Annotated in this window: 420 protein-coding genes, 14 tRNA genes, 2 other RNA genes, 9 pseudogenes, 2 riboswitches and 2 other annotated features (2 of these 449 cut by a window edge); of the genes and pseudogenes, 47 read left to right on the top strand and 398 right to left on the bottom strand. The window is 39.6% G+C overall.

Going from position 1 to position 461373, the window contains the following annotated elements; genetic code table 11:
* From BHF69_RS05425 to BHF69_RS05555, 28 genes are all read right to left on the bottom strand, one after another.
* Positions 1–350, bottom strand: partial view of a hypothetical protein gene (locus BHF69_RS05425; protein ID WP_075670054.1) — the 5' portion only. Its footprint begins 82 nt before the window's first position; only the first 350 of its 432 coding nucleotides appear in the window; it begins with the start codon at positions 348–350; the stop codon falls past the left edge of the window.
* Positions 340–783, bottom strand: a complete 444-nt coding sequence (locus BHF69_RS05430; RefSeq protein ID WP_075670055.1) for a DUF4869 domain-containing protein — start codon at positions 781–783, stop codon at positions 340–342. The genes BHF69_RS05425 and BHF69_RS05430 overlap by 11 nt, the downstream gene beginning before the upstream one ends.
* 163 nt (positions 784–946) lie before the next feature.
* Positions 947–1204 (bottom strand): hypothetical protein, encoded by a 258-nt coding sequence (locus BHF69_RS14380; RefSeq protein WP_242946118.1) that lies wholly within the window; start codon positions 1202–1204, stop codon positions 947–949.
* 32 nt (positions 1205–1236) lie between these two features.
* Positions 1237–1422, bottom strand: coding sequence for a hypothetical protein (locus tag BHF69_RS14385; protein ID WP_242946119.1), 186 nt, complete (start codon positions 1420–1422; stop codon positions 1237–1239).
* A gap of 308 nt (positions 1423–1730) precedes the next feature.
* Positions 1731–2627: an IS66 family transposase gene (gene tnpC / locus BHF69_RS05440; protein WP_075670056.1), complete on the bottom strand. Its 897-nt coding sequence runs from the start codon at positions 2625–2627 to the stop codon at positions 1731–1733.
* Positions 2628–2917: 290 nt separating this feature from the next.
* Positions 2918–3271, bottom strand: coding sequence for an IS66 family insertion sequence element accessory protein TnpB (gene tnpB, locus BHF69_RS05445; protein ID WP_075670057.1), 354 nt, complete (start codon positions 3269–3271; stop codon positions 2918–2920).
* The gene (tnpA, locus tag BHF69_RS05450; RefSeq protein WP_075670058.1) at positions 3265–3675 is read right to left on the bottom strand and encodes an IS66 family insertion sequence element accessory protein TnpA; all 411 of its coding nucleotides are present in this window, start codon (positions 3673–3675) and stop codon (positions 3265–3267) included. The genes tnpB (BHF69_RS05445) and tnpA (BHF69_RS05450) overlap by 7 nt, the downstream gene beginning before the upstream one ends.
* Positions 3676–4006: 331 nt before the next feature.
* Complete coding sequence (locus BHF69_RS05455; RefSeq protein ID WP_075670059.1) at positions 4007–5554, bottom strand: lipopolysaccharide biosynthesis protein; 1548 nt, start codon at positions 5552–5554, stop codon at positions 4007–4009.
* A complete protein-coding gene (locus tag BHF69_RS05460; RefSeq protein WP_075670060.1) occupies positions 5538–6725 on the bottom strand; it encodes a glycoside hydrolase family 88 protein in 1188 nt (395 codons plus the stop codon). Before BHF69_RS05460 ends, BHF69_RS05455 begins: the two co-directional genes overlap by 17 nt.
* Positions 6726–6730: 5 nt before the next feature.
* Complete coding sequence (locus BHF69_RS05465; protein WP_075670061.1) at positions 6731–7894, bottom strand: polysaccharide pyruvyl transferase family protein; 1164 nt, start codon at positions 7892–7894, stop codon at positions 6731–6733.
* Positions 7887–8903, bottom strand: a complete 1017-nt coding sequence (locus tag BHF69_RS05470; protein WP_075670062.1) for a glycosyltransferase family 2 protein — start codon at positions 8901–8903, stop codon at positions 7887–7889. The genes BHF69_RS05465 and BHF69_RS05470 overlap by 8 nt, the downstream gene beginning before the upstream one ends.
* A 15-nt stretch (positions 8904–8918) precedes the next feature.
* Positions 8919–9950 (bottom strand): glycosyltransferase family 2 protein, encoded by a 1032-nt coding sequence (locus BHF69_RS05475; protein WP_075670063.1) that lies wholly within the window; start codon positions 9948–9950, stop codon positions 8919–8921.
* Positions 9943–11088: a glycosyltransferase gene (locus BHF69_RS05480; protein WP_075670064.1), complete on the bottom strand. Its 1146-nt coding sequence runs from the start codon at positions 11086–11088 to the stop codon at positions 9943–9945. The genes BHF69_RS05475 and BHF69_RS05480 overlap by 8 nt, the downstream gene beginning before the upstream one ends.
* 112 nt (positions 11089–11200) lie before the next feature.
* On the bottom strand, positions 11201–12340 hold the full coding sequence (locus BHF69_RS05485) for a glycosyltransferase (RefSeq protein ID WP_158022559.1): 1140 nt from the start codon (positions 12338–12340) through the stop codon (positions 11201–11203).
* A gap of 26 nt (positions 12341–12366) precedes the next feature.
* Entirely contained in the window at positions 12367–13560 is a 1194-nt protein-coding gene (locus BHF69_RS05490) for a glycosyltransferase (RefSeq protein WP_202816993.1), read from the bottom strand.
* Between the two features lie 34 nt (positions 13561–13594).
* Entirely contained in the window at positions 13595–14278 is a 684-nt protein-coding gene (locus BHF69_RS05495; RefSeq protein WP_075670066.1) for a glycosyltransferase family 32 protein, read from the bottom strand.
* An 18-nt stretch (positions 14279–14296) separates the two neighbouring features.
* Positions 14297–15352, bottom strand: a complete 1056-nt coding sequence (locus tag BHF69_RS05500; protein WP_075670067.1) for a glycosyltransferase family 2 protein — start codon at positions 15350–15352, stop codon at positions 14297–14299.
* Positions 15353–15451: 99 nt separating this feature from the next.
* Positions 15452–16342, bottom strand: a complete 891-nt coding sequence (locus BHF69_RS05505; RefSeq protein WP_075670068.1) for a glycosyltransferase family 2 protein — start codon at positions 16340–16342, stop codon at positions 15452–15454.
* Positions 16335–17432: a glycosyltransferase family 1 protein gene (locus tag BHF69_RS05510; protein ID WP_075670069.1), complete on the bottom strand. Its 1098-nt coding sequence runs from the start codon at positions 17430–17432 to the stop codon at positions 16335–16337. The genes BHF69_RS05505 and BHF69_RS05510 overlap by 8 nt, the downstream gene beginning before the upstream one ends.
* A 26-nt stretch (positions 17433–17458) precedes the next feature.
* Positions 17459–18520, bottom strand: coding sequence for a glycosyltransferase family 2 protein (locus tag BHF69_RS05515; protein WP_075670070.1), 1062 nt, complete (start codon positions 18518–18520; stop codon positions 17459–17461).
* Between the two features lie 23 nt (positions 18521–18543).
* Positions 18544–19665, bottom strand: a complete 1122-nt coding sequence (locus tag BHF69_RS05520; RefSeq protein WP_075670071.1) for an EpsG family protein — start codon at positions 19663–19665, stop codon at positions 18544–18546.
* Positions 19662–21440, bottom strand: coding sequence for a sugar transferase (locus BHF69_RS14650; protein WP_075670072.1), 1779 nt, complete (start codon positions 21438–21440; stop codon positions 19662–19664). The genes BHF69_RS05520 and BHF69_RS14650 overlap by 4 nt, the downstream gene beginning before the upstream one ends.
* Before the next feature lie 13 nt (positions 21441–21453).
* Positions 21454–23334, bottom strand: coding sequence for a polysaccharide biosynthesis protein (locus BHF69_RS05530; RefSeq protein WP_075670073.1), 1881 nt, complete (start codon positions 23332–23334; stop codon positions 21454–21456).
* A gap of 272 nt (positions 23335–23606) precedes the next feature.
* Complete coding sequence (locus tag BHF69_RS05535; protein ID WP_075670074.1) at positions 23607–25190, bottom strand: glucose-6-phosphate isomerase; 1584 nt, start codon at positions 25188–25190, stop codon at positions 23607–23609.
* A gap of 194 nt (positions 25191–25384) precedes the next feature.
* Positions 25385–26752, bottom strand: coding sequence for an aminopeptidase (locus BHF69_RS05540; protein ID WP_075670075.1), 1368 nt, complete (start codon positions 26750–26752; stop codon positions 25385–25387).
* Positions 26753–26790: 38 nt separating this feature from the next.
* A complete protein-coding gene (locus tag BHF69_RS05545; protein WP_075670076.1) occupies positions 26791–28026 on the bottom strand; it encodes a D-alanyl-D-alanine carboxypeptidase family protein in 1236 nt (411 codons plus the stop codon).
* A 54-nt stretch (positions 28027–28080) separates the two neighbouring features.
* On the bottom strand, positions 28081–28635 hold the full coding sequence (locus BHF69_RS05550) for a tRNA (mnm(5)s(2)U34)-methyltransferase (protein ID WP_075670077.1): 555 nt from the start codon (positions 28633–28635) through the stop codon (positions 28081–28083).
* A 175-nt stretch (positions 28636–28810) separates the two neighbouring features.
* Complete coding sequence (locus tag BHF69_RS05555) at positions 28811–30256, bottom strand: L,D-transpeptidase family protein (protein ID WP_075670078.1); 1446 nt, start codon at positions 30254–30256, stop codon at positions 28811–28813.
* Positions 30257–30526: 270 nt separating this feature from the next.
* On the opposite strand from BHF69_RS05555, the gene BHF69_RS05560 reads away from it, so the two are divergent.
* The 3 genes from BHF69_RS05560 (at position 30527) to tnpB (BHF69_RS05570) (ending at position 33612) form a co-directional block, all read left to right on the top strand.
* Positions 30527–31867: a butyryl-CoA:acetate CoA-transferase gene (locus BHF69_RS05560; RefSeq protein WP_075670079.1), complete on the top strand. Its 1341-nt coding sequence runs from the start codon at positions 30527–30529 to the stop codon at positions 31865–31867.
* Positions 31868–32075: 208 nt separating this feature from the next.
* Entirely contained in the window at positions 32076–32489 is a 414-nt protein-coding gene (tnpA, locus tag BHF69_RS05565; protein ID WP_075670080.1) for an IS200/IS605 family transposase, read from the top strand.
* Positions 32490–32493: 4 nt separating this feature from the next.
* Positions 32494–33612: an IS200/IS605 family element RNA-guided endonuclease TnpB gene (gene tnpB, locus BHF69_RS05570; protein ID WP_075670081.1), complete on the top strand. Its 1119-nt coding sequence runs from the start codon at positions 32494–32496 to the stop codon at positions 33610–33612.
* 150 nt (positions 33613–33762) lie between these two features.
* On the opposite strand, the gene BHF69_RS14575 is transcribed toward tnpB (BHF69_RS05570), so the two are convergent.
* From BHF69_RS14575 to BHF69_RS05715, 30 genes are all read right to left on the bottom strand, one after another.
* Complete coding sequence (locus tag BHF69_RS14575) at positions 33763–33891, bottom strand: hypothetical protein (protein WP_278276974.1); 129 nt, start codon at positions 33889–33891, stop codon at positions 33763–33765.
* A gap of 279 nt (positions 33892–34170) precedes the next feature.
* Positions 34171–35187: a nucleoid-associated protein gene (locus BHF69_RS05575; protein ID WP_083651084.1), complete on the bottom strand. Its 1017-nt coding sequence runs from the start codon at positions 35185–35187 to the stop codon at positions 34171–34173.
* A 15-nt stretch (positions 35188–35202) separates the two neighbouring features.
* Entirely contained in the window at positions 35203–38379 is a 3177-nt protein-coding gene (locus BHF69_RS05580) for an Ig-like domain-containing protein (RefSeq protein ID WP_075670082.1), read from the bottom strand.
* A gap of 133 nt (positions 38380–38512) precedes the next feature.
* Positions 38513–43492 (bottom strand): Ig-like domain-containing protein, encoded by a 4980-nt coding sequence (locus BHF69_RS05585; RefSeq protein ID WP_075670083.1) that lies wholly within the window; start codon positions 43490–43492, stop codon positions 38513–38515.
* Between the two features lie 380 nt (positions 43493–43872).
* Positions 43873–45147, bottom strand: coding sequence for a hypothetical protein (locus BHF69_RS05590; RefSeq protein WP_075670084.1), 1275 nt, complete (start codon positions 45145–45147; stop codon positions 43873–43875).
* Between the two features lie 184 nt (positions 45148–45331).
* Positions 45332–46369, bottom strand: coding sequence for an electron transfer flavoprotein subunit alpha/FixB family protein (locus BHF69_RS05595; RefSeq protein ID WP_075670085.1), 1038 nt, complete (start codon positions 46367–46369; stop codon positions 45332–45334).
* A gap of 16 nt (positions 46370–46385) precedes the next feature.
* Positions 46386–47168: an electron transfer flavoprotein subunit beta/FixA family protein gene (locus BHF69_RS05600; protein ID WP_075670086.1), complete on the bottom strand. Its 783-nt coding sequence runs from the start codon at positions 47166–47168 to the stop codon at positions 46386–46388.
* A 14-nt stretch (positions 47169–47182) separates the two neighbouring features.
* Positions 47183–48334, bottom strand: a complete 1152-nt coding sequence (locus BHF69_RS05605; RefSeq protein ID WP_075670087.1) for an acyl-CoA dehydrogenase — start codon at positions 48332–48334, stop codon at positions 47183–47185.
* Between the two features lie 81 nt (positions 48335–48415).
* Entirely contained in the window at positions 48416–49255 is an 840-nt protein-coding gene (locus tag BHF69_RS05610) for a 3-hydroxybutyryl-CoA dehydrogenase (protein WP_075670088.1), read from the bottom strand.
* Between the two features lie 99 nt (positions 49256–49354).
* The gene (locus BHF69_RS05615) at positions 49355–50140 is read right to left on the bottom strand and encodes an enoyl-CoA hydratase-related protein (protein WP_075670089.1); all 786 of its coding nucleotides are present in this window, start codon (positions 50138–50140) and stop codon (positions 49355–49357) included.
* Between the two features lie 35 nt (positions 50141–50175).
* A complete protein-coding gene (locus BHF69_RS05620) occupies positions 50176–51360 on the bottom strand; it encodes an acetyl-CoA C-acetyltransferase (protein ID WP_075670090.1) in 1185 nt (394 codons plus the stop codon).
* Positions 51361–51751: 391 nt separating this feature from the next.
* Positions 51752–52252, bottom strand: a complete 501-nt coding sequence (gene ilvN / locus BHF69_RS05625; protein ID WP_075671709.1) for an acetolactate synthase small subunit — start codon at positions 52250–52252, stop codon at positions 51752–51754.
* A 21-nt stretch (positions 52253–52273) separates the two neighbouring features.
* A complete protein-coding gene (ilvB, locus tag BHF69_RS05630) occupies positions 52274–54022 on the bottom strand; it encodes a biosynthetic-type acetolactate synthase large subunit (RefSeq protein WP_075670091.1) in 1749 nt (582 codons plus the stop codon).
* Between the two features lie 39 nt (positions 54023–54061).
* A complete protein-coding gene (scpB, locus tag BHF69_RS05635) occupies positions 54062–54661 on the bottom strand; it encodes an SMC-Scp complex subunit ScpB (protein ID WP_083651087.1) in 600 nt (199 codons plus the stop codon).
* Complete coding sequence (locus BHF69_RS05640; protein ID WP_075670092.1) at positions 54658–55419, bottom strand: segregation and condensation protein A; 762 nt, start codon at positions 55417–55419, stop codon at positions 54658–54660. Before BHF69_RS05640 ends, scpB begins: the two co-directional genes overlap by 4 nt.
* Positions 55420–55422: 3 nt before the next feature.
* Complete coding sequence (locus BHF69_RS05645) at positions 55423–56286, bottom strand: metallophosphoesterase (protein ID WP_075671713.1); 864 nt, start codon at positions 56284–56286, stop codon at positions 55423–55425.
* A 201-nt stretch (positions 56287–56487) separates the two neighbouring features.
* Positions 56488–57429 carry a 2-hydroxyacid dehydrogenase gene (locus BHF69_RS05650; protein ID WP_075671715.1) on the bottom strand — a complete coding sequence of 314 codons (942 nt, stop codon included), beginning with the start codon at positions 57427–57429 and terminating at the stop codon, positions 56488–56490.
* Positions 57430–57507: 78 nt separating this feature from the next.
* The gene (locus BHF69_RS05655; protein WP_075670093.1) at positions 57508–58725 is read right to left on the bottom strand and encodes a D-alanyl-D-alanine carboxypeptidase family protein; all 1218 of its coding nucleotides are present in this window, start codon (positions 58723–58725) and stop codon (positions 57508–57510) included.
* A 78-nt stretch (positions 58726–58803) separates the two neighbouring features.
* Complete coding sequence (locus BHF69_RS05660) at positions 58804–60138, bottom strand: SpoIID/LytB domain-containing protein (protein WP_075670094.1); 1335 nt, start codon at positions 60136–60138, stop codon at positions 58804–58806.
* A 168-nt stretch (positions 60139–60306) separates the two neighbouring features.
* Positions 60307–60487, bottom strand: a non-coding RNA gene (ssrS, locus tag BHF69_RS05665) — 6S RNA.
* Positions 60488–60538: 51 nt separating this feature from the next.
* Entirely contained in the window at positions 60539–61087 is a 549-nt protein-coding gene (locus BHF69_RS05670) for a DUF5662 family protein (protein WP_075670095.1), read from the bottom strand.
* A 65-nt stretch (positions 61088–61152) separates the two neighbouring features.
* Positions 61153–62757 carry a hydroxylamine reductase gene (hcp, locus tag BHF69_RS05675; protein ID WP_192846985.1) on the bottom strand — a complete coding sequence of 535 codons (1605 nt, stop codon included), beginning with the start codon at positions 62755–62757 and terminating at the stop codon, positions 61153–61155.
* A gap of 151 nt (positions 62758–62908) precedes the next feature.
* Complete coding sequence (locus BHF69_RS05680) at positions 62909–64393, bottom strand: glutamate synthase subunit beta (RefSeq protein WP_075670096.1); 1485 nt, start codon at positions 64391–64393, stop codon at positions 62909–62911.
* Between the two features lie 16 nt (positions 64394–64409).
* Positions 64410–68945 (bottom strand): glutamate synthase large subunit, encoded by a 4536-nt coding sequence (gltB, locus tag BHF69_RS05685; protein ID WP_075670097.1) that lies wholly within the window; start codon positions 68943–68945, stop codon positions 64410–64412.
* A gap of 284 nt (positions 68946–69229) precedes the next feature.
* A complete protein-coding gene (queC, locus tag BHF69_RS05690; RefSeq protein WP_075670098.1) occupies positions 69230–69895 on the bottom strand; it encodes a 7-cyano-7-deazaguanine synthase QueC in 666 nt (221 codons plus the stop codon).
* An 18-nt stretch (positions 69896–69913) separates the two neighbouring features.
* Complete coding sequence (gene folE / locus BHF69_RS05695; RefSeq protein WP_075670099.1) at positions 69914–70495, bottom strand: GTP cyclohydrolase I FolE; 582 nt, start codon at positions 70493–70495, stop codon at positions 69914–69916.
* A gap of 1 nt (position 70496) precedes the next feature.
* Complete coding sequence (queE, locus tag BHF69_RS05700) at positions 70497–71165, bottom strand: putative 7-carboxy-7-deazaguanine synthase QueE (protein WP_143249496.1); 669 nt, start codon at positions 71163–71165, stop codon at positions 70497–70499.
* A gap of 4 nt (positions 71166–71169) precedes the next feature.
* Complete coding sequence (gene queD, locus BHF69_RS05705) at positions 71170–71589, bottom strand: 6-carboxytetrahydropterin synthase QueD (RefSeq protein WP_075670100.1); 420 nt, start codon at positions 71587–71589, stop codon at positions 71170–71172.
* Between the two features lie 263 nt (positions 71590–71852).
* A complete protein-coding gene (locus BHF69_RS05710) occupies positions 71853–72716 on the bottom strand; it encodes a response regulator (protein ID WP_075671721.1) in 864 nt (287 codons plus the stop codon).
* Positions 72713–73948, bottom strand: a complete 1236-nt coding sequence (locus tag BHF69_RS05715) for a sensor histidine kinase (RefSeq protein ID WP_158022560.1) — start codon at positions 73946–73948, stop codon at positions 72713–72715. Before BHF69_RS05715 ends, BHF69_RS05710 begins: the two co-directional genes overlap by 4 nt.
* A gap of 230 nt (positions 73949–74178) precedes the next feature.
* Here BHF69_RS05715 and rfbD point away from each other — a divergent pair, with 230 nt between their 5' ends.
* From rfbD to BHF69_RS05730, 3 genes are read left to right on the top strand one after another with little or no spacing between them, the layout of a single operon-like run.
* Complete coding sequence (rfbD, locus tag BHF69_RS05720) at positions 74179–75033, top strand: dTDP-4-dehydrorhamnose reductase (protein ID WP_075670102.1); 855 nt, start codon at positions 74179–74181, stop codon at positions 75031–75033.
* A gap of 11 nt (positions 75034–75044) precedes the next feature.
* Positions 75045–76328, top strand: a complete 1284-nt coding sequence (locus BHF69_RS05725; RefSeq protein ID WP_075670103.1) for a dicarboxylate/amino acid:cation symporter — start codon at positions 75045–75047, stop codon at positions 76326–76328.
* A 15-nt stretch (positions 76329–76343) separates the two neighbouring features.
* Positions 76344–77195 (top strand): transporter substrate-binding domain-containing protein, encoded by an 852-nt coding sequence (locus tag BHF69_RS05730; RefSeq protein ID WP_075670104.1) that lies wholly within the window; start codon positions 76344–76346, stop codon positions 77193–77195.
* Between the two features lie 76 nt (positions 77196–77271).
* Here the strand turns inward: BHF69_RS05730 and BHF69_RS05735 are convergent, their stop codons facing one another.
* From BHF69_RS05735 to ruvA, 19 genes are all read right to left on the bottom strand, one after another.
* Positions 77272–78051, bottom strand: a complete 780-nt coding sequence (locus BHF69_RS05735) for an ABC transporter ATP-binding protein (protein ID WP_075670105.1) — start codon at positions 78049–78051, stop codon at positions 77272–77274.
* Positions 78052–78930, bottom strand: coding sequence for an ABC transporter permease (locus BHF69_RS05740; protein WP_075670106.1), 879 nt, complete (start codon positions 78928–78930; stop codon positions 78052–78054).
* A gap of 25 nt (positions 78931–78955) precedes the next feature.
* Positions 78956–79954, bottom strand: coding sequence for an ABC transporter substrate-binding protein (locus BHF69_RS05745; protein ID WP_075670107.1), 999 nt, complete (start codon positions 79952–79954; stop codon positions 78956–78958).
* Positions 79955–80200: 246 nt separating this feature from the next.
* Positions 80201–80671, bottom strand: coding sequence for an IS200/IS605 family transposase (gene tnpA, locus BHF69_RS05750; protein WP_075669051.1), 471 nt, complete (start codon positions 80669–80671; stop codon positions 80201–80203).
* A 207-nt stretch (positions 80672–80878) separates the two neighbouring features.
* Positions 80879–81113, bottom strand: a binding site (T-box leader).
* Between the two features lie 68 nt (positions 81114–81181).
* Positions 81182–81808: a cell wall hydrolase gene (locus tag BHF69_RS13755; protein WP_242946121.1), complete on the bottom strand. Its 627-nt coding sequence runs from the start codon at positions 81806–81808 to the stop codon at positions 81182–81184.
* Between the two features lie 118 nt (positions 81809–81926).
* Complete coding sequence (locus tag BHF69_RS05760) at positions 81927–83096, bottom strand: DUF1887 family protein (RefSeq protein WP_075670108.1); 1170 nt, start codon at positions 83094–83096, stop codon at positions 81927–81929.
* Positions 83097–83262: 166 nt separating this feature from the next.
* Positions 83263–83609: RNase P RNA component class A (gene rnpB / locus BHF69_RS05765), an RNA gene on the bottom strand.
* Between the two features lie 20 nt (positions 83610–83629).
* Positions 83630–85279 (bottom strand): nucleoside kinase, encoded by a 1650-nt coding sequence (locus BHF69_RS05770; protein WP_075670109.1) that lies wholly within the window; start codon positions 85277–85279, stop codon positions 83630–83632.
* A gap of 18 nt (positions 85280–85297) precedes the next feature.
* Positions 85298–86080 carry a Nif3-like dinuclear metal center hexameric protein gene (locus tag BHF69_RS05775; RefSeq protein ID WP_075670110.1) on the bottom strand — a complete coding sequence of 261 codons (783 nt, stop codon included), beginning with the start codon at positions 86078–86080 and terminating at the stop codon, positions 85298–85300.
* Positions 86070–86759 carry a tRNA (adenine(22)-N(1))-methyltransferase gene (locus BHF69_RS05780; RefSeq protein ID WP_075670111.1) on the bottom strand — a complete coding sequence of 230 codons (690 nt, stop codon included), beginning with the start codon at positions 86757–86759 and terminating at the stop codon, positions 86070–86072. The genes BHF69_RS05775 and BHF69_RS05780 overlap by 11 nt, the downstream gene beginning before the upstream one ends.
* Positions 86760–86772: 13 nt before the next feature.
* Positions 86773–87981 carry an RNA polymerase sigma factor RpoD gene (rpoD, locus tag BHF69_RS05785; protein WP_075670112.1) on the bottom strand — a complete coding sequence of 403 codons (1209 nt, stop codon included), beginning with the start codon at positions 87979–87981 and terminating at the stop codon, positions 86773–86775.
* Positions 87982–88020: 39 nt separating this feature from the next.
* Positions 88021–89784, bottom strand: a complete 1764-nt coding sequence (gene dnaG, locus BHF69_RS05790; RefSeq protein ID WP_075670113.1) for a DNA primase — start codon at positions 89782–89784, stop codon at positions 88021–88023.
* Positions 89785–89958: 174 nt separating this feature from the next.
* On the bottom strand, positions 89959–90411 hold the full coding sequence (locus BHF69_RS05795; RefSeq protein WP_075670114.1) for an NUDIX hydrolase: 453 nt from the start codon (positions 90409–90411) through the stop codon (positions 89959–89961).
* Between the two features lie 92 nt (positions 90412–90503).
* Positions 90504–92006 carry a peptidoglycan D,D-transpeptidase FtsI family protein gene (locus BHF69_RS05800; RefSeq protein ID WP_083651111.1) on the bottom strand — a complete coding sequence of 501 codons (1503 nt, stop codon included), beginning with the start codon at positions 92004–92006 and terminating at the stop codon, positions 90504–90506.
* On the bottom strand, positions 91984–93318 hold the full coding sequence (locus BHF69_RS05805) for an FtsW/RodA/SpoVE family cell cycle protein (protein ID WP_075670115.1): 1335 nt from the start codon (positions 93316–93318) through the stop codon (positions 91984–91986). Before BHF69_RS05805 ends, BHF69_RS05800 begins: the two co-directional genes overlap by 23 nt.
* A gap of 8 nt (positions 93319–93326) precedes the next feature.
* Positions 93327–95711 (bottom strand): peptidase U32 family protein, encoded by a 2385-nt coding sequence (locus tag BHF69_RS05810; protein ID WP_075671725.1) that lies wholly within the window; start codon positions 95709–95711, stop codon positions 93327–93329.
* Positions 95704–96102, bottom strand: coding sequence for a cell division protein ZapA (gene zapA, locus BHF69_RS05815; protein WP_075670116.1), 399 nt, complete (start codon positions 96100–96102; stop codon positions 95704–95706). The genes BHF69_RS05810 and zapA overlap by 8 nt, the downstream gene beginning before the upstream one ends.
* 15 nt (positions 96103–96117) lie before the next feature.
* Positions 96118–97119: a Holliday junction branch migration DNA helicase RuvB gene (gene ruvB / locus BHF69_RS05820; RefSeq protein WP_075670117.1), complete on the bottom strand. Its 1002-nt coding sequence runs from the start codon at positions 97117–97119 to the stop codon at positions 96118–96120.
* Between the two features lie 12 nt (positions 97120–97131).
* A complete protein-coding gene (gene ruvA, locus BHF69_RS05825) occupies positions 97132–97731 on the bottom strand; it encodes a Holliday junction branch migration protein RuvA (RefSeq protein ID WP_075670118.1) in 600 nt (199 codons plus the stop codon).
* Between the two features lie 167 nt (positions 97732–97898).
* Between ruvA and BHF69_RS05830 the strand changes: the two genes are divergently transcribed.
* Genes BHF69_RS05830 through BHF69_RS05840 form a run of 3 tightly spaced genes read left to right on the top strand, consistent with a single transcriptional unit; the run spans position 97899 to position 99935 of the window.
* A complete protein-coding gene (locus BHF69_RS05830; RefSeq protein ID WP_075670119.1) occupies positions 97899–98903 on the top strand; it encodes a ribonuclease H-like domain-containing protein in 1005 nt (334 codons plus the stop codon).
* Positions 98890–99273, top strand: coding sequence for a CidA/LrgA family protein (locus BHF69_RS05835; RefSeq protein WP_242946123.1), 384 nt, complete (start codon positions 98890–98892; stop codon positions 99271–99273). The genes BHF69_RS05830 and BHF69_RS05835 overlap by 14 nt, the downstream gene beginning before the upstream one ends.
* Positions 99274–99275: 2 nt before the next feature.
* Positions 99276–99935 (top strand): LrgB family protein, encoded by a 660-nt coding sequence (locus tag BHF69_RS05840; protein ID WP_075670120.1) that lies wholly within the window; start codon positions 99276–99278, stop codon positions 99933–99935.
* 5 nt (positions 99936–99940) lie between these two features.
* Here the strand turns inward: BHF69_RS05840 and BHF69_RS05845 are convergent, their stop codons facing one another.
* Positions 99941–100837: a DUF445 domain-containing protein gene (locus BHF69_RS05845; RefSeq protein WP_075670121.1), complete on the bottom strand. Its 897-nt coding sequence runs from the start codon at positions 100835–100837 to the stop codon at positions 99941–99943.
* Positions 100838–100957: 120 nt separating this feature from the next.
* Here BHF69_RS05845 and BHF69_RS05850 point away from each other — a divergent pair, with 120 nt between their 5' ends.
* Positions 100958–101143 carry a hypothetical protein gene (locus BHF69_RS05850; RefSeq protein WP_075670122.1) on the top strand — a complete coding sequence of 62 codons (186 nt, stop codon included), beginning with the start codon at positions 100958–100960 and terminating at the stop codon, positions 101141–101143.
* Between the two features lie 135 nt (positions 101144–101278).
* Here the strand turns inward: BHF69_RS05850 and BHF69_RS05855 are convergent, their stop codons facing one another.
* The 49 genes from BHF69_RS05855 to yaaA all read right to left on the bottom strand — a co-directional run bounded on the left by BHF69_RS05855 (position 101279) and on the right by yaaA (position 152002).
* Positions 101279–102559, bottom strand: a complete 1281-nt coding sequence (locus BHF69_RS05855) for an O-acetylhomoserine aminocarboxypropyltransferase/cysteine synthase family protein (protein ID WP_075670123.1) — start codon at positions 102557–102559, stop codon at positions 101279–101281.
* A gap of 29 nt (positions 102560–102588) precedes the next feature.
* Positions 102589–103524 carry a type I phosphomannose isomerase catalytic subunit gene (locus tag BHF69_RS05860; RefSeq protein WP_075670124.1) on the bottom strand — a complete coding sequence of 312 codons (936 nt, stop codon included), beginning with the start codon at positions 103522–103524 and terminating at the stop codon, positions 102589–102591.
* Positions 103525–103551: 27 nt separating this feature from the next.
* Positions 103552–103950 (bottom strand): DUF956 family protein, encoded by a 399-nt coding sequence (locus BHF69_RS05865; protein ID WP_330393074.1) that lies wholly within the window; start codon positions 103948–103950, stop codon positions 103552–103554.
* Between the two features lie 232 nt (positions 103951–104182).
* The gene (locus tag BHF69_RS05870; protein WP_075670125.1) at positions 104183–105094 is read right to left on the bottom strand and encodes a PTS system mannose/fructose/sorbose family transporter subunit IID; all 912 of its coding nucleotides are present in this window, start codon (positions 105092–105094) and stop codon (positions 104183–104185) included.
* Positions 105095–105114: 20 nt separating this feature from the next.
* Positions 105115–105915 carry a PTS mannose/fructose/sorbose transporter subunit IIC gene (locus BHF69_RS05875; RefSeq protein WP_075670126.1) on the bottom strand — a complete coding sequence of 267 codons (801 nt, stop codon included), beginning with the start codon at positions 105913–105915 and terminating at the stop codon, positions 105115–105117.
* 28 nt (positions 105916–105943) lie between these two features.
* A complete protein-coding gene (locus BHF69_RS05880) occupies positions 105944–106930 on the bottom strand; it encodes a PTS sugar transporter subunit IIB (protein WP_075670127.1) in 987 nt (328 codons plus the stop codon).
* A gap of 499 nt (positions 106931–107429) precedes the next feature.
* Complete coding sequence (locus tag BHF69_RS05885) at positions 107430–108410, bottom strand: Gfo/Idh/MocA family protein (protein WP_075670128.1); 981 nt, start codon at positions 108408–108410, stop codon at positions 107430–107432.
* Positions 108411–108554: 144 nt separating this feature from the next.
* Positions 108555–109349: an ABC transporter ATP-binding protein gene (locus tag BHF69_RS05890; protein WP_075670129.1), complete on the bottom strand. Its 795-nt coding sequence runs from the start codon at positions 109347–109349 to the stop codon at positions 108555–108557.
* Between the two features lie 16 nt (positions 109350–109365).
* Positions 109366–110259, bottom strand: a complete 894-nt coding sequence (locus BHF69_RS05895; RefSeq protein WP_075670130.1) for an ABC transporter permease — start codon at positions 110257–110259, stop codon at positions 109366–109368.
* A gap of 79 nt (positions 110260–110338) precedes the next feature.
* Positions 110339–111358, bottom strand: coding sequence for an ABC transporter substrate-binding protein (locus tag BHF69_RS05900; RefSeq protein WP_075670131.1), 1020 nt, complete (start codon positions 111356–111358; stop codon positions 110339–110341).
* 214 nt (positions 111359–111572) lie between these two features.
* Positions 111573–113642: a PTS transporter subunit IIABC gene (locus BHF69_RS05905; RefSeq protein WP_075670132.1), complete on the bottom strand. Its 2070-nt coding sequence runs from the start codon at positions 113640–113642 to the stop codon at positions 111573–111575.
* 14 nt (positions 113643–113656) lie between these two features.
* Positions 113657–114502, bottom strand: coding sequence for a BglG family transcription antiterminator LicT (gene licT / locus BHF69_RS05910; RefSeq protein WP_075670133.1), 846 nt, complete (start codon positions 114500–114502; stop codon positions 113657–113659).
* 116 nt (positions 114503–114618) lie between these two features.
* Positions 114619–116703, bottom strand: coding sequence for a polyribonucleotide nucleotidyltransferase (locus tag BHF69_RS05915; RefSeq protein WP_075670134.1), 2085 nt, complete (start codon positions 116701–116703; stop codon positions 114619–114621).
* Between the two features lie 267 nt (positions 116704–116970).
* Positions 116971–117549, bottom strand: coding sequence for a thiamine phosphate synthase (locus BHF69_RS05920; protein WP_075670135.1), 579 nt, complete (start codon positions 117547–117549; stop codon positions 116971–116973).
* A 9-nt stretch (positions 117550–117558) separates the two neighbouring features.
* Entirely contained in the window at positions 117559–118770 is a 1212-nt protein-coding gene (gene thiH, locus BHF69_RS05925) for a 2-iminoacetate synthase ThiH (protein ID WP_075670136.1), read from the bottom strand.
* 12 nt (positions 118771–118782) lie between these two features.
* Positions 118783–119553: a thiazole synthase gene (locus tag BHF69_RS05930; protein ID WP_075671731.1), complete on the bottom strand. Its 771-nt coding sequence runs from the start codon at positions 119551–119553 to the stop codon at positions 118783–118785.
* Positions 119554–119575: 22 nt separating this feature from the next.
* The gene (gene thiF, locus BHF69_RS05935; RefSeq protein WP_075670137.1) at positions 119576–120208 is read right to left on the bottom strand and encodes a sulfur carrier protein ThiS adenylyltransferase ThiF; all 633 of its coding nucleotides are present in this window, start codon (positions 120206–120208) and stop codon (positions 119576–119578) included.
* A gap of 2 nt (positions 120209–120210) precedes the next feature.
* Entirely contained in the window at positions 120211–120408 is a 198-nt protein-coding gene (gene thiS, locus BHF69_RS05940; protein ID WP_075670138.1) for a sulfur carrier protein ThiS, read from the bottom strand.
* A gap of 177 nt (positions 120409–120585) precedes the next feature.
* A riboswitch (TPP riboswitch) is annotated at positions 120586–120692 on the bottom strand.
* A 169-nt stretch (positions 120693–120861) separates the two neighbouring features.
* The gene (gene rpsO / locus BHF69_RS05945) at positions 120862–121128 is read right to left on the bottom strand and encodes a 30S ribosomal protein S15 (RefSeq protein ID WP_075670139.1); all 267 of its coding nucleotides are present in this window, start codon (positions 121126–121128) and stop codon (positions 120862–120864) included.
* Between the two features lie 119 nt (positions 121129–121247).
* The gene (gene proC / locus BHF69_RS05950; protein ID WP_075670140.1) at positions 121248–122045 is read right to left on the bottom strand and encodes a pyrroline-5-carboxylate reductase; all 798 of its coding nucleotides are present in this window, start codon (positions 122043–122045) and stop codon (positions 121248–121250) included.
* A complete protein-coding gene (locus tag BHF69_RS05955) occupies positions 122035–122931 on the bottom strand; it encodes a PHP domain-containing protein (protein ID WP_075670141.1) in 897 nt (298 codons plus the stop codon). The genes proC and BHF69_RS05955 overlap by 11 nt, the downstream gene beginning before the upstream one ends.
* Before the next feature lie 11 nt (positions 122932–122942).
* Complete coding sequence (locus tag BHF69_RS05960) at positions 122943–123827, bottom strand: RluA family pseudouridine synthase (RefSeq protein WP_075670142.1); 885 nt, start codon at positions 123825–123827, stop codon at positions 122943–122945.
* Positions 123828–123856: 29 nt separating this feature from the next.
* Positions 123857–124366 (bottom strand): signal peptidase II, encoded by a 510-nt coding sequence (gene lspA / locus BHF69_RS05965; RefSeq protein ID WP_242946124.1) that lies wholly within the window; start codon positions 124364–124366, stop codon positions 123857–123859.
* A 30-nt stretch (positions 124367–124396) separates the two neighbouring features.
* Positions 124397–125152 (bottom strand): YlmH/Sll1252 family protein, encoded by a 756-nt coding sequence (locus BHF69_RS05970; RefSeq protein WP_075670143.1) that lies wholly within the window; start codon positions 125150–125152, stop codon positions 124397–124399.
* 121 nt (positions 125153–125273) lie between these two features.
* Positions 125274–125813, bottom strand: a complete 540-nt coding sequence (locus tag BHF69_RS05975; protein WP_075670144.1) for a cell division protein SepF — start codon at positions 125811–125813, stop codon at positions 125274–125276.
* Between the two features lie 16 nt (positions 125814–125829).
* Positions 125830–126525, bottom strand: a complete 696-nt coding sequence (locus BHF69_RS05980; RefSeq protein ID WP_075670145.1) for a YggS family pyridoxal phosphate-dependent enzyme — start codon at positions 126523–126525, stop codon at positions 125830–125832.
* A gap of 15 nt (positions 126526–126540) precedes the next feature.
* A complete protein-coding gene (locus BHF69_RS05985; RefSeq protein WP_075670146.1) occupies positions 126541–127908 on the bottom strand; it encodes an HlyD family efflux transporter periplasmic adaptor subunit in 1368 nt (455 codons plus the stop codon).
* Positions 127908–128852, bottom strand: a complete 945-nt coding sequence (locus tag BHF69_RS05990) for a TIGR01212 family radical SAM protein (RefSeq protein ID WP_075670147.1) — start codon at positions 128850–128852, stop codon at positions 127908–127910. The genes BHF69_RS05985 and BHF69_RS05990 overlap by 1 nt, the downstream gene beginning before the upstream one ends.
* Before the next feature lie 101 nt (positions 128853–128953).
* A complete protein-coding gene (locus BHF69_RS05995) occupies positions 128954–129382 on the bottom strand; it encodes a twitching motility protein PilT (protein ID WP_075670148.1) in 429 nt (142 codons plus the stop codon).
* A 71-nt stretch (positions 129383–129453) separates the two neighbouring features.
* A complete protein-coding gene (locus tag BHF69_RS06000) occupies positions 129454–130416 on the bottom strand; it encodes a D-alanyl-D-alanine carboxypeptidase family protein (RefSeq protein WP_083651117.1) in 963 nt (320 codons plus the stop codon).
* Positions 130417–130444: 28 nt separating this feature from the next.
* Positions 130445–130840, bottom strand: a complete 396-nt coding sequence (locus tag BHF69_RS06005) for a methylglyoxal synthase (protein ID WP_075670149.1) — start codon at positions 130838–130840, stop codon at positions 130445–130447.
* Between the two features lie 15 nt (positions 130841–130855).
* Entirely contained in the window at positions 130856–131974 is a 1119-nt protein-coding gene (locus BHF69_RS06010) for an FtsW/RodA/SpoVE family cell cycle protein (protein ID WP_075670150.1), read from the bottom strand.
* Between the two features lie 10 nt (positions 131975–131984).
* Positions 131985–132254, bottom strand: a complete 270-nt coding sequence (gene minE, locus BHF69_RS06015; RefSeq protein ID WP_075670151.1) for a cell division topological specificity factor MinE — start codon at positions 132252–132254, stop codon at positions 131985–131987.
* A gap of 16 nt (positions 132255–132270) precedes the next feature.
* Positions 132271–133056 carry a septum site-determining protein MinD gene (gene minD / locus BHF69_RS06020; RefSeq protein WP_075670152.1) on the bottom strand — a complete coding sequence of 262 codons (786 nt, stop codon included), beginning with the start codon at positions 133054–133056 and terminating at the stop codon, positions 132271–132273.
* A gap of 24 nt (positions 133057–133080) precedes the next feature.
* Complete coding sequence (gene minC / locus BHF69_RS06025; protein WP_075670153.1) at positions 133081–133827, bottom strand: septum site-determining protein MinC; 747 nt, start codon at positions 133825–133827, stop codon at positions 133081–133083.
* Between the two features lie 18 nt (positions 133828–133845).
* The gene (locus BHF69_RS06030; protein ID WP_075670154.1) at positions 133846–136761 is read right to left on the bottom strand and encodes a penicillin-binding transpeptidase domain-containing protein; all 2916 of its coding nucleotides are present in this window, start codon (positions 136759–136761) and stop codon (positions 133846–133848) included.
* 3 nt (positions 136762–136764) lie between these two features.
* On the bottom strand, positions 136765–137277 hold the full coding sequence (mreD, locus tag BHF69_RS06035; protein ID WP_075670155.1) for a rod shape-determining protein MreD: 513 nt from the start codon (positions 137275–137277) through the stop codon (positions 136765–136767).
* A gap of 5 nt (positions 137278–137282) precedes the next feature.
* Positions 137283–138152: a rod shape-determining protein MreC gene (gene mreC / locus BHF69_RS06040; protein WP_075670156.1), complete on the bottom strand. Its 870-nt coding sequence runs from the start codon at positions 138150–138152 to the stop codon at positions 137283–137285.
* Between the two features lie 13 nt (positions 138153–138165).
* Entirely contained in the window at positions 138166–139128 is a 963-nt protein-coding gene (locus tag BHF69_RS06045) for a rod shape-determining protein (protein WP_075670157.1), read from the bottom strand.
* Positions 139129–139148: 20 nt separating this feature from the next.
* Positions 139149–139907 (bottom strand): RadC family protein, encoded by a 759-nt coding sequence (gene radC, locus BHF69_RS06050; protein WP_330393075.1) that lies wholly within the window; start codon positions 139905–139907, stop codon positions 139149–139151.
* Positions 139908–139987: 80 nt separating this feature from the next.
* Complete coding sequence (locus BHF69_RS06055) at positions 139988–141274, bottom strand: methionine gamma-lyase family protein (RefSeq protein ID WP_075670158.1); 1287 nt, start codon at positions 141272–141274, stop codon at positions 139988–139990.
* Positions 141268–142209, bottom strand: coding sequence for a tRNA (adenosine(37)-N6)-dimethylallyltransferase MiaA (miaA, locus tag BHF69_RS06060; protein WP_075670159.1), 942 nt, complete (start codon positions 142207–142209; stop codon positions 141268–141270). Before miaA ends, BHF69_RS06055 begins: the two co-directional genes overlap by 7 nt.
* A gap of 17 nt (positions 142210–142226) precedes the next feature.
* Positions 142227–144161, bottom strand: a complete 1935-nt coding sequence (gene mutL / locus BHF69_RS06065) for a DNA mismatch repair endonuclease MutL (RefSeq protein ID WP_075670160.1) — start codon at positions 144159–144161, stop codon at positions 142227–142229.
* A 9-nt stretch (positions 144162–144170) separates the two neighbouring features.
* Positions 144171–146786, bottom strand: coding sequence for a DNA mismatch repair protein MutS (mutS, locus tag BHF69_RS06070; RefSeq protein WP_075670161.1), 2616 nt, complete (start codon positions 146784–146786; stop codon positions 144171–144173).
* Positions 146787–146836: 50 nt separating this feature from the next.
* Positions 146837–148252, bottom strand: a complete 1416-nt coding sequence (gene miaB, locus BHF69_RS06075) for a tRNA (N6-isopentenyl adenosine(37)-C2)-methylthiotransferase MiaB (protein ID WP_075670162.1) — start codon at positions 148250–148252, stop codon at positions 146837–146839.
* A gap of 181 nt (positions 148253–148433) precedes the next feature.
* Positions 148434–149714, bottom strand: coding sequence for a group II intron reverse transcriptase/maturase (ltrA, locus tag BHF69_RS06080; protein ID WP_158022538.1), 1281 nt, complete (start codon positions 149712–149714; stop codon positions 148434–148436).
* A gap of 521 nt (positions 149715–150235) precedes the next feature.
* Positions 150236–150652, bottom strand: coding sequence for an NlpC/P60 family protein (locus BHF69_RS06085; RefSeq protein ID WP_075670163.1), 417 nt, complete (start codon positions 150650–150652; stop codon positions 150236–150238).
* A 67-nt stretch (positions 150653–150719) separates the two neighbouring features.
* Positions 150720–151169 (bottom strand): VOC family protein, encoded by a 450-nt coding sequence (locus tag BHF69_RS06090; protein ID WP_075670164.1) that lies wholly within the window; start codon positions 151167–151169, stop codon positions 150720–150722.
* Between the two features lie 62 nt (positions 151170–151231).
* Entirely contained in the window at positions 151232–152002 is a 771-nt protein-coding gene (gene yaaA, locus BHF69_RS06095; RefSeq protein WP_075670165.1) for a peroxide stress protein YaaA, read from the bottom strand.
* A gap of 259 nt (positions 152003–152261) precedes the next feature.
* On the opposite strand from yaaA, the gene BHF69_RS06100 reads away from it, so the two are divergent.
* Positions 152262–153920, top strand: coding sequence for a Na/Pi cotransporter family protein (locus BHF69_RS06100; protein WP_075670166.1), 1659 nt, complete (start codon positions 152262–152264; stop codon positions 153918–153920).
* Positions 153921–153978: 58 nt separating this feature from the next.
* On the opposite strand, the gene BHF69_RS06105 is transcribed toward BHF69_RS06100, so the two are convergent.
* The 11 genes from BHF69_RS06105 to pta all read right to left on the bottom strand — a co-directional run bounded on the left by BHF69_RS06105 (position 153979) and on the right by pta (position 167116).
* Positions 153979–155355, bottom strand: coding sequence for an ASKHA domain-containing protein (locus tag BHF69_RS06105; RefSeq protein WP_075670167.1), 1377 nt, complete (start codon positions 155353–155355; stop codon positions 153979–153981).
* Between the two features lie 30 nt (positions 155356–155385).
* The gene (gene ilvA / locus BHF69_RS06110) at positions 155386–156606 is read right to left on the bottom strand and encodes a threonine ammonia-lyase (protein WP_075670168.1); all 1221 of its coding nucleotides are present in this window, start codon (positions 156604–156606) and stop codon (positions 155386–155388) included.
* A 14-nt stretch (positions 156607–156620) separates the two neighbouring features.
* The gene (gene ftsY, locus BHF69_RS06115) at positions 156621–157547 is read right to left on the bottom strand and encodes a signal recognition particle-docking protein FtsY (protein ID WP_075670169.1); all 927 of its coding nucleotides are present in this window, start codon (positions 157545–157547) and stop codon (positions 156621–156623) included.
* A 15-nt stretch (positions 157548–157562) separates the two neighbouring features.
* Complete coding sequence (smc, locus tag BHF69_RS06120) at positions 157563–161123, bottom strand: chromosome segregation protein SMC (protein WP_075670170.1); 3561 nt, start codon at positions 161121–161123, stop codon at positions 157563–157565.
* Entirely contained in the window at positions 161114–161824 is a 711-nt protein-coding gene (gene rnc / locus BHF69_RS06125; protein ID WP_075670171.1) for a ribonuclease III, read from the bottom strand. Before rnc ends, smc begins: the two co-directional genes overlap by 10 nt.
* A 102-nt stretch (positions 161825–161926) precedes the next feature.
* Positions 161927–162931, bottom strand: coding sequence for a phosphate acyltransferase PlsX (gene plsX / locus BHF69_RS06130; RefSeq protein ID WP_075670172.1), 1005 nt, complete (start codon positions 162929–162931; stop codon positions 161927–161929).
* A gap of 111 nt (positions 162932–163042) precedes the next feature.
* The gene (locus BHF69_RS06135) at positions 163043–163894 is read right to left on the bottom strand and encodes a pyridoxamine kinase (RefSeq protein WP_075670173.1); all 852 of its coding nucleotides are present in this window, start codon (positions 163892–163894) and stop codon (positions 163043–163045) included.
* A gap of 99 nt (positions 163895–163993) precedes the next feature.
* Positions 163994–164173 carry a 50S ribosomal protein L32 gene (rpmF, locus tag BHF69_RS06140; protein WP_075670174.1) on the bottom strand — a complete coding sequence of 60 codons (180 nt, stop codon included), beginning with the start codon at positions 164171–164173 and terminating at the stop codon, positions 163994–163996.
* A 3-nt stretch (positions 164174–164176) separates the two neighbouring features.
* Positions 164177–164692 (bottom strand): YceD family protein, encoded by a 516-nt coding sequence (locus tag BHF69_RS06145; protein ID WP_075670175.1) that lies wholly within the window; start codon positions 164690–164692, stop codon positions 164177–164179.
* Positions 164693–164830: 138 nt separating this feature from the next.
* On the bottom strand, positions 164831–166021 hold the full coding sequence (locus BHF69_RS06150; RefSeq protein WP_075670176.1) for an acetate/propionate family kinase: 1191 nt from the start codon (positions 166019–166021) through the stop codon (positions 164831–164833).
* Positions 166022–166117: 96 nt separating this feature from the next.
* Positions 166118–167116, bottom strand: a complete 999-nt coding sequence (gene pta / locus BHF69_RS06155) for a phosphate acetyltransferase (RefSeq protein ID WP_075670177.1) — start codon at positions 167114–167116, stop codon at positions 166118–166120.
* Positions 167117–167320: 204 nt separating this feature from the next.
* Here pta and BHF69_RS06160 point away from each other — a divergent pair, with 204 nt between their 5' ends.
* Positions 167321–168529, top strand: coding sequence for a nucleotidyltransferase (locus BHF69_RS06160; RefSeq protein WP_075670178.1), 1209 nt, complete (start codon positions 167321–167323; stop codon positions 168527–168529).
* A 577-nt stretch (positions 168530–169106) separates the two neighbouring features.
* Here BHF69_RS06160 and BHF69_RS14580 read toward each other — a convergent pair.
* From BHF69_RS14580 to BHF69_RS06200, 9 genes are all read right to left on the bottom strand, one after another.
* Entirely contained in the window at positions 169107–169229 is a 123-nt protein-coding gene (locus tag BHF69_RS14580; protein ID WP_278276975.1) for a hypothetical protein, read from the bottom strand.
* Between the two features lie 173 nt (positions 169230–169402).
* A complete protein-coding gene (locus BHF69_RS06165; protein WP_075670179.1) occupies positions 169403–170035 on the bottom strand; it encodes a hypothetical protein in 633 nt (210 codons plus the stop codon).
* Entirely contained in the window at positions 170028–170513 is a 486-nt protein-coding gene (coaD, locus tag BHF69_RS06170; RefSeq protein ID WP_075670180.1) for a pantetheine-phosphate adenylyltransferase, read from the bottom strand. The genes BHF69_RS06165 and coaD overlap by 8 nt, the downstream gene beginning before the upstream one ends.
* Positions 170510–171079: a 16S rRNA (guanine(966)-N(2))-methyltransferase RsmD gene (gene rsmD / locus BHF69_RS06175; RefSeq protein WP_075670181.1), complete on the bottom strand. Its 570-nt coding sequence runs from the start codon at positions 171077–171079 to the stop codon at positions 170510–170512. Before rsmD ends, coaD begins: the two co-directional genes overlap by 4 nt.
* A gap of 210 nt (positions 171080–171289) precedes the next feature.
* A complete protein-coding gene (locus tag BHF69_RS06180; RefSeq protein ID WP_075670182.1) occupies positions 171290–171514 on the bottom strand; it encodes an alpha/beta-type small acid-soluble spore protein in 225 nt (74 codons plus the stop codon).
* Positions 171515–171996: 482 nt separating this feature from the next.
* Positions 171997–172275, bottom strand: coding sequence for an acylphosphatase (locus BHF69_RS06185; protein WP_075670183.1), 279 nt, complete (start codon positions 172273–172275; stop codon positions 171997–171999).
* A 24-nt stretch (positions 172276–172299) separates the two neighbouring features.
* Entirely contained in the window at positions 172300–174330 is a 2031-nt protein-coding gene (recG, locus tag BHF69_RS06190; protein ID WP_075670184.1) for an ATP-dependent DNA helicase RecG, read from the bottom strand.
* A gap of 5 nt (positions 174331–174335) precedes the next feature.
* Positions 174336–175988 (bottom strand): DAK2 domain-containing protein, encoded by a 1653-nt coding sequence (locus BHF69_RS06195; protein WP_075670185.1) that lies wholly within the window; start codon positions 175986–175988, stop codon positions 174336–174338.
* 24 nt (positions 175989–176012) lie between these two features.
* Entirely contained in the window at positions 176013–176369 is a 357-nt protein-coding gene (locus tag BHF69_RS06200) for an Asp23/Gls24 family envelope stress response protein (protein ID WP_075670186.1), read from the bottom strand.
* Between the two features lie 173 nt (positions 176370–176542).
* Here BHF69_RS06200 and BHF69_RS06205 point away from each other — a divergent pair, with 173 nt between their 5' ends.
* Both BHF69_RS06205 and rpmB read left to right on the top strand, forming a co-directional pair.
* The gene (locus tag BHF69_RS06205) at positions 176543–177547 is read left to right on the top strand and encodes an acyltransferase family protein (RefSeq protein ID WP_075670187.1); all 1005 of its coding nucleotides are present in this window, start codon (positions 176543–176545) and stop codon (positions 177545–177547) included.
* A 93-nt stretch (positions 177548–177640) separates the two neighbouring features.
* Positions 177641–177826, top strand: a complete 186-nt coding sequence (rpmB, locus tag BHF69_RS06210; RefSeq protein ID WP_075670188.1) for a 50S ribosomal protein L28 — start codon at positions 177641–177643, stop codon at positions 177824–177826.
* A gap of 128 nt (positions 177827–177954) precedes the next feature.
* Here the strand turns inward: rpmB and BHF69_RS14240 are convergent, their stop codons facing one another.
* The 8 genes from BHF69_RS14240 to BHF69_RS06245 all read right to left on the bottom strand — a co-directional run bounded on the left by BHF69_RS14240 (position 177955) and on the right by BHF69_RS06245 (position 183743).
* On the bottom strand, positions 177955–178095 hold the full coding sequence (locus BHF69_RS14240) for a hypothetical protein (RefSeq protein ID WP_192846986.1): 141 nt from the start codon (positions 178093–178095) through the stop codon (positions 177955–177957).
* A gap of 68 nt (positions 178096–178163) precedes the next feature.
* Positions 178164–178562, bottom strand: a complete 399-nt coding sequence (locus tag BHF69_RS06215; RefSeq protein WP_075670189.1) for a GerW family sporulation protein — start codon at positions 178560–178562, stop codon at positions 178164–178166.
* 2 nt (positions 178563–178564) lie between these two features.
* On the bottom strand, positions 178565–179629 hold the full coding sequence (locus BHF69_RS06220; protein ID WP_075670190.1) for a DUF2953 domain-containing protein: 1065 nt from the start codon (positions 179627–179629) through the stop codon (positions 178565–178567).
* Complete coding sequence (locus tag BHF69_RS06225; RefSeq protein WP_075670191.1) at positions 179630–179908, bottom strand: hypothetical protein; 279 nt, start codon at positions 179906–179908, stop codon at positions 179630–179632.
* Positions 179909–179983: 75 nt separating this feature from the next.
* Positions 179984–181411, bottom strand: a complete 1428-nt coding sequence (pyk, locus tag BHF69_RS06230) for a pyruvate kinase (RefSeq protein ID WP_075670192.1) — start codon at positions 181409–181411, stop codon at positions 179984–179986.
* 23 nt (positions 181412–181434) lie between these two features.
* Complete coding sequence (locus BHF69_RS06235) at positions 181435–182289, bottom strand: hypothetical protein (RefSeq protein WP_075670193.1); 855 nt, start codon at positions 182287–182289, stop codon at positions 181435–181437.
* A gap of 12 nt (positions 182290–182301) precedes the next feature.
* Positions 182302–183234: a magnesium transporter CorA family protein gene (locus tag BHF69_RS06240; protein WP_075670194.1), complete on the bottom strand. Its 933-nt coding sequence runs from the start codon at positions 183232–183234 to the stop codon at positions 182302–182304.
* A gap of 116 nt (positions 183235–183350) precedes the next feature.
* Positions 183351–183743 carry a LysM peptidoglycan-binding domain-containing protein gene (locus tag BHF69_RS06245; RefSeq protein WP_075670195.1) on the bottom strand — a complete coding sequence of 131 codons (393 nt, stop codon included), beginning with the start codon at positions 183741–183743 and terminating at the stop codon, positions 183351–183353.
* A gap of 196 nt (positions 183744–183939) precedes the next feature.
* Here BHF69_RS06245 and BHF69_RS06250 point away from each other — a divergent pair, with 196 nt between their 5' ends.
* Positions 183940–188163: a 2-hydroxyacyl-CoA dehydratase gene (locus BHF69_RS06250; protein WP_075670196.1), complete on the top strand. Its 4224-nt coding sequence runs from the start codon at positions 183940–183942 to the stop codon at positions 188161–188163.
* A gap of 115 nt (positions 188164–188278) precedes the next feature.
* Here the strand turns inward: BHF69_RS06250 and galE are convergent, their stop codons facing one another.
* From galE to BHF69_RS06270, 4 genes and pseudogenes are all read right to left on the bottom strand, one after another.
* Positions 188279–189271, bottom strand: coding sequence for a UDP-glucose 4-epimerase GalE (gene galE, locus BHF69_RS06255; protein ID WP_075670197.1), 993 nt, complete (start codon positions 189269–189271; stop codon positions 188279–188281).
* A 15-nt stretch (positions 189272–189286) separates the two neighbouring features.
* Entirely contained in the window at positions 189287–190777 is a 1491-nt protein-coding gene (gene galT / locus BHF69_RS14720; protein WP_075671739.1) for a UDP-glucose--hexose-1-phosphate uridylyltransferase, read from the bottom strand.
* Positions 190778–190807: 30 nt separating this feature from the next.
* Positions 190808–191806 (bottom strand): annotated as a pseudogene (locus tag BHF69_RS14725) (aldose epimerase family protein); the annotation flags it as partial.
* Between the two features lies 1 nt (position 191807).
* Positions 191808–193091: a galactokinase gene (locus tag BHF69_RS06270; RefSeq protein ID WP_075670198.1), complete on the bottom strand. Its 1284-nt coding sequence runs from the start codon at positions 193089–193091 to the stop codon at positions 191808–191810.
* A gap of 205 nt (positions 193092–193296) precedes the next feature.
* Between BHF69_RS06270 and BHF69_RS06275 the strand changes: the two genes are divergently transcribed.
* The gene (locus tag BHF69_RS06275; RefSeq protein ID WP_075670199.1) at positions 193297–194307 is read left to right on the top strand and encodes a LacI family DNA-binding transcriptional regulator; all 1011 of its coding nucleotides are present in this window, start codon (positions 193297–193299) and stop codon (positions 194305–194307) included.
* Between the two features lie 124 nt (positions 194308–194431).
* Here BHF69_RS06275 and BHF69_RS06280 read toward each other — a convergent pair whose 3' ends face one another.
* From BHF69_RS06280 to BHF69_RS14825, 28 genes and pseudogenes are all read right to left on the bottom strand, one after another.
* Positions 194432–194896 (bottom strand): low molecular weight protein-tyrosine-phosphatase, encoded by a 465-nt coding sequence (locus BHF69_RS06280; protein WP_075670200.1) that lies wholly within the window; start codon positions 194894–194896, stop codon positions 194432–194434.
* 173 nt (positions 194897–195069) lie between these two features.
* Positions 195070–195855 (bottom strand): hypothetical protein, encoded by a 786-nt coding sequence (locus BHF69_RS06285; protein WP_075670201.1) that lies wholly within the window; start codon positions 195853–195855, stop codon positions 195070–195072.
* 337 nt (positions 195856–196192) lie between these two features.
* Positions 196193–197053 carry an IS3 family transposase gene (locus BHF69_RS06295; RefSeq protein ID WP_075670202.1) on the bottom strand — a complete coding sequence of 287 codons (861 nt, stop codon included), beginning with the start codon at positions 197051–197053 and terminating at the stop codon, positions 196193–196195.
* A gap of 8 nt (positions 197054–197061) precedes the next feature.
* A complete protein-coding gene (locus BHF69_RS14410; RefSeq protein ID WP_075670203.1) occupies positions 197062–197340 on the bottom strand; it encodes a transposase in 279 nt (92 codons plus the stop codon).
* 20 nt (positions 197341–197360) lie between these two features.
* Complete coding sequence (locus BHF69_RS06305) at positions 197361–197693, bottom strand: integrase DNA-binding domain-containing protein (RefSeq protein ID WP_242946125.1); 333 nt, start codon at positions 197691–197693, stop codon at positions 197361–197363.
* A gap of 109 nt (positions 197694–197802) precedes the next feature.
* Positions 197803–198099, bottom strand: coding sequence for an excisionase (locus BHF69_RS06310; RefSeq protein ID WP_242946126.1), 297 nt, complete (start codon positions 198097–198099; stop codon positions 197803–197805).
* A 457-nt stretch (positions 198100–198556) separates the two neighbouring features.
* Positions 198557–198886, bottom strand: coding sequence for a helix-turn-helix transcriptional regulator (locus BHF69_RS06315; protein ID WP_075670204.1), 330 nt, complete (start codon positions 198884–198886; stop codon positions 198557–198559).
* A gap of 177 nt (positions 198887–199063) precedes the next feature.
* Entirely contained in the window at positions 199064–199534 is a 471-nt protein-coding gene (gene tnpA, locus BHF69_RS06320) for an IS200/IS605 family transposase (protein ID WP_075669051.1), read from the bottom strand.
* A 929-nt stretch (positions 199535–200463) separates the two neighbouring features.
* Positions 200464–200868: pseudogene (locus tag BHF69_RS14660) on the bottom strand (replication initiator protein A); the annotation flags it as partial.
* A gap of 725 nt (positions 200869–201593) precedes the next feature.
* Positions 201594–202775 (bottom strand): caspase family protein, encoded by a 1182-nt coding sequence (locus tag BHF69_RS06345; RefSeq protein ID WP_075670207.1) that lies wholly within the window; start codon positions 202773–202775, stop codon positions 201594–201596.
* A gap of 189 nt (positions 202776–202964) precedes the next feature.
* A pseudogene (locus BHF69_RS14735) lies at positions 202965–203087 on the bottom strand (SpoIVB peptidase S55 domain-containing protein); the annotation flags it as partial.
* An 86-nt stretch (positions 203088–203173) separates the two neighbouring features.
* Positions 203174–204121 carry a hypothetical protein gene (locus tag BHF69_RS06355; protein ID WP_075670208.1) on the bottom strand — a complete coding sequence of 316 codons (948 nt, stop codon included), beginning with the start codon at positions 204119–204121 and terminating at the stop codon, positions 203174–203176.
* Entirely contained in the window at positions 204114–205868 is a 1755-nt protein-coding gene (locus BHF69_RS06360; RefSeq protein WP_075670209.1) for a hypothetical protein, read from the bottom strand. The genes BHF69_RS06355 and BHF69_RS06360 overlap by 8 nt, the downstream gene beginning before the upstream one ends.
* An 83-nt stretch (positions 205869–205951) precedes the next feature.
* Positions 205952–206344, bottom strand: a complete 393-nt coding sequence (locus BHF69_RS06365) for a hypothetical protein (RefSeq protein ID WP_075670210.1) — start codon at positions 206342–206344, stop codon at positions 205952–205954.
* A gap of 78 nt (positions 206345–206422) precedes the next feature.
* Positions 206423–206569 (bottom strand): annotated as a pseudogene (locus tag BHF69_RS14740) (SpoIVB peptidase S55 domain-containing protein); the annotation flags it as partial.
* Between the two features lie 18 nt (positions 206570–206587).
* Positions 206588–208441: a UvrD-helicase domain-containing protein gene (locus BHF69_RS06375; protein WP_075670211.1), complete on the bottom strand. Its 1854-nt coding sequence runs from the start codon at positions 208439–208441 to the stop codon at positions 206588–206590.
* Positions 208404–210509, bottom strand: coding sequence for an ATP-dependent nuclease (locus BHF69_RS06380; RefSeq protein WP_075670212.1), 2106 nt, complete (start codon positions 210507–210509; stop codon positions 208404–208406). Before BHF69_RS06380 ends, BHF69_RS06375 begins: the two co-directional genes overlap by 38 nt.
* Positions 210510–210554: 45 nt before the next feature.
* Complete coding sequence (locus tag BHF69_RS06385; RefSeq protein ID WP_075670213.1) at positions 210555–213695, bottom strand: type I restriction endonuclease subunit R; 3141 nt, start codon at positions 213693–213695, stop codon at positions 210555–210557.
* The gene (locus tag BHF69_RS06390) at positions 213692–214840 is read right to left on the bottom strand and encodes a DUF3800 domain-containing protein (protein ID WP_075670214.1); all 1149 of its coding nucleotides are present in this window, start codon (positions 214838–214840) and stop codon (positions 213692–213694) included. Before BHF69_RS06390 ends, BHF69_RS06385 begins: the two co-directional genes overlap by 4 nt.
* 19 nt (positions 214841–214859) lie before the next feature.
* A complete protein-coding gene (locus tag BHF69_RS06395; protein WP_075670215.1) occupies positions 214860–216083 on the bottom strand; it encodes a restriction endonuclease subunit S in 1224 nt (407 codons plus the stop codon).
* Positions 216080–217900, bottom strand: coding sequence for a class I SAM-dependent DNA methyltransferase (locus BHF69_RS06400; protein ID WP_075670216.1), 1821 nt, complete (start codon positions 217898–217900; stop codon positions 216080–216082). Before BHF69_RS06400 ends, BHF69_RS06395 begins: the two co-directional genes overlap by 4 nt.
* 34 nt (positions 217901–217934) lie before the next feature.
* Positions 217935–218384, bottom strand: a complete 450-nt coding sequence (locus BHF69_RS06405) for a DUF6650 family protein (RefSeq protein WP_075670217.1) — start codon at positions 218382–218384, stop codon at positions 217935–217937.
* Between the two features lie 29 nt (positions 218385–218413).
* Entirely contained in the window at positions 218414–219304 is an 891-nt protein-coding gene (locus BHF69_RS06410; RefSeq protein WP_075670218.1) for a Fic family protein, read from the bottom strand.
* Positions 219305–219590: 286 nt separating this feature from the next.
* Positions 219591–219854 (bottom strand): DUF6809 family protein, encoded by a 264-nt coding sequence (locus tag BHF69_RS06415; RefSeq protein ID WP_075670219.1) that lies wholly within the window; start codon positions 219852–219854, stop codon positions 219591–219593.
* Positions 219851–220231 carry a TnpV protein gene (locus tag BHF69_RS06420; protein ID WP_075670220.1) on the bottom strand — a complete coding sequence of 127 codons (381 nt, stop codon included), beginning with the start codon at positions 220229–220231 and terminating at the stop codon, positions 219851–219853. The genes BHF69_RS06415 and BHF69_RS06420 overlap by 4 nt, the downstream gene beginning before the upstream one ends.
* A gap of 450 nt (positions 220232–220681) precedes the next feature.
* Entirely contained in the window at positions 220682–221320 is a 639-nt protein-coding gene (locus BHF69_RS06425) for a helix-turn-helix domain-containing protein (RefSeq protein ID WP_075670221.1), read from the bottom strand.
* Positions 221286–221978 (bottom strand): DUF3990 domain-containing protein, encoded by a 693-nt coding sequence (locus tag BHF69_RS06430; protein ID WP_075670222.1) that lies wholly within the window; start codon positions 221976–221978, stop codon positions 221286–221288. The genes BHF69_RS06425 and BHF69_RS06430 overlap by 35 nt, the downstream gene beginning before the upstream one ends.
* Positions 221979–222540: 562 nt before the next feature.
* Positions 222541–222690, bottom strand: a pseudogene (locus BHF69_RS14825) (helix-turn-helix domain-containing protein); the annotation flags it as partial.
* Positions 222691–222786: 96 nt separating this feature from the next.
* Between BHF69_RS14825 and BHF69_RS06440 the strand changes: the two are divergent.
* Positions 222787–223017, top strand: coding sequence for a hypothetical protein (locus BHF69_RS06440; protein WP_075670224.1), 231 nt, complete (start codon positions 222787–222789; stop codon positions 223015–223017).
* Positions 222998–223309 carry a YbjQ family protein gene (locus BHF69_RS06445; protein ID WP_075670225.1) on the top strand — a complete coding sequence of 104 codons (312 nt, stop codon included), beginning with the start codon at positions 222998–223000 and terminating at the stop codon, positions 223307–223309. The genes BHF69_RS06440 and BHF69_RS06445 overlap by 20 nt, the downstream gene beginning before the upstream one ends.
* Positions 223310–223376: 67 nt before the next feature.
* Here the strand turns inward: BHF69_RS06445 and mutT are convergent, their stop codons facing one another.
* From mutT to BHF69_RS14830, 12 genes and pseudogenes are all read right to left on the bottom strand, one after another.
* Positions 223377–223772: an 8-oxo-dGTP diphosphatase MutT gene (gene mutT, locus BHF69_RS06450; RefSeq protein ID WP_075670226.1), complete on the bottom strand. Its 396-nt coding sequence runs from the start codon at positions 223770–223772 to the stop codon at positions 223377–223379.
* A gap of 9 nt (positions 223773–223781) precedes the next feature.
* Positions 223782–226739, bottom strand: coding sequence for a DUF3427 domain-containing protein (locus tag BHF69_RS06455; RefSeq protein WP_075670227.1), 2958 nt, complete (start codon positions 226737–226739; stop codon positions 223782–223784).
* A gap of 205 nt (positions 226740–226944) precedes the next feature.
* Positions 226945–227697: a hypothetical protein gene (locus tag BHF69_RS06460; protein WP_075670228.1), complete on the bottom strand. Its 753-nt coding sequence runs from the start codon at positions 227695–227697 to the stop codon at positions 226945–226947.
* A complete protein-coding gene (locus tag BHF69_RS06465; protein ID WP_075670229.1) occupies positions 227694–228062 on the bottom strand; it encodes a hypothetical protein in 369 nt (122 codons plus the stop codon). The genes BHF69_RS06460 and BHF69_RS06465 overlap by 4 nt, the downstream gene beginning before the upstream one ends.
* The gene (locus BHF69_RS06470; protein WP_158022561.1) at positions 227980–228930 is read right to left on the bottom strand and encodes a hypothetical protein; all 951 of its coding nucleotides are present in this window, start codon (positions 228928–228930) and stop codon (positions 227980–227982) included. Before BHF69_RS06470 ends, BHF69_RS06465 begins: the two co-directional genes overlap by 83 nt.
* A 193-nt stretch (positions 228931–229123) precedes the next feature.
* On the bottom strand, positions 229124–229285 hold the full coding sequence (locus BHF69_RS14140) for a hypothetical protein (RefSeq protein ID WP_158022562.1): 162 nt from the start codon (positions 229283–229285) through the stop codon (positions 229124–229126).
* Positions 229286–229356: 71 nt separating this feature from the next.
* The gene (locus tag BHF69_RS06475) at positions 229357–229545 is read right to left on the bottom strand and encodes a hypothetical protein (protein ID WP_075670231.1); all 189 of its coding nucleotides are present in this window, start codon (positions 229543–229545) and stop codon (positions 229357–229359) included.
* A 64-nt stretch (positions 229546–229609) separates the two neighbouring features.
* Positions 229610–231067, bottom strand: coding sequence for a glycoside hydrolase family 32 protein (locus BHF69_RS06480; protein WP_075670232.1), 1458 nt, complete (start codon positions 231065–231067; stop codon positions 229610–229612).
* Between the two features lie 18 nt (positions 231068–231085).
* On the bottom strand, positions 231086–233008 hold the full coding sequence (locus BHF69_RS06485; protein WP_075670233.1) for a sucrose-specific PTS transporter subunit IIBC: 1923 nt from the start codon (positions 233006–233008) through the stop codon (positions 231086–231088).
* A 197-nt stretch (positions 233009–233205) separates the two neighbouring features.
* Positions 233206–234201 carry a LacI family DNA-binding transcriptional regulator gene (locus BHF69_RS06490; protein WP_075670234.1) on the bottom strand — a complete coding sequence of 332 codons (996 nt, stop codon included), beginning with the start codon at positions 234199–234201 and terminating at the stop codon, positions 233206–233208.
* Positions 234202–234455: 254 nt separating this feature from the next.
* A complete protein-coding gene (locus BHF69_RS06495; RefSeq protein ID WP_075670235.1) occupies positions 234456–235634 on the bottom strand; it encodes an RNA-guided endonuclease InsQ/TnpB family protein in 1179 nt (392 codons plus the stop codon).
* Positions 235635–235702: 68 nt separating this feature from the next.
* Positions 235703–235825: pseudogene (locus BHF69_RS14830) on the bottom strand (MerR family DNA-binding transcriptional regulator); the annotation flags it as partial.
* Between the two features lie 177 nt (positions 235826–236002).
* Here BHF69_RS14830 and BHF69_RS14145 point away from each other — a divergent pair.
* A complete protein-coding gene (locus BHF69_RS14145; protein WP_158022563.1) occupies positions 236003–236245 on the top strand; it encodes a hypothetical protein in 243 nt (80 codons plus the stop codon).
* Positions 236246–236346: 101 nt separating this feature from the next.
* On the opposite strand, the gene BHF69_RS06505 is transcribed toward BHF69_RS14145, so the two are convergent.
* From BHF69_RS06505 to BHF69_RS06550, 9 genes and pseudogenes are all read right to left on the bottom strand, one after another.
* Positions 236347–237573, bottom strand: coding sequence for a M20 metallopeptidase family protein (locus BHF69_RS06505; protein WP_075670236.1), 1227 nt, complete (start codon positions 237571–237573; stop codon positions 236347–236349).
* Positions 237574–237676: 103 nt separating this feature from the next.
* Positions 237677–237982 carry a thioredoxin family protein gene (locus BHF69_RS06510; protein ID WP_075670237.1) on the bottom strand — a complete coding sequence of 102 codons (306 nt, stop codon included), beginning with the start codon at positions 237980–237982 and terminating at the stop codon, positions 237677–237679.
* 20 nt (positions 237983–238002) lie between these two features.
* Positions 238003–239022: a permease gene (locus BHF69_RS06515; protein ID WP_075670238.1), complete on the bottom strand. Its 1020-nt coding sequence runs from the start codon at positions 239020–239022 to the stop codon at positions 238003–238005.
* Positions 239023–239102: 80 nt separating this feature from the next.
* Entirely contained in the window at positions 239103–239393 is a 291-nt protein-coding gene (locus BHF69_RS06520) for an ArsR/SmtB family transcription factor (RefSeq protein WP_075670239.1), read from the bottom strand.
* Between the two features lie 72 nt (positions 239394–239465).
* Complete coding sequence (locus BHF69_RS06525; RefSeq protein WP_075670240.1) at positions 239466–240788, bottom strand: MATE family efflux transporter; 1323 nt, start codon at positions 240786–240788, stop codon at positions 239466–239468.
* 28 nt (positions 240789–240816) lie between these two features.
* Positions 240817–242184, bottom strand: a complete 1368-nt coding sequence (locus BHF69_RS06530) for an MATE family efflux transporter (protein WP_075670241.1) — start codon at positions 242182–242184, stop codon at positions 240817–240819.
* A gap of 247 nt (positions 242185–242431) precedes the next feature.
* On the bottom strand, positions 242432–242863 hold the full coding sequence (locus BHF69_RS06535) for a flavodoxin (RefSeq protein ID WP_075670242.1): 432 nt from the start codon (positions 242861–242863) through the stop codon (positions 242432–242434).
* Between the two features lie 29 nt (positions 242864–242892).
* Positions 242893–243341, bottom strand: a pseudogene (locus tag BHF69_RS14430) (DUF3793 family protein).
* Positions 243342–243653: 312 nt separating this feature from the next.
* Positions 243654–244049, bottom strand: coding sequence for a hypothetical protein (locus BHF69_RS06550; protein ID WP_075671743.1), 396 nt, complete (start codon positions 244047–244049; stop codon positions 243654–243656).
* 211 nt (positions 244050–244260) lie between these two features.
* Here BHF69_RS06550 and BHF69_RS06555 point away from each other — a divergent pair, with 211 nt between their 5' ends.
* Both BHF69_RS06555 and BHF69_RS06560 read left to right on the top strand, forming a co-directional pair.
* Complete coding sequence (locus BHF69_RS06555) at positions 244261–244938, top strand: response regulator transcription factor (protein WP_075670245.1); 678 nt, start codon at positions 244261–244263, stop codon at positions 244936–244938.
* A complete protein-coding gene (locus tag BHF69_RS06560; RefSeq protein WP_075670246.1) occupies positions 244928–245992 on the top strand; it encodes a HAMP domain-containing sensor histidine kinase in 1065 nt (354 codons plus the stop codon). Before BHF69_RS06555 ends, BHF69_RS06560 begins: the two co-directional genes overlap by 11 nt.
* Before the next feature lie 96 nt (positions 245993–246088).
* Here BHF69_RS06560 and hisF read toward each other — a convergent pair whose 3' ends face one another.
* Genes hisF through BHF69_RS06575 form a run of 3 tightly spaced genes read right to left on the bottom strand, consistent with a single transcriptional unit; the run spans position 246089 to position 248292 of the window.
* Positions 246089–246850, bottom strand: a complete 762-nt coding sequence (gene hisF, locus BHF69_RS06565) for an imidazole glycerol phosphate synthase subunit HisF (RefSeq protein ID WP_075670247.1) — start codon at positions 246848–246850, stop codon at positions 246089–246091.
* Between the two features lie 29 nt (positions 246851–246879).
* A complete protein-coding gene (gene hisH / locus BHF69_RS06570; protein ID WP_075670248.1) occupies positions 246880–247482 on the bottom strand; it encodes an imidazole glycerol phosphate synthase subunit HisH in 603 nt (200 codons plus the stop codon).
* Positions 247483–248292, bottom strand: a complete 810-nt coding sequence (locus BHF69_RS06575; RefSeq protein WP_075670249.1) for a hypothetical protein — start codon at positions 248290–248292, stop codon at positions 247483–247485.
* Positions 248293–248414: 122 nt separating this feature from the next.
* On the opposite strand from BHF69_RS06575, the gene BHF69_RS06580 reads away from it, so the two are divergent.
* The gene (locus tag BHF69_RS06580; RefSeq protein ID WP_278276978.1) at positions 248415–248714 is read left to right on the top strand and encodes a DUF6465 family protein; all 300 of its coding nucleotides are present in this window, start codon (positions 248415–248417) and stop codon (positions 248712–248714) included.
* Positions 248715–248870: 156 nt separating this feature from the next.
* On the opposite strand, the gene BHF69_RS06585 is transcribed toward BHF69_RS06580, so the two are convergent.
* The 9 genes from BHF69_RS06585 to BHF69_RS06625 form a co-directional block, all read right to left on the bottom strand.
* Entirely contained in the window at positions 248871–250391 is a 1521-nt protein-coding gene (locus BHF69_RS06585; protein WP_075670251.1) for a sensor histidine kinase, read from the bottom strand.
* The gene (locus BHF69_RS06590) at positions 250392–251069 is read right to left on the bottom strand and encodes a response regulator transcription factor (RefSeq protein ID WP_075670252.1); all 678 of its coding nucleotides are present in this window, start codon (positions 251067–251069) and stop codon (positions 250392–250394) included.
* 142 nt (positions 251070–251211) lie between these two features.
* Positions 251212–252051: a DUF5685 family protein gene (locus BHF69_RS06595; protein WP_075670253.1), complete on the bottom strand. Its 840-nt coding sequence runs from the start codon at positions 252049–252051 to the stop codon at positions 251212–251214.
* Positions 252052–252074: 23 nt separating this feature from the next.
* Entirely contained in the window at positions 252075–252509 is a 435-nt protein-coding gene (locus BHF69_RS06600) for an amino acid-binding protein (protein ID WP_075670254.1), read from the bottom strand.
* Between the two features lie 119 nt (positions 252510–252628).
* Complete coding sequence (locus BHF69_RS06605; RefSeq protein ID WP_075670255.1) at positions 252629–253447, bottom strand: MBL fold metallo-hydrolase; 819 nt, start codon at positions 253445–253447, stop codon at positions 252629–252631.
* A gap of 101 nt (positions 253448–253548) precedes the next feature.
* A tRNA-Gly gene (locus tag BHF69_RS06610) sits at positions 253549–253621 on the bottom strand.
* Between the two features lie 65 nt (positions 253622–253686).
* Positions 253687–254853, bottom strand: a complete 1167-nt coding sequence (locus BHF69_RS06615; RefSeq protein WP_075670256.1) for a M20 metallopeptidase family protein — start codon at positions 254851–254853, stop codon at positions 253687–253689.
* A gap of 45 nt (positions 254854–254898) precedes the next feature.
* Positions 254899–255348, bottom strand: coding sequence for a DUF1700 domain-containing protein (locus tag BHF69_RS06620; RefSeq protein ID WP_075670257.1), 450 nt, complete (start codon positions 255346–255348; stop codon positions 254899–254901).
* Positions 255345–255968, bottom strand: coding sequence for a histidine phosphatase family protein (locus BHF69_RS06625; RefSeq protein ID WP_075670258.1), 624 nt, complete (start codon positions 255966–255968; stop codon positions 255345–255347). The genes BHF69_RS06620 and BHF69_RS06625 overlap by 4 nt, the downstream gene beginning before the upstream one ends.
* A 164-nt stretch (positions 255969–256132) precedes the next feature.
* Between BHF69_RS06625 and BHF69_RS06630 the strand changes: the two genes are divergently transcribed.
* Positions 256133–256525: a thioesterase family protein gene (locus tag BHF69_RS06630; protein ID WP_075670259.1), complete on the top strand. Its 393-nt coding sequence runs from the start codon at positions 256133–256135 to the stop codon at positions 256523–256525.
* A gap of 142 nt (positions 256526–256667) precedes the next feature.
* Here the strand turns inward: BHF69_RS06630 and BHF69_RS06635 are convergent, their stop codons facing one another.
* The 22 genes from BHF69_RS06635 to queA all read right to left on the bottom strand — a co-directional run bounded on the left by BHF69_RS06635 (position 256668) and on the right by queA (position 285070).
* Complete coding sequence (locus BHF69_RS06635) at positions 256668–257210, bottom strand: beta-class carbonic anhydrase (protein WP_075670260.1); 543 nt, start codon at positions 257208–257210, stop codon at positions 256668–256670.
* Between the two features lie 11 nt (positions 257211–257221).
* On the bottom strand, positions 257222–258115 hold the full coding sequence (locus BHF69_RS06640) for a DegV family protein (protein WP_075670261.1): 894 nt from the start codon (positions 258113–258115) through the stop codon (positions 257222–257224).
* A 97-nt stretch (positions 258116–258212) separates the two neighbouring features.
* Positions 258213–258827 carry an ECF transporter S component gene (locus tag BHF69_RS06645; RefSeq protein WP_075670262.1) on the bottom strand — a complete coding sequence of 205 codons (615 nt, stop codon included), beginning with the start codon at positions 258825–258827 and terminating at the stop codon, positions 258213–258215.
* A gap of 192 nt (positions 258828–259019) precedes the next feature.
* A riboswitch (FMN riboswitch) is annotated at positions 259020–259133 on the bottom strand.
* 62 nt (positions 259134–259195) lie between these two features.
* Positions 259196–261277: an alpha-amylase family glycosyl hydrolase gene (locus BHF69_RS06650; RefSeq protein WP_075670263.1), complete on the bottom strand. Its 2082-nt coding sequence runs from the start codon at positions 261275–261277 to the stop codon at positions 259196–259198.
* A gap of 90 nt (positions 261278–261367) precedes the next feature.
* Positions 261368–261892: a hypothetical protein gene (locus tag BHF69_RS06655; protein WP_075670264.1), complete on the bottom strand. Its 525-nt coding sequence runs from the start codon at positions 261890–261892 to the stop codon at positions 261368–261370.
* 113 nt (positions 261893–262005) lie between these two features.
* Positions 262006–262545, bottom strand: coding sequence for an NUDIX hydrolase (locus BHF69_RS06660; protein WP_075670265.1), 540 nt, complete (start codon positions 262543–262545; stop codon positions 262006–262008).
* A 145-nt stretch (positions 262546–262690) separates the two neighbouring features.
* Positions 262691–264238 (bottom strand): ribonuclease Y, encoded by a 1548-nt coding sequence (gene rny / locus BHF69_RS06665; protein WP_075670266.1) that lies wholly within the window; start codon positions 264236–264238, stop codon positions 262691–262693.
* Positions 264239–264362: 124 nt separating this feature from the next.
* Positions 264363–264983: a regulatory protein RecX gene (locus BHF69_RS06670; RefSeq protein WP_075670267.1), complete on the bottom strand. Its 621-nt coding sequence runs from the start codon at positions 264981–264983 to the stop codon at positions 264363–264365.
* Positions 264983–266023, bottom strand: a complete 1041-nt coding sequence (gene recA, locus BHF69_RS06675; RefSeq protein WP_075670268.1) for a recombinase RecA — start codon at positions 266021–266023, stop codon at positions 264983–264985. The genes BHF69_RS06670 and recA overlap by 1 nt, the downstream gene beginning before the upstream one ends.
* A 365-nt stretch (positions 266024–266388) precedes the next feature.
* Complete coding sequence (locus tag BHF69_RS06680; RefSeq protein ID WP_075670269.1) at positions 266389–267654, bottom strand: competence/damage-inducible protein A; 1266 nt, start codon at positions 267652–267654, stop codon at positions 266389–266391.
* Positions 267655–267674: 20 nt separating this feature from the next.
* Positions 267675–268217 (bottom strand): CDP-diacylglycerol--glycerol-3-phosphate 3-phosphatidyltransferase, encoded by a 543-nt coding sequence (gene pgsA / locus BHF69_RS06685; RefSeq protein WP_075670270.1) that lies wholly within the window; start codon positions 268215–268217, stop codon positions 267675–267677.
* Positions 268210–269538, bottom strand: a complete 1329-nt coding sequence (gene rimO / locus BHF69_RS06690; protein WP_075670271.1) for a 30S ribosomal protein S12 methylthiotransferase RimO — start codon at positions 269536–269538, stop codon at positions 268210–268212. The genes pgsA and rimO overlap by 8 nt, the downstream gene beginning before the upstream one ends.
* 10 nt (positions 269539–269548) lie before the next feature.
* A complete protein-coding gene (gene folD, locus BHF69_RS06695) occupies positions 269549–270388 on the bottom strand; it encodes a bifunctional methylenetetrahydrofolate dehydrogenase/methenyltetrahydrofolate cyclohydrolase FolD (RefSeq protein WP_075670272.1) in 840 nt (279 codons plus the stop codon).
* Between the two features lie 86 nt (positions 270389–270474).
* Positions 270475–272145 carry a formate--tetrahydrofolate ligase gene (locus tag BHF69_RS06700; protein ID WP_075670273.1) on the bottom strand — a complete coding sequence of 557 codons (1671 nt, stop codon included), beginning with the start codon at positions 272143–272145 and terminating at the stop codon, positions 270475–270477.
* A gap of 37 nt (positions 272146–272182) precedes the next feature.
* Complete coding sequence (locus BHF69_RS06705; RefSeq protein WP_075670274.1) at positions 272183–274525, bottom strand: FtsK/SpoIIIE family DNA translocase; 2343 nt, start codon at positions 274523–274525, stop codon at positions 272183–272185.
* Between the two features lie 102 nt (positions 274526–274627).
* A complete protein-coding gene (locus BHF69_RS06710) occupies positions 274628–275233 on the bottom strand; it encodes a ClpP family protease (protein ID WP_083651138.1) in 606 nt (201 codons plus the stop codon).
* Positions 275234–275497: 264 nt separating this feature from the next.
* Positions 275498–278962, bottom strand: a complete 3465-nt coding sequence (locus tag BHF69_RS06715) for a pyruvate carboxylase (protein WP_075670275.1) — start codon at positions 278960–278962, stop codon at positions 275498–275500.
* A gap of 366 nt (positions 278963–279328) precedes the next feature.
* Positions 279329–281224 carry a bifunctional 4-hydroxy-3-methylbut-2-enyl diphosphate reductase/30S ribosomal protein S1 gene (locus BHF69_RS06720; RefSeq protein WP_075670276.1) on the bottom strand — a complete coding sequence of 632 codons (1896 nt, stop codon included), beginning with the start codon at positions 281222–281224 and terminating at the stop codon, positions 279329–279331.
* Between the two features lie 10 nt (positions 281225–281234).
* Positions 281235–281903 carry a (d)CMP kinase gene (gene cmk / locus BHF69_RS06725; protein ID WP_075670277.1) on the bottom strand — a complete coding sequence of 223 codons (669 nt, stop codon included), beginning with the start codon at positions 281901–281903 and terminating at the stop codon, positions 281235–281237.
* Positions 281904–281917: 14 nt separating this feature from the next.
* Positions 281918–283168: an NAD(P)/FAD-dependent oxidoreductase gene (locus BHF69_RS06730; RefSeq protein ID WP_075670278.1), complete on the bottom strand. Its 1251-nt coding sequence runs from the start codon at positions 283166–283168 to the stop codon at positions 281918–281920.
* Positions 283149–284006, bottom strand: coding sequence for a MurR/RpiR family transcriptional regulator (locus tag BHF69_RS06735; protein ID WP_075670279.1), 858 nt, complete (start codon positions 284004–284006; stop codon positions 283149–283151). Before BHF69_RS06735 ends, BHF69_RS06730 begins: the two co-directional genes overlap by 20 nt.
* A 38-nt stretch (positions 284007–284044) precedes the next feature.
* Positions 284045–285070 (bottom strand): tRNA preQ1(34) S-adenosylmethionine ribosyltransferase-isomerase QueA, encoded by a 1026-nt coding sequence (queA, locus tag BHF69_RS06740; protein WP_075670280.1) that lies wholly within the window; start codon positions 285068–285070, stop codon positions 284045–284047.
* A 159-nt stretch (positions 285071–285229) separates the two neighbouring features.
* Between queA and BHF69_RS06745 the strand changes: the two genes are divergently transcribed.
* Positions 285230–285742 carry a VanZ family protein gene (locus BHF69_RS06745; protein ID WP_075670281.1) on the top strand — a complete coding sequence of 171 codons (513 nt, stop codon included), beginning with the start codon at positions 285230–285232 and terminating at the stop codon, positions 285740–285742.
* Between the two features lie 96 nt (positions 285743–285838).
* Here the strand turns inward: BHF69_RS06745 and BHF69_RS06750 are convergent, their stop codons facing one another.
* The 5 genes from BHF69_RS06750 to pheS form a co-directional block, all read right to left on the bottom strand.
* On the bottom strand, positions 285839–287017 hold the full coding sequence (locus BHF69_RS06750) for a 5'-nucleotidase C-terminal domain-containing protein (protein ID WP_075670282.1): 1179 nt from the start codon (positions 287015–287017) through the stop codon (positions 285839–285841).
* Between the two features lie 111 nt (positions 287018–287128).
* Positions 287129–287551 (bottom strand): GtrA family protein, encoded by a 423-nt coding sequence (locus BHF69_RS06755; RefSeq protein ID WP_075670283.1) that lies wholly within the window; start codon positions 287549–287551, stop codon positions 287129–287131.
* A 94-nt stretch (positions 287552–287645) separates the two neighbouring features.
* Positions 287646–288575: a sugar phosphate nucleotidyltransferase gene (locus BHF69_RS06760; RefSeq protein ID WP_075670284.1), complete on the bottom strand. Its 930-nt coding sequence runs from the start codon at positions 288573–288575 to the stop codon at positions 287646–287648.
* 184 nt (positions 288576–288759) lie between these two features.
* The gene (gene pheT / locus BHF69_RS06765; protein WP_075670285.1) at positions 288760–291183 is read right to left on the bottom strand and encodes a phenylalanine--tRNA ligase subunit beta; all 2424 of its coding nucleotides are present in this window, start codon (positions 291181–291183) and stop codon (positions 288760–288762) included.
* A gap of 27 nt (positions 291184–291210) precedes the next feature.
* Positions 291211–292230, bottom strand: a complete 1020-nt coding sequence (gene pheS / locus BHF69_RS06770) for a phenylalanine--tRNA ligase subunit alpha (protein ID WP_075670286.1) — start codon at positions 292228–292230, stop codon at positions 291211–291213.
* A 94-nt stretch (positions 292231–292324) separates the two neighbouring features.
* Positions 292325–292548: a binding site (T-box leader), on the bottom strand.
* A gap of 328 nt (positions 292549–292876) precedes the next feature.
* Between pheS and BHF69_RS06775 the strand changes: the two genes are divergently transcribed.
* Positions 292877–293698: a YihY/virulence factor BrkB family protein gene (locus BHF69_RS06775; protein ID WP_075670287.1), complete on the top strand. Its 822-nt coding sequence runs from the start codon at positions 292877–292879 to the stop codon at positions 293696–293698.
* Positions 293699–293789: 91 nt separating this feature from the next.
* Here BHF69_RS06775 and BHF69_RS06780 read toward each other — a convergent pair whose 3' ends face one another.
* The 4 genes from BHF69_RS06780 to BHF69_RS06795 form a co-directional block, all read right to left on the bottom strand.
* Positions 293790–294236 (bottom strand): GatB/YqeY domain-containing protein, encoded by a 447-nt coding sequence (locus tag BHF69_RS06780; RefSeq protein ID WP_075671745.1) that lies wholly within the window; start codon positions 294234–294236, stop codon positions 293790–293792.
* Positions 294237–294396: 160 nt separating this feature from the next.
* Positions 294397–294834, bottom strand: coding sequence for an RpiB/LacA/LacB family sugar-phosphate isomerase (locus BHF69_RS06785; RefSeq protein ID WP_075670288.1), 438 nt, complete (start codon positions 294832–294834; stop codon positions 294397–294399).
* A 56-nt stretch (positions 294835–294890) separates the two neighbouring features.
* A complete protein-coding gene (locus BHF69_RS06790; protein WP_075670289.1) occupies positions 294891–296075 on the bottom strand; it encodes a sn-glycerol-1-phosphate dehydrogenase in 1185 nt (394 codons plus the stop codon).
* Between the two features lie 21 nt (positions 296076–296096).
* On the bottom strand, positions 296097–296849 hold the full coding sequence (locus BHF69_RS06795) for a GntR family transcriptional regulator (protein ID WP_075670290.1): 753 nt from the start codon (positions 296847–296849) through the stop codon (positions 296097–296099).
* Between the two features lie 165 nt (positions 296850–297014).
* On the opposite strand from BHF69_RS06795, the gene BHF69_RS06800 reads away from it, so the two are divergent.
* Positions 297015–298796 (top strand): aminopeptidase P family protein, encoded by a 1782-nt coding sequence (locus BHF69_RS06800; RefSeq protein WP_075670291.1) that lies wholly within the window; start codon positions 297015–297017, stop codon positions 298794–298796.
* Between the two features lie 100 nt (positions 298797–298896).
* Here BHF69_RS06800 and BHF69_RS14150 read toward each other — a convergent pair whose 3' ends face one another.
* Genes BHF69_RS14150 through BHF69_RS06815 form a run of 3 tightly spaced genes read right to left on the bottom strand, consistent with a single transcriptional unit; the run spans position 298897 to position 300901 of the window.
* Positions 298897–299139, bottom strand: a complete 243-nt coding sequence (locus BHF69_RS14150) for a hypothetical protein (protein ID WP_075670292.1) — start codon at positions 299137–299139, stop codon at positions 298897–298899.
* Positions 299136–300038: an AEC family transporter gene (locus tag BHF69_RS06810; RefSeq protein WP_075670293.1), complete on the bottom strand. Its 903-nt coding sequence runs from the start codon at positions 300036–300038 to the stop codon at positions 299136–299138. Before BHF69_RS06810 ends, BHF69_RS14150 begins: the two co-directional genes overlap by 4 nt.
* 17 nt (positions 300039–300055) lie before the next feature.
* Positions 300056–300901 (bottom strand): substrate-binding periplasmic protein, encoded by an 846-nt coding sequence (locus BHF69_RS06815; protein WP_083651142.1) that lies wholly within the window; start codon positions 300899–300901, stop codon positions 300056–300058.
* A 151-nt stretch (positions 300902–301052) separates the two neighbouring features.
* Here BHF69_RS06815 and sigG point away from each other — a divergent pair, with 151 nt between their 5' ends.
* Positions 301053–301829: an RNA polymerase sporulation sigma factor SigG gene (sigG, locus tag BHF69_RS06820; protein ID WP_075670295.1), complete on the top strand. Its 777-nt coding sequence runs from the start codon at positions 301053–301055 to the stop codon at positions 301827–301829.
* 26 nt (positions 301830–301855) lie between these two features.
* Here the strand turns inward: sigG and sigE are convergent, their stop codons facing one another.
* The 13 genes from sigE to lgt form a co-directional block, all read right to left on the bottom strand.
* Positions 301856–302551 carry an RNA polymerase sporulation sigma factor SigE gene (gene sigE / locus BHF69_RS06825; RefSeq protein WP_075670296.1) on the bottom strand — a complete coding sequence of 232 codons (696 nt, stop codon included), beginning with the start codon at positions 302549–302551 and terminating at the stop codon, positions 301856–301858.
* A gap of 26 nt (positions 302552–302577) precedes the next feature.
* Entirely contained in the window at positions 302578–303294 is a 717-nt protein-coding gene (locus tag BHF69_RS06830) for a sigma-E processing peptidase SpoIIGA (RefSeq protein ID WP_075670297.1), read from the bottom strand.
* A gap of 133 nt (positions 303295–303427) precedes the next feature.
* Positions 303428–304552, bottom strand: coding sequence for a cell division protein FtsZ (gene ftsZ, locus BHF69_RS06835; protein ID WP_075671747.1), 1125 nt, complete (start codon positions 304550–304552; stop codon positions 303428–303430).
* 94 nt (positions 304553–304646) lie between these two features.
* Positions 304647–305438 carry a cell division protein FtsQ/DivIB gene (locus BHF69_RS06840; RefSeq protein ID WP_075670298.1) on the bottom strand — a complete coding sequence of 264 codons (792 nt, stop codon included), beginning with the start codon at positions 305436–305438 and terminating at the stop codon, positions 304647–304649.
* Between the two features lie 19 nt (positions 305439–305457).
* Entirely contained in the window at positions 305458–306555 is a 1098-nt protein-coding gene (ftsW, locus tag BHF69_RS06845) for a putative lipid II flippase FtsW (protein WP_075670299.1), read from the bottom strand.
* A gap of 20 nt (positions 306556–306575) precedes the next feature.
* Positions 306576–307928 (bottom strand): UDP-N-acetylmuramoyl-L-alanine--D-glutamate ligase, encoded by a 1353-nt coding sequence (gene murD, locus BHF69_RS06850; RefSeq protein WP_075670300.1) that lies wholly within the window; start codon positions 307926–307928, stop codon positions 306576–306578.
* A 12-nt stretch (positions 307929–307940) separates the two neighbouring features.
* A complete protein-coding gene (gene mraY, locus BHF69_RS06855; RefSeq protein WP_075671749.1) occupies positions 307941–308894 on the bottom strand; it encodes a phospho-N-acetylmuramoyl-pentapeptide-transferase in 954 nt (317 codons plus the stop codon).
* Between the two features lie 117 nt (positions 308895–309011).
* Positions 309012–310667, bottom strand: a complete 1656-nt coding sequence (locus tag BHF69_RS06860; protein WP_442855854.1) for a peptidoglycan D,D-transpeptidase FtsI family protein — start codon at positions 310665–310667, stop codon at positions 309012–309014.
* Positions 310668–310785: 118 nt separating this feature from the next.
* On the bottom strand, positions 310786–312651 hold the full coding sequence (locus BHF69_RS06865) for a peptidoglycan D,D-transpeptidase FtsI family protein (RefSeq protein ID WP_242946129.1): 1866 nt from the start codon (positions 312649–312651) through the stop codon (positions 310786–310788).
* Positions 312652–312665: 14 nt separating this feature from the next.
* Positions 312666–313118: a septum formation initiator family protein gene (locus BHF69_RS06870; RefSeq protein WP_075670303.1), complete on the bottom strand. Its 453-nt coding sequence runs from the start codon at positions 313116–313118 to the stop codon at positions 312666–312668.
* Between the two features lie 11 nt (positions 313119–313129).
* A complete protein-coding gene (rsmH, locus tag BHF69_RS06875; RefSeq protein ID WP_075670304.1) occupies positions 313130–314068 on the bottom strand; it encodes a 16S rRNA (cytosine(1402)-N(4))-methyltransferase RsmH in 939 nt (312 codons plus the stop codon).
* An 18-nt stretch (positions 314069–314086) separates the two neighbouring features.
* Complete coding sequence (gene mraZ / locus BHF69_RS06880) at positions 314087–314521, bottom strand: division/cell wall cluster transcriptional repressor MraZ (protein WP_075671751.1); 435 nt, start codon at positions 314519–314521, stop codon at positions 314087–314089.
* 250 nt (positions 314522–314771) lie between these two features.
* The gene (gene lgt, locus BHF69_RS06885) at positions 314772–315626 is read right to left on the bottom strand and encodes a prolipoprotein diacylglyceryl transferase (RefSeq protein ID WP_075671753.1); all 855 of its coding nucleotides are present in this window, start codon (positions 315624–315626) and stop codon (positions 314772–314774) included.
* 169 nt (positions 315627–315795) lie between these two features.
* Here lgt and ychF point away from each other — a divergent pair, with 169 nt between their 5' ends.
* Positions 315796–316893 (top strand): redox-regulated ATPase YchF, encoded by a 1098-nt coding sequence (gene ychF / locus BHF69_RS06890; protein ID WP_075670305.1) that lies wholly within the window; start codon positions 315796–315798, stop codon positions 316891–316893.
* Positions 316894–317090: 197 nt separating this feature from the next.
* Here the strand turns inward: ychF and BHF69_RS06895 are convergent, their stop codons facing one another.
* The 6 genes from BHF69_RS06895 to BHF69_RS06920 form a co-directional block, all read right to left on the bottom strand.
* On the bottom strand, positions 317091–317633 hold the full coding sequence (locus BHF69_RS06895) for an ANTAR domain-containing response regulator (RefSeq protein ID WP_075670306.1): 543 nt from the start codon (positions 317631–317633) through the stop codon (positions 317091–317093).
* A 32-nt stretch (positions 317634–317665) separates the two neighbouring features.
* Positions 317666–318997: a type I glutamate--ammonia ligase gene (gene glnA / locus BHF69_RS06900; protein ID WP_075670307.1), complete on the bottom strand. Its 1332-nt coding sequence runs from the start codon at positions 318995–318997 to the stop codon at positions 317666–317668.
* A gap of 180 nt (positions 318998–319177) precedes the next feature.
* A complete protein-coding gene (gene carB / locus BHF69_RS06905; RefSeq protein WP_075670308.1) occupies positions 319178–322378 on the bottom strand; it encodes a carbamoyl-phosphate synthase large subunit in 3201 nt (1066 codons plus the stop codon).
* On the bottom strand, positions 322378–323451 hold the full coding sequence (locus tag BHF69_RS06910) for a carbamoyl phosphate synthase small subunit (protein WP_075670309.1): 1074 nt from the start codon (positions 323449–323451) through the stop codon (positions 322378–322380). The genes carB and BHF69_RS06910 overlap by 1 nt, the downstream gene beginning before the upstream one ends.
* 231 nt (positions 323452–323682) lie before the next feature.
* Positions 323683–324303 (bottom strand): epoxyqueuosine reductase QueH, encoded by a 621-nt coding sequence (locus BHF69_RS06915; protein ID WP_075670310.1) that lies wholly within the window; start codon positions 324301–324303, stop codon positions 323683–323685.
* On the bottom strand, positions 324293–325309 hold the full coding sequence (locus tag BHF69_RS06920; protein WP_075670311.1) for a peptidylprolyl isomerase: 1017 nt from the start codon (positions 325307–325309) through the stop codon (positions 324293–324295). The genes BHF69_RS06915 and BHF69_RS06920 overlap by 11 nt, the downstream gene beginning before the upstream one ends.
* Before the next feature lie 190 nt (positions 325310–325499).
* Between BHF69_RS06920 and BHF69_RS06925 the strand changes: the two genes are divergently transcribed.
* Positions 325500–326753 carry a peptidoglycan-binding protein gene (locus BHF69_RS06925; protein ID WP_075670312.1) on the top strand — a complete coding sequence of 418 codons (1254 nt, stop codon included), beginning with the start codon at positions 325500–325502 and terminating at the stop codon, positions 326751–326753.
* Positions 326754–326834: 81 nt separating this feature from the next.
* Here BHF69_RS06925 and BHF69_RS06930 read toward each other — a convergent pair whose 3' ends face one another.
* From BHF69_RS06930 to hydE, 19 genes are all read right to left on the bottom strand, one after another.
* On the bottom strand, positions 326835–327326 hold the full coding sequence (locus tag BHF69_RS06930) for a dihydrofolate reductase (RefSeq protein ID WP_075670313.1): 492 nt from the start codon (positions 327324–327326) through the stop codon (positions 326835–326837).
* 191 nt (positions 327327–327517) lie between these two features.
* Positions 327518–328696 (bottom strand): RNA-guided endonuclease InsQ/TnpB family protein, encoded by a 1179-nt coding sequence (locus BHF69_RS06935; RefSeq protein WP_075670314.1) that lies wholly within the window; start codon positions 328694–328696, stop codon positions 327518–327520.
* A 41-nt stretch (positions 328697–328737) separates the two neighbouring features.
* Entirely contained in the window at positions 328738–328887 is a 150-nt protein-coding gene (locus BHF69_RS14835; RefSeq protein WP_442855855.1) for a MerR family DNA-binding transcriptional regulator, read from the bottom strand.
* Between the two features lie 97 nt (positions 328888–328984).
* Entirely contained in the window at positions 328985–329833 is an 849-nt protein-coding gene (gene thyA / locus BHF69_RS06945) for a thymidylate synthase (protein WP_075670315.1), read from the bottom strand.
* An 8-nt stretch (positions 329834–329841) separates the two neighbouring features.
* Positions 329842–330978, bottom strand: a complete 1137-nt coding sequence (gene ytvI, locus BHF69_RS06950) for a sporulation integral membrane protein YtvI (RefSeq protein ID WP_083651150.1) — start codon at positions 330976–330978, stop codon at positions 329842–329844.
* A gap of 41 nt (positions 330979–331019) precedes the next feature.
* Complete coding sequence (locus BHF69_RS06955; protein WP_075670316.1) at positions 331020–331703, bottom strand: DUF5688 family protein; 684 nt, start codon at positions 331701–331703, stop codon at positions 331020–331022.
* A gap of 180 nt (positions 331704–331883) precedes the next feature.
* Positions 331884–332936 (bottom strand): histidinol-phosphate transaminase, encoded by a 1053-nt coding sequence (gene hisC / locus BHF69_RS06960; protein ID WP_075670317.1) that lies wholly within the window; start codon positions 332934–332936, stop codon positions 331884–331886.
* Between the two features lies 1 nt (position 332937).
* A complete protein-coding gene (locus tag BHF69_RS06965) occupies positions 332938–334134 on the bottom strand; it encodes a pyridoxal phosphate-dependent aminotransferase (RefSeq protein ID WP_075670318.1) in 1197 nt (398 codons plus the stop codon).
* A 120-nt stretch (positions 334135–334254) separates the two neighbouring features.
* The gene (dapB, locus tag BHF69_RS06970) at positions 334255–335010 is read right to left on the bottom strand and encodes a 4-hydroxy-tetrahydrodipicolinate reductase (protein ID WP_075670319.1); all 756 of its coding nucleotides are present in this window, start codon (positions 335008–335010) and stop codon (positions 334255–334257) included.
* A 12-nt stretch (positions 335011–335022) separates the two neighbouring features.
* Positions 335023–335907: a 4-hydroxy-tetrahydrodipicolinate synthase gene (gene dapA / locus BHF69_RS06975; protein WP_075670320.1), complete on the bottom strand. Its 885-nt coding sequence runs from the start codon at positions 335905–335907 to the stop codon at positions 335023–335025.
* Between the two features lie 37 nt (positions 335908–335944).
* Positions 335945–336439 (bottom strand): cob(I)yrinic acid a,c-diamide adenosyltransferase, encoded by a 495-nt coding sequence (locus BHF69_RS06980; protein WP_075670321.1) that lies wholly within the window; start codon positions 336437–336439, stop codon positions 335945–335947.
* Between the two features lie 71 nt (positions 336440–336510).
* A complete protein-coding gene (locus BHF69_RS06985) occupies positions 336511–337119 on the bottom strand; it encodes a single-stranded DNA-binding protein (protein ID WP_083651283.1) in 609 nt (202 codons plus the stop codon).
* Between the two features lie 161 nt (positions 337120–337280).
* Complete coding sequence (locus BHF69_RS06990; protein WP_075670323.1) at positions 337281–338018, bottom strand: DUF3169 family protein; 738 nt, start codon at positions 338016–338018, stop codon at positions 337281–337283.
* The gene (locus BHF69_RS06995) at positions 338008–338226 is read right to left on the bottom strand and encodes a helix-turn-helix transcriptional regulator (protein ID WP_075670324.1); all 219 of its coding nucleotides are present in this window, start codon (positions 338224–338226) and stop codon (positions 338008–338010) included. The genes BHF69_RS06990 and BHF69_RS06995 overlap by 11 nt, the downstream gene beginning before the upstream one ends.
* Positions 338227–338396: 170 nt before the next feature.
* Positions 338397–339728 (bottom strand): MATE family efflux transporter, encoded by a 1332-nt coding sequence (locus tag BHF69_RS07000; protein ID WP_075671757.1) that lies wholly within the window; start codon positions 339726–339728, stop codon positions 338397–338399.
* 57 nt (positions 339729–339785) lie between these two features.
* Complete coding sequence (locus BHF69_RS07005; protein WP_075671759.1) at positions 339786–340556, bottom strand: HD domain-containing protein; 771 nt, start codon at positions 340554–340556, stop codon at positions 339786–339788.
* An 80-nt stretch (positions 340557–340636) separates the two neighbouring features.
* A complete protein-coding gene (locus BHF69_RS07010; RefSeq protein ID WP_075670325.1) occupies positions 340637–341770 on the bottom strand; it encodes a YibE/F family protein in 1134 nt (377 codons plus the stop codon).
* Between the two features lie 81 nt (positions 341771–341851).
* Positions 341852–343888 (bottom strand): metallophosphoesterase, encoded by a 2037-nt coding sequence (locus BHF69_RS07015; RefSeq protein ID WP_075671761.1) that lies wholly within the window; start codon positions 343886–343888, stop codon positions 341852–341854.
* Between the two features lie 175 nt (positions 343889–344063).
* The gene (gene hydE, locus BHF69_RS07020; RefSeq protein WP_075670326.1) at positions 344064–345104 is read right to left on the bottom strand and encodes a [FeFe] hydrogenase H-cluster radical SAM maturase HydE; all 1041 of its coding nucleotides are present in this window, start codon (positions 345102–345104) and stop codon (positions 344064–344066) included.
* Between the two features lie 200 nt (positions 345105–345304).
* Here hydE and typA point away from each other — a divergent pair, with 200 nt between their 5' ends.
* On the top strand, positions 345305–347155 hold the full coding sequence (gene typA / locus BHF69_RS07025; RefSeq protein ID WP_075670327.1) for a translational GTPase TypA: 1851 nt from the start codon (positions 345305–345307) through the stop codon (positions 347153–347155).
* 110 nt (positions 347156–347265) lie between these two features.
* Here the strand turns inward: typA and BHF69_RS07030 are convergent, their stop codons facing one another.
* From BHF69_RS07030 to BHF69_RS07055, 6 genes are all read right to left on the bottom strand, one after another.
* Complete coding sequence (locus tag BHF69_RS07030; RefSeq protein ID WP_075670328.1) at positions 347266–348951, bottom strand: S8 family peptidase; 1686 nt, start codon at positions 348949–348951, stop codon at positions 347266–347268.
* Between the two features lie 163 nt (positions 348952–349114).
* Positions 349115–350479, bottom strand: coding sequence for an ATP-dependent Clp protease ATP-binding subunit ClpX (clpX, locus tag BHF69_RS07035; RefSeq protein WP_075670329.1), 1365 nt, complete (start codon positions 350477–350479; stop codon positions 349115–349117).
* Between the two features lie 41 nt (positions 350480–350520).
* Positions 350521–351930, bottom strand: a complete 1410-nt coding sequence (pdxR, locus tag BHF69_RS07040; RefSeq protein WP_075670330.1) for a MocR-like pyridoxine biosynthesis transcription factor PdxR — start codon at positions 351928–351930, stop codon at positions 350521–350523.
* The gene (locus tag BHF69_RS07045; protein WP_075670331.1) at positions 351930–352703 is read right to left on the bottom strand and encodes a peptidylprolyl isomerase; all 774 of its coding nucleotides are present in this window, start codon (positions 352701–352703) and stop codon (positions 351930–351932) included. Before BHF69_RS07045 ends, pdxR begins: the two co-directional genes overlap by 1 nt.
* 3 nt (positions 352704–352706) lie before the next feature.
* A complete protein-coding gene (locus tag BHF69_RS07050; protein ID WP_075670332.1) occupies positions 352707–353711 on the bottom strand; it encodes a Gfo/Idh/MocA family protein in 1005 nt (334 codons plus the stop codon).
* A gap of 132 nt (positions 353712–353843) precedes the next feature.
* A complete protein-coding gene (locus BHF69_RS07055; RefSeq protein WP_075670333.1) occupies positions 353844–354344 on the bottom strand; it encodes an SEC-C metal-binding domain-containing protein in 501 nt (166 codons plus the stop codon).
* A gap of 313 nt (positions 354345–354657) precedes the next feature.
* Between BHF69_RS07055 and BHF69_RS13950 the strand changes: the two genes are divergently transcribed.
* Positions 354658–354840, top strand: coding sequence for a hypothetical protein (locus tag BHF69_RS13950; protein ID WP_143249504.1), 183 nt, complete (start codon positions 354658–354660; stop codon positions 354838–354840).
* Here BHF69_RS13950 and BHF69_RS07065 read toward each other — a convergent pair.
* Positions 354796–356145, bottom strand: a complete 1350-nt coding sequence (locus BHF69_RS07065; RefSeq protein WP_075670335.1) for a replication-associated recombination protein A — start codon at positions 356143–356145, stop codon at positions 354796–354798. The two genes, BHF69_RS13950 and BHF69_RS07065, sit on opposite strands and share 45 nt — an antisense overlap.
* 9 nt (positions 356146–356154) lie before the next feature.
* Complete coding sequence (cobC, locus tag BHF69_RS07070; RefSeq protein ID WP_075670336.1) at positions 356155–356739, bottom strand: alpha-ribazole phosphatase; 585 nt, start codon at positions 356737–356739, stop codon at positions 356155–356157.
* A gap of 145 nt (positions 356740–356884) precedes the next feature.
* Here cobC and BHF69_RS07075 point away from each other — a divergent pair, with 145 nt between their 5' ends.
* From BHF69_RS07075 to spoIIID, 3 genes are all read left to right on the top strand, one after another.
* Complete coding sequence (locus BHF69_RS07075; RefSeq protein ID WP_075670337.1) at positions 356885–357064, top strand: DUF4250 domain-containing protein; 180 nt, start codon at positions 356885–356887, stop codon at positions 357062–357064.
* Between the two features lie 112 nt (positions 357065–357176).
* Positions 357177–357785 (top strand): VTC domain-containing protein, encoded by a 609-nt coding sequence (locus BHF69_RS07080; RefSeq protein ID WP_075670338.1) that lies wholly within the window; start codon positions 357177–357179, stop codon positions 357783–357785.
* 130 nt (positions 357786–357915) lie between these two features.
* Complete coding sequence (gene spoIIID, locus BHF69_RS07085) at positions 357916–358164, top strand: sporulation transcriptional regulator SpoIIID (RefSeq protein WP_075670339.1); 249 nt, start codon at positions 357916–357918, stop codon at positions 358162–358164.
* 27 nt (positions 358165–358191) lie between these two features.
* On the opposite strand, the gene BHF69_RS07090 is transcribed toward spoIIID, so the two are convergent.
* The 16 genes from BHF69_RS07090 to BHF69_RS07165 form a co-directional block, all read right to left on the bottom strand.
* A complete protein-coding gene (locus BHF69_RS07090) occupies positions 358192–360123 on the bottom strand; it encodes an NAD(+) synthase (RefSeq protein ID WP_075670340.1) in 1932 nt (643 codons plus the stop codon).
* Position 360124: 1 nt separating this feature from the next.
* Positions 360125–361198, bottom strand: coding sequence for a peptide chain release factor 1 (gene prfA / locus BHF69_RS07095; RefSeq protein WP_075670341.1), 1074 nt, complete (start codon positions 361196–361198; stop codon positions 360125–360127).
* A gap of 15 nt (positions 361199–361213) precedes the next feature.
* A complete protein-coding gene (gene prmC, locus BHF69_RS07100) occupies positions 361214–362059 on the bottom strand; it encodes a peptide chain release factor N(5)-glutamine methyltransferase (protein WP_075670342.1) in 846 nt (281 codons plus the stop codon).
* Positions 362059–362997 (bottom strand): DUF1385 domain-containing protein, encoded by a 939-nt coding sequence (locus BHF69_RS07105; protein WP_075670343.1) that lies wholly within the window; start codon positions 362995–362997, stop codon positions 362059–362061. Before BHF69_RS07105 ends, prmC begins: the two co-directional genes overlap by 1 nt.
* Before the next feature lie 145 nt (positions 362998–363142).
* Positions 363143–363343 (bottom strand): 50S ribosomal protein L31, encoded by a 201-nt coding sequence (rpmE, locus tag BHF69_RS07110; protein WP_075670344.1) that lies wholly within the window; start codon positions 363341–363343, stop codon positions 363143–363145.
* 140 nt (positions 363344–363483) lie between these two features.
* The gene (gene rho / locus BHF69_RS07115) at positions 363484–364821 is read right to left on the bottom strand and encodes a transcription termination factor Rho (protein WP_075670345.1); all 1338 of its coding nucleotides are present in this window, start codon (positions 364819–364821) and stop codon (positions 363484–363486) included.
* Positions 364822–364945: 124 nt separating this feature from the next.
* Entirely contained in the window at positions 364946–365674 is a 729-nt protein-coding gene (locus BHF69_RS07120) for a SigF/SigG family RNA polymerase sporulation sigma factor (RefSeq protein WP_075670346.1), read from the bottom strand.
* Positions 365656–366081: an anti-sigma F factor gene (gene spoIIAB, locus BHF69_RS07125; protein ID WP_075670347.1), complete on the bottom strand. Its 426-nt coding sequence runs from the start codon at positions 366079–366081 to the stop codon at positions 365656–365658. The genes BHF69_RS07120 and spoIIAB overlap by 19 nt, the downstream gene beginning before the upstream one ends.
* Positions 366082–366096: 15 nt before the next feature.
* Positions 366097–366399 carry an anti-sigma factor antagonist gene (locus BHF69_RS07130; protein ID WP_075670348.1) on the bottom strand — a complete coding sequence of 101 codons (303 nt, stop codon included), beginning with the start codon at positions 366397–366399 and terminating at the stop codon, positions 366097–366099.
* 137 nt (positions 366400–366536) lie between these two features.
* On the bottom strand, positions 366537–367784 hold the full coding sequence (locus BHF69_RS07135; protein ID WP_075670349.1) for a tetratricopeptide repeat protein: 1248 nt from the start codon (positions 367782–367784) through the stop codon (positions 366537–366539).
* A complete protein-coding gene (locus tag BHF69_RS07140; protein ID WP_075670350.1) occupies positions 367771–369042 on the bottom strand; it encodes a bifunctional folylpolyglutamate synthase/dihydrofolate synthase in 1272 nt (423 codons plus the stop codon). Before BHF69_RS07140 ends, BHF69_RS07135 begins: the two co-directional genes overlap by 14 nt.
* Positions 369043–369054: 12 nt before the next feature.
* Positions 369055–371697, bottom strand: coding sequence for a valine--tRNA ligase (locus BHF69_RS07145; protein WP_075670351.1), 2643 nt, complete (start codon positions 371695–371697; stop codon positions 369055–369057).
* A gap of 129 nt (positions 371698–371826) precedes the next feature.
* The gene (locus tag BHF69_RS07150; protein WP_075670352.1) at positions 371827–372744 is read right to left on the bottom strand and encodes a hypothetical protein; all 918 of its coding nucleotides are present in this window, start codon (positions 372742–372744) and stop codon (positions 371827–371829) included.
* Entirely contained in the window at positions 372744–373490 is a 747-nt protein-coding gene (locus BHF69_RS07155; RefSeq protein ID WP_075670353.1) for a hypothetical protein, read from the bottom strand. The genes BHF69_RS07150 and BHF69_RS07155 overlap by 1 nt, the downstream gene beginning before the upstream one ends.
* A 13-nt stretch (positions 373491–373503) precedes the next feature.
* Positions 373504–374499 (bottom strand): DUF5716 family protein, encoded by a 996-nt coding sequence (locus BHF69_RS07160; protein WP_075670354.1) that lies wholly within the window; start codon positions 374497–374499, stop codon positions 373504–373506.
* A gap of 10 nt (positions 374500–374509) precedes the next feature.
* Positions 374510–377626: a DUF5717 family protein gene (locus tag BHF69_RS07165; RefSeq protein ID WP_075670355.1), complete on the bottom strand. Its 3117-nt coding sequence runs from the start codon at positions 377624–377626 to the stop codon at positions 374510–374512.
* 138 nt (positions 377627–377764) lie between these two features.
* Between BHF69_RS07165 and BHF69_RS07170 the strand changes: the two genes are divergently transcribed.
* The gene (locus tag BHF69_RS07170) at positions 377765–378862 is read left to right on the top strand and encodes a pyridoxal phosphate-dependent aminotransferase (RefSeq protein WP_075670356.1); all 1098 of its coding nucleotides are present in this window, start codon (positions 377765–377767) and stop codon (positions 378860–378862) included.
* On the opposite strand, the gene BHF69_RS07175 is transcribed toward BHF69_RS07170, so the two are convergent.
* The 15 genes from BHF69_RS07175 to BHF69_RS07245 form a co-directional block, all read right to left on the bottom strand.
* Positions 378859–379311 (bottom strand): C-GCAxxG-C-C family protein, encoded by a 453-nt coding sequence (locus BHF69_RS07175; protein WP_075670357.1) that lies wholly within the window; start codon positions 379309–379311, stop codon positions 378859–378861. The genes BHF69_RS07170 and BHF69_RS07175 overlap by 4 nt on opposite strands.
* A 12-nt stretch (positions 379312–379323) precedes the next feature.
* Complete coding sequence (locus tag BHF69_RS07180; protein ID WP_075670358.1) at positions 379324–379809, bottom strand: hypothetical protein; 486 nt, start codon at positions 379807–379809, stop codon at positions 379324–379326.
* A gap of 13 nt (positions 379810–379822) precedes the next feature.
* Positions 379823–380335: a signal peptidase I gene (gene lepB / locus BHF69_RS07185; protein WP_075670359.1), complete on the bottom strand. Its 513-nt coding sequence runs from the start codon at positions 380333–380335 to the stop codon at positions 379823–379825.
* 119 nt (positions 380336–380454) lie between these two features.
* On the bottom strand, positions 380455–381741 hold the full coding sequence (locus BHF69_RS07190) for an adenylosuccinate synthase (protein ID WP_075670360.1): 1287 nt from the start codon (positions 381739–381741) through the stop codon (positions 380455–380457).
* 109 nt (positions 381742–381850) lie between these two features.
* Positions 381851–383155 carry an ATP-binding protein gene (locus tag BHF69_RS07195; protein ID WP_075670361.1) on the bottom strand — a complete coding sequence of 435 codons (1305 nt, stop codon included), beginning with the start codon at positions 383153–383155 and terminating at the stop codon, positions 381851–381853.
* Positions 383156–383171: 16 nt separating this feature from the next.
* Positions 383172–384308 (bottom strand): chorismate mutase, encoded by a 1137-nt coding sequence (locus tag BHF69_RS07200; protein WP_075670362.1) that lies wholly within the window; start codon positions 384306–384308, stop codon positions 383172–383174.
* Complete coding sequence (gene folK, locus BHF69_RS07205) at positions 384305–385123, bottom strand: 2-amino-4-hydroxy-6-hydroxymethyldihydropteridine diphosphokinase (RefSeq protein WP_075670363.1); 819 nt, start codon at positions 385121–385123, stop codon at positions 384305–384307. Before folK ends, BHF69_RS07200 begins: the two co-directional genes overlap by 4 nt.
* A gap of 9 nt (positions 385124–385132) precedes the next feature.
* Positions 385133–385942, bottom strand: a complete 810-nt coding sequence (gene folP / locus BHF69_RS07210) for a dihydropteroate synthase (RefSeq protein ID WP_075670364.1) — start codon at positions 385940–385942, stop codon at positions 385133–385135.
* The gene (locus BHF69_RS07215; RefSeq protein WP_075670365.1) at positions 385939–386418 is read right to left on the bottom strand and encodes an HD domain-containing protein; all 480 of its coding nucleotides are present in this window, start codon (positions 386416–386418) and stop codon (positions 385939–385941) included. The genes folP and BHF69_RS07215 overlap by 4 nt, the downstream gene beginning before the upstream one ends.
* On the bottom strand, positions 386387–387703 hold the full coding sequence (locus tag BHF69_RS07220; RefSeq protein WP_075670366.1) for a bifunctional folylpolyglutamate synthase/dihydrofolate synthase: 1317 nt from the start codon (positions 387701–387703) through the stop codon (positions 386387–386389). The genes BHF69_RS07215 and BHF69_RS07220 overlap by 32 nt, the downstream gene beginning before the upstream one ends.
* An 18-nt stretch (positions 387704–387721) precedes the next feature.
* Positions 387722–388651, bottom strand: coding sequence for a calcium/sodium antiporter (locus tag BHF69_RS07225; protein ID WP_075670367.1), 930 nt, complete (start codon positions 388649–388651; stop codon positions 387722–387724).
* A gap of 11 nt (positions 388652–388662) precedes the next feature.
* Entirely contained in the window at positions 388663–389220 is a 558-nt protein-coding gene (locus BHF69_RS07230; RefSeq protein WP_075670368.1) for a manganese efflux pump MntP, read from the bottom strand.
* 367 nt (positions 389221–389587) lie between these two features.
* The gene (locus tag BHF69_RS07235; protein ID WP_075670369.1) at positions 389588–389926 is read right to left on the bottom strand and encodes a P-II family nitrogen regulator; all 339 of its coding nucleotides are present in this window, start codon (positions 389924–389926) and stop codon (positions 389588–389590) included.
* Positions 389927–390026: 100 nt separating this feature from the next.
* Positions 390027–390815 carry a polysaccharide deacetylase family protein gene (locus BHF69_RS07240; RefSeq protein ID WP_075671763.1) on the bottom strand — a complete coding sequence of 263 codons (789 nt, stop codon included), beginning with the start codon at positions 390813–390815 and terminating at the stop codon, positions 390027–390029.
* A gap of 160 nt (positions 390816–390975) precedes the next feature.
* Positions 390976–393090, bottom strand: coding sequence for a glutamine synthetase III family protein (locus BHF69_RS07245; protein WP_075670370.1), 2115 nt, complete (start codon positions 393088–393090; stop codon positions 390976–390978).
* A 494-nt stretch (positions 393091–393584) separates the two neighbouring features.
* Here BHF69_RS07245 and srlA point away from each other — a divergent pair, with 494 nt between their 5' ends.
* Entirely contained in the window at positions 393585–394106 is a 522-nt protein-coding gene (gene srlA, locus BHF69_RS07250; protein ID WP_075670371.1) for a PTS glucitol/sorbitol transporter subunit IIC, read from the top strand.
* A gap of 15 nt (positions 394107–394121) precedes the next feature.
* A complete protein-coding gene (srlE, locus tag BHF69_RS07255; protein ID WP_075670372.1) occupies positions 394122–395099 on the top strand; it encodes a PTS glucitol/sorbitol transporter subunit IIB in 978 nt (325 codons plus the stop codon).
* Between the two features lie 122 nt (positions 395100–395221).
* Here the strand turns inward: srlE and BHF69_RS07260 are convergent, their stop codons facing one another.
* The 6 genes from BHF69_RS07260 to BHF69_RS07285 form a co-directional block, all read right to left on the bottom strand.
* Positions 395222–396217, bottom strand: a complete 996-nt coding sequence (locus BHF69_RS07260; RefSeq protein ID WP_075670373.1) for a 2-hydroxyacid dehydrogenase — start codon at positions 396215–396217, stop codon at positions 395222–395224.
* A gap of 59 nt (positions 396218–396276) precedes the next feature.
* Complete coding sequence (locus BHF69_RS07265) at positions 396277–397968, bottom strand: hypothetical protein (protein ID WP_083651153.1); 1692 nt, start codon at positions 397966–397968, stop codon at positions 396277–396279.
* A gap of 72 nt (positions 397969–398040) precedes the next feature.
* Positions 398041–398802 carry a polysaccharide deacetylase family protein gene (locus BHF69_RS07270; RefSeq protein WP_242946130.1) on the bottom strand — a complete coding sequence of 254 codons (762 nt, stop codon included), beginning with the start codon at positions 398800–398802 and terminating at the stop codon, positions 398041–398043.
* Positions 398803–398896: 94 nt separating this feature from the next.
* A complete protein-coding gene (locus BHF69_RS07275) occupies positions 398897–399652 on the bottom strand; it encodes an N-acetylmuramoyl-L-alanine amidase (RefSeq protein ID WP_075670374.1) in 756 nt (251 codons plus the stop codon).
* Between the two features lie 71 nt (positions 399653–399723).
* On the bottom strand, positions 399724–400068 hold the full coding sequence (locus BHF69_RS07280) for a P-II family nitrogen regulator (protein WP_075670375.1): 345 nt from the start codon (positions 400066–400068) through the stop codon (positions 399724–399726).
* 26 nt (positions 400069–400094) lie between these two features.
* Positions 400095–401336, bottom strand: coding sequence for an ammonium transporter (locus BHF69_RS07285; protein ID WP_075670376.1), 1242 nt, complete (start codon positions 401334–401336; stop codon positions 400095–400097).
* 306 nt (positions 401337–401642) lie between these two features.
* Between BHF69_RS07285 and BHF69_RS07290 the strand changes: the two genes are divergently transcribed.
* From BHF69_RS07290 to BHF69_RS14250, 6 genes are all read left to right on the top strand, one after another.
* A complete protein-coding gene (locus BHF69_RS07290; protein ID WP_075670377.1) occupies positions 401643–402371 on the top strand; it encodes a hypothetical protein in 729 nt (242 codons plus the stop codon).
* A 133-nt stretch (positions 402372–402504) separates the two neighbouring features.
* Positions 402505–403038, top strand: coding sequence for a cupin domain-containing protein (locus BHF69_RS07295; RefSeq protein ID WP_075670378.1), 534 nt, complete (start codon positions 402505–402507; stop codon positions 403036–403038).
* 21 nt (positions 403039–403059) lie between these two features.
* Positions 403060–404106, top strand: a complete 1047-nt coding sequence (potA, locus tag BHF69_RS07300; RefSeq protein ID WP_075670379.1) for a spermidine/putrescine ABC transporter ATP-binding protein — start codon at positions 403060–403062, stop codon at positions 404104–404106.
* A 3-nt stretch (positions 404107–404109) separates the two neighbouring features.
* Positions 404110–404931 carry an ABC transporter permease gene (locus BHF69_RS07305; protein WP_075670380.1) on the top strand — a complete coding sequence of 274 codons (822 nt, stop codon included), beginning with the start codon at positions 404110–404112 and terminating at the stop codon, positions 404929–404931.
* A gap of 4 nt (positions 404932–404935) precedes the next feature.
* Entirely contained in the window at positions 404936–405751 is an 816-nt protein-coding gene (locus tag BHF69_RS14245) for an ABC transporter permease (protein ID WP_075670381.1), read from the top strand.
* Positions 405735–406790: an ABC transporter substrate-binding protein gene (locus BHF69_RS14250; RefSeq protein WP_075670382.1), complete on the top strand. Its 1056-nt coding sequence runs from the start codon at positions 405735–405737 to the stop codon at positions 406788–406790. The genes BHF69_RS14245 and BHF69_RS14250 overlap by 17 nt, the downstream gene beginning before the upstream one ends.
* A gap of 179 nt (positions 406791–406969) precedes the next feature.
* On the opposite strand, the gene BHF69_RS07320 is transcribed toward BHF69_RS14250, so the two are convergent.
* The 26 genes and pseudogenes from BHF69_RS07320 to BHF69_RS07445 all read right to left on the bottom strand — a co-directional run bounded on the left by BHF69_RS07320 (position 406970) and on the right by BHF69_RS07445 (position 433403).
* On the bottom strand, positions 406970–407677 hold the full coding sequence (locus BHF69_RS07320; protein WP_075670383.1) for a J domain-containing protein: 708 nt from the start codon (positions 407675–407677) through the stop codon (positions 406970–406972).
* Between the two features lie 12 nt (positions 407678–407689).
* Positions 407690–409453 (bottom strand): molecular chaperone DnaK, encoded by a 1764-nt coding sequence (gene dnaK, locus BHF69_RS07325; RefSeq protein WP_075670384.1) that lies wholly within the window; start codon positions 409451–409453, stop codon positions 407690–407692.
* A 152-nt stretch (positions 409454–409605) separates the two neighbouring features.
* A complete protein-coding gene (locus BHF69_RS07330; RefSeq protein ID WP_075670385.1) occupies positions 409606–410271 on the bottom strand; it encodes a hypothetical protein in 666 nt (221 codons plus the stop codon).
* A gap of 8 nt (positions 410272–410279) precedes the next feature.
* On the bottom strand, positions 410280–411527 hold the full coding sequence (locus BHF69_RS07335) for a 3-isopropylmalate dehydratase large subunit (RefSeq protein WP_075670386.1): 1248 nt from the start codon (positions 411525–411527) through the stop codon (positions 410280–410282).
* Positions 411528–411539: 12 nt separating this feature from the next.
* Positions 411540–412031, bottom strand: a complete 492-nt coding sequence (locus tag BHF69_RS07340) for a LeuD/DmdB family oxidoreductase small subunit (protein WP_075670387.1) — start codon at positions 412029–412031, stop codon at positions 411540–411542.
* A gap of 13 nt (positions 412032–412044) precedes the next feature.
* Positions 412045–413283, bottom strand: coding sequence for a 3-isopropylmalate dehydratase large subunit (locus tag BHF69_RS07345; protein ID WP_075670388.1), 1239 nt, complete (start codon positions 413281–413283; stop codon positions 412045–412047).
* Between the two features lie 5 nt (positions 413284–413288).
* The gene (locus tag BHF69_RS07350; RefSeq protein ID WP_075670389.1) at positions 413289–413771 is read right to left on the bottom strand and encodes a LeuD/DmdB family oxidoreductase small subunit; all 483 of its coding nucleotides are present in this window, start codon (positions 413769–413771) and stop codon (positions 413289–413291) included.
* Positions 413772–413892: 121 nt separating this feature from the next.
* Positions 413893–414558, bottom strand: coding sequence for a manganese catalase family protein (locus tag BHF69_RS07355; RefSeq protein WP_075670390.1), 666 nt, complete (start codon positions 414556–414558; stop codon positions 413893–413895).
* A gap of 3 nt (positions 414559–414561) precedes the next feature.
* A complete protein-coding gene (locus BHF69_RS07360) occupies positions 414562–414816 on the bottom strand; it encodes a spore coat protein CotJB (RefSeq protein ID WP_143249507.1) in 255 nt (84 codons plus the stop codon).
* Entirely contained in the window at positions 414813–414965 is a 153-nt protein-coding gene (locus BHF69_RS07365) for a spore coat associated protein CotJA (protein WP_075671769.1), read from the bottom strand. Before BHF69_RS07365 ends, BHF69_RS07360 begins: the two co-directional genes overlap by 4 nt.
* 137 nt (positions 414966–415102) lie before the next feature.
* Positions 415103–416128: an NAD(P)-dependent oxidoreductase gene (locus tag BHF69_RS07370; RefSeq protein WP_158022564.1), complete on the bottom strand. Its 1026-nt coding sequence runs from the start codon at positions 416126–416128 to the stop codon at positions 415103–415105.
* Positions 416129–416188: 60 nt separating this feature from the next.
* Positions 416189–416875 (bottom strand): L-ribulose-5-phosphate 4-epimerase, encoded by a 687-nt coding sequence (locus tag BHF69_RS07375; protein ID WP_075670392.1) that lies wholly within the window; start codon positions 416873–416875, stop codon positions 416189–416191.
* Between the two features lie 14 nt (positions 416876–416889).
* Positions 416890–418182: a sn-glycerol-1-phosphate dehydrogenase gene (locus BHF69_RS07380; RefSeq protein WP_075670393.1), complete on the bottom strand. Its 1293-nt coding sequence runs from the start codon at positions 418180–418182 to the stop codon at positions 416890–416892.
* Positions 418183–418196: 14 nt separating this feature from the next.
* A complete protein-coding gene (locus BHF69_RS07385; RefSeq protein ID WP_075670394.1) occupies positions 418197–419618 on the bottom strand; it encodes a PTS galactitol transporter subunit IIC in 1422 nt (473 codons plus the stop codon).
* A gap of 27 nt (positions 419619–419645) precedes the next feature.
* Positions 419646–419948, bottom strand: a complete 303-nt coding sequence (locus BHF69_RS07390) for a PTS sugar transporter subunit IIB (protein WP_075670395.1) — start codon at positions 419946–419948, stop codon at positions 419646–419648.
* A 1-nt stretch (position 419949) separates the two neighbouring features.
* Positions 419950–420429 (bottom strand): PTS sugar transporter subunit IIA, encoded by a 480-nt coding sequence (locus BHF69_RS07395; protein WP_075670396.1) that lies wholly within the window; start codon positions 420427–420429, stop codon positions 419950–419952.
* A 5-nt stretch (positions 420430–420434) separates the two neighbouring features.
* On the bottom strand, positions 420435–422501 hold the full coding sequence (locus tag BHF69_RS07400; RefSeq protein ID WP_075670397.1) for a BglG family transcription antiterminator: 2067 nt from the start codon (positions 422499–422501) through the stop codon (positions 420435–420437).
* A 149-nt stretch (positions 422502–422650) separates the two neighbouring features.
* Positions 422651–424744, bottom strand: a complete 2094-nt coding sequence (locus BHF69_RS07405; RefSeq protein WP_075670398.1) for a DNA topoisomerase III — start codon at positions 424742–424744, stop codon at positions 422651–422653.
* A gap of 123 nt (positions 424745–424867) precedes the next feature.
* On the bottom strand, positions 424868–425764 hold the full coding sequence (locus tag BHF69_RS07410; RefSeq protein ID WP_075670399.1) for an FKBP-type peptidyl-prolyl cis-trans isomerase: 897 nt from the start codon (positions 425762–425764) through the stop codon (positions 424868–424870).
* Positions 425765–426005: 241 nt separating this feature from the next.
* A complete protein-coding gene (locus BHF69_RS07415; RefSeq protein WP_075670400.1) occupies positions 426006–427175 on the bottom strand; it encodes an RNA-guided endonuclease InsQ/TnpB family protein in 1170 nt (389 codons plus the stop codon).
* Positions 427176–427186: 11 nt separating this feature from the next.
* Positions 427187–427460, bottom strand: a pseudogene (locus BHF69_RS13955) (MerR family DNA-binding transcriptional regulator); the annotation flags it as partial.
* A 122-nt stretch (positions 427461–427582) separates the two neighbouring features.
* Positions 427583–428923: a C39 family peptidase gene (locus tag BHF69_RS07425; protein WP_075670401.1), complete on the bottom strand. Its 1341-nt coding sequence runs from the start codon at positions 428921–428923 to the stop codon at positions 427583–427585.
* A 379-nt stretch (positions 428924–429302) separates the two neighbouring features.
* Positions 429303–430277 (bottom strand): hypothetical protein, encoded by a 975-nt coding sequence (locus BHF69_RS07430; protein WP_075670402.1) that lies wholly within the window; start codon positions 430275–430277, stop codon positions 429303–429305.
* 63 nt (positions 430278–430340) lie between these two features.
* Positions 430341–430955: a hypothetical protein gene (locus BHF69_RS07435; RefSeq protein ID WP_075670403.1), complete on the bottom strand. Its 615-nt coding sequence runs from the start codon at positions 430953–430955 to the stop codon at positions 430341–430343.
* Positions 430956–431339: 384 nt separating this feature from the next.
* Positions 431340–432050, bottom strand: a complete 711-nt coding sequence (locus BHF69_RS07440) for a hypothetical protein (RefSeq protein ID WP_075670404.1) — start codon at positions 432048–432050, stop codon at positions 431340–431342.
* Positions 432051–432593: 543 nt separating this feature from the next.
* Positions 432594–433403 carry a hypothetical protein gene (locus BHF69_RS07445; RefSeq protein WP_075670405.1) on the bottom strand — a complete coding sequence of 270 codons (810 nt, stop codon included), beginning with the start codon at positions 433401–433403 and terminating at the stop codon, positions 432594–432596.
* Positions 433404–433502: 99 nt separating this feature from the next.
* On the opposite strand from BHF69_RS07445, the gene BHF69_RS07450 reads away from it, so the two are divergent.
* Positions 433503–433706 (top strand): helix-turn-helix domain-containing protein, encoded by a 204-nt coding sequence (locus BHF69_RS07450; protein WP_075670406.1) that lies wholly within the window; start codon positions 433503–433505, stop codon positions 433704–433706.
* A gap of 135 nt (positions 433707–433841) precedes the next feature.
* Here the strand turns inward: BHF69_RS07450 and BHF69_RS07455 are convergent, their stop codons facing one another.
* From BHF69_RS07455 to putP, 24 genes are all read right to left on the bottom strand, one after another.
* Complete coding sequence (locus BHF69_RS07455) at positions 433842–434411, bottom strand: recombinase family protein (protein ID WP_075670407.1); 570 nt, start codon at positions 434409–434411, stop codon at positions 433842–433844.
* Between the two features lie 595 nt (positions 434412–435006).
* Positions 435007–435282: a hypothetical protein gene (locus tag BHF69_RS07460; RefSeq protein WP_075670408.1), complete on the bottom strand. Its 276-nt coding sequence runs from the start codon at positions 435280–435282 to the stop codon at positions 435007–435009.
* Between the two features lie 2 nt (positions 435283–435284).
* The gene (locus tag BHF69_RS07465; RefSeq protein WP_075670409.1) at positions 435285–435578 is read right to left on the bottom strand and encodes a hypothetical protein; all 294 of its coding nucleotides are present in this window, start codon (positions 435576–435578) and stop codon (positions 435285–435287) included.
* Positions 435572–436537, bottom strand: a complete 966-nt coding sequence (locus BHF69_RS07470) for a tyrosine-type recombinase/integrase (protein ID WP_075670410.1) — start codon at positions 436535–436537, stop codon at positions 435572–435574. The genes BHF69_RS07465 and BHF69_RS07470 overlap by 7 nt, the downstream gene beginning before the upstream one ends.
* 129 nt (positions 436538–436666) lie before the next feature.
* Positions 436667–436747, bottom strand: a tRNA-Leu gene (locus BHF69_RS07475).
* Between the two features lie 4 nt (positions 436748–436751).
* Positions 436752–436824, bottom strand: a tRNA-Lys gene (locus BHF69_RS07480).
* Between the two features lie 51 nt (positions 436825–436875).
* A tRNA-Gln gene (locus tag BHF69_RS07485) sits at positions 436876–436947 on the bottom strand.
* Positions 436948–436974: 27 nt separating this feature from the next.
* Positions 436975–437048 (bottom strand) — tRNA-His (locus tag BHF69_RS07490).
* Between the two features lie 14 nt (positions 437049–437062).
* Positions 437063–437136 (bottom strand) — tRNA-Arg (locus tag BHF69_RS07495).
* Between the two features lie 32 nt (positions 437137–437168).
* Positions 437169–437239 (bottom strand) — tRNA-Gly (locus BHF69_RS07500).
* Between the two features lie 8 nt (positions 437240–437247).
* Positions 437248–437322 (bottom strand) — tRNA-Pro (locus BHF69_RS07505).
* A gap of 182 nt (positions 437323–437504) precedes the next feature.
* A complete protein-coding gene (locus BHF69_RS07510) occupies positions 437505–441407 on the bottom strand; it encodes a GH32 C-terminal domain-containing protein (protein WP_075670411.1) in 3903 nt (1300 codons plus the stop codon).
* Between the two features lie 103 nt (positions 441408–441510).
* Positions 441511–441795 carry a hypothetical protein gene (locus BHF69_RS07515; RefSeq protein WP_075670412.1) on the bottom strand — a complete coding sequence of 95 codons (285 nt, stop codon included), beginning with the start codon at positions 441793–441795 and terminating at the stop codon, positions 441511–441513.
* A gap of 13 nt (positions 441796–441808) precedes the next feature.
* Positions 441809–442645, bottom strand: a complete 837-nt coding sequence (locus BHF69_RS07520; protein WP_202816994.1) for a PTS system mannose/fructose/sorbose family transporter subunit IID — start codon at positions 442643–442645, stop codon at positions 441809–441811.
* A gap of 1 nt (position 442646) precedes the next feature.
* The gene (locus BHF69_RS07525) at positions 442647–443507 is read right to left on the bottom strand and encodes a PTS mannose/fructose/sorbose/N-acetylgalactosamine transporter subunit IIC (RefSeq protein WP_075670413.1); all 861 of its coding nucleotides are present in this window, start codon (positions 443505–443507) and stop codon (positions 442647–442649) included.
* A gap of 50 nt (positions 443508–443557) precedes the next feature.
* Positions 443558–444055: a PTS system mannose/fructose/N-acetylgalactosamine-transporter subunit IIB gene (locus tag BHF69_RS07530; protein WP_075670414.1), complete on the bottom strand. Its 498-nt coding sequence runs from the start codon at positions 444053–444055 to the stop codon at positions 443558–443560.
* Between the two features lie 11 nt (positions 444056–444066).
* Entirely contained in the window at positions 444067–444504 is a 438-nt protein-coding gene (locus tag BHF69_RS07535; RefSeq protein ID WP_075670415.1) for a PTS sugar transporter subunit IIA, read from the bottom strand.
* Between the two features lie 129 nt (positions 444505–444633).
* Positions 444634–445950, bottom strand: a complete 1317-nt coding sequence (locus BHF69_RS07540) for an ABC transporter substrate-binding protein (protein WP_075670416.1) — start codon at positions 445948–445950, stop codon at positions 444634–444636.
* 3 nt (positions 445951–445953) lie between these two features.
* On the bottom strand, positions 445954–446622 hold the full coding sequence (locus BHF69_RS07545) for a response regulator transcription factor (protein WP_075670417.1): 669 nt from the start codon (positions 446620–446622) through the stop codon (positions 445954–445956).
* Positions 446615–447931, bottom strand: coding sequence for a sensor histidine kinase (locus tag BHF69_RS07550; protein ID WP_075671775.1), 1317 nt, complete (start codon positions 447929–447931; stop codon positions 446615–446617). Before BHF69_RS07550 ends, BHF69_RS07545 begins: the two co-directional genes overlap by 8 nt.
* Before the next feature lie 11 nt (positions 447932–447942).
* Complete coding sequence (locus BHF69_RS07555; protein ID WP_075670418.1) at positions 447943–448923, bottom strand: sugar ABC transporter substrate-binding protein; 981 nt, start codon at positions 448921–448923, stop codon at positions 447943–447945.
* A gap of 44 nt (positions 448924–448967) precedes the next feature.
* The gene (locus BHF69_RS07560; protein ID WP_075670419.1) at positions 448968–449780 is read right to left on the bottom strand and encodes a Cof-type HAD-IIB family hydrolase; all 813 of its coding nucleotides are present in this window, start codon (positions 449778–449780) and stop codon (positions 448968–448970) included.
* A 191-nt stretch (positions 449781–449971) separates the two neighbouring features.
* Positions 449972–450907: a shikimate dehydrogenase gene (aroE, locus tag BHF69_RS07565; RefSeq protein WP_075670420.1), complete on the bottom strand. Its 936-nt coding sequence runs from the start codon at positions 450905–450907 to the stop codon at positions 449972–449974.
* A 253-nt stretch (positions 450908–451160) separates the two neighbouring features.
* Positions 451161–452696 (bottom strand): sodium/proline symporter PutP, encoded by a 1536-nt coding sequence (gene putP / locus BHF69_RS07570; protein WP_075670421.1) that lies wholly within the window; start codon positions 452694–452696, stop codon positions 451161–451163.
* Positions 452697–452864: 168 nt separating this feature from the next.
* Here putP and BHF69_RS07575 point away from each other — a divergent pair, with 168 nt between their 5' ends.
* Positions 452865–453731, top strand: coding sequence for a LysR family transcriptional regulator (locus BHF69_RS07575; RefSeq protein WP_075670422.1), 867 nt, complete (start codon positions 452865–452867; stop codon positions 453729–453731).
* A gap of 858 nt (positions 453732–454589) precedes the next feature.
* Here BHF69_RS07575 and BHF69_RS07585 read toward each other — a convergent pair.
* The 8 genes from BHF69_RS07585 to pcrA all read right to left on the bottom strand — a co-directional run bounded on the left by BHF69_RS07585 (position 454590) and on the right by pcrA (position 458012).
* Positions 454590–454662, bottom strand: a tRNA-Lys gene (locus tag BHF69_RS07585).
* A 51-nt stretch (positions 454663–454713) separates the two neighbouring features.
* Positions 454714–454785: transfer RNA gene (locus BHF69_RS07590), tRNA-Gln, on the bottom strand.
* Positions 454786–454808: 23 nt separating this feature from the next.
* Positions 454809–454882, bottom strand: a tRNA-His gene (locus tag BHF69_RS07595).
* A 7-nt stretch (positions 454883–454889) separates the two neighbouring features.
* A tRNA-Arg gene (locus BHF69_RS07600) sits at positions 454890–454963 on the bottom strand.
* 35 nt (positions 454964–454998) lie between these two features.
* Positions 454999–455069, bottom strand: a tRNA-Gly gene (locus tag BHF69_RS07605).
* Positions 455070–455077: 8 nt separating this feature from the next.
* Positions 455078–455152, bottom strand: a tRNA-Pro gene (locus tag BHF69_RS07610).
* Between the two features lie 271 nt (positions 455153–455423).
* Positions 455424–455699, bottom strand: a complete 276-nt coding sequence (locus BHF69_RS07615; protein WP_075670424.1) for a DUF4366 domain-containing protein — start codon at positions 455697–455699, stop codon at positions 455424–455426.
* A gap of 99 nt (positions 455700–455798) precedes the next feature.
* Positions 455799–458012, bottom strand: a complete 2214-nt coding sequence (gene pcrA / locus BHF69_RS07620) for a DNA helicase PcrA (RefSeq protein ID WP_075670425.1) — start codon at positions 458010–458012, stop codon at positions 455799–455801.
* 201 nt (positions 458013–458213) lie between these two features.
* Between pcrA and BHF69_RS07625 the strand changes: the two genes are divergently transcribed.
* Positions 458214–458831 carry a DUF1836 domain-containing protein gene (locus BHF69_RS07625; RefSeq protein WP_075670426.1) on the top strand — a complete coding sequence of 206 codons (618 nt, stop codon included), beginning with the start codon at positions 458214–458216 and terminating at the stop codon, positions 458829–458831.
* Between the two features lie 31 nt (positions 458832–458862).
* Here the strand turns inward: BHF69_RS07625 and BHF69_RS07630 are convergent, their stop codons facing one another.
* On the bottom strand, positions 458863–459162 hold the full coding sequence (locus BHF69_RS07630; protein WP_075670427.1) for a YerC/YecD family TrpR-related protein: 300 nt from the start codon (positions 459160–459162) through the stop codon (positions 458863–458865).
* Positions 459163–459319: 157 nt separating this feature from the next.
* On the opposite strand from BHF69_RS07630, the pseudogene BHF69_RS07635 reads away from it, so the two are divergent.
* A pseudogene (locus BHF69_RS07635) lies at positions 459320–459742 on the top strand (ABC transporter substrate-binding protein); the annotation flags it as partial.
* Positions 459743–459766: 24 nt separating this feature from the next.
* Here BHF69_RS07635 and BHF69_RS07640 read toward each other — a convergent pair.
* Both BHF69_RS07640 and BHF69_RS07645 read right to left on the bottom strand, forming a co-directional pair.
* Entirely contained in the window at positions 459767–461365 is a 1599-nt protein-coding gene (locus tag BHF69_RS07640; RefSeq protein WP_075670428.1) for an ABC1 kinase family protein, read from the bottom strand.
* Positions 461358–461373, bottom strand: the end of a protein-coding gene (locus BHF69_RS07645; protein WP_075670429.1) for a phasin family protein. Its footprint extends 344 nt past the window's final position; only the last 16 of its 360 coding nucleotides appear in the window; its start codon lies beyond the right edge, outside the window; the stop codon is at positions 461358–461360. Before BHF69_RS07645 ends, BHF69_RS07640 begins: the two co-directional genes overlap by 8 nt.

The raw sequence follows: 461373 nt of genomic DNA on the forward strand, positions 1-461373 counted from the left end.
AGCATCAAATTGCTAGGATTTCTACCGATAATCAAATATTGATTGTCCCGATCAAAGGCAATCCATTTTCTCATTTCATCTGTAAGTAGACTATCCGCATTATCAATAATAACTAGTTTCTTTTTGGCATTTTGTATTATATAAAATATATTTTTATGAACATCCAAATAATTTATACATATGATTCTTTCATCTTCAACTGAAGTTTCTTGTAAAATAGAATAGATAAAACTTTTCCCTATCCCTGAATCTCCCATTAAAAAAGTTATATTATTTTGAAAATAAAAATTCAATACAAATGATGTGTGGATAGAATGTAATTCATCCATAACAACTGGTTCACTGAACATTCTCCCACCATCCTTTCAAATCTTCATATGAGTCAATCTTTCTTGTCCCATCATGATCATGTACCAATACTGTCGTCATCTCAAAGGAAATCACCGGATACTCACAATAAGCATTTCCAATATTATTTGTATAAATCATATCTAGCGCATTGTCTCCACACTCTTTTAACGAAAATACACATTTGGGATTATACATAATATTTAAGACCGTTTTACATCCGCTTGATAATTTATCAATATTAATCACTTCCTGATTAAATGCAGAATATATTTGATATTTTCCTTTCCATTTTGCTCCATCAATCTTCCGTATTATTTCACCTGCTTTTTCATCTAACAGATGTACTGTGTGCTTATTAAAATAAATATCATTTATTTTGACTAGTTTATAGTCTTTGGGTATGTCATCTTGATTTTTATATATGTTTAGCATACAATGCCTCCTAATCCTAATTTATTAAATTCATTTTCCAGCATGGTATACCTGTATAATTCTTTCATTTTATCACGCAACTCTATTCTTCTCTTATCTAAACCACACAAATCATCTGATTGCCTATTTTTAAATTCACAACAAGATGTTCTCCAACAAACACCTATGGATTTTTTATTAACTTCAAATCCTGTATTTCATCAATTGTTTTATAATCTTCTTTACAGGAAATAGCAGAAATAAGCTTACTACGAACATTAATTATATGTTTTCTTTTTTCTCTAAAATCATCCTCTTCTGCATAAATCCATTCAATCAAATACTTAAACTCTAATAAAATGTACTCAAATGAAATTATATTTAATTCATATACATTTTTTCGTTTAGCACATATTTTTTTTAATCTTATAATTTCACGCATTACCTGATCATTATCAAAAGAATGATCCATGGCTATAATATATTTATTTCATCATCCGAAATATTTGTGATTGCTTTTAATAATTCACTACAATTTTGTTTGCTTTCAACAATTATTTCTGGAAACAACGTGCCCATTAAAGTTTCCCAAAATATATAGCCGGCTTTCTCTTCTGCATCTTCTGTCCATAAGAATATCTGCATTTTTTCACCTTCCATTAATCATTTTTCATATATTCGGTAATCAATCCTATTCTAGTTTTATGTTTTTAATTTTAACATAACTAGAATAAAATATGAACCTTGGTTTTCCGTTGATTTTGTCTTTTCTTTATCATATAATTTATTTGCAACACTATTATTGGGATAAATAAAACAGGAGACTCCTATATGGTAAGCGGTACATAAAATACCGTATATCATTCTATGAGAAAGGATTCCATTAGATTGGAATTCTTCCTTCTTGTTTCTGGCAGTTCAATGTCACCATTGGTACTATTCATGCATCGTTCTTTTATAAAATCACTTCATGGCATCAATGCTTCTATGCCTGCGGACGAATCAAAGTAATCCGGCATATAAAGCAGTAATGTATAGAGATACCGATAGATGTTTAAGTTATTTTCCTTTGCGGTTTCGATCAGGCTGTATAAGATGGCACTGCTCTTTGCTCCATCTGTAGTATCATGGAACAGAAAGTTTTTCCGTCCCTGAACATAAGATTTCGCTTTGCGTTCTGCAGCATTGTTGCTGCAGAAGCAGTTTCCATCTTTTAGATAGTTCATAAGCGTTTCCTTATGATTTTTTGCATAAGTGACAGCTTGCTGCAGTTTACTTCCGCCCCTTGCTTCAAAGCTGTCCAGATAAGTCCAAAAGCCATTCCAGATTGGAACTTCGGTTTCCAAACGTTTTTCTTTTCTGGCTTCTGGATCAAGGTCTTTATACTGTTTTTCAAGATAAAAGATATGATTACAGTACGCAAAACAGACCTCTGCCGGTAGCTTTTTCTGTTCTATCAGCACAGATATCTCTTTTGGTGCCTGAACCTCCTGTTCAGAATTGATATCAGACAGTTTCAGTTTTTTTCGTTTTTCCGCTGGGATTGCTTTGAAAAACTTTCGCCTTGCATGTGCAAGACAACACACAAGGGTAACATCGGTTACTTTTTTGTATGCAGAGTATCCATCACAATGAAGAAACCCTGAAAAATCTTCTAAAAATGCCTTTGGATACTCCCCGGATCTGCCAAGCTGATATTCATAGAGAACAATCTGCATCTGCTCTGTCTTAATGGTTCCCTGCAGTTCTTCCACAAGAGTACGAAGCTGTCTGATGGTATCAGCCTGCTCTTTAATCTGGGCGGATTGTTGTTCATTTGTGGTCTGTAAGATCTGAATGATCCTTTCGCTGCTGATTGGTGCCATCCTCTGTTTCCTCCTGCATTTTCTTACTCCCTATTATAAATGTAGATGGAAGAACAGGCAAATCTGCCCGTTCCCAAGTACTGTCATTCTGACGGTGCCGGGATTGTGGATAAGATGGTCTTTCGATTATCCATATGGACAGGATAAGACAGAAAACCTGATCCATTTCCACAAAGATAGAAAGTATCTCACAATGGATCGGATAGTTTCTGCCTTTGTGGATGGAGAAAGACAGAGAACAGCATTTATCCACAAAAGATCTTTTTCATTTTCTCTGTTTTTCACAAAGGCTAGAATTCCTTTTTTCGGGCATGTTTAAATGCTTTTGTCTGTGAGATGGAAAGTCCTTCCAGCAGCCATCGGTATTCCTGACGTGTCAGCGTTCGGACTTCCGAAGCATTGCAGGGCCACTGAAAACGGCCCTGGTCAAGAATCTTATATAAAAGAACAAAACCTGTTTTATCAAAGTAGAGTGCTTTGATCCGATCTCTTTTTCTTCCACAGAAGAGATAGAGAGCATTGGCATAAGGATCCATCTGATAAGTGTCTCGAATGATCGCCATGAGACCATTTACTCCTTTTCTCATATCGGTCCGGCCAGTCACCAGGTATATCTTCTGTACCCTTGAGATATCGCCTAACATATCATCCGCAGAGCATCGAGGGTGTTTAAGATGGTATCTTTCTCTGCATGATTGAAGATTTCCATGGAAATATCATGGATATTCAACCGGATCGCTGCTTCTGAAGGAGAAACAGAAGTTTGGGGTTGTTCTGGTATCAGATCATCAAAGGGAGCTTCCTCTGAAACCCTGAGAGGGACCACTTCATGTGTTTCCCTGGAAGAAACCCGGGGATTTTCAGGAATCTCTGCCCCACAGGCTTTCTCTGTCAATCTTCGGATGTGATAATAAAGATTGCTGGGAGCAATGTGATGTTCTTCACACCACTTTTTATCGGTAAGCCCGCTCGTTCGACATTCCTGTATGATCTGGATCCATTCTTCATCGGATCGTTTTGGGTGTCGTTTTGTAGTAATCGTGTTCAAAAGTAAATCATCTCCTAAAATTTATTTTGGAGTGATGAAGGATGGACTCTAAAAAAGTTGAAGGAAACAAATCCGAATACCTAAAGCCAGGATCTGGCAAGATGAGATACACTCCAATTTATAGACAGTATCTCATGAATTGTAGGGAGTGTAAAACCGGTCGATTATGTACCGCATACATTAATTATTCTATTTACTCATGAAATTACTAATATGATAGTATGCATTTTTCACTTCTATCACTTATTTTTCTTTATGATAAAAGGACAAAAATATAAAGTAATAATCCATGCATTGATTTTTATTTCCAGAAAAAACTTCATGTACCCTATTAATACAATAATTTTACTTTTATATCAATCATAAATTTTCGTACTTTCCCAAAAATATATTGATATTCTTTAGTTCTATAAAAACAAAATACAAAAATCATATTCGGAATTAAAGAGCAAACTATTAATTTGACTACCACATTTATCATAGGAAAAAATACAATATAACTACAAATTACAGCACTTATTCCTCCAGCAAAGCAAGTAATAATCAAATATTTTAAATAACTCCAAAAATATTGAATAGGATTCATATGTAGACCATATTTAAATACTGCATATGGTTCGTACCAACAATTTGTTAATGCACGTGAAATCGCTGTAGCCGCAAAAATACCAAGCAATCCCCATTTAGCCCCTAAAAAAATATCTCCAATAATATTCAATGCGGCAGTTACTAAGAGAATATACTGTCCATATTTAAAAAGACCAAGCGTTGTCTTATATGTCCATACTGCATTTTGCATCCCTACCATATAAAAATTTACTGCCAGAATAAGAGGAATCTCAGTTGACAAGACGTAACGGTTTCCAAAACACAGAGAAACAATATCACTGGATACTAACGCTATACCAATTGCGCACCATCCATAGATCCAAAAATTTGCCATATTTATTGTCTTAAAATAAAAGTATTTCCTCTCATCTGTTTCAATTGCATTTATATTCCCAATGCTGGCTGTCATACTTCCGAACACTTGATTAACTAAAGCAGCAAGTGTAGCTGATAAAAGCGTATAATTAGATGCCGCTCCAGTCGTGATGAGTCCACGAAAATAAGTAATAACAATATTATCTGTATTGTTCACTAAAATTCCGCTAAGTTTAGATACTGTAAGAGCCTTTATATCTTTAAATAGCCTCCAACATTCTTCCTTTGAAAGTGGCTCGACCTTTCCCTCTACAATATATGGATAATCTTTCCTTGCTTTTCTGGAAATCAAAACATTTGTCACATAAGTACAGATTACTTGAATAACAAGATATGCCATAAAATTTTTAGTTACAAATAAAATAACAATTTGAATGATATCTTGGATTACAACCACCGCATAGCTTATCCCTAAAACAACATAATTTCTTTGACTGGCAGTAATAATTGAACTCCGATAACTAAAGAAATAACTGCTTGCTGTACTAAATAAATAAAGCAAGTAAATAATTTGAAGGCTATCTGGAATATTAGGTGTTTCACGAATAATTAAATTTAAAAACGGAAGACATATAACACCTGCAGAAAAAATAAAAATTCCCACAATCTTATACGCCGTCCCATAAAATTTCATTAATGATGCAATCTTTTTCTTATCATTATCAGCAATCGGTTTATACAGAGCATATACTATTGCTGTTCCAATTCCGAGCTCAGATAAAGAAAGTACAGAAATTATGTTTGCAAATAGACTACTGATTCCCAGATATTCTTCCGACAAACAACGTACAAATACTATTCTGCATATAAAACTCAATAAGACATTAAGTCCGTATCCTATAAAACTAGCAAATACATTCATGATAGAATATTGAGTCCTAGTATACCGCTTCATCAAAAGTTCCCTCCGTATTTATTGCTAACGCCCTCAATAGCAATCCTTGTGCAAAAGGCATGACATCATATATTTGAGAGAATATACCCAATCCATGGGTATCTCCCTGGCAAACATCAACAGCTCCAGATTTCATGGTTACAGTCATCAGTTTTGAGATACTCTTTTCAGCAATGTCCTTATACCGTTTCTCGGAAAAAATATTTGAACAGCTCTGAAAAAAGTAAGCCATTGCTGCTGTTATAGAACTATCATACTGTCCTCCACCCTGTAAAATAGTATTAAATCCTCCGTCATTCTGCTGATACTTAGTATAGGTTTGTGCCGCTTCATACAGATAAGATTTCAATTCATTCCTCTGATTGGATTCACTTAACTCTTTCCATGTGTCTAATACCGCAATAAAATACCATGCTGTTCCACGACCCCAGCCATAAATTCCAACGGGTAGATTATTTTCAACGTTATAGGCATGGCATGGCAATTGAGTCCCATGAAGAAATCCATGGCAATGATATTTCTTTATCTGTTCAATAGCTAAAATGATGTATTGAGAACAATTATATATTCTTCCATATAAGGTTAAAAAAGGGCATACCATCCCCAGTGTATCAACATAACGATACTTCGATTGATTTCCTTGCGAATAACTTATCATACCATCTGAACATAAATTACCCTCAATTACATTCACCATTTTCTTCATAGCAGGATATATTTTCTTCGGATCGGAAGTTGTTTTAAGTATAACATATGCCAACATTGCATAATCCACACGGTTTACAGTACACCTCCATTCTCCTTCTTCCGAAATATATTTTTCTGCAAAATCCCCAGGAAAATATGACAAGTCTTTATTTTTAGAATAGTCAATTAGTCCAAGAGCTAATCCTGCAATTTGCCAACTCTGAATAGTTGCATTGCGATACTTTCCTTTTAATAAATCAAGCAAACGGTAACGTGAATTATCTGAAAGTCTTACAATCGGTGTATGTTGAATCCATCTACAAGCTCTTTTTACAACTGCCGTTTCCCATTGCTCGCGGTTATCCCATCTTCCAATATGATAGCGCCTCGTCTGAGAAACTAAATCGAATATCTTATCGACCCAATAAATCAATGCAGAAAAAGCAAAAAAAACACATATTGAAACTCCAACTAAAAATTTCATGCCTTTTACACCTCACTCTCTAGAACAGTGCGTAGCTTGAAAGCCCTTTGTATATACTTCGGCATAAATGACTTTAACGTTTGATTAATTTCTTCTCGATGTTTCATAATCCATGTATATGCCAAATATAAATCTGTTTTTTCAATGAGATTCTGCACAGGAATTACAAAATGCTCCTCAGTTCCAAATAAATCCATTGCAATTCCCCTGGCTTTCACTGAGTATCCTACCACCAGTGTAGGCACACATAATGAATAAGCAGCAATAGTCGCATGTGTTCTTGCTCCAACAAAGCAATCACAGTGAGAAATAATATCCTTCAACTGTAAACAATTCTGATCTTGCACCAAAAATATGCGTTCTGTATTTCCTATTTCTTTATATAGTTGCTGAAGAACAACTCTGTCATCATTTTTATCTTTTACTACATGTGGTATTAATGCAATGTTATATTCTGTTTCTTCAAGAATTTTTTGAACAAGAAATTTATAATTTTCAAAAGTAATACCCTGCTTCTGCTCTCTACTCTGAATTAGTGGACTTATGTTAATTCCTACATAGGACTTTTCCTTTAATCCGGCAGGCCAAATACCATTCCCAACTGGTAATGTAAATGCTGGATCAGGAAGTAACACCGTCTTTTCATTTATCTTTTTGAGGGCTTTAAATGATAGGGACTCTCTTGCAACAATTAAATCATAATTTTTCAAATCATTTGACATAATAGGTGTAATATCATCCGGTTCAACAGAACAACCCCATAATACAGTTTTACACCCTCTCCTTTTTGCATACCGATTTACTAAATAAATATGTTCATTATCTCCATAGCAATAATTGTCCCCACCAATAGATAACAAGATATTCCCTTGCAAACACTCTTTTATGATCGGAGAAAAGCTTAATGCATCGTAAGCATCTTGCCGATGATTAATATGATACTGAAGAAAAGCCTTAAAATATCCTAAAGACATCCTCTTTGCAATTTTTTGTGGAGCTTTAAGAATAAATGATCTATTCTCTATATAACGCTGATCCTCCTCAATACCATCTGAAAAAAGCGTAAAGTCATTTTCTGTTCCTATCAAATTAATAGTTGTACGCACAATTGCCTCACATCCATGATTTCCGCTACCACCATGCGGATACATTAAATATTTCTTACTCATATGAATCCTTTCTTTTTGATTTCATATCCATGAAATCTATACATATTTTAAATAGCCTTGGCGATAATAAAAATAAATTCAACTGTTTACGACACGATTTACTCAGCGCCTTTGTTAAAAGAAATTTTTTGTCTGCATGCAATTCTTTGTAAATCCTTTTTCGCCACTCGTAACTATTGGGATAAATCTTCCCTTCAGTGCTTAATAATTTCTTATAAGTGTAAATATACTGATACACCCATTTCTCACAGATATAATCCTCATACTCAGGAAAAAGTTTACACACTATATCATATAATATTTTATATATATCATATGATGCAATTTTACTTTCAGTAATACCGGTATGCATTAATGAATCAGAACGCATAAAATAGAAATACCCCGGATAATTCAAGTAAACAATTTTTTGCCCTTTAACAAGCAACTGCGGTGTGACATAACTGTCTTCATACGCTTTTCCTATTGGAAATTCAATATTTGAAAACAGCTCCTTCTTGTATATCCCTGACCATACTTGCACTTTCAGCTTTTTCTCCTTACCATGGAAATACTCATATACTGCATCCGATGTATTGTAAACTTCAACCACATAGTTCTTTACATCTTGATTTGTTTGATTTGTTTGATCTGTTTTGTCTTGTGAAGTAATTATCGAATTAAACTTTACGATATCACAGTTATATAATCGAAAACATGATATTACTCTTTCAAGTAAAAAACGATCAATAAAATCATCTGAGTCTATGAAACATATGTAATCACCTGATGAATTTTTAATTCCAATATTTCTTGCAACTGAAACTCCACTATTTGCAATCTGTATAATTTTAATCTTTGGTGATTTAAGAGCAAACTTTTTACATATTTCAATACTTCCATCCGTAGATCCATCATCCACAATAATAACTTCAAAATTAAGGTACGTTTGTGCTAAAACAGACTGTAAGCATCTCTCTAAATACATTTCTGTATTGTATACTGGAATTATAATTGATACATAATCCATATCTTCCGTCCTCCTTCAATTCACAGAATTGTCTACATCTCTCTTTATTTTCATAGCCGCTCTTAACAATGCAAGCAAAACGCTCATTTTTTTTTGCATCATAAATACATACATCTGTGAATAATCGGTCGTTGTTGCAACTTTACAGGCATGAATAACTTCTTCTTGAGATAATATGCTTCTAACTCTATTTATTTTTTGCCCAAATCCCAACGTACACAGGGGATTCCATAAATCAAAGATACTATTATATGCGTCATCAAATATTCTTCGATAAACAAATGCTTCTTCCTTGGAAAAAAAGAATCCCTTTTCAATAAACAAATTTTTTAAAGCCATATTAATTCTAAGACCGTTTTCAAAAAGATTATATCTATATTTATGGCTTAACGAATTTTCATTATCATGGTCATAATAATATATTGGTTTATGCTGATACGAAATATCATTTATACATCTCAAATAAAGCAGATTAAATAGCAAATCCTCACCATATGAAGTATCTTCAGGAAAACATATATTATTTTCTCGTATTATCTCCATTCGATATAACTTATTAACTGGTCCATACAATAGGAATGTTTTATTCCATTCCAAAAAAAGCCTACGATCTTCATCTGATCCCCTTTCAAAATTAACTTGTCCCTCTTTTGCATAGACAATAGTTTTTTTTCCCTTGTTTACATTAGCAATTGTCCCCATTGCCAATTGACATTTTCCCACTGATAAAGTTTTTTTTAATTGCCAAAAATAATCCGACTTAATATAGTCATCACTATCAATAAAAGAGACTAAACTCCCAGAAGCTTGTTCTAAACCAAAATTTCTTGCTTTTGAAACACCACCATTTTTTAAATGAAATACTTTAATCCTATTATCATTTGCAGTCAATTCATCACAAATTTGACCGCTTCTGTCAGTTGAACCATCGTCAACAAGAATAATTTCCAAATCATTGTATTTTGAATTTTTTATTGAGTTTATACATCTCTCCAGTGTTTTTTCACTGTTAAATATCGGGACGATAACACTAATAACTTCACTCATCAATTATTTTCTCCAGCACTTGTATATTATTCTGAACATTAAACATTTTACTCCTTTTCAGAGCTAGAACTTTGTATTTACTCAACACGTTGCTATTTTCTGTAATTTCTTTAAGCCCTTTATAAATCCCCTCTTCAGAATTTTCCGTCAATAAACCATATTTTCCTCCTCCAATAAGTTCATTAGGTCCAGAACAATCTGTAGTCACAATCGCCAATCCTAGAACCATTCCTTCAGCAATAGCTAAACTGTACCCTTCAGCCCTTGATGAGCATATCAAAACATCTCCCAATTTCATTACGGCATAAGGATTTGCCAAATATCCATGCAGCTTAACATATCTCTCCAGTTTAAACTGTATAATATATTGCTGCAACTCTTCCTTTTGCTCACCATCTCCGATGATATGAAGCTGAAATGCTCTGTTATTCTGTTTTAAACGAGCAACTGCTTTTAATAAACGATCAAACCCTTTTTGTTCTACAAGACGTCCTACTGACATAATATGTAGAACACCACTATCAAAACATAACGATTGTTCTTTTGATTTAGCCAGAATATATTGTGTATCGATGGGATTATAATGGGTAATTACTTTTTTTTCTTCTACACAATATTTCCTGAGGAAAGCTAGCCTCGTTGCATCTGATACGCAAATAATTTTATCAAATGCATCATAATGTTTTTTTTCATCTTCATCATTTTTATAAAGAAATGATGTCCACGAATTTTTCTCTAAATCAATATGAACCCACGCAAGTTTCTTGGAATGTGTATTTGTTGATCCTGAAATTATTTTCGTACTTTCTCCTTCAATGAACGCAATTTCAACATCATATTTTCCATGAATAAAAAGGGAATAAAAAACTTTTGCGGGGCAACAATTAAAAATTTTTCCTTTAATTTTTAATATAACTCTGGATAGGAGTCTGAATATGGTATTATTTCCATTATAATCATCAAACACCACTTTATAGCGAAATTGTCGCTTATATACCTCTCGATCAATATTTTCTCTATGCATAGAATAAAGTGTAATATCGTATTTATCGTTATCCAAATGATTTAACACAGTCTGCAAAACACGTTCAGCACCGCCTGAATAAAGAGTATTTGTCATAATTAATATCTTTTTCATTCAAATTATTCCTCATATTTAATATATATAATTCAACTTTAAAACAACTATTTATCTATGTTCTTCTTTGATTTATCAACGATCCAAATATTTTACTAATGTGCTATTCTCATTAATTTTTACCAACCAACAAACTTTCTACTTCTTGTATTCTTGACAAAAGCCGAAAATCTTTTGCTCGTGTCACAACATCCGGATAATAGCTGTCTATATGTATGTTTCCTAAAACAATTTGTTTTAACATTTGGCATAATGCATCGTCAGAATTAGGAACAATAATACCACACTTTTTATCCCCAAATAACTCCTCCATACCTGCACAATCAACTGTAAAAATTGGTTTTCCCAAAATCAAACTTTCGGTAGCAGCAGTACTAAATCCCTCAGCGTAAGAAGAACAAATAAAGGCATCACAACAATTTATATAACTATAAGGATTTTTTTGAAAGCCAACCAATGTCACTATATTTTTAAGACCATTCTTATCAATATAATCTTGTAAATCTTTTCTTTGAGAACCATCACCAATAATCCAAACTTCAAAATCAGAATTTTCAACAGCAACCTTTCTTATACATTCTAGTAATCGCTTATATCCCTTTTGTTCCTCCAGTCTACCAATTGTACCAAGTAATACTTTTCTCCTTTTTTTTAATCGAATAGGTTCTTTACCCTTACAGATGATTTTTTTCTCATCTACTGGATTATACTGAATACATACATTTTCTTTAAATGCAAACTTTTGAACAAAAGCCTCCATCACACTTCTTGAAACGCAAGCAATTTTTTGAAATTTTTTATATGTAGCAATGTGTTCGTCTATATTTTTGTAACAAGAATCCGCATATGCATTTTGAATCATATCTATATGTACCCACGCTATTTTTTTGCTTTTTGAGTTCGAAGATGACGCAATCAGTTTTGTTGCAAAACCTTCAACGAATGCAACCTCTACATCATACCTTTCATTCAAAAAGATACGATAAGTCAAAGCCGTTGGCAATAAATAAATTAATTTAATCCCTATCCAAAACAATACTTTCCTAATCCCCCCAGCATTGTAATTCTTCTTATGAAGGAAAGAACGATAGTTACAAACTCTACTTACTTGCTCCTGATATACATCGTCGTCAGTTACTGTACAAACAGTAACATCAAATTTATTTTGATCCAAATTGCATATAATATCCGATAGAACTTTTTCTGCGCCTCCACCAGCCAAACTTTCTATAAAGAACAATACCTTTTTCACTTTTCTCTCCCTACATTCATTTCCGTTTAGCATAAGCTGTACAACTTACTAATTTCACTTGAATTTGAATAATCATATTCGTTACATTTTTCTACTATCCGAGATTGCTTTGCACCATCGAATATAAAATCTGCTATCCCTTCTGCACATCCTTTATTATCCATAGGAACAATTATTCCGTCAATTCCTTCATGTAACTGGCTATCTGATGTTTCATATCGTGTAATCACAACAGGTTTTCCTAACATCTGAGCTTCATGAACCGTTACAGAATTCCCCTCATATCGACTGGGCTGAATATAAATATCACAAGATAATATATATGGATAAGGGTTTTCTTTCTTTCCTAATATAAACACAAAATCTTGCATTTTTGCATCAAAAATTTTTTGACGAATCAAACCTTCATCTCCACCATAACCAATTAGATACCAGTTTACATTTATCCCTTTTTCAATTAATCTCCGACAAATATCAGGTATATTATCAAAGTTTTTGGCTTTACAAAAACGTCCAATAGATAGTAACCGTATAGATCCGTTGCAAGGCATCTCTTTCGTAACTACAAATTCTAGTGCCTGCTTTTTGATGCTATATTGGGGTAATATATTCTCAATCTTTATAATTTTATGTGCTAAGTCTTTAAATACACCTAAAAAACTTTTCGTCACTGAATCTGAAATAGAGATAATGTGGTCATATTTGTCCCACATTTTGTATTCAGATTCAACATCTACGCTTACTTTAGAATAATCCGTGTGTATCCATGCAATCTTTTGTTTGGCATCAATACGTTCTGCAACAAAATAATGTGGTGTCAAAAAACTGATCGCCAAATCATATTGTTGATTGCTAATATTGGGCATACTCCATAAAGTATATTTATGGCTATATTCCAATTCAACATTATTATCTACTGGTAAACCCAACCGTCTTATCCTGCATCTCGCTTGGAACTTTGCAAACATCCTCCCAAGTAAAACTTTCATTTGCCTTTTATGTATCACATCTTTAATCGGCACAGCCAAACAAGAATACTGTGAAATTTCAGGCAATAAATGAACCTGATGCGGTATAAGATTAAGTAATTCGCCAGAGTGCCGCATTAAAAACAAATCCACACTGTAATTAGAATAATCTATATTTTCTAAAAGTCCTAGTAATGCACGCTCAGCTCCTCCTAATTCCATAGCATGAGCAAATATAAGAATATCTTTCACAACATACTTTCCTTCCTGATAAAAAATCTTTCAATTACAATTTCCACTTTTTACAAAAGCGATGTAATGGCTTTGTTAATTTACTTCTTAATATAGTTTTCTTGTCCATCCAACTTTTTCCATACCAATGAATAGAGTATGTACACTCTGTTTTTGTTAATACACCTGTAGGATCATCATAAGGATTAAAATATTCTATCGGATAAATTATAGCACCATCTACTCTTTGTTTTTTACCATTCTGTACAAGACCTCTTTTCAGCAAGGCATCAGTGTTCAAGTGCGGACATCCGATTACTCCATGTTCACCATCTAACAACTGATCATATTCTCTAATCATCTGTAAAACAACTTCGTTACCTGCTTCTGCTCCAAAGCCAACACCTGTATTGACATATTCGTTGTTTTCAAAGCCAAAAAATGCCTGGCAATCCAACAAACCATCAAAAGAACGAAGTAGTTCTACATCTGTATCAAAGTAAATGCCACCATACTCCGCTATTACTAGTAAACGTATATAATCTGTTAAAAATGCATATTTCTTTTGTGCATAACACATTTTAGTATAGGCATTCAAGTTAATATCAAAATTTTCTTCATTCCATTCAATGAATTTATAATCCGGGCAATATCTTTTCCAACTTAAAATACACTTTTTTGCCAATTTAGGCTTTTCCCCATGACCAAACCAACAATAGTGTATTACTTTAGGAATCATAACTCTTACCCCTTTCTTTTACAACTTTGCTATTATTTTACGAAGAAATCTTTTTACTTTACTTTTTCGCATTTCTAAATATAGCAATCTATATACTCCTTCATAATCAAACTCACTAAGCAATTCTCTGAATTCCATAATTCCAGATGAATCCCCTTTAGGATAATTTACCGCTTTAATAATTTCTGGCAACTTACTGCATCTTTCAATTTCAGTTATCATTTTATCACGGTTGTTTTTTCCATGATAATGTTCAAAATATATTTGTAGCCAATAAGAACACTCATTTTTTAGTTCGACAGCAGTTGTATAAAACAATTCATCCGGCAATGAATGCTTTTTTATTTGTTCGACCTTAAATCTATAAAGTGATATCGAATCATTTAAAAATTCTGGCATAAATTTACTGGTACTTCCGCCCATACGATAATAATAAACAACTTCTGGCGTTACAGCAATTTTTTTTGCTAATAAAATAGCCTGCAAATTAAAAGCAATATCCTCTTGAAAGTGCTTTACAGGACATTCAAAATAGCAACCTTTTTTTAATAGATCATTCTTATACAATTTTGTTGGCATATACCCTGGAAAATCCGTAATACCAAAAAAAGACGGTAACAGCTTTTCGCGGATTTCTTCTTCTTCATAAAGGTGCCTTGCGCTAAAAGAAGGTGGAATATTAGGTCTTATGCGAAAAACATTTGCAAAAAATTTTTGTAATACTCCGCAAGCAATATCTACATCTTCATCAATTGCCAATTGCATTAATTTTTCAATACCATCAATAGGAATGATATCATCAGCATCGCAAAATGTAGCATATCCCTCATTTTGCAACAATCTAATTCCAGCATTTCTTGCAGTGATAGCACCCCCGTTTTCTTTATGAATTACTTGAATCCGAGAATCCTTTTTTGCATATCTTTCACATATCTCACCACTTTGATCTATTGATCCATCATCTACGAGTATAATTTTTATATCAGAAAATGTCTGCTTTTGTAACGAATCGATACATTTACCTATTGTCTTCTGCGCATTATATATTGGGACTATAATACTCACTTGTGCCATATTTTCACCACCATATCTACTTATTTAATAGTCAACTAAGATGCAGAATTTATGTTTTGCCGTGACATAATATTTACATTTTTTCTTTAATTTTAAAATTCACCTTATCGTCTTGATTTTCAAAAAAATCGTTAGCATCAAACCAAATGGAATAGCAAGTATTGTCATCACCTTTTTGGGAGACTCTGAAATAAATCTGTAATTATGAGCCAATATGCTACTGGAAACATAATGTATGCAATCAATAAAATTTCGCTTGTGGGATTTTATATACTTCATGTTTTCTTTACGAATAAAGGCAAAGCCTTTCGGATTTTTGATATATTGCATGTACATATTATTTGATGATCCATCTGGTTGGTACTCAACATTACATAAAATTTGATTAGTTGTAAGCAACGTATATTTTTGATCACACAGTTGGTATTTATATCCTAAAGAGATATATTTTTCTCCAACAAACACTGGATATGATGGAAGGCTTTTCATTATATCGGTTCGATACACCAATTTCTTATCTCCAGTTCCGCCAGCATTATAAAAATCATAAAGGGTTGTTTCTTGTACTGTGTCTGGGAACATTGTTCCAATGATATTTCCATTCATATCTGCATCCAGACCAATAATACCTGCAAACCTGTCATTACCTTTTTCATCCCATAACGACAGAATATATCCAACCGCACCTTCAGCAAGTGCATCATCAGAATCAATGCAAATATTTAAATCGGTATCGATATTCTCGTAAGCAGTATTATGTGCTGTATGCATACCACCATTTTCTTTATAAATATACCGAATTTCAAAACCATTATCTTTCTTTTGCCATTCTTTAACAAGTTCAGAAGTATTATCATTTGAACCATCATCTATAATCAGCCATACAAAGTCTTTACATTCTTGTTTTAGTAGCGAATCATAGGTTCTTGGCAATGTATGTGCCCGATTATAAGTAGGTGTAAACACCGTTAATCTTTTTTCATTATTCATTGTTTTTCCTTAAATATAAATTCTGTAACCAGTTGCCATTTTCTATTATGTCATAATGAGCCTTTTTTATTTGCTCTGACGAATTTTTTCTTTCTATGTTTTTTGTACTTAAAACAGTTGTAGCCCAATTCTCCGCACCAACTCCAAGTGGAACAAATTGTACCAGATCAGTTATGGCCGTTTCTTTCGCTACTTTGTCCGATAAAATGCATGGCAACCCAGCTGCTTGTGCTTCAACTAAACTTAATGGCAATCCCTCAAGTTTTGATGGAAAGACAAATACATCCATCGCTTGTAATAATTCATTAACATCTGTCCTAACATATAAAAATCTTACCGATTCTTCCAGCTTCAATTCTTTGACTCGATTGCGTACATTTTTCAGTTCTTCCCCAACACCTACCAAAAGTAGTATTGCAGTACTATTCTGACGAACCACTTCTTTGAAAATATCTATCAGAAATATCTGATTTTTTACTGGATGAAATCTTGCAACATTTCCAAGAACAAACTTTCCCTCTAGTCCAAGTTCTTTCCTTTTCTTAAGCCGAATTTCCGGATTGAAAGAAAACAACGACAGATCAACTGCATTCGGTAAAACTTTAAATGCTTGTTTACCGAACAAATATTGTCCCGCTTCTTCTCCACAAGCCAGTAGATTAGTTGCTCCACATTTTTTAATTACATACTTACCATATATCCTAAACGGATACTTTATATCAATTCCAATTTGTGCTAAATGACTATGAGCGATGCGAACATTTATCCCAGTTTTTCGAGCTGCATTTAATACAAACCCACAGTTTTCCAAAATATGAGCATGAACTGCCTCGAACTCTCTATGTTCTCTAAAAAACCCTTCCAGCCAATTATTGTATTTATTATAATTCCAAGGTCTGATAGGAAATGCTCGATATATTTTTCCTCCAAGTGCTTCAATTTCGTCTTCATAGATTCCCTTCTGTTGTCTATGAACTAAAAAATCAAATTGTACTTTATTCCGGTCCATGTGACGATAATAGTTCATTATCATTGTCTCTTCGCCACCTCGATCCATAATAGTTACAACTTGTAAAACTCGTATTGCCATGTTTTATTTTCTCCCTAAAATAGTGACTAATTATTTACTACTGCCTTCAGTCTATCAATAGCTTCCAACATCAAAACCAAAAGGTAAGTTTTATGATATTTGCATAGTGCAAAAAAGATTTTCCATTTGAAAGGGAAATAATATAATTTCAGCCTTGAATAAGCCGTTTTCCATAATGGTCTATTTAAAACCACTTTAAGATACTTCGCCTTTTCCCACAGGTGTTTACTACTCCCAATCTCATTCAAGCCGATACCAATCATACTCAGTATAATACGATTCTGTAATGCTAACACAAATTCCTTATCATTACCATTTTCGTCTATAAAAACTTGAAAATAGCTGAATAGATTGCTCCATTGATTAATTAAATCAGAACGATACTTCCTTGTTGTTGCTGTTTCATTCGTTTTTCTATAACAATACATAAACTCGTTAATATATACACACTTTTCACATTCCGACAAAGCATACAGATTAAACAACGCATCTTCCGAAGAACCAACTTCCCGCTCGCTTATCCATTTGCCCGCTTGAATCATTTTTTTGCTATAAAGTTTTCCCCACATTGGTGTAAATCTATCAGCAGTTTCAACATGAGCAAGTTCATTTCCCACTAAACCGACTATTCGTCGCTGAAGATACTGTATTTCGGTGCCAGAAAATATCCTTGTCCTATCAAAAATAGACGTATTAAATACCTTGTGCGTATAGATTCGTTTATATCCAAAACAAACCAAATCAGCAGCATTCTTTTCTATTTCTAAAACACATCTTCCAATCGTTTGCGCTTCCAACCAATCATCCGCATCTACGAACATAATATAATCCCCTGTAGAAATTTCAACACCTGCCTTACGTGCTGTTGTTTGTCCTCCATTTTCTTTATGAATGCTTATAACGCGCGCATCTTTGCTTGCAAATACATCACACATCTCAGGGCAACCATCATTGCCACCATCGTCAACTAGAATCACTTCCAAATTTTGATATGTTTGCTTCAGAATGCTTTCTACACAAGTCTTCAAGTATTTTTCCACATGATAAACAGGTATTATAACAGATACCTTTTTCTTATTTAATAACATCTATTACATCCTCTCCATAACAACTAAAAAATCATTTTCACAAATTCCATAACTGTGATCGTCCGATATGACATGTCAAATTCACTGTTATCATATAAGAAGAATAACACAAAACACACAACACAAAGCATAGATATGATTCTGTAGGATCTTGGTTCAAAGAGATGCCGTAAGGTCCACGGCATAGTACACGTAATTCCCAGTTCAAAGTAGGTAGCAATTCGTCCGAACATGTTGGCCCCATTCTGAGTAGCAAGCATCATAAACATCAGACTAATAATTCCCATATTAGTAAATAATTCTTCGACTGCATTCATCTTGGGTAATAGCCATTTTCGAAAGAGAAAGATAGCAAGTGGAGTAATGGCAAATACCGCTACACGGAAGATACTCATGCGATTTCCATCGAATACTTCCTCTGCGCTGACACTTTTCCCAATGCTATCTGCATAGGATAACAGAGACATAACGGTTCCATTAAAGGTTCGAAGCACTGCACCCGTAGCCAGAATTAATAATAAACTCTTCACATCCCACGGTTTAGAACGGAAGAATGCCATAATCAAAAATAAAATCGCATACGTATGAATGAGTGCAGCGATACATACAATAACCGTAAATGGAATATATTTTTTATCCAACAAATATGGAACAGATACAGTAAGAATTGCCATAGCACTGATCTGTTTCAATGCAGCCATACCAAAAACAAAAGTTCCCAATGCAAAAAATATAAATATTGTAAATGCAAAATCTTCTCCATCCGTATAGGTTAACAAAAATCTCACAAATAATATAATATTAATTGTAGCCCAGAACATGAAAAAAAGATGCACATTGTTTATATAAGTATGAAAAAAAGCCTGCATAAAATAAAAAAGTGGGTTATGAAGTAAATTTAAATTTTCCTTATCTGCAAAAAACATTTGCAATGTCTCAGCATTCTCAAAACCTCTCAAATACGTAGCCGTATCATTATACCCAGTCCTCAATCCAACGAATAAAATCATCAGAACGACCATGGCCACGATAAAGACATTGACCTTCTTCTTTTCACCTGCTTCCAACATGTAATTGTATCCATAATACTGGGATGCATATGCCAATATTACAGATAATGCAAATACGATTAGTAAATTTCTCATGATAAATGCTCCTGAATCTTCTTCAGTGTCTCCTGCACGACTTTCTTCTTATCAAACACATCTTCCATGTGTTTCCGTCCTGCAAGCCCGAATGCTTCTCTTTCTTTTACAGATAACTCCATAAACCTCTTCATAGCCGCAAGCAATGCTTCCTGATCCATCACCGGACAGAGATAACCGCTTGTTCCATCCAGAACAGCTTCCCTGCATCCTGGAATGTCAGAGGTGATCAACCCGCGACCAGTGGCCGCTGCCTCTAAGAGCACATTAGACATTCCTTCATGATAGGATGGAAGGACCACGCAGTTAGCCTTTTGGTAGAAAGGCCAAACCTCTTCCTGGAAACCATGGAATTCAATGATTCCCTGTCTTTGAAGTTTTTGTACCTGTTCTTTATATTCATCCTCGAAGAAGCCTACCACATCGAAGGTGACTGCTTCCCCATAGGTTGCTTTCATCTTTTTTGCTGCATAGAACAGCTCATCCATTCCCTTTTCCTTCATGATCCTTCCCACGAATAGGAAATGAACGCTGTCTTCTTCTTTGTATGGAGCATATGGATAATAATCCAGATTGATGCCTGCTCCATGGAGAACTGTCTGTTTCCTCTTTGGTATGATCTTCTTCTGCTGGAATACAGCTGCATTTCCGTCATTTTCGAAGAAGACCGTACAGGCTTTTTTTAAAGCTTCCCGATACATCCAGGTAACTAGGGATGCCAGTACCGGCTTTTGGAATGCGGTTCCCAATCCCTGTACATTGACACAGTACGGAATCTTTAACATGCGGCAGGCAAATCCACCATAGATATTCGGCTTGATAGAATAGGTAATGACCATGGATGGACCGATCTTCTTAAGCAGATAGAAGTACGTCCTCATAAGCTTTAGATCCGTCACTGGATTGATGCCTCTGCGGTTAATGTCCGTATCGATGATCTTACATCCCATGGCACGGAAGTCGTCCACATGCTCCCCACACGGCATGCTTAGGATGACCGTATAGTCTTTTAATAATTCTTTGATCAGCTCTCTCCGAAACTGCCACAGCATGAAGGAGTGATTGGTCATGATCAGGACTTTTTTCTTCTTTCTTCTCGTTACCTTTGTTCCTGGACGCTGTTCCTCTTCCTTCGCAGCAACGGCTTCCATGGCTCCGGTTCCTCCTTCCACCACACCTTCGCTTTTTAAGACAGAAGCAAAGGTTCCGAAGAAGCAACGCATATCCATAAGAAGACCAAACTTCTCTACGTATTCGCCGTCCAGTCTGGCTTTTACATCGATCTCTAACTCATCGCGGCCGTTGATCTGTGCCCATCCGGTTAAGCCTGGCTTAATGTCGTTGGCACCATATTTGTCTCGCTCTTCGATCAGGTCATACTGATTCCACAGGGCCGGTCTTGGTCCACAGACACAGATCTGTCCTCTGGCGATGTTAAATACCTGTGGCAGTTCATCTAAGCTGGTCTTCCGTAAGAAATGTCCCATTCTCGTGATGTACTGATCAGGATTTTCCAGCAGGTGAGTCGGTACGTCCTTTGGTGTATTAGTCTTCATGGTACGGAACTTATAGATATGAAAGTGGGATTTATGATTACCCACTCTCTTTTGCTTGAAGATCACCGGGCCCGGATCATCCAGAAAGATGAGCAGAGCAAGCACTGCGAAGATTGGAAGCAGTACGATGGCCGCACAGACGCCCAGAATTACATCCACCTTATATTTGATATGTAGATATTTTATTTGTTTCTTTGTAAATGACCTTGGATATGTCATGATATTTCATTCCTTATGATAATATTTTATATTCCGGCACAAGCTTCTGTACCACTTTTCGAATATTGGCATTGTCTTCGGCAAAGGCCGTTTCCTTCAGTTCTTTGATCAACGCTTTAAACTGCTCTGGATCCCCAGGTTGCAACTGGGCAATGAAGATTCGATCGTTGTCAGTCTCAATCTTGTTCTTCTCGCTGATCAGCAGTTCTTCATATAGCTTCTCACCTGGACGAAGTCCGGTAAAGATGATCTTAATATCCTCATATGGCTGATAGCCAGATAAGCGGATCAGATTTTCTGCCAGAGTGAGGATCTTCACTGGCTCTCCCATGTCCAGAATAAAGATTTCTCCACCATGGGCATAGCCACCTGCTTCCAGTACCAGATTCACTGCTTCTGGAATGGTCATAAAGTAACGGATGATATCCGGGTGGGTCACCGTCACTGGACCTCCTTCCTGGATCTGCTTACGAAACAGTGGAATCACGCTTCCATTGCTTCCTAAGACATTCCCAAAGCGGACCGCCATATATTCGGTATCGGAGTGCTGATTGGCATATTGGATCACCAGCTCACAGATGCGCTTAGATGCTCCCATGATGTTGGTTGGCCGCACAGCCTTATCGCTGGAGATCAATACCATACGCTTGGTTCCGCAGGCGGATGCTTCCCTTGCCACATTCATCGTTCCGAATACATTGTTACGAATAGCATCACAAGGACTATTTTCCATCAGCGGTACATGCTTGTGCGCTGCTGCATGGAAGATGACCTCTGGCCGATACTTTTGAAAGATGTTGTGAATTCTCCGGCGATTTTGCACCGATACGATCAATACCGTAAGATTTAAGTTCGGATGCTTGCGAAGCAGCTCCATCTGAATCTCATAGGCATTGTTCTCATAGTTATCTAAGATGATCAGCTGCTTTGGATGATAGTCAGCAATCTGGCGACATAACTCACTGCCAATGGAACCGCCTCCGCCGGTGACAACCACAACCTTTCCCTGTACATAGCTGGCCACATGCTCGTGTTGCTTTGGAATCGGATCGCGGCCTAACAGATCCTCAATCTCCACCTCTCGCAGACGGGAGACGTTAACCTCATCGTTGATGATCTGATAAAGTCCTGGAAGGATCTTCACGCTACAGCCCGTATCCTTGCATATATTTAAAACTTCTTTTCTGTCCTTATAATCCATACTTGGAATGGCCAGGATGATCTCCTGAATCTGATATTCTTCCACTGCACCTGAAATCATATCTCTTCCGCCGATCACCTTCACTCCATGAAGATAGGTTCCCTTCTTATTCACATCATCGTCAATAATGCAGACCGCTTGATGATCTAAGTAAAGGCTATTGCGGATCTCATTGACTACCAGCTCTCCTCCCTGACCGGCACCGATGATCATGGTCCGGATGCCGTCCTTCCTATGTCCCACTTCTCTTCTTCGTAAGAAAATCCGAAGAAAGCGGTAGGCAAAACGGATCGCTCCGATTGCCATTACAAGCTGAATGAAAAATAGAATAAAATAACTTCTTGGTAATGGCAGATGCATCGCCAGGATGGTGATCAATTGTACAATCGTTGAAAAAGCGCATGCAAAAACAATGTGGAACGCCTCTTCTAAGCTGGCATATCTCCACATACTACTATACAATTTACATATGAAAAAAATCAAAATCGTAGAAACGAATCCATACGGAAGGTATGTAACTACAGAATCCCAGAATACTGGCTCCACCGTATGAAAACGAAAGTCAAACCGAATCAACAGGGATGTTACCATAACCGTAACAATTACAATGCTGTCTAAAACCCCTAGAAGAAAACCCCTGATCCGACTCTCCTTCGAATGCTGAAATAGATGTGTTTGTACTAATTTCTTCAATTTTTGCTCCCCTTTCGTGCTTATGTTGCACACGGCTTATTATACACCATAATAATATAAAAATCCAACACAATCTTTTAAAACTTCGTATTTTCAGCAATTTATGTAATAATAACCAGGATAGCAGTCATTTTATACACAAAAACCAAGAGGATATTCTTACATGAGACATGGGGCTTCTGCAAGAAACAGGGCATCCCCCATTACGAAAAACAGTAATAGAGAATGCCCTTTTGTTCATTTATAAAATTCTATGATTTCGATCAAGCTTCTTAGATGTCTAATAAGTCGCTGTAAGCTTTTAATGCACCGTCTGTATCATGTGCAAGTACACGTTTTGCAAGTACTTTACCAAGCTGTACACCTTCCTGGTCGAAGCTGTTGATGTTCCATAAGAATCCCTGGAACATGATCTTGTTCTCAAAGTGAGCTAATAATGCACCCAGTGATTCTGGTGTTAACTGATCACCAATGATGATGCTGGATGGACGTCCACCTTCAAACTTCTTGTTGTTATCTTCATCATCTTTACCACATGCAAATGCAACAATCTGAGCTGCTACGTTGGCACATAATTTTGCCTGGCTTGTGCTTCCTTCAATTACTACATCCATACCGATCTGGTTTTTCTTAAATCCAACAAACTGTAATGGAACGATATCTGTTCCCTGGTGTAATAACTGATAGAAGGAATGCTGTCCGTTGGTTCCTGGTTCACCATAGATGATCGGTCCAGTTGCATAATTGACTGGTTCACCATAACGGTTTACAGATTTACCATTGGATTCCATATCACACTGCTGTAAGTGTGCAGGGAAGCGGCTTAATGCTTGAGAATATGGTAATACAGCGGTTGTAGGATATCCCTGAACGTTACGTTCATAAACACCGATCAAGGCATCTAACATATCTGGGTTCTTTAAGACATCTTTGTTGGTTGCAAGCTTGTCTTCTTCTGCTGCACCATCAAAGATTCTTGCAAAAATCTCTGGTCCGAATGCTAAGGAAAGGATTACTCCACCAACGGCAGATACGGAAGAGAAACGACCTCCGATAAAGTCATCCATAAAGAATGCTTCCAGATAATCATCGCTCTTAGCCAGAGGAGATGTCTCACTTGTTACAGCAAGCATATGTTTAGAAGGATCTAAACCAGCTTTTTCTAAAGCATCTTTTACGAAAGCTTCATTTGTTAAAGTTTCTAATGTTGTTCCTGATTTTGATACAACAATGAACAGTGCACGGGATACATCGATTGACTTCAGAACTGCTGCTGCATCATCTGGGTCAACGTTGCTGATGAATTTTGCTTCCATCTTAGCTGTGTTATTTACCTTAGCCCAGTTTTCCAACGCAATGTATAAAGCACGAGGACCTAAATCACTTCCTCCGATACCGATCTGTACAACTGTTGTAAATTTCTCACCAGCAGCATTGGTGATCTCACCAGCATGAACTTTGTTCGCAAAGTCTGCAGCTTTCTTCTGCTGAGAAACATAAAAATCACGTTTGTTCACGCCATCAACGATGACATCTTTACCTAACTGTCTACGAGCTAAGTGATGAAGAACCAGACGTTTTTCTCCTGTGTTGATAACCGCACCATTGTATAATTCTTCGAATTTTTCAACAAGCTGTGCTTCTTCAGCCAATTCAGCAAGTGCCTCTAAGATTGTGTCATCCACTTCTTTTGCAGCGTAATTAAAGTTCAGACCACCTGCCATAGGTGCGTTGTAACGAGCGACACGATCTGCGCCATTCTCTCCGGACATTGCCTCCACAATATTTACACGTTTCTTCATAGTGGCAAGTTTATCATAAGATGCCAGAGTGTCAAGATTGTTCCAAGTTACCATAAATAAATCCTCCTTAGTCCATATGTTTCTTTCTTAATAAATGTATTAAGAAATGTAAATGTAAATAAGATTTTACATTCGAAATGCTTACCATAATTATACAAAAAAATGGCGCTAATTGCAATGCTTTGTAAGGTTTTTCATGCGAGCAAATGGACCTTTTCCTTACAGGTTTTTTCTTTTTTCTACTTCTTCTACATATCCTTTAAAAATGCTTCGTAGCATTTCTTTGCTTCATAGATATCCGCCTTGCTGCAGATCTCCCATGGAGCATGCATACTGAGAACTGCCACGCCGCTGTCGATGACATTCATGCCATACACAGCCGGGATGTAAGCGATGGTTCCGCCTCCACCGATGTCCACCCGTCCAAGCTCTGCTGTCTGGAAGGCTACGTTATGGTCGTCCATGACCTTTCTAATTCTGCCGATGTATTCTGCACTGGCATCATTGGAGCCTGACTTGCCTCTTGCTCCGGTATACTTGTTGAATACTACACCTCTGCCAAAGTATGCGCAGTTCTTCTTTTCGAAGACAGATGCATAAGTTGGATCGTAAGCAGCACTGACATCAGAAGAGAGCATACTGGAGTTGGTGAGTGCTCTTCTGAGTGCAAGATCAGAGTAGACACCCATACGGTCCATCACCTCTGCCACGGTATTTTCAAAGAAGCGGGACTGCATCCCTGTGGCTCCGACGCTTCCGATCTCTTCCTTGTCCACCAGAATGCAGACTGCTGTCTTCTTCGGCTGCTTTATATTTAACATTCCTGCCAGCGAAGTATAGGCACAGACGCGGTCGTCCTGTCCGTAGGACATGATCATGCTTCGATCCAGTCCAAAGTCTCTTGCCTTTCCTGCCGGAACCACCTCAAGCTCTGCGGATAAGAAATCTTCTTCTTCCATGCCATATTTCTCTTTTAATATAGAAAGAATGCCTGCTTTTACTCCATCCTTTTCCTCTTCTGGAAGAGGCTTACTGCCAATCAATACATCCAAGTCTTCTCCTTCTACGACCACAGATGCTTTCTTTTCCATCTGCTTTCCGGCCAGATGGATCAAGAGATCTGTAATTCCCAGCACTGGATCAGATTCTTCTTCACCGATGACCACATCCATGATCGTTCCATCCTTCTTGGCAACAACGCCGTGGATAGCAAGTGGGAGAGTTACCCACTGGTATTTCTTCACACCACCATAGTAATGGGTATCCAGATAAGCAAGATCCGTATCCTCATACAGCGGATTCTGCTTCAGATCCAGTCTTGGGGAATCGATATGTGCCCCCAGGATATTCATGCCCTGTTCTATTGGCTCTTCTCCAATGTGAAATAAGGCGATGGTCTTTTTCATATTGACGGCATATACCTTATCGCCTGTCTTTAATTCGCTTACCTCATAAAGATTCTGATATCCACAGGCTTCTGCCATGGATACCGCAAGCTTTACGCATTCCCGTTCCGTCTTACCATTGGATAAAAAGTACTTATATCCTTCATTTAATGTTTCTAATTCCTTTAATTGTGCTTCATCGTAAGATGTCCATACATTCTTGCGTTCCATCTTATCTCCTCCTTGTATCATAATCAGCACCCAGGATTTCATCCTTGATGCTGTAATAAGTATGTGTGTATCAAGCGGATGATCACTGCATCCACTCCTTCTTTCTCCATCTTCTCTGACGTCCGGATATCTACCGTATCATAGCAAATGCCATTGACGTAGATGGATAAGGTTCCCACCTTCTGCCCTCTCTTTACAGGTGCCTCCACCTGCCTAGCCAGCTTTAGCCGTGTCTCCACCTGATCCTTCTCAGATAGAAGCATCTCCTTACTGCCTTCCATGGACAAGGACACCGCCTTGGCCTTTCCACCCTCCACCTGAATCTGCCCGACCCTTTCCTGATCCTTTACGACCAGGTATTTTTCATAATTGGATTCTCCATACTTCATAAGAGCAATGGTATCCTTCCATTTGTAAGACTTATTGGGTGGCCAGCCAGAGGCCAAAACTACGGAAATCAGGTATTTCCCATCGTGCTTAATGGCTCCTACGAAGCAGTATCCCGCCTTACTGGTAAATCCGGTCTTCACTCCGATGGCTCCTTCATATTGATTTAGGAAGCTGTCCTTATTATACACCGTAATCTGTCTTTTGCCATGTATTTCTGAAAAAGAATATTCTTTCGTCCCAACGATGGCCGCAAATGTCGGATTATCAAGGGCGTATTTTGCTATTCTTGCCAGATCGTAAGGAGTCGTATAATGCTTCTCTCCATCCAGTCCATTGGGTGTTTCAAAGCTGGTATCCTGACACCCCAGCTCATGGGCCTTCATGGTCATCTCCTTACAAAACTGCTCCACGCTTCCACTGACATGCTCTGCTAGTACAACGGCACAGTCATTGAAGGATTCCAGCATCAGTGCATACAAAAGATCCTGCACCTTATACTGTTGTCCCTCCTGCACACCCATATGAACCTTCGGTTGTGTAGCTGCATTTTTGGATACGGTGGCCACCTCATGAAGATCACAATTCTCAATCACATAGATAGCCGTCATAATCTTTGTCGTGCTAGCCATAGCATGCCTGGTATATCCATCCTTTTCATACAAGACTCTTCCGGTATCTCCATCTAACAAGATCGCCTCTTTGGCATACAGAGAAGTCACCTGTTCTGCACCCTTCTTTTCTTTCACTACAGCTGGCTCCAGCTTTTTCGCATCAATCGTGGAATATTGTCCTACTTCCTCTTCTGCGGATTGAAATGCTATGTATTGATTCGCTGATAAGATCATCACCATACATATGGCAAATACTCTCCGAATTCTTTTCATACAATTCACCTGCTTTTTGACTATTGTATGTAGGAAACGGGATATTTATGATGATCAATTTTTTATGATAAAGACCGGCATCGGTGGATGGTTGGGCTTATTATAAAATTCATTGGTGATGACCAGATATTTTCGATGATCCAACTCCTTTAGATAGGCAAGCACTGCTTCCTTCTCCTCAAATCCACTGTCACCACCGCTATAGATGCACAAGCTTATGACACCACCTTTTTTCAACAGGGAAAGTCCAGCTTCCATGGCCTGTATGGTACTATCCCCTTTTGTGGCAAGCTTGTGATCTCCACCTGGAAGATATCCAAGGTTAAAGACAATGGCCGCTACGCTCTCCGGCTCAAAGTACTCTGCCATGTTAGCATGACTGTCCAGATAAAGGGTACCATTGACTCCATGCTGCTCTAACTTCTCTCTGGTATGATCTAAAGCAATCTGTTGGATATCAAATCCTGTCACACTCCCCTGTTCCCCGACAAGCCGGGCTAAGAACAGCATATCCCCTCCATTGCCCACTGTAGCATCAATGCAGATGTCACCTTCTTTTACGTATTGCATTAAAAACTGGTGCGTCCAGTCTACTATGGATATTCTCATCTTTCATTCTCCTTCTTTTGGATGTTTTCTCCCTTGCGTCCAAAGTCTTTTTCAGATTGACACTCTGCTGGGTGTGTTCATAATCTCCACCCGTTAGAGGCCGCCCATGGCGCGCAAACCAAAAACTCACCCACAGGGAGAACCGCCCCGGGGTGAGTCCTATTCTAACTCTTATTTAATAATAAACGACCACTGGCCATCCGGCATCAATGATGCCGTAAATTGTGGCTGCCGCATAGATTGGCAGGTTGACACAGCCATGGGAGCCTCCAGTCCTATAGATAGAACCACCGAAGGAATTTCTCCAGTCTGCATCGTGGAAGCCCTCACCTCCGTTAAATGGCATCCAGTATCTTACCGGGCTGGCATAATCATAACCAGGTCCACCTAAGACCTTATTGCGCTGCTTATACTGCACTACGCCCACGCCTGTATGGGTACCGGTTCCCTTGCTGACGTTACCGGATACACAGGAGGTTGAGAATACCTGCTTGCCATTCTTATAAATATATACCATCTGGTAAGATAGATCTACTTCTGCATAGCTGTCTCCAATATCGTTGATCTGTCCATTGGTTCCTTCTACTGCTTTTTGAATATAATATGGCTTTCTTGTCTTCGTGGTTCCTTCCTGCATCATTTTCTTGATAGCAGATGTTTCCTTTTCCACATTCATGCGCCATCCATATGGGCCACCACTTGGCACATTGATGGTAGTACCTCTATGACTTTTGAACTTTCTTCCATTATAAATGGTGTTCGTATCGGTTGCATATTCAATCAGCCAATTTTCAATGGCTTTGCTGCTGATGATGGCTTTGGTATAATTCTTGATCTTAATAAATTGATTGGTAATATCCCCATTTACCGTAAATTTATTGTCTTTTAAACCATCCTTGAATTTTACCGGATTGATATAGCGGTTGGAATAATCCCAGGTAATACTTCCCTTTACCATGGATTCCATATCTTCTTTCAATGCTACGATTTCCTTATCATCCTTGCGGTACTTTGGTTCCTGGTAGCAGCCTGCTTTCTCGATATCCAGGGTTTCCTCTGCACCAAGGACACAGCTGATCACCTCTTTTTTAAGCTTATCTTTCCGTACTCTATTTCCATCTACTTCCTTCTGGATCTCGTATTTGTTATTGCCTGCGTACTTTGGATATGCACTGACCGGAACCGTGATGTTCTTCTTTTTAAAACATTCAAAATCATGAAAAATCTTTGTTAATTTATTCTCATCATAAGAGGTGGTCTCTAAGATCTTTTCTGTTTTCCCACCAAAGAATCTGGCTGGCCAGGTAAATGGATTCTGGCTCTTTTGATATTTTCCAATGACTCCGTTGTCCAAATATGTAAGTCCGATCTGGCTTCCCTTCACGGTATCCTTTAACCCTTTACGCTGGGTAATGACAAGCTCATAGGCATCTACATGCTTTTTGATCTGGGACTCGATCTGTCCTACGGTCTTGTTGGAACAGTCGATCCCATTGATGGTCGTTCCATAAAGGAAATGACTACTATAATAATAGGTTCCAGCAAAATAAATAACTGCAAGCACGGCTACTACTCCAATGATAATCTTCGTGCGCTTGCTCAAGCTTTTTAATTTCTCCATAAATACTCCTTCTCCTCTATCTTTTATCAATGTTAAGACAGAATACTCTGTCCATTTTATTCCTGCAATTTTCTATTATAGTATACTCTTCATGAGAAAACCATCGTTTTTTTGAGAATTAATATAGTTTAATATCTTATTAATAAAATTGTACAAAATTTAGTGCATGTTCCATTCTCTTTACAAATGTATGGATAAATGATATTATATATTTATGTTAATAGTTTAACGATTTGCATAAAACATTTAATTGTATAGGAGGAATCTATCATGAGTTACGCAAACGAATATCAAAAGAAGCTGACAACTGCTCAGGAAGCTGTTAAGGTTGTAAAATCAGGAGATGTCATCGATTACGGATGGACCGTGAACACTCCAGTTGCACTTGACCAGGCATTAGCTGCAAGAATGGACGAACTGGAAAATTTATATTTCCGTGGTGGAATCATTATGTGGCCTTTGGCAATCACACAGATTGAAAATCCAGCAGATCATTTTACATGGAACTCCTGGCATATGTCTGGAATCGAAAGAAAATGGATCAATGAAGGTTTTTCTTTCTATAACCCAATTCGCTATTCCGAGCTTCCAAGCTACTACAGAGATACCATCGCAGGAACAGACGTTGCTATGTTCCAGGTAGCACCAATGGATGAACATGGATACTTTAACTTTGGACCATCTGCTTCTCACCTGGCTGCTATGATTGAAAAATGTAAATGCGTAATTGTAGAAGTTAATGAAAATATGCCTCGTTGCCTTGGCGGTTTTGAAGAAGGCGTTCACATTTCTAAAGTTGATATGATCGTGGAAGGAGATAATCCTCCAATCGCAGAAATGGGAGCAGGCGGAGCTCCAACAGATGTCGATAAAGCAGTTGCAAAATTAATCGTGGAAGAAATCCCAAATGGTGCATGTCTTCAGTTAGGTATTGGTGGAATGCCTAATACGGTAGGTTCTATGATCGCTGAATCTGACTTAAAGGATTTAGGGGTACATACAGAGATGTACGTAGATGCTTTCGTTGATATTACAAAAGCAGGAAAGATTACCGGTGCTAAGAAGAATCTGGACCGCTATCGTCAGACTTATGCATTCGCAGCTGGTACAAAGAAATTATATGATTTCTTAAATGACAACCCAGAATGTATGAGCGCTCCAGTTAACTACACCAACGACTTCCGTACGGTAGCTGCATTAGATAACTTCATCTCTATCAACAATGCGGTTGATATTGACTTATTCGGACAGGTGAACGCAGAATCTGCTGGATTAAAGCAGATCAGTGGTGCTGGCGGACAGTTAGACTTCGTATTAGGTGCTTACGCATCTAAAGGTGGTAAGAGCTTTATCTGCTTATCTTCTACCTTTAAGACAAAATCCGGTGAAGTAAAATCTCGTATCTTACCTACTTTAAATCAGGGCTCTATCGTAACAGATACCCGTGCCAACGTTCACTATATCGTTACAGAATACGGTAAAGTAAACTTAAAAGGAAAATCTACATGGGAAAGAGCGGAAGCTTTAATCAGCATTGCTCATCCAGACTTTAGAGATCAGCTGATCAAAGATGCTGAAAAAGCTCATATCTGGAGACGCAGCAATAAGTAAACTTATTTTTTCATGAATAAAAGGAACAGGACCGTCACCTCAATTTTCGTTGAGGTGCGGTCCTATTTTTTGTATTTTTTATCCTCTTCCAGAAAGAAGACTCCCACCTCTAAGGTGGGAGATGAATTGCGTCTGTTACCTACTTGATATTGTGCTCTAATCATAGTATAATATATTCAGTCGAATAATAAAGAAAGTTTGAAATACAATGAATTTGGATAATAATGCACATTCAGTATTCTTACTACACTATCATCTTGTGATTGTGGTCAAGTACCGTAGACAGGTTTTCGATGATAATATTTCCAGTAGGGCGAAAGAGATATTTGAGTATATTGCTCCAAATTACAATATCACTCTTGAAGAATGGAATCACAACAAAGACCATGTACATATACTTTTCAAGGCACACCCAAATACGGAAATAAGCAAGTTCATAAACGCATATAAAAGTGCAAGCAGCAGACTTCTGAAGAAAGAATTTCCGCAGATAAGGCAAAAGCTGTGGAAAGAACATTTCTGGAGTCAGAGCTTTTGTTTGCTTACAACAGGTGGTGCTCCAATTGAAGTGATTAAAAAATACATAGAAAGCCAAGGACAAAAGGAACGAAAAAGGAAGTGACAGAGTGGCAAACAAAGCATATAAATTCAGAATATATCCCAATGATGAGCAGAAAATTTTGTTTGCCAAGACTTTCGGCTGTGTCAGAATGGTGTACAATCATTGGCTTGATAGAAAAATCAGGCAGTATGAGGAGAACAAAACCAATGTAACATACACTATTTGTGCAAAAGAAATGGCTGAAATGAAGAAAACGGAAAAGTACGCATTTTTGCGGGAAGTAGATAGTGTATCATTACAACAATCGCTCCGACACCTTGATACCGCATTTCAAAATTTTTTTAAACAGCCGAAAACAGGTTTTCCAAGGTTCAAATCAAAAAAGCGTAATAAAAACAGCTATTCAACAGTTTGCATCAATGGTAACATAACCATATCCAATAGATATTTGAGATTGCCAAAAATCGGACAAGTCAGATTAAAACAGCACAGACCGATTCCGAATGAATACAGACTGAAATCTGTGACAGTAAGTCAAACACCAAGCGGAAAATACTATGCAAGTGTTCTTTTTGAGTATGAAAATCAAGTACAGGAAAAGGAGATGCAAAGTTTTTTAGGTTTGGATTTTTCCATGCACGAATTATATCGTGACAGTAACGGTAATGAGCCTGCATATCCGAGGTATTATAGGAACGCAGAGAAAAAATTAGCGAGAGAACAACGCAGGCTTTCCAAAATGCAGAAAGCTTCTAACAATCGCAATAAGCAGAGAATTAAGGTGGCAAAACTCCACGAAAAGGTTTCCAATCAACGAAAAGACTTTCTGCATAAGCAATCAAGGCAGATAACCAATGCTTATGATTGTGTATGTGTAGAAGATTTGGATATGAAAGCAATGTCACGGTTGATGAATTTTGGAAAATCTGTTTCGGATAACGGTTGGGGAATGTTCACAACATTCTTGAAATACAAACTTGAGGAACAGGGTAAAGAGCTTGTGAAGGTGGATAGATTTTTTGCAAGCAGTCAGATTTGTTCTGCTTGTGGTTACAAGAATACTAAAACGAAAAATCTTGCTCTCAGAGAGTGGGATTGTCCGCAATGTGGAACACATCACGACAGAGATGTAAATGCTGCCATAAATATCAGAAACGAGGGAATGCGGTTGGTAATTGCATGACCTCAACTCAATATAACATAACCGTGGGACACACGGGGTTAGCTCGCTTATGCTTAGAACATTGGTGCTATCGAACGAGAACCAAACTCGCCGAGGTTAGGGAAGCTCCTACCTCTACAGGTGGGGGAGGATGTCACGCTATAGACATTCTTATACAAGAAATATCGGGTTTACAGACAGTGAAGAAGAAAACCCTACCACTGTCATATGGAAAACAGTCATCTTCGATGCCTGAAGCAGTTCTGGTGATGGAATCCAGCCAGCAGGTTGTTCTAACATTCCGCATATGTCGCTTTCGGAGAAGTTTTCTTCTTTGCCATGTTCCGTTTCTCCACACGAATATGGGACAAGCCAACACACTACAAAGAACGAAACCATTCCGGTAAAGCAATCTGCGAAGGAGCTTACATAGCCATTTGTCCCTGGACGAGAGATAAGATTTTCGTCTGTCCTGGTGTGGAACAAGAGAAAACATGTATCAAATTTGGAAGCTCCGTAGCCTGATTGCTGACTGAAATGATTTCGTTCTCACACATTATCCCATAATCAAAGAAACCCCTACTTCACCACAACTCCCTCGATATTTTTAATCGTAATCGTAGCCGTTCCATCTGGTTCTCGTGTGATGACCACATTATCTTTTGTATTATACTCTTCCATAGGAATGGTAATCTCGATACCCGTATCGGTAACGATGACCTGCTTTTCCAGTTTTTTCACCGTGCTCTCTTTTACAACAGAGAAGTTATCATACTGCATATCATATCGCTCCATCTTCTCATCGAAGGCTTCCCTCTTCTGCGTGTCATCTCCAAAAATCTTATCGCCGATCTCACTGACATTAAATTTCTGGTTCTCTTCAAATTCTTTCTGCAGACGGCTCTTGGTCTCCAGCTTTTTCTTCACATCAGCAGAATCATACTTATTGCTGATATCGTTGATGACCCTGGTTAAAATATTAAATTTCCGTTTTGGTGCCAGATCCGTATGGCACATCAAAAACCGCTCAGATAAATAGTTGATCTTCTCTTCCTTGATCTCATATCGTCGCTCCGCCAGTCGGATATCCATGGTCTCTAAGTTGATAATCACAGCCTCCGTCAGCCTTGCTCCTGTAGATGGCATAATATGCTGTTTTACAATATCGTTCTGCGCCTCATCCACCTGAAGATGGATATAGCTGTCCTTGTAATTCATTTTAAGCAGGGCCAGATGCACCTGACTCTCTACCTGAAAACTGGCTACAATAAAGTCTGCAGGTGGAATCTCCACGCTTTCGCACATAATATCGAACAGGTTCTCTGCCAGTACTTTGCTGACCTCGATAAATTGTTCTTCCTCTTTTTCATTCAGCTCCTCCAGCATACTGCACACCGGAGATAAATCCTCCGAAAATTTGCACTGTTTGGTATCGTCACTGTCAATCAGACGAAAGATATGGCCTCTTAAAAACTCATTCAGATCTGGTCCCAGATCCAACAGAGCATTGGACGTTTTCATAAAACCGCTGTCACAGTCTAAGATGTGTACGATGGCCTTTCTAATAATAATTTCGTCACGTTCCACTCGCTGCATAATCATTCCTCGCTTTTATTTTTTTACTGTCACTGTTATTTTTCTGCTTACCCTGCCGCAGGTTACGGTAATCGTCGCTGTACCAGCCTTCTTTGCTGTAATCGTACCGTATTTGCTGACGGTCGCAACACTGGTGCTGGATGATTTATAGGTAATCGTCTCCAGAGAGGTAATCGGATACCTGGTCGCAACGATCTTAAATGTCTTTGTACCACTCATGGATAAGGTAACTCCCGTTCGATTCACATATAGCTTGGTGGTACGCACCGGAGAACTTTGTACCTTAACGGTGCAGGTTGCCGTTGCGCCACTTTTCATGGTTACGGTAATCTTGGCAGTTCCAGTTCTTTTGGCAGTAATCTTGCCGGACTGTGATACGTATGCCACTGATGAATTGGAGGAAGACCATTTCTTCACCTCATCCGTAGCAATCTTACTCTTAACCTTAATGGCTGTGGTTGACTTTTTAAGCTGAAGCGGTACAGACGTAGCCGTTAAAGTCACCTTTGGTATCTTCACCACCACAACGGCTTCTACCTTTTCTCCAGTCTTAGTTTCTGCAGTAATCTCTGCGGTTCCAGGGGAAACTGCAGTAATTGTACCATATTTTGATACTTTTGCAACATTTTCATCAGAGGATTCTATGGAGACAAATCCATCCTCTTCATAATTGGAAATCAGCTTTGCCTTCGTCTTTTCAGTGGTATAGAGTCGGTAAATATTCTGGTCCAGCTTAGCCTCTGCCTTCTTCACTGGAATTACCTCTGACTGCTTGTCTTCATAGGTTCTTCCTTCAAACTGGCAGGAAGCAGTATAGACCGCTTTTCCCTCTTCAAAATAAGTAGCATCCTGAATATCTTTTTTAATATCTGCCTGGATATTCCATTCCTTACCACAGACATCACAGGCAAAATGCACATAGCACAAGGACTTATCATCGGACCAGATAAATTCTGTCTGCAACTCCTGATCTTCATGACCCAATGCATCTATATCCACTACTTCTGTCTTTTCATAAGATTCTCCCTGAAACTCACAGCTGGCCTTGGCACGTATGAGCCCTTCTTCTCCGCAGCTGCTTTCCCGAAGCATTTCCTGTTTTACCTTGCAATCAACCTTTTTTACATTATCACATTCTGTACACGTAAAGACTGCCTGACAGGTAACATTTCCATCGGCTTTCTCATATGCAAAGACGAATTCTGGCTTTCCATAATTATGCTCTTTTGCTTCACGATCCGCAAAACCGCACATCGTACAGATATTGGTCTCTTCCTTTTCATCATAAACATAGTGATGTGGCTTTTTATCTGTATCATTTTCTCTGCTTCCTGCTTGGCTGATGCCGCACTGGCTGCATCTCAACTCCTCGTAGCCTTTGTGGATACAGGTAGGCTTGATGGTAATCTTCTCAAATTCATGTTCACTTCCCAGTGCATGATCCATATCGGTAATGTCTTTTACATTGGCACACCACAGGAACAGGTCATCGGTTCCCCGATTCTCTCCAAAGGATCCATAGGATGGACGGTAATTCTTGGATTCTACCGAATATTTTTCCTCAGATCCGTAGGTATAGTTGGTGGCAAGAAATGCGATCATCTTTCCTTCTGAATCAATATAGAGACTGGAAAGTGGACGATCGTTGATGGTAAATGCTACATCCTCTCCGTCTTCATCGGTAGTATAGAAGGAATCGCCAATGAATCTTACATCCGGATCTCGCTTAGCGGAAATCTGATTGTATTCCTTGAACAGAGAAATCTTAACGCTGTCCATGTCATAACAAAATACCTTATTGCCCATATTAAAATATATCTTTCCGTCATATAAGCAGAGGGTGTGCTGAAGACCGGCATAAATCCGGTTATAGATCAGATCCGCCTGATACTCATTGAGAATCTCCGAATCTTCTCCCAATTCTGTTCCATCCAGCCCCTTTACCTGTCCAGTCTTATAATCGATCAAGACTGTTTCTTCATCTGTCTTTCTATTTCGCGCGATCATCTGGTCTTCTTTGTCCACATAAGTTCCTGCAGGCTTTTTGCGCGTATCCACCTGTCCCCGGACAAAGTACCAGTTATCTTCATCATAAGAAATTGGTGTATTGATGGTCCGAAACCATGCATTCTCATAAGAATCATCGGTACACAGTTCCTTATAAGCAGTATCAATATTATCGTCAGTATTATATTCCAGCTTCAGCATTTTCTCATGGGAATATAAGAAATAAATATGGTGAAGGTTCCCTTCGGATTCCACCCGAACTCCCTGCTTGTGTTGAACCATAATATCATCAAAGTTGGTATCTACGTAATACCACTGTCCATCTAATTTCACTGCGTTAAAATAATGGCGCTCTGGAGACTTGATCTTGGCAATATCAATCATATAATCATCGCCGATCTCTTCCCTAGTCTTCCAGGTTCCATCCGCATTTTTATAGATTTCTGGAAATGCACACTGTACCAAATAAGCATATGCACTTGCATATCCAATGCATACGGCACTTCGATCTACCAAAGCCCCAAATACGGTACTTTTCATAAATCCATCCACATTGCTGTTATCCAATCCAAGCTCATCCGCTTCCAGATAAGCCACATCGAATTCGCACCAGTTGGCCAGAAAATCATGCAATACCAGACATTTTTCCATGTCAGACATATCATCATCCAGCGCAGCCAGCGCCTGATCACGGACAGCTAACAGCTGATCTCCATAATACTGAATATATGCCTGTAAAGATTGAATCATCCCTAATATAGTCTGATCCAATACCTCCAGAGTAATCTCATCGGAGCCGTCCACAATTACCGCTTCAATGGCTCCAAGTGGTGTCTCTTCTGTCTGCTTATCCAGGAAAAACGGTACTGCAATTCCAAGATAATCCGGATTTTCTTCAAATAGCTTCTGAAGTTGGGCATAGTGAGCCAGAACCTCATTTAATTCATCATCGCTGAGCGGTTCTTCTTCCTCTTCATTCCGTTCCTGCAATTCCTCGTAAACCGCTGCCAGACCTTCATCATCGCCCTTCTTTGCCTCTTCTACCGCCGCTTCTGCAGAAATCTCTATATCAGATGTCTGCTTTTCACTTTTTTCGGTTTCAGCCCAGACATCAGGCGATATCATATTTACTGTCAGAAGAATGGCGAGTATCCATGCAGATATTCTTTTTCCATATCCTTTCATACGACTACCATCCTTTCAAGTTATCATTTAGAAAAGCTTTTTTATATAACCCAAGCAAGGGAGAACAATGTCTCTCATTGTCTCCCTTCGTTTGGTTATGCCAAATCGGCTTTTTATTTTTTCATCCTAAGAATTATTTTGATTTTACAGTTACTGTAATCTTCTTAGTCTTTGTACCAGATTTTACAGTAATTGTAGCCTTACCTGCTTTCTTAGCTGTGATTGTTCCGCTGCTGGTTACCGTTGCTACCTTCTTATTAGAAGAAGAATAAGTAATCTTGCTTGTAGCAGTTACCGGATATCTCTTAGCTGCAATCTTATAAGTTGTTTTCTTATTTGCTCCAGCTAATCTTAAAGTAACGCTGGTACTTGGTACAGAAACGCTGGTAACTTTTACTGCAGATTTCTGAACGGTTACTTTACAGGTTGCTTTGGCACCACTCTTCATCTTAACAGTAATAGTGGCTGTTCCAGTCTTACTCTGAGCAACTAACTTAATACCAGTTGTAGAATAGTTACCAGATGAAGTTTTCACTCTATAAGCCTTTACACGTGATGTGCTTGAAGAGCTTACAGATGAAATAGCGTCTGTAGAAATCTTGCTGGATACTTTAATTGCTGTTGTAGACTTCTTAACCTGTAATGGAGCTTTTGTAGCTGTTAATTTCACAGAAGGAGTCTTAACGGTTACGTTGATCTTAATGGTTTCGTTAGAAGCAGTCTTCACAGTTACTGAAGTCTTACCTGCTTTCTTACCAGTGATCGTAAGCTTATTACCACTTCTGGATGTAGATGCATAAGCTGTATCTGCTGTCTTATTAGAAACAATCTTATCATCTTCATATTTAGAGCTTAATGTCAGTGTAGTCTTAGCGGTAGCATAAACGGTTACAGAAGATTTGCTCATTTTTGCTTCTGCATCTAATTTTGGAATCTCAACTTCTTTTGTATCTGTATAAGTCTTTCCTTCGAATTCGCAAGTTGCTGTATAGGTTTCTACACCGCTTTCTACATAAGTAGCTTCCTTAGTTGTTTCATGTGTTACCGCACATTTTTCATGCTGAACATCATCACATCTGCTACATGCAAAGTCTGCATAAACAACATATGCACCATCTTCATCTGTTCCCCATTCAAAGGTATGTTTGCTGTAATCATGTCCCAGAGGCTTTCCGTCTACTGTCTTTGTACCTGTGAATGTTTTTCCATTAAATTCACAAGTTGCTGTATAAGTAACCGTACCAGCTTCTGTACAGGTTGCTCCTTCAGATTTATAAGTGACATCACAGTCTACGACTTCTTTATGGTCACATTCTGTACATGCAAAGCTTGCAGTTGCTGATTTATTATCTTCTGCCCATGTAAATTCTGGATCTTTTTCCAGATCATAGCTATGACCTTTGGCTGCAACTTCGATTTCTTTTTCACTTGTTGCTTCAGATCCTTCCACTCCTTCTACAGAAGCAGTTGCTTTGAATACGTCTTTCCCTTTTTCAGTACATGTAGGAGCTACAGATTTTTCTGTATCTTTTTCTACTTTAGCATCAACGTCTGTTGTCTTGCCACAGTCGCTACATGTATACAATGCTTTACAAGAAGAAGCATCATCTGCCCATGTAAACTGAACAGGATTCTTTTCCTGATCATATGCATGACTCTTAGGTTCGATCACTTCGTCCTTGGTACCACTAATTGGGTTACCCATTACATAGAAAGTAGCTGTATGAGTAATTGTTCCACCCTTTTCACAGTCATAATCAATGTCTGCTTTATTATCGGATACTGCACAGTTATAGTGCATTTTCTTTTCTTTACAAACAGCACATGTTAAAGTACCTTTACAGCTAGAATAATCATCTGCCCATTTGAAGGTTGGATTCTGGAAATCATACTGATGTCCAGGAGAAGCTACGGTAAAGGATTTTGTATCTGTATAAGTCTGACCATTTAAAGTAGCAGTTGCAGTGAAAACTTTTTCTCCATCTGCAGTACAGGTTGCTTCTGTCTTGGTTTCCTCTGTTGTTTTCACATCATCACCGGATGCAGTTTCTTCATTGTCACAAACATTACATGTGATCGTTACTTTATCACACTTCCATCCAGTCTGAACTTCTGTTTCGTTGCCCTGAGCATCCTGCTGTTTTTCCATTACCTTAGACCATGTAAAGACAGGATCACCATATTCATGTCCTTTAGCAGCTTCGATTGTCTTTGTCTCAGTTGCTTCATAATCTTTACCATTGGTACTGAATTTTGCTGTATAAGTGATGGTTGAATCTTCATCACACTTATATCCTTCCTTCTTATCGCTGGTAATCGCATCACCAGTTGCTGTCTCTACCAATGGCTGTGCACAGTCAAGAACATCTTTTGCTGCCTGATGGTCTGGATCCTGGCATGTTAAAGTAGCCGTACATGTCTTATGGTTCTTGCTCCATTTAAATTCAGGTTCTCCATAAGTACAAGATTCTTCTCCCTCTGGAATAGAATCCTGCGCATCCTTACAATAGATACATACATAAGTCGTTCCTGTATTGAACTCTCCTGTATCTTCATCTTTTGTATAATATGTCTCATTCATCTTGGAGTAGTGATGTCCAAGAGCTTTATCATCTTCAGAAACAGTTCTGGAATCAGCCTTGATCATACCACATTCAGAACAACGTTCTTCTGTAAATCCATCATGGGTACAATCTGCAGATACAGTTGTTGCAGCGTAGGTGTGGCTATCACCTGCCACATGGCTCATATCCAGAGTATCAACAAAGTTTGCACTCCACATGAATTCATCGTTATCATTTGTTTCATTATTGTAGTTAAAGTAGGAATTATATCCTTTCGTGAAGTTAGTTTCTTCAAATTCATAACCATCGCTGGAATCGTCATACATAGAAGATTTACCAGAAATCCATCCGAAGTTTGTAGCGATGGATACGTACATCTTACCATTCTTGATGGTCATAGATGCGATTGGGTTATTCTTAACATGGTGAGTACCACTGTCGGATACTGTAAATGCCATTCCGCCTAATGCTACATCCATATCGCGGTTTGCATATACATCGTTATATTCCATTAATTTTTCAACTTTACCTGTATTAAGGTCATAGCTGCAGATGCAGTTTGCAATATTGAAGTAGAATTTACCGTCATAAACATCTCCTGAAATTGCAACAGAAGGATATCTTTCTACATACTTCTCATGCTCTGCATACAATTCTTTGATCAGAGCATTGTCTTCCATTGCCTTTGTCTCTGGATTGTATACCTGACCATTGTTAAAGTCCACTAATGTCTCAAAGCTGTCATCAGAATCTGCTTTGCTTCCATCATGGTAAACCAGCTTATATTCGGTATCCTGACCCATGATATCGCCATAGTCATTCTCAGCTTTTTTATTAGAAGAAGCCTTGGATGCTGATGCAGAATTGGTTCCCTGACTCATACCGCCATAGTTATTCATAGTATCGATAACATCGGTAGAATCATAGAAATAATACCATTTATCTTCTTCTTCGTGTACCGGACTCTTAGCAAATGCAAACCATGCATCCTCATAAGTCTTATCTGTTGCAACTCCTTTATAAAGAGTATCAATATTAGAATAGAAGTTTGTATCTTTATCTTTCTTATACAGATCTCTTGTAGTATCATCGCTGAACATGAAATATAAGTGGTTCATGTTACCGTCTGTCTCTACACGGTCACGTGACATACATTCAATATAGATATCAGTATAGGCTGAATCAACATAATACCATTTGCCATTTACCTTTACAGCATTCCAGTAATGGTCAGAATCGAATTTTTCCTGTTCTTCACCGAACATAGTAACGTCTGCATCGAAGGTAATACGAACATAGTCAACCATATATCCATCTTTGTTAAGAATTGGTGTGCCATCTTCATCTTTCTTCACATTACCGTCTTCATCTAATACGTAGTTTACTTCGTTCTTACTCTTCCAAACGATATCGCCATTTTCATCTTTCTTCACGTTACCGTTCTCATCTAACTGAGCATAGATTTCTGGGAAAGCCCACTGAACTAAATATGCATATGCAGCTGTATATCCCATACATACGCTATTTCGTTCTACAAGTGCACCAAACTGGTTACCCTTCCATACACCTGCTATGGTTTCCTGCATCTGTTCGTCTTCGGTAGGCACATGTCCCTTCTGACTTGGAGCATCCATATCCATGAGATAAGCCATATCAAAGGTACAGTAGTCTGCTAACCAGTCATTTAATGCCAAAAGCTTTTCTACATCGCTCATATCATCATCGAGACACTTCATCGCTTCGTCTTTTGCTTTCAGCAGATCTTCACCCATATTTTGAACTGCCATTTGGTTCCCCTGATGGAATAACTGAACCATGCCCATCAGGTCATCCGCTGGAACAACACCAGCTGCAACATAGTCTGGATTGATGCTTGCAAGTGTCAACATAGAATTGATGGTTCCCACTGCATCCTTCTGTGTATTATAAGGAACTGTCAACCCGAAGTATTTTGGATTACTATCGATGAACTTCTGGTATTCAGCATATGCAGCATATACATCTTCGATGGTGTATTCATTATCAGAATCATCTGCGTTCTCATTGGCTGCATCCAACTGGTCATAAGCAAGTTCCAGCTCTGGATCCATCTCAACTTCCATCGTTGTTACATTCCCATCATCATCGGTTTCGTAAGTAGTCGTAACTAAGGTATCTGCGTTGCTATCTTCTAATACATCATTTGTCAGAGATTTTGCTTCTTTCTTTGACAGATTGTAATCAGAAAGATCAACAGTTGTCTGATCACGATCCTTGAAGATACCATCCTGGATCGCTTCTTTTGCATCTTTTTCTTCGCTGTTTGCTTTCTTCACAGCTTTTTTAGTTGATTTGGAAGATGCTTCCTTGGTTGTTGTTTCTTCACTCTTTGCTTCTGTTGTGCTTTCTGATGAATCTGCTTCTACAGCTTCTTCTGCCTCAGCAGCAATTTCTTCTGCCTGAGCAGCTGCATCTACTACAGGTTCCGCAAAAGCATCAAACGAAACCATACTTGCAGTCATAATAAATGCAAGCAAGAATGAGATCGCTCTGTTAAATCTTCTTTTCATGTTTCTCCCTTCTTTTATGCTTTGTTCGCAGTTGCTTATTCATAAACTAGTCGAGTCTTATGTGATTAGTATACAACCCCTTTCTAACCAGTCAAAAGGCCCCTCCCATTTATGACTTTATACATATGACAGAAAATTAAATTTATGATTATTTTCTAATTTAATTATGAAAAAACGATAAAATAATTTTCCACACAATCCAATGTTTAGTATAATACCTCTTAGTATTTTTGTCAATTATTTCGCTGGCAAATCCTTGTTTTTTTGTGCAAATATTTCCTGAGACACACTATGATAAAAAATTTTAAGAATGTCTTATCATAGTATAACAAAAGGGAATCTGAAGAATCAGACTCCCTTTTTCATTATTTTTATAACTTCTAATAAGTATACGTCAGTTTATATGCTGCACTGGACTTACTGCTCACCTTTGAGATCTTAATATAATAGGTTCCCTTTGGTACATTGGTTCCTTTGATATAAGCTTCCATCTTCGCGGATTTTTTCCCTGTAATCTTCAGGCTTCTCATAACATCCCCATTGCTCTTACGAAGTTCCATCTTCACAGAAGCTCCTGGAGATACATATCCAGCAAAATCCATCTTCAGATTCTTACGGCTGGATAAGGTGATCTTATACCAATGGCTGCTGCTGGAAGATGTAGACGCTGCCAGCGTACTGCTCTTAGAAGATCCTTTGGATAATTTAGTTGCCTTGGATTTTGAAGTTCCTGGAGTAGAGCTGTAAGAAGTCCTGCTACACTTGATTCCATAAATTGGTGCACTGGTTTGAACTTTTACATAATAATTCTTATCCCCTGACACACCAAAATATGCCGTCTGATCCTTTAAGGCAATTTTAGAAGAAACTACGTTCTTCTTGCTATCCAACAAGGTTATATATACATTATAGTCTGCATCTGTGATATCAGCTGCTGTTACAGCCAAACGTCCTTTTTTAGAAACGTATTTCTTCCAATAGGAAGTAAGCTGATTGCCGCTTGAGTTGGTACCGGCTCCAATACTAAAATTATTGCTGGCATAAGAAGATGCAAAGGTTCTGGATGTGGAGCTGGAAATGATACATCCAATGGCTCCATATGCTCCATTGGCAGAAGAAGAGGATACATCAGTAAAACGAACATGATACTTCTTACCTTTTACAACAGGAACAAAACCTTTTACTGCCTGATTGGCTTCCAGACTCGATGTCATAGTGCCGATTCTTTCATTATCGGAATCTCTGATAATATCAACTTTTGCTCGCCCCTCATTATTCTTACCTGCAAGCACTTCCAGATAAAACTTTCCGCTATAACCAGCAGTAAATGTACAATCTTCTACCTGACCTTTTGTATTCATGGCAAAAACCGTCAGATGATCTTCATCTGCCATATACTCTTCTAATTTTGCATATGTGTAAACAACACCGGCTTCCATTTCCTGACTGCTTCCTACATTAGAAGCATTTTTTAATGTTCTCCTGCTCAATTGATCGACCAAAGCATCGGAAGCTTTCACATCAGATAAATCCCATTTTGTATCCGACTCTTTTCTTCCACTTACATTAGCAGAAGTATCCGCCCCAAATACTGTCATACTCATGAACAACGAAAATATCAGTCCTAAGCTGCATATTCTTCTGAAGATTTTCATATTTGTAATTCTCCTTTCTGTTGCTATATTTACTTTTATATTATAACATAGGCAGTTCATAACAACAAGTTCGCTTTTAATGACACTTTTTGTTGCATAAGAAATCTGTCGAATTTCTTATGTAACAAAAAAGAGCACCCCTGTCAGGGTACTCTTTTATTATAAAAGATTATGGCAATCTAAATTAGTTTAATTCAGCCTTTAAAGCTGCTGTTAATGCAGGAACGATTTTATTTAAATCTCCTACAATACCGTAATCAGCTACTTCGAAGATCGGTGCTGTTTCATCTTTGTTGATTGCAATAATGATATCAGATTCTTCCATACCTGCAACGTGCTGGATTGCTCCAGAAATACCGATTGCAAAGTAAACCTGAGGACGAACAGTTTTACCTGTCTGACCTACCTGAAGATCACGTGGTAACCAGCCGTTATCAACAACTGCACGAGAGCAGCTTACTTCTCCACCTAATACTTCTGCTAAATCTTTTAAGATCTGGAAGTTTTCTGGAGAACCAACTCCACGTCCACCGGATACAAGGATCTTCGCATCCATAATATCTACAACGTCAACAACAGATTTTACAACTTCCAGTACTTCTACATACTTGTTATCTGGAGTAAATCCTGGGTTGTATTCGATTACTTCTGCTTTAGCGCCTTCGATTCTGTCGATTGCCTGCATAACACCTGGACGAACAGTTGCCATCTGAGGACGATTATCAGGACAAGCGATTGTAGCGATTGTGTTACCACCGAAAGCTGGACGAGTCATTAATAACTGGTTGTGTTTCTGTTCCTGACCTGGTCTTGCAACAAGTGGGAAATCACCAATTTCAAGAACAGTACAGTCAGCTGTTAAACCTGTAGCTACTCTAGCGGATACACGAGGACCTAAGTCACGTCCGATAGCTGTAGCACCAACTAATACGATTTCAGGTTTGTATTCATTGATTACAGAAGATAATGCATGTGCATATGGTTCTGTTCTGTATACTTCTAATTCTGGATCGTCAACAACGATAACTTTATCTGCACCAAATGCAGCTAATTCATCAACTAATCCTTTTACGTTATTACCGATCAATACTGCTGTAACATCTGTATCTAAGTCTTTTGCTAATTCTTTTGCCTTACCCAGTAATTCAAAAGCGATGCCGCTTAACTCATTATCTACCTGCTGAGCAAAGACATATACACCTTTATATTGTTCTAATCCCATTATATTCACCACTTTCCTAAATTACATGTTTTTCTTTCAGTTTACCCATAAGGTAGTCAACAGCTTCTTCCGGATCAAGAGTTACAACTTCTCCTGCTCCTTTTCTTACTTTATCGGAAGCTTTTGCGATCTTAGTAGGAGATCCATTTAAACCTAAGTTAGAATCATCTACATCTTTCAGATTTTTTCTTCCCCAAGTAGTAATTTCAGCTTCGAAAGCATCGAAGATTCCACCTGGTGTCATGTAACGTGGTTCATTTAATTCAGCCAATGCTGTAACCAGACATGGCATTTTTGCTTTTACTACATGATATCTGTCTTCGTACTGACGTTCAACGATTACGCTGTCGCCTTCGATTTTGATATCCTGTGCGTAAGAGATTACTGGAATATCAAGGTGTTCAGAAATCTGAGGACCTACCTGAGCAGTATCACCGTCAATAGCCTGACGTCCTGTAATGATCAAATCATAATCTAAGTTTCTGATTGCACCTGCAATAGTCGTAGATGTAGCCCATGTATCAGCTCCACCTAATACTCTATCAGTTACAAGAATTCCTTTGTCTGCTCCCATAGCCATAGCTTCACGAAGAACTTCTTCTGCTTTAGGCAGACCCATCGTTAATACTGTAACTTCTGCACCATACTGATCTTTTAATCTTAATGCTGCTTCTAATCCTGCTTTGTCATCTGGATTCATGATTGTAAGCATTGCGCCTCTATCTAATGTACCATCTGGGTTAAATTTAACGCCACCCTTAGTATCAGGTACCTGTTTTACACATACAACGATCTTCACGATAAGTACCTCCCTTATTTAATAATATTTCCAGAAATAACCATGCGCTGTACTTCAGAAGTACCTTCATAGATTTCAGTAATCTTAGCATCACGCATCATACGTTCAACATCATATTCTCTGATGTATCCGTAACCACCATGTAACTGAACAGCTTTTGTAGTTACTTCCATAGCAACTTCTGCTGCATATAATTTAGCCATAGCTGCTTCTACAGAGTAAACTTTCTGAGTAGCTTTTGCCATTGCTGCTTTATATACTAATAATTTAGCTGCTTCTACTTTTGTAGCCATATCAGCAATCTGGAATTGTGTGTTCTGGAATTTAGCAATAGAACGACCGAACTGTTTTCTTTCCTGAACATAAGCGATAGTTGCTTCTAATGCACCTTCAGCTAAACCAAGAGCCTGAGAAGCGATACCGATACGTCCACCGTCTAATGTGTGCATAGCGATTCCAAAACCTTTACCCTGTTTACCTAACAGGTTTTCTTTAGGGATACGACAATCTTCGAAGATTAATTCATATGTAGCGGATCCACGGATACCCATTTTCTTTTCTTTTGTTCCGAATGAGAATCCTGGAGTTCCTTTTTCAACGATGAAAGCAGAGATTTCTTTCATCTTTCTTCCGCGTTTTTCAACAACGCCAGTAACAGCGATTACGATATAAACGTCAGCATATTTACCGTTTGTGATGAAACATTTGGATCCGTTGATTACCCATTCGTCACCATCTAAAACAGCTTTTGTCTGCTGTCCCTGAGCATCAGTACCAGCACCTGGTTCTGTTAAACCGAAAGCACCTAATTTTCTACCGGATGCTAAATCTGGGATATATTTCTGTTTCTGAGCTTCTGTACCATAAGTCTGGATTGGATCGATACATAAAGATGTATGTGCAGATACAATAACACCTGTTGTACCACAAACTTTTGATAATTCTTCAACACACATTACATATGTTAAAGGATCGCAGCCCTGTCCGCCATATTCTTTAGGAACAGGAATACCCATGAAGCCAGCTTTTGCCATCTTTTTAACAGTTTCTTCAGGGAACTGTTCGTTTTCGTCTGTTTCCTGTGCAAGAGGCTTAACTTCGTTTTCAGCAAATTCTTTGAATAAAGATCTTGCCATTTCATGTTTCTTACTTAATGTGAAATCCATCTTATATTCCTCCATAATTAATTTCTTACTCTCTTTCGCGGATTACTTTCGAAAGATATTTAAATTGCCATCCGACAATTATTATTTGCTATAATCGTAGAAGCCGATACCTGTCTTACGACCTAATTTGCCACCACGTACCATTTTTCTTAATAATGGATGTGGACGATATTTAGAATCGCCTGTTTCATTGTATAATACTTCCATAATTGCTAAACAAACATCTAAACCAATTAAATCACCTAAAGCTAAAGGTCCCATAGGGTGGTTAGCACCTAATTTCATAGCTGTATCGATACCTTCTACAGAAGCAACACCATCTGCAAGGATACCAACTGCTTCGTTAACCATTGGGATTAAGATACGGTTAACTACGAATCCAGCAGCTTCTTCAACCTGAACTGGTACTTTTCCGATTTCTTCAGAAATTGCTTTAATTTTATCAACTACTTCTTCAGGAGTATTGATACCAGCGATTACTTCAACAAGCTTCATTACAGGAGCTGGGTTAAAGAAATGCATACCGATCATTGGACGATCAAGTCCTGCACCGATTTCTGTGATAGATAAAGAAGATGTATTTGTTGCAAAGATACATTCAGGTTTGCAGATATCCTGTAATTCTTTGAATGTCTGTTTTTTGATTTCCATGTTTTCGATTGCAGCTTCAACTACTAAATCGCAATCTCCACAGATTTCTTTTGTTCCTGTTGTGATTTTTGCAAGAATTGCTTCTGCTTTATCAGCATCCATTTTTCCTTTTGCAACACGTTTTTCAAAACCTTTTGCAATTTTATTTTTTCCGTTTGCTGCAAATTCATCATTGATGTCACAAAGACATACTTCATAACCTTCTGTCTGAGCAAATGCCTGAGCGATACCGCTACCCATTGTACCTGCGCCGATAATTCCTACTTTCATGTTCTTTTCCTCCTAGAAAATACTATAATTTGTATATTTCTTCAGTTCTCTTTCCATACATATAGAAAGAGAACTGAAGGTGTTTTATTAGCTGTTTGATTACTTATTCTGGAATCCACCTAAATCTTTGATTTTCTGCTTATTTAAGAATGCAGACATTCCGTTCTTCTGATCTTCAGATTCGAAGCAGCTTCCGAATAATTTTTCTTCAATTACGATAGCATCATCCATTGTAGCATCTAAACCATCGTTGATTGCTTTCTTACATGCACGAACTGCGATTGGTGCGTTGCTTGCGATCTTAGCTGCCATCTTCTTAGCTGCAGGAAGTAATTCTTCCTGTGTATAAACTGCATTCACTAATCCAATTCTATAAGCTTCATCAGCTTTGATGTTGAATGCTGTGTAAATCATCTCTTTTGCTTTACCAACACCAACGATACGAGCCAATCTCTGAGTTCCGCCAAAACCTGGTGTGATTCCTAAACCAACTTCAGGCTGTCCAAAGATAGCATTGTCTGCGCAAAGTCTGATATCACAGCTCATAGCAATTTCACATCCGCCACCTAAAGCGAATCCGTTCACTGCAGCGATAACTGGAATTGGAAGAGTTTCAATCTTACGGAATACATCATTACCGATCTTACCGAATGCTTCTCCTTCTGCTTTTGTTAATGTGCTCATTTCTCCGATATCAGCACCAGCTACGAAAGATTTTTCTCCTGCTCCAGTTAAAATCAGTGCTCTTGTGTTGTCTAAATCTACAGCATCGATCACTGCTTCTAAGTCTTTTAATACTTCGCTATTTAACGCATTTAATGCTTTTGGACGATTAATTGTGATTAAACCTACAAAACCTTCCTGTTCATATGTAACGAATCCCATTGGTAGATTCTCCTTTCCAAATTGGCAATGATTAATTAGTCTCTTTCAACGATTGTTGTACAACCCATTCCTCCACCGATACACAGAGTAGCAAGACCCTTCTTAGCATCTCTCTTCTGCATTTCATGAAGTAATGTTACAAGAATACGGCATCCAGAAGCTCCTACAGGATGTCCTAATGCAATGGCACCACCGTTAACGTTAACTTTGCTCATATCGAATTTCAAATCTCTAGCTACTGCTAATGACTGAGTTGCGAAAGCTTCGTTTGCTTCAATTAAGTCCATATCGTCGATTGTTAAGTTTGCTTTTGCTAATGCTTTTGTTGTAGAAGCTACAGGTCCAACTCCCATGATAGTAGGATCAACTCCACCAAGAGCTCCTGTAACATATGTAGCCATAGGAGTAACGCCTAATTCTTTTGCTTTTTCTTCGCTCATAACAACAACTGCTGCTGCACCATCGTTGATACCAGAAGCGTTACCAGCTGTTACAACACCGCCTTCTTTTCCTGAACAACATCTTAAACCTGCAAGAGATTCAGCTGTTGTTCCAGGTCTTGGTCCTTCATCTGTATCTACGATAACAGTTTTCTTTCTGGATTTTACTTCTACAGGAACGATTTCATCTTTGAATCTTCCTGATTCCTGAGCTGCTACTGCTTTCTGCTGAGAGCTTGCTGCAAATGCATCTAATTCTTCACGTTTCAGTCCCCACTGATCTGCTACGTTTTCAGCTGTGATCATCATGTGATAATTATTGAATGCATCTGTTAATGCATCGTTAACCATTGTATCAACAACAACGCCGTTGTTCATACGGTATCCAAAACGTGCTTTCTGTAATGCATATGGAGCCATGGACATGTTTTCCATACCACCAGCAACAACGATATCAGCATCTCCTGCCTGAATCATCTGTGCAGCCATGTTTACACAGTTAAGACCAGAACCGCAAACTACGTTAACTGTAACTGCAGGTACTTCGATAGGAAGACCAGCTTTGATAGATGCCTGACGTGCAACGTTCTGTCCTAATCCAGCCTGGATTACACATCCCATGTATACGTGATCAACCTGTTCTGGTGCAACGCCAGCTCTGTTAAGAGCTTCTTTAATTACGATAGATCCTAATACTGGTGCTGGAGTTGTGCTTAATCCTCCACCCATTTTTCCGATTGCTGTACGACATGCACCTGCAATAACAACTTTCTTTGCCATAATCTGTTACCTCCATAATAAACTTTAACTATAACTTTTTCGTCCGGGTGTAACACCCTTTCTTAGTGTTAATATTATCACAATCTCTTTTTGTTTTCAATGCTATTTTTTTCACAACATATTACTGACAACTCTATTTTTTGTCGAAAAAACGGCTTATTTAAGCCATTTTCTGTACATCTTTACTAAAAACTATAATTGTACTTTTTCTAATACAATGACTTTTCTATCATTTTTTTGAATGTTTTCTATTATTTACACAGAAAATACTTTCATCATTTCCGGTTCTTTCCAAATGAGTTTTTAGCCTTTTTGTCTTTTTGTCAACAAAATAACAAATTTGATAGTCAAATCAATCAGAACTCATAGCTTTTCGATATTCATCTACCTTTTAGCGTTCTACAATTGAAATAGACTCGATGGCAACTCCACCGCCTCTGACCACTTCAATCCGGCCACTGAATTTATCGTTGAAGAAATTGATAATATTATCATTCTTTCCTTCCGTATGAAGAGATTCTATTAACACATTATCCTTACCATAATCTACCACACGAAAACGGAATACATCTGCCATCTGAAAGATCTCGTTCTTCTCCTGAAGACTGCAGCCCTTCACTTTTATGAAAAGAACTTCCTTCATGCGAATTGGAACTGCCGTATAATCCATAACCTTGATTACTTCCACACTTCGGTTCAATTGCTTTTTGATCTGTTCAAAGGTAGCATCATCACTGGTTACCGCGATAGTCATTCGCGATACGGTTTCATCCTCGGTAGTTCCTACTGTCAGGCTCTTCAGATTATATGATTTTCCAGAAAAAAGGCCTGCGATCCGGGCCAGAACTCCTACCCGGTTTTCTACATACAAAGAAATCCATCTTTTTTTCATTTCTCCCATGTTCTCTTCCTCCTATCCTTCTAAAATCATTTCATCCAATGCTTTTCCACCCTGTACCATAGGAAGTACCAGATGATCTGCATCTACCATAAATTCAATAATGGTTGGTACGGTTGTCTCTTTCATTGCCTCTTCGAATGCCGGCCTTATTTCTTCCTGATTCCATACACGGATTCCTTTTGCTCCATAGCTTTCGGCTAATTTTACAAAGTCCGGTGTATAAGGAGGGCATCCTTCTCCTGGTCCCTTGCAGGTATATTCGCAGGAACGCCGTTTGCACAGACAGGTACTGGCATAACGCTTATCATAGAATAAGTCCTGCATCTGACGCACCATTCCAAGATATCCATTGTTAAAAATACAAAAGATGACCGGACACTCCTGCTGAACAGCGGTTGCCATCTCCTGGATATTCATCTGTGCACCTCCGTCTCCAGAATAACAGAGTACGTGCTGACCTCTGTGTGACATAGATGCACCAATGGCAGCCGGGAATCCGAATCCCATAGTTCCCAGACCTCCGGAAGTGATCAGCTGACGTTTTGGATGTGTCATCTCTGTAAACTGAGTTGCCCACATCTGGTGCTGACCCACATCAGTTACGATGATGGCATCTGGAAGCAGCTCATTGGCAGTTTCGATGACCGTCTGTGGATTCACTCCGTATCCTTTCGTCTCCATTACCAATGGATGCTCTTCATCCCATTTTCGAATCTCCTTTAAAAATTCAGCCGCATGCTCAACTTTATTATGATTCCTTGCAATATCTACCAGTACGCGCAACGCATCCTTTGCATCAGCAACCAATGGAACATCCACGGTAACATTCTTTGAGATGGATGCCGTATCAATATCAATATGGATAATCTTTGCATTTGGCGCAAATTTCCCAAGTTTACCAGTGATTCGATCACTGAAACGAGTTCCAATGGAAAAGAGCACGTCGCATTCAGAAATTGCCATATTAGCCGCATAGCGTCCATGCATTCCCGCATTTCCTATAAATAATGGATGGTCTGTTGGCATAACTCCCATACCCATGATGGTGGATACTACCGGAACTCCTGTAAGTTCCGCCAGTTCTCTCATCTCCATATGTGCATTGGCAATCTTGGTACCACCTCCGATCAGGAATAATGGTTTTTTGGCTTTATAAAGCATGCCGATGGCACGATGAAGCTGTCCGATATGTACCTTCTTTTGAGGTTTATAGCCACGGATATTGACCTCCTTCGGATACTCAGGATTTCCAAGCTCCGCCATAACATCCTTTGGCAAATCTACCAGTACAACCCCTGGTTTCCCTGTTCTTGCAATGTAAAAAGCTTCTTTTATAATTCGTCCCAGATCCTCACGCTTCCGGACAGTAATTACAAATTTGGCAATATTACGGGTACATCCTACAATGTCCACTTCCTGGAATGCATCATTTCCGATCAATGGAAGTGATACCTGTCCTGTAAAGCATACCAAAGGTACACTGTCATAATTTGCCGTTGCAATTCCTGTTACCAGATTGGTTGCACCCGGTCCGCTGGTTACTAAGCATACTCCAACCTTTCCCGTGGAGCGAGCATATCCGTCTGCTTCATGAATCAGTCCCTGTTCATGGCGCGGAAGGACAATCTCAATATTGTGATCTATCTTATAGAGCTCATCGAAAATATCAATAGCATATCCGCCCGGGTAAGCGAACAGTGTATCAACCTTTTCCTCCATAAGTGCCTTCACCAGCAATTGATTTCCCGAAATTTTCTTCATATTCTTATCCCTCCAACTTTCTATATTTTAAATCTTTCCTCATCTCTCAGATTCCAGATTCTCTTCCGCTTTTCGATCAGCAACGATGGGAAAATTCATCTCTTCCTGTGCCTCCTGCCGGAAATCTTCAATCATGGCAGGATCAACCGTCGGAAGATCATCAATCTTCTCTACTCCAAAGCATCGTAAAAATTCTTCTGTTGTCTTTAATAAAATCGGCCTTCCGATGGCGTCCAGTCTTCCCGCCTCACACACCAGGTTATATTCCATCAGTCGGTTAATAGCATGATCACACTTAACACCTCGTATGGCTTCGATTTCCTGTTTGGTCACCGGCTGTTTATAGGCAATAATGGATAAAGTCTCCATCATGACATCCGTAAGTCGATATTTCTTCGGCTGTTTTACCACTTGAATCAACACGTCGTGATATTCCGGCTTGGTGCATAGCTGGCAGGAATCCTCCAGTTCGACCAGCTGAATGCCTCTTTCCTCTTTCTCATAATCTTCTTTCATCTGTGCCAGAAGCTCCGACAGCATCCGATCATTCAGATCCAGTACCTCCATCAGCTGTTTCTTCTTCACAGAACCGCCCATGGAAAACAGGATTCCCTCAATCATTCCTCTTCTTCGCATCATAATGAATCTTCTCCCATCTCTTCTATCAGAATCTTACTTCCCACATCCTCCTGGAAAACATGGACCTGCCCCATCTTCATCAGTTCCAGCAAGGCAAGGAATGTGACGATGATCTCTACTTTCGTTGCCTGTCCTTCTAAAAGGCTTTGAAAATCTATCTTCTTATATTCTTTTATCTTATCTCGAATAAAAATGATCTTATCTTCTATCTTTACTTCATCCTGCCTAATCTCACCAAATTGACTTCGGATAGGGTCTAACTTACTGCTCTTCTTCCTCATTACGAACTCAAACGTCTTTTTCAACTGAAGAAGGGTAATCCCCTGCCCTGCGATGATCTCCTCTGGACGAATCGGTTCCCGATACGCAAGTACCTCCTCTGGCAGTGTAGGAAGCTTATACATACATTTATTTGCTTCCACGTTGAGATCCTTTAGCTCCGACGATGCATACTTATATACTTTATATTCGATCAACCGCTTGACTAACTCTGCCCTTGGATCCTCTTCTTCTCCTTCCTCATTGACTTCCTTCGGAAGAAGCATCTGCGACTTGATCCTTAAAAGGGTCGCTGCCATGACTAGAAACTCACTCATGTTATCCATATCTGCCCGCTGCATCTCGTCTAGATATTCCAAATATTGTTCCGTTATGACCGCAATCGGAATATCGTAGATATCTACTTTATTCTTCTCAATCAAATGCAGCAGCAGATCCAGCGGTCCTTCAAATGCTGTTAATTTTACTTCAATGCCCATATCTTATGTCCTTAGTTTTCTTAATGTAATCACACTGATCTCCGGATAGTTATTCACCCGGATGGGAAATGTGTGTGTTCCCAGCCCTCTGCTTATGATCATCTGACTCTCTCCCTGTCTGTATAATCCAGCGTCATAATCAGGGAAAAACCTCATCTGAGGCGATACCAATCCGCCAAATACCGGCAGACGGATCCACCCTCCATGATTATGCCCGGATAAGATAAGGTCTGCACCCCATTCAGCATATTCCGGAAAATACAATGGATTATGTGCCAGAAGAATATGAAATCTTCCACGCTCTTTTTTTCCAATCGTACGATTCAGATAATCTGGATCCATCTCCGTCTTAGATCCTCTCCGATAATACTCTCGCTCTATAGAAAGCCCGGTAATCCAAATGCTGCTTCCTTTCTTGCATATCTTTATAGTCTGGTTGGAAAGATAAGAAACCTTACATGCCCGCAAGGCAGCTACGTACTCTTCGTACTGTTTGCCATAGGTGTCCGTATAAATCTTCATACGATATTCATGATTGCCATCCGCTGCAACCACTGAATACTTCTTTGCCAACTGAGAAAGCAGATGATACGCCGTCTGTGTCGTCATCCCAGGCTTGCCAACGACCATATCTCCTCCTACCAAAATCATATCTGGCCCTATGACATCGATGATTTTCATCAATTCCTCCTGATCCGTTCCAAAGCATCGATTATGAAGATCAGATAGGAATACCAGCTTCGTCTGGTCAAAGACTTCTGGCAGACATCCAGAAGCGATCCGATACTCCTCCAGGCGTATCTGTCTGTTCTCATAATAGCTGATTCCCGCAACAACACCGCCACACAGGGCTACACTTTCTATCATTCTGGTAAGACTGCTCAAATTTTACCGCTCCTTTTGTTCGGTTATCGTTTTATTATACAACCGAATGGGTTCTATTTAATCTATTTTACTAGAAAACCTATGAAAAAACAAGCACTAGCATGTGAATCACTCCACAGAAAAAGGAACAGATTGGAATACAAGCCATTCTGTTCCTCTTCTGAATCCAAAGGATTCTCTATGTTACATTACGTTCTGCGGATTTCCCTCCATCCATTTCTTAATATTATCGAATACAATGACTGCACGTTTCTCAAATGCCTCTTTGGTTGCAAAAGCCACATGTGGTGTAGCGATCACATTCTTCGCCGTAAGCAATGGATGCTCTTCTGGGATTGGCGGTTCCATTTCAAAGACATCGATGCCCGCTCCTGCAATCTTTCCTGCATTCAACACATCTGCCAGTGCCTGGCTATCGATCACCGGTCCTCGGGATGTATTAATGAAGATGCTTCCTTCCTTCATGCATGCAAATTCTTTGGCACCGATCATTCCTTTCGTCTGTTCATTGAAAGGAACATGCACGGATACAACATCACAGATTGACATCAGTTCTTCTAAATCCACATACTGGATATAATCTACATCCTTTTTTGTTCTGCTATAACCATACACTTCGCAGCCAAAGGCATCTGCGATTCTAGCCGTTCTCATGCCGATCGCTCCGGTACCGATAATTCCGAATTTCTTACCTTCCAGCTCACATCCTACCAGACCATCTTTCGTCCCCTGCTTTCTTATCACCTCGTTGCATGGCAGAATATTTCTCATCAGGTCGATCACAAATCCAAATACCAGATCTGCAACTGCAGCCGTGGAATATCCAGCACAGTTACACACCACAATACCACGTTCCTTGCAGTATGCCACATCCACATGATCCACTCCAGTAAATGCCACACAGACCATCTTCAGATGATCGCAGTGTTCTATAACTGCCTTGGGATATTGAAAATTAGAAAGAACTACCACATCTGCATCTTTGCTTCTTTCGATCAATTCATCCACATCTTCGGTTCTTGTATCGTAATAAATCAAATCAACACTATCACCCAGCACTTCTCTTCCCATGCCAAGCAATTTTTCTTTTGCAACTCCAAGCGGTTCTAAAATTACGATATTCATTATTACCAACTCCTTTTCTTTTGTTTTTTCGTTCTCAATGCTAGTATATCCCTTCTCTTTCTCATTTCCAACCATTTTTTATTTTTTATCCCAACGGATGCTCTGCGGAGACTTGGCAGAGGAAACATCTCCTGCCAGCTGATAGAGAAACTGTTTCAAAACTCTGGAAACACTTTTTGCAAATGTCAATTTCCCAATTTCCTCTGTTATGATCAGCTGCACTTTTCCAATATAAGAACCATTCTGATAATAGGTGATCCACCCTGCTGCATCCCCCTTCTTCAACGGCGCTTTTAAATTCTTCTTCCGCTGAATGTTATACGTAATACCATCCTCTGATTCTCCATTGATAAGCACAGTACGGAAAATTTTCTTACTGGCAATTTTCGCTTCCTGCTTTTCTCCTCCTGCCACTGGAACTGGTTTTAGCTTCTTCTTAAGATCCGGTGCCTCGTACACTCTGCAGCCCCCGAATCCATAATCTAGCAATGTTGTTGCATCTTTGATCCGATCTTTGGAGCTATTAGAAGCCATGACGACAGCAATCAGAGTAATGCCATTTCTTTTTGCAGTGGCACTCAAACAGAATTTTGCCTGACTGGTACTTCCTGTCTTAAGGCCGGTACAGCCTTGATACTGTTTTAACAGCTTATTGGTGTTACTAAGACCAAAGACAGATTCTCCTTTTTTGGTTTTATGGATAAATTCATCCATCCATATGGAAGAATATTTTAAGACCGATGGATGCTTTGTAATCAGTTCTCTGGACATAATGGCAATATCTTTTGCTGATGTTACATGACCTTCCGTATCTAGCCCACAGCAGTTCTTAAATACCGTATTCTTCATTCCCAGGTCTTTGGCCTTCTGATTCATCATGGCAACAAATCCATCCTCACTTCCTCCAATATGTTCTGCCATGGCCACCGATGCATCATTTCCGCTGGCTACAGCAATGGATTTGATCATAACCTCCACCGTCTGAACTTCTCCAGCCTCCAAAAATACCTGGGAACCTCCCATGGATGCTGCATGCTCGCTCACAGTGATTTCATCTGAAAGTGCAAGCTTTCCCTGGCCGATAGCTTCAAAAATCAAAAGTAATGTCATGACCTTGGTAACACTGGCCGGAGGAAGTGCTTCTGAACTGTTATCTTCATAAATAATCCTTCCACTTTCCGCCTCCATGACGATGGCCGACCTGGCTGTTAATTTCAGCTTTTCTTCCGCTGATACCGGTATGGAGCAGACAACGAGCAGTACCACGCATAATAGAACGGAACTGATTTTTCGCATAAAAAAACTCCTAGTATCCTCTTTTTACTATTTTACTAGGAGATTTTTTAATTATTCTAAAAATGTTTCCATTCTTTCTTACTTTTGTGATAAAGTGGCCTCTGGATAATAATAGGTCAGAATTTCTTCATAGGTTTTTCCTGTTTCTGCCTGCTTCTTCGCCCCATTTTGGGACATTCCCACACCATGGCCATAACCGCCACCGGATATGGCAAGTCCGTTTTTTTGTTCCTGTATTACAAAACACCCACTGGGCAGAATCTGGGCATTCTTTACGATCGATCCATCCTTTCGAAGAATTCTACATCCATCTGGAGACAGCCATGTACGAATCCGATATTCTCCCCGGATCTCTCTGACCCCTTTACTTCCGGTAACCCGCAATGTCTTTGCCACTCCACTGCTTCCCCGCTCTGTCACCTGCACATTTTGGATCGTTCCTAGGGATTGCCGGTTTAATTTGAAATATGGAATGGTCACCTGCCACCGATACCACGGAAAATCACTGTCGTAAGTAATCACATCCTCCTTTAAAAAATTTTTCAATTTTTTCTCCGCAGACAGATCCCATCTTTGCTTTTTTTCTTTCTGAAGGCTCCCCGTTAGATACACCGGTGAACTCCCCTTCTGGATCCATACATCATGACTGTCCGCTGTATGTCCCCAGGAGGTTGAAAAAAAGTAGGTGGATATTACCTTCCCTTTATACTTCATCACTTCTCCTGCCGTATCCATAACCGCCTGTATACTTTCCTCACATTCCTGAGAATTATTGTAAACCTGACTGGCTACGCTGTCATCTACATCCGCATCATAAGCCGCCCATTTCTTTCCATTCATCTGCTTCACTGCAAAGGTCCTGGCACAGACCGCCTGCACCTTCAATGCTTCCTTTCCATAAGAAACCGGCATTTCACTCGGAAGTACGGCATACAGATATTCTTCCAAAAGGAGTTGATTAACCAGAAAAATTCCCTTTTCCCCATAATGTACTTCTAATTTTCCACGATAAGATGGATATCCATATCCTCGACGAAAGGACAGAATCTGCAACTTTCCCGTTCCAGAAAAGATTACGGTTTGTCCCACTTTTGTCTTTCGAAAGTTTATGTTCGTCTTCTGTCCCGCTTTTTTCTCAACCACCTTTCCATTTCGTCTCACATAATATGGTTTTTCAGAAGTAAGTACTACCTTTTTATGAAGATATTTTCCCAACGTCTGGTTGCTTAGAAGCACCCGAATTTCTGAAGTATCCATTACTTCCTCTGCTTCCGCCTTTTTTATCACCACCTTTTTGGATCGTTGGTCCTCCGCTTTGGTGAATCTGGCCGTACTGTTCCACAAATAAGGGCCCATCCAGATGCCAGTTGCCATACATAGCATCAATATGCCTAAAATAATCTTTTCTCCCATGACTGCCTCCTATATCATTTTATGATCGATGCAGCCCTGATATTCCTCATACACACTCTTCCAGGATTATTTTTTGACAGATGAAAGGAGCTATCAGAAAACAAAATGAAATCATCACTCCATTTTCCGATAGCTCCTTCTGTATCTTTTGTAATTATTCTCCTATGTAAACTTCCCAAAATGCCGTTCCCACGATTTTGACGCCTAGCCAATGCTAGGTGGGCGATCGCACCAGGCTTCCTGTCTTCCACTGCCAACGGAGGCTTGACATTCCACCAGGAATATAGAAATCCCGTTTCACGTAAATGTAGGTTCAAAATACGCAGGCTGTCGTACACCCCAGGAAGTTCTTTACTTTTTCTTTACATTTATTATACTAAAAGGATATGCAGAATGCAAGCTAATCATACTGACTAATATTTTCCTTTAAGTCCTTTTTAATATAACGAAGGGTATATCGTTCTCCCTTTATGCCATACATCTTCATAAGACGTTCCAGATATCTGCGGGATTCCGGATGAAGAAGATAGGCGCCTATGCCATTTTTATAATATTCATATACATGTTTTTCCCGGAATTTTTCTCCATTATAAACTTTTCCGGCACAGACCCGATCAATGAACATCTCTACCATATAGTTTTTCGGAATCTTCATCCCGATCAATTTCTTCTCCGAACGATCAAAGCTATAATCCAGCCAATATTCAAAATGATGTTTATTGCGTCCCTTATGATGAAGCCAGGCTCTAGACACTCCACACTTCTCTCGTTCAACAGAATTAGGACTCCGATGTCCTGTGTAATAACGGGCCCCCGTAATAAATTCTGATGGCATATATTTTGACATATCATGAAGCAGCCCCTGTTTATACAATCCTACCTGAAAACACATCCGGGCTACCATGATCTTATGATAGGTAATTGTTTTAAAATGTCCAATTGGATCCATATTTCTCACTCTCTCTGTTTTTCTTCTGCTGATCCAGCCAACAATAATATAACAGGATAATAGTATTATGTCAAAGCAATTTTCTTTAGATCCTCTTCTGGTGTAGTAATCGGTGCAATATGATAATGCTCCACAAGAAAACTTAAAACATTCGGAGACACAAACGCCGGAAGGGATGGGCCAAGGAAAATGTTCTTGATACCGAGATGTAAAAGCGTAAGCAGAATGCAAACTGCCTTTTGCTCATACCATGACAGCACCATAGAAAGTGGAAGGTCATTTACATCACATTCGAATGCTTCTGAAAGGGCAACAGCCACTTTGATAGCACTGTATGCGTCATTACACTGTCCCATGTCCATAATACGAGGCAAACCACCGATGGTACCAAGATTCAGATCGTTAAAACGATATTTTCCGCAAGCAAGGGTCAATACAATACTGTCAGATGGCGTTTGTTTCACAAATTCCGTGTAATAGTTGCGTCCTGGTTTCGCACCATCGCATCCACCAACGAGGAAAAAGTGTGAAATATCTCCTGCCTTGACTGCTTCGATCACTGTATCTGCAACTGACAAAACTGCATTGTGGCCAAAGCCTGTCATCACCTTTTCTCCACCGTTCATACCTGTAAACCGCACATCTATAGAATAACCACCAAGCTCAAGTGCCTTTTCAATCACAGGAGTAAAGTCTTTATCCTCTCCGATGTGAATCATTTCAGGATAGGAAACGACTTCGGTCGTAAATACACGGTCAGCATAGCTGGCTTTCGGCGGCATCAGACAGTTGGTAGTAAAAAGGATCGGCGCTTTTATATCCGCAAATTCCTTTTGCTGATTCTGCCAAGCTGTACCAAAATTACCTTTTAGGTGAGGATATTTCTTCAACTCAGGATAAGCGTGCGCTGGAAGCATCTCTCCATGGGTGTAGATATTGATTCCCTTGCCTTTCGTTTGCTCAAGAAGCAGTTTCAAATCATAGAGATCGTGCCCAGAAATCACGATAAACGGTCCTTTTTCCACTGTCAGGCTCACTTCTGTTGGAGCAGGGTTACCGTAGGTCTCGGTGTTGGCTTTATCAAGCAGCGCCATACATCTCAGATTGATTTCGCCCACCTCCATAACGATCGGCAGTAATTCCTCCATGCCCCAATCATCCATACTGATGGCAAAAAGGGCTTTATAGAAAAATTTGTTTACGATCGGGTCTTTGTATCCCAAAACCGCCGCATGATAAGCATATGCTGCTACCCCTCGAATACCAAATAGGATCAGCGATTTTAGAGAACGGATATCCTCATCGGCATTCCAAAGCTGATTCATATCATAATTGTCATTTCTGCCACAAACCAATCCACAGCTGTAACATTCAGGAACAATTCTTTGCTTTTCTGCTTCTATCTTCTGAATCAATGCTCGGATGGTCTCATTGTTAAAGTTCACATTCGTGACAGTGGTAAAAAGTCCTTCTAGAACTATCTGATCCGTAGTTTCAGCCACTAAGTCTTCATTTCCTTCCGTTGCACGGGCAAGACCGATCAGGGCTCCTGTCAATTTATCTTGAAGTTCAGCAGTATCTGCTTTTTTTCCGCAGACACCCGCAGCCCCGGTACATGCTTTGCAGCCTGCGGTCTGCTCACATTGAAAACAAAACATTTGATTGTTCATTTCAAATCCTCCTAATCTTTGATTGATTATTTTTCTTAATTTCCGGGTTCATTATAATATAATCAATCCAACAAATCTGTTGTTTTTCCAACAAAAAGCAGCCACAATTTCTCGTGACTGCTTTATCTTTCATCATAGACGCAAAATGTTATTACAGATTTGTATATCCCATCAATTCTAAGTCCACATCTCTAGCCACATCACGGCCTTCTCGAATGGCCCATACGACCAGGGACTGTCCTCGATGCATATCACCTGCAGCAAAGACTCTGTCTACATTCGTCTTATATTTACCAGGTTCTGTCTTAACATTGGTACGTTCATTGACGGCAACCTTAAATTCTTTTGTTACATAATCCTGACTTCCTAAGAAACCAGCTGCGATCAATACCAGATCCACATCTACTTCATATTCACTTCCAGGGATGTTGACCATCATCATACGTCCGGTCTTTTCGTCTTTCTTGCTTTCCAGTTTTACCAAAACTGCTTTGCAGACTTCTCCCTTATCGTTCTTAATAAATTCTTTGACTGTCGTTGTATAGACACGAGGATCATGTCCATATACCGCGATCGCTTCTTCCTGACCGTAATCTGTCTTGCAGACTTTTGGCCACTGTGGCCATGGATTATTCTCCGCACGTGTTTCTGGAGGTTTCGGCATCATTTCCAGCTGCATTATGCTCTTAGCACCATGGCGGACAGAAGTTCCAACACAGTCATTTCCTGTATCTCCGCCACCGATGATCATCACACGTTTTCCTTTGGCAGAAATATTCTTTCCATCCGTTAAGTTGGAATCCAGAAGACTCTTTGTATTTCTTGTTAAAAAGTCAACTGCAAAATAGATTCCTTTTGCCTCTCTGCCAGGGACCTTAATATCACGAGGATTGGATGCACCACATGCAAGGATCACTGCATCAAATTCCTTTAACAGCTGTTTTGCCTTTATATCCACGCCTACATTTACATTGGTTTTAAAGGTAATTCCTTCTTCCTTCATGATGGACACCTTACGGTCAATATACTGTTTCTCCAGCTTCATATTTGGAATTCCGTACATCAGAAGTCCACCCACTCTGTCATTTCGTTCAAAAACAGTAACCTCATGACCCCTTTTATTCAGAGAGTTAGCAGCAGATAACCCAGCTGGTCCAGATCCAATAACTGCTACCTTCTTACCAGTACGATTTTTTGGTGGATTGGCTTTTGCAAGTCCAGTCCGATAGGCTCTTTCAATAATCGCCAGTTCATTTTCCTTAGATGCAACCGGTTCTCCATGAAGATTACAGGTGCAGGCTGCCATACAAAGTCCCGGGCAGACTCTTCCAGTAAATTCCGGAAATGGATTGGTCTTTTTCAAACGATAATATGCAGCCTCCCAGTTGCCACGGTATACAAGATCATTCCATTCTGGAACCAGGTTATTTAACGGGCATCCAGATGCCATACCGGCAATCATCATGCCAGCCTGACAAAATGGGACACCACATTCCATACATCTTCCACCTTGTTTTCTCTGTTCCTTTTCACTAAGAGGAGTATGGAATTCATTGAAATTTTTAATTCGTTCTTTCGGTTCAATTGCTTCTGCTAATTTTTGTTCATATTCTAAAAATCCAGTTGGTTTTCCCATGTTCTTCTCCTCCTGACTATTTATTTTTATTCTGATAGAACGCTTCAATCTGTGCCTGTTCACTGTTTAATCCACGTTCCTCCATTTGAACGATGGCATTTAACATCCGTTTGTAATCATGTGGCATAACTTTCTTGAATTTTGGAAGATATTCTTCAATATTATCCAGGATCATCTTACCTTTTTCAGAGTTGGTATAGGCAACATGATCTTTGATCATACCAATCAGTTCTAATACATCGTATTTGTTAGAAAGAGATTCAATCCCAACCAAAGCTTTATTTACACGTTTATACAGGTGATTATCTTCATCCAGAACATAAGCAATACCACCGCTCATACCTGCTGCAAAGTTCTTACCTGTTTCTCCAAGAATGACAACACGTCCTCCTGTCATGTATTCACAGCCATGATCTCCAACACCTTCTACGACTGCAGTCGCACCAGAGTTACGTACACAGAAACGTTCACCAGCCACACCATTGATGTAAGCTTTTCCGCTGGTAGCTCCGTATAATGCTACATTACCAACGATGATATTTTCATCCGCTTTGAACATAGATCCTTTTGGAGGATATACGATCAGCTTACCACCAGAAAGTCCCTTTCCGAAGTAATCGTTGCTGTCGCCTTCCAGCTCTAAGGTCAGACCTTTTGGAATAAAGGCACCAAAGCTCTGACCACCGGCACCATTACAAATAACGGTATACGTATCATCGTCTAAGGTATTCTTATAACGTTTTGTAATCTCAGAACCAAAGATGGTACCAAATGCACGGTCAATGTTGGTTACATCTACAGTAATGCTGCGCTTCTGCTTAGATTCCAATGCAGTTTTTAACTGTTTTAAAAGAACTGTTTCATCCTTTGTTGTTTCCAGCTTAAAATCATATACATTCTTCTTATTATACTGAATCTTTTCTTTTTTGCTGAATGGATTCGTTAAAATGTTAGTAAGATCGATGTTCTTATTGTATGCTTCTTTGTTTGGCTCTAAGAAATCGGTTCTTCCCACTAATTCATCTACCGTTTTTACTCCAAAGGCTGCCATATATTCTCTTAATTCCTGAGCAATAAATCTCATGAAGTTTTCTACATATTCTGGTTTACCCATGAAACGCTTGCGAAGCTCTGGATTCTGAGTTGCCACACCAACAGGGCAAGTATCCAGGTTGCAGACTCTCATCATCACACATCCTAATGTTACCAGAGGAGCGGTTGCAAATCCAAACTCTTCTGCCCCCAGCATACATGCAATGGCAACGTCACGTCCACTCATCAGCTTACCATCTGTCTCAATGATGACTTTATTACGAAGGTCATTCTTGATCAGTGTCTGGTGAGTCTCTGCAAGTCCCAATTCCCAAGGAAGTCCTGCATTATAGATGGAACTTCTTGGTGCTGCACCAGTACCTCCATCGTAACCAGAAATCAAGATAACCTGTGCTCCAGCTTTTGCAACACCGGCTGCTACCGTACCAACACCTGCTTCAGATACTAATTTTACAGAAATTCTTGCATCTGTATTGGCATTCTTACAGTCATAAATCAGCTGCGCCAAATCCTCAATGGAATAAATATCATGATGTGGTGGTGGGGAAATCAAACTTACACCAGGTGTAGAATGTCTTGTCTTCGCAATCCATGGATACACCTTTCCTCCCGGAAGATGTCCACCTTCTCCTGGTTTTGCTCCCTGTGCCATCTTAATCTGAATCTCTTTGGCACTTACCAGATATTCACTTGTTACACCAAAACGACCAGAAGCTACCTGCTTGATGGCAGAACAACGATTTACTCCATCTGGACCTACGGTCAGTCTCTCCGGACGTTCTCCACCCTCACCGCTGTTGGACTTACCGCCCAGACGGTTCATAGCAATGGCAAGTGCTTCGTGTGCTTCTCCGGAAATAGATCCATAAGACATAGCGCCAGTCTTAAAACGTTTTACGATAGATTCCACACTCTCAACCTGAGAAAGAGGAATTCCTTTCTTAGGATACTTAAACTGCATCATTCCACGGATATTTCCTGGTTCCAGCTCTTCATCTACCATCTTTGTATATTGTTTAAATAATTCATAATCTCCAGTACGGGTAGCCATCTGTAACGTATGAATGGTCTTTGGATTATACAGATGCTGTTCCTTACCACTTCTTACCTTATGAGATCCGGTACTGTCTAAAGAAATATCATTCTCCAGTCCCAGTGGATCAAAGGCTGCTGTATGTCTTGCACTGACGTCATCATAGATATCGTCTAATGTGATACCACCGATACGGCTTACTGTATTCGTAAAGTATTTATCGATCACATCCTTGCTGATACCAATTGCTTCAAAAATCTGTGATCCCTGATAAGACTGAATAGTAGAAATACCCATCTTAGAAGCAATCTTTACAATACCATGAAGGATCGCATTGTTATAATCATCCACTGCTGCATAGTAATCTTTTTCCAGCATGCCTTCATTGATCAGATCCTGAATAGTCAGCTGTGCCAAATATGGGTTAATGGCTACTGCACCATATCCTAATAAGGTTGCAAAGTGATGTACTTCTCTTGGCTGTCCGGATTCCAGAATGATGGCCATAGAAGTAGATTTCTTCGTACGGATCAGATACTGATGCAAAGCGGATACTGCCAGCAGACAAGGAATTGCAACATGGTATTCATCCACATCTCTATCGGATAACACAATGATGTTAGCACCTTCCCGGTATGCACGGTCCGCCTCGATGAATAAATGGTCGATGGCTTTCTCCATGGATGTATTTTTATAGAAGGTAATCGGAATTTCTACGACTTTAAATCCTTCATGCTTAATATTCTTGATCTTTAACATATCCGTATTGGTCAAGATCGGATTACGAACCTTTAATACGTTACAGTTTTCCGGTTCTTCTCTTAAGACATTACCGCCTTTTCCAATATATACCGTTGTAGATGTTACTACTTCTTCACGAATCGCATCGATCGGCGGGTTGGTAACCTGTGCAAACAGCTGCTTAAAGTAGTTAAACAATGGCTGTCTCATCTTAGAGAACACTGCCAATGGAGAATCGGTACCCATAGCTGCAATGGATTCGCTTCCGGTCTCTGCCATCGGAAGAACGGATGTCTTCACATCTTCATAAGAATAACCAAATGCTTTTAACAATTTCTGTCTATGCTCTAATGTATAAGATTCCACTCTCTTATTTGGAATTTTTAAATCATGCAGCTCAACGATCTGTGAATCCAACCATTCACCATATGGCTGTCTGTTAGCATATTCTTCTTTTAAGGTATCATCATCGATCATCTCTCCTTTTACAGTATCTACTAAGAGCATACGGCCTGGACGAAGACGGTCTTTGATCTTAATGTTGGTTGGATCAATGTCCAGCACTCCAATTTCAGAAGACAAGATCAGCTGATCATCGTTGGTTACATAGTAACGGGATGGACGAAGTCCATTACGGTCAAGAACCGCTCCCATAATATCACCATCCGTGAAAAGAATAGATGCAGGACCATCCCAAGGTTCCATCATCGTTGCATAGTACTGATAGAAATCTCTTTTCTCAGATGACATATTGTCGTTGTTTTCCCAAGGTTCCGGAATCGTGATCATGACTGCCAAAGGAAGAGCCATTCCACTCATAACCATAAATTCCAGTGTATTATCTAGTCTGGCAGAGTCAGAACCATTCGGATCTACAACAGGAGTTAATTTATGCATCTCACCGCGCAGTGCTTCAGATTCTAAGATCTCTTCTCTGGCATGCATCTTATCTGCATTACCCCGGATGGTATTGATCTCACCATTATGTACGATAAAACGATATGGATGCGCTTTTTCCCAGCTTGGTGTTGTATTCGTACTGAAACGAGAATGTACCATTGCGATTGCAGATTCATAATCTTCATCATGAAGATCCTTAAAGAACAGGCGAAGCTGTCCAACTAAGAACATACCCTTGTATACAATGGTTCTGCTTGATAAGGAAACCACATATACATCCTCATTACTCTGTTCAAATACTTTTCTTACAATATATAACTTACGATCGAACGCAAGACCTTTCTCCACATCCATCGGCTTTTTCACAAATGCCTGTTTGATGTTTGGCATACATTCTAACGCTTTCTTTCCTAAGACATCCGGATCAGTTGGAACATCTCTCCATCCAAGAAATTCCATTCCTTCCTTCTGTACGATGATTTCAAACATCTTCATAGACTGTTTACATTTTAATTCATCCTGAGGAAAGAAAAACATTCCGATTCCGTATTCTCTTTCATTACCAATTTCAATTCCCAATGGTTTACAAGCCTTCTTAAAGAAGTTATGGGAGATCTGCAGCATAATACCAACACCATCTCCGGTTTCTCCTGCTGCATCTTTTCCTGCTCTGTGTTCCAATGTTTCTACAATTTTAAGAGCATTCTGAACAGTGGCATGACTTTTTCTTCCCTTAATGTCTACACATGCACCGATACCACAGTTGTCATGTTCAAAACTAGGATCATACAAACCAATAGACTGATTTTTTTGATTCATATACATTAGCTCCTTTCTCTTCACCTGATTCCATTCCTCCCCTTTATTTTGACGGGCGGTTGATCATTCTTTATTTTTGCAATTTTTATTTTTAATTCTTTCACATTTTGTGTTCATGCATAATCTTACTATACTTTTTTTTATTTGTAAACAGTTTTTTTCGTTAAGTTGTCTGACAATTAGAATACTTAATATTATTAAGTTTATTATCTGATAATTTAAAAAACTAATATTAAAAAGAGGCTTATTGAGCCTCTTTTTAATACAACTTTGCTGTTTTATCGTAAAAATTATTTTTTGTTTTTTTCTTCCAGATACTGTTCATATCCTCTTCTTCTCAATTTACAGGATGGGCAATCTCCACATCCATCTCCAATTATGCCATTATAGCATGTTAAAGTTTCATTTTTAATAATATCCACAACCCCAAGTTCATCTGCCATCTGCCAGGTTTCTTTTTTGTCAATCCACATAAGCGGCGTGATAATATCAAAAGCATAGTCCATAGCCAGTGTCAACGTGGCAGATAAAGACTTAATGAATACATCCCTGCAGTCTGGATAGCCGCTAAAATCACTTTGAGATACTCCTGTTACTAACACATGAATCCCTCTCTGCTTTGCAAAAACTGCCGCGAAGGTTAAGAAAATCATATTTCTTCCGTCTACAAAAGTATTCGGTGTTCCTACTTCCGGGGCATCATGATCCACTTCCATATCGGTTCTTGTGAGAGAATTAGGTGCCAGCTGTCCCAACAGCCCCATATCCATAATATGGTGTTCAATTCCATGCTTCTTGCAAATCGCCTTGGCACATTCCAGTTCCTTCACATGTCTTTGTCCATAATCAAAGGAAACCGCAATAACCTCTTCATATTTCTGCTTTGCCCAGAACAGACAGGTGGTGCTGTCTTGTCCGCCGCTGAATACTACAACTGCTTTCGTTGGTTTACTCATATTTCGTTCTCCTCCATTCTATCGACACATAAATAATCGATTCTGCAATGCTGCATCTGTATTAAATCTTCCTCTTAATGTTGTGGTCACAGTCTTAGATCCCGGTTTCTTAATTCCTCTTGCCGTCATACAGCTGTGATTTCCTTCAATGATCACTGCCACATCCTCTGACCCGGTAACTTTTGTAATAATCTGAGCGATATCACTTCCAATACGTTCCTGCAGCTGAAGACGCTTTGCAACCATATCTGCAATTCTTGCAATTTTGCTAAGTCCGATTACCTTGCCAACCGGTGTATAGGCAACGGTTATCTTCATATCATACATCAGTGCCATATGATGTTCACAGTAGCTGAATACCTCAATATCCTTTACAACGACCAGATCATTTTCTCCCTTTATCGTATTCTCCTCTTCAAAGGTCTTCCCAAACATGGCGGCAATCTCATCATTGGTATAATTCATTCCTTCAAAGACTTCCTCATACATCTTTGCCACTCTCTCTGGTGTTTCCTTAAGGCCTTCTCTCTCCGGATCATCACCCAGAGCGACTAAAATCCCACGAATATGCTCCTTGATTGCTTCTCTGTCAATTGCCATTTTATACTCCTTTCATCTCCGGATCCCATATCACCTTATGCATCTGAATCTGAAGATTCACTCCTGTCAACTGTCTTTCCTTCATAAACTCTACCATCTCAACTGGTTCTATTCTCCCAAATACAGGGCTTAAATAGCAGGCACATCTTCCACGAAGTGTATATTCCTCCATGATCTGCACTGCCCGTATAAGATCTTCTCTGCTGCCAGATACAAATTTCACTGTATCCACCGTCCGCAGTTTTTTTAGATTGGAAAGATTCATTCGATCTTCCATTCCACTTCCCGGAAGCTTATAATCCATCGTCATGACCACTCTGTCACTTATGGATAAATATGGCGTAAGATCCACACTTCCATTGGTTTCAATTTCTATCGTCAGACTTTCATCCTCAGCCAAAAAAGCCAGTAGTTCTTTCATGCCCTTCTGAAGCAGAGGCTCTCCACCGGTAATGGTCACATTCTTTGCTCCTGACTGACGGACAATCTCATAAATTTCTTCCTTCGTCATCCATGTATAGGCAACATCCGGCTGATTCGCCCACATGGTATCGCAATAGCTGCATTTTAAATTACAGCCGGCAAACCGCAGGAACACTGCAAGCTGCCCTGCCCGCTTCCCTTCTCCGTTAATGCTTAAAAAGCTTTCTACTACCTGATAGCGCAACATAAATCTATTCCCGATAGGCAGCACAATTGTTCGGTGTCTCATAAACCAGTACCTCTACAACGTGATACCCCTTTCCTTTCATAGAATCGTAAAAATATTTTGCGAAATTTTCCGCCGTCGGACGCATTGGCAGGGAAATAATATCAAAATCTTCCTGCAGCAATGCATTGACCGTACTCAACTTTAAACTGTCATCTTCTATAATCAGTTTATGGTCAAATGCATTGACCATTCGTTTTACATCATCCTTCAGTTGGGAAAAATCTACTACCATTCCTCTGGTATTCCCCTCCGACTGAAGCTTATCATCCCCAACACTCACCACAACTCTCCAGCGATGTCCATGAATGTTGCTGCACTTTCCTTCATAACCTTTTAGAAAATGTGCCGCATCAAATTCATGTTCTGTTCTTAAAATATACATTCTTATAACTCCTTTATCCATTCCACACGCAGTGTTTTTATAGAATAGGAAAAGAAATTTCCTCTCCTATAAAAAGAATTTTACAAAAAGGGACAGGCATACATACGCCTGTCCCACAAAGATTCTCCTCTTCGATTCTGGTCCTAGTTTTATTTATAGACAGGATGGTACAAGCGAACTGTCTTTATCAGATCAGAAGCCTCTCCCATCTGATAACATATTCTATTACATAAGATTCATCTTATCATTATTTTCTATGCAAGTCAAATCTTTGCGATGATTCCTTCAATAAACTTCTTCGTATTAATCTTACCCGCGTAGGCAGTTGCATCCTTGATATGCTGCATCTCCTGTCGAACCTGACGAAAATCAAACAGAGTGGATGCATATTTGGTAAAAATAGGATCATAATAATCCTCGCATCCGATTTCCGCCACATTAATCAGGGCCTTCTGGATCGTCCTTCGAATCCTCTGTTCCATATTCTTCCGATTCACAGCCAAATTCTCATTGCCGTAAAGCTTTCGGCACACATCCTCATAAACATCCTTTAGCCGATACTTACACATACGGTTGGCCGTCTGTGATCGATAAATCGCCTTTAACACCTCCTTGGTCTCTTCTGTTCCAGAAAATCCAACAATTCCGATTTCTGTAAAAATCTCATCGATCCTACTGTCAATATCCGGTTTTTGTGTAATCATCGGCTCCGTCTCTGATCCAAGCAACGCCTTCTTAATGGCACTCATGGACTGTTCTAGCTCAATCATCTTCTTCACATTTCCCAGTACAGAAACCGTTTCAATGGCATTCACCGGCTTATTAATATAGAACATAACCCCGCTTTCGTAAGCCTTTGAAATCATCTCTGCATCCTCAACACAGGAAATCATAATAATCTTTCCATGAAACCCCTTTTGAACCGCTTCCTTTACGATCTCGATGCCTTCTTTTCCCGGCAATAAGAGATCAATCAGTAAAATATCCGGACGATAGAATAAGATATCTTCCACCGCATGACCGCCCTCCTCCAGCTGTGCGACCACTGTTCCAAGTTGATTCTGCCGAATTAACAGACTCAAGATCATGCGAATGCTTTTATCATCATCTATGATCATATATTTCATCTTTCCTCTCCCTTCATTGGTAACCATATGGTAAATTCTGTCCCCTTTCCTTCCTGACTCTCTACCTGTATACTTCCCTTTCTTTTTTCTACAATTTCTTTGACATGGCACAATCCAATGCCACTGGATATTTCTCCGGTATGCACATCAAACTTGGTGGAAAATCCCGGCGAAAAGATACATTCCTGTATCTCTTTGCTCATGCCACAGCCGGTATCCATCACCGACAAAAAGAAATGATCCTCAATCTTATCATAAGTAACGCAGATTTCATCTCCATCCTCACATGCATCCACCGCATTGATGATCAGATTATTTAAAATTACAAAAATATCATAATATTGCACCACTTTCCCGTCTGTAACGGAAAGAAAGCGGATATCCACCTGCTTCCCAAGACTTTCCATTTGATGCATCATACTGGTTTTGATAATTTTAAATATTTCTTTAATATCCATCGTCTCAGACTCATCTACCTGTTTGATCATACTGGAAAGCCCAGATACCAGCCGATAATAATCCTTCTTGATCTCATGAATCTGAATCGCAACGTTCAATGCATCCTCATTCTTGCTCTCATCATAAATCTTATGAGCAAGCTTCATAGCACCTTCCAGATCCTTTTGGGATTTTTTCAGATAAAATACCTCCGCATAGATATTCACAAGAAAATCATTGAGCCGCTCGTATCTTTTCTGATGTTCCCGTTGAATGATCAACAGACGATGATGATCGTAGGTGACGCTCAGCACCCAGATGGCAGCACAGCGAATCAAGGCACAAAGCAACAACAGGCGCAGAGAAATCCGATCCATCCCGTCTAATATCATGACCTCCACCAGATTGCTGATAAAATCAATGATTCCCACTACTATAATTTTTTCTGTTCTGCCTCTATTCTTTAATTCCTGCAACAGGATGCTGCATAAACTTCCATATACAATATAATAGGTAAATGTAGAATATGCAAGCTGCATTTGCTGTCCTGCAACACCCTGAGGACCAATCGTATAAATTATCCAACGCAAAGCAGTTGCAAACACCCCGCTGTAAAGCGCAAGCAGGAACGGTGGATATTTCTCAGTACCATTGGCCATCCAGAATCCAAGTAAGATAACCCCGATCGTAACATAAAAATGAATGCCAGGGACTGGAGCAAAATAAAACTGGCTTACGACTCCTACTAGAAATCCATATTTTATGTAATTGGGTATTTTTATTTTTTTCTTCATTTTTCTTTCCTTTTTGAATCTTTTTCCTAATATTTTTGACATTTTTTTAATTTTTTTGTAGTTTTTTGTAACCCCTATGTATAATTATTTTATCATAGATTTATAGTATTTACTAATGATCAATGATATCAGTCCTTTTTTACATTTGTAGATTAGGGCTGTTTTCTTGCGGATACACATCTGTATGTTTCCACAGGAAAATACAAATATTATATTAAGGAGATGAAACAATGAATAAGACAAAAATCTGGATTGCCGGAGCCAATGGACAATTAGGAACTGCCATCTGTGATCAGATTGACTATACCAAGTATACCTTATTATCTACGGATATCGACTTGGATATTACAAATCTGGAAGAGGTTACTTCTTATATTAACATGACACATCCAAACGTCATTATCAATTGTGCCGGTATGACCGATCTGGAAGAATGTGAAAAGGATATGATTCAGGCATATAAGGTCAATGCCATTGGTGCCCGCAACTTATGTGCAGCTTCCCGTTCTATCGGAGCTAAATTTGTTCAGATTTCCACCGATGATGTCTTTGACGGAAGACGCCAGGTTGCATTAAATGAATTTGACAATGTCTTTCCGATCACTATCTATGGTAAATCCAAATTAGCAGGAGAAAATTTCGTTCGTGAATTAAATCCAAAGCATCTGATCATCCGAAGCTCCTGGATTTATGGAAATGGAGAAAACAATTTCGTATCTCATATCTTGAAAGAGGCGAAAACAAAATCCGTCATTCAGGTTCCTTCTGACCAATTCAGTACTCCAACCAGTGCCAAAGAACTCGCAAAATTTATCCTGCATCTGCTGGAAACCAATGAGTACGGCACCTATCATGCTTCCTGCGAAGGTATGTGCAGCCGTTATGAATTCGCTAAGGTAATCTTAAAGCTTGCCGGCATTACTGATGTAACCGTCGAGCCAGTATTATCCGCATCGGGCGAATCTGTTGTCAGCCGAGGCCGTTACACTATCCTGGACAATCTCATGATGAAGCTTACTGATAGCTATGAAATGCCTCAGTGGAGAGATGCCTTAGCTGATTATATCAATTCTTTAAACAAATAGGAGGATACACTATGACAACGAAAACAGAAAAGAAAAAAATCGGGCTTACCACACTGATTTTTATTTCTCTTATCGCGGGGGCAGTAGTTGGAATTTTGATGCACTACTTTATGCCAGCCGGATACATCCGAGATGAAATTTTTGTAAATGGCATCTTCTACATTCTCGGACAGGGATTCATTCGATTAATGCAGATGTTGGTAGTACCTCTGGTATTCTGCTCCCTGATCTGCGGAGCATCTGCTATCGGTGATACCAAAACACTGGGTAAAGTAGGCGTAAAAACAATCTGTTTCTATCTTTTTACCACTGCTGTAGCCGTTACAGTAGCCATTACGGTGGCCCGATGCATCAACCCTGGTATCGGACTTGATATTTCTTCCATCGAAAAAGGAGAAGCCACCATTGCTGAAAAAACAAGCTTTGCAGATACACTGCTCAATATCATTCCAAAGAACCCTATTCAAAGTCTGGCCGAAGGTGAGATGCTTCAAATCATCGTATTTGCGCTGATCATTGGTATTATCCTTGCCAAATTAGGGGATAAAGCAGATACGGTTTCCAGTTTCTTCACACAATTTAATGACATTATGATGGAAATGACCAGCATGGTCATGGGACTGGCTCCAATCGGTGTGTTCAGCTTAATCGCAAAGACATTCGTAGGAATCGGATTTGATGCTTTTGTTCCAATGTTAAAATACATGGGATCTGTTATGGGCGGTCTGGTACTGCAGTGTCTGGTCGTTTATATGATATTATTAAAATTATTCACCGGATTAAATCCTTTACGTTTCCTGAAGAAGTTTCTTCCGGTTATGGGATTTGCTTTCTCAACCGCAACTTCCAACGCTACGATTCCGTTATCCATCGATACATTGGATAAGAAAATGGGAGTATCCAAACGGATTTCTTCCTTCACCATTCCATTAGGTGCAACCATCAACATGGACGGAACTGCTATCATGCAGGGGGTCGCTGTCGTATTTGCCGCTCAGGCGTATGGAATTCCTTTAGGAATCGGCGATTACGTTACCGTTATCGCAACTGCCACTTTAGCTTCTGTAGGAACCGCTGGTGTTCCTGGTGTTGGATTGATTACGTTATCTATGGTATTCGCCTCTGTCGGACTTCCAGTAGAAGCCATCGCACTGATCATGGGTATCGACCGAATCCTCGATATGGCACGTACTGCGGTTAACATCACCGGTGACGCTGTATGTACTACCATCGTTGCCTGTCAGGATGGATCCTGTGATAAAGAGGTATTCTATGCTGACGTTCCTTCAAAATAAAAGGGGGATTGTATTATGAAGCACACTCGTTTACGTTCTTTTTTGCTTCTGTTTCTCTGTTTTGTCATTTTCATGACTGGGTGTCAAGCCGGTTCTTCAGATAAGAATACATCTTCTACAGAGAAAAAGGACTACAACATTGAAATCACCGACGATATTCAGAAAATTATCGACCGCGGATACTTAATTGTTGGCTGTAAGACTGATGTTCCAGGATTTGGATATTATAATGCCGAATCCAAAACCTGGTCTGGAATGGAAGTGGATCTTGCCTATCAGCTAGCAGGAAAAATCTTTGATACCACCCCAGAAAAAGCCAAAAAGGAAAAATTAGTTACCTTCGTAAAGGCCACAGTGGAAAATCGAAGCACACTGTTAGTGGAACATACTGTAGACTGCGTCATCGCCACCTTTACCATTACCAAGGAACGCCAGGAGGCTTTCCTATTCTCTGATTCTTATTATACCGATGCCATCGGATTAATGGTAAAAAAGACTTATTCTGATAAAAACAGCCTGGGAACCACCGGAATCACTTCCATCAAAAAATTAGATGGTAAGAAGGTGGGTGTTGCAAAAAATGCCGATACCAGAGCCCATATGCTCAATTACATCAGACAACGCTCTTTGAATGTGGCACCGATTTTCTTCGAATATTCTTCTTACGAAGCACTTTATAGAGCACTGAAAAATGGCACCATCGATGTATTTGCTGTTGATACCAGTATCCTGAATGGTTATCTGGATGACAGCCTTACCATCCTTCCTGACCGTTTTGCACAACAAAATTACGGAGTAGCCGCTCCGAAGGACAGCCAGGGCCTGATCGATGCTGTCAACGTAGTCATTGACCAGTACGGTTATTAATTATATGAGAAAGAGGATTGCTCCCGTCAAACACAGACGAGACAATCCTCTTTTCTTATTGATTCTTATTTATTTTTTACAGATCATTACCAACTTCAATACTGATCTCATTGAATTTATCCAAAATGTGATCAATTCCAACCTTCTGCTTTTCTTCACCCTTTAAATCCATAATCGCTTTTCCCTGATGCATCATGATCAAACGATCTCCGTATTCTACTGCATATCTCAGGTTATGGGTAACCATAATAGCGGTTAACCCCTTTTCCCTTACAAAACGCTGAGTCAGCATCATATTAATATCTGCCGTCTTCGGATCCAGTGCTGCTGTATGCTCATCTAAAATCAGAAAATCAAGTGGTGTCATCGTAGACATCAAAAGTGCCAATGCCTGCCTCTGCCCGCCAGACAGGGAACCAACCTTTACATGAAGCTTATCCTCCAGTCCAAGATTCAACTGACTTAGCAGTTCTTTATAGGCATTGATCCTCTTTCGATTGGTACCAAAACGAAGATTAAAGCTTTTTCCTTTGTTATCTGCCAATGACATATTTTCCAAAATGGTCATGCTGGGACACGTTCCCATAGAGGGATCCTGATATACCCTTCCTATGGTTTCATAACGCTTATATTCCTTTACTTTTGTAATATCCTTCCCATTGATATAGATAGAACCGGCATCTGGCTGAACACTTCCACAGATCATATTTAACATAGATGTTTTTCCAGATCCATTACTTCCGATCACCGCAATAAACTCGCCTTTTTCTACTTTCAAATTAAAGTTTTTGAAGAGACACATTTCATTAATGGTTCCTAAATTATAATATTTATCAATATTTCTTAATTCCAGCATCTACTTCACCTTCTTCTTTCTATCCATGGTTGCGATCAAAATAATCAAAAACAGCGTAGAAGTAATCAGCTTCATATCGGTTGCAGACATTCCAAGCTCAATTGCAGCTGCCACACAACCTTTATACAGAATCGCTCCGATCACCACTGATGTAGTCGCCTTTATCTTAGATACATTTTTAAAGATATTGGTCCCAATAATAACACTGGCAAGACCGATGACCATGGTACCTGTTCCCATGGAAATATCAAAAAATCTCTGCTGCTGACACATAACACAGCCTGAAAGTGCTACCAGTCCATTGGCAATGGCAAGTCCTACGATTTTTACCTTTCCACTGTCCTTGGCAAGGGAGGTGACGATGGTTTCATTGTCACCAACTGCTCTTAGTAAATATCCGGAACGGGTAATCAAATACGCATCCAGCAGAAGCTTTCCAACAAGCGCTACTACCAGTATGATGATCATGGTTTTATAAGGTTTGATTCCTCCCTGAAAAATTCCATCCATAACGCTGTTTTTAAAGATTGTTTCTTCTCCAAACAGCGGTAGATTGGCCTTTCCAGCAATCCGAAGATTGATTGAATATAAAGCTGTCATAACAATGATACTGGACAACAGGTCTCTGACTTTAAACTTTACGTGGATAACTCCTGTCGCAACTCCGGATATTGCTCCAGCCAGCGTTGCTATGAACAACGTTGCATAGGGATTGACCCCTTTCATAATCAAAACAGCAGTAACGGCTGCCCCCAGCGGGAAGCTGCCGTCTACTGTCAGATCCGGAAAATCCAAGATTCTATATGTAATGTATACACCAAGGGACATAATCGCATAGATCATTCCCTGCTCTAAAACTCCTGTAATTAAGGATCCCATAAAAGATTCCTCCTAATCTGATTCTTTATTTTGATTCACTGATCTTGTCAAATGTTTCATCTGCTTTTACATCGTCGCTGATCTTGATCTTCATATTATCTGCAACTTTTTCATTAACATAAATCTTTGGTTCTGTGATCACTTCATAATTCATTTCAGAAGCTTTTTTCTCACCTTTCAATACTTTGGCTGCCATCTTACCTGTCTGTTCTCCAAGATCCATATAATCCAGACCTGCTGCTGCCAGACATCCGATCTTCACCTGTTCAATTTCAGATCCAAACACTGGAATATTCTTCTCATTTGCCTTATCCAAAATAGTTGGAAGACTGGATACGACTGTATTATCGGTTAAGTTTACGATACAATCCACTTCCTTTAAGATACTGTCTGTTGCAGTTGGGATATCTGCACTTGCACTAACACCTCTTTCTACGACTTCGAAATCATAATCCTTAGCCAGCTTCTGGTAGGATGCAAGCTGAGAATCGGAATTGGTTTCGCTTGTTGTATGTAAGATACCAATCTTCTTTGCTTCTGGAAGAATCTGACGAATCAATTCTAACTGCTTTTCATATGGATAAGCATCGGAGGTTCCAGTAACTTCTCCCACCGGTTTTCCATCTTTATCTGCTAATTTTGCTGCAACTGGATCAGAAACTGCTGTATAGATAACAGGAATTCCCTCTTCTTCTGCCACGTTGTAACATGCCATAGCACTTGGTGTTGCAATGGCGCACATCAAATCCACCTCTTCAGAAAGGAAATTGGTTGCAATCTGAGAAGCTGCACCTGTATCGGACTGAGCATTTTCATACTTCACCTCCAGGTTTTCACCTTCTGTATATCCTTCTTCCTCTAACCCTTTTAAAAATCCTTCTCTACAGTTATCCAAAGAACCATGCTCTGCAAACTGCTGGATTCCAATGGTTACCGCTTCTTCCTTCTCGGATCCTCCACATCCTGTTAACATTGTTCCTGCTAAAACTACGCTTAAACCGAGTGTTAATAATTTTTTTCTCATTTTTCTTCTCCTTTACAATCCTTTTATTCCGTGAAAACAAGCATGAGTGTTCTGTATTCATCTTATCCATCTACCGGGGGTTTTTATTACATAAAACTTCTTAATGAAATAAATCACAACCACCGGCTCAGCCGGTGGTTTGTACTTGCCCTATAAGGGCAAATTACCGGCACTAGAGTCTAAAGACTCATCGAATGGTTCGCCAACTGCAACATCATTTACCTATGGAGCCCTAAAGGGCTCATTTTATTTATTTGCTTTTACTGGCTCACCCGTAAACGGGTCAATATACTCTTTTAGTGTCATTTGATCATATTCTAAATCCTCTTTTAACTGATTTTGAATATACTCTTGTATTTTCTTTGCATTCTTCCCTACAGTATCTACATAATATCCTCGACACCAGAAATGTCTATTTCCATATTTATACTTTAAATTTGCATGTCGTTCGAATATCATGAGTGTACTTTTTCCCTTTAAATACCCTACAAAACTTGAAACACTTATACTTGGCGGAATCCTCACCAGCATATGTACATGATCTGGACAGATTTCTGCCTCCACTATTTCTACACCTTTTCTTTTGCATAGCATACTCAGAATATTAGCTATATCTTGTTTTAACTTTCCGTATGCCACTTTTCTTCTATATTTTGGTGCAAAAACAATATGATACTTACAATTCCATTTTGTATGTGATAAACTACTAATATCCATTTGGATAACCTCCTTTGATTTTATGTGGTTGGCGAACCAACATAATTATATCATTGGAGGTTTTTTACTGTAAGCTGAAGCAATGCTGACTCACCGGCTGAGCCGGTGGTTTCTTTGTTCCTCAAAGTTTCGTTTCTCTGCCTGAGAAACTCCACAATGATGAACAGGCTTAAAGCCTAACAAAAAAATCCCAAGCTATATCTTATAGCTTGAGACGAAAATTTCTTCCGCGGTACCACTCAAATTGATCATTGAATATCCACTTTATCATATACTATCATATATGTCCACTTGATAACGGGTTAGAATCCCGGCATCTCCTACTAACTTCAAAGATACCCTCAAAAGTCCATTCAATAAAAGTTCCCGTGCTGTATTCTCACCAACGACAGCTCTCTTTAACGTTCACACATTATCTACTACTCTTTTTCAACGGTTTGATTTATTTGTTGTTTTTATTCTAAGACCATTTCTTTTATTTGTCAATCCTAAATTTTCAAATCTTATCCATTATTTATAAAAGGCATGTCCCTCATATTCGAACAGACGGGTCAGGCTACGGTCAAACCAGCTGACGTTTTCCGGATCCGCCAGCGAGCGTTCCACAAAGTACAATGCTCCCTGAGAATAATCCTCTCCCTTTAGCGCCCGATCCACACTTTCTCTGGAACTCTCTGTCACATTCACCGAATCATATCTTCCGTCGGCAGTAGGAGAAAATTGTACTGCACCATGATCTCTCTGGAAGACTACTCCCGCTATGCTATCCGGGAATTCTTTGGATTTCCATCGATTAATGACCACATTGGCTACCAAAATCTTGCTTTTCATATCCTTATCCGTGGCCTCAGCTTCCACGATTCTAGATAGAATTCGAAACTCCTGATCCGAAATCTGATAAATGCGTCTTGCGGGAAATGCCTCGCTCTTTGCGGTAACGTCGATCATATTCAACGATTTTTGTAATGGCCTTGCTTCCTTTAACAGCTGTTCATCCAATATGGTCTCATAAGAATTGACAGCTGCCAATGGATAAAACTCCTGTTCCATTGTATTTGCAAAGGTATTGGACGGCACAGCCGATGCGATTAGAAATCCGCCAGCAAGCGCCAGCTTGGCATACAATTTATATTTCATGTTCATACACTTCCTTTTCATTATGTACTAATTAAATTGTATGCAGGTTTTCTTTCAAATATGTTACATTTTGTTCATTACTTTTACTTATATTCTTAACAATTTATTGTTTTTTATTCTAGGAATGGGATAAATCCAAATCATTTTTGTCCACCACGATGACTCCCATTTCTTCTGCACGATTTTTTATGGTCATTTCTTTCTGATTGATCTCGTTGGTCGTAATGATGACTGCCTTTGCACCGTCTCCACCAAACCTCTGTGCATATTGCTTGATTTCATTTAAATCCACTGCATTGATCTTTCTCATCTTACAGGAAATAAAGATTGGCGTATTCTTTTTCCGAATCAGCAGATCGATCTCATTCTTAACATCAAAGTCTTCTCCCAAAACTCCATTCCAATCCAAAATCACACTTTCCATGACCTCATCATATTCTTGGGAAAGACAAGCCGCAATGTATACATACATTTCAAGCCAGCTCCCAGTGACCAGCAGCGATTCCTTTGCAAACGGACTGGTATAAGTAAAAGAGATTTCCTCTTCTCCAATACAAACATCCTTCAAAAGTCCAAATTCTTCCATCTTGAAAAACCACTTTTTATCTGCATATACAGTAATATTATTTTGAACCACCTGCGCATTGCTGGTTTTCACTGCCAATGCATCGTGCAGTTCATTTTTACGCATGCAATTCTGCAGATACTGGGAATAACGCATATATTCTTTTTGATTTTTTAATATGAAAACCGCACATTCTAAAATGATCTGATAATCGATTTCTTTTGGAATACGATGCATATTCTTCTCGATGCAGCCTCCATTTAACTGAACGATCATCTCCAAAGTCAGATCCATCGGCTCAAAATCTCCTGCATATTCCTCTCCATCTTCCCAGTTAGATGCGATTCCACGTTGATAATCTATGCTGATCGTCGGAATCCCACGCACAATACAGTTATAAAACACAGCAATGTTCAGCAGAGGATCTCCACCACAGATTTCTACCAAAATTTCTGAATGATTCTTGAATACTTCATTCATCCAGACTCTAATTTCTTCTCTGACTGCATCTGTTCCTGATACTTCTACAGGAATCACGATCACTTTGGTTTCCGGGCTATATTGGGAAAGAAAGTCCAACAGACCCTTTCTCTTTCTCCTGTCCACTGTCGTAGGACAGAGGATATAAAATGTATCTGGGTGATATAACAGACATCCACCAATATTTTCATTTAGATGTTCCTGATCGAATATTTCTATAAGACATTCTACTTTCTTCTTCATATTTCATCTCCTGTCTTTTTGCATTTTCCTCTCTATAAGCTTATTATAATATGTTATCTAAAATAGAACAACTATAAGAAATTCAAGGAATTTCTTTATGTAATAAAAAACTGCCGGAACTCCGACAGTTTTTTCTGTTTTATGCTTTTTTCTCGTCATCAGCAAAAAGACGAGCCAGACGATAAGCCGGGTTATGTCTTGAATGATCATCTATCTCGACTTACTGTTACCAGCAAGCTCCAGCGACCCACCTGAGAACAAGCCGGGCAAGCTTATGGTTCTCAATTCGGTCTTGCTTCGAATGGGGTTTACATGTGCCCTGCCTGTTACCAGCCAGGCGGTGAGCCCTTACCTCGCCTTTCCACCCTTACTTCCGGCAAATGCAGGAAGCGGTTTATTTCTGTTGCACTTTCCTTGGAGTCACCTCCACCGGACGTTATCCGGCATCCTGCCCTGTGAAGCCCGGACTTTCCTCACCTGCCAACAAGCAGGCGCGACCATTTATCTGACTCGAAATCATATTTTAACATAATTTAGACCTGAAAGCAACCTCCACCGATAAATTCCCGCAAAATAGAGCTTCTTGGAATATCTTCACTTTTGACATTTAAGAAATAATCAAAAAACTTTAACAACCTTTTGGCTTCCTGATACTCGACAGAATCCCTTGGAACAGCAAATAATAACGGCTCTGCATATTGTTTTAAGACAGCCAATTCATATACCTGTGCAGAATTGAACATAACATCGGCCTCCTCCTGATAAGGAAAGATGTTTCGTTCCTCTCCAGCCCGGACGGAATGCCAACGAGCAATGGTGGATCTGGCATCCACGCCTCTAAATTGTGCATCTCTGACAATCCTCCGGATCAATCTGCCATCTGTGGTCGGTATCCGATTATGCTGATCGATGGCCAGCTGCGTAAGGGCGCTGACATATATCTTATACTTACATTCCTTCGGAAGATCCTTTGACAGCTTTTCATTTAGTCCGTGAATTCCTTCAATGATCAACACATCATTTTTCTGGATTTTTAGAGGCTTTTCCATTCTTTCGCTGATACCGGTGATAAAATTATACCGCGGCATCACAACTTCCTTTCCATCCAGAAGATTCATCATGCACTGATGAAATAGAGGAATATCCAGACATTCAATGCTTTCAAAATCATAATTGCCATATTCATCTTTCGGAGAATAGTGACGATCTCGGAAGAAATCATCCAGTGAGATCGGATGCGGACGCAAACCGTGAATCTTTAACTGAATGGCAAGCCGATGGGAAAAGGTCGTCTTTCCAGATGAAGAAGGACCTGCGATCAGTATGATTCGTTTGTTCTTATCCACAATTTCTCTTGCAATCTTATTGAGCAGATTCTCCTGGAGTGCCTCCTGGACAAGAATCAGCTCCTGAATCTCTCCTCTGGTAATGACATCATTTAAGGATCCAACATCCGAAATTCCCATGGTCTTTGACCATTCCTTCGATCTTTGCAACACGCGAAGCAGCTTCGGCTGAGGCTTCAATGGAGGAATTTTTTCTGGTTCCTCTCTTTTGGGCAGCCGTAAAAGCAGATACTGCCCCATAGTATCCACCTGAAAATATTTCAGCTTTCCCGTACGAGGAAGCATATATCCATAAAAATAATCCTCATAATCATCAATGCGGTAAAGATTGGTTTTGGAGGATCTGCGATATTTTAATAGCTCTACTTTATCATATCGCTTTAATTTTCCAAAATGATCCACTGCATCCTGTGTCCCCATGGTAAACTTCTGTATCGGAAGATCCATGCTGACCAGTTCTGTCATGCGATTTTGAATCTGCTCTGCCAGGTCTTTAAAGAGTATCTTATCTTCTCGATTTAATTCATAAAAAAGAGCATTTCCAACGGAATGTAAAATAGTAACATTCAGATGATCCTTATCTCCCAGCACATCATATACGGCCTTAAAAAACAACAGATTGGCGCTTCTTTTATATGTCAGATATCCTGGTCCGCTGGATGCGGTCAAAAATTCTATCTCCCCATCCTCTTTTATTTCCATCTGTAGTTCCTTTAATTTTTGATTCTGCTGAGCCAACATGGCACAGTCTGACAAGCCCAGCTGATCTGACAGCTGTTCATACGTAGTTCCTTCTTCGACCTGATAGATACGGTCTTTTACTGTTACACGAATCATCTAAATCCCTCCAGTACACTAGATTACTTTATAAGGACTCCCTGCTTTGACAGCAATCACATCCAAAGAAGTCTTCTCTTTAAGAAATTCTGCCACATAATCTACAAAAATATACTCGGTTCCATAATGCCCTGCTTCAATGATAGCCAATCCCATATCCATAGCATCCAACCCTTCGTGATGCCCAATATCTCCTGTGATCAATACATCTGCACCGCATGCCAATGCTTCCTTCACCATACTGCGCCCGGAGCCTGGAGAGATCGCTACCTTAGAAACCTGCTTTTCTTCTTTCCCAAAAAGCAGTACATGTTCCAGCTTTAACGCCTTCTTCACAAATTCCGCATATTGACCAAGGTTCATTGGTTCTGGAAGCGTAGAGACCCTTCCGATGCCTTCCACCCTATCCTCTTCTTCTACGGTTACCTCTAGCGGTCTGGCATCTTCTGGAAATCCAAGATAGGATCCCGCTAAATCTGCCATGCCGATCACATCAAAGTTGGTGTGCATTGCAAAACAGGCAATTTGATTCTCCATCAGCTTCAACAGCTTTCTCCCCATAAAGTCCTGATCATTGATTGCTTTGATGGATGAGAAAAGTACCGGATGATGGGTGATGATCATATCCACTCCTTCTTCTACAGCCCTGTCTACCACCTCATTGGTTGCATCTAAAGCCACCAGAACCTTTTTCACTTCTTGATCACTTCTTCCTACCAGAAGTCCTACATTATCCCAGGAGCAGGCATATTGCTTCGGTGCAAATGCTTCTAACAGCTCCATTAATTCCTTACCTTTCATAATATGCCAATGCTCCTTTCAACTGAACGAATTGTGCCTGAATTTCTAACTTTCTTTTCTTTGCCGATGGGGTTTCAACCTTCTCTAGCTGCTCCATGATTTTTTCATAAGATGCAATCGTTCCATTCAGATATTCTTTCAATACCGGATTCTTTTCCTTTAACAGATATGGACCATACGCTTCCTCTACCGCTCCAAAGGAAGCTCCCTCTCCCTTTTTCGCTTTCATAGCCACATAATACTTTCCATCCTCGATCAACATTTCTTCCCGGACTATGATATAGCCATTCTCCTTTAAAAAGCGACGAACCTTAAACCATTCAGACTGAGGTTGTAAAATCAGTTCTTTTGGAAGCTTCTCCCGTCCACCTGACAAAATCTTTTCCATAAGGTCTCCGCCCATACCGGCAATGACAGCGGTGTCAGCCTCTCCATCCTGATAATTTTCAAATCCATCAGAAAGACGGCATACTGCCTTTTCTTCTAAGCAGTATGCCTGAATATGCGCTTTCGCCCGTTCCAGTGGCCCTTTTCCTACATCCATGGCCAGAGCAGACGGTATGCGATTTTTCTGAATCAGGTAAATTGGTATGTATCCATGATCTGTCCCAATGTCTACCAGACGATTTCCTTCGGAAACCATATCTGCAATTGTCTGTAAACGCTTTGATAACTCCATAGATTTCACCATTTTAATCCAGATAATCTTTTAATTTACGGCTTCGGCTAGGATGTCTTAATTTGCGAAGTGCTTTTGCTTCAATCTGACGAATACGTTCTCTTGTTACGTTGAATTCCTTTCCAACTTCTTCCAATGTACGTGCACGTCCATCCTCTAATCCAAAACGGAGACATAATACCTTCTGTTCTCTTTCCGTAAGGGTTCCAAGAACCTCTACCAGCTGTTCCTTTAATAACGTAAATGCAGCCGCTTCTGCAGGTACCGGTACATTTTCATCCTGAATGAAATCACCTAAGTGGCTGTCTTCCTCTTCGCCAATTGGTGTTTCTAAAGAAACAGGCTCCTGAGAAATCTTTAAGATTTCTCTGACACGATCTACCGGCATGTTCATCTCTGCTGCAATTTCTTCTGGTGCCGGCTCTCTTCCTAATTCCTGTAACAGCTGGCGGGATACGCGGATCAATTTATTGATGGTCTCTACCATATGAACTGGAATACGGATGGTTCTTGCCTGATCTGCAATGGCACGGGTAATCGCCTGACGAATCCACCAGGTTGCATAGGTACTGAATTTAAACCCTTTATCATAATCAAATTTTTCTACCGCTTTGATCAGACCCAGATTTCCTTCCTGGATCAGATCTAAAAACAGCATGCCTCGTCCCACATAACGTTTTGCAATGCTGACTACCAAACGAAGATTCGCTTCTGCCAGTTTCTTCTTTGCCCGTTCCCCGGCTTCTACCTGACGACGATATTCTTTTAATTTGGCTTCATAAACGACCTTTTCTTCTTCACTGGCTTCCGCCATCACTACTTCTATCTTCTCAATCTCTTCTTTGGCCTTTACGCCTTCTTCCATAGTCTGAGCAAGATCCTTTTCTTCTTCTGCTGTTAACAGAGGAACCTTTCCGATTTCCTTTAAATACATGCGGACAGGATCTTCAATACTGACGGAATCCGGCACAGAAATATCAATTTCCTCGATGTTTTCATCTTCCAGATCCACTTCCATATCGTCATCATCTTCTGTGATCGTCAGCATATCAATGCCCTTTTCTTCCAGATAGGCATAAATGGTTTCAATCAAATCTGGAGTCAGATTAAATCCTGCAAAATGCTTTTCTACCTGTGAATATTCCAGCGTATTTTTATTCTTTTTTCCTAATTTTACAAGTTCCTCTAGTTTCTGGGTGAACTTTAACATTGTTTCTTCCATGTTCTTCATCCTTCCATTTCTCTGATATTTTTAACCAAACTATAAAGAAATATGCAATTTCATAATATCTGCTTTTTCTTTGATTAACTCCTGCCATTCTAAGATGTCATTGGAACGACTCATTTTCGCTTCTATACTGGCTAACTTTACCTTTCTTACAATATCGGTAACGGCTTTTTCGTTATCCTCTGGCATAGGTGCCATCTTTAAGGTAGTATTAAACAGTCCAGCAACCTGCTTCTGTTCCTCTGTATCCACAAATTGATTAATGATCCTTGCCGGGCAAACCTGTCCGTCCTCTTCGTACTGTCCAAACAACATCATAGCTACAGAATGATACATTGGCTCCAGAAAATCATCTGGCGTCAAGATCCCTTTCAGTCGTTGAAACAGCACCGGTTCATTGACCAGCCACGTCAATAATAGTTTCTGAGGCTGCTTTTTACTCTCCTCTCTCATTTCCTTCTGGCTTGTCTGACGAACTGGCTTTATGCTTTCTTGTTTTTGTGAAATTCCGAGCGTTCCATAATGATTTACCAGCTGCTCCAGTTCCTTTCTGGATGCAAGATAGGCTGTGGAAACTGCCTCAATGTAGTTTCGGCGCTCCAAAGGCTCCTCAATCATTGCCAACTGCTTTGCCATCTCATGAAAACACTTTGTCTTGTCTTCCGGATCGTCCATGCGATACTTTCCTGCAATCTGATCCATCTGAAACATAAAACTGCTTTTTGCCTGGCGCAGTCTCTCTTCCATCGCTTCCACACCTGCTCCTTTGATGAATTCATCTGGATCCTTATAGGGACTTAAATCCAATACCCGAATGGACAATCCTGCCTCCTTCAAGATCGGAATGGCCCGGTTGGCCGCCCTGATCCCAGCATCATCACTATCAAAGGATAATACCACCCGGTCTGTATAACGCTTTAACAATACACCATGCCCGCTGGTGAATGCGGTTCCCAGAGAAGCCACTGCATTGGTAAATCCTGCCTGATGCATGGATATGACATCCAGATATCCTTCACACAGGATCAGTTCTTTTCTTCTGGAACTTCTGGCAAAATTCAAACCATATAAATTTCTGCTCTTATCAAAAAGCTTTGTCTCCTGTGAATTTAGATATTTCGGATTGCCATCTCCCATGACACGTCCTCCAAATCCAATGACCCGGTTATTCACATCCATAATGGGAAACATAACACGATTCCAGAATTTATCGCTGCCTCCATGCTTTTCATCAATGGAGACTAATCCAGAGTTCTTCATCTCCTCATCGGTATATCCTTTTTGTTTTAAAAACTGATATAGATCATCTCGATAAATATCCGCATACCCTAATCCAAAATGGCGGATGGTCTCATCCAAAATGCCTCTCTGCTGTAGATAACGAAGCCCCTTCTCTCCTCTGTCCCGGTGGAGTAATACATAATAATACTGGGCTGCCAGCTTATTCATCTCTCTGAGTCTTGCCTTCTCATCCGCTGCTCTTCTGGCTTCCTGTGATGTTTCCTGCTCTGGCAGTTCAATTCCTGCTCGATCCGCCAGCATCTGCATGGCCTCTGGGAATGTCATATTCTCATATTCCATCAGGAATGTAAAAATATTGCCACCTGCCCCGCAACCAAAGCAATAATACATCTGCTTATCTCTACTGACAGAAAATGAGGGTGATTTCTCATTGTGAAATGGACACAGGCCAAAATAAGAACTGCCTTTTTTCTTAAGAGATACATAGCCGGAAATCAAGTCCACAATATCATTCCTGCTTCGTACCTCCTCTATAAGATCATCTGAATAAAACATTTTCCCACCTCCCTGCTGTAACCTTAGAATCATCCCTCTAATATATATTATTCTACAAAAAATGCTGTATTCCTTTTTTTTTCTGAATTTGTATTCTTCCAGTTCAGGCACCGAAATCCCAGGATAGAAAAACTCCGGGAATGCATGCTCCCGGAGTTTCTCACGTCTTCTTACTTAATAATACTTCTTATTTCCCCACAGATTACTTCTCTTCAATTCGGTGTATTCCCGATATGCATCTTCCAAAATCTGTCGTTCATTAGGAAATTTTAACATATGATAGGCCTCGTGATATTTATAATATCCTGAATCTAAAAAGTACTCCTCTTTCTGGGGCTTTGAATAATAGCTATGTGCCATCATCAGATACCAATGTACATTCTTAACAACCGTATCATTATAAGTGCGGAAAGAGTATTGGCTTTTCCCAATGTACTTTATGATGGATGCATCCACTCCAGTCTCTTCCTTGACTTCCCTTAGAGCCGTTTCCTGAAATTCTTCTCCTTCTTCCACTGTTCCTTTCGGAAGTACCCAGCCTTCATACTTATGCTTATAATTCTTGTATAAAAGAAGTACCTTTCCCCTATAAATTACCACCCCGCCACAGCTAATTGCCTCTGTCATAGCAAACCTCCTGTAACTGCAAGTGTTCCTTAATAATCATTATATCATTTGCCTATGTTTTTTCAATAAATGGGAAGTGTTTTTATTAAATTTTAATGATTTAAACCATTATTATAGTAGGAATCAAAAACCTTCTTGGCTACTGGAGCCGCTGCTGCTCCACCACTTCCGCCACCTTCTACAATAACACTGACTACCAGGTCCGGGTCCTCTACATTGGACATACCGATAAACCACGCATGAGAATCCTTAGCAGAATTATATTCTGCTGACCCTGTTTTTCCTGCCACCGTATATGCAGAAGTATTTAATGCAGATCCTGTTCCGTCCGTAACAACTGCTTTGAGCATCTCTTTCATGGCATCCGCTTCTTCCTCGTTTAATGCCTTTTTATATTCAGAAGTCTCATATTGCTTAATGGTTCCTCCATTATAATTTTCAATATGGTCTGCCAGATAAGGTTTCATGATCACACCCTTATTGGCAATGGCACACATGATCAGAGCATTATTCAGCGGTGTGATCTGGGTATTTCCCTGCCCGATAACCGTCTGAGGCATCAGACTCCGGTCCGTACTCTTTGTTACAACAAAGCTGCTCTTCTTGCTGGCTACATCTACAGGAATCTTCTGATTGAATAAAAGATCCTCTGCCAGCACTCGGAACTTTTTGCGGTTTAGATCACTTCCCAGTTCTACAAATGCCGTATTACATGATTTTGCAATAGCCTGCGTCAAATTCACCCGGCCATGTGCCGTTCCATGGTAACAACTGACCTTATTGCTGTTTTTGATAATCGTAGAGGTACACTGGTAGCTGAAATTTTGATAATCGCTATGTTCCCTCATATATTCTAACGCCGTTACTACCTTAAAAGTAGATCCCGGAGCATATAGTCCCTGTGTGGCTCGATTGAGCAGGACGGACTCAGAAGATTCGTTGAGACTCGCCCATACATCTTCAATGTTGTTGGGATCAAAATCAGGCTTGGACACCATGGCAAGAATTCTTCCCGTATCCGGTTCTATGGCAATAACTGCCCCTTTTCGGTCTCCTAAAGCCTCATAGGCCGCCTTCTGTATTCGGGTATCCAAAGTAGTATACAGATCGTCTCCTGTATTCTTATCTCCTGTCAGAGAATTTCGAATCTGCATAAATAAATTAGAATTGGAGGTAAGCAGCTGATAATTATAGGAACTCTCAAGTCCAGACATTCCTTTCTTATCAAATCCCACTACATGAGCAAACATCCTCCCATATGGATATTCCCGCTCCTCATTGCCATCGCTATTCATCACCGTCTGAGCTAAAACCTTGCCATTGCTGCTGATGATCTTTCCACGAATGACCTTCTCAGAGAAGGAATTCTGACGCTTATTATATGCATTGGAAATTACACTGCTGCTGTCAAACATAGTAAATTTCACCATATAAATGATCAGTCCCAGGAATAAAAGCACGACCAGATAGGTAATCTGTAAAATCTGTGTATTGGCTTTTTTCTTCTTTCTTACAGACTGCTTTGGATCTTCATATTGAAGCATATCTTCCAGTTTCTCTGTTTCGTTCTTCTTATTCTTCTTCCACAGGCTCATCCTCTATCACCTCTTTTTTATTGGAAATCATATATAATCCCTGTACGATGCCAAACATGATCAATGTACTGGCTACCGAACTTCCTCCATAACTGACCAACGGAAGAGTAATTCCTGTAGAAGGAATAAATTTGGTCACTCCACCGATGCATAAAAACACCTGAAAAATATAGCATACACCAAATCCCAGGCATAATAATTTATAAAATAGTCCTTTGATTCTTGTAGAAATCTGCATAAAAGACAAAAATAAGCTTAAGCAGATCAATATAACGCAAAGTCCGAACAGCACACCAAATTCCTCACAAATACCGGAAAATATAAAATCAGATTCATAAATTGGCACATCGGTAGGCCTTCCCTGATTCAACCCCAATCCAAACCAGCTTCCGGTTCCGATGGCAAACAAAGACTGACATACCTGCCATCCCTTACCGGCAATAATAGAAAACGGATCTTTCCATGCCATAACACGTTCTCTCACATGTCCAAAAATAAAATAAGCGATGACGGATGCCACAGCACCAGATCCAAATCCCGCCAGCAGATAGGAAAGCTTGGCTGTAGCCGAATAGAGCATCATCATATAAACCATGAAAAACAGCAATGCTGCTCCCAGGTCTTTTTCAATTACCAGCACACATACATACAGCGCGGCAACTACGGTAATTTTTACCAGATCATTAAATTCCTTTGCCTTGCTCAGCATAGAGGCCACAAAAAAGATGAAAATAATCTTTACAAATTCTGATGGTTGAAGGACGATTCCTCCTATACTGATCCAGTTGGTAGCCCCATTCTTACTCACGCCAAAGACAAAGACGGTAGCCAAAAATAAAAATCCCAAAATCGCATATACCCATCCCAGCTTATTGAGAAAAGACATCTTCTCAATGCAAACCGGAATCACTGCAGAAATCAGAAAGGAAACTGCCACAATGGCAAACTGGCGTATGGCCAGATCAAAAGACAATCTGGTCAGCATAATAAATCCAATTCCAAGTAAAAAGCACATATTGTTTACCAGTTTTCTGGAACATCGCCGATAAATCCTCGGATACAAAAGCATGATACATTCAAAAAATACGATTTGGGCTGCAAAGAAGAATAGTATCTTAAGTTCCCACGTCTGAATGAACAACACAAAGTAACAGACAAAATGAAAGGAAAATAAATACCAGACCTGATTGTCTAAAACTGCTGTCATCTTTTCCTTTTTTCCGCTCCGAAATACTGTAAAACTAGAAAGAGTATAAACGAAGCACAGGATTAAAATCAAATATTTTGATATAATTGTAATTAAACTAACCATTTTTCTACCTATTCAATTCCTCTTTTGAAATGACCTTTCGTATACTTCTTATTCTCAAATCTGCCTTCCAAAACTGCCTTTGTCTCTTCGGCATTTTCAATGGTAAACTGATAGACATATCCGCCCACCTGCAGATTTGAAAGTTCTTTCTGCATGGACAGTAACAGCAACGGATCTCCATTATAAATAACGTTATAACAATAACGACAATAATTTCGAACATAAAAATTCTTCTGATATCGATCTTTTAACGTAAGCTTTTCTTCTTTCTTTTTACATCCCAGATGATTTTTCGTCTGGCACTGGGCGCTGATCATTAACGGCTGATATCCATATACCACCAAGTCTGCATATGGCTCCTGGAGACTGAGTAGTTCCTTTTCATTCAGCTCTGCTGGAAGTGTGATCCTTACCTTATGCCCTGCCTGCTCTTTATAAAAGCGCAGTGCTTCTTTATTATAGGCATACAAGGACGATGCCAGTACCATGGTCTTGTCAAAATCCCAAAAACTGCGAAGCAATGCAAATTCATCCATAGTCCTTACAAGAATTCCATGATGGCTTCCATGGCAGATCAATTCCTGCCAGGTTCTCCATTCTCTTCCTGCCTTTTTATGAAAAACATATGGCATAGCATAATAAATCTCTTTTCCTGCTTGAATACACTGTTTGGAAAAATCTTCCCACTGCTCAAATGGTATCGCCTCACCCAGCATATAAATGGCATCCACCTTCTCTGAGGTAAGTGCTGCCCTTCCCTGTTCCAGATTAGATACAGAAGCAATGATCTGATGTCGCTTCGGCATGTGACAGACGGATTCCCGGTCTGTCTGCATCTTAACCGGTATATCCCGATACTTCTGTCTAATGATCTTTTCCTCCATCGCTTTTAAAGCTTCTCTCCTTAAAGCCTTGAGGGCGCCCATCGGAAGAAACGCACCTTCATCCATATCCACATGGGTAATTTCCAATGTAAATGGTGTCTGCCCGGTCTTTGTCACCTGTTCCATGATCTTTTCTCTGGTGACCGGCTGCTTTTCTGCTTCTAGGACCACATCGCCTGTTACAGTCGCTGTTAGGTTTCCATACCTTACCTGCATCATAACAGGTTTTCCTATGCAAAAAATGATATTTCCCTTAAGATTTTCTTTCTTTTCTCTTTGAATTACTTCTTCCTGAATATTAGAAATCAATGTCTGATTTCTTGTCCGATAAATCGGCATCCCCTTTCGCAGTCTTTTTATCTGCTTCGCATTTAAAATAATCAGCGAGCCTTTTTTCCCATCTACTGGAGAAGTCAGTTCCACCTTTTCTTTATTCGGAAGGGAAATTTCTAAAATATCCTGCTTGTGGATATGAGCTTCACAAAGAAAACATATCTTATTCTTATTGATTTCTTTGATTTTTCCGACATAATAGCCCATATGATTTGGCCGTTTCATGGACATCATCTCTCTTCCATTATGACTCAGATAATATCCTTTCGTAAATCCCCCTCGATTATACAGCTCCAAAAGCTCCTGCATATCCTCTTTCTGTACCTGAAATCCTTTTGGATCAGAAAGATATCGGTCTACATACCTGCGATACTGTCTGGTCACTGCCGCTACGTATTCCGGCCGCTTCATTCTTCCTTCAATCTTAAGAGAATTGGTACCGGCTCTCAGGACCTGTGGCAAAATCTCCAGAGAACACAAGTCCCTTGGACTTAACAGATATTGTTCTCCGCCTTTATTCATCTTTTTTCCACTGCCATACAAATCGTAAGGAAGACGACAGGTCTGTGCACAACGGCCACGATTCCCGCTTCTTCCTCCTAACATACTGCTCATCAGACACTGTCCGGAATAGGAAAAGCAAAGTGCTCCATGGACAAATGTCTCTATCTCCAAATTGGTTTTTTGCCTGATATCTGAAATTTCTTCCAGGGACAATTCTCTGGCTGGCACAACCCGGCGAAAGCCCAGTTCTTCCAGCATGGCTGCTCCTTCCACTCCCATCACAGTCATTTGGGTACTGGCATGAAGATCCATTCCAGGAAATTCCCTGCGAATCACCTCCGCCACTCCCACATCCTGTACAATGACAGCATCCAGCCCTTCCTGATAATACGGCAGAAGATAGTCATACAATTCTTCTATCTCCTCATTTTTAAACAGGGTATTGACCGTCATATAAATCTGCTTTCCATGTAAATGCACATAATCAATGGCCCTTTTCATATTCTCCAGATCAAAGTTGTCTGCAAATGCCCTGGCTCCAAACTTATGCCCACCTAAATATACGGCATCGGCACCCGCATGTATGGCTGCCTTCAAGCTCTCGAAGGAACCCGCCGGGGAAAGTACTTCTATAAAATCTGGAATCTGATGGTTATCATTTTTCTTATTCATTGGCATTCCTCTGCTCCAAACGGATAATTTCTTTTTGTAGTTCCGTAATCTGGTTCTTATACTCTGATACCAGCTTCTCCAATGTCTCACATTGGATCTTAGTATCGATCATCTCATGCTTCATCTCATAAAACTGCCGTTCTCTTCCAGCAGCTTCTTTATCCATGCTGTCTACTTCTTCTTTACATTTATAATAATCATCGGCGAGATTCAGTGCCAGAAGAAGATTCTGGTACTCGGAAGTCATCTTATCATAGCCTGCAGATGCAGAAAGCTCCGCCATCTTATGGTCAATATGTCTCGCCAACATCTGCATATATTCTTCGCTTTCTGTCCCGCTCAAACGGTATACTTTCTTATTAATGATTACTTCAATTGTATTCCTTCCCATCGTATCGCCTCCCGTCTATTCCTCCGGCATGGTCATTCCAAAATGTTCATAGGCCCGCCTGGTTGCGACCCTTCCTCTAGGGGTTCTCTGAATCAGCCCATTCTGGATCAGATATGGTTCATATACATCTTCAATGGTACCTGAATCCTCTCCTATAGCCGCTGCCAGCGTATCCAGTCCCACTGGTTTCCCTTCAAACTTCTCGATCATGGTCTCTAACAGATTGCGATCCACCTGATCCAGTCCCAGCGCATCCACTTCCAGCTGATTTAATGCGATTCTGGCCACTGACTCATCAATAAAGCTATCAAACTGTACCTGTGCAAAATCCCTGACTCTTTTTAACAGGCGATTGGCAAGTCTTGGTGTCCCTCTGGAACGCCTTGCGATCTCCATAGCCCCCTGTTCATCCACAGAAACATCCAGCACCTGTGCTGATCTTTCTACAATGGATGTAAGCTCCTCTGTGGTATAAAAATCCAGTCTATTTACCACTCCAAACCGGTCTCTCAAAGGTGCGGTCAGCATACCTGCTCTTGTTGTGGCTCCAATCAAAGTAAAATGAGGCAGATCCAGTCGAATGGATCTTGCTGCCTGTCCCTTTCCAATAACAATATCAATGGAAAAATCCTCCATTGCTGGATAAAGCACCTCTTCCACCTGTCGGTTCAAACGATGGATTTCATCAATAAAAAGCACATCTCCCTCTGATAGATTATTCAGAATTGCTGCCAGCTCTCCGGGCTTCTCAATGGCTGGTCCTGATGTAATCTTTAGATTCACACCCATCTCATTGGCTACAATTCCTGCAAGAGTCGTTTTTCCCAGGCCAGGAGGTCCATAGAGTAATACGTGGTCCAACGATTCTCCTCTGCTTTTTGCCGCCTCTATAAAAACTTTTAAATTATTCTTTACCTTTTCCTGGCCAACATAATCCTGTAATAGCTGTGGCCTTAAGTTGCTTTCAATGGCAACATCATCATCCATAAATTCTGTTGTAATAATTCGATCGATCATTGTTGTCACCTGCTAAAAAATCATATTCTTCAATGCTGCTTTTAATAGTGTCTCTGTATCCATTTCATCCCGGCCCTCCACCGCCTGGATACTTCGATATGCTTCTGAATTGGAATATCCTAAGCTGACCAGGGCCTGTGCCGTCAGAGAGATTACATCTTCTGCCCCTTCCTGGAACAGTTCTTCCCGCATTGGTTCTTCTTCAAGTTCATCCATCTCCAGTTTATCCTTCAATTCTATGATCAGCCTTTTGGCTCCCTTCGGACCAATTCCAGGCGTCTTACATATGGTCTTAGTATCATCACTTAACACTGCCAGCTTCAGCTGACGAACACTAAGGGTGGAAAGTACGGCCAGTGCCACCTTAGGGCCAATTCCACTGACCCCGATCAAAAGCTTAAAGGTATCCAGTTCTTCTTTTGTCAGAAATCCATAAAGCCCTATGGCATCCTCCCGTACATACATGTGGGTATAGATCATACACTGACTTCCCATCTTCGGAAGCCTGTCTGGCATGACCGGTGTCTTAATGTCATAACCTATCCCCTGATTTTCTATAATAATACCGTCTAAAAAAACGGCCGTCAATGTTCCTTTTACATATGAAATCATCTTTTTCCTCCAATTCGGCAGACGAAACACCCTTCTTCGTCTCCAATGCCGTTGCTAAGTATTTATAGTATATCATATTATCGAACATTTGTCCGTAAGGAATTGTTTCTTGCGAAAAACCCCAGAAACCATTATACTAAACGCAAAAGATAAAAAGGAGGCCTACGATGCTAATCACGAAAAAACAAATCCCATGTCCCGTTCCACGAACCCTGGATGAGAATTCCTTTTTCCTTTGTCTGGATACTACCGGCCTTCAGGCAGATGTATCCTCCATTACCATGATCGGCATCGGATTCCGCCAGGGCGAACAGCTAATGCTCATGCAATGGTTCAATGAATCCGGTCTGGAACAAAAGGATATGCTGATTTCATTCTTTGATGAGATTGCCCACAGGCAGGTAGTCATCACCCATTATGGTAATCGCTTTTCTCTTCCCTTCCTTCAGAAAAAATCCGCAGAATATGGTCTGACCAATCCAATCGATACTATGATTTCAAAGGATTACTATGATATGATATATCCCTTCCGAAAGATTCTAGCCCTTTCCTCCTGTCGCCAGACAGCACTGGAACAGAAAATCGGATTTAAACGTACCATCTCAATGACTGGTAAAAAGCGCATTCAATTATACCAGACATATCTAAAAAAGAAGGATGCTTCTACGAAAAAAGCGCTTCTTCTCTATAATGAAGAAACGCTTCTTGCTCTGTGGTATTTTTCCTCCATCCCTGCATATCTGGACTTAAAACAGGGAAAGCTATCCACATGTGGAATCAGTAAAGAACACCCGGACGATGGAAAAGCAGTATTCACCTTTTCCCTTTCCCGCCCGCTTTTACTTCCACTGGATTACACCATCGATGACATCCGCCTTCTGGTAACCGACCAGTATGGTACACTGATTATGCCTCTGGATGAAAAGGGCCGGTTAAAGCATTATTATCCTGATGTGAAGAATTATTACTATCTTCCGGTAGAAGACCGGGCCATCCATAAAAGCCTGGCCTCCTTTGTTCCCAGAGATTACCGACAAAAGGCAACCTGGAATACCTGCTATGAGAAGCTTTCCTTCCATCATCCAGCATTTCAAAAAGAAGATTCATTAAAACAATTTTTGTCCGATGTCATCGCCTGGATACTATTAGAAAGAAAGGATGGAAGATCTTAGCGATCGTCACATTATGAAATTGCTCCTACAACTACTTTTACTCTTTGTTATCTGTCAGATTGGGAAAGGATGTGCCGCCCTGCTGCCCTTTTCTTTCCCCTCTTCTATTGTAAGTATGATCCTTCTATTTCTTCTCTTACTGGTAGGGATCATCAAAGAAGCCCAGATAGAAAAAGGATGTGATTTTCTTCTCAAACATATGGCACTTTTCTTCGTTCCCTCCGGCGTAGCGATCATGAATGAATATTCTCTGCTGAAAGGAAAAATCTTCATTCTTCTTTTCATCTGTGTTTTTACAACAGTCATTACCTTTACCGTGACCGCCTACACCGTAAAGGTAGTCTTAAACTGGCAGAAACGGAGGCGTTGATTATGATCTTGACTGGAATTATCATGGTACTTACTACCTACTATCTCGGTGCCTTCCTTCAAAAAAAGCCACCATTTTCCCATCTGAATCCTCTGCTTTTTTCTATGATCCTTTGCATTATCATTCTTAGCATAGGAAATATTTCGTTTGACCAGTTCAACAAAGGAGGTCGTATTATCAGCTTATTTCTGCCACCTGCTACTGCATCACTGGCTCTTTCCATCTATCGCCAGCGGCATTTATTGCGTTCCTCCCTAATTCCGGTCATCGCCGGCTGTTTTACTGGTTCTCTTTCCTCCATCCTGAGCATCCTGCTTCTCTGCCGTTTGTTCGGCCTCAGCTCTGTCCTTACCAGAACTCTGCTTCCAAAATCAGTAACCACACCGATCGCAATGGATATTAGCAGACACTTGGGTGGTATTCCATCCATCACGGTGGCTGCCGTGATCATTACCGGTATCACCGGAAATCTTCTCTGTTCCTGGCTGATCCGCTGCCTGAATATTGAGCATCCTTCTGCTTCCGGAATCGCCATCGGCACCAGTTCCCATGCTATCGGAACAGCAAAAGCTTTAGAGCTTGGAGAAATTCAGGGAGCCATGAGCGGAATCGCCATTGGCATCTCTGGCATCCTTACAGTCATTTTGTTGTTATTTTTATAAAATCATCAAAATGCCATATTCACCAATCCGATCACAAATCCAATGACAGCACCCAGATTGATGACAGAGTGTAACTCCTTTTTCATAATGGATAACACCAGCTCTTCCACCTCTGCCACATCCATTTCATTGATCTTGTCCTCCACTAACCGACACAAATCCATCTGTTGCAAGAATCGATGCATCTGCTCTCTGATAAAGGATTCATATACAGCCAGCACCACATTCTCTATGGATTCTTTTTCTTCCACGAGTTGATTGGCATATACGGAAACCTGCTGATTCAAAAGCTTTTCCGCTTCCGCATTGATTGCTCCACGGATCAGACAGATACCGTCTCCATCTACGTAAGCATCCACCCGCTCCGCTATCTTCCGTGCGATAGGCATCAGCATATCATCATTGATCATCATAGCCAAAAAAGTGCCCTGTACGTACTGCTTTGCGGCATTTAATACTTCATTGGCCACAATATCTCCAAGCTGTACTTCTTTGAGATAATAGACCACTTTTTCCATGATGACTTCTACAATCTGATCCTTTTTCTCGTTGATCTTCTCCTGCTTTGCATAAGATAAGAGAATCTCATTGAAAGAATTCTCATTGACCTGTTGTTTTCTCAGAAACTGCTCTGTCTCCTCTACTACCTTTTCTTTCATGGCATCGGAAAGAAGCCGTTTTGTCAAAACATCCTCTGTTAAAAGCTGTTCGCCTACGGTTTTTCCAATGGCTTTTGCCAGTCTTCCCTGTCCTTTTGGAATGATACCCGGCGTAAAAGGAAGGGTAAAATTGCCGATTTTTACCGGGTGCAGCGGACGAAACATCATTTTTATTGCAATGCTATTTGTAAAATAACCAATAACCGCCCCGATGATCGGGCCAGATAACATCATAAGATTCATGTTCTTTCCTCTTTTCTTCTTTTTTGTTTCATAATCTCCTATTATAGATTTTTTTCAAAAAAAATCAATATCTATCGATAAATCTTTTGTCTGCGGAGATACTATCAGTGGAGGTGCATCATGAAAAGAAAAGAAAAAGATAACCAGGAACAACTGATCAATAGACAGATTGACGAAGCCTTTTTTGATGCTGGCAATACTTCTACTACTGAATGTACCGGCTTAAAATATCGTCCAGCATTATCGGATTATGAAGACGAATCTTATGATGAAATCTATCACTTTTTGCCGCCGTCCGATATATGAATGTGAATTCAGGAATGCCATGGGTATTAGTTACTGTCACTTAGCACTTTAGCCATCTCTAACAAAAATAGAAGCCTTATGCTTCCAGTTCTTTTGAATCCGGTCCCATAAGGCTTCTATTCTCTTATATCCTGCTTATGCCTGTGCAAGCGCCTGTTCTAAATCTGCAATGATATCCTTGGCGCTTTCGATACCAACGCTAAAACGAATCAGATCTGGCTGAACTCCTGCTTCGATCAATTCCTGCTCATTCATCTGACGATGTGTATGGCTTGCTGGATGAAGCACACAGCTTCTTGCGTCAGCCACGTGTGTTACGATGGCAATCATCTTTAAGCTGTCCATCACACGCACGCATGCTTCTTTTCCACCCTTGATACCAAAGGTAATTACTCCGCAAGTGCCATCTGGCATATATTTCTGAGCAAGTTCATAGTTCTTATCTGTTTCTAATTCTGGTGTATGTACCCATGCAACCTTTTCGTGATTCTGAAGATACTTAGCTACTTCCTTGGCATTGGCACAATGCTGCTTCATTCTTAAGTGAAGAGTCTCCAGACCAAGATTTAATAAAAATGCATTCTGAGGAGACTGAATAGAACCTAAATCTCTCATCAGCTGAGCTGTTGCCTTTGTAATGTAGGCACCTTTGCCGAATCTCTCCGTATAGACTACTCCATGATAGGTTTCATCTGGCTGAGTCAGACATGCATATTTATCTCCATGTGCTTCCCAGTCAAAATTCCCGCTATCTACAATGGCTCCTCCTACGCAGGTTGCATGACCATCCATATACTTTGTAGTGGAATGAGTAACGATATCTGCACCCCATTCGAATGGACGACAGTTAATCGGAGTTGGGAATGTATTGTCAACGATCAAAGGAACTCCATGAGCATGTGCTGCTTTTGCAAATTTCTCAAAATCTAAAACAACCAGCGAAGGATTGGAAATACTTTCGCCAAACACTGCTTTTGTATTTTCCTGAAAAGCTGCATTTAATTCCTCTTCTGTACATTCCGGATCTACAAAAGTAGCATCCACTCCCATCTTTCGAATCGTATGAGCATATAAATTGTATGTACCTCCATAAATGGCACTGGCACAAACGATATGATCACCCTTTTCACAAATGTTCATAATCGCATAGAAATTGGCAGCCTGTCCGGATGAAGTAAGCATTGCTGCCGCTCCTCCCTCCAGATCGCAAATCTTTGCAGCTACTGCATCATTGGTCGGATTCTGTAGACGGGTATAGAAATATCCGCTTTCTTCCAGGTCAAACAATCTTCCCATCTGGTCACTGGATTCATATTTAAATGTCGTACTCTGATAAATAGGCAGAACACGCGGTTCTCCATTGCCCGGATTCCATCCAGACTGGATACATTTTGTTTCGATTTGATAATTACTCATCTTAACCTCCTGATCGTATCATAATCTTTTTAAAGTGTAGTGATCATCACATCCATGTTACCATCAAATATCGTCTCCTTCTGATCGGAACAAATGATGAAATGATCCCCCATCTTCACATGAAATTCTCCTATCTTTCCTTCTCCTCCAATCACACTTACCATCTGAAATGGCGCATCATTGGCAATGGTATTCTCCCCATCCATCTGATAGCGGTCCACCTTGAAGAATTCACTTTCCACATACGTGGTTTTTGTTCCATTGGCAAGATTACTCTCGGCAAATGTCTTATTCTGCTCCACATTGGCAGGAACATTGGTTACATCAATGGACTGCTTCACATGAAGCTGTCTTTCATTTCCATCCTGATCCTTACGATGATAATCATATACACGATAGGTAATATCTGATGACTGCTGAGCCTCATAAATCAAAGAGCCACTGCAGATGGCATGTAAAGTACCGGATGGAATATAGAAGAAGTCTCCTTTTTGAATCTGGAAAGAGTTCAGCAAGTTGTCGTAGTCATCTTCTTCGATGGCTTTTACAAATTCTTCTTTCGTCTTGGCATGATGACCCATCACCATCTTCGTTCCTTCATCGGCCTGCAATACGAACCAACATTCTGTCTTCCCAAGAGAATTCTCATATTTTCCTGCATAAGCATCGTCTGGATGCACCTGAACAGACAGGTCATTCTTCGCATCAATGATCTTTACCAAAAGAGGAAACTGTGTACCTTCAATATCGCCAAATAATTCGCGGTGATTTTCAAACAACCACGCCAGCGACTTTCCTGCATATTCTCCATTGGCAATAGTACAGTCGCCGTTCTTATGTGCAGAAATTGCCCAGCATTCTCCCGTATGATCACTTGGAATCTCGTATCCATAAATGTCTTTGAGTTTGCTTCCTCCCCAGATCATTTCTTTAAATACCGGATCCATTTTCAAAACATGTCCCATCTCCCTACCTCCTTTTGCATATAAATATTAATTATCTTTTTTAAATTTCGAATTAAATGCTCTCTTGATCACATCGAATAAGCTCAGTGAACGAACCATACGATCATCTGCCACATACTGATTGACCGCACGTAAAAGTTTCTTTGGTTCCTTTGCAGAAAAAGAATACGTACCATTTCTTTTTGTCTGAATCGCAAAACGAGGAATTTTCTTACCCTTAAACATCACAGAGGCAATGACGTAATCCACCTCCGTCCATGGAATCTGAATATAGTCTCCCTTATTGCGATTATTGTAGTACTCAAACCCCTTATCTCCTATCATAATCTTGCCATAAGAATTCAACCCCTGATAAGACGTTCCATCCATGACCAGATCCGCCTTTGTATTAATAGATTGAACCATTCCTTCCGTTGGCTTTTTCATATTGCTTCTCCATTTCTACTATTTATTTCATTCAGTGTTCCTATTATATCACAATATAGTATTTTGTGCGAAAAACTTTCAGGATTCTTTCATTCAAAAAAGAATCCTGCACAGAATATTTTTGATTACGTCAGAAATCTCTGATGTAATCAAAAAGGCTCGGATTCCTCCGAGCCTTTTTCGCTATGTTATCGACTGAGTATTATCTCTTTCCCAATCGCCTATGCACGAATTATAATAATCCGATTACATGTCCAGCGATACCAACAACGAATAAAGCGATGATGATAAGGATTGGAGATACGTTTTTCTTTAATAACCACATACATAATAATGTAAGTAACAGTGGTACGAAACCTGGAATTAAGGAATTTAAGTTATCCTGTAATGTTGTAACTTTTTCAGGACTTAATGCCAGGCCAGATGCATACTGCTGGAATGCCTGCTGGATTCCTGCGCCACCTTGTGGAAGACTAGCCCAGTCAATGTAAGCACCTTCACTTAATTTAACGGAAGATACGACTGGTGTAAAGTTAATGTTAACCCAACGCTCTACCAGAGCACCCAGAATAAACATACCTAAGATAGATGCACCTTTTGTAACTTTTTGTAACAGACCACCAGAAAGGTCTTCTGTGATTTTTGTACCTACGTTGTAACCAAATTCCTGTGTATACCACATGAATGCCCAACGGATAACGTTCCACAATACGAAGAATAAGATTGGTCCTAAGATGTTTCCAGAAATAGCAAGGGAAGCACCTAACGCACCTAAGATTGGACGAGCTGTGAACCAGAATACAGGGTCACCAACACCAGCCAAAGGTCCCATCATACCGACTTTAACACCCTGGATAGCTGCATCGTCTACTTCTGCACCATTTGCACGTTCTTCTTCCAGAGCAAGTGTTACACCGATAACTGGAGAAGCTACATATGGATGCGTATTGAAGAATTCCAGATGACGTTTTAAAGCTGCGATCTGTTCTTCTTTTGTTGTATATAATCTCTTGATAGCAGGGATCATTGCAAATGCCCAACCACCATTCTGCATACGTTCATAGTTCCAAGATCCCTGAAGGAAAGTAGAACGCAATGCAACGGATAACCGATCCTGTTTACTTAATGTAATTTTTTCTGCCATGATTCTTACCTCCTTCTTAATCAATAATCATTCAGAATATCGCCTAATGGATCACCAGTATTGCTTGCACCGCCGTTAGAAGATCCGCCGCTTTCAGCCAGTTTCAAGTAAATTAATGCCATAGATACTGCAATAACACCTAATGCGATTAATGTTAAGTCTGAGATTGCTGCCAGACAGAATCCGATTGCGAAGAAAGGCCATACTTCTGCAGTTGCCATCATGTTAATAACCATTGCATAACCTACAGCTACTACCATACCACCACCGATTGACATACCGTCTGTCAACCAAGCTGGCATAGACTGTAAGAATCCCTGTACTGTTGTTGCTGGGATAACTAACAGTGCTGCTGCTGGGATTGCAATACGAAGCCCCTGCAGGCAGACAGCGATGATGTGCCAGATTTCTACGCCTCTAAAGCTACCTTTTTCAGCTGCTGCATCCATACGATGAACACAAGCTACAGAAAGTGTACGAACAACCATTGTTAAGAATAATCCGGCTACAGCCAAAGGAATTGCCACAGCGATTGCTGTATCTACACCTTTTGTACCCTGATTACCAAGAACAAGAATAATCGCAGATGCTACAGAAGCTAATGCTGCATCTGGTGCAACTGCTGCTCCGATATTTGCCCATCCTAATGCGATCATCTGAAGAGTACCTCCTAAGATGACACATGGAATCAGCTGACCGGTAACTAATCCAATTAATGTACATGCTACTAATGGTTGATGGAACTGGAATTCATCCAAAACCCCTTCCATACCAGCCAAGAAAGCAACTATAACTACTAATATAGCTGAAATAAATGACATTATAATTCCTCCTATCTAATCAATATGCTTAAGCTAATTCAGCTTTTGCTTTTGCGATAATATTATCCATATTATCTTTGGAATCGCTTGGTACTTTACGTACATCGAATGTAATACCTTTTGCTTTTAAATCTTCAAAAGTCTTAACATCTTCTTTTCCTAAAGATAATACTTTAGATACTGCAACTTTGCCTGTTGTATGAGCCATAGAACCAACGTTTAATTCTTTGATATCTACTCCACCTTCGATGGCACGAAGTGCATCCTGAGGTGTTTCAAAAAGAAGCATTGCTTTTGTAGCTCCAAAACGAGGATCTTTTGCAACAGCGATCATCTTGTCAATAGGAACAACATGTGCTTTTACTCCTGGAGGAGCAGCTTCAATAATTAATTTCTTACGAAGATCGTCGCGTGCTACTGCGTCAGAAACAACAATAATACGATCTGGCTGTGTAGCCTTTGTCCAGCCCGTTGCTACCTGTCCGTGAAGCAGACGAGAATCAATACGTGCCAATACGTATTTGATATGTCCATCTCCTAATACGGTTCCTTCTGGAATTGCTCCCTGAGGAACTACAGGTGCTGCAGCTGCAGCTGGCTGTGCTTCTTCTGGCTGTAAAGATTCTGGATAAACCTTAACACCATCTTTTCCGCTTCCAATAATCTGTTTTGCAATTTCATGTGCCGTTTCCATGGACATACGTGAAGCATAAGCATCGATCAGCATTGGTAAATTCAAGCCAGCAACAATTGCCCATTTGTCTTCATGACCTGAAATCAATCCATTTGCCTGGTTGAATGGAGTTCCACCCCAAAGATCAACTAAAAACAACACTTCGTCCTGATTTGAGAAAGAAGCAATTGCCTCTTCCATTTTCTTTCTGACATCATCTGGTCCTTCGCTTGGCTGTAAAGTTACAGCAGCAACATCTGGCTGATCACCAAATATCATAGATCCGGACTGCATGATACCAGTTGCAAACCCACCATGGGTAGCAAGAATAATTCCGACCATTTTCATTCCTCCCTTTCTATGGTAGTAAATATATAATAAGTACTGCCCTGTACTTATCTTCAATGACATTATACAACAAATTTCACAATAATTCCAGTAAGTATTCTATTTTTTTGTACAAATTTGCCATATAAATGTCATGGGTTCAAAGTCAAGTTTTTCTAAGACTATTATGGCTTTTCGGGGCAAAAAAAAACCCAACTTGAAGCAAAAACTCTTATCTACGTATATAAAAAGTCAATGACGTATACGTATATTAAGAATTCTTGATTCAAATCAGGTTTAGCCCGCATTACCGGTAACAATCCTTCATCTTTCTCTCTTGACTTGTCTATAATTCTAGCATAGTGCTAAATATTTGTCAATCATTCCTTTCAAAAAAATAAATTTTTTATAAACGAAAAATGAAAGCCACCATTTTCATCTATACTTTGCACGAAAAAGCAGAAAAAATGGCGACTCCCATGGTCAAATTAAATAAATATCTATTATCTGTTATTTAACACTGATCTGCTGGAAATACGATTCCCATCTGACGCCTTGCCTCATCCATAACTTCCAATTCCCATAAAGAATACTGATTATGTGCCTTGGCATCTTTCTTCTCCTGGATCAGACGAATAAACTCCTCCACTTCATAATACATGTTATTGCTCTTTTTGGAAACCGGTATTTCTTCCCATGTCTTATCCCGATAACGAATCTTGATCTTCACTGTATCCTGAATCTGCTCGATGATCATGGAGCCATCTTCTCCCTGAATCTGACTTGGTAGGATGGCATCTGTAATCTTAGAATAGATCAGTTCTGCCTGCATATCCTCATACATAGCTACAATGGTTCCTGAGGCATCGATTCCATTGTCCAGCTTTAGACAATGCGCAGAAATTTCTTTTGGCAATCCGAATAATTTCACCAGCGGATGCACGCAATACACACCAATATCCATCAAAGAACCATTGGACAATTCCTTCTTAAATGCATTTTCCACAATGCCAGCCTTATAGTTATCGTATCTTCTGGAATACTGACAATACTGAAAGGTAGCCCGGCGAATCTTACCAATCTTATCAAGATTGTCACAAATTGCCTGAAAACCAGGGTCAAAGACAGATCGCATTGCCTCTAATAAGATAACCTGATGTTCTTCGGCCGCTTTTAACATCGCTTCTAATTCTTTCTTATTGGAAGCTATGGTCTTCTCACACAACACATGTTTTCCATGCTCCAGCATTAAAATGCTCTGTTGCGCATGACATGCATTTGGGCTGGCCACATAAACCGCATCGATATTATCTGCCTTTGCCAGCTCTTCTAACGAATCATAGCAGTCTGGAATCTGATATTTTTCCGCATATGCTTTTGCCCGTTCCATAGTTCTGGAGTAGACAGCCTGAAGATGAAAATCTTTACACTGTCTTCCCGCTTCAATCAAACTATCTGTTACAAAATTACTTCCTATTACTGCAAAATTAACCATCTTTTCCTCCCATTATCTTTTTCCAGAGGAGTTTTATTACATTAGAAATTCAAGGAATTTTTATATAATAAAAAGAAATCCATCGAAATCAAGCGTAGCAACATTTTCTTGCACACACAAGTATTCCGATGGACCATGCCCTCCTTATGACAACATCATTCGATCATTGGCAAATTCTTCTCCGCTGACAAGTTCAAACTTATGTAATAAATCATCTACTGTCAATTGCTTCTTTTCTTCGCCTGCTACATCATATATAATACGCCCTTCATGCATCATTATCAAGCGATTTCCGATATGAATAGCATCTTTCATGTTATGAGTAACCATCATTGCTGTCAGATTATCCTTTGCAATGATCTTTTCTGTCAGATCTAGAACTTTCTTCGCTGTCTTTGGATCCAACGCTGCTGTATGCTCATCCAGAAGCAAAATGCTCGGTTTCTGAAGCGTTGCCATCAAAAGTGTAATTGCCTGTCTCTGTCCACCGGACAAGAGTCCGACTTTCGTCGTAGTTCTATCTTCCAGCCCCAGATCCAGCATTTTCAGACGTTCTTTAAACAACGCTCTCTCTTTCTTATTTACGCCCCATCCAAGACCTCTGCTTTTTCCTCGACGGTGTGCCATTGCCAGATTCTCTTCAATTGACATATTCGCCGCTGTTCCCATCATCGGATCCTGAAAAACTCTCCCGATCAAAGAAGCCCTCTTATATTCCGGCCAATCGGAGATGTCCTTTCCATCCAAAATGATCGTTCCCTGATCAATCGGATATACCCCAGCGATCATATTTAAAGATGTAGATTTTCCAGCTCCATTTCCGCCAATGATGGTAACAAAATCTCCAGGATTTAAATGAAGCTCTACACCATTTAATGCTTTTTTCTCATTAATCGTTCCCTTGTTAAAGGTTTTATGCACATTCTTAATTTCTAACATATGAAATTCCTCCATCCTACGCCGGTGTTCTCTTAACAGCTAATTTCTGTTTTACATTTGGAATACCAAGTGCTGCTGCTACAACCACTGCTGTCAATAACTTCAGATCATCGGTAGACAGACCCATCTGTAATACTACCGCAATGATGATACGATAAACAATAGATCCTAAGATCACAGTAGTCAATACATAAGCAAAGTTTGCCTTCTTGCTTAAGAAAACTTCACCGATAACGATGGATGCAAGACCAATAACGATAGCTCCCTGTCCCATCTTAACATCAGAATATCCCTGGCTCTGTGCCACCAAAGACCCTGATAAAGCAATCAATCCATTAGATAATACCAGGCTGATCATAATTGTCGTATTCGTATTGCAGCCCAATGCACGAACCATATATGGATTATTACCGGTTGCACGAATGGCACTTCCAATCTCTGTCCCAAAGAACCAGTATAACAGCATGATCATGATTACTGCAAAAATAATACCTACGATCAGTCTCATATTAGACTGAGATAAGCCAGTCAATTCCATAAGCTGTGTAAACACGGTATCAATGCCAAGGAGTGCCTGGCTGGCACCGCCAATAATTCTTAAATTTACAGAATACAGTGCGATCATGGATAAAATTCCGGAAAGAATTGCCGGAATCATTAATTTGGTATGCAATATCCCAGTTACAAATCCAGCCAGCATTCCTGCTACTACGGAAGCAAGAATTGCAGGTACCGGATGCACACCCGCTACCAGAAGTGCTGCGGTTACACAACCACCCAATGCAAAACTTCCATCACAGGTCATATCCGGAATATCCAAAATCTTAAATGTTACATAAACTCCTAAGGTCAGCATTCCCCATAATACCCCTTGGGAAATGGCATCCTGAATTGCATATACTATAGCCATATCGATTCCTCCATGTAAACAAGATTACAGCAGGGGCCAAAGACCCCTACTGTAATTTTCTATTCCTATGATTATCTGATTATTCGTCTTTGCTTTCTGTTGCTGTCTCAACGTATCTTGCTTCTTTATCAAGATCCTCTGGAACTTTAATATTTAACTTCTTAACAGCATCTTTATTGATGATCAGTTCACAGTCTTCCTGATATTCGATCGGCATCTTAGAAATATCTTCGCCCTCTAATACTTTTACTGCCATCTTTGCTGTCTGCTGTCCTAATTTGTAGTAATCAATTCCATATGTAGCAAGTCCACCACCTGTACACATACCTTCTTCTCCAACGATGACTGGAATTCCAATCTCATCTGCGACCATAGATACGGTTGTCATACCTGCTGCGATTACGTTATCTGTTGGAGAATAGATTGCATCTACTTTTCCTTTTAAGGATTTTACAACCTGTTCGATTTCATTAGAATCTGCTACTGTTGCATCAACGGTTTCTAATTTTAACTCTTTTGCTGCTTTCTTCGCAAGATCAATCTGGAACTTAGAGTTTGCTTCTGCTGAGCAATACAACATTGCAACCTTCTTTGCATCAGGAACAAGCTTTGTTAATAATTCCATCTGTTCTTTACAAGGTGTTAAATCAGAAGTACCACTTACATTGGTTCCTGGCTCTTCGTTGGATTCTACTAATTTTGCATCTGCAGGATCTGTAACTGCAGTTACTAAAATAGGAATATCCTTTGTTTCATTGGCTACTGCCTGTGCTGCAGGTGTAGCAATGGCAAGAATTAAGTCTTTTTTATCTTTTACCAACTTAGATGCGATCGTCTGGCAGTTAGACTGGTCTGCCTGTGCGTTTTGAAGATCAATCTTAATATTCTCTCCGTCTTTGTAACCTGCATCTTCTAATCCGTCTACAAAGCCTTTGTAAGCTGCATCCAGTGCATCATGCTCTACGTACTGAGTAACACCGATCTGATAAACCTTATCCTCTTTGGTTTCTTCTTTCTTAGAACCTCCACATCCGGTCATTAAGCTCATTGTTAAAATTGATGCAAGTCCTAAAGCTGCTGCCTTTTTCATTAATTTCATAGTGACTCTCTCCTATCCTTTTATCTTTTTCCGAATGAAATGCTTTGCCATCACTTCATCACTTTTATGTACTAAAGTATACCCTTAAAAAAAGAAATTGTCAACCAGAAGTTTCATGTATACAATGTTTTAGAAACCAAACTGAAATATGCCGGAATAGCAGTACAGTATCCCCTGCCTGCCACTCCGGCATACATTCTCCAGAAATTCTTTATCAGCGCTTTAATACCAGCACCTCATCTGACTTTATATTCACCTCAATGCTTTCGTAAGCTTCTGTATTGCTGACAACGACTGGTGTTACCGTCAAGTATCCTTCCTCCTCTATCGCTTTTCGATCAAAGCTTCCGATGAATTCTCCTACTTTTACCTGTTGCCCCGGTTCCACCTGAATATCATAATGTCTGCCATTTAACTGAACTGTGTCAATTCCTACGTGAACAAGCACTTCTGCCCCTTTCTCCGATACGAAGCCAATGGCATGCTTGGTGTCAAAAATTGCTGACACATATCCTGTGACAGGTGCATAAATCTCTCCCTTCTCCGGTTCTACCGCAAATCCTTCTCCCAGCATCTTTTCTGAAAACACATCATCCGGCACTTGAGTGAGCGGGATTTTCTTTCCCTTGATCGGTGATTTTACAACATCTACCGTGTATATTCCTTCTTCTTCGTCACTCACCGGATCAAAGACTGGATATGCCAGAAATTCTTCCAGATTCGACTTGATCACCGGAACCGTTGGACCATAGATGATCTGTACCCCTTCCCCTTTTCGGATAATCCCTCTGGAACCACTCTGCTTTAAGATAGTCTCATCTACCAGATGCGGATTCTTTACTGTACACCGCAATCTGGTCACACAACAGTCTACATCGCTGATATTCTCTACGCCTCCCAGACCTGCAGCAATCAGCGCAGAAGTTTTTTCTTCGTTTATTTTATTGTTAGATGCTGCCCTCACGGCATTCACATCTGCTCGCGTATATAAGCGCACATTCTCCTCTTCATCTTCTCGTCCAGGTGTTTTTAAATCAAATTTTATAATCAGAAAACGAAATAAAAAGAAATATGTGACAAAATAAATCAGTCCCACTGGTATAAACATCATCCAATTGGTCTTTTCCTGTCCCTGCAGAATTCCAAAAAGAAACATATCGATGATCCCACCAGAAAATGTCATTCCCACACACACCTTCAACATATGCATCAACATATAGGATATTCCTGCAAACACACAGTGAATGACGTATAATCCTGGAGCAACGAATAAAAATGTAAACTCCAATGGTTCTGTAATCCCCGTCAGCATCGACGTTAATGCAGCAGAAATCAAAAGTCCCCCTACGACTTTTCGCCGTTCAGGCCTTGCACATTTATACATGGCAAGTGCTGCTCCAGGAAGACCAAAGATCATCAACGGGAATTTTCCCGTCATGAATCTGGTCGCCTCTGCTGCAAAATGGAGCGTCGAACGATCTGCCAGCTGCGCAAAGAAAATGTTCTGAGCCCCTTCGATGACCTTTCCTGCTACTTCCATGGTCCCGCCCAGAGAAGTCTGCCAGAACGGAAGATAAAAAACATGGTGAAGACCAAACGGAATCAGTGCTCTTTCCATCACCCCGTAGATAAAAGTCCCAAGATATCCAGAAGCTCTCACTGCACCGCCTACGGCATACATGCCATTTTGAACCGGCTGCCAGATAAAGAACATGATGATTCCTACTCCAACATAAACAACAGAGGAAATAATCGGCACAAATCTGGTACCTCCAAAAAAGGATAATACATCTGGAAGCTTGATCTTATAAAAACGGTTATGGAGCCAGGCCACTCCAAGACCCACGATAATCCCTCCGAATACCCCCATCTGTAGGGACCTAATCCCCAATACCATTTCCATAGACCCCTGTTTCAGAGACTGTCCTGCATCCGTAATCGTAATCATCGTGGATACTGCTGCATGCATGATCAAAAAAGCCATCGCTGATGAAAGAGCCGCTACTTCCTTTTCCGCTTTTGCCATGCCAATGGCTACTCCAATGGCAAAGATCAATGGCAAATTCTCAAATATGATATTGCCGCATTTGCTAAATACTGATAAGACTCCGTAAAAAATCGTTCCGGGGCCCATGAATCTCATCAATCCATAGGCCTGAAGCATGGTTTCATTGGTAAAGGATTCTCCAATCCCAACCAATAATCCTGCTGCAGGTAGAATTGCAATGGGCAGCATAAAAGACCTTCCTACCCGCTGTAATATGCCAAAAATTTTATCTTTCATATTCTATCTCCTGATCAAACCTCGATTTCACTGATCAATCGTTTGATGTGAACCGTAATATATGTCATTTCCTCATTGGAAACTTCATGTCCACATGTATCATAAATATACTCTTTTATTTTCTTTGTACACTCAAATGCATCCGGATATTTCATCGTGAATAACATGAGAAGCTCATCATCAGCCTTATTCTCATAAATGTTCTTTCCCGTAAACAATCTCTGAGAGAAAAATTTCAAATGTCTTACAAATCTCTCAAAATAGATGGAATTTCGGTTCAATCGAATTCTGAAATGTCCTTCTACAATATCCAGAATATCCTGAATCATTTTCGTCATGGAAACCATACGACTCATATCCAGATTCAATTCCGCATTGATAATATGCAACGCAATAAAAGATGCCTCATCCTCACAAAGCGTAACTCCCAATCTTTTCTTAATGACATTAATTGCATATTTTCCAATCAGATACTCGCGATAATAGAATTTCTTGATTTCCCATCCAAATGGATTCTGAAATTCTGTCTCTGTTTTTGCCCTCTCAATAGCAAGATTAATATGGTCTGTTAAAGAAACGTATATATTCTCACTTAATTCTTTCTGCAGTGATTTTTTGGCATATTCGATAATCTCACTTGCTACCAGAATCCGTTCCATCGGTACATCGTCCACCAGTTTTCTGAAATTAGTGTTAGACTTTTTATCATTGAGCGTAAAAATCTTTTCAATCTTATCCTCCTCAATGGTATCTCCTGCCTTTTTCTTAAACCCAAGGCCTCGTCCCATCACGATCATTTCCCTGTTCTTCTGGTCCAAAGATACTACAATATTATTATTAATTGTCTTTAAAACTTCCATATTCCTAACTCCAAACTTTTCCTGTTTTCCCCAATGTTCAACTACCCCTTCATATAAATTTTAAGGATTATCTCAATTTCTCAAGATAATCCTTAAAACCGTCTTTCTCATTTTCTTTACAGTTTTTCAACCAAACGAAGGTTAATTCTTCCCATTTTATCAATTTCTAATACCTTGACTTTGACTTTGTCTCCAATGTTTACTACATCTTCTACTTTATTGACTCTTTCCTTCGCAAGCTTAGAAATGTGGATCATGCCATCTTTATTTGGAGATAACTGAACAAATGCGCCGAAGTTCATAATTCTGACTACTGTACCTTCGTATGTCTTACCAACTTCCAAAGGCTCTACGATCATGCGTATCATCTCCATTGCCTTTTTGATCATATCAGCGTCGGACGATAAGATATCCACTCTTCCGTCATCACTAATGTCGATCTTTACACCTGTTTCATCAATAATTCCATTGATTGTTTTTCCCTGTTTTCCGATGATCTCACTGATCTTTTCAGGGTCAACCTGCATCTGTTTGATCTTAGGTGCATACTGTCCAACTTCTGGTCTTGGCTCAGAAATGACAGGGTTCATAATTTCGTCTAAGATATACGTTCTTGCTTCTTTGGTTCTGGCAATCGCTTCGCGGATGATCTCATCGGTCAGTCCATGAATCTTGATATCCATCTGAATTGCAGTGATTCCCTTATGAGTACCTGCAACTTTAAAGTCCATATCTCCAAAGAAATCTTCTAATCCCTGAATATCCGTTAATACAATATAATCATCATCGGTATCACCAGTAACCAATCCTACAGAAATACCTGCAACCGGAGCTTTGATCGGTACACCTGCTGCCATTAAAGACAGAGAAGATGCACAAATACTTCCCTGAGAAGTAGAACCATTGGATTCTAATACTTCAGATACTGTTCTGATCGCATATGGGAATTCTTCTTCCGTTGGAAGTACTGGAACCAAAGCCTTTTCAGCCAATGCACCGTGACCGATCTCACGACGCCCAGGACCTCTGCTTGGACGTGTCTCTCCTACAGAATAAGATGGGAAATTATAATGGTGCATATAACGTTTTGTCTTTTCCTCGTAATCCATACCATCGATTCTCTGTGCTTCTGATAAAGAACCAAGTGTTGTCATGGTCATAACCTGAGTTTGTCCACGTTTGAACAGACCACATCCATGTACACGAGGGATACAATCAATCTCTGCGGATAATGGACGGATGTCCTTGATATCACGACCATCTGGACGCTTGTGATCCTTTAAGATCATCTTACGGACAGTCTTCTTCTGGAATTTATAAACAGCTTCGTCAATATGTTCCAGCCATTCTTCATTTTCTGCGTAATGCTCTTCTAATTTTTCCTTGATCTCACTGATGTTGGCTTCTCTTGTCTGCTTATCATCTGTGAAAACTGCCTCTTCCATAGCTTCCGGTGTAATAAACGCTACCATATCATCGTACATATCTTCCGGAACGTCAAAATGAATGTATTCATGCTTTTCTTTTCCACACTCTGCTACAATCTGTTCTGTAAATTCAATTACCTGCTGGTTTACTTTATGTGCAGCAAAGATTGCTTCTAACATCACTTCTTCGCTTACTTCATTGGCCCCAGCTTCGATCATGATGACCTTTTCCTTTGTAGATGCTACTGTAAGAGCCAGATCAGAAAGCTTCTTCTGTTCTGCAGTTGGATTGAACACCAGTTCTCCTGCAACCAGCCCTACCATTGTGGATGCGGTTGGCCCATCAAATGGAATATCAGAAATCGCTGTTGCCATTGCAGACCCCAACATAGCTGTCAGTTCTGGACTACAATCAGGATCCACGGATAATACCAGGTTATCCAGTGTTACATCGTTGCGGTAATCCTTCGGGAATAATGGTCTCATTGGACGGTCGATGACACGGTCGGTCAAAACAGCATTCTCGCTTGCTTTTCCTTCCCTCTTCATGTACCCTCCAGGAATCTTTCCTACTGCATACATCTTTTCTTCATACTCTACACTCAATGGGAAGAAATCAATTCCTTCTCTTGGCTTTTCAGATGCTGTAGCTGTGGATAATACAACTGTCTCACCATAATGTAATAATACAGCGCCATTTGCCTGAGCTGCGACTCTGCCGATTTCTGCTTTCAGCGTACGTCCAGCCAGTTCCATAGTAAATGTTTTTGTCATTTGAACTTCTCCTTTACAATTTGACTATCATGATGGAAGACGCCGAAACAACTAAAAAATCCACTGCATCAATGGCCTTTTTAGTAGTCTCGGTTAACGTCTTCCCGCACTATCCGCTTTATTATAGCATCCTTAGTCTTCATTTGCAAGTTTCATGCCCTTTTGAAATGAAAGAACATCCTTGATAAAATCAGCATTTCCAAAACGCCGAACATTCTATCAAGGATGTTTTTTATATCTCTCAATCTAGTTTTCTCTTCTAAAGTATCAGATGGTCATCATCCCTGACATAATGCAGCCCCCGCTTGCACCTGCATCCATCACTTCCGCAATCTGCTCTTCTCTTACATGAATTCCTCCAATCGCATAGACGGGAATGGATACCTGTCTGCAAACTTCTTGTAAAAAGGCAATTCCTCTGGGTGCCACTCCCTTTTTACAGTCCGTGGTATAAATATGCCCTGCTGTAAGATAGGTGCTTCCGAGCATTTGTGCTTCTCTGGCTTCCTCCACAGAATGAATGGAGGTCCCAATGGTAGCAAATCGTTTTTTGTCCTCTTCCTCCATTTCCCGGAGCTTCCAAAGTGGAAGATGTATTGCACTTTGCTCCAGAGCAAGTGCCACCTCCCAGTAAAAGTGGAGGCGACATTCTACCTTGTATTTTTCCGCCATTTCCAGCACTTCTTCTGCCAACTTTAAATATTCTTCTTCCGACAGATCTTTTTCCCGAAGAATAACCGCCTTCGGTTGAAGTCTACATACCCGTTCCATCTGCTCCATAAATGCCCTTTTGCACAAATGTCGATTGGTCACTGCAATGATATTCTGATATAATTCCTGTTTCATATTCGTTTCCTACACATAAATATAATCGCTCATTACCGGCTGAAGATTTAATTTTTTCAAATCATCATACACTTCATCCACAGAACGGCCATCAGAGATTTCAAACTGCTCATCTCCTTTATCTTCGATTTCCTCTACATGACTTCCGATTCCTGTACTCACACCTGCAGAAATCTTAGTTGCCGCAATATTCACCAGATTATCTCTGACTCTTGCACATTCTCTTGTAGAAATGGTAATGCTTGCAAATGGCATGAACAGCCGATATGCAGAAACTACCTGCAGAAGCTGTGCTTCATGAACATCCATCGGATTGATCTTATCATTATTAATGATCGGTCTTAATCTTGGACAGGAAAATGCGATTTCTGCATGAGGATATTTTCTCTGCAGCAAATATGCATGCATACCAGTTGCAAATGCATCCTTTCGAAAATCATCCAGTCCAAGCAGGGCTGCAAATCCAACCCCTCTCATGCCTCCTTTTATGGCACGTTCCTGTGCATTCAGGCGATACGGAAAGATTCTCTTATGACCAGACAAATGGAGAGTTTCATATTTATCAGAATTATAAGTTTCCTGGAATACCGTAACATAATCTGCTCCACATTCGTGGAGATATGCATATTCATCAGAGTTCATCGGATAGACTTCCAATCCAATTACCTTAAAATATTTTCTGGCAATCTTACACGCTTCTCCTATATATTTTACATCAGACATCTTTCGGCTCTCTCCAGTTAAAATCAGGATTTCCTGAAGTCCTGTCTCCGCAATAGCTGCCATCTCCTGCTCAATTTCTTTTCCATTTAATTTTGCACGATTAATCTTATTGTGGCAATTAAACCCACAATAAATACAATAATTCTCACAATAATTTGCAATGTAAAGGGGTGTAAACATCATGATACTGTTACCAAAATGCTTTCTGGTCTCTGCCTGAGCCTTCTGTGCCATCTCTTCCAGAAAAGGAAGGGCAGCCGGAGACAGCAACGCTGCAAAATCCTCAGGAGATATGTGATCTTTATTCAATGCTCGTCTTACATCCTGAGCTGTATATGTTTCATAGTCGTATTCATTCATAGCCGTAATGACCTGTTCCTGAATCTCAGATTCCAGCACTTCCATGCCTGGCATATATTTCATATGGTCTGTACGAGCCTTTTTCTGATCCTCTTTGATGGCATCGCTTAAAATGCTTTCATTGGTATGATCTGTCATCTCTTCTTCCCCCTATTCCTGTAAAAATCCGGTCAGCGGAGAGGATGCACTGGCGCCCTTTTCCATGACACGTCCCAAGCCTGCAAGATATGCGGCTCTTCCTGCCTCAATGGCCAGCTTAAACGCCTGAGCCATAGCTGGAATATTGCCTGCCGTTGCAATAGCGGTATTGGCCATAACAGCTGCTGCTCCCATTTCCATAGCCTGGCAAGCCTCAGATGGTTTTCCGATCCCAGCATCCACGATGATTGGCAGGTCAATTTCATCGATGAGAATCTGAATAAATTCTTTTGTGCACAATCCTTTATTGGAACCAATCGGTGCACCAAGCGGCATAATACATGCTGCCCCTGCACTTTGAAGATCCCTTGCTGCATTTAAATCCGGATACATATATGGCATAACCGTAAATCCTTCTTTGGCAAGAATCTCCGTTGCCTTAATAGTCTCGTAATTATCCGGCAGTAAATATCTGCTGTCTCTGATCACCTCGAGTTTTACAAAATCTCCTCCACAGATTTCTCTGGAGAGTCTTGCGATTCTAACCGCTTCTTCTGCGTTTCTTGCACCTGAAGTATTTGGAAGTAACACTACATCATCTGGAACATAATCTAAAATATTAGCGAGACCACCGTCGTTCGCTCTCCGAAGTGCCAATGTTACCATCTGGGCACCTGCTTCTTTCACAGCTGCATCAATTAATTCTAAAGAATACTTACCTGATCCTAAAATAAAACGGGAAGTAAATTCATGATTCCCAATTTTTAATACATCTTTTTCCATTGTTCCATCCTCTTTTCTAATTTTATTCATCTAATATCAATTCTAAAATCTGATTTGCTTCATGGGCAGCGCAGATGGCAACTCTTGGTGCCATCAGACATTTCCCGGTCTCAATCCCAGTCGTTTCGTCTCCACAAAGATAAAGATTCCCCATGGCTTTTCTCGTCTGAATGGCATTGCTATTTCCATATCCTGCCATTCCAGAACCACTTACCATCTTCTTTTCTGGCAGCAGCTCTAATACACCATTGACCAGCATTGCTTTTTGATCCGGCTGATCAAAAGCTTCACAAATCACATCTGCATCCTGAAATAACTCCTGAATATGTTCTCTTTGGATCTTCAAAAAATCCGTCTGGATATCCAGATAGGGATTGATTTCCAAAAGCTCTTCCTTTAATGCTTCCGGCTTTGGTCGGTTTAAGTGTCGAATGCTATACTGCTGCCGGTTTAAATTGGTCAGATCTACCCGATCAAAATCGATCAGATGCAAATGTCCTACTCCGGCTCTTGCCAGAAAAAAGGCCACATTAGACCCTAGACCTCCAAGTCCTGCAATGGCTACTCTTGCCTGGTTTAATTTTTCCTGCACCACTTTTGTATGACGAACGATCAGGGCCTCCTGAATCTGCTCCTTTGTCACTTTCTCTTTCATTTTCAGCCTCCTCCGACAAAGCAGACGATCTCAATTTTATCATCCTGTTTGATCATGTAATTGTCATATTCCTTTTTCGGAAGAATTGCTCCATTGACTTCTACTGCAATTCGATCCTTTAGATAATTTCTTGCTTCTAAAAATGATGTCATGGATTGTTCTCCTTCTAAATGTACCTGTTCTCCATTTACAAACATCATTTACCTCCTTTCTGAATGAAAAGATGATCGAAAAAAAAGTTCACGAAGTAATACACCCGTGGTGGTGCACCCCTTCATGAACTTTTGTTCACTCTCAACTTTACTTTATTCTATTATTCTCCTGAATTCTACTTGCCTGTGCAAAAAGAAAAAGCCTGAAATGCCATTGCACTCCACGCTATTGTTCTCGCTGGTCCCTACGTTGGCATTATCCAAATCAGGTTTCCGGGTCGAAGCTTTCTCACTTCCTCTCAGCCTATTCATAAGCTCCCCGTATTCAATTAACAAACATATTATAGATAATTCAACACTCTTTGTCAATACTTTTCCGGTGAAAGTTTTTGTTAGATAAGAAATTCGAAGAATTTCTTATCTAACAAAAAAGAACGGTTGTTCCAAAGAGAATTGAAAAATTTTCTTTGGAAACAACCGCTCTCTTAACATTGGCAATTATTACTTTCTTAAGCCTAATCTTTCGATTAATGAACGGTATCTGTCGATATCGACCTTCTTAAGGTATGCTAATAACCCTCTTCTCTGACCTACCATTTTCAGAAGTCCTCTTCTTGAATGATGATCTTTTGGATGAGTTTTGAAGTGATCCTGTAAATCATTGATTCTAGCTGTTAATAAAGCTACCTGTACTTCTGGAGAACCTGTATCTCCTTCACTTCTTCCGTATTCTGCAATAATTTTTGCTTTCTGTTCTGTTGTAATCATTTTCATTTCCTCCTAATTCTTTATAATCGCCACATACTAGGAATTGGTTGGAGTATCCAAACTCTTGGTATGCGGTTCAACACCTAAATGAGTATATCACATGATTTTTTATCTGTAAACTATTTTTTGCATTTATCTGCACATACTTTCATGGCTTCCATGATGCTGGATCGGAATCCTGTTCGTTCCAGCTCTTGTACTGCAGCAATGGTCGTTCCTCCCGGAGAACATACCATATCCTTTAATTCGCCGGGATGTTTTCCTGTCTCCAACACCATCTTTGCACTGCCCAATACAGACTGGGCCGCAAAACGATATGCCTGATCTCTTGGCATTCCCTCTGCCACTGCTGCATCCGCCATAGCTTCAATCAGTATGTAGATATACGCTGGTGAGCTTCCGCTGACTGCCACGACCGCATCCATCAGGCGTTCCGGAACCAGCTCTGTCTTTCCAAATCCATCTAAAATGCGACAGACTTCCGTCACCTCTTCCTGTGTCATATATTCATTGTAGCAGGCAGCTGTCATGCCCTCTCCCACCATGGCTGGTGTATTTGGCATAGTTCTTACAATCTTCATATCCTGTCCAAATAAATAACCGATGCGTTCCAGATCAATTCCTGGTGCTATGGTAACAATAATCTGAGATTTCTTTACATTTTTTGCGATTTCTTTGATCACATCTTCATAAAAAATTGGTTTTACAGCCAATACGATAATTTCTGCTTCCGTTGCTACTGTAATGTTATCTGTTGTCACGTCAATGCCATATTGTTGCTGAATTGCCTTTAATTTTCCTTCGCTCCGATTGGATGCAATTATTTGCTCTGAATGCAAAATCTGATTTTCGACAATACCACCGATCATTGCAGATGCCATATTCCCGCATCCAATAAATCCTAATTTATGTTTCATCTGTCTTTCCCTGCCTTTCCATTCTCTCACACAGTTTTTTATAGATTTCCTCTTCCATGCCAGATACAATACTGCCTGGCTGAATCTGAGGTTTTAGTTTTCCATGAAAATCGCTCCCCTGTGTAATCAGCAATTCGTATTTCTTTGCCATCTTTGTATAGAACACATCCTCCTGATTTTGATGATAACTGCAGAATGCCTCTACCCCTTCAATGCCAGCCTCTACCAGTTTTTGGAACAATTCTGCATTTTCACCCATATTAGCTCCTGGATGTGCCAATACTGGAATACCACCTGCTGCTTTAATACACTGAATTCCCTCTTCAGCCGGGAGATTGCCTTCTGCTACAAATCCAGCACTTCCTGGTTTGGAACAGTTCTCCCAGAAAAAATCTACCCCTGGCATATCATGATTCCGGTATTTCTCTACCAAAGGATTTCCCAGATTCCGCTCATCTTCAAGAATCGCCTGAAAGATATTCGCAATGATAATATTTCCCTGTTTTGCATAGTGAAGTACCTCTTTTTCTTCGAAAAAAAATCCCATTTCACGCATTTTTGTCATTCGTTTTTTGCCATTTTGTTCTTTCTGTCTGCGAGTTTTCTCTCCAAACTTTGCCAATGCTTCCTGCTCTGGATCAATACCATATCCAATGATATGAAAATTTCTTCCTCCACACTGGGTGTCCAACTCAACTGCCGGAATACATGTAATACCTGCATTTTTTGCTGCCTCAACTCCTCTTTTTACCCCTGTGGTAATATTATGATCGCAAATAGCCATCACCATAACCCCGGCCTTTTTCGCTATGGATACTACCTCCTCCGGGGAAAATTCACCATCCATACTTTCCGATGAATGCATATGCAAATCTAACCAACTCATCTTATTTCCTCCTAGCGAAGCTTCTTTAACAGCTGCTCAAAATACTCTGGCAATGGAGAAGTAAATTCCATATACTCCTTTGTAGTAGGATGAATAAATCCTAATACTTTTGCGTGAAGGCACTGACCCTGCAGATGAAATTTGTCCTTCTTCGGACCATAGACCTCATCCCCCAACAACGGGTGATGAATGTGGGACATATGAACGCGAATCTGATGGGTTCTTCCGGTTTCCAGAGAGCATTCAATATATGTATATTGTCCTTTCAGCCGTTCCAGAACCTTATAATGGGTCACTGCACGCTTTCCATTTTTATAATTGACCGCCATCTTTTTTCGATCATTTGGATTTCTTCCAATGGGTGCATCTACACTTCCTTCCTCTTCTCCTATGTTATGATAAACAATGGCATGGTATTTTCTCGTAATCGAATGTACCTTTAACTGCTCTGCGATAAAGTTATGCGCATGATCATTTTTACAGATGACCAAAAGTCCGGTGGTATCCTTATCAATCCGATGCACGATTCCTGGTCTTAATTCTCCATTAATTCCAGACAACTGATCTTTACAGTGATACAAAAGTCCATTGACCAGCGTTCCTGTATAATGGCCCGGACATGGATGAACCACCATATCTTTTTGTTTATTTAATACAATAATGTCTGAATCCTCATATATGATATCAAGAGGCACCGGCTCCGCTTGAATATCCACTTCCTTTGGCTCTGGAATCTCTATTTGGATTTCATCCTCTTCTGACAGCTTATAATTGGATTTTATATGTTTTCCATTGACCAGCACATTTCCATCCTTAATCAGCTTCTGCAAATAAGATCTGGAATGTTCTGGGTATTGTTCTGACAGATATCTGTCAATTCTCGTTCCCTGCTTCATACTACTCCTTATTCGATCTGGTTAAAGTCTTAATGATTGAAAAATGAAAGCTCGTCCTCCTGATAAACAAACATGATCAGTATGATCAATGCTATCGCTGCTATGGTCACATAACAGTCTGCCACGTTAAAGATAGGAAAATCAATGACTTTCACATATAAAAAGTCTACTACATACTTTCGGCAGATTCGGTCTACCATATTTCCAATTGCTCCTGAGAACAGTAAAATCACCGTTGCTTTAAGCGGCATATATCTTTTCTGTTCTGGAAGCTTTACATATACATAAATCATAAGTAGCAATGCCAAAAATGTGACCGCCAGCAGTAAAAGCTGCTTGCCCTGAAAAGAACCAAAGGCTGCTCCTCTGTTTTCCAAATATTGCAGTTCAAAAATTCCCTTGATCAGTGGAATGGCTTTCTTTCCTTTCAGATGAAGAATTGCCAGGTATTTGGTATACTGATCTAACAAAAGCAGACATATAGAAATGGCTGCTCCACTCACAAACTTTTTTAACATATTCACTCCATTTTCTAACACAATGGTTTCCTTCTGCCCGATGCAAACACACTATACAAATCGATGCAGAAGAACCGAGTGCCTTCCTTTCTTCGATTGTCCCCGGATGTTTGAAAAAATCATCTTTCCCATTCCCCGAACGGAGATTATATCCCCTTCTATAACCGCTTTGCCATTGGTTTCTGCCAATCTTCCATTGATAAATACCTTCTTCCCCTGAATCAATACTGCACTTTCTTTTCTGGACAAAGAAAATCCCAGGCTGACGATTGCATCCAACCGAAAGGAATTCACAAATCCTTCCACAGGCTTTAACTGGGGTCTGATATCTAAATTCATCTTCTTCACAGGCTTCGTCGTGACCAGCGTATGCCTGATCTTACTGATTTCTTCTAGTAGAAATTCTGCCATATGCTCCATACAGAAAAGATAAGCCCCGGTCTCATCTACCAGAATGTCTCCAATGCATTCCCGTTCCATTCCCAAATTTAACACTGCACCAAGATAGTCTCTATGACTCAATTTCTCACTATACTTTGGTGCAATTGGCTGAATCCTCAGACATACAACAGGATCCGGCGCCGGATAGCCCAGCAACTCCTCCGACCCGAACATCAAGATCTTCCGTTCTGCGTATGGGTATCCTCCCAGAAAAGCCCCTTTTGCATATTCCACCTCCCGTTCCACTTCATAATAAATCGCCTGCTCTGCCAGCGATAAAAATGACGTATGGGTATAAATGGATTGATGATAAGACTTTTGGGCCAATTCCATCATTCTCTTTTTTAATAATTCCTCTTCGTTCATTAGTTCCTTCCTATACACATCGTGTGTATCCTCACGGAGTATTTTATAGACTAGAAAAAATTTCCTATTCTATAAAACAAGAAAAGCATAGATCCCATGCTTTTCTCGTCTTTCCTCATCTTTATTCTGAAATTCTAGGAGAGATCATATCATCATTCATGATCTCATCTCGTAAATCTCCATTCACTTCAATATTATCTGGTGCTGCAATAAAAATGTTCTTTGAAATGGCCTGTAAAGTACCATCCACAGCATAGCAGGCACCGCCAATAAAGTCAATCGTTCTCTGTGCTTCCGGATTGCCAACGCCTTCCATATTGATTACTACTGTTCTTCCCTCTCTAAGTAAATCTGCAGCAACCTTTGACTCACTAAAATCCTGTGGTTTAATAACAAACACTTCTACCCCCTGTCCGTTCATGGACACTACCTTGTTATTGGCAGTCCTTCTGCTGGTATAAGTCTGTCGTCTTGGAGCCTCACTGAGCACTGGTGCTGGCTCTTCTTCTTCTTTTTTCTTCTTTGAAGGAAAAATATGCGGTGCTTTTGTTTTTTCTTCTTCCTCATCATCGATTTCTTCGTATTCATCATCGAATTCTTCTTCGTAATCATCATCGCTTAATCTCATAAGCCCAAGTAACTTATCAACTGTACCTTTCATACTCAACCTCCATGAACTATATATTATAATTACGGGCACCAAAAATGCCTGTTCCCACACGAACCATTGTAGCACCTTCTTCTACTGCTACTTCGTAATCGTTGGTCATACCCATTGATAAAATTTTCATAGTTACATTATCAAAGTTTTTCTTATCAATGTCAATAAATAATTGCTTTAATTGGCGGAAATATTTCCGGTTATCCTCTGGGTCATCCACAAAAGGAGCAATGGTCATCAGCCCCTGTATGCTGATGTTAGGAAGCTTGGCTGTCTCCTGCACCAATTCCATAACTTCATCCGTACTCTCCAGACCAAATTTTGTCTCTTCTTCAGCTACATTGACCTGAATCAGAACAGGTACTGTCACCTGCTTTTTCACTGCTTCCTTGCTGATCTGCTTAGCCAACTTCAACGAATCTACAGAGTGAATCAGTGCTACCTTGTCGACTATGTACTTTACCTTATTGGTCTGCAGATGTCCGATCAGATGCCAGCGTACTGGATTCTCAATCGCTTCATACTTGGAACAAAGCTCCTGTACCTTATTCTCTCCAAAATCCGTAACTCCATGTCTGGAAAGCTCAACCACATCTTCCAATGGCTTTGTTTTGCTCACCGCAATAATCGTAACTTCCTCTGGATTACGACCTGACCTTTCGCATGCTGCTCTTACCTTCTCTGCTACCATATCATAATTTTCTTTTAACATTTCACTCACCTGTCCTTAATAAATGATTTCATCCTCGTCGATTTCCTTGCTGTTTAATACGATGTGATCGTACAACGAAATTCCATGAACCGTATTTGTCGCAACTAAGACATAATCCTCACTGCTACTCACCTTCTCGATAGCACGAAATTCGGCATATCCTTGATTAACACAATAAACGCCTTGCTTCTTCACCGTCTTATCCAGATAATATTGTGCGGAATTCTTATTGCCTCCAGCAAATAATACTGTGTTCTTCTCAACTTCATCCGCATCCAGATAAAAATATTTATCCTTATCTTCCTCAAATTTATAAATCGTATAGCTTTTAATGGAAGCCGTTTTTTCCTTATCTGATTTGGCCAGTACACGATCTGAAGTGGAGTTTCCTCCCTTTGTCAGATATTCCACTGGTACTGCATAAAACTCCTTTTCTACCACTGCACTTTTTGGAATTTTATATCCTTTATTAGAATTTAAAGAAATTTCAATATCCAAAAACCGTTCATTCATGTAACGGATCAAATATTTTGATAAGGTTAAGTATCCATAATAGCGACTTTTTTTCTTTTTCACCCTTATGGATGCCGATGCTTTCACGTTATCCTTTAAGAATGTAACCTGCACCGTATTCTTATCCTTTAATTCTTCATATTCCTCTTCCGACAGTTGGATGGCAATTTCCCATGTCTCTCCTGTAGCAATGCGATAAACCACGTCTCCTTTTTCCACTTTTTCAACAGAGGATAACTGCTTTTTCTCATAACCGGACTGTTGAAAATCTGATTTATCAATCTGATCCACAGTTGTCTTATCAAAATTATCCACCGTATAAGAGACCACTCCGCTGTCTGTACTTCCTACAACCTGATAGGAATCCTTGCCGTACTTCTTCTTGACCTTTTTCACGGTTTTTTCTATATAATCTCCATTGGCATTCAACACAGACTGATCCAGCTTTTGTTTCAGGTTATACACCTCATCGAATCTGGAATAATCATATTCTTCTTTAAAATCTGAAATGGTATTGTTAATATTCGATATATTTTTATTGGCTGCTTCATAATCTTCTTTGATTGCCTCAGCAATATAATCTTTGATCTTACCATTGGAATCCAGTGAATAGATTGTCTCTCCCTTATAAACTTTAGAAAGATCAGACATATAGTAGTTAATATATCCACTTCCTTTGCTTTTGACAATTTTTTCCTCGCGTATAGCAATGCCTGTTGTAGATATTACATCCGACATCTTACCAGCTTTTACCTCATAAATGGTCAATGGGTTTTTGAAGATAAACCCCAAAATGTTCACGCTGATATATATTAAAATTCCAATAAAAATAACAAGACTTAAACTAAGATGAATCTTATTTTTTCTCATTATTCTAACTCCCATCTATCTAATGCTGCGCCGTTCAGATAATGAAACCGGCACCCCTGTCTATAATTTTTCTTTTCCATCCATTCCTCGAATTCATCTCTAAGCTTCCACCAGCTGGTCCCCCAGTTGGAGAATTCGGAATATTCCTCTGGTACACGGCTGAATAATCGTTCTACCACAATCTCTGGAGACAGATAAGCCAGAAATTCTGTCAGCCTTTCTAAATATTCTTCTTTGGAACATAACGTAATTGTACCATCATTGTATTGTGTATACAACTGTGAATTTTTCGGAATATACAAAGAATGTAATTTTACAACATCAACCCGCAGTGCTGATAAAATCTTTGCTCCCTCCACTGCATCCTCCAAGGTATCTCCTGGCAGATTTAAGATCATATGTGCACAAGTGGAAAATCCATATGCCTGAACCTGCATCACTGCCTGGATAAATTCTGCCAGACCATGTCCCCGGTTGATATTCTTTAGCGTATGGTAATTCACCGTCTGAAGTCCCAATTCAAAATGAATTTCTATCTGATATTCTCTTCGAATCTGCTTGAGAAAATCCAAATATTCTTTCTTAATACAATCTGGTCTGGTAGAAATGGATATTTCTACAATATCCTCCACCTTTGCCGCTTCCGTAATATATGCCCGAAATCGCTCCAGGCTCATAAATGTATTGGTATAATTTTGAAAATAGGCAATAAATTTTTTCGCTTTATATCTTCTGGAAATCTTCTCTTTCGTCTTATTGAGCTGCTCTGTCACAGACATTCCTGATGACATGGCTTCAAATCCAGTTCCTACATCTGCACAAAAAGAACAGCCTTGATTACCGTTCATTCGATTAGGACAGCTGATCGGCAGATTAACAGGAAGCTTATATACCTTCTCCCCATATTTTGTTTTTAAATAATCGGAATACGTGCGATAATACATGAATTCTTCCCCTTATATATTTGTAACATAGGAAATCTAAAAAATTCCCATGTAATAAAGAAACTGTCACATCTCTGTGACAGTTTCTATTCATGTTCTTCTTATAAAGATACTGTAACAAGTCCCTGAATACTTTCAGGCATATCAGATTTATCTCTAGATGCACTAATCACAAAATCAACATCGTATTTTTCAGATATTTCCTGAATCTTGGCAACAGTTGCTTCAACATCCGCATCATTAGATACATCCACGTTAGCAATGGTTAGAAAACTTTCTAAATAAATTGTTTCGATGTCATAATTCTGAGATAAAATTCCTGCTAAAAATCCAAGAAACATATCTGTATTTGTGATTCCGTATTCTGGAGAAACGATAAAACGAATGCGATTGCTCAGCTCATACATATGCTTGTTGCTTTTATCGATATAGACGATATCCCCTTTTGCAACCTTAACTGCATCATTTACTTTTTCAATTAAAACTTTCGTTTTTCCTTTTCCTTTTACTCCTGCAATAATTTCGACCATTCTTATCTCCTCCTTAGAAAGAACATTTTTATTATATATATTGTATAATATATGCTACAAAATAACAACTACTATTTATGAGTTTTTTCTAATAAATCCGACATAGTGTTATATAGAATATCCTTTGTTTTCGCATTTAATACAACAGAAATATATTCTTTTCCCTCACTGTTTTTCGTAAGAATAATCAGACAAGAGCCCGCTTCTCCTGTGGTTCCTGTCTTACCGCCGATCATAAAAATATCATCTGGCAGATTATAGTCTCCAAGAATATAGTGGTTGGTGGTCTCCATTGGAAGGCTGATCGGTACCCCTGCTGCTGTCTCATATTCCAGCGTATAATTGGCTTTTCCTACAATATTCAAAAAAGCATCATATTGTATCGCCTCTTTAAAGATCAGATACAAATCATATGCAGTGACATAATGATCGTCATCATGAAGTCCATTGGAAGTCACAAAATGACAATGAGTCGCCCCAAGCTCCTTAGCTTTTTCATTCATCATATCCGCAAATTTTTCTTCTGATCCTGCAATATAATCCGCCAGTACAACCGCACAGTCATTGGCAGATTCAATAAGCAGAGCATTCAACAGTCCTTCTATCTTTATTTTATCGCCTTTTTTCAGTCCAACCTTCACAACCCCGGATTCGTGAAAGGTAATATCCTTTTTTACAGTAACCGTATCCGTCAGCTTACAATGCTCTAGCGTAAGCAGAGCAGTCAATACCTTGGTCGTACTGGCCGGATATGCTTTTCCCAGAGCATTCTTAGAGGTAAGAACCTTTTGGTCAGTAACATCGACCAAAAGTGCACTCTGTACATCCCCCTGAAAAGCATTATCTTTCTTCTTATCTATGATTGCAGCATGCTCGCCCAATCCATCTAAAAGCGTTCTGTAATGACTTTTTAAAAGCGTTTTTCCGGATTCCTCAAAATGCTTTTCATAGGATTTGGCCTCTACGGAAACAGGCTGACATACTGTTACCATCAGGACCATGGACAGTATGACCGCTGCTAGTTTTCTTCTCATATGTCTTTCCTTTCCAATCGGACAAACGTTATTTGTACATTTCCCGCCAATCCAAATCTCCGCGTTCCAATGCTTTTACCAGCAGTTCTGCGGTTGCCAGGTTTGTAGCAAATGGTATATTATGCATATCGCATAAACGCAGTACATTGTATACATTGGTTTCATGCTTGGTTTTTGCCTCCGGATCCCGCAAAAAAATCACCATATCAATTTCATTATGCTCAATCTGAGCTCCTAACTGTTGCTCTCCTCCCAGATGTCCTGCTAAATATTTATGAACATTCAAATTGGTTACTTCTTCAACCAGATATCCGGTTGTCTCTGTGGCATATAATTCATGTTTACATAAAATCCCCCGATAAGCGATGCATAAATTCTGCATCAATCGCTTTTTGGTATCATGGGCAACTAAACCAATATTCATTGCCATCCCCCTTTTCTAATATTTTTTACTTTGGAGCGATATATTCAGTACCATTCCCATTCCGATCATAATACTGAGAACCGAGCTCAATCCATAGCTGATCAAAGGCAATGGCAACCCTGTATTTGGTAACATTCCTGTTGCAACTCCAATATTAATAAATGACTGGAATGCAATCAATGCTGCAACTCCCGTCGCAATCAATTTACCATTTAAATCATTGGCTTTCTTCGCTACCGTTATACATTGTATCATTAACAGTGCCAGCAATGCAATAATAATTACACTGCCGATAAAACCAAATTCTTCTCCAATTACAGAAAAGATAAAATCCGTCTGCTGCTCAGATACCAATCCTGTATCACGTACGGTAACAGAAACATCAGAAATTGTATTGGTATTCAAGCCTTTCCCAAACAACTGTCCAGATCCTATGGCCATGATAGAATTATTCGTCTGATAGGCCGTCGTGGATGCATATTTGGATGGATTGATAAAGGTCATAATACGAGTCACCTGATAATCCTTTAAAAGAATTTGTCCCGGTGTCTGAATATACCAGATAAATGCAGCAAATGCAGGAATCCCAATGGCAATGACCCATCCAATAATCTTAATGCTCAGGCCTCCTACAAAAACAATCGCACATAAAATCAAAGTAATATCAATGGTAGTAGACAAATCTGGTTCTTTTACGACCAACAGCATCGGAATCAAACAGATGACTGCCAGCTTGCCCAACGTCTTCCATTCATTTAAGTCATCCTCATGCTTGGCAATAAAAGATGCTGCTGTTAAAATCAATGCGATCTTACACGTTTCCGACGGCTGGAAGGTAAATCCTCCAAACGCCAGCCACCGCTGTGCTCCTCCTACCGTCTTTCCTGCAACCAATACCAACAACAAAAGTATGATATTTCCAATATAAATGATTCCTATATTATTGGTAATAAAATTATAATCTGTCACAGATAAAAACAGCATAATACCCGAGCATAAAACGACTCCTAATAGCTGTTTTACTGTATAAGACGGATTTGCGCTATTGATAAACATAATTCCTAATGCACTTAATAGCCAGACATTCCATAACAGCTTCATGTTATAATTTTTAAAGTCATATTGTCTCAGCATCTTATCATCCCTATTTTCTTATATCTTTGATTGGAATATTGGCATAAAGTGCAGGTACTTTATCCCCGCCTTCCTCTGTCTCTGTCTGAGTAATCTGAATATCCAAACCTGAGGCGTCAATTTCCATATATTTTGAGATTACCTCTATAATATCATTCTTAATCAATTCCATTAATTCCGGAGAACAGCTGGATCTGTCGGAGACTAATAACAGCTTTAATCTGTCTTTTGCCACATCTCCAGAACTTTTTTTCCGAAATAAATTATCAAAAAATCCCATGTTCTTTTCCCCCTTATTAGCCTCTGAACGCTTTCATCAAACGAGCAAAGAACCCATCTACAGGAAATTCCATAAACGAAACTTCTTCTCCTAAAATTCTTTTGCAGATATTCATATATGCCTTTCCAGCCAGACAATCAGATCCAACCAATGGTTCTCCCTGATTCGTAGCAATTACAATATTCTCATCATCTGGCACGATTCCAAGAAGATCAATAGCTAAGATATCCACTACATCCTCCTGAGACATCATATCTCCACGTTTTACCATATCCATACGAATACGATTAATGATCAGCTCCATCTTTTTGATTTCATTGGCTTCCAACAATCCGATAATTCGATCGGCATCTCGAATTGCAGATACTTCTGGTGTAGTAACGATGACCGCTCTGTCTGCACCCGCAATGGCATTTTTAAATCCTTGTTCAATTCCAGCAGGACAATCTAAAATTATGTAGTCAAATTCTTCTCGTAATTCATCCGTTAATTTTTTCATCTGTTCCGGAGATACACTTGTCTTATCTCTCGTCTGTGCAGATGGAAGCAGGAATAAATTGGAGTATTTTTTATCTTTGATCAACGCTTGTTTGATTCTGCAATTCCCCTCTACCACATCTACCAGATTATATACGATCCTGTTTTCCAGGCCCATAACCACATCCAGATTTCTAAGTCCGATATCTGTATCGATCAACACAACACTATATCCAAGTTTTGCCAGACCTGTTCCTACGTTAGCTGTTGTGGTAGTCTTACCTACTCCACCTTTCCCTGATGTAACTACGATTACTTCACTCATCTTCTCTTCCTCCATCTATTCCTTTTAAATCATAAGCTCATGAATCAATGATTTTGAAATCGGTTCCACGTAAATATGCCCATTCTCCACAAATGCCATCTGTGGTTCCGTGTTTTCTATCTTTTTCTTTTTCTTCTTTAAGAATCCACCCTTGGCCTCTTCATCAGAATTCCTTGCAATCTGGTTTCCAATACGGATCTGCATCGGCTTCATCTCCAACGCAACAATAACTGCTTCGTCATTCCCTTCCGTTCCTGCATATGCATACCCTTTCAATGCTCCAAGAACGACCACATTACCATTGGCACTGACTGTCGCACCAGGATTCACATCCCCAAGTATTACAACACTGGAGTCACTCTGAACGCTTTGCCCAGAGCGAAGGGTCCCTCTATAGAACATTCCATCCTCTGACTTTTGATTCTTCTTCCATTCTTCTTCCTGCTGTTTTTTAAGAAGTTCTTCCTTCTCTGCTTCTTTTTCTGCCATCAATTGCTGAAATTTGGTCTCAATAGCACTATCTTCATCGATAATATACGCAATTTGCAAGGACGTTCGCTCTGAAATTCCATCTAAAATTTCCGAAATCTGTTCATGTTCCAGATTTCTTCCTTCAAACTTCAATGCAATTGGCTTTGCAAAATTGAAAAAGGAAGCAGATACCTGGAATTTTTTCATAGCTTCTTCATACAACTGGTCATATTCCAGACTGGGATCCAGCCAAAGGGTTAATCCATGCTTATTACCTTTAATCATTACGGACTGACTCATATTCCTCTTCTCCATTCCTTAGTCGCCACCAGAACCAGAAACTGCCTGTCCTGCTTCCTTCACATTTTTCTCAAGATTCTTCTTTGCAGAATCACTGCTGAAGTAATATTGATAAACATCTTTTGCGACATTACATGCATTGGATGATGTATACGCAAATGGGATAACTACCGTCGTTGCAATTTCCGGACCCTTATATGGTCCGTAGGAAATGAACAACGCATGGTTTGGACGGGTCTTATCCTCCTGAGCAGTTCCTGTCTTACCTGCAATCTTTACATTCTTCAGACTGGCAAAAATATCTTTATGATCATCGTAGGCCACACCATACATACCAGAATGCACGGTATCCCAATAGCTGTCATCCTTTAATTTTACTTTATTCTTCACTTTCGTCTTAAACTTCTTCACCGTTTTTCCTTTATTATCAGTAATCTTGTCCATGACACTAAGGTCAAAGACCTCCCCACTATTGGCAAGTGTAGTAGCATAATTCGCAATCTGAATTGGTGCATAGCTGTTGGTTCCCTGTCCAATTGCAGATCGAACGACCGTCTCATCTGACATATGCGGTGAAGACTCAGACAACTCAATGCCTGATTTTTTATTTAGCCCTAAAAGTGTAGCATATTTGCTTAAAATTTCCAACCCCTTAGTATCACTTAATTTGCCACTATTCGTCGTTCCCATACGATATCCGACTTCATAGAAGAATACATTACAAGAATGGGTGATTGCTTGAGAAACAGTTTCCGTATTATGCCTGTTTGGATATATCCAACACTTGGCTGCCGGTGTGATTCGATCAAAGATACCGGTACAGTTAAATGTAGTACCCTGATTAATGATCCCTTCATTCAGCCCTGCAATGGCTACCAATGGTTTAAAGGTAGATCCTGGAGCAGTATTATGATTGAGCGCCTGATTATACAATGGTCTGGATTCATTGCTGACCAGCTGACTATAATAATCCCCATCAATTCCATTGGCCAATCGATTGCTATCATAGCTTGGATAGCTGACCAGTGCCTTAATTTTTCCTGTTTTTGTATCTGTAATAATAATAGATCCAGAACATGGATCCAATCCCAACTGGGCTGGCGTAATCTCTCTTGAGGAAATCTTATTTCTCATAAAGGAATATGCACTTGTCTGTCCAGATACCAGACGCTGATAATCTGATTTATCCTTCTTTTTATCCAATATACCCTGCTCATACAACAACCGGCAGACAGAACTTCCTGATAATTCACCTGATTTTATCATATATTCGCAGATCAGGGTGTCGAAACTCGTATCATCATTTAAGCTTTCTACCACATAATCTGCCATAGCTTCAAAAATCTCATCTGTATTATAATAGGAGGATTTCATCTTAAACCCGGAAGTATCCACCCACTCCTGGTTAATTGCATATCGTAAAAACTCCCCAAGACTAATCTTACCATTCTTCCACTTCTTATAGATTCCATCCTTTGTATCAATGGAACTGCTTAAAAGGATTTTATCATCAGAAAGCTTACTATACACATACTCTGCATATGCCTGCTTCTCATCAGATATATTCTCAAAGGCTTCCGTGCTGTTTAATAAATCATCCTTTAATGCTGTTAACTGTTTTTTCTTATAACTATGAATTTTCTTTGCAATGGATGCTTCATAATCGGTAGCCTCATCATCATTTAATTCAGAGATATCAATTACCTTGTTCTTGATCAGTGAATAATATACATCCTTAATCGGAATCATCTTATTATCACTGCTGCTTCCAGCAGAATCACTGCTTGTCATCTTGGATAAAATGATTCCTGCAAGCTTACTTTCCAAAAGATCGTAGCAATACTGCTGAAGATCTGCATCAATACTTAATGTAATATCGTTTCCGGCTCCTGCTTTTTCTTCATTCGTTACTTCCAACACCTTACCAATCTTATCCACCAACATGGTCTCACTTCCACTGGTACCATGCAGATAGGATTCGTATTCCTTCTCTATTCCGGACTTTCCAACAATATCGCTGGATGTATAATAGTCCTTGTCTTCTTCATCCTTACCTTCATTTAATTCCTCAAGCTCGGAATCAGAAACCACACCGGTATATCCTACCAGATGTGCAATGGCTTGGCTGTTATTGTATACTCGTATAGATTCCTCTGAAATATCAATCCCTACCAGATCATTTTGTGACTCTTCAATAGCACTAATGCTCTTGTCACTGATTTCACTGGCAATGGTTACCTTCATATATTGGGAAAATCGGCTTAAATATACATTATAACGAACTGCCATAATCTTCAAGGCATCTTTTTCCGAATATTCGTCTGAAATTTCAAACATCTTTCCAACGCCAGTTCCCCCTGTGCCATCTTTAAAATATTGATACATCTCCTCGGCCGTGGCATTGAGCTGCTTCTCTCTTGTTTCCCGTTCTTCCTTACTAAGTTCAGAAATATCTGTCCCGATTCCATAAGCATTGCGCTTAAAGGTCTTTAACTCAGATCCGGAAACAGTAAACTCAAAATTGCCTTTCCCAACTCTCTTGATTGGAAAATTCGTCGTAATCTCGTCTCCATTCTTTTCTAAAATTTTAATTACCTTATAGATTACCTTATTCTTTTCTGCATTTTCAGAAGTGTTATTCTCCTTAGCCAATGTAGCAAAGGCCGTATCGTTCTGAAATGTTACGGAATACGCCAGCTTATTATAGGCCAAAAGTTTGCCGTTACAGTCATAAATATTCCCGCGAATACCATTTTTTGTTATGGTCTTCTGAATCTTATAAGTAAAATTTTCCATGTGTTCTTCTCCTTCAATAATCTGGAGTACAAACAAACGGTAAATCAAAAGTACAAATAAGACCAGCGCAAAGATCATCAGGACCAGCAAGCGTTGATGATCCACCAAGTCTAAGAATTTTTCTTTCCATTTTCTCATAAACTATATGACACCCCTTTTCTCTCGTTCTGCCAATTTACCTAGGATCGGAAGCAAAATCCGGTATACCACCAATGCGACGATTGCCGTATAAAGTGCTTCCGGAATGATGATACTTCCAAGAAAATACCAAAATCCCAATCTTCCCCGAAGTAGGAAGAAAAAGAAATAAATCAGCAGATCATAGACAAAAGCATTGCCTGCCAACACAACCAATGGCAGCATAAAATCATCTTCGAAATACAAACGGTGGAAAAATCCATTTACATATCCAATGATTGCATATAAAAGTGCATATTGTCCCAGTACATTTCCATAAAAAATGTCAATCAACAGTCCACAAAAAAATCCAACTGGTACTGCCTCCTTGCTTCCCCGCATCAACGCGATGCAGACTACCAGACTTATCATTACATTAGGTACCGTATCTGCCAGCTTCAAAAACTCGAACACAGAAGTCTGCAAAAGAAAGCTCACGATAATTGCGATTGTATAAAAAATTCCTCTCACTAACATGGCATCTATTCCTTTATGGTTTCATCTAAAACTACAGTTTCTTTTACTTCTTTTATGACAAGTACTTCCTTCAGATGTTGAAAATCTACGACCGGCTCAATTCTGCCTGTCTTCGTCAGGCCATCTTCACTTTTTTCAACTTTTGTAACGGTTCCAATGGTAATGCCTTCTACAAATTTAGAACTGATATTGGAAGTAACCAGCTCATCGCCCTTTTTGATTTTGGAATCCTTATTCAAGTACACAACCTCCAGATAGCCCTTATTCATGGTCTCCGTACTTCCCTTTACAATACAATTATCCTGTGTGGATAGAACCATAGCACTGACCATACTTGTATCATTGATCAGAGATCGTACCTTTGCATAATGGTCACTGACTTCATATACGATTCCAACCAGGCCATTTCCTGCGATCACATTCATATCCTTTTTGATGCCATCCTTGCTTCCTTTATCGATCACAAAGATGTCAAACCAGTTTCCTGCACCTTTGCTGATTACGTTGGCACCTGTTTTTTTATAATCCGAATACTTCTTATCCAGTTTATATAATTCTTCCAGACGCTTTAATTTATAAGTATCCTGAGAAAGATTCTGATTTTCCATCTTCAATGCAGCCACAAGTGCGTTCAGCTCTTCATTTTCCTTACGCAGCTCCTCATTCTCTTCTTTGGCATCCTTCCAGCTTACAATCCCATTGCCGACAGAATTAATGCCCTTTTGCATCGGCACAATGGTAACCCCTGCAATGTTGGAAATAAAAGCAATTCGATTGCCCGCAAATGTACTGATTGCCAGTAATAAAACACAAATAGCAACAAATATACTTAGCACATGTTTTGCACTTAATTCTTTCTTTCTCTTATACTTCATTTTCTTTCCTCACCTAATTTTCTCTATCTTTCGTTATCCATTGTCTGATTCCCAATATGGCTGTATCTCTTTCTGTACCGCCATTCCAGACCGGAATAAGAAGCTCCTTTTCCAGATAAGCTGCTATTCCGCTAAGACCTGCTCCTCCTCCAGTCAGGCAGATACCATGTTCGATCAGATCTGCTGCCGCTGCTGCGGGAAGCTTTTCAATCAATTCTTTGATACTGTCTGCTACCATTCCAAAAAACTCTTCGAAAAGTTCCCCAATCCATGAAACCTGTATCCTGGCTTCTATAGGAAGACCCGCTGCCAGATCCAGCCCTTTGATCAGCTGCATCTTCTTTTCCTTTGCCCACTCCAGCTTCAGGCGTTCTGAAGAACGTCCTCCAATCTGAATCTGACTCCGCTTCTTTACCTGCAGGGCAATCATATCATCCAGCCATCTGCTTCCCATACCAAACATTCTGCCAGCAATGATTCCCTCGGATGCCAAAACAGAAATCTCCATTGTTTGGCTTCCGATATCTGCAATAGCTCTAGCATATGGCTCTTTCATGGGAAGGCCTGCACCTGCTGCCTCCGCCAATGGACGTCTGGATAACATCACATGTTCTTTTTTTACCTTTGTTTCCTGAAAGATTTCTTCATAAGCCCTCTGTTCAATCTGTGAAATCTGTCCTGGTACTGCCAGATAGACATTTGTCTTTCGACCAATCCTATACTGCTGAGCCAACAACGCTGCAAATATCTTAAGCGCTGACAGATCATAGATCTTTCCTTCCTGTACTGGTAAGATCAGCTGGTATCCCTCTGGAGATTTTTCATAATATTCATACGCCTGATTGCCAAAACAAACTGGACGACCACTCTCTTCTTCTATTACCAGCATGGTCTTCTCATGAAAAATCTCCTGATTTCTGCCACAGATTTTCGTTTCATAGCTGCCAAAATCAAATCCTGCATAACGTTCTCTCATAAAGCATTCCTCCGTAAATCTCACAGAAGGTCCTGCTCCCTGAAACTGACATAACAGCAGTCTCCAATAATAACATGATCCAGTAGGGAAATTCCTACTAGCTCTCCTGCCTCTCTGATCAGCTTGGTAATCCGAATATCCTGGCCGCTGGGCGTTGGATCTCCGGATGGGTGATTATGCAACAGAACAATATAGACTGCCTCATATTTCAGCGCTTCTATAAAAATCTCTCTTGTAGAAGCCAAAGAAGCATTCACAGTACCTTCTGAAATTATGATTTCTTTGATAGCTTTATTCTTCCCATCTAAAAGAATTAGAATCATCTTCTCCCTTTTTTCATGGCGAAGCCGTTCCATATAATACTGAGAAATCGCCTTGGGAGACTGAAAGGATACCCGTTCCTTCCTTCGTCTCCTGGAAAGTCGTTTGCTCAGCTCTGCAACTGCTAAAAGCTGAATTGCCTTTACCTTTCCAATTCCAGTAATCTTCATCAGTTCTTCTCTGGTTGTATAAAAAAGTCCTAATAATCCTGGATATTCTGCTTTATGATTCAGGATCCGATGTGCCAAATCGATGGAACGCTGCTGTCTGCTTCCGGTCCGAATGATCACGGCCAGCAGCTCTGCATCCGATAAGCTCTCTACCCCATATTCCTCCGCCTTCTCATAAGGACGTTCTGATCGGGGCAATTCTTTCACCGTTAAATAAGATTCCATTTTGATCACGCCTTTCCTCTCGCTGACAAAAGAAAATCGTTCCTGCGACGAAAAGGAAATCATCAAACTTCTCCTCTTAATTTTATCACATGCGTTTCCCGATGTATACAAAGTAAATTTTTAAGTTTCTTAATTTTTCCTTATTATGCACCTGTAATGCTGATCAATCCTTTTTCCACATTTCTCTGTAAGGATTTCATAATTCCAAGCTTAGCATGGTAATAGGTCAGTCCACCCTGAAAATATACCGCATATGGAGGTTTGATCGGTGCATCTGCACTTAATTCGATAGAAGATCCAGATACAAAAGCTCCTGCTGCCATAATAACATCACTGTCATACCCTGGCATTGGCCATGGTTCCGGCACAACATGGGAATCCACCGGTGCCGCAGACTGAATTCCTTCACAAAAGGCAATGACCATGTCCTTATTGCCAAATTCTACTGCCTGAATAATGTCATGACGAGACTCACTGCCGTTTGGAACCACCTTAAATCCAAGCTTTTCATAAATATTTGCCGCAAAAACTGCCCCTTTTAATGCTGCATTGACAACGGTCGGTGCCAGGAATAAGCCCTGAATAAACTTTTCATTGACACCAAGGGTCGCTCCTACTTCCTTTCCCAGGCCAGGAGTGGTCAGACGATAGGCTGCATTTTCTACACATTCCTTTGTTCCACAGATATAACCTCCAATCGGCGCCAGCCCTCCCCCTGGATTCTTGATCAAAGAGCCTACGATCATATCTGCTCCTACGTCACTTGGTTCTAATTCCTCCACAAATTCTCCATAGCAGTTATCCACCATACAGATGACTTCTGGCTTAATACTTTTTACAAAAGCGATCAACTCTTTAATTCTCGCAACGGACAAAGTTGGACGGGTCGCATATCCTTTGGAACGCTGAATGGTTACCAATTTGGTTCTTTCGTTGATTGCCTTTTGAATACCATCAAAATCGAAAGATCCATCCTCCAACAGATCCACCTGTGCATAGGTCACTCCATACTCTGCCAATGATCCCTTAGAAGGACGAATTCCAATGACCTCTTCAAGGGTATCGTATGGCTTCCCTACAGGTGAAAGGATCTCATCCCCCGGTCGCACATTTCCTGCAAGCGCAATACCAAGGGCATGGGTTCCACACGTAATCTGTGGTCTTACCAAGGCATCCTCTGTGTGAAATACATCTGCATAGATGGCTTCTAATGCTTCTCTTCCAATGTCATTGTATCCATAGCCGGTAGTTGCTCCCAAATGGGCTTCACTTAACTTGTTTTTCTGCATCGCTGCAAGCACCTTTAGCTGATTGTATTCCGTTACCCGGTCAATTTCCTGAAATCGTCCTCTCAGTTCCTTTTCGATCTGTGTACAAAATTCATACACTTCCTCATCAATTCCCAGTTCTTTATAATATTGTTTTAGCATATGATTCCTCGTTTCTTCATAATATCCAGCATATAAGACAGAATCTCTTCTTCATCTTTATACTTTTGTTTTTCTATCGTAATGACATCCCGCTCTCTTCCAAACCATGTCAGCTGGCGTTTTGCAAAATGTCTCGTATCCCTCTTTAATAAATAGATAGCCTCCTCCAGTGAAATCTCACCATCCAGATAGCTAAGAATTTCTTTATATCCCAATCCCTGCATGGAAACCATGCTTCTGTCAAGGCCTTCTTCTTTTAACTTTTGAACCTCATCCACCAATCCCTGTTTTATCATCAGATCGACTCTGTGATTGATTCTTTCATACAGGATATCTCGCTGATGGGTCAGTACAAAATAGACAAAATTATATGGTGATTTTCGGTTTCTCTCCCTGCGATTATGCACGGAGATCGGTTCTCCTGTCTCTTTATAGTACTCCAGTGCCCGGATCACTCTTTTTCTATTATTTTTATGAATTGCAGCTGCACTTTCCGGATCCACCTGAGCCAATCTGTCATGCAGGGCCTGACTGCCATTTGCCACAGCAAATGCTTCCAGCTCCTTCCGATAAGTCTCATCCTTTTCGGTATCCGTAAACTGAATATCATATAACAATGCCTGAATATAAAATCCGGTTCCGCCCACAATGATGGGTATCTGGCCTTTTGCATAAATCTGCTCCAGAGCCTTTCCTGCCATTTCCTTAAATCTGGCCACATGAAACTCTTCCTTTGGATCCAGCTCATCTACCAGATAATGCTCCACCCCATCCATTTCTTCCGGCATAATCTTAGCCGTCCCAATATCCATTTTTTTATAGACCTGCATGGAATCTGCAGAAATTACTGCTCCATTGACAGCCTTTGCCAATGCGATGGACAAATCGGTTTTCCCGGCTGCCGTCGGTCCTGTTAATATTACCATAGGTTTCATGATTTCCCTCCATCTTTCTATACAATACGTTTAAATTTCTTTTCAATTTCTGTCTTGGTCATGGAAATCATCGTTGGTCTTCCGTGCGGACAGGTATACGGATTGTCGCATTTCATCAATTCCTCTATGAGATGCTCCGCTTCCAGCATACTTAGCTTCTGATTACCTTTAACCGCAGCCTTACAGGCCATGGACGCAATTTTATCTGTGATTACATCCATATCCGTCATGACACCTTCATCCATCACAGAATCCAGCAACTCGATGAATAGTTTCTTATCTCCAAGCCCATACAAATTGGCTGGCACTGCTCGTATACAGTATTCTTTTCCACCAAATTCTTCGATGACAAATCCAAGCCGGCAAAATGCATCTTTATATCGTTTTATAATATCCACCTCTTTCATGGAAAGACTGAGAATCAATGGCGGCGCCAACTGCTGGCTGTATATTTCTTTTCTTTTTAAAGAAGCAATCAGCTTCTCATAATTAATTTTTTCATGCGCTGCATGCTGATCCATAATATAAAACTGATCTTGAAATTCCATCAGCCAATAAGTAGAAAACAGCTGTCCAATGATCCGAAATTTGGGATTCCACTGCTCTTTTTCCTCTTTCTGCTCCAGAAAAGTCATCTGCTTTTCTTCTGTCGTATAAATCGGCTCTTCTTGTACCTTCTTCTCAAGCTGAAGCCGAATCTCCTCTTTGATTTCCTTCTTGATCTCCTGGCTGGTGCTTTTTTCTTCTTTCACTTCTGCTTTTTCTGCCTCCAGCTTCTCTGCCTTTTGCAACGGCACCGTTGGAATCATCTGGTCAATCTCCTTTTTAGATTTTTCTCCCAGATAAGCTTCCCGAATTGCCTGCTTTCTTCGCAATGCTTCAAACGGCTCTGGCACCTCCGTCTTCTTCTGAACCCCCTCTTTTTTCTTTGACTTCGTATCAAGTTCCACATTAGGAATCAGATTCTTCTGCATCAATGCCTGACGCACAGCCTCTGTTATAGCATGATACACCTGTTCTCCCTGAGCAAATCGCACCTCCATCTTTGTCGGATGCACATTCACATCCAGAGATTCCTTGGGAACCTCAAGCATCAATGCCGTAAATGGATATTTGTGAGCCATGTGATAGGTTTTATAAGCATCCTCTATGGCACGGCTTACAATGGCACTTTTGATATATCTTCCATTTACAAAATAGTTCTCATACCCTCTGTTTCCTCTGGAAATGACCGGCTTTCCAATATATCCTCTAATGGAAACCTGTTCCATATCTGCCTTACATTCCAGCAAATTTTTCGCAACATCCCTACCGAAAATATGATAGATCACATCCTTTTGATTTCCATTTCCCGGTGTTGCTACCTTCGTCTGATTATTATGCAAAAGCTTGAAGGAAATCTCCGGATGGCTCATGGCCAGCTGTCGGATCAGTGCTTCAATATAGGATGCTTCTGTCATGGAAGTCTTTAGGAACTTTCTTCTGGCCGGCACATTATAAAATAAATTTCGAACGATAAATGTAGTCCCCTCCGGGCATCCGATTTCTTCCATGGCAACTTCTTTTCCGCCGTGAATCTCATAACGAATTCCAGAAAGCTCATCCGAGGTCTTACTGATCAGTTCTACCTGTCCAACTGCAGCAATGCTGGATAACGCCTCACCGCGAAATCCAAGAGAAGAGACTCTCATAAGATCTTCTACGTTACGAATTTTACTGGTTGCATGGCAAAGAAATGCCGTTCTGATCTGCTCCTTCGGAATTCCCGTTCCATTATCCGTCACGCGAATGAATTTAATACCACCCTCCTTGATCTCCACAGTGATCGCATTGGCCTTTGCATCCACTGCATTTTCCACCAGTTCCTTCACAACCGAAGACGGCCGTTCTACCACTTCTCCGGCAGCAATATTATCAATGGTATATTGATCTAATACTTTTATCTCTGCCATAATGTCCACCTATTGCTTTGCTCTTTCCTGCAATTCATATAAATAGTTCATCGCCTCGATCGGCGTCATATTCGATAAGTCCACATCCCGAAGTTCCAGCACCACTGGATGTGGCTGTCTGGCCGGATCGATCTGATCGAAAAAGGATAACTGCTGTGCCTCTTCAATATATCCGTCCATCTCTCTGGCCTTTTGCATCATATCATGATCATTTAACTGAGAAGCAATCTCTTTTGCCCTCTGGATAACCATTTCAGGCACTCCTGCCAGCTTCGCTACCTGAATTCCGTAGCTTTTATCCGCACCACCTTTGATGATCTTTCTTAAAAAGACAATATCATCCCCTTTTTCCTTCACCGCAATACAATAATTATTGACACCTGCAATCTTTCCTTCCAGCTCTGTCAGCTCATGGTAATGAGTCGCAAATAGGGTCTTTGCTCCTAGCAATTTTGCATTGCTGATATATTCTACAACTGCCCATGCAATACTAAGTCCATCAAAGGTGCTGGTTCCCCTTCCAATCTCATCTAGAATCAAAAGACTGTGTTTTGTGGCATTCCGCAAAATATTGGCCACCTCACTCATTTCCACCATAAACGTACTCTGTCCGGAAGCCAGGTCATCGGAAGCACCAACTCTGGTAAAGATTCGGTCAACCAGGCCGATTCTGGCTGATTTTGCCGGTACAAAGGAACCAATCTGTGCCATCAACACGATCAAAGCCACCTGTCTCATATAAGTGGATTTTCCAGCCATATTCGGTCCAGTGATAATAGATACTCTGTTTTTACTATTATCCAAAAAAGTATCATTGGAAATGAACATATCATTACCCATCATCTTCTCAACCACCGGATGCCGCCCTTCTTTAATATCAATGACTCCTTTTTTATTTAGTGTGGGGCGCACATATCCATTCTGCTCTGCTACCAGAGCCAGCGAAGCGAATACATCCAGCTTTGCAATGGCATCAGCGGTCTTTTGCACTCGCTTCATCTCTGCCGCCAGCTTTTCTCTGATTTCTACAAAGGTCTCATATTCCAGCGCATAGAGCTTATCCTCTGCACCAAGGATCGTATCCGCAAGCGTGTCCAGCTCATCGGTGGTATATCGCTCAGAATTGGCCAGTGTCTGCTTCCTGATATACGTATCTGGCACCAGACTTTTATAGGAATTGGTCACCTCCAGATAATATCCAAAGACTTTATTATATTTAATTCTTAAATTTTTAATTCCGGTGGCCTCCCGCTCTCTCTCTTCTAATTGGGCCAGCCACTGCTTTCCTTCTGTCTTGGCTTTTTTTAACTGATCAATCTGTTCGTGGTAGCCATCTTTGATGATACCTCCCTCCTTGATCATGATTGGAGGATCTTCCACAATAGATGCTTCCAGCAGCTCATATAGATCTTCTAGCGTATCCAGTTCTTCATAGATTTCTGCCAAAAGTCCTTTTTCATAATCTTTTAAGAGCATCTTGATCGGCGGCAGCAATTCCAACGACGTCTTAAATGCAATCAGATCCCTTGGATTGGCAGAACGATAGCTTACCTTCGTCATCAAGCGTTCCAGATCGTAGATTGGATTTAAATATTCTCTTAATTCCTCTCTCGTTATGACCGAATGATTCAGTGCAGATATGGCATCCAGTCTTGCTTCAATGGCTTCCTTACGCACCAAAGGCTGTTCAATGTATCGTCGCAGCAACCTGGCTCCCATGGCTGTCTTCGTTTTATCAAGTACCCATAAAAGGGAGCCTTTCTTCTGCTTTTCCCTCATCGTTTCACAGAGCTCCAGATTTCTTCTGCTTGCACTGTCGATCAGCATATAATCAGATGTCACATATGGAACGATCTGTGTCAGATGCTCCAGAGAATGCTTCTGTGTTTCCCATAAATAACACAAAAGTGCTCCGGTAGCTACGATACACAACGAAAAATCCTGAATTCCCAGTCCATCCAGATTCTCCACATGAAACTGCTTTTTGATCATTCGTGTTCCATTCTCTTCATCAAAATAATAATTATCCACACTGGAAATACGAATGCCCAGTTTTTCCTTTAAAAATTCAAAATTCATTCCACTGATCAAAAAAGCATCGTTGCAAATAATTTCAACAGGCATAAATTTAAATATTTCATCCTGCAGCTTTCCAAGATCATCAATCGTGGTAGTTCTAAAATCTCCGGTAGTAATGTCTACGAATGAAACTCCATACAGATCATCTCCAGAATAAATGCACATCAGATAATTATTCTTTGTCTCATCCAGATTCTGAGTCGAAATGTTCGTTCCAGGTGTCACAATTCGGATTACTTCCCGTTTCACGATTCCCTTGGCTGCCTTTGGATCTTCCACCTGTTCACAGATTCCCACCTTATATCCTTTTTCTACCAATTTATTCAAATAAGCATCACAGGCATGATAAGGCACCCCACACATAGGAGCCCGTTCTTCCTGTCCACAGTTTTTTCCTGTCAGTGTAATTTCCAGTTCTTTGGAAGCGATCAAAGCATCTTCAAAGAACATTTCATAGAAATCTCCCAGTCGATAGAATAAAATACAGTCCTTATTTTGTTCTTTTATCTTCAAGTACTGCTCCATCATTGGAGTAAATTTCGCCATGGAACTTCTTATCCTCCTTTTCTTTTCTCTGCCGTCACTTCATTGGCTTTCTACTCTGCAAGTTCTCCCAGATAATAGAAGCCCTTCGCTTCTTTTAATACGACTGGTACGATTTTTCCGATCATTTCCCTGCATCCCGGAAAATGCACCAAAACATTATTCGTCAGTCTTCCCGTTACCAGATTCTCATCGTGATCATTCACCATTTCCACTAATACATTCATGGTCCTTCCAACATAACGGTCTACGTTCTTTTTAGAAGCCTCCCCAACTACCTGCAGCAAACGATTAAATCGATCCTTGATGACCTCTTCCGGCACTTCATCTGGCATCACTGCCGCTGGTGTTCCGGTTCTTTTGGAATAAATAAAGGTATAACAGCTATCATAATTTACCTTTTTTACCACATCCATAGTCTCTAAAAAATCTTCCTCTGTCTCACCAGGAAAGCCTACGATAATATCGGTAGTAAAAGATACCTCTGGCACCTTTGCACGAATTCTTTCTACCAGATCCAAATACTGCTCTTTGGTATAACGGCGGTTCATCTTTTTTAAGATTTCTGTACTTCCTGACTGAACTGGCAGATGTACGTGATTGCAGATTTTTTGGGATGCTGCCAGTACATCGATCAATTCATCTGACAGATCCTTTGGATGTGGAGTCATAAAGCGGATTCTCTCAAGTCCTTCGATCTTCTCAATGCGCTGCAGAAGCTGTGCAAATGTAATCGGCTCCTCTAAGGTTTTCCCATAAGAATTTACATTCTGTCCCAAAAGCATAACCTCAACTACGCCATCGGCTACCAGTGCTTTGATCTCATTGATAATGTCTTCTGGATTTCTACTTCTCTCTCTTCCTCTTACATATGGTACGATACAATAGCTACAGAAATTGTTGCAGCCATACATGATATTGACACCGCATTTAAATGAGAATTTTCTCTCACTTGGCAGATCCTCTACAATCTGATCCGTATCCTTCCAGATATCTACGATCATTCCATTGGAATCCACACGGTTTTTCATCAGCTCTGCCAGCTTAAAGATGTTATGGGTTCCAAAAATAATATCCACAAATTTATAGCTTTCTTTGATCTTTTGAACAACCAGATCCTCCTGCATCATACAACCACATAATCCAATCAACATATGCGGATTCTTCTGTTTGATCTTCTTTAAATGTCCTAAATGTCCATATACCTTTAAATTGGCATTTTCTCTTACTGTGCAAGTGTTAAATAAAACAAAGTCTGCCGTTTCTTCTTCTGTCTCCACATATCCCATTTGCTGAAGAATTCCCAAAAGCTTCTCTGAATCCTTGGCGTTCATCTGACACCCGAAGGTTGTAATATGGCAGGTCAGAGGGCGTCCCATCTTTTCACTCTGTTTGCTTACCCATTGCTTCATCTGTGCCATGTAATCATATTGTCTCTGACTTTCACTTGTATATGTTAAATCTTCCATTTCTCAATCTCCTAATTTAAAATCTGTATTTATGGCATACAGAATTTATTATAACAATGAAAGAAGAAAATAGCAATACAATGGATTTACCAAATCGAGTAGGAGGAATTTCTCTTGATTGAGAAATTCCGACCTCTCACACCACCGTGCGTACCGTTCGGTACACGGCGGTTCAATCAACTTAACAAGTAACACACCTTTCGGTGTAGTAATCTAACATTGAGACTAATCCGAATGAGGTTAGTCTCTTATTGCTTATAGCTTGGCATACATCTGAACCTCGACATACTCTTGCGAACCCTTTAGCGTAGGATGTTCGCTTTGCTGCCCATTGGGGCACGCCTAGTTTCATTAAATTCTTTGCCCTGTTTTGTGGTGTTTTCCATTGTTTCCATATACACATACGAAGTCTGAATCGGATATGTTTATCCATTTCTCTGCACAGATGTTTCATACTCCCTATCTTGAAGTAGTTAACCCATCCTCTGATAAGTTGATTGAGTTTCTCCACTTTGTAGCTGTTGCTTACACCCCAGCTACGACAGGTGAGTTCCTTCATCCTCTTCTTGAACTTCTCAACTGATTTTGCATGTGGCTTCGCCTTGTATTGGTGTGCTCTTGAATCAAAATAGAATCCAAATCCAAGGTATTTGAGTCCTTGCGGTTTATCCACTTTACTCTTTGTCATGTTGACCTTAAGCCCTAGTTTCTCCTCAATGAATCGAGAGATATTTCTCATTACTCGATTTGCAGACATTTCACTCCCAACCATGATGATACAGTCATCCGCATATCTCACGAAATTGAGCCCTCGCTTTTCCATTTCTTTGTCAAGTTCATTGAGCATGATATTCGCTAGTAGCGGAGAAAGATTTCCTCCTTGCGGTGTTCCTATTACAGAGTCTTCATACTCATCATCAATCATAATTCCACTGACAAGATACTTTCTCACAATGGAGATGACATCTCCATCCTTGATTGTTCTTCCAATTAAGGTCATCAGCTTGTCATGATTTACTGTGTCAAAGAACTTTTCCAAGTCAATGTCTACAATCCAATCATTACCATCATTCATCATATCAAGTGCTGTTAGGATTGCTTGTTGTGCACACCTATTCGGTCTGAATCCATAACTGTGGTCATGGAATTGTTCCTCATAGATTGGTGTTAGTACCTGTGCAATGGCTTGTTGTACAAATCTGTCTGTTACCGTTGGTACTCCTAGGTTTCTGACACCACCATCAGGCTTTGGTATCTCCACTCTTCGTACTGGTTGAGGTTTGTATTTTCTTGTCCTCAACTGTTCCTTGATGATTTCGCCGTTCTTTGCAAGATGTTCCTTGAGTCCTGTGTACTTCATTCCGTCCACTCCCTCTGCACCTTTGTTTCGTACGACTTGCAGATATGCTCTGTTGAGATTATCACTAGATAATATCTGCTCCATTAGATTACTTGTGTCCATGCGTTCTTTCCTTTCCGTCTCGCTTGATTTGACCATCTTTTACCCGATTGGTTACGGCAGATGTTGTCATTTCTGCAATACGAGACATACTCAAACTGATTGATTGTTCGCCCCTTCACTCCATCCCCATTACAGAGACTTCTTCACTACTATGGGCTCGGCTGACTTCTCACAGTTCGTTGTTACTAGGCTAATGATACCTCTGTGAGACCTCCACGCTTAAGGTGCACGCTCTTTCCTCTCATCTATCCGCCACATTTACTCGTACTTCCAGCAACTTTTGGACTTCATCTCCTTTTGCAGACTTATCCGTATTTCCGAGCCTTATATGTGATTTCTGTCCGTCGGACCAAGAGTTTGCTTACAGCTTCCTTCAGATTCCACCTCACGATGGACACCCTTGCTGTTCGGCTATACACTTCCTCGTTGCCTAGGCGTGTTCGGGACTTTCACCCGTTAGAGCGCGCCCATGGCGCGCAAACAAAAAGAAGCATCACCGCTCTGTAATGCTTCTTTTTCATTCACAAATATACAATATATGGAATTTCCAGCCATTGTTCCCACTGCCGATCCAATCGATCTGTTTCCACTACTCCATCGCCAAATCTGGGATTATTCGTGCATTCAATGACCTTTCCTCCAGTCATATATATCCCTATATGACCTGGCAGATAGACTCCGATCCCCTTTTTCTCCGGGATCTGTTCCACCGGTCCTTTTTTGCTGGCCCGCTCGATCATCTCATAGCTTTGAAGATCTCTTGCCTTATCATAATAAAATTGCCTGAGTCCTCCCATATAATAGCACTTGATCAAGCCACTGCAGTCAAAACAATATTGACCGAATTCATTCTGCTTACCAAATCCATCCCACAAATATTTGGTAGGAAGCGACAAACATTCCTGTGCAAAGGCTGCAAGACCTAAATTGGTATACATCCAATCCGCCTTTTTCCGTTCTTACCTCATATTATTCCCCACTGATAGAAAATATGCACGCTGATCTCTATTCACTCTTTCGGTCCATCAATTCGATAATATTCCCTTCGCAATCTCTTACGTAATGAATGAACAGATCTGGTTTGTCCGCATAGGTTCTATGAATCTGCTTTCCAACAAGGGAACCTCCTGCTGCAAGCAGCTTGTCGGTAACTACATCAATATCATCCACATCAATGGCAATGTGTCCCAGTCCCGTTAGGTTGATCGCCTGAGAGCTGGTATCATCCTGCAGATTGTACTGGAAGATCTCCAGCTGAGTTCCTTCTGGATCTCCTGGAAATGTCATTGTAATTCCTTCAATATCAGATCCTGCAAGACCAGTCAGATCCGCTGCATAATCACCTGAAATCTTCTTTTCCGGCGGAACCTGCACACAGCCAAATACTTTTTCATAAAATGCTGCTACCTTCTTCCAGTCTTTTGCATTAATGTTTACATGTAATAATTTACTCATCCCGTTTCTCCTTTTCTACAAATCACATTTTACATCCTGATGGAACGTATAACTCAGTTAAATTATACCGAATTTTTGCCATTTTGACTACCATATCGTAAAAAAACGTAGTTTCGCTCCCCTGACAACGCTTCTTCATAGCAAAAATGTCCATTATCAAATTCTTTGATTTTCTCTGGTTCTTCCACCTTTCTTTCAGCCAGATACCGCACCATATCTCCTCTTGCTTCCTTTGCCTTTGTCCCCTTCACCTTTACTCTGCCATCTACCAGTTCTCCAAATATACAGGTAATAAAACAGTCATCCGGTGTCAGATATCTTTCTACTGCTTTGCTGTATTCCTTAGATGCCAGATTGATAATTATGTGATCCTCTTTGATCAACTCCCGATAAATCTTTTCTCCCCAGAAATCATATAAATTCTTTTTCTTTCCTACCGATAGCCTTGTCTGCATCTCCAGCCGATAGGGCCACACTTCATCCAATGGGCGCAGAATCCCATAAAACCCGCTTAGAATCCTTAGATGGTCTTCCAGGTAGGAAAGCTGATCCTGCTCCAGTACATCGGCTCCTATATGCTGATATTGCAATCCTTCATATGCCAGAATAGCCGGAGTTCCAATGCCGGTAAAATCAAGCCTGCGAAACCGTTCATAATTCAGTCTGCAAATACTCTCATTTGCTTTCATGAGTACCTGAAGCTCTTCTACGGAATACTGCAACAGCTGCTTTAACAAAATACCTGCCTCTTTTTCATACACTGGCTTTTGCTGCGGAAAAAGCCAGCTATGATCTTCTTTCATTTTCTTCGCTGGTGATATTATGATCTTCATTGTTAAATAATCTCCTTGTTCTTTTTTCACATTTTTCGTTTTTTTCCAGTTTTATTCTATTTTTTATAAATATTGAGATAAACTATATATATATTGCTTTGATAATCATTTTTTATTGTGAATTTCTGTACAATATATTAAAATATTCGCGTATGAGTTTACTTTAATTTTACATAGACTTCATAAAATTTACAAAGTAAATCTTTGACATAGTATAGAGTAAATGAAAGGAAAGCTCAATTTATTACACAAAGGGGAAATGATTATGACAATTGTATTAGGATTGATTGGCGGACTTGGTCTCTTCCTTTACGGAATGAAGCTAATGAGCGATGGTCTTGAAAAAGCCGCCGGAGCAAAATTACGTAATATTCTTGAATTTTTTACAAAGAATAAATTTTCAGGAATGCTGGTCGGCATCTTCTTTACCGCAATCATTCAATCTTCCAGCGCTTCAACTGTAATGGTGGTAAGTTTTGTAAATGCCGGTCTGATGAATCTGTATCAGGCCGCAGGTATCATCTTCGGTGCCAACATCGGTACTACTGTTACTTCACAGCTGGTAGCGTTTGACTTATCAGAAATCGCACCACTCTTTTTAATGGGCGGTGTCATCATGGTGATGTTCATGAAAAATCCGACTATAAAGAAAGCCGGAGAGGTGGTTCTTGGATTTGGTATTTTATTTACCGGTCTGACCACAATGTCTTCTTCCATGTCTGTTTTAAGAGACTCACCTGCTATTGTAAACATATTAGGCAACCTGACCAATCCGTTATTAGGAGTTCTGGTCGGATTTATTATCACTGCTATTTTACAGAGTTCTTCCGTTACCGTAAGTATTGTACTGTTAATGGCTGCCCAGGGCCTTCTTCCATTGGAAATCTGCTTCTTCATTATCCTGGGATGTAATATGGGCTCTTGTGTTTCCGCACTATTAGCCAGCCTGGGTGGAAAGAAGAATGCCAAACGAGCAGCTCTGATCCACTTCTTATTCAACGTAATCGGAAGTGCCATCTTATTTGTACTACTACTCCTCCTGAAGGATGTTTTGGCAGATCAGCTGCTACAGTTTTCCGGAGGCAATGTGGGTCGTGCAGTTGCCAATGCCCATACCTCCTTTAAGATCTTCCAGGTAGTGATCTTATTCCCATTCTCTAACCTGCTGGTTAAGCTGACATATCTGTTTGTCAAGGGAGAAGATGATAAAGTAACGAAACATGAACTGAAATACATCGGTGATAAATCCTTGTATGCACCAAGTTCCGCAATTCCTCAGGCTACATTGGAAATTGAACGTATGGGGCGTATGGCAGTCCAGAATCTGGAACAGTCCATGACTGCTTTTCTCAATGAATCCACTGCCGATCTGGAAGAGATCTATGACTTGGAAGACGGCATCAACTACATCAGCGGAGGAATCATTGATTACCTTGTAAAAATCAATCAATATCCACTGCCTGTTGCAGATAAAAATACATTAGGAGGATTGTTCCACGTTGTCAGTGATATCGAACGCATTGGCGACCACGCAAAGGATATTGCCGATCTAACGAATTCTCTCGTTACAAAAAATCGTAAGATCACCATAGAAGCTAAAGAATCCCTCATCGAAATCTATCAAAAGACCGATGAATTGTTGTTAAAATCTATTTATACATTAAAACATCGTACCGATGATTATGTAAATGATATTATCGAACTGGAAAATGAGATTGATGTTCTGGAAAAACGCTTGCAGAAAGAACATGTCAAACGACTTGCACGTCAAGAATGTAATCCAAATTCCGGTCTGGTATACTCCGACATTCTGACTAAGTTAGAACGAGTTGCTGACCACGGTGTAAACATGGTATACATCACCCTAACTGATAATACCAACTTATTAGATGAAGATCAAATTGCTGAATTGCAATAATCAAAAAGAAGCTGCTCTCCCAGAAGGATTTTTCCCTTCAGGGAGCTCAGCTTCTTTTCTATCTTCTTTTCTTACTGATATAAGAAATCTCCTCCAAGTATTTTTCCTGAAATCCCTGCATCTCTGCCAGATTACAACAATCCATCTTTTGTCTGATTTCTTCTGCCACATCCATATAAGAAGGATTTCCCAATGCCTGAAACGCTCCTGATAGCGCAGTATTCCCTACTGCACTTGTCTTATCTTTAAACTCTTCTGGAAGCAGCCCCACCCGTATTGCAGAAGTAAGATTTAGATAGAATCCAAATCCTCCGGCCAAATATACGTTTTTTATTTCTTCCGGTTTACATCCATATTGCTGCATCAGAAGCTCAATCCCTGTGCGAATCGCCCCTTTGGCCAGCTGTATCTCCCGTATCTTATCCTGGGTGATCCATAAGCCCTGACCACAAGGAATTCCTTTCTGGCGATATGGAAGCTTTAGCAATCCATCTTCTCCAATTGTTTTTCTTCTTACATGCAATACAAGCAACTCCAAGACCCGACTGCCCGATGTGCCTGTACTGCGAAAGCAATTTTCGAATGCCGGACCAGCTGCTGCCGCAGCGGCTACCAATTTTTCCCTATTACCAAGGACCATTTCTCCATTGGTTCCCAGGTCAATTAGAAAATTGATTTCTTCACTTTCCTGCATGCCCAAATACTCTACCCCGGATATAATATCCCCTCCGATAAATGCACCTGCATGGGGAAATAAGAATACATCCATACCATTCTCGGTCCACCGTTTCCCTTCTGGCTCTGGAACCTGAAAAGGAGCTCTTCCGAGGGAAACCGGTGACTTTTTCTGAAGAATATGCAGCATGGCTGCATTTCCAACAATGACGATCTGTCGAAGCTCCTTTCTGCAGATTCCTGCCTGTGAAAGCAACTGATCAATGCCCTTTTTTATATCCCCTTTTACGCAATCAGAAAGCCTTTCCAGGCCTTCCTGCGTCTCACAGGCAGATATTCTTGAAGCCACATCTGCTCCAAAGCTTTTTTGGGAATTTTCACATCCCCACTGACCTGCCATTCTTCCAGTTTTTAACTCCTTTAGCGCAAATCCCAGCGTCGTCGTTCCAATATCAATGGCGATGCCATATCCTCTTTCCTTGTTCTTCTCCCTTTTCTCTTCCTGCTCCTTCATAAGGACAGAACGAAAGGCTTCCTGCTCCTTTCCAAGAAATAAGGTAATATCCTTAGCTAAGCGATATTGACAGGCTTTTATTTCCCCTTCACTACTTTTTATCTTGCAGCCACCGCAGGTTCCTCTACCCCCGCAGGGTGCCGGAAGGATCAGATCATGCTTTTGAAGCACAAAGAGAAGGAGGCTTCCTTCTTCTGCTTCCAATATCCTCCTTCCGGAATCCATCTCCACCGTAATCCTAATCATCGTCAGAAAACCTCCTTTTTCTTTTCATTTTTAAAATACACCGCCCTTGGCATTTTGCAGTTTCGGCTGATATCCAGTATCCTTTAATGCCTTAATGATCTTCTCCTTATGCTCTGTTCCAAAGGCTTCCATCGTAATCGTAAGCTCCACTTTGGAATTACGGTTGATGCTGACAAACTGGTTGTGCTCCAGACGGATAATATTCCCCTGTGACTGAGCAATAATCTTGGACACTCTGGTCAATTCGCCTGGTTTATCTGGAAGAAATACAGAAACAGTAAAAATTCTGTCTCGCACGATCAGACCATGCTGAACCAGTGATGCCAATGTGATCACATCCATATTTCCGCCACTGATGATGGAAACGACTTTTTTGCCCGTTACCTTTAAATGCTTCAGAGCTGCAACGGTAAGTAGACCAGAGTTTTCCGCAAGCATTTTATGATTTTCAATCAGATCCAAGAAGGCAACGATCAATTCTTCATCGTCAATGGTAATAATATCATCGATGTTCTGCTGAATATATGGGAAAATCTTCTTTCCAGGTGTCTTTACCGCAGTACCATCGGCAATGGTGCTAACATTTTCCACAGTGGTGACCTTTCCCGCTTCCAGGGATGCTTTCATGCAGGCAGCTCCGGATGGTTCTACCCCAATTACCTTAATATTAGGGTTTAAAAATTTTGCTAATGCAGACACACCAGTTGCCAATCCGCCTCCACCAATCGGAACCAAAATAATATCCACGGTTGGAAGCTCTTTAAAGATCTCCATGGCAATGGAACCCTGGCCAGTTGCCACATCCAGATCATCAAACGGGTGAACAAAAGTCATTCCCCGCTTCTTTCCAAGTTCAATGGCATATTCGCTGGCTTCATCGAATACATCTCCCTTTAAGATTACTTCTGCCCCTAATGCTTTGGTACGGTTTACCTTCATCAATGGTGTTGTGGTTGGCATAACAATGGTAGCAGGCACATGATTGGCTCTTGCTGCATAAGCAACTCCCTGTGCGTGATTTCCAGCCGAAGCTGTAATCAGTCCCTTTTCCTTTTCTTCCTGAGACAGCGTACTGATCTTATAATAGGCACCCCGGATCTTGTATGCACCTGTAAGCTGCATATTTTCCGGTTTTAAATACACCTGATTTCCTGTCTGTTCGGATAAATAGTCACTTTTCATCAATTTCGTAGGAATGATGACCTCCTGTACTTTTTCATAAGCTTCTTCAAATTTTTTCAATGTCAACATGTGTCTTCTCTCCTCTATTCGCTAAATAATACACTTACGAATACATCCGCATCAAATTTCATCAGATCGTTGATCTGTTCTCCAATTCCGATATATTTTACCGGAAGTCCTAATTCTGCCTGAATAGCAATGGCAATCCCGCCTTTTGCAGTCCCGTCCAGCTTTGTCAGAATAATACCTGAAATATCCGCTGCTTCCATAAACTGTTTTGCCTGTGACATAGCATTTTGCCCTGTCGTGGCATCCAGTACGATCAGCGTCTCACGATGAGCTTCTGGATACTCTCTATCGATGACGCGATTGATCTTAGCCAGCTCGTTCATCAGATTTTTCTTGTTATGAAGACGTCCGGCTGTGTCACAGATCAACAGATCAGTTCCTCTTGCTCTTGCTGCCTTACAAGCATCAAACACGACTGCTGCCGGATCTGATCCCTCTTCATGGGCAACAATATCTACATTTCCTCTTTTTGCCCATACATCCAACTGATCAATGGCAGCTGCACGGAAGGTATCCGCTGCAGCGATCAGCACCTTCTTACCCATGGCTTTCTGCTGTGCTGCGATCTTACCAATACTGGTGGTCTTTCCAACTCCATTGACACCAATGACCAACATAACTGTCTTCTGGTCCTCAAAATCAAATGCATGCTCTTCTAACTTCATCTGATCCTTAATAACTTCCTGAAGCAGCTCCTTGCAGGCCTCTGGTTCCCTGATTCCCATCTTGCGCACACGATGCTGCAGATCTTCGATGATCTTTAAGGTGGTATCCACACCCAGATCAGCCATGATCAGTGTCTCTTCTAATTCTTCATAAAAATCGTCATCAATATTGGTAAACGCCTGAAAGATCGTATCAAATCCATGAGACAGATTCTCTCTTGTCTTCGTTAATCCATCAAAAACTTTCTCAAAAAACCCCTTCTTTTCTTCTGCCATAACTTCCTCCTAAATCTATTCCAAATCATTTTCAATTAAATTTACAGATACCAGAGTGGATACCCCTTTTTCCTGCATAGTAATTCCATAGAGCATATCTGCAGCTGTCATGGTTCCCTTTCGATGCGTAATGACGATAAACTGGGTATCCTTCGTCAGCTTGTGCAGATAATTACTAAATCGTGTTACATTAGAATCATCCAATGCCGCTTCAATTTCATCCAACAGACAAAATGGAGACGGCTTTAAATTCTGAATGGCAAATAACAGACTGATTGCTGTCAAAGCCTTTTCTCCACCAGAAAGCTGCATCATATTCTGAAGCTTCTTTCCTGGAGGCTGTGCAATAATACGTATACCCGCTTCCAGCACATCCTCATCTTCCATCAGTTCGAGACGGGCATTTCCTCCACCAAATAATTCTCGAAATACTGCTAAAAACATCTTCTGAATCTCTGAAAATTTCTCGACAAACTGTTTGCGCATCTCATCTTCCAGATTTTTGATCAACTCTACCAGCTGTGCTTCCGCCTTCACAATATCCTCATGCTGATTCAGCAGGAACTCATACCGTCCGGATATCTCACGATATTCTTCAATGGCATTTACATTCACAGTACCAAGCTCTTTAATCTTACCCTTCCATTTGCCTATTTCCTTTTTCAGTTCTTCTGTATTGACCGTAATCTCTTCCTGATGCATTTCTCTTGCCATGCGATAGGTAATCTCATAGGATTCCCACATGTAATCTGTCAAACTCTGGATTTTCTCCTCTATCTTTTCTTTCTGTGCCTGAAGACGATACAACTCTTTGTCCAACGATGCCAGATGTTGACTCAAGGCTTCTCTTTCCTTCATTGAATGCTTATACTGGGCACTTTTCTCGTTTTCCTTCTGCTGGCTTTCCTTGATCAGCACTTCTCCATCCATCATCTGCTGTTCCAGCTTCCGTATCCTCTTTTGCACATGAGCGATTCTCTCTTCGATTCTTTCTACGCTTCCTTCCCGGTCATCCGCTTCTGATTTAATTTCCTTCAGATCATATTGAAGACGTTCCATCTCTTCTAGAATCCGGGCTTCATTTTCCTTGGAAAATTTCAATTGCTGATGATAGGAATTCTCCTGTAGCTGTATCTGTGATAATTCTTCTACTCGCTGCTCTTCCTCTTCTTCTAATCTACGCAGCTGTTCTTCCAGATCCTTTTGACGGGATTCTCTGGTCTGGTTCTTTTCCTCCAGCCCTTCCCTCTCTTTTAGCAGCTTCTTCACGTGCTCTGCCATGGAATTTTTCTCTTCTTCCAACGAGGTCTTTTCTTCCTCCAGGCCATCTCTTAACTGCTCTAATTCCAGACAGCGATTTTCATCCTGTTGCTTTCCAAGCACCACCGTATTAATTTCCAGAGAACGCTCTTGTTCTTCCTTTTCCAATTGCTCAATCTGCTGCTCAATGGCTGTTTTTTCCTTTGCGTTAGCTTCATACTCTGCTTTCAGCTCTAAATATTGATTTTTTCGAATCCTTTCTGATTTTTTTACTTCTTCGATTTCTCTGTTTCTTCCCAACAGATTGCTGGAATGCTTAAACGCACCACCTGTCATGGAACCTCCCTGATTTAGAGACTCTCCCTCTAATGTTACGATCCTCATGGAATACTGGTACTTTTTCGCCAGAGCAATCCCCTGATCGATGGTATCTACGATCACAATCCTTCCAAGAAGGGAAGCGATCAAATCCCGAAACTGATCCTTCGTATGCACCAGAGTACTGGCCAATCCAATCACCCCTGGCTCTTTAAGTGCCTGCTCCTGTTTAAATGGATAACGGTTTCGTACCGATGTCAGCGGAAGGAAGGTCGCCCTTCCAAATCGATTTTCCTTTAAAAACTGAATCATATTCTTAGCTGTCTGTTCATCGTCGGTCACGATATTCTGGATACTTCCCCCCAGCGCTGTCTCCACTGCCATCTCATATTTCTTGTCCACCTGAATAATATCAGCAACTACACCAACGATACCGGAAACACGCTTTTTTTGTTCCATGACCTTTTTAATACTGATTCCATAGCCATCATATCGTTCCGCCATGTTGCTTAAGGTCTCTAAGCGGGACTGAATGCGGAAAAGCTCCTGCTTTTTATCCTCGCCCTGCTGTGCCAGGAGATTTCCCTTCTGGATGTGCTGACTTCGCATCTCCATAAGTTCTTTGATTTTCTGCTTTGTGTCAGCTTCTTTTTTTTGCAATTCCGCCAGACGCTTCTCATTGTCATTTCGATTTTTTATAACCCTTCCATATTCTTTTTTATTCTCATCCAGACGCTTTTTTATATCTTCGATTCGAAGATTCAACTGCTCCCGGACCGTTGCAAAACGCTCTACCTTGTTGGAAATCTGTGCTTTATTCTCAGTAATCCCCTGAATATACCCAAGAATCTCTTTCTGTTGCTCATTCAACGCAGCCTTCTGCTGCTCCACGGCATCCAGAGCCCATCTGGCTTCCTTTTCTTTTTGCAGATTCTGAGCCTGGTTTGATACGATCAGTGCCTTTTTGCGTTTTAGGGAAACCAGTTCTTGATTCTTCTCATTTAATTCTGACTCCACGCGATATACATTGGAATAATAATGCTCCTCTTTCGTCTTCTCCGTTCGAATCTGCTCATTTAAGACCTTAATCTCGCCTTCCAGCTTTTCTTTCTCCAACCGTTCTTCCTGCAGACAACGATTCTCTTCTTCTAGCTTCTCTCTAAGTTTGGAAAGATCCAGCTCCAGCTGGTCGTTCTTCTCCTTGATCTGTTCATACTGTCGGGTACCATCGGAGCTATCCTGTTCCATGATCTTGATATTCTCATCCAGTTTTCCCATTTCCTTCTTCATGCTGGTCTGTTCCACCAAAAACATCTGAATATCTGCATCCTTTAGGCTTTCCCGATACTGAAGATACTCTTTCGCTTTTTGTGACTGGTCCTTTAACGGTCCAACCTGTCTGGTCAGTTCTGATAATATATCATTGACACGACACAGATTCTCCCTTTCTTTTTCCAGAGATTTTTCTGCAGCATATTTATTCTTTTTATATTTTATGATACCTGCAGCCTCATCAAACAGTTCTCTTCTCTCTTCCGGCTTTCCGTTTAAGATTTTTTCCACCTGTCCCTGTCCAATGATAGAATATCCTTCTTTCCCAATACCAGTATCGAAAAAAAGCTCTACTACATCCTTTCTTCGACAGACACTTCCATTGAGCAGATATTCACTTTCACCGGAACGATATACTCTTCTGGCAATCGTCACTTCCTCAAAGCTTACCGGAAGACTATGATCACTATTATCTAAGGTAATTGCCACATAGGCAGATCCCATCGGCTTTCGGAGCTCTGTTCCAGAGAAAATCACATCCTCCATCTTCGCTCCTCGAAGCTGCTTTGCACTCTGTTCTCCAAGTACCCAGCGCACTGCATCTGCCACATTGCTCTTTCCACTTCCATTTGGTCCTACAATTCCAGTAATCCCATCCTGAAAGCGAAAGACCAGCCGATTGGCAAATGATTTAAATCCGTGTACCTCAATACTTTTTAAATACATGTTTCACCTTGCTCTGCTTTCAATTTCAATATGGACTCATAGGCAGCCATCTGTTCTGCCGCCTTTTTGGTCTTTCCGGTTCCCGTTCCCAGGATACAATCTCCAAAATGAACCTGAACCGTAAATTCCTTGCAGTGATCCGGTCCCTTTTCTTCTGTCAGAACATACTGCACCGTATGTCCGACTTCCTTTTGTACCATTTCCTGCAAAATCGTCTTAGCATCATAGAATAATGTCTTATCTTCCACATCCTGTAGTAAATATTTTTCTACGAAAATCCTTGCTTGTTCAAACCCCTGATCCAAGTAAATTGCTCCGATTAAGGATTCAAATGCATCTGAAAGAATAGAATCCCTTTCTCTTCCTCCAGTCATATCTTCTCCCTTGCTTAAAAGCAAATATTTTCCTAGAGAAATATCCTTTGCACACATTGCCAGTGTATACTCACAAACCAGACTGGATCTCAATTTTGTTAATTTCCCCTCATTTTTCTTCTGATACGTACGGAACAGATAATCACTGATGATTAATTCTAATACGGCATCTCCTAAAAACTCCACTCTTTCATTATTCTGCGTCCGCTTCATCCGATGTTCATTGGCATAGGAACTATGTGTCAAAGCCAGCTTTAACAGACTTTTGTCTTGAAAACAATAATCAATGCTCTCTTCCAGTTCCTGAAACTGATAATTCTCTTTCATAAATTTCCTCCTTTCTCCAGCTGGAGAATGGCTACGGCATTCCTGCAGCGCAGCATTCTCTTTCTCAGAGCCTGCTCTGCACTCCTGCCAAAGCCCCTTTTCTTACTTTCCTAATTGTTCTTTAATCTTATCGTTAATTCCCTGCTGCATAAAGGATACGCACTGTTCCACTGCAACTTTTACCTCTTTTGCCTTAGAATTACCATGCATCTTGACTACCAGTCCATTCAATCCGAGAAGCGGAGCTCCACCATACTCGGAAGCATCAAACTGCTTCAATGTTTCCTTCAATGCCGGTTTTACCAACAACGCTCCCACCTTACTTCTGGTAGAGGACATCATTCCTTCTTTGATTGCTTTGATCAACGCTCCAGAAAGCCCCTCTGCCAGTTTTAAGATTACATTTCCGACAAATGCTTCACAAAGAACTACATCCGTCTCTCCATAGAAAATATCTCTTGGTTCAATATTTCCTGCAAAATGAATCGTATCCAGTTCTTTTAATTTCGGATATGTTTCTTTTACCAAAGCATTCCCTTTGGCTTCCTCTGCACCAATATTAACGAGGGATACTTTTGGCTTTTCCACCCCGACTACATGTTCCATATATAAGGATCCCATCTGAGCAAACTGTACCAGGTGCTCCGGTCTTGCATCTACATTGGCACCACAGTCGATCAGCAGAGAAACTCCTTTTAGCGTTGGAATTAATGTGGCCAGCGGAGCCCGCTTGATTCCTCGTATCTTACCGGCGATAACCTGTCCGCCTACCAGTACTGCTCCTGTACTTCCAGCAGAAATCACTGCATCTGCAGTGCCTTCCTTTACCATCTTCATAGCCATCACTAAAGAAGAATCCTTTTTTGCACGAATGGCCTCTACCGGCGCTTCCTCGCAGGAAATTACCTGGGCAGCATGTACTACCTCTACCTGTTCCCGATTATAACTCATTTCCTCTAAAACTGCTTTTATGGCATCGTCATTTCCTACTAAAATGACCTTGATCTCGCTATTTTCCTTTGTCGCAGCGACTGCTCCTTTTACGATTTCTTCCGGAGCATAATCTCCACCCATAGCATCTACGGCAATACGAATCTTCTGGCTCATAACTTCCTCCATTCTTTTATTCATTCGCACTATATACTGCTTAACTAAATAATTCTAACATAAAAGCCGGAACTTGTAAATTCAAGCATCCAGCTTCTTTCTTCCTTCTATTTACGGTTTTATAAGCATTCCTAAAAATTTTTCATAGTTTACACCATCCGGTCCGGGGATTCCTTCTTTGGCAGAATCTTTTATAGCTTCTGATAGAAAGCCTCCTGCTTCCATTATGATATCCTTAAGATGATCCCCCCGAGTGATTCCTCCAGCAACCACAGAGGCAAATAGATCTCCTGTCCCTGAATAGCTACATCCCAGCTTCTCATATCCTGTCAGCACCTTTTCCTTCGAATTCACCGCCAGATTTCCCATCTTCCTGATTCCATCTTCCTCATAATGAAGACCAGTAACGATCACAGTCTCTACTCCCTGATCAAGAATCGCATCGGCCATCCTGCCGATTACCGTCAGCTGTTCTTCAAACTCTTTGATTCCTGTGACTTCTTCATAAGAGGTATCGCTTAACAGACACAGCTCTGTCAGATTTGGGGTAATAATATCGGCACGTCTCACCAGTTCCTTCATCAACTGACACAAGCCTGGCGTAAACATCTTATACACTTCCCCATCGTCTCCCATTACCGGGTCCACCAGAAGGAAAGTATCTTCCTTTTGAAAAATATCCAAAAATGCAAAGATATTCATGATCTGTTGTTCACTAGCTACAAATCCAGTATAAATGCCATCAAATCTGATATTCATCTTCTTCCATTCATCGCAAATATATCCCATTCGGTCGGTAAAATCATCACAATAGTAACTTGGATATCCTGTCTGGGCACTCAACACAGCAGTTGGCAAAGGGCATGGCTGCACTCCCATTACCGCCAGGACTGGCAACGCTGCAGTTAAAGAACATCTTCCAAATCCGGACAGGTCATTGATTACGGCAATTTTCTTCGTCATTGCTATTACTCCTTCCTCTCATATTTCCAGAACACAATTTCTTTTGATATGTAAAAAGAAGCTACTGCATCGACCGCAATAGCTTCTTATCGAATCACATTATTTTACTGTGATGATTTCTTTTTTGTTGTAAGAACCGCAAGCTTTACATACTCTATGAGGCATCATTAATTCACCACATTTGCTGCATTTTACTAAAGTTGGAGCACTCATCTTCCAGTTTGCTCTACGTTTATCTCTTCTTCCTTTAGAAGATTTATTCTTTGGACAAATTGACACGGTCTACACCTCCTTAAATTTGTTGAAGATATCTTGGATTGCTGCCATGCGAGGATCTGGCACGGACTGATCACAGTCACATTGTTCTTTATTACGATTCACCCCACATACAGGGCAAATTCCCTTGCACTCCTCGCTGCAAAGGACTTTCATCGGAATCTTCTGAATAAGCTCTTCATAAATAAGCCCATCCACATCTAAATTGTTTCCTTCAATAAAACTTTCTTGATTCCATTCATCATTGGCATCAGATTTATCATATTCCTTCTCAAACTCAATTTTACATTCCCATGGTACATCCTCCAGGCACCGGTCACAGGTAAGGTTCAATGTAAGAATGGTACTGCCTTTGACATCCACCTTATTCTTCCCTATATTCTCCGCATGGATGATCACATCCTGCTTGTCCTTTACCGGATATTCATTGCCCATAAAACGGACAGATGTCAGTTCAAGTGAAATAGAAAAATCCTCTTTTGCTGATGGCGTAGATAAAATTTTCGATAAATTTAACAACATAATATCTCCTATTTTTTCATACTGTCTTATTATAGCGATACAAGTAGGGTTTGTCAAGAAGGTTTTTACGAAACTTTTCATGAGCCAGGGAAAATCTCCCTGGCTCTTTCCGGTCATAAAATCGTCTTTGTATGAGAATTATTTTACTAATGCCGCTGTATCTCTTGCGATCATTAATTCTTCATTTGTAGGAACGCAAAGTAATGTTACTTTAGAGTCATCGGTAGAGATGATCGCATCTTCTCCATGAACATCATTGCGTTCTGGATCGATATAAGCTCCTAAGTATCCTAAGTATTCTGCAATCACTGCACGGCTTTCATCATCATTTTCACCAAGTCCTGCTGTAAATGCAATAGCATCTACACCATTCATTGCTGCAGCATATGCTCCGATGTATTTTGCTACACGGTATCTATGCACTTCTAAAGCGTGAGCTGCTGTCTCATTACCAGCCTCTGCTGCTGCTTTTACATCACGGAAGTCAGAGGATACGCCGGATAATCCCATGACACCAGATTTTTTATTCAAAACATCCATCACTTCGGATAAAGATAAGTTTTCTTTCTCTGCGATAAATTCTAAGATTGCTGGGTCTAAATCTCCAGAACGAGTACCCATTACCAGACCTTCTAATGGAGTTAACCCCATAGAAGTGTCTACACATTTTCCACCATTCACTGCGGATACAGAGGCACCATTTCCTAAATGACAGATAATCAATTTTAAGTCCTCTGGAGCTTTTCCTAACATCTGAGCTGCTTTTCCAGCAACATACTGATGAGAAGTTCCGTGGAATCCATAACGTCTTACGCCATATTTTTCATAATATTCATGAGGAATTGCATACAAGTAAGCTTTTGGTGGCATTGTCTGATGGAAGGCTGTATCGAATACTGCTACCATTGGAAGACCAGGCATTAATTCTTTACATGCGTTGATACCGATCAATGCTGCAGGGTTATGTAATGGCGCAAACACATTACATGCTTCGATTTCTTTGATGACATCATCTGTAATGACGCAAGAGGAAGTGAACTTTTCTCCTCCGTGAACAACTCTATGTCCAACAGCGCTGATTTCATCTAAAGATTTTACAACTCCATTTTCTGCATCTGTTAACTGATCGATCACTAACTGAATTGCTACTTTATGGTTTGGCATTGCAGGAGTGGATTTGATCTTATCTTTTCCTGCAGGCTGATGAGTAAGTGCTCCATCAATTCCGATTCTTTCACATAAACCTTTTGCCAATACATTTTCTGTTTCAGAATCAATTAACTGATATTTTAAAGAGGAACTTCCACAGTTGATTACTAAAATATTCATTTTCTTTCTCCTTCTGATCTGATGTTATTCTTCGATTCCTTTTTTTATTTTGCACTGGACAGGCAGACAAGGACAATCTGCCATTTACATTCAGACTTAATTATTCTGCTGAGCCTGAACAGCTGTAATTGCAACTACACCTACGATATCATCTGCATTACATCCACGTGATAAGTCATTTACCGGTTTTGCAATACCCTGTGTAACAGGACCGTAAGCATCTGCTTTTGCAAGTCTCTGAACTAATTTATATCCGATATTACCAGCATCTAAGTCTGGGAATACTAATACGTTAGCTTTTCCAGCAACTTCACTTCTTGGAGCTTTGGATGCTGCAACTTCAGGAACGATTGCTGCATCAAGCTGTAATTCACCACAGATTAATGTATCTGGATATTCTTTTTTCGCAATCTGTGTTGCTTCCACTACTTTTGTAACATCGTCATGCTTTGCACTTCCTACAGTAGAGTGGGAAAGCATTGCAACACGTGGTTCTTCGCCTACTAATACACGGAATGTTTCTGCTGAACTTCCTGCGATCGCAGCTAACTGTTCAGAATTTGGATTCTGGTTCAGACCGCAGTCAGCAAAGATAAATGTTCCGTTAGCACCCATATCGCAATCTGGAACTACCATTAAGAAGAATGCAGATACGATCTTGGTTCCAGGAGCTGTCTTTACAACCTGAAGAGCAGCACGTAAAACGTTAGCAGAAGAGTTTACTGCACCTGCTACCATTCCGTCTGCATCTCCGATACGTACCATAACTGCACCAAAGAACAGTGGGTTAGATAATAAGATTTCTTTTGCATCATCTGGTGTCAGTCCTTTGCTCTTTCTTGCTTCACATAAGGATTCTATGTATGCAGGCAATCTATCTGTTGTTTCAGGATCAACGAACTGTGCCTTGCTGATATCCAGACCATCAGCCTTTTTTAAGATTTCTTCTTTTTTACCAACTAAAATTACATCAGCAATTCCTTCTGCAATTACTGTCTCAGCAGCCTGAAGAGTTCTGATATCACCTGTTTCTGGAAGAACAATTGTCTTCTTGTCCTGTTTTGCACGTTCTTTAATCACATCAATAAAACTCATTTGTGTTGTACTCCTTTCAAATGTGTATATTTTCATCTCAATCTCAATACAAACGATAATACAAGTCACTATTAATAATATTACTCGTTTTTTCTTTCAATATCAATACTCTATTTTATAGTTTTTTTCTATCAATTCAATTATTTATTTTTCTCAAATTTCGTGTATAATAAATGAAACAATTTGAACTAAAGGAGGCGTTTTATGACCACGGCGGCCATCATATGTGAATATAATCCATTCCACAATGGACATCTTTATCAAGTACAGAAAATCAAAGAGGAATTGCATGCAGATTTTATCATCGGAATCATGAGTGGTAACTTTGTACAGCGGGGAATCCCTGCTTTTTATGATAAGTTTTCTCGCGCAAAAACGGCATTAGAATGCGGTTTAGACCTTATTATCGAGCTTCCTGTCCGCTATGCAACCTCTAGTGCCGAATATTTTGCATCAGGAGCTGTTTATCTGCTTGATTCTCTTAATTTTATTGATTTTCTCGTGTTTGGTACAGAAGACAACAACCTTGCACTTTTAGAGCAGTATGCCACTCTTTTCCTGGAAGAACCAGAGGATTTTAAGATTCTCCTAAAAAATCATCTAAGATCGGGCCTTTCCTACCCTGCCGCAAGGCAAGTGGCAGCTTCTAATTTTCTCAGCAGTAATGACACGAAATTGCTGGAAAAGCCAAACAATATTCTGGCAATCGAATATTTAAAAGCGTTAAAAAAATATCATTCTGACATTCGTCCTTATGGTATTTTACGGAGAGATTCCGGCTATCATCATTACCAGATTGACAGCACCATTTCCTCCGCCACCAGTATCCGCGCACATATGCAGGAAAACGGATTTGACTCCCTCGTCTGCCACGCCGTACCTCCATCCACCAGGACCATCTTAGAAACAGAATATGGAAAATCCTTTCCTGTTTCTCTGGATGACTTTTCTGATATGATCTTCTATCGGCTGATGATGGAAAAGGAGCCAGAACACTATCTGGATTATCATCCAGAGATGATGGATCGCATTCTGCGTTATCTTCCAGAATCTTCCTCCGTTGAGCATCTGATCGCTCTGGTAAAAAGTAAGAACTTCACTTATGGAAGAATTGCTCGCTATCTTCTCCATTTGTTACTTAATATAAATAACGTATCCATCGAAGCTTCTCCTTCCTATATTAAGGTTCTGGGCTTTCGGAAATCCTCTTCCTTCTATTTTAAGGAGTTACGCTGTCATTCATCATTACCGGTCATTCAAAAAACCTCTCATTACCGCAGTATTTTAAATGCAGCCGATCAGCTTCTATTTGAGGAAGACTTGCATGCTGCTTCTATTTATAATTATGCAGTACGAAAAAGATATGGTATCTTGCTGCCAGACGATGAAAAACGTCCACTACTCATCGTCTAATTTTCGTATCTGGCGCATAATATATAGGAAGAAAGACAGCAGGAGAAATTCCAATGAAGCAGATCATCGCAGCAACATTCTTATGCTTACTGATCCTTTTCCCTCAATTGTGTGTAGAAGGAGCCAAACAGGGGCTGATATTGTGGGGGCTCACCTTAGTTCCCACACTTCTGCCCTTTTTTATCGCCACCCGTTATATTCTTCAGTGGAACATCCATCCCCGGCTTCTTTTTCCTTACCTGCTTTTCATCGGCTATTTTTGCGGTTATCCTACTGGAGCATCCGTAATCGACCAGCTTTTTTCCGTTAATACTTTCACAAAAAAACAGGCTGAATTGCTTGTCTGCTTATGTAATCATACAAGCCCTGCTTTCCTGATCAGCTTCGTCTATTACACCTATTTTACACGCCACCTTTCTCTGATTTCTTTCTTATTTCCAATCTACTTTTCTGCCATTCTGTGGTCTATCATCTTTTGTTTTTTTTTCCATCGTCCTCCTTTCTTTTTTTCTGATTCCTGTATGAAAAAAAGTACAATTCCTTCAAAAAATTTAGAATCCATATTTATAGATTCTGTCTATACAATTGTAAAAATCGGCTGCTTTATGGTAATTTTTTCCATTTTAATCAACTGTTCTCTATCCTTTTTCGGCTCCGTTTCTCCTCTCTGTTCCATTTCCTCCTGCTTTCTTGAAATCACTTCCGGACTCCATTTTCTTTCTTCTTTCCCAATCTCCTTTCATACAAAAAAAGCCCTTATGGAAGCGCTCTGTTCCTTTGGCGGATGCTGCAGCATCGCTCAAGTTCAAGGCGTCCTCCATAAAGAGCTGTCCACGATTCCTTTTATTCTATTTAAAATATGTACCGGAATGACTACTTTTCTTCTTTGTTATCTGGCTGGATAAAATCCTCAATGGTTCGTTTTTTTGGTTCCTTTGGACCATTGATCACAGTATCGATCTGTGATAAGATCTCACTTTTATTAGCATGAATATCCTCGATCTCACCTTCCAGTCCATCTAACAGCTGGGTGTAGATAGAAGTCTGTGCATCCTTTAATGAAACCATATAGGATTCCAATCCTTCCATCATATCACGAGTGTATTCCATTGCGCCCAAACGAATCTCTCTGGAATCTTCCTTTGCCTTATGGAGCATCTCATCGGAACGCTGCTTTGCTTTTTCTTCGATATCATTTCCTCTCTTGGTCGCAAGCTTTACAATCTCATGCTCTTCCACCATCTCACTGGCTTCTTTGATGGCATTCTGTACAATACGATCTGCCTTTGCCTGGGCTTCTTCTAAGATGGATTCTTTCTTTAATACAATGTTTCGGCTTCGTTCCAGCTCTGCAGGAACCAATCTGCGTAAATCCTCCAACATGGTAACGATAATATCCTTTTCTAGAACCACCTTTCCAGGATTTAATCTGGATAGTTTTCCATCATCAATAAATTCCTCAATCTCATCGATCATCTCTTGAATATATTTCTCTTTATTACTCATGGCTTGTCTCCTTTTCTTTTAATTTCTGTACGACATATTCTGGTACATAGCTGCCAATCTCCTGATGAAACATAAACAATTCTTTCACTGCAGATGAGCTGATATAAGAATATCTTGGATCTGTAGCAAAGAACAGCGTATCAATCTCTTTGTCAATGTCGTGATTGATCTGTGCCATCTGCAGTTCATATTCAAAATCCGTATTGCTTCTAAGTCCGCGAATCAAAACAGATGCTCCCTGTTCTCTGGCAAATTCTACCACCAGACCGGAAAAAGCTTTCACCTCCACATTGGGAATCTGACTGGTCACTTCCTGTACGATCTTCACCCGTTCTTCCAGAGTAAACATAGGCTTTTTGCTCTGATTGATCAAAATTCCCACTACAACTTTATCAAACACTGCCGCAGAACGTCTGATCACATCCAAATGTCCATTGGTAATCGGATCAAAACTTCCCGGATAAATTCCTATCTTCATTCTTCTTCCTCCATAACCTTCCATATAAACGTATGCATATTGGTTTTATATTTCTTCGTCTTATATACCTCCAGATCTGTTCCGTCAAGATAGTCAAAGGAAGTCTGAAGATCAGATTCTACAATGATCACCGTATGCTCATCATATAAATCTGTATGCATCAGTTCTAATAAAACCTGCTTCTCCAAATCCTTTCCGTAAGGCGGATCCATAAAGATATAGTCAAACGGTTCCTTCCTTCCAGAAAGCATTCTAATGGCAGAAACCGCATCCTGACATATCACCTGTGCCCTATCACTTAGCTTGGTATGCTCTAGATTCTCCCTGATACAGGCAGCCGCCTTCTTATTCTTTTCTACAAAAACTGCTTTACTTGCACCGCGACTTAATGCCTCGATGCCAATCCCGCCGCTTCCACCAAATAAATCCAGAAAACAGGATCCTCCAATATGAGAAGAAATCATGTTAAATAACGTCTCCTTGATCCTGTCCTGTGTCGGTCTTGTATTCATTCCTTCTAAAGTCTTCAGCCTTAAGCTTCTGGCTGTTCCCGAAATTACTCTCATGCTAATATTCGTCCTTATCTTATTTTTTACATACTCTATTGTATAATAATCAGACTGGTAGTTCAACCAAATCTTCAAAATCCACAAACAAAGGAGGAGTTATTGCGAAAAAGAAACTTCTAAAAAGATTTTCTTTGCAACAACTCCTCTTGTCAGATTCCTATTATAGAAATCCGCCTTTCTTCTTTTTCAGATTTTATATCTTTTAGACTAACGTCCCATCTGATCCTGTCTGGACATTTCTTCTTCCTGTCTACGGATCATCTTACGAACCATTTCTCCACCAACAGAACCAGCCTGTGCTGTTGTCAGATGTCCATTGTATCCTTCTTTTAAATCAACACCAATTTCGTTGGCTACTTCAAATTTAAATCTGTCTAATGCACCTTTTGCTTCTGGTACTTCTACTCTGTTTGAACTTGAATTACTTGTCATTCTTTTTTCCTCCTTGAATGTGTTTATTTTTTGTTACACTCTTATTATGTGTGGTTTCCGACAAAATACTCTGAGAATTTTTTCTTAAAATGACAAATTATTGAACAACGCAGACAATCATGTATTCCAGAAATTTCTTATGAACAAAAAAAGACACAATCTTTTGATCATGTCTTTTTTCGTTCCTTTCTTTCTGCCGCGCACAACAATTAAAATAATCCGATTTCCATAAATGCACCTGCAAAAGAAACGATTGCCAAGGCACATAGGGCGAGAACCAAAACCCCTTTGTTTCCTGTCACATCACCCATGTTGATTCCTCCTATTCACTTTTCAAATAAATCATATCTTTTTGTATCTGATATTATTGTATCACTTTTTATACAATAGTAAAGCCCTTTTCAGCATTTTACACAAAGATATAATAAAATAAAGTTTCTCGCTTGTTTAATATCACTTTTCGCGTCCATCTCTTAATATAATTAATAAGTAACCCGAAAATCCGACTCACCTTCTTTTATCGGAATAGCGCTTACCTTCAATTCATCAATTCTGATAAAACGATGACCATGCTCCATCCCATACAAGAAGTTTTCAATCTGCTCTTCCGTACCCTGCACCTGCACTGTAACGCTTCCATCATATTCATTGCGGACCCATCCGGTCAATTTAAATTTACTGCCCTGCATCTGCGCCCAGTACCGAAAACCTACACCCTGTACTCTTCCATAGTAATGACACTCTACCCTTTTTTTCTTCATGCACTTCTCCTCCTATTATGAGCCTCACAGCTGCAGTGCCAGCTCCAGCTGTTTTTTCAACCGTTCATTTTTTAAATTACGAAAAGAAAATCCCTGTTCTATGAGCATATGGATGGAATCACTGGCCATCTTCAGCAGATCTGCATGCTGATAAATATCCGCCAGTACAAAATCCATCATCCCACTTTGACGGATGCCAAAGAAATCTCCCGGCCCCCGTAATTTTAAATCCTCATTGGCAATGTAAAAACCATCATTGGATTGATTTAATATCTCCAGACGCTTCTTGGTGTCCTCATTATCCTTCCCGCTAATGAAGATGCAATAGGACTGGTGTCCACCTCTTCCTATACGCCCTCTCAGCTGATGAAGCTGAGCAAGCCCAAATCGCTCTGCATTTTCCACCATCATAACCGTTGCATTTGGAACATTGATTCCTACTTCAATAACTGTCGTAGATACCAATACATCGATGTTTCCCTTTGAAAAATCATCCATGATCTGATTTTTCAAGGCCGGCTTCATTTTTCCATTGAGACACTCAATACGCATAGATGGTGGCAGATTTTGCTTTAAGATCTTTGTATATTCTACCACATTTTCTGCTTCCACATTCTCGCTTTCTTCTACCATTGGACAGATAACATAGGCCTGTCTTCCCATCCGCACCTGCTTTTCAATAAAGCGATAGGCCTGTGGACGATATCCCGTATTGACCACACAGTTTTTAATGGGCAGTCGATCAGATGGAAGCTCATCAATGATGGAAACATCCAGATCGCCATACATGATCAGTGCCAGTGTTCTCGGAATGGGCGTAGCACTCATGACCAATACATGTGGCTCTAATCCCTTTTGATACAGTGCCTCCCTCTGCTTTACTCCAAATCGATGCTGTTCGTCGGTGATCACCAACCCAAGGCTATCATATTCTACCTTTTCCTGGATCAATGCATGCGTTCCAATGACAATGTCCAGCTGATGTGCTTTTAATCTGGCATATAGTTCCTTTTTTTCTTTTGCCTTCATAGATCCTGTAAGAAGACCAATTCTCACATCATACGGTGTCAAAAGCTGTACAAAGGTCTCATAGTGCTGTTTTGCCAAAACTTCCGTCGGCGCCATCAATGCTCCCTGATAGCCATTCTTCGCCGCCATCAATAGCAAGATTACAGCCAAAATAGTCTTTCCAGAACCTACATCCCCCTGAACCAGACGATTCATGGCCTTTTCTCCCGTCAGATCCTTTTTCATTTCATCCAGAGCCCTCTTCTGCGCTCCCGTTAGTTCATATGGAAGATGCGCAATAAAATCTCTACTTTCTTTCGTATCGTAAATCGGGTACTGGTTTTTGATCATTCCAGTCTGTTCTTTCAGCATCTGCATGGCAGCGAGAAAGATAAAAAACTCATCAAAAATCAACCGTTTTTTCGCCTCTATCACTGCTTCTTTTTCCACGGGAAAATGCACCTGACACAGAGCCTCTCCATATGGTTTCAGCTGATATCGCTGTATGATGCTTTCCGGCAGATATTCTTCTGCCTGCTGCATATAATCTACCGTCTGCTGCATTGCTTTTGTCACCATTTTATTGGTGAGCCCTCTGGATAATGGGTATACCGGCTGAAGATTCTTCTGCTGTTCTTTATACTGCTCTTTGGTATAACATTCCGGATGCTCCATGACCAGTCTTCCATTCTTCATCACTGGAGTTCCAACAAAAATATAATGTTCTCCCTGATGAAGCTGTTTTCGCATATAAGGCATATTATACCAGGTAAGACCCAGACTGCCAGAATAATCCCTGATATTACATGTTGTAATTTTTAATCCTCTGATCTGCCGATAAGCAAGTGCCGTTGTTATCATCCCAAAAACAGCAATGCGGATACCTGGCTGGGCATCCGCAATACAAACTGGTTCGTCATAGGTCAGATAATACCGTGGGTATAACGTCACAAGGTCATCAATCGTATCGATTCCTCCATGATGGAATACCTGCTCTGTCTTCTCTCCAATTCCTTTCAGAGTACGTATAGAATCTGTTCCTTTCATATTCTTTACTCTACAGATAAGACATAGTAGTAAATTGGCTGTCCACCTTCCTGCAGCTCTACATCACAATCTGGGAATTCTTCTTCCAATGCTTCTACTAATCCCTCTGCTTCCTCTTCCTTCACATCCTGCCCATAGTATACACTGATCAGCTCGCTATCCTCATCCACCATGGTCTGCAGCAATTCAATCGTAGTTTTTTCCACATCACTTCCAACTGCCTGAATTCCATCGTCATCAATTCCCATAATATCATTGATCTTAATCTCTTTTCCGTCAATGGATGTGTCACGAACAGCATAGGTTACCTGTCCTGTCTTCACATCTTCCATTGCTTCCGTCATTCCTTCTTCATTCTCAGATGCTTCTGCCTCTGGTACATAGGCGATAACCGCTGCAATTCCCTGCGGAACGGTCTTTGTCGGAATCACGATGATCTCTTTATCCTCTACCAGATCTCTCGCCTGTTCCGCAGCCAGGATAATGTTTTTATTATTTGGCAGGATAAAGATATGATCTGCATTGACCTGATCAATGGCATTCAACATATCCTCGGTACTTGGATTCATAGTCTGACCGCCTTCAATGAGATAATCGACGCCCAGTCCTTTAAAAATCTCATTCATTCCTTCTCCGACGGAAACGGCAATAAATCCTATATCCTTTCTTTCTTCCTCTTGTTGCTGCTGTGCAATCTTAGATGCATCCTTGATCAGCTTCTCTTCATGCTCCAGACGCATATTATCCACCTTCATGTTGGTCATAGAACCATATTCCAGTGCTTTTTCAAATGCCTGTCCCGGATGATTGGTGTGTACATGCACTTTGACAATCTCATCATCTGCAACGACTACAATGGAATCACCAATGGAAGTCAGAAAACCTTTCAGTTCTTTTTCTTCTTTTTCTCCAAATTTCTTTTCCAGTAAAATGATAAATTCCGTACAATACCCAAATTTTATATCTGCAGTGGAAATTTCTCCTCCGGAGCTTTGTGCCGCAGCAGATGATGCCTTCTTTATAACCGGAATCTCCACATCAATTTCTTTTCCTGTGAAAGCATCATAAGCTCCCTTTAATACTTCCACCAGACCCTGTCCACCAGAGTCTACGACTCCTGCTTCCTTCAAAACCGGAAGCATATCCTGTGTCTTTGCAAGAATCTCTTCTGCTGCTTCCAACACCCTCTGGCAAAAGGTATCGATATCATCTGTTTCCTGTGCTGCCTCCTGTGCCTTTTCTGCAGTCACTCTTGCAACTGTAAGGATTGTTCCTTCTTTTGGTTTCATAACCGCTTTATAAGCAGTCTGGACCGCATGATCAAATCCTTCTGATAATTTCTCTGTTGTCAGCTCTTCCTCATCAGCAATCGCTCTTGTAAATCCACGGAATAACTGGGATAAAATAACACCAGAGTTTCCACGTGCTCCTCTTAAGGAGCCTCCTGAAATAGCCTTTGCCAATTCCTTCATCGTTGGTTCTTCCAACGTTCCAACTTCCTTTGCTGCAGCCATAATCGTAAGTGACATATTCGTTCCGGTATCTCCATCCGGTACCGGAAATACATTTAATTCGTTAATATATTCTTTATTGGCTTCAATTCGTTTTGCCCCGCCTAAAAACATTTTCTGCAGAGTGCTGGCATTTATCTGATTCATTGTTAAAACTTTCCTCCTTCATCCTTAATCGAGCGTACGCACTCCCTCAACGTAAATATTAATCTTCTCAACATCCAGACCAGTAAACTGCTCAATCTTATAGGTAACAGTATCAATCAAGTTTTCTGCCACAACTGCAATGCTGACACCATATGCAACAATGATATGAAAATCAATGGTTATTTTATTATCTTTAATTACAGCCCTTACCCCTTTCTTCACATGCTCTCTGGTTAACAGGTCTGCAATCCCTTCCTTCATATTCACGCTTGCCATTCCGACAATCCCAAAACATTCCAACGCACAAATACCTGCGTACTTGGCCAGCACATTTGTCTCTATGCTGATTTGCCCTTTGTCCGTATTCATATGTCCTTTCATACGCATTACCTCCAATTATCCTTGTTACTGCTTATTATGAAAAAATAACTCTCTTTTCATAATAAATACACATAATCAGTTTATATTATACTATAAGTCACAAAAAATGAAAACATTTTTCTTGACAGTCCATTCCTGGAGTTCTAAAATACTAAAATTAGGAGGAGATTTACATGCAGCAATCGAATAAAAAAATACGAGATTCATTTTTTGACAACTACAAAGCCTTATTGATTCTATGTGTGGTTGTCGGACACTTTCTAGACCATTTTACCAGTGATTTTCGAATCGCCGAGATCCTAAGGATCTATATTTATTTTTTCCATATTCCGGCCTTTTCTTTCATATCCGGATATTTTGCCAGAAAAAATAATTTTCAGTTATTAATCCAAAAGCTACTTGTTCCTTATATTATATTTCAAGTTATTTATTACATCATGTACACTGGAATCGGGCACGACGTCGAATTCACACTACTATCCCCATTCTTCACCTTATGGTATTTACTGGCACTTTTTGTTTGGAGACTCGTCATTGATCCATTAAGCAAATGGAAGCACCTTCTTCCGATTTCTGTTATCGGAAGTGTTATGATCGGTTTCTTTCCAGAATGTGGTGATATTATCAGCCTTTCAAGAATCGTTGCTTTTTTCCCATTTTTTGTTATGGGCCATCAATTTAATAAGAAAAAGTTTGATCAGATTACCAACAACGACCTATTCCGGTCCGCTTCTTTTGTTCTTTTAGCATCCCTGTTCATTTTTATATATGAAAGAAGCAATCTGTTCGAAATTCCTGTTTTAAACTGTCAGGATTCTTATGCTGTACTGGGACAGGCGAATACCGGTTGGTTGTTCCGTCTGATGTTCATCCTATTTGCAGCATGCCTCATTCTGGCCATCGGAGTGTTGATTCCGAAACAACGGACTCCATACACTTTTCTTGGTAAATACACCATGCGGGTTTATTTGTGCCACGGACTGGTTTATAAATATCTATCCCTGGGAACCGATGTGCTGGATATTGTAAATGGTCCTGCAGACTTCATCATCTATCTGGCTGCCGTTATTCTATTGGCATTCGCCTTATGCTATGTACCTTTAGAAGCATTTTGGGATATGGTGACCAGCATTCCAAAGAAACTGTTCTTCCAGATGCGCAGGCTTCATAATTTTTAAAATTAACACTTGCTTTTTTCCCTGCCATCTGTTAAGATGTAATAGTTGTAAGTCCATTTTGGACGATGAACTTGTATTAAGGAGGTGCATATCATGGCTAAATGTGCAATTTGTCAGAAAGGTGCTCATTTCGGAAACGCAGTGAGTCATTCCCATAGAAAATCTAATAAAATGTGGAAATCTAATATTAAATCTGTAAAAGTTAAAGTTAACGGTGCAGCTAAAAAAATGTATGTTTGTACTTCTTGCTTAAAATCAGGAAAAGTGGAACGTGCATAAGAATGAAATGACACATAAAGGAGCTGTTGCCCGAAAGGAAATTTCTTAATTTTCTTTTCCGGCAACAGCTCTTTTTCGTTATATAAGAAATTCCTTACTTTTTTACATAACAAAAATCATCTGATGCCCTAGCGGCAGAAAAACAGATAATATCCCATGGTAAAGCAAATAAGCACACAGGCAACATCGCACCATTTCCCCGATATCAGATTTCCAATGATAATTCCAACGCCAATAAAGAAAAATGCGAATCCCAGCACTCTTTTCAATGGTGCTCTCCTTTTTCTTTCTTATAATTAAAATATGGGCAGCCACGCCATGTGTGACTGCCCATATTTTAAAATTCTGCTTCGTCATTTATAATATCTTCTACTTCGTCATCGCTGATGTCATCATCATTACCACCTTTAAAACGGTCGATCACATCCGGTACCATATCTAAAATCTTGGTTACCGCATCCTGATTCTTAATGTTGACCAACTTCGTATGTCCATTCTGAATCACCAGTGCTGCACTCGGACTCATCTTACCTCCAAGTCCTCCACCCTCTTTGCTCTTTTTGCTTGTACCATTGGCCATATTTCCAGCACCCATGCCAAATGTCACATCCACCAACGGCACAATGATCACATCATTAATATGGATTGGCTCTCCTACTACCGTCTTACTGGAGAAGAACGCATCCATCCCCTGAAACAATGAACTTACGGTTGACTGTAAATCTTTATTACTCATAATCAGATTCCTCCTAATACATCTTTTCCTTTTCTATATACCGCTTTCAGCCTGCGATCAAAGAATATCAGCACCGCCATGCGGACGAAGAAAAACACCCGAATTCTTCCTCTGACCTTTATTCTTCCTTCCAATACCGCCTCTTCAAATTCGGCCTCAATCCTGCATCGGGGACTAAGTGCCACTCCCGTTGCACACAACAGTCCATAGCTTTGTCCGGTAAGGGCTGGATCCGAAAAGCCATATCGCAGCCTTCCCCTCCAGCTGGTGGGAAGTATGTAGCATATAGTCTTTTTGATCAGTCCAAACATCTTACGCACCGCATACTGGGATTGGTTCTCATAATAAAAGCGCTCCAATCTCTCGTACTTATCCGACAGATCTTCCATCTTTTCTTCCAGATTATTATACCATTTTTCCTGCGGTTCCTCCACCGTTTTCTCAGACTCTATGGCTTTCTCCCATTCTTTTTGCTCCCGCTTTTCCTGTCTTTTTTCCTTCCAGTTCTCCAATAGTCCCTGGACTCTTTCCTTAACACTTTCCTTTTCCTCAGGGAAGTCTTCCTGGCTCTCCCCATCTACAGTATCCCACGGATACCCCGTTCTATATTCATCCATATGATCTTCCCATGAACTCCATTCCTTGGGCTCATATCCTTCCGGAAGATTGGCCCAGGCATCATTATCCCACTCCTCTTCCGAAAATTTAGAAAGATTCCTCTGGTATTTTTCATAAATTTTTCTTCGTCTTTTTTCTTCCCGCCGTTCCTTCCATCCAAGAATCCGCTGAAGGATCGTAATTTTCTCTTCACTGGTCAGAATGGTAACGCCGAAAATCCTTACCGTATATCGCAAATCTTTTTCATATTCATAAGCTGCCCGGGCCCGGAATACAATTCCTCCCCAGCTGACCAAAGCTTCCGCCTTCTTTGTTTCTTCAAAACAGCCAGCCAACCGATACCTGACAGGTACAAACAACACGGATAAAATCAAAAACAGTGCTACTCCAAGGATGATCAGCAATAGGATCCCTATGACCTTTAAACACAATAGTATGATCGAAAGCATCTAATATCCTCCCTGGTTTTTGTCTGTAATCATATGAGCTACCAGCCCAATCGCTTCTTCTTTTGAACCTGCAATCCCCAATACCTTTACCGGATGATCCTTATAATATGGCTGCTTCAATTCATAATAACTGTAAATATCATATAAATTGTCTGGATGAGATGCTTCCGCCACACAATATACGGAGAACACCATCTTCCCCTGCTCCATACGCTCAATGACCCGTTCCTTTTTCTTTGTAAGACTAAGGCCAATGTATAGTTTTTCTGCAAATTCCATCTCTTCACCTTCTTAGCAAAAAGAGGATGTAATCTTCATCCATTACATCCTCTTCTCATCTCTTACTTTCTATTCTTAGATTTCAGCAACTTTCAGTAAGTTTGTAACACCTTTTCCACGTTTATCTGCAGGGCCACCGCCTGTTAATACGACTCTGTCACCCTTCTTAACCAAACCTGCTTCTTCCACGATGCGTACTGCATTGTCGAAGATTTCATCTGTTGTAGATGCCTGTGTTGATAAGATTGGTTTTACACCCCAGTATAACTGCATTCTTCTTAATACATCTTCCACTGGAGAAAGACCTGCGATCATTGCATCTGGTCTAAACTTAGATACGATTCGTGCAGTAAATCCAGATACGCTGGATGCGATAACACATTTTGCATTTACATTATAAGCTGTCTGTACTGCAGAGAAAGCAACTGCAGCAGATGTACTTCTGCTTACATATTTTGCTCTGTATGATTTCTTAGAGTTATCTAAATGTAATTCTGTAGATTCTGCGATCTTAACCATCATCTTCAGAGCTTCTACTGGATATTTACCAGCAGCTGTTTCTCCAGAAAGCATGATTGCATCCGTTCCTTCGTTGATCGCATTGGCAACGTCTGTAACCTCTGCTCTTGTTGGACGTGGATTACGAATCATGGAGTCTAACATCTGTGTTGCAGTGATAACTGGTTTAAATGCATCGTTACATTTTTCAATGATACGTTTCTGAAGGAATGGTACTTCTTCTGCTGGAATTTCTACCCCTAAGTCACCACGGGCAACCATGATACCATCGGATACTTCGATGATCTCATCTAAGTTTTCTACACCTTCCATGTTTTCAATTTTTGGAATGATACCGATTCTTCTTCCACCACCATACATTTCGCATAAGATTCTGATCTCTCTTACTGCGTCTGCATTACGGATAAAGGATGCTGCGATAAAGTCAATTCCATTTTCCAGACCAAAGATAATATCTTCTCTATCTTTCTTTGTAATACCTGGAAGATTTACTTTAACATTTGGTACGTTGATCCCTTTACGGCTTCCGATGGTTCCACCATTTACAACGGTACATACGATATCTGTATCTGTCTTAGATTCTACTTTTAATTCGATCAGACCATCATCGATCAAGATACTGTTACCAACAGAAACATCCTGTGGAAGTTCATCATATGTGATACTTACCATGTCATTTGTTCCTTCGATGTCATTTGTTGTCAAGGTAAAGGTCTGTCCTTCTACTACATCGACTTTACCATCTTTGAATACACCTGTACGGATTTCAGGTCCTTTTGTATCCAGAAGGATTGCTGTGTGAAGTCCTAATTCTTCTCTGATCGCTTTAATATTATTAATTCTTCCAAGCTGTTCTTCATGAGAACCATGAGAGAAGTTTAAACGTGCAACATCCATACCAGATGTCATCAACGCTCTTAAAGTATCTAAATTATCAGAGTTTGGTCCCATGGTACAAACAATCTTTGTTTTCTTATTTAACATATCATATCTCCTTTTACAATTCCCTATTTATGATTGTGTTTTACATGCGTATGGGTGAATAAATGATCTTGACAATATTCATAATTCCCATCGCATTTTGAGCAAAAACGAAACTCCAGGGTAGGATCGTCCAGCTCTGTTCTATGACAAACAGCACATTGGTGTCTGGCCACACCTTGTGTCTGTTGGACATGCTTTTTAAATTTTTGCTTTCTTTTGATCTCCTTCGGGCGATACTTTGTCCCATTCCTTCCTGCAAAAAAGTATACCAGGAAATTAAGCAGTGAGATCACGATTGCCACACGGCTACAGAATCCAAAGATTCCAGAACCGGCGGTTACGAAATAATAAACCAACAATGCTGCATCAAGCCAAGCAATCCACTTGATCTTGATCGGAATAATTCCATACAGGAGTACCTGCACTTCTGGAAATAAACTTGCATATGCCAGGAACAGCGTCAGCTGCAGATAATATGTATCCATAATAACATATGCAGATGGAGCAATCGCATAAACCAAAAATGCTCCTATAATGGTACCCAGAATTCCTGTCAGCATATACATATTAAAACGAAAACTTCCCCATACACGCTCTAGCGAGCTGCAGATGGAATAGTAAAACATCAATACAAACACCACGAATAAGATTCCGATCACAGAACGCATATTTACCAATGGTGCAAACAAAAACGTGATCAGACGCCATACCTGTCCACGTAGAATCATATATGGATTCAACGCAAGATAATTCAAATACATATCAGGAGCTACCAGATCAATGACCGCTCCGATCACATAGCAGATTACAATATATTTTGGAAGATCCCTGATGGCATACTTCCCAAATTTCTGTTCTAACTTGTCTAATAAATTCATAATCGATACCCTCTAAAACATCTTCTTCTTCGAAAGCACCCAATATCCCGCAAAGGTAAGTACTGCCGAGAATAATAACAAAATCGCAAACCCATATGGATTATCCGCCAAAGGTACTGGTACATTCATTCCCCAGAAGCTGGCGATCATAGTCGGTATGGACATAATAATCGTAATGATTGCCAGAATCTTCATGACAATATTCAGGTTATTGGAAATAACCGATGCATAGGCATCCATGGTACCACTTAGGATATTACTGTATATATCCGCCATCTCTATAGCCTGTTTATTCTCGATAATAACATCCTCCAACAGCTCTTCATCCTCTGGATACTTCTTGATCGCTTCAATCTTCAGCATTCGTTCCAATACCACTTCATTAGAACGAAGGGATGTGGTAAAATAAACCAGAGATTTTTCCAGCTCCAGAAGCTCGATCAGCTCCTGATTCTTTGTGGAAATATGAAGCTTCTTTTCCACTTCATCACTTTTCTTGTCGATCATGCGCAGATACTGCAGATACATGGCTGCATTACGGTTTAATATCTGCAAAAAGAATCTGGTCTTCCGGTAGGTCCAGAAGTTCCGAACTCGTCCATCCATAAATCCTTCCAAAATCGGCGTATCCTCCAGACAAATCGTAATGATGTTCTTCTCTGTAATGATAATACCGCATGGAATGGTCACATAATATTCCTTCTCTTTTCTCTCTTCCGTAATTGGAATGTCTACGATAATCATTGTATAATCATCTTCCACCTCAATACGGGAACGTTCTTCCTCATCCAACGGTGCTTTTAGATGATCAATATCAATCTGATAGGAAGAAGCAATTTCAATCAGCTCAGCTGCTGTAGGATTCGTAAGTGCGATCCAACACCCTTCCGATCCTTCGCTCACCTGTTGAATTGTATTTTCAATCGTTCGAAAAATCCGAATCATTGCTTCACCCCATTTCCTCTTATGCAAAGGTGCTTCTTCTGAAAAAATACAGAAGAAGCTCCTTCTATAACATCACCATCATTATAGATAAGATAAAAATATTTGTCAAATCTCTTTCATGTTAAATTTTCTTTATTTTCTAATGTATTTTCGCTATTTTGCATTGGATTTTTCTGAGGAATCAGCAGCACTGTTCCTTCCTCTATCGGTAGGCCCTCTAGTTTTTTGTTCATTTTTACCAATTCTTCATAGGAAAGATTTGTCTTTTTCAGTACACTTCCAAGAGTTTCATTTTTTCCAACCCGATATGGTCTGGTCGAAATCTGCTCCATTCCAGAAAAAACAGGCACACACAACTCGTCTCCGATCTGTAACTGATAGACATTCACATATGGATTTGCTAGCATCAGGTCCCTCACCTTGATGCCATGCATTTTTGCAATCCTATAAAGAGTATCTCCACTTTTCACCTGATATATCATACCCTGACATTGTTTTTTTTCTTCCATTATTATGCTTCCTTTATAAATTCAGTCTTATTTTATTTATAGTTTATGCGCACAAATGCCAAAGTGTACTTTTTTTCTTGTCTTTTACCAATTCTTACATTATAATAGGAACAATGGTTTTCTTTTCGACAAAAAAACCATGTAAATATGAAAAATTGAAGTTTATTTTTATTTAGAAAAAATGAGGTATCACAAAATGAAAACACGCTTAGGTATTGACATCGGTTCAACTACCGTAAAAGTTATTATCATTGACGAGAAACATCACATTTTATTTTCCGATTACAAACGACATTTTGCTAATATTCAGGGAACATTAGCCACTCTGTTAAAGGATGCAAAGGAGCAGCTGGGCAATATCACTCTGCTTCCAACAGTTACCGGATCCGGTGGTCTTGCAATCTCTGAATACCTACATATTCCATTTTGCCAGGAAGTCGTCTGCGTGTCTACCGCCCTTCAGGACTATGCTCCACAGTGCGACGTGGCTATTGAACTTGGTGGTGAAGATGCCAAGATCATCTATTTTACCAATGGTATTGATCAGCGTATGAATGGTGTCTGTGCCGGAGGTACTGGTTCTTTTATTGACCAGATGGCTTCTTTGCTCCAGACGGATGCTTCCGGTTTAAATGAATATGCAAAAAATTATGATACAATTTATCCAATTGCAGCTCGCTGCGGTGTATTTGCCAAAACAGATATTCAGCCACTGATCAACGAAGGTGCGACCAAAGAAAACCTGGCTGCATCCATTTTCCAGGCAGTGGTAAATCAGACCATCAGTGGTCTTGCCTGCGGAAAACCAATCCGTGGAAATGTAGCTTTCTTAGGAGGTCCTCTTCACTTTCTTTCTGAATTGAAGCAGGCCTTTATCCGAACTCTTGGTTTAGAGGGGGATGCGATCATCGCTCCAACCCATTCCCATTTATTTGCAGCTATGGGAGCTGCATTAAATGCCAAAGAAGAAGTTACTGTTTCTCTTGGAGAGTTATTAAAGGAATTTGATAATGATATCAAACTGGCTGTGGAAGTAGAACGAATGGATCCACTGTTCCACTCCAGAGAAGAATATGAAGAATTTAAAACCGAACACAATCAGTATGCAGTAACACGTGGGGATCTGACTTCGTATAAAGGGAAATGCTTCCTGGGGGTAGATGCCGGTTCCACCACTACAAAAGTAGCACTGGTGGGAGAAGACGGTGAGCTTTTATACAGCTTTTATAGCAGTAATAATGGAAGTCCCTTAAAGACGACCATCCGTGCTGTCAAAGAAATCAGTGCCATCCTTCCTGAGGATGCCATCATTACTGCATCCTGCTCTACTGGATATGGAGAAGCTTTGATCAAAGCCGCTCTTCAGTTAGACTTTGGAGAAGTAGAAACCATTGCCCACTACTATGCAGCTTCCTTCTTTGATCCAAAGGTGGACTGTATTCTGGACATCGGCGGACAGGATATGAAATGTATTAAGATCAAAAACAATGCTGTCGATAACGTTATGTTAAATGAAGCCTGCTCCTCCGGATGTGGTTCCTTTATTGAAACCTTTGCAAAATCCTTAAATTACAGTGTGGAAGACTTCGCTCAGGTTGCACTGACCTCTAAGACACCAATCGATCTTGGTTCCCGCTGTACTGTATTTATGAACTCAAAGGTAAAACAGGCACAGAAGGAAGGAGCGAGTGTAGCAGATATTTCTGCCGGACTGGCTTATTCTGTTATTAAAAATGCTTTATTAAAAGTAATCAAATTGACAGATCCAAAGGATCTGGGTGAGAATATTGTCGTTCAGGGCGGTACTTTCTACAATGATGCCGTTCTTCGAAGCTTTGAACTGATTTCTGGCTGTAAAGCCATCCGACCTGACATTGCCGGCATTATGGGAGCATTTGGTGCCGCATTGATCGCAAGAGAGCGCTATACCGATGGTATGACAACCTCTATGCTCTCTATAGAAGAAATCTTAAATTTAACCTTTGAAACCAGCATGAGCCGCTGTAAGGGATGTATGAACCATTGTCTCCTTACTATTAATAAATTCTCAGGTAACCGCCGTTTTATCACCGGTAACCGCTGTGAACGTGGCGCTGGAAAAGAAAAGAAAAAGGACAACGTGCCAAACCTCTATCAGTATAAACTGGACCGTATCTTCAAATACCGTCCATTGAAGGAAGACCGTGCTCCTCGTGGAACCATTGGCATTCCTCGTGTATTGAATATGTACGAGAATTACCCATTCTGGTACACCTTCTTTACCAAACTGGGATTCCGGGTCATCATCTCCCCGAAATCCAGTAAGAAGATCTATGAGCTGGGAATTGAATCTATTCCGAGCGAATCCGAATGCTATCCAGCTAAGATTGCCCACGGACATGTAAAATGGCTCATTGACTATGGTATTAAGAATATCTTTTATCCATGTGTTCCATATGAACAGAACGAAACACCAGATGCCAACAACCACTACAACTGTCCGATTGTTACTTCCTATGCGGAAAATATCAAGAATAACATGGACGAATTAAGAGATGATTCCATTAACTTTATGAATCCATTCCTCGCTCTTGACAATCCATCTGCTCTGGTCAGACGATTATATGAGGAGCTTGGAGAACATTTTGACATTCCAAAGACCGAGATCAAGGATGCTGTCGATGCTGCTTACAAAGAAGCAAGATCTGTCCGCCAGGATATTCAGCACAAAGGGGAAGAAGCTCTGGCTTACCTGGCTGAAACCGGCAATACGGGAATCGTTCTTTGTGGCCGCCCATACCATATTGATCCGGAAATCAACCATGGTATTCCAGAATTGATTACTTCCTATGGTATTGCGGTATTAAGTGAGGATTCCATTTCCCACCTTGGTCATGTAGAACGTCCTTTGATCGTTTCTGACCAGTGGATGTATCATTCCAGACTGTATGCTGCTGCCAACTATGCCAAGGCACATAAACAGCTGGAAGTGATTCAGCTTAACTCCTTTGGATGTGGTCTGGATGCAGTAACTACAGACTGTGTCAACGATATTCTGACCAAATCCGGACGCATCTACACTGTCCTTAAAATTGATGAAGTCAGCAACTTAGGTGCCGCACGAATCCGAATTCGCTCTTTGATCAGTGCCGTCGGAGTCAGAAAACGAAGAAATATTGAACCAAAGCCAGTTCCATCTAATATTAACCGGGTGGAATTTACAAAAGAAATGAAGGACGAAGGATATACCTTATTGTGTCCTCAGATGTCTCCAATTCACTTTGACATCTTAGAACCAGCAGCACGCTCCTGTGGATACAATTTGGAAATTCTTCCTCAGATGGGTAAAAAAGCCGTCGATGTGGGCTTAAAATATGTCAATAATGATGCCTGCTATCCTTCTCTGATCGTCATCGGTCAAATCATGTCTGCCCTTTTATCCGGACGGTATAACCTGGATAAAATTGCAGTACTGATCACACAGACTGGTGGTGGCTGCCGTGCAACCAACTATATCGGCTTTATTCGCCGTGCACTGGAAAAAGCTAATTTATCTCATATTCCAGTGGTCAGCGTCAGCGTACAGGGCTTGGAAAAGAACAGTGGATTTAAGATCACGCCACAGTTTATTAACCGTGCTGTACAGGCGATCATCTATGGTGACCTGTTTATGAGAGTAGTATACCGCACCCGCCCTTATGAAGTAGTTCCTGGCTCCGTCAATAAACTCCATGAAAAATGGAAAAAGCGCTGCCAGAAATCCGTACAAAACGGTAAAATGAGCGAATTTAAGAAAAATATCCGCGGAATTATCAAAGATTTTGATGAAATCCCATTAAAGGATATTCAGAAGCCTCGTGTCGGTATCGTAGGAGAAATCTTAGTAAAATTCCTGCCAGATGCCAATAATCACCTGGTGGAATTATTAGAAGCTGAAGGTGCAGAAGCTGTTATGCCTGATTTACTGGACTTCTTCTTATACAGCTTCTATAACAATGAATACAAGCACCGTTACCTGGGACGTCCAAAAACCTCTGCTATGGTAGCTCAGGCTGGTATTGCTGCCATTGAACAGTACCGCAAACCTCTTCGGAAAGAACTGATGAAGAGCAAACGTTTTGACGCTCCTGCTCACATTACTGATCTGGCAAAATATGCAGAACCATTCGTATCCATTGGTAATCAGACCGGTGAGGGCTGGTTCTTAACTGGTGAGATGATCGAGCTGATCCACAGCGGTGCCCCAAACATCGTATGTACACAGCCATTTGCCTGTCTGCCAAACCATGTCGTTGGTAAGGGCGTCATCAAAGAGCTTCGTCTGGCCTTCCCAAAAGCCAATATCGTAGCCATTGATTATGATCCAGGTGCCAGTGAGGTAAACCAAGTAAACCGAATTAAATTGATGCTCTCCGCAGCACAGAAAAATTTAGATGCATAAAAATTAAAAAGATTGTTACAAAAAAACAGACCTGCAACAATTGAAAGATTGGAGATTTGCAGGTCTGTTTTTATATAATAGATATGCGACAAAGCAATTTTATTGTATGAGGAAATTATTCCTCATATCCATTTGGATGGCTCTTATGCCATTTCCAGGCACTGTCAATGATTTCTTCCAGTGAATCATGCTCTGGCTTCCATCCAAGGATGTCTCTGGCTTTCTGACTGGAGGCAATCAGCACGGCAGGGTCTCCGGCACGACGATCTTCTTCTACTGCTTTGATCGGAAGTCCGGTCACCTTTCTTGCAGTTTCAATGACTTCTTTTACGGTAAATCCAACACCATTTCCAAGGTTAAAAATATTGCTTTCCTTGCCTTCCATCAGATATTTAACTGCCAGAATATGTGCCTGTGCCAGATCTGTTACATGAATATAATCTCTGACGCAGGTACCATCTTTGGTCGGATAATCCGTACCAAAAATGGAAATTGCTTCTCGTTTGCCATTTGGCACTTGTAAAATAAGCGGGATCAAGTGTGTCTCCGGCTGATGCGCTTCCCCGATTTTACCGCTTTTATGTGCACCACAGGCATTAAAATAGCGGAGAGAGACATAGCGAAGGCCATGTGCCTTGCCTACCCATTTGAACATCTTTTCCATAGAAAGTTTTGTTTCCCCATAGGTATTGGTCGGATCGGTTCTATCACTTTCTAAAATCGGAACCCTCTCTGGCTCCCCATAGGTAGCTGCGGTAGAAGAAAAGACAATCTTATCAATTCCATGGGCAATTAGGGCTTCTAATAAGGTCTTTGTTCCACACAAGTTGTTATCATAGTATTTTAAAGGCTTGATCATGCTCTCTCCAACTAAAGAATTGGCTGCAAAATGAATGACTGCGTCGATATCTTTTTCCTTTTCCAATACGCTGTCTAAGAATTCCCGGTCCCTTAAGTCTCCTTTATAAAAGACTGCTTTTGGGTGAACCGCTTTTGCATAGCCTGTCTGCAGGTTATCGATGATGACTACCTCTTCTCCTGCATCAATGAGTTCATATACGGTATGGGAACCGATATAACCGGCTCCTCCTAATACTAAAATCTTCATATTCATCTCCCTTTCTTACAATGTGCTAAGGAATCTGTCAAAGGCTTCTCTTCCTTCTTTTGTGCATTTGTAAACACCAGCATCTTCCAATACTTTTACAAATACCTGCCCAATTTCCTCTTTTAGAATCAGCATTACATTGGTTTCATTAATATCGTCATATTTTTGTAGACACTGCTCGGCCCATGGAATATGCTTTTGGATCATTTCGTATTTCATCAGCGATTTCTTCTCCACCAGGCATTCTGCCAGAAGTTCCATCTCCGCCTTTAATCGAGAAGGAAGTACTGCTAATCCCATAACCTCAATGAGTCCAATATTCTCCTTCTTAATATGATGATATTCCTTATGTGGATGGTACAGGCCCAACGGACATTCCTTCGTCGTAATATTATTACGAAGGGCCAGATCCAATTCATAGTATTCGCCTTTCTTTCTGGCAATCGGCGTAATGGTGTTGTGAGGTTCCCCGTCTGTCTGAGCAAAGATATAAGCTTCTTCATCCGTATATCCTCTCCATACGTTCAGGATATGATCTGCCAGATTGATCAGCTTTTTCCTGTCCTTGCATCGAATACGAATGACAGACAATGGCCAATGCAGAATACCTGCTTCCACTTCCTCATAACCCGGAATAGTAAAGGTCTTTTCAACCTTTGCCTTTTCCATAGCAAAGGTATAATGTCCCCCCTGGAAATGATCATGAGATAAAATAGAGCCTCCTACGATTGGAAGGTCCGCATTGGAACCAAGGAAATAATGTGGAAACTGATCTACAAAATCAAACAGCTTTTCAAAGGTAGCACGCTCAATTTTCATCGGCGTATGCTCACCATTTAGGACAATACAATGCTCTTGATAATAAACGTAAGGAGAATACTGAAATCCCCATTTTCCTCCATTGATATCCATTGGAATAATACGGTGATTTTCTCTCGCCGGATGATTCATGCGTCCTGCATATCCTTCATTCTCCACACAGAGCTGACATTTTGGATAAGCACTTTGCTTTGCATTTTTTGCTGCTGCAATAGCTTTTGGATCCTTCTCCGGCTTGGATAAGTTGATGGTAATATCAATATCACCATATTCACTGCTGACCTGCCATTTCATATCCTTCTTGATCCGGTCTCTGCGGATATAATTGGTATCCTGGCTGAACCGGTAGAAATAATCGGTGGCAGCCTCCGGATTAATAGAATAAAGCTTTTGGAACGTATCAATGACTCTGCTTGGACGTTCTACCATAACACCCATCAGCTTTGTATCGAACAAATCTCTGGATACAATATCATTGCTTTCGATCAGCTGTCTCTCATAGGCAAAATCTGTTAAATGCTCTAAAATATCACTTAAGCAGATTTCTTCTCCTGTAATATCCTGTGGCTCATATTCATCCAGTCCAAATAGATCCAGATACTGGTTGATCATATAAATTTTATCTTCTGGTTGAATCAGCTTTTTATCCAATCCATACTGTACAAGCTTTTCTATTTCTTTCAACATAGCTCCACCATTCCCTTCAACTTCAAATCGATAAGTCGTCACAGCTTCGTACTTCTGCCCTTTTCTTAAAATAACTTTTGGCTCCTTTTCAACATGGATGGAATCTGGAAGATACTGAGTTTCTAACGCAATACCATCTCTGTTTTCATAAGGTTTCCCATGTTTCCCCGGCATCCCGCCTTCCAAAAAGTTGGCAGTATAGACCTGAATGGCCGGAAGGGTCGTGGAAATCGTCAGCTTTCTTCCTGATTTCGGTTCATACAAAACAGCCTGATTACTTTGCTTATTTACCATAAAGGAATGGTCGTATCCACCTGCCAGTTTGAGCTGTTCATGTTCATCATGGATTCGCTCCCCTACCTCATGGAACGTGCGAAAATCGAATGGAGTATTGGTAACGCTTAGAAATGTCCCATCTACCAGACAATTCTCATCTACGCAGGCAATCTGATCTGCCGCCATGTAAAGCTTATGATGGTAAATCTTTTCCTTTCCACCTGTCAGATTAAAATACATATGATTTGTCATATTGGCCAGAGTATCTTGATCTGATTCTGCTTCATACCGAATGATAAACTGATTTCCCACTAACCGATAAGTAACGGTAAGTAATAAATTGCCTGGATAACCTTCTTCCATATCTTTAGAAAGATAAGTAAATACAATTCCATCTTCCATGATCTTATAGTCAAACAGCTTCTGGTTAAATCCTTCCACTCCTCCATGAAGATGGTTTGGTCCATTGTTGGCAGCCAACTGGTATTCTTTACCATTTAAGGTAAATCTGGCATTTCCGATGCGATTTGCCACTCTTCCTACCACAGCACCCATATAGCTGCCATCCCTTCTGCAGTCTTCCACATCCTGTAATCCCAGAATGACATCCTCTACTTTCCCTTCTCTATCCCTGGTAAAAATGGAAAGCACATGACACCCAAGATTGGTGGTTCGCACTGTCAGATCCTGATTCTTCATTTCAAAAAATGTTACCTTATTCTCTCTCTGCTTTATAATCTTCACTTCCACCATTTTATAAAACCTTCATTCCTCCGTATTTGCGTACCTTTAGCACATGACAAGAACCTTCCCCGAAGACATGTTCAATATCTTTCTTGTAGATATCGACGATATCATTTGGAACAAACGCCTGAATGGTTCCAGCAAATCCTCCTCCATGTACACGGCTCACTCCTTTTCCCTGTAAGATGGTATCACTGATGGCCAGTCCAATGGAAACACTCTGGTTATTGATTTCGTGGCTGGAATATACATTCTGAAGATATTTAAAAGACGAATCTCCAGAAGCTTTGATCAGCTTTTTGAATGTTTCAAAATCATGTTGTTCCAGAGCCTGAACCTGCTCATCTACTCTTTTATTCTCTTCAAAGAGATGTATTGCACGGAGTACAGCACGGTCTCCTAAAATCTCTCTGATCTTAGGCAGATTCAAATAGAACTCATTCTTATCCACCTTTCTTAATACATCCTCTTCAAAGAAATTAGCTACCTGCTTCATTTCTTGAGGAATTGCTGCGTAATCATCGGTCAGATCCGCATGGGATCCTTTCGTATCTACGATACATAAGCTATGTCCGTATTCTTCAAAATCCACTTTTACCTGTTTTACTTTTGGATTTTTCGGATCTTCAAAGTCGATATTGATCAGTCCACCTACAGAAGATGCCATCTGATCCATCAATCCACATGGCTTTCCAAAATATTCATTTTCTGCATACTGTCCAATCTGTGCCAGTAAGATCGGACTTGCCTTGCCCTCATTATAAACGCCGGATAAAATGTTCCCCACCAGAACTTCATAGGCTGCAGAAGAAGACATTCCTGCACCATTTAATACATCGCTGGTTGCATAAGCCTGGAAGCCACCAATGATATATCCTTCTTCCTTTAACCGGGCAGCCACTCCTCTGGTCAGCGCTTCTGAGCTTCCCTCTTCTTCTTTTCTCGGCTGAAGAGAATCTAAATGCACCTGAATTCTGTCATATCCTTCTGATTTAATGTCAATGATGGAATCGTCTGTCTTAGCCACGATCGCAATGGCATCCAGATTGATGGAAGCCGCCAGTACCTTTCCATATTGATGGTCTGTGTGATTTCCCCCTACTTCACTTCTTCCAGGAGCACTGTAAATCTCCACTTCCTGTTCTCCATAAAGCTTTTCAAATTCTTCGATTGCTTTGATATAACGTTCCTTCTGATAATCCAGGACTGCATCATCTACATAGATATCTTTTAACCTTTCTGCATATTGCCCCGCTTTGAATTCCTGTACTAAAATCTTTGTGTTCTTTGACATTGACCTTTACTCTCCTTTTCTAGTTTTTTGCTTCTGCGTTTCTTTGATGGCTTTATAGTAACACATTTTAGTAATCTTTGCAATATATTTTAGTAAATTATTTACCATATATTTTACTAAATAATTTATCATTTGTTTTCTTTCCCTTTTTCCATTTTTTTGGTACAATAAACAAAAGAATTATTGAGGAAGGAATGGGACATCTATGGCAACCATTAAAGACATTGCACAAAAAGCACACGTTTCTGCTGCAACTGTATCCAGAATTCTAAATCAGGACGAATCACTAAGCGTCACAGATCAAACAAGAAACAGGGTACTTAAGATTGCGGAAGAATTAAATTATATAAAGAAAAAACCAGTAAAAAATAAATTTACCATAGGTATCTTCCAGTGGTACTCACTCTTTCAGGAGTTAGAAGATCCCTACTATCAATCCATCCGCATCGGTATTGAACATTATTGTACGAAAAAGCAGATCGAAGTGATCCGGGCATTCCGAAGTGACTCCAATTATGCAGAAAAATTAAAAAAGGTCGATGGACTGATCTGTATCGGCAAATTTAACGACGCGGAAATCGCCCTTTTTTCTTCCATTACTCCTTACGTCATCTTCGTGGATATGAAAACAAAAAAAATCCACTGCAATACCATCGTACTGGATTTTCAGGAGGCCGTCATCGACATCCTGGATTATCTGACCAGCTTGGGTCACCGTCATATCGCTTATTTAGGCGGTCGGGAATCCCTGTCCGATGATACTTTTTACCTGGAAGAACGGAGGGAAAGCTTTATCCAGTACTGCCTTCGTCACAACCTATGTTATGAACCGTATATGAAAGAGGGAGAATTCAGTGCAGAATCCGGATATCAGATGACTACGGAGCTGATCAAAGACGGCACTCTTCCTACTGCCATCTTCGCTGCCAGCGATCCCATTGCCATCGGAACCATGCGGGCTCTTTACGAACATGGATACCGCATTCCAGAAGATGTATCTGTGGTAGGATTTGACGACATCAGCATTGCCAGCTTTTCCAATCCACCACTGACCACCGTGCATACTCCGACAGAATTTATGGGAGAATACGCCGCACATTATATCACCCTGCTTAATCAGGACACTGAGATGAAGTATCATACGCCAATCCGGCTTACCCTGCCATGCTCTCTTGTCATCCGAGACTCCTGTGGAAAACCAAGAAAAGAATTGTAATTTTTAGCATTTTCATCATATAGGGAATGAAGTTTCCTATATGATGAAAAAAAGCGATAACCCCCTGAGAATTAGTAAACCTTCTCATGGTGTTATCGCTTTTTTACTAGTTTTACTAAATATTTTATAATTGTTCTTCTCTTTTTAAATATTCCAGCAGACCCTCACAACCTTCCTTAACATCCCGGTAGGTCAGATCAAAATCTCCTGTATACCATGGATCGGAAATATCTCTTGGCTCATCGGTGTAATCTAGCAACAAGGATACTTTATGCTCCGTATCCTTTCCGATGATCCTTCCAATATTACGGATGTTCCAATGCTCCATTCCAATGATATAATCATAATCCTTATAATCTTTCTTCGTCATCTGGACCGCCCGATGGGGCGCCATCGGAATTCCCATCTGCTGCATCTTGGCTTTGGTGCCATAATGCACCGGGTTGCCGATCTCCTCACGGCTGGTAGCCGCAGAAGCTACCGATATTCGGTCAGACAGACCTGCTTTCTTTACCATGTCACGAAACACGAATTCTGCCATTGGAGAACGACAGATGTTGCCGTGGCAAATAAATAATACTTTTATCAAAATGTAAATCCTCCTAAAATGCACTGTCCTGCCCCGATTTGCTCCGATTTAACGTACCTGTTTTTGAGATATAACAGCGTTCACTCTGTCACAGATTTCCCGAAACAGGGCAAAATGGAGCAAGTTACGGCAGGCTGTAGTAGTAAAATGGTAGTAAAAATAGGGATGCTTTACTACCGTTTTTGCAACAGTGAATGAATAGCTTTAACAATAGTGAGCCCGTAATCAACAAAGAAATTCTTTTGTTCTTCAGAATAGGTCTTTCTTTCTCCTATCGCTTCATCCGAACAATGCCGGAAGCATTGCATCTTCTTTCTGTAGTCTTTTACCACAGAATCAGTGATAAATCCACAGCACACTTTTGAATAATCGGGCGTTACAAATTTCCCATCCCGTTTTAGCATATTTTCTATTAAGTTTGCAATCTCGGCAAGTTTTTCATCCGTACTCATACTATTAAATGAAGCCTGCCGAGTAGAAATCTCAATGAATTTCTGATTTATTGAATCTCCTACCTCTATATGACAAGATTTTTGTTCAAAAGTAAGTCCTGCGACAAATGATCTTCTGGTTGCATAACGAACAGTTCCGTTATCATCTCCCCCCTGAGCAATTATGCGATTTCTAATATCTCCGTATGTGAAGTCAGTAGGTTCAACAGGTGGTCTTGCCAATATCCTAGGGAATTCTCTTATCTCATAGCCGAGAGTATGCAGATAGTATGTTATTAGATAAAACCAGCACTTGTTCTCTCCTGAGAAGTTAACATCAGGCTGGCACAACTCGCGGAATTTGGTTATAGCTTCTTCAGCGTCATAAACTTCAAACTCATAGTTTTCGGTTTCTTCATATCCAACGAAAACATTAAATGTCTTATTTACATTGTCGATAGAGTTTCGGAACCGATAATGGTATTCTGATTCTTTTATATTCTGAAAGTAAAATTCTTTTAAATCCATTCTTTCACCTCGCGATACTGTACTAATGGACACATTATTTCGGTTACCATTGTACCATACTCGTCAACAATTCTCCACAGAAAAAACGCCCTGCATCCGCAGAGCGCCTTTCTCGTTCTTTATTGTCAAACCACCCGGAACATCTTCTGAGTGACAGGCTTCTCGCCTGTGGCCTTTTCCAATTCCTTCTTGGCAGCGTTGAGTTCCTCCATCCGAATCATCTCGTCCTTTGCATCCTCCAAGCCGAGGTGCGTATAGGTATTGGATCTATGTCAAGACTTTGGACACAAAAAGTTGAACTTTTCTTTCCTTACTTAATCGCAAGGAGAGATGTTTTTTAACCTGCCAGAGCCTCTTCTTCAACCTGTTGTGGTGTCTTGTAATCAAGAGCACTATGGCGCCTTTTTCGATTGTAGAAAGACTCTATATATTCAAAGAGTGCAGTTTGTGCCTCCTCAAATGTGTGGTAAGTGGTAGGGTAGACCTCTTCCTTTTTAAGTACTGAATGGAAGGACTCTATACATGCATTATCATAGGGATTTCCCTTTCTACTAAAAGAATGAATTATCCCTTGCTCCTGTAAATACTTTTCAAATTCCTCGCTGGCATATTGACTGCCAAGATCACTATGAAGAATAATTCCTGTAGTATCTGGTATGTTTAAACAGGCATTTTTGACAGCCTTTGTAGCAAGCTCTGCAGTTATTTTTTTACCATAGGCCCAGCCTATTATTTTGCGATCGTATAAATCCATTACTGAAGCTAGATAGGTCCAACCTTCATTAACTACATGGATGTATGTTATATCTGTTACAAGCTTTTTGAATACCGTTTCAGCCTCAAAATCGCGATTAAGGATATTTTCCTTGTCATCAGGAACATAGCCTTGATGCTTCTGGTATTGATACTTTTTGATAACAATGCTCTTTATCCCAAGCCTTTTCATATGACGCTGAACCCTTTTAATAGAGCAAGAGATGTTTCTATCATTAAGCTCTCGATGGATTTTAATTGCTCCGTAGCGTTTTTTATATTCATTATAAACAGATAAGACTTCTTCGCTGAATCTATTGTATTCTTGTTCTCGTCTAGAAGGAACATGGTTGATAGCAGCATAATAAGTGCTACGAGGAAACTTAAGTGCAGAGCACATTTGTTTAACTGTATATTTATCGATGTTAGCCTGAATAAAGGACACGTATTCAGCTATTGATTTTTTGCGAATATGGCAGTAGCTTTTTTTAATATTTCATTTTCAATTTCAAGCTCCTTCATTTTCTTTTGAAGTGCTTTGTACTCCTTTAATGAAACAGTCTCTGTATCGGAAACTGCAACAGGTGCCAAATTCTTAATCCAGGTAGATATTGTGCCTTTTGGAATGCCATATTCGTTGCTTAATTCAGTTACGCCTTTGCCAGCTTGGCAGTGCAGATCAACAATCTGCTGCTTAAATTCTGGCGTATAAGATTTTTGATTTTTAGCCATTGTGTTGAACTCCTTTTTATTTAGTATAGGTTGTTCAACATTTCGTGTCCATAGTTATATCCTAATACCATTTTTACCAACTCAAGAACTGTCAAATTGTCACCATATGGAGTAATACCATCATTTATATCTTTTAAAACGGCTTTTTCCTTCTCTCTAAGTGACTGACAAGGTCTTCTTCCTGTCGGAAGTGGATCTGTCGATTCTAACTTCCAACTGTAAAGGAATTTCTGCTTTCCAAAGCAATCTGTATAAACAAATGCATATCTTCCATCCGCTCGCTGGCTTTCTCCGTTTCGTAAAATACGCCCTTTTTTATCACGCCTTTTCTGATTGCGATTTCTTTCACTCAAACGTCTTCGCTCCTTTCTACGAAGAAGCCCTAGCACGACAATCATATTATATCATACCAGGGCGGCATTTACCACTTTAAAGTGGTAAAGTTTTATATTTCTTTTATTTCTACAAGGAAGTTGTCTGATTAAGGAATTCCTCAAATTTATGTCGATTTATCAACGATTTATTACCCACCTGAACAGTAAAGCAATTATCAGAATCAACGTTCTCAGAAATTAGCATCCTTATCTTCTTTTCTCCAATTCCAAAATACTGAACAGCCTCGTCAACTGTTAGCATATATTTCTCCCATATTGGAACCATCTTTCCTTTCACTTTTGCCTCTGTATTATCTATTTTCAACACCTCCATCTTTCTCATAATAGGCAGCACTTTATCTGCCCATGACAAACAGGAACCCATGCTCCTATCTCTCATCAGCAGATAACAAAAATCCATACAGGTGGCAGGTCATTACTCTGCCCACATCGGTCTTGCACCGTCATCCAAATTGACCGGATTTCTCCGAAAGTATCATTATCAAAAATATGTATCTTTGCCCCGTGCAACTGCTGCACATTTTGCCAGATATCCCTCGCTACTTACCTTAACTTCAATACCAGATTTCAGTATTCCTTCGTATGAACCTTCTCTATAAAAGAAAGCAGGTATCTCTTGGCGTGTCCACATAGTGGCTCCACATATTCCACACGTCCTGTACGCATTTATATATGAATTTGTCAAGGTACATTCACAGACTCAAGCCTGCATTTTGGATAAAATCAACTCTGGACTTATCAGCCCAAAAAGCACATAAGCGCACTTCCGTCTGCTATGAACGGTGTTGTAAAAAATTATGTGCTTTAGCGGAATGACAAGATTAGAGTTCCCGCTTATCCGGTCCATACTTGCAGATAATCTGAAATAAAACTTTCTTATGTATCCCCTCTGCCAGTTCATACATTTCCTGCAAAACTTTCAGTTCAAGAGGAGTCAGCATATTCATATACGGCTTATAATTCTCTCCCACAAAAATTCCACCATTCCCTCCTTGTTTCGTATAAATTGGAAAACCAAGAGATAAAGCCTGAATATCATTTTGTATTGTGCGAACCGTAACATTAAATTCGTCTGCCAGTTCTTTCGCCGTAATGCGACGTCTGACAAGCAGAATATTTATTATTTCAGCTCTTCGATCTGCTGTATTCATGCTTTACCTCCTTTCTGTAAATTCTCCAATCTCATTGTAAAAAATCACAACCACCGGCTCAGCCGGTGGTTTGTACTTGCCCTATAAGGGCAAATTACCGGCACTAGAGTCTAAAGACTCATCGAATGGTTCGCCAACTGCAACATCATTTACCTATGGAGCCCTAAAGGGCTCATTTTATTTATTTGCTTTTACTGGCTCACCCGTAAACGGGTCAATATACTCTTTTAGTGTCATTTGATCATATTCTAAATCCTCTTTTAACTGATTTTGAATATACTCTTGTATTTTCTTTGCATTCTTCCCTACAGTATCTACATAATATCCTCGACACCAGAAATGTCTATTTCCATATTTATACTTTAAATTTGCATGTCGTTCGAATATCATGAGTGTACTTTTTCCCTTTAAATACCCTACAAAACTTGAAACACTTATACTTGGCGGAATCCTCACCAGCATATGTACATGATCTGGACAGATTTCTGCCTCCACTATTTCTACACCTTTTCTTTTGCATAGCATACTCAGAATATTAGCTATATCTTGTTTTAACTTTCCGTATGCCACTTTTCTTCTATATTTTGGTGCAAAAACAATATGATACTTACAATTCCATTTTGTATGTGATAAACTACTAATATCCATTTGGATAACCTCCTTTGATTTTATGTGGTTGGCGAACCAACATAATTATATCATTGGAGGTTTTTTACTGTAAGCTGAAGCAATGCTGACTCACCGGCTGAGCCGGTGGTTTCTTTGTTCCTCAAAGTTTCGTTTCTCTGCCTGAGAAACTCCACAATGATGAACAGGCTTAAAGCCTAACAAACGAACCGGAAAAAACCTTTCATATTAAAATAGGCTTTTTTCCGCAACCGCTTTTGATACAATCAACTCAACTTATCCCAAAATAAATACTCTTTCCGCTCCTGCTTTCTCTTATTGACTTTGCAGCTTCTGGTTGCTAAAATCTTTTATGGATAGAATCACAAATTCATAAAAAGACACACAAACTGCTATGGAACTTCACGGGCATCTGATGCCTGCTGTGAGCTGTGGCAGTTTTTTTATTACCTATGCCGTTCTCCGAAGCCGGACAGCCGGATGCTGTCCATAAATGGGCGGTAACGCCCGTATGAGTTTTGGACAGGCTGCCTATGCAGCCTAAAACTCGCAAATTCCCTGCGGGCAATTTGCCAAAGATAGCAAGCACTGCCTGTGTTCCCTCACAGGCACCATTTCCCCAAGTTTCTTCCAAGTAGAAACCTGAGAAAATGGGCTTGCATGGGGCATATCCCCCTGACCCCCTTTGCACTCCAAAACTCAGCAATTACTCCACGGGACTTTCTGAATTTTTACGTTCAAAAGCACACCGCCGGATACGGCATATCACAAAATCTTCTTTATAAATAAGGAATGGAAAGGACAAAGCAATGGCAAAAAGAGAAAGACAAAATGAATTGAAAATATATCTGAGCGATGATGAACAGTACATCCTAGAACAGAAGTGGAAAGCCTCCAATATGAAAAGCAAATCCTCCTTTATCCGGCATCTGATTTTGTACGGATATGCTTTTGACAGTTCCTGAATTGTGTTTTTCACAACTCCAGAATTGTCTTTCCACAGAACCGAAAATGAAGTTCTTTACATAGATCAGGTTCGGTTTCCCAAGTCCCTGTCGCTTGCGTTCTATCAGACCACATTTCTTTTCCAGCTCATCCAGCAGCTTCACCGCTTTCTTTTCGGCACAGCCTAACGCACCTTTGATTTCTTCAATGGTGAAGATGATATAGACACGGCCTTCCTCGTCCAGCCAACCGTTCCGGGCTGACAGGTTCATACGGTCAAGCAGAATACCGTAAAGAAGCTTGGCATCGGTTGATACATTCCAAAAGCAATCCTCGGTGAACAACACCTTTGGAACACGGTAGAATGTGAACATCTCCGCTTGCTGACCATAGAAATAATCATACGTCACTCATCCTCACCACCTCTTTCTTCGGGAAATACTCTTTTTTCAGAGGGGTTCTGCGGAAAGTCGTATCCTTCATCTTGTACGGACAGCGGACAAAAAAGCAGAAGCGATACTTCCATCGGGGTTGATAATACTCGCAGTCTTTGCAGTATTTTGGCTTGTCACGGCGATTGCGTTCATACTCATACATATCAACGCACCCCCACTTCCTTCATAATCTTCCTGGTACACCAGCCGATGCAGGGATGATCCCGCCCATAAGGACAACCTTCACATTCCGACTTCGGCTTTGGGGGTACGGAGATTAAGTAGTAACAGTTTTCTTTGCCCAGACGACAGCCCTGTTTTCGATTCTTCCAGAAATAGCAGTAATGGCAATCGTTTGGCTTGTCTGAGGCATAAACGGTTTTATACAACAAACGAAACCTCCCATCATTCTAATTTGCCTTTATATTTGGGCATAAAAAAAGAGCGTCTACTCAACCCCGCATTATGGGGCGAATAAACGCTCTATGTAATCCATATTAAGTTGTATTGCACCTCCTGCCATAATATTGGAAACTGTTTCTACCCCAAACAGCTTCAGAACCCGCCAAAATCAAGGCTTTTCAGCACTCCCTTTGACTGTTCTTATTATGACACCAGCATCTTTGTGTACTGTAGATTGCTGTTGTATGATTGGTGATCCGCACACGAGTGATTGTCATTAGGGACAACAGTTTTCAGGACTACAACCTGTCTATATACCTATCATGCATAATGTACAAATCATCACACAACAGTTTTGTATCATCAATAATCTGAATTTTAACAGATGGCTGAATGCTTTCTGATGAGTCTAAATGTATGAGATTAAAATAAGTAAATGCCTTTGACAGTACTTCAGAACACCTATCCTTATCTAATAACCCCATTTGGGACAGTTCATCACATACTTGTCGAATGAACCTTTCTGATGGAACCTGCAAAAATATATCATCATCATTATCCAGAACTAAACCTTTATCATAACAAACCAATGACGCAGCGCCCTGTAAATGATGCATAATCTCCATAAATAATTCGTCATAAGTACATACTGATAAGGCGATATTATGATCTTGTAAACATTCATCCGGGATAAAGGCATACACAATATCATTTCCCTTGAAAGAAACCTGTGGATGCTGATTGATATGGATATTTTCTCTGCTGATCTTTCTGGATTCCAACTGAAGAAACTCGTTCAATTTATTAAATGTCAGACAGTTTGCATCTGTGGCATCAATATGTCCATTCAATGCCTGCAATATCAAATATGTAAACACACTAATATTGTTTTTATTGAACGTATCCAATGAACACTCGCCCTTGCTACACGAGTAAATAATACCGATTCCTTTGGCATCGTCTATGTATTCATTGAGGAAATTGCGAGACTGTTTCCCTAATCTCTTGCTATGATCGATTTTCTGCTGGCACGCGTCTATTAATATTGTGATACTCTTATACTTGCCTTCACTCATATTGGACAGGATGTCAGTAATCTCATCAATTGAAATCACATTCGCAGAAGGTAGTTCGGAATCTGAGGCCCAAAAATGAAAAGTATCATTTATGTTGCAGCCATGACCGCTGTAATAAAAAATAATATTTGTATTTTCATCTATATATCCATCGCAGGTGTATATAGTGTTGAGGATATCTTGCTTTTTTGTTTGATTTGCATCGGAAGTTATCAATATGCTGTTATCATCCAACGAAAAATATTCTTGAGATTTTAATGTTTCAAAAACAGCTTTTGCATCTGTGCAACAGTTCTTTAAATTGTCGGCTTTTATTTTATACTCGTTGATACCTATAGCAATAGCGAAAATCTTTCCTATTGCTTTCTTTCGTTTTTCATACATTATTTGTTCAGCCTTATTCATAATATTACCATTCCTTTGTTTTGCAAAATTCGAGTATATCGTTTCAATTGTAGCATAAACTGCAAATATTCACACTGAAAAACAATCTTAATGAAAATCGTTTTCTGTATCTCCCACCAAATTACGTTGTCGTTTGTAATATAAAAGCAGGTAACACAAAGAGATACTCATTGTATTACCAGCTTAGGGTTATTCTGCTTCTTCTAACATATTCTCGATGAATATGCCATATCCCCGTGTGGGATCATTTACTAAAACGTGTATCGCAGCACCCACAATTCGCCCATTTGGGACTATAAGCCTCCCCGACACGAATGATTGTCGTTAGGGACAACATTTTTCAGATACAAAACAACCATACATTTTGCAACGCATAGCTGTTTTGCTTAATACCTCTATTAATCAATTCTCAACAAAGAATATTCATTTGTAGGATATCTATATCCAATTAGAGTTGTAGTTGACTTATCTTCATGTGAAAAATGAATAGTCACCCGTTTTGCTAACAGATAAGATACTTTTCCTTCAAAAAAGTATCTAAATAAAAACATATGATTTGTTGGATATATCAGATCTGTTTTTATTATTATAGGATGAATACTTTGATCTCTATATATCTCTTTGATTTTCATTATATGAGACTCAGGAATATCAAATAGTTCAAAGAAGAATCCCTGAAGCATTCCACATCTTGACAAATACTGAACAAATCTAATATTTTCAATCTGATAGGCAATCTTTCTTTGTTTTGTACTAAGGGAATTAATTACTTTGCGTGTATTTTTATTATATGGATGCAAATGTTCAAATTCTGCAGTCTGGGCTTCATATTCCCCAACAAAAGACATTTCCTTTTTCAAAATCTCAATTTTACCAGGATCACTTATCCAGCTTAAAACTCCACTACGTAATATTGCAGTAGAAAGTTCATTAGAGCATTGTTGAATCTTTAATGACACATTTTCCATTTTTATTTGCGGATAATCATTTGTTTTAGTTAAAAGTTGTCCAACATAATCATTTAATACCGCTCCATACTTTTTTGATAAACCAAGAACCTCTTTATAGTTAGACTTCTCTGTAACGAATGTTCTTATTTCCAAAGCCATTCTTTTCGCAAAATCATCTTCATTTTCGAGATTCTGAATCAAAATCTGATCAACTACATCAAAAGCATATAGACCATATTGCCCGAATTTAGAAGATACGAGTTTTACATACTCAAATGCCCAGGGATTACTTTTTTCATTCACTATCTGCGAGAAAAAAACAGCTATATTATTTAATTCGCCATGTTCTCTCAATAGTTTTCCCAATCTGATAGATGAACTAATTATATCAATCATTTTTTCCTCCATTACTAATGTCTATAATTCTATAAATAATAACTTTTGAAAAAAGATGGAATAGTTCATTCAATTCTTGATTAGTAATAGGCGCGGAGATTTTTTTGTTATGTATCAATTTCTGCCTATTCTTTTTTAATTTATTAAATAACTCCCAATCTCTATCCTCAAACGTTATAGGAAGACGGTCAATTAAAGATTCTAATTTACTCTGTAGACTTGAATTCCCTTCAAATGAAGATTTTATTACGCCGCCGATTCTCTCCCTCAATTCTTCATTTTGGATTTCATTAATGACTTTTTTTATTCCTTCAATAGAAGAATCATATTCAGAACCATAAGCTAAATGTAATTCTTGACTTAATAATGTCCCTTTCTCACCAGTAACCAAAAACTCCAAACAATTATAAAGAGAAATAATCTTCTCTTTCGAATCTTCTGTTTTTAATGATGCATTTAGCCAAACGATGGACTGTAACAAATCCTCTGCTAACTTTCTTTTATCCTTACTTTTATCCAAATAGAAAAAATCTTCCAAAATATTATCTTTATTAAGAAGATCTGAAAACTCTTCATCTACAGTAATAAGTTGAGTAATAAGACTGTTTTTGCGATTTAAAATTGCATACTGCTGAGTACTTATAACATCTTCAACATAAAAATGTTTATCAACTGTAAGAGAAGAACTTAACATTTTGAAATTCCATGATCTATATGTATCTTTAGTATTATAAAAAATCCGTGGAGAATCATCCAATAATATTATTTGTAAAAGAGTTATAGCTTTATCAACTACTTTTACTGCCTCTTCTGCAGCCATTCTCAAAGACTCATTTACAATTGCAACTTGGGCATAGCAATGATTAGTTTTCCCAAGTATTGCAGTATATTCATTTTCTCTATCGATATCAATTCCACTTTCATTAGAAAATGTAACCAATCCAAATCTAACGTCCGTTTTAATTTCAAGTCCTCGTATTGAAAAAAGAAAAAAGAATCTTCTTTTTCCAGTATTTAAAGATTTACCTTCCTTCCTCATTTCAATCGGATTATCTCTATCTTTGTTCAATGAATATTCCATTACTTGCAAAGTCCAAAGTAAATTTCCAGTAATTTTCATACCATTCATCTGGGAATGCTTCATGAAATATTCATGTTCAGAAAACAAATCAAGAACAACGTTATCAATATCGGGGAACGCCTTTAAACACATAAGTTCTTTAAATACGATTTCTCCAGCTGCTGAAACGAAAAACACTTTATCATACCTGTCCAGCTTTTGTTTATTCTCGTTATTTATAGTAACTTGAAGCCTCGTGCCCATATTGGTAATACAGGCATTCACATTTGCAAGTGGAATCATTGAGTTTAATAAAAACTCAGTTTTTTTATAAGGTACAGTTTTCTCGGCCGTTCTTACAATATAGTTACCAATCTTGTAATAATTCTTATCTGGGTTCAAATCAGAAAGCAAAACTTTTATTTTTTCATTATCAATTTTTTCAGAAGCAGGACCTGTTATATCAGCCTCAGAAAGCATAGTTAAAACCTTTGATGCTATTTCCATAGTTGGAAATGTTTGATAATCATCCATCATTATTGTAAAAAAGTTCTGAAACTTAAAGAATACCGCATGATAATAGTTTTCACCGTATCCTAAAATAATGTCCGCATATTTGAAACCCTGTTTCCCATTAATACTCAGTCCACCAGTTGTATATAAATGCTCTTCTTTGATAAAAGCCATATTTGACACCTACATCCTTTGCTTAGATTGTTAAATTAATTATAGCATAATCCGCTATAATTCATAGATAAAAACATCGTATATTACTCTTTCCTGTTCATCTCTGATTTTAACAAATTAATCAAATAATCTTTCCTCATACGGTATGCTTCATAATCCATCACATAGATCTCATCTACACCATTACGAAGCACAGGAACTACCTTTCCCACTTCACTTTCGCATACTCTTACGATTTCAGCCGGATTGTTGAATGTTCTAATTAGGATCGGTTCTGCTACCAGCTCCATATCTCTGCGGACATTAATCAATGGATTATCCATAACTTTGCCTAATCCATTTTCATAAACTTCTCTGGACATCAGCACGAGCTTCGGTTGGCCGTTTCTATTCGCAACCACAATTTCATTTACCTCTTTACAGAAGGATACGATGCCTGTTGTATTTTTCAAATTTGCTAATGGAATGTATTTCATATTGTCTACTCCTTTTTTATTTTGGAATATAAAAAGCAGGCAATACAATGAGATACTCATTGCATTACCTGCTTAGGATTATTCTGCTGTATCTAACATATTCTCAATAAAGATGCCATATCCCCTGGTGGGATCATTTACCAAAACATGGGTTACGGCACCCACAAGTCGCCCATTTTGAATCACAGGGGAACCTGACATTCCTTGGACAATTCCAACATCTTTAATTAATAACGAACAACGTCACTCTATAATTTTTGCCATGCCCGGAATCTTTAACAATTCAAAAAATTCATTGATATCATCGTGTTTCTGCTTCGGAAACTTACTCATATATCGATACTGACAAAACGTAAAAAAGATTTCTTTTTTAGCACGAGATAATGCCACGAAAAATGCACATCTGTCTTCTTCTGGCTGGTTTTTGAAACTCCAAAATGCAGAATCTTCTAAACCGACAAAATATACTACATCATATTCCAAACCTTTACTTTTATGAATTGTCATAATAGGAACAGAATGCAATCCCTCAAAGTTCTCTATAGCAAGCAGCCAGTCTTTTTCCGTAGTTTCAAGCTCATTCCACATATAGTCCTTGAACTTAGTCAGTACTTCTTTCAAATATGTACCCTGTCCGTAAACAGGAAAGTTTGCCTTAATACGATTTCCACCCCAAAATTCAATTGCATGTTTTAACAACTCTTGAAACTCTCTTTTACTTGCAACATTCTTCATCATAGAACCCAGCAGTTCTATTTCAGCATCAAGGGCCTCTTGCATTTTTAAATAATCATCATCCGACTGATAAGAAGCTACATTCCACAACTCAGATGTTTTCAATACAACATATTCCCAATCATGCGGATGTTTTATATCAACAGCTAAACGTAGTATTGATATCAACATTTCAACAATGGGTTCTTTGATCAAATTTTGATAATCGTCTTCGACACGGGCGTAAATTTGAAGTTTCTTAAGTTCATCAATAATTCTTTCCGTATAGTTCGCCGGTTTTTGTTTACAAAGGATACAAATTCTATTCGGCTCTAATCCTGACTTTATTTTTGAAGCAATCTGCTTAGACAATGCAGTCGCTTCTTGTTCATCATCTTTAGCAATAAATAAAGTAATTGTGCCATCTTCAGGTTTCCATTTATCCGAAACACAAATCGCACTATCCTCTTCATTTAACGAGGCATACATTTTTCTCTGCAGATCAACAAGTCTCGGAGCAGAACGATGATTCATAATTAGCTTTTTGGTTTCAGCATTAAATTCTCTTTTATAATCATCGAAGACCGTTTTCAATGCACCAGCCCAAACCATAATGCGTTGCTTATTATCACCAACTGCAGTCATTATAGAATTCGAGTTTAAAAAACACTGCTTTACCAAACCATATTGTAGCCCCGTTGTATCTTGGAACTCATCCAAGAAAACATATTTATACGTTAGCTGCAATCCTCGCTTAATTTTAGGATTAGTCCTAATAATATATTCTGAAAGGATACTAATCATTTTAAACGAGAGGGTTGGCTTGTAATCATCAAATCCTTTTAATAAAAGCCCCCAAACTCTTTCTCCCAAATCGTTTTTTGTATATGGCAACTGTACATTACCAAGCACGCTATCATAATATGTTCGTAGCTTATATGCTGGTAATCTTTGTGGATTATTGTATCCCGCCTTTTTAAAAGCTGCGTCTATTATATCTGCATCATTAACTAAATATGATGACTCTGGCCTTATGCTCTCTGGAAGAGCAAATCGGAAATGATCCACAAGACTTTTAGAAAACGCATCATAAGTCATGGATATAAAGCGAGATTCTACTTCTTTTCCGCAACGTTTTATAACCCTTTTTTTTAAGTTATCCGCCGCATCATTTTTAAAACTTATTGCCAAAATCTTTTGTGGATCTCTACAGATATTCGTCTGAAACAAATAGCTTGCTTTTTGTGCCAACAATTCTGTTTTTCCTGCACCAGGTCCCGCAACAACAAGAACATTCCCTTTTGCTTTAACTGCAGCGTTAGCATTATCTTCTAAAACAACACCATCACATGGTATCCATTTTTCTGATGCAACAATCTTCATACGCATTCTCCTTCAATACCTTTTCCGCAGCAGTAATCATTCGAGCGAATACCGGTGGCATCATCGAAACTTGCATTTCATCACTAATTTTTGAAAATGCCTCAATGTGAGTTGATGGCTTTCCTCTGTTCAAAAAGAAATATGTATACCAGACCATTAATTTCTTTTGTTCCTCGGAATACGTCTTTCCATTACCACCGCACTCTTTTAAAGAATGACGCACATCATCTGCAATACGATCAATGTATTCCGGATAAGCAGGTTCCTTTCCTTCAATATCCTTAATATACTTTTGAATGCTCTCCCCTTTTTCTTTTACCATAAGACGAGGGCCTTCTTTTTTCCCCAACAGACTCTTATATACATCTCCAAAATGTTCCAGCATTAAAAAATCAATATCCAGTGGTGTGGAAAAGAAAACATTATACCGTTCTAAACAAGAAATCCAACTTTGTAAAAAATCACTATCATTAACATCCCATGTGTGCATATCACCAAATTCTTCATCAGAAAGACAACCCGATTCAGTTTTTAACAATTCTGATTTAGGATACCCATTTTGAATCAATTGTTCGAGAACATATTTAATGCGTCCCCATCCACCGCCTTCTCTTTCTCTATCAAAATCAAGCAAAGTGATATGTGGAATATTCAAGTCATTAAGAAGTCTCCAAAAATGATTCACATGCCTTCCTCCAAGAGGAACAATAGATATTCCACTTGTATCAACATCTCCGTTTTTTGCATTCCAAATTTTCGGCAGAATAATCTCCTCACTATCCCCTTCTCCTAAAACAACAAGTTTTGCAAAATACAATTCAGGATATGCTTTTACTGCCTCTTTGATAAATTTATACTGATCAGCAAGCTTCTCTTTATCTGGCAATGTAATTGAACGTACTATCGTTGTACAATCTCCTGTATTCAAGCGAAAATATCTTAATTTTTCAGGATCAAAGCGTTTAATAATCGCAGTGGAATGAGAAGTTAAAATCGCTTGAGCATTATTCTTTTCCCCAATTTTCTTCAAGTTAGCAACTAATTGTCCAATCAAATGTGGTGCAATATGATTTTCAGGTTCTTCCAATGCAATAATAGATAACACTGGAGGGGTATGGTTAAAAGAAACATGTTCAGGTTCTGTATCTATCTCTTGCTGAATTTTCGCCTCAACATCAAGGATGCTGTCAACCAAAGAAATATAGAACAAAGAACGCAATCCATCACTCATATCATCAATAGTACACTCTTTTCCTGTTACCGTAGGCAAAAAAACAACTTCCGATTTTTTGATTGAAGAATCAATATCAGTACTATTAAAACGCAATTGCGCATTTGAATATCTTGTATCCGAATCATATGCTTCCCATTGCGTATGTATGGATGTACCAAGAATAGATACACCTTTTTCTTCTAAAAATTGATCGTTCAATTCTTGTATTTTGGTTTTGACTTTTTCCTGTGTCGACTGACTCCAATTAATGCTATTCATAATCTGATGCATCATTGTTCCAGAAACATTCTTCAATTGTTTGGATGGATCCCTAACAGCCGGTACATATATAACTCGAATACGATCTAAATCTCTTCGTAATGGAGAAATCCTATATTCATCTGTAATCGGAACACTTTCAGGACAAGTAATGTAATAAATCTTACTTTCAATTGCCCCTTCTATATTACTACTCTTTTCCCAGGATGCTTCTAAACGAATACGTAAATATGGAGTTCCGTCGGGATTATCTACAATAAGACTTTTAAAGAATGCTGGAACCGAAGACGAGCCATCTTCCCCTTTTTCCAATTCATCAAAAGTAAACACAGCTTCAATATAGAGTTCTTGAGATTCCATTTCCTCTGGTTTCATATTTTTAGGAAGGTGAAAATCACTTCGTTTCAAAACTCTGTCTGCAGCATTATCGGAAAACATGCAATTTAAAGCCAATAATACTGCCGTTTTTCCAGAGCTATTATTTCCTATAAACGAAGTAATATCGTCAATGTTAATTACTTGCTCACTGTTTCCAAAACATCTATAATTACACAGTTTAATTTTTGACAATTTCATCAAATATCCCTCCCTTAAATGCGTATATATTATTTCAGATTTTTGTTACGCAACCTCTTTATATCTTGTATACACATACTCATAAATCTGCTGACGGTACATCGAAATACTCAATTCATCATAACATTCTGGCAATTCATTCCACAGAGTATCACGAATTAAATTATCTACCACAGATTTCGTTTCCTGTTTATCAGTCCAATGATCCAGTTCAGAAATCTTTGCTTTAACTTTCTGAAGCAATGATGCTGCAACCTCTTTCAGTTTCTTAATATCATTTTTACTCAAATCTTCACGGAACAGCATGTCATAAAATGAAAGTTCTTCATCGCTTGCAAATCCTTCACGGACATAACGCTGTTCTTCCTGATTCATACTGTTTGCCAAATCCATCAAGTCCATAAAGGTCTTTTCAATGGTTGCTCTATCCTGTTCACTGTTATAATCATCAATAATCTGCTGATAACGTTCATAATAATTGATACGATCCGGGTTAGTAAACAGCATCCGATCCAATTTCATCTGGATAAGTTCTTCCAAATCCTTCAGCACCAGATTCTTTTTCTTTACTTTTGCAAACTCTCTGCGAAGCAAATCAAAGTCAATAGCGCTAATATCAAAGCGGCGTGGCTCTTCACGCACCATCATTGGTGTATGCTGAATTTCCACATAAGAACTGATAATAGCATTGATCTGCACCATTAAATCAGTAGTGTTAACATGCTTGCGCTTTTTCTGCAGTTCTGCGTAAATGGCAGCAATCGCTTCGTATTCCTTACGAGTATGACCGGTAATATCATCACGGTCGGTATACTTCATAAGACGGTTTAATTCGGATGCATAAGTAGTGAAAGTTTTCTTATCTTCAATCGTGCCACAGACGGCATTTGCTGCTTCCTGCAGGTAAGATAACTTCATAAAGTCATAAGAATCAATCAACATCCGCAGATCGAAATCATTCTCTGACAGAAATGCTTTTGCTTTAGCTATAGTTTCAATAATACGGGCTATCAGCTCATCTTTATCTACAGTAGGGTCTGTTCCACCGTTTCCACCTACATTAGCTGTATAATCTGCCAATGCTTTTCTGAGGGCTTTTACAATACCGATGTAGTCAATAATCAAACCATTGCTTTTACCTTCGCTGACACGGTTTGCACGAGCGATTGTCTGCATCAGAGTATGAGCTTTTAATGGCTTGTCCAGATACAGACAAGACAGGCATTTTACGTCAAAACCTGTAAGCCACATCGCACAGACGAAAACTACACGAAGTGGATTCTTGGAATCTTTAAATTCCTTATCCAGTTCTCGTTTTTCCATCTTTGCACGATGATATTTAATATCCAAATCCCACTTTTTAAAAGTCTGGATTTCATTCTGTTCCTGGCTGATAACTACAGCCATTTCAGTTTTTTCCATCCACTTCAGCTTGCGCTCTAATTCCTGTGCTTCCTGCTGAGTGGCTGTTTTTATTTTTGCTTTCAGCTTTTTGATTTCATCTTTCCAGTATTCCTGCACGTAATTGTACATACGAATACAGGTTACTTTATTCAGACAAACAAACATGGCTTTACCACTTGTCCACAAGTCTGAATAGTGGTTTACAAAGTCACAAGCAATAGATTTTAATCTTGGCTCTGCTGTCAGCAAATGTATTTCTTTTGCAAATTCTGCTTCCAGTTTATCCTGCTGGTCAACATCAAGATCAGCATTTTCAATTGCATCCAGAATCTGTTCTGTAATTTCAGGGTTATGTAAATCTACAATCTTTTCACCACGATTTTCATAATAAAGTGGAACTGTAGCACCATCTTCTACCGCCCTTTTGAAGTCATAAACAGATACATAGCCACCAAAGGTGCGTGCCGTAATATTATCACTGGACAGCAGCGGTGTACCTGTAAATCCGATACGAGCTGATGTAGGCAGTAATTTCATCATGTTATCTGCAAAGATACCATACTGGCTACGGTGAGCTTCATCAGACATAATGATAATGTCGTGGTCTGGATAAATAGGTTCTGCATTTGATTTATTAAACTTCTGAATCAGTGTAAATATAAAGCTTGGATTACCTTTCAGTTTCTGCACAAGATCATCACCACTTGTAGCAATAAACTGTGATGCTTTTGTTTTACCAAGCAATCCGCAGTTTTCAAAAGTATCACTGATCTGAGAATTCAGTTCTTCACGGTCAGTCAGAATAACAAAGGTCGGTGAACCTTCAAATTTTCTGCGCACCTTCTGTGCAAGAAATACCATGGAATAGCTCTTGCCAGAACCCTGTGTATGCCAGAAAACACCCAATTTACCATCATTTAATTTTCTTGCTGCATAAGCTTTCATTGCCTCATTTACACCAAGATACTGATGGTTACGGGCAAGAATTTTAGCTGTATGACCGCCAGAGTGGTCATATAAAATAAAGTTTTCAAACAAATCCAAGAAGTTCTCTTTCTTACAAATACCACGGAGCATTGTTTCAAGAGCAACGCTGCCCTGATCTTCTTCTGCAAGTCGCTTCCACTCATGGAAAAATTCATATTTACTGCCAAGAGTACCGACCTTTGCTTCTGTACCGTTGGACAGCATTAAGAACGCATTATAATAAAACAAATGCGGAATGGTGTCCTGATAATCTGTGTAATTGTCATCGTATGCGTTCTGCACATCAACAGTATTCTTTTTCAGTTCCACAAATAACAATGGAATACCATTTACAAAACCTACAATGTCTGTTCTGCGGCGGTATAAATTGCCATGAATTTTCAGTTCCTTAATTGCAAGAAAATAGTTATTGTCAGGATTCTGAAAATCTATTACAGCAGCTTTTTTCGTTTCCGTCTGTCCATTTGGCTTCTTCACAGTAACCGGAATACCGTCACGAACAAGAAAATATTTTTCCTCATTTACCTGCAACAGCGAAGATGTGGACAGTCTATTTTCCAAAAGCTTCTGTGCTTCAGAAATCTGGCTATCGTTTATCCATGGGTTCAGCTTTTTCAATGCTTCACGGAAATAACGAGACAGCAATATCTCCTTGTAGCTTTCTCTGCCGAAAGTGCCGTTTTTTCCTAAAATTTCTGTATTATAAGCAAACCGGACATCCCAGCCCAGCTCGTCACGGAGCAGATTACCGGCACTTTCTTGAACAAGAATATTTTCGGAATAATCGTAGCTCATACAGTTCCTCCTATCAGTAACTCTAACTTGACCATTCGCATCTGTGTTAAACGCATATCATTTGCATTTTGAATTAACATCGGATGCTTTCTATCTGCACGAATAATCAGCTCATACAATTTCTGCAAATTCTCTATTGCTTGAGCATATTTTACTCGGTCAATTTCTTCAATATCTTCTACAGTTATACTATCAAGATATCTGAATACTCTCGATAATACTCCCACAAACACATCTGATATCTGTATCAGTTCAGTTTCTTTTGATTCCACAAACTCATAATTTTTGAATGGAGCACCATTGCTAATTAACTCAGTTTCGTCCATTTTAGCTTTAATGACCTTTTCAAAATCAAAATAGTGTTTTGCATTCTTGTAGGTATAACATCTGCTTAAATAAAATGTATAATATTCGCTGACAAGAATATTTGAATCATTGTCATACAGCAACGAAATATTTCCATGCCTACCAACATCTTTAAGCATCTGTCTCAATACTTCCATACCAAAACCGGCTTCAGTTGTATCATCATTGTATGACTGTATAAAATCACAAAACTCCAAACAGAAAGCCCTTTTGTCCTCTCTGGAGATATTAGGGAACTGATACTTATGCAAAAGTGGAAGAACCTCATCCAAATATTCCATGCAGAAATTATATAATTCTGATTTCAGATATTGTACCCACTCAAAATTAAAAGCAAATTCCGGACGATATTCCCATATAGAATCCACCAGATCAACAAGACCATAATACAGGCTGTTTACTGTGGCATAATGTATATACAACCCACTGTTATGTAGCCATTCCATATATGTAGTAACTCTGCTGTTCCCCATAAATTCCAAGAACGATTTGCCACTTCTGGTCATGTGCTTAAACTTCAATTCCTTGATGGATGACTGCAATTTTAAATCCTGTAACAGCTGTCCTGTATCCGCCGGACACTGTTCACCATCAAAAGCCACTCCGCCCAAGATAAAATCACATTCTAAGGCAGTCTCATCATTAACTCCATTATCGGTCAGTATAAGCTTTCCGCAGTTGCCAGTCTCATCATAATAAAATGTCATTCCATCGTCACACAGAGACAGACCATGCATTTCTGCGTCAATTTTTCTCATTTCATTCACATCAATTCCCATGTTCTACCTCCAGTTAGATTTACGCTTCAATTTTCCCGTTCATCAATTTTGGCAACAAGCGGTCACGGGCTTCCTTCAATTTAATGCATGTAGCTTGTTTATTTTTTATTTCATTCAGAATAGGATCAACTAATCTATCAAATGCTAAAATAGTTGATTCATTAGGCATTACAAATGGCATTGCCTTGATGATCTTTGAGTTTACGGCCTTGGAAATTGAAGATGTATTCCCCAATGTATCATACTCAAAGTTACTCAAATAACAATATGTGTAAGCCTGTTTAAAATCATCATCGGTATAAAAGTGTGCTATAGCTTCATTGGTACACATATCAGTAGTAGCAATAGAAACACGCCCTACTGTCAGCTTAAAACTTACAAATATAGTTCCCGAAGGCACTACCTTCATATTATGTTTTTTTACCGCTTCCTGCGTCAAGCCTTCGCTTGTAGCAAATGCATATACACCTGAATTTCCCATATCTGAGATAGACAACCACGGTACTCCTGTATTTCCGTCCACAAACCATTGTTTTTCGGCACGTGGAGGTGTTTTTCCAATAGTGATATCGAAGAAATTTTCTGCTTTGTCTTTCTTCCACCCCTCCGGTACACCATCGATAATAGATACATCTTCATGTCCAGGGAAACGCAAATCAACAAACCACTCTTTATAGATACGCTGTGCTACTTCTTCGAGGAGTTTAATCTGATTTTGGTTGTTTTCAATTAGATCATCATAAGATTTCAGTATATTTGCAATATTTTTCTGTGTTTCAACGTCCGGAATTGACAACTCAATATCTTTAATTAAGGATATTGGCACTGCTTTTTGTGCAGTTCCTTTTGCAATTGCATCTATTTTTTTCTGTCCTTCATATGACAAAATCCAATAATACAGAAATTCTGCCATAAGCTGGTCATCAAAACCTTTAAGCCAAGTCAAATTACCATCCGCAAAGTAAAACTTATCCTCTGCGTTGTAGATATAGGGAATTCCATATGTTCCTCTTGTGGTAATGAGTAAATCACCACATTCAGGTACGCCAAACTTCTTCTTTACCTCTTCATAAGCTTCTTCTTTTATATAGTCGCAATCAGTAACTTCTTGTCCGTTGACTTTTTGAATTATTTCTTTTGAACAATAAAAAGGAATTCCACTATCACTTCTATCAGACAAATGAAATCGCTTACTTGAAGTTACAGTACAATGCTTTCCTATCGTTGTCTTCTCCCAAATCATAATCCCATCTCCTTCATATTTTTAGAGATAGTTTCCATCAAATCATTGGATTCTGCCTGCAGAGACAAAAGTTCACGATGAATTTCTGCCATACGCTGTGCAAAATCAACACCGTCATCTTCCACAGGGGCAACACCAACATAAGCTCCCGGTGTCAGAGACCAGCCTTTTTCTTCTATCTCTGCAATGTCTGCAACTTTACACAGTCCAAGTACATCTGCATAAACACCGTCACCGAATTTTTCGTACAGCCATACAGCTTCTTTTGCTACAGTGATCTCTTCATTCTTCGCAGAAATTGCTTCATCATAATATGCTTGTACACGTTTCTTTTCATTTTTTGCAGCAGCTTCCACTTCAATTTTTGCACGCTTCTGTAAATCTTTCAGTTCTTCTTTCAGTAAGCCAAGTGCTTCTTCAAAAGATACAGCATTCCCCAGTACAGCTTTGTATTCTTCCAATAATGCTTTGTATTTTTCTGTTTCTCCACGATAGAGCCATACAATAGCATTCAGATTTTTCAGCTGCCATTCAGACCATTCATTAAGTGTGCGGTCAACTACTGTATAGTAGTTACGGGCATCAATAAACAGCACTTTATCTTTGATTTCTTCATTTTTACCTTTATCAAGGAACCACAGAGAACATGGCAGAGATTTTGTGTAAAAGAAGTTATTGCCTGCACTGATCATGGCATCTACATGACCTGTTTCTATCAGTTTCTGACGAATATCTTTATCTTTACCCTGGCTGTCTGTAGCGGAAGAAGCCATAACAAAACCGGCACGACCACGTTCATTCAGATAGCTGTAGAAATAGGAAATCCACAGATAGTTGCCGTTACCAACTTCTTTATTTTTGTTAATTCCAGGCATACCAAATGGCAGACGTTTTGCATTTTCGCAAGACTCCGCTTTTACTTTGTCTACATTAAAAGGTGGGTTTGCCATAACATAATCGCAGCAACCATCCAGATTATGAGCATCGTGATAGAAGCTGTTTGCTTCATCACCGGATTTGATAACACCAGTCAGGCCGTGAACAGCCATATTCATCAGACACAGCTGTGCATTATATTCCACTTTTTCCTGTCCATAGAAAGTCATTGTACTGTTCGCATTCATACCAGACTGATTTACAAAGTCGCCAGACTGAATGAACATACCTCCAGAACCACAAGCCGGGTCAAGCAATATACCGCTCTTTGGTTCGATAATATTTACAATCATCTTTACCAATGATTTCGGTGTGAAGAACACACCATCATCGGATGCAATGTTTTTTGCAAATTTGTTGAGGAAATATTCGTAGATACGACCGATAATATCGCCGCCTACTTCATCCAGTGCGCTGTTATTAAAAATACGCAGAAGTTCACCAAGCAGATCATCATTGAACATTGTGTAGTCTTTAGGCAATACACCACCAAGCTGTTCGCTCTGATCTTCTACCAATGCCATAGCGTTGTTTACAACTTCGCCCAGACTGTTCATAGCATGGCCGTCTTTATTTACAAGACCTGCAGATGAAATATCTGATGGAAGATTTACCAGATAGTCATACTGTGCTTCTTTGGGCAAAAAGAGCGCACTTTTAGCCGCAAAGTCGCTTGCTTCTATTGGCATTACTCTGCCACCACGGGACGGACGATTCTTGAGAATCTCCGCCTCTACCATTTTAAATCTGCTATATGCATAACGCAGAAAAATCAAACCAAGCACCGGTATGCAATACTGGTTGGATGTCAGTTTTGAACCTGCACGCAGCAAATCAGCTGATTCCCATAATTCTGCTTCTAATTTACGAATGTTAATCATACTTTCTCCTTTTTTATCCCGTTAATATCAATTTTTAAAATTCATCTGGAATAATCTTGGTAAACGATAATTTGTAACCCTTTTCGATTTTCTGTATCTCTTGTTTGACAGCATTTCTAAAATTTTTCATTGCTTTATCAAAACTTAAATCTTCCCATTTATCCCCATTTTTAAAGATAATAGACGGCAGTTCCATAGGCACAACTCTATTTAGATACTCATTACAAGCCTCGAAAAGGTTTAAGATTATTTCTTTTTCTTTATCACTTAATTCCATACCTTCTGTAATCGAAATAAGTTTTTGCTTAATTTCTAAAACAGATCCTATGCACCATTCCTTCTTTTCCATCTCAATAGGATTTATTAATATCCTTTTTGACTCGAGAAACAACAGTAAATGTGCAAACATTTCTTTTGTGGAAATTTTTTTATTCCAAGAAATTCCTCCAAACGGAAAACTAATTCCATTTATTTCAAACTTCATGTTTATCTCCAAATTTCAAAGACGTATTATTAGTACGCAATTCTAAAATAATCTAAATATGCCTTATACTTATCCTGTGCAGTCAGACAGGTATCTGTTAGGTAGCCTTTTTCGTTGTTCCATTCTTTCAATCCTCTGTAGTAGAACATCTTCAAATTATCCTCAATGATGAATGGAACAATATTATATTTCAAACACTCTTTGAACATAATCAGTCTGCCTACACGACCGTTACCATCTTGGAATGGATGGATTCGTTCAAATTTCACATGAAAGTCCAGAATCTCCTCAAAGGTCTTTTCGTCCTTGGCATTGTATTCTGCCAGCAATGCTTTCATCCTATCGGCAACTTCTTCCGGAAGGACGGTATCCATGCCGCCAACTTCATTCGGCAATTTCTTATAATCACCAACAGCGAACCAGTCTTTTCTGGAATCGCTGGTTCCGTTCTTCAGTGTCAGATGAAGCTCTTTGATGAACTTCTCAGTCAATGCCGTTTTTGCGTTCTCAATAATCATGTCAATACAACGAAAATGGTTCGCCGTTTCGATCACGTCATCTACATTGAGGACTTCGTTTTCCACGCCGATAGTATTGGTTTCAAAAATATATCTGGTCTGATCATGGGTCAGGCGGCTTCCTTCCATGTGGTTTGAATTGTATGTCAAATCAATCTGTGTTTTATGATAAATACCACCGGAGTATTTGCTTGATTTCTGTTCTTTCAGAATATCCAACAGAGTAATAGGTTCCTCTTTTCTCTTATTGGTACGCTCCGGTTTTTCTGCATTTTCAGGAATGTTCCAAGTTTTTCCGGTGAGAAACGCACCATTCACACGTCCTTGGGCGCAGTAATTTCTAACACTGCGTTCCGACACATCCCATTTTTTTGCTATTTCAGTAACTGAAAGGTATCGCATCTGCTATCCTCCGTCATAAATCAAATCCAAAAACTACACTAATCTACTGTATAGTATATCATATCATCGGCAAAAACATCAACTGTTTTTAGATCAACCCATATATTTTTGCCGTCATAGGAAGTTTTATTTTTGTAACATAACGTTCCATCACTCCAAATCAAATAAATATGTGTTTAGAATCACGTTATTATCTATAATTATGTGATTATGCCTACAACTCACATGACAAAAGACTGGATGCTACTTCTTACGAAGCAACATCCAGTCTTGCTTTGTGGTTTAATCAATCTTCCATAACTTCAACCATCATTCTGGCGCCCAGCTTGAAGCTGTTCTGGAATAAGAGGCAGTCCGCAATAGTTTGATACTCACGAACGCACTCCGTATATTTTTCAAATAGTTCTTTCTGTTCATCCGTCATGGTGGCTTTGAGTTTTTCTTCATTCCTACAAATCAGTTCCAACAGTTTCTTATACTCTTTACAAGAGGATGTGCCATAATCCGTCGGCTCAATATTGCCATACCAAAAATCTTCCAGTATCTTCATGCTACATCCTCCCCGTAAATCAATTCCCGGAGGATGATTTCCTCTGCCCGGTTATGGATGCTGTTCATGGCTCGTACCCAAGCCATCTGGTCGTTCTTTTTCAATTCATCAGTCACAGCTTCTGTTTCTTGCATCTGCCCGATGAGCAGCTGCAATCTGTTCTGCGCCTGCTCATTCCGATCGGCAAGATAAGTCCAGAGCTGTCCTTCCAGAACGAGATGGTTAAACCGCATAGGGTGATGCTCTTTGAGATAATCACGGTGCATCCGCCCGTATTTTTCGATGGGGCGTTCTTCGTTGGAGAGTTTCAGATCCGGGATGTAGTAATCTCCTGCCAGCACATATTCAATTCCATTGATATTCATTTTGTTTTCCATAAACTTGACCTCGATTTCTTGATTTTTGCCACATCGAGACTCACTGGTGTAGTAGTGGTGTAGTAGCACCATCCTCAAGTCTGAAAAACCTTGATATTACTGGAGTTTTTAGAGATTTTTACAAATAATGCCGTGGCAGATGAAAAGTATTTTAATCATATATTTCTTCCTTTCCGGAGTGCTCTAAACTGCTCTATTTTGCCCAGTTTTAGCAGTTTTTTCGCTTGTGTGTCTGTTTGTTAAGAAATCTACATTTTTAGCAAAATGAGGCAAAATAATTCAAGTTACAGCCATGTGTAGTAGTAAAAACGCAATAGAAATCGGTGGCTTTTACTACTCTGATGTTTTAGCACAGATGGGCTGTTTTTTGAAGATATTCGAAACCTTTTAACGATGAATATCTCTTTCTATTGGCTTTGATGATAAAAATTTTTATTCCATAAATTTTGATTACCGCTCAATCAAATCTTCCATTGTGCAGCCTAAAACCTTAGCAAGGCTATATACTGTATCTACACTTGCTTTGTTGATGTTTTTGTTTCGCTGTTCATACATCTGAATCGAACGAAGGCTGACACCGGACCGTTCCGCTAACTCTGCTTGAGTAAAGCCATATGCTGTACGAATGCGCTTTAAATTCGTTTCAGGAAAATACTCCTTTATTTTTGAATCCACAATGTCAACAAACTTTGTTATATCCGCTTCGTGGAGAGTGTAGTACATTTTTTGCAAACCCTCAAAAGAGAGAACCTTGAAAATGTCGCTATACTTCCTACCCGAATACCATTGATAATAGGCAACAGCCCACCCAATCCAGTATTCCTTGGATCGTCCAAAATGATCCTTCGGTTCTATTTGAAGTTCTTGCCCTTTTGTTTCTTCAACGATTTCCCAGACGATTTCAATACCGCTTTTACCTGCAAGATAGGCAGGTTCACCGTTTTCTATTCGCTTGCTTACAGAACTTGCAATAAACAGTTTCACAAAGTCATTTCCGAGAATACCGCAAGTATTGACCGCGTAATCAAAGGCATCACCAAGTACCGACTGTGCCTTACTCAGATATATTTCTTGGTATGCGTGGATCATCGTTTTTAATGCCTCCTCTCATAATATCTTGAATATACAGTCCATCACTCTCTTCTTCAAGCATTTCCAGATAAAGCTGATTGGCTTCATCATCTCTGGCTTTGCGAAGAACATAGTATTGGTCTTTCTCGGCAACATCAAAGCCTTCGTATTTCAGTTTGGAAAAGGCAATCTTTGATTTAATAACTATTTGTTCCCCCAGCTTTCCAAGTCGCATAGCACGTGCAAGCTGTTCTACCGAAATACCATTGTTAAGAAATGACTCTGCATAATCAAAATAGGAATCGTCTGCACGGTAACCTGTAATCAAGTCAAAAGCATTTACATTGACGCTGAAGTTATCGATCAAATATCGTTTTGCTCGTCTTGCCACAGGAGTTTTTATAGAAAACAGGCGATGTTCTACCAAGACAGCAATCCAGTTGAGGATAGTATAATCGGGACTATTCAAATTCAAAATGTTCAAGTATTCGGTATCCAGCGTATAGCGGTTGGAAAAGCCATCACGCAAGGAAGATACCGCCCATTCTTTTGCAAGTTCCTCACTTGCAGTACAATAAAATCCAAGACCAAAATCGTTATTCTTCCTGCCTTTTCCGAAAACCGGCTGTTCCACGTTTTTTTCCGAACCGTGGTATATCGTAATCAGTTTATCCATTTTCCCGACCTCCCTTCTCTTCATTGCCATTATATCACCAAAGTGATAGCAAATCAACAAGTTGCAAGAAGGTTTATATCACCAAAGCGATACCAAAATTCTCAAATCAGATAAACGAAATCCCTCTTTCATCATAAACACTGGCACTCACATCATCCAACGAAGAACCGAATGTCCGCCATAAGCAAGTTTCTGTTCCAACGTCAGCTTCATAAGTTCCTTTATGATTTGAATTGTATGTCAAATCAATCTGTGTCTTATGATAAATGCCCTTCATTCTGTTAGATTCTGCAACTTCTTTCAAAAATTGTCTTTCCAGATAAGACAGTTCTACTTCACATTCGATTTTTATTGCATCACAGCCTTTTTGTGTAATTGCAACATATTGCTTACCGAATTCTAGTGCTGATAAGCTATTAATTAATGCTGCATCCGTAATATTTCCTTCAATTCCAGATGTTGAACCGTGATACAACAACACTTTTCCATCTTCTAATTCAATGCTTTGTGATGCTAATCTTATCTTTTCCATAACCATATCATAAACAGGTATATTATATTCTTTGCACAACTCATACATCTTTGATTGTGCAAGTTTATTCGGAACAGCTCTGCCATTCTCCCAACGATTCACTGTTGCAAAAGTTACATTTAATAATTCTGCAAATTCCGTTTGGTTCCTATTCAAATTTGAACGAATTTTTTTAATCATGTCAATTAGTAGGAAAAAGGTTCAAAATATTCTATTGTGTTTTTCTCAATATAAGCATACAATGAGTGTAAGCAGTTTTATTAAAGGAGGAAACATATGAATAACCATAAGAAAAAAATGATTGCTCCAATTATCATTACCATACTTTTCGTTCTGTATTATGTGGGTATTACGATTCTACTTCTTACAATAGACGATCTTTCTAGTCTGGTAAAATTTCTGCTTATAGTCGTTCCTCTGGCTTTTGCCGGCGTTATGATAGGTGTACTGATTTCACGCATAAAAGAGATAAGGAGTGGAGAAGAAGATGATCTTAGTAAATACTGATTACATTTCTGGAAAAGAACTGCGGATGTTAGGTCTCGTAAAGGGCAGCACGATTCAATCAAAGAATTTAGGTAAGGACATTACCCAGGGCTTTAAAACACTGGTAGGCGGTGAGCTGAAAGCCTACAATGAAATGATGAACGATGCAAGAGCTCTAGCAACCAAACGTATGGTAGAAGAAGCCGAATCACTGGGCGCTGATGCTATCGTAAATGTCCGTTATGCTTCCGCCGCTGTTATGCAAGGAGCCGCCGAGGTCATGGCATACGGAACTGCCGTAAAATTTCTGTAAACAATGAAAAATTTTTTTAATTCAGAAACTCTACCCGACCTATCCTTTTGGGGATAGGTCGTTTCTCTCAGTTTCTCCCCAAATACTCCTCAATCTTCCCAATCAATCCTTCATCAGCAGGCAACCAATCCACACTATCCAATGTCTCTTTGGTTAACCACTTGGCTGCTTCATGCTCTTTTAAAATCAAATCACCAGATTTCATCTTACAGATAAAGCATTCCATAGATAAATGAAACTTTGGATAGTCATATTCCACCGTATCCAATAATTCAAGGACTTCAATTTCGGTATCCAGTTCTTCTTTGATTTCTCTCACTAACGCATCTTCTGGTGTTTCATTGGCTTCGACTTTTCCACCAGGGAATTCCCATCCATCTTTAAATTCACCATAACCACGCTGTGTTGCAAACACGTTGCCATTCTCAATGATAATGGCGGCTACTACTTTTATTGTTTTCATACTCATCTCCTATACACTACATTGCAAATAGTTTAATAAATCTTCTCTTACTTCATGATGCATCCTTGCTTTCATTTTTGTGATTTCACGCATTTTCCCATTATTGTCCTTTTTCTTACCAGGCTTTGCTTCTACAACATCAAACAATCCCATATAATAAAAATCAGAACCTTCAGAATCACTTTTCTTCACAAAAAGATGCCTACGCTTGGCAGTTAAAACTTCTTTTGTATATCCGCTATCAATACCTCTTCCAATTTGGGTATCCCACATAAATATCTGATTGTCTATGAATTCATCTGCATAATCCGGTTTTCCTTCCAGATATTCCTTTCCAGATGTATCTTCCTTTTTGTGATATGTTACAAATATGCACGCATCTTCTCCAATTCTTTTCATTCCATACATAGTTGAAGATAGATCTCGTTTACAATTCAACAATTGGCATACATCTCTACGTGAATATTTTTCATACAATACAAACTCATTTTCCTCTGTTTTTCCTTTATACATGTCATGCAGTCTTGCTCTCGAAATTTTTATAAGATCATAGATGTATGAATAAAAAACAGGATGTGATAATCTTTCATAAAAGTTTGCCATTCTGCGAATCATTCCAGAATTACTATTTTGTACCATTTCAATTTGAATATATTTGGCTTCTTCTGCATCTTTACTAACAAACATTCCTTTCAAATTTGAAATTGCCGATTCTATCTCATAATCATTGACATCCGTTTCATATTCTACCGCAATTTTCTGCATCAAAGATGATTTATTGATCTCGTCTTTGTCAATAAGTTCTGATAAAAGCTCCGTTTCATGAGGACGTTTTCCTCTAGCAACAACCTTTGATACGTATTCCAAATTCAATAATTCTTTTTCTGATAACTCTTCCGTACAACTATTACAATCGACACATTTTAAGAATTGATAATATGTTTTATAGTGATCCAATATTACCAACGGATCAACTTCTCCATTTTCATAAAAATCAATCAACATAGGAGTTCTTCCTAAACGATATTTAAGATCCCAATAGCTCTTTCTAATAATCTCTTTTATTCCTTTGATTTTATCAATTGATTTAAAAATTCTACTTTTTGCAATTTCATCAAAATGAATGGTTGATGCTCCCGGAATCACTCTACATCCTTCCATTACATAACGACGCATATTATCCCGATTATAGCTTCTATCTCCAGATAATGCCACTGGAACCATAAAATTATTTTGATAATTTCCAATAAAATCTAAAATAACAACATATTCTTTACCTTCTGCTTTTCTAAGTCCACGTCCTAACTGCTGAATAAAAACAATAGGAGATTTTGTCGCCCTAAGCATAATAACCTGATTGATCTCAGGCACGTCTACTCCTTCCGAAAAGATATCCACCGAAATAATATAATCCAGTGCATCTTCGCCCTCATCACCAGCCAGTCGCTCAATGGCTGCTGCCCTTGCTTCTTCTGAATCACTTCCACTTAGAACCAGCGTCCGCCATCCATTCAAATTGAACTTTCTGGATAATTCCTTCGCTTCATCAATGCGACTGCAGAAAATGAGTCCTTTGACCCGCTCACCGCTATGTCCAAAGAATTCTGCCTGCTTCATCACATTGGATACACGCTCATCTGAAGTTAAATATCGAAAACTCTCAACCTTTGCTTCCTTGGATTTTCCCGCATCCGTAATCATTTCCAAATCCGTTATTCCAAAGTAATGAAATGGACAGAGTAAATCCTCTTCCATTGCATCCTGCAAACGAATCTCATATGCAATTTGATGATTGAAAATCTCATAAATGTTTCTGCCTTCTAAATTGTCATCTCGCTTATCCGGCGTAGCAGTCATTCCAAGCCATAGCTGCGGAGTAAAATAATCCATTACCTTTTTATAGCTGTTTGCCGCACTATGATGCGCTTCATCAATGACAATTGCATCAAATGCTGTTGGCGTATATTTCTCCAGTGTCTCTTCTTTACTCAACGTCTGAACAGTAGCAAATACGAAATCCGCATCATAATTCTGGTATTTTCCAGTAACCATACCCAGAGAAACCTTCCCGCCAAATACCTTACGGTAAGACTTCATTGCCTGCTTTGCAATCTGGTTACGATGAACCAAAAACAGTACTCGTCCAAATCCTAATTCTCGCATGGCAAATGCCGATGCATAGGTCTTTCCAGTCCCAGTTGCAGAAATCAACAACGCTTTATCTTCTCCTGCATCATAAATCTTTTGCAAATTATTGATAAAACCAACCTGCATGGAGTTTGGCTGTAAACGATACACATCCAGTGAAGGAACTTCTGACTGGCGTGCCATTTCTTTTTGCTTTTGAATAATCTTATTCCTTGTATAAAGATCCGTATATGATTCAATAAACTGTTCAAATGGCAACGCCTGTTTCGCATTCCATAGCTGATCGAATTCAGATACTACATTCTGCGTATACTCTCCTTGTTCCGTTGAAACAATTTTTGTATTCCACTCACAATTGGTTGTAAGTGCACTCAAGGTCACGTTAGAACTCCCTATGATGATACGATACAATTCTTCTTTTCGAAAAATATATCCCTTCGTATGAAATCCTTCCTTTTCATTTTCAGTTATGTACATTTTTATTTCAATATTATTGAATTTCGCAAGCATACGAAGTGCTTCTGGATCGCTGAAAGTTAAATAATCCGTTGTTAGAATTTTTCCCGGAATCCCACTCCTTTCTAACTCCTTCAATGTCTGAAGAAGCGGAGTGATTCCTCCCTTCGTCATAAACGCCACACTGATACAAAATTCTTCACATGACAAAAGCTCATCCTCAATGGATGAGATTACCTTGCGCCCTTCCTTATAGTTGTTCGATACAAACTGTGGTCGATAAGCCAAATTTGATGAAACATTTTGATTTATAAATGCGGTTGTTAATCCTTGTTTTAGCTCGACTATTTTCTCTTGCTTCATTTATTATCACCTAACATTCGTTTTTTTCTTATGAATTTATTATGTTCAAAACATCCATATCTCATAACCCTGCTTTCTGGCTGAATCATACACTGGACGCATATTTTTCTCTAATATTTTATCATCTATGCTAACTAATCGCAATGGAAGACGCTCTTTTCCTCCCGTTTTATTACAAAAGAAAAGCACCGGATTTCTCCAATGCTTACTTATAATCTGTCAATATAGTTTTTATTTCTTCTTCAGCCTCATGCTTATTATCTGTTATAAACCTTGTATAATCGGAAGCCAATTGCATTTCCATTTTTTTGGCTTTTATTAGATCAAAAAATGTAGTTCCCTCTAACATTTTTTCATAATCTTCTAAAGTAAATGTAAGAATAAAAAAATCTCTCCCCTTGGAATTTTCAACCATTCTCAGAACTTTTGTAAGTCCATATGCATCTTTATAGCCTTCTGAATCACCAGTAAGACCCTTTTGCGTAAATACAACACCAAATGGTATTCCGGTTACAGACAATAAGCTATAAAACTTTCCAACATATGTCACACCCAGATTTGATTGGTAATTTTTGCATTCTCCCAAAAATAAATCCTGACCAATCGGAATTAATTCTCTTGATAGGTTAAAAGACTTAATAGCCTGCTTTCCACGATCAGACAATACAATGACTTCATCTATCTCATTAGTTCCAGTATGCACATTTTTATATATTTCAAAAAAATATGTCTTACGTATAATGAAATCAACCAGATTTTCCAACCGATCGCCCTTATCCTTTGCGGTTTCCTTGCTTCTATCAAATGGCTTTTTTAATTCATCCAACAATATTCTAAATTCATTCTTATCATTTTCTGTCCAGGTAATGAAGCCGTTAAATTTAGCTATTGGATCTTGGACGATTTGATCAAGATAGGAACGAAGATCAAGCGCCGGCACTTCTTGATTATTACTCATATATTCACTACCTTATACAACACTATAATGTTCTCTTCTATAGACATATGTTTGCCACAAAAATCACAATACATATCCGGATTAAATTCTTCCAACGATTCTAGAAAAATCCCCTTACTTCTGTTGCAATCAAAACAGTATACCTCGTATAAGTTTTTCAGAAGCCCTTGCTTCTTCAGTTCTTCCAGCATTTCATAAGCAACTTTTATGTCTACAGCTAATTTTGACTTAAGATGCCCCGGATATACATAATCTCCTATCTTCAGCGCAGAAAAAAACTCTTCACACTTTTTCTCTTGATATGGTGTCAGCTGATGTTGCAGCTCTAAGATCTTTATAGCATCGCATAATGTATTCTTTGACACTGCTCATCATCTCCTCTCCAACCAATTCTCCATAAAGCATAAATAAGCTATACTCTGTGTCTTTATAATTATGTGTGATACCAAATTTTATTCCCGATTCATCCATTCTGATTTTCACAAGCGGCATATCGGATTTTATTTCTATTTCTCGTCTAAATGCTTGAAGCTTTTCTCTTATCTCCTTAGTGTTATTGTCACGATCAAACAATTCTTTTTGCTCTTCAATGAACGTATCTAATTCACCAAGGATAGGAATTATACTAGCCTCATCTTCATACGCTTCCAAATAAGCAGTTGTTCCATTTCTTGTCATGCGCTGAGCAACAATTGTAATGTCGTCACGCTCAGACTTCATAAAGTCAACCACAGCCTTGAAATCAATATCTGAGATTTCCAAATATATATTTTCCTTCAAATAAGTTAATATTGTTTCAATCTTGTCTTTATAGTATGTATGTGAATTTTTATAGGCTATTCCGACACGATCAAACCTAATCTCCAGAATCTGATTTTCCTTGTCAATTACAGCTAACATTACGTATTTTATCGTATTACCTGTATCGTTCTGGAGCATATATGTAAATTTTAGGAAAATTAACTCTCCAAGTAAGTAGATTGTTGGTTTTTCTGGGTCATCGATTGGTTTATGACCTTTCTTATCAAAGACATTAACTTTCTCAGCTTTAACCATTTCTTCTATCTTTTCAATCTTAAGATCAGAATACTTAAAATAGCAGAAATGACGATATGGCTTTTTATACTCATATTCCTCAATCATCGCTAAAATGCTCTCGGAATCAAGAATATGCTTAAACTTATCATCAATGGTCTCATCATCAGAAACGTCAATACAATCGGTGAAATTCAAAGTCATCTGACCTCTATGTTTCTTATTGTTTATAATCAATCCGTCATTTACAGCTTGCTTCAGAATCACCTTTTTGGTGTACGATGGATAAATACAAGTATAGTGCTTTTAAATACTCCCTTATCCAAAATTATCTCGTCACCTCCCATATGTCTATAATTGGTTATAGTATACCACGGTATAAGAAAAATTACTATTGATTTTTTGTGAATTTTATGGTAGCACACGCTTCTCTTAAGCGATGTTCTAAAACATCTCCATGGAAAAAATCCAGGTTACTCACTTCCTCTGAATTACTGTCGATTTCCTTCTCCAGAGATGCCAGATTCTTATAGATATCTCTCTGGAATTTCATCCGGTAGATCCTTGAAATGGCTCCGATGCCTTAAATGGTACCTGCTTTCCGTCTGCACTTCCCGATTCTCCTCATTGGTCTAACTGGAAATTCTCCATCTCACCATTTGCCGAAAGTGAGATCGAAACCGCCCCAGGAAGTGCCACTGGAACATCATAGGTTACCGCCCCATTTTCCCCGGTTTTCAACATCGCGTAATGTGCATTTTTCAGATTGCCTCCATAATAAAAAGTGAGGTTATTTACGTGGATCTGTGCCATACACAGCCTCCTTACCTGCATTGCCAAAGGAGCCTATTCCCGTAAACAACCTCATCTGATTTTTCTATTTTTCTTTATCTTCAATTATAAATGAATCTAACGTATAGACGGTCATCGTTCCTGCACAGCTTCCTGCAAGCTTTAGCTCTCCCTCTAACTGGTACATTCTGGATGTAAACACTTCTTCTCCATGATTTACGAAGATTTCCACAGAAGTAGTATCTGCAAAGATCTGAAGATGTTCAAGCTCTGTTACCTTCACACTTCTTGTTGTTCTTCCTGCTCCAAATGCCCCAAGATCTAACGTCAGTATCTCATCCTGATAGGATAATGTAATGCCTTTTCGCATGGACAATTCCATGTTCTGACAATACTCAAAATCGATTTCTGCTTCATATACCACATGATCAAAAGCGGCTCCGCATTCTTTCGAGAATGCTTTCTGGCTTTTATCCTGTCGTAGCTGCTTTAATTCTTCCATCGGCTTTTGTATCAGTTTTCCATTTTCAAGACATAATTCCCTTGGAATGGTTAAGGCATGCTGCCATCCGGCTTCCACCGTTGGGTTGGTATAATCTGCGTCTGGAATTCCCATCCATCCGATCAAGATTCTTCTTCCCTGCTCATCCTCAAATGTCTGCTGTGCATAGAAGTCAAACCCTCGATCTAATAGATGCATATCCTTAAGCTGATAATCATTGGTTTCAAAATCATAGTCAAGCTTCATAGATACGGCCTGATGAACGTTCTCATAGTCGATGCCATCCTTTGGCACTCCCTGTGGACAACAGGTCAGAATATACTGCCCGTCCAGTTCAAACACATCCGGGCATTCCCACATATATCCAAATGGTTCTTCTGTCGTAATACGATTTGCATAGGTCCAGGATGCTAAATCTTTGGACTGATATAATAAGACCATTCCTTTGCTCTTATGATCTCGTGCGCCCAGTACCATATAATACGTATCATCTTTTTTAAAGATCTTCGGATCACGTACATGATTGCTCATATCTTCTGGATAATCATCGGTGGTCATCAGCAGCTGCTTCTCGGTAAAATCATGTCCATTTTTACTGGTAAATGAAATCGTATTACTTCCACGCCCACTGTTAATGTAATCATAGTCATCTCGATCAAAATATTTTAAATTACCGGTGTAGAAGAAATGCATCGTATCCTCTTCGATAAACGCGGATCCAGAGTATACGCCATGAGCATCTATCTCTTCATCTGGGAATAATACCGGTCCATCATCCTGATAATGAACAAAGTCCTTTGTGGTGTAATGTCCCCACAGCTTTAATTCTCCGGTTGGCTCGAATGGTGTATATTGATAATAAATATGATAAACCCCATGATACTGGCATAATCCATTTGGATCATTCATCCAGCCAGTCTTTGGCATCAGATGAAAGGCAAGCCTCCTTTCATCTGATGCAACTTTTTGTCTATATTCCCCATTTTCCGCATACCATGCGTCATATTCACTTTTCATGACTTTCTCATATTTTTTTAACATCGCTATCCCCTTCTGGAACTATTTTAATTTTATGATTTCTGTAGTAAGATCTGCTTCTTTTGCTGGCATTACCTCTACATCCTGTCCATTGGTTTCTGCCACTAATAACATGGTCTGATCTTTAAAACCTTTTTGAGCAATCAGCCCTCTATCAAAAGAAATCAGTTTATCTCCTTTTTTCACCTGGTCTCCGGCTTTTACATAAGTTTCAAAGCCTTCCCCTTCCATCTGTACGGTATCTAATCCTACATGAATCAAGAGCTCTGCCCCTGTGGTTAATGTAATTCCCATTGCATGTTTGGTCGGGAACACAAGACTTACTGTTCCATCTGCCGGTGCATAGACCACATTATCCTCTGGATTAATGGCAACTCCATCTCCCATGGCTTTGGATGCAAATGCCGGATCTGCAGCTTTTTCTACTGGAAGTACTTCTCCTTTTAATGGAGCATATAATACAACTTCTTCTTTTTCCTCTACGATTGCTTTTGTATCATTATTCTGAGGAAGTACTACTTCTTTTGTGTTTGCTGTAGCTGCTGTTTCCCCTTCAATATTGAATTTCTTCCAAAATACAATCGTAAGTGTTGCAGATACTGCCATGGAAAGGGCTAATCCGATGATAAAGTTCATATAGTCATCTGGCTTCATAGAAATAATTCCAGGAATACCAGCTGCTCCCATTGCCTGTGCCAATACTCTTGTTCCTGCACAATATGCACTACCGACTCCAGAGCCGATGATAGCTGCATAGAATGGATATTTTAATTTTAATGTAACACCAAACATAGCCGGTTCTGTGATTCCTAATAAAGCGGAAACACCAGAAGCTGAACAAATAGATTTCATTTTTTCATTTTTTGTTAAGCATAAAACAGCAATAACAGCTGCACCCTGTGCTACGTTGTTCATGCTGGCTGTTGTAAAGATAAAGCTTCCTCCGGTTTTGGCAACCTCAGCAATCAGCTGTGTTTCAATGGCAATAAAGCTATGATGCATACCGGTCAGACAGATTGGTGCGTATGCCAGACCAAATAATCCGCCTCCCACAAATCCTAATGTATTATAAACCCATGTAATTCCTGCTGCAAGTAAATTACCTGCTTCTCGTAAAACCGGTCCCACACAAATGAAGGTTAAGAAAGAAGTCACCATGATAGAAAGCAATGGTGTAGTAAGATTATCTAACCATGTAGGTGTTACCTTATGTAAGCGCTTTTCGATAAAAGCCAGAATAAAGGAAACTGCAAGTACTGGAAGTACCGTACCCTGATATCCGATCGCTTCAATCTGGAAACCAAAGATGTCCCATATTGGTGGTTCCACAACTCCAATGCTGTATGCATTTAATAAATCAGGATGTACCATGATCATACCCATGGCAGCTCCTAAGAATGGATTACCTCCAAATTTTTTCGTTGCACTAAATCCGATCAGCACTGGCAAGAATACAAATGGTGCATTGGCAAAGGTATTGATGGCCGTTGCAAGCCCCTTCCACTGTGGATATAGATCAATAATGGATTTACCATCAAACATGCCAGAAGTCAAGATGTTATTTAATCCCATTAATAAACCGCCAGCTACGATTGCTGGGATGATTGGAACAAAGATGTCACTGAGCATTTTTACAAACTGCTGAAGAAGATTACCCTTTTCTTCTTTTTCATCTTCCTCTGCTGTTTCTACAATTGTTCCTAACTGCTTCTGTACTTCATTACATACCAGATTTACCAGGCCAGATCCAAAAATAATCTGGAACTGTGACTGCGTCAGAAATACTCCTTTTACACCCTCAATATCACTAATTACCTCTTCATTTCTTAAATCATTGTTCTTTAACTGCAAACGCAGTCTTGTCGCACAGTGTGCTACTGATTTGATATTTTCTTTTCCGCCAACATTTTCAATTACCTGACTTGCAATCTTTGCATAATCCATATCTTTTCTCTTCCTTTCTTCTTATTCTTCGTCTTTCATATTGGTACCGGTTCCATACTTGAATTATATTATACCTTTTCTATTTTGTCAACAACTTTATGGTATCGGTTCCATATTTTTTTACAAATAAATCAGAAAGTCTTACATAACAAAAAAGAAGCTGATCCTTTCCAAAAAATCAACTTCTTTTTCATTTACTAGAAATTTTCTTTCTTCACACTATTTCCTTTGATGAATTCGAATTCTACAATCTGCTTTTTAGATACAGGCTTTTCCTGAATCATTTTTAAGATGGTCTCCGCTCCTAAATATCCCATGGCATAGGAATCGAACTTTAATGTCGTCAACTCTGGTGTTAAGAGGCTGCTCTCCTCATATCCACCAAATCCAACCACCGATACATCTTCCGGAATCCGCAGTCCCTCCTTATGTAAGATCCGATAGGCGCCAAATGCTAACCTGTCCGTTGCGCAGATAATGGCATCCACCTCGCCCTGCTCTAAAATCTCACGAGTACTCTTCTGTCCTCCGATAAAGCTGTAGTCACTTTTCATGATCACAGGGTCTGTGATGCCGTATTCTGCAAGTCCATCCAAAACCCCCTGCTTTCTTCGGATCCCAACGGCCACATCTGTCTCATAGACACCAATGTATGCCACCTTTTTATGCCCAGTCTCTCCGATATACCTTCCCATATACTTTCCGGCCTGATAATCATCGTCCAAAATAGAAATTCCATCCTCATATTCCTGAGCCACTACCACAATAGGAATCTGTGCCTCCTGGAAAATCTTCTTATGCTCCTTTGTGATTGCAATGGAGCTGACTAAAATTCCATCTACATTCATATTGATCAGCTTCTGGATATTTTGAAGTTCCAGATCGATATCATGGTCTGAATTCTTGATCAGCGTCGTATACTCCCGTTCCCGTAAATACCGGTCAATACTGGTAATGACACGGCTGGTAATCTTCGAATTCAACGTTGGTACAATGACGCCGATCACATTACTCTGCTTTGCCTTCAGTCTTGCAAACGCATTGGGCTCATAATTGTACTCTTCAATTACCTTTTGAATCTTACTCTTGGTAGACTGCTTCACATATCCTCCGTTAAAATACCGGGATACAGTGCTTTTCCCAACACCTGCCAGATCTGCAACGTCTGCCATGGTCATTTTTTTCTTTTCCATAAAACCTCACCACATTTACTCTTATTTGTCAATGCTAAACTCCTTACGAAGTGCAACATAACGTACCTGCTGCCACTCAAAATATGGACAAATATACCCATATCGAGATATTGAAAGTTTTCACAAACTTTTCTTACTGCTTCATCCTGTATGCTTTTGCGATTACAAGTAATACGCTACTCACAAGTTCTTGTACAGTCCACAGTCGTAAATTCCCGACTAAAGCCATCGGTACATGCCTACAAACGCTTGTTTTATGCTATTTTGTAGGATATTGCATCTCTTAAATTAAGGCTTGCATTATAATCTCTATCAGCATGATATCCACATTCACAAATATATTCTCTATCAGACAGTTTTAAATCTCTCTTAATACAACCACATTCATGACATAACTTACTTGATGGATACCATCTGTCTACAATTCTTAATTCCATTCCCAGTTCTTTGCATTTTGCTTCAAGTTTTGTTCTAAACTCATAGAATTTCTGTGAAGCAACTGCTTTAGACAGATGCTTATTCTTCATCATTCCTTTTACATTCAAATCTTCAATGGTAATATAAGATGGTTTGGTTTTCACTATCTCATTTACACATTTATTGATATGATCGGTACGAATATTGTCTATTTTATGATGAAGTTTTTGTACCTTTAAGACCTGCTTTTGAATATTTTGTCTAGTGGCTTCTCCTTTCATTTTATTGTTGCGTTTCTTTAAGTCTTCGTATTTCCTCGATAGACAACGCTGTTCTCTTTTTAATTGTTTCTCTAATTTTCTTATTCTTTCAGTTTTATTGATATTTTTCTTTGTAACACCATTACTGATAACTGCAAAATCTTTAAGTCCCAAATCAATCCCTAATCCAAAATCATTTAATTGTGGTTTATTCTGATCAGGAATCTCTATTAAAACTGATACATAATATCTTCCAGCCTTGCAGGAGACTGTACCACTTTTGATCACATATCCTTGCTTTGTTGTTGGAATGTAACCCTTTTCTTTTAATCTTACCCATCCAAGAGTAGGGATATTAATTCGATGTCTTTCACAGAAACAATCTTTTGGATTATTTTTCACAAAATACATTTTCACATCTGACTTATTCTTTTTTTTAAATCTGGGAAATCTACTTTGCTTTTTAAAAAATCTGGTAAAAGCAGTATACGCATTTTCCATGGATTTTTTAACTGACTTAGAACTCACATCTTTTATCCATAAATATTCTGGACTATTTAGTAGAAATTCATTATTTAGCCATACACTAAAAGATTTTGCTGTCATAAATTTTTCACCTTTGTTATAAAGTTCTTTATTATGGGCAATATAAAAATTATAAATAAATCTACAAGTTCCAATTGTTTTATTTATCTTTTGTATTTGTTCCTGCGTTGGGTTTATTTCCGTTTTGTAACTCTTTCGCAATTTCCTCATCCCCCTTTATCTGATTTTTATACTTGCGAAATCCATACAATCTACAACTGAACACATGTAATATTGATATAATATCTTCTGTTAGTTGGAGTACGATTTGCTTTGAGAATTCCATCTCTGTCCCAACGTTGAAGAGTTTTTACTGACACTCCAAGTAATTCAGCAAAATCTTTTGGTTTATAATTTGTGATATTGGATGTGTTCATAAATAATTCTCCTTTCTTCATAAACACATTATATCACATATAAACATATTTTTCTGTATTTTTGATTTCTTAACAATCGCTCCTTCTTATCTTATTTCCACATTTTAGATTATTATAACATATTTTTATTGAAGTTTAAAAAATACGGGTTTTGTGGACTAAATGAAGAAGAAAATATACTACAAAGAACGAAACCATTCCGGTAAAGCAATCTGCGGAGGAGCTTACATGTTTTCTCAGGCAGAAAATCTTTGGCAAAAGCGATGCTTTTGGTCGTCCATAAGGACAAATGGCTGGAAGCTTGCTTACATAGCCATTTGTCCCTGGACGAGAGATAAGATTTTCGTCTGTCTTGGTATAGAACAAGAGAAAACATGTATCAGATTTGGAAGCTCCGCAGCCTGATTGCTGACCGGAATGATTTCGTTCTCACACATTATCCCATAGTCAAAGAAACCCGCATTTTCCATATCATGTAGCAATCCGATGAAACGGTTACTTCAGATTCATGAATGCTCCTCCAGCCACCGCATGGCCGTATACGCATAGACAGCACTTCCTCCAGCCAGTGCTTCCTCATCGAATTTTACCATTGGATGATGCTGTGGATATCGATATCCTTTTTCTGGTTGTCCGGCCGCCAGCGCCAGCATAATAGAAGGAACCTCCTGACTGACATAGGCAAAATCTTCGGAACCGGCAGATTTAGAGGATTGCTGATCTCCACTCATGGCATTTAATTCCGCAACGGAAAAAGCCTTCTGATTTCCAAGCAATTCTTTAACATAAGTTTCCACACAGGAAGACAGTTCTTTATCATTTACCAGCGTTGGACAGCCACTTCCAAAGGTTACCGTAGCTTCTGCACGGAAAGATTTAGCCAGCCCTTCTGCGATTTCTGTCATTCTCTTCTTAATAAACAATCTGGTCGCTTCATCAAACGTGCGGATGCTTCCACCCATGACCACCGTATCTGGAATGACATTGGCTGCAGTTCCCGCATTCATAGTTCCGATCGTCAGCACGGCCCGATCATCCATTGCCAGCTCTCTGGCATTTATTTCCTGCAATGCGATCAGAATATGAGCGGCTGCATTTAACGGATCCACACCTGTATTTGGCATGGAGCCATGGCATCCCTTTCCCTGAACGGTGATTTCAAAGTAATCAGCTGCAGGCGCACTCACGCCAGGTGCAGATACAATGACGGTTCCCGGCGCAAATGGCATTCCTGCCATCACATGGATCATCAAAGCTGCATCTACCTCTGGATTCTTCAACAATCCTGCTTGGATCATGTCGTGGGAGCCTTCAAATGTTTCTTCCGAAGGCTGGAACATCAGCTTGATCGTTCCCTGGATTTCGTCCTCGTGTTCCTTTAGCAGTCTGGCTGCTCCAAGCATCATAGCTGTATGCATATCATGACCACAGGCATGCATCCTTCCGTTGGTAGAAGAAAACTCCACATCTGCCTCTTCTTTGATCGGCAGTGCGTCCATATCTCCACGAATCATAAATACCTTTCCATCTTTCTTGCCGCCAGCTAAGGCAACCAAGCCGGCTCTTCCACATGGAATAGGCTCATATCCCATATCCTCTAACTGCTTTTTGACAAACGCAAGTGTTTCGGTCAGCTCAAATCCCGTTTCTGCGTGTGCATGCAGATATCTTCGATTCTCTACAATTGTATCCTGAAGCTCTTTGGCTTCTTCCAATAATTGTTTCGGTGTCATGACATCTCCTCCTTTTGAAATGTATTATAACACAAACAAGGATTTTTCCAAGTGGTCGCCTGCTATAGAACGAAGACCATATACCTTTTATCCGAAAAATGTCCTAATTCTCCAGCTTCCGAAATAGCTTTTCAACCTCTGAGGCTTTTAACACAACTCCCTCAGAAACTATCTTTTCATTGACAACAATCACCGGCATACTCATGGCTCCATAAGTCATCACCTTTTCCATATCGGTAATATATTCCACCTCTACGGAAACTCCCATTTTCTTCATGGCCGTCTTTACATTCTCATACTGTTTGTGACAGGCCTTGCACCCAGCGCCTAATACTTTTACACTGTTGATGTTAACACTTGGTTTCTCTTCCTTTTTTTGATTTTTCTTTCCAAAATTTAATATTCCCATCATAATCTCCTTTTACACTTTTATTTTAACAACAGATATTCAAATCCATTGAACAAATATCCAACTGTCATAATACCTGCTGTACATATCACAACAAAGACTCCCAATAATTTAGGCTTAACTGCCTTCCGCAGCATGATCATAGAAGGAAGGCTCAACGTGGTAACCGCCATCATAAAGCTTAAGATTGTGCCCAGTGGTGCTCCCTTCATAAGAAGTGCTTCTGCAACCGGTATCGTTCCAAAAATATCTGCATACATAGGTACCCCGACCAAAACAGCAATTATAACTCCAAAGTACTGATCTCTTCCTAACATATTCTGAATCCAGCCTTCTGGAATCCAGTTATGAATCACTGCACCAATGGATACTCCAATCAAGATATACGGAAATACCTTTTTCCAGGTGCCGATCACCTGCTCCTTTGCATATACGAGACGATCTGTCACAGTAAGCTCCCTGGCTGTAATATCCACACTGCCCTTTGCACGGAGAATAAACTCCTCCACGTACTGATCCATATGCATGTTCTCAATAAGGGTGCCACCGATCACCGCGACCAGCAATCCAACAATAACATAGACGATAGCGATCTTTGCTCCAAAAATACTCATTAAGAGAAGCAGACTTCCCAAATCTACCATTGGCGAAGAAATCAAAAAGGAAAATGTTACTCCCAGTGGCAGCCCTGCACTTGTAAAACCAATGAATAATGGAATGGAAGAACAGGAACAAAACGGCGTAACGGTACCTAGTAATGCGGCCACTACATTAGCTCCCATGCCATGGAACTGTCCAAGAATTCTCTTACTTCGCTCTGGTGGAAAATAACTCTGAATATAGGAAATGATAAAAATAAGAAAGCACAGCAATGCTGTAATCTTAATTACATCATAAAGAAAAAAATGAAGACTTCCACCGATCGGAGTAGAAAGATCCATCCCCAATGAAGACAACACCTGTCCTATTCCTTTCTGTAACCATTTCATTCCAAGAAGCTGTTCTTGAATGAATCCACCGATTGCCTTTAGTATCGTCATCTTAAACTCCTTTCATTTATATATTTACATTTATCAATATGTTTTTTCTAAGAAAAACCATCCTTTCAGATGGCCTCTCTCTATTCCTCTTCATGCACAGTAAGGTATTGTTTCAGTAAAAGCTGTGCCCGTCTGGCACCTTCCTGATGGACGGAATAATGAACCCATTTTCCCTCCTTACGTCCCTCAACAATCTCTGCATCGCATAATATTTTCATATGATGAGACAGCGTGGATTGGCTGATTTGTAATTCTTCTAATAATTTGCAAGCACACATCTCACCATTTTGTAAAAGCTCTAAAATCTGCAGTCGATTCTGATCACAGAAAGCTTTAAAAATACGAATGGTTGCCTTATAGGAATCTTTCATCCCTTCACCTCACTACCTTTCTTTTTATTATATCTACATATCGATAATTGTCAATATATTTTTATTCAAGTTCTAACCTCTCATTGGCAACCTTTTTTTCCCAAACCCAACTGCCATAAATACCGTTATGAATTCTGCTACCGGTATTGCCAGCCATACTCCCTGTATTCCTACTATCTGCGGCAAGATAGCGAGAGAAATCAGAATAAAGCCAAAGGTTCTCGCAAAAGAAAGGATTGCCGAAGTCTTTCCATCGGACAGAGCAGTAAACAACCCTGAAAAATATATATTCGTCCCATTAAATAAATATCCGAGAGAAAATAACTGAAATCCCTCCACTGCCAATTCATATGCTCCTGTGCCCGGTATGACAAAGGCTCCCGTTAAGTAGGCTGCACCGAAAAAACCTCCGGCTGTTACAAAAACAGCCGTTATTAATATAAAGCAACAGCAGATTTTATGCAGTTCTCTTAAACCCTTCATCCTGCCTGCTCCAAGATAAAAGCTAAAGACCGGAGCAACCCCCATAGAGAATCCCAGATAAATCGATGATAGTAAAAACTGACCATACAAAATAATCGTAATAGCGGCAACCCCATCGGATCCAGTCATATGCATCAAAATCAGGTTAAATACCGCCGTAATCACTGCATTTGACAACTGAATCACCATTTCGGAAGCACCATTGCCACACGCCTTTAACAAAATCCTCTTTTGAAAGGAAAACCGCACGTAGTATAATCCCTTTTTTCTTATGAAAAACCAAATGGTTCCTGCGACTGCCGGTATCATCTGTCCAATCCCAGTTGCCAACGCCGCTCCCATAACACCAAGTCCAAATATGGCAATCAAAATGTAGTCTAATACGGCATTTACCACACCGGCTAACACAATGAGACAAAGCCCCAGATCTGGTTTTCCTGCCGTTACAAAGAAGCACTGATACAAGGACTGCATCATACTTGCAGGCGCAAACAAGATCAGGGTACATAGATAATCCCTGCAATCTGGATATAGCACCTGATCGGACCCCAGAAAAAAAGAAATAGGCCTTGCAAATGCCAGGGTTACAACAATAAAGACCAGACCGATCAGCATTCCAGTAAATGCAAGCATAGAAAAAATCTCTCTGGCTTCCTCTGCCCTTCCTTCTCCTAAGCGTTTCCCAACAATGGCACTTCCTCCCGTTGCCAGCATTACTCCGGCAGCAAGCACCAGGTTAAATACCGGGTAGACGATATTAATAGATGAAAGTGCATCACTTCCTGCAAAGCGTGATACAAAGATGCCATCGACAACGGTATATAGGGCCATGAATAGCATCATGACCATAGATGGCATTGCAAATTTTAATAACGATAGCGGGGTAAACTTTTGTCCTATGGATTGTGCCATAATGAATCCTCCTACTTCCGTCATTTTCTTACACTGTATCCCTTGTTAATTTTTTAATCCAGTTACCATAATGAGACATCAGATATCCTGGTATACATTTAAAAATCTGATCCGCATTCAGACAACACACCACAACTTCTGGTGGTGCTTCCACAACAAATGCCATAAAAAAGGATACCGGCAATACGATCATCCATATGCTGATCAAATCCATCTTCATGACATACATGGCACTTCCTCCTCCACGGATAATCCCGTTATTCGTAGGCATCTGATAAGACATTCCCACACACACCACACTTAAAATGATCAAAAAGGAATTTGCCATAGCCTTCGTGGCCGGAGAAAGATCATAAAGACTTAGAATTGGCACTCGAAGAAGGAACAGGAGTGCCCCTGCAAAAATACCAAGTCCTACGAACATCCGCTGTAGCCGGCTGGAATATTCCATTACCCTTTTGATATTACCTGTACCTATGGTCTTTCCTATGATAATAGAGGCGGTAGAAGAAGCTCCCACTGCAATGGATTTGACCATAAGAAATAATGTGGATGCTACGCTGTTAGCTGCAATGGCTGCAGCCGTCATATGTCCTAAGATCACCGTCTGCAATGCAGTATTGAGTCCCCATAATCCCTGTACCATAAAAATAGGCAATGCTACCTTAAAATAATCTCTTGCCAGTACCGGATCAAAATGAATATAGTCTGTAACTTTTAAGTGCAACTTCTTCTCTTTTCCTACAAGAAAGCTGATCAATATGATACATTCCACAATTCTTGCTGTCAATGTTCCGATAGCTGCACCTTCCGCTCCCAGGCATGGGGCTCCAAAGTTTCCAAAAATCAATACATAATTAATACCGCAATTGATAAAAAATGTCACTATAGATAATATAAATGCAATTTTTACCGTCTCTACCATGCGGAGCGAAGCCAGCAGAAGCTGAGTCACTGCAAAAAAGAGATACGTAAATCGTATAATCCCAAGATATTGGACTCCCTGCTGGATAATTGGCTGATCCGTTGTAAAGATACCCATAGCTTCATAAGGAAAGATGCTTACCAGCACAAACAGGACAATTCCGATCAGAAGTGCTGTCTGCATAGCTGTAGCTGCAATTCTTCGCATGGGCTCTGTCTTTCCTTTTCCCCAATACTGGCTTCCAAAGATAACCAGCCCATCTCCTAGTGCCAATAACAGCTGTTGATAAACAAACTGGATCTGATTCACTGCTGCTACTCCTGCAAGAGCGGTCTCACTATAGGAGCCCAGCATAATATTATCCGCCAGATTGACACTTAAGGTAACAACATTTTGTAGTACCAAAGCGATGTATATTGAAAAAAAGTTTTTATAAAATCCTTTTTCTTCTCCCATGTTATTCTCTTTCATCCTTTCCAAATGATTTTTCACCTTTTACAATTATAACATAACTCAGAACAATAAAAACATTTATCTTAAGAAACAGCACAAAGGAGCTATGCACCAAAGAAAATCTGACGGCTTCTTTTTGCTGCAATAGCTCCTTTATATCAAAATGTAAAATGTAGGTGTCAAAAATACTATTTTTTGACATGGAAGGTTATCAAAATGTTTTTTATATCCAAGGGAAATCCCTTTGAACCGTTATCATATGCTATTATGCTTCTGCCAACGCTTTCCCTGCATTCAGTAATTCATCGTTGGTATCTCCATCTGGTTCTCCCAGGCAGGTAATTCCTTCGCCTCCAATGACCGTTGCACCAGCCTTTTCACAGCGTTCTACCCAGTCCTCCATCCATTCACAGTTTCCCCAGCCATAAGAACCAAATAAAACAACCTGTTTGCCACTCAGCTCTCCTTCTAAATCCATCATAAATGGTTCCATCACACCTTCTTCCAGCTGTTCCACTCCCATAGATGGACATCCCAGAGCAAATGCCTGGTCATCTTGCAAATCACCGGCAGTTACATCGTCTACCACCAGAACCTCAGCAGTTTTTCCTGCGGCGTTAACCCCTTCGGCAATTTTGTCTGCCATCATCTGTGTATTACCGGTACCACTCCAGTAAACAATTTTAATCTTATTCATATTTCTATTTCCTTTCGTTATTTCTATATTTATACGGCAATTTCATAAAATTTTTTTCCATTTAGGATTTCATAAATTGCCGATTCCCGGGCTTCATCATAATGGCGGAACAGATTCTTTGCTCTTTCTGGATTTGAATATACCTTCCAATATCCGGTGCAAAGACAATTCTTACCATTGTTTTCTATAAATCCAATGACATCCTCCATGGGATATCCCAAAAAAACTCCTATCTCATCTCATTTTCACGATACAAAAGCAAAATGATCTTTTCACCGCTTCTATACATAGTTTTACATTTTGCATTCATTTTATACAAGGTTCTCCCCATCATTTTTGCCTCTTCCGACTTTAACACCAAAAGTGCGGAATCCTTCATCCCTTTCAAAAATGGAGCACAATGGAGTGCCATTGTCATATGTACATAGGCATGGCTTTCTGTTCTCGCATAATAATTTTTCATCAATTCAACTGGCATATGCAATCCTTTCTTCCTGATTTACCAGCCGGCGGTTTCCCACCGGCTGCCCTAACTGCTTCTACTAAGCGATTTCTTTCGTTAGGAAAGGAGTTCTAATGATTTGATAAAGGCTTTCCTCTATCTGTGTTATACGATAACATAGGAAAAAGCAAAATTTCAATACTGAAATTGATAATCATTATCAAACTTTGCTTTATTGAGAATCATTTATCAATAAGGGGTGAGAAATTTTCTTCTTCATTTATTCCATAAAAAAGAAACCGCTGCCCCAACTTTCGTTAGTGCAACGGTTTCTTATCATCACTTCTTTTAACTTTTCTTCTGAAATTCATTTCCACACTTTGGACAGGTGACAATAATCTTCCCTTTTCCCTTTGGAATTTTAATCTTCTGTCCACACTGTTTGCATTTATAAATATGATAGTCCTTTTTGATTTCGTGATATGCTTTCTGCTTTCCAAAAGCTTTTCTGATTCCGCTTGTTTTATCCAGGTACCATTGATTCTGTGCATAACACCTGCTATAGTTCTTTGAAAAGATTCTGCTATAAGAAAAGATTAGCAGCAATAATAGAAACAAATTTAACAAACGGCTTCCGATAAATAGATTTACAATAATCAATACCAGTAACACACTATTTAAAAAGCTTCCAAGCTGGTCCACACCATATCTACCCTGCATAAAACGCATTATTTTCTCTTTCATATCCACCATTCCCTGCTTTCTGCATGATTCTATTGCTTTATTTCTATATACGATACTATAGCACAGAAAAATAAACTAGGTATAAATGCCACAGAACCTGCCATACTATCTCTTTCCCTTTATATGTCAATTTATTTCTCTTAGGCGCTGGTTTGTGATATGATACTATTTAATATCAGATTTTTATTTATGTTCAGAAAGGAGCCATTTTATGTTTCATATATTAGTTGTCGAAGATGATTCACATACCAGAAAGCTAATGGAAACTGTCATTTCCCAAAACGGCTATACCGTATATACCGCTCAAAACGGAATGGAAGCCCTGGATGCTTTTGACCAGTACCATATTGATTTAATCGTGCTGGATATTATGATGCCGGAGATGGACGGTTATGAATTTACCAAGCTTATCCGCGAATGGAAGGAGAATATTCCGATTCTCATGGTATCTGCCAAGCAGCAGCCTGCGGATAAGAAAAAGGGATTTTTAGTTGGAACCGATGATTATATGACCAAACCTGTGGATGAAGAAGAAATGCTGCTGCGGATTAAAGCCCTGCTGCGCCGCGCCAATATCGTTAATGAACGAAAAATTATCATTGGAGATGTTGTCCTAGATTACGATGAATTAAGCGTTACTAGAAATGGTGAAACACAAACACTGCCACAAAAAGAATTCTATGTTTTATATAAACTGCTTTCCTATCCAAATAAGATTTTTACCCGGCTGCAGCTTATGGATGAAATCTGGGGTTTGGACAGCGAAACAACGGATATGACTGTAAATGTTCATATCAATCGTCTGAGGAAGCGATTTGAGGGATGGAAGGAATTTGAGATCGTTACTGTCCGTGGGTTGGGATATAAGGCGGTGAAGCATGAAGAATAAAATACATAGTCCGCAAAAGAAGCTTTCCTTTGGACTGAATCTGTGCCTGACCTTTTTCATCTTTTTGATCAGTACCGTAACGATGATACTGGCAGGGATGGTGGCATTTTGCCTGTTTTATTTCCATATTGTGGATTTTCCATTTTTTTCATCTGCTCTTGCTAATGTTTTATTCTTTCTTGCAATTTTAAGCATTGTCATTAGCACATGTATTTCACCAATGATCACGCACTTTCCTTTAAGACCTATACGAAAGATCATCAATGCCATCAACCAACTGGCAAAGGGGGATTTTGGTACCCGTATTCATCTGGACTACCCTCTGGAACTCAAATATCTTTCAGAAAGCTTTAATTCTATGGCAAACGAACTGGAGAATACTACACTTCTTCGAAATGATTTTATTAATAATTTCTCCCATGAATGTAAGACACCCATTGTCTCTATTCGTGGATTTGCCAAATTATTAAAGGATTCTTCCCTTCCGGAAGAAAAAAAACAGGAGTATTTGGATATTATCATTCACGAAGCCGATCGTTTGGCAAATTTATCCACAAAGGTACTGGACCTTTCAAAAATTGAAGGTCAGACAGAGCTTCATCACATTACCACCTATAACCTGTCAGAACAGATTCGCCTTGCCTTTTTGCTCTTGGAGAATAAATGGTCCTCTAAACAGATTGATTTTTCCATTGAACTGGACGAAATCCAGATTAGTGCCAACAAAGAAATGATGCAGCAGGTATTTGTCAATCTTTTAGATAATGCCATCAAATTCACCCCAGAGGGCGGATTTATCCAGATGACGCTGCAGTCCGACGATGATCATATCCTCTTTTGTCTAACGGATAACGGTATTGGAATGGATGAGAAAACCCTCTCCCATGTATTCCATAAGTTCTATCAGGCCGACCCATCCCATCAACAGGAGGGCAACGGACTTGGAATGGCTATGGTAAAGCAGATCGTAGATCTTCACCACGGAACGATCCGCCTCGAAAGCAGTCCTGGACATGGAACGACGGTCATCCTCTCACTTCCTTGCTATCGATGACTCCTGTGATGACATAAAAAAACCTTCCTCTGAAGCGCTCAATCGGATAACGCTTTAGAAGAAGGTTTTTCAGATATCATATTATAACTTTCTCTATTATAATCGGACGCTGATTCCTCGTCTTCGTAAATCTGCTTTCAAATCATTGATCTCCAGCTCTTTAAAATGGAATAAGGAAGCGGCCAGTGCGGCATCTGCCTTTCCCTCTGTCAATACGTCATAGAAGTGGTCCTTGTTGCCAGCTCCACCTGATGCAATAACTGGAATGGATACATTTTCGGAAATAATTCTGGTCAGTTCTACATCATATCCAGCCTTGGTACCATCGCAATCCATGCTGGTAAGGAGAATTTCTCCAGCACCACGTTTTTCGGCTTCCATAGCCCATTCTACTGCATCCAGTCCTACGTTGATCCTTCCGCCATTCTTATAAACATCCCATCCAGAACCATCCACACGTCTTTTTGCATCAATCGCAACGACTACGCACTGACTTCCGAACTTATCCGCTGCATCTGAAATCAGATTTGGCGTATTAATAGCGGAAGAATTAATAGAAATCTTATCAGCACCCTCCCGCAGAATGGCTTTAAAATCATCCACAGTACGAATGCCTCCTCCTACTGTAAATGGAATAAATACAGTTTCTGCAACCTTTCGTACCATATCCACCATAATATTTCTAGAATCAGAGGATGCGGTAATATCGAGGAATACCAGCTCATCGGCACCTGCCACATCGTATGCAGCACCAACTGCAACTGGATCTCCCGCATCAATTAAATTTACAAAATTTACACCTTTTACAACCCTTCCACCTGTTACGTCCAGGCAAGGGATAATTCTCTTTGTATGCATATCTATTTCCTCCTGCTGCTACACCTTTTCTATAGCTCAATAAAATTCTTTAAAATCTGAAGTCCTACTGCGCTGCTCTTTTCCGGATGGAACTGACATGCGAATATATTTTCTTTCTCCACGGATGCATGAATCAGGGTAGAATACTCCGTTGTTGCTGCAACAATGTCCTCTGCTGCTTTTAAATAATAAGAATGAACAAAGTATACATATGGTTCTTCTTCCAATCCCTGAAATAACTTCGCTCCCTTCTTGACCTTAAGAGAGTTCCATCCCATATGTGGAATCTTCAGTCCCTCCTGTGCTGGAATCCTTAAGATTTCTCCATCTAAAATCCCAAGGCCAGTGGCCCCCGGACTTTCTTCACTGCTCTTAAATAACAGCTGAAGTCCCAGACAAATTCCGAGAAATGGTGTCTTTTTCTCGACCACATCATAGATGGTATTCTTAAGACCATACGCATTGATCTTCTCCATAGCATCTCCAAAAGCACCAACACCAGGGAGAATGACTTTATCACTCTGTAAGATTACATCCTTATCTCTGGTGATGACCGCTTCCTCACCAAGATACTGCACTGCTTTTTCTACACTTTTGATATTTCCTGCATCATAATCAATAATTGCAATCATTTAGTTTTCCTCTTTCATCGTTAAAAAATCTTTACTGTTCACTGCTGCTGTCTCTGCTTTCCCTCTAAGTTCCTCCCCAATCTGATACAAATGCTCATGCACCCGGATCAAATGGGATTTTTTATTATAAAATACAATCTTCTCAAATGGCCATTTAAATAACGATGGCACTTCGAATCCTTCTCCCAGCTCAAGAATCAATACCTTCTTATTAATCGTTCCCTGAAGCCACTTGGTGTATTTCCCCCACATCTGCAAATATCCTTCTTCCAGATAGCTGCTTACCGTCTCGTTGGTTCGAATATTGAATACAAAATTTCTTCCACATTTTGGACATTGCAAATGCTCATACTCTCCTGTCTTTTCATAGTAGTCGATCAAGTCCCTGATTCCTGGAAGCGCTGGATAAATCCGATGCTCGCATGGCTTTTCACACTGGAAGAATTCTCCCGTTCCACACGGAGCAACCACTCTGTCCTCCTTTAAATCCGTCTTATACAGCAGATTATCTTGATTGCTGGTAATGACAAAGTAATTCTTACCCTCCAATGCTTTGCACAATTCATCGAAATAGGGAGCCTTTTCCATCGTAAGCAAATAGTTTCGATAATAGACTTCTAACATCCAGTCTCGTTCTGGTCCTTCCTCTGCCGCAAGAAGCTGTTCGTAGCCCTTCATATCCTTTTCTTTATAATAGTTTCTTACTTCATCAGAATCCATGGGAATTAAGTTTTTAGCGCTTAATTCCCTTCCAATCCCAATAAGCACCATATCCGCTTCTTTTATCTGATCTACATATCTTTGTAACATATGACACTCCTTGATTCTATTCTTTCCGACAGAAAGATCCCATATTCTTCAAACTTCTGTCTCACTCAATTATACCGAAATTTAAGAATTATGCAACTTTTCATGATTCAAAAAAAGGAAATTTGCAAAAAATAGAAATTTATTATATAATAGTCCAGTCAACGAAAAAAATATTAAAACGCATATCTTTTTTCGTAAAAGAAAAGGAGGAATGGATTATGAAGTCAAACGTTTATGTTGAATATCAAGGTCAGCAGACATTGATGAAAGATGTCTTAGCTGCTGTAAAAAAAGAATGGTCAGCTGCTGGCAATAAAATCAAAGACATTGATACATTAGATATGTATGTGAAACCAGAAGAACATACTGTATACTATGTAATCAACGGCGAAGATGGAACATCCGGATCATTGCCACTCTAATACATAAGCCAAAGGAAGCCTGACATGAGACCAAAGAATAGAAGACAGCCGGGATATAAATTAAGGAATATTCCTTCCAGCTTAGTATTAACCATTTACGTTTCAAAAGAAAAGTGTTCTAATGACAACAACGAACTGTCATTAGAACACTTTTTTCTATCTGCTTTCCAGTTCAAAGTAGAATGCAACTCCGTTTTCATGGTTTTTTACTCCATATTTCTGTCCATGTGCATCCATAATAGCTGCTACGATGGATAGACCCACTCCACTTCCACCATATTCTCTGGTACGCGCTTTGTCTACCTTGTAAAAACGGATCCAAATCTTGGAAAGCTCCTCTTCCGGTATCCGATTACCATCATTATATACCCATACTCTTACCACTTTGCCTCTTTCTTCTAACCATACCTTTACTTTTCCACGATTTTTCACATGATTATAAGCATTACTGATATAATTATTGATCACATCCTCAATCATAAAAACATCACCCCATACATAAACAGGTGTTGTATGATAAAATTCGACTTTGACCTCTTTTTGCTGAAAACGAATCCGATTAGACTCTATCATATTTTTCAAAATTTCTGTCAGATCAAATCTCTGCATAGTTACCTGATTCTGTCCAAATTCAATCTGATTTAATGTCATCAACTTCTGTACCATTTCATTCATTTTCTTCGCTTCATCCATAATGACATCACAGTAAAAGGCACGGCTTTCCTCATCTTCCATTACATTATCCACCAGACCTTCTGCATAACCTTGAATCAAAGCGATCGGTGTCTTTAATTCATGAGACACATGAGATAAGAATTCCTTGCGCATCTCATCGATCTGAATCTTATGATCAATATCCTTTTTCAACTGTGCATTGGCTGTTTTCAGCTCAGATATGGTCTGTTCCAGCTGCTCAGACATCTGATTCATGCTCCTGCCCAGCTGCCCGATCTCATCTTCCGGCAGATTTACGACTCTGGCATCAAAATCCAGCCTGGTCATCTTTTGTGCAATTTCAGACATCTCTTCAATCGGTCTGGTAAATCGCCGGCTATAGAAAAACATGGCGATAGAAGCCAAAATCGTTACAAAAACAGCTGCATAAGCCAAAAAGCGGGTAGCAATCGTTGCTGCCGTCTGAAGACTTTCCACGGAAGAAGCAATAACGATAAAATAACCGCCATTTAATACTCCAAGCAGATTGATGCTCGTGCTGTCAAGCTTGGTATCGGTGTGCTCGCTGATCATATACCCTTTGCGTTGAATTTCCCGTCCAGCCTTTGCATTTTCTCCGAACATTTCATATTCCTGCATCTGCTTTAAAATACCATACATATTGTTATAAAGCTTTCCATCTCTTCCTGTTGAAGAATAAACGGTTTCCAGGGAAATTCCTGTAAGATCACGCACTGGCTGGGCAATAATGATCTTTAAGTTGTTATTCGTAGCCAGTCGTTCTAAATACAGGGTATTCACTGTATCCTCCGTAGAAAATTTGTGATTAATGGCTGCATACACCTCAGAAATGTTCTTCCGCTCACTCTGTACAAAATAATCTTCCATCATTGTCCGGTTTAAGACCCAACAAAATAAGATTGAGACTATCATCATAACGATCAGGCATACTGTCATCTTCACACGAAGAGAATGCTTTTTTATAATCTTTCTTTTGTCCATCTACTGGTTCACCTCGAATTTATATCCCATTCCCCATACTGTCCGAATATATTCTCCTTTATCTCCAAGCTTACTTCTAAGCTTCTTTACATGAGTGTCTATGGTTCTGGCATCTCCGAAGTAATCATAATTCCACACATGATTTAAAATCTTCTCTCTGGATAATGCCACGTTCTGATTCTTCATAAAATACGTCAGCAGCTCAAATTCTTTATAGCTTAATTCTACCTCTGTCTCCTCTATAAGCACTTTATGGGCTGTAATATCCAACGTAATACCACCTGCTTCGATCACATCCTCGTTGAGCTGGTTGCTCCTTCTCAAAATTGCCTCTACTCTGGCTACGAGAATTTTAGGACTGAAAGGCTTCGATATATATTCATCCACGCCTAATTCAAATCCAAGCAGCTCGTCCTGCTCCTGTCCTCTGGCAGTCAACATGATGATCGGCACCTTAGATACCTTCCGTACTTCCTTTACCACTTCCCAGCCATCCATCTTAGGCATCATAACATCCAAAATCAGCAGATTGATAGAATTGTCGGAAAAGAAGATATCAATGGCCTCCTCTCCATCCGCCGCCTCTAATACTATAAATCCTTTTTTATTTAAAAAGTCTTTGACCAGCTTTCGCATTCTGCTTTCATCGTCTACAACCAAAACCTTTAATTCTTCCATCCTCTTCATCTCCCTCATGATTTTATGTATTCCTGTTTTATTGTATTTTATCATATGTTTATGTGAAAAGTGTGAACACAAATCGTGAGCATTTTGTTACATAAGAAATTCTTCGAATTTCTTATGTAACAAAAAAGGCGGATTACTCCGCCTCGTTTTTCTTCTCTTCAGCAGCCTCCTGCCTCTTTTTCTTAATTTGACAATATTTTATCCAAACACCAGAATAAATGATATTTCTTAAAATTTCTACATGTTCAACAATCGGAAGATATTCAAAGCTTTGGGCCACCTCGGCCATCATCATCTTTAGAATCTCCTCTGCTGTTTCTTCCGATACGGAAAGCAGTGGATTGTACCCTCCATGCTTCTGATCTTCTTCCAAATCGTCATATGCGTCCATATAGTAAATAAACTTCCCAAGAGAAAATCCCAGTTTCCTTAAGGTATCACTCCACTCATCCTCGCGCCAGACCAAAATTTCTCCAAACATGTCACCTGTCAGATTAGCTGCTTCATCGATGTTATCACTTCTGCGTTCTTCACAGACTGCCAGCTTCTTCATGTATTCTATTACACTCTTTTGCTGTCTTGGATAAGTAGACGCAACCTTATCATACGACCGCTTCAGCAGCTTCATTGCCAGCAACGCTTTTATACTTCTATCGTCAGCCCAGTCATCGGCCCAATTGTGATATGCCAGAAGCAGATTCATATCTGCCGCATAATCACTCATTTTCGATGTAATGACCATTTTCTTCTTTCCAGGATGGAAGACACAACGAATGCTTTCTTTCTTCTCTTCTGGCTCATATAATCCCTGCAAAAGCATGGCTGCAAAAGTCATGTCATAACTTAAGACCAGTCTAGAACGCTGTCCATACCTTTTCTTCAGGCACTGGCAGATACCACAATAATATGCCTGATAGGTCAGATAATCTTTGACCTTCAATTCCATCTGATTTATGGTAATATAGCCAAACATTCCGATCACTCATTTCTATTTTATTATTCTGTAATAGCATATGCCTCTTCTGCGCTAAACACCTGAAATCCATTCTCTTCCAATGCTTCCAATGCACGATCCGGTTCAGATACCTTTACCACCATAGATGCAGAAGATTCTCCAGTTGCCATAGTGTATAAATAAGAAATCGTTACGCCGCCAAAAGTAAGCACCTGGATCATTCTCTGAAGCGAGCCGATTTCATTTGGAAGCTTCACTGCCAGTACATCGGTAAGGGATGCACTGTAATCTTCTGCCATCAAAGCTTCTTTTGCCAATGCAGGATCAGACACTACCATACGGATCAAACCATATTCGCTGACATCAGCAATCGTAGTGGAAATAACATTAATATCCTTCTTTGCCAAAATAGAATATACTTCCTCCAGCTTGCCATGTCTATTCTCAATAAATACATTTAACTGCTTAATATACATTGTTCTTCCTCCTTTTATCAATTCCACATTTCTCAGCTTAACTGGTTCTTCCGAGTTTGTCAACGAATATTGCTTCTTCTCCAATCATTTATTTACTATAGAGGTGAAGACCTTTCCTACTAAATTATAATTTTCTCTCCTGTTGAAATTCCATGCAGCTTCTCTCCCATTATTTGTTTTAGAAAGACAAACGCCTCTTCCCCTGTGCAATGACAAGTATAGTAATCCGCGCCATAAGTCAATAGCTTTCTGCCAATCTGTTCTACCAATTCTTTATCCATCTCTCCGCTTCTTGGATTGGTCAGATGGAATCCACCAATGACTACATCTGGATACCTTCCATATAGCTGTTGGTACTTTTCCATAATATTGACAATTCCACTATGTCCACATCCAGACATGAGAATCTCTTTTTCTCCATAAGTGATCTTCAGATTCTGTTCATGGGTAAAGGCATCCTGCACAAGCTTTCCCTCATGTTTTTCTTTTAATGAAGTATTGGACTTTGGCCAAAGCTTCCTTTCTGTCACACCGGTAAACAAGGACAGATTCTCATCAATGATAACGTCTCCCTCTAAAAAATGAATTCTTTTGCTCTTTTTGACCTCCTCTGGAACTCCTATATAAGCATTCCCCGTCTCTCTTATGGAATAAAATTCTCCTGCTGCTGCCTTCTGCATATAAATATCTGCTTTCTGATTACACTCCATAAACGCTTCTATGCCGCCTGTGTGATCGTAATGCCCATGAGAAATGATCAAAATCTCTACCTGGGATAAATCAATCCCCAGTTTCCTGGCATTCTGGATAAAACGCTCACTGGCACCAGTGTCAAATAGTACCTTCTTACCATTCAATTTCACATAGAAGCTTAACCCATGCTCTGGTACCAGTCCTTCTATCTTACAGCTGTTTTCAATCAAATTTTGTATCAGCATCCCAGTCCCTCCATCTAATATCATATTGGAAAATCATTTATTCTTCGAGAAAGTTCTTATACAACAAAAAAAGACATTCTAATGAATGTCTCTAATGAAAAAGCGCGAGACGGGACTCGAACCCGCGACCCCGACCTTGGCAAGGTCGTGCTCCACCAACTGAGCCACTCGCGCAAACTATGTTATATTCTGTACTTCTCTCAAGCACTTGTCCATAATAACACAGCTTTTCTTCATTGTCAACACCAAATTGTATTAATTATATAAATAATATATATTTTTGATGCATTTAATAAAGCTTCATTATCAAAATCAAATCGATTATGATGATTTGGATATTGCTTTCCTTTGAACGTCTTGCCACCACCTACGAATGCAAAGGCTCCTTTTGTCTTAATCAGATAATTGGCAAAATCTTCACCTAGCATGATCTGAGGAACAGGCTTTAAGTTCTCCGGTAAGAATACTTTCTTCGCTCCTTCATATACTCGTCTGGCGATTTCCAAATCATTGATCAATGGTGGATGGGTAGATGGCGGATAATCCACCACCGCCTTAGCTCCGTAAAGCTTTGCGGTATCCTTTGCCACCTGTATGATTGACTCCTTTATCATCTGCTCTGTCTCTACAGAAAAGGTCCGCACTGTTCCTTCCAATACTGCTTTCCCAGAAATCACATTGTATGCGGTCCCAGACTCTAGGCGTCCAACGGTCAGCACTGCATCCTCAATGGGATTCATCCTTCTGCTCACGATTGTTTGAAGATTCATGACCAGAGCCGCCGCTACCACCGTAGTATCGATGCATTGATGCGGCTTTGCCGCATGTCCGGCTCTTCCTGTCAGTGTAATCGTAAAATGATCCGTAGCTGCCATCCTTGGCCCTGGATCGATGGAAATTCTTCCGGATTCCAGATCGCTGAAGATGTGTACCCCAAAAATCTCATCCACATCCTCCATGATCCCCTGAGAAATAACAAGATTGGCTCCCTTGCTATTCTCTTCAGCTGGCTGAAAAATCAGCTTGACCCATCCATCTAAATGTTCTTCATATTTCTTCAATACCGCTGCCGCTCCCAATAGCCCGGTAATATGTCCATCATGTCCACAGGCATGCATTTGTCCGGAAATCTTTGACTGGAATGAAAGTCCAGTCTCTTCTGTCACTGCAAGGCCATCAATATCCGCCCTCAGAGCGACTGTCTTTCCTCCCCTCTTTCCCAGGTACCCTACGACTCCTGTTGGCTCCAATCGCTCATATGGAATGTGAAGTCTGATCAACTCCTCAATGATCATCTCCGTTGTCTTTTTTTCCCTGCAGGCCAGCTCCGGATACTGATGAAATCTTTCTCGAAGATGGATCAGCTCCGATTCCAGCTCCCCTATTTCCTTATGAATGTCTAACATCTTTTCTCACCTGCCATCTTCATTTTAAGAACACCGCTTCCATAGTTAACGAAACAGCCTCCGTATCAGATAAATCAACAGCACAACTAATAGAATAGGTGCTGCAAAAGACAAGATTGCACTTGTAATCGTAAAGATGAACGATACGACTGCCACAATGATGAGCACGAACAGCAGCTTATGGTACCACTTAAGTTCAAAAGAATGAACCTCCGTATGGAATCCTTCCTGAGAATGTGGAGCCTCTTCTCCATCCTCCGTATAAATCGCTTCCTCATAGTAGCTTCCTTCCTCTGCAGAAGCTGCATCAATAATCGTTCTGGCTGTCAGTATGGGATTTCCCAATTCCGCTGCAATCTCATCTTCACTTTTTCCGGATGCCATCTGTTCCCGAAAATATTGATCATAATATGAAAGATTATCCTGAATCACCTGTGGAGACACTTCTCCATCCAGACACTGACGTAATTCATTTAAAAACTGTTGTTTATTCAAAGCACTTCTCCTTTCCTGAATACTCTGGCTTCTTCCAGCAGATGATATTGGCCATCCTCAAAAGAAACAATGTGAGTCTCACAATTTCTTGTCTTTCTCTCTCCCCATAGCTGGCTAAGTGGACGATCCAGCATAAAGACCAGCATCGCATGAAGAAGCTCTCCATGGGATACGATCAACAGATTATCTGCCTCTTTTTCTAACGGTTCCACTATCTCCTTTAAAAACGCTTTCGCACGATTCACCGTATCTATAATCGTCTCTCCTCCAGGTGCCGGCTGAAACTGATCCGGATGGAGGAAAAACATATCCTGAAATGGGATTCCTCTTTCCTTTAATTCCTTTTCCGTAATTCCTTCATAAGCTCCAAAATCAATCTCTTTTAATCGGTCATCAAGGATAATCTCCTGATTTTGATATCTAGCTACATATTCCGCTGTTTCCTTTGCTCGCACCAAAGGACTTGAAAAAATACGATCAAAAGAAATCTGTCCAAGTACATGGGCTATCTCGTCAGCCACCTGTCTTCCATTCTCATTGAGCGGCACATCGGCACTTCCCTGTACTTTCCTTTGTACATTCCAGTCTGTCTGTCCATGCCGCAGCATATATATCTTCATGATTTATCTCCTGTCATTGATTTCATTTCTAAAGTTACATCTATAGTTCGTTTTATTATAACACAAATTCATATAAAAATTATTTTTTTATGGAAAAAAGGAATATCCTTTGTTATAATTTAGTCAATACATACTAGCATTATAAAGGAAAGTGAGCGATTATTATGAATTTATCAGTCGGAGACAGAATTACACTAACAGAAGAAGTAGACCAGCAACATACCGCAGATACATGGGGCAGCGGAAGCCTTCCGGTTTATGCAACGCCTGCCATGGGATTATTAGTTGAGAAAGCTGCTGTAGCCCTTTTAGATGGTAAGCTGGATGAAGGCATGACAACAGTTGGAACCGCCCTGAATATTCAACACCTCAGTGCAACCCCTCTTGGACAGACCATAACCTGTGAATGCTGTCTTGTAGAAATCGATCGTAAGCGATTGGCTTTTCAGGTGGAAATCACAGATGCCAGCGGCCGTGCCGGATATTGCACTCATGAACGCTTTATCGTAGATTCCAAAAAGTTTTTATCAAAAGCCAAAGCACGCTTTGAGGCATAAAAGCTTCCTGTATCAAATAAAAAGCCTGCATAGACAGGAGTTGGATTTTATCAATCCGACCTTTTCTGTTTATGCAGGCTCTTTTTATTACATAAGAATATGCGTATTTTTTATACAACAATGCCCTTCCGGGGCACACTCATTATTTTATATGAGTAAGCTTTCCCGTAACGGAATCCATCACACATCCATAGATTATGATATCATCTGGAATCAACGGATGATTTTCCAAAAGCTCTACTGTTTCGTGTACAGAACTTTCCACATCATCGAATCCACTTAGCCATGTTTCAAAATCAACACCGCAATAATGCATCATATCGATCTGTTCGTCTGTCACGCCTCTTTCCTTCATGCATTTGATCATCATATCCGCATTGATATGCTGAACTCCGCAATCCGTATGACCAATGACCATGATTTCCTGGACACCCAGTTCAAAAATAGCCACAAGCAAGCTTCTGACCACACTTCCAAATGGATGGGAAATCACACCTCCTGCATTCTTAATGATCTTCACATCGCCATTTTTAATTCCCAATGCCGCTGGAAGCAGCTGGGTCAGACGTGTATCCATACAGGATAGGATTGCCATCTTCTTATCTGGATATTTACTGGTTCGATATTGTTCATAACCCTTTTCCGCTACAAACTTTTCATTATATTCTAAAATCTCCTGAATCATACTTATGCTCCTTATTCCTTACATTTTGGTACAACTCCGATGCCCAATGCTCCTGGTCCTGTATGGACTGCAATAGTGGCACCGATCTGAAGAAGTGGAATCTCTTCTTCATATCCCAATTCCTTTGCTTTTTGCTTTACTTTTTCCAAAAAAGCCTTTCCCTCTTCTTCGTCATATCCAAAACCTACATTAATTTTATAATCATTGATCTTATGACCTCCTTTGGTGAAAAAGTCTGTCATCAAATCAATCACTTTGGCAATTGATTTTTTACGGCTTCTTGCAATCCCTCCACTGGTTACTTCCCCTTTATCCAGAACGATCAGAGGTTTTAGTTTCAATGCTGACCCGGCAAGCCCTACCATCTTCCCAATTCGTCCTCCGTGAATCAGATAATCCAGACTTTCGATCGTAAAGAAAATCTTAGCTTCCTCCTTCATATCTTCTAATCTAGAAACAATCTCTTCATACGGCATGCCAGCCTCTCTCATCTGTACTGCTTCCATTACAAAACTCGCCTGCGTAACAGTTGCACATAAAGAATTGATAATGCTTAATCTGGCATCTGGATAATCCTCTTCCAGAATCATTTTCGCATTTAATGCTGCATTATAGGCACCGCTTAAATGTGATGTAAAGCAGATGCAGATCACTTCATCTCCTTCTTTTAACAATGGCTCAATTGCATCTATATAATCATTCACTGCCGGAAGAGACGTTCTTGGAAACACTCCTGGCTCATCCTTCATCTTCTGATAAAAATCTCTAACCCCAATTTCAACCTTCTCTTTTTTATACGTTTCCCCATCAAATGAAACATAAAACGGTATACATGTAACATCATGTTGTTTTAAAAACTCTGTCTCTAGATCACATGCACCATCTGTAATAATTCTAACCGCCATGTTACCCTCCTTAAAAAACTACTTAAGAAAATAGTATCACATTTTACCCCATAAGAAAAGCCTCATTGCAAAAAAGCAATGAGGCCTTCCATTATTCTTAATATTTATTGGTTCCCTTAATAATTGGTGAAATATGTTTATAAATAACGAAGGTGATTAACACACTGCACATTCCCTTAATAAAGGTAAATGGCATATTGAAGATAATCAACGCTTCTAACAGATTATCAATTCCAGAATAAATAGCCTGATACATTCCTAAAATAGCTTCCAACGGCATAAACATGGTATATACTGGATATACTACAAAATAATTGGAGAATACGCTGAATACTGCCATTATAACGGCTCCCAGCAACGCCCCGACAAATGCTGACTTTTTATTCTTATTCTTTTTATAAACTAAACCAGCCGGCATTACGAAGGCACATCCTAAAATAAAATTAGATAATTCTCCAACTCCTCCCGTGGTGGAAAACATCAGATTGATCAGATTCTTTACCAGACATACCATAACACCAGATAATGGTCCCATGGAAAATGCTGCGATCAATGCTGGCAATTCTGAAAAATCCATTTTGATGAAGCTTGGCATCAATGGAACATTAAAACTAAACATCATCAATACTGCAGATAATGCTCCAAATAAACCTGTCATTGTAATTGTTCTCACGTTAATTTTTTTCTCTTTTCTGTTTGTCATCTCTTCCATCTCCTCTTATTATTTCTTCGAAATATCTCAAGAAATAAAGGCAGAAACTGTCAAATCCTCTTGATGTACTTTTGTTACATATAAAATTTTAATGTAACAAAAAGCCCTGAATATAAAATATTCAGGGCTAATATTTATTCATAATCACTACAATAGAAATCTTCTCCTGCGAGATTAATTTACACCAGTTTCTACTTTCTTCTCTCATCCAGACTTTAACTGTCGGCTTCGGAATCTCACCGAATCATGCATATGCTCGCGGGCTATACCGCCGGTAGGGAATCACACCCTGCCCCGAAGATATTAAATTAACGATTATAATTATATCTCACAGACTCACATTTGTAAAGTAGTTTTCTGGTAATCCACTAGTCATCCAGTTTTTTCAAAACCGCACCTGTACGTGCTGGTGAATAGAACTGGAATCCTTTCTTCGTATGAGTCACCTTCTTGATCGTCTTCTTCTCAATAAAGGCTCCCTTCTTATCTGGATCTTTAACTTTCTCTACAACTTCCTCTTCTCTTACTTCTTCTACTTCTTTCGCTTCATAGATATAGTCTTCAGAAATCAATCCGTTGCCGCCAAACTTCTTATCATCTGTATCTAAAACTACCTGATACTTACCAGTCTCCAGGGTTGGAATCCAATATCCATCCTTTGACCATGTTGGATGGAAGTTAAAGATGAATAAAAGTCCTGCACGTTCATAGATCAGCATATTGCCATTGCTATCCATCCAAAGGTTATTTGGACGTGCTTCCAACAGATCATACTCTTTAGAAAGAGCAATCATTGCCTTATCAAAATCATTTAAGAAATGATATCGAAGATTCTTATCATCCACCAAATGCCATTGACGTCTGCAATAGTGATAGCTCCAATCATTACCTTCTCGTGGGAAATCAATCCATTCCGGATGTCCAAATTCATTACCCATAAAGTTCAAATATCCATCACCGGATAATGAATGTGTAACCAGACGAATCATCTTATGTAAAGCAACACCTCGGTCTACTACCATGTTCTGAGACCCTACTTCCATTCCCCAGTACATATCCGCATCACATAAACGGAACATAATGGTCTTATCACCAACCAAAGCCTGATCATGGGACTCTACATAACCGATTACCTTTTCTTCTGGTCTTCTTCCTGTCAGTTCACCCCAGATCTTCCATACATCCCATTGTTCATCGGAACATTCTTTCAATGTACGAATCCAGAAATCCGGTGTTCCCATTGCCAGACGATAATCAAATCCAATACCTCCATCAGCGATCGGCAAACACATTCCCGGCATTCCAGACATATCCTCTGCAATCGTAACTGCTTCTGGATTAATATCATGAATCAACTCATTGGCTAGCTGTAAATATACTAAAGCATCAAATTCCGTATTCAGACTATAATACTTATCATAACAATCAAAGCTGCTTCCCAGTCCATGATCTTTATAAATCATAGAGGTAACACCATCAAAGCGGAATCCATCAAAATGATATACATCCATCCAGAATTTCAAATTGGATAACAGAAAATGAATGACTTCATCCTTATCATAGTTGAACAGTTTCGTATCCCAGGCACTGTGATTTCCTTTATCACCTCCATGGAAAAACTGATATTCTGTACCATCAAACATATTCAGCCCTTCATTGGTATTCTTAACCGCATGAGAGTGAACAACATCTAAAAGCACCCGGATTCCCATCTTATGTGCAGTATTGATCAATGATTTTAACTCTTCTGGAGTTCCATATCGAGAAGATGCTGCAAAAAAGTTAGATACCTGATAACCAAAAGATCCATAATATGGATGTTCCATAATAGCCATGATCTGAATGGTATTATATCCTAATTCTTTAATTCTAGGCAGGGTACTATCGCGAAATTCCGTATAGCTTCCTATTCCATATTTATTCTGAGCCATACCAATGTGACATTCATAAATCAACGGAACCTCTTCTCCATGAAAATCTGCATCCTGCCAAGGAAAATCTGCATAAACATCCCATACCTGTGCACACCACAAAGTCGTCTCTTCATCCTGTACAACTCTGGTTGCATATGTAGGAATTCGTTCCAATTGCTTGCCATCATGAATTACGACTGCTTTTACTAAACAGCCATTCCACAATGCATCTTCCCCTTCCAGAAAGATTTCAAATCTTCCATGGTCCAATTTCTTCATTGGGTGGGAAGTTGGATTCCAGTCATTGAATTCCCCCATAAAATACATCTTTTCTGCACCTGGAGCCCATTCTCGGTAATACCATCCGCCATCGGCCTTATGAATTCCATAATAGGCATGTCCATTAGCAAAATCCTTTAAGGAATCTGCTTTCGTTAATAATTTTTTTCTTTTTGCCTCGTACTGTTTCATACGGGCATCAATATCCCCTTCAAAATTCTTCAATAAACCATCTAATTCTGTAATCTTGTACGACATAATACCACCCACCTTATTGTTTTTTCATAGTTTTTTAAAAGAAAAATGCTTTTTCTTTGTACATATTATACTATCATTACCTATGTTCCGTCAACTTATTTGCAAAATCATCAGCTTAGGAGTTACATATATTTCCATCAGTATGCCAATGATAAACATGACGATCATAAAAACATAACTCTGATATGCCTTTTGTTTTCCTTTATCTGATTCTCCACGCATCCAGAAATATCCTGCCACTCCATAGCACAGCCACTGTGGAAAAACTGCCGCAAAAATCATCCATATGCCCTTTCCTCCAGTCTGTAAAAGCTGATAGGTAAAAAACATTCCAAAGGAAAAGGATCCCAGGAACCCCAGCACGCCAATCACTGCTTCCAGTACAAAGAGTCTCAAGACCACTGCCAACAGCATCATCTGAGTTAGTCTCTTTCCCAGCATATAGGTCGCATAATGAATCATATTCTCCTGAACTCCTCTTACCGCTGATGTCAGATTCAAATTTAATTCTGCCAGAAAATAATAGTTCGATTCATATGTCATATTCGTCACAATAGAACCAGCTGCCAATCCTACGATCAGAACGGCCAACCCGATTTTCTTATATCTGCTCATAGTCTCTCCTTCATCTCTTGAGTTCAAGTATTTCTTCTGCCCCAATTTGATATATATGCAGATTCTATTGATTTATGACAATCAATGATATAATCTTAAGAAAACAGATTTCTTTACTTATCTTGCTTCTGACTTACCTGATATGCCAAAATTCCAGCTACCGTCTTGCTATCCACGATGGTTCCATTTAAGATCATCTCCACCGCTTCTCCTACCGTTACCACTTTTAAGTCAATCTCTTCGTCTTCATCCAAATGTTGCTCTGTCTTCATCAGATTCTTTGCCACATAAATTGGTATCGTTTCATCACAAAATCCAATAGCAGTCACGACCTTAATCAGAAATTGAATGTTATCTGAACGATACCCTGTCTCTTCTTCGATTTCTCTGGACACACAATCATATGCACTTTCGCCTTTTTCAATACCTCCTGCTGGTATCTCAAACGTCTTTTTACCCAATGCATTACGGAATTGTTCTACCAGAATGATTCTTCCATCCTCCAGAACTGGAATGATCGCAGCAGCTCCTGGATGCTTTACCAAGTCCCATTCAACCACATTTCCGTTGGGAAGTTTTAAAATATCCTTATAAAATCCAACTACTTTCCCCTGATACATCAGTTCCTGTCTGATTCTCTTATATTCTCCCATAAAGTCCTCCTATCTTTTGGCTTCAGAAATTTTTTATGAGTATTTTTATTACATAAGAAATTTTAGAGATTTCTTGTATAGTTAAGAAAAGCGATAGACGAAATGTCTATCGCTGCTTTTTCTATCCATGACATCACATAAATGATTATTTTGCATAATCAGTTGCTCTGGATTCACGAATTACGTTTACTTTGATCTGTCCAGGATATTCTAACTCGGCTTCAATCTGTTTAGAAATATCTCTTGCTAAAATAATCATGTCACTGTCACTTACCTGTTCTGGAACTACCATAACACGGATTTCTCTACCTGCCTGAATTGCAAAAGTTTTATCAACGCCTTTGTATGAATTTGCAATATCTTCTAATTGTTTTAATCTGGTCGTATAGCTTTCCAGAGTTTCACGTCTGGCACCTGGTCTTGCAGCTGAAATTGTATCGGCTGCCTGAACAATACATGCAATCAATGACTGTGGCTCACTATCTCCATGATGTGATTCTACAGCATTAATAACAATTGGAGATTCCTTATAACGGCGGCATAAATCAACACCAATCTGAATATGAGAACCTTCAATCTCATGGTCAATGGATTTACCAATATCATGTAATAATCCGGCACGCTTTGCCATACGAATATCCACACCAATTTCTGCAGCCAGCAGACCTGATAGCTGTGCAACTTCGATAGAATGCTTCAAAGCATTCTGTCCATAACTGGTACGGAATTTCATCTTACCTAATAAACGTACCAATTCTGGATGAATACCATGTACTCCAACTTCCAAAGTAGCAGCTTCACCTTCTTCTCTCATCATTGCTTCTACTTCTTTTGTTGCTTTCTCTACCATCTCTTCAATTCTTGCTGGATGAATACGCCCATCCACAATTAATTTTTCAAGTGCAATTCTTGCGATTTCTCTTCTAACTGGGTCAAAGCTTGATAAAATAACAGCTTCTGGAGTATCATCGATAATAAGATCAACACCAGTCATCGTCTCTAAAGTACGAATATTACGTCCTTCACGTCCAATGATTCTTCCTTTCATCTCATCGTTCGGAAGCTGTACTAAAGAAATCGTTGTCTCTGCAACATGATCTGCTGCACATTTCTGAATTGCAGTTACTACATATTCCTTTGCTTTCTTAGATGCTTCTTCCTTTGCTTTTGTCGTCATCTCTTTAATCATGACGGCAGTCTCATGTTTTACGTCATCTTCAACCATAGTTAATAAATATTCTTTTGCCTGTTCAGAGGTTAATCCAGAAATACGTTCCAGTTCCTGTAAATGTTTCGCTTGAAGTTTTTCCACTTCTGCCTTCTGCCTATTCAGATTAGATTCTCTGGAAGCAAGAGATGCTTCTTTTCGATCTAATGCATCAGACTTACGTTCAATTGCTTCTTCTTTGCCCAAAACACGTTTTTCATAACGCTGCAGCTCTGCCCGGCGCTCTTTTGTCTCTTTTTCAAACTCATTCTTCGCCTTAATGGTCTCTTCCTTCACTGCAAGGCTTGCTTCGCGCTTTGTTGCTTCTGCATTCTTCAATGCATCGTCTATAATCGCTCTGGCTTTGGTATTGGCATCACCAATCTTTTCCTCTTCCAACTTCTTATGGTGATTAATCCCACAAATTACGGACACAGGAACAGCTATTACCAGAGTAATAATTACGGCAATCACAGTTGTTAGCATATTACAGGCCACCTCCTTATTCAATTGTTTGTACAACAGTACAACAAATAAATTTTATACTTTTTTATGAATTATGTCAAGTAACCTGTTCATTTTTATTAGTAATGATTACCAAAATACACCGTCAGATAAAATCCTCACGGTCCCGATACTCACTTAGCAGACCGATAATCATCGAAGATGGATATCCCTTTCTGGCAAAAAAGGCATAATGCTTCTGAAAATTCTCTTTGGTAACGGGTCCTTTTGTTCGCATTCTCTTTTGCATCAAAGCCTTCAATGCTTCCTCTTCCATCTCTTCTGGTCGTTCCTCCCAGGCCTGCTCAAACATCTCCTTGGGAATTCCCTTTCGTCCCAATTCCTGCTGCATCTGCATCCTGCTCTTCTTTTGTCCATGTAACTCAATATAGCTTTGTACATAGGCTTTATCATCCAAAAATCTATATTCTTTTAAAAATCCCAAAACCTGTCGGATAATCATTGCCGGATATCCTGCCTGTTCCAGTCTCTGACTTAATTCCTTTGTGGTTCGGTTTCCATATTTTAACAAGGATAATGCCTTATCCTTTGCTCTTGGTAAAAGAATCAGCTGATAGATATCCTCTACCAGCTGATCACTTAACTCATCTCCTTCTTTGAAACAAAGACGCCTCAGTTCCTTCTGATAAAGAAAAAAGGCATATTCTCCATCCAGATCAACCTGAACCTTATACTTTCCATCCAATTTTAACTGCGTAACTGTCATTATTCTTCAGTCTTTCCTTCTGTTGCTTCTGCTTCATCTGCTTCTCCGCCTATATTGTACACTGCGCGCACTTTAGCTTCTACCTCTTCCATGATTTCCGGATGCTCTCTTAAAAACTGCTTGCTGTTCTCACGTCCTTGTCCGATCTTCTGGCCTTCATAAGAATACCATGCACCACTCTTATTGATAATATTCTCATTAGCAGCAAGATCGAGGATATCACCCTCTTTAGAAATTCCTTTTCCAAACATAATATCAAATTCTGCTTCCCGGAATGGAGGCGCGATCTTATTCTTAACTACACGGACTCTCGTTCGATTTCCTACCATCTCTCCGCCCTGCTTTAATGTCTCAATTCTGCGGACATCCAAACGGATAGAAGAATAGAACTTCAGAGCCCTTCCACCAGTCGTTGTCTCCGGATTCCCAAACATAACGCCTACCTTCTCACGAAGCTGGTTGATAAAGATAACAACACAATTTGATTTGCTAATGGCTGCGGTCAACTTACGAAGTGCCTGTGACATCAGACGTGCATGCAACCCTACATGTGAATCTCCCATCTCGCCGTCAATCTCTGCCTTCGGTACCAGAGCTGCAACAGAGTCTACGATCACAATATCCATAGCACCGGAACGAACCATCGTCTCCGTGATCTCCAGTGCCTGTTCTCCATTATCTGGCTGGGAAATATATAAATTGTCAATATCCACACCAATATTCTTCGCATATATCGGATCCAATGCATGCTCCGCATCAATAAATCCTGCGATTCCGCCTCTCTTCTGAACTTCTGCAATCATATGAAGTGCTACTGTTGTCTTACCACTGGATTCTGGTCCGTATACTTCAATAATTCTTCCCTTAGGGACACCTCCCAGGCCCAGTGCGATGTCCAGACTTAAAGAACCTGTCGGTATGGTCTCCACATTCATATTAGCACCGGATTCTCCCAGCTTCATAACGGCTCCTTTTCCATAATCCTTCTCTAATTTGGAAATTGCCGCTTCCAGAGCTTTTAACTTTTCTTCCTTGGCCATATCTATATTCTCCTTTTCTATCTCGCTTAATCTAATCCTTTACTTTCATTTCTCTTAAGTGCTCTCATTATATCATAGAGCCCAAAACAAAACAAGTGTTCTGCCGAAAATTTGTTCGATTTCACTCCATCTCTCTTTATTTTACCACACCTTGTATTCTATCACAATGGCTTTTCCATTTTTTTACATTCATTTATTTTGCACCCTGATGCATGACTGCATTGCAGCCTTCCTATACACATCGTGTAAACTTCCGAAGAGTTTTGATCGCATAAGAACTTCCTTGAATTTTTTATACAATCAAAAAGGAGCTATGCTCCGAAAAGACGTATCTTCTCATTAACCATAACTCCTTCCACTCGTTCCTAAATGGTCTCCTCATACTCGTGTAATATCGCATGACGCATCAGCGTCATTGCCTTTACTACTGCACTGTTTCGGACGCGGGAACGGTTCCCTTTTAATTGAAATTTTTGTACGGATGTATGCCCATTGACCGTACATCCAATATAAACCAGACCTGGTTTTTTCGTATCGGTACCCCCTCCAGGTCCGGCAAGCCCTGTGGTAACCACAGCCACTTGGGCTTCTGTAGTCTTTGCAAGTCCTTCTGCCATCTCTCTGGCACACTCTTCAGAAACTGCTCCATGCTCTTTTAGCGTCTGCTCAGAGACACCTAAATATCTCATTTTTGCTTCATTTGCATAAGTAATAAAGCCCTCTTTAAAACAGTCGGAAACTCCGGCCACATTAACCATTCGCCCAGCTAAAAGTCCTCCCGTACAGGATTCGGCCGTTGCAAATGTTAGATTATGCTTCTTCATCAGCTCTACCAATGCCTCTTCCATGGTGATATGCTCCTCAATGGTAAAAACGTGCCGCCCAAACCGCCTTTTTAATTCCTCCACCACAGGCATAACCAGCTCTCTGGCTTCTTTCTCATCCTTCGCCTTTGCTGTTACCCTAAGATGCACTTCTCCTGGCTTTGCGTATGGAGCCACTGTAGGATTGCTCTGGCTGTTGATCAGATCCAGAATCTGCGTTTCCACAGAACTTTCTCCAATGGTATCGATCTTTACTACTTTTGAATAGATCACACCTTGCTCAATTCCACACAAGTATGGTGCTACATCCTTTTCAAACATAGGAATCAATTCGTTTGGAGGTCCCGGAAGGAGAATCATCTTCTTCTGATCCTCTGCCTGTATGATCAGACCAGGTGCTGTTCCATTGTCGTTATATAATACAATCGAATCCTCTGGTACGATGGCCTGCTTCCAATTATTTTCACTGATTTCCTCTGGCTTACGTCCCAACCGTTGAAAATAAGAGATCAGCATTTGCTTTGCCGTTGGATCCTCATATAATTTTTTTCCACATACTTTTGCTGCTGTTTCCTTTGTCAGATCATCCTGAGTAGGTCCCAATCCTCCAGATAGAATCACTACATCAGACCGCTTCTTTGCCATCTGCAATGTTTCTCTTAATCGTTCCGGATTATCACCTACCGTTGTCTGATAATATACGGACATTCCAAGACCTGCCAGGCGCTCTGCAAGATATGCGGCATTGGTATTGACAATATTTCCAAGTAAAATTTCTGTTCCGACTGAAATCAGTTCTACAACCATTGTCCAAATCCTCTTTCTTCCTAGCTTGCTAATACCTGTTTATTCTTTGCTAAATAATCTATCAAAGAAATGATGGTTAATGCAGTCGCGATCACAATTAATACATTCTCGATCATTACTGCTACCGGTGTACCCAGATTGATGATCAGCATAATAATCATAAACATCTGGAAATTTGTCTTGAATTTACCCCAGTAGCTTGCTGCGATTACTACGCCGTTATCCGCTGCGATCAGGCGGAAACCACTGATGATAAATTCACGGCTGATGATAATAATAACAATCCAGGCCGCCAATCTCCCCTGCTCTGTCAAGCAGATCATTGCTGAGCTTACCAGCATTTTATCAGCCAAAGGATCCATGAATTTTCCAAAGTTAGATACAATATTATGCTTTCTTGCAAGATGTCCATCCAAAAAGTCTGTCAGGCTGGCAATGATAAATAATGCTACTGAAATCCATTTTGAAGCATCTCCAGCATAATCCGTTACCATAAAAAACACAAAAAACGGAATCATGATCACACGTAAAATCGTTAAATAATTTGGTATATTCTTATTCATAAATTACATCTCCTATCAAATCATATTCCCGGGCCGCTGTCACTCTTACATTTACAAAATCTCCGGAAATTATCTCTTCCTCTGCATGAACAAAGATACAGCCATCTACCTTTGGTGCATCCCGATAGGTTCTTCCTACATAAATATCATCTTCATACAGATACCCTTCAATTAACACTTTCATTTCAGTTCCGACTAATGTCTCATCCTGCTCATATGAAATTTCCTGCTGCAACGCCATAATTTCATCTCTACGCTGCTCTTTGATCTCCTCTGGTATCTGGTCCTCAAAGCCCGCAGCAATGGTATCCTCCTCCTGAGAGTAGGTAAACACACCCAAACGTTCAAATTCCATTTCATCAACAAAGTTCAGCAGATTCTCATGCTGTTCGCTGCTTTCTCCTGGAAATCCCGTAATCAATGAGGTACGGATGACCATATCTGGAATTTCTTCCCTGAATTTTCTAATGACCTCCCGCAGCTGAGCCTGATTGGTTCTTCGTCCCATTCGCTGAAGAATCTTATCATCACAATGCTGGATTGGCATATCAATATAATGACAGATTTTTTTCTCTTCCTTTATGGTCTGAATCAACTCTTCTGTAATCTCCTCTGGATAACAATACAGCAGACGAATCCATTCAATTCCATCAATCTTACAAAGCTCTTTTAACAGCTTAGGGAGTGTTTTCTTGCCGTATAAATCCACTCCATAGACAGTTGTCTCCTGTGCCACTAAAACAAGTTCTTTCACCCCATTTTGTGCAAGACGTCTGGCTTCTGCTAAAAGTTCTTCCATCGGCACGCTTCGATAAGATCCTCGAATCTTTGGAATCACACAGTAGGTACAGCGTTTATCACATCCTTCACCGATTTTCATATAAGCCATATAATTTCCTGTAGTGACCATTCTTTGCACATTACGATTATCCGGAAGATAATCGACAGGTTCATAATGGGTATATTTCTTGCCAGCCAGAGCCTGGTCCACAGCTTCCAGAATAGAAGTATAGCTGGTCGTTCCCAGAACAGCATCTATCTCTGGAATCTCCTCAAGGATTTCTTCCTTATACCGCTCTGCCAGACAGCCAGTTACGATCAGCGCTTTTAAATTCTGTTCCTTCAATGCTGCCATCTCCAGAATCGTCATAATGCTTTCCTCTTTCGCATCATGAATAAAACAACATGTATTGATGACAATAATATCCGCTTCCTGCTCATCGTTGGTAATGGTATATCCCTTTTCCGTTAAAAGACCAAGCATAACTTCACTATCCACCAGATTCTTATCACAGCCAAGAGAAACAAATAATATCTTCATAGTCAGACTCCTACATTAATGCGCTTTCTACACAGTTATTCATCAGCATTGCTATGGTCATCGGACCCACTCCACCAGGAACTGGCGTAATAGCTGTTGTATGTGGTGCAACCTTATCGTAATCCACATCACCACACAGCTTATTGTTCTCATTGCGATGGATTCCCACATCAATCACAACTGCTCCTTCTTTTACATAGGTTTCATCAATAAATTTTGGTTTTCCAATAGCTACTACAAGAATATCCGCACGCTTTGTTACTTCACGCAAATCTTTTGTACGTGAATGGCAAATGGTCACAGTGCCGTTCTCTCTTAATAATAACAGTGCCATTGGTTTTCCTACAATATTGCTTCTTCCTACGATCACACATTCTTTTCCTTCGATTTCAATACCAGAACGCTTTAATAACTGGATGATACCCGCTGGCGTACATGGAAGAAATCCAGGCTCTCCAATGGTCATTGCTCCTACACTTTGTGGATGGAAGCCATCCACATCCTTTTCAGGTGCGATTGCTTTGATCACAGTATCTTCATCAATATGTTTTGGAAGTGGAAGCTGCACTAAAATACCATTAATCTCCGGATTTTCATTGCACTTATGTATGATTTCCAGCAATTCCTCCTGTGTTGTTGCTTCTGGCACTTCATAGGCCACAGATTTGATTCCAATATATTCACAGGCACGCTTTTTATTGCGTACATATACGCTAGAAGCCGGATCCTCTCCCACCTGTATCACAGCCAGGGCGATCTCTGTTCCCTGCTTTTTTAAATGTGCAACTTTCTCTTTTAATTCATCTTTAATTTCCTGAGAAATCTTTTTTCCATCAATTATTTTTGGCATATTTTCACCTCTCCTAGTTCTATTTTCCGTCATTATAAGGCAAAGGGGCCGTATTCACAGCCCCTCCTGCCTATCATCTTCTATTCTTAGAATAATCCAGTAATCATACCGTTTTCATCTACATCGATACCTTCTGCTGCTGGTTTCTTAGGCAGTCCAGGCATTGTCATAATATCTCCTGTTAATACAACTACAAATCCTGCTCCTGCATTGACATACATATCACTGATCGTTACATCAAATCCAGTTGGACGGCCCAGCTTTGTTGCATCATCAGATAAAGAATACTGATTCTTAGCCATACAAACTGGCAGGTTGCCAAATCCCTGTCCTTCGATTAATGCCAGAGATTTCTTTGCCGCAGGTGCAAATTTAATATCGTCTGCACCATAGATTTCTGTTGCGATCGTTCGAATCTTATTCTCGATCGTATCATCTAAGTCATACAAAGGTGCAAAATTGCTTTCTTTTGTTTCTAAAGTCTTTAAGACAGCTTTTGCCAGTTCCATACCACCTTCGCCGCCTTTTTCCCAAACCTGAGAAAGTGCAAATTCACAGTCTCTTTCTTCACAGAAATGTTTGATGAAGTTTAATTCTGCTTCTGTATCGGATACGAACTGATTTAAAGTTACTACAATTGGAACACCAAATTTCTTCAGGTTCTCAATATGTTTTTCTAAGTTTACAATACCCTTGCTCAATGCTTCTACATTCTCTTTGCCTAAATCTTCCTTGGCAACTCCACCATTATATTTTAATGCACGTACAGTTGCGACCAGAACAACAGCATCTGGCTTCAGACCGGACTTGCGGCACTTAATATCAAAGAATTTTTCTGCACCTAAGTCTGCACCGAATCCTGCTTCTGTTACAACAATGTCACATAATTTCAATGCCATCTTTGTTGCCTGTACACTGTTACATCCGTGTGCAATATTCGCAAATGGGCCACCGTGTACAAATGCTGGTGTATGCTCTAATGTCTGAATCAGGTTTGGTTTTAACGCATCCTTTAATAAAGCTGCCATTGCACCAACTGCTTTTAACTCAGCAGCAGTTACTGGTTTGCCTTCGTAATTATAAGCAACTACGATCTTACCAAGACGTTCTTTTAAATCTTCCATATCGTTGGCCAGACATAAAATTGCCATAATTTCAGATGCTACTGTGATGATAAAGTGATCTTCACGCACTACACCATCTACTTTTCTTCCCAGTCCGATAACAATATTACGAAGAGCACGGTCATTCATATCCACGCATCTCTTCCAGGTTACCTGTCTTGGATCAATTCCAAGAGCATTTCCCTGCTGGATATGGTTGTCTAACATTGCTGCCAGCAAGTTATTGGCAGAAGTAATTGCATGAAAATCTCCTGTAAAATGAAGGTTTAAATCTTCCATAGGAACAACCTGTGCATATCCACCACCTGCTGCTCCTCCTTTAATACCAAAACATGGTCCTAATGAAGGTTCTCTCAGGGCAATAGCAGATTTCTTTCCTAATTTCCCTAATGCCTGTCCCAATCCAACACTGGTAGTTGTCTTTCCTTCTCCAGCTGGTGTTGGGTTGATCGCTGTTACCAATACTAACTTTCCGTCTTCATTGTCTTTGATCTTGTCCATAAAACCAGAGGATAATTTTGCTTTATACTTTCCATAAAGTTCTAAATCATCTTCCTGAATGTCAAGCTGTGCAGCAACCTCTTTAATATGTACTAATTCGGCTTCCTGTGCAATTTGGATATCTGTCTTCATTGTTTCCACCTTTCTCCTGTAAACAGGCTGTTCTTGTCTACATTTCTTCTTCTTTTAATTTCTCAAATTGTTCTTGAGACATGATTACTTTTCGAGGTTTGGTCCCCTCTTCCTCCCCTACAACTCCTGCTTCGCATAACTGGTCCATCAGCCGGGATGCCCGGTTAAAACCAATCTTAAACACTCTCTGCAGGCTTGCAATGGATGCTTTATCTTTATCAATAATGAAGCTGGCAGCATCAAAAAAGTATTCATCCCGGCCATTTGCATCTCCGCCGGATAACTTCTGTGCTGAAGCCTCTATTACCTTCTTAACGTCAGGCTGATAGGAATCCTCTACGGCCTGTTGCTTTAAATATCCGACTACATCTGCCACCTCTTCATCGGATACAAATGCTCCCTGAACACGGATCGGCTTCTTATATCCGGAAGGATAAAAGAGCATATCCCCTTTGCCCAATAGCTTTTCCGCCCCATTCATATCAATGATGGTTCTGGAATCCACACCAGAGGAAACTGCAAATGCAATTCTGGATGGTACATTGGCTTTGATCAGCCCGGTAATGACATTCACAGACGGTCTCTGAGTTGCAATGACCAGATGAATTCCGGCTGCTCTTGCCAGCTGAGTCAGACGTACGATCGCATCTTCCACATCATGGGATGCTACCATCATCAAATCCGCAAGCTCGTCAATGATGATCACGATCTGTGGGAGTTTCTTAAAGTCTTCTCCTTCTTTCCCCTGGGCCTTCATTCGTTCTACCTTCTGATTGTAAGCCTTGATGTTTCGGGCATTTACCTCTGCAAACTTATTGTATCGATCCGTCATCTCCATCACTGCCCAATTAAGTGCTCCCGCCGCCTGCTTTGGATCTGTGACAACTGGAATCAGCAGATGAGGGATTCCCTGATAAACACTTAATTCCACTACTTTGGGATCGATCATAATTAATTTTACATCCTTTGGATTGGCTTTGTAAAGGATACTCATAATAATTGTGTTAATACAGACCGATTTTCCTGAGCCAGTTGCTCCGGCGATCAACAGATGAGGCATTCCCTCTATGTCTGCGATCACTACTTTTCCTGCCAGATCCTTTCCTACTGCAAATCCAATATTGGATGGAAAATGCTTAAACTCCTGATTATCGATCAGATCCCGGAATGTTACTGTCTGATTCGTCCGATTTGGTACTTCAATCCCAATGGCTGCTTTCCCAGGAATCGGTGCTTCAATTCGAATATCTGCTGCCGCAAGATTCAGCTTAATATCGTCAGAAAGTCCTACGATCTTGCTGACCTTAACCCCCTGCTCCGGCTGTAGCTCAAATCGGGTCACCGTTGGACCACTGCTTACATTTGTTATGGTAACATTAACACCAAAATTTTTCAATGTCTGCTGAAGTCTAGCCGCTGTCTCCCGCAGCTCATGTTGACTGCTTCTGACTGGAGGTGCTCCCTTTTTCAGCAACTGAATGGGGGGAAAGGAATAATCATCATCTTCCCTCTCTGCCGCTACCGGAATCTCCACCTTAATGGGTTCTTCTTTCTTTTCCGCATGCGTTCTACGCTTTGGCTTTATGGCTTCTGCCGAAAAAGCCTCTTCCTCCTGAAAGAATTCCTCCTTCACAGCTGTCGGTTGTTCTGCTATGTAATCTTCCTGTTTCGGTTCTTCCTCAAATACGATCGGTACTTCCTTTTCCCTGACAGGTTTCTTGCGTTCTTGGACCCGTTCTTTTGTTTTCGCTGAAATCTTCTTCCCTTCTTTACTTCCGGTACCACTCTTTCGTTGTGGTCTGGATGCCGGTTTCTCACGCTTGGATGTACGTTTTTGCCTTGCTGTAAAAAGTGCTTTTAATCCCTTCATGAATGATCGTTCCGTAATCAACATCAAGGAAACTAAGGAAATCAAGATCGTAAAGATCACTGAACCTGCAGTTCCTAAGGCATTACGAAACAGATAAAGAAAGCTTCCGCCAAACAGGCCTCCACCTGTCCTTTGTCCGCTTCCCAGAAAAAACATCTGAGCAAAATCCTCCTGATGAATGTCACATATCATCTGGGCAAAAACAGATGCCATACAGGTTAAAATTCCTCCCAGAATCGTCTTCTTCACTGCCAGACTGCTAAACTTATTAGAGATCAGCAGCAATGAGAAAAATAGTATTACAAACGGTACTCCGTACTGAATCACTCCGAAAATGCCAAAGAAAAATTCACTGAATGCTTTTCCTACAGCCCCACAAACCCCAAAGTTACTAAGGAACATAAAAATCGACAGGGCAATCATAAACCATGCGGCAATCTCATCATAAAAAGATACAAAATCCCGTCCGCCCTTTTTTCGTCTCTTTGTTTTTCTTCTTTTTTGAGTCATCTTACTCCCTCCTATAGAACCACATGATAGAAATGGACGATGCAATCCTATCATGCAGTCACTATTTCCTTATTGTACTATTCCCGTAAAAATATTTCAATACTAATTCTCTTTTTCTCTCTCCCCAATCAGTCTTCGCAGTTCCTTTACTGCTTCCCTGATTCCTCCTACCCGGGTGATGACTCCTTCCTTTACTGCCTGCTCTCCCACAAGAATGGTTCCTAAATCCTTCGTCAGCTGTCCAGTATTTAACATCATCTCTTCCAGCCGTTCCTTCCTTGCCTTGCAATGTTCTTCGATAAACCCTATGATACGGTCCTGCATCTGTTGAAAATAATCATATGTCTGAGGTGCACCAATAACCATGCCGCTCATCCGTACCGGATGAATGACCATTGTTCCTGTTGGAACAATAAAAGAACAGTCCGTAGATACGGCAATGGGAACTCCAATAGAATGACTGCCGCCAAGTACAAGGGATACCGTTGGTACGGTTAATGATGCGATCATTTCTGCAATGGCAAGTCCGGCTTCCACATCTCCTCCTTCCGTATTTAACAACACTAAAACACCATCTACGTCTCTGTCTCGTTCGATCTGGGCCAGCTTTGGAAGAAGCTCCTCATACTTTGTAGCCTTACTCTGCCCACCAGCTGCCTGATGACCTTCTATCTCTCCAATGATTACGATTAATTCTATCTTCTCCATATTCACACCTCATACAGTTTTATACTTAGTATGAGACATTTTCTTTAGAATATACCATTTCTTTCAAAAAAAATCCTGCTCTGCAGGATTCTACGCCTGCGGCGGGTCGCTCTTGCGACATCCTCCTATCCGCCGCAGTGCGATCCTCACGGAGTGTTTTTATGGAATAGGAAAAAATTTCCTATTCCATAAAAAAGGGAGCTACGCTCCTTGAGAAAATCAAAAAAGATTTTCTCTCACAGCAATAGCTCCCTGATCATAACGTTATCTTTCTTCTTCTGCTATTTCAAAAGAAATCAACAGATCTTCTTGATTTACAGAATCACCTTCCTGAACGTAAATCTTATCTACTTTACCATTGACCTTAGAAACAACCGTTGTTTCCATCTTCATTGCCTCTACTGTCATAAGTGGCATATTCACAGTTACCTCATCGCCTTCTTTTACAAGAATTCCACCAACGGTACCTGGAATAGTAGAACCTAAATGTCCTGGATTACGCTTATCTGCTTTTAATCTTCTATCTGCCTTTACTTCCAGATTCTTATCTAAAATCTTGATCTCACGCATAGAACCATTTACTTCAAATGCAAGTGTTCTCATACCTTCCTGATCCGGTTCAGACATTTCTATAAATTTAACGATTACGTCTTTTCCTTCTCCGATGTTCAAGATAGTCTCTTCTCCTTTGCGCAGACCATAGAAGTACACATGGCTTTCCAAACGGCTTACATCGTTATATTCTTCCAAATGTTCACAGTAATCTTCATAAACACGTGGATATAATGCATAACTGATGGATTTTTGTTCCATAACATCTGGATCTTCCATCTTTGGAAGATAATATTCTTCCTTTAGTTTCTTTTCGATGGCATCGAAATCCACTGGATCCAACAGTGAGCCCGGACGAACGCTGATAGCTTCTTTATCCTTCAATACAATTCTCTGTAACTCTTCTGGGAATCCGCCTTCTGGCTGCCCGATCATACCCTGGAAATATTCTACAACGGAATCCGGATAGGATAATTCTCTTCCTTCGGTTAAAATATTCTGTGCATTCAGACCATTTTTAAACATAAAGATGGCAAAATCTCCAACTACCTTGGAAGATGGTGTTACTTTTACGATATTTCCCAGAAGATGGTTCGCTTCTTTATATAATTGCTTGATTTCCTCAAAGTTTTCTCCAGCACCCATTTCTTTTACCTGTGCTAACAGGTTAGAATACTGACCGCCTGGAATCTCGTATTTATAAATTTCTGTATTCGGTGCATCCATACCGCTTTCGAATGTTTTATATACCTTACGTACGTTTTCATAATACTGGCTCAATACGGTCAGTTCTTCTGGGGCCAATCCAGTATCTCTCTTAGAACCTCTCAATGCTTCTACCAGTGAGTTCATGCATGGGTTACTTGTTAGAGAACTCATGGAGCCGATGGCACAGTCTACAATATCTACACCAGCCTCTGCTGCCATCAATAACGTGCTGACTCCGTTACCGGTAGAATCATGGGTATGCAGATGTACCGGAATCTTTAATTCTGATTTCAATGCAGTAATCAGCTCTTTTGCTGCATATGGTTTTAATAATGCAGCCATATCCTTGATCGCAAAAGTATGTACACCTAAGCTTTCCAATTCTTTTGCTTTCTTTACATAATAATCTAACGTGTATTTTGTTTCATTTGGGCTTAAGATATCACCGGTATAGCATAAGGTACCTTCTACGATCTTTCCGGTCTTTAAGGCCTCATCAATTGGCATCTTCATGTTCTCTACCCAGTTTAAGCTATCAAAAATACGGAATACATCAATGCCTTCATGAGCAGCAACTTTGATAAACTTCTTAACCACATTGTCTGGATAATTGCTGTATCCAACAGCATTGGAAGCTCGAAGAAGCATTTGGATCAGGGTATTTGGCATACGCTTTCTTAAAATAGTCAGTCGATCCCATGGTGATTCTTTTAAGAAACGATAAGCAGTATCATAGGTTGCTCCTCCCCATGCCTCTACGGAGAACGCATTCTGCATATATTTATTTGTGGCAGCTGCTGCCCCAACCAAATCTTTGGTTCTCATACGTGTTGCCATTAAAGACTGTTGTGCATCACGCATTGTGGTATCTGTAATATATAATTTATCTTCTTTTAAAATCTTCTGAGTAAATCCTTCTGCCCCTAATTTTAAAAACTCATCACGTGCACCATATACTGGTTCCTGATCATCAACGATAATATCCTTCCGCTCTTCAAAAAATGGTTTTTCCACTGGATTGACATTAACCATTTTATTTCCAATAAAGGCTAAAATCTTTGTCGCACGGTCTGCACTCTGATGCAGATCAAACAGTTCCGGTGTTTCTTCAATAAATGTAGTATAGCATTCCCCAATCTGGAACGTTGGATGATTCAATACATTGATCAGGAATGGAATATTGGTCTTTACTCCACGAATACGTGTTTCTTTTAAAACACGAATAGACTTCTTTACGGCTGCTTCAAAGGTTCTGTCATGAGAAATCGCCTTTACGAGTAAGCTGTCATAATATGGAAGAATTTGTGCTCCAACATACGCATTTCCTCCATCCAGACGAATTCCATTACCAGCACCAGAGCGGTATACATCAATCTTTCCTGTATCTGGAAGGAATCCATTCGCTGGGTCTTCGGTCGTAATACGAGTCTGGATTGCGTAACCATTTACCTGAATGCTATCCTGGGAAGGAATTGCCACTTCCTTAGAATCTAACGGATAGCCTTCTGCGATGAGAATCTGTGACTGCACCAGATCGATGCCTGTAATCTCTTCTGAAATCGTATGCTCTACCTGGATACGTGGATTCATCTCAATAAAGTATGGATGGTTATCCGCATCTACTAAGAATTCCAGCGTACCTGCATTCTTATATCCTACTTTTTTAGCAAGACGAATGGAAGACTCAAAGATCTGCTCTCTTACTTCATCTGGAACACTGAATGCTGGTGCGTATTCAACTACCTTCTGATGTCTTCTCTGTACAGAACAGTCTCTATCATATAAATGAACCACATTACCATACTGGTCTCCTAAAATCTGTACTTCAATATGTTTTGGGCTCTTTAAATACTTTTCAATGAAAATCTGGTCATCTCCAAATGCCTTCTTAGATTCATCTCTTGCTTCTGCATATTCTTTTGGCATTTCTTCACGACTATTCACGATACGCATCCCACGTCCGCCGCCTCCATTGGAAGCTTTTAACATGACCGGATAACCAATTTCGTCTGCAATCTTAATGACAGTTTCTTCATCGTGGATTGCATAATCTACACCAGGAATAATCGGTACGTCTGCCTCAATCGCCATCTTCTTAGAAGAAATCTTATCTCCCATCGCTCTCATTAAATCCGCAGATGGTCCGATAAATGTAATTCCATTGGCTTCACAGGCTTCCACAAACTCTGGATTCTCGGATAAGAATCCATATCCTGGATGAATTGCATCTACCTTCTTTTCCTTAGCAATTCGAATAATGGTATTAATATCCAGATAAGCATCTACTGGTCCTTTTTCTGGATTTAACATATAAGATTCATCTGCTTTGGAACGGAATAATGCATAACGGTCTTCTTTGGAGAAAATCCCAACAGTTGTGATACCCAACTCGTTCAGTGCACGAAACACGCGAATTGCAATTTCACCACGGTTTGCAACTAATACTTTTTTAAATTTTTTGATTGCCATTCTTTTTTCTCTCCTTTAATTATATTCAGATATCGATATTTTACCTTTCTACCCTCCAGCAAAATGCTGTATGTGATTCAGTATATAATATTTTTGAATAATCTTCAAGCCAATGTTGCAAAGCTTATGAAAGATATACAAAATTATAAGAAAAATTCCCTATCTTTTTTCTCTTTTTGAAATTTTTCCCTATATAAAATCTCATTTTATATATTTAAGACTACAATCATATCATGGGATAAGCGTATATCCCAAAGGGTTTTTCTTACATAAGAAATTCGAGTAATCTCTTATGTAAGAAAAAAAGAGGCTTACCATGGGTAAACCTCTTCCTATCATACAAAATCCTTAAAACAATCCGATGGATTATTCTTCTGTTTTTGCTGTATCGATTGCTTTCATGCTTAAGCTGATCTTTCTCTCGTCTTTCTTAAAATCAACAACTTTTGCTGTAATTTCCTGACCTACAGATAATACATCTGAAGGTTTTTCAATATGTTCTTTTGCAATCTGAGATACATGTAATAAAGCATCCATGCCTGGTTCTAATTCAACGAAAGCACCGAAATCTGTCATTCTTGCAACTTTACCAGTTACAACATTACCTACTGCATATTTGTCAGCAGCTGTTAACCAAGGATTTTCTTCTGGGAACTTTAAGCTTAATGCAATCTTTTCACCCTGGATGTCTTTGATTAATACAGTCACTTTTTCGCCAACTTTAAATACTTTCTTAGGATTTTCTACACGTCCCCAAGACATTTCAGAAATGTGTAATAATCCATCAGCACCGCCCAAATCGATAAATGCACCGAAGTCTGTTACGTTCTTAACAGTACCTTCAACCTTCATACCTACTTCGATCTTAGCAAATAATTCTTTCTGTTTTTCTAACTTAGCAGCTACTAATAACTGTTTTCTATCACCGATGATTCTTCTCTTACGAGGATTAAATTCGCTGATTACAAACTGGATTTCTTTTCCAGCGTATTTCTTTAAATCTTTTTCGTAAGTATCAGATACTAAGCTTGCAGGAATGAAGACTCTTGCTTCTTCAACAACAACGCTTAAACCACCATCTAATACCTGTGCAACTGTAGCTGTTAATACTTCTTTGTTATTGAACGCTTCTTCCAATCTCTTGTTACCACGTTCTGCTGCTAATCTCTTATATGTTAAAAGCACCTGGCCTTCACCATCGTTTACTTTTAATACTTTTGCTTCCATCGTATCTCCAACACTTACCTTAGTTGTAAGATCTACGTTAGATTCGTTAGAGTATTCGTTACGTGTGATAATACCATCTGCTTTATATCCGATGTTTAAGATGATCTCATCTTCTTTTACGTCAATAACTGTACCTTCTACTACCTCTCCATTATGAATTGTAACTAAGCTTTCTTCTAATAACTGTTCAAAACTCTTTTCTGTCATGCGAACATGAACCTCCTTGATAATTTTCTTTGGGGTTGAAGCCCCCGCTGTAATGCCAACCCTCTCCGCGGAACCTAACCGGTCAAAATCTAAGTCCTGCAGTGTCTGGATAAACAATGTGTTCGGACATTCCTTCTGACTGATTTCAAAAAGCTTCTGCGTATTAGAACTATGCCTGCCTCCGATAACAATCATGGCGTCCACAGTGGATGCGATCTCACGAGCTTCTATCTGTCGCTCTTCCGTGGCATTACAAATCGTGTTAAAAACACTTATATCATAACCTTTTTTAGAAATAATTTCAACCAATTCTTGAAATTTCTTGTAATTAAATGTCGTTTGTGATACAATGCTTAATTTTTTATCAGAAAATGGTTCCAATCTTTTTATGTCATCCAAAGATTCCAAAATCACCGGCTGACTCTGACACCATCCCCAGATTCCCTGTACTTCCGGATGCTTTGCATTTCCGATGATCACAACCTGATTTCCTTTTTCACTTTCTTCTAACACAATCTTATGTATTTTTCGGACAAATGGACAAGTGGCATCCACCAATTCCAGCCCTTGCTCCTGAATCAGGTCATAGATTTCTTTTTTTACTCCATGAGAACGGATAATGATGGTGCCTCTTTTTAATCTACTGATCTCCTCTTCCGTATCCAGACAGAATACACCATGCTTTTCTAAATCCCCCACTACTTCTTCATTATGGATAATGGGACCAAAAGTATACACATGCTCTTTTCCAGACTGGGCATAAGCCATATCCACTGCCCGCTGGACTCCAAAACAAAATCCTGCCGTCTTTGCCAATACTACTTCCATCCTATACCTCTCACTTACTGCATTTCTTCTGAAATGCTTTTTTAATCGTTTCCACTACTTCATCGATCGTCATATCGGAAGAATCCACCAATATGGCATCCTCTGCCTTCTTAAGCGGTGCAATCTCCCGATTCATATCCTGCTTATCTCTGATAATGATATCCTTTTCAATCTTCTCTAAGTCACACGGAACTCCCTTTGCCGTAAGCTCATCATAACGGCGCTTTGCTCGCACCTTGGAAGATGCCGTCAGATAAATCTTAAGATCTGCATTGGGAAGTACATTGGTCCCAATGTCCCTGCCATCCATCAGAATATCTGCTGTTTTTGCCATATCTCTTTGAAGATCCAGAAGTGCCGCACGGACTGCCGGAATAGAGGATGTCTTAGATGCCATATTCCCCACTTCCTCTTTTCGAATATAGCCATTGACATTTTCTCCGTTTAAAATCACCTGCTGCTCTCCGTTCTCATATTCAATCGTCACATGAATCTGAGGGCATAAAGCAGTAATTTCCTCAATATGATCCGGACTGATTTCCCTTCGTAAAAAATAAAGTGCCATGGCACGATACATCGCACCAGTATCTACATAAATGAACGATAATTCTTTTGCAATTCTTTTTGCAATGGTACTTTTCCCTGCTCCTGCAGGTCCATCAATTGCAATACTGTACATAACTTTTTCCTCCTCTATCCTTTCTCGGTGACACAGCTGATTCCAGCAAGATATCCGGTGGACCATGCAATCTGTAAGTTAAAACCTCCCGTCACTGCATCTAAATCCAACACCTCACCGGCAAAATATAATCCCTGTACCAGATTAGACTCCATGGTACTTGGATTGATTTCCTTCACGTGGATACCCCCCTGTGTAATAATGGCTTCGTTATATCCTCTGAGTCCCGTTGCTGTCAGTGTAAATTCTTTTATTGCAGACACCAGGTTCTGTCGTTCCTCCCTGGTAATCACATTCACCTTCTTCTCCGGATCGATTCCGCTTCGATCGATGATCACCGGAATCATTTTCTTCGGCAAAAGCTCATGTAATACATTTTTAAACTGCTTATTATGATTCTTCTCAAAATCCCGTAATATACGCTGATCCAGCTGTTCTTTTGACAAGGCCGGTTTTAGATCGATCACGATTCTACATGGATCCTTCTTAAGAATGCCGCCCACATAGGCGCTGGCACTGATGATCGTAGGTCCGCTGATCCCAAAATGGGTAAATAGAAGCTCTCCAAAATCCTCGTACACCTTCTTCTTTCCTGACCATACACTCACCTGACAGTTTCTTAAGGATAATCCCTGTAAGCGTTGGCAAGCATCCCCATCTACCTGAAATGGCACCAGAGATGGTCTGCATTCTCTGATCTTATGTCCTGCCTCTGATGCAAAGCCATATCCATCTCCCGTAGAACCGGTGGATGGATAAGAAAGTCCTCCTGTTGTAACGATAACGGCATCTGCCAGATATTCTTTTTCCTTGCAGACAACGCCTTTTGCTCTGCCCTCTTCCATGATGAGACGATCCACCTTGCTTTCTAGCCGAATCCTCACTCCAAGCCGTTTCAGCTCTCTGCTTAAGGCAAAGATGACATCTGAAGATTTGTCTGATACTGGAAATACCCGATTGCCCCGTTCTACTTTCACCGGACAACCCAGCTCCTCAAAAAAATCCATGACCATATCATTGGTAAATCCATAAAAAGCGCTATATAAAAAGTTTCCATTGGAAACCATATTGGGGAACAGATCCTCGATATCGCAGGCATTGGTAAGATTACACCGGCCTTTTCCAGTAATATAAATCTTTTTCCCTAATTTTTCATTTTTTTCAAATAGTATAACATCTGCACCCTGTCTGGCTGCCCAGATAGCTGCCATCATACCGGCAGCTCCTCCTCCGACAACCACTACGTTACATGAGTTTTTTATCATAAATGTCGTATTCCTTCCACATTTCTTCTAAGATTTTAAATCGTTTTGCCACATCATCCTTCATTCGGATAGAAATTGCCACTGCCAGCGCATTGATAACACTCAATGGTGCTGTCAGTGAATCCACAACGGCCATAACGTCACTTTTAGCAATCAGATTAATCTTGGATCTTGAAGTCATCGGTGACTGCATGCTATCTGTAATGGCAATGGTAGTGGCCCCTGCCCTGCTCGCAAACTGCTGAACCTGTGCTGTGATCCTTGAATATCTGGGAAAACTGATTCCAATAAAGACATCTTCCGGTTTGATTCTGTGAATCTGCTCAAACACACCGACTTCTCCGTTGAAATCGACAACCTCAACATCATCCAGAATCATTTTCAAATAATACCCTAAAAACTCAGCCAGAAATCCAGAACTTCTTGCTCCAATGATATACACCTTACGTGCGGTCACAATACTCTCTATCGCCTTTTCAAATTCTGCCTCATCAATCTCCGCAATTGTTTCCTTGATTCGATTCATATCTGTCTTTAAAATTGATTTTAATGGATTGCGATTGCCATAACGCTTCACCGCACCTTCCAATCGCTGCAGAGAGCTTGACTGGGTCTTTACAATGACATTCATCGCCTTTTGTAGCTCTGGATACCCATCATAATCCAGTTCATATGCAAATCTTACTACCGTAGACTCGCTGACTCCCGCTTCTTTTCCCAATTTGGAAGCAGTAAGAAATGCCGCCTTATCATATTCTTTTAAAATATAATCTGCAAGCTTCCTCTGGCCTTTGCTAAATCCATTTTCTTTCGCTTTTATTCTCTCAATTAAATCCACGTCTGCCTCGCTTTCTATGTCTGCTCTTTTATTCTCTGCTAAATAATCAGCATAGCATCTCCGAAACTAAAGAATCGATAACGTTCTTTTACTGCTTCCTGATATGCTTCTAATATATGTTCTCTTCCAGCCAATGCGGATACCAGCATCAAAAGTGTTGATTCTGGAAGATGGAAATTGGTAATCAATCCATCGATCACTTTAAATTGATAGCCTGGATAAATAAAGATTTCTGTCCATCCGCTTCCAGCCCGAACCATACCATTCTCATCTGCTACAGACTCTAAGGTCCTCGTACTGGTCGTTCCTACAGAAATAATTCTTCCTCCTGCCTGTTTCGTATCATTGATGCACTTGGCATCCTCTTCCTCGATACTATAAAATTCTGAATGCATATGGTGATCCAGAATATTTTCTACCTTTACCGGGCGGAAGGTACCAAGTCCTACATGTAGTGTTACATTGGCAATCTTTATGCCCTTCTCCTGAATCTTTTTCAAAAGCTCCTTCGTAAAATGAAGGCCAGCTGTTGGTGCTGCTGCAGATCCATTATGCTTAGCATACACGGTCTGATAACGTTCCTTATCCTTCAGCTGATGGGTGATATAAGGTGGAAGCGGCATTTCTCCCAACTGATCCAATACTTCTTCAAAAATGCCTTCATATTCAAATCGAATCAATCGATTTCCCTCTTCCACAACATCGATAACTTCTCCAACCAGCAGGTTATCACCGAAGACAATTCTGGCACCCGGTCTCGCCTTTTTCCCCGGCTTTACCAGTGTTTCCCAAACATTGTCCTGTTTTCTTTTTAATAAAAGCACCTCAATCTTGGCTCCAGTTCCTTCCTTGGCTCCAATCAGCCTTGCTGGCAGCACTCTGGTATTATTGAGCACCAGGCAGTCTCCCGGATTCAAATAATCAATCACATCCTTAAAGATCTTATGCTGTCTCTCTCCCGTTTTTTTATCTAATACCAGCATCCTGGAACTAGATCTATCCTCCAACGGATCCTGTGCGATCAATTCTTCTGGTAAATCAAAATAAAAATCATGTAAATTCATTGTTCTTCCTTCCTACTCTATCAATAGTACAGTTTGGCACTGAACCACATATGAATTATAAACCATTCCCCTTTTATTTTCAAACAAATTGGCTAAGAATTGCAAATTTTTGAATCTTATGCTAACATATCCTTCAAAGATTTAAGAAAGGACACGATTATGAACAAAACAAAAAAGAGCAGGAATCCGTATCTGCTTTTCTTATTCTGGACTCCTCCTCTCATTATTATGTATATTATTTTTCAATTTTCTGCTGCTGATTCCGTACATTCCTCTGCTCTTAGTGATGGTATCACTGCTTTTTGGATTTCCTTCTTCAACCGAATGCTTTCTCTGGAGCTTTCTGTCCAGACACAGGCAGATTATGCCCTCCTGCTCCATACCTTTGTACGAAAATGCGGCCATTTTCTGGAATATACAGCACTTGGCTTTTCCCTTTTCCCCGCAATTTTCCATACCTTCCCCTGCGTTTCTTCCAAAAAGCACCTGCTCTATCCATGGATCATCGCTACCTGCTATGCTGCCAGTGACGAATTTCATCAATTATTTGTACCTGGAAGGGCTGGTATGTTCCGAGATATTCTGTTAGACAGCCTAGGAGCTGCTTTTGGCATTTTTTGTGTTTGTATGATCCATAATATTTTCCACCATCACAAAGCGGCATCGCACTAATGAAATGTCTGATGACTTTTATCCACATATAGAAGAAGTACCCCTCAATCATCTATTTTAATGATCGAGAGGCACTCTCTTCCACTTTATTTTATTTTATCTATCTTGCCATGCAGCATATATGGTCACGTTCTTTCCCTGAACCTCTGTTATAGGAATGGTACATGCCTCATCTACATACCAGCCAAGAAATGTTGCATCTTCTTTCTTTGGCTTCTTTAATTGAACCACTGTAGATCCGATATAAACTTCTGGATTCGCCACATGATTCTCTCCGCCATTGCATACATAGCGAATCTTATATTTACCAGTCACTGTTATCCGACAGGTTGCAGTTGCACCACTTCCATCCTTTGCCTCTGCAGTAATCCATGCAGTCCCCGGTCCAATTCCTACCACTTTTCCATCTTTGCTCACAGCTGCAACACGACTGTTAGAAGAACTCCACTTGACTCCTATTTCCCCACTGTCCGTTTCCACCTCTGCATGCAACTGATAACTATCCTCCTGATACAGTTCTTTCTGCTTTTCTGAAATGGAAACTATTGTTTTCGAATCCTTGGAAATGAATCGAATGCCAGGCTGAAGGGATTCTTCGGTGATTTCTCCATTCAATGCCTCCATTAAATACTCATAAAGCATGACATAAGCATCTTCTAATTCTGCAGATTCTACCACATACCCATCTTCAAACACTCCATCCTGTCTCAGAAACAGTGTTTCCTTCATTCCTACAATAGTATACTCTGCTGTCTCATCCAGATTTCTTCCGTCAATCTTCACATGCCTGATTTCCTTTGATCCATCCTGCTTTTCCCATACCTCATAGGTGATACCTGCCGTCTGTAAAAAAGTGCCATTTCCATCTACATTTGATTGAAGCGCAGTCAGAATCTTACGTCCTTTGATATTCACCTTACACATTTCCCGATTTTTACCCAGCACTTTTTTCAAATCGCTTTTTGTTATAGATCCTTTGTCAATTCCAGCTTTTATATCCGTCTGGCTGACAAATGCAACGTCTGCTTTTGTACTCCACAAAAAGGCATCCGCTACAAAGATTGCAAGCGGGTCCGCTTTCTCTTGGAATAGCGGCCTGCTCAAATCCACTTCGGACCTTCCACTCTTTTTTGTCAGCCTGTCTTTGTCTTCTTCCTGCTTTGTCTGTGCAGCTTCTGTATTTACCGAACCCATATATTCCATTCCGTATACGACAATCATTGCCCAAGCACCGATCAGAGCCGCTGACAATACGATCTTCTTCCAGCCTTTCATCGTTTCATTCCCCTTTCAGGCAATGCGGATTTCCTCTTCTTAATAAAACCCTCATTGCTTACTTTTATTCTAATAAAAGCAGAAAAAGAAATCGTTATGAATAGGGAAATATCACGTTAATTCTTTGTTATCCTTTTTGGCAAATGCGAAAAAACGCTGCCCAAAATAGTTTAATACCACAAACAGGCACATTCCTGTAAGCATTGCCACATTGTCTCGAATACTCCGATCAGCGTCGTTTAATGCCATTCTTATCAATGGCTTGGCTGCTCCATAGGCGATCAAATAGCATACTGTAATATTAAGGGCAAACTTCCATACCGTCTTTACCGACTTTTCTTTCTGTTGAAAGGTGAAGTTCTTATTTAAAAAATAGCTCAAAATGCTGCCCAGAATATAATTGGCAGCAGATGCTGCCCAGTAAGAAAATCCCAAAAAATTATAGGACAGGAACATGACTGTGGTACCAAATACGGTATTGATCACACCCACAATCATAAATTTTAAAAATGTAATATCCATCCATTTTTTCATATACTTATCTCCATATGGAAAAGCAGTTCAAACATGCTCTGAACTGCTCTTTCTTAGGCGTAAAATCCTGCAAAGCAGGATTCTTTTTTATCTACTATTTCCATAATTCAGGATGATAAACACCCTTTGCGATCAAATCTTCGAATGCCTTTACAACAGCACCCTTATCTTCTTTATATGTAATACCAAACCAACTGTCATTCGTTGGGAGCATCTTTACCTTGGCCTGCTTTTTCTGAATCAACTGATCCACAATGATTGGCAACAGATATTCTGAACTAATATCTCCTTCTGGTATTTCTTTTAAAAAATCAACAAATCCGGTTTCCAATTCTTGAAAAATATCCGGCATAAATCCCCACATATTCATGGATACCTTAGATTCTGGAACAATCACTATATCAGAACCATTCTCATCATGGGCAATGGTTCCATTCTCTGCCAGATAGATTCCCTTCGTCTCAACTACATTCAGCAGATATTGATCTTCGTCTGTATTACACACCCCTCTGGTCACAGCTCCATTGTCACTTAATGTGTTACCAAGAATAAAGCCTGCCATGGATATATCATACATCCCCATCTCTTCTTTTGTCTTTGCGGATTGAAGATATTGATGCAGCTTCACAAAAGCTTCCTTGCCATAATAATCATCTGCATTGATTACCACAAATGGTTCATGGATCAAATCCTTACATGCAAGAATTGCCTGTCCAGTTCCCCATGGTTTTGTACGTCCAGCCGGCACTTGGAAGCCTTCTGGAATATCGTCCAGCTCCTGATAAGCATATTCAATTGGAAGCACCTTTTCTATCCGTTTCCCAATAATTTCGTGAAAATCCTTCTCCAGATCTTTACGAATAATAAATACAACCTTGTTAAATCCGGCCTCTTTGGCGTCAAAAACAGAATAGTCCATGATGATCTCACCACTTGGTCCTACTGACTCCAGTTGCTTAATTCCCCCTCCATATCTGCTTCCGATTCCTGCGGCCATAACAACCAATGTCATATCCTTCTTCATTATTTACCCCTTTTCTTTTGTATCATCCTCTATATTTCCCTGTTTCTTTGCATTTATTTTCTTAATTATAACAAACCACATATGCTTTGTCATCTAAAGAATATATTAACAAATTCTTTCAAAATTCCTTATATAAAGAGAAGGATACTTTGCGAAAAAGCATCCCTCTCTTATCTCATTTTTATTATTCACGAAGCTGAGCACCTAAATCGCTTAATTTCTTTAAAATTTTATCGACTAATTTATTTACTTCGTTTTCCTCTAACGTACGGTCTTTTGCACGGAAGGTAAGCGCATATGCAACGGATTTAAATCCTTCTTTGATCTGATTTCCTTCATATACGTCAAATAATTCAACGGATTCTAATAATTTTCCTCCGTTTTCTTTAATAACAGCTTCTAACTGTCCTACGAAAACATCCTTGGAAACTGTCATACTTAAGTCTCGCTTCATAGCTGGGAATTTTGCGATCGCTTCATATTTACGATCGAATGTAGCTTTCTCAACTAATACCGGCATATCGATCACTGCCACGTAAACACGCTGCTTAATTCCGTAGTTTTCTGCTGCTTCCGGATGAATTTCTCCCATATATGCTGCTTTTTCGCCATCCAACATGATCTCTGCCTGACGCCCTGGATGTAAAAATGGAATTTCCTTACATGGAACAAATTCAGACTTTCCAACCAGACCGATGGCTTCAAATAATTCTTCTACAACCCCTTTTAAGGTAAAGAAATCACAATCACCATACATTCCCAGTGTAAACTGCATTCTTTCTTCTGGCAATTCTGTCAATGGAAGTGCCTTTGGAAGATAGATATTGCCCATTTCATATAAACGTACGTTTTTGTTTCTATGGTTTGCATTGGTAGCAAGGGAAGTCAGCATTCCATTTAAAGAAAGTGTTCTCATAATGCTGTAATCCTCTCCCAGTGGATTAGAAATCACAATTGCCTTTCGGATATCAGAATCTGCTGGAATCAATAATTTATCATATACCTTTGGACTTTCAAAGGAGTATGTCATCCCACCATTGAAGCCGTTCTGTTCTGCCACATCTCTTGCAATGCCTTCGATCCTTCCCTTAAAGGATAATTTACCAGCAGTTGCTTCTCCTGTAGGAAGTGTTACCGGAATCTTATCATAGCCATAGAAACGTGCTACTTCCTCTGCCAGGTCTGCCATACAGCCTAAATCCTGACGGAAGGTTGGAATGATCAGCTCATTGGATGCTTCATCGTATACTAAATCAATCTTCTTAAAATATCCCAACATGGTTTCTGGCGCAATATCGGTACCTAAAAGGGCATTCATCTTATCCGGTTCAAATGGAAGACGTACTTCTTCTACTGGATTTGGATATACATCTGCAACTCCGCCAACTACTTCGCCACATCCTAATTCTTCGATCAGCTGACATGCACGGTTCATTGCTTCAATGGCATTGTTTGGATCTAATCCCTTTTCAAATTTAGAAGACGCATCGGTTCTTAAGCCAAGACGTTTGGAAGACAAACGGATATTAGTGCCATCGAAGGTCGCAGCTTCAAACAGCAGTGTTTTGATTTCATCTGTTACCATGGAGTTTTCTCCACCCATGATTCCGGCAATTCCAACTGGTTTTTCTCCATCCCAGATCATCAGGATGTCCTTGTCTAACTTTCTTTCCTGTCCATCTAAGGTCACAAAAGTATCTCCATCCTGTGCTCTTTTTACTACGATCTCATGGTTCGCAATGGTATCCAGATCATATGCATGCATTGGTTGTCCGTATTCTTCCATTACATAGTTTGTAATATCTACCAAATTGTTGATTGGGCGGATACCCATAGCAGCCAGTCTTCTCTGCATCCATTCTGGTGATGGCGCCAGCTTGATATTCTTAACCACTCTGGCTGTATAACGCGGACAAAGATCTGTATCTTCTACTGTAACCTTAATATAATCATTGACATCCTCCTCATTCCCAGTTTCTTTTACAACTGGTGGATAAAAAGGTTTATCAAAGGTGGCTGCTACTTCTCTTGCCATTCCGATCATACTGAAGCAGTCCACACGATTGGATGTGATCTCGAATTCTACTACACTGTCCCGAAGTCCCATTGCAGCTACTGCATCCTCTCCTGGAGTCACCTCCTTCTGGAAGATATAGATTCCATTTTCTGGTGCTTCTGGATACATTTCTCTGGAGGATCCCAATTCTTCTACAGAACACATCATTCCGTAAGAAGGAACACCTCTTAATTTTCCTTTTTTGATCTTAATTCCATCTTCTGGGTTTGGACTTCCGTCATGACCACCGGCCACTCTTCCACCAACTAATACAACTGGTACTAATGCACCTTCGAATACATTTGGTGCTCCTGTAACAATCTGAATTGGTTCTTCTTCTCCCACATCTACCTGACAGACAACCAGTTTATCTGCATCGGGATGCTTTTCAATCTTTAAAATTTTTCCTACTACGATCTTCTCCAGATTTTTATCTAAATTCACATAATTCTCTACATTGGATCCTGACAAAGTCATACTATCCACATATTCCTGTACCGTACAATCCAGATCCGGTACATATGCTTTTATCCAAGAAATTGGTGTGTTCATTTATTTTTCCTCCAACTATTTATTATTTTAGAACTGTTTTAAGAATCTGACGTCATTTTCATATAATAAACGCATATCGTCAATTTCATATTTTAATAATGCAATACGTTCCAGGCCGATACCAAATGCAAATCCAGAATATACCTCTGGATCAATTCCACAGTCTCTTAATACCTTTGGATGCACCATACCGCAGCCAAGGATTTCAATCCAGCCACTTCCTTTACACATACGACATCCTTTTCCTCCACATTTGAAGCAGGTAACATCTACCTCAGCACTTGGCTCTGTAAATGGGAAATGATGTGGTCTGAATTTTACCTGTGTCTCCGGTCCAAAGAATTCCTTTGCAAACTGTTCTAATGTTCCCTTCAAATCTGCAAATGTGATTCCTTTATCAACAACCAACCCTTCTACCTGATGGAAAGATGGAGAATGGGTTGCATCCACTTCATCAGAACGGAATACTCGACCTGGTGCGATCACGCGAATTGGCATTTTCCCAGTTTCCATAATTCTGGCCTGTACTGGTGATGTCTGTGTTCTAAGCAGAATATCCTTCGTAATATAGAACGTATCCTGTTCATCTTTTGCAGGATGATTAGCTGGAATATTCAGTAGTTCAAAGTTATATTTATCATATTCCACTTCTGGTCCTTCTACTACTTCATATCCCATACCGATAAATACACGTTCCAGATCATCTAAAGCAATCTGGTTTGGATGACGATGGCCTTTTTCCTGTCTTGTTCCAGGCAGTGTTACGTCAATCACTTCGTTTTTCATCTGTTCTTCACGCAGCTTCTTTACTAATAACTTGCGTTCTTTTTCCAGACATTCCTCAATGATCGCTCTTGTCTCATTGACCATCTGTCCTACTTTTGGACGATCTTCTTTGGCAACGTCTTTCATGCCTTTTAATACTTTTGTTAATTCTCCCTTTTTACCCAGGAAATTTACTTTGATGTCATTTAAATTTTCCATCTTCTGCGCCTGGTTAATCTGTTCCAGAGCAGATTGTTTAATGGCTTCCAATCTTTCCTTCATCTTTTTACTCCTTGTAATATATTATAGTTATGACAATGCTCTTAAATAGAAATTCAAAGAATTTCTTAATGTAATAAAAAAACTCCGTTCCCACCAAAGGGACGAAGTCATCGCGGTACCACCCTAATTCCAGATAAACTATCTGGCACTTAAGTCTGCGTAACGAGCAGTCACGTCATTCCCTACTCCAACTCCTTCAGGAATGCAACTTAGGTGTGAATTTCAAGTAACTATCTGAACATAAGAAGGCTTTCAGCCAGTGACCCTCTCTCTCTGCATGTAAATAAATACTCTACTGTGCACCGTCATAGTCTTTAACTTTCCTTATTTTATACCAGCTCTCCCACATATGTCAACCATAGATTGCATAAAATATTCGTAACGAATAAGCCATGCAATAAAAAATATGACAAGTTTACATGGAAGTTTACTTACTAAGTAAACTTGTCATATTTTTTATTATACGGCGTTTCGCCGTAAAGAAATGGTCGTAAAGACATTTCTCTGCATGGCTATGTTCTTTATCCGAAAAGCACGGCAGGCAGTAAAGCCTTCTGGATGAAACTTGTGATTTTGTACCAATTATGTTACACTTTTATTATTCATTTTATAAAATGTTTGAATTATCGATAGAAAGGTTTAGGGTATGATACAGATTATTGCAGCCGTTCAGGCTATTACGACAAAGATGCGGCAAGACCATATTGCTGCATTCGCTGCACAGGCAGCATTCTTTACTGTCCTGTCTACATTTCCATTTATCATGTTTATTCTGTATATCACCCGTTTTCTGCCATTTAACCAGGCAGATATTCTTATGGCTTGCCGGGATTACCTGCCATCTCAATACAGCACCTTTGTAGTTTCCATTATTGAGATGGTTTATCTGCAGCAGTCCACTGCATTGCTGTCCTTCAACGGTCTGTCTCTGCTCTGGTCTGCTTCGAAAGGAGTAAATGCGTTGATCAACGGTTTAAATTCTGTCTATGAAATTGACGAAGACCGTAATTTTATCCTTATGCGCCTCTTATCCTCCTTGTATATTGCCTTTTTTACGCTGGCAATCGTATTTGGCCTTTTGGTACTGGTCTTCGGAAACACCTTTTTTCTGTACCTCTATCAATGGTTTCCAATTTTAGAGCGTTTGAATACTTTATTCGTCATCGGGCGGGTTTTTGTCAGTTTTACCATATTCCTATTAGTATTTCTGGCAATCTATAAATTCCTTCCCAGCCAGAAGATCCGATTTTCCGAAGTAATTCCAGGTGCTGTCTTTTCCACCATAGGCTGGATTGCTTCTTCTTTTGCATTTTCTCTGTACTACGGAAGATTCACTACCATTTTGGATATGTACGGAAACCTGACTGGTTTGCTTCTGGCATTATTATGGTTATATGTATGTATGAACATTTTGTTTATCGGAGCTGAAATCAATTACCACTTTTATCATTCTGCCCAATATTATTAATCAGAATAAATCTTTTGGGAGAAATTCACAATCAGAAAAAGAAAAAGGAGAATTCAGGACTGACAATCAAGTCTTGAATTCTCCTTTTTCTTTACTTTAACATCTGAGATACCATCTGGTTTACTAATTTTCCATCTGCTCTTCCGCGCACCTTTGGCATTAATACCTTCATGATGGCTCCTCGGTCTTTCTTAGCTGGTTCTGTAATTCCAAGTTCTTCTAATACACCCTGGATGCATGCTTTGATCTGTCCTTCATCCATCTCTTCTGGTGCAAATTCTTTGTATACAGACAAACGTGCCTGACATTCCTCAATAATATCCGTACGTTCTGCCGGACAGGCTTCCATGGTCTCCTTTGTCTGCTTCATCTCTTTTGCAATTACTGCATTCTCTTCTGCTTCTGTCAATTCTTCCCGCTTATCGATCTGAGCATTCTTTAATGCAGAAAGCAGCATGGATAAAGAATCCTTTCTCACCTTATCCTTATTCTTCATAGCTGTCATCATTTCTTTTCTGATTTCATCAATTTTACTCATTCTATTTCCTTCTTTCCCAATATGTTTCTTTATAGTATACCACAATTTTACTCTGATTTCTTGTTTAATTCCAAAAAGAAACAGCTCCAATGAGCTGCTTCTAATTGTATGAGTATGTATTAAGTTAGGACAATCGGTTTATTAGTTATAAAATTATTTCTTACTGTTCGTTCTCAAAATCTACGATTCGCTGTACTTTATCTCCTGATCTTCCATTTGGATCAAAGGTACAGGATAAGTACTCTTCTACCATACATTCTGCAAGCTTTGTTCCAATTACCTGAGACCCCATCGTAATGATGTTTGCATGGTTTGATAATTCTGCTCTCTGAGCCTGATATACATCATGGATACATGCAGCATAAGCACCTTTTACTTTATTTGCTGCAATTGATACACCAATACCTGTACCGCATACAAGAATTCCTCTGTCAAATTCCTTTGCTGCAACTGCCTTTGCCAATTTAATCGCCGTGTTTGCGTAAATTGGATCATCGCTTCCAAAATCTGCAACCTCATGGCCAAGACCTTTTACGAATTCCATTAAATGCTCCTTAAATTCCTGTGCGTTTGGATCGCAACCAAATACTACCTTCATCTTTCTCCTCCTTAAATGCTTAAATGAAACCTTTTCTATCAAATCTACAAAGCCAATTATTCAGCTCCATAAATTCTATCTGTAATGATTTTTGCACATTCTACAATGCGTCCCTTGTCTACTGCTGTCTGTAAGATGCTGTAACGATTTCTTACTGTATATCCCTCAATAATACTATTATAGAATAAATCTCTTTCAATACCAATTTCTGTAGGCAGTACCGGTGCTCCTGCTGTACGAAGCAATTCTTCCACTTCTTCTCTTGTTGGAGCAAGTTCTAACGCACAATCAGGCACATCATCTCTCATTAATTCAAACATTTCCGCAATGATCGGTGTTGCGATACCAACTTTGATACCGTGTAATTCTGGGAATTTTCCTCTTGCAATGAAATCCATCTCCCAGTAATGGCTTAGCATATGTTCTGCTCCAGATGCTGGTCTTGAGATTCCGATCAGTCCCATTGCTACGCCAGTTAATGTCAATGCCTCAATCAGGTATAAAATCGCATTTTCGTCACGTTTTGCAAGTCCTGCTGCGTTATCTACTACTTTTTGTAATGCTCTCTGAACTAAGGTCACACAAGTTTCACAACAGTAATCTCCGGCAATTTCCTTTGCAAGATACCAGTCAGCCAGTGCTGTCATCTTACCAAGTACATCACCAAAACCTGCGTGAATCAGATGCATTGGTGCTTCTTTCATAATATCCGTATCACCAACGATTGCATAAGGAAGCGTTGCAATAAATGAAATCTTTCTTCCTGCTTTGATCATTGGTGCTCCATCTGCTGCATATCCATCCATAGAAGGTGCTGTACAAACAATGATATAAGGAATGCCAGTTCTTGCAGACATGTATTTTGCCAGGTCATTTAATGTACCAGAACCAACAGAAACGATCAAACCTACACCTGGATCCAGTTCCATGAACAACCGTCCTAATGCTTTTTCATCTGGGATCAAGATGCCGTCTCCGGTCTGGAAACTATAACTTTTTACATCGAATCCATTGTCTTCTAAAATCTTTAATGTTCTTTCTCCTGCTGCCTCAAATGTATGATTATCGCTGATCATAAATACTGGTTTGTCCTTAAATGGAGCCGCAATATCTACGATGGTTGGAAGTGTTCCTTTTCCGATAGACATATATTTGATGCCCAGGGTATGATGTTGTCCACAGCTACAGTCAAAACTTGCGTCTGCCATTTCATTGATTGTCATTTCTAAGATCTCATTCATAATGCATTCTCCTTTTCATCACTAAAATACTTTTGTCTTATCATTATGTGGCTTATCGTTATAAACCATAATTTCATACTTTGTTTTATATGCCTGTGTTTTCACCTGGACATATTCCACAATGCGATTGTCAGTGTCATACGTAATGGAGGACCATACGGAAATAGAATCCCCTTCATTGATTTCCAGCTGCAAAGCCTCATACGCATTGGCAGCCTTTACTTCCAGTGTCTGTCTCATCTTTGATAAATGAATTCCATACTCCTCCAATGTGTTATACAAAGACCTCTCTGTAAAATCCACCTTTCGAAGATCCGGACAATACTCCATCGGATGAAAAGAATTGGTCAAGCTGTATAATTCCCCATCGATGTAACGAAGTCTTTCCAGATGGAAAACAAGATCGCCCTCCTGTATCTCCAGCTTTTCCGCAATGTTCTTGGATGCCGGCTCCACATTCTGTAGCAATACCTTACTATTGGTAATCTTTCCTTGCAATTTCACATCATTATAAAAGCCAATAATGGAATTCATCTGATGATCCACATGAGATTCATCTCCCACATAGAAAGTACCTTTTCCCTGCAATCTTATAATCTTTCCTTCCTTTTCCAGAACGTTGATTGCCTTTCTTATGGTCGGACGGCTGGTATGAAACATTTCACACAGCTCCCTCTCTCCTGGAAGCGGAGAATAATAATCCAAATGTCTGTATTTTTCTAAAATGGCTTCGCTTAATTTAATATACAATGGTTTTTCTTTTCTCACTTGCATATTCTTTTCTCCTCTCTATGGCTATACTATAACATTATATTTACCACTTGTCAACTATTATTTTACCACTGGTATAGATTTATATATTTAATTTTTTTATCTTACCCTTGCATTCATAGTATCACATTCGCTACAATAATTACCAGACAAAGGAGGTTTTATTCCATGAAAAAAGAAATCATTTTACTGCAGCAGGAGATGATACGCCTTCAGGTTGACTATTACCTTGTTCCAACCTCCGACTATCATCATTCCGAATATATCAGCGATTATTTTAAATGCAGACAATATCTATCTGGCTTTACCGGATCTGCAGGTACTCTTTTAGTTACCACTGAGAAAGCATATCTATGGACAGATGGCCGCTATTTTATTCAAGCAGAGCAAGAATTATCTGGAAGCGGAATTGTCCTTATGAAATCCGGCATGGATGGTGTACCAAAAATTGCCGACTTCTTAAAAGCTCATATGAAACAGGGAGAAACTCTGGGCTTTGATGGAAAGCTCTATACGGCAAAAGAAATGGAAAAGCTACAGCGGCATTTGCAGGACTGTCAGGTCATCTTTCGTCACGACCTGGACCTTGTCCATCCGATCTGGAAAGATTGTGATCCTCTTTCCTGTGAACCTGCCTACCTGCTTCCAGAACAATATGCCGGAATATCTATCAGCGAAAAGATTACCGGTCTTCGGCAGTTCCTCAAGGATCACCATGCAGATTGTCAGCTTCTCTACAGCCTGACTGATATTGCCTGGCTATTCAATTTAAGAGGCAATGATGTTGCCAACACCCCGGTTGCTCTGGCGTATGCCTATCTATCCATGACACAGGCCATATTATTCGTTCAGTCTGGAGTACTGGATTCCACTTCAATTCAAAAGCTTCGGCAATATCATGTGGATATTCAGCCTTATGAAAGCTTTTATGCCTTTATCGACAGCCTTTCTGATACCACAATGCTCATAGATAAACATGATATGAATGATGCTTCTTACCAGCTTCTATCCAATCGGTTGTCCTGCGTCGAAGCATCTGGATGGATTTCCACAGAGAAGATTGTAAAATCTGAACAGGAACTGCTGAATACAAAAAACTGTCATCTTCGAGATGGTATATATATGACTAAATTTATGTACTGGCTGAAAAAGACCATAAAAGAACGGAATTTATCTGAACTGGAAGCCGCTAATGTTATCGATCAGTTAAGACTGTCCGACGACCTGGCACTGGATCTTAGTTTTCCTACCATTTCTGCTTATGGAAAAAATGCTGCCATCGTTCACTATAGTGTAACACCTGAATCCAATGCCACGATTTACCCAAAAGGCATGCTTTTAGTAGACTCTGGCGGACAATACCTGGATGGTACGACGGACATTACAAGAACCTTCATCCTCGGTCCTGTCTCCAAGGAAGAGATCAAATGCTTTACTATGGTCTGCCGTTCCATGCTCCATCTTGCTAACGCCCGCTTTCTAACTGGCTGTAGGGGAAGTAATCTGGATTGTCTGGCACGTCAACCGCTATGGGAAGCTGGATATGACTATCGCCATGGAACCGGACATGGTGTAGGACATCTTTTAAGTGTACACGAAGGCCCTAATAACTTCCGTTTCCGTACCACAGCAGATAATTTAGATGCCGTATTACTACCTGGCATGATTACCACCGATGAGCCAGGACTTTATACAGAAGGTAAATTCGGGATACGAACAGAAAATGAGCTTCTCTGTAAGAAATGGAAAAGAAATGAATATGGACAATTTCTAGAATTTGAATATCTTACCTACGTTCCTATTGATTTGGATGGCATAGATCCAGCTCTGATGAGCCAGCAAGAACGCACCTGGTTAAATGACTACCATCATCAGGTGTATAAAAAAATTGCCCCTCATCTGACCGATGAAGAGCGTCTCTGGTTAAAGGAATATACAAAAGAAATTTAATTCACAATTTATTCTATACCCCTAAATGCTTCGCTAAAATAAATACGGGTTTCTTTGACTATGGGATAATGTGTGAGAACGAAATCATTCCGGTTAGCAATCAGGCTACGGAGCTTCCAAATCTGATACATGTTTTCTCTTGTTCCACACCAGGACAGACGAAAATCTTATCTCTCGTCCAGGGACAAATGGCTATGTAAGCAAGCTTCCATCCATTTGTCCTTATGGACGACCAAAAGCATCGCTTTTGCCAAAGATTTTCTGCCTGAGAAAACATGTAAGCTCCTTTGCAGATTGCTTTACCGGAATGGTTTCGTTCTTTGTAGTATATTTTCTTCTTCATTGTAATACCCCAACAAACAACATCATCACCGGTAACGTTAGCATCGATAATACTGTAGAAATAGTAAAAAGATGAGAAGCTTTTTCTTCTCCCCGATGATATCGTACTGCAAGAATCGTGCCTAATGCTGCAGTGGGACAAGCGGTTGCCATAACGGCAGTGATATATGGCAGATCATCAATAGGCAAAAAGGAACAGATTGCTGCAAATACCGCCGGAACGATCAATAGCTTACATGCTACAATAAAATAATTCCTTATGGTCCTTAATGCTTTCCAAAGATCTGATTGTGCAATCGTAACACCTGCAATGAGCATCGCCAAAGGCGTATTCATACTTCCTACTGCATCCAACGGTTCCACCAAAATCGATGGCAACTGTATTCGAAAAATGAATGCAAGAAAACCAAAAATCAGTGCAAGAATTGCAGGCAATTTTAGCACCGATTTGATATCCTGCTGCTTTTCTCCAGACATCAGCGAAATTCCATGTGTCCAGGCTACCAGATTAAATACAGCAATATAGGCTGCCAGATAAATTACCCCTTGAGCACCTAATAGAGCATTGATCAATGGGATTCCCATAAATCCGCAGTTTGAATAGATCATTGTCCATGCTTCCACCTGGTCTCTGGCAAAAAAATGAGCAAAGATCATACCAATCAAATGTGCCAGAAAGGCCAACAGAAAAACCGCTGCCAGGCCTCTTAACACCTTCATATCAAACTCTATCTGAAAAGAAACAAAGATGACCATCGGATTGACTACTTTGACCAGTATATCAGAAAGTCGCTTACTAGTCTCCTCATTGATCACACCCTTTTTATAGCAAATAACCCCGATTAAAATAATGACCAGCATTATCATTGTCTGATGAAATGCAATTTGTGCCAGCTTCATAATATGTGTTTCCTATCTTATTCTTTCTGTTTTGTTTCTTCTCTAAACCATTTATTATAAATTTCCTGATATTGACCACTCAGATCAATCTGCTTCATAGCTACATTTAACTCATCCATGTAATGAAAGTCCTTCACACACATGATTCCATAGTCAGACTGTTCTTCATATAGATTCTTCTCTACAACAACGATATTACTATTCGGATGATTCTTCAGATAATACTCTACTCCTGTAGAATCATAAATTGCCGCATCTATTTTGCCCTTTTCCAATGCTCGATATACCTGTGTCATATTCTTATACGTAATAATCTTATTGTTATACTTCTTCATGTACTTTAACAGATATTCATGTTCTGAAGTTCCCTTTTCCGTTCCCAGCTTCATATGAACGATATCTTTCTTACTTTCTGCCACTACATTCTTATTGGTGATCAAGGTCATAGAATTTTCAAAGTAAGAATCGGTGAACTTAAACTTCTCCTGTCTAGAATCTGTAATAGATATTCCGCTGATGGCACAATCGATCTTCTTCTCTTCCAAGTCCTCTTCGATATCTTTGATCTGCTCTACTACAAGAACATAATCAAATCCAAGATACTCGCTTAATGCCTCCAACAGATCGATATCAAAGCCTTCGATCTCCCCACTTTGTTTATTCTTGAACGTAAATGGCGCCATATCTGGAGAAACTCCAACCTTTAATGTAATCCCCTTCATAGAACCTTCTGTCTTTATAGATGTAATCACTTTAGGCTTTTGACTTTTTTCGGTTTCCGTATCCTTCTGAAATGGATTCGTACAGCCGCCGAGACAAAAAACAAAACTGAATGTTAATAATAATGCTATGATTTTTTTCATCCTAACTTCTCCTATCCTTCTTGATTCTAACAGTATATCACAATTAAAAAAGAAGCAAAAGATTTTGCCAGGATTTGCTTTATAAAAAAAGTATAAATTTCCTTCGTTTGGTACATTCTTTTACTGAATAAATTTTTGGAGGGTAAATGTTATGGCTCTAAATAAAGTTGAAATTTGTGGGGTGAATACAGCAAACCTTCCTCTTTTAACCAACGAAGAAAAAGAGGAATTATTTAAAAGAATCGAACAGGGAGATTTACAGGCACGCGAACAGTATATTAAAGGAAATTTAAGGCTGGTCTTAAGTATCATACAAAGATTTGGCAGCAGCAACGAGAATGCAGATGATCTATTCCAGGTGGGCTGCATTGGCCTAATGAAAGCTGTCGATAATTTCGACCGCAGCCTTAATGTAAAATTTTCTACTTATGCTGTTCCCATGATCATCGGAGAAGTACGAAGATATTTACGAGACAATAATTCCATACGCGTCAGCCGTTCCTTAAGAGATACCGCATATAAAGCAATTTCTGCCAAGGAAAGACTTCTGAAAGAACGCTCAAAGGAGCCTACCATCGATGAAATTGCAGAAGCCATTGAAATGAAAAAAGAAGATGTGCTTTTTGCACTGGATGCCATTGCCAATCCGGTTTCTCTGCACGAACCTCTGTATCAGGAAGGCGGAGATACCTTATATTTGATGGATCAGGTGGGGGATAAAAAGAATACGGAAGAAAACTGGGTAGAAGAGCTTTCTCTAAGAGAAGCTATGAAAAAGCTTTCTGAGCGAGAAAAACGAATCATCGATCTACGTTTTTTTCGCGGCAAGACCCAAACTGAAGTTGCCGACGAAATCAGTATCAGTCAGGCTCAGGTCAGCCGCTTGGAAAAAAACGCATTAAAATCCATGAAGCATTATTTGACATAAAACTTTTCAGGCCTGGAAAAGAAGCCTCAGCAAAGCTTTAACATCTCTGTTTTTAATCTTTTCATAATTTTTTTTTCTAATCTTGAAATATATGATTGGGAAATGCCCAAAAGATCCGCAACCTCTTTTTGGGTCATTTCCCTTCCTTCTTTTTGATCAATTCCAAACCGAAGCTCTACAATAGTCTTTTCCCTCTCGTTTAACACCTCCATGGCCTTTCTTAATAGTTTTCTATCCACCTCATTTTCCAGATCCCGATAAATAATATCCTCATCGGTTCCTAAAATATCTGAAAGCAGCAGTTCATTTCCATCCCAATCCACATTTAGCGGTTCATCAATGGATACCTCCATCCGGGTCTTATTATTTCTACGTAGGTACATCAAAATCTCATTTTCAATACACCTGGATGCATATGTGGCCAACTTGATATTTCTCGTTGGATTAAAGGTATTGATGGCCTTGATCAACCCAATGGTTCCAATGGAGATAAGATCTTCAACACCAATCCCTGTATTGTCGAATTTTTTTGCTATGTAAACGACCAATCTTAAATTGCGTTCGATCAAAAGTGCTCTGGCAGCACTGGAATCCTCAGATGCAAGACGCCCAATGACCTCTTCCTCTTCTCCAGCCTCCAGTGGCGTTGGCAGTATTTCGGAGCCTCCAATATAATGAATTTCTCCTTTCTTTCCCTGTTTCATTTTAAATTTCAACATCATACTCTATTTCCCTCCTGATAAAATTGCTAAAGAATCTCTTTATGTAAAATCATCTCATAGCTTCCATCATTGGATAATGGTCTATGAACAATTCCAATATACGGATGTTTGATGATTCGATTCTTTTCAGGAATAATAAGTGCTTCCATTTGTATTGCAAGCAGGTACCCTTCCGACTCTCCAACAGAGGAGTAGGGAATGACCACTGCTTTCTCCAACTTCTCCCAATCAATGATCGGTGCAATGCAATCCCATACTGCCAAAGACACCGGCTGCCCTGTGTTGGGTACATATAGATTGTTTCCAGTATCCCTCAATGCCTGAAGTTTTACTTTTTTTCCATTATTTTGGCAACAGACGGTATAAAAATCTGTTTGATTGCAATACTTTAGATAAGAGAGTGTTGCAACCATTCCCACTACGGCAGGCAGGTATCCCTTGACTGGAAAAATCATCCAGCATCCTCCTGCCAAAGCCGATACCATCAGATAAGAAAACACGATTTTCCAATGGCCTGCAAGAAGAAAAAGTCCTATAGCCCCTGCCAGAAGCATAAACCAGCGAAATTCTGAAAAACGCAATGCTACAAGAGAAATACCAGATAAAAATACCGCTGACAAAGTTTTTCTGATCATACCCAAATGATACTGTCCAATTACTTCCGTCAGAAACAATAACAACAGGTTCCACAAAAATTGAAGCAAAAAAAGGAGGTCTCCATAAATCTCAACGGTCTGATTCATTTTTCCTCCTCCACTTATTATTTCTGACTCTATTATAAAAAAAAATATGCATGTTCTTTGTCATACTGTGTATGAAAAGAACGTGCATATTCTACATATTTTTCTCTTATTGGACTTCCTACCTATAAAATTTTTATCTTCTTCTATTCTTCAGAAAGTCTGGAATGATAATAACCTCATCATCATAGGTAGCATTCTGGAATCTCTTCTCTTCTTTTTTTGGCTCCTTCTGCTCAGTAGCTGCTGCCACTGGCTGTCCACTGTAAGAAGGCTCCTTCTTCTCTTCTTTTACTGTCTTACGTACTGGAGTCTGTTCATCTCTGATGCCAGTCGCAATAATCGTAATGCTGATCTGCTCATCTGGAATATCGCTTTCTACATTACCAAAGATAATATTGGCTCCATCGCCAGCCACCTCTGTCAGATAAGAAATCGCATCGTATACTTCCTGGATTCCCACATCTCCTGAGAAGTTAACAATAATATCGGTAGCACCGCTTACGGTCGTCTCTAATAATGGACTTTCCATAGCAGTCTTAATTGCTTCGATCGCTCTGTCATCTCCTTCAGAATCCGCAACACCAATACCGATATGTGCAATTCCCTTATCTCTCATGACTGTCTGAACATCTGCAAAGTCAAGATTGATCAAACCTGGCTTATAGATCAGGTCCGTAATTCCCTGTACACCCTGCTGCAGTACTTCATCTGCTTTCTTCAGCGCTGCCGGAATAGAAGTCTTCTTATCACAGATCTGTAACAATTTATCGTTCGGGATAATAATTAAGGTATCAACATTTTCTTTTAATCGATCAATGCCTGAAATGGCATTATTCATACGAGGTCTTCCTTCAAACATAAAAGGTTTGGTTACAACACCTACTGTTAAAATTCCCAGACTCTTCGCAATTTCCGCTACAACTGGAGCTGCACCTGTTCCAGTACCGCCACCCATACCACAGGTAACGAATACCATATCTGCATCTTTTACTAATTCGGTAATGTCTTCCCGATTTTCTTCGATTGCCTGCTGTCCGATCTCAGGCTTTGCACCTGCTCCAAGTCCTTTCGTCAGTTTTTCTCCGATCTGTACTTTTGTTGCTGCTTTACATGCACTTAACGCCTGTTTATCTGTATTAATGCCGACTAATTCTACCCCTTCAATCTGTTCATCGATCATACGGTTTACCGCATTGTTCCCTGCGCCACCCACACCAATGACTAAAATCTTTGCCTGTGTTCTATCCTCATTTGGCATAATTTCTACCACAATTATTTCCTCCTAATCTGGACTCATCCATTTTTTGACTATACTTATATAATATTCTATAATATTTTAGAAGAATCCTCAACTACTTTTTATTACGAAATGTAATAATTTTATGCTGTTCTGTATACTGATCCATATAGAGTGTACCACTTTTCTTCTCCAGACTTTTTAAAACTGCTGGAAGCACAGAAAGCTTTGCATCTAACCCTGTACCAGTCCCCAGATTTATGTCCAGTTTCCCTTTTTTTAGATAAATCTCTCCATCTTCATGAAAGCAAATTTCATCGATGGTCAATTCATTCTTCGTAATCAACGTCGTAATTTTTACGATCTTATCAAAATATTCTCCCTTTTTCACCGGAAGCTTTTCCCCAATTACCACCTTATTATAAGAAAGTCCCGTAACCAAAGGTACATCCGAAAGTCGTTCATTCATAACCTCAAGTGCGTAACCATCCTTATCAAAGTATACATATCGATCTGCATATTCGATACAGCCCGCTCTGGTGCTTTCATGAACATCAATGGTAATTTCGTTCCGATTTATAATCTCAATATCAATCTTCTCCACAAATGGCATAGTCTCAATTGGAAAAAATCGATTTCTCAACTTCAATAAAATGCTGTTCGGAATATAATAATTTCCCTTTACTGCTTTTTTGATTTCCCTATCATCATAATATTTGGTTCCTTCCACATTAATCTTTTTAATCTTACAGCTGCCAATGCCTGCTACAAGACAAAGTACCAATAATAAAAGAAAGACTCTTCCGGTATATTTGGGAAACTGTATCCACTTCTTCTTTTTTGTTTCTTCCTGCTTTTGTCTAAATTCAATGACATTATCCGCAGCCTGGTTTTCCGTATTTTTCATATGTTATCACCATCATTTCCTATATTTTTATCTGACGGGACACGGATAATACCAATCCCATTTCAAGGAGAAGAACCATCAGCGAGGATCCTCCATAGCTAATAAACGGCAATGGAATTCCTGTTGGTGGAAACAGATTTGTTACAACCCCAACATTGATCAGCATCTGTATGCTGACATGAACCGCAACACCAATAGCGATAAGAGATCCAAACAGATCCTGTGCATTCATGGCAATAATCAACATCCTCCATATCAAAACGAGAAAAATCGCAATGACTGCAAAGGCTCCAAATAACCCTAATTCTTCACATACAATGGAAAAGATCATATCATTGTGAGATTCAGGTATGAACCCCATCTTCTGCATACTCTGTCCCAGACCTTTTCCAAAGATTCCTCCAGATCCAATGGCATACAAAGACTGCATAGTCTGAAGTCCCTTTTCATGATGCTCTGGATCCAGCCATATCTGAATACGTTCCATACGGTATGCCGGGCCAAACACCAAATATGCCGTTCCAAGACCAACGACGCCTGCTGCCAGACCAATCAGCTGTTTGGAGCATGGACTGATCACAAAAATCAGAATTCCTGTAATGGCACACAATACAATTGCCGTACTTAAGTTCTCCACAATAACCAGCCCAATGATCGGAAGACAGATCAGCACCCATTTTAGAGAACCCCAAAAGGTCTTAATCTTATGGGAATTTACTGACAGATAATATGCCAGAAATACTATCAAAAACAGCTTGGCAAATTCAGAAGGCTGCAACTGAATTCCCCCAATGGAAATCCACCGTTTCGACCCTTTGGTAACCACTCCAAGAGCTAATACCGCCAACAACGAAATTATGGATGCTGCATATGCCATATTTGCCCATGCCTTTTTCTTAAAAATCCGATAATCGATTCTGGTTACAAGGAACATGAGAAAAAGACTTCCCGCTGCAATTGCTGCCTGCCTGACCAGCCAATGAGTCGTATTCCCATATCTGATCTGACTGGTATAAGAACTGGTACTGTAGATCATTACCAAGCCAAATCCCACTAAGAACAACACAACAAATAGCATTGGATAATCAAAATATTTTCTGGGTTGCTTTTTCGCCAAATCACTTCACCTCTTTTTCCTTATGAGAGACGGTGAACAAATTCTTTGAATTGATCTCCCCGAACTTCATAATTCTTAAACATTCCCCAGCTTGCACATGCTGGTGATAATAAAACAGCATCTCCCTCTTCGGCATGATCAGCTGCATAATTTACCGCTTCCTCTAAAGAATCTACCATGACAATCTGATCAAATCCATGTTCTTTTGCTGTTTTTGCGATTTTTTCTGCAGTCTGTCCTAATAAAATCAGACTTTTTACCTTTCCATCAAAGGCATCGATCCATTCATCATAAGTAGATTTTTTATCATATCCTCCTCCGATCAGATAGGTAGGACGATTCATAGCCTGAATTCCTTTGATCGCTGCATCCGGATTGGTTCCTTTGGAATCATTATAATATGCTACACCATTGATTTCAGCAACAAATTCAATTCGATGAGCAACTCCTTTAAACTTACGAACACCTTCCAGAATTGCCTCTGGTTTTACTCCCATGAAATAGGAAATGGCAATGGCAGCCAGAATATTCTCATGATTGTGTCCTCCCAGAAGATTAATATCTTGCATAGTACAGATGACCTGTCGTGTTCCATTCCAGGAAATCACAAAATCATCTCCATCTAAATATACACCTTTTTCCAACTTTTCCAAACGACTGAAGTAAACCGGCACTGCTTTGATCCGCATTCCCATAGCTCTGGTTGTTGGATCATCGTAATTTAATACGCAATACTCATTTTCCGTCTGATTCATAGCAATCTTAAGCTTGGTATCCGCATAACACTCGACTGTTCCATGTCGGTCCAGATGATCTGGTGTAATATTCAAAACAGCACTGACCTTTGGACGAAACTGTTGGATGGTTTCCAGCTGGAAGCTACTGATCTCTGCCACAATCACACTTTCTTCTTTTGTATCCAACGCCACATTGGTATATGGAATTCCAATATTCCCAACTACGAAGGAAGAATCATACTGACATTTTACGATTTCCCCTACCAGGGCTGTTGTAGTCGTCTTTCCGTTGGTTCCGGTAATGGCTGCAATCTCTCCTCTTGAAAAATAATATGCTAATTCAATCTCGCTCCATACAGGAATCTTATGTTCTTTAAATTTCTGAACAAATGGAGCATTCACAGAAATTCCAGGGCTTAATACCATCAGATCAAATGCCTCGATCATCTCATCTGTCAATTCTCCCAGAATCACTTCTACTGGATGTTTCACCCTTTGTCTGATTTCTTCTTTGTTCAATGCTTCATTTCCATCATACAATACTGTCTCAATTCCAGCCTCTGTTAACAGGTTTGCAGCACCAATTCCGCTAATTCCTGTTCCAGCTACCAGAACTCTTTTGCCTTCTAATTCCATAGCTTATCTCCTTTATATTGCAATAAAACCAATCATACATAATACCGCTGTAACAATTGCAAAAATGGCTACAACTTTTGTTTCCGGCCATCCGGATAATTCAAAATGATGATGAATCGGTGCCATCTTAAATACACGCTTTCCGGTTGTCTTAAATGATGCTACCTGAATGATCACGGATACAACTTCAAGCAGATAGATAAACGCTACAATCGGAATAAATAAAGGCATCTGAAGAACAATTGCTGTAGAAGCTACAAATCCTCCCAACGCCAAGGAACCAGTATCTCCCATAAATACCCGTGCCGGATATACATTAAAGACCAAAAAACCAAGCAAAGCCCCAATGGCTGCTCCTGTCACCGGTTCAATTCCCGCATTTGTTGCAATAGCCACTACCGTAAAGAAGGTAGCAATCAGTACAGTAACACTGGATGCAAGGCCATCCAGACCATCTGTGAAGTTTGCTCCGTTTACTGTTCCCAGAACAATAATAAACAATGCTGGCACAAATAAAATTCCAAATTCCAGATACTTTCCTCCTGAAAACGGAATCAGCATCGTCGTATCCATTCCAGTATAGTTCAAAATATAAAATGCAAAAATTCCGGTTACGATAATCTGTCCCAGCATCTTCTGCCAAGCACGTAGCCCTAAGTTTCTCTTCATAACAACCTTGATATAATCATCAATAAATCCGATCAATCCAAATCCTAATGTTACAAATAGAATTGGAATAATGTTCGGATATCTCTTCACATAGAAAATTGAACCTACAATAATACCTAATAAAATAATCAGACCACCCATGGTCGGTGTCCCGGATTTCTTCAAATGAGATTCCGGACCTTCATCACGAATAAACTGACCAAACTTTAACTTCTGTAAATATTTAATCATTGTTGGACTCAGTAACAAGCATACAAAAAATGCAATCAATACTGGAATAATAATATCATTTTTTATCATTTTACACACCTCTTTTGTTTTTTCATCTACAGGTTCTCTCTATCAATCCAGACAACCAACGGTCGCTGGATTAACCCCTTAACTTCATAATTATATATTCTTTTATTCTCATAATCAAGAGTCAAAGCTTTGTTTCATTCCCAAATACGGTAAAATATTTTCAAATAATTCTTTTACTGCCGGTGCTGCTATGGTTCCCCCGTAGTAAACTCCCTCTGGTTCATCGATAAGAATCAGAGCCATCACGGTAGGATGCTCCGCACTGGCAAATCCTAAAAAAGAAGAAATATACTTTCCGGTTCTTCTTGGCAGCTTTTCACTGGTAGCAGTCTTGCCACCAATTTTGTATCCTTCGATCTTTGCGCGCTTCCCAGATCCTTCTGATACGACATCCTCTAAAATATCCCGCAGTAATGCAGAAGTACTGCTGGATAATGCTCCCTGCCGTTCTTCATACTTCAGCACCTCCTTAGATGTTTTTAATCCAAAATGAGGGGTGATCAGCTTTCCTCCATTGACAGCAGCGCTGGCTGCCCGCAAAAGCTGCAATGGGGTAATCTGAATGGACTGGCCAAATGCCATTGTCGCCAGTTCTACAGCCCCAATATTTTTTAACGCATGCATAATAGAATTTGCCTCTCCTGGCACATCAATGCCCGTCTTTTCAAACAGTCCCAGCTTTTTATAATAATCGTACATTCTCTTTTTGCCCACACGGGCCGCTACATCCATAAATACAGGATTACAGGAATTCATGACCCCTTCCCGGAAAGTCTCGCCTCCATGTCCCCCTGCCTTATGACAGCGGATTCTACGATCTTCTACGATCCGAAAGCCAGGACAGGAGAATGTATCCGATTCTTTCACGGCACCGGATTCCAGCCCCGCTGCAGCCGTTACGATCTTAAAGGTGGAACCTGGCTCATAGGTATCATTCACACACCAGTTTCTCCACATCTGATTTAATTTTTCCTGCTTTTTCTTCGCTGACATCTGGTCAGTATTCTTAACATTCTTCAGCTTATACGGTTCATTCAGATTAAATTCCGGCACATTGACCATTGCAAAAATCTCTCCATTCTGCGGATTCATAACAACCATGGATACTCTCTTTGCTTTTTTTGCAATTTTTACTTTTTCACAAATCTGCTGCGCATATTTTTGAATGTGCACATCCATAGTAAGATACAGATCTTTTCCAGCAACCGGTTCCTGTCTCTCTTCTTCTGCATTTTTGATTTCTTTTCCTTTTCCATCGGTCATGGTAAGGATTTTTCCATTTTTTCCTTTTAACACAGATTCATAGGTAACCTCCAGGCCAATAATTCCCTGATTATCTGCCCCGGTAAATCCAAGTACCGTAGATGCCAGTTCCTCATATGGATAATACCTCTTATAATCTTCATCTACCATAACCCCATCCAGCTTTTGATCGCGGATTTGATTGGCGATTTCCTTTGACACATTACTTTTTATCTTTTCTCTCGCCGAAATTGTCTCTACCTTTTTCCTGATTTCTTCCTCGTCTATATCCAATATGGAAGAAAGCTGCGTGATCACCCGCTCTGGATCTGTTATCTGACTGTGAATCACGGATATGGAACAAACTGCTCTATTACCTGCAAGAATCACTCCATTCCGATCATATATCACACCTCTGGGTGCTTTGATTTCTCTTTCCCGCTGATGTAGATCTTTGGCAAGCTTTAAATATCTTTCAGATTGAAAGATCATCACATATCCAAGCCTTATGGACACTGCTGTTGTCATAGCCAGAATCAATACGATCAGAAGCAATGCTCTCCTTTTTTGGACAGTTCTCATATTATAAAAATACCCTATCTTAGTGTTATTATAGTGTATTATCTCTAAGATAGGGTTATGATTGCTAATTTTTTTCCTGATCCGTCTCCTTTTCATTATTGGTCTCAACGTCCATATATTTTAAAGAATCCTTCAGGATATCTCTGGTCATCTCTACTGCGAGTTTTGTATTAGACTGACTGCCTTTTTGAATTTCATCAATCGTCACATACACGACTAGTTCCGGATTGTCATCCGGAGCAAATCCAATAAAGGATACCAGACGCTTATCGGTTCCACGAGGATACTTTTCCGCAGTTCCTGTTTTTCCCCCAATGTTATATTCATCAATCTGTGCAACCTTTGCTGTTCCCTTTAATACAGTATCTCTCATATAGGATTTTAATTTCTCACTGGTTTCCTGACTGACTGTCTTTTTCACCAAGGTCTTTTCAATATTTTTTTCCACATTGCCTTCACTGTCTAAAATCTGCTTTACCATATGTGGCTGATAATAATATCCTCCATTCACCAAAGAACAGAAGGCAGATGCCAGCTGAATCATCGTACATTGAAAGCTTTGTCCAAAGGAACTGGTAGCCAGATCCATATCCGCCATATCCTCTCCATGGAGAACATTAGAGGCACTGGCTTCCCCTGGAAGATCAATTCCTGTAGAAGAACCAAATCCAAAAATTTTCTGGTATTTTACAAATGTCTTACTTCCCATTTTAGCAGCCATCTGCATCATAGAATCATTACATGATAAGGCAATGGTATCCGACAATGGAATCGTACCATGTACATGGGAACATCCAATATGGGTTCCATCGACGGTCTGTCCTCCATCACAGGTAAAATACTCATTTCCTTTTAACAAACCTGTCTCCAGCCCTGTAGCAACTGTAAATGGTTTAAATGTAGATCCGGGTTCATAGGTCGTACTGACTGTATAATTACTCCAGATGGAGCTATATGCATCTGATTTCTGCTGCTTTGTCATCTTGGCCAGCTTGGATGCCTTATAGTACTTTTTCAGATTCTTTTCACTCATTGGGTCCATGAGGTCATAGGTCTTTGAATTAGCCATTCCCAGAACCTCTCCATTGTTAGGGTTCATAACAAGAACCGATGCATTCTTACTGCCGTAATTTTTCTGAAATTTTCGTAAATATTTTTCTGTGATCCTCTGGATGTTAATATCCAAAGTAGAAACCAGCGTCTTGCCATCTACTGGCTCCTCGATGGAGGAATCGTATTCTAATTCTTCGTTCAAATACGTATATCTACGCCCTTCTGTTCCTTTTAAAATACTATTGTAATACTGTTCCAGTCCACCCACACCGATATCACCATCTGACACAAAACCAATGGCGTGGCAGGCAAGCGTATGATTCGGATAGATTCTCTGATAGCTTTCATCCAGCCAGATGCCAACCAAGCTTTTTCCTTCTTCGCCTTTCAGATATTTTTTTAAGTCAGAAATCTGCTCCTCGGTCAATCCTGTTACCAATTCTTCATAATAGGAATCTTTATTACTTAAAGCATCCTGTATCTCTGTATCGGATATATCCAGATACTTTTTCAATGCTGCCGTTATCTTGATCTCATTATCTGTTTTGATTTCGTTGCCATTCTCATCCTTCGAACGGGTACCGATAATATTCTTTGGCTCTAAAATAACCGTATAGAATTTCTTGTTGGTTGCCATCACATTACCATTGGTATCCAGAATGCTCCCACGCTTATATGGGATTACTGTATTGGAATACCGTTGTTGAGCCAATACCTGTTTTTTATAAGTATCCTTCTTTATAATGCCCAAATAAGTCAGTTTTCCCATAATAACCAATAGAAAAATCAATAAAACCCCAAGGATGCCCAACAGCCTGACACTCATCGTACCTGTGAGTCTCCGATACGGCTTCACTCTTACTCGTCGTTTCTTCACAATACTCACCTGTGTTATTCCGGAATGGACTCATACTGTCGGACATAATCCTTACTTTCATTACTATACTTAATAATATGGCTTGCCTTCGGTTTGATCATTCCTAATTTATTGATTGCTTTTTCTTTTATCTCACTCAAATCTGCTTCTGAATATATCTCATCTTCCAGATCATCATTCTCAATTTTGGAAGAATTCAATTCTGTCTTTAAAACTGCAATTTCCTTGCGAAGCTGTACGTTAGCCGCATTAATATGTACATAAGAAATACACACTGCCACTAAAAGAAGCACTGCTATGTACAATCTCTTGCTGTGCCATTCAAAGTCAAAAGTTCTCTCCTGCCTTGGTTTCTTCGGCTCCTCTTTTCTTTTCTTTGGCGCCTTTGGCTGTTGCGGCTGTATTGCAGGATCTACACTTCTTGCCGTATTGCCATAGATCAGTTCATAACGTTCTTCTGTTGTCATACTTTTCACCCCTATTCACATCGCTCAAATACGCGTAATTTTGAACTTTTTGATCTTTTATTTTCTTCGATTTCTTCCTTCGTAGGAACAATCGGTTTTCTCGTGACTACATGTCCCTTCGGTTTCTTTCCGCAAGTACACACTGGAAAAGATGGAGGACAGGTACAAGGGTTCTCGTTTCTGCGATAAATGGTCTTAACAATACGATCCTCCAATGAATGAAACGTAATAATACAGATTCTTCCTCCCTCTCTCAGTAAATCTATCATATCATCCAGACTGTTATTGAGAACTTCCAGCTCCTGATTGAGTTCAATCCGAATGGCCTGAAAGGTCTTTTTCGCAGGATGTCCACCTTTTGCACGTACCTTTGCCGGAATCGCACCTTTAATGATCTCAATCAACTGCCCCGTCGTTTCAATGGGTGCTTCCTGTCTTGCTGCTACGATGTGCTTGGCAATGTTCTTAGCAAACTTGTCCTCTCCATAATCGCGAATCATATGAAACAGTTCCATCTCGGTGTATTCATTTACAATATTTTTCGCAGTACGGCTCTGCCTCTGATCCATTCTCATATCCAACGGAACATCTTCCCGATAGGTAAATCCCCGTTCTGCATTATCAAGCTGATAAGAGGAAACACCTAAATCCAACACAATTCCATCTACCTTTTCAATCCCCAGATCATATAGCACCTGCTTCATATTCACATAATTACTGCGAACGATCGTTACTTTATCCCCAAAGGGCTCTAATCGCTTTTTCCCTGCTTCTATGGCTGCTTCATCCTGGTCAATACCGATAAAACGCCCTTGCTCATTGAGGCGACTGCAAACCTGATAGGCATGTCCGGCGCCTCCCAATGTTCCATCTACATAGATCCCATCTGGTTTAATATTCAAATATTCGATTGTCTCATCCAACAACACTGATTTATGTTTAAATTCCATCTCTATCCTTTTCACCGATCAAAAGCAAAATCCCATTTCCTGCATCTTACCTGCAATTTCATCCATATCATTAAAAGAATTCACTGCTTCCCATCGTTCTTTACTCCATATTTCTAATTTATTCAGGCTGCCTGCAATCACAGCCTCCTTTTTAATATCCGCAAACTCCCTTAAGGTCTGTGGTATTAAGATTCTCCCCTGCTTATCCAGCTGGGTCATGCCCGCTCCTGTGGTAAAAAATCGCACATACTGCCGTGCCTCTTTATTAAAGGTAACCGGGAGTTGTCTTAACTTCTCTTGAAAAAGATCCCATTCTTTTTCAGGAAACACAAATAGGCATCCATCTAATCCCCTTGTCAAAACAAAATTCTCTCCCAATTCTTCTCGAAATTTTGCCGGAATTATCAGCCTGCCCTTGGTATCTACTGTATGTTTATATTCACTCATGAACATAACATCACCTGCTTTTTCAAAAGTTGACAATCCGCTTCCTGATCCCCCACTTTTATGCACAACATACCCACAATTCTCCACCGAGTTACTATTTTATTTTAATTGATAGGCTTATAAAATTCAAGAGTTATCCACACATTTTAAGAAAATCTTAGACTTTTAAAGCAGTTCTTATGTAATTCGCTGAAAGGGTTTTATTACATAAGAAAAGCCATATATTCATTCATGAACATATGACTTTTCTTATATACTAATTCTTTTTCATAAATCGAATGAGCAATCCACTACCTATTATGATCAAAATCAATGCCAGACATTGTGAAACTCTAAAACCTGTTCCAAACAACAATAAGGAATCGGTCCGCATCCCTTCGATAAAAAATCGTCCGATGCCATAACCAACAAAATAAATTGCCATCATCTGTCCATCTCTGGTCTTTCTCTTCCGAAACCATATTAAAAACAACAGTACTCCAAGATTCCATAATCCTTCATAGAGGAACGTTGGCTGGACTTGTATATAATCCACCCCTCCAACGCTTACGATATGCTCCAATATCTCACCATTCAACACATCAGAAATTCTCCCATCAGAAAAAAACGACAGAGGAATCTGCATGGCAAACAATCCATCTGTATATCCTCCGAAAGCCTCCCGGTTGAAAAAATTGCCCCAACGACCGATGATCTGTCCAGCCAACAGTCCCATAACTGCTGTATCTGCCATCAAAAGTGGCGATTGCTTTCGAACCTTACAGAAAATGAAAAGTGTAACAATCGCTGCCAAAACGCCTCCATAGATCGCCAATCCACCATTACGTATCAAAAAGATCTCGCCCAGATTCTCCTTATAATAATCCCAGGAAAAAATCACATAATACGCTCTTGCTCCAATAATCGCCGGTACCACCATGGTCAATAGATAATCCAGATAAATTTCCGGATCCTGTCCTGTCCTTTTGGCTTCCCGCTGAGCCAAACATAATCCTGCCAGAAAACCAAGTGCGATCATCACCCCATAAAACCTTATTTCAAATCCAAAGATCGTAATTCCTGTTCCCACATAATCCAAAACAAGATTAAGATTGGGAAAACGAATATCCATATTATCACTTCCTTTCTCCGGTGATCCATTTTCAATGGACATCCTGCCCTTCAGAAACATTGTATCGACTTCGTTTCTACTTGTCAACGCTCGCATAAATGTGATACACTTAACATTGGCTTATTTTAACACTTTAAAAGATAATTTATAATAAGGAAGGATCTTTAGAATGAAATTAGGAATTGTCGGTTTACCAAACGTCGGTAAAAGTACCTTATTTAACTCTTTAACAAAGGCCGGTGCAGAATCTGCCAACTACCCATTCTGTACCATCGATCCTAATATCGGAATTGTAACGGTACCAGATGAACGTTTGAACAAATTAGATGAAATGTACCACTCTAAAAAAATCGTACCAGCCGTTATTGAATTTGTAGATATTGCCGGTCTGGTAAAAGGAGCTTCCAAGGGAGAAGGACTTGGAAACCAGTTTTTATCCAACATTCGTGAAGTAGATGCTATTGTACATGTTGTTCGTTGCTTTGAAAACAGCAACATCGTTCACGTAGATGGTTCTGTAAATCCACTTCGCGATATCGAAACTATTAACTTTGAACTGATTTTCTCAGATATTGAGCTTTTGGATCGCAGAATTTCCAAATCCATCCGAGGTGCAAAAAATGACAAGGCTCTGGCACAGGAAGTGGAATTTTTACAAAAAGTAAAAGCACATCTGGAAGATGGAAAATTAGCAAAAACCTTCGAAGTTGACGATGAGGACATGCAGGCAGTGTTAGATTCCTGCAACCTTTTGACTACCAAACCTGTCATTTTTGCTGCTAATGTAGATGAAGACCATTTGGAAGATGATGGTGCCTCTAACCCTTACGTAGCCGATGTTCGCGAATATGCCAAAGAGATGGACGCAGAAGTATTCGTAATCTGTGCACAGATCGAACAGGAAATCGCAGAGCTGGATGACGATGAGAAGAAAGAATTCTTAGAAGACCTGGGATTAAAGGAATCTGGTCTGGAAAAATTAATCCGTGCCAGCTATTCTCTTCTTGGACTGATCAGCTACCTGACAGCTGGTGAACCAGAAGTCCGCGCATGGACCATCAAAAAAGGAACAAAAGCTCCTCAGGCTGCTGGTAAGATTCACAGTGACTTCGAACGTGGCTTTATCAAAGCAGAGGTTGTTGCTTATAAAGATCTGATGGATTGTGGAAGCATGTTGGCTGCCAAAGAAAAAGGTCTGGTAAGACAGGAAGGAAAAGAATACGTTGTACAGGATGGCGATGTCATCTTATTCCGATTCAATGTATAGTGGAGCGTTTTCATGGAATAGGAAAAGAAATTTCCTATTCCATGAAAAAGAGTTGCTGTGTTAAAAGAATCTTCAAAATTCTTTTATTCTACAGCAACTCTTTTTTATTTTACAAGAGAGATCCGGTTCTGCAATACAAACTTCATTCTAACCCGAATCCCTGCACATCCTATCTGACATATGTAAACCGATTTTTATTAAAAAACCTCTAAAATCAATTTTGCAGTATTTACCATATTCATGCCGCTATCCATACTATACTTTTGAAGATAGCTATGAGCTTCCGCTTCTGTCATCCCATTATTCTGCATAATAATAGATTTGGCTTCCTCAATCAGTGCCTTTTGCTCCGGCGTTCTTTCTCTTAATTTCTTTCTCCGTCTTTTCTTTTCCAGGACAATCTCTGCAAGCATCCCCTGTACTTTTTCCACCAATGCATATACCTTGATCGGCATTGGCAAACATGGAACTCCACTGATATTTAATTCCTCCAAATGAGTTCTAGAAGTGACCACCAACATCGCAAAATCTTTCGGAAGATATTCCCGCAGCTCATCATACATCATATCCGAATATTTATACCCGCAAACAAGTAACCCCTCATCTAAATCACCAATTCTATGAATCACCTGACTTCCAGAAGTGCAGACCGCAGTTACTTCAATCCCACTCCGCATCAAAACATTTCGAATATTCTTAGCGTCACTCGATTTGGGAAATAATACTATTACATTAACCACGTTCCCACCTCCAGTCAGCAGTCCAAACGTTACTAAATCTTATACAGGTATTCATTGATTTCCCAGTCTGTTACCTGACTCTGATAAGACTGTAATTCTTTTGTCTTCGCATTTAAATACATATTAAAAATATGCTCTCCCAATATCTCCTTCATAAATTCTGAATTTCGGAACGCACGAATGGATTCACGCATATCTCTTGGTAAAGAACGAATCTCTGCGGCAGCCCGTTCTTCATTGCTCATCTCATACTGATTTCCAGACATCTGAGGTCCTGGATCCATACCTTCTTGTACTCCAGCAAGACCCGCTGCCAGACAAACAGCCAATGTCAGATATGGATTAGCTGCTGCATCCGGAGAACGAAATTCCAGTCTGGTTCCAACTCCTCTTGCCGCTGGAATACGAACCAATGGACTACGATTGCTGGTAGACCAGGTAATATCAATCGGTGCTTCATATCCTGGAACCAGACGCTTATACGAATTGATCAATGGATTGGTAATCAATGCCATCTCTGGAGCATATTTTAAAACTCCTGCAAGAAAATGGTATCCAACTTCACTGATGCCCAATTTTCCCTTGGAATCTGCAAAGATGTTCTTTCCATTGTTCCATAGTGACATATTTATATGCATACCAGAACCATCTACCTCGGTAATTGGTTTTGGCATGAAGCTTGCATAAAGTCCATGACGCTTTGCAATGGACTTTACAACCAGCTTAAAGGTCATAATATTATCTGCTGTCTTTAAGGCATTGGTATACTTAAAATCAATTTCATGCTGTGCAGGTGCTACCTCGTGATGAGAAGCCTCGATCTCAAATCCCATCTCTTCCAGGGTAAGCACAATATCTCTTCTGGCATTCTCTCCTAAATCAAGCGGTGCCACATCAAAATAGCCTGCTTTCTCATGAGTAATTGTCGTAGGTCTTCCTTCCTCGTCAGTGTGGAATAAGAAAAATTCACACTCTGGCCCTACACAGAAATTGTATCCCATCTTGGCTGCTTTTCTTAAAACTTTTTTCAATACCCCTCTTGGATCCCCTTCAAATGGAATTCCATCCGGACGATACACATCACAGATCAAACGGGCAACCTGTACACTAGAAGATCTCCAGGAAAATATACTAAAAGTATCCAGATCTGGGTATAAATACATATCAGATTCATCAATACGAACAAAGCCATCCACAGAAGAACCATCAAACATACATTTATTGTCCAATGCTTTTTCCAACTGTCTGGCAGTAATTGCTACATTTTTTAAAGTACCGAATACATCCGTAAACTGAAGACGGATAAATTCTACATCATTTTCTTCTACAAGACGCATAATGTCCTGTTTTGTATAATGAGACATCATTACATCTCCTTTCCTTTATATCAGTGCGTATATAATTTGATTTTAACAACTAATGATTTTTTTGTCAATAAACTGTAAAACCATTTAATTTTTATAACTATTTTTCTCTTTTTTCTTTTAAATATAAACAGCCGGGAACATTTTTTTCCCGGCTGTTACAATCGTATTTCTTCTATATTAAATAGTCGCAATATCAATAAGAGTCAGTTTATCTTTATGTGCTGTCTCCAAACTGATCAGCAATGCATTGGCTGTATCCAGAGAGGTTAAGCAGGTAACTCCTGTTTCAATTGCATTTCTTCGAATTAAAAATCCGTCTCTGCTCTTTCCTACTCCATGAGAAGGTGTATCGATAACCAGATCGATTTCATGACTTAAGATCAGATCCAACAGGTTTGGAGATTCTTCTTCAATTTTATTGATCGGAGTTGCTGGAACACCATTCTTATTTAGAATACGACAGGTATTCTTTGTAGAATAAATCTGATATCCCAATGCAGCAAATCTTCTTCCTACATCTACTGCCTCCAGCTTATCGGAATCCTTAACCGTAAGAATCATCTTCTTATGTTTCGGTAAATCTACGCCATCTCCTAAGAATGCTTTATATAAGGCTTCATTAAAGTCCTTAGAAATACCCAAACACTCTCCTGTTGACTTCATCTCCGGTCCTAAACTGATCTCAGCACCACGCAGCTTTTCAAATGAAAATACCGGCATCTTTACTGCAAAGTAATCTGCTTCTTTCTGTAATCCTGGTTCATATCCCAGATCACGAATCTTAGCACCTACGATCACCTGTGAAGCAAGGTCTACGATCGGAATTCCTGTTACTTTACTGATATAAGGAACCGTACGGCTGGAACGAGGATTTACCTCAATAACATATACTTCATCCTGGTGTACGATAAACTGAATATTGATCAGACCAATGACGTGTAAGGATTTTGCAAGCTTTCTTGTATAGTCTTCAATAACCCTCTTGATCTTTGGTGAGATGTTCAAGGAAGGATATACAGAAATACTATCTCCAGAGTGAATTCCTGCTCTTTCGATGTGTTCCATAATTCCTGGAATCAATACATCGGTACCATCACAAACAGCATCTACTTCTACTTCTTTTCCCATCAGGTATTTATCTACCAGAATTGGATGTTCCTGGTGCTGGCGGTTGATAATTCCAAGATACTGTACAATATCTTCATCAGAAACCGCAATCTGCATTCCCTGTCCCCCGAGTACGTAAGAAGGTCTTACTAATACCGGATATCCAAGATCATGAGCGGCCTCTAACGCTTCCTCTACAGTAAATACGGTTGTTCCTCTTGGTCTTGGGATACAGCATTCTTCTAAAATTTCGTCAAATAACTCTCTATCTTCTGCTGCATCTACATTTTCTGCACTGGTTCCTAAGATTGGCACTCCCATCTTACGCAATGCTTCTGTCAGCTTGATCGCTGTCTGTCCACCGAACTGTACTACTGCACCATCTGGTTTTTCCAGATTTACGATGCTTTCTACATCCTCTGCTGTCAATGGTTCAAAATATAATTTATCTGCAATATCAAAGTCTGTGGATACAGTCTCTGGATTATTATTTACAATAATCGTCTCATATCCCTGCTCTTTTAATGCCCACACACTGTGCACAGAACAATAATCGAACTCAATTCCCTGACCAATACGAATCGGACCGGAACCAAGAACCATCACTTTCTTCTTATGGTTTACTGCTTCTACTTCGTTGACACTTCCATAGCAAGAATAATAGTAAGGTGTCATAGCTTCAAATTCAGCTGCACAAGTATCAACGATCTTATATGCAGGTGTAATTCCATACTGCATACGAAGTTCCTTGATCTCATCTTCTGTTTTACCGGTAAATCTTGCAATCACATTGTCCGGGAATTCAAGACGTTTTGCTTCTGCTAATAAGTCTTTGTCCAGTTCTTTGGCATTTCGAATCTTCTGTTCTGTCTCAACCAGAATCGCAATCTTATCCAAGAACCATAAATCAATTTTGGTTACTTCATTGATCTTATCTAAGGCAACACCCCTTCTGATACATTCTGCGATCACATAGATACGACGGTCATCAACTTTTTTCAGTTCTTCTGCCAGCTGCTCATCTGTAAATGTCTTATAAGGACCATAGTCTAAGCTGTCCACATTCTGCTCCAGAGAACGAATGGCTTTCATTAATGCCCCTTCGAAATTGGTGCAGATACTCATAACTTCACCAGTTGCCTTCATCTGTGTTGTCAATGTTCTCTTTGCCTGAATAAACTTATCAAATGGCAGTCTTGGAATCTTTACGACACAGTAATCCAAGGTTGGTTCAAAACTTGCATAAGTCTTGCCTGTTACCGCATTTATAATTTCATCCAGATGATATCCCAATGCAATTTTTGCTGTTACCTTGGCGATCGGGTATCCAGTAGCTTTTGATGCCAGTGCAGAAGAACGGCTGACACGAGGATTTACTTCAATAACACAGTACTCAAATGATTCTGGGTTCAATGCATATTGTACATTACATCCACCTTCTACATTTAATTCAGAAATGATCTTCAACGCAGATGTACGAAGCATCTGGTATTCTTTATCTCCTAATGTCTGTGATGGTGCAACTACGATACTGTCACCGGTATGCACTCCTACAGGATCTAAGTTTTCCATATTACATACGGTAATACATGTTCCATTGGCATCACGCATTACTTCGTATTCGATTTCCTTCCATCCAGCAATGCAGCGTTCTACCAAAACTTCATTTACTCGACTCAATCGAAGACCGTTTTCCAAAATAGTAATAAATTCTTCTTCATCGGCTGCGATTCCGCCGCCGCTTCCTCCTAATGTATATGCAGGACGAAGTACCACTGGGTATCCAATCTGTTTTACGAATTCCAGCCCATCCTCTACGTTATTTACAACCTGGCTTGGTGCAATTGGCTCCCCAATCTTTTCCATGGTATCTTTAAATTCCTGTCTATCCTCTGCCTTTTTAATCGTCTTAGCAGAAGTACCGATCAAACGGACACGATTTTCTTTTAAAAATCCACGTTCCTCTAATTCCATGGCGATATTTAATGCTGCCTGTCCACCTAAAGTAGGAAGAACACTGTCCGGTTTTTCTTTTAAAATTAATTTTTCTACTACTTCTACGGTCAAAGGTTCAATATAGACCTTATCCGCAATATTTTTATCGGTCATAATCGTTGCCGGGTTAGAGTTTACCAGTACAACCTCAATACCTTCTTCCTTCAGAGAACGACAAGCCTGTGTACCGGCGTAGTCGAATTCTGCTGCCTGACCGATTACGATCGGTCCGGAACCAATTACTAATACTTTTTTAATATGATTATCTTTTGGCATTATCTTGACACCTCCATCATGTTCATAAATTCATCAAATAAGAAGTTTGAATCAACAGGTCCAGGACATGCCTCTGGATGAAACTGAACTGTTAAAATATTTTTATTTAAATAATGAAGGCCTTCCACTGTCTTATCGTTTACATTAATAAAAGCGACTTCTGCAATAGTTCTGTCGATACTTTCCTCTTTTACTACATATCCATGGTTCTGAGAAGAAATATATACTTTTCCGGTCTTTAAGTCTTTGACCGGATGGTTTCCTCCGCGGTGTCCGTATTTCATTTTTTCAGTATCACCGCCAACAGCCAATGCCATTAACTGATGTCCCAGACAAATTGCAAAAATAGGAATTTCACTTGCATATAATTTTTTAAGCTCTTCAATAATTGTGACACATTCTTTTGGATCCCCAGGACCATTGGATAACATGATTCCATCTGGTTTGGATGCCAAAATCGTCTCCGCTTTCGTATCAGCAGGATAAACAGTTACTTCACATCCCCTTTCAACCAGACAACGTTCAATATTGTTCTTTGTACCAAGGTCCATCAAAGCAACTTTATAACCATCGCCCTCATAATGTCTTGGTTCTGCACAGGTTACTGTCTTTACCGCATTTACAACACGATATTCTCTTACCTTCCTCAGAACTTCTTCTTTATCAAAATTCTCATTGGTTGTAATCATACCATTCATGGTACCCTTTTCACGAAGAATCTTGGTTAATGCACGGGTATCAAGACCACAGATTCCTGGAATATCCTGTTCTTTCAAAAATGTATCAAGATCTCCCTGTTTTCTAAAATTGCTGGCGAGTCTAGAAACTTCACGAACAATAAATGCTGTTGGCCAAGCTCTTCTAGATTCCATATCATCATAACAAATTCCATAATTTCCAATTAACGGATAAGTCATAACAACTCCCTGTCCCTGGTAGGATGGGTCTGTTAATACCTCTAAATATCCTGTCATAGATGTGTTAAATACAACTTCACACACCACTTCTTTGACTGCTCCAAAGCTCTGACCTTCAAAAATCTGGCCGTCTTCCAGAATCAAAAATGCCTTCATCGTGTCACCTATCCTTTCCTAAAAAAGCTCAAAAAAAAAGAGGCATCTATAATTAGGAATACTTATCTAAACGTTATCCGTAACGTTACAAAGCTACCAATAACGCAGTCCTTCCCCCAAAGCTCTCTTTCTTTTTAAATTGTAAAGATTCTAACACATTTCATTTAAAAATACAAGACTTTTTCAAAATTTCATCGATAGAAAACTATTCCTACCAAAATATTAATGTTATTAATCCTTTTGACGCTCCCTCTCCATTTTAGAATAAATGCACCCACAGTAATCCTGTCGATACAGATGGTATTGCCTGGATAATTCAATAGATCTTCGGTATCCATTCTTCTTCTTAAAATCAGATGGCAGATGCCTAATACCGTATTCCCTCTCCAGCTTTTCACCAATCTCATTGATCCATCTTGCATTCTTATAAGGACTGATGGACAGAGTGGTCGTAAAATAATCTGCCTTTTGGACTACCGCTTTTTGGGCCGCTTCTCTCAGACGCATCTCATAACAGGCATAACAGCGCTGTCCACCTTCTGGGAGTTCTTCCATTCCCCTGGCCATCTGATAAAACTTCTCTGGTTCATATTTTCCTTCCATAAAGGAGATAGGATATATAGTATCCAGCTGTCCGATCAGGCGCTTTTGCTCCTCTACCCGATTTCGGTATTCTTCCTCCGGTGAAATATTGGGATTATAATAAAAAATAGTGATCTCAAAATATTGAGATAGATATTCCAGCACATAACTGCTGCAGGGAGCACAACAACTGTGCAAAAATAATTTTTGTGGTTTTCCCTCCATGCTGGACAACAAACGGTCCAACTCTTTTTGATAATTACGATTCATCCTTCTGTGATGCCAGTGGAAGTTTCTTCCACACATCTTCCTCCATCTTTGTTTTATAATGCTTTTTATAATCTTCTTTATACTTCTTCTGGAACCATTCTTTCTTCTGCTTTTCCACTTCCTGATTGATTGCTTCTTCCTGCTTCTTCCTGTCATTTTTATGAATCATCTGAACAATCATGTATCCATTATCCGTTTCCATCACACTGCTGCATTCTCCATCCTCCAGCTGATTCACTTCATCCCACAGATTACCAGAAACCTCTGAAGCATTTAATGTCTTCTCTCCTGCATTTCTCAATCCATAATACCTGGCCACTGTGTCCAGCTTCTCTCCAGAAACAACCTTCTTTCTCGCTTCATCTGCTCTTTGTTTCTGTTTTCTATCTTCCGTCTCACTAACTTCTACCAGTTCTCCCTCTTTATTACTCTGAACTGTCGGAAATACCATCTCATAAACTGTCACCATTTTATAATCTGCCAGATCATAATCTGCCTCAAAATCTTCCAGAATCTTATTATACATCTTACTTGCTATCTTCTTCTCTTTATAATATGAAGAGACCTTGTCAAGTGTAATTTCATACGTGATCAGCTCCTTACTATCGAACATTCCAATTTCCTTTTTCGCCTGTTTCCTACATTCCACCCGTTCCTTTTTACTTAGCTTGATTGCCTGATCCTCTGCTTCCTGCACCAAGACCTTCTGGATTTCAATCCGTTCTGCTACATCGTCCTTTACTTCATCTTCATAAGTAACTTTGTTTCCCTTCTCATCCGTCCCTATCTCCGCACTCCACATCTTGCTTCCCCATGCAGATTCAATTTCTTGGCGGCGTTCTAACATATAGATCATGGCCTCCGATACAGTAATCTGACAATCGCCAACCTTCATTACCACAGAATCTGGCGTATAAGACACTTTTTTCTTCTCAGATAGGGTATTGGCCCACAATGCCATTGTTAAAATAACGGTGATTCCCATGAATGCATACTTCTGCCGCATAATTTCCTCCTTGATACTATGACTGTCTTTCCTATCCCAAGAATATACCAACATTCCTGGTAAAGACGGATGTTTATTCGATATTACTATATCATAATTCCTCTGAGAATTGACAAAATTTATAAAGAGTTTATAACATTTTTCTATTTTCATCATACTCTACTACAAAGCTTTTTTATAAGGAGAATCCATGAAAGCTGCACAAAATAATTTAGTAGATACTGGAAAATTACAAATCAGTGTTACCTCAAGTATCGGAGCCGCTCCTATCCCCAATGCTTCCATAGAAATCTCTTATACCGGCGACCCTAATTCCGTCATTGAAAAGGTTGAAACCGATTCGAACGGTCAGACAGAGCTGATCACTTTAGATACTCCTCCTTTGGAATATTCCATGGCTCCTTCTGAAAATCAGCCCTATTCTGAATACACCTTTCAGATTTCTGCACCAGACTTTGAACCTCTGACCATTGCAGGAGCCGAACTGATGTCAGGGGTTACCGCCCTCCAGGATGCCCGCTTATCTCCAATTCTTGCTCAATCCAATCCAGTGGATGTACTTACCATCGGCCCCCACACCTTATTTGGAGATTACCCGCCAAAGATTCCTGAGGAAGAAATCAAACCATTGGAAGAACGAGGCGAAATCGTATTAAGCCGTGTAGTCATTCCTGAGTATGTTATCGTACATGATGGTTCAGTTAATGACTCCACTGCCAGCAATTATTACGTCAAATACAAGGATTATATTAAAAATGTTGCATCCTGTGAAATCTATTCTACCTGGCCAAGGAGTACCATCGAAGCTAACGTACTGGCTATTATGTCCTTTACGCTAAACCGTGTCTATACCGAGTGGTATCGCAACAAAGGATTCGATTTTACGATCACCTCCTCCACTGCTTACGATCACAAATGGATTCATGGCAAGAACAGCTTTGACACCATAAACGAAGTGGTCGATGAAATTTTTGCCAATTACCTATCCAGACCGAATGTAACACAGCCTATTCTGACACAATACTGTGATGGAAAACGAGTAACCTGCAGTGGCTGGATGACTCAGTGGGGCAGCAAATATCTGGGTGATCAGGGATATGCTCCTCTTGAGATCCTACGCTATTATTATGGAAATGATATGTATATCAATACTGCGGAAGAAATCTCCGGAGTTCCTGCATCCTGGCCAGGAAGCGACCTGACCATAGGTTCTACCGGCGATAAAGTCCGTCAAATACAGGAGCAGCTCAATCGAATTGCACAGACCTATCCATCCATCCCAACTATCTCTGCAGATGGCCGCTATGGCGAAGCAACTGCCAATGCCGTCAGCAGATTTCAAAATGTTTTTGGACTTCCTGCTACTGGTGTGGTCGACTATCCGACCTGGTATAAAATCAGTGAAATCTATGTTGCCGTAAGCAGAATTGCAGAATTACGCTAAATGAAAAAAGGCGCATACACCGCAAGAACGCCGGATGGCATTCTTGCATGTTGGTGTTATGCCGCCTTTTTTCATATCATTCTATTTTTTTCTGCGGTAGGTTCGGAAATAGTATTCAATGTCAAAATATGTTTGTTCTTCTCCCTCTTCTACCATCTCCCAATCCTCCATCTCGTCCAGATTTGGAAAATACGTATCCGCATCATAAGCATAATCCAGCTTTGTTACATAAGCGGTATCGCAATAAGGAAGCATCATACGATAGATGCTTTCTCCCCCTACGATAAAGATTTCATCACTTTCATATTCCTCCAGCTCTTCCATCAACTCTTCTTTACTTCCCACTACAATCGCTCCATGCCCATTATAGTCCTTATCCGTAGTCAATACGATATTCGTTCTCTTGGCAAGAGGCATCTTCCCCGGAAAGCTTTCTAATGTCTTTCTTCCCATAACAATCACATGTCCCGTGGTCATCTGTTGAAAAAATTTCATGTCATTGGGAATCCGGACCAAAAGCTGGTTACTCTTTCCAATTCCCCAGTTCTTATCTGCATTTACGATCAACTTCATCTCTTGCTGCCACTCAAAATATAGACAAATATACCCATATCGAGATATTGAAAGTTTTCACAAACTTTTCTTACTGCTTCATCCTGTATGCTTTTGCGATTACAAGTAATACGCTACTCACAAGTTCTTGTACAGTCCACAGTCGTAAATTCCCGACTAAAGCCATCGGTACATGCCTACAAACGCTTGTTTTATGCTATTTTGTAGGATATTGCATCTCTTAAATTAAGGCTTGCATTATAATCTCTATCAGCATGATATCCACACTCACAAATATATTCTCTATCAGAAAGTTTTAAATCTCTCTTAATACAACCACATTCATGACATAGCTTACTTGATGGATACCATCTATCTACAATTCTTAATTCAATTCCCAGTTCTTTGCATTTTGCTTCAAGTTTTGTTCTAAACTCATAGAATTTCTGTGAAGCAACTGCTTTAGACAGATGCTTATTCTTCATCATTCCTTTTACATTCAAATCTTCAATGGTAATATAAGATGGTTTGGTTTTCACTATCTCATTTACACATTTATTGATATAATCGGTACGAATATTGTCTATTCTATGATGAAGTTTCTGTACCTTTAAGACTTGTTTTTGAATATTTTGTCTAGTGGCTTCTCCTTTCATTTTATTGTTGCGTTTTTTTAAGTCTTCGTATTTTCTCGATAGACAACGCTGTTCTCTTTTTAATTGTTTCTCTAATTTTTTTAATTTTGCGGTTTTATTTACATTTTTCTTTATAATACCGTTACTGATAACTGCAAATTCCTTGATGCCTAGATCAATTCCTAATCCAAAATTATTTAATTTTGGTTTTTCTGTATTTGGAATATCAATCAAAACAGATACATAATATCTTCCAGCCTTGCAGGAGACTGTACCACTTTTAATCACATATCCTTGCTTTGTTGTTGGAATGTAACCCTTTTCTTTTAATTTGACCCATCCAAGAGTAGGGATATTAATTCGATGTCTTTCACAGAAACAATCTTTTGGATTATTTTTCACAAAATACATTTTCACATCTGACTTATTCTTTTTTTTAAATCTGGGAAATCTACTTTGCTTTTTAAAAAATCTGGTAAAAGCAGTATACGCATTTTCCATGGATTTTTTAACTGACTTAGAACTCACATCTTTTATCCATAAATATTCTGGATTATTTAGTAGAAATTCATTATTTAGCCATACACTAAAAGATTTTGCTGTCATAAATTTTTCACCTTTGTTATAAAGTTCTTTATTATGGGCAATATAAAAATTATAAATAAATCTACAAGTTCCAATTGTTTTATTTATCTTTTGTATTTGTTCCTGCGTTGGGTTTATTTCCGTTTTGTAACTCTTTCGCAATTTCCTCATCCTCCTTTATCTGATTTTTATACTTGCGAAATCCATACAATCTACAACTGAACACATGTAAGATTGATATAATATCTTCTGTTAGTTGGAATACGATTTGCTTTGAGAATTCCATCTCTGTCCCAACGTTGAAGAGTTTTTACTGACACTCCAAGTAATTCAGCAAAATCTTTTGGTTTATAATTTGTGATATTTGATGTGTTCATAAATAATTCTCCTTTCTTTATAAACACATTGCATCACATATAAACATATTTATCTATATTTTTGATTGCTTAACAATCGCTCCTAAATCGCAATTGGAATATTCTTCACCTGTGGACCTGCCTGATAATTCTCGATCTTAAAATCATCCAATGTGAAATCATAAAAGTTTTTAATATCCGGGTTCATCCAGAAATCAGGTGCCGGATAGGTTGGTCTTTGAATCAATTCCTTGATAATCGGTATATGGCGATCATAAATATGTGCATCGGCGATTACATGCAGCAATTCTCCTGCCTCCATATCACATACTTGTGCAATCATCATAAGCAGTACAGAGTATTGTACTACATTCCAGTTATTTGCTGCTAAAATATCCTGGGAACGTTGATTCAACACTGCATTCAATGTCAACTTATCATGTCCCTGTTTTTGTGTTACATTAAATGTCATGCTATATGCACATGGATAAAGATTCATCTCATGCAAATCCTCATGAACATAAATATTGGTCAGGATTCTCCGGCTATATGGATGATTCTTCAGATCATAAATCACACGATCCACCTGATCCATCATACCTTCTTTATACTGGTGCTTTACGCCTAACTGATATCCATAAGCTTTTCCGATGGAGCCATCTTCATCTGCCCATTCATCCCAGATATTACTCTTTAAATCATGAATATTGTTGGATTTCTTCTGCCAAATCCATAAAATCTCATCAATAGCAGACTTTACATACGTCTTTCGCAACGTAAGTGCCGGAAATTCCTTGCTTAAATCATAGCGATTGACCACTCCAAATTGCTTGATCGTATAGGCATACTGTCCATCCGGCCATTTGGGACGAACCTTTTCTCCTTCCGTACTATACCCATTTTGGATAATATTGTTACACATCTGAATAAATAATGTATCTGCGTAGCTCATCTTTGTCCTCACTTATTTTCTTTTTCTAAATCATGCAACATGGTAAGCCGGTACTTCGTCCGATTGATCATAGAATCAAAGGCTCCTCTTTTATACAGATTCGTAAAGAAGATACCAAATACCAATGCCAGAATCAGCCCTCCAATGCCCTTTAATTTCAATCCTGCATACATAAGAATCAAAGTCATCAAGGAATTCATCTCCATCTGATCCCCAATCATCTTCGGCTGCAATACCTGCTTTAATACAAGACAGATCACATACAAGATCAAAAAACCAATGCCTGCTTTTACCTGACCTGTAATCATCATATAAATTGCCCATGGAATCAATGCCGTTCCTGTTCCCAAAAATGGCAATACATCCAACAATGAAATCAAAACCGCAAATAAAACTCCGTAATTGATTCCCAAAACGAGAAAACCGATCCATAGAATAATGGCAATGACCACCATAAGCTTCATCTGCACCAGACAATAGCTTCCCAGAACTCCCAGGGTATTCTGACAAAAGATGTCAACCTTCTCCTTAATAAATTCCGGCATGATCTTCCGATAGTTTTTTATAATCTCTTCCCGCTCACAAATTAACAAATAGGCGGAAATCAACATAACGATGGTTCCAATCAATCCATTGGTCACTCCTTTTGCAAAGGAACCAGCATGTTCCATGCCATAAGCACCAATATTACTCACAACAGAAGAAATAGCTGAATTTGCAGATACAACCACTTTGTGAATGCCTTCCTGCAAAAATGGCAGAGATGCTATATGCCATCTGGAAATTCGCTCTCCAAAACTTCCCAGTTGCTCCATCATTTTATGATAGATATTAGGAAGATCCGCTGCCCATTCCAATGCCTGATTACCTATAACAGAAACCAACAATACAATAACACCAGCCACCGCACAAATAGAAAGAATCAAAATCATAGCAGATCCCCACTTACGTGAGACCTTTAACTTCTTTTCCAGAAAACTGCACAGAGGCCCAGCCAGCATAGCCACGATCCAGCTGACCACAAAAGGCCAGAAAAATCCCAGAAGCTTAGGAATACCATAAATCAACAGTACGAGCGCAAAGATTCCAAATACAAATTCAAATACAAGTTCCAAATAAATTTCCCATCGTTTCATCTTCATCATCTACTTTCTCTTTCTATGCCAAAGAGAACTTCTATCCTCTCTTATGATTCCAGCAGACGCACCTCTTCTTTCTTCCAATCATAATACAAAACCTGATCCGACAGCCGCTCCCTCTCAGAGACTACAGTCCGGTTGGCTTCCCAGACCATATCCTTCAGATTACGAGAATCCTCAACCTCAGACTTGGCAATCAGAAGAACTTCATGTATGCTGGATGGAAGAATATAGAAATCCTGTCCTACTTCCTGTGCGAATGCCTCCAAAGCACCCGGATAGAAAATGGTTGCGGCACCATTAATTCCTATGGCATTAGTCAGTACATATAACGGAAGATCCGGACCTCCAAGATCCACCCACTGTCTGATTGCCTCTAAAATCTTACATCTTTTTACCGGAAATAATCTTGGCGTATTCCACAGGGCTGTCCGAATCATCTCCACCTCGTCCACTTCCCAGTATTCCAAATGATCGTTTTGGATCAAAGCTGAGGAAATTCCCCTTTCATCCTGATGAAACAACCATCGAAAAGTAATCGCCATGTCAAATAACCGGACATGGGGACATCGCCTTAGCAATTCTTCATTCTGCAGAGCAGAAATCACCCGATAAAAGATTCTCGGTCGAATCCTTCCATAGGAAAAGACTCCCTCTTCCTGATTTCCATCTGATTCCATCGATACATCCACATTGTCATTGACATATTTTTTAAATTCTTCATACTTCATTGAACATGTCCTCCTATTCTTCATAGGATTACATAGAACAAAGCCGTATCCCCCTAAGACTCTAAACACTTTCTCCGTGTAAATCCTGAAATGACTCAGTCATTTTTACATAGTCTACAGAAAAATAACGCATATTTCAAGAGGGTTGTAAATTTTTTACATTTTTTAAGAATTATTTTATTATTTTGTTAAAAAATCTTTTACGAATTTTAGAAAGCTTTCCATCTCTTCTCTCGTTCCAATGGTAATTCGAAGATAATGATTGATTCTAGGCTTATCAAAATATCTTACAAAGATATCTTCTTTCTTTGCAGCTTCAAATATATCCTTCGCCTCAGCTGTCTCATGAGTAACAAACAAGAAGTTGGACTTTGAATCTGCAAAAGAGAATCCCAGATTTCTCATCTCCTCCTTAAACCATTCCCGTGTATCTATAATTTTCTTTATCGTTTCCTGAAAATATTCCTCATCCTCCAGTACTGCTGCTCCTATGGCGATTGCCGGCTGATTCATGGTATAAGAATTAAAAGAATATTTTACGTCATTGATTGCCTTGATCAATTCCTTATTTCCCATAGCATAACCAATTCGAAGTCCTGCCAGTGAACGAGATTTTGAATAGGTCTGTACGACCAGAAGATTTTCATATTTTTCTAACAACGGTTTTGCAGATATTCCGCCAAAATCAATATAGGCTTCATCTACAATTACGATTACATCCTGATTTGCCTGAACGATGTCTTCTATAAAATCCAAATCTACCAAAACTCCTGTCGGTGCATTTGGATTTGGGAATATAATCCCGCCATTTGGTTCCATATAATCTTCTTTTCGAAGATAAAAGTTCTCATCCAATGCCTTTGTCTCATATGGAATCTTGAACAGATCCGCCCAGACATCATAAAAAGAATACGTAATATCCGGGAAAAAGACTGGCTTTTCTGAATTGAAAAATGTCATAAATGCCATAGCAAGCACGTCATCAGATCCAACTCCTACAAACACCTGATCATCCGATAATCCATGATATTCTGCCAGCGCATGAACCAGCTTACCGGCTGCAGGATCTGGATATAATCTCCATCCTTCTACTTTTCCCATCATTTCCTGCACTTTTTTTGATGGTGGATATGGATTTTCATTGGTGTTTAACTTGATCAGATTTGTTCTTTTTGGCTGTTCTCCCGGTGTATACGGAACTACCTTTCGAATATTATCTCTCCAGTTTCCCATTTTACTTTTCTCCTTTGTATTCATCAATTAGTTTTTTAAATAATGGCAATGCCCGTTTGATTCGTTCTGGCTCTACACAGTAGCTGATGCGCACATGTCCTGGACATCCAAAGCTGTCACTCGGTACCAGTAACAGATCATATTTTTTCGCTCTTTCACAAAAAGCATTTGCATCTTCTTCCAATGCTTTTGGAAATAAATAAAAGGCTCCTCCTGGTTCCACACATTCATATCCCATATCTACCAGTGCCTGATAGAACAGTTTCTTATTCTCTGCATATACAGATAGATCAGCTGTATCATCCACACATCTTGCCACGACCTTCTGAAACATGGATGGTACGCATACATAGGATAATAATCTGGCTGACTGAACCAGCGCCCCCAGCATCACATCTGCATCTGCAATGCGATTGGAAAATGCAATGTATCCAATTCTTTCTCCCGGAAGTGATAGAGATTTGGAATAAGAATAGCATACCAAAGTATTATCATAATAATGTGGAACATAGGAAACTTCAAAACCATCGTATACGATTTCTCGATATGGTTCATCGGAAACAATATAGATTGGATGACCATATTCCTTTTGCTTCTCTTCCAGCAGCGCAGCCAACCTCTGAATGGTTTCCTTTGAATATACCGCTCCAGAAGGATTGTTTGGGGAATTAATCAACACTGCCTTCGTATTACTGGTCAACTTTTCTTCCAATACTTCAAAGTTGATCTGAAAAGAAGTTACGTCTGCCGGAATCACCTCAAGATGAACTCCTGCTGAAATCGCATATGCCTGATATTCTGGAAAATATGGTGCAAATGTGATAATCTGATCCTCCGCTCCATTGGTCAACACTTTAAATAAGATACCAAGGGATGCAGCTGCTCCATTGGTCATAAAAATATTATTGGCGGTATAATCCATCTCATATTTGCGATTTAAAGAATTGGCAATAGTTTCTCTGACAGATGGGATTCCTGCATTCGGTGCATATCCATGACGCTCTACCGGATTTTGTTCTTTCATGATACCATAAATCGCCTGATCCACAGATTCTGGTGCCGGAACACTTGGATTTCCGATACTAAAATCGAAAACATTTTCCGGACCTACCACTTTTGCTCTTTCCATTCCATATTCGAAAATTTCACGAATAATTGATTTTTGTTTCGTCATTGCAAGTACTTTCTCTGATAGCATATTTTTCCTCCCTAAAATGAAATGCTAAATTTTATTACATAACAAATTCGAGGAATTTCTTAATGTAATAAAAAGCAGCTATGATTCCATGGAATCATAGCTGTTTCGCATTGTGATCTATTAGCCGATTACATGGCTCATGTTGTAAAGCCCTGCCGGTTTTCCTGCCAGGAACATGGCTGCACTGACAGCACCCTTTCCAAAGATTGCTTTGGAATAAGCAGTATGCTTAAATTCGATTACCTCGTCCTGTCCCGCAAAAATAACTTCGTGTTCACCTACGATGGTTCCACCACGAACAGCAGAAATTCCGATTTCTTTTACCGGACGCTGCTCTCTTCTTTCACTTCTATCATATACGTATTCATATTCATGATTCAAAGCATCGTTGATTGCATCAGCCAATGCAATTGCTGTGCCAGATGGAGCATCTAATTTCTTTCTATGATGCTTTTCTACGATATCAATATCAAATCCTGCTTCTGCTAATACCCTGGTTGCTGCATTTACTAATTTTAATAATGTATTGACACCCAGTGACATGTTAGCTGAACGCAATACTGCTACTTTCTTGCTGGATTCTTCCAACTTTGCCAATTGTTCATCGGATAATCCTGTCGTACATACTACAACAGGAATCTGTTTTTCCACAGCATAATCCAGCAAAGCATCTACTGCTGGTGCTGCCGAAAAATCAATGATAGCATCTGCTTCTACATCGCATTCTTTTATATCTGTAAAGACAGGATAGTCGTTCTTTCCTTCATCTACACGGTCAATTCCGGCAACCATGACAGCGCCTTCTGTCTCTTCGACGATCTTGCTGATCACCTGTCCCATGGCTCCGTTGCAGCCATGCATGATTAATTTTATCATCTTTTGTACCTCTTATAAAATATTTAATTTTTTCATGATCTGAATCATCTTTTCCGCATGTGCAGGCTCCATCTCTGTCAATGGTCCTCTGACAGTACCTGTACAATATCCTAATTCTGCCATTGCTTTCTTTACAGGAATTGGATTTACTTCACAGAACAATGCATCAATCAATTCAATATACTTTAACTGAAGTTCACGGCTTTTCTTCACATCGCCAGCCAGATAGCTTGCAACGATCTCATGTGTTTCTGTTGGTACAACATTGGATAATACAGAGATAACGCCCTTACCGCCTAAAGATAAAATTGGAACGATCTGGTCATCATTGCCTGAATAAAGGTCAATATCTCCCTGTGTAAGGCTCATCAGCTTTGCAACTTGGGAAATATTACCGCTTGCTTCCTTAATTCCAACAATCGTATCTACTTCTTTTACTAATTTTGCTGCTGTCTCCGGCTGAATGTTACATCCGGTTCTTCCTGGAACATTATACATGATGATCGGAGCATCAGATGCCTTTGCGATATCTGTATAATACTGAACCAGTCCACCCTGAGTCGCTTTATTATAATAAGGTGTTACCACTAATAATCCATCAACGCCAATCTGAGCTGACTTCTCTGCCAGATATACAGCCTCTCTTGTACAATTAGATCCTGCTCCTGCAATCACAGGTACTCGCTTATTTACATGATCCACACAAGCCTTTACTACCTCTAACTGCTCTTCATGAGACATCGTAGATGCTTCTCCTGTAGTACCACAGATGATAATACTGTCTGTCCCCTTCTCAATCTGGTAATCAATTACCTTTTCGAGCTGATCATAATCTACAGATTCATCTGTACAAAATGGTGTAATCAATGCTACACCTGCTCCTTCAAAAATTGCCATAGTCCAACAACCTCCTTATATGCTATTCCTTCGTATGCTAATACTGCTTTTCTTTCTCCGTGCTGATACAATAAATATTATCTACCCACGGCTCCAGTTCTTTTGGCATCTTACGCCCTGTGAAGATGATCTGCATATCATCATGCTTCTTTTGAACAAATGAGATCAATTCTTCCACATCAATCAACCCCAATTCAACCAGACCCAAAGCTTCATCCAAAACAAGTAAATCACACTGGCATGCATCGATTACTTTTTTTGTATAATTTACTGTATTGCGGATATTGTTGTACGTTTCCTCTTTCTCCGCTTCGGTTAATTCATTATAACACTTTGTTTGTTTTTCAAATGTGAAAAATTTAATTTCTGGTTCCAGTCTCTTCAGGTACTCAAGCTGAGCAGAATCCTTTCCTTTCAAAAACCGGACGATGATCGCCTGTTTTCCCGCACTTGCTGCACGGGTGCAAATACCAAGCGCTGCCGCTGTCTTTCCTCTTCCTGAGCCACAAAAGACTTCTACTTGTCCTTCCATAATTTCACCTCAACGTGTACTAAATAAACATATTATCGACTTATTGTATCACAATTAATTTAAAAATCCAACTATTCTTCTCTAATTTCTAATTTATTGACCGAAATTTCATAAGCAGTTCTGGAAATAATCTGGTTCTCTCCTACCTTTTTTTGATACTTTCTGCTCTGGATCCTTCCAAGCACCTGTATGTGAGAGCCAATTTCCAGATTGCCTGCAAATCTGGCATTACGTCCCCAACATATGCACGGAATATAATCAGATTTTCCATACGCACGATTTACCGCCAATAAAATATCGCAGATTTCTCGCCCCAAAGGTGTCATTCGATAGACCGGCTCCTTGCAGATATATCCATCCAGCATAATATAATTCGGCTTTCTGTTTTCATAGCTGTCAATCCATTCCAACTCTCTCACGAACAATGATAAAATTAGATGATTTTTTTCACTTTCATGTTTATTATAAGATCGAAATTGTCCCTTTGCTTCTAATTTACGACCTATGTAATTCTTTGTTACATCTACTAAACGTTCAGAGACCAACAGCGGAATCTCATCAGTAGCATCACTTAAACGACGCACCTGAATTTTTAATGTATAAAATCCCTCTCCAAAAATTTCATGGCTGAATTGAAATTCCGTTATTACCTCTCCTGCTACAATTGCCTGATTTGTCATCTCTATTTCTCCCTTCTTGTATAAAGCTGTCATACATCCTCTGTCATCTTCCACTGTGATGTACGATATAATGTATGAATAGACGGGAGATTTTAGACGTTCTATTTTTGTCTAGTTTCTGCCTTTTTTCTTCGAATTATGCAGCTTAGGCCCAAGGGCTCTTATCGATATATACTTTTATAACAATATACGCAGCTTTGGATAAGCCATAAAACAGTTACCACAATGGATGCAAAGAAATCCATTCCACAAAACATATGTGCCAGGTAAGTAACCAGCCATGCTCCCACATAGGCAACACTCATAACCCGATAGGAAGACCATGCAGCATGATAAATATCCATCTTCTCTGCCTCATCACAGCTTTCCATCCATTTGTCCAGAAATTTCCTGTCATAAACACTTCCATGCTTCTCAGGATTCATAACTTTTGTCAGATCCACCGTCTTCTGTTGAAAGATTACGACCAACACAACGTTTAAGATAAAAACCACCAGCAACGGTATATCTAGTTCCGTCTTTCCAATTCCCATTCCGAAGAAAAAGAAATTAAGAATGGTATTGATGGATTCTCCCCACATGGCATACCCAAGCTTCTTATCAATCTGTTCTGCTATCTTCTCTTCCTCTCCATCCCATTGTTGATAAAGAGACACACTCTGACGATAGAAAATGAAGGTAGCCAGATGAAAGATACCTGCCGTTACCAACAGTGCAATGAAAGCGATTTCCGGGAGCATGCCCTCCAGCCAATAGCAAACATCCATGATCCGTTCTTCCATTACAAATCCAAATCCTCCAAGAAATCCTCCAAATACACCTCCAGCAAGAATGATCAGGATAAACTTCTTCAATGCTTTTCTATTCTCTCTCTTATTCTCTTCTCTCTTATTTGTCATTGTCCTCTTCCTCCTCATACCAGAAAATATCTTCTACACTGACTTCAAACACCTTTGCAATCTTTAATGCCAGAACCACGGATGGAGAATAATCCCCCCGCTCAATCTGGCTGATGGTCTGTCTGGACACTCCTGCCAGCTTTCCCATCTGCTGCTGATTCACACCAATTCTTGCTCTGTATTCTTTCAAACGATTATGCAACGGCATCAAACCACCTCCACTTCTATTTGAAAACTTTTCTTGTCATAATGACAACTTTTCTTGTCATTTTAAGTGTATCATTGACAAGTATTCTTGTCAATACATTTTAAGTTCCGATATTTTTTATGTAACAAAAAAAGAAGCTACCAATGAAATATGATAACTTCTTACATCTTCTAATAAAGCGGTTTGACTTCTTTTTTATATACATAACATAAAAAGGTCGTGCATATGATAACGGAAAAAATCTCTGCAATCGGAAATGACCACCAGATTGCAGATAACCCACCAATCTTCGATAATAGATATGCTACTGGAAGCAGAACGATCAATTGCCGAAGAACGGATACCAACAGACTTAATACTCCGTGCCCAAATGCCTGAAATACCGATGAAGAGATTACACAATAACCAGCAAATAAAAAGCTTAGACTGATGATTTTCAGAGCTGGGATTCCAATGGAAAGCATAGTCTCAGAAGCATTAAAGCATCGCAGCAATTGTGCCGGAATGCACTGGATAATCAAAAATCCCATGAACATAATGGACACAGCCGCTATAATACTAAGCTTGATGGTCTTTACGATACGTTTTGGTCTGCGAGCCCCAAAATTGTATGCTACAATCGGCACTAATCCATTGTTCAATCCAAACACAGGCATGAAGACAAAGCTTTGCAGCTTAAAGTAAACACCAAAGACTGCCGTAGCAGTAGCCGTAAACATCATTAGGATCTTATTCATACCAAACGTCATGACAGAACTTACTGATGCCATGATGATAGATGGAATACCGATGCTGTAAATATGAGCCACTACCCTTCCAGATAATCTATATTGTTTTAATGATATACGGATTTCTTTATTCCACTTTCTGTTAAATACACAGGCTAAAATCGCTGCAATTATTTGCCCGGTGACGGTTGCCAATCCGGCTCCTGCTACTCCCATTTTAGGAAATCCCAGCAGACCGAAGATCATGATCGGATCTAAAATAATATTAATCACAGCTCCTAACGATTGTGTCACCATCGTATACAAAGTCATACCGGTAGACTGCAAAAGCCGTTCAAAGATAATCTGAAAAAACATTCCAAATGATATCATCCCAATAACTTTGATGTAACTGTTCCCATATTGAATAATCTGCAAATTCGATGTCTGCACCTGATAATAAAAGTCCGCAAACAGTGCAGTGAAAACAACAAATACAAGATAGCTGAAAAAAGCCAACATGATTCCATTGTTGGCCACCTTATTCGCATATTCCCGATCTCCGGCTCCCAGTGCTCGTGATAACAATGCATTGACACCGACACCAGTTCCAGTGGCAACCGCGATCATCAAATTTTGCACCGGAAAAGCTAGTGATACTGCAGTCAACGCATTTTCGTTAATCTGTGCTACGAATATACTGTCCACCACATTATAAAAGGCCTGTACCAGCATAGACAACATGATAGGCACAGACATAGTAACTAAAAGTTTTCCGATGGGCATGACTCCCATCTTATTTTCTTTTAAAGCTTTTTGTTCCTCCACGTAATTGTCCCTCTTTCCTCTTCACTATTTTTCAATTTGTTTTTCTAGAAATTCACTGATCAGGCTTTGAATTTCTCTTATCTGTCTGGCCGTTTCTAAATTACCATAGGGAATTCTTCTGATAATTCTATCCACATAATGATTTTCCAAAATTATCTCCATAGTCTCTTTAAAATTTATATCAAAGAAATATGCAACATAAGAAATCCAGTAATCAACCTTTGTCCTTCTGGTACTGCTTATCACCGCCTTCTTTTTCTCCACCTGTTCCAAAACTTCCGGCGTGATCAGGCAATCCCCAACTTCTTCTGCTGATACATCCAGAAGGGTTTCTATCGTCTCATCTAACTTTACCCTACAATTATCCAGCTTGTCCGCATCCCGGATCAGCTTTGCATGCAGCAGCATTCGTTCATCCTCGATTCCGGACAATTCATAATCACTGTGTTTAAGAATCGCTATCTTTATAATGTCATCAAACTTGTCTTCTTTTATAAAATTCCGAATCATTCCTTCCTCAAAAAGAACTTTGACACCATACGCTGCATGATCCATAACCCCTGGCTCAAAGCTATGAAATCTTCTCAGCTGTTCAAATCGGCCAATGTCATGAAGCAGGCCAATCAGTCTTGCCAGAAGGCAATCCTCTTCCAGCAACCCCATTCTCTTCGTAATCTGATCCATGCAGGAGCAAACACCATAGGTATGAACAATTTTTAATTGAATCTTATCATCCCTACGGTCGTATTGATCTAAATACTCTTCGAATTTCTTTTCCGCATATACTATATCTATCACTTTCTTCTCATTCCTTCCAAATAAAGCACCTGATCAATTCAAGGCAAACACTATTATATAAAGGAATGTTATAAATTTCAATCCGTTGTTTTCATTTTCTTCTTTTTCCCTATAAGGAAACTGGCAACAAAAGCCGTGATCGGAACCGTTAACACCACTCCCAGGCTTCCAGAAAGTCCCTGCATAATTTCAATTCCGATAATATAAGAATTTGCCAGCTGGCGATAACTCAGATCATAGGCATAATTAATGATCAATGTAGTGAGCGATCCTCCAACATAAGCAAAAATCAACGTATTGGTCATTGTTCCCATCATATCCTGCCCCACATGAATTCCGGATAAAAATACCTGCTTTCGGGATAGGCTGGGATTAGTGTCATGTATTTCCTGAATGGTAGAAGCAATCGACATTCCCACATCCATAACTGCCCCCAGCGATGAAATAATGATTCCAGAAAAAAGCAGCTGTCCAATCTGAATAGAGGAATTTTGCCCAACGTAATTTAACGTCTCAATATCAGATACATTATAGCCGCTTATTCCTGCAGCCTTCCCAAAGATTAGGGCTGCCACAGCTGAAATGACAACTCCACATGTGGTCCCAATAATAGCAGATAGTGTTTTCGAAGAAATTCCTCCGAGAAGACCCAGTGTAACTACAGTTGTCAATACCGATACTACGATCGTGATCATAATCGGAGAGATACCCTGATAGATCAATGGAAACATCAGATATCCAATACAGATAAATGCAAAGATAAGACTTAACACGGCTTTTGCTCCTTTTTTCCCGCCAATGATACAGACCACTGCTGCAAAAATCAATGAAAAGCCATAGATTACGGAGGTACGATCCCTGCTATATACTGTTACTATATTACTGCTGCTATTTTCACTGACGATTACGATTACTTTTGTCCCAACCTCACAATCTGCACCAAATAAAGTTCCATTTGGATTGACTGCCTCATATTCCTTTCCTTTATTGTTTCCACTCTTGATTCGAACCATCACTTCCTGAGTTCCATAACGATTCCCGTCCTCCGCTACATTATCTTTTGTAATTTCGGTGACAACCGCCTTTTCATAACTTTGTCCTTTGGTAGAAATCATAGGTGTTTTTTCAAATTGGTTACACTCTAGCAAGAGCAGGATAAATACTATACCGATGATCGGAACTATCATAAGTTTTTTCTTAATACTCATCATTTTCCTTTCTCCTAAAGAATGCCTGAACCGTAGTACGGCTCAGGCATTCTTGCATTTATTCATTTATTATAAAAATTTTCTTTATTTTACAGTTGCTGTTTTTACTGTACTATATAATCCATGAATATGTTTTCCATCTGCCACTTTATAAGAACGAACTTTCACATACACAGATTTTCCCTTTTTCAAGTCCTTGATGCTGTAAGATGTTGTTGCGTTCTTGCTGATCTTCACTGTCTTTACGCCCTTTGTAAAGCTCTTATTAGAAGCATATACGATTTCGTATCCAGTTGCTTTTGTATCCTTTTTCCAGCTTACTTTTATGCTTCCTTTTGTTTTATTGGATACAGATGCTGTCTGCTTTTTCGGTACAACGGTAATCGTAATCTTCTTAGTTGCTTTCTGATAAGTATCCGTCTCTGCTGCAGTGACTGTAATGGTTGCCTTACCAGTACCTTTTATGGTTACCTTTCCTTTGCTGTCAACCATTGCAACCTTTTTATCTGATGTCGCATAGGTTAACTTTCCATCTCCATTTGTTTTTGCATTTAATGTAAACGCTTTATCTCCATATGTCTTCTTATAAGAAGCTGTACCAGAGATCGTCTGTTTTTCCTGATCCTTTTTCACGATCGTATAAGTAGAGGAACCATCTAATTCTTTTCCTGTTGATCCATCGTATACTGTTACAGAGAAGGAATCATCGGTTACATTTACTACGGAATAAGTTGGTGTCCAGGTCTGACTTCTTTCAGAAATATAATCCTGCTGTGTTGCGATCAGTTCATAGAATTTAGAACCAGTAGAAGAGTTTGCTTCTAAATAAACGGTTCCCTTTGGATTTACTACAGTGCCACTCTTTGTGTTATTTACAATTTCATAGCAGTTGTTTTGTGCCTGGAATTCTTCTCCATAATCGCCAGTATTATCCTTGCCATAAGCTGTATGTTCTTTTCCGTCTCCTTGAAGCTGATACGTTCTAGAATAAGTATGATCATGTCCCTGTAATACCACATCGATGTCATATTCATCCATGATCGGTGTCAGCTGAGTTCTTAAGATCATACCGTCAGAATCGGAATGATCATATCCGGAACCATAAATATCCTGGTGGAAGGTAACGACTCTCCATTTTGCATCTTTATTTTCGTTTACCGCTTTTTCAATAACATTTTTGTGAGTTGCACAATTGTAGTTGTTGGTATCTAACACGATAAATAATACATTGCCATATCTATAATAATAATCAGTTCCTGCCTCTGTCTTTCCTTCTGTATAAGAAGTCTGATCAGCAGTGAAGCTGTTCGGATTATTGTAATGCAGTGAATACTGATTAGATGTAGAATCGTGGTTTCCAATGGTAGTCGCAACCGGAAGAGAGCGAAGTGCATCTGCTCCAAGATATCCCGCATATTCTCTTTCATTTTGTGCGTAGTTAATCTGGTCACCTGCAGATACCATAAAGCTTACATCCTTATGATCTTTTACTGCATCCTTTAAAATCTCATTCCAGTTGTAGCTGTCATTTCTTGCAGCTAAATTATCGGAAGCTTCTCCCCCCATTCCTTTATCATAATTCATAGTATCCCCTTCAGAGCTGGTCTGCCCCTTGGATGCTCCAATCTGAGGATCCCCTACATACAGGAATGAAAATTCAGAAAATGATTTTGTACTATATTCTTCTACCTGACTCCATTCTCCATTTTGCCACACCTGATAATAATACTGTGTATTTTCTTTTAAATCCTTTGCTGTAATTTTGTTTGAGTAATACTGCTGATCTGAAATAACAACTCCGGTTTCCTGGGTTCCGGTAAATTCAACCGCATCTGACATATCTGCATTCACTGCCAGCTTCACCTTCGGAATCTCCTGTGTGTGACTGTAATATGCAAAATTCAATTCTGTCTCATCAACACCTGGTGTCAATGATACATTTTCATAATTACTGCTAAATGTTTCCCAGTTGTCCTTCCAGGTTGTCCATTTGGAAGCCTCTTCTGAAGCATCATTCCAATGCTCTGTTGCTGCTTTTACACTGTATGGAGCCCCACTTGTGAAAGCACCTGCCAACATAGCGGAAGTAAGCATTGCTACTGTTGCACGTTTAAAATTCATCTTAGTCAAAATAATCCCTCCTGACTTATGTTTTCATTTTCAACCGGCGCCTGTATAGTCTCAAATGCATTTTGACAGTATCACTATATTCCATTTTCAATATGGGCTCTATCGAAGAAATGTAAATAATTTGTTAAAACATTCCAGCCAAAGTTTATATCAGATGATGAATGGACTACTCCCTGTAATCTCCACGGCTAAATTCCAGATGACATCCAATCCGCTCCATCCTACGGCTCAAACATCCAAAGCATTCTGCGGCCTCCTCGCCCGTGCAGATCTTATTATCATACAATGCATAATCCTTCCTTACCATGACTGGTGACAGATTGGGCATTAATACATTACCACCCGCCAGAATTCCCTGTTCCCTGCCATCTGGCGCAATGGTTCCCAGTGCTGTCGTAGCTGGAAGCAATAAGGTTGGTTTCATGATCCGTAATAAACTTAACAAAAAGGTAGTAAGTTCTGCCGTTCCGGCTGCTTCATCTTTAAATTGTGTATCATGATGAGGAATAAACGGACCAATTCCGACCATATGTGGATCCAGTTCCTTAATGAAAAGGAGATCCTCTGCCAGATTCTCTAAAGTCTGATACGGAGAACCTACCATAAATCCAGTTCCTACCTGATATCCAATGTCTTTTAAGTCATATAAACATTTCTTGCGATATGCCAGTGACATACTATCTGGATGCAGCATACGATAATGCTCTTCTAAAGCAGTTTCATGACGCAGCAAGTAGCGGTCGGCACCTGCTTCATATAAGCGTTTATATCTCTCATAATCCAACTCTCCCAGAGAGAGTGTTATGGCACAATCTGGATATTTCTTACGGATAGATGCAACAATATCTACCATGATCTCAATGGTATAATAAGGATCTTCTCCTCCTTGCAATACAAAACTTCGGTATCCCAACTGATATCCATTTTCACAGGAGGACAGAATCTCTTCCTTGGAAAGCCGATATCTTGTTACATTTTTATTGCCTGCACGAATTCCGCAGTAGTAGCAATTATTCTTACAATAATTCGTAAATTCTACCAGTCCACGTGGATACACCGCCTTTCCATAATGCTCATCGCATAATTTTCTGGCCATGTCGGCAGCCTCTTCTCTGACTTCTTCTCTATGCTCCAATAAAAAGACAAATTCTTCTTTTGTTAAGCTTTTTTCCTTCATTAATTTTTCTAATAAATCTTTTGCTTTCATCCACTTCACACCCTTATCTATAAATTTACAAATCTTTCTATTTTTTCTTCATCAGGTTTGTATGCATTAACTATAGCATATTAATAGGAATTATAAAATGCTTTTCTTATCATTCTGTATCTTGTAATGATTTTTTATTTGTGCTAGAATTATCCACATTAGCGTAAATATGATTTGCATTGAAAAAGGAGTGTATTGAAGTGATTACTTCTAGAGAAGATATTAGAAACGTGGCGATCATCGCACACGTTGACCATGGTAAAACAACATTAGTCGATGAAATGTTAAAACAAAGCGGTATTTTCCGTGAAAATCAGGAAGTGGCAGAACGTGTCATGGATTCCAACGATATTGAAAGAGAACGGGGAATTACTATTTTATCTAAAAATACAGCAGTCACTTATAATGGAGTAAAAATCAATATTGTAGATACCCCAGGTCATGCCGATTTCGGCGGAGAGGTAGAACGTGTTCTTAAGATGGTAAATGGTGTTATCTTAGTCGTAGATGCCTTTGAGGGTCCAATGCCTCAGACAAAATTTGTCACAAAAAAGGCACTGGAATTAAATCTTCCGCTTATCGTCTGCATCAATAAGATTGACCGTCCAGAAGCCCGTTCCGAAGAGGTTATAGATGAAGTCCTGGAGCTTTTACTGGAACTGGATGCAGATGATGATCAGCTAGATTGTCCATTCGTATTTGCTTCAGCCAAGTCAGGGATTGCTGCTCTTGACTTAGCAGATGAATTTGTGGATATGAAGCCATTATTCGAAACCATCATTGATCACATTCCTGCTCCTACGGGTGACCCGGAAGCAGAAACACAGGTATTGATCAGTACCATTGATTACAACGAATATGTAGGAAGAATCGGTGTAGGAAAAGTTGACAACGGCTCTATTAAGGTAAATCAGGACTGTGTCATCGTAAATGCCCATGAGCCTGACAAATGCGAAAAAGTAAAAATCAGTAAATTATATGAATTTGATGGACTGAATAAGGTGGAAGTGAAAGAAGCTGGTATTGGCTCCATCGTAGCTATCTCTGGAATTTCCGACATTCACATCGGGGATACTTTATGTTCTCCGGAAAATCCACAGGCTATTCCATTCCAGAAGATTTCAGAACCGACCATCTCCATGAATTTTATCGTAAATGACAGTCCCCTTGCCGGACGTGAAGGAAAATTCGTCACTTCCCGTCATTTAAGAGACCGTCTGTTCCGTGAGCTGAATACCGATGTCAGCCTCCGCGTGGAAGAAACAGAAGACGCCGATAGCTTTAAGGTATCTGGCCGTGGAGAACTTCATTTATCTGTATTAATTGAAAATATGCGCCGTGAAGGCTATGAATTTGCAGTTAGCAAAGCCGAAGTTTTATACAAGAGAGACGAACGAGGCAAATTATTAGAACCTATGGAAGTAGCTGTCATCGATGTTCCAGAAGAATTTTCTGGTACGATTATTGATAAATTAAGTCAGAGAAAGGGAGAACTTCAGAACATGTCCGTTTCCAACAATGGACAATCCAGATTAGAATTCTCCATTCCGTCCCGTGGTCTTATCGGTTATCGTGGTGAATTCCTGACCGATACCAAAGGAACTGGTATTATCAATACTTTATTTGACGGATATGGACCATACAAAGGTGACATCCAGTATCGAAAACAGGGATCTCTGATTGCATATGAATCTGGCGAGACCATCACCTATGGACTTTTTGCTGCTCAGGAAAGAGGAACTTTATTCGTAGGTCCTGGCGAAAAGGTATACGGTGGTATGGTTGTCGGTCAGAATGGTAAGACAGACGATATTGAGATCAACGTATGTAAAACCAAAAAGCTGACCAACACCCGTGCATCTGGAGCCGATGATGCCTTAAAGCTGACTCCTCCAAAAATCTTAAGCCTGGAACAGGCTTTGGAATTCATCGATACGGATGAATTGTTGGAGATTACTCCTGAAAACATCCGTATTCGTAAGAAAATCTTAGATCCAACCATGCGTATGCGTGCAAAACGTAACGCCGGTTCCAATGTAAAAGATAAATAGTTTTTATAGAGCTGTGTTTCGAAAGAACAACTTTTGAAACACAGCTTTTTTGTCATAGCGGAAAATCCCGCAAAACGAGATTCTTTTTCATATATGTCTTCTGATGAATATTACCGGATTTCAAGAAATACACCAAATAAATCCACTTTCCCATATCCCCACTCCCGATTAGGATAGCTGCGGTCCTCACTCCGATTAGCTCCACGAATAAAATAATTCTTTGTTCCCACTGTATTAATAAGAAAATCATTTCTTTCAATCACTGCCCACTGCAGAAATACTGCTGCCATTCCTGCCGTTAAAGCTGCAGATACGCTGGTCCCACTCATCGTACCAAATTGATTTCTAAGCAAAGGACCTTTCACAGCAACACCTGGGGCAGCCAGCTCTGGCTTTACTAAATGATTCCTCGTAAATCCTCTGCTGCTTTCCAGATAAAGTGCTCCATTATCCTGACGATAAGCTGACATCGTCAGCGGATTTCCCGCATTTCCTGGCGCGGTAATGGTGGTAAATGGATTTGCCTGTAAAAAATACGTTCCTTCTCCAACAAATCCACTGATCGGAAGCCACATATCGTATTCTTTTTCTCCACTTCCAGGTTCTGCCACCGCAATTTTCCAGATTCCTTCTGCGGGAGACGCAAATCGGAATAAAATTCCCTGGTCACCACTATAGGGATCTACGACCAGATAATCCACATAAAGTTGGCTTCGTTCCAGTAAAAAAGTATACGATCTGCTTCCTCTGATCCCCGCCTCGATCCATTCCGTCATCTGTCCCGTAGGAGATTCAATCTGTATCTGAAAACGGTTGGGGGCTTTTCCCCATAACTCCATAGCAAATCCCCGCTCTCTCGGTCCAACCTTCAGCTCTACCGTCTCTCTCGTATTTCTAATGATTCCATGATAATGATGACTTGCATTTCCCTCATTTCCTGCAGCAACGACTATTACGATTCCTCTGCGCAGTGCCAGCCAGTTTATATAATCACTTAAATATGTTGTGCCAATATGACTTCCCTGATTGCTGCCCAGCCCGATACAGATTACAATCGGTTTTGCCTCTCTTCGGGCTATTTCCCCCAGATAACTAAGTCCCATCATAATATCCACCTCCGAATAGGCGATGGCTGATTCTGGAAGAAAGTTAAAATCTCTCAGATTCTTTTTTGCCTCTTTTAGCTTTACCACTACCAGCTCTGCATCGGGAGCGGCTCCACTAAATCCCTCCTCTTCATCGACTCTTCCTGCTGCTACTCCTGCAAGAAAGGTTCCATGTCCATTACGGTCCATGCTTGGCACAATTGCCAAAGGATCTTCACTTCTAAGTGCTTCTTCAATCTGCTCTCTTCCATATTCACTTCCATAATAAAAACCTTCTGGCGGACTTCCTGACCGTTCCGTCTGGTCCCAGATGGATCTGATCTTACTTCTGCCATCCTCATAGCGAAACATCGGATTACGATAATCAATTCCCGTATCGACCATTCCAATGAGAACACCTGAACCCGTCAGATCCAACGAGCTTCTTCTTACTCTTAAAATTCCCATTTCTTCCAAAGCCTCCATATCCATAAGCCCAAAGCACTTTGGAATAACAGAAAATGGCATTGTTTCATACGGAACCTTTTCCCCTTCTCCTTGGGTAAGAAAGATGACTGCAAATCGATAGCTGATCGGGTAAAAACAGTTGCTGTTGTATTCCTCCTTTACTAATTCGCCACTTCCTTCATACTCTACCAGAATTCCAAAATATTCTTCACTATAAAAGGCATCCCTGCATTCATTGTCCATACTAAAAATTCTCTTTTTCCTAATATATGCACATTTTTTGTTATGCGAACAAGATGGACATCCAGCGGAGAGGTTTTGTTACATAAGAAATTGGAGAAATTTCTTATGTAAACAAAAAAAGACTGCAGAAACTTCCTGTTCCTGCAATCTTTTTGTATACACATTAATCCTGTGTTAATTTTGGTACTTCGGTTCCTCTCATAGAAATACGAGGTGCCCCAGTCCCTTCAATATATTCTCTTGTAATCGTTACTGCTCCAATGGAATCATCCTTTGGAATTTCATACATAATATCCAACATAAAATCTTCGATGATGGCTCTTAGGGCTCTGGCTCCTGTCTTCTTCTCCAATGCCTTTTCCGCAATAGCCTCCAGTGCCCCTTCCTCAAAATCAAGCTTCACCTCATCCAACTCTAAAAGCTTCTCATATTGTTTCAGGATTGCATTCTTAGGTTCCTTTAGAATCGCAACCAGCATCTCCTTGCTCAATGGTTCTAATGTATATACCACTGGCAGACGCCCTAAAAATTCTGGAATCATTCCATATTCTCGTAAGTCATCCACCACAACCTTGCTTAAGATATTATGTTCTCTGTCATATTTATCCTTCAGATCTGCATTAAATCCAATGGAAGCCTGTTTGGTCAGACGCTTCTTAATGATTCCTTCCAGATCAGGGAAAGCTCCTCCGCAAATAAATAAAATATTTTTCGTATTAATGGTCGTCATCGGAACCATTGCATTTTTATTGGTTGCTCCCACAGGCACTTCCACATCTGCTCCTTCTAAAAGCTTTAACAGTCCCTGCTGTACGGCTTCCCCACTGACATCCCTGCTGTGAGCATTCTGCTTCTTGGCAATCTTATCAATCTCATCGATAAATATAATTCCGCGTTCCGCCTTTTCCACATCATTGTCCGCATTCTGCAATAATTTAGAAAGTACACTCTCCACATCATCTCCAATATAGCCTGCCTCTGTCAATGAGGTGGCATCCGTAATCGCAAGAGGTACATTGAGCAGTCGTGCCAGCGTCTTTACCAAATAAGTTTTTCCACTTCCTGTTGGTCCGATCATCAACATATTGGACTTATCGATTTCAATCTCATCCATAGTGTTGGTAACTACCCTCTTATAATGATTGTATACAGCTACAGAAATTACCTTTTTGGCATATTCCTGCCCAATCACATATTCGTCCAGCTGTGCTTTGATCTGATGGGGTGCTGGAAGCTCCTTCAAATCCAAAGGTTTCTCCTCTTCTTTTTTTGCCTTCTGCTTCTTTGGCTTTACTTCTGGTTGCGGGCGCATATTCATCATCATATCATTTATATTTTTAAATTCTGTACTATTAAAATCAAAATTATTAAAATACCCCTGATTTACCATATCCATGCTTTTCTGCATACAATCTGGACAGACATAAATATCGTTGGGAAGTTTAATCAGTTTTCCCGTCTGCTTTTCACTTCTTTTACATATATAACAGAATCTCTCTGTATCACATGTATGATCTTTTTCTGACATATCATCGCTTCCTTTCTCATCTGCATTCCAAAAGCAGATTTCTATTTCTCCCTGTTCCCAGTTAACTCATCATATACTTCTTTTAACTGAAGGATTCCCTCCGCAATCTGAGATTCCTTTAATCTTGCAAATCCAAGAATGTAACATTCCTTTTCTGGTTTTCCTTCAATATAATAATTGGAAATTGCCTGCATCTTTATTCCATTTTTCAAAAGGAGATCCTGAAATTTTCTGTGATCCTTCAATCCCTGGAATTCTACCAGTATATGCAGACCTGCAGATGATCCCATAATCTTAATATTTTTTCCAAAAATCTTCAGCTGTTGTATTAAAAACTGATTCTTGCTCTTATACAGTGCTCGCATCCGATTCAAATGACGTTCAAAATGACCTTTTTTCAAAAATTCACTCAAAATTGCCTGATCGATCCTGGATACGGTACAGGAGTAAAAGGATAATTTTTCGTTATATACCTTAAGCAACGTCTGAGGCAGCACCATGTAACTTACACGAATGGCTGGCGCAATTGCCTTGGAAAAGGTACCCATATAAATCACCTTACCATTCTTATCATTTCCCTGAAGAGATGGTATCGGTTTTCCCTGATATCGAAATTCACTGTCATAGTCATCTTCAATAATATATCGTTCTTCTTTTTCCCTTGCCCATGCCAGCAGACTGCTTCTTCTGCTAATTGGCATGACAATTCCTGTCGGGTACTGATGTGATGGAGTTACATAGGCAATCTGTGCTCCTGATCTTCTAAGCTCTTCCACTTTCATTCCATGATCATCCATGGAAATGGCCTTTATCGGAAAATGCAGCTGGCTAAAAACCCGGTATGCCTGCATGTAGGTTGGATTCTCCATTCCTACCGTATACGGGAACTCCAAAATCTGCGACAGGAGCAACAACAAGTATTCCATTCCTGACCCTAAAATAATCTGGCTACTTGTGCAGACAACACCTCTGGACTGATGAAGATAATTCCGGATGGCTTCCCTCAGCTTATAATCACCACTGGATTTTCCAGTTTGAAAAAGCTCTGAATTATCATCCATCAAAGCCTCCCTCATCAGCTTTCGCCACGTATTATATGGGAAATGTGCCATATCTACCCCGGAAGAAGTAAAGTCATACGGATAACAGCTCACATCTTCTAAAGCTTCTTCCTCTTGTGGAAGCTCCACTTCAAAATCGAAGATATCATCCATAGCAGATACATAATATCCCTTCTTCGGCTGTGATTCCACATAGCCTTCTGATAGCAGCTGTCCGTATGCCAGATCTACTGTATTCCTGCTTACATCCAGATGCTCTGCCAGCTTTCTGGAAGAGGGCAGCTTAGTCCCACAGGAAAGCGTTCCCTGCTTGATCTCATCTCGGATATATTTATAAATCTGTTCATAAATCGGCTCTTTTTTTTTCGTATCGATTCCAATTGTCAGCATTACTGTGCTTCCTCAATCGTAATACTCTCGATGACCACATCCTCTAACGGCTTATCATCGGCATCGGTCTCTGTCTGAGCAATCTGATCCAATACATCAAATCCTTCATATAACTGCCCAAATACTGTATAATCATCCATCAAATATGGATATCCTCCATACTCCTGGAATTTTTCTCTCTGTTCCTCTGTTGCGGTCTTTCCTCCATAGCTTCGATCCGTTACTTCTTTATTCTGTACGACAAAAAACTGGCTTCCATTGGTATCCTTCCCTGCATTGGCCATGCACAATGCACCACGAAGCGGAAGCAGCTCATCAGAGGTTTCATTTTCAAACTCTTTGCCCCAAATGCTTTCTCCTCCCATTCCGGTTCCGGTAGGATCCCCTCCCTGGATCATAAAATCGTCAATGACCCGATGAAAGGTAATCCCATCATAATATCCGTTATATGCCAGTGTTACAAAGTTCTCGACAGCCAATGGTGAATCCTGATTAAAAAATTTAAATTTCATCTCACCATAATCTTTTACCTTCACAACGGCAATGGTTTCCCCCTTCTCTGGAGCAGACATCTGGTCTACCTGAGAAGCGGAATGAATGTCCACCTTCTTATATTTCTGTTCCTCCTGCTCCGCTGTTGTTTCACTGGCTGCCGTGGTCTTAGCAGTCGTCTTCTCCTTTTCAGAAGATGCCTCCTCTGTCTTTTTTCCACAGGCACATGCCAGAATCATCAAGCTCATAATCAATCCAAGTGTATATAATCGTTTCTTCATGCATTACACCTCCATAATCTTATCGGCCGGAAAATAAATTCCCATCTGGCGTCTGGCTTCATCCATTACCTGCATCTCCATTATCGAATTCTTATTATGCGGATGATCCACTTCATGTTCCAGCACCAATCTCTGAAATTCCAGTGCTTCATATACCAGATTATTACGAAATACTTCTGTCTCAGCCCGCTCTACCTCAAACTGCTCAACAGTTCCATCATTATAAATAATCTTAATTTCTCTTGGATGAGGCACATCATTAATGATCATACATCCCTTCTCTCCCTGAATCTGACTTGGAATCTGCGTATTGGAAATCTTAGAATAGATCACCTCTGCCTGCATCCCGTCATAATGTGCCAGAATGGTTCCCGCTCCATCGCATCCATTGGATAATTTGATCACGTCTGTCTGAATAGACTCCGGCATACCAAACAATTTTACGAGGAAATGAATACAATAGCATCCAATATCCATAATGGCCCCATTGGATAATTCTGGCTTAAATGCATTCTCAATAATTCCATTCTTAAAATTGTCATATCTGGATGAATATTGGCAATATTGGATTGTTGCCCGGCGTACAGTTCCAATCTTATGCATCTGATCCATAATCACCTGATATCCAGGAGTAAATACACACTTCATGGCTTCCATAAAGACTACATCATTTTCCTTTGCCGCCTGAAGCATAAGCTCTAATTCCCTTCCATTGGAAGCCACTGGTTTCTCACAAAGTACATGCTTTCCATGATTTAACATCATCATCGCATGCTGGAAATGACAATAGGTCGGACTTGCAATATATACAGCATCGATGCTTTCATCCATTGCAAGATCTTCTAGATTATCGTAAACCGTCTGTACTCCATATTTGTCAGCAAATATCTTTCCTGTTTCCATGCTTCTGGAATAAACTGCCGCATATTCCATCTCATGACATAATGGCATACCACCTAAAAACCAATCAACAATAAAGTTCGTGCCAATGGTTGCAAATCTAATCATACGCTCTATCTCCTATTCCTAATAATTGATTATATCATATCACATTTCCTCATTTTTGTCATTATGTAGAAAAAGGCAGGAGCATACACGCTTCTGCCTTTTTCCTAAACTTAAGAAAATAATTTTGATTTCTTATCTTCCACAGCACTTTTTATATTTTTTACCACTGCCGCAAGGACATGGATCATTTCTTCCCACTTTCTTGCCCTTTACAACTGTTGTAGACGATTTCTGCTGCTTGTACAATTCTTTCTGACGTTCTGGTGTCAGGATATCATTCCACTGTTCTAATGTATATAACCATTCTGCCTTACATGCAACCATGTTATAATACAGTTTTTCATAATCAATGTCCAAGCTTACTACAGTATCCTCTTCCATAGTATCAATTGGATTTTCTGTTTTTAAGCTGTCATTGATTCCATCTAAGAAACCAGTAAAGAGCTGCAAGTCTGTCTCAAACTTATCTGCCAGTTCCTTTACTGTTCCCTGTTCCACAACATCCTTGTTGGATAAAAGCTTTTCATAAATACCTTTTTCAACAGCAAAATAATTTAACCAGAACTGCTGTCCTGCCTGTGTATTATCGTCGTGTGCATATGCATAATCACGCCATTCCTGTAATAAAGCCATATCTTTTCCCGTCCTATTCCTTTATAATTTAATCTTCTTGTAACAGTGCCTCTTTGAAATGCCAAAGAAAAAGCCTATTATGCTAACTATAACAGACTTCTTTTTTATTTTCAACCACTTTTCTAAAGAAGAAAATTTGGTATTCCTGTATAAAAACAATTTCCCTGGTTATAATATTACTATCACCAAAGAAAAAGTAAATACTTATCCTCCCCCGATGATGCCCAGATGGGCAAGGCCGAATAAATTTGACATAGATTTATTCGGCCTTTTATGTTACCATTATTGCAAAATAATCGGAGGTATACACATTATGAATCAAAAAATCAAACAATTTCTTGCCATCTTGGCACTGCTCCTAATCATGGTACTAATCGGTATTGTCATCTTTTATGCTCTGACTGGAAATCCTGATTTCTGGGGATTTTTCGGAATGATTCTTACTCTGCCCCTAATTATTGCCGGCATCGCCATCCTCATCCGCCTGTTCCGCTAAAAATTGCAAATGGTCCTTAATTGTTTTTTCATATCCGTTTTCCGTTGGCTGATAGAACTTTGTTCCAACCAGTTCATCCGGCAGATACTGCTGCCTTACATAATGGTTGTTATAATCATGAGCATATCGATATCCTATGCCATGTCCTAGTTTTGCTGCCCCTTTATAATGAGCGTCCTTTAAGTGATTCGGCACCCCGGATACCCTTTTGGTCCGAATCAAAGCCAGCGCATCATCCACTGCCATATATGCCGCATTGCTTTTTGGTGCAGAAGCCACGTAGGTAACCGCCTGAGCCAGAATAATTCTCGCTTCCGGCATTCCAATCCGTTCCACAGCCTGAGAAGCCGCAACTGCAACCTGAAGTGCCTGAGGATCCGCATTTCCCACATCTTCAGAGGCACAAATCATTATCCTCCTTGCAATAAAGGTAACACTTTCCCCGGCATCCAGCATCTTAGCTAAATAATAAACGGCCGCATCTGGATCTGATCCCCGCATGCTTTTTATGAAAGCAGAAATCGTATCATAATGATTATCTCCAGCTTTGTCATAACGAAAGGCTCTCCGCTGAATGCATTGTTCTGCTACTTCTAATGTAATATGAATCCGGCCGTCTGCAGATGGTTCTGTCGTTAATATACCAAGCTCAATGGCATTTAATGCGGTCCTTGCATCTCCCTCTGCCATATCTGCCAAAAATTCCAATGCATCCTCATCAATCTGTGCTCCATAGGTTCCCATTCCTTTTTCTTCATCATAGACAGCTCTTTCGATCAATGTACGAATGCCTTCATTTGAAATAGGGTGTAGCTCAAAGATATTCGACCGTGAAATCAACGCTCCATTTACCTCAAAATACGGATTTTCCGTCGTTGCCCCAATGAGAATCACTGTTCCGTCCTCCACAAACGGCAGCAGATAATCCTGCTGAGCTTTATTGAATCGGTGAATCTCGTCAATAAATAAAATCGTCTTTTTCTGATACATTCCAAGATTATTTTTCGCCTTCTCCACAGCCTCCTGCATTTCCTTTTTTCCTGATGTGGTAGCATTCATCTGAATAAACTCAGCCTGTGTAGAGTTGGCAATGACTTTGGCCAATGTGGTCTTCCCAGTTCCCGGAGGACCATAGAAAATGATCGAACTGATCTTATCTGCCTTAATGGCCCGATACAAAAGCTTATCCTTTCCGATAATATGTTCCTGACCTACGACCTCTTCAATGGTTGACGGTCGTAATCTCTGTGCCAGCGGAGACTCCTGCTCCATAGTCTTTTCTCTCATATAATCAAATAAATCCATATTCTTTCCTCACACTTTCTGATTCAATGCCTTAAGCACCGGGTTTCCATAAGATATCTCTATGACTGAATAGCGTTCCTGCTCTAAGGTAAACTTCCAGTACTGTTTTTTATCCATTCCAAGAAGCGCTAATAATAATTGTATCATCGTTCCCTTATGAGATACGATCAATACTTTTTCAAATTCTTTGGCTAATAATTCTTTGGCAAAAGCCTCTGTGCGTTCCTGTACCTCCAGAAAGCTTTCTCCACCCGGAATAGAATAACCCATCCAGTCTTTCTCCCATTCTGTAGACTCTTCTGGATATTCCCGCCGGATTTCCTCATATGACTTTCCTTCAAAGATGCCAAAATTCCTTTCCTCCAGCCTGGAATCTTTGATCACCGGACTATCTGGCAGAAGAATCCTGGCTGATTCCACCGTCCTTCCCAATGGACTGACATAAACGGCGTCCCAATCCTGCTCCTTTATAAATCCTGCCATCTGTTCCATTTGCCTTTTACCTTCCAGAGAAAGACCCGTATCTGTCTTCCCGTAATAAAGCCGCTTTTGATTTTCCTCTGTATTCCCATGTCTCACGAAAAATATCTGCATCCTTCTCTCCTTTTCTTCCCCTATTTTACCTACTTTCCACAGTTCCTGCTACTCTTTTCTAAAATTTTTCATAATTTTTTGTCTATTTTTAAGACAAAAAGACTTTTATGTGATAATATATATTTGATATGAAAGGAAGGTTTTTATGAATTCATTACCAAATGATCCGGTGATGCTGTTAAGCGTCATTAATACCAAGTTAAGAGACTGTTATCCTTCGTTGGATTGTCTTTGTGAAGATATGGAAGTTTCCAAAGAAGAGATTATTCAGAAGCTTTCCAAAATTGATTATAAATATCAGGCAAAAATCAATCAATTTGTCTAATCACTTTGTTATATATAGAATTATTTCATAAAAAATTATCTAAAATTTACAAATTTTACTTCATTTTTTATAGGAAAAATCTGTTATAATAATATAGATGGGAGGTTGCTTCATGAGCAAGATTATGTACACAGAAGTCGTTCGTACAACGAACATGACTGAGTACAAACAAAAAGAACGGGAATTTATTGAGCTGGAAGATAAGACTAAGAGCATGATGAGTACCTACATACGCAAGGTTACCTTCCGTAGCGACATTATTGATTCCCCTATTGATTATTCCATCGTAATGGAAGACATGGAAGATGTTTATGTAGAACAAAAACAAAAAGATATGAATGTCGTAACCAAGGAGCTGATTCCCATCACAAAGGAACAGGCCAATGACATTCTCAATGGTAATTATGAATTTTTAAAACATAGTGAAGACACACGTCTTTTCTCTTTTTACGAAAGCATTGTGAATCATGAATTGATTCCTGCATATCGAAAAGAATTTACAAGAAAAACCTTTCATCAGAATAAATTTCTAGATATTGTATTTGACGTAGCTATGAGCAGAAAACCATACACTACCAATGATTTTTTTGCTCCAAAAGGATTTTCCTTTAAAACCGATTATTCTAACCTTCGAATGAGCATACGTCAGAATTTAACCATTTCTAAGCCTATGGAACAGCTCCTGGCTTATGAAAAGGAATTATTTGCTAGCAACGGCTAAAAAATCATCCTTTCTACAAATTTATGCCGCGCTAATATAAAAAAGCAGTACGTTGGTTGCGTACTGCTTTTTTCATATTTCATTTTTTCTTCGCATAGACTGTAACAAGTTTATTGGAGCAGCAAAACCTATGCAAGATTATATTGTGGAACGAATCCTGACCGTTGCTGATTATACCATCGCCCATAAGGCAACCGTACGAGCCACTGCAAAGCAGTTTGGAATTTCAAAATCTACCGTCCATAAAGACCTGCGCGACCGACTTCCTGAAATCAATCCTGCATTATCCAAAGAGGTCAATGCAATTTTAGATTTTAATAAGGCTCAACGTCATCTTCGCGGCGGACTTGCTACAAAAAGAAAATATCAAGAACGCTAGCTGCGTTCTTGATATTTTTATCAACATTTATTCGATTGCTAATTCCTTTTTCAATTCATCTAATTCCTGAATCCATAAATTCACACTGGCATCCGTTGGCATACGCAGATCTCCTCTTGGTGAAACAGCAACTGATCCCACCTTTGGTCCATCTGGAAGGCAGGTACGTTTAAAGTGCTGTGCAAAAAATCTCCAGAAGAAGGTTCTTAACCATTTATAAATGGTTTGCGTATCATATTCGCCCTGGAAGGTATGCTTAGCCATTCGATACAGCTTCTTCGGTGCAAACCCAAAACGCATGACATAATATAAAAAGAAATCATGCAGCTCATAAGGGCCGACCAGGTCCTCTGTCTTCTGAGAAATAACTCCATCTACCGGCGGCAGTAATTCAGGACTTACCGGAGTATCCAGCACATCCATGAGCACATCCGTCAATGCCTTATCCTCCGTGGTTTCTGCATAATATAGCACAAGATATCTTACCAGAGTTTTCGGTACAGAAACATTGACTGCATACATGGACATATGATCTCCATTATAAGTAGCCCATCCGAGCGCCAGCTCTGACAGGTCTCCAGTACCGATGACCATACCATTGTATTTATTGGCCAGATCCATCAGTATCTGTGTACGTTCTCTGGCCTGTGAATTTTCATAGACTACGTTATGAATCGTCTCATCATGTTCAATATCCTGAAAATGCTGTTCCACAGCCTTGATAATGTTAATTTCCTTTAAGGTAGCTCCAAGACGCTTCATTAAGGTAATGGCATTCTGATAGGTACGGTCTGTGGTACCGTAACAAGGCATTGTCACACAGATCATGTTTTCTCTCGGCAGTCCCAGCATATCAAAGGCTCTGGCTGTTACCAAAACGGCCAATGTAGAATCTAAGCCTCCAGAAATTCCAATCACTGCATGCTGGCATCTGGTATGCTCCAGACGCTTTTTCAGTCCCATAGCCTGAATCGTGAGGATCTCATCACAGCGCTTATCCCTTTCCTTCCGATCAGATGGAATAAATGGAGTCTTCGGATAGATCCGCTCCAATTCTACTTCCTTCATTTCCATGGAAAATGGGACTGTTACATATTCTTCTTCGATTTCATCAAAAAAGGTAGTCATACGACGTCTCTCTGTAGATAATCTCTGCAGGTCTATCTGCGCATAAATGGTCTCATTGGTGAACCTTTTTGCCTCTGCCAGAATAGATCCATTCTCACAGATCAAATTATGTCCACTGTAGACAACATCCTGTGTAGATTCCCCTTCTCCTGCGCTGGCATAGATATAACCAGAAATCAGTCGGGCAGACTGATTAGAAACCAGATTTCTACGATAGATTTCTTTTGTCGTCGTCTCATCACTGGCGGATGGATTACAGATCAGAGTCGCTCCTGCCAGTGCATGTCTGGTACTAGGAGGCAATGGAACCCATAAATCTTCGCATACCTCACATGCAATGACCAATTCTTCCATCTCCTGACACTGGAACAGCAGATTAGTTCCAAATGGAACCATCTCTTCTCCGATTCTAATCTCCTTCACCTTCTTTGAGCCTCTGGCAAAATGTCTGGCTTCATAGAACTCAGAGTAATTTGGCAGATAAGTCTTAGGCACCAATCCCAGAATGCTTCCATTCTGAATGACCGCAGCACAATTATACAGCTTTTGTCCAACTGCATATGGTACTCCAACTACGACCACCATACTACTTCCCTTAGAAGCCTCCCGCACCTCCAAGAGTCCCTTTTTTGCATCCCGCAGCAATGGTCCCTGAAGGAATAAATCCCCACAGGTGTAGCTACTAATAGTAAGCTCAGAAAAAACCAGAACATTTACACCTTTTTCTCTGGCATCTTCCATTTCATCTATGATTAATTTTGTATTGTATGGACAATCAGCAACTTTTACCTTTGGCGTTGCTGCTGCCACCTTAATATATCCATCTTTCATTTTATTGTTCCTGCATTTTTGCTAATTTTGCTGTCTGATCAGCTGCGATCAGGCTATCGATCACTTCATCCAAATCTCCATTTAAAATACCATCCAGTTTATGCAATGTCAGCTTAATTCTATGATCTGTCACACGTCCCTGTGGGAAGTTGTACGTACGGATCTTTTCTGCACGGTCTCCAGTACCGATCTGACTTCTTCGTGCCTCTGCTTCTGCATCATGTGCCTTCTGGCATTCTAATTCATACAATCTGGCACGCAGTACCTTCATAGCTTTGTCCTTGTTTTTAAGCTGTGACTTTTCATCCTGACAGGAAACAACGATTCCCGTTGGGATATGAGTCAGACGTACTGCAGAATCTGTTGTATTGACACACTGTCCACCATTTCCAGATGCACGGAACACATCAAAACGACAGTCATTCATATCAATTTCCACATCGACTTCTTCTGCCTCCGGCATAATCGCTACGGTAACCGTAGACGTATGGATACGTCCGCCGGATTCTGTCGCAGGAATACGCTGTACGCGGTGAACTCCACTTTCATATTTTAATCTGGAATAAGCGCCCTGGCCGGTGATCATAAAGGAAACTTCCTTAAATCCCCCGATTCCATTTTCATTGACGCTGATCATCTCCGTCTTCCATCTGCGGCTATCAGAATAGCTCCGATACATACGGAATAATTCTGCAGCAAATAATGCCGCTTCATCTCCGCCGGCACCGGCACGAATCTCAACGATAACGTTCTTATCATCATTAGGATCTTTTGGAATCAATAAAATCTTAATCTCATTTTCCAACTCTTCTACTCTTGCCTTGGATTCTGCCAATTCTTCCTTGGCAAGCTCTCTCATCTCTTCGTCAGTCTCTTCTTCTAAGATTTCAAGACTTTCTTCAATGTTCTGCTTTGCCTCTTTATACTCATTATATTTTTCCACAATCGGAGCCAGTTCATTCTGTTCCTTCATTAAAGAACGAAATCGCTTCTGATCATTTACTACATTGGGATCATTCAGCTCCTCCAATACGGAAGCCAAACGGTCAACCAAATCTTCTAACTTATCAAACATAGTGATCCTCCTTCATCATCTGCTTTCATATCTTCCATATACAATCCGGTCCAGTCCTGCCAGATCCTTCTTCACTACGATATCTATAAATCCGGCTTCCTTCATGAGCGCCGGAACACTTTTCCCCTGATCATATCCAATTTCAAAGAACAGATATCCAGAGTCATTCAAATATTCGGGTGCTTCCCGAATGATGCGACGGTAAAAATGCAGGCCATCTTCATGTCCATCTAAAGCAAGCATTGGTTCATGCTCTCTTACCTCTGGCATTAGCTCCCTGCATTCTTTTGATGCAATATAGGGTGGATTTGATACGATCAGGTCGTATCTGCCTTCTATTTCATCAAATAAGTCACTATTAATAAATTCTACCATAGGTGCCAGAGATTTTCCATTCTCTTTTGCAATGTTTAATGCTTCTTTTGAAATATCTGCTCCAACACATTGGTCCAAATCCATAAAATGTGCCAGACTGATGGCAATACATCCAGACCCAGTACACATATCCAATACTGTTCTCACACCTGCAGCCTGATGAATAATCTCCTCGATCAGCGTTTCCGTATCCTGCCTTGGTATCAAAACTGCAGGAGATACCTGAAAATCCAGTCCCATAAATTGCTGTGTTCCAAGGAGATATTGAAGTGGAATTCGTTCCTCTACCCTTCTTCGAAGATACGTCTGGTATTTTTCCATTTCTTCCGGATTCATGCATTCCCGTTCCTGTTCCATATAATACGTCATACGGTCCATGGAAAATGCGTCCTCAAAAAGATACCATGCCTCTCCAACCGCATTGTGAATTCCGGCATTCATAAGCATCTGTTCTCCATTTTTCAAAATGCTCTTATATCGCTTCATCAGTCTTCTAGTTCTCCCTTTCTCATGGCTTCCACATATTCTTTCCAGTCAATGACGCCTTCAACTGACTTAATCGCAACTTCGATCATCGAAAGATCTGGCTCTCTTGTTGTCAGCTTCTGAAGCATCATTCCCGGCTTGCTCAATATTCCTACCAAACCGGAATCATTCTTCCCGGCAAACCGGATAAATTCATAGGAAACTCCGGCGATGACAGGAATGAGCAGTAATCGGAACACAACTTTTAGCAAAATAGAATCTACCCTGATAAAAAAGAAGAAAAAAATGCTGATAAACATTACAATAAATAAAAAGCTGGTTCCGCAGCGTTTATGCAGTCTGGAATATTTTTTTACATTTTCCGGCGTTAAATCCTCTCCATGCTCCAGACAATTGATGGTCTTATGCTCTGCACCATGATACATAAATACTCTCTGAATGTCTTTCATTCGTGAAATCAGCACAATGTATCCAAGAAAGATTCCAATTCTTACCACTCCCTCTAATGCCAGCACCAGCGTATGGCTTTTCAACTGATTCTCTAAGAATCCCGTTAATAAATAGGGAAGAATCATAAAAATCCCAATAGACAAAACCAGAGAAATACATACTGTGATTCCCATAAGGATGGACTCTCCTTTTTCTTTAAAGGTATTTTCAAACCATCTGTCAAAGCTGCTTTCTTCTTCCTCTTCCTCATAAAAGCTGGCAGAATATGTCAGCGTCTGGATTCCGACTACCATAGATTCTATAAAATTAACAACTCCACGAATAATCGGCAGCTTTAATATTTTATACTTTTCTGCAATACTGGTTTGGACAGATGTCTTTACCTCAATGGTATGATCCGGCTTTCTGACTGCAATGGCACATTTTTTTCCATTTTTCATCATTACACCCTCAATAACCGCCTGTCCTCCGATGCTTGTTCTTTTCATAACTATTTTCTCCAAACAGCACCTCTTCTGTGCCTTTTCCTAAACTAAGCGGACTTATCCGCCTTACATAAGAAATTCAAGGAATTTCTTATGTAATAAAATAGGTTGAGATATATATCTCAACCTACTCTTGTTAACATTCTTATTACTTAGTTCCGTATTTACGATTGAATTTTTCAATACGTCCACGAGCCTGATTTGCTTTCTGCTGTCCTGTGTAGAATGAATGACATTTTGAACAAATTTCTACGTGGATATCTTCTTTTGTAGAACCTGTTACGAATTCATTACCACAGTTACAAACTACTTTTGCTTGATAATATTTTGGATGGATTCCTTCACGCATGTTTTTCACCTCTTCATCATATTTCGTTGGATTTTGCCAACGTACTTGCGAAACGAAATTCTATTAGTTTCAATTAATTGCTATAAACAGCTTTTAAATTATATCACACACCTATGTGGATTGCAAGTCCTTTCTTTCACCTATTTAGAAGATCGAAGCAGAGAACGCTTTGTATATTCCACAAATTCCTTATTATTTTTCGTTCTCTTAAACAAATGTAACATCTGTTCCAGAATATCTTCTGCTTTGGAACCGGATAACTCTTTATGCAATGCATACACTACTTCCTGTTCTTCCTTAGAAAGCAGAAGGTCATCTCTTCTGGTACCTGATTTTGCGATATCCACGGCTGGAAAGATTCGTTTTTCAGATAAATGACGATTCAGCACCAACTCCATATTACCAGTTCCCTTAAATTCTTCAAATACGACATCATCCATCTTACTTCCAGTCTCAACCAGTGCTGTGGCAAGGATCGTAAGGCTTCCTCCCTCTCTCATATTTCTGGCTGCACCGAAAAACTTCTTTGGCATATAAAGAGCTGCCGGATCCAGACCACCCGTCAGTGTACGTCCACTTGGTGGAACCAGAAGATTATAAGCACGGGCCAGTCTTGTAATACTGTCAAGAAGGATAACCACATCCTCTTTATGCTCTACCAGACGCTTGGCACGTTCTAGTACCATTTCGGATACCCGCTTATGATGTTCCGGCAATTCATCAAAGGTAGAATAGATAACTTCCACATTTGGACCTGCAATGGATTCCCGAATATCCGTTACCTCTTCCGGACGTTCATCGATCAGCAGTACGATCAATTTCACATCTTCATAATTCTTACTAATACTCTTGGCGATCTGCTTTAACAATGTTGTCTTTCCTGTTTTTGGTGGTGACACGATCATTCCCCTCTGGCCTTTTCCAATTGGTGCCAGCAAATCCACCATTCGCATTGGAATCATCGAACTGGCAGTTTCTAAAGAAAATCTCTCATTTGGAAAAATCGGTGTCAGATCTTCAAAATTCTTTCGTTTCTGCGCCTCATAAGGATGATAACCATTAATGGAATCGATGTACAAGAGAGCACTAAATTTCTCTCCTTGTGTCTTTACCCGAATACTTCCTTTTAAAATATCTCCGGTCTTTAAATTAAATCTTCGAATTTGTGACGGAGATACATATACATCATTTTCTCCTGGAAGATAGTTTTCACAACGGATAAATCCATATCCATCCTGCATAACCTCCAAAATTCCATTTGCTTTTTCTCCACTGTCTAATTCCGCAAGCTTCTGGTTTTTCTCCTTTGTATCTTTTGTGTCCCTGGATTTCTTTCCTTCCTGCTGTTGCTCTTCCTGTTCCTGTTCTTCTTTCAGGCGCTCGATCAACGCACTTTTCTTTAAGGCAGAAACACCTTTCATTCCCTTTTCTTTTGCATATTGCTTTAAAGCAACAAGGGACATTTCCTCAAATACCATATTATATTCTCCTTTTCTGCAATTTGGAAAAATCAGACGAATGTCTGTTGATTTCTTAAAAATTAAGCTAGAATCGATACTTAGGTTATCTTAGCATAGTTTTTCACAAATTGCAAGTTGGGACTTAGCCGCTCTTTTCTGCCTCCATCTTCGTTTTTAAAGATAAGAGAATCTTTCTCTCCATTCGTGATACCTGGACCTGCGAAATTCCCATCATAATGCCGATCTCTCTCTGTGTCTTGTTGTCAAAATATCGTAGTCTGATCAATTCCTGCTCCTCTTTGGATAAAGACTGAATCAGATCAGACAGCATCATCTTATTCATCAGTTGTTCTTCCCATTTGGTTTTCTCTTCAATGGTATCCATCATGGCTATGTCATGTCCATCTCCCTCATAAATCGTTCTGTTTAAGGATTCCACCTCCCGATTAGCTTCTAATGCTACCACAATCTCATCCACTGGCAGTCTGGTCACACTGGAGATTTCTTCAACGGTTGCCTCTCTGTGGTATTTCTTTTGGAACTGTTCCTTTGCCAGACTGACCCGATAAGCATGTTCCTTTAAAGAACGACTCACTTTGATCATACCATCATCCCGCAAAAATCTCTTGATTTCTCCGGAAATCATGGGGACGGCATACGTAGAGAATTTCACCTCATAGGAGAGATCGAATTTATCAATGGCCTTCATCAAACCAATACAGCCAATCTGAAATAAGTCCTCCAGCTCATATCCTCGATTGGAAAATCTTTTTACAATACTCCAAATTAATCCTACGTTATTCAAAACCAGCGTTTCTCTGGCTTCTTTATCTCCTGCTTTTGAACGCCTGATTAATTCTCTTTGCTCCACTGACTCACCTTTTTCCTCATTCTAACCTTTGTTCCATGAAAGAGCTCTGACTCCACATAGAGCTCATCCATAAATGCTTCCATAAATGCAAATCCCATTCCTGCCCGTTCTTTTTCCGGCTTTGTCGTATAAAGCGGTTCCATTGCCTTTTCAATATTCTCGATTCCTTTTCCATAATCGATGATAGTCACTTCCAGGCAGTGATCTTTCAACTCTGCCTCCATAACAATTTTGCCATTCTCGTCATCATATCCATGGATGATGGCATTGGTAACTGCTTCTGATACTGCCGTTTTTACATCCGCCATTTCCTCAATGGTAGGGTCTTCCCTTAATAAATAGGCAGCAATTACTACCCTCGCCATAGCCTCATTTTCTGAACGGCTGTCAAATTCAAAACGTATCATACTTATCCTCCTCTTTTATTGCTGAATGATCTTATACAACCCAGAAATCGTCATGATTCGGTCAATATTCCGATTGACATTCCGAATGTAAATATGTCCACCTACCGCATGAACCTCCTGGTATCTCCCCATGATCATCCCTACGCCAGAGCTGTCCATAAAATCGGTTTTTAAAAAATCAAATCCAATATTCTCTACCGGATAAGAAATCATCATCATCTGACACTTTCTTTTTACCTGCTGAGCCAAATGATGATCCAACTCTCCCTCCAGCTTTATCCAAAGGGTCTTTCCCTCCATTTCATATCCAATTGCCATTGTCTGTCTCTCCTTTCTGTCATGCCTGTCCTAAGGCTTCTCTTAATTTACCGTATTCTTCCTACAAAAAAACACGAAAAAAGGAGAACGAAAAATTTTTTCGTTCTCCTTTTATATCTGTTTTTATAATCAAATATTTAGTTTGTCTTTTCTGTTGTGCTTGTTGTTGCAGAGTCTTCCTTTGTACTGTCAGAAGATTTACTGCTCATACCATCCAAACGCTTCTGGGCATCTTTTGCCTGATTGCTGGTTGGGAACTTCTCGATCAGTTCATTAAATTTTTCCTTTGCACTCTTTGTCTGTCCCTTTTCTTCATAAGCTCTTCCAAGCCAGTAATAATAAGAAGGGTTGGTATCATCTGCTTCAATTGCTGCAGATAATTCTTCAATTGCTGATTTGTATTTCGCATCGTCAAAGTGAGCCTTTCCTTCTGAGAAAAGTATGCTTGCTGTTGTCTTATCAAAAGTAGCACTCTTGATCTTTTCATATAAGGTCTTTTCCTCATCGTTTAAAACACTCTCATCAATGCCTGCCAACGCTTTTGCAGCCTCACTCTTGTTATTGCTGTTATAATAATTTGCAGCCTTAATTAAAGATTCATCGCCATTTTTATATTTCTGTACTTCTTCCTTTGCCGCCTTTGTATCTGCCTGTGCATTGCTTAATTCTTCTTTTAAGGATTTGATTTCTGTATCCTTTGCTGTTAACTGATCCTTATAATTATCTGCTTCGCTGACATATTCATTCTTCACGGAATTTCTTGCAGTCGGAAGAACAAGAACAAACATGGCAACAACTCCGATCAGAAATCCAATTCCCAAATAGATGAAGCTCTTCTTGTTGCTGGTTACTTCTTCATAATCATTTCCATTAGCTGTCTTCACTGGTGTTACCGTCTTCTTTGGTGCTGCCTTTTTCGCCTTTTTTCTGAGGGCTGGCTGCTCTGCTTTTTCTGCCTTACCTTCCGGCTGTTCTGCTTCTGCTGTAACCTGAACTTCCTCTGGCTCCGGTTTGACAGTCAGCTCTTCCATGTATAAATGCGCTGTCTCATTGTTGGAATCTAATTTCAAAACCTGTTCGATAGCCTGACGGGCCTGTTCCTGCTTTCCTTCGTGGATACAGACTAATGCAGCCAGAAGCTGCGCATCCACATGCTCTGGTAACAGACGGACTACCTTCTTGATCTGAATGTAAGCAAGATCATAGCTATTGGTCTGGCAATAATTTACTGCCAGTCTATAACGCTTTATGACCTGATCTACCTTATTTTGCTGAACCGGGCTATTTTGCACTTCCTGGCTCTTGCCCGCCATCATTTCCTTTTCAATTTGTTTTTTATCTAAATCTATTGCAAACTTTTTTAATTCCTGTTCAAAATGAATCATACTGCTCTCCTCCTAATAATCGCTCTATCATTCCAGCCAGATATAAGGATCCGATACAAAAGAGGTAATCTTCCTTTCCTTCTACCGCCTGCTGATATGCGCAGATGGCATCCTCTTCCACAACAACTTCCCTATCTGTATATTTTTCGAATATATTTTTTATATGTAACTGATCTGCTCTTCGTTCTCCCGGAATTGCCGTAATCGTAATGCGTCGGAATCTTAAGTTCTGACAGATTTTCTTAATCATTTCTTCATAATCTTTATCTGCAACTACTGCAAACAGCAAGTCCTTCTTCACATGAGCATATTGAGTTGTTAATACTTCTATCCATGCATCTACTGCATGTGGATTATGGGCACCATCTAAAATCACATGATGCTCAATCTCTTCCATCCGTGCCGGCCATCTCATGGCATTTACTCCACTTTTGACCGCCTCATTTGGAATTTCTGGTATCACCTCTTTTGCTGCATGCACAGCTAGATCCGCATTCCACAGCTGATACACAGCAGGTGAAGCGATTACCAAATCGTCGAATCTATGATAACCACTTTCTAGTAAAAAAGCAATACCTTTCTGACCAATTTCATGAATCTTAATATCCTCTTTCGAAAGTCTTATGATTTTCGACCGATTTTTCACAGCTTTTTCCTCAATCACCTGATTTACTGACGAATCCTGCTGCATATACACTACTGGTTTCCCCGGCTTAATGATTCCTGCCTTCTCGCAAGCAATCTTCTCCAAAGTATCCCCTAAGATCTTCATATGATCCAGTCCAATAGAGGTGATCACCGAAATCTCTGGTGTGACTACATTGGTGGAATCATAGGTTCCTCCCAAACCTGTCTCTAATATACAGTAATCTGCATTTTCACGAGAAAAATACAGTAATGCCATTAAAAATAAATATTCAAAAAATGATAGCGGTTCTTCTACAACTTCCTGTACCTTTTCAAGATAATATGCAAAATCGTCATCCGATATGTCTCTTCCATCGATTTTTATCCGTTCATTGATTTTTACCAGATGTGGAGACGTAAAAAGAGCGGTTTTATAACCGCCTTTTCTTAAGATGGAATCCAGAAACGCGCAGACGGAGCCCTTTCCATTGGTCCCTGCCACATGGAAGAACTTCATCCCACGTTCCGGATTTCCTAATCGCTCTAACACTTTTGCAAGATTATCATTGGAAGGATCCTTTGAAAAGTATGGAATTTCATCAAAAAACCGGACCGCTTCCGTATACTTCATAATATCACCTTATTAAGCTTCAAGCTGATTCAGACGCTCTTCAACCTGTGCAAGCATCTGTGTATATTTTTCTAATTTTTCACGTTCTTCCAAAACCTTCTTCTCAGGAGCTTTGCTAATAAAACGTTCATTACTTAACATTCCCTGGCAGCGCTTAATCTCACCCTGCAGTTTTTTACGTTCTTTTCCAAGACGTTCCAACTCTTTCGCTATATCTACCAGTTCAGCAAATGGCATATAGATGACTGCCTCTGGAATTACTGTAGAAACAGCATCATCAGCAATACCGCTCTTATCCTTCTGTATGATGACTTCGCTGGCATAGCCTAAGGTTGCGAAGAATATTTCTCCATTTTTAAAGATATTCCGAACAGCTTCATTTTCGGAAACAACATATACCTTTGCCTTTTTCTTTGGAGATACGTTCATCTCTGCGCGAATATTACGGATACCTCGAACTGCTTCCTTAATGGTTTCCACTGCTGTTTCGTCATCTGCAAAATTCCATTCTTCCTTGTACTCCGGCCACTGTGCCAGCATAATGGATTCTTCATCTGTTAAATTGCAATATATTTCTTCTGTAATAAACGGCATAAATGGATGCAACATTTTCAGAGATTCCGCAAGAACCGTCTTCAATGTCCACAAAGCAGCTGCTTTTGTTTCGTCTTCTTCACTATACAAACGAGGTTTTACCATTTCAATGTACCAGTCACAGAATTCTTCCCAGATAAAGTCATTGATCTTCTGAACTGCAATTCCAAGCTCATATTTTTCCATATTGTCCGTTACATCTTTGGCAACAGTATTGAATTTGGATAAGATCCACTTATCTGCACTTGTCAGATCAGCAAGGGTTACATCTGAGAAATCTGCCTGTTCAAAATTCATCATCATAAATCTGGATGCATTCCATACCTTATTGGCAAAGTTACGGCTTGCTTCCACACGTTCCATATAAAAACGCATATCGTTTCCTGGTGCATTACCGGTAACCAGTGTAAATCTTAAGGCATCTGCACCGTACTGTTCGATAATCTCCAATGGATCGATTCCATTTCCTAAGGATTTACTCATCTTTCTTCCCTGGGAATCACGAACCAGGCCATGAATCAATACTGTATCAAAAGGAGCCTTTCCAGTATGTTCATATCCAGAGAATACCATACGTACTACCCAGAAGAAGATAATATCATATCCGGTTACCAGTACATTGGTTGGATAGAAATAATCCAATTCCTCTGTCTGATCTGGCCATCCAAGTGTGGAGAATGGCCATAATGCTGAACTGAACCATGTATCCAGAGTATCTTCATCCTGTGTCAGATGTGTACATCCACATTTTGGACATTTTTCCGGCATACCGCCTCTTACTACAACAGTCTCCCCACATTCATCACAGTAGTATGCAGGAATTCTGTGTCCCCACCATAACTGTCTGGAAATACACCAGTCACGGATATTTTCCAGCCAATGAAGATATGTCTTCGTATAACGCTCTGGAACGAATTTTAATTCTCCCTTTTCAATGGCTTCGATGGCAGGTTTTGCCAATTCATCCATCTTAACAAACCACTGAGGCTTGATCATAGGTTCGATGGTCGCTTTACAACGGTCATGAGTTCCTACTGCATGTGTATGTTCTTTTACTTTTACTAAATATCCCTGTTCCTCAAGATCTGCCACGATTGCTTTTCGTGCTTCATAACGATCCATTCCTGCATATTTGCCACCTAATTCGTTGATGGTAGCATCATCATTCATAATATTAATCTCCGGAAGATTGTGACGTTTTCCAACTTCAAAGTCGTTTGGATCGTGAGCAGGTGTGATTTTTACACATCCAGTTCCAAATTCTTTATCTACATATGCATCCGCTACTACCGGAATCTGACGATTACAAAGAGGAAGCTCAAGCATCTTGCCAACCAGATGGCTGTAGCGTTCATCATCCGGATGTACAGCAACTGCCGTATCTCCTAATAATGTCTCCGGTCTTGTTGTTGCGATTTCAACTACCTCATCGCTTCCAACAACCGGATAATTAATATGCCAGAAGTGTCCTGCCTGATCTACGTGTTCTACTTCTGCATCAGAGATGGAAGTCTTACATACCGGACACCAGTTAATGATTCTGGATCCTTTATAGATATATCCCTTTTCATATAATTTTACGAATACTTCTTCTACTGCTTTTGAACATCCTTCGTCTAAAGTAAATCGTTCTCTATCCCAGTCACAGGCAGAGCCTAATTTCTTTAACTGGCTGATGATGGTTCCGCCATATTCTTCCTTCCATGCCCATGCATGGTCTAAAAATTCTTCTCTGGTAAGATCAGACTTTTCTATTCCTTCTTTTTTTAATTTTTCAATAATCTTAACTTCTGTTGCGATGCTGGCATGGTCTGTCCCCGGCTGCCATAATGTATTATAACCCTGCATCTTTTTAAAACGAATTAAAATATCCTGCAGCGTTTCATCCAATGCATGTCCCATGTGAAGCTTTCCTGTAATATTTGGAGGTGGAATCACGATGGTAAATGGTTTCTTGCTTCTGTCTACTTCTGCGTGGAAATATTTATTATCCAGCCATTTCTGATATAATCGGTCTTCAATTTCAGACGGATTATAATTCTTTTCTAATTCTTTACTCATTTTCTTAGCTCCTTGTTTATTTTAAAGAGAAAGCCCTCCATCCAAAGGACGAAGAGCTGGTAATGCTACTCGGCTTTCGCTCTATATTTTACATATTCTATCATATTTTATGCAATCTTTAAATGTCTGTCAAGCAGTTTCCATGGTTTGCACCAAATATTCATCAATTTTTTCCATCCGCTTCTGCATCTTCTGCAGGAATTCATCCTGCTCCTTTTCCACAAGGAAAATCTCAGGAAAGTACAAGTATACTTCCGGATGCCGAAAATGGAGAATTTCCATGATTCCTTCGTATTCATTTCTGGCTTTCTGATAATCCTCCCGATAATCCAGTTTCTTAAGGATTTTCTCCACATATGGATAAGCGTCCCACATATAATCATCCATTTCATCAAAGACACTTTTATACTTATCTTCATAAAACTGCAGCATTTCCTGATCTTCTTTCATTTTTTCCATTTTCTCATCAATCTCACTCTGAAGAATCTCTTCTTCCACTTCGTCTTCTTCTTCCAGAAGATCTTGTCGTAAGGAATAAGAAAAGATCATCGCTCCCGCCAGCGGGATGCCACCCAACAAAATGAAGCTCGGTATCAGAAGTGTATGATAGATCTTAAACATGGCAATATGAAACAATACAGAACATAGGAACATGATGCCAAAGGAAATGGCCAGCACCCATTTATTCCTTATAGAAATCTTTTCTTTCCTCTGCTCATTTTTATACTGCTTTAAGATTTCCTTCTGCTCCTTGATCTCTTTGGTCAGAATATCCGTCTCCATCTCCAGCTGTTTCATATGATCCAAATCCTTTTTCATCTCGCTGCGATGCTCTAAGATAGTGCTGACATCCTTCCTTGCAATGTCATTTCCACATATCTGCTCCCATGCCTTTTGTTGAATCCTGCTGCATTTTCCTGCCTTTTCCACCAGAACAATCAGCTGATCATCTGACATCTCAGCCAGGGAATCCATATCCTCTCTGATTTCGGATATTTTCTGGATCTCAGCCTCATATAATTTCATCAATCGCTGTTTCTTATCCATTATTCCATCTCCTTGCGGTACTCTCTTTTCCATTGTTTCAGCTTTTGCTTTTTATATTGATTGTTTTCCGTTTTCTTCTGCTCTAACGAATGCTGTTTCCACTGCTGCTTCCATGTCTCCCACTTCTTCATAAAGGCTGGATAATCCGTTCCTGCCATAATCTTTACCGATGCAAACTCCCCCTGAAACATCAGGATGGAAAAATAAGCCTCCAGTGCCCTTTTTCTCTTCGTCAGTTGATAGGATTTAAAAAATAAACCCTTTGCTGTTTCAAAATCCCATTGGTGTGCATAACAGACTGCCATATTATAAAGCGTTCTTCCGTCCTCTTCCCTGGTATCAGACATACGATATTGCTTCAGCGCTTTTTCATACCGCTTTTGCTTTAAATATTCATCTCCCAGGCGAACCTTTCGTTCAGAATCCGTCATTCGCTCATAGCGATCGTACTTTTTCATCAATACGCTGATTTCCTGCGGAAGAAAATAATTTCTGCAGGAGATCAGCTTCTGAAATTTTTCCCGCGGTGTGGAAAGCTTCGCCCACTCCTGTTCCAAATCCCGAATTTCAAGATCATTGGCAATCCACTGTAATAGCTCCTTAGAAATTCCTTCTTCCACAAAAAACAGGAAATGCTCCCGAATGCAGAAGCATAATTCCTCATATGTTGAAATTGTCTGATGGAAAGAGGTAAATTCATAGGTTCTCTCCGCCTCTTTCGTCTCACATAAAATTATCTGTCCCATATCCTTACACCTCTTATGGCAGTTTAAATTCTTCCTGATAAATCAGTCCAGTGCCCTTTCTGCTGGCACCAAATCCAATATCATAAACAGCCGCTACCATCCCTTTGGTACCGGTACATCGCATCGTAATTCGATACTTGGATGTCCTCGTTGGATGCTCCTGCCTAAGTCCCAACGGCATCGTAAGCTTCATCTCCTGACGGCTGATGGAATGCATTCCTTCAATTTCCAATTCTTCACACTCATCCATCAGGACATCAATCCTTCCTTCTGTATGAAACCACAGGCTTCCCGGCTGAATGATCGGTACGAACACATCCTTTTTCCCCTGGTGGAATGCACGGATTCCCCAATAATATGGATGATAATCCCCGGTCATGACCTTATCCTTTTTCTCCAATGGCTTTGCCTTCCAAAGCATTGCCCCGGTGGAGAAAAGATGATTCCCCATAAAGACTCTTCGACCGTGACATACGGATGCTAAGCTCAGCTCCATCCACTCTCCCTCAAATTCCTCTCCGATTAGATATACTGTAGAAATCTGTCTGTGATTCAGCTTTTCAGCCACCCATTTTGTAAAGAACTTGTCCTTTTCCCTGGCCGAATTCAGGCCCTTCTCTGGAAGCATTATGTCTTCCTTTTCTGTCATAATGGTCTTTCCCCTGCGTCCTGCCGCATAGAAGCAAAAACTTCCTTTATGAAATTCAAATACGGCCGTATTCCTCTGCCAGACACCTTTTTCATTCTGCAGCACATATTCCACAAAGGCTTCTTCCTTTGATAAAAAAGTCAGGTTTTTTTCCTTTTCCACTGCATCCACCAGTTCTTTTGTCAGGGTTTCTACCGTGATCACTGCAGCATCCTGAGTATCCTTTCGGTAATCATTGATAAATGCCATCCGCTCTTCGATTTCAATGGGGCATGGACAGGCTGGAAGCTCCTTCGTCTCATCTCCATCATAGCTGCTGATATAACAAATATTATCTGTAAAATCAAATCCGTAAATCATTGTTACACTCCTATTCTTCCATCCAAGGCTGCAGGGATCGCTCCATCATATATTCCATTTCCCCGTACTGCTCTATCATATCATAAACCTGACTACTGTGTACATTGGCCAGCATTTCATTGATCTTATGATACTTAAGCCCCATATTTTCTTCCGCCGGATAAGCAACCTTTACGGATTTACGATACTTCCGATCGTCTCCCTGAATGGTAACATAAACATCTGGATGTTCATCCAGAAAAGAAAGAAACCAGCCCACATATCTTCCATCGCCTAATTCCGTCATCATTTCTTCCTTTATCATCGCTTCTTTTTCTTCCTGACAATGCATCATAACCTTCTGTCCAGAAAGTCCCTGGTACGAAACAAAGCTAATACAGAAAAGAATCTTTGGAATTGGGATGCGATCCTGAAATCCAACAAACAATTCCAGATAAATATCCCGCTCCATAAACCATCCAATGATCTGGCTTGCTAACATTTGCTCCCGATCAGAAAGCTGTTCCCGCTCCACCTGATACTTCAACCATGATAATGGTTTCAGCAAACTGTTATCCCAGCCTTTTTCGTCAAGAAATCTGGTCAAATAGTCAAAGAATTCTTCTGGAAGCTTTTTCCCATCCAGATAATGCCACTGACAAAAACGTTCAAACAGCAGATCCAATCCATTTTGGTTGCCACGTCTCAAAGACTCTAAGAAGATTTCTATATAATATTCCTCCTTTGCGTCTTCCTTTAAAAATTGTGCCAGCAGATGATCAGTGAATCCTGCGTCATAAACTCCCTGCTCTATCCCCTGCTGCCATAGCTGATCCAGATAATCCGCTTCTGGCGGTATATGCAGCTGAAGATAAGTAAGAATTTCCTTTCCAGCCTCTCCCTGCAGGAATACTGCCTCACACATCTTGGCAGCAAACATGGATTTTCTTCCCTGAAGGTGCTTCAGCAGATAACGAACAACCTTTTCCAGTAATTGAATGCGGATCACATCAAAACCATATCGTTCCATTCCCTTTAATGCCTCTTCATACATCTCCTGGCTGATAAAATATTCAATTACCGATGCTCGGTTCTTCTCCTGAAGCTTTTCCCATCGCACCTGTCCCAGATATTCTTCTAATTTCTCATAATTATGATTTTCATAATAATAGTTCAACAAAAGCTCCAGTATCATTTCTTTCGCATCATCGCTTAAAATCTGAAGATCCATTAGTCTTTGAGCTGTTTTGGCTTCCTCATCAGAAAGCTGGGTCTTCTTCACATACTGAGCTGCTTCTGCCAGCAGAACCTTCTCATGGAAGGTATTCTTGGTTCTGCATTTATCAAAATAAAGCTGTTCCTTCCACAGTGCTTCCATCTCCCAGAACACTTCCGCTATATGCGGATCCTCTTTTTCATCCAGGAACATGACCATAAACTGGTCTGAATAAATGTCACAATATGCTATGCCATCCTTTAATTCATAAAAATCCGACTGGCTTTTTTCCATATGTTTGATCACTGCTGTCTTCATCTTCTTATTATGACAGATCAGCTTTTTCTTAAAAATAATATTCGGAAAAGCAATCAGTCCAGCCTCACTTCCCATCAAATCCGGAAGATACTGCTGGTATAAATATACTGCTGGGTTTGTCATCAGTCCCTGCTCAATGGCTTTTAATACAAATACATTGATTTTTTGCGTATAATTGTTAAGGATTTCTCCATATTCCTTCCGATTCGCATGAATATTAGCATAAAGATATGCCTTTTCCTCTGTAGACAGACTGTTGCTGTAGGAAAAATAATGAAGTACTGCCGGCTCTAGCTGCTCATACTCTTCCGGATCCAGCGTACGGATATATGCTTCAAACAGTCCGAGCATCTTCATGGATCGCTGTACTGCTTCTTTCAAGTAAACATGATATTCTCTCTTCCACTGTCCTGTTCGCAAAATCGTTCTGCAGATACTTTCCAAGTATTCTTCCTCTGGATAATTTCGATAGATTTCTTCCAATATCCAGAATGCCTCTCCTGCCAATCGATCCGTTCTTCTTATAACCCTCACGTATTGGTCTAATACCTCTTTGGTCAAAATCTTATACTTCAGACCAAACTTCATATGCTCTACGGTAAATCCATTTACTTCTTTTATAAACAGGGGATTTCGATTCCAAATGCTTGCGGTCTCGTACTGAAGGATTGGAGCAATGATACCTTCCTGATAGAGCTTTTTGATTTCCTCTAGCTGCTTTTTATTGGAAAAGACAATTTCCTCATCCAGATACATCAGCATCCATAAACAATATGCTCTATCTTCCTGTACCCGTTTGGCATTGTCCCTGATAATTTTTACTGCACTTTTGGTGGTCAGCGGATTTTTCTCATACAAAGCTTTCAGATAATAATAATAGCTTTCGATCATCTCGCCTTCTTCCCATGGCCGGTTTTCATTCATCTGCTCCATGCGGTTTCTGGCTTCCTCTTCTCGTTTTCCTATGATCGCCAGCTGAAGTCTTAGCAGATCTTCTAAGATTCCACATTCCTCACCTATGCAATCGCAGGTTCTCTGACAATATTCCTCAACGCTGCATTTTCCGCACCGAAAATCCAGATAAATCTGCTGCACCTTTTTCCACATTCTCTGTGACTGCTCTTCTTCTGCCTCATAAAAGCGAATTATGATCTTAAAATGTTCAAAAGCTGTATCCAGTTCCACAATTCCTTCCGTCATTTCTTCCGAAGCATTTCTCAGATCAACACAAAGTTCATAGGTCATATCCTGAAACTGCTCCGTAGTGATCAGAGAAGCTTCTGTCTTCAGATGCGGATAGACACGTACGTCCATCTCTTCATAACCCCAATTCTTCTGATGAATGGGAATCTGCAGATATTCCTGATCTCTGGATACCTGATATTCTTCTTTTTCTATTTCAAAGGAAACTCGTTCCTTGGCTCCTGTACAGATTAAAAATTCTTCTAAAATCTGATTCCGGTTCTTCCCCATCATCAGCTGATCATAAATATTACGTAGCTCTGTCTCCTCCTGAAGATAGAACTTTTTAAAATTCTCGCCAAAAAAAATCCTTTTTGCTTCCTGAATATTTAACTTTGCTGCCTCCAAAAAAAGACTGAGATTTTCTTTCATAACTTGCCATTTCCTCGTTTTCTGTCTATAATGTTAATTTGAAAGAAAACTATGTCCATTTTCTTTCCACAAAATGGCATAGTATTCTTTACTAGTATACCAAAAACCCCAGAATATGAAAAGAAGTGAGTTAGATTTATGAATAAAGTAAAAGAGCATTTTCACGGAAGTGACTTAGAAAAAGTTGAAAAAGTATTTGGCATTAAAAAGGAAGATATCACCAGTTTTGGCGCCAATGTCAATCCCCTTGGCATTTCTCCAATGCTGCGTGCCAACTTATCCGCACACATTGATGCTATCACATCCTATCCAGATCGGGAATATACGGATCTTCGAAATGCCATCAGCATTTATACGAATGCTCCTCTTTCCAGCATTATGGTAGGCAATGGTTCCACAGAGCTGATCGGTCTGTTCATCCAGATTCAAAATCCGAAAAAAGCCCTGATTCTCTCTCCAACCTATTCCGAATACGAAAGAGAAATTTCCCTTTCTGGAGGTAGCTGCCTCTACCATTATTTAAAAGAAGAAAATCAGTTTCACATCGATATCGATGCACTTCTGGCTGATATTACAGCTGAGATTGATCTTCTGATCATCTGCAATCCTAACAACCCTACCTCAACGATCATCCCAAGACAGGAGATGGAGCAGATTGTAAAACATTGCCAGAAGACAGATACCTTTGTTCTCATCGATGAGACTTATATTGAGTTCTCACCGGATATGGAAGCAGTTACTTCTATTCCGCTGACAAAGCACTATCCGAATATGGTCATTCTTCGTGGAATTTCCAAATTCTTTGCAGCCCCAGGGCTCCGCCTTGGCTATTCCATCTGTAGCAATGAAGCGCTTTATGACCGCATGAAAGAAATAAAGAATCCATGGACCATCAACTCTCTGGCCGGTGTTGCCGGAGAAATCATGTTCTCTGACCACGATTATATTCACCACTCCAAAGCATTCACTCATACAGAAAGAGCTTATTGCCAGGAACAGCTGGATGCCATGGATCATGTCAGGTATTATGACTCCTATGGAAATTTTATTCTTGTGAAGATTTTAAAAGAAGGACTGACATCCTCTGACCTTTTTATTCATTGTATCAAAAAAGGCCTCATGATCCGCGACTGTTCTGATTTCGCCGGGCTCGATGAGACCTTTGTCCGTTTCTGCTTTATGAGTCATGAGAAGAATGTAGCACTTATGGATGCTTTTCGCGAAGTACTTTCCTAAGCCTCTTCTTCTAACATTGCAGCCGCCATGCCGACGATCTGTCCGCATGGCCTTTTTTTATAATATTCTTTTGTCCGTTCTTCCGGAATATGACTAAACGTATTTTCAGTAAGTCCTAAAAGCTCCTTACAGATAATACTTCCATTCTCCTCACGAAATCTGGCCGCCAGGTGTTGAATCCTCTGATAATGCTCTGCCTTACCTTTCTGATCTTTTGGAGAATCATAGCCATATAACATGCCAGCTACCATGAACATACCGGAGACTGCCCCGCAAACCTGGCGAAGACGTCCCATTCCTGCTCCAAAGGATGAACTTAACCGTACTGCCATCTCTTTTTCCATACCACATTCCTCGGCGTATGCCAGCAGCACAGACTGAGCACAGTTATATCCTTCCTTGAAATATTCCATAGCTTTCTGCCCATGAGGACTTTTTGTAAGATCCATATTGCCCACCCTTTACTGTTCAATGAGCAACATACAGCTGCTATTCTTCTTCTCGATTTTCTCAAGTTCTGCATCAGAAGAAGCCACTTCGGTTGGATATACCTCAAGATAATAATCTTCTCCTTTTTTCAGATTCTTAAAGGTATAAGCATCCTTTTTCCCGGAAATTTTGATTTCTTTTGCTTCTCCTGAAGAAGTATTGGTCAGAGAAAAAACCATCTTCAAAGAATTATCCAACTGACCGATCTCCTCGAATCGAAACGTTACTTTACTCCCTTTTGCTTTAAAATTCAATCCACTTTTGATCTCACCAAAAGTAATCTGGTCACCTTCTTTTTCCAATTCCGTAACTTTTTCCAGGTCCTGATCTTCTGTTGTCTTTTCTGTGGCCGCCTTTTTCGTCGTATCCTCATTGCCTTCTTTCTGAGTCTTTTTCCCGCAGGCTACAACCGTACATACCAGACATACACACAGACATACTGTTAAAAACTTTTTCATCTTAACAACCTCCTTATTTAATCAGCTTGATCTTAGGATAATACTGAAGCTTTGCTTTGCCCAGGATGGCATCCTTTTTTACATACTTATCATTCCAAAAACGGGAATCTAACGAATCGTTTCGATTATCTCCCATCATAAAATAACAGCCCTCTGGCACATCATAAGGACCAAAGCTTCCTTCCATCTCTTCTTTAATATAATCTTCCTCCAAAGGCTCCTTGCTATCATTAATATACACTTTACCATCGATGATTTCTACCTTTTCGCCAGGAAGACCGATGATTCTCTTAATAAACAACTCCTCTGGATCGTCTGGATATTCAAAGACTACAATGTCTCCTCGTTCTGGTTCATGGAACCAATAGGCCGTTCGCAGTGCGATCAGCTTATCCCCCGTCATAATGGTATTCTCCATGGAACCACTTGGGATTCTGGAATTTACGATCAGAAATTCACTGACAAACACCGCCAAGATGACTGCTAATATAATACATTTTATCCAACTGGTAATTTCACTTTTCATGGAACCACCCCTTTCCTATCCATTTATCTCACCTTCGACCCTGACAGAATCGAAAGAGCAGGCACCTTACGATACCTGCTCTTATTTACACAAAAGTGTACAGACGAACTCCGTCTTTCTTACTTCTTAAATCCACGGTAAATGATCTCATTTCTACCAGGACCATTAGAGATTAACGTAATTGGATATCCTAATCGTTCTTCTACAAACTCAATATAATTTTTACAATTTTCTGGTAAATCATCGTAGTTTGTGATTCCTCTGATATCACACTTCCATCCTGGTAAAACTTCCAATACTGGTTTTGCTTTTTCTAATGTTCTGGTTGTTGGGAACTCGGTTGTTACTTCTCCATCGATTTCATATCCAACACATACTGGAATCTCGTCCAGATATCCAAGTACATCCAGAACTGTAAATGCAACGTCTGTTGTTCCCTGCATTCTACATCCATATTTAGAAGCTGGAATATCAAACCATCCCATACGTCTTGGACGTCCTGTCGTTGCCCCGAATTCTCCGCCGTCTCCGCCACGTCTTCTTAATTCATCTGCTTCTTCGCCGAAGATCTCACTTACAAAAGCACCTGCTCCAACTGCACTGGAGTATGCCTTTACAACGGTAATCACCTGTTTGATTTCATATGGAGGGATACCAGCTCCGATTGCCCCATATGCTGCCAATGTAGAAGAAGAGGTTACCATTGGATAAATTCCATGATCAGGATCTTTCAGAGAACCTAACTGACCTTCTAATAAGATATCCTTTCCTTCCTTAATTGCATTATGAAGGTATAAAGATACGTCACATACATAAGGTGCTACCATATCTCTATATTCCATCAATGTCTGGAACAATTCTTCTTCATCGATTTTTGGTTTATGGTATAAGTGTTCTAACAGGATGTTCTTCTGTTCGCATACATTTGCAATTTTTTCTTTTAAGTATTCTTCATCAAATAATTCACTAACCTGAAAACCAATTTTCGCATATTTATCAGAATAAAATGGTGCGATTCCTGATTTTGTAGAACCAAAGGATTTTCCGCCCAGACGTTCTTCTTCGTACTGATCGAATAAAACGTGGTAAGGCATTACGATCTGTGCCCGGTCAGATACTAATAATTTTGGTGCAGGTACTCCCTGTGCTTCGATTTCTTTCATTTCGTTAAATAAAACAGGGATATTTAATGCCACTCCGTTGCCGATGATACTGGTAGTGTTGTCGTTAAACACACCAGAAGGCAGTGTATGTAGTGCAAACTTACCATAATCATTAATAATTGTATGACCAGCATTTGCTCCACCTTGGAATCGGATGACAATATCTGAATCCTGCGCAAGCATATCCGTAATCTTACCTTTACCTTCGTCTCCCCAGTTAGCTCCTACTATCGCTTTTACCATGAGTTAATATCCTCCTAAATGTATATAAATTGAGTGTTACCAAATTGGAAAACCATACCGGCTTCTGCCATGCCAATCCTAATTGGCAATTACGCATACACGGTATATTCTAAATCTTTTTATTATCCATGTCAAGCTTGGTTCCCTTTAAATGCGTAATAACCTGCTCAGCAGCCCGCCCGGAAAATCCACCATGAGTCAGCTCCCAACGAATTGCCTTCTGCTCGATGACTTCCTTCGGCAGATCGATTCCTTCCCGCTCTGCCAATGTATGTACAATATTTAAAAATTCCTTCTTTACTGGAGAGCCATAGTAGATAGCAACCCCAAAACGAGCAAATAAAGACATCTTCTCCTGCTTCGAATCATTTCCATGAATGTCATCACCGATCTTCTTCTGATCATCCCATGTCTCTTTTACCAGATGGCGACGGTTGGATGTGGCATAAATCAATACATTATCTGGTTTAATTTCCAATCCTCCCTCGATGACAGCTTTTAAATATTTATATTCCAATTCGGATTCCTCAAAAGACAAATCATCCATATAAATGATAAATTTATAATTTCGATCTTTAATCTGAGCAATGACACTATTCAAATCCTGGAACTGATGCTTATAGATTTCAATCATTCTTAGCCCATCTTTATAATATCGATTCAAGATTGCTTTGATGCTGGTTGATTTTCCTGTACCACTATCTCCGTAAAGCAATACATTATTGGCTTTTTTTCCTTCCACAAATGCCTGTGTGTTATCGATCAGCTGCTGCTTTTGCAGATCATAGCCTACGATATCCTCCAGTTTTACGCTGGAACTATTGACGATCGGTACAATCTTGGCTTCTGCATCCGTATGTTGAATGCGAAATGCCTTATGAAGACCAAATTTGCCAACACCGTATTCTCCATAAAAGCTGCTGATCTCCTGGCACATGGAATCAATGTCTTCACTGGCCAGCTTCACTGCAAGAGCATCCATCCTATCTCGCAGCACCTGGTTAAATACAACTCCTTTCGCGGCAGCTGGTATAAATGCATCAAATAGATTTACAAACTCCATACCGATATATTCTTCGATCTCGTGCCAGTTAAAATCCATATAATACTTGATGATTTCCATATCATGTCTGAGCAGCTGCGTCATGCTTCCTTCCATGGTACCCTTCTTTTCACAGAAACGGCTATACGAATTCTCATCATTTGCCAGCAGAAATGTAATATAAATATGCCAAAGATTCCCCCTGAATCCTCTGCTCTGTCCAGCTTCGATCAAACCGGAAATACCCTGAAAGATTCTCTTTCGTACTTCTGCCTTCTCCATTTTTTTATAGCCATCGATCACCTGACACAAATTAGAAAAAATTTCATCCTGATTCATGTCACGATAGATCACCATCTCGTATGCTCTCATTGCTTCTGCCTCTTTTCTAGTAATTTCCTAATATTTTAAAATCATATACTTCTTCACGAATTCCCTTTAATGCGTTCTCCACCTCTGGGTCCATCAGATTCCCCATAACATCAATATAAAATCCATATTCCCAGCGCCGATTTGGCAATGGTCTGGACTCTAAGTTGGTCATATTGACACTGTTAAAGGTAAAATGTCCCAATATACTATGTAAACTTCCGATTTCATGTTCATCTGGAAGCGAGAAGCTGACACTTACTTTCTTTGCATCTTTTCGATATAATTTCTTTTTGGAGAAAACAACAAAACGGGTACAGTTGTTAGACTCATGATTGATCTCTCTTGCATAAATCTCCAGTCCATAGAGTTTTGCTGCTCTTTCACTACAGATTGCCAGATGTCTTTTCAATCCCTCTTCCGACACTTTCTTTGCCGCCATAGCTGTATTAAGAGCCGTTGCCTTTCCCCATGGATATACGGACAGGAATTTATCACACTGCATCAATGCCTGTGGATGGGAATATACCGTAGTTACCTCACGAAGATTGGTACCTGGCAGTCCTGCCAGCATGTGCTTACAGGCCACCTGTACTTCTCCTACTACGAATACGTCATGCTCCAAAAGCAGATCATAAATTCCACTGACCGTACCGGCTGAGCTGTTCTCAATTGGAAGGATTCCATAATCGGCTTTTCCCTCATCCAATGTCACTAATACATCCTTAAATTCCTTTACTGAGAAGTTCTTTACTTCTTCGCCAAAGAATTTTACCATTGCTTCTTCCTGATAAGCTCCTGGAATTCCCTGATATACCACCGTCGTATTCTGGTCGATTGGCAATTCATCCACTCTTGTAAAATGATCCTCGATATAAGTATCTACCTCACCAAGAATACGATACTGATAGCGGCGGCTTAATGACATCAGCTGCATAAACAACTCCTCTACCGCCTGATCATACTTGCTGTCATTCATAACCGCCAATGCTCTGGAAATCTTAGCCTGTTCCCGATTCTTATCTAAAATCTCTTTTCCTTTCCCAATCTTATAGCGGGCAACCTCACCTGCACAATCCATGCGCCGTTTAAATAAACGGACAATCTCTTCGTCAATATCGTCGATGTCCGCCCGAATCTCTTCTAACTCTCTCATTGTTCTAACTCCTCTTTTAATTGTAAAATATTCTTTTTTAATACCGGATGTACAAACTCCGGTGCAATTTCCGCCAGCGGCGTTAAAACGAAATCCCGCAACGGTATTTCCTTATGAGGAATGATCAGATCTGCTGTATCCATGATCCAATCATCATAAAATAAGATATCCAGGTCCAACGTCCGCGGTCCCCAATGAATCTCTCTCTTTCGATCGGCATGTCCTTCTATTTTATGAAGGGCTTCCAAAAGCTCTTCTGGCCACAATACTGTGGAAATCTCAAGACAGGCATTCAGAAAGTCATCCTGTTCCACCCCTCCATAAGGTGCTGTGATCAGATAATCCGAACATTTTTCCACCTGAATCATCGGATGTTCTTCCAGCTCTTTTAAAGCGCCATCCAGATATGCCTTTTTATCTCCCATATTAGAGCCAATGCTTAAATAAACCTTGTGTCTCTTCCTGGTAATCTCTATGGAGACCGTATCAAGTGGCAATCCTACTGGCGCCCACGGCTTTTTGATCTCAAGCTTCAGCGAAACGATCTCCCTGTATTTCATCAGAAGCATACGGGCCACAGACTCTGCCAGACATTCCAACAGCTGGAATGTATGCGTTCTGGCATACTCATGAATACTCTGGCAAACCTCACCATAGTTGATGGAATCCTTTAGATCATCACTGATGCCCGCCTTTCGCATATCCACTTCTAACTCCAGAGAAAATAAAAACTTCTGTCCTAATACATTTTCCTCTTTGTATACTCCATGATTCGCATATACTTCCAAATCATAAATTCGAATATAATCTGACATTCCTATCTCCTATTCCTGATTACAAATAGCCTCTGTCATCTTCAATGCCCGATAATTAGCTTCCACATTATGGACACGGAAAAATCTGCATCCTGCCATATAGCCCATAACTGTAGTCGCCATAGTTCCTTCCTCTCTCTGGTCCACCGGAAGATCCAGTGTAAGACCGATCATAGACTTTCTGGATGTTCCGAGAAGAACCGGCACATCAAATTCCTTCATTCTGGAAAGATGCTTCATCATAAGACGATTCTGTGAAAGATCCTTGGCAAAACCAATTCCCGGGTCCAGCATGATCTTATCTTTGGAAATTCCTGCCTCTTTAGCCATATCCATCGTTTCTCTCAGATCAGCCATCACATCGTTGATAAAATCGGTATAATCCATCTCTCTTCGATTATGCATCAGGCAGGCAGATACCTTACTGTCGGCAATTACCTTTGCCATGGTATTATCCCATTTCAGCCCCCAGATGTCATTGATCAGATCTGCACCTGCCAAAATTCCTGCCTTTGCCACAGGAGTTTTATAAGTATCCAGTGAAATCACCGTATCAAAATTCTTCTTTACCGCCTCGATGACAGGCACAACCCTCTGAATCTCCTCTTCATCAGAAATCTTGATATGATTAGGACGGGTAGACTCTCCGCCAATGTCAATAATAGCTGCACCTTCCTTCAGCATTTTCTCCGTCTGAAAGAGTGCTGCATCCAGTTCATTATAATGTCCGCCATCGGAAAAGGAATCCGGTGTTACATTCAGGATTCCCATAATATATCCTTGTTTTTCTGTATCAAATTTTTTCTTGCCAATAATCATATCGTCACTCCTGTATTCTTCTTTTCTTCTGACCAGTTACACTCTGCTGATGCTGCACAATCCCTACATGGTCTGGACAGCTTATCCGCCCGATATAGAAGCTTCTGAAAATCCGTATAGGACTCCCGATAAACCCGATGCCCTAATATAGCCTCTGTAATCTGCCTGATCTCCTCTGGAAGATAGCCGCAATCCTTTAAAATCCCTTCTGCAAGAAGAGCTCCCTCTATCTCATGTGGAATTCCTCTCGTATACTGGGCTTCCTTTCCTATATCATGTAAAAGTGCCGCCGCATAGATCAGATCTTTCGAAACTGGAATTTCTTCCTCCAACGCTAATATATATGCAATTCTTGCGACTGCCAGCAAATGTTCCCAGTTATGTCTGCAAAACACCCTGTTTTTCTCTGATGTCGCAATGCTTTGCATATATGATTTTAGTTTCTTATGCTCTGCAACCTTTTGATATCGTTCCATCTTTTATTAAGTCCTCTGTCTCTTTCATAAATGATAAGGAACCAAATATAAAAATCACATCCTGATCGGATGCCTGTTCAAGTGCCATTTCCACAGCGTCCTTCACCTTTACCGCAGTATGTACATGCTTATAATATTTCTTTGCACATTCTGTCAATGCCGAAGCCTCCAATGCTCTTGGACTTTCCGGCGTTACCGTATAGACATCATCGGCATATGGCTCCATGATCTTTAATATTTTTTCATACTCTTTATCCTTTAATACTCCTATTATATAGAAAATCTTTTTATTTGTAAAATTCTTTTCTAAAAACCTGGATAAGCATTTGGCCGCATCTTCGTTGTGTGCACCATCCCGGATAATCAGAGGAGCACTGCCGATCACCTCTAATCTGCCCGGCCATCTTGTTCTTCGAAATCCCTCTTCTACCTCAAAGGTTCCCATGCAAAAATACTTTTTCAAACATTCCAGTACCTCTAAGGCTGTTATCGCATTATAAATCTGATGCCCGCCCAAAAGAGGAATGGTCATCTTCTCATAATAATGTCCCCGACTGCTTCGATAGGAAAAGCTCTGCTCGTCTATACTCTGGCTCAATACGCGCACCTGATTTTGTTGTGCCATCGTAAGTCTGGCATGATTCTTTTCACATACTTGGGCTACCTCTGCATAAATATTCACATCAGATGGATACAAAACCACATCCGTATCTTCTTTAATAATTCCTGCCTTTTCCCGTGTAATCTCTTCAATGGTATCTCCCAGGAACTGCATATGATCCATACTGATAGAGGCTATAATCTCCACCAGTGGTTTTTTTACCACATTGGTAGCATCCAGTCGGCCTCCCATACCGGTTTCTAATAGAACCACATCCACCTTTTCATCCAAAAAATAGGAAAAAGCAACTGCTGTCTCCACTTCAAAGCTGGTAGGGTAAGGCAGACCTTCCGCCTCCATCGCATCGGCTGCTTCTTTTACCTTTGTTACCTGACTGCACAGCTTATCCATAGTAATCCATTGCTCATTGATCTGAAACGCTTCCCTTCGATCAAACAGCACCGGCGAATGGTACCTGCCCGTCCGGTATCCACTTCTTAACAAAACACTTTCTACCATGGCCAAAATACTTCCCTTACCATTGGTCCCGGCAATATGAATGACTTTTAACTGATCCTGCGGATCCCCAATTCTCTTTAACAGATTTTTAATGGAATCCAGTCCTAACACGCTTCCATATTTTTTTATTTCGTCTAAATATTCTATTGTTTCCCGACTATTCATCTTTCCAACTCCAATCATCTAAGAAACCAGATTTGCAAAATACACTACGTAACAGGCTAGCATAATGACACCTGCACCACGATCCAATTCTTTTTTTCTTACTGTTAATAAGAATAACAGCACCACTGCAAAAATGCAAACCATTGCATCGGTATAAAACGCCTCATCAAATGGAATCGGATGGATCAGAGAAACACTTCCAATGACAAATAAAATATTAAAGAGATTGCTTCCAATAATATTGCCCACTGCAATATCCGCTTTTCCTTTTCTTGCTGCTAATACAGATGTAACCAATTCTGGAAGCGAAGTTCCAAATGCCACTATGGTCAATCCGATGATACGATCGCTGATTCCAAGTACTGTTGCAATCCCTGTAGCTCCATTGACGGTCAAACGGCTCCCAAACACGATTCCTGCCATTCCAAGTATGGTAAGAAACACGAGCCGTGGCATGGTATCCTTCTCAGTCAGTTCTTCCTCATCTTCATTGTCCTGTGTCTTTGAAAGGCGAAGCAGATATATAAAAAATCCGATAAAGATCAGCCATAGAATAATTCCGTCGATTCTACCCAGCATATGCCCATACACACCAATCATTGCCAAAACAATGGAAACTCCGATTACCAATGGCATTTCATACTTTACTGTTGTTCTCTGGATATGAAGGACTGAGAATAGAGATGCAACTCCAAGAATCAGCCATACATTCATAATATTGCTTCCCAGTATGTTGCCCACTGTAATGCCGACATTTCCCTTAAACGCAGCAGTCAGACTGACGGCCGCTTCTGGTGCACTGGTTCCAAATGCTACAATGGTCAGTCCGATCACGATCTGAGGTACATTAAATTTCATTGCGATTTTTGCACTTTGATCTACGAATAGATCTGCACCCTTCATCAATAGAATAAAACCTGTCACTAGCAAAATCACATTCCATATCATCGTTCTTCCTCCTAAAAAAATAAATGCTGTAGTAGTATCTTCGTTCCTATCCCAATCAATACAAGCCCGCCAAAAATTTCTGCGCGCTGCTTATATTTTATTCCGAATACATTTCCAATCTTCACCCCCGCCAAAGATATCGCAAAGGTAATCACTCCGATAACCGTAATGGCTTTTACAATCGAAACTTTTAAGAACGAAAATGTCACTCCTACCGCCAATGCATCAATACTGGTCGCTATGGCCATCATAAGAATTTCCTTTAAGGATGTTACACTTTTCACTTCCTCCTCTTCGTGACTCAATCCCTCTTTCAGCATTTCAAATCCTATGATCAACAGCAATATAAATGCGATCCAATGATCAAACTCCTGTATCATGGATGCAAACTGACTTCCAAAAATCCATCCAAGCAGGGGCATCAATGCCTGAAATCCTCCGAAAAAAGCTGCCAGCGTAAAGGCCAGTTTTTTATCCATCTCCTTCATGGCCAGCCCTCTGCAGATCGACACCGCAAAAGCATCCATTGCAAGTCCTACTGCAATCAAAAACAATTCCATTAAATTCATCTTTTACTTCCTCCATTCCAACCCATTTTTGAAATATGTAATGTCCAAAAAAATCTCACACTCATATAGGGAACGAATTTTCTTATATGGCAAAAACAAAATGAGACTCATGCATGCCCGGACTTCCAGACATACATGAGTCTCATTCTTTAAGATTTGCCAGACTGTGCTCTCCACTGTCATGATGTTGACAAACCACGTACTAGTCGTACGCAAACTACTCCCTCATGAGATATTTTTATCATTATACTGGATAATAGCTTCCTTTGTCAATTATATTTCAATACAACTGAAAATTGAAAACGAGATACAAAAATGTATCCCGTTCCCATAAATAATATATATGAAATTGAAAAATTGAAGGCTTTTATAGTGCCTGACGGCCTGTTTCTCCTGTACGGATACGAACTGCATCTTCTACTTCCCGGATAAAAATCTTACCATCTCCATAAGATCCTGTTGCCAACTGTTCTTCAATGGCAGACACTACTTTATCCACATCCTCTTTCTGAACTGCAATATCACCTTTCATATATGGAAGAAGATTTACATTTTGTTTTACGCCACGATACATCTTTACATATCCTTTCTGGCGTCCATATCCCATAATATTCGTAAGATTTAATCCACCTACATCCAACTTCCGTACACATTCTTCTAAATCATTTAATCTCTCTGGTCTAAATACCACCTGAACCATTTTCATATTTTAATCATCTCCTTAGAAAAAAAGAAAGGCGCTCTGAATATTATTCAAAACGCCTTTGTCTTACTGATTTAGAGTTTACATGATTTCTACCCATTTGTCAATACTCATTTTGTTCTTTTATCGATACATGATGAATAGCCTGGGTACGCTCAGAAATAGCCCGCAATTCATATCCCTGTTCCCGCAGCGCCTTGATCAGATCTGGCAAGGCTTCCACCGTATGCCCCGCCTCTGCAAGATCATGCATCAGAATGATCACCGGACTTTGTCCATGAATATCCTTTAGGATATTCTCATTTAATATCTGTGGTGACACACGAAAGTTAATGGCATCTCCACTTAGTGCATTCCAGTCATAATATTGGTATCCCTGGTCGTTGATCCATTGAATATACGGCTTAATATTTCCCGCAACAGAATTACTGCTTCCTCCCGGAAAACGAAATACCTTCGGATGCACTCCTGTTACCTGATAAAGATATTTTTCCAACTTTTTGATATCCCTGGAAAAAGCAGATACATTGCTATAGATTTCTTTATAATCATGACTATACGAATGCATGCCAAGAGTATGACCTTCTTCCACAATTCGTTGATACCGCCGCCTGGACAGCTTGCCTTCCTTACCCACAACAAAAAAAGTAGCTTTCACCTTCTCCTCTTTTAAAACATCCAAAATCTCATCCGTACTCTCCGATGGTCCATCATCAAAGGTTAGATATGCATATTTACTTCCCGCATTGGCATTGCTGGCAATCCATTCTTCTATTTTTGCATCTTTTTGTCCTGCTAGCAAAAGCCCCGCCGTCCTTCCCGCCTGTAAACCTGCAGCCCCGATCAATGCACCGATGCCTGTAAGCAGGATGAGCAACCATCTTTTTGACATACTATCCCTTCCATATTTCTTTTTTCTGCCTTTAGGATATGCCAAAACAAAAAAAATATACCGCACACCTTTCGGCATGCGGTATATACATAAATAATCTGAGTACGTTTTCTTTCTCAACTGCCTATTCACATAGAGACAGGAGACAACTACTGGAAAATTATACTTCGAATAATAAATCGCCATAGCTTGGCATTGGCCATGCAGCTTTATCTACTAACATTTCTAATGTATCTGCTGGTTTACGAACTTTACCCATTGCTTCAAATACTACATCATGATAGTATCTTGCCTGAGCCTGTACGTCATCTTCCATTGCAGATGCTTCTGATTCTACTTTTTCTAATTCTTCGATCGCTGTAAATAATTCTCTTAAGTTTTCTGTTACAGCAGTTAATAATTCTTCCTGTACGCTAGTATCAACAGCAGCAGCCTGTTTTAATGTATTGATGGATTCTGCAAGGCTGGTCTGATATTTGATGACTGCAGGAACAATCTGCTTCTTAGCAATATCTAATGTTGATAACGCTTCGATGTTGATTACCTTTGCATACTGTTCAAATAAGATTTCTACGCGAGATTCCAATTCATCTTTTGTATATACACCATGTTTTTCAAACATAGAGATTGATTTTTCAGTTACTAAAGAAGGAATTGCATCTACCATAGATTTTAAGTTTGGAAGACCTCTTCTTTCTGCTTCTTCAACCCATTCGTCAGAATATCCGTTACCATTAAAGATTACTCTCTTATGTGCAGTTAATAATTCTTTTACTAATTCATGAGCTTCCATCTTAGCGTTGTCAGCTTTTTCTAATTTATCTGCAATTTCTGCTAATTCATCAGCAACGATGGTATTTAATACTACGTTAGGGTCAGAGATAGACTGTGTAGAACCAACCATTCTGAATTCGAATTTATTACCAGTGAAAGCAAATGGTGATGTACGGTTACGGTCTGTAGCATCCTTTTCAAATGCTGGTAATGTATGTACTCCTGAGGTTAAAGGTGCTCCCTGCTTAGAGCTGGTAGCTTCCCCAACTGTGATCAGCTGTTTTACAACGTCTTCTAACTGTTCTCCTAAGAAGATAGAGATAATTGCAGGTGGTGCTTCGTTTGCTCCTAATCTGTGGTCATTACCTGGTGTAGATGCTGACATACGAAGTAAATCCGCATGCTTATCTACTGCAGAAATGATCGCAGCTAAGAATAATAAGAACTGTTCATTTTCATGAGGTGTCTTACCTGGATCTAATAAGTTCTGTCCGTCATCGGTTACCATAGACCAGTTGTTGTGCTTACCTGAACCATTGATTCCTGCAAATGGTTTTTCATGTAATAAACATACCAGACCCTGTCTGTCAGCAACTCTCTTCATAGTTTCCATGATCAACTGGTTATGATCAGTTGCTACGTTGTTAGAAGCATAAATTGGAGCTAATTCATGCTGAGCTGGAGCTACTTCGTTATGCTGTGTCTTTGCAGTAATACCAAGCTTCCACAATTCAACGTTTAATTCTTTCATGAAGCCGGCGATTCTTTCCTTGATGGTTCCAAAGTAATGATCATCTAATTCCTGACCTTTTGGAGGCATAGCACCAAATAATGTACGACCAGTAAAGATCAAATCTTTTCTCTGTAAGTATTTTTTCTTATCTACTAAGAAATATTCCTGTTCTGGTCCTACAGATGTATTAACTTTCTTAGCTGTTGTATTGCCTAATGCTCTTAATACACGTACAGCCTGAATATCTAATGCCTGCATGGATCTTAATAATGGAGTTTTCTTATCCAGAGCTTCTCCTTTATAAGAACAGAAAGCAGTTGGAATACAAAGAATTGTTGCATTTGGTGTTTCTTTGATAAATGCTGGTGATGTACAATCCCATGCTGTATATCCTCTTGCTTCAAATGTAGCTCTTAATCCACCAGATGGGAAAGATGATGCATCCGGTTCCCCTTTGATAAGCTCTTTACCAGAAAATTCTAATAAAACTTTTCCATCTCCGGTTGGGCTGATGAAGGCATCATGTTTTTCAGCAGTTACACCTGTCATTGGCTGGAACCAGTGTGTAAAATGAGTTGCCCCTTTTTCGATCGCCCATTCTTTCATCTCATTCGCTACTACATCTGCGATTGCTGGGTTTAATTCAGTTCCATTCTCGATTGTTTTCTTCAAATCTTTATAAACAGCTTTTGGAAGACGTGCTTTCATTACACTGTCATCAAATACATTAGATCCAAAGATTTCTGCAACATTGATTTTTTCTTTCATCTCGTAACATCCTTTCGATATTGATTTATTGAAAAATGAATTTAAAATAAAAATAGGCATCTCAACTGTTAATCCTCCATTAACTAACCTGAGACACCCTTGCCTTTTCTCTTCTTTCATTTAACTTATTTATAAGATACAGTCTTTTCTTAAAAAAATCAAGTCTTTTTTTATTTTTTTCTGCACTTTTTTCTATACCATTTCTCCCTTTGAGTTATCCATAGGTATGCTTTATAATCGTTTTATATTAACCTTTTTATTCATATTACTTAACCTTTTTATGTATATTGTCTTATTTATATGCATATCATTGTAATTATTGACAAATGGTATCTAAATTCTTATAATAAATTCATAATTTGTTAACAAGTGGTATACTTATTTAACAATGATGTATCAATAAATGAGACATTCCAGCTGGGTACCCGTTTGTCTTATTTATTTTTACATACATGCAGGAACAATGAATTATTTTATGAGAGGAGGGGGTAGAAATGGAACTTATTTCTACTTTTGCAAATGGTTTTATGAGTTTATTCTCAGCAGGTGCAGCAACATTGTCTGGCTGGGTTACAAACATCATTCCAACCGTAATCTGTCTGATGACAGCAGTTAACTCAGTAATCAAGATTATCGGTGAAGAAAAGGTTGAGGCATTCTGTGCAAAGATTACAAAATATCGTCTTTGCCGTTATGTAGTACTTCCATTACTTTCCGTAATCGCTGTTGGTAACCCAATGTGTTATTCCTTCGGACGTTTTGTTGAAGAAAAATACAAAGTAGCTTTCTTTGATGCAGCCATCAGTTTTGTACATCCTGTCCTTGGATTCTTTCCACATGCAAATGCAGGCGAATTATTCGTTTATATGGGTATTGCATCTGGGCTTCAGGAAGCAGGATATCCACTTGGAGACTTGGCAGTTCGTTATTTCTTAGTCGGTTTAGTAGTCATTCTGATTCGTGGTTTAGTTACAGAAAGAATTTTCTTAATGCTCTACGGCCGCTCAAATGCATAAAAGGAGGTTATCAACATGAGTTACAAAGCAGTTACAATTATGCAGGGACCTGGCGGATGGGGTGGTCCATTAACAATTCAGGCAACGGATAAAGCAAATAAAGTACTATGCATCACAGCAGGCGGTGGGATTCATCCTGTTGCTGCAAAAATCGCCGAAATGACTGGTGGTGTGGCTGTAGATGGATATAAAAACAACGTACCAGATGAAGAAGTATTGATCGCAGTTGTTGACTGCGGTGGTACTGCAAGATGTGGAGTTTATCCAAAAAAAGGAATTTTTACGGTAAACCTAAACCCAGTTGGACAGGCTGGTCCTCTGGCTCAGTTTATCAAAGAAGATATCTATGTATCCGGTGTTGGCGAAGATCAGGTTGTTTTCGCTGGTGAAGATGCTGTTGTTACCGAAAAATCTTCTGGTAATTCACAGGCTTCCAAAGACGGGGAAAACAATGCTGCATCCGATGCAAACTTTATCACGCGACTGGGCATCGCGATTGGTAAGATTGTAAACAAATTCTTCGCAGCTGGTCGTGAATCCATCGATATGGTAATCAAAAACATTTTACCATTCATGGCATTTACCTCTACAATTTTAGGTATCATTTCCGCATCTGGATTAGGTAATGTTATCGCAAATACGATTTCACCTATGTGTTCTACATTACCTGGTATGCTGGCAATTTCCTTCGTATGTGCATTGCCATTCCTGTCTCCAGTATTAGGACCAGGTGCTGTAATCGCTCAGGTTGTAGGTACTTTATTAGGTGCTCAGTTTGCTACAAAAGCAATTCCGGCACAATATTCACTCCCAGCATTATTTGCAATTAATGCCCAGGTAGGTTGTGATTTCATTCCTGTAGGCTTATCACTTGCAGAATGTGATTCTAAAACAATCGAGCTTGGTGTACCTTCCGTACTATACTCCAGAGTCTTAACCGGACCATTATCTGTAGTGATCGCATATATTGCAAGTATTGGATTATACGCATAAAACGCAAAAAACCGATCATAAATGTATGTTCCAATTTTTATTATAACGTTTACATTTTATAACTCATAAGAAAAAAGCACGAGGTCCTTCCAATCTTCGTGCTTTTTTCATTGGGTCATCATCTATTCCCTGATCTCATTGTCATACAACCCATTTTCCCCTTTGCGGTTCTCCATCAGATCCTGTGCATTCTGAAGCGTTACCTCAGCAATCTGCTTCATCGCCTCCTGCGTAAAGAACCCCTGATGAGAGGTCAGGATAACATTAGGATAAGAAGTCAGCTTAATGACCGCATCCTTGGTGATGATCTGGTCAGAACAGTCCTCAAAGAAGAATTCCTCTTCCTCTTCAAATACATCCAGACCAACTCCTGCAAATTTTCCTTGTTCCAGCGCTTCTATAAGATCCTTGGTCTGAATCAATCCTCCCCTTGATGTGTTTAAGAGTATGACTCCTTCCTTCATTCTCTTTATCGCCTTTTTGTCGATAATATACTTGGTCTCTCTCGTTAATGGACAATGAAGGGTGATCACATCTGATTTTTCGAACAATTCCGTAAGTTCAACATATCGTACATCCAGGTTGGGATTCGGATACACATCATAAGCCAGGATATTCATCTTAAGCCCTTTTAAAATATCCATAGTCATTTGTCCGATTCTTCCTGTTCCAATTACCCCCGCGGTCTTTCCTTTCAGATCTATCCCCATAAGCCCATGAATGGAAAAATTAAACTCCCGTGTCCGATTATAGGCTCTGTGAATTTTCCGGTTAATGGTGAGCAAAAGCCCAATCGTATATTCAGCTACTGCTTCTGGTGAATAACTCGGAACCCTAAGCACATGTATCTTGTTCTTTGCCGCCTGTATATCCACATTATTATAGCCTGCACAGCGTAGCAAAATAGCCCTGGTTCCATATTGATCCAGGGCTTTTATTACATCCTTATCCGCACTGTCGTTGACAAAAATACACACTGCATCACAATCTTTAGACAGACGTACCGTATCTTTATTTAATTTTGCCTCTAAAAAACGAATTTCAATGCCTTTTTCCTTTGCAAGCGGTTCAAACCAGATTCGATCATAAGATTTTGTATCGTAAAATGCTATCTTCATTTCTTTTTCCCTGCCTTTTGTTTTTCATAGCATGTGAAAAAAGAAAGGAAACTATACATTTACTTTTTCCAGGAAATCAGATCATAGATATGATTGCTGTTTTCCTCATAAGAAACATCAATCACATCACCCTTCTGAATGAACATCACAGTCTCATCACTGGACACTTTCTGTTTATATAAGATACCTTCCTGGTCTCTAATATAAATATAGGTTTCGGAATCCATGGTAATATAGTTTACATCTGCGACGGTAATCTTTTTCTCCAGATCCTGTTCCGTCTTTTTCACTTCTTCCTCATCTACAATTCCTTCTTCTGACATCATCTCCCGGTATTGGGATAACACTTCTTTCTGCGACGTTCCCGTAGCAACAATGTTGTATTTTTCTACGTTAACAAGCGCATACATCTTCACCAGCTGGCTCTTATCTTTTAATACCATAATATACGTAGGCTGGTTGTTAATATTAATAAGTGCAGGGAAGGATGCCGTATAATTCAAATGCTGTACCTGACCCTCTGCTGCTGACATAGCGGAATTCTCATCACATCCCACAACAGGATAATATTTTGCCTTTCCTGTTCTTCCATTCATCAATACAAAAGCGATATTGGACTGGTCGCCATTGACAGAGGTCACTCCTGTATACATCCATACATCTCCGCCCATAACTCTGTATCCATAATCATCCGTTGGCTGTTTGCAGCCTTTGTTTCCGATCACACTGTTAATAAATCCGCCGGATAAGGTTCCTTTCCATTTGTACTTCTGTAGCATCAGTTCTCCATCAAAGACATGATCTACCCATCTTGGAATATTGGAAACCTTATGATATTTCGTATCTCCCGTACAAGGATCACAGATCACAACACCTTTTACATCTTTTGCTCCAAATAAACCTGCATTGGCTTTTAACACTGGACAGACATAATATGGATTTCCTTCCTCATCGATTTCAAAATAATAGCCTTCAAAAACAGCGGTTGGATACTGAAACCGCAAATGCCTTGGCAGATATTTGCCAAAATATGCAGACATAGAATATTTCATTGGATTCTTTAATTTTACATATTTTGCTTCATTTTCCAAAGGATCCACCATAACATAGCCTGGAATTCCTGCTTTCTTATTATTAAACCATTTGAAAAAACCTGCGTACTCAAGCGGTGATACCTTCATAGGTTTTCCATTCATATCCAACTGGGTATAATCGTCACTGACCTCATACTGACTGACTACATCAGACAGAGAACCTACCGCACGCTGACCGATGACTGCTGCACTTTCTGAATCCATCAGTGCAATATCACTGATATTATCTACCTCTTTGATATCCTTGACAAATTCTTTATTCTCAATATCCATCAGTCCTGCATATTTGGATGCAGATAGAATTGGAGAAGAAAGCAGCATCCCGCCTAAGAAAAATAGGATAATCGCCGCTACTGCCACCATGGAAATCTTAGACCGAAGTCCGATCAAGCCTTTTCTGGAATAATCCAGATAACAACTTAACCCCATAAAAACCAACACGATCGCAATGATAATGTACCACATCTGTGTAGACATGGTCGTAATAGCTGGAAGTGTTGTATAATAAATGATTCCTAATAATATGATCATCCAGATCATCAATGAAAGGACCCTCTTCTTTGTAAATACCTTCTTCTTCATTTTTTTTGTTCCTTTTTTCGCTTGAAACTGCTCAAACAACTGTCTGAACAAATCTACCAATGGGCTTCGATACATATTTATCACCTCTTTGCTCTTCTTATGTATGCATTATATCAAAAAAAGACCTTCGAAGCAATTTTCTCCACACTATCTGCTTTTCTTATATTGTTTTCCTGAAAAATCAATATAAAAATCACTTTTATATATCAGCTGGGATACAAGAACAAAATGATATCCTTTTTCTTTGATCCTATGAAGAATCTCCGGCAGTGCTTCTTTTGTATAAAGTGTACCCGTATGAAGGAGTAAAATCGCCCCCTCTGTCAGATTCTTATTGTCCACCGTCTGCGTGATCATGGCCTCCCTTCCGTATTCTTTCCAGTCTAAACTGTCCACCGACCACTGAATGGGCTCATATCCATTCTCTCTTGCTGTAGTAATGACTGTATCATCATAATCTCCATAAGGTGGACGAAACAATTCCATATCCTTGCCTGTCAGCAACCGAACCTTCTCATGAAGATCTCGAATCTCCTTTTTCTGCTCCTCCCTAGACAAGCTGGTCATATGCTTATGGTTATCTCCATGATTTCCAATTTCATGCCCCTCCCTGGCAATCTTTTTGGTATCCTCCGGGAATTTGGAGACCCATTCTCCTGTAAGAAAAAAAGTCGCTTTCACCTTCTCCTTCTTTAAGATATCCAGGATTTCATCCATATCTTCATTCCCCCACGCAACATCAAAGGTAAGAGCAACCGCCTTTTCTTTTGTATCCACACAGTATATAGGAAGGTTCTTATTCTCCTCCGGATCGATCACATGCACATTTTCCTTCCAGACCTGCCCAAAAAAATAAGATAATCCTAGCAAAAAAACAGCAAGGATTATCTTACAGATGATCTTCATCATGGATTTTCTTCCTTTTCTTCTAATATATGCTTCTGATGGTAAAATAGAACCATATTCCACGGAGAAAAGAAGAACATAATCGTTTCCACAGCATTTACCTAGATGTGATGATCAGCGTATCAAAGCCAGCCTGCTGAAGCTGACGCTCCAACTCCTGTGCTTTTGCATAGGAATCCGTATTACCCACCAGAACAGCATAATATTCTCCCTGTGATACGATTTCCCCGTTAAAACCTTTTGAAATCGCCTGCATCAAAGCATACTGGGCATTGGAAAACATCCGGTAGAGTCCAATCTGCACCCGATAATTTCCTTTCCTCTCAAAATCCTGCTGCATGCTGATGATAGCATCTGCGATCTGTTCCGCAATCTGCCGAAACTGAGTATCATAGATGGCATTATCAGTATCCGTATTGATAAAACCACTTTCTACCAGTACTGCCGGCATATTGGTCCTTCGAAGAACTACCAATCCCGGCCGTTCCTTCACTCCCAGATTCTGATAGCCTACTGTAGTCAGATTCTCATTGATTCTTCTCGCCAGTTCTGCCTTCTTGCCATTGTCATCATACACCAGTGTCTCCACACCAGAATATTGATTGGGAATTGGACTGGAATTACGATGAAGGGAGACGAATAAGTCCGCCCCTGACTGGTTTCCAATAGAAGCCTTCTCAAATGGGGTCTGAGTTTCGTCTCCCGTTCTGGTATACACAACCTGAATACCTGCATCTCTTAAAATCTCTCCAAGCTCTAATGCCAGGTTCAGATTATCTTCCGCCTCTTTTCTTCCATTGTATACTGCACCAGGATCACTTCCACCGTGTCCTGCATCGATGACTACCTTCATAGGAATAAAGCCTCCTTGACCTTCTCCTTACATTATATGAAGGAACCATTCATTTGTGCCATTCATTCCTGTTACAGGATCGCATCTATTCCCTCTTCCTTGGTACGAATCTTAATAGCATTGCGAATCTCATAGCTAAAGATCTTACCATCTCCCGGATCTCCGGTAAATGCCGCCTCACAGATGGCATCCATGACCTTCTTTTCCCATTCCTCCGAAGATACTACGATCTCAAACTTAATTTTCGGCTGCATCTGAACATCTACTTCCATTCCTCGAACGATTTCCTTATAACCTCGTTGAGTACCATATCCCATGACCTGTGAAACCGTAAGCCCATTTACTTCAATTTTATGCAGTGCTTCTTTGACATCTTCAAACTTTTCTTCTCTGATTATTGCATCTATCTTGATCATCCTAATTTTCCTCCTCTTACTGTATTCTACTGATCCAGACCATTAAAGCAAGGATATGCACTTTCTCCATGCTGAGAAATGTCCAGGCCAAGCTGTTCCTCTCTCACATCCACACGGAGAGGGGAGAATACTTTTACAATAGCAACGCAGATCAAAGTTCCTGCAATCGCAATGGCAATGGTCACAATAATTCCTATAATCTGGGCCAGGAACAAATGATAATCACCAAAAATCAATCCATCCCAACGGGCAACATCGTTAATGGAGCTCTGTGTGAAAATTCCGGTTGCAATACCACCCCAGATACCACCAATTCCATGACAGCCAAATGCATCAAGTGCATCATCAATTTTCAATTTTTTCTTAATAAAAATAACTCCATAGTAACAGATTGGACTTACCAGTGCTCCAATGATAAAGGCAGCCCAGATTGGTACAAATCCAGCACCAGGTGTAATGGCTACCAAACCAACGACCAGGCCGGTAGATGCTCCCACTAAAGTAGCCTTTCCTTCTTTTACCACATCCAAAAGCATCCAGGATAACAACGCTGATGCTGCAGAAATGGCAGATGTCATAAACGCATGTGCTGCCAGTCCATTTGCTCCGAGTGCGCTTCCCGCATTAAAGCCAAACCAGCCAAACCACAACATGGATGCTCCTAATACGACAAATGGAATATTATGAATGCGGTATGTAGTATGTTCATATCCCCTTCGTCTTCCGAGAATTACTGCTAAAACTACTGCGCTGATACCAGAACTGATATGTACCACATCCCCTCCGGCAAAATCTACAGAGCCAATGGCAGCTAAGAAACCTCCTTCTCCCCATACCATATGGGCCAGCGGATAATACACGATAATTGACCAAAGAGCAACAAAAAGAAATAAAGCTTTAAATCTCATACGACCTACTAAAGATCCGGTAATCAATGCTGGTGTGATCATCGCAAACATCATCTGAAAAGCACAAAATACCAGATGTGGAATATTGTCTGCATAAGGTCCTGCTTCCATACCTACGCCATTTAATCCCAGCCATCTGAAATCCCCAATAATTCCTCCATGGTTTCCCCCAAATGACAAAGAATATCCAAACAAAGCCCACATGACAACGGAAATCCCCATAATTGCCACACACGCCATCATCGTGTTACATACATTCTTTCTTCTTACTAATCCTCCATAGAAAAATGCCAGACCCGGTGTCATAAAAAACACCAGAGCGGCTGAAATTATCATAAAAGCGGTATCTCCTGTATTCATATCAATTCCTCCCTTTCAGCTTTTCTTATACTTTTGTAAATGAATATAGTAAAGTCTTTCTAGAAAGCAAAAAGGTGCTTAAAATACGCTTTTTTTCCTGCGTATTTTAAACACCTTTGTTCACTGCCATGAGTCTACCACACTTTAACACATTAGACAAGTAGAATTTTTAATTTTTTTAACTTTTTCTTTTCTTCTCTTTATTAAAAGAATAGCAAATCATGCAAAAACTTATGATTATTTCTTGACAATTTTTGCACTTTTTCGTACAGTGAGAATAAAATAAGACAATATTGGAGGCTTTCTATGTATCATCGCTATGGGGTACGTTTTCTTGGGCGTACCATCCTTTTTATCATCACTACTTATTTGCTCCTCGTTCACCCCCAACAACTGGACTATGTCAATCAATTTGGATTTTCCGACGGTTTTCAGTTTGTAGATTTTCTTTGGATCATCCTCATGGCGGGTCTGATCGCAGATTTTTTTCCAAGAAAGCATATCAGCATCGGCTCCGAAAAACAGTTTGCCAGATGCTATGAGCCCACCGGCCGTAATCCTATAGAACTAAAAGGACTCATCAAAGAAGCTAATCTGCGTGCTTTCTTTATGCTTCTAACCTGGCTCATCCCCAATCTGATCATTGGATTTTTATATAAAAGCCATGTTCTTTTTACCAAAGAATGGCTGTTGTGGTTTTGTATGCTCTATTTTGTAGGAGATTTAGTCTGTGTATTATTCTTCTGTCCATTCCAGTACTTTATTTTGAAAAATCGCTGCTGCGCCACCTGTCGGGTATTTAAATGGGATTCCCTGATGACCTTCACTCCGCTCTTTTTTATTGACAGCCGATTTGGAAGCAGCTTGATCCTCGTATCTGCGATCCTTGGATTTCTTTGGGAATATCGCTATTATAAATATCCCGAACGCTTTTTTGAACAGACCAACAAAGCCCTACGCTGCAGCCAATGTACGACTCACATGTGCAGAACTAAATTTCAGAAATTCAAACCACCAAAAAACCGAATATTTTAATTTTCCGTCGAAGATTTCCTTCGGCGGAATTTTTTTCTTGACACAATTCTCACACGATGTATAATAAGCTTTGGAGTTTAGTTTTGCTAAACAAATTGTTTATTTTAACAAAACACAGGAAAGAGAGTTTTTTATGAAAATCGGACATAAAATAAAAGAACTTCGCGTTATGAACGGACTGACCCAAAGTGAGCTAGCAGACCGCAGTGAGTTGACGAAAGGATTTATTTCTCAGGTAGAACGAGACCTGACTTCCCCTTCCATCGCCACTCTGGTTGACATTCTGCAGGTTTTAGGAACCTCCTTAGGCGACTTTTTTCAAGAAGATGTACCGGAACAGATTGTCTTTAAGAAAGACGACTACTTTGAGAAAACAGATGCGGAATACCACAATAAGATAGAATGGATCATTCCAAATGCTCAGAAGAATGAGATGGAACCCATCCGACTTACGCTAGAGCCCGGTGGCTCCACCATTCCAGATACCCCGCATGAAGGAGAAGAGTTCGGATACGTCATCTCCGGATCCATTACCATCACCATCGGTAAACATCAATATCGTGCGAAAAAAGGCGAATCCTTTTATTATATTCCGGATAAGACCCATTATATTACTTCCAAATCAGGAGCTGTCATCATATGGGTAACCTCACCGCCAAGTTTTTAGTGGAAAGGAGTTTATGATTTCATGAATAAGAAAATTATCGAATTAAAGAATATTACCAAGACCTTTGAACATCATCAGGTGCTAAAAGGCATTGATCTGACTATATATGAGAACGAATTTCTCACCCTCTTAGGTCCCAGTGGCTGTGGAAAAACAACGATTCTGCGCATTATCGGTGGCTTTGAAGAAGCCGATAGCGGCAGCGTGATCTTTGAAGGCACTGATATGTCAAAACTTCCACCTTATAAGCGTGAAGTTAATACAGTTTTTCAAAAGTATGCCCTGTTTCCATTTATGAGTGTCTTTGAAAATGTAGCATTCGGCCTTTCTTTAAAAAAGATGGATAAAAAAGTCATCCAAGAAAAAGTGGAGCATATGCTGCACCTGGTAGGTCTTAGGGGTTTTGAAAAACGTAACATTAACCAGTTGTCTGGCGGACAGCAGCAACGAGTTGCCATTGCCCGGGCACTAGTCAACGAACCAAAAGTCCTGCTGCTTGATGAACCTCTTGGAGCACTGGATGCAAAGCTTCGAAAGGAAATGCAGGTAGAATTAAAGAAGATTCAAAAAGAAGTGGGAATCACCTTTATCTTCGTCACCCATGATCAGGAAGAAGCCCTCTCCATGTCCGATACTGTAGTGGTCATGAACGAAGGCATCATCCAACAGATCGGAAGTCCCATCGATATTTATAACGAACCAAAGAACCGTTTTGTGGCTCAGTTTATTGGAGAATCCAATATTGTTCCGGCAATTATGAAAGAAGATTTTCTTGTTTCATTTGACGATCAGGACTTTAAGTGCGTCGATCATGGATTTCTTTCCAATGAAGACGTAGAGGTGGTACTTCGTCCAGAGGATTTGATCCTAAGCAAGCCTGAATATGGTCAGCTGACTGGCACTGTTACTTCCATCACCTTCAAAGGCGTTCATTATGAAATTATCGTAAATAGCCACCATCGGGATTATAAGGTGCAGACGACTCATTATTACGAAGTCGGAACCGAAGTTGGAATGTCCGTGATTCCAGATAATATTCATGTTATGCATAAGATGAAGGAGGCATAGCAGATGAAACATTTTAAACATATGACCGGACCTTATATTTTATGGTCCGCCGCTTTTATCGTAATTCCTTTTTTGTTGATCATACTATATGCCTTTACAGATGGAGGATTATCTCTTATGGACGCTTCCTTTTCACTGGACAGCTTCCAGGAAATCATCGATCCTCTGTATGTCACCGTATTCAGCCGTTCCTTTCAGGTTGGTCTGATTACCACTGCCCTCTGTTTTCTGCTGGGTTATCCGATGGCATATATGATCACCAAATTTGACGAAAAAGTACAGCCGATCCTGATCCTTTTTACCACGATTCCTATGTGGATCAACCTGCTTTTACGTACTTATGCATGGATCAGTATTTTATCCGATAACGGTATTTTTAATATGCTGCTTGGTAAGCTTGGCCTCGCTCCTGTTTCCATTATGTATACGGGAATTTCCGTGAACATCGGTCTGGTCTGTAACTTTTTGCCCTTTATGATCCTGCCGATCTACACATCGTTAAGCAAAATGGATCCGGCACTTTTAGAAGCCGCCTATGACTTAGGAGCCAATAAGCTTCAGGCCTTTACCCGGGTGGTATTCAAGTACTCCCTGCCAGGCGTGCTAAACGGAGTCATTCTGACCTTTTTAATGGCAATTTCCGCCTTCGTCATTCCAAAGCTTTTGGGAGGTGGCCAATATACGTTACTCGGAAACCTGATTGAAAACCAATTTATCTCTGTAGGAAACTGGAATTTTGGAAGTGCAATCTCCTTTATTCTTGCGGTTGTAATCCTGTTTACCATTTCCTTCCTAAAGAGAATAGACCCTGATGATGAGGACTAATATTATGAAAAAGTTATCAACTTCAAAAATATTTTATTGTATTTATATTGGCATCATCTTCGCATTTTTCTACCTGCCCATAGCAGTGACTATGTTCTTTTCTTTTAACAGTTCCAAGTCACTGACTCACTTTACCGGGTTTTCCATGCGTTGGTATGTCAATCTGATTTCAGACAATGAGATTATGGCGGCGGTTTCCGTTTCCATATCCATTGCTATTTTTGCCACGATCATTGCCACAATTTTAGGGACCATTACTTCTATTGGCCTTTCCAAGTGCAAAAAAATCGTACGGGAACTCCTGCTCAATGTAAACAATGTACCCATCATGAATCCAGAAATCGTAACCGCCATTGGCTTTATGATCCTGTTCTCTTCCCTTCGGATTTCCAAAGGCTATATGACCATGCTTCTGGCCCATATTGCCTTTTGTACGCCTTATGTCATTACAAGCGTTTATCCAAAAGTGAAGACTCTGGATCCCAATCTGGTGGATGCTGCCTTAGATCTTGGAGCAACGCCATTTCAGGCTCTTTATAAAGTGCTTTTGCCTATGCTGAAGGAAGGAATTTTTGCCGGTGCTTTGCTGGCATTTACCATGTCATTTGATGACTTTGTAATTTCTTACTTTGTAACCGGGAATGGGGTTTCTAATATCTCCATTATCGTTTATAATATGACTAAGCGTACCAATCCTACCATCAATGCATTGTCAACGATCGTGATTTCCATCATCTTTTTGACTATGCTGGTCGTAAAGATTGTACCCTACATTGTTCGAAAGAGAAGAAAGGAAACTTTACATGAAAAAATTAGTTAGTGTTTTACTCATTGCCGTCATGGTCCTCAGCCTCGGTCTTACTGGCTGCGGGAAAAAGGACAAGGAAAAGCCTGTTCTAAAGATTTTCAATGCAGGGGAATATATTGATAAATCCCTGCTGACCGAGTTTGAAAAAGCCTATAACTGTAGGATCATCTATGAGACCTTTGATTCCAACGAATCCATGTATACAAAGATCCGTACCGGAGAAACCTATGATATTCTCGTTCCATCTGATTATATGATCGAGCGACTGATCAAAGAAGACTATCTGGCAAAGATTGACTGGAATCAGATTTCCAACAAGGAGAACTTAAACCCGGATGTTATGGGCCAGAAGTTTGATCCGGATAATGAATATTCCGTCCCGTATTTTTATGGAACCGTAGGAATCCTATATAACAAGAAAGTAGTAGATAAAGCAGATCTGGCCGATGGATGGAACCTTCTTCGAAACAAAAAATACAAAGGGGATATCTATATGTACGATTCCGAACGTGATTCCTTCATGGTAGCCTTAAAAGCCCTTGGCTATTCCATGAATACATCCAATAAGACTAAGATCCAGAAGGCTTACCGGTGGCTTGTGAAGCAGCGGGATACCATGGATGTAGTATATGTAACCGACGACGTCATCGATAATATGATCTCCGGTAACAAATCCATCGCTGTTGTGTATTCCGGCGATGGCGCCCTAATCATGAGTGAGAATGAAGATATGGACTTCTTCGAACCGGAAGAAGGTACCAACATGTGGACAGACTGTATGGTCATCACCAAATCCTGTAAGAATACGGAACTGGCCCATGAATTCATTAACTTCATGTGTGATGTGGACAATGCCTACTTAAACTCTCAGGAAGTTGGATACAGCTCTGCCGTCCAGCCAGCTTTTGAAATGATGAGAGATAATGATTTTAAGGGCATCGATGCCTTCATTCCAAGAACTGGTCATGATAAAGATCAAGTTTTCCGTTATCAGAAGAATACACTTCGGAAATACTATTCTGAGCTTTGGACAAAAGTAAAAGCGTATTAATAAACGGAAAGCCAGCTATGTTGTTTTCACATAGCTGGCTTTTTATCTCCACTCGATCGAAAAAATTCCCACCTGCAATAGCAATGTTACCACTGATTTTTTTTACACAAAGTGAATGAGTATTATCTATAGAATATTCATAAAGATTTTTCTTCTATTCATCAAATCCTATTCAAACTCTACATACCTCCACAGTACACACCTGGTGCACAGCACATATTGCATGCCATATTTAACAAACAAAGCTTGCAACAGAAGTCGTTCATCTCCGTCATTGGATTCCCATATTGTCTTCCTCTGCCCATATACTGTTCGCTTCCACTGCTCAACTGTTGATAGAACTGAGCATAAGTCGCATTACCTGGTTCTCTTTCCATGGCGGTTCGAATATGACTCATAGCAGTGGCACGGTTGCCAGAATATGCATTGGCAATAGCACTTAAATAATACCATTGACCATTTCGAAGCTGTGGTCCAATCTCATTTAACACCTGTAAAGCGGCCTGATATTGCCCCATCTGAATATACATGATCGCAGACTGCATATAACGATTGCTGGACTGACCACCCTGGTAGGTCTCCCACTGGGACTGGCCACTTCTCTGATATCCACGGTTGCCATAAGCACCCTGCTGACCATAGCCACTATAAGGATTGCCCTGTCCATAGCTTCCTTGTCCATAGGCACTTCCATAACCGCCTTTGTCTTTATTCATGATCATCTGATAGGCGGACTGAATCTCTTTAAACTTCTCCTCTGCCTGTGCCTTATTGGGATTATTAATATTCGCATCCGGATGATACTTCCGGCTCAGTTTACGATATGCTTTCTTTACTTCATCATCGGTTGCCGTCTGTGGCAATCCAAGTACTTTATATGGATCCATCTTACTTCCTCTTTACATTCGATGGAACAGATCTGTAGCGGTCTGTTCCAGCTGCTCTTTGGCCACTCTGATTTCTTCTGCCTGCTCTTTGGTAATTGTCTCTGGTTTTGTCTTTGCTACCAGCTTACGCAATCTATTCATATCTGATTTTATCGCAGAACGCTGCCCGCGGTCAATTTCTTTTTTATGTTCTCGCAATAATCGGTCCGTTCGATTCACCAAATTCTCTGATTCAAACCGAAGATCCAGCCATTCTTTATGCTCTGCATCTTCATTTTCATACATAGCGGCATCTGCTCTTGCCCGTTCAATTTCTTCTTCAGACATGTTGTTGCTGGAGGTAATGGTAATCTCCTGTTCCTTTCCAGTTCCAAGATCCTTGGCTGATACCTTTACGATTCCATTCACGTCAATGTCAAAGGTTACCTCAATCTGGGGAACTCCTGCCATAGCACGCTTAATTCCTTTTAATCGGAAATTTCCTAATAATTTATTGTCTCTGGCAAACTGCCGCTCGCCCTGATAAACCTTAATATCCACAGAAGTCTGGAAATTAGCAGCTGTAGTAAAGACTTTACTCTGTCTCGTTGGAATTGTGCTGTTTCTTTCAATAATACGGTTACATACACCGCCCACAGTTTCAATGGATAAAGATAATGGCGTCACATCCATTAAAATCAACTCTGCGGCTGCACTTCCTGAAGATACATTACCACCTAGCTTTCCACCCTGAATAGCCGCTCCCATGGCAACACATTCATCCGGATTCATGGTTTTGGAAGGTTCGATTCCCGTCAGATGACGGACCTTTGTCTGTACCGCTGGAATTCTGGTAGATCCGCCCACCAATAATACCTTGCTCAATTCCCTTGCAGTAATTCCCGCATCGTTTAGTGCCATCTGTACCGGACCTGCTGTTCGGTCCACCAGATCATAGGTCAATCGGTCAAAAATCTCTCTCGTTATCATCATATCCAGATGCTTTGGTCCACTTTTATCCACAATGATGAATGGCAAATTCACATGAACACTCTGGGCAAAGGATAACTCCTTCTTCACACGTTCTGCTTCTTCCTTTACCCGTTGCATTGCTGTCATATCTTTCGATAAATTCACGCCTTCTGTCTTTCGAAATTCTTCCACGATATAATCAGACAACTTTTTATCAAAATCATCTCCACCTAAGCGATTGTCCCCGGCAGTTGCGAGAACTTCGATCAGTCCATCTCCAATCTCGATAATGGATACGTCAAAAGTTCCTCCACCAAGGTCATACACTAAAATCTTCTGAGGCTGTCCATGATCAAGACCATAGGCCAACGCTGCTGCGGTCGGTTCATTGATAATTCTTTTTACTTCCAATCCGGCGATTCTGCCTGCATCCTTGGTTGCCTGTCGCTGGGCATCATTAAAATAAGCCGGTACCGTGATGACTGCCTCTGTAATCGGCTCTCCAATATAGCTTTCCGCATCTTTACGAAGCTTCTGCAGGATCATAGCAGAAATCTCCTGTGGAGAATAGTATTTCCCATTTAACTTCCGCTTCTTATCTGTTCCCATGTCTCGTTTGATAGATAAGATGGTCTCCCGGGCATTGACGGCAGCCTGTCGCTTTGCTGTCTCACCTACCAGCCGTTCGCCACGGTTACTATAGGCCACAACAGAAGGTGTCGTACGGTTTCCTTCGGTATTCACCACCACAATAGGCTGATCTCCCTCCATCACTGCCACACAGCTATTCGTTGTACCCAAATCAATTCCAATCACTTTACTCATATCGTTCCTCCATTTGTGGATCTGTATTCAAAATCTCATAGATATTACTTTACCACAAATCCATAAATCATAGATTAACTGGCAATAAAATATGATAAAAAAAGGATAAAACTGTCACCTAACTAAAATTCCAGCTAGCGTGACAGCTTTCTTTATAAGATCATATCTGCCAAATTGGCACATAATCCTGATATATTTCGATATAAAAGTACACCCATAATCACGGCACTTGCCTTCCATGCCGCAATCCGTTCTGGTTTTTCAAAAAACTCAGATTCTGGATCTTGTTCAAACTCCCGATATTCCAGAAGATTTCCACTGTAACACTCATATTCTCCCAGTATATTCACAATTTCTTCCGGATGATAGGACCAGGTTGGCTTCTCAAGCTCAATTCCCGCCTCCAGAAGCATATTCATAACAAATTCAATACACGTATAGGCCTTATACGTTTCAAAGCCCTTGAATACTGGAAAGGTTAATGCAGAAAATAAATTATAGTGGTATTCCTCATCCTGCATGATTCGCTCAATGTCCTGACAAATCTGAAGATATTGTTCCCCCGTAACAGGAACCTTGTAAATCTTAATCTTCACATCCTCATACTGACATAGGGTGAAACGGCTGGCATTCTCCTTTACCAGCCCGGCTACCACCGGTACATGGTTTTGATACCTAGCAAACGCATAGATTTCCTCCAAATCTTCATCTAAGGAAATGGATGCATGGTTATACTCAATTCCCATGGTCTTGCGAATCAACTTTGCAAACTTGGATGGTGTTCTGGATATTACAATATATATATAGTTCTGTTTCATATCACATATTATAATTCTGGTACTGTAATTTCCCCTGTAATCGCAGATGCAGCAGCACTTGCCGGAGAACCAAGATAAATCTCTACTTTGTTGGTTCCCATACGTCCAAGGAAGTTACGGTTGTTGGTTGCTAATACCCGTTCCCCATCGGATAGGATTCCGCCTGCACGTCCACAGCATAAACCACATCCCGGCTGGGTTACAATGGCTCCTGCTTCTACTAATGTCTTCATGTAGCCTGCTTTGATGGCATCGCGATAAATCTGGCGGCTCGCTGGAGTTACGATCAATTTCACAAAGTCGGCAACTTTCTTACCTTCTAAGATCTTAGCTGCAATGGCAAGGTCTTCCAAACGTCCGTTGGTACAAGAACCGATAAATACCTGATCTAATTTGGTACCTGCCACTTCTGCCACAGATTTGATACTGTCAACCTGAGAAGGACATGCAACCACAGGTTCAAAGTCAGAAGCATCGTATTCCATTACACGACAATAGTTTGCATCTTCATCTCCATAAATCCAATCGATATCTTCCAGAGGAACGCCGGAGAATTCTGCTGTCTTTGTATCTGGTGCAAAGATTGCCGCCTTAGCGCCTGCTTCTACTGACATATTAGAGATGGTCAGTCTAGAAGCCACAGACATATTCTCAAAGGCAGAGCCGTGGAATTCCAGTGCTTTATAAGTTGCTCCATCTGCTCTTAAATCCCCAATCAAACGTAAGATCACATCTTTGGAAGTAACATTCGCTGGAAGCTCTCCATTGACTACAATCTTAATAGTTTCAGGAACACGAATCCACATCTCCCCTGTACCTAAGATTGCTGCCATTTCCGTATAGCCGATTCCAGATGAGAAGCAGCCCACGCCACCGTACGTAATCGTATGAGAATCTGTACCAAATACGATGTTTCCAGGCTGTGCATAACCCATCTCGGGCATCAGCTGATGACAGATTCCGTCATTTCTATGTACATGAGTCAGACCATATTCCTTCACAAATGCATCCCCGATCTTAAAATGCCGGATGTCCTCTACCGCACTTGCTGGTACTAAATGGTCATAGATCAATACAACTTTATCCGGATCCCAGATTTTTGTAAATCCCATTTCTTTAAATTTCTCTGCTACAAATGGAATGAAAATGTCATGAATCATAACACGGTCCACATTCACCGTTACGATCTGACCTGGAGCTACCTTATCTGCCCCAATATTTCTCATAATAATTTTTTCAATTAATGTATTTCCCATGGTCCAATCCTCCTATTTTACGTTATTGCGCTTTTGCATTGCCTTTACCAATCCGCCGGCATTGATAATGTCCATTAGATTGTCTGGCAAAGAGTGGATCGGATATTCCACGCCATTATGTTCAATCTTTTCTCCTAAGGTTACAGTAAGTTCATCGCCTTCCTTTACTGCATCCTGAATCTGATCATTTTCAATAAGCAGTAATCCATTGTTGATGGAATTACGGAAGAAAATACGTGCATAGGATTTTGCAATTACACAGCTGACCTTTAACGCTTTGATAATTTCTGGTGCCTGTTCTCTGGAAGAACCGCAGCCAAAATTCTTACCTGCTACGATAATATCGCCCTCTTTCATCTGTGCGGCAAGCTCTGGGCGAAGTGGTGAAAATCCGTATGGCTTCATATCTTCTACGGTCGGCATTGCCAAATATTCTGTTGGAATGATAATATCTGTATCGATGTCATCTCCAAGCACCCATACTTTTCCTGTAAATTTTTCCATATCTGTCTCCTCCTTACGCCTGAATATATCCTGTAATCGCTGCACGAGTCACTGTTTCGGCAGATCCTAAATATACCTTTGAGCTTGGATGTCCTGCACGCCCTTTGAAATTACGGGTTCCAGTAGAAATCAAAACTTCATTCTCTCCGATGACCCCCTGGCAGCTTCCCCAGCACACACTACAGTTGGCATTCATCACCATTGCCCCTGCTTCCATCAGGATATCAATGATTCCTTCCTCCAATGCCTGTAAATAAACTGCATTAGAAGCTGGTGCTACGATAAAACGTACATCCTCGCATACCTTTTTGCCTTTTAATAATTTGGCAGCAATGCGCAGCTCATCAATACGGCCGTTGTTACAGGATCCTAAGAATGCCTGATCGATCTTCACTGGCTCTAATTCCTCTAATGGAATCACATCGTCTACAAAATCTGGACGAGCCACGACTGGCTTAATCTGACTTAAATCATAATTGTATACTTTTTCAAACACCGCATCTTCATCGCTGACGAACAGATTCTCTGCCTTTCTTCCATGCGCTTCCACATATTCTACCACCTTCTCATCCGGCTCAACGATACCTGTCTTGGCACCTGCTTCCACTGCCAGATTACAAAGCACCAAACGGTCATTGATGCTCAAGTTATGAGCGCCTTCTCCAGCAAATTCCATGATCTTATAGTTGGCTCCATTGGCTCCAATATCACCAATGATCGTTAAGATTAAGTCTCTTGGATATACTCCTTCTGGAAGCTTCCCTGTCAGATTAAAACGAATGGTTTCCGGTACCAGTACCCATGAATTTCCTGTTACCATGGCATATAAAAGGTCTGTACATCCAACCCCTGTACCAAATGCCCCTAAAGCGCCATAAGTACAAGTATGAGAATCCGCACCAAAGATCAGCTCTCCAGGGCATACAAAATCCTCTACCATGATCTGATGGCAGACACCCTTTCCTTCATATAATACAATGTCATTTTCCTTTGCAAAATCACGCATCTTCTTATGTGCCTGTGCAGTTTTTGGATTTTCTGCAGGTACATTATGATCCATGATAAATACAATCTTATCCTTATCCGCAATCTTTGGATTCTTTAACTGATTGTTGTACATATCGATGGTCAAATGTGTAGTTCCGTCATTTGACATCAAACGATCCAAAGTTACGGTATGTATATCGCCGGCTTTTACTTCAGAAACACCAGCTGCTCTTGCAATAATTTTCTCGCCAATTGTCATTCCCATTGCTTTTACACCTCACCATTATTTAAATAATTGATCAATCCACCTGTATTTAAAATTGTCTGCATCAGTTCCGGCAGTTTGGTACAAGTATATTCCTTTTCACCAAATGCAATACTTCCTGCCAGTAAATCCAATTCTACTTCGTCTAATTCATTCACATCATCATACAAATCCTTACAGATAATAACTGGAAGCCCTACATTAATGGCATTGCGATAAAAGATTCTTGCAAATGATTTTGCAACAACAGCCTTAATCCCTAATGCCTTTAATACACTTGGTGCCTGCTCTCTGGAAGAACCACATCCAAAGTTCTCTCCCGCTACAATTACATCTCCAGCCTGTGCCTTTTTCGCAAAGTCAGGATCTAATGATTCAAATGTATAACCTTTCATCTCGTCAATATTTGGCAATAATAAATACTGAGACGCAATAATCTGATCTGTGTCTACATCATTATGGAATTTCCATACACGGCTCTTGCTCATTACAATTTCCTCCTAAATTCTTTCTACCTTTTAGAATACCCTAAAATGCATAATATTTCAAGAAAAAGGAATTTTATATCACCAAAAGAAAGGTGCCGCTTCACATGCGACACCTTTTTCTCTATTTCATATGATTCTGTTTGCATCCGCAATTTCCACTATTATGCTCTCCTTCTCGAGATGGCTGCCATGCCTTATCAAATGCAGGATTAAATGCATAAAAGTTCTTAGCATCCAGATGATCCTGAACCGTTCTCAAGGCCTCTCCAAATCTTTGAAAATGCACCAGTTCTCTCTGTCTTAAAAATCGAATTGGATCGATAATATCCGGATCATCGATCAGACGTAAGATATTATCATAAGTAGTTCTTGCTTTCTGCTCTGCAGCCAGGTCTTCGGTCAGATCCGTAATCGGATCTCCTTTAGACTGGAAAAACTTAGAAGTGAATGCTTCCCCTCCTGCTGATTGTGGCCAAAGCCCCAGTGTATGATCTACATAATATTTGTCAAAGCCTGATTTCTTGATCTCTTCCACTGACAGATTTCTCGTCAGCTGATGCACAATGGCAGAGACAATTTCCATATGGGCCAGTTCTTCTGTCCCGATATCCGTGAGTACCCCGCACACCTCATGATATGGCATCGCGTAGCGCTGAGACAGATATCTCATAGAAGCCGCCAATTCTCCATCCGGTCCTCCAAACTGACTGATGATAACCTGTGCCATTTTGGGATCCGGATTCTTAATCTTGACTGGATATTGCAATCTTTTTTCATAATTCCACATATCTTATCCCTCCCATTCCCATGGCCAATGCTGCGTCGCCCAGGTAAATTCGCTTCGGATCACAGCAGTATCAATGGTCAAAGGACCAAAGGCTGCTGCATACTCCTTCAACGCCTGATTTCTGGCTTTCTGATAATTATTAAAATATTCAATGGCTGCTTCATCTGTTGGATGAGTATCCAAATACAATTTTACATCATCTACCGCAAAACTTACCACATTAATATAATCCAACAATTCCTTTTTGCTATATCTCATCGCCTGCATCCTCCCTTTCCTCCATGAAATGGAAAATCCAGATCCTGAAATATGGTTCCCTCCCGAAAGCCCTTTTCAGGACTATATAAATTGCCCCATTGCTGCCATGGAACATATGCCATTGCCAGTGGAAGTCCTTCTAATGACATAGGCCGACGTCTCTTCGAATATCTCTGACAATCTTCCAATGTTTGCTCTCCTTTCTTATTCTATTACAGTTTATGTCTGTAAGTTTAGAATGTGCGAAAAGGAAAGTGCTGATGCAAGGAAAGAAAAGGGAGGGTATTTATTCTATCTTTCCTTCTTCTTTTAACTTTTTCATTAATGCATATGGAGCATTGGCAATAGCATCTAAAGTATCCCCTGCAACATGAGGCGTCAGAAGTACAGAATCCAATCTGAAAAATCTTTTCTCCAAAAAAGGTTCCTCAGGAAATACATCCAATGCTGCACCAGCGATTTTTTTCTCTGCTAACCGCTCATACAATGCATCATAATCCAAAATTCCCGCACGTGCCGTATTAATCAGATATGCCGACGGTTTCATTAGGGATAACAGCTCCCTGTCAATAATATTGCGCGTTTTTTCACACTCCCGTAGTTGCAAAGTAATGATATCCGCTTCCCGAAAAACCTGTTCCATAGACTTGGTATAGGTGATGCAACCATCCTTTCCTTCTTCCATATGGCTGCTGCATACTAAAATCTGGCATCCAAAAACCTTTAACAGCTTTAGTAATTCCCGACTGATATTTCCCATTCCGATGATACCGACAGTCTGATCTGCTATACTCCTGCGAAAAATATCATTTTCATAATTCTTCGTCCATGTTCCTCCTTTCATTTTTCTATCGCTGACGGCGATATTCCTTGTAAGAGCAATCATCTGTCCGACTACAAATTCTGCTACTGCAGTTTTATTTCTGACAACTGTTTCTACCTGAATATGCCTCTTTGTACAATAATCCATGTCAATCTGTTCTGTTCCACTCCGGCAAGTCAGGATTACCTTTAACTCTTTTCCTTTTTCCAAGATCTCTTTACATAACGGTGCATAGCAATGAAAAATCAGATCAGCATCTTCAATGACATCCTCTAAGCCTTCTGCCCATGGCTCTGCTTCTGGACCATATCTTTCCACTCTTTGCTGCATCTTTGTATAAATATTCTTATCACGACTTCCCCAAAAGAGCTTTTTGATATATTGAACTTTTAAATCTGATTCCCGTAAGGCTGCTTCCATGGTATCCGGAGATATAAACGCATCTCCAATGACAATGGCTTTCCACATTCTTTTTGTATCGATCAACACTTCTGTTTCACTTCCTTTTCCCATAGCAAAGGGGCAGGATGACTCCCGCCCCTTTCATATTTATGACTGTCCATAATATGCATTTTTTCCGTGTTTTCTGGAAAAATGTTTATTCATTAAGACCTTATCCATTTGTGAAGCTGGAGACAATCCTTCTGTAAAATATGCCATCTTTGCAACCTGCTCTAAAACAGCTGCATGATAAACTGCCTCATTGGCATCCTTTCCCCAGGTAAATGGTCCATGATCATTGACAATCACCCCTGGACAATGAATTGGGTTTTTCCCCATAAAGGTCTCTACAATGACATTCCCTGTTTCCACCTCATAATCCTGATTAATCTCCTGAATATTCAGCTTACGTGTACATGGAACTTCTCCAAAAAAGTAATCCGCATGGGTGGTTCCCTGAGGTGGAATGGATTTTCCTGCCTGCGCCCAAATCGTCGCCCATGTAGAATGGGTATGCACAATTCCACCAATTTCATCATATTCGCGATACAATACCAGGTGAGTTGGTGCATCAGAAGAAGGTTTTAGGTTCCCCTCTACCACATTTCCTTCCAAGTCAATAACCACCATATCTTCAGGTTTCATCTCATCATAGGAAACTCCGCTAGGTTTAATGACCACCAGTTCTTTCTCTCGGTCAATCGCACTTACATTTCCCCATGTATAGAGAACCAAACCTTTTTGAGGAAGCAAAAGATTTGCTTTCCATACCTCTTCTTTTAACGCTTCTAACATATTCGTTCTCCCCCCTATTCAGAAATGACTTTTTCATAAAAATCATAGAATTTCAGCACGCGCATAAACGTAATTCTTGCTCTGACATATGGAGATAAAAAGGCTGTTTTCTTCTGAAAGCTATGATCAAATCCCAGATCTTCTAAAGTACAAACTCCTTTTACCTTACCAAGCATAGTCTTCAGCTCTTCTTCTGTTGGAATTTCTTTAATAATCTGAATGATCTCATTCTTCTTTGCAATCAGATGTTCAGAATGAATCAATTCTAATAAATTTGGGGTGTTCTCATCCATAATGGATTCATACATTCCAGGCTTTGTAAAAGATTCTTTAATTGCTGCTTCTTCCACTTCCATCTTCTCTTTCACTGTAAAATCATGTTCTTCCATATATTCTGCAGCATGATGATAAATTCTGGATGCCAGTACCAGCCCTACTCCGACTTTTTCTCCATGATAAAAATCAATATAATCGTTGTATACTTCCATTTCCCACAGATGTGACATATGATGCTCTGCTCCAGAGGCTGGTCTTGAGTTACCAGTCATCTGCATCGCAATTCCAGAAAGTAATAGTCCATACATCAACTGTTCATAAGCATCTGCATCCCCTGCTGTCAGACCATCTAGACTCTGAATCAGTTCATTTAAAGCACGATACTCTAAATCACAGATTTCCTTGCAGATATACTCCCCTGTGAGAACATGTGCAATCTTCCAATCTGCCAATGCAGTATATTTTCCTAATAAGTCTGCAACTCCTGATGCAGTCAGACGCATTGGTGCTTTTTTAAAAATATCGCTGTCAGCAATTACCACGATTGGAGAAACTGCGGTAAAGCTTTTCTTAAATCCATGCCAGGTCATAGCTGCTACTGTAGATACAAATCCATCTACACTTGCTGCAGTTGGCACTGAGAAAAATGGGATTTTCATGTTATACGCATGATATCTGGTAATATCATGTATAGTTCCGGAACCTACTGCGATCATTAAATCTGGTTTTCCGATTACATCCAGTCCTTTCTTCGCAGCTTCTACTCCATGTTCATTGGCATGAAGATTCTCTGGATCTAATACAACTTTCTCTAAATCGGGAATCAGTGTTTCCACTTTTTCTCCAGCAGATTTATATGTATTCTCATCACAAATCATGACAATCTTTTGAAAAGATTGATATTTCTCTCTTGCTAAAATCTCAGGTAATTTTTCAATTGCCCCTTGTTCAATTATAATATCATCTACAATTACTTCATGTTGTCTTCCACAGCTACAAGGCTTTCGAAATTCCTGCATATCAATTCTCATATTTTAACCTCCATCTACTGCTGTGTTGCCGCTTCATTCTTTTCTGCCTGTTTATCCAGATAAGCTACGATTTCTTTATTTTTTGTCTTGAATACAATAAATGCTACTGCATATACTGCTACTGCGATTCCAATAAATAATGGATTCTGAGATAAAAACGCCAAGAATACCAGACCTAACATTGGCTTTCCAAGAATATTAAAGCTTGTAATCATCGCTGCTCCTGCTGGAATTGCAAATCCTGCCTGTAATGCGACCTGAGTGAATAATGGTGCTGTATAAGTACACATTAATAATCCTAAACTAAACCAGATGGTTCCTGCTACGATGATCTTTGACATATTTCCTTTATAAACTGCAACTAAGCCCTGTACCATATATGGAATTGCCAATAAGTCAACAACTGGAAGTACCTGATTTCCAGGAAGAATGGTTGCTACCACAATCATGATCGGAATTAATAACAATCCACTTGTTAAGGTTGCCGGTTCTCCATAACCAACCGCATCATTTACTGCAATATACCATTCTCTGTCCCCTGCTTTTCCCATAAATTTACGAGCTGCTTCTGTAATTGGAGCAAATGCCTGCGCAAACATACTAGCGATTTTAGGGAAAATTGCCATAACTGCACTGGTTGCCACTGCAACTTCTAAAATATCTCCCCATGTTGCAATAGAACCTAAATTCTCAACGCTTCCTAAAATACCGATGAATAATCCAAGGAATAATCCCAATGTCATTGGTTCTCCTAAGAACCCAATCTTCTTCTCAATAGATTTTGGATTTAATTTGATCTTGTCAAAATGTAATAAATTCAGAATTGGATCAAATATAATCGCAAAGATTGCAGGCTCTACGTTATGCATAGCAATAATCGTACAGTTTGGATAGTTATAATATTTTGACCATCTTTTGGCAACTAACTCAGAAATCAATAAGCTATATAAGTTCAATAAGATCATACATGCGATTCCAAGTGGAAAACTTCCGGTTACAAAAATAACCATAGCACCCCATACGATGTAAGAATAGTTGTTCCATAAATCAGAAGGCTGGAAAATATTTGTCCACTTAACCAGGAATAATATGGTTTGCAGTAAAATACCAAGTCCCAGATAAATCATTCCTGCACTGGTAGCAAATGCAACTACAGAAGTCGCCTGCCAACCCACATCAAAGGTATTTAACATAACACCAGTAATTCCTGCCATCGTTTCAGACATTGACTGAACCATTGGCGTAATAATCGGTGTAAAAGACCCTAATACCAGAGTAAATCCCATTAATGACACTCCAGCATATAACGCTGATAAAAACGCTTTTTGAACTTTTACTCTAAAAATCAATGCAATAATAAAGATAATGAATGGTACAATGATCGCAGAACCAAAATTATCTATGATTGCTTTTAACGTAATTAAAAATGCTTCCATACTTTTACCCTCCTAATATTCTAATGATTATTTTCCTACAGACTGTAATGCTGATACTACCTCATCAATAAACTGATCTTCCCCTATTCCGGTAATACATGCAAAAGCATTGATTGTTGGAATTCCATAATCACCATCCGGTAATGGACTTGTATGTGTCAAAACATCAAAACGTCCAGATTGTGCTAAATTCAGCGCTTCTGTTGGACGTGCCTCTGTTGTAGTCACTGAATATCCCCGATCTCCTAATTTTTCTTTTAATTTTGCTGCTACCATTGATGATGTAACTGTTCCTGAACCACATACTGATAAAATATTCACTAATGACATACTATTTCTCCTTTTCTAATAACTCTTCTTTTTCTCTGATAATTTCATAAATTTCATTTTTACTTTTTGCTTTTATAAGCTTTTCTAAAACATTACCATCCTGTACGACCTGTAATATTCTCTGCAAAAATGTCAAATGACTCTTTGGATCATCCACTGCCAACATAAAAATTAATTTTGCACAAACCTCTTCATCCATACTCCCCATTTGATAAAACTTAACCGACGTTCTCAGCTGTCCAATGGCCACCCCACCTTTAATGACATGTCTCCGGTCCGTGTGTGGAATTGCTATTCCGAAATTCCCCATATTGATTCCTGTTGGAAAATCCTTCTCACGATCAATCAATGCCTGAACATATGTATCTTTACAGTATCCTTCCTTTGTCAGAGTTCCTCCAATTGTTCGAAATACCTCTTCTGAACTTTTCAAATCTAAGTCTAATAAAATAAGATTTTCATTTAAATCTTCCCAAATCATACTACTCACCTGCTTTCATATTTTCTTATGATTTCTACTATTTCCCAATTTGTTGTTGCATGATCAATTTCAAATCGAAATGTATCGTTTTGTAATAAATTCACTAGATGAAACATCGCTTTTAAATGCATTTCTTTATCCACCGTGCTTAAACAGCATACCCAATCAATCGGATCATACAATGGATGATGAAAAGAAACTGGCTTTTTCAGTCTAGTCAAGCTCATTCCCAGCTTAAGGGCTCCGGAATCAATCGCCTCATGAGGCAATGCAAAACCTGGAGCGACAACAATATAAGGCCCATTTATTTTTATATTGTCTATCATCGCATCCACATACCGTTCTTCTATGTAATTATGTTCCAGAAGATATCTTGCAGAAGCACGGATAGCTTCTTCCCAGGTCTCACATTCCACATCAATTTGTATGCTTTCTTCCGTCAAAAGCATCGATAGAGATACTTCTTCTTCTAATCCAAAATAACGTTTTAACTCTTTCGTTACTCTGGCACTCATTTCCTTTTTATCCTCATAATCGTTGATAAACATTTGGATTTTCTGGATGAGTTTCTTTTGTGCTTCTACTTCTTCATCCACCAATTCGTGCCCATTGATCGTAGAAAGTGTTTTTCCAACATTGATACAGTCCTTATCACTAAGCATCGGGCTAACCTGAATATAATTCATCGGCGGCTCCTCCAAAGGAATTGTAGAAATTACCAAATCCACTTCATCCAAAGGTGTTCCTGGAAGATCATGAGCAGAAACCACATCCACCACATGAAAATTAAAGTATTTTCTCAATCTTTCTATCAGCAGCTGTGAGGTCCCGATTCCTCCATGGCAAACCAATAATACCGAATATTGATCATTGGAATTTCTATTTCTTTCGACCGCTGCACATATATGAACAACAATATATGCAATTTCTGCATTATCCAGAGAACGTTTTATATACTGTTCAAAGATTCCTATGCTTTCTTTGGCGGCTTTCAACACTTCCGGATAAGATTTCAGTACTTCCTTTACAATGCTGCTAATTTCAAAATCAGCATTGACTTGTGAAAATGTGGATTCCAGATGATTTGTCAGATTCTCATAAAATATGTAATCACTATTCAAATCAATCTTTAACTTTGCAGATATTTCTTCAATGAATTTTCTGGTAATGACCTGAATCTTTACAATTTCTTTATTACTGGTCGTCTTCTTCAAATATCTTAATTCACCGAGAAATACACTTAGAAATTCCACTTCTCCAGGTTTTATTACAATACTAGTAAAAATATCAATTTGTTTTAATATTCCCAAGGCCATTCTCTCTGTTTCTATATTTTCTGAAATATAATGTTCTACATTACAGCCTTGTTTCATTCGATGCAGTGCCAGAATGAGATAGTATTTTACATAATGAAAGTCAGTGTCAGTTAAAAAAAGTCCAAACGCATGTTCAGCTTCGTTGATCACTTTTTCTATCATCTCTTCTGTTACTACAATGTTTTCATTTTTCTGAACTATATTCAGAAGATGATAAAAGAGAGGTCCCTCCTTAAATACCGTCTTTTCCTGACGTATTAAATGAAGTATAAATAGTCTTTTATCTCTTTCTCTGCCCTCCAATAGCAATCCTCTATTCGGATAGGAATTCAATGACAGATTTCTTTTTTTTACCTTTGTCTTTACTCTTTCAACGTCATGAATCACTGTTGATCGACTGATCATCAATTCATCTGCTAATTCAGATAATGTTAGAAAATCATTGGCACATACCAGCATGATGGAAATAAATATTTCTCTTTCATTTTTTGTAAGCTTAAAGGTATAGAATTCTTCTTCTAATAAATGTTCCTTACTCATAAAAAAATCTTCTTTTGTCTGCAATACTCCATTTTTTCCTAACTCAATTTTTGAAATTTGATTATTTTCCAAAAAATCATTAATCTGGTTAATATCATAACGGATGGTACGACTGGAAACTCCATAAATGTTCGTCAACTCTTTTATTGTTGTTTCCTGTTGGTATTCTTTTTTTAGCAAAATGCGAGATAAAATTTCTCGAGATCTCTTGTTCATTACTATCACCTCATCTTTAAACTTAGTATATCATTATCATTCTTATATAAACAGTTTCATTTCCTTCATGAAAATTGAAAAAAAATAAGCAGTTCAATTTCTTTCAACTTTCTTTGAAAGAAACTAAACTGCCATATTTGTGTAATGAACTACAGCTTTATGTTCTTTAATGCGTCGGCGAATGCATTGTTGATCGGCTCCTTGGCTTCCTTGGCCTGCTTCTTCATATAACGTGCCACATCCCTCTTAGAGACACCGGCACCTTCCTTCTCCCGCCGCTCTTTAAACTTACTCATCTTCTCCTTATGACCGCAGCTGCAGATAAAAGAGGCATCCTCTCCCTTGCCCCACAGCTCCATCTTCTTGTGGCAAACCGGACATCTGGCATTGGAAATCACACATACAGTCTCTCGATAACCACATTCCCGATCCTGACACACCAGCATCCTGCTCTTCTTCCCATTCACCTTTAGCAAACGCTTTCCACAATTTGGACATTTCTTATTGCTCATATTGTCGTGATGGAATTTGCCCTGTGAGCCTTTGATCTCATCGACAATTTCAACCGTATAATCCTTAATCTCCGACATAAATACCTGTCTCTTTAATTTTCCATCTGAAATACGACTAAGCTTTTTCTCCCAGTCAGCCGTCAATTCTGGCTGCTTTAACTCCTCTGGCACCAATGCCAGCAGCTGCTTCGCCTTGGAGGTAGTACGAATACCCTCTTCCTTCTTCTCCAATAAAAAAGTACGGAAAAGCTTATCGATGATGTCCGCCCTGGTGGCAACGGTTCCAAGCCCTCTCTGCTCCATAGCTGTCAAAAGAGTGGCCTCTGTATAATAGGCTGGCGGCTTTGTCTTTCCTTCCGTTTCCTTTACGACTACAATAAGCTTCTGACCCTTCTTTACCTCAGAAACATCAGCAAGTTCTTCTTCCTCTTCATAAGCTGCCTTCCATCCTGCCTTTAACATTCTGCTTCCTTTGCTTACAAACCGTTCTCCTGACATATTTCCTTCGATCGTCATCTCTTCGTATTCATACGGAGGCATCAATACCGCCAGAAATCTTCTGACAACCAGGTCATAGATCTTTCTCTCCTCCGATGACAATTCACTTAAATTGACAAACTGCTCCGTTGGAATGATGGCATGATGATCACTGACCTTCTTATTATTCACAAAATGACCGTTGGCCTTGATCTTATTCTTCAAAATTCCAGCTGCTGCCTTTCGGTATGGTCCGATTCCACAGGATCTTAAACGTTCTGGAATCGTCGGAACAATATCATCGGTCAGATATCTGGAATCCGTTCTCGGATAAGTTAAAATCTTATGATGCTCATAAAGCCTCTGCATGATATTCAAGGTTTCCTTTGGAGAAAAATGAAATCTCTGACTGGCATCTCTTTGCAGTTCATTTAAATCATATAATGCTGGCGCATAGGATTTTTTCTGCTTTACAACCACGTTATCCACCGTAAGCATCTCCCCAGAAACCTTTTTTTCCACATCCTTACACTTTTCTTTCACAAAGGTTCGGGTATTGTTCTTCTCATCTCTCCAGGTAAAGGTAAGTCCTGCTCCCCTTGCTTCTAATCCATAATACGCTTTGGGCTGAAAGTTTCGAATCTCCTCCTCCCTTTGTGCAATCAGAGAAAGAGTCGGTGTCTGCACACGCCCACAGGAGAGCTGTGCATTGTGCTTACAGGTTAAGGCTCTGGTGGCATTCATCCCTACTAACCAGTCCGCTTCCGCTCTTGACATGGCTGCTTCATACAGATGCTGATACTCTCTTCCGTCCTTTAGTCTGGAAAATCCTTCCTTAATCGCCTTATCGGTCACAGAAGAGATCCAAAGCCTTTTGATCGGCTTTTTGTTATGACTTTTTAATAAAATCAATCTGGCAACCAGTTCCCCTTCACGCCCTGCATCTGTAGCAATGATAATGGTTCCTACATCCTTACGATTCATCAGGGCCGTAACCGCTTTATACTGCTTTGCTGTCTTTTTAATCACCTGGACCTGCATCTTCTCCGGCATCATCGGAAGATCCTCCATTCTCCATGTCTGATACTTTTTATCATATCCTTCCGGATCTTTTAATTCTACCAGATGCCCCAATGCCCAGGTCACAATATATTTTTCTCCTTCCAGACCACCGTTTACTGCCTTTTTGCAATGCAGCACCCTTGCAATGTCACGGCCCACAGAAGGCTTTTCTGCTAATACTAATTGTTTCATATTCATAAACTCCTTTATTTCATCCTTACTATCATAACAAAAGAACAAGGACAAGAAAAGCCTGGAAAAATAACTTTTCCAGACTTTTTATTCACCTGAATATAAATTCGCCTCTGTTCTTTTTCAGCTGATAAACTTGGCATGCTCCATCAGAAGACTTTCTACTTTTTTTGCTAATTCATCGTATGATTTTGCTTCAATCCCTTCCTTTTTCGCTATGGCATTTACAATTACCCGCTTCTTCGCATTTTCCTCACAGGTTTCTTCCCGAAGCTTCGCATACTCCTTTTCATCATAGCCACAATACTGATCCAGAAATTCCTCTTTGGTAATATTCAGTGCCTCTGCCTTTTCCTCATAGGATTTGTCAAATGCCTCTATTTCTTCTTCCCAATAGGAATCTGGATAATCTTTCACATCCGCTTTTTTCAAAATGGCTTTCCACAGATCCTTCCTCTGCTGCTCACTGACTGCTTTTTCCTGCTGCTGCTCCATCTTCTTTCGGACGCTTTGATACAGTGCTTTTCGATTTTTATAAGAGGTATTCTTCTTTACGATCTGATCGGTCAACGTATCCTCACTATAATTCTTCTTAATATAGTATACGTACACTTGAAACTCCACATCTTGTCCGGCATAGCTGGCATTGGAATAGTTCTCCGGGAATGTCAGATTCAATGTAATCCACTTTCCAGGCTTGCGATCCATAAGACCACTCTCAAAGCCATCAATAAAGGTATGAGATCCAATCTCAAGATCATAATCTTCCATAGACATATCCTTCTTCTCTATCCCATCGATATACCCACGGACCTTTACATGAACAATATCACCCTGTTTGATCTTCTGATTGCGTATCTTCTCAAATATCCCGTCATTGGCCAATTCCCGATATGCTTCTTCCTTTACCGCAGAATCTGTAATTTCTGTTTTTGTCTCGCTCTTTACGCGCATTCCCTTATAGCCCGTCAGGCTAAGCTGCTTCGTATGAATCTGATTCGGTCCCCATCTATAAAACATTCCTCCTGCTACTGCTGCTAAGATTAAAAAAATGAGAAAATATATCAGATACTTTCGATTCTTCACAACGGTTCCGTTACTGAAAACTTATAAAAAGTTATAAAACCCTTATGTTCCATTCTTGCTTCAACGAATATGTTTTCGATTGACAAAATCATATCTACTCACAAGTTCTTGTATTCTCCACAAGCGTAAATTCCGAACTAACGCATCCGTACACATTTGCATTTACGTTTATGTGTTAAAATGCAAATTGTTCTCCGTATCTCCTTAGATTTATAGATGCTTGAAAATCCCTATCAATAACATTGCCACAGTCGCATTTATAAATTCTATCCGATAACTTCAAATCTTTTTTTATAGTTCCACAACAACTACATAATTTTGAAGATGGATAAAATCTGTCTGCAATAACCATTTGTATATTGTTATTTTTACATTTATATTCTATCTGTCTTTTAAATTCAAAAAACCCTTGTTGTTGAACTGCTTTTGATAAATGTCTATTCTTCATCATTCCTTTTACATTCAGATCTTCAATGCAAATAAATCTTGGTTTTCGATTTACGATCTCAGATGTTGTTTGATGTAAATAGTTCTTACGGATATTCGTCAATCTATGATTTACTTTTAAAAGTTCTTTTTCTCTCTTTATAATGTTACTTGTCTTGCAGTAACTTTCTCCTTTCTTATTATTCTCGTATTTACGAGATATGGAACGCTGTAACCTACGTTTCCTTTTCTCTAGTTTCTTAATTGTTTTTGATTTATGAATGTTCTTATAAGTATGATCATCAGAACATATTGCCAAATCTTTTATTCCTAAATCTATTCCAATACCATCATTCATTGGTATTTCTTCATTATCTGGACATTCTATTCCAACGCTAATCCACCAATGAATACCATCAAATGTTACTCTTGGGTTCATGTATTTTATGTCTATGTCTGTTGGAACTCTGCCATGTTCTGCAAGTCTTACCCAATTAAGCTTTGCTTTATTTCTCTTTTTACTAGAAGAAAAACTTTCAAATTTAACATGAGTATTAGTAAACTTTATTTTTACATTGTCTTGATAAAACGATGGTCTTGTTTTCTTTTTGGACTTAAATCTTGGATATTTACTCTTACCTTTGAAGAAATTTTTGTATGCAATACAAGCATCTTTTATTGCTTGTTTCGTCACATTATTCGATACACTCTTTAACCAAACATATTCATCCGTTTTCTTTAATTGCGTAAATTCTTTTCGTAAGTCTCCATCAGATATAAACTTACCACCATTCTTATAATTCTCCTGTTCTCTTCCCAATGCCCAGTTGTAAGCAAATCTTGCAGTATTAGCATACTGGAATAATTTAGTCTTTTGTTTGTTGTTTGGTATCAGCATCACTCGAATTGTTTTTATCATCATTATCACCACTTAAAACCAAATCGTAATAATCTATCTTTATACAAAACTACAACCTTTTCGACTTTGTTTGTTACTTGAAACTCGACAATATCCAATTACAATTCTGTCTAAATTAGGTTTTATATTCATTACTTGATTTCACTGTTCATGGGAATCATATCTATATCCGTTGCTGGAAGTGTGGTGTGGGTGAAGTTTTCCATTTTTATCCCAATTCCTTAATGTCTGTGAAGATACACCTAAAATTTTTGAAAACTCATTGATAGAATAGTATTTACTCATAATTCATTCTCCTTATGCTGTTTTATATTGTTTATACTTTATTCTATCAAAAAACTTATAAAAGCCAACAATTATTTATAACATTTTATAAATTTTGTTTATCTGTTCTTACCCTCCCACTTTTATTCAGTTATAGAGGAACTATCTGCATCTGATCCCTCTATCTTCTGAGAAAATGGCATTAAGAACTGATGACTTTCCCCACTTACCTGCCAGAAGGATAATCCAGTGAGATCCGTTTTTACATGGGAAAACAAATCCGTGAAGGAATACTGCTCTTTTTTCTCGAAGCTTCGATCCGCGATCGTTGCAACTCCATTGCTATTTACCGCCATAATATAGATAAATTCTTCTCCATCCAGAACCTTTCCATCACTCATCATCATAACCAAATGACCTGCCTGGACAATTTCCCGGATGCTATCTTCATCCGTATCCTGAATCACTCCATATTCCATAGGCTCCTCTGTGCTTACCACTTCGTCTTCTATGCTCTTCTCTTCTGAAGCCTTCTCATCTTTTGTTGCTGCCGTATCTCCATCTGGATTGGAAATGACCCAGAATGGTCCTCCAGCAGCCGCGGGTTTGGATTGATCGATAATATCAGACAATTGATATTTATAACGGCTTCGTTCTCTGCTTCCAACATCCGCCACTGTTACATTATCATTCTCATCAATGCCTACCAATACCATAAAATGGCCACCTTTGGTAAAGTATCCAGGTCCCATCAGACAAACGACCGGATTTCCTTCCTGGAGAGCTTCCCGGATTGCCTGTGCATCCGTTCCAACACCCTCACACTGTAAGCCATATTCCTCTGACAATGCTGGAATCAATGCATGAGAGGACCCCTGACCAGAATAGTATCCATGCTCATACGCCCACACCGTCGTATCCACTGGTGTTACCCACTTACCTGTTAAGGATGTAATCACGACTGCCATGCTGGTTGGTCCACATCCGGCTTTCTTAATCCGATATCCATTGTCATTCCACGCAGGATCCCCTTGATTAAAGTATACAAAGCCATTGATCATCTCTTTCTGATTCTTCATGGCAAGACTATGGTCATTGTATACCTTTGGAATAATATGAACGGATAGCTTTTCCTCTTCCTGATCAACCTTTTCTAACTTCTTAACCTTCTCGGCCGTAATGGTCTTTTTCTCTTTTTTCTTCTTTTTTGATGTATCCGTATTCTTCTTCTTTTCTGTAGAAGACTCCGTCGTCGGCTTCTCTGTTCGCTTTTCTGTTATCTCTTCGGTCGTCTTCTCCGTTTGTGTCTCCTGATTTTCACTTGCAGTTTCCGTTGTCTGCGCCGTCGTCTCCCTCTCTGACGCTGTCTCCGTCTGTGCTGCTGTATCTCCCACTTCATTTTGTGCGGCTACATTCATAGAACATAACGCTGTTGTAAATGCCACGCTAATGGCCATACTTTTTATTATTTTAGAAAAATGCATCTTGCATCATACCCCTTCATCTATCATCTAAATTCATCTTATGTCTTCGTGTAATCTTCTAGCACTTCTTATGATAGACCTCACCGGTTTATTTGTCAAAAGAGAAATGAATAACTTTTCTTAAAGTTTTCTTAATGTCTGTGTAATATTTCTTAATATAACAAAAAAGCCCCAAGACCTTGATGATTCAAAGCCTTGAGACTCATGCCTGCGGATAACAGGAATCGAACCTGCACGTCAAAGACACTAGATCCTAAGTCTAGCGCGTCTGCCAGTTCCTATAAACCCTGTATTTAAGCGGATTTCGCCAGATTGCTTTTTTCTAATTACACTAGATTCTTCTTTATAAAGAGTAGCATATGTATGTTCTTATTGCAAGCTATTTTTTCTTCTTCCATGTGACTTTCAACTCAACCAACGTGCTTTTCCCATTAATCTTTGGAATCCGCCTCCTATAGTATTTAATATTTGTATTCTCTTTATCAATCTTATACGGTTCTCTGCTCAGCATATCATATATGTAGTCAACAGAAACCCCGTACAGGAAAGCGGGCATCTGGATTCTCTTATTTAAAGACTCATCGTCCCATCTCGTCCATATTCTTTTGCCGTTCTCACCAATACAAGGCTTCGCTTGTATACACTCAATCCTATGGTGTACTGCCCTATGCACACCTTGGTCTTTCACATATTCCAGATTCTTGTAGTGAGAATCAAGCTTTTTCCCGTTGATGTGATGAACAATAGGTTCCCCAACATATAGAAAAGGATTATTTAAAAAGGTAGCTGCAATCAGCGTATGAAGCCGAAACTTTACGTTTTCCACACTTACGATACTTCTTCTAGGCATATCCAAAGAAATATAATTGCCGTCCAGCCTAGATTTTACGAGATATAAACCTTCTTCACCCATGGCTATTACATCCCCGTACTCGTTAATATAAGCATTGTTGATCGTATATTTACCAATTTGAGAAGGCATAGCATAAAAAATGTCTGATCGTATCGTTTGCTCCTTGAAATCTTCTCTATATTTTATTTTTGTTGTGTGGTAGGCTTCCTTTACCTTCTCAAATGGTAACTGTTCAACATGGCTCATATCCTTGTACGGAAAGGCACAGCCAGAGAATCTGTTCTTATTTGTGAATAGTCTTCTGACTCTTTTTTTTATGAACGATTCTGCTTCTTTTTTTCCGTAAAGATACCCGTAAGCGTACATATATCCCTCTTCTTTTTCCAAGATGCCCCTCATCTGTCTTGTATCAACTCGTAATCTTCTTTTTTCGTCTATTTTTTTTAGACTTTTGTCGACGCTTTCATCGACGATTTTCTTGATTAATTCAGTTAAACTCATATTTAATTCTCCTTTGTATTCATTATATTTAAAAAAAATGGGACTTCATATATATATACAAAATTATTTTTCCTTAAATACATAATTTTCTCCTTCAATAACTTCTAGGACTTTATTGACAAATTGAACCGAAACCAATTCAGAAATTTCTTTTCCAATTGTATGAAGTTCTCCTTCTAAATCTATAATTTCTAAATCATATTTTTTTAACATATCTTCTCGAATTGGTGAATGAAAGGATACTTCACCACAATCGTAAAACAAATAATATTTTTCAATAATTTCTTCTTCATATCTAACGCCAAAACAAACTTCTCTTTCAAGTTCTCTATCATAATACTCACTTTTATAAATAAATTTATTCTGCATCAATAATTGATCATAACACTCATCCCAATCATAAATCTTAACCTTTCGTTTCCTAAATATAGTTTCCTTATGAATACAGGTTGGTTCCAACAATGTAAGCAATCGTTCTTTTTTAGAATAGTATTCCTCTTTCTTTTGACGACATTTTGATTCTGTATCGTAAATGTCTATATGTTGTTCCCTATACGAACGTTCTTGATCTCGATAATTCTTAGCACGTTTATTCACACTGAACAAGCAATCAACAAGCATCTCTTTTGTAATAATATTGTTTTTTAAATTAATAGTATATTGTTTAGGTGTTTTCATATTGTCTCCTTCTAAAATAAAATCTTTTGATATTACTAAATAACATTTTACGTATCTTATCACTATAGCCAGAAAAACTTATTACTAAAATAATGCTTTATTTAGATTTTTTCGAACTTGCTGAGAAAAACTAAATAAAGCCGATAAGTTTTTATATAAATAATGAACACATTACCTTATAATAGATCCTTTCGTTGCGCACTCAAGGATCTGCAACTGCGTTGCTTTTTTAATTTCATATAAAAATCTTCTTCCTGGCTAAATTTTTCTACGAAACACAATTACAATCGTAAGATTGTACAGTACAATTGCTACAGCTATTGTACTGTTAAAGGCTTTATATTTTTTAATAATGTATATTATTTACATTATTAGAATATTTTACTAAAATTGACCATCTCCGGAGAATGGAAGTATAACGTATCTGTTGTTTTTATACTTGTTTTCTTTTTTATTCCAGTGATGAGAATATGTAATCAGTCCCAATTTAGCCAATTCGACGTAATTACGTTTAATTTGCTTAATTGGTATTCTGCCTACTTTTGAAATATCACGATGAGGAATCCACGCATATCCTATATCCTCATTAAAATATTTTTTTATAATCAGATATTCTCTTAAAGCCTGTGCTGGATCACTACAATTGCCAATAATCCTCTCTAAAATCAAATAATGTATAATCTCATAAGTTTCCATTTTTCCGTTTGCAGCTTTTCCCCATTTAACTAACTGATATTCATATACTCCTGCCTGTATCTCTTCAACAACGATATATTCTGCTGGCAGTTTAAGCAAATATCGCTTTAACGTATCTCTGCTCATCCCCAACTCACCAGCAAGCTTACGAACTGAAAAACTATGCTTTTTATCAATTCTGACCCGTTTTAAAAGATATATATATAGTAGGGTAATCTTTGGATGCAATGATTTATTGTCAATAAAATAACAAGGAATAACCAAAGAAACTGAATCTAATTTTGCCTTTTCAACAATTTTTCTTTCTGTCCTCTTTAATTTATTTTCATCAAATCCTTTCAGAAAGTTATTGATTTCTTCATTTGTGCCATAAATAAAATTGCCCTTATCTTCACACAAATTGATGGGATAAAATCCATTTTCTCTAACTTTCTTTTCTTCATCTGCTTTTAGATAACGTTTAACTCGTTCGCCTATGTTATCAACCTCCTTAATAAATATGGTGATACAATGTATATAAAAATTTTATACACAATATCAAATTATTAAACTACTTATAAAAATCATTTGGAAATTTAACCGAATTGGTCTTTTCCGATATTCAGCCTTAAAACTGAATGTATGATATACAGAAAATATCATGATTAATCCTTAAATATGCACCTAATATACACCAAGACAATTGACTTGTCAAGTCTTTTTTTTCTTTTTACAAAAAAAATTTGTTGTTTTTCATAAAATATGTTACTTTTTATGAAAAGATAGAAAATTTATATAAATATCTGATAATTTCGATTGGCAAAATAAAGAACCGGATTTTATTTTCCGGCTCTCATAATTAAGTATTCTTTTACACTTGTTTCTTTATACTCAACATCTGTATTTCTGTAAATCAACTAATCCATAACTACTGATATACTTTGAACCATTACTTTGCCACCATTATTGATATTGACTTAAATCTGGTCCAGAGCCAGTTACAGATACTGGATCGCTATCTTCTTCATCAGTTTCATCTTCTTCATCTATAACACTCTCAAATTTACCATTTTTTTTCTTATAAGTGCCCTCAATATAATCAGATTCACCATTTACGCTAACATATACTGATGTATAATAGTAATTTCCACTTCGTTTTACCGTAAAACTATCTTTATCAACATTAATATTACTTCCAATACTTTTGATTAAATTAATTTCTTTAAATTTTAGTTGCTCAAAGTCTTCATCAGAAACCAAATCACTTTCTTTTTCTTTAATTTTTACTACATATTTTTTAGAAAATTCTCCTTCTATATAGTCTCCATTATTGTCTTCATATACGTAATTCTCACTTTCAATTGAAGCAATATTATCTTCATCAGAAAATGTTAAATCTAATTTGTATACTTGGTTTGGTTTTAAATCAACCTCAACAGAATGTTTATTATATGATTCATAACTATCATTAATATTTCCCTTCGTATCTAATTCAATTATTGAAAATCCCACAAATGTTAATGTTTCATCGGATATATTCTTAATTCTATAAACAACATCATAATATCCATCAACATCACGTACAATTTCATGACCTATAATTTGAAATTGACCTTGATTAATATTTGTTTCTTCTCCATCGTTGTATGAACTATCTATGGTGTCTTCTGATGAAGTCCAAACATATATGATTATTCCAATAAATATAATCCCCAAAACCATCAAAATTATTGATAATACTTTTAATATCTTTTTTGTTATTTCTTTTTTCATAATCTCCTCCATAAGTATATTTTTCTTTAATTATACTTAATATATTAAGTATAGTCAACAGATTTAATGTGTTAGGCTTTCTTTATGAGGTAAAGAATTATGATATCGTATGAACCATTCTATCAAACGCTACTTAAAAAGAACATCACTGAATATCACCTAATATACAAAGAAGGAATATCCGCAAACACCTTATATCGAATAAAAAAAGGGTTGCCTATCACAACTAAGACTTTAGACACCCTTTGCTTTATTCTGGATTGTGAAGTATCAGATATTATTCTACATGACAAAACCAAGTAACCCTACAATTTCACCAGATTTCTATAGGAGAACAGACTAACGCCAACAGAAAAAGGAGCAATTACTTAAAAGTTTTAATTGCCCCGTTTCTATTCTTTCCTATTAAATGTAGTTTCACATCTGGCTTTTTTTCAATCATAAAGCTAGAGAATCAACATATTCTTTTATCATTCTATCCAATGTTGGTCTAGAAATATTCAAAGCCTTTGCAAATTGAGTCTTGTTTATTTTTCGAATTCTGTAATCATCATATAGCTTCCTAAATTCGTCATTAAGAACAACCTTTTTCCGTCCTTTGTATTTACCCTCTCTTTTAGCTATCGCAATGCCCTCTTTTTGTCGTTCAAGAAGATTCTGCCTTTCGAATTCCGCTATCGCTCCTATCATGGTGAGCATCAGCTTGCCCGTTGGCGTTGAAGTATCGATGTTTTCCTTGTTGCTCACGAGGTTTACTTTTTTTACCTTTAACTCTTCCACGATTTCTAGTAAATCTTTGGTAGAACGTGCCAGCCTTGAAAAATCATGGATATAGATTGTGTCTCCTTCCCGAACAAATTCTAACATTTCTCTCAGTTTCGGTTTGTTCCTGTCCTTTGCAGACACCTTTTCGACAAAGTATTTGCTAATATTATGCTTCTTCATAGCTTCCATCTGTCTTGCCTCATTCTGCTCTACAGTGGAAACCCTTATATACGCTACATTCATCTTCTTTCTCCTTCCTCTTAATATAATATTGTTAATACTATTATATTAATATATATCTATTACTCTATATCTAATATTATATATAACATAATATAAATATAGAGTCAAGACATATCGTGCAATATGTAAAATAATTAATATTTCAATTCTATTTTTACATATATCTGGCATTTCTTAACGTAAAGTTAGGCTATATTCTATTTTTACGTAATTTAATAAAACCCCATGATAAAGCCTATCAGCCCTTAATTACAAAAATAATTATAAATTAGCATTGTTAAGGTAATAATTTCCGTTTTTTACAAAAAAACTAGCCAAGAAGCAACTCATAATTGGCTTAAGCAAGCCCATTTCTAATTGAAAATGTAATTATTTTTCTTAATTTTCCAATACAAAAACCGCATAAACAAGCCAATCTGACATCGGGAAATATAGAAGAATTCTTATTTTTTCAATATATTCCATTTCAGCAACTTTTAACAATAAATATTATATATATTGCTCACAATCAGAGCAAAATAATAATTTCTGCTGCTTTTGGGGTTAAAAAAAAGAGAAGGACTGTCGTTGTATGTTCCTTCTCTTAGCTAATTATTTATTTAATTTTTATGATAAGATGATACCATCCATCCTCATTGTATCTTCTGTATACAAATAATCTCACTTCTGGCAAAACCGTTTTGAGCAGTGCGTAATCACCACGCACGAAAACATCAGTAACAAACGGATACACACGCCGTACACGCTCAATATTAGCCTTTAAATCCATTTTATCCCCTTTGCCAAATAGTATATCAATCACCGCATCACATTCCATTATAAACTCTGCTATAGCCTCTGCGGTTGCTTTTAGGGCTTTCTTACTGTTCATTCTCACACCCCCGCAAATAAAAAGAATATTTCATATGCTTCGTCATTTTTTATTGTAAGAATTGCCGTCTTTAATCTTTCTTCCAGTTCGATACTGGCAATTCTAGAAAATCTTATAGCAATCTCCGATTCTGCTTTTTTTATATTTAACACCAAGCAATCATCGGCTATGTACGCCCGTTCTAACACCAAATCACAACCAGAAATATCCGTATCGCCAGCAAAAAACCTAACTTCCGCTCTGGTTTCTGCTTCTATAATCTCCAACAATTTATCAACATCAATCTTCTTTAGCATCTGCCAGCACCACCCATCTTTATCTTTGTTCTGCTTGGTTTTGCCAGCGTGTCAAGGGGATTAAAGTCAGAGAAACCCATCTGTAAATCACACGAGAACATATTTACATATTCTTTGACGATATCAATAGAAGAATGTCCAAGAATTTTCTGCAAACGGAAGATATCTCCACCGTTAAGAATCCACTTCTTTGCAAACGTATGTCTAAACAAATGACATGATGTCTTGTTAACGTTCCGCTTAATGTTGTAGCGGTATACAGCCTGCTGATACGTTCGCCTTGCTCCATGCTCACCAAAATCATTGCAAAATACATAATCTTCTTCGTTGCCCTCTCGGTACACAAGGTATTCTTTTAGAATATCTGCAAGCGTATGCGACAACGGTATGATCTGCTGGTGTCTATTTTTTGTTTTTCGGAGTGTTATAACACCGTTCCCAAAGTCTACATCCTTTATTTTTAAATTTAAAGCTGTAGAAATGCGGTTACCCGTAGCCAAAAGATAGTTTTCAAAAACCCAGATACGGTATTCTGTAAATGTACACTTCTTCAAGTCTGGCTTCTTTAACAATCGTTTCAGTTCATCATCTGTATAAGTTTCTTTGATTTCTTTATCTGATTTTGGCATCAAAATCTTAAATTTTTTTATGTAGCCACAGTCCATACAATAATATAAAAACGCTCTTAAATGTCGTACGTAATTGATGACCGTGGTATCTCTAATCTCTTTCTCTTCTTTTAGCCAAAAGATATATTCATCAACATCGCTCACTGAAATATCATGTGTTTTCGTTCCTTCGTCCATGAATTCAAAGAATATCTTTATGACATTACTATATGTTTTCATTGTCTCGCTAGAAAGATTTCTGATTTTTGCTTTCCGCATGAATTCATCAAACGCTTCATTCAATGTCAAATCATCTTTCCTGTTGGCTATTTTTATACGTTGTCTTACCATTTTCCATTCCTCCTTTATACACTAGACTATGTATGATTCCTTAAAGAATCTAGCGTACAAAAAGGCACAAAAAAACGGCTTCCAGCAACCAAAGGGTACTGAAAACCGCTTAAAATAAAGATTTCTGCCTGCGGATAACAGGAATCGAACCTGCACGTCAAAGACACTAGATCCTAAGTCTAGCGCGTCTGCCAGTTCCGCCATATCCGCAAAGTGAGCGTGCGGGGGTTCGAACCCCGGACAACTTGATTAAAAGTCAAGTGCTCTACCAACTGAGCTACACACCCATATTTTATTCATTTTACTATACACCCTATCCTACATTTAATAGGAAGAAACTGGGCTAGCTGGATTCGAACCAGCGAATGCAGGAGTCAAAGTCCTGTGCCTTACCGCTTGGCGATAGCCCAACACTTAGCTTGAAAGCTATCGTAAAGGGTGGGTAATGGGACTCGAACCCACGGCCTCAAGAGCCACAATCTTGCGCGCTAGCCAACTGCGCCATACCCACCATATTTTAAAAGACGTGCCCACAGGGATTCGAACCCCGGACACATGGCTTAGAAGGCCATTGCTCTATCCAACTGAGCTATGAGCACATAAGCTTCTCAGGAAAAAATCCCATAAGAAAAGCGGGTGATGGGAATCGAACCCACGTATCTAGCTTGGAAGGCTAGTGTTCTACCATTGAACTACACCCGCAAAAGGTATCGGGGTGACAGGATTCGAACCTGCGGCCTCTTGATCCCAAATCAAGCGCTCTAGCCAAGCTGAGCCACACCCCGATGAAACTAAGCCGCGTTTTCCTCAACGCAAGAATTATATTACCATAGCTTCCACTAACTGTCAACAAAAAATTTCAATTTTTTTAAAAAATTTTTTCACAACTTTTTCTTATGCCAAAAGACGGAAAGTAGTGCATATTTGCACTGCTTCCGTCTTTCGTACTTAAAACAGCCAGATTTCTTTACTTGATTCTAACCTTAAATGTCTTTGTCACTTTTCCAGATTTGGCATAAACAGTGATTGTAGCTTTTTTGTTCTTTGTTTTCAAAGTACCAGTTGCAGACATCGTTGCATATTTCTTGCTGGCTTTGGATAAAGACCAGCTTACTTTTTTACCAGTACCATAGGCTGTTGCTTTAAACTTATATGTCTTATTGCGGGATACTGTAGATTTTACAGAAGTTGCCTTGATATATGGTTTCTTAACAACAACTTTCACCTTTTTACTGTAGTTACCAATCTTAGCAGTAACATAAACCGTTCCTGCTTTCTTTGGAGATAATACTCCGCTCTTAGAAACAGTAGCAACCTTCTTATTGCTGCTTACCCATGTTACTTTTCCACTAACCCCATAGCCTTTTGCAGAAAGCTTTTCGGTTTTTCCTACATAAGCAGTTGTTGGAGCAGTCACTTTCACATATGGTGCTTTTACAGTTACCTTTGTTTCTAATTGATATTTACGACCAAAATTAGTTACATCTGCCTTAATAACAGCTGTTCCTGCTTTTTTCGCTGTCACTTTTCCTTCATCATCAACAACAGCAACGTCGGTGTTAGAAGACTGATATTTTACGATATTGTAATCATCTTCTTCCATAGTTACATTGATCGTCTTTGACTGACCGGTATAGAGAGAAAGTTTCTCATCTACAGCTGGTTCTTTTGTATCCATTGGTGTAACTTTAATGTTCTGATAAGTTACTTTAGAATCAAATGCGTTAAATCCAACGTATCTTCCTTCTGCATAATTCTTATTTGCATTACGGTCAATTCTGTCTAATATCAGACTGTCATTGATATAGAATTTATAATGGTTTCCTTTTACTTCAACCTTTAGATGATAACGGGTATTTGGCTGTAAAGTATATTTCACACGGTTTCCGATATCACCGGTTCCACCACCAAAGGTAAAGATTCTTGATGTACCATCTCCTTCATGGAATGGATCATCTACATTTGCTGCATATCCTTTATTGGAATTTGGATCCTGTCCACGGAAGATCATCGCAAATGCTGTTCCTGAATGATACAGAACATCTGCCTCGAAGGTATAATCATCAGAGCTGATCTTGGTTCCGGACATCAGGAATCCATCGCCTTTTCCAATAAGATCCCCAGTATATCCATTTTCATCTAAGGTCCAATCACCACTGATAACGTGCCAATCGCCAATATTACTATTTAACTTAGAGCTTGTAATAGATATATCCAGACTTCTGGATAAACCGCTTTCTGTTTCAGCAGTAACAGTAAATACGCCCTTCTTTAAAGCCTTTAACAGCAAACTATCATTCTTTTCTTTGATAACTTTTACTTTATCGCCTTTATTATTCGTTACTTTCCAGGTTACTTTTTGCTCTGCGCTGACTGGAGAAATTGCTGCCATAACTTCAATTTCATCTCCAACACCATATTCTCCACTTCCTGATGCTGTACTAATATAAAGGTCTGCTGCTGTATTATCATCTGTTAATTTATCTTCCCAGATACTCTTCATTGGATAAACAGTAATATCTGCGTCGGTCTCTCCACCTTCAGAATATACTTCCATACCTGTACTATTTACGGATGGGAAAATTGCAAGTGTACCTGATTGCTGTCCATCCTGTGCATATACTTCCACACTGGATTCATCAACAAAAATATCTAATTTTACTTTTCCATCTTCTTCAACAGCAATGGCATCAGATACGATATCACCTTTTCTCTGACCTTCTGGAATTACACCTGCTTTATCACCATTGATGCTCACCTGTTTTGTTTCTGTGTTGTATTTTACAATTGTTTCCTTTGTACCTTCATCATTGGTTCTTAATTTGAATCCAACCTCTGTTGTTCCTTCTTTTGGAGTTAACTCTGCAACGATTTCATACTGTCCAGCTTTGATTCCTGATAACAGATTTTCACTGGAATCTGTCTTCTTAGGAATGGTTGCTTTCACATTTGTTGCTGCTTCTTTTACTCTTAAATCCTCATATTCTTTGATTGGAGTCTGAACCAGACGATAGCCATTCTCTGTCTTTGTAAGATTTAATTCTGTCTGAAGGTTAAAGAATCCATTATAGCCCCATTTACCAGTTACATTGCTGACATTGTTACAATATCCATTTTCCCAGATACTTGCCCAGTTGATCATAACACGACGTCCTTCTGGGAAATTGTCATATGTCATGGCTGCATAAGACTGAGGTCCAAAGTTCATGACATAACGGTCACTTCCTTCATCCTGTACGAAAGTCCATTTTCCGTCAACCTGTTTAAAGTCACCAACACGATAGTAACGGCCGCCTTCACTGACTACCCATTTTGTTGTTCCATCTTCTGCCGTTAATGGATACATATCCGGACATTCTGTTTCGATTCTTGTATTTCCTTCGTCACCAGAATAGGTACTTTCTACTTCCCAGTCAATCAAATTATCAGAAGAATAAATTCTCAGGATTCCGCCTGCAACAACCATCATGTATTTTCCAGATTCTTCATGATAAAATACTTTTGGATCACGGAATGCCGTGTTATCTAATGGATCTTCGTTCCATTTCAAAACAGCATTTCCTTTATATTTTGTCCAGGTTCTTCCTTTATCCTTGCTGTATGCAATGGCCTGATCCTGTCCTCTTCCATCGTTATTCTGTGTATAGATGGCAACTAAACCTCCGGTACCAGGTCCTTTTTCATCGCCAAATAAGCCTGATTTGTTTTCATCATCCACAACACAGCTTCCTGAGAAGATTGCTCCCATATCTTCCTGATAATATAAAGCTATTGGAAGTTCTTCCCATGTTTTTAAGTCTTTGGATACTGCATGTGCCCAGTGCATTGGTCCCCAAACGGTATCGTCTGGATAATACTGATAAAACAGGTGATACTCCCCTTTATAATATACCAATCCATTTGGATCATTCGCCCATCCAGTTGCTGGTGAATAATGATACTGTGGTCTGGTCGGTACATTATAAACAGAATCGCTTGCATTTCTCAATACATTAATGATTGTCTTTTCTTTTCCGCCGTTTTCACTGGTAACTACAACTGGTATCTGCTGTGATCCAACCTTTAAGTCTACCTTTGTTGCTTTTCCCGCCTGAGCAGCTTCTCCATTAACAGTCACATTTCCGCTTCCTTCCACTGTTGGAATCAAGGAAATGCTTTCCGTTTCATTTTTAACAACCACACTGTAACTGTCATATTCCTTGGAAAAATCTTTATCTAATTCTCCACCTTTTACTTCGAGATCAGATAAATAAGCTTCTGCTTCTTTTACTTCAATATCATCGACTGTGATATCTGTAATGGTCAGATCTTCGTTAAATCCAATGAATCCAATATTTCCTTCCAAAATCGTATCACTGATTTCAAAATCATATACCTCTGTATCATTGATCTTCACTTGCAGCTGACGATCTTCCACAGAGACATCAAACTGATACGTTTCTTGATTTTTTAATTCTTCAAATGTCTTACCTGCATGAATATCACCGGCAATGCCTCCCTGAAAACAAAATGCACGTACCGCACCAGAGGATGGAGTTACATTAACTACAACGGCACCTTCTTTTGGATTGTCTGCTTCCTTAGTTCCCAGAACAATTCCAACTGCACCATCGCCCTCTCCCTGTTTCAGAGTTGCTTTTACGGTATAATTATCCTGTTTTACAACATCAGAGATACCAAAATTATCACCTTCTCCCTGAAGACGGATGCCATTTTCAATTTGGCTTCCATTTCCAGAAAATACCCATCCATCTACAAGCTGCTGTGCAGCTGCATATACAGAAACAGGTGGCATATAAGGTGTTATGCTGGTCCCTGCCATAAGTCCTGCCATAATACAGGCAAAAATTCTCATATTTCCTTTTTTCATACTTTCTCCTTATTTTCTCTCTTATACATGATACAAATTCTCTTCCTGATACAGTAGTAAAGGAGACGGCCAATTAGCCGCCTCCCAAGAAAAGGATTTGTGTCTAGTGTATGACTTTCTTTATTTTCTCAATATTCGCTCTTCCGTTTTTAATAGCTAATCCAATGACTGCACAAAGAATGACACTGACAACAATTATGATAATACTAATTACTCCCACTACATTGTAAATCATTCCATTTTGAAGCTTTAATGCCCAATATGCCATTGCAACTCCAATTGATGAAATAACTATAAGATTTCTTACCCACTTTTTCAGATTCTCTATCATTCTTGTCTGATATTCAATCTCTCTTAATTGTTGACTTTTTGTCTGTTGTGCTGTCATATGAATCTCCTTATTAATACTGTAATCCTGGATTAAAGAATCCGACTAATACACCTACGAATGCGATTACTACTAAAAGTAACATGGTAACGATCGGAGAAAGTTTTTTCTTTGCCATCAGCCACCAGCATAAAACTACAAATGCTGCTGTTAAAATTCCAGGATATACACCATCTAACTGATTTTGAAGATTTAAGAACTCTTCTCCTGCATCATTTACCAGATGGAAGGATGTCTTAACAGATACCCATGTTGCTGCTACGGATCCTACTACCATAGTACCAAGCATAACGATTGCTTCACGAATTGCTGTCGCCTGTTCACCAACCAGAACATCTACGGCCTTACCACCTAATTCATATCCTTTGAAGTATAAGAATCTCATACCAAAAGTAATCAATAAGTTCCATGCAAGAATATAGAAGATTGGTCCAACAACAGATCCACCTGAAGATAATCCAAGTGCAATACCTAATAAGATAGGAATCAAAGTACCAACAACTAAGGAATCACCGATACCAGCGATTGGTCCCATCAAACCAGCACGAATACCATTGATGGTTTCTGCATCTACATCATCGTTTCCATTTGCTCTTGCTTCTTCTAAGCCGGCTGTAATACCAACAATAATAGATCCAACCTGTGGTTCTGTGTTAAAGAAGGCTGTATATGTATTCATTGCTTCCTGCTGCTCTTCTTTTGTATCATATAATTCTTCTACTAATGGAAGCATTGCACATAAGTAACCAAATGTCTGCATATGTTCTTGAGAGAAACAGGTTAAATGTCCATAATACCAGTTACGAAATGATTTATTTAACGCCTTTTTGGAAAGCTTTTTCTCTGCCATATTAGATATCCTCCTCATCATCATCATCGTCTAAGGAACCCGGTCCAGCAGCCATTGCTGCTTTCTTCGCATTGATTCCAACCATTTTAATGTTATAGAACAAGATTGCAAATAATCCTGCTACAACTGTAACGGATACCAGATTTAATCCCATACCTGCTGCTAATGTAAATCCAAAGAAGAATGGAATAAAGTCCGTTACTTTATCTACTACCTGTTTTAACAGAATCGCAATACCAACACAAGGAAGCATACTACCTACTGTAAATAATGTCTTCATAGCAATTCCATCCATTGGCAATGCTACTTTGATTGCTTCTACTACAGGAACTCCAAGCTTACACATTACAACTGCAGGAAGAAAACTACAGATAATGTGAGAAATCCAAGGAAGCACCATATCTACGGCGTAAAGTTTTTTGAAATCTCCTTTTTCAACTGCCTTCCATCCAATATGCTGCCATACCAGATTGATCGTAGCTGTTCCGTAGAATAATACAGTACCAAGTGTACCTACCATTGCACCGAAAGATGTAGCCATTCCGATTCCTTCTGCAGATGCAGGATCTAGTCCATAAGAATCTAATGCTAACATTGCTAAAGGAATACCGATATAAGATACGGCACGAACGTCAGCAGATACAGTTCCACCAGGTGTTACTAATGCGATATAAACAAGCTGCATTGCTGCACCAACCATGATTCCTAAAGGAATGTTTCCTAATACGATACCACATACTAAACCACCAACCAATGGTCGTCCTAATGTATAGTTTCCAATTACAGTACCACCCATACCAGGCATACTGGATAAGCAGGCAAAAATACCTAAGATGACTGCTTGTAACCAACTAATTGTCATAATTTTTTTCCTCCATATTCTCTTTTCATATGTTCCTATGAAAATCTATTTTATTTAAATCCGAATTGACCTCTGAATTTATCCCATGTTCCAATGGAAGCTTCTTTTACTAATGCAAATTCTACTTCGTATCCTGCTTTTGTAATTGCTTCAATAGCTTCTGCTTCTTCCTGTGTAATGGACTGGTTATTACCAAGCTTTACTGCTCCTGGGCGGTCATTACATGGTCCAATGATTACTTTTTTCACATCACTTGGAACAAATCCATCGTCTACCAGAATCTTTTTCATCTGGATCGGATCTTTTGTAATCAGGAAATATTGGTCATTACTATCTAATACCTTCTGGCATTTTTTCTTCCATGCATCATAGGTCCATACAAAAGTCTTTTTTGTACTTGCACTCTTATATGCCATCTTCAATGCCTGTGTATTTGCTGCACGATCGTTTACTGCAATTAATCCATCGCATGGATACTCAACGGACCATCTTGTTACTGTTTGTCCATGAATCATACGGTCATCGATTCTTAAAAATGAAATTGACATATTCCTACCTCCTAAATATCATCTTCTTCATCTGCGTCATCCTGAGGTGCCAGAACAAATTCTTTTATAGCGTCTTTTGCTTCGCTTACCAGACTTGCTTTCAGCATCTCGTCATCAACATCGTCCTTCATTAATGTAGCTGTTAATGCCATTGCAAGGTTCATTCCACCAAAGATTATAAGATTCTTGTCCAGACCCTTGTTAGAAATCTGTTCAATTGCATTGGTCAATGGTGACCCACCTACAATATCTCCCAAAAGGATAATTCCGTCATCTTCTGTAATTCCACTGATGGAATCTGCGAATTTAGCAGCGAATTCGTCGGCACTCATTCCATCTTCCAGTCCAACACTGATGACATCTTCTCTTTCTCCTCCTGCAAGCATTGCCAGCACACTTTTCAATCCTGGAGCAAATGTTCCATGACTAACTAATACTACATACTTCATCCTTTTCTCCTTTCTTTTATTCGTTCTTTATTTACAAACATATTGTAACAATTGCACAAAAAAAAGACATCTGTAAATTGTCATTAAACACAATTCACAAATGTCATTTTCTAAATGACAAATGTCATATTACTTTTTTAACATATCATCAATATCATTCTTTATTTTTTGTATATTTTCGTCAAATCCTTCTTCCAGCATCATTAGTTTTAAAATTTCATTGTCAATATATTCCATAATCGTATCATATTCCCGAAATTTTGGTTTTTCCTCTGCCTGTTCCATTACTTCATTTAACAATTCGACCTTTACAATGGTATCCTCGCCCATATATTCATCCAATATTTTTTCTGCCTTTTTAGAATTGGTTACATCCTTAAGAGGCGAGATTCCCTGTGAATATCGAAATAATTTTTCCTGTGTATCTCGATTGTAGGTCAACTCCTTTAAAAACTTCCACGCCATCTGGCTGTTCTTGCTTCTATTATTGATTCCTATTAACAGATTATCTACATCCGACTTACTCTCTCCACTCGGTCCGGTCGGCAGCTTGATACAGTCCCATTCAAATTCGAAATATTTATTAATCTTCCATGGATAAGGCTTGTAGGTACGAAATTCTGAGAATTTCATAGGCTGAAATGCCACCTTTCCAGTATCAAAGTCATTGGAGGTTGGATTGGAAAATCCAGAAAGTTCATTGATCTTTTTCGTAAAAAGAATGGATTCCTCCACCTCTTCTCCAGTCAGGTTGCATTTTGTCCCCGCCTTATTAAATAGCGATGCTCCATTGCTATAGAGTGCATTCTTCCACTTATACCCATATACACCATACTGATCCACTTTTCCATCCCCATCGGTATCCTTTGTCACCTTTTTACAGATTTCATAAAAATCCTCCCACGTCCAATCCTCCTTTGGCATTGCTATGTTCTCCTTCTCCAAAAGAGTCTTGTTGACAAACATCAGCGTTGGTACACTTTCATAAGGAAGGGCATACTGACTCCCTTCACATTCTCCTTCCCGGTAGCTTCCCTGATAATAATCCTCCTCATGGAAAGAGGGATCCTTTGCAATCAAAGAATCCAGATTCTTTAATACTCCTACAGAGGAAAAGGTATTAAAATCCTCTGAAAGAACCATAAATACATCTGGCAGCTCTCCATCTATGGCTTTTTGAGAAAGCCACTCAGAATAATCATCCTTTAAGATACCGCTATCATATCGAATCGTCACATTGGGATATTTTTTTTCAAATTCCTCAATCGTCTCATCAATGATCCGATAACAATCATCATCCGGTACATCCCACTGATTACCTGCAAACATGCCAAAAGTAAGTACAACCTTTTGTTCTTTTGGTTTTAACACTAATGAACACGTCAATATGCTAAAAATCAATCCACATACTACCAGACGTCTCCACCAAACCGCTGTTTTACTCATTGTCTATTTTCTCCTGTACTTTGCTGAACCTGATTGCACTTCCCATATGGCCAGTTGGGTGCGATCTCTTAAGTTTAGCTTATTTAAGATACTACTCAAATAATTTCTGACCGTACCTTCAGACAGACTGATCGCCTTTGCGATTTCTTTATTAGACATCCCCCTGCCAATCAACTTGATGATCTCCCATTCCCCATCGGTCAATTCGTCTACATTCTCCGCTTCAATCATAATATCATAGTTGCTCTGTGCCATTTCAGAAAAAAGCTCCACTACTTTGCTGGCAATTCCCGGATTGATCATTGCACCCCCCTGGTGTACGGTGCGAATTGCTTTTTCTAGTTCATCCATGGAAATCCCTTTTAACAGATATCCGCTTGCACCATATTTCAATGCACTAAATACAAATTCATCATCATCAAAGGTAGTCAATATAATAATCTTTATCTGTGGATATCTTTCTTTAATCATTCTGGTACATTGCACACCATCCATCTCCGGCATACGTACATCCATCAAAATTACATCTGGTTTTTCTTTTTGAACCAGCCTAATCACTTCGTTTCCATTTCCTGCAGTACCAATTACAGAGATTTCTTCTCTGATTCCCAATACGATCTGCAGACTCTGACGAATCAATTCCTGATCATCTGCTATTAATACTTTAATCATAATTTTCACTCCATCTTATCGGTATCTTTGCTACAATACAAAATCCATTGCTTCCATCATAAGAAACTTTCCCATTGAGCATATGAATCCTTTCTTCAATATGGATCAATCCAAATCCTGTATGAATCTCTTCACAGCCAATTCCGTCATCCTGTATCGTAAGAATCAACCACTTATCCTCTTTCTTTATATTCACATGTATGTTGTCGGCTTTTCCATGCCGGATTGCATTTGTGATTCCTTCCTGGACCACTCGATAAATCATATCTTCCTCATCTGTATTAAATTTCAACTCTGGTACCTGAAGATTATAATAAATCTGTACATTTGACATCAGTACCGTATCCTCAATCAGTTTTTCCAGCGCCTCTTCCAGATTATGGTGTTCCAATGCATCGGGACGCAATTTATTTACAGAACGCCGGATATCATCAATTCCTTTTCTCGCCACCTGAGACATTTGATTTAACTGCTTCTTCGTTCCCTCAATAGAATAGTCAATCATAGCAATACAGGCATCTATCCCAACCGAAAGACCGGTCATGGTATGTCCAAGGGTATCATGGATCTCCCTGGCAATTCGATTTCGTTCTTTTGTTTCTCCCATCTTTTCCCTCATACCAGCATAATCCTTTAGCTGCTCATTCATCTCCTTTAACTGCTCATTAGCCGTCTGAAGCTGAATATTTAACAAAGCAATTCTGGCATTTTCCTTCATCTGATTCTTCATAGAAATAATCATATAAGCAATAAAAGCAATGTGATTGACAGAAACCAACATATTCCTGATTCCAAGTAGCAGCGTACTATATTGTGTACTATATACACTTAATATTTCCTCAAAAGATATCGTAGGAATTATAGACGATACGATATCATAGTCTGCAAATATATAAATCAGTCCCATAATTACTAAGAATAACCCTCGATTATGCTTATCGCGAATGGAAGTTACAATATCCGCAACTACCAACAATAAGATTCCATTATAGCTTATATATAAACATCGAATGACTATAAGACATAGGATTATCTCAATCACATAAATGCCAACGGAAACAACCGATTTATGTTTGAATTGCTTTCGTACCTCAATAATATAAAGCAACAGAAAAAAGGTAAGAAAGACAATCACGGTTGATTTTGTCGCTTCTTTGGGAAGATAGGAGATATCCTCCAAAAAATTTCTGGCCATATAATTTTCATTAATGGTATTAAATGTTACCATCATGACAGCAGAAAGAAATGCCAGTATAGCGAAGTTTAACAAACTCATAAATAATCTTAAGTAATATAAATTCCGACTCATAATGCCTCTTTCTATTGCCATCTGCTGATGTCAAATTCCTCAATATTATTTTTCGTGATCATTTCCACTGGAATGACCACATTGGCATCTATCTCTTCGCCATTCAAAATCTGATACGCCGATTTGATTGCCTGTGCTCCTATCTTTTTGGGAAACTGGGCAGAAGTGCCTGTCATCATTCCCTCCGCGATCAATTTTTTCGCCTCCGGAGAGCCATCCACTCCATACACCAGAACACCTTCTCTGCAATTCTTGCTGTCTAAAGCTGCCAACGCTCCCATAGCTGCCGGATCATTTAATGCCATGATCACATCGATGTATGTATGTTCCTCAATAATCTGTTCTACCTTTGGCAACGCACGTTCAATCTGCCCTTGCGTATCCGTTTCTGCAATCACCTGGTACTCCGTATGTCCTTCAATCGTATCCAAAAACCCCTGTATTCTGTCTACTCCGGATTTTGCTTCCTTATGTGTCAAAAGAACTATATTCGCACTTTTCCTTTTCTTCATCATATCCTTTGCACATTGTACTCCCGCCTGATAATTATCAGATACAATGGTCGTAGCTGCCAGTTCCTTTTGATAAACCGGTGCATCTAACACAATTACCGGAATACCCGCTTTTTTGGCAGCCTCTAATCCCGGCCCCACTTCCTTCCAGTCTACTGGATTCAAAAAAATGGCATCCACATTCTGTTCGATCAGATACTGAATCTGCTGATTCTGCTTATCCTGATCCAGGGCCGGATCCAAAGTGAGCAATCGATCTCCCTTTTTTTCTATCTGACGACGAATCTCGTTATTTAGTATCTTATAATACTGGTTATTCATAGTCATATAAGTGGCTCCAAATACTTTTTTATGTGTTCCGTAGTTATTATAAAAAATAACAAATATTTTTGCATAAATCAAAATAAACATGCCAAAAAAGCATATGACTAAAAATATACCTGCCGTTTTTCTCCATTTTTTAACCTGTTCCCAATCCATATTTTCCTCATCTTCACATTATGCTCTTATCTTTACGCCGTCACTTAAAATGCCCGGTCCAAAATATATCGAAGTCCTTCTTCATCATTTCTTTTTGTAACAATATCTGCCGCTTCTTTTACTTCCACGGAAGCATTTCCCATAGCAACTCCCAATCCTGCATATTGCAGCATATCAATATCGTTATGTCCATCACCAAATGCAATAATTTCTTCTCTTTGCACCGAAAATATATCTTCTAAAATCCGAATTGCCGCTGATTTGGATGCAGCCATCGGCATCACTTCCAGATAAGTATCCTTGGATTTATAAATTCTGATTTCCGGAAATTCCTGAACAAGGTTTTTTTCTAATCGGTCAATCTGATCGGCCTCTCCCATACAAAGAATCTTGTGTGTTTTCCGTGAAAAACCTTCGTCTGTAAAAGGAATCTCATCTGCCTCAATCTGAGTAATATCCATTTCCTGTTTTACCCAATACTCCTTTTTATCTTCCACCATCCAGGAATCTTCATAATAAAGATTTAAAGAAACCTCTGGTTCTTCCTGTTTGATATACATACATAATGCCTTCGTTTCCTTTTCGTCTAATACAGAGCTGGCCATCGCCCTTCCATCAGCATCCACTACCAAAGCACCACTATAACAGACCATCGGTGCACGAACACCAATCTCATCTCTGATTCCTATCATTCCTTTTGGCATTCTGGCAGAAACTAATACAAATGGGATTCCTTGCCCATCCAACTGTCGGATTCGTTCTTTAGATGCTTTGGGCACCTGGTGAGAAGTATTTAATAATGTTCCGTCAATATCTGTAAAAACTGCTTTATAGTTTCCTTTTTTTATCCTATCCATTGTCTAATTTCCTCCTTTTTCGTCCAATTATCCTATAATAGTATACAATAATTACGCTCCTCCATCCAGTGACATATGTCATTTTTCCCTTTTATAGACAACGGGTTTTATTACCCAAAACATTCTTATACAATTAAGAAAAGCCCTGAAAGAAATCATTTCTTTCAAGGCCCTTTTACATTTATTCTGATTTAGTATGGAACATTCTCAGCCACATCTTTTAATGGTTCCACGCCTTCTTCTTCTCGTTTTGCTAAGAATTCTTTTAATTCCTGAGCTGGCATCTTCAATCCTGTGTATAATTCGAATGCACCTGCTCCCTGCCATAACAACATGCCTTTTCCACCGATGACGTTCTCTTCCTTACAGCCATTTGCCAGAGCATCTTCCATTAATTTTGTCACTAATGGATTGTAGATAACATCATACACAACTAAGTCATCATTAAATACTGACATGTCTGTTACCAGTGATTGACCTTCGCTCATTGGTCTCATACCAACAGAAGTACCATTGATCAAAATGTCTGCCTTTCGAATGGTATCATGCATCAGCTCTTGTTCAGATAACGGATGGTATTCCATCTTGCAAGGCACTCCATCTGCCATCATATTTTCTCCAATCTTTCTCGCTTTTTCCAAGCCTTCTGCTCCGCGATTGAATACGGTTACAGATTTTGCTCCGTCTAATGCACACTGTACCATGATTGCTGTCGCAGCCCCGCCTGCTCCTAATACAACAATATCTTTATCTACAATGGATACTCCATGATCTTTCAGGTCCAACACAACCCCCATACCGTCTGTAATATGACCGGTTAATACGCCATTATCATTTACAATAGTATTTACTGCTCCGATGAATTTTGCAGCTGGAGAAAGCTTATCCATGTTACGTGCCACTTCCTGCTTACATGGCATGGTAACATTACCTCCACGCATATTTAATCTTCTCATTGCATCCAAAGAAGCCTTTACCTGTGTTTCATCTGTATCAAATGCTAAGTATGCACAATCAATTCCGTAGTAGTCAAAACAAAAGTTATACATAATCGGTGATCCTGAATGCTTGATTGGTGTTCCGAATACTCCTAATAATCTTGTTTTACCTGAAATTCTTGTGTCCATAGTTTTCTCCTCCAAATTTAACATATTTTCGTTCCACACTTTAGTGCTTTAAAGTAATAACTCTATGTCTGGTACTTTATCACGTTAAAGTATTGATGTCAATACTTTTTTTCATTTTTTTAAAAATTTCTTATATCTCTATGTAAAAACAAAAGGGAACAAAGTTTCCTATTCCACAAAAAAAGGAGCTTTGCTTAGAAGCAGAATCCATTCCTGCTTCTTTTGCAAAACTCCTTCCAATGTTCACAATATATTATTCTTGATAATTCTTATATGCCTCGAACTCATCTAAAATTGCCTGATCCGGTGCTTTTGTCGCAAGACTGACAACCACGATGCATACCAGACTGATGACAAAACCAATTGCCAGTGAGTAAAGTCCAGTAACGGTTCCCAATGTCTGTCCGCCCATAACTGGAATATAATCCCAGATTATTACAGTTGCTGCTCCGGAAAGTAATCCGGCAACAGCTCCCGGAAGATTGATTCGTTTCCAGAATAAGCTCATCACTACCAATGGACCGAATGCCGCTCCAAGACCAGCCCAGGCATTAGAAACCAAGCCCATAATAGAGCTGTCTGGATTCCATGCGATCACAGTGGCGATCACTGCAACTGCCATCGTAGTAATACGTCCAACCTTTAACACTTTATCATCAGACGCTTTTGGGTTCATAATATCCTTATAGATATCTGCAGATACAGAAGATGAACATACCAAAAGCTGTGAATCAGCCGTAGACATGATCGCAGCTAAAATTCCGCAAAGGAAAATTCCTCCAATAAACGGAAGCGGCAATACATCGACAAACACCTTTTGAATCATTTCAATAAATACTGATTCTGCAGAAGCAGCACCAGCTGTCTCACCTAAAATTGTTGGTAATAAGAAGGCACGGCCTAAAAGACCGATTGCTACAGCAAGTCCTAAAGATAATACTACCCATACGATCGCGATTACAGATGATTTCTTTAATTCCTTCTCATTCTTGATCGCCATAAAACGAACCAGAATATGAGGCATACCACAGTATCCAAGTCCCCATGCAAGATTGGAGATAATCTCCACTGCTGTGATTGGATGATTTCCATTATGAGTCAGACTCAGGAAGGAATCTGGATTTACGCCACTCTGTGTCAGCAAGTTGGTAAAATCACCACTGACATATCCCCATACAACAATTGGAACAACTAACAGTCCAATGAGCATCAACGTTCCCTGAATGAAGTCAGTCGTACATACAGCCAGGAACCCTCCCATAAAAGTATAAACTAAGATTACTGCAGCTCCAATCAGTAACGCGATGTGATAATCAATACCAAATACGCTGTTAAATAATTTTCCTCCAGATGCCAGTGCAGATGCAGTATACACCAGGAAGAAGATTACAATGATGGCAGATGAGATTCCAAGCAGAATCTTCTTCTCATCACGGAATCGATTTCCGAAGAACTCTGGTAACGTCATGGAGTTATTGGCCACGATCGTATATGCACGAAGTGGTTTCGCAATGATCAGCCAGTTTGCGATGGTTCCAAGTCCAAGCCCCACAGCGATCCATGCCTGTCCCGTTCCTAATGCGTAAATGGAACCTGGCAGCCCCATCAGGAGCCATCCACTCATATCAGATGCCTGAGCAGATAAGGCGGCAACCGGACCAGAAAGTCCCCTTCCACCTAAAAAATAATCGCCTGCACCGGTAGTCTGTCTCATGGACCATACGCCAATAAAAATCATGAATAACAGATATGCACCAAATGCAAGCAAAATTGCAGTTGTTGTTGTCATATATATTTCCTCCTCATCTTTTGTTTCCATTTTTGAAAAAATCTATAGAAATAATTATACTAAAATTTATTTACCAGTAAAGAGACAAACCTTCATGGAAACTTGACAATACATGACAAAAAGTAATATCATATATCACAGTACTTCATGTAAAAGGAGAATCACAAAATGGATCTTAGTAAATATATTATTTTTTTAGAGGTAGCCAAACAAAACAGCCTTTCCAAAGCAGCCAAACGATTAGGCTACACACAGTCTGGCATCAGCCACACCTTAAAGCGTTTAGAAAATGAAATGGATCTGAATCTATTTTATCGAAATCGAAATGGTGCCTTTCTGACCAATGCAGGAAAGGAGATCTATCCATATATTTCTCAAATTGTACAGTGTCAGGAAAATTTAAATCAGACAGTTCAGTCTCTGCATAATCTACACCAGGGTACTCTAAACATCGGTACTTATTCCAGTATCTCCAGAGAATGGCTTCCACACATCATTCAAAAATTCAAAAAAGACTATCCGTCTATAAAAATTCATTTTAAAGAAGGGGGAAATGAAGATATTCTTGGATGGATTGAACATCGTCAGGTAGATTTAGGTTTTTTGAGCTCCTATCATAATCAGGGCTTCGAATGGATCCCTTTAAAAGACGATCCGCTGCTGGCCGTACTTCCAATGGAAGATTGCTATTTGGATCATACCGCATTTCCGCTGAATGAATTTAACCAACAGACCTTTATCATCTCCGCAAGAGGCACAGATATCGATATCCATCGTACCTTAGAAATATATGATATTCATCCTGACATCCAATATTCTGCCAAGGATGACTATACCATAGTATCTATGGTTGCCTGTGGACTTGGCATCAGTATCCTTCCAAAGCTGGTCTTGGATCATTATAATTCTTCTGTACTAACGCTTCCATTAGAGCCATATGCCCAAAGGCAACTTGGAATTGCCATAGCTTCCAGCGATATGGCTTCTCCCGCAGCTTTGAAGTTTATTGAGTATGCGAAGGAATATGTTGTTTGAGACTTTTAAAAATATATTTTTGTAAGATAAATATGGGTTTCTTTGACTATGGGATAATATGTGAGAACGAAATCATTCCGGTCAGCAATCAGGCTGCGGAGCTTCCAAATCTGATACATGTTTTCTCTTGTTCTATACCAAGACAGACGAAAATCTTATCTCTCGTCCAGGGACAAATGGCTATGTAAGCAAGCTTCCAGCCATTTGTCCTTATGGACGACCAAAAGCATCGCTTTTGCCAAAGATTTTCTGCCTGAGAAAACATGTAAGCTCCTTCGCAGATTGCTTTACCGGAATGGTTTCGTTCTTTGTAGTATATTGGCTTCTCCCATATTCGTGTGGAGAAACGGAGTGTGGCAAAGAAGAAGGCTTTTTCATAGACCATATCCCCGTTTTCCCAACTTATATAGATGCAATACTATAAAAAAGAACGGAAGTATTTCAGCAAGGCAATATTTGGAAGAGCTTTTTACAATCACTTACATGGTTTGCTCTCGGTCAGAAAATCTTTGCAGAAAGCAACGCTTTCTGCCGTCCATCAGAGCAAATGGGGAGGAGCTTGCTTAAGAACCATTTGCAGATGGGCGGCATATAAGATTTTCGTCTGGTCCCTACCACGAGAGCGCTAAAAGCGAAGCGGCTGTGGCAAGTGGCAAAAACGCAAAGCATGTTAGGGATTGTTAAGCTCTGGAAACCTGATTGCCGGCTGAAATGATTCCGTTCTCATCGCTTGCATCTGTATTCCAGAAAACCCGCATTTTCTATCCACTTTGACATTTCTGCTGAATAAATACCTTTGCAAAACACATAATTATCCACACAACAAAAAAGCCTAGATTTCTCTAAGCTTTAAACTACTGAGCGTGCGGGGGTTCGAACCCCGGACAACTTGATTAAAAGTCAAGTGCTCTACCAACTGAGCTACACACCCATATTTTATTCATTTTACTATACACCCTATCCTACATCTAATAGGAAGAAACTGGGCTAGCTGGATTCGAACCAGCGAATGCAGGAGTCAAAGTCCTGTGCCTTACCGCTTGGCGATAGCCCATTGCTCTTATAAAGTGATAAGAGGGTGGGTAATGGGACTCGAACCCACGGCCTCAAGAGCCACAATCTTGCGCGCTAGCCAACTGCGCCATACCCACCATAAAACGTGCCCACAGGGATTCGAACCCCGGACACATGGCTTAGAAGGCCATTGCTCTATCCAACTGAGCTATGAGCACTTACTATCACTTAGCCACAGAGACATTCTCCATGAAGCGGGTGATGGGAATCGAACCCACGTATCTAGCTTGGAAGGCTAGTGTTCTACCATTGAACTACACCCGCAAAAGGTATCGGGGTGACAGGATTCGAACCTGCGGCCTCTTGATCCCAAATCAAGCGCTCTAGCCAAGCTGAGCCACACCCCGATATTCAGTTGTTTTCTGTCGTTTTCCTGACGACGAAATATATCTTATCATACCACTTTCCAAAAGTCAACAACTTTTTAAAACTTTTTTTAAAAGTTTTTTCACATATGAAAAGTGGCATATTTAAGCCAGTTTTTATCCATCATGAATATTCCGTTACACATCGTGTGCATCCCCCAGAGGTTGTTTATTACATAAGAAATTCTTCGAATTTCTTATGTAATAAAAACAACGGCAGGGAAAAATCATCTCTGCCGCATATGGATTCTTCTTATTCTTCTTTTTCTGCTTCTGCATCTTTTGCAGCTTCTGCTTTTTCCAGATCATCGTAAAAATCTTCGTCAAAGTCTTCATCGAAATCTTCGTCAAAATCTTCTAAATAATCAGGAGTCAGATATCGATAAACTGCATATGCAATTCCTGCGATTGCCGCTACTGCTCCGATAATCGCCAGAACCCATAAAATCTTCTTTTCTGTTTCATCTTCTTTTCTGTTTAAGATTTCTGCAATTTTTACTGTGCTTAACATTTCTTCAATATTTTTCATGATCAACACCCTTTCTCGTTCTCATTTTTCTTTTGGATTTATTATACCATTATCATAAGAAAATTACTAGGAAATTCCGATCTAGAATCAGAAATTCGCTTACTCTTCCACCCTTTTTAATTTTGCAAAGGAGGCAAACATCTTCTTTCTTCCCACTCTGTCAAAATCCACGGTAACTTCATAATCTCTTCCGCCCTGTACGATTTCAACCACGGTCCCGGTTCCAAACTTCATATGAGAAACCCGATCCCCTTCCTGATAATCCAACTTACCGCCGTTTACCACCGTAAACTGCTGCTTTGTCTGCTGATATGGCTTCTGGAAGGTCTTTTTTCGATTCACTGCAAAGATAGACTTCTCTGGATTCTTTTCTTTAAAATTCATCCTCTGATCAACCTCTAACAGTTCTTCCGGTATCTCTTCGATGAATCTGGAAACCTTATTAAACTGTGTTCTCCCATGCATCATACGGTGCTTTGCAGCGCTTAGATACAGCTTCTTCTTAGCACGGGTAATACCCACGTAACAAAGCCTTCTCTCCTCTTCCATATCATCCTTATCCTCGGAAATGATCGTCATATAGCTTGGAAAGATTCCATCCTCCATTCCTGCCAAAAATACATATGGGAATTCCAGTCCTTTCGCACTATGTAAGGTCATCAATACCACCTTATTGTCTGATTCGTCCAGAGAATCCACCTCTGCCACAAGAGCGATTTCCTCCAACAGCTCTCCAAGTGTCGGATCGTCCGCTTCCAGCTCATATGTGCTTACCTTATTGAGCAGCTCATCGATATTCTCAATTCTTGCTTTGGCTTCCTCAGAATCCTCTGCCTTAAGAGCCATCAGATATCCTGTATCCTCTGTTACTGCATGAAACAATTCTGTAAGACTTCCTGCATCAGCCAGTCTACGGAATTTGGCGATCTCCAGTGAAAATTCCTGCACCTTGCTGGCTGCCCTTCCAAGACCGGGAATCTCCATGGCCTCATAACAGGCATCCAAAAAGCTGATTTCCTTCTGCATGGCATAATCTGAAATCTTCACAATACTGGCCGCACCGATTCCTCTCTTCGGTACGTTGATGATCCTTTTCACTGCCAGATCATCTTGTCCATTGTCTACCGCCTTTAAATATGCCAGAATATCCTTGATTTCCTTTCTGGAATAGAAGTTTACCCCTCCTACGATTCGGTATGGGATATTCTTTAACAAGAACTTTTCCTCAAATACACGAGACTGAGCATTGGTACGATATAAAATAGCCATCTGCTTATATGCAATTCCATCCTGACTGAGCTTTTCAATCTCATGAAGCACCTGGTTGGCTTCTTCATATTCTGTCTCATATTGATGAAAAACAACAAGATCCCCTTCTTCATTCTCCGTCCAAAGTCTCTTATCCTTTCTTCCTTTATTGTTGCGGATTACCTCATTGGCAGCATTTAAAATATTTTTTGTGGATCGATAATTCTGCTCCAATTTAATTACCGTGGCCTCTTCGAATACCTTTTCAAAATTTAAAATATTATAAATATTCGCTCCACGGAATTTATAGATGGACTGATCATCATCCCCTACAACACATAAGTTCCGATGCTTTCTTGCCAGCATGCTGACAAACTGAAACTGTACCGTGTTGGTATCCTGATACTCATCTACCATAATATACTGGAATCTGTCCTGATAGTATTCCAGTATATCCGGATGAAACTGAAATAATTCTACCGTCTTAAAGAGCAGATCATCAAAATCCAATGCATTGTTCTCCCGCAGCTGTTTCTGATATTCCGTATAGACCTTTGCAACCTGTGTCTCACGGAAATTTCCTGCTGCTCTCATCTCATACTCAGATGGAGTCACCAGTTCATCCTTAGCCTTGGATATCTGGTTTAGCAATGCACGTTCTGCATACTGCTTCTTATCCAGCTTAAGACGCTTCATAACTTCTCGGATGACTGTCTTTTGGTCCTCGGTATCATAAATGGTAAAATGATTGTCATATCCCAGTTTATCAATATGTCTTCTTAAAATGCGGACGCAAGTAGAATGAAAGGTACTGACCCAGATGTGCTCTGCTCCATATCCTACCAGATTATCCACACGCTCCCTCATCTCTCCGGCCGCCTTATTGGTAAATGTAATGGCAAGAATATGATACGGATTAACTCCTTTTTCCTGAATCAGATAGGAAATTCTATGTGTCAGGACTCGTGTCTTCCCAGATCCTGCTCCCGCTAAAAGCAACAATGGTCCCTCTGTACAAAATACCGCTTCTCGTTGCTGTTCATTGAGTGTATCATAAATATTCATATAATGATTCCTTTCTAAACTGATGTTCGGTAAGCTATATTATATCGCACTGAGAGGATTCTCACAAGTGAATTTCCATATCTGCTTTTCTTTCCTGAAAATCGGAAGAGAAGGATCAAAAAAAGAAAGTCTTGTTATCCAATCCTAAAAAAAGTATAATATAAGAAAATGAGTATTCACATTTAGAGAGGGAGAAAGTTTATGGATTTTAGAAAACTACTCGATAAATGGAGTCACCTAGACTATATTAATCCAGAAGATATTCCAAATATAGAATTATATATGGATCAAGTTACTACCTTTATGGACAGTCAGCTCTCTGGCTGCAAACGTACCCCGGAAGATAAGATTTTAACAAAGACAATGATCAATAATTATTCCAAGAATCATCTGCTTCCACCTTCTAATAAGAAGAAATATTCCAAGGAGCATATCATTCTGCTAATTTATATTTATTATCTGAAGAATTTCTTATCAATCTCCGATATTAAGAATTTACTGACTCCGTTGACCGAATTATTTTATGACACAAATAACCCCAGCATTTCCTTCGAGGAAATTTATACGGAATTATTCCATGAAGAAACAAAGCATTATGATGCACTGAAAAAAGACATTTTTCGTACAATGAAGGATAGCCGTTCCACCTTTTCACAGATTGAAAATCCAGATGAAAAGGAATTTTTGCAGAATCTGGCTTTTGTTACGACCCTATCCTATGATATTTATCTGAAAAAGCAGATCATCGAAAGCATTATTGATAATTTTTATGCTCCACCAGACGAAGATGCCAAAAAAAAGAAAAAGAAGAAAAATTAAGAGAATCTCATCTGAGAGATTCTCTTTCTCATTAGTTTTCTTCTTTTTCTTTCATTCGTTCAAATACCATATCATATCCATCATTTCCATAATTCAAAGATCTGTTTACACGGCTGATCGTTGCCGTGGAAGCTCCGGTCTTCTCTGCAACCTCCAGATACGTATGGTGCTCTCGCAGCATTCTTGCAACCTCAAAACGCTGTGCCAGCGAAAGCAGTTCATTCACTGTACATATATCCTCAAAATACGTAAAGCATTCTTCTACATTTTCCAGGCATAAAATGGCTCTAAAAAGCTGTTCTACTTCTGGTGTTCTGATTTTCTTTCCCATCGGCGTATCCTCCTACGTCTTATAACTCTATCATAAATTTCTACTGTACACTTTTAACGCACTAAAGTTCAACAACTTAAGTGTAACATAGAAAAAAATATTTGCAAGCACCATTTCTATATTTCTTCATAATCTATAAAAAAAGCCTGGAGAAATTATGAAAAAATTTGTTTTATGCTTAGGCCTTGCCATTTTTTGTCTTTCCTGCATGATCGGATGCAGGAAATCTTCTGCTCTAACAGAGGTAACCTTGAATGAAGTTGCCCATTCCATTTTCTATGCCCCTCAATACGTTGCCATTGAAAAAGGGTATTTTAAAGAGGAAGGTATTGACCTCACTCTGGAAACTGGATTTGGTGCCGATAAGACTATGACCGCCGTTATCTCCGGCGATGCCGATATTGGCTTTATGGGTCCAGAGGCTACCATCTATCAATACCAGGAGGGCAACCAGGATTATGCGGTAAATTTCGCCCAATTGACTCAGAGAGCTGGCAACTTTTTGATTTCCAGAAAAAAAATCAAAGACTTTTCCTGGGATCAGATCAAGAGAAAGGATGTTATTGGCGGTCGAAAGGGTGACTGCCATTGCTTTATGTAACTTTTATTTTCTTGAGAAAAAATGCCGGATAAATACATACATCATAATCGCCGATGCCATCAGATATCCCAGCATTCCCAACGCAGGAATTCCCAAAATCTTCGGCTTCATATCCGTAGTACAGATAATACTGGAGCTGACTAAAAGTGCCATAACCCAAAGTCCCATCGTAATATTACGGACAAGCCTTCTTAACAGACTGCTTAACTCCTTAGATGCATGAAGATCCAGATGAATCTTCGTCTGTCCACGCAGATATCCCTGTAAAATCTCGTCCATAAGCATCGGTATCCTAGCCGTCTTGTTGGCAGCCCGATACAAAAGCTTTCCCTTCTCCCTTACTTCCTTTTTCCAATCAAAATTATGAAACATACTGCTCATAATCCTTGCCTGAGCAATTTCAATCATATTGATCTCCGGGCTGATATCAGAAAGGATTCCTTCCACGTGGGTCAATCCGCGAACCAGCATAGTCAGTCCATGGGGCATGGAAATCTTATTCTCTTTCATGACTTCCATCAGATCCTGCATGATTTCTGCAATCTTGATCATACCTAATTCTACAGATCCATATTTATTGACCAGATGTTTCAGATCTTCATGGAGCTGTCCCTGATCTGGCTTTCCACGAAATTCTCCCAATGCCAGAACGGCATCCTGAATCTCGTTGATATCATTCTCCGCAATTCCCTGCACGGCCCTGGTTATCATCCTCTTATCCGTCTCCGTCAGCCTTCCCATCATGCCCATATCGATCCAGACAATCTTTCCATCCCGTATCTTTACATTTCCCGAATGGGGATCTGCATGGAAGAATCCATCCTCCATGACCTGTTTCATATAATGATCCACCAGCTTGCTTCCAATCTCTTTCAGATCATATCCATTTTCCACCAACCCTTCTTTCTCATCAATGGAAAAGCCATCGATATATTCCATGACTAGTACATGCATGGTAGAAAATTCCCGATATAGCACCGGTGTACCCACAAATGCCACATTCCGATTGTATTTTTCAAATTCTTCCATGTGAGATGCTTCCATCAGAAAATTCATTTCATCCTTTGTCACTTCCCACAGCTCATCCAGCACCATATCCAAGTCCACCAGACCACGATGGACAGCTGATGGGAGGAGTCTGACTGCTTTGTGCAAGAGAGCGATGTCTCTGGACATGACCTCATAGATGCCCTGTCGCTGTACTTTTATCACCACCTGCTCTCCCGATCTTAAGACAGCTCTATGTACCTGTGCAATAGAGGCAGAACCTATCGGCTCCGCCTCTATACTTGTAAATACGTCCTTCCAGGAATAACCATAGGATTCTTCTATGACCTGCACCACCTGCTCAAAGGACATCGGTGCCACCTCTGAACGAAGATGCATCAGCTCATCACAGTATCGCTGTGGAAGAATATCCGAATGCATGGACATAATCTGTCCAATCTTTACATAAGTAGGACCCAGCTCTTCTAGAATGATCCGAAGCTTCTCTGGCGTAACTCCTCTGGAAATATTGTTCTTATGAAGAACTGCAGTTATTTCCCTGAGCCTTGAGCCTTGCTCCTTTCCCTCCGCCCTTTGGCTGTCAGTCTTATTCATCTTCTGTT

The sequence above is a fragment of the Anaerostipes sp. 992a genome (genome assembly GCF_001940245.1).
Classification (GTDB): domain Bacteria; phylum Bacillota; class Clostridia; order Lachnospirales; family Lachnospiraceae; genus Fimousia.

Bases quoted from the DNA above. Each gene is read 5' to 3' on its own strand.
- BHF69_RS05455 (WP_075670059.1), bottom strand. From the start codon at position 5,554: ATGAAGCGGTATACTAGGACTCAATATTCTATCATGAATGTATTTGCT.
- BHF69_RS06530 (WP_075670241.1), bottom strand. From the start codon at position 242,184: ATGAAAGAGAATAACATGGGAGAAGAAAAAGGATTTTATAAAAACTTT.
- BHF69_RS05920 (WP_075670135.1), bottom strand. From the start codon at position 117,549: ATGAAACAGGAATTATATCAGAATATCATTGCAGTGACCAATCGACAT.
- ytvI (WP_083651150.1), bottom strand. From the start codon at position 330,978: ATGATGAAGATGAAACGATGGGAAATTTATTTGGAACTTGTATTTGAA.
- BHF69_RS06310 (WP_242946126.1), bottom strand. From the start codon at position 198,099: ATGGGTTCCTGTTTGTCATGGGCAGATAAAGTGCTGCCTATTATGAGA.
- BHF69_RS14410 (WP_075670203.1), bottom strand. From the start codon at position 197,340: ATGGCTAAAAATCAAAAATCTTATACGCCAGAATTTAAGCAGCAGATT.
- BHF69_RS05780 (WP_075670111.1), bottom strand. From the start codon at position 86,759: ATGGAGTTATCAAAGCGTTTACAGACAATTGCAGATATGGTTTCCGAA.
- BHF69_RS06655 (WP_075670264.1), bottom strand. From the start codon at position 261,892: ATGAGCAGATATAAGAAAATCGGGTTGGCCGTTCTGATCGTAGGATTG.
- radC (WP_330393075.1), bottom strand. From the start codon at position 139,907: ATGATTTCCTTTTCGTCGCAGGAACGATTTTCTTTTGTCAGCGAGAGG.
- BHF69_RS05900 (WP_075670131.1), bottom strand. From the start codon at position 111,358: ATGAAATTAATGAAAAAGGCAGCAGCTTTAGGACTTGCATCAATTTTA.
- BHF69_RS07305 (WP_075670380.1), top strand. From the start codon at position 404,110: ATGAAACATTTTAAACATATGACCGGACCTTATATTTTATGGTCCGCC.
- BHF69_RS05580 (WP_075670082.1), bottom strand. From the start codon at position 38,379: ATGAAAGGATATGGAAAAAGAATATCTGCATGGATACTCGCCATTCTT.
- BHF69_RS07405 (WP_075670398.1), bottom strand. From the start codon at position 424,744: ATGAAACAATTAGTATTAGCAGAAAAGCCTTCTGTGGGCCGTGACATT.
- scpB (WP_083651087.1), bottom strand. From the start codon at position 54,661: ATGATGCGAAGAAGAGGAATGATTGAGGGAATCCTGTTTTCCATGGGC.
- BHF69_RS06415 (WP_075670219.1), bottom strand. From the start codon at position 219,854: ATGAAGATACTGGAAGATTTTTGGTATGGCAATATTGAGCCGACGGAT.
- BHF69_RS05615 (WP_075670089.1), bottom strand. From the start codon at position 50,140: ATGGGATTCGTTACATATGAACAGGAAGGTTTTGTAGGTTTAATCACA.
- folK (WP_075670363.1), bottom strand. From the start codon at position 385,123: ATGTCAGATTATATTCGAATTTATGATTTGGAAGTATATGCGAATCAT.
- lgt (WP_075671753.1), bottom strand. From the start codon at position 315,626: ATGGATATTCGTTTTCCCAATCTTAATCTTGTTTTGGATTATGTGGGA.
- BHF69_RS07215 (WP_075670365.1), bottom strand. From the start codon at position 386,418: ATGGAACGATATCAAAAGGTTGCAGAGCATAAGAAACTAAAATCATAT.
- BHF69_RS05730 (WP_075670104.1), top strand. From the start codon at position 76,344: ATGAAGCACACTCGTTTACGTTCTTTTTTGCTTCTGTTTCTCTGTTTT.
- BHF69_RS05875 (WP_075670126.1), bottom strand. From the start codon at position 105,915: ATGTCATTTATTTCAGCTATATTAGTAGTTATAGTTGCTTTCTTGGCT.
- BHF69_RS07395 (WP_075670396.1), bottom strand. From the start codon at position 420,429: ATGATTTGGGAAGATTTAAATGAAAATCTTATTTTATTAGACTTAGAT.
- BHF69_RS07165 (WP_075670355.1), bottom strand. From the start codon at position 377,626: ATGAAAGAAAATCTCAGTCTTTTTTTGGAGGCAGCAAAGTTAAATATT.
- BHF69_RS07160 (WP_075670354.1), bottom strand. From the start codon at position 374,499: ATGATTTACGGATTTGATTTTACAGATAATATTTGTTATATCAGCAGC.
- BHF69_RS07230 (WP_075670368.1), bottom strand. From the start codon at position 389,220: ATGAATTTAATGGAATTGTTTTTGATTGCAGTAGGACTTGCAATGGAT.
- BHF69_RS05960 (WP_075670142.1), bottom strand. From the start codon at position 123,827: ATGAAGCAGGGAACGAGAATTGACAGATATCTGTCAGAACAATACCCA.
- BHF69_RS05830 (WP_075670119.1), top strand. From the start codon at position 97,899: ATGCTAATCACGAAAAAACAAATCCCATGTCCCGTTCCACGAACCCTG.
- BHF69_RS06830 (WP_075670297.1), bottom strand. From the start codon at position 303,294: ATGAATCAGACCGTTGAGATTTATGGAGACCTCCTTTTTTTGCTTCAA.
- spoIIID (WP_075670339.1), top strand. From the start codon at position 357,916: ATGCAAGATTATATTGTGGAACGAATCCTGACCGTTGCTGATTATACC.
- BHF69_RS07540 (WP_075670416.1), bottom strand. From the start codon at position 445,950: ATGAGTAAAACAGCGGTTTGGTGGAGACGTCTGGTAGTATGTGGATTG.
- BHF69_RS05835 (WP_242946123.1), top strand. From the start codon at position 98,890: ATGGAAGATCTTAGCGATCGTCACATTATGAAATTGCTCCTACAACTA.
- BHF69_RS06935 (WP_075670314.1), bottom strand. From the start codon at position 328,696: ATGAGGAAATTGCGAAAGAGTTACAAAACGGAAATAAACCCAACGCAG.
- BHF69_RS07065 (WP_075670335.1), bottom strand. From the start codon at position 356,145: ATGGATTTATTTGATTATATGAGAGAAAAGACTATGGAGCAGGAGTCT.
- BHF69_RS05725 (WP_075670103.1), top strand. From the start codon at position 75,045: ATGACAACGAAAACAGAAAAGAAAAAAATCGGGCTTACCACACTGATT.
- tnpB (WP_075670057.1), bottom strand. From the start codon at position 3,271: ATGTTAGGCGATATCTCAAGGGTACAGAAGATATACCTGGTGACTGGC.
- ftsZ (WP_075671747.1), bottom strand. From the start codon at position 304,552: ATGCCAAATGAGGATAGAACACAGGCAAAGATTTTAGTCATTGGTGTG.
- BHF69_RS05475 (WP_075670063.1), bottom strand. From the start codon at position 9,950: ATGAGTGAAGTTATTAGTGTTATCGTCCCGATATTTAACAGTGAAAAA.
- BHF69_RS06235 (WP_075670193.1), bottom strand. From the start codon at position 182,289: ATGAATTTATTAGACAAGTTAGAACAGAAATTTGGGAAGTATGCCATC.
- BHF69_RS06385 (WP_075670213.1), bottom strand. From the start codon at position 213,695: ATGAGCTACGATTATTCCGAAAATATTCTTGTTCAAGAAAGTGCCGGT.
- BHF69_RS06840 (WP_075670298.1), bottom strand. From the start codon at position 305,438: ATGAAAAATACGGAAAACCAGGCTGCGGATAATGTCATTGAATTTAGA.
- rsmD (WP_075670181.1), bottom strand. From the start codon at position 171,079: ATGAGAGTAATTTCGGGAACAGCCAGAAGCTTAAGGCTGAAGACTTTA.
- BHF69_RS07535 (WP_075670415.1), bottom strand. From the start codon at position 444,504: ATGAAGTATGTAGTATTAGTTAGTCATGGAACATTTGCTCCAGGATTG.
- BHF69_RS05770 (WP_075670109.1), bottom strand. From the start codon at position 85,279: ATGATTCGTGTAACAGTAAAAGACCGTATCTATCAGGTCGAAGAAGGA.
- BHF69_RS06760 (WP_075670284.1), bottom strand. From the start codon at position 288,575: ATGAAGAAGGATATGACATTGGTTGTTATGGCCGCAGGAATCGGAAGC.
- rho (WP_075670345.1), bottom strand. From the start codon at position 364,821: ATGGTATTTGAGGAAATGTCCCTTGTTGCTTTAAAGCAATATGCAAAA.
- BHF69_RS07030 (WP_075670328.1), bottom strand. From the start codon at position 348,951: ATGGACAATGAATGCAGGGATGCCTTTTATAGTGAAGAATATTTTGGA.
- BHF69_RS07175 (WP_075670357.1), bottom strand. From the start codon at position 379,311: ATGGATCTTACAAAAAGTCCTCATGGGCAGAAAGCTATGGAATATTTC.
- BHF69_RS07390 (WP_075670395.1), bottom strand. From the start codon at position 419,948: ATGTCATTAGTGAATATTTTATCAGTATGTGGTTCAGGAACAGTTACA.
- yaaA (WP_075670165.1), bottom strand. From the start codon at position 152,002: ATGAAGATCATAATATCACCAGCGAAGAAAATGAAAGAAGATCATAGC.
- mutS (WP_075670161.1), bottom strand. From the start codon at position 146,786: ATGGCGAAATTTACTCCAATGATGGAGCAGTACTTGAAGATAAAAGAA.
- BHF69_RS07450 (WP_075670406.1), top strand. From the start codon at position 433,503: ATGATATCGTATGAACCATTCTATCAAACGCTACTTAAAAAGAACATC.
- BHF69_RS14145 (WP_158022563.1), top strand. From the start codon at position 236,003: ATGAAGAAGAAAATATACTACAAAGAACGAAACCATTCCGGTAAAGCA.
- pheT (WP_075670285.1), bottom strand. From the start codon at position 291,183: ATGAACACACCAATTTCTTGGATAAAAGCATATGTACCGGATCTGGAT.
- BHF69_RS06000 (WP_083651117.1), bottom strand. From the start codon at position 130,416: ATGAGAAGAAAACTAGCAGCGGTCATACTGTCCATGGTCCTGATGGTA.
- smc (WP_075670170.1), bottom strand. From the start codon at position 161,123: ATGTATTTAAAAAGTATTGAGGTACACGGATTTAAATCATTTGCCAAT.
- BHF69_RS07055 (WP_075670333.1), bottom strand. From the start codon at position 354,344: ATGGCTTTATTACAGGAATGGCGTGATTATGCATATGCACACGACGAT.
- BHF69_RS07415 (WP_075670400.1), bottom strand. From the start codon at position 427,175: ATGATAAAAACAATTCGAGTGATGCTGATACCAAACAACAAACAAAAG.
- coaD (WP_075670180.1), bottom strand. From the start codon at position 170,513: ATGAAGATAGGAATTTATCCGGGAAGTTTTGATCCGATTACCAATGGA.
- BHF69_RS06490 (WP_075670234.1), bottom strand. From the start codon at position 234,201: ATGGAAAAGAAAAAAATGACCATGGCAGACGTTGCAGATCTGGCAGGT.
- BHF69_RS06355 (WP_075670208.1), bottom strand. From the start codon at position 204,121: ATGATTGATATAATTAGTTCATCTATCAGATTGGGAAAACTATTGAGA.
- rpmB (WP_075670188.1), top strand. From the start codon at position 177,641: ATGGCTAAATGTGCAATTTGTCAGAAAGGTGCTCATTTCGGAAACGCA.
- mraZ (WP_075671751.1), bottom strand. From the start codon at position 314,521: ATGTTCATGAGTGAATATAAACATACAGTAGATACCAAGGGCAGGCTG.
- BHF69_RS05605 (WP_075670087.1), bottom strand. From the start codon at position 48,334: ATGGATTTCACATTAAGTAAGAAACATGAAATGGCAAGATCTTTATTC.
- BHF69_RS06785 (WP_075670288.1), bottom strand. From the start codon at position 294,834: ATGAAGGTAGTATTTGGTTGCGATCCAAACGCACAGGAATTTAAGGAG.
- rpoD (WP_075670112.1), bottom strand. From the start codon at position 87,981: ATGGAAGAAACAATGTTAAAGTTCACCCAGAAACTAGAGGAACTTGTA.
- BHF69_RS06775 (WP_075670287.1), top strand. From the start codon at position 292,877: ATGATACAGATTATTGCAGCCGTTCAGGCTATTACGACAAAGATGCGG.
- BHF69_RS06590 (WP_075670252.1), bottom strand. From the start codon at position 251,069: ATGGAAGAATTAAAGGTTTTGGTTGTAGACGATGAAAGCAGAATGCGA.
- BHF69_RS05545 (WP_075670076.1), bottom strand. From the start codon at position 28,026: ATGAAAAGAATTCGGAGAGTATTTGCCATATGTATGGTGATGATCTTA.
- BHF69_RS05740 (WP_075670106.1), bottom strand. From the start codon at position 78,930: ATGGGATCCTTAATTACAGGAGTTTTAGAGCAGGGAATGATCTATGCG.
- rnc (WP_075670171.1), bottom strand. From the start codon at position 161,824: ATGAAAGAGAATTATCAGTTTCAGGAACTGGAAGAGAGCATTGATTAT.
- ltrA (WP_158022538.1), bottom strand. From the start codon at position 149,714: ATGGACACAAGTAATCTAATGGAGCAGATATTATCTAGTGATAATCTC.
- BHF69_RS07385 (WP_075670394.1), bottom strand. From the start codon at position 419,618: ATGGAAGCATTTTTAATTACGTTAAAAGCAATCATAGATAATTTTGGT.
- BHF69_RS05990 (WP_075670147.1), bottom strand. From the start codon at position 128,852: ATGTATTATCGCACGTATTCCGATTATTTAAAAACAAAATATGGGGAG.
- BHF69_RS14245 (WP_075670381.1), top strand. From the start codon at position 404,936: ATGAAAAAGTTATCAACTTCAAAAATATTTTATTGTATTTATATTGGC.
- mreC (WP_075670156.1), bottom strand. From the start codon at position 138,152: ATGAAGTATAAGAGAAAGAAAGAATTAAGTGCAAAACATGTGCTAAGT.
- BHF69_RS06405 (WP_075670217.1), bottom strand. From the start codon at position 218,384: ATGAAGTTTGAAATAAATGGAATTAGTTTTCCGTTTGGAGGAATTTCT.
- BHF69_RS07015 (WP_075671761.1), bottom strand. From the start codon at position 343,888: ATGAATTTTAAACGTGCAACAGTAGCAATGCTTACTTCCGCTATGTTG.
- hydE (WP_075670326.1), bottom strand. From the start codon at position 345,104: ATGAAAGCAAAAGATTTATTAGAAAAATTAATGAAGGAAAAAAGCTTA.
- BHF69_RS05515 (WP_075670070.1), bottom strand. From the start codon at position 18,520: ATGTTATTAAATAAGAAAAAGGTATCTGTTATAATACCTGTTTATCAT.
- ilvN (WP_075671709.1), bottom strand. From the start codon at position 52,252: ATGAAAAAAAGATGGATTTCTTTGTATGTAGAAAACCGGGTAGGAGTT.
- BHF69_RS07330 (WP_075670385.1), bottom strand. From the start codon at position 410,271: ATGAAACAGAACTATATATATATTGTAATATCCAGAACACCATCCAAG.
- BHF69_RS05595 (WP_075670085.1), bottom strand. From the start codon at position 46,369: ATGGGATTAGAACAATATAAAGGTGTATATGTCTTTGCTCAGCAGGTA.
- BHF69_RS06285 (WP_075670201.1), bottom strand. From the start codon at position 195,855: ATGGATTTAAAAGAATTTTACTTTCAGAATATAAAAGAATCAGAATAC.
- BHF69_RS06555 (WP_075670245.1), top strand. From the start codon at position 244,261: ATGTTTCATATATTAGTTGTCGAAGATGATTCACATACCAGAAAGCTA.
- ruvA (WP_075670118.1), bottom strand. From the start codon at position 97,731: ATGATTTCATATGTAAAAGGAACATTGACGGCCGTTTTTTTAGACGGT.
- BHF69_RS07465 (WP_075670409.1), bottom strand. From the start codon at position 435,578: ATGCTAAAGAAGATTGATGTTGATAAATTGTTGGAGATTATAGAAGCA.
- BHF69_RS05870 (WP_075670125.1), bottom strand. From the start codon at position 105,094: ATGGCAGAAAAAATTACATTAAGTAAACAGGATCGGTTATCCGTTGCA.
- BHF69_RS05850 (WP_075670122.1), top strand. From the start codon at position 100,958: ATGAAAAGAAAAGAAAAAGATAACCAGGAACAACTGATCAATAGACAG.
- minD (WP_075670152.1), bottom strand. From the start codon at position 133,056: ATGAGTGAAGTAATCGTAGTTACATCAGGGAAAGGTGGAGTAGGTAAG.
- spoIIAB (WP_075670347.1), bottom strand. From the start codon at position 366,081: ATGATACGTTTTGAATTTGACAGCCGTTCAGAAAATGAGGCTATGGCG.
- folE (WP_075670099.1), bottom strand. From the start codon at position 70,495: ATGGCAATTGACAGAGAAGCAATCAAGGAGCATATTCGTGGGATTTTA.
- BHF69_RS06160 (WP_075670178.1), top strand. From the start codon at position 167,321: ATGACCACGGCGGCCATCATATGTGAATATAATCCATTCCACAATGGA.
- BHF69_RS06245 (WP_075670195.1), bottom strand. From the start codon at position 183,743: ATGGAAGAAAAAAAACAATGTCAGGGTATGATATATCAGGTGAAAAGT.
- BHF69_RS06215 (WP_075670189.1), bottom strand. From the start codon at position 178,562: ATGAGTAATAAAGATTTACAGTCAACCGTAAGTTCATTGTTTCAGGGG.
- BHF69_RS07045 (WP_075670331.1), bottom strand. From the start codon at position 352,703: ATGAAGAAACGATTATATACACTTGGATTGATTATGAGCTTGATGATT.
- BHF69_RS06220 (WP_075670190.1), bottom strand. From the start codon at position 179,629: ATGCTTTCGATCATACTATTGTGTTTAAAGGTCATAGGGATCCTATTG.
- BHF69_RS06605 (WP_075670255.1), bottom strand. From the start codon at position 253,447: ATGCTGATACAAAATTTGATTGAAAACAGCTGTAAGATAGAAGGACTG.
- BHF69_RS06790 (WP_075670289.1), bottom strand. From the start codon at position 296,075: ATGAATGAGATCTTAGAAATGACAATCAATGAAATGGCAGACGCAAGT.
- BHF69_RS06315 (WP_075670204.1), bottom strand. From the start codon at position 198,886: ATGAATACAGCAGATCGAAGAGCTGAAATAATAAATATTCTGCTTGTC.
- cobC (WP_075670336.1), bottom strand. From the start codon at position 356,739: ATGCAGATATTTTTCGTGAGACATGGGAATACAGAGGAAAATCAAAAG.
- BHF69_RS06720 (WP_075670276.1), bottom strand. From the start codon at position 281,224: ATGGAAGTAGTATTGGCAAAGACGGCAGGATTTTGTTTTGGAGTCCAG.
- miaB (WP_075670162.1), bottom strand. From the start codon at position 148,252: ATGGAAGATTTAACATATACAAGTGAAAGTCAGAGACAATATGATTAC.
- BHF69_RS06640 (WP_075670261.1), bottom strand. From the start codon at position 258,115: ATGGCGGTTAGAATTATTACAGATGGTGCATGTGATCTAGAGACAGAG.
- BHF69_RS07150 (WP_075670352.1), bottom strand. From the start codon at position 372,744: ATGGATAAGAAACAGCGATTGATGAAATTATATGAGGCTGAGATCCAG.
- BHF69_RS14575 (WP_278276974.1), bottom strand. From the start codon at position 33,891: ATGTTAGAACAACCTGCTGGCTGGATTCCATCACCAGAACTGCTTCAG.
- BHF69_RS06710 (WP_083651138.1), bottom strand. From the start codon at position 275,233: ATGGAGAAGATAGAATTAATCGTAATCATTGGAGAGATAGAAGGTCAT.
- BHF69_RS05885 (WP_075670128.1), bottom strand. From the start codon at position 108,410: ATGGTTAATTTTGCAGTAATAGGAAGTAATTTTGTAACAGATAGTTTG.
- BHF69_RS06915 (WP_075670310.1), bottom strand. From the start codon at position 324,303: ATGAATCGTAATTATCAAAAAGAGTTGGACCGTTTGTTGTCCAGCATG.
- BHF69_RS06375 (WP_075670211.1), bottom strand. From the start codon at position 208,441: ATGAAGATTGTTGCATCAGAAAAATGGATACCATGTGATGGTGTTGTT.
- pyk (WP_075670192.1), bottom strand. From the start codon at position 181,411: ATGTTAAATAAGAAAACAAAGATTGTTTGTACCATGGGACCAAACTCT.
- sigG (WP_075670295.1), top strand. From the start codon at position 301,053: ATGGCTCTAAATAAAGTTGAAATTTGTGGGGTGAATACAGCAAACCTT.
- BHF69_RS07010 (WP_075670325.1), bottom strand. From the start codon at position 341,770: ATGATGAGTATTAAGAAAAAACTTATGATAGTTCCGATCATCGGTATA.
- BHF69_RS06585 (WP_075670251.1), bottom strand. From the start codon at position 250,391: ATGGACAAAAGAAAGATTATAAAAAAGCATTCTCTTCGTGTGAAGATG.
- potA (WP_075670379.1), top strand. From the start codon at position 403,060: ATGAATAAGAAAATTATCGAATTAAAGAATATTACCAAGACCTTTGAA.
- BHF69_RS07105 (WP_075670343.1), bottom strand. From the start codon at position 362,997: ATGAAAAGAACAAGCATCGGAGGACAGGCGGTTATTGAGGGTGTAATG.
- BHF69_RS06400 (WP_075670216.1), bottom strand. From the start codon at position 217,900: ATGATTAACATTCGTAAATTAGAAGCAGAATTATGGGAATCAGCTGAT.
- mreD (WP_075670155.1), bottom strand. From the start codon at position 137,277: ATGTTAGTGAGAGGAATTTTTTATACAATCGCAATTATCGTGAGCTTT.
- BHF69_RS06445 (WP_075670225.1), top strand. From the start codon at position 222,998: ATGATCTTAGTAAATACTGATTACATTTCTGGAAAAGAACTGCGGATG.
- BHF69_RS07365 (WP_075671769.1), bottom strand. From the start codon at position 414,965: ATGTCATTAGAAGGACTTCCACTGGCAATGGCATATGTTCCATGGCAG.
- BHF69_RS13950 (WP_143249504.1), top strand. From the start codon at position 354,658: ATGAATCAAAAAATCAAACAATTTCTTGCCATCTTGGCACTGCTCCTA.
- BHF69_RS05650 (WP_075671715.1), bottom strand. From the start codon at position 57,429: ATGAATATCGTAATTTTAGAACCGCTTGGAGTTGCAAAAGAAAAATTG.
- BHF69_RS07220 (WP_075670366.1), bottom strand. From the start codon at position 387,703: ATGAATAGTCGGGAAACAATAGAATATTTAGACGAAATAAAAAAATAT.
- queD (WP_075670100.1), bottom strand. From the start codon at position 71,589: ATGTATATTTTAAGAACAGAACATGAATTTGATGCGGCACATTTTCTA.
- BHF69_RS06090 (WP_075670164.1), bottom strand. From the start codon at position 151,169: ATGAGTAAATTATTACATGTAAACATTAATGCAAAAGACTGGAAGAAG.
- BHF69_RS05585 (WP_075670083.1), bottom strand. From the start codon at position 43,492: ATGAAAAGAAGATTTAACAGAGCGATCTCATTCTTGCTTGCATTTATT.
- dapA (WP_075670320.1), bottom strand. From the start codon at position 335,907: ATGGCAATTTTTGAAGGAGCAGGTGTAGCATTGATTACACCATTTTGT.
- BHF69_RS05805 (WP_075670115.1), bottom strand. From the start codon at position 93,318: ATGGTTAGTTTAATTACAATTATATCAAAATATTTGATTTTAATCCTG.
- BHF69_RS06425 (WP_075670221.1), bottom strand. From the start codon at position 221,320: ATGATCCACGCATACCAAGAAATATATCTGAGTAAGGCACAGTCGGTA.
- BHF69_RS07445 (WP_075670405.1), bottom strand. From the start codon at position 433,403: ATGAAAAAAGAAATAACAAAAAAGATATTAAAAGTATTATCAATAATT.
- BHF69_RS06920 (WP_075670311.1), bottom strand. From the start codon at position 325,309: ATGCGGCAGAAGTATGCATTCATGGGAATCACCGTTATTTTAACAATG.
- BHF69_RS07350 (WP_075670389.1), bottom strand. From the start codon at position 413,771: ATGAGCAAGAGCCGTGTATGGAAATTCCATAATGATGTAGACACAGAT.
- BHF69_RS06420 (WP_075670220.1), bottom strand. From the start codon at position 220,231: ATGGAAAACAAAATGAATATCAATGGAATTGAATATGTGCTGGCAGGA.
- BHF69_RS07155 (WP_075670353.1), bottom strand. From the start codon at position 373,490: ATGGGACAGATAATTTTATGTGAGACGAAAGAGGCGGAGAGAACCTAT.
- BHF69_RS05500 (WP_075670067.1), bottom strand. From the start codon at position 15,352: ATGGCACAAGTGAGTATTATAGTCCCAATATATAATGCGCAGAAGACA.
- pta (WP_075670177.1), bottom strand. From the start codon at position 167,116: ATGAGTTTTATTGATGTGATTAAAGAACGTGCAAAACAGGACAAGAAG.
- BHF69_RS07545 (WP_075670417.1), bottom strand. From the start codon at position 446,622: ATGATTAAAGTATTAATAGCAGATGATCAGGAATTGATTCGTCAGAGT.
- BHF69_RS05520 (WP_075670071.1), bottom strand. From the start codon at position 19,665: ATGAGAAATTTACTAATCGTATTTGCATTATCTGTAATATTGGCATAT.
- queE (WP_143249496.1), bottom strand. From the start codon at position 71,165: ATGTTGCGCTATCAGGTAGTAGAAAGCTTTTTAAGCATTAACGGAGAA.
- BHF69_RS05640 (WP_075670092.1), bottom strand. From the start codon at position 55,419: ATGGGCATTGAAGTAAAATTAACAGCATTTGAAGGACCGCTGGATCTG.
- tnpA (WP_075669051.1), bottom strand. From the start codon at position 80,671: ATGGATATTAGTAGTTTATCACATACAAAATGGAATTGTAAGTATCAT.
- srlE (WP_075670372.1), top strand. From the start codon at position 394,122: ATGAGTTACAAAGCAGTTACAATTATGCAGGGACCTGGCGGATGGGGT.
- rny (WP_075670266.1), bottom strand. From the start codon at position 264,238: ATGCTAACAACTGTGATTGCCGTAATTATTACTCTGGTAATAGCTGTT.
- BHF69_RS06185 (WP_075670183.1), bottom strand. From the start codon at position 172,275: ATGAAGAAAAAAAGGGTAGAGTGTCATTACTATGGAAGAGTACAGGGT.
- BHF69_RS06990 (WP_075670323.1), bottom strand. From the start codon at position 338,018: ATGACAAATAAGAGAGAAGAGAATAAGAGAGAGAATAGAAAAGCATTG.
- BHF69_RS06985 (WP_083651283.1), bottom strand. From the start codon at position 337,119: ATGACAAATCAGGCAATTGTAGCAGGAGAGGTAATAACGGAATTTCAA.
- thiF (WP_075670137.1), bottom strand. From the start codon at position 120,208: ATGAAAGAGAAAGTGACAAAGGAGCAGATTCAGGAGGCCCTGATCGTT.
- BHF69_RS06520 (WP_075670239.1), bottom strand. From the start codon at position 239,393: ATGAAAGATTCCTATAAGGCAACCATTCGTATTTTTAAAGCTTTCTGT.
- BHF69_RS06430 (WP_075670222.1), bottom strand. From the start codon at position 221,978: ATGGATAAACTGATTACGATATACCACGGTTCGGAAAAAAACGTGGAA.
- BHF69_RS06995 (WP_075670324.1), bottom strand. From the start codon at position 338,226: ATGCCGTTGCATAATCGTTTGAAAGAATACAGAGCAAGAATTGGTGTG.
- BHF69_RS06135 (WP_075670173.1), bottom strand. From the start codon at position 163,894: ATGACGAAGAAAATTGCCGTAATCAATGACCTGTCCGGATTTGGAAGA.
- prmC (WP_075670342.1), bottom strand. From the start codon at position 362,059: ATGAAGCGATATAAGAGCATTTTGAAAAATGGAGAACAGATGCTTATG.
- BHF69_RS07200 (WP_075670362.1), bottom strand. From the start codon at position 384,308: ATGAGAGAGTTAGAAGAGATTCGGGCGGACATCGACGATATTGACGAA.
- BHF69_RS05460 (WP_075670060.1), bottom strand. From the start codon at position 6,725: ATGAAATTTTTAGTTGGAGTTTCAATATGTGTTTTTTTTGCTTTTTCT.
- BHF69_RS05680 (WP_075670096.1), bottom strand. From the start codon at position 64,393: ATGGGAAAACCAACTGGATTTTTAGAATATGAACAAAAATTAGCAGAA.
- hisH (WP_075670248.1), bottom strand. From the start codon at position 247,482: ATGATTGCAATTATTGATTATGATGCAGGAAATATCAAAAGTGTAGAA.
- BHF69_RS07280 (WP_075670375.1), bottom strand. From the start codon at position 400,068: ATGATCAAGATAGATGCAATAATCAGAGAAGAAAAGTTTGAAGATGTC.
- BHF69_RS06660 (WP_075670265.1), bottom strand. From the start codon at position 262,545: ATGGGAGAATATAAGAGAATCAGACAGGAACTGATGTATCAGGGGAAA.
- BHF69_RS06750 (WP_075670282.1), bottom strand. From the start codon at position 287,017: ATGAAAGGCTGGAAGAAGATCGTATTGTCAGCGGCTCTGATCGGTGCT.
- BHF69_RS05760 (WP_075670108.1), bottom strand. From the start codon at position 83,096: ATGAAGAAGAAAGTAGAATGTCTTATAGAAATATTCGATCAGGAACAT.
- BHF69_RS07195 (WP_075670361.1), bottom strand. From the start codon at position 383,155: ATGAGAGCATACGAGATGGTGATCTATCGTGACATGAATCAGGATGAA.
- BHF69_RS06165 (WP_075670179.1), bottom strand. From the start codon at position 170,035: ATGAGTAATAAAGAGAAATATATTCAAGAGATGATCGATGAGATTGAG.
- BHF69_RS07145 (WP_075670351.1), bottom strand. From the start codon at position 371,697: ATGAGTAAAGAATTAGAAAAGAATTATAATCCGTCTGAAATTGAAGAC.
- galE (WP_075670197.1), bottom strand. From the start codon at position 189,271: ATGAAGATTTTAGTATTAGGAGGAGCCGGTTATATCGGTTCCCATACC.
- BHF69_RS05915 (WP_075670134.1), bottom strand. From the start codon at position 116,703: ATGACAAAAACATTTACTATGGAACTGGCTGGACGTACGCTGAAAGCA.
- BHF69_RS05905 (WP_075670132.1), bottom strand. From the start codon at position 113,642: ATGAAAGATAAAATTTTTGGCATATTACAGCGGGTAGGAAGGTCTTTT.
- prfA (WP_075670341.1), bottom strand. From the start codon at position 361,198: ATGTTTGATAAGTTAGAAGATTTGGTTGACCGTTTGGCTTCCGTATTG.
- recG (WP_075670184.1), bottom strand. From the start codon at position 174,330: ATGAAAGGAACAGATTCTATACGTACTCTGAAAGGAATTGGAGAGAAG.
- clpX (WP_075670329.1), bottom strand. From the start codon at position 350,479: ATGTCAGAAAAAGATCATACATGTGATACAGAGAGATTCTGTTATATA.
- sigE (WP_075670296.1), bottom strand. From the start codon at position 302,551: ATGATGTTGAAATTTAAAATGAAACAGGGAAAGAAAGGAGAAATTCAT.
- BHF69_RS07050 (WP_075670332.1), bottom strand. From the start codon at position 353,711: ATGATTAGATTTGCAACCATTGGCACGAACTTTATTGTTGATTGGTTT.
- BHF69_RS06055 (WP_075670158.1), bottom strand. From the start codon at position 141,274: ATGCTAAAACAATATTATAAAGAACTGGGAATTGATGAGGAAGTGTAT.
- BHF69_RS05550 (WP_075670077.1), bottom strand. From the start codon at position 28,635: ATGAGAATATCCATAGTAGACTGGACGCACCAGTTTTTAATGCAATAC.
- thyA (WP_075670315.1), bottom strand. From the start codon at position 329,833: ATGAGCTACGCAGATACATTATTTATTCAGATGTGTAACAATATTATC.
- BHF69_RS14385 (WP_242946119.1), bottom strand. From the start codon at position 1,422: ATGGAAGGTGAAAAAATGCAGATATTCTTATGGACAGAAGATGCAGAA.
- BHF69_RS07360 (WP_143249507.1), bottom strand. From the start codon at position 414,816: ATGAGATATAGCAAAAAGGAATTGTTGGATTATATTAATGTGGTAAGT.
- BHF69_RS07430 (WP_075670402.1), bottom strand. From the start codon at position 430,277: ATGAGTTTAACTGAATTAATCAAGAAAATCGTCGATGAAAGCGTCGAC.
- BHF69_RS05745 (WP_075670107.1), bottom strand. From the start codon at position 79,954: ATGAGAAAAAAATTATTAACACTCGGTTTAAGCGTAGTTTTAGCAGGA.
- BHF69_RS07225 (WP_075670367.1), bottom strand. From the start codon at position 388,651: ATGATATGGAATGTGATTTTGCTAGTGACAGGTTTTATTCTATTGATG.
- BHF69_RS13755 (WP_242946121.1), bottom strand. From the start codon at position 81,808: ATGAAATATAAATTGTATGCCAAGCTGGCGCTTGCTGGCGGATTTCTA.
- BHF69_RS14650 (WP_075670072.1), bottom strand. From the start codon at position 21,440: ATGACATATCCAAGGTCATTTACAAAGAAACAAATAAAATATCTACAT.
- BHF69_RS06515 (WP_075670238.1), bottom strand. From the start codon at position 239,022: ATGACGATACTAAAGGCAATCGGTGGATTCATTCAAGAACAGCTTCTT.
- BHF69_RS05645 (WP_075671713.1), bottom strand. From the start codon at position 56,286: ATGATAGAAAGTGTAGCCCTGTGTGGCGGTGTTGTTGCGGGAATCAGC.
- BHF69_RS06510 (WP_075670237.1), bottom strand. From the start codon at position 237,982: ATGGGAATATTAAATTTTGGAAAGAAAAATCAAAAAAAGGAAGAGAAA.
- recA (WP_075670268.1), bottom strand. From the start codon at position 266,023: ATGGCCAAGGAAGAAAAGTTAAAAGCTCTGGAAGCGGCAATTTCCAAA.
- BHF69_RS05955 (WP_075670141.1), bottom strand. From the start codon at position 122,931: ATGAGTTGGTTAGATTTGCATATGCATTCATCGGAAAGTATGGATGGT.
- BHF69_RS06275 (WP_075670199.1), top strand. From the start codon at position 193,297: ATGGCAACCATTAAAGACATTGCACAAAAAGCACACGTTTCTGCTGCA.
- BHF69_RS06105 (WP_075670167.1), bottom strand. From the start codon at position 155,355: ATGATTAGGATTACGGTGGAGATGGATTCCGGAAGGAGGATATTGGAA.
- BHF69_RS07180 (WP_075670358.1), bottom strand. From the start codon at position 379,809: ATGAAAAAGTTTTTAACAGTATGTCTGTGTGTATGTCTGGTATGTACG.
- BHF69_RS06800 (WP_075670291.1), top strand. From the start codon at position 297,015: ATGAAAAAAGAAATCATTTTACTGCAGCAGGAGATGATACGCCTTCAG.
- BHF69_RS05880 (WP_075670127.1), bottom strand. From the start codon at position 106,930: ATGGTCGGAATTATTCTTGCTACCCATGGTGGGTTTGCAACTGGTATC.
- tnpC (WP_075670056.1), bottom strand. From the start codon at position 2,627: ATGGCACCAATCAGCAGCGAAAGGATCATTCAGATCTTACAGACCACA.
- BHF69_RS07275 (WP_075670374.1), bottom strand. From the start codon at position 399,652: ATGAAGGTAGTCATCGATGCAGGACACGGTGGAAGTGATCCTGGTGCA.
- BHF69_RS06380 (WP_075670212.1), bottom strand. From the start codon at position 210,509: ATGAAATTGTCAAAAATTAAACTGTGTAATTATAGATGTTTTGGAAAC.
- pcrA (WP_075670425.1), bottom strand. From the start codon at position 458,012: ATGAATATTTATGATACACTCAATGAACAGCAACGAGAAGCGGTATTT.
- BHF69_RS06705 (WP_075670274.1), bottom strand. From the start codon at position 274,525: ATGACTCAAAAAAGAAGAAAAACAAAGAGACGAAAAAAGGGCGGACGG.
- BHF69_RS07245 (WP_075670370.1), bottom strand. From the start codon at position 393,090: ATGAAAGAAAAAATCAATGTTGCAGAAATCTTTGGATCTAATGTATTT.
- BHF69_RS05505 (WP_075670068.1), bottom strand. From the start codon at position 16,342: ATGAATAATGAAAAAAGATTAACGGTGTTTACACCTACTTATAATCGG.
- BHF69_RS07560 (WP_075670419.1), bottom strand. From the start codon at position 449,780: ATGGATAGGATAAAAAAAGGAAACTATAAAGCAGTTTTTACAGATATT.
- BHF69_RS06795 (WP_075670290.1), bottom strand. From the start codon at position 296,849: ATGCAAGTGAGAAAAGAAAAACCATTGTATATTAAATTAAGCGAAGCC.
- hcp (WP_192846985.1), bottom strand. From the start codon at position 62,757: ATGAACAATCAAATGTTTTGTTTTCAATGTGAGCAGACCGCAGGCTGC.
- BHF69_RS07410 (WP_075670399.1), bottom strand. From the start codon at position 425,764: ATGTTTTATAGATGGGGACCGAATCAGATTCATACGAAGCAGCTTAGC.
- BHF69_RS05610 (WP_075670088.1), bottom strand. From the start codon at position 49,255: ATGAAAGTAGGAATTATCGGCGCAGGTACAATGGGTAGCGGTATCGCT.
- BHF69_RS05895 (WP_075670130.1), bottom strand. From the start codon at position 110,259: ATGGCTATAGTATATGCAATTCAGGATGCCATTTCCCAAGGGGTATTA.
- BHF69_RS06550 (WP_075671743.1), bottom strand. From the start codon at position 244,049: ATGAAAGAGAAAATAATGCGTTTTATGCAGGGTAGATATGGTGTGGAC.
- BHF69_RS07425 (WP_075670401.1), bottom strand. From the start codon at position 428,923: ATGCATTTTTCTAAAATAATAAAAAGTATGGCCATTAGCGTGGCATTT.
- BHF69_RS06145 (WP_075670175.1), bottom strand. From the start codon at position 164,692: ATGTTGTTAAATTTATCGAAAATTTTATCTACGCCATCAGCAAAAGAG.
- BHF69_RS06910 (WP_075670309.1), bottom strand. From the start codon at position 323,451: ATGAAGGCATTTTTGATTCTGGAAGACGGCCAGATTTTTGAAGGTCAG.
- BHF69_RS05845 (WP_075670121.1), bottom strand. From the start codon at position 100,837: ATGAATCTTATGATGTTATCTGGCCCGATCATCGGGGCGGTTATTGGT.
- BHF69_RS06575 (WP_075670249.1), bottom strand. From the start codon at position 248,292: ATGTTACAAAGATATGTAGATCAGATAAAAGAAGCGGATATGGTGCTT.
- BHF69_RS05510 (WP_075670069.1), bottom strand. From the start codon at position 17,432: ATGGCAATACGAGTTTTACAAGTTGTAACTATTATGGATCGAGGTGGC.
- BHF69_RS05985 (WP_075670146.1), bottom strand. From the start codon at position 127,908: ATGAGAAAAAATAAGATTCATCTTAGTTTAAGTCTTGTTATTTTTATT.
- BHF69_RS06715 (WP_075670275.1), bottom strand. From the start codon at position 278,962: ATGGCAATCAAAAAATTTAAAAAAGTATTAGTTGCAAACCGTGGTGAA.
- lepB (WP_075670359.1), bottom strand. From the start codon at position 380,335: ATGAAAAGTGAAATTACCAGTTGGATAAAATGTATTATATTAGCAGTC.
- BHF69_RS05975 (WP_075670144.1), bottom strand. From the start codon at position 125,813: ATGAAAGGTACAGTTGATAAGTTACTTGGGCTTATGAGATTAAGCGAT.
- BHF69_RS06030 (WP_075670154.1), bottom strand. From the start codon at position 136,761: ATGAGAAAATGGAAAGAAAAATTCTTAGACTTGGTGGATCATCAACGC.
- BHF69_RS07470 (WP_075670410.1), bottom strand. From the start codon at position 436,537: ATGGTAAGACAACGTATAAAAATAGCCAACAGGAAAGATGATTTGACA.
- BHF69_RS06480 (WP_075670232.1), bottom strand. From the start codon at position 231,067: ATGTTAAAAAAATATGAGAAAGTCATGAAAAGTGAATATGACGCATGG.
- BHF69_RS07235 (WP_075670369.1), bottom strand. From the start codon at position 389,926: ATGAAAATGGTTCAGGTGGTATTTAGACCAGAGAGATTAAATGATTTA.
- BHF69_RS07520 (WP_202816994.1), bottom strand. From the start codon at position 442,645: ATGGCAGAGAAAAAGCTTTCCAAAAAGGCGTTAAATAAATCATTTCGT.
- BHF69_RS07345 (WP_075670388.1), bottom strand. From the start codon at position 413,283: ATGGGAATGACAATTGGCGAGAAAATTATTGCAAGAGCAGCTGGTGTT.
- glnA (WP_075670307.1), bottom strand. From the start codon at position 318,997: ATGTCTCATTATACAAAACAGGACATTATGCGTCTTGTAGAAGAAAAT.
- BHF69_RS06745 (WP_075670281.1), top strand. From the start codon at position 285,230: ATGAACAAAACAAAAAAGAGCAGGAATCCGTATCTGCTTTTCTTATTC.
- BHF69_RS06600 (WP_075670254.1), bottom strand. From the start codon at position 252,509: ATGTATATTAAGCAGTTAAATGTATTTATTGAGAATAGACATGGCAAG.
- BHF69_RS06650 (WP_075670263.1), bottom strand. From the start codon at position 261,277: ATGTCGTACAAGATTACAGAATTAGATGGTTTATTGAAGAATTTTGAA.
- BHF69_RS06965 (WP_075670318.1), bottom strand. From the start codon at position 334,134: ATGCTATCAGAGAAAGTACTTGCAATGACGAAACAAAAATCAATTATT.
- BHF69_RS05495 (WP_075670066.1), bottom strand. From the start codon at position 14,278: ATGATTCCTAAAGTAATACACTATTGTTGGTTTGGTCATGGGGAAAAG.
- hisC (WP_075670317.1), bottom strand. From the start codon at position 332,936: ATGGGAAACTGGAGAGATAATATTCGAAAGGTAGTTCCGTATACACCG.
- BHF69_RS07075 (WP_075670337.1), top strand. From the start codon at position 356,885: ATGAATTCATTACCAAATGATCCGGTGATGCTGTTAAGCGTCATTAAT.
- BHF69_RS06150 (WP_075670176.1), bottom strand. From the start codon at position 166,021: ATGAATATTTTAGTAATCAACTGTGGAAGTTCCTCTTTAAAATATCAG.
- srlA (WP_075670371.1), top strand. From the start codon at position 393,585: ATGGAACTTATTTCTACTTTTGCAAATGGTTTTATGAGTTTATTCTCA.
- BHF69_RS06180 (WP_075670182.1), bottom strand. From the start codon at position 171,514: ATGACAAGTAATTCAAGTTCAAACAGAGTAGAAGTACCAGAAGCAAAA.
- BHF69_RS05930 (WP_075671731.1), bottom strand. From the start codon at position 119,553: ATGGAAAAAGATGTATTAAAAATTGGGAATCATGAATTTACTTCCCGT.
- BHF69_RS06930 (WP_075670313.1), bottom strand. From the start codon at position 327,326: ATGAAGTTGATCGTAAATGCAGATAAGAACTGGGGAATTGGAAAGAGT.
- BHF69_RS07080 (WP_075670338.1), top strand. From the start codon at position 357,177: ATGAGCAAGATTATGTACACAGAAGTCGTTCGTACAACGAACATGACT.
- BHF69_RS06925 (WP_075670312.1), top strand. From the start codon at position 325,500: ATGAAAGCTGCACAAAATAATTTAGTAGATACTGGAAAATTACAAATC.
- BHF69_RS14380 (WP_242946118.1), bottom strand. From the start codon at position 1,204: ATGCGTGAAATTATAAGATTAAAAAAAATATGTGCTAAACGAAAAAAT.
- BHF69_RS06630 (WP_075670259.1), top strand. From the start codon at position 256,133: ATGAATTTATCAGTCGGAGACAGAATTACACTAACAGAAGAAGTAGAC.
- BHF69_RS07525 (WP_075670413.1), bottom strand. From the start codon at position 443,507: ATGACAATTAGTTGGTTACAAGCAGTCATCTTAGGTATTTTTGCCTGC.
- BHF69_RS05795 (WP_075670114.1), bottom strand. From the start codon at position 90,411: ATGACAGAGGCAATTAGCTGTGGCGGGGTGGTAATTTATAGGGGAAAG.
- BHF69_RS07265 (WP_083651153.1), bottom strand. From the start codon at position 397,968: ATGTATCGAAGCCCATTGGTAGATTTGTTCAGACAGTTGTTTGAGCAG.
- rsmH (WP_075670304.1), bottom strand. From the start codon at position 314,068: ATGGAATTTAAACATAAATCAGTGTTGTTGGATGAGACAATCGAATAT.
- BHF69_RS07270 (WP_242946130.1), bottom strand. From the start codon at position 398,802: ATGATGAAGATCATCTGTAAGATAATCCTTGCTGTTTTTTTGCTAGGA.
- BHF69_RS06615 (WP_075670256.1), bottom strand. From the start codon at position 254,853: ATGTTAGACATTCATAAGGAAATAGGGGAGCTGGAATCGGAGCTGATC.
- BHF69_RS06670 (WP_075670267.1), bottom strand. From the start codon at position 264,983: ATGACAGTTACGCAGTTAAAATTGGATGGAAAGTATAAGGTTCAGGTT.
- BHF69_RS06365 (WP_075670210.1), bottom strand. From the start codon at position 206,344: ATGAAATACATTCCATTAGCAAATTTGAAAAATACAACAGGCATCGTA.
- BHF69_RS06440 (WP_075670224.1), top strand. From the start codon at position 222,787: ATGAATAACCATAAGAAAAAAATGATTGCTCCAATTATCATTACCATA.
- murD (WP_075670300.1), bottom strand. From the start codon at position 307,928: ATGGAATTAGAAGGCAAAAGAGTTCTGGTAGCTGGAACAGGAATTAGC.
- BHF69_RS06560 (WP_075670246.1), top strand. From the start codon at position 244,928: ATGAAGAATAAAATACATAGTCCGCAAAAGAAGCTTTCCTTTGGACTG.
- folP (WP_075670364.1), bottom strand. From the start codon at position 385,942: ATGATTATTGGCAAGAAAAAATTTGATACAGAAAAACAAGGATATATT.
- gltB (WP_075670097.1), bottom strand. From the start codon at position 68,945: ATGTATATGAATCAAAAAAATCAGTCTATTGGTTTGTATGATCCTAGT.
- BHF69_RS06460 (WP_075670228.1), bottom strand. From the start codon at position 227,697: ATGAGTAATAATCAAGAAGTGCCGGCGCTTGATCTTCGTTCCTATCTT.
- minC (WP_075670153.1), bottom strand. From the start codon at position 133,827: ATGAGTCAGTCCGTAATGATTAAAGGTAATAAGCATGGATTAACCCTT.
- BHF69_RS06595 (WP_075670253.1), bottom strand. From the start codon at position 252,051: ATGTTTGGCTATATTACCATAAATCAGATGGAATTGAAGGTCAAAGAT.
- BHF69_RS05620 (WP_075670090.1), bottom strand. From the start codon at position 51,360: ATGGCAAAGAAAGTTGTTATTGCAGGTGCATGTCGTACAGCAATCGGA.
- carB (WP_075670308.1), bottom strand. From the start codon at position 322,378: ATGCCAAAAGATAATCATATTAAAAAAGTATTAGTAATTGGTTCCGGA.
- BHF69_RS05670 (WP_075670095.1), bottom strand. From the start codon at position 61,087: ATGGATCCAATTGGACATTTTAAAACAATTACCTATCATAAGATCATG.
- BHF69_RS06700 (WP_075670273.1), bottom strand. From the start codon at position 272,145: ATGAAGACAGATATCCAAATTGCACAGGAAGCCGAATTAGTACATATT.
- BHF69_RS06525 (WP_075670240.1), bottom strand. From the start codon at position 240,788: ATGGCACAATCCATAGGACAAAAGTTTACCCCGCTATCGTTATTAAAA.
- hisF (WP_075670247.1), bottom strand. From the start codon at position 246,850: ATGCATACAAAGAGAATTATCCCTTGCCTGGACGTAACAGGTGGAAGG.
- BHF69_RS06410 (WP_075670218.1), bottom strand. From the start codon at position 219,304: ATGCGATACCTTTCAGTTACTGAAATAGCAAAAAAATGGGATGTGTCG.
- folD (WP_075670272.1), bottom strand. From the start codon at position 270,388: ATGCCAAAAATAATTGATGGAAAAAAGATTTCTCAGGAAATTAAAGAT.
- putP (WP_075670421.1), bottom strand. From the start codon at position 452,696: ATGACAACAACAACTGCAATTTTGCTTGCATTTGGTGCATATCTGTTA.
- BHF69_RS07400 (WP_075670397.1), bottom strand. From the start codon at position 422,501: ATGAACAAGAGATCTCGAGAAATTTTATCTCGCATTTTGCTAAAAAAA.
- BHF69_RS06810 (WP_075670293.1), bottom strand. From the start codon at position 300,038: ATGAAGCTGGCACAAATTGCATTTCATCAGACAATGATAATGCTGGTC.
- dapB (WP_075670319.1), bottom strand. From the start codon at position 335,010: ATGATAAAATTAATCATGCATGGCTGCAACGGAGCCATGGGACAGGTG.
- BHF69_RS05800 (WP_083651111.1), bottom strand. From the start codon at position 92,006: ATGAGCCTGTGGAAGAAGAATAAGAAGAACGAAACAGAGAAACTGGAA.
- BHF69_RS05655 (WP_075670093.1), bottom strand. From the start codon at position 58,725: ATGCGAAAAATCAGTTCCGTTCTATTATGCGTGGTACTGCTCGTTGTC.
- BHF69_RS05430 (WP_075670055.1), bottom strand. From the start codon at position 783: ATGCTAAACATATATAAAAATCAAGATGACATACCCAAAGACTATAAA.
- BHF69_RS07375 (WP_075670392.1), bottom strand. From the start codon at position 416,875: ATGTTAGAAGCGTTAAAAGAAGAGGTATGGAAAGCAAATCTTTTGCTT.
- pdxR (WP_075670330.1), bottom strand. From the start codon at position 351,930: ATGCTGACAATTGGAATCGATACGAAAAAAAAAGAGCCGATTTATGAA.
- BHF69_RS07240 (WP_075671763.1), bottom strand. From the start codon at position 390,815: ATGTCAAAAAGATGGTTGCTCATCCTGCTTACAGGCATCGGTGCATTG.
- galT (WP_075671739.1), bottom strand. From the start codon at position 190,777: ATGTTGAAAGAAATAGAAAAGCTTGTACAGTATGGATTGGATAAAAAG.
- dnaG (WP_075670113.1), bottom strand. From the start codon at position 89,784: ATGTTTTATTCAGATGATCTTATAGAGGAGGTACGAAGCAGGAATGAT.
- BHF69_RS07340 (WP_075670387.1), bottom strand. From the start codon at position 412,031: ATGGAAAAATTTACAGGAAAAGTATGGGTGCTTGGAGATGACATCGAT.
- tnpA (WP_075669051.1), bottom strand. From the start codon at position 199,534: ATGGATATTAGTAGTTTATCACATACAAAATGGAATTGTAAGTATCAT.
- BHF69_RS07355 (WP_075670390.1), bottom strand. From the start codon at position 414,558: ATGTGGAATTATGAAAAAAGATTGCAATATCCAGTCAAGATTAAGAAT.
- mutL (WP_075670160.1), bottom strand. From the start codon at position 144,161: ATGGCAGAGATAAAAGTATTAGATCAATATACCATTGATAATATTGCT.
- BHF69_RS06645 (WP_075670262.1), bottom strand. From the start codon at position 258,827: ATGGAAGAGATGACAAACAGAAAAGAGAAAAAAATTAACGTGAGAACA.
- BHF69_RS07575 (WP_075670422.1), top strand. From the start codon at position 452,865: ATGGATCTTAGTAAATATATTATTTTTTTAGAGGTAGCCAAACAAAAC.
- ilvB (WP_075670091.1), bottom strand. From the start codon at position 54,022: ATGAAGAAAATTTCGGGAAATCAATTGCTGGTGAAGGCACTTATGGAG.
- mutT (WP_075670226.1), bottom strand. From the start codon at position 223,772: ATGAAAACAATAAAAGTAGTAGCCGCCATTATCATTGAGAATGGCAAC.
- BHF69_RS05590 (WP_075670084.1), bottom strand. From the start codon at position 45,147: ATGAAAATCTTCAGAAGAATATGCAGCTTAGGACTGATATTTTCGTTG.
- BHF69_RS07555 (WP_075670418.1), bottom strand. From the start codon at position 448,923: ATGGATTGGGAACAGGTTAAAAAATGGAGAAAAACGGCAGGTATATTT.
- tnpA (WP_075670080.1), top strand. From the start codon at position 32,076: ATGAATTTGGATAATAATGCACATTCAGTATTCTTACTACACTATCAT.
- BHF69_RS07630 (WP_075670427.1), bottom strand. From the start codon at position 459,162: ATGGGAAAGAAAATCAGAACACCAGAAGTAGAACAGCTTTTTAGAGCC.
- BHF69_RS14150 (WP_075670292.1), bottom strand. From the start codon at position 299,139: ATGAAGAAGAAAATATACTACAAAGAACGAAACCATTCCGGTAAAGCA.
- BHF69_RS07170 (WP_075670356.1), top strand. From the start codon at position 377,765: ATGAATAAAGTAAAAGAGCATTTTCACGGAAGTGACTTAGAAAAAGTT.
- BHF69_RS06475 (WP_075670231.1), bottom strand. From the start codon at position 229,545: ATGGCACAGATCCACGTAAATAACCTCACTTTTTATTATGGAGGCAAT.
- BHF69_RS06200 (WP_075670186.1), bottom strand. From the start codon at position 176,369: ATGAAAGGACATATGAATACGGACAAAGGGCAAATCAGCATAGAGACA.
- BHF69_RS06005 (WP_075670149.1), bottom strand. From the start codon at position 130,840: ATGAATATTGGTTTAGTTGCCCATGATACCAAAAAGCGATTGATGCAG.
- pheS (WP_075670286.1), bottom strand. From the start codon at position 292,230: ATGAAGGAAAGATTGGAAGCCATTAAACAATCTGCTCTGGAACAGATT.
- BHF69_RS05735 (WP_075670105.1), bottom strand. From the start codon at position 78,051: ATGCTGGAATTAAGAAATATTGATAAATATTATAATTTAGGAACCATT.
- BHF69_RS06495 (WP_075670235.1), bottom strand. From the start codon at position 235,634: ATGAGGAAATTGCGAAAGAGTTACAAAACGGAAATAAACCCAACGCAG.
- plsX (WP_075670172.1), bottom strand. From the start codon at position 162,931: ATGAGCCAGAAGATTCGTATTGCCGTAGATGCTATGGGTGGAGATTAT.
- BHF69_RS07295 (WP_075670378.1), top strand. From the start codon at position 402,505: ATGAAAATCGGACATAAAATAAAAGAACTTCGCGTTATGAACGGACTG.
- BHF69_RS06485 (WP_075670233.1), bottom strand. From the start codon at position 233,008: ATGGATTATGCAAAGATTGCAAGTCAGGTAATTGAAAATGTTGGCGGA.
- BHF69_RS06205 (WP_075670187.1), top strand. From the start codon at position 176,543: ATGCAGCAATCGAATAAAAAAATACGAGATTCATTTTTTGACAACTAC.
- BHF69_RS06505 (WP_075670236.1), bottom strand. From the start codon at position 237,573: ATGACACCGAAACAATTATTGGAAGAAGCCAAAGAGCTTCAGGATACA.
- BHF69_RS06360 (WP_075670209.1), bottom strand. From the start codon at position 205,868: ATGGCTTTTATCAAAGAAGAGCATTTATATACAACTGGTGGACTGAGT.
- aroE (WP_075670420.1), bottom strand. From the start codon at position 450,907: ATGGACACAAGAATTTCAGGTAAAACAAGATTATTAGGAGTATTCGGA.
- BHF69_RS06635 (WP_075670260.1), bottom strand. From the start codon at position 257,210: ATGATTCAGGAGATTTTAGAATATAATGAAAAGTTTGTAGCGGAAAAG.
- BHF69_RS07000 (WP_075671757.1), bottom strand. From the start codon at position 339,728: ATGGGAGTCATGCCCATCGGAAAACTTTTAGTTACTATGTCTGTGCCT.
- BHF69_RS05840 (WP_075670120.1), top strand. From the start codon at position 99,276: ATGATCTTGACTGGAATTATCATGGTACTTACTACCTACTATCTCGGT.
- BHF69_RS14140 (WP_158022562.1), bottom strand. From the start codon at position 229,285: ATGAAATTCCAGAGAGATATCTATAAGAATCTGGCATCTCTGGAGAAG.
- dnaK (WP_075670384.1), bottom strand. From the start codon at position 409,453: ATGAGTAAAGTGATTGGAATTGATTTGGGTACAACGAATAGCTGTGTG.
- minE (WP_075670151.1), bottom strand. From the start codon at position 132,254: ATGGGATTTTTTGATAATTTATTTCGGAAAAAAAGTTCTGGAGATGTG.
- BHF69_RS07530 (WP_075670414.1), bottom strand. From the start codon at position 444,055: ATGTCAATTTCATTTTTAAGAATCGATGACCGTATGATTCATGGACAA.
- thiH (WP_075670136.1), bottom strand. From the start codon at position 118,770: ATGACAGATCATACCAATGAAAGCATTTTAAGCGATGCCATCAAAGAG.
- BHF69_RS07435 (WP_075670403.1), bottom strand. From the start codon at position 430,955: ATGAAAACACCTAAACAATATACTATTAATTTAAAAAACAATATTATT.
- BHF69_RS06085 (WP_075670163.1), bottom strand. From the start codon at position 150,652: ATGTATACCAATTTAGGTCTTGCAGCCTTTGCACAGGAATGTTTGTCG.
- BHF69_RS06730 (WP_075670278.1), bottom strand. From the start codon at position 283,168: ATGATAAAAAACTCATGTAACGTAGTGGTTGTCGGAGGAGGAGCTGCC.
- BHF69_RS05660 (WP_075670094.1), bottom strand. From the start codon at position 60,138: ATGGGAGAAAAGATTATTTTAGGCATATTGATGCTATGTATGGCAACT.
- zapA (WP_075670116.1), bottom strand. From the start codon at position 96,102: ATGGGAAGGAATACAATTGAAGTAATCATTAATAAGAAAGTATACCGT.
- ychF (WP_075670305.1), top strand. From the start codon at position 315,796: ATGAAATTAGGAATTGTCGGTTTACCAAACGTCGGTAAAAGTACCTTA.
- BHF69_RS05860 (WP_075670124.1), bottom strand. From the start codon at position 103,524: ATGGGACATGTTTTGAAAATGGATCCGGTATTTAAAGAAATGATCTGG.
- BHF69_RS06345 (WP_075670207.1), bottom strand. From the start codon at position 202,775: ATGAATAAGGCTGAACAAATAATGTATGAAAAACGAAAGAAAGCAATA.
- BHF69_RS07335 (WP_075670386.1), bottom strand. From the start codon at position 411,527: ATGGGAAATACATTAATTGAAAAAATTATTATGAGAAATATTGGGGCA.
- BHF69_RS06815 (WP_083651142.1), bottom strand. From the start codon at position 300,901: ATGAAAAAAATCATAGCATTATTATTAACATTCAGTTTTGTTTTTTGT.
- BHF69_RS05710 (WP_075671721.1), bottom strand. From the start codon at position 72,716: ATGAAATATATGATCATAGATGATGATAAAAGCATTCGCATGATCTTG.
- BHF69_RS07550 (WP_075671775.1), bottom strand. From the start codon at position 447,931: ATGAGTCGGAATTTATATTACTTAAGATTATTTATGAGTTTGTTAAAC.
- BHF69_RS06225 (WP_075670191.1), bottom strand. From the start codon at position 179,908: ATGGAATTTGCAGAAAAACTATACATTGGCCTTAGTCTTACAAAGAAA.
- BHF69_RS07090 (WP_075670340.1), bottom strand. From the start codon at position 360,123: ATGAAAGATGGATATATTAAGGTGGCAGCAGCAACGCCAAAGGTAAAA.
- BHF69_RS07510 (WP_075670411.1), bottom strand. From the start codon at position 441,407: ATGAAAAAAGGAAATATGAGAATTTTTGCCTGTATTATGGCAGGACTT.
- BHF69_RS06270 (WP_075670198.1), bottom strand. From the start codon at position 193,091: ATGTCAAAGAACACAAAGATTTTAGTACAGGAATTCAAAGCGGGGCAA.
- BHF69_RS05775 (WP_075670110.1), bottom strand. From the start codon at position 86,080: ATGAAAGGTAAGGAATTAATGGAGCTGTTAGAAGCATTTGCACCGAAG.
- BHF69_RS05810 (WP_075671725.1), bottom strand. From the start codon at position 95,711: ATGAATAAGAAAAATGATAACCATCAGATTCCAGATTTTATAGAAGTA.
- BHF69_RS06100 (WP_075670166.1), top strand. From the start codon at position 152,262: ATGATTATGACAATTGTATTAGGATTGATTGGCGGACTTGGTCTCTTC.
- rpsO (WP_075670139.1), bottom strand. From the start codon at position 121,128: ATGATTACAACAGAACAGAAAGCAAAAATTATTGCAGAATACGGAAGA.
- BHF69_RS07190 (WP_075670360.1), bottom strand. From the start codon at position 381,741: ATGGTAAAAGCGATAGTAGGAGCTAACTGGGGAGACGAAGGTAAAGGT.
- BHF69_RS07140 (WP_075670350.1), bottom strand. From the start codon at position 369,042: ATGAAGTATACGGAAGCGGTCCGGTTTTTTGATGAAATTCCATACTTT.
- pgsA (WP_075670270.1), bottom strand. From the start codon at position 268,217: ATGAATAAGAATATACCAAATTATTTAACGATTTTACGTGTGATCATG.
- BHF69_RS05865 (WP_330393074.1), bottom strand. From the start codon at position 103,950: ATGAAAAAGCCAACGGAAGGAATGGTTCAATCTATTAATACAAAGGCG.
- thiS (WP_075670138.1), bottom strand. From the start codon at position 120,408: ATGATGTTTGTAAATGGAGAACAGGTACATTTAGAAGGAGAACAATCC.
- BHF69_RS06455 (WP_075670227.1), bottom strand. From the start codon at position 226,739: ATGAAGCAAGAGAAAATAGTCGAGCTAAAACAAGGATTAACAACCGCA.
- cmk (WP_075670277.1), bottom strand. From the start codon at position 281,903: ATGTACAGTATTGCAATTGATGGACCTGCAGGAGCAGGGAAAAGTACC.
- BHF69_RS07260 (WP_075670373.1), bottom strand. From the start codon at position 396,217: ATGAAGATAGCATTTTACGATACAAAATCTTATGATCGAATCTGGTTT.
- BHF69_RS06680 (WP_075670269.1), bottom strand. From the start codon at position 267,654: ATGGTTGTAGAACTGATTTCAGTCGGAACAGAAATTTTACTTGGAAAT.
- BHF69_RS07135 (WP_075670349.1), bottom strand. From the start codon at position 367,784: ATGATTCATTTTGAACAGGAATTAAAAAAGTTTGCAATAGATTTAGAT.
- BHF69_RS05575 (WP_083651084.1), bottom strand. From the start codon at position 35,187: ATGCAGCGAGTGGAACGTGACGAAATTATTATTAGAAAGGCCATCGTA.
- miaA (WP_075670159.1), bottom strand. From the start codon at position 142,209: ATGAAACCTATGGTAATATTAACAGGACCGACGGCAGCCGGGAAAACC.
- rfbD (WP_075670102.1), top strand. From the start codon at position 74,179: ATGAATAAGACAAAAATCTGGATTGCCGGAGCCAATGGACAATTAGGA.
- queA (WP_075670280.1), bottom strand. From the start codon at position 285,070: ATGAATTTACATGATTTTTATTTTGATTTACCAGAAGAATTGATCGCA.
- BHF69_RS07640 (WP_075670428.1), bottom strand. From the start codon at position 461,365: ATGAATAAGACTGACAGCCAAAGGGCGGAGGGAAAGGAGCAAGGCTCA.
- ruvB (WP_075670117.1), bottom strand. From the start codon at position 97,119: ATGATCGATCGAATTATTACAACAGAATTTATGGATGATGATGTTGCC.
- BHF69_RS05890 (WP_075670129.1), bottom strand. From the start codon at position 109,349: ATGTTAGAAATTAAGAATGTGCATAAAACCTTTAACAAGGGAACGATT.
- BHF69_RS06980 (WP_075670321.1), bottom strand. From the start codon at position 336,439: ATGGAAGGACAAGTAGAAGTCTTTTGTGGCTCAGGAAGAGGAAAGACA.
- BHF69_RS05555 (WP_075670078.1), bottom strand. From the start codon at position 30,256: ATGGAGAAATTAAAAAGCTTGAGCAAGCGCACGAAGATTATCATTGGA.
- BHF69_RS07320 (WP_075670383.1), bottom strand. From the start codon at position 407,677: ATGGATCCATATAAAGTACTTGGATTGCCACAGACGGCAACCGATGAT.
- BHF69_RS06535 (WP_075670242.1), bottom strand. From the start codon at position 242,863: ATGAATAAGATTAAAATTGTTTACTGGAGTGGTACCGGTAATACACAG.
- BHF69_RS05480 (WP_075670064.1), bottom strand. From the start codon at position 11,088: ATGAAAAAGATATTAATTATGACAAATACTCTTTATTCAGGCGGTGCT.
- BHF69_RS06395 (WP_075670215.1), bottom strand. From the start codon at position 216,083: ATGATTTGGGAGAAGACAACGATAGGAAAGCATTGTACTGTAACTTCA.
- BHF69_RS06250 (WP_075670196.1), top strand. From the start codon at position 183,940: ATGAAAACACGCTTAGGTATTGACATCGGTTCAACTACCGTAAAAGTT.
- rimO (WP_075670271.1), bottom strand. From the start codon at position 269,538: ATGAAGATATTATTTGTTTCTCTTGGCTGTGATAAGAATCTGGTGGAT.
- BHF69_RS06010 (WP_075670150.1), bottom strand. From the start codon at position 131,974: ATGCTGAGACAATATGACTTTAAAAATTATAACATGAAGCTGTTATGG.
- BHF69_RS07625 (WP_075670426.1), top strand. From the start codon at position 458,214: ATGGATTTTAGAAAACTACTCGATAAATGGAGTCACCTAGACTATATT.
- BHF69_RS06390 (WP_075670214.1), bottom strand. From the start codon at position 214,840: ATGGGAATTGATGTGAATGAAATGAGAAAAATTGACGCAGAAATGCAT.
- BHF69_RS07285 (WP_075670376.1), bottom strand. From the start codon at position 401,336: ATGAATACAGGAGATACCGCTTTTATGATAATTTCAGCCGCTCTGGTG.
- BHF69_RS06625 (WP_075670258.1), bottom strand. From the start codon at position 255,968: ATGAAGATATATATGCTGCGGCATGGACAGACAGACTGGAATGTACAA.
- BHF69_RS05465 (WP_075670061.1), bottom strand. From the start codon at position 7,894: ATGAGTAAGAAATATTTAATGTATCCGCATGGTGGTAGCGGAAATCAT.
- BHF69_RS05980 (WP_075670145.1), bottom strand. From the start codon at position 126,525: ATGTTAAAAGAAAATTATGATATGGTAGCAGAGAAGGTAAGAGCAGCA.
- ftsY (WP_075670169.1), bottom strand. From the start codon at position 157,547: ATGGCAGAAGAAAAGAAGGGGTTTTTTGAGAAAGTTTTTGATGGATTA.
- BHF69_RS05470 (WP_075670062.1), bottom strand. From the start codon at position 8,903: ATGGATTATGTATCAATTATAATTCCAGTATACAATACAGAAATGTAT.
- BHF69_RS05540 (WP_075670075.1), bottom strand. From the start codon at position 26,752: ATGGAACGCAAGAATGTATGGACATCTTACGATGAAGCACAATTAAAG.
- BHF69_RS06045 (WP_075670157.1), bottom strand. From the start codon at position 139,128: ATGAGAGAACGTTATGCAGGATTTGATTTTGGCAGCTATGAAACGAAA.
- BHF69_RS07515 (WP_075670412.1), bottom strand. From the start codon at position 441,795: ATGACAGCACAACAGACAAAAAGTCAACAATTAAGAGAGATTGAATAT.
- BHF69_RS05855 (WP_075670123.1), bottom strand. From the start codon at position 102,559: ATGAGTAATTATCAAATCGAAACAAAATGTATCCAGTCTGGATGGAAT.
- BHF69_RS07455 (WP_075670407.1), bottom strand. From the start codon at position 434,411: ATGAATGTAGCGTATATAAGGGTTTCCACTGTAGAGCAGAATGAGGCA.
- BHF69_RS05535 (WP_075670074.1), bottom strand. From the start codon at position 25,190: ATGGTAACTTGGAACAATCTTGACACTCTGGCATCTTATGATAAACTT.
- BHF69_RS14250 (WP_075670382.1), top strand. From the start codon at position 405,735: ATGAAAAAATTAGTTAGTGTTTTACTCATTGCCGTCATGGTCCTCAGC.
- queC (WP_075670098.1), bottom strand. From the start codon at position 69,895: ATGAGTAAACCAACGAAAGCAGTTGTAGTATTCAGCGGCGGACAAGAC.
- BHF69_RS06755 (WP_075670283.1), bottom strand. From the start codon at position 287,551: ATGAAAAAATGGATGGATATTACATTTTTAAAATTTATGATTGTGGGT.
- BHF69_RS07615 (WP_075670424.1), bottom strand. From the start codon at position 455,699: ATGAAAAATATTGAAGAAATGTTAAGCACAGTAAAAATTGCAGAAATC.
- BHF69_RS07460 (WP_075670408.1), bottom strand. From the start codon at position 435,282: ATGAACAGTAAGAAAGCCCTAAAAGCAACCGCAGAGGCTATAGCAGAG.
- BHF69_RS06780 (WP_075671745.1), bottom strand. From the start codon at position 294,236: ATGAGTAAAATTGATGAAATCAGAAAAGAAATGATGACAGCTATGAAG.
- BHF69_RS07130 (WP_075670348.1), bottom strand. From the start codon at position 366,399: ATGGCAATTGGATATGAAATGGAGGGAAAGACCCTTTGGATAAAGCTG.
- ilvA (WP_075670168.1), bottom strand. From the start codon at position 156,606: ATGTTGACATTGAAAAAATTTGAAGAAGCTTATGAAAAAGTACAGGAG.
- BHF69_RS07290 (WP_075670377.1), top strand. From the start codon at position 401,643: ATGTATCATCGCTATGGGGTACGTTTTCTTGGGCGTACCATCCTTTTT.
- BHF69_RS05560 (WP_075670079.1), top strand. From the start codon at position 30,527: ATGAGTTACGCAAACGAATATCAAAAGAAGCTGACAACTGCTCAGGAA.
- licT (WP_075670133.1), bottom strand. From the start codon at position 114,502: ATGGAAGTTTTAAAGACAATTAATAATAATATTGTAGTATCTTTGGAC.
- BHF69_RS06955 (WP_075670316.1), bottom strand. From the start codon at position 331,703: ATGAAGTATGAAGAATTTAAAAAATATGTCAATGACAATGTGGATGTA.
- BHF69_RS05995 (WP_075670148.1), bottom strand. From the start codon at position 129,382: ATGGTCGAAATTATTGCAGGAGTAAAAGGAAAAGGAAAAACGAAAGTT.
- rpmE (WP_075670344.1), bottom strand. From the start codon at position 363,343: ATGCGTGAAGGAATCCATCCAAAATATTATCAAGCAAAAGTAGTTTGT.
- BHF69_RS06195 (WP_075670185.1), bottom strand. From the start codon at position 175,988: ATGAATCAGATAAATGCCAGCACTCTGCAGAAAATGTTTTTAGGCGGG.
- BHF69_RS06870 (WP_075670303.1), bottom strand. From the start codon at position 313,118: ATGACAACAGAAGAACGTTATGAACTGATCTATGGCAATACGGCAAGA.
- BHF69_RS06240 (WP_075670194.1), bottom strand. From the start codon at position 183,234: ATGATTCGGATTTTTCGAACGATTGAAAATACAATTCAACAGGTGAGC.
- BHF69_RS05715 (WP_158022560.1), bottom strand. From the start codon at position 73,948: ATGAAGAAAAAAATAAAAATACCCAATTACATAAAATATGGATTTCTA.
- BHF69_RS06860 (WP_442855854.1), bottom strand. From the start codon at position 310,667: ATGACAACAGCAGTGTCCATAAGGCTTGGATATGTGATGATCTTTCAA.
- proC (WP_075670140.1), bottom strand. From the start codon at position 122,045: ATGAAACATAAATTAGGATTTATTGGATGCGGGAATATGGCATCTGCA.
- BHF69_RS07380 (WP_075670393.1), bottom strand. From the start codon at position 418,182: ATGAGAATTGATATGCAGGAATTTCGAAAGCCTTGTAGCTGTGGAAGA.
- BHF69_RS05970 (WP_075670143.1), bottom strand. From the start codon at position 125,152: ATGAACGAAGAGGAATTATTAAAAAAGAGAATGATGGAATTGGCCCAA.